This window comes from Serratia sp. K-E0102, from assembly GCF_029962625.1.
Classification (GTDB): domain Bacteria; phylum Pseudomonadota; class Gammaproteobacteria; order Enterobacterales; family Enterobacteriaceae; genus Serratia; species Serratia sarumanii.
Genome location: NZ_CP124754.1, coordinates 4,534,324 through 4,995,696 on the forward strand (window position 1 = coordinate 4,534,324; position 461,373 = coordinate 4,995,696).

At 60.1% G+C, this 461,373-nt stretch carries 388 protein-coding genes, 6 tRNA genes, 7 rRNA genes and 2 riboswitches (2 of these 403 cut by a window edge); of the genes, 163 read left to right on the forward strand and 238 right to left on the reverse strand.

Going from position 1 to position 461,373, the window contains the following annotated elements; genetic code table 11:
- A protein-coding gene (locus SSARUM2_RS21550) for a helix-turn-helix transcriptional regulator (protein ID WP_041036839.1) crosses the window boundary here: on the forward strand, positions 1-347 show its final stretch. 436 nt of this gene lie to the left of the window's left edge; only the last 347 of its 783 coding nucleotides appear in the window; the start codon falls outside the window, past its left edge; its stop codon occupies positions 345-347.
- A gap of 4 nt (positions 348-351) precedes the next feature.
- On the opposite strand, the gene cybC is transcribed toward SSARUM2_RS21550, so the two are convergent.
- Together cybC and pmbA are read right to left on the reverse strand one after the other, a co-directional pair.
- Positions 352-738, reverse strand: coding sequence for a cytochrome b562 (gene cybC, locus SSARUM2_RS21555; RefSeq protein ID WP_015379185.1), 387 nt, complete (start codon positions 736-738; stop codon positions 352-354).
- A gap of 138 nt (positions 739-876) precedes the next feature.
- Positions 877-2,217 (reverse strand): metalloprotease PmbA, encoded by a 1,341-nt coding sequence (pmbA, locus tag SSARUM2_RS21560; RefSeq protein ID WP_033648986.1) that lies wholly within the window; start codon positions 2,215-2,217, stop codon positions 877-879.
- 179 nt (positions 2,218-2,396) lie between these two features.
- On the opposite strand from pmbA, the gene yjgA reads away from it, so the two are divergent.
- The gene (gene yjgA / locus SSARUM2_RS21565) at positions 2,397-2,945 is read left to right on the forward strand and encodes a ribosome biogenesis factor YjgA (protein WP_004936968.1); all 549 of its coding nucleotides are present in this window, start codon (positions 2,397-2,399) and stop codon (positions 2,943-2,945) included.
- A gap of 30 nt (positions 2,946-2,975) precedes the next feature.
- On the opposite strand, the gene SSARUM2_RS21570 is transcribed toward yjgA, so the two are convergent.
- From SSARUM2_RS21570 to aaeX, 5 genes are all read right to left on the reverse strand, one after another.
- On the reverse strand, positions 2,976-3,275 hold the full coding sequence (locus SSARUM2_RS21570; protein ID WP_004936963.1) for a barstar family protein: 300 nt from the start codon (positions 3,273-3,275) through the stop codon (positions 2,976-2,978).
- 5 nt (positions 3,276-3,280) lie between these two features.
- Positions 3,281-3,748: a ribonuclease gene (locus SSARUM2_RS21575; RefSeq protein WP_033648983.1), complete on the reverse strand. Its 468-nt coding sequence runs from the start codon at positions 3,746-3,748 to the stop codon at positions 3,281-3,283.
- Positions 3,749-4,028: 280 nt separating this feature from the next.
- On the reverse strand, positions 4,029-5,996 hold the full coding sequence (gene aaeB, locus SSARUM2_RS21580) for a p-hydroxybenzoic acid efflux pump subunit AaeB (protein WP_060453145.1): 1,968 nt from the start codon (positions 5,994-5,996) through the stop codon (positions 4,029-4,031).
- The gene (gene aaeA, locus SSARUM2_RS21585) at positions 5,996-6,931 is read right to left on the reverse strand and encodes a p-hydroxybenzoic acid efflux pump subunit AaeA (RefSeq protein WP_033648981.1); all 936 of its coding nucleotides are present in this window, start codon (positions 6,929-6,931) and stop codon (positions 5,996-5,998) included. The genes aaeB and aaeA overlap by 1 nt, the downstream gene beginning before the upstream one ends.
- A 7-nt stretch (positions 6,932-6,938) precedes the next feature.
- A complete protein-coding gene (gene aaeX, locus SSARUM2_RS21590) occupies positions 6,939-7,142 on the reverse strand; it encodes a p-hydroxybenzoic acid efflux pump operon protein AaeX (RefSeq protein ID WP_004936952.1) in 204 nt (67 codons plus the stop codon).
- A gap of 314 nt (positions 7,143-7,456) precedes the next feature.
- Here aaeX and aaeR point away from each other — a divergent pair, with 314 nt between their 5' ends.
- A complete protein-coding gene (gene aaeR / locus SSARUM2_RS21595) occupies positions 7,457-8,368 on the forward strand; it encodes an HTH-type transcriptional activator AaeR (RefSeq protein WP_033636163.1) in 912 nt (303 codons plus the stop codon).
- On the opposite strand, the gene SSARUM2_RS21600 is transcribed toward aaeR, so the two are convergent.
- Together SSARUM2_RS21600 and SSARUM2_RS21605 are read right to left on the reverse strand one after the other, a co-directional pair.
- Positions 8,359-8,703 carry a hypothetical protein gene (locus SSARUM2_RS21600; RefSeq protein ID WP_033648980.1) on the reverse strand — a complete coding sequence of 115 codons (345 nt, stop codon included), beginning with the start codon at positions 8,701-8,703 and terminating at the stop codon, positions 8,359-8,361. The two genes, aaeR and SSARUM2_RS21600, sit on opposite strands and share 10 nt — an antisense overlap.
- Entirely contained in the window at positions 8,700-8,975 is a 276-nt protein-coding gene (locus SSARUM2_RS21605) for a zinc ribbon domain-containing protein (protein WP_033636165.1), read from the reverse strand. The genes SSARUM2_RS21600 and SSARUM2_RS21605 overlap by 4 nt, the downstream gene beginning before the upstream one ends.
- 207 nt (positions 8,976-9,182) lie before the next feature.
- Here SSARUM2_RS21605 and SSARUM2_RS21610 point away from each other — a divergent pair, with 207 nt between their 5' ends.
- The gene (locus SSARUM2_RS21610; protein WP_033636166.1) at positions 9,183-10,124 is read left to right on the forward strand and encodes a nucleoside hydrolase; all 942 of its coding nucleotides are present in this window, start codon (positions 9,183-9,185) and stop codon (positions 10,122-10,124) included.
- A gap of 692 nt (positions 10,125-10,816) precedes the next feature.
- A complete protein-coding gene (locus SSARUM2_RS21615) occupies positions 10,817-12,499 on the forward strand; it encodes a Wzy polymerase domain-containing protein (protein WP_060453146.1) in 1,683 nt (560 codons plus the stop codon).
- A 45-nt stretch (positions 12,500-12,544) separates the two neighbouring features.
- Here the strand turns inward: SSARUM2_RS21615 and SSARUM2_RS21620 are convergent, their stop codons facing one another.
- From SSARUM2_RS21620 to csrD, 10 genes are all read right to left on the reverse strand, one after another.
- Entirely contained in the window at positions 12,545-13,309 is a 765-nt protein-coding gene (locus SSARUM2_RS21620) for a CDP-diacylglycerol diphosphatase (protein WP_049196166.1), read from the reverse strand.
- Between the two features lie 123 nt (positions 13,310-13,432).
- Positions 13,433-14,878: a metalloprotease TldD gene (gene tldD, locus SSARUM2_RS21625; protein ID WP_041036853.1), complete on the reverse strand. Its 1,446-nt coding sequence runs from the start codon at positions 14,876-14,878 to the stop codon at positions 13,433-13,435.
- A gap of 7 nt (positions 14,879-14,885) precedes the next feature.
- On the reverse strand, positions 14,886-15,746 hold the full coding sequence (gene nit1 / locus SSARUM2_RS21630) for a deaminated glutathione amidase (RefSeq protein WP_033636170.1): 861 nt from the start codon (positions 15,744-15,746) through the stop codon (positions 14,886-14,888).
- Entirely contained in the window at positions 15,743-19,546 is a 3,804-nt protein-coding gene (gene yhdP / locus SSARUM2_RS21635) for an AsmA2 domain-containing protein YhdP (RefSeq protein WP_060453147.1), read from the reverse strand. The genes nit1 and yhdP overlap by 4 nt, the downstream gene beginning before the upstream one ends.
- A gap of 87 nt (positions 19,547-19,633) precedes the next feature.
- A complete protein-coding gene (gene rng / locus SSARUM2_RS21640; protein ID WP_016930237.1) occupies positions 19,634-21,103 on the reverse strand; it encodes a ribonuclease G in 1,470 nt (489 codons plus the stop codon).
- A 38-nt stretch (positions 21,104-21,141) separates the two neighbouring features.
- Positions 21,142-21,726 carry a Maf family protein gene (locus tag SSARUM2_RS21645; protein ID WP_060422806.1) on the reverse strand — a complete coding sequence of 195 codons (585 nt, stop codon included), beginning with the start codon at positions 21,724-21,726 and terminating at the stop codon, positions 21,142-21,144.
- Between the two features lie 10 nt (positions 21,727-21,736).
- Complete coding sequence (mreD, locus tag SSARUM2_RS21650; protein WP_004936918.1) at positions 21,737-22,225, reverse strand: rod shape-determining protein MreD; 489 nt, start codon at positions 22,223-22,225, stop codon at positions 21,737-21,739.
- A complete protein-coding gene (gene mreC / locus SSARUM2_RS21655; protein WP_033636173.1) occupies positions 22,222-23,247 on the reverse strand; it encodes a rod shape-determining protein MreC in 1,026 nt (341 codons plus the stop codon). Before mreC ends, mreD begins: the two co-directional genes overlap by 4 nt.
- A 94-nt stretch (positions 23,248-23,341) precedes the next feature.
- Positions 23,342-24,385, reverse strand: a complete 1,044-nt coding sequence (gene mreB / locus SSARUM2_RS21660) for a rod shape-determining protein MreB (RefSeq protein WP_003855260.1) — start codon at positions 24,383-24,385, stop codon at positions 23,342-23,344.
- 413 nt (positions 24,386-24,798) lie between these two features.
- The gene (csrD, locus tag SSARUM2_RS21665) at positions 24,799-26,733 is read right to left on the reverse strand and encodes an RNase E specificity factor CsrD (RefSeq protein ID WP_033636174.1); all 1,935 of its coding nucleotides are present in this window, start codon (positions 26,731-26,733) and stop codon (positions 24,799-24,801) included.
- 205 nt (positions 26,734-26,938) lie between these two features.
- On the opposite strand from csrD, the gene SSARUM2_RS21670 reads away from it, so the two are divergent.
- The 11 genes from SSARUM2_RS21670 to fis all read left to right on the forward strand — a co-directional run bounded on the left by SSARUM2_RS21670 (position 26,939) and on the right by fis (position 36,673).
- The gene (locus SSARUM2_RS21670; RefSeq protein ID WP_060453148.1) at positions 26,939-27,916 is read left to right on the forward strand and encodes an MDR family oxidoreductase; all 978 of its coding nucleotides are present in this window, start codon (positions 26,939-26,941) and stop codon (positions 27,914-27,916) included.
- Positions 27,917-28,071: 155 nt separating this feature from the next.
- Positions 28,072-29,073: a protein-methionine-sulfoxide reductase catalytic subunit MsrP gene (gene msrP / locus SSARUM2_RS21675; protein WP_033636176.1), complete on the forward strand. Its 1,002-nt coding sequence runs from the start codon at positions 28,072-28,074 to the stop codon at positions 29,071-29,073.
- Positions 29,074-29,673, forward strand: coding sequence for a protein-methionine-sulfoxide reductase heme-binding subunit MsrQ (msrQ, locus tag SSARUM2_RS21680; protein ID WP_041036869.1), 600 nt, complete (start codon positions 29,074-29,076; stop codon positions 29,671-29,673). It abuts the gene before it with no gap.
- A gap of 287 nt (positions 29,674-29,960) precedes the next feature.
- Entirely contained in the window at positions 29,961-30,413 is a 453-nt protein-coding gene (gene aroQ / locus SSARUM2_RS21685; RefSeq protein WP_004936891.1) for a type II 3-dehydroquinate dehydratase, read from the forward strand.
- 32 nt (positions 30,414-30,445) lie between these two features.
- Positions 30,446-30,913 (forward strand): acetyl-CoA carboxylase biotin carboxyl carrier protein, encoded by a 468-nt coding sequence (gene accB, locus SSARUM2_RS21690; RefSeq protein WP_033636178.1) that lies wholly within the window; start codon positions 30,446-30,448, stop codon positions 30,911-30,913.
- Between the two features lie 12 nt (positions 30,914-30,925).
- Complete coding sequence (gene accC, locus SSARUM2_RS21695; protein WP_004936886.1) at positions 30,926-32,275, forward strand: acetyl-CoA carboxylase biotin carboxylase subunit; 1,350 nt, start codon at positions 30,926-30,928, stop codon at positions 32,273-32,275.
- A gap of 151 nt (positions 32,276-32,426) precedes the next feature.
- Positions 32,427-32,669: a YhdT family protein gene (locus SSARUM2_RS21700; protein WP_033644445.1), complete on the forward strand. Its 243-nt coding sequence runs from the start codon at positions 32,427-32,429 to the stop codon at positions 32,667-32,669.
- Positions 32,659-34,104, forward strand: a complete 1,446-nt coding sequence (panF, locus tag SSARUM2_RS21705) for a sodium/pantothenate symporter (RefSeq protein WP_033636180.1) — start codon at positions 32,659-32,661, stop codon at positions 34,102-34,104. The genes SSARUM2_RS21700 and panF overlap by 11 nt, the downstream gene beginning before the upstream one ends.
- Positions 34,105-34,115: 11 nt before the next feature.
- Positions 34,116-34,997 (forward strand): 50S ribosomal protein L11 methyltransferase, encoded by an 882-nt coding sequence (prmA, locus tag SSARUM2_RS21710; RefSeq protein ID WP_033636181.1) that lies wholly within the window; start codon positions 34,116-34,118, stop codon positions 34,995-34,997.
- A gap of 393 nt (positions 34,998-35,390) precedes the next feature.
- Entirely contained in the window at positions 35,391-36,395 is a 1,005-nt protein-coding gene (gene dusB / locus SSARUM2_RS21715) for a tRNA dihydrouridine synthase DusB (protein WP_004936856.1), read from the forward strand.
- Entirely contained in the window at positions 36,377-36,673 is a 297-nt protein-coding gene (fis, locus tag SSARUM2_RS21720) for a DNA-binding transcriptional regulator Fis (protein WP_000462905.1), read from the forward strand. Before dusB ends, fis begins: the two co-directional genes overlap by 19 nt.
- 128 nt (positions 36,674-36,801) lie before the next feature.
- Here the strand turns inward: fis and SSARUM2_RS21725 are convergent, their stop codons facing one another.
- Complete coding sequence (locus SSARUM2_RS21725) at positions 36,802-37,143, reverse strand: hypothetical protein (protein ID WP_004936850.1); 342 nt, start codon at positions 37,141-37,143, stop codon at positions 36,802-36,804.
- Between the two features lie 256 nt (positions 37,144-37,399).
- Here SSARUM2_RS21725 and lpxO point away from each other — a divergent pair, with 256 nt between their 5' ends.
- The 3 genes from lpxO (at position 37,400) to SSARUM2_RS21740 (ending at position 40,341) form a co-directional block, all read left to right on the forward strand.
- Positions 37,400-38,305, forward strand: a complete 906-nt coding sequence (gene lpxO / locus SSARUM2_RS21730; RefSeq protein WP_033636182.1) for a lipid A hydroxylase LpxO — start codon at positions 37,400-37,402, stop codon at positions 38,303-38,305.
- 297 nt (positions 38,306-38,602) lie between these two features.
- On the forward strand, positions 38,603-39,523 hold the full coding sequence (gene lpxP, locus SSARUM2_RS21735; RefSeq protein WP_049196161.1) for a kdo(2)-lipid IV(A) palmitoleoyltransferase: 921 nt from the start codon (positions 38,603-38,605) through the stop codon (positions 39,521-39,523).
- Positions 39,524-39,642: 119 nt separating this feature from the next.
- Positions 39,643-40,341 carry a CTP synthase gene (locus tag SSARUM2_RS21740; RefSeq protein ID WP_223182021.1) on the forward strand — a complete coding sequence of 233 codons (699 nt, stop codon included), beginning with the start codon at positions 39,643-39,645 and terminating at the stop codon, positions 40,339-40,341.
- 49 nt (positions 40,342-40,390) lie between these two features.
- On the opposite strand, the gene SSARUM2_RS21745 is transcribed toward SSARUM2_RS21740, so the two are convergent.
- The 3 genes from SSARUM2_RS21745 to SSARUM2_RS21755 all read right to left on the reverse strand — a co-directional run bounded on the left by SSARUM2_RS21745 (position 40,391) and on the right by SSARUM2_RS21755 (position 59,960).
- A complete protein-coding gene (locus SSARUM2_RS21745) occupies positions 40,391-58,243 on the reverse strand; it encodes a non-ribosomal peptide synthetase (RefSeq protein WP_282488510.1) in 17,853 nt (5,950 codons plus the stop codon).
- 612 nt (positions 58,244-58,855) lie between these two features.
- Positions 58,856-59,545 (reverse strand): LrgB family protein, encoded by a 690-nt coding sequence (locus SSARUM2_RS21750; RefSeq protein ID WP_004936833.1) that lies wholly within the window; start codon positions 59,543-59,545, stop codon positions 58,856-58,858.
- The gene (locus tag SSARUM2_RS21755; protein ID WP_004936830.1) at positions 59,538-59,960 is read right to left on the reverse strand and encodes a CidA/LrgA family protein; all 423 of its coding nucleotides are present in this window, start codon (positions 59,958-59,960) and stop codon (positions 59,538-59,540) included. The genes SSARUM2_RS21750 and SSARUM2_RS21755 overlap by 8 nt, the downstream gene beginning before the upstream one ends.
- A gap of 140 nt (positions 59,961-60,100) precedes the next feature.
- Between SSARUM2_RS21755 and SSARUM2_RS21760 the strand changes: the two genes are divergently transcribed.
- The gene (locus SSARUM2_RS21760; RefSeq protein WP_025304429.1) at positions 60,101-60,988 is read left to right on the forward strand and encodes a LysR family transcriptional regulator; all 888 of its coding nucleotides are present in this window, start codon (positions 60,101-60,103) and stop codon (positions 60,986-60,988) included.
- 76 nt (positions 60,989-61,064) lie between these two features.
- Here SSARUM2_RS21760 and SSARUM2_RS21765 read toward each other — a convergent pair whose 3' ends face one another.
- The 5 genes from SSARUM2_RS21765 to SSARUM2_RS21785 all read right to left on the reverse strand — a co-directional run bounded on the left by SSARUM2_RS21765 (position 61,065) and on the right by SSARUM2_RS21785 (position 66,168).
- Positions 61,065-62,714 (reverse strand): Na+/H+ antiporter, encoded by a 1,650-nt coding sequence (locus SSARUM2_RS21765; RefSeq protein WP_033636184.1) that lies wholly within the window; start codon positions 62,712-62,714, stop codon positions 61,065-61,067.
- A gap of 196 nt (positions 62,715-62,910) precedes the next feature.
- On the reverse strand, positions 62,911-64,272 hold the full coding sequence (locus tag SSARUM2_RS21770; RefSeq protein ID WP_033636185.1) for an NCS2 family permease: 1,362 nt from the start codon (positions 64,270-64,272) through the stop codon (positions 62,911-62,913).
- Positions 64,273-64,604: 332 nt separating this feature from the next.
- The gene (locus SSARUM2_RS21775; RefSeq protein WP_039569623.1) at positions 64,605-65,012 is read right to left on the reverse strand and encodes a VOC family protein; all 408 of its coding nucleotides are present in this window, start codon (positions 65,010-65,012) and stop codon (positions 64,605-64,607) included.
- Positions 65,013-65,059: 47 nt separating this feature from the next.
- Positions 65,060-65,728, reverse strand: a complete 669-nt coding sequence (locus tag SSARUM2_RS21780; RefSeq protein WP_033649718.1) for a glutathione S-transferase — start codon at positions 65,726-65,728, stop codon at positions 65,060-65,062.
- On the reverse strand, positions 65,725-66,168 hold the full coding sequence (locus tag SSARUM2_RS21785) for a lipocalin-like domain-containing protein (RefSeq protein ID WP_033636188.1): 444 nt from the start codon (positions 66,166-66,168) through the stop codon (positions 65,725-65,727). Before SSARUM2_RS21785 ends, SSARUM2_RS21780 begins: the two co-directional genes overlap by 4 nt.
- A gap of 196 nt (positions 66,169-66,364) precedes the next feature.
- Here SSARUM2_RS21785 and SSARUM2_RS21790 point away from each other — a divergent pair, with 196 nt between their 5' ends.
- The gene (locus SSARUM2_RS21790) at positions 66,365-66,625 is read left to right on the forward strand and encodes a YdgH/BhsA/McbA-like domain containing protein (protein WP_033636189.1); all 261 of its coding nucleotides are present in this window, start codon (positions 66,365-66,367) and stop codon (positions 66,623-66,625) included.
- A 149-nt stretch (positions 66,626-66,774) separates the two neighbouring features.
- Entirely contained in the window at positions 66,775-67,524 is a 750-nt protein-coding gene (locus SSARUM2_RS21795; protein WP_033649717.1) for a 3-oxoacyl-ACP reductase family protein, read from the forward strand.
- 61 nt (positions 67,525-67,585) lie between these two features.
- Here SSARUM2_RS21795 and ssb1 read toward each other — a convergent pair whose 3' ends face one another.
- Positions 67,586-68,119, reverse strand: coding sequence for a single-stranded DNA-binding protein SSB1 (gene ssb1 / locus SSARUM2_RS21800; protein WP_033654707.1), 534 nt, complete (start codon positions 68,117-68,119; stop codon positions 67,586-67,588).
- A 277-nt stretch (positions 68,120-68,396) separates the two neighbouring features.
- Here ssb1 and uvrA point away from each other — a divergent pair, with 277 nt between their 5' ends.
- Together uvrA and SSARUM2_RS21810 are read left to right on the forward strand one after the other, a co-directional pair.
- The gene (uvrA, locus tag SSARUM2_RS21805) at positions 68,397-71,225 is read left to right on the forward strand and encodes an excinuclease ABC subunit UvrA (protein ID WP_033636192.1); all 2,829 of its coding nucleotides are present in this window, start codon (positions 68,397-68,399) and stop codon (positions 71,223-71,225) included.
- A gap of 229 nt (positions 71,226-71,454) precedes the next feature.
- A complete protein-coding gene (locus SSARUM2_RS21810; RefSeq protein WP_060425025.1) occupies positions 71,455-72,507 on the forward strand; it encodes an NAD(P)-dependent alcohol dehydrogenase in 1,053 nt (350 codons plus the stop codon).
- Positions 72,508-72,537: 30 nt separating this feature from the next.
- Here the strand turns inward: SSARUM2_RS21810 and maa are convergent, their stop codons facing one another.
- The 5 genes from maa to SSARUM2_RS21835 all read right to left on the reverse strand — a co-directional run bounded on the left by maa (position 72,538) and on the right by SSARUM2_RS21835 (position 75,894).
- Complete coding sequence (maa, locus tag SSARUM2_RS21815) at positions 72,538-73,095, reverse strand: maltose O-acetyltransferase (protein ID WP_039569636.1); 558 nt, start codon at positions 73,093-73,095, stop codon at positions 72,538-72,540.
- 150 nt (positions 73,096-73,245) lie between these two features.
- Positions 73,246-73,599, reverse strand: coding sequence for an MmcQ/YjbR family DNA-binding protein (locus SSARUM2_RS21820; RefSeq protein WP_019453210.1), 354 nt, complete (start codon positions 73,597-73,599; stop codon positions 73,246-73,248).
- Positions 73,600-73,603: 4 nt separating this feature from the next.
- Complete coding sequence (locus SSARUM2_RS21825) at positions 73,604-74,020, reverse strand: secondary thiamine-phosphate synthase enzyme YjbQ (RefSeq protein WP_060453150.1); 417 nt, start codon at positions 74,018-74,020, stop codon at positions 73,604-73,606.
- A gap of 126 nt (positions 74,021-74,146) precedes the next feature.
- Positions 74,147-75,340 carry an amino acid aminotransferase gene (locus tag SSARUM2_RS21830; protein ID WP_060439613.1) on the reverse strand — a complete coding sequence of 398 codons (1,194 nt, stop codon included), beginning with the start codon at positions 75,338-75,340 and terminating at the stop codon, positions 74,147-74,149.
- A gap of 86 nt (positions 75,341-75,426) precedes the next feature.
- A complete protein-coding gene (locus SSARUM2_RS21835) occupies positions 75,427-75,894 on the reverse strand; it encodes an Lrp/AsnC family transcriptional regulator (protein ID WP_004936775.1) in 468 nt (155 codons plus the stop codon).
- A 215-nt stretch (positions 75,895-76,109) separates the two neighbouring features.
- Here SSARUM2_RS21835 and SSARUM2_RS21840 point away from each other — a divergent pair, with 215 nt between their 5' ends.
- Complete coding sequence (locus SSARUM2_RS21840) at positions 76,110-76,877, forward strand: transporter substrate-binding domain-containing protein (protein ID WP_033636197.1); 768 nt, start codon at positions 76,110-76,112, stop codon at positions 76,875-76,877.
- 44 nt (positions 76,878-76,921) lie between these two features.
- Here SSARUM2_RS21840 and alr read toward each other — a convergent pair whose 3' ends face one another.
- On the reverse strand, positions 76,922-78,001 hold the full coding sequence (alr, locus tag SSARUM2_RS21845; protein WP_049195298.1) for an alanine racemase: 1,080 nt from the start codon (positions 77,999-78,001) through the stop codon (positions 76,922-76,924).
- Positions 78,002-78,018: 17 nt separating this feature from the next.
- Positions 78,019-79,443, reverse strand: coding sequence for a replicative DNA helicase (gene dnaB / locus SSARUM2_RS21850; protein ID WP_025160134.1), 1,425 nt, complete (start codon positions 79,441-79,443; stop codon positions 78,019-78,021).
- A gap of 167 nt (positions 79,444-79,610) precedes the next feature.
- Between dnaB and SSARUM2_RS21855 the strand changes: the two genes are divergently transcribed.
- Positions 79,611-80,594 (forward strand): quinone oxidoreductase, encoded by a 984-nt coding sequence (locus SSARUM2_RS21855; RefSeq protein ID WP_033654713.1) that lies wholly within the window; start codon positions 79,611-79,613, stop codon positions 80,592-80,594.
- A gap of 300 nt (positions 80,595-80,894) precedes the next feature.
- Here the strand turns inward: SSARUM2_RS21855 and pspG are convergent, their stop codons facing one another.
- The 3 genes from pspG to SSARUM2_RS21870 all read right to left on the reverse strand — a co-directional run bounded on the left by pspG (position 80,895) and on the right by SSARUM2_RS21870 (position 82,964).
- Positions 80,895-81,113 (reverse strand): envelope stress response protein PspG, encoded by a 219-nt coding sequence (pspG, locus tag SSARUM2_RS21860; protein ID WP_033636200.1) that lies wholly within the window; start codon positions 81,111-81,113, stop codon positions 80,895-80,897.
- Positions 81,114-81,270: 157 nt separating this feature from the next.
- Positions 81,271-82,281 carry a tRNA dihydrouridine(20/20a) synthase DusA gene (gene dusA / locus SSARUM2_RS21865; protein ID WP_060453151.1) on the reverse strand — a complete coding sequence of 337 codons (1,011 nt, stop codon included), beginning with the start codon at positions 82,279-82,281 and terminating at the stop codon, positions 81,271-81,273.
- Between the two features lie 110 nt (positions 82,282-82,391).
- The gene (locus tag SSARUM2_RS21870) at positions 82,392-82,964 is read right to left on the reverse strand and encodes a sugar O-acetyltransferase (protein ID WP_033649710.1); all 573 of its coding nucleotides are present in this window, start codon (positions 82,962-82,964) and stop codon (positions 82,392-82,394) included.
- A 246-nt stretch (positions 82,965-83,210) separates the two neighbouring features.
- Between SSARUM2_RS21870 and zur the strand changes: the two genes are divergently transcribed.
- Entirely contained in the window at positions 83,211-83,723 is a 513-nt protein-coding gene (gene zur / locus SSARUM2_RS21875; RefSeq protein WP_015379223.1) for a zinc uptake transcriptional repressor Zur, read from the forward strand.
- A 102-nt stretch (positions 83,724-83,825) separates the two neighbouring features.
- Here zur and SSARUM2_RS21880 read toward each other — a convergent pair whose 3' ends face one another.
- The 4 genes from SSARUM2_RS21880 to SSARUM2_RS21895 form a co-directional block, all read right to left on the reverse strand.
- Positions 83,826-84,035 (reverse strand): CsbD family protein, encoded by a 210-nt coding sequence (locus tag SSARUM2_RS21880; RefSeq protein WP_033636203.1) that lies wholly within the window; start codon positions 84,033-84,035, stop codon positions 83,826-83,828.
- A 315-nt stretch (positions 84,036-84,350) separates the two neighbouring features.
- Positions 84,351-85,688, reverse strand: a complete 1,338-nt coding sequence (gene dinF, locus SSARUM2_RS21885; RefSeq protein ID WP_033636205.1) for an MATE family efflux transporter DinF — start codon at positions 85,686-85,688, stop codon at positions 84,351-84,353.
- Between the two features lie 101 nt (positions 85,689-85,789).
- Positions 85,790-86,398, reverse strand: coding sequence for a transcriptional repressor LexA (gene lexA, locus SSARUM2_RS21890; protein WP_004936736.1), 609 nt, complete (start codon positions 86,396-86,398; stop codon positions 85,790-85,792).
- Between the two features lie 102 nt (positions 86,399-86,500).
- Entirely contained in the window at positions 86,501-86,869 is a 369-nt protein-coding gene (locus tag SSARUM2_RS21895; protein WP_015379225.1) for a diacylglycerol kinase, read from the reverse strand.
- Between the two features lie 148 nt (positions 86,870-87,017).
- On the opposite strand from SSARUM2_RS21895, the gene plsB reads away from it, so the two are divergent.
- Complete coding sequence (gene plsB / locus SSARUM2_RS21900; protein WP_060388483.1) at positions 87,018-89,483, forward strand: glycerol-3-phosphate 1-O-acyltransferase PlsB; 2,466 nt, start codon at positions 87,018-87,020, stop codon at positions 89,481-89,483.
- A gap of 65 nt (positions 89,484-89,548) precedes the next feature.
- On the opposite strand, the gene ubiA is transcribed toward plsB, so the two are convergent.
- A complete protein-coding gene (ubiA, locus tag SSARUM2_RS21905) occupies positions 89,549-90,421 on the reverse strand; it encodes a 4-hydroxybenzoate octaprenyltransferase (RefSeq protein WP_033654716.1) in 873 nt (290 codons plus the stop codon).
- Positions 90,422-90,438: 17 nt separating this feature from the next.
- Complete coding sequence (gene ubiC, locus SSARUM2_RS21910; RefSeq protein ID WP_033636208.1) at positions 90,439-90,954, reverse strand: chorismate lyase; 516 nt, start codon at positions 90,952-90,954, stop codon at positions 90,439-90,441.
- A 392-nt stretch (positions 90,955-91,346) separates the two neighbouring features.
- Between ubiC and SSARUM2_RS21915 the strand changes: the two genes are divergently transcribed.
- Genes SSARUM2_RS21915 through SSARUM2_RS21925 form a run of 3 tightly spaced genes read left to right on the forward strand, consistent with a single transcriptional unit; the run spans position 91,347 to position 94,760 of the window.
- Positions 91,347-92,729: an MFS transporter gene (locus tag SSARUM2_RS21915; protein WP_033654718.1), complete on the forward strand. Its 1,383-nt coding sequence runs from the start codon at positions 91,347-91,349 to the stop codon at positions 92,727-92,729.
- Between the two features lie 24 nt (positions 92,730-92,753).
- The gene (locus SSARUM2_RS21920) at positions 92,754-93,755 is read left to right on the forward strand and encodes a LacI family DNA-binding transcriptional regulator (protein ID WP_060453152.1); all 1,002 of its coding nucleotides are present in this window, start codon (positions 92,754-92,756) and stop codon (positions 93,753-93,755) included.
- A gap of 21 nt (positions 93,756-93,776) precedes the next feature.
- Complete coding sequence (locus tag SSARUM2_RS21925; protein ID WP_049195299.1) at positions 93,777-94,760, forward strand: nucleoside hydrolase; 984 nt, start codon at positions 93,777-93,779, stop codon at positions 94,758-94,760.
- A 55-nt stretch (positions 94,761-94,815) separates the two neighbouring features.
- On the opposite strand, the gene malM is transcribed toward SSARUM2_RS21925, so the two are convergent.
- The 4 genes from malM to SSARUM2_RS24385 form a co-directional block, all read right to left on the reverse strand.
- On the reverse strand, positions 94,816-95,721 hold the full coding sequence (gene malM / locus SSARUM2_RS21930) for a maltose operon protein MalM (RefSeq protein WP_049195300.1): 906 nt from the start codon (positions 95,719-95,721) through the stop codon (positions 94,816-94,818).
- A 100-nt stretch (positions 95,722-95,821) separates the two neighbouring features.
- Entirely contained in the window at positions 95,822-97,111 is a 1,290-nt protein-coding gene (locus tag SSARUM2_RS21935; RefSeq protein ID WP_015379233.1) for a maltoporin, read from the reverse strand.
- 32 nt (positions 97,112-97,143) lie between these two features.
- Positions 97,144-98,253, reverse strand: a complete 1,110-nt coding sequence (gene malK, locus SSARUM2_RS21940; RefSeq protein ID WP_060439623.1) for a maltose/maltodextrin ABC transporter ATP-binding protein MalK — start codon at positions 98,251-98,253, stop codon at positions 97,144-97,146.
- Entirely contained in the window at positions 98,246-99,217 is a 972-nt protein-coding gene (locus SSARUM2_RS24385) for an alpha-amylase family glycosyl hydrolase (RefSeq protein ID WP_060439633.1), read from the reverse strand. The genes malK and SSARUM2_RS24385 overlap by 8 nt, the downstream gene beginning before the upstream one ends.
- A 358-nt stretch (positions 99,218-99,575) precedes the next feature.
- Here SSARUM2_RS24385 and malE point away from each other — a divergent pair, with 358 nt between their 5' ends.
- From malE to malG, 3 genes are read left to right on the forward strand one after another with little or no spacing between them, the layout of a single operon-like run.
- Positions 99,576-100,769 carry a maltose/maltodextrin ABC transporter substrate-binding protein MalE gene (gene malE / locus SSARUM2_RS21955; RefSeq protein WP_033636215.1) on the forward strand — a complete coding sequence of 398 codons (1,194 nt, stop codon included), beginning with the start codon at positions 99,576-99,578 and terminating at the stop codon, positions 100,767-100,769.
- Positions 100,770-100,826: 57 nt separating this feature from the next.
- A complete protein-coding gene (gene malF / locus SSARUM2_RS21960) occupies positions 100,827-102,404 on the forward strand; it encodes a maltose ABC transporter permease MalF (protein ID WP_060439625.1) in 1,578 nt (525 codons plus the stop codon).
- 11 nt (positions 102,405-102,415) lie between these two features.
- Positions 102,416-103,306, forward strand: coding sequence for a maltose ABC transporter permease MalG (gene malG / locus SSARUM2_RS21965; RefSeq protein WP_021505147.1), 891 nt, complete (start codon positions 102,416-102,418; stop codon positions 103,304-103,306).
- Positions 103,307-103,458: 152 nt separating this feature from the next.
- Here malG and psiE read toward each other — a convergent pair whose 3' ends face one another.
- Complete coding sequence (psiE, locus tag SSARUM2_RS21970; RefSeq protein WP_033636217.1) at positions 103,459-103,866, reverse strand: phosphate-starvation-inducible protein PsiE; 408 nt, start codon at positions 103,864-103,866, stop codon at positions 103,459-103,461.
- A gap of 225 nt (positions 103,867-104,091) precedes the next feature.
- On the opposite strand from psiE, the gene SSARUM2_RS21975 reads away from it, so the two are divergent.
- Positions 104,092-105,525, forward strand: a complete 1,434-nt coding sequence (locus SSARUM2_RS21975) for a capsule assembly Wzi family protein (protein ID WP_049195303.1) — start codon at positions 104,092-104,094, stop codon at positions 105,523-105,525.
- A gap of 61 nt (positions 105,526-105,586) precedes the next feature.
- Here the strand turns inward: SSARUM2_RS21975 and pgi are convergent, their stop codons facing one another.
- On the reverse strand, positions 105,587-107,233 hold the full coding sequence (pgi, locus tag SSARUM2_RS21980; RefSeq protein ID WP_041036909.1) for a glucose-6-phosphate isomerase: 1,647 nt from the start codon (positions 107,231-107,233) through the stop codon (positions 105,587-105,589).
- A gap of 228 nt (positions 107,234-107,461) precedes the next feature.
- Here pgi and SSARUM2_RS21985 point away from each other — a divergent pair, with 228 nt between their 5' ends.
- From SSARUM2_RS21985 to SSARUM2_RS22005, 5 genes are all read left to right on the forward strand, one after another.
- On the forward strand, positions 107,462-109,270 hold the full coding sequence (locus SSARUM2_RS21985; protein WP_033636220.1) for a sodium:proton antiporter: 1,809 nt from the start codon (positions 107,462-107,464) through the stop codon (positions 109,268-109,270).
- 52 nt (positions 109,271-109,322) lie between these two features.
- A riboswitch (Lysine riboswitch) is annotated at positions 109,323-109,517 on the forward strand.
- A gap of 108 nt (positions 109,518-109,625) precedes the next feature.
- Positions 109,626-110,993 carry a lysine-sensitive aspartokinase 3 gene (gene lysC / locus SSARUM2_RS21990; RefSeq protein ID WP_033649702.1) on the forward strand — a complete coding sequence of 456 codons (1,368 nt, stop codon included), beginning with the start codon at positions 109,626-109,628 and terminating at the stop codon, positions 110,991-110,993.
- Positions 110,994-111,135: 142 nt separating this feature from the next.
- The gene (panS, locus tag SSARUM2_RS21995) at positions 111,136-112,053 is read left to right on the forward strand and encodes a ketopantoate/pantoate/pantothenate transporter PanS (RefSeq protein WP_025304471.1); all 918 of its coding nucleotides are present in this window, start codon (positions 111,136-111,138) and stop codon (positions 112,051-112,053) included.
- 385 nt (positions 112,054-112,438) lie between these two features.
- Entirely contained in the window at positions 112,439-114,118 is a 1,680-nt protein-coding gene (locus SSARUM2_RS22000) for a ShlB/FhaC/HecB family hemolysin secretion/activation protein (protein WP_060439627.1), read from the forward strand.
- A gap of 45 nt (positions 114,119-114,163) precedes the next feature.
- On the forward strand, positions 114,164-118,990 hold the full coding sequence (locus SSARUM2_RS22005; protein ID WP_060453153.1) for a hemagglutinin repeat-containing protein: 4,827 nt from the start codon (positions 114,164-114,166) through the stop codon (positions 118,988-118,990).
- 48 nt (positions 118,991-119,038) lie between these two features.
- Here the strand turns inward: SSARUM2_RS22005 and SSARUM2_RS22010 are convergent, their stop codons facing one another.
- The 6 genes from SSARUM2_RS22010 to SSARUM2_RS22035 form a co-directional block, all read right to left on the reverse strand.
- Entirely contained in the window at positions 119,039-120,688 is a 1,650-nt protein-coding gene (locus tag SSARUM2_RS22010; protein WP_033636226.1) for a Na/Pi cotransporter family protein, read from the reverse strand.
- A 240-nt stretch (positions 120,689-120,928) separates the two neighbouring features.
- Positions 120,929-121,921, reverse strand: a complete 993-nt coding sequence (locus tag SSARUM2_RS22015) for an ABC transporter ATP-binding protein (protein ID WP_041036916.1) — start codon at positions 121,919-121,921, stop codon at positions 120,929-120,931.
- Positions 121,922-121,925: 4 nt separating this feature from the next.
- The gene (locus SSARUM2_RS22020) at positions 121,926-122,711 is read right to left on the reverse strand and encodes an ABC transporter permease (RefSeq protein WP_047570342.1); all 786 of its coding nucleotides are present in this window, start codon (positions 122,709-122,711) and stop codon (positions 121,926-121,928) included.
- A gap of 17 nt (positions 122,712-122,728) precedes the next feature.
- Entirely contained in the window at positions 122,729-123,574 is an 846-nt protein-coding gene (locus SSARUM2_RS22025; RefSeq protein WP_039569690.1) for an ABC transporter permease subunit, read from the reverse strand.
- On the reverse strand, positions 123,571-124,380 hold the full coding sequence (locus tag SSARUM2_RS22030) for an alkaline phosphatase family protein (RefSeq protein WP_033649695.1): 810 nt from the start codon (positions 124,378-124,380) through the stop codon (positions 123,571-123,573). Before SSARUM2_RS22030 ends, SSARUM2_RS22025 begins: the two co-directional genes overlap by 4 nt.
- Before the next feature lie 11 nt (positions 124,381-124,391).
- Complete coding sequence (locus SSARUM2_RS22035) at positions 124,392-125,453, reverse strand: ABC transporter substrate-binding protein (protein WP_033649694.1); 1,062 nt, start codon at positions 125,451-125,453, stop codon at positions 124,392-124,394.
- Positions 125,454-125,646: 193 nt separating this feature from the next.
- Between SSARUM2_RS22035 and SSARUM2_RS22040 the strand changes: the two genes are divergently transcribed.
- The gene (locus SSARUM2_RS22040; RefSeq protein ID WP_060453154.1) at positions 125,647-126,357 is read left to right on the forward strand and encodes a UTRA domain-containing protein; all 711 of its coding nucleotides are present in this window, start codon (positions 125,647-125,649) and stop codon (positions 126,355-126,357) included.
- Between the two features lie 37 nt (positions 126,358-126,394).
- On the opposite strand, the gene metH is transcribed toward SSARUM2_RS22040, so the two are convergent.
- Complete coding sequence (gene metH / locus SSARUM2_RS22045) at positions 126,395-130,090, reverse strand: methionine synthase (RefSeq protein ID WP_103774530.1); 3,696 nt, start codon at positions 130,088-130,090, stop codon at positions 126,395-126,397.
- Positions 130,091-130,286: 196 nt separating this feature from the next.
- Here metH and iclR point away from each other — a divergent pair, with 196 nt between their 5' ends.
- The 5 genes from iclR to SSARUM2_RS22070 all read left to right on the forward strand — a co-directional run bounded on the left by iclR (position 130,287) and on the right by SSARUM2_RS22070 (position 135,853).
- On the forward strand, positions 130,287-131,117 hold the full coding sequence (gene iclR / locus SSARUM2_RS22050; protein WP_060453156.1) for a glyoxylate bypass operon transcriptional repressor IclR: 831 nt from the start codon (positions 130,287-130,289) through the stop codon (positions 131,115-131,117).
- A 253-nt stretch (positions 131,118-131,370) separates the two neighbouring features.
- Entirely contained in the window at positions 131,371-131,910 is a 540-nt protein-coding gene (gntK, locus tag SSARUM2_RS22055; protein ID WP_049195314.1) for a gluconokinase, read from the forward strand.
- Positions 131,907-133,244, forward strand: coding sequence for a gluconate transporter (gene gntU / locus SSARUM2_RS22060; RefSeq protein ID WP_033649721.1), 1,338 nt, complete (start codon positions 131,907-131,909; stop codon positions 133,242-133,244). The genes gntK (SSARUM2_RS22055) and gntU overlap by 4 nt, the downstream gene beginning before the upstream one ends.
- Before the next feature lie 98 nt (positions 133,245-133,342).
- Complete coding sequence (gene edd / locus SSARUM2_RS22065) at positions 133,343-135,157, forward strand: phosphogluconate dehydratase (RefSeq protein WP_033649690.1); 1,815 nt, start codon at positions 133,343-133,345, stop codon at positions 135,155-135,157.
- A gap of 54 nt (positions 135,158-135,211) precedes the next feature.
- Positions 135,212-135,853: a bifunctional 4-hydroxy-2-oxoglutarate aldolase/2-dehydro-3-deoxy-phosphogluconate aldolase gene (locus tag SSARUM2_RS22070; RefSeq protein WP_060453157.1), complete on the forward strand. Its 642-nt coding sequence runs from the start codon at positions 135,212-135,214 to the stop codon at positions 135,851-135,853.
- Between the two features lies 1 nt (position 135,854).
- Here the strand turns inward: SSARUM2_RS22070 and aceK are convergent, their stop codons facing one another.
- From aceK to SSARUM2_RS22120, 10 genes are all read right to left on the reverse strand, one after another.
- Positions 135,855-137,609 carry a bifunctional isocitrate dehydrogenase kinase/phosphatase gene (aceK, locus tag SSARUM2_RS22075; protein ID WP_033649688.1) on the reverse strand — a complete coding sequence of 585 codons (1,755 nt, stop codon included), beginning with the start codon at positions 137,607-137,609 and terminating at the stop codon, positions 135,855-135,857.
- A gap of 69 nt (positions 137,610-137,678) precedes the next feature.
- Entirely contained in the window at positions 137,679-138,986 is a 1,308-nt protein-coding gene (gene aceA, locus SSARUM2_RS22080) for an isocitrate lyase (protein WP_004936630.1), read from the reverse strand.
- A 41-nt stretch (positions 138,987-139,027) separates the two neighbouring features.
- The gene (gene aceB / locus SSARUM2_RS22085; RefSeq protein WP_033649686.1) at positions 139,028-140,626 is read right to left on the reverse strand and encodes a malate synthase A; all 1,599 of its coding nucleotides are present in this window, start codon (positions 140,624-140,626) and stop codon (positions 139,028-139,030) included.
- A 374-nt stretch (positions 140,627-141,000) separates the two neighbouring features.
- Entirely contained in the window at positions 141,001-141,930 is a 930-nt protein-coding gene (metA, locus tag SSARUM2_RS22090; RefSeq protein ID WP_033649685.1) for a homoserine O-succinyltransferase, read from the reverse strand.
- Positions 141,931-142,130: 200 nt separating this feature from the next.
- Positions 142,131-142,246 (reverse strand): 5S ribosomal RNA (gene rrf, locus SSARUM2_RS22095).
- A gap of 45 nt (positions 142,247-142,291) precedes the next feature.
- Positions 142,292-142,367, reverse strand: a tRNA-Thr gene (locus SSARUM2_RS22100).
- Between the two features lie 14 nt (positions 142,368-142,381).
- A 5S ribosomal RNA gene (gene rrf / locus SSARUM2_RS22105) occupies positions 142,382-142,497 on the reverse strand.
- A gap of 104 nt (positions 142,498-142,601) precedes the next feature.
- Positions 142,602-145,509, reverse strand: a 23S ribosomal RNA gene (locus SSARUM2_RS22110).
- A gap of 239 nt (positions 145,510-145,748) precedes the next feature.
- Positions 145,749-145,824: transfer RNA gene (locus SSARUM2_RS22115), tRNA-Glu, on the reverse strand.
- 88 nt (positions 145,825-145,912) lie between these two features.
- Positions 145,913-147,454, reverse strand: a 16S ribosomal RNA gene (locus SSARUM2_RS22120).
- The 16S, 23S and 5S rRNA genes sit together here with 2 tRNA genes alongside, the layout of an rRNA operon.
- A gap of 506 nt (positions 147,455-147,960) precedes the next feature.
- Here SSARUM2_RS22120 and SSARUM2_RS22125 point away from each other — a divergent pair.
- The gene (locus SSARUM2_RS22125; RefSeq protein ID WP_060439666.1) at positions 147,961-148,503 is read left to right on the forward strand and encodes a gamma carbonic anhydrase family protein; all 543 of its coding nucleotides are present in this window, start codon (positions 147,961-147,963) and stop codon (positions 148,501-148,503) included.
- A 38-nt stretch (positions 148,504-148,541) separates the two neighbouring features.
- Here SSARUM2_RS22125 and aroE read toward each other — a convergent pair whose 3' ends face one another.
- The 5 genes from aroE to dprA are packed head-to-tail and all read right to left on the reverse strand — an operon-like array spanning position 148,542 to position 152,086.
- On the reverse strand, positions 148,542-149,360 hold the full coding sequence (gene aroE, locus SSARUM2_RS22130) for a shikimate dehydrogenase (protein WP_033655293.1): 819 nt from the start codon (positions 149,358-149,360) through the stop codon (positions 148,542-148,544).
- 11 nt (positions 149,361-149,371) lie between these two features.
- Positions 149,372-149,941: an L-threonylcarbamoyladenylate synthase type 1 TsaC gene (gene tsaC, locus SSARUM2_RS22135; protein WP_033655292.1), complete on the reverse strand. Its 570-nt coding sequence runs from the start codon at positions 149,939-149,941 to the stop codon at positions 149,372-149,374.
- A gap of 7 nt (positions 149,942-149,948) precedes the next feature.
- Positions 149,949-150,494, reverse strand: a complete 546-nt coding sequence (locus SSARUM2_RS22140; RefSeq protein WP_019456195.1) for a type I DNA topoisomerase — start codon at positions 150,492-150,494, stop codon at positions 149,949-149,951.
- A 25-nt stretch (positions 150,495-150,519) separates the two neighbouring features.
- Positions 150,520-150,993: a DUF494 family protein Smg gene (gene smg / locus SSARUM2_RS22145; protein WP_033650013.1), complete on the reverse strand. Its 474-nt coding sequence runs from the start codon at positions 150,991-150,993 to the stop codon at positions 150,520-150,522.
- Positions 150,965-152,086 (reverse strand): DNA-protecting protein DprA, encoded by a 1,122-nt coding sequence (gene dprA / locus SSARUM2_RS22150; RefSeq protein WP_060439668.1) that lies wholly within the window; start codon positions 152,084-152,086, stop codon positions 150,965-150,967. The genes smg and dprA overlap by 29 nt, the downstream gene beginning before the upstream one ends.
- A 133-nt stretch (positions 152,087-152,219) precedes the next feature.
- Between dprA and def the strand changes: the two genes are divergently transcribed.
- The 5 genes from def to mscL all read left to right on the forward strand — a co-directional run bounded on the left by def (position 152,220) and on the right by mscL (position 157,039).
- Positions 152,220-152,729, forward strand: a complete 510-nt coding sequence (gene def, locus SSARUM2_RS22155) for a peptide deformylase (RefSeq protein WP_015379260.1) — start codon at positions 152,220-152,222, stop codon at positions 152,727-152,729.
- Positions 152,730-152,746: 17 nt separating this feature from the next.
- Positions 152,747-153,691: a methionyl-tRNA formyltransferase gene (fmt, locus tag SSARUM2_RS22160; RefSeq protein ID WP_060439671.1), complete on the forward strand. Its 945-nt coding sequence runs from the start codon at positions 152,747-152,749 to the stop codon at positions 153,689-153,691.
- 72 nt (positions 153,692-153,763) lie between these two features.
- On the forward strand, positions 153,764-155,053 hold the full coding sequence (gene rsmB, locus SSARUM2_RS22165) for a 16S rRNA (cytosine(967)-C(5))-methyltransferase RsmB (protein ID WP_060439673.1): 1,290 nt from the start codon (positions 153,764-153,766) through the stop codon (positions 155,051-155,053).
- Between the two features lie 55 nt (positions 155,054-155,108).
- A complete protein-coding gene (trkA, locus tag SSARUM2_RS22170) occupies positions 155,109-156,485 on the forward strand; it encodes a Trk system potassium transporter TrkA (protein WP_033636248.1) in 1,377 nt (458 codons plus the stop codon).
- Positions 156,486-156,622: 137 nt separating this feature from the next.
- A complete protein-coding gene (mscL, locus tag SSARUM2_RS22175) occupies positions 156,623-157,039 on the forward strand; it encodes a large-conductance mechanosensitive channel protein MscL (protein WP_025304493.1) in 417 nt (138 codons plus the stop codon).
- 58 nt (positions 157,040-157,097) lie between these two features.
- Here the strand turns inward: mscL and SSARUM2_RS22180 are convergent, their stop codons facing one another.
- The 42 genes from SSARUM2_RS22180 to fkpA all read right to left on the reverse strand — a co-directional run bounded on the left by SSARUM2_RS22180 (position 157,098) and on the right by fkpA (position 180,778).
- On the reverse strand, positions 157,098-157,304 hold the full coding sequence (locus SSARUM2_RS22180) for an alternative ribosome-rescue factor A (RefSeq protein WP_033639242.1): 207 nt from the start codon (positions 157,302-157,304) through the stop codon (positions 157,098-157,100).
- A gap of 75 nt (positions 157,305-157,379) precedes the next feature.
- On the reverse strand, positions 157,380-157,811 hold the full coding sequence (gene zntR / locus SSARUM2_RS22185) for a Zn(2+)-responsive transcriptional regulator (protein ID WP_033636251.1): 432 nt from the start codon (positions 157,809-157,811) through the stop codon (positions 157,380-157,382).
- Positions 157,811-158,185, reverse strand: coding sequence for a DUF1992 domain-containing protein (locus tag SSARUM2_RS22190; RefSeq protein WP_033636252.1), 375 nt, complete (start codon positions 158,183-158,185; stop codon positions 157,811-157,813). The genes zntR and SSARUM2_RS22190 overlap by 1 nt, the downstream gene beginning before the upstream one ends.
- Positions 158,186-158,333: 148 nt before the next feature.
- Complete coding sequence (gene rplQ / locus SSARUM2_RS22195) at positions 158,334-158,723, reverse strand: 50S ribosomal protein L17 (RefSeq protein ID WP_004929726.1); 390 nt, start codon at positions 158,721-158,723, stop codon at positions 158,334-158,336.
- A 40-nt stretch (positions 158,724-158,763) separates the two neighbouring features.
- Entirely contained in the window at positions 158,764-159,753 is a 990-nt protein-coding gene (rpoA, locus tag SSARUM2_RS22200; protein WP_002919219.1) for a DNA-directed RNA polymerase subunit alpha, read from the reverse strand.
- Positions 159,754-159,778: 25 nt separating this feature from the next.
- A complete protein-coding gene (gene rpsD / locus SSARUM2_RS22205) occupies positions 159,779-160,399 on the reverse strand; it encodes a 30S ribosomal protein S4 (RefSeq protein WP_004929729.1) in 621 nt (206 codons plus the stop codon).
- A gap of 30 nt (positions 160,400-160,429) precedes the next feature.
- Positions 160,430-160,819 carry a 30S ribosomal protein S11 gene (rpsK, locus tag SSARUM2_RS22210; protein ID WP_004929731.1) on the reverse strand — a complete coding sequence of 130 codons (390 nt, stop codon included), beginning with the start codon at positions 160,817-160,819 and terminating at the stop codon, positions 160,430-160,432.
- Between the two features lie 16 nt (positions 160,820-160,835).
- Positions 160,836-161,192 (reverse strand): 30S ribosomal protein S13, encoded by a 357-nt coding sequence (rpsM, locus tag SSARUM2_RS22215; RefSeq protein ID WP_004929734.1) that lies wholly within the window; start codon positions 161,190-161,192, stop codon positions 160,836-160,838.
- Positions 161,193-161,340: 148 nt separating this feature from the next.
- A complete protein-coding gene (gene rpmJ, locus SSARUM2_RS22220) occupies positions 161,341-161,457 on the reverse strand; it encodes a 50S ribosomal protein L36 (RefSeq protein ID WP_002227352.1) in 117 nt (38 codons plus the stop codon).
- A gap of 33 nt (positions 161,458-161,490) precedes the next feature.
- Positions 161,491-162,822, reverse strand: coding sequence for a preprotein translocase subunit SecY (gene secY / locus SSARUM2_RS22225; RefSeq protein WP_004929740.1), 1,332 nt, complete (start codon positions 162,820-162,822; stop codon positions 161,491-161,493).
- A gap of 7 nt (positions 162,823-162,829) precedes the next feature.
- On the reverse strand, positions 162,830-163,264 hold the full coding sequence (gene rplO, locus SSARUM2_RS22230; protein ID WP_004929742.1) for a 50S ribosomal protein L15: 435 nt from the start codon (positions 163,262-163,264) through the stop codon (positions 162,830-162,832).
- Positions 163,265-163,267: 3 nt separating this feature from the next.
- On the reverse strand, positions 163,268-163,447 hold the full coding sequence (rpmD, locus tag SSARUM2_RS22235) for a 50S ribosomal protein L30 (RefSeq protein ID WP_048232028.1): 180 nt from the start codon (positions 163,445-163,447) through the stop codon (positions 163,268-163,270).
- A 6-nt stretch (positions 163,448-163,453) separates the two neighbouring features.
- The gene (gene rpsE, locus SSARUM2_RS22240; protein ID WP_004929747.1) at positions 163,454-163,954 is read right to left on the reverse strand and encodes a 30S ribosomal protein S5; all 501 of its coding nucleotides are present in this window, start codon (positions 163,952-163,954) and stop codon (positions 163,454-163,456) included.
- A 14-nt stretch (positions 163,955-163,968) separates the two neighbouring features.
- The gene (rplR, locus tag SSARUM2_RS22245; RefSeq protein WP_004929748.1) at positions 163,969-164,322 is read right to left on the reverse strand and encodes a 50S ribosomal protein L18; all 354 of its coding nucleotides are present in this window, start codon (positions 164,320-164,322) and stop codon (positions 163,969-163,971) included.
- Between the two features lie 9 nt (positions 164,323-164,331).
- Positions 164,332-164,865 (reverse strand): 50S ribosomal protein L6, encoded by a 534-nt coding sequence (gene rplF, locus SSARUM2_RS22250; protein ID WP_004929751.1) that lies wholly within the window; start codon positions 164,863-164,865, stop codon positions 164,332-164,334.
- A 14-nt stretch (positions 164,866-164,879) separates the two neighbouring features.
- Positions 164,880-165,272, reverse strand: coding sequence for a 30S ribosomal protein S8 (gene rpsH, locus SSARUM2_RS22255; RefSeq protein WP_004929753.1), 393 nt, complete (start codon positions 165,270-165,272; stop codon positions 164,880-164,882).
- Between the two features lie 30 nt (positions 165,273-165,302).
- The gene (gene rpsN / locus SSARUM2_RS22260; protein WP_004929754.1) at positions 165,303-165,608 is read right to left on the reverse strand and encodes a 30S ribosomal protein S14; all 306 of its coding nucleotides are present in this window, start codon (positions 165,606-165,608) and stop codon (positions 165,303-165,305) included.
- A 13-nt stretch (positions 165,609-165,621) separates the two neighbouring features.
- Complete coding sequence (gene rplE, locus SSARUM2_RS22265) at positions 165,622-166,161, reverse strand: 50S ribosomal protein L5 (protein ID WP_033636253.1); 540 nt, start codon at positions 166,159-166,161, stop codon at positions 165,622-165,624.
- 14 nt (positions 166,162-166,175) lie between these two features.
- Positions 166,176-166,490, reverse strand: coding sequence for a 50S ribosomal protein L24 (rplX, locus tag SSARUM2_RS22270; protein WP_004929758.1), 315 nt, complete (start codon positions 166,488-166,490; stop codon positions 166,176-166,178).
- Between the two features lie 9 nt (positions 166,491-166,499).
- Positions 166,500-166,871 carry a 50S ribosomal protein L14 gene (gene rplN / locus SSARUM2_RS22275; protein ID WP_000613954.1) on the reverse strand — a complete coding sequence of 124 codons (372 nt, stop codon included), beginning with the start codon at positions 166,869-166,871 and terminating at the stop codon, positions 166,500-166,502.
- A gap of 172 nt (positions 166,872-167,043) precedes the next feature.
- On the reverse strand, positions 167,044-167,298 hold the full coding sequence (gene rpsQ, locus SSARUM2_RS22280) for a 30S ribosomal protein S17 (protein ID WP_004929760.1): 255 nt from the start codon (positions 167,296-167,298) through the stop codon (positions 167,044-167,046).
- On the reverse strand, positions 167,299-167,490 hold the full coding sequence (gene rpmC, locus SSARUM2_RS22285) for a 50S ribosomal protein L29 (protein ID WP_004929762.1): 192 nt from the start codon (positions 167,488-167,490) through the stop codon (positions 167,299-167,301).
- The gene (rplP, locus tag SSARUM2_RS22290; RefSeq protein WP_004929764.1) at positions 167,490-167,900 is read right to left on the reverse strand and encodes a 50S ribosomal protein L16; all 411 of its coding nucleotides are present in this window, start codon (positions 167,898-167,900) and stop codon (positions 167,490-167,492) included. Before rplP ends, rpmC begins: the two co-directional genes overlap by 1 nt.
- A 12-nt stretch (positions 167,901-167,912) precedes the next feature.
- Positions 167,913-168,611 (reverse strand): 30S ribosomal protein S3, encoded by a 699-nt coding sequence (gene rpsC, locus SSARUM2_RS22295; RefSeq protein WP_004929766.1) that lies wholly within the window; start codon positions 168,609-168,611, stop codon positions 167,913-167,915.
- Positions 168,612-168,628: 17 nt separating this feature from the next.
- Positions 168,629-168,961: a 50S ribosomal protein L22 gene (rplV, locus tag SSARUM2_RS22300; RefSeq protein WP_002223844.1), complete on the reverse strand. Its 333-nt coding sequence runs from the start codon at positions 168,959-168,961 to the stop codon at positions 168,629-168,631.
- A gap of 14 nt (positions 168,962-168,975) precedes the next feature.
- Positions 168,976-169,254 carry a 30S ribosomal protein S19 gene (rpsS, locus tag SSARUM2_RS22305; protein WP_004929772.1) on the reverse strand — a complete coding sequence of 93 codons (279 nt, stop codon included), beginning with the start codon at positions 169,252-169,254 and terminating at the stop codon, positions 168,976-168,978.
- 14 nt (positions 169,255-169,268) lie between these two features.
- Positions 169,269-170,093 (reverse strand): 50S ribosomal protein L2, encoded by an 825-nt coding sequence (gene rplB, locus SSARUM2_RS22310; protein ID WP_004929775.1) that lies wholly within the window; start codon positions 170,091-170,093, stop codon positions 169,269-169,271.
- Between the two features lie 18 nt (positions 170,094-170,111).
- Positions 170,112-170,414, reverse strand: coding sequence for a 50S ribosomal protein L23 (rplW, locus tag SSARUM2_RS22315; RefSeq protein ID WP_004951179.1), 303 nt, complete (start codon positions 170,412-170,414; stop codon positions 170,112-170,114).
- Positions 170,411-171,016 (reverse strand): 50S ribosomal protein L4, encoded by a 606-nt coding sequence (gene rplD, locus SSARUM2_RS22320; protein ID WP_004929779.1) that lies wholly within the window; start codon positions 171,014-171,016, stop codon positions 170,411-170,413. Before rplD ends, rplW begins: the two co-directional genes overlap by 4 nt.
- 10 nt (positions 171,017-171,026) lie before the next feature.
- Entirely contained in the window at positions 171,027-171,656 is a 630-nt protein-coding gene (rplC, locus tag SSARUM2_RS22325) for a 50S ribosomal protein L3 (protein ID WP_015379265.1), read from the reverse strand.
- A gap of 32 nt (positions 171,657-171,688) precedes the next feature.
- On the reverse strand, positions 171,689-172,000 hold the full coding sequence (gene rpsJ, locus SSARUM2_RS22330; protein WP_001181005.1) for a 30S ribosomal protein S10: 312 nt from the start codon (positions 171,998-172,000) through the stop codon (positions 171,689-171,691).
- A 379-nt stretch (positions 172,001-172,379) separates the two neighbouring features.
- Complete coding sequence (gene bfr, locus SSARUM2_RS22335; protein ID WP_033636255.1) at positions 172,380-172,859, reverse strand: bacterioferritin; 480 nt, start codon at positions 172,857-172,859, stop codon at positions 172,380-172,382.
- A gap of 73 nt (positions 172,860-172,932) precedes the next feature.
- Positions 172,933-173,127, reverse strand: a complete 195-nt coding sequence (gene bfd / locus SSARUM2_RS22340; RefSeq protein WP_015379266.1) for a bacterioferritin-associated ferredoxin — start codon at positions 173,125-173,127, stop codon at positions 172,933-172,935.
- 132 nt (positions 173,128-173,259) lie between these two features.
- The gene (gene tuf / locus SSARUM2_RS22345) at positions 173,260-174,444 is read right to left on the reverse strand and encodes an elongation factor Tu (protein ID WP_015376315.1); all 1,185 of its coding nucleotides are present in this window, start codon (positions 174,442-174,444) and stop codon (positions 173,260-173,262) included.
- Between the two features lie 70 nt (positions 174,445-174,514).
- Positions 174,515-176,629, reverse strand: coding sequence for an elongation factor G (gene fusA / locus SSARUM2_RS22350; protein ID WP_033636256.1), 2,115 nt, complete (start codon positions 176,627-176,629; stop codon positions 174,515-174,517).
- A 93-nt stretch (positions 176,630-176,722) separates the two neighbouring features.
- Positions 176,723-177,193, reverse strand: a complete 471-nt coding sequence (rpsG, locus tag SSARUM2_RS22355; protein ID WP_004956203.1) for a 30S ribosomal protein S7 — start codon at positions 177,191-177,193, stop codon at positions 176,723-176,725.
- 96 nt (positions 177,194-177,289) lie between these two features.
- Complete coding sequence (rpsL, locus tag SSARUM2_RS22360) at positions 177,290-177,664, reverse strand: 30S ribosomal protein S12 (protein ID WP_004930426.1); 375 nt, start codon at positions 177,662-177,664, stop codon at positions 177,290-177,292.
- Between the two features lie 143 nt (positions 177,665-177,807).
- Complete coding sequence (gene tusB, locus SSARUM2_RS22365) at positions 177,808-178,095, reverse strand: sulfurtransferase complex subunit TusB (protein ID WP_033636257.1); 288 nt, start codon at positions 178,093-178,095, stop codon at positions 177,808-177,810.
- A 9-nt stretch (positions 178,096-178,104) separates the two neighbouring features.
- Entirely contained in the window at positions 178,105-178,464 is a 360-nt protein-coding gene (tusC, locus tag SSARUM2_RS22370) for a sulfurtransferase complex subunit TusC (RefSeq protein WP_033636258.1), read from the reverse strand.
- 7 nt (positions 178,465-178,471) lie between these two features.
- Complete coding sequence (tusD, locus tag SSARUM2_RS22375) at positions 178,472-178,861, reverse strand: sulfurtransferase complex subunit TusD (protein WP_033636259.1); 390 nt, start codon at positions 178,859-178,861, stop codon at positions 178,472-178,474.
- The gene (locus tag SSARUM2_RS22380; RefSeq protein WP_004930418.1) at positions 178,861-179,583 is read right to left on the reverse strand and encodes a transcriptional regulator; all 723 of its coding nucleotides are present in this window, start codon (positions 179,581-179,583) and stop codon (positions 178,861-178,863) included. The genes tusD and SSARUM2_RS22380 overlap by 1 nt, the downstream gene beginning before the upstream one ends.
- Before the next feature lie 373 nt (positions 179,584-179,956).
- Positions 179,957-180,778 (reverse strand): FKBP-type peptidyl-prolyl cis-trans isomerase, encoded by an 822-nt coding sequence (fkpA, locus tag SSARUM2_RS22385; protein WP_060439491.1) that lies wholly within the window; start codon positions 180,776-180,778, stop codon positions 179,957-179,959.
- A gap of 356 nt (positions 180,779-181,134) precedes the next feature.
- Between fkpA and SSARUM2_RS22390 the strand changes: the two genes are divergently transcribed.
- A complete protein-coding gene (locus SSARUM2_RS22390; protein WP_004930414.1) occupies positions 181,135-181,362 on the forward strand; it encodes a SlyX family protein in 228 nt (75 codons plus the stop codon).
- A 15-nt stretch (positions 181,363-181,377) separates the two neighbouring features.
- On the opposite strand, the gene SSARUM2_RS22395 is transcribed toward SSARUM2_RS22390, so the two are convergent.
- The 7 genes from SSARUM2_RS22395 to kefG form a co-directional block, all read right to left on the reverse strand.
- Positions 181,378-182,550 (reverse strand): MalY/PatB family protein, encoded by a 1,173-nt coding sequence (locus SSARUM2_RS22395; protein WP_033654875.1) that lies wholly within the window; start codon positions 182,548-182,550, stop codon positions 181,378-181,380.
- A gap of 1 nt (position 182,551) precedes the next feature.
- Positions 182,552-183,991 (reverse strand): Na+/H+ antiporter NhaC, encoded by a 1,440-nt coding sequence (gene nhaC, locus SSARUM2_RS22400; RefSeq protein WP_060439492.1) that lies wholly within the window; start codon positions 183,989-183,991, stop codon positions 182,552-182,554.
- Positions 183,992-184,113: 122 nt separating this feature from the next.
- Positions 184,114-185,142 (reverse strand): LacI family DNA-binding transcriptional regulator, encoded by a 1,029-nt coding sequence (locus SSARUM2_RS22405; protein WP_041036963.1) that lies wholly within the window; start codon positions 185,140-185,142, stop codon positions 184,114-184,116.
- A 92-nt stretch (positions 185,143-185,234) separates the two neighbouring features.
- Positions 185,235-185,822: a peptidylprolyl isomerase gene (slyD, locus tag SSARUM2_RS22410; RefSeq protein WP_033654873.1), complete on the reverse strand. Its 588-nt coding sequence runs from the start codon at positions 185,820-185,822 to the stop codon at positions 185,235-185,237.
- Positions 185,823-185,934: 112 nt separating this feature from the next.
- Entirely contained in the window at positions 185,935-186,138 is a 204-nt protein-coding gene (locus SSARUM2_RS22415) for a YheV family putative zinc ribbon protein (RefSeq protein WP_015379274.1), read from the reverse strand.
- Positions 186,139-186,152: 14 nt separating this feature from the next.
- Positions 186,153-187,961, reverse strand: a complete 1,809-nt coding sequence (kefB, locus tag SSARUM2_RS22420) for a glutathione-regulated potassium-efflux system protein KefB (protein ID WP_033636264.1) — start codon at positions 187,959-187,961, stop codon at positions 186,153-186,155.
- Between the two features lie 2 nt (positions 187,962-187,963).
- On the reverse strand, positions 187,964-188,515 hold the full coding sequence (kefG, locus tag SSARUM2_RS22425; protein ID WP_025159909.1) for a glutathione-regulated potassium-efflux system ancillary protein KefG: 552 nt from the start codon (positions 188,513-188,515) through the stop codon (positions 187,964-187,966).
- A gap of 129 nt (positions 188,516-188,644) precedes the next feature.
- On the opposite strand from kefG, the gene SSARUM2_RS22430 reads away from it, so the two are divergent.
- Positions 188,645-190,558, forward strand: coding sequence for an ABC transporter ATP-binding protein (locus tag SSARUM2_RS22430; RefSeq protein WP_033636266.1), 1,914 nt, complete (start codon positions 188,645-188,647; stop codon positions 190,556-190,558).
- Between the two features lie 3 nt (positions 190,559-190,561).
- Here SSARUM2_RS22430 and tauD read toward each other — a convergent pair whose 3' ends face one another.
- The 6 genes from tauD to SSARUM2_RS22460 all read right to left on the reverse strand — a co-directional run bounded on the left by tauD (position 190,562) and on the right by SSARUM2_RS22460 (position 195,522).
- Positions 190,562-191,410: a taurine dioxygenase gene (tauD, locus tag SSARUM2_RS22435; RefSeq protein WP_060427173.1), complete on the reverse strand. Its 849-nt coding sequence runs from the start codon at positions 191,408-191,410 to the stop codon at positions 190,562-190,564.
- The gene (gene tauC / locus SSARUM2_RS22440; protein WP_033631937.1) at positions 191,407-192,243 is read right to left on the reverse strand and encodes a taurine ABC transporter permease TauC; all 837 of its coding nucleotides are present in this window, start codon (positions 192,241-192,243) and stop codon (positions 191,407-191,409) included. The genes tauD and tauC overlap by 4 nt, the downstream gene beginning before the upstream one ends.
- Positions 192,240-193,007, reverse strand: coding sequence for a taurine ABC transporter ATP-binding subunit (tauB, locus tag SSARUM2_RS22445; RefSeq protein ID WP_038878069.1), 768 nt, complete (start codon positions 193,005-193,007; stop codon positions 192,240-192,242). Before tauB ends, tauC begins: the two co-directional genes overlap by 4 nt.
- A gap of 9 nt (positions 193,008-193,016) precedes the next feature.
- Positions 193,017-194,012, reverse strand: coding sequence for a taurine ABC transporter substrate-binding protein (gene tauA / locus SSARUM2_RS22450; protein ID WP_033649304.1), 996 nt, complete (start codon positions 194,010-194,012; stop codon positions 193,017-193,019).
- A gap of 114 nt (positions 194,013-194,126) precedes the next feature.
- Positions 194,127-194,909, reverse strand: a complete 783-nt coding sequence (locus tag SSARUM2_RS22455) for a PhzF family phenazine biosynthesis protein (protein ID WP_060429246.1) — start codon at positions 194,907-194,909, stop codon at positions 194,127-194,129.
- Between the two features lie 10 nt (positions 194,910-194,919).
- Entirely contained in the window at positions 194,920-195,522 is a 603-nt protein-coding gene (locus SSARUM2_RS22460) for a LysE family translocator (protein ID WP_033649306.1), read from the reverse strand.
- 118 nt (positions 195,523-195,640) lie between these two features.
- On the opposite strand from SSARUM2_RS22460, the gene SSARUM2_RS22465 reads away from it, so the two are divergent.
- The 3 genes from SSARUM2_RS22465 to SSARUM2_RS22475 all read left to right on the forward strand — a co-directional run bounded on the left by SSARUM2_RS22465 (position 195,641) and on the right by SSARUM2_RS22475 (position 197,872).
- Entirely contained in the window at positions 195,641-196,621 is a 981-nt protein-coding gene (locus tag SSARUM2_RS22465) for a hydrolase (RefSeq protein ID WP_033649307.1), read from the forward strand.
- A complete protein-coding gene (locus SSARUM2_RS22470) occupies positions 196,618-196,851 on the forward strand; it encodes a YheU family protein (protein WP_125460816.1) in 234 nt (77 codons plus the stop codon). Before SSARUM2_RS22465 ends, SSARUM2_RS22470 begins: the two co-directional genes overlap by 4 nt.
- A 151-nt stretch (positions 196,852-197,002) precedes the next feature.
- Entirely contained in the window at positions 197,003-197,872 is an 870-nt protein-coding gene (locus tag SSARUM2_RS22475) for a phosphoribulokinase (RefSeq protein ID WP_004930374.1), read from the forward strand.
- Positions 197,873-197,910: 38 nt separating this feature from the next.
- Here SSARUM2_RS22475 and SSARUM2_RS22480 read toward each other — a convergent pair whose 3' ends face one another.
- Positions 197,911-198,318: an OsmC family protein gene (locus tag SSARUM2_RS22480; RefSeq protein ID WP_004930372.1), complete on the reverse strand. Its 408-nt coding sequence runs from the start codon at positions 198,316-198,318 to the stop codon at positions 197,911-197,913.
- Positions 198,319-198,700: 382 nt separating this feature from the next.
- On the opposite strand from SSARUM2_RS22480, the gene crp reads away from it, so the two are divergent.
- A complete protein-coding gene (gene crp, locus SSARUM2_RS22485) occupies positions 198,701-199,333 on the forward strand; it encodes a cAMP-activated global transcriptional regulator CRP (protein ID WP_004090925.1) in 633 nt (210 codons plus the stop codon).
- Positions 199,334-199,384: 51 nt separating this feature from the next.
- A complete protein-coding gene (locus tag SSARUM2_RS22490; protein WP_060453131.1) occupies positions 199,385-201,463 on the forward strand; it encodes a YccS/YhfK family putative transporter in 2,079 nt (692 codons plus the stop codon).
- A 40-nt stretch (positions 201,464-201,503) separates the two neighbouring features.
- Here SSARUM2_RS22490 and SSARUM2_RS22495 read toward each other — a convergent pair whose 3' ends face one another.
- From SSARUM2_RS22495 to SSARUM2_RS22505, 3 genes are all read right to left on the reverse strand, one after another.
- A complete protein-coding gene (locus SSARUM2_RS22495; RefSeq protein WP_060439495.1) occupies positions 201,504-202,721 on the reverse strand; it encodes an aspartate aminotransferase family protein in 1,218 nt (405 codons plus the stop codon).
- A gap of 131 nt (positions 202,722-202,852) precedes the next feature.
- On the reverse strand, positions 202,853-203,428 hold the full coding sequence (locus SSARUM2_RS22500) for an aminodeoxychorismate synthase component II (RefSeq protein WP_033654864.1): 576 nt from the start codon (positions 203,426-203,428) through the stop codon (positions 202,853-202,855).
- A 72-nt stretch (positions 203,429-203,500) separates the two neighbouring features.
- Positions 203,501-205,027: a helicase HerA-like domain-containing protein gene (locus SSARUM2_RS22505; RefSeq protein ID WP_060439496.1), complete on the reverse strand. Its 1,527-nt coding sequence runs from the start codon at positions 205,025-205,027 to the stop codon at positions 203,501-203,503.
- Between the two features lie 210 nt (positions 205,028-205,237).
- On the opposite strand from SSARUM2_RS22505, the gene SSARUM2_RS22510 reads away from it, so the two are divergent.
- The gene (locus SSARUM2_RS22510; RefSeq protein ID WP_041036986.1) at positions 205,238-205,507 is read left to right on the forward strand and encodes a hypothetical protein; all 270 of its coding nucleotides are present in this window, start codon (positions 205,238-205,240) and stop codon (positions 205,505-205,507) included.
- A gap of 17 nt (positions 205,508-205,524) precedes the next feature.
- Entirely contained in the window at positions 205,525-205,686 is a 162-nt protein-coding gene (locus tag SSARUM2_RS22515) for a type II toxin-antitoxin system RelE/ParE family toxin (RefSeq protein WP_223915493.1), read from the forward strand.
- A 116-nt stretch (positions 205,687-205,802) separates the two neighbouring features.
- Here SSARUM2_RS22515 and btsR read toward each other — a convergent pair whose 3' ends face one another.
- The 3 genes from btsR to ppiA form a co-directional block, all read right to left on the reverse strand.
- On the reverse strand, positions 205,803-206,528 hold the full coding sequence (gene btsR, locus SSARUM2_RS22520; protein ID WP_033654861.1) for a two-component system response regulator BtsR: 726 nt from the start codon (positions 206,526-206,528) through the stop codon (positions 205,803-205,805).
- Positions 206,528-208,213 carry a sensor histidine kinase gene (locus SSARUM2_RS22525; protein ID WP_041036988.1) on the reverse strand — a complete coding sequence of 562 codons (1,686 nt, stop codon included), beginning with the start codon at positions 208,211-208,213 and terminating at the stop codon, positions 206,528-206,530. The genes btsR and SSARUM2_RS22525 overlap by 1 nt, the downstream gene beginning before the upstream one ends.
- A 156-nt stretch (positions 208,214-208,369) precedes the next feature.
- Entirely contained in the window at positions 208,370-208,939 is a 570-nt protein-coding gene (gene ppiA, locus SSARUM2_RS22530; RefSeq protein WP_041036990.1) for a peptidylprolyl isomerase A, read from the reverse strand.
- Between the two features lie 353 nt (positions 208,940-209,292).
- On the opposite strand from ppiA, the gene SSARUM2_RS22535 reads away from it, so the two are divergent.
- The 5 genes from SSARUM2_RS22535 (at position 209,293) to SSARUM2_RS22555 (ending at position 214,726) form a co-directional block, all read left to right on the forward strand.
- Positions 209,293-209,631, forward strand: coding sequence for a PTS lactose/cellobiose transporter subunit IIA (locus tag SSARUM2_RS22535; RefSeq protein ID WP_047571717.1), 339 nt, complete (start codon positions 209,293-209,295; stop codon positions 209,629-209,631).
- Positions 209,628-210,935, forward strand: a complete 1,308-nt coding sequence (locus SSARUM2_RS22540) for a 6-phospho-beta-glucosidase (RefSeq protein ID WP_060439497.1) — start codon at positions 209,628-209,630, stop codon at positions 210,933-210,935. Before SSARUM2_RS22535 ends, SSARUM2_RS22540 begins: the two co-directional genes overlap by 4 nt.
- 73 nt (positions 210,936-211,008) lie before the next feature.
- On the forward strand, positions 211,009-211,989 hold the full coding sequence (locus SSARUM2_RS22545) for a LacI family DNA-binding transcriptional regulator (RefSeq protein ID WP_033654859.1): 981 nt from the start codon (positions 211,009-211,011) through the stop codon (positions 211,987-211,989).
- A gap of 190 nt (positions 211,990-212,179) precedes the next feature.
- On the forward strand, positions 212,180-213,364 hold the full coding sequence (tsgA, locus tag SSARUM2_RS22550) for an MFS transporter TsgA (RefSeq protein WP_033636290.1): 1,185 nt from the start codon (positions 212,180-212,182) through the stop codon (positions 213,362-213,364).
- Between the two features lie 339 nt (positions 213,365-213,703).
- Complete coding sequence (locus tag SSARUM2_RS22555) at positions 213,704-214,726, forward strand: YdcF family protein (RefSeq protein ID WP_125460815.1); 1,023 nt, start codon at positions 213,704-213,706, stop codon at positions 214,724-214,726.
- A gap of 47 nt (positions 214,727-214,773) precedes the next feature.
- Here SSARUM2_RS22555 and SSARUM2_RS22560 read toward each other — a convergent pair whose 3' ends face one another.
- Together SSARUM2_RS22560 and SSARUM2_RS22565 are read right to left on the reverse strand one after the other, a co-directional pair.
- Positions 214,774-216,342, reverse strand: coding sequence for a phosphodiester glycosidase family protein (locus tag SSARUM2_RS22560; RefSeq protein WP_080437574.1), 1,569 nt, complete (start codon positions 216,340-216,342; stop codon positions 214,774-214,776).
- Between the two features lie 347 nt (positions 216,343-216,689).
- Positions 216,690-217,958, reverse strand: a complete 1,269-nt coding sequence (locus SSARUM2_RS22565) for a cytosine deaminase (RefSeq protein WP_033649318.1) — start codon at positions 217,956-217,958, stop codon at positions 216,690-216,692.
- 303 nt (positions 217,959-218,261) lie between these two features.
- On the opposite strand from SSARUM2_RS22565, the gene nirB reads away from it, so the two are divergent.
- The 4 genes from nirB to cysG are packed head-to-tail and all read left to right on the forward strand — an operon-like array spanning position 218,262 to position 223,405.
- The gene (nirB, locus tag SSARUM2_RS22570; RefSeq protein WP_033636292.1) at positions 218,262-220,811 is read left to right on the forward strand and encodes a nitrite reductase large subunit NirB; all 2,550 of its coding nucleotides are present in this window, start codon (positions 218,262-218,264) and stop codon (positions 220,809-220,811) included.
- Positions 220,808-221,134, forward strand: coding sequence for a nitrite reductase small subunit NirD (gene nirD / locus SSARUM2_RS22575; RefSeq protein ID WP_019456155.1), 327 nt, complete (start codon positions 220,808-220,810; stop codon positions 221,132-221,134). The genes nirB and nirD overlap by 4 nt, the downstream gene beginning before the upstream one ends.
- Positions 221,135-221,150: 16 nt before the next feature.
- Entirely contained in the window at positions 221,151-221,951 is an 801-nt protein-coding gene (gene nirC, locus SSARUM2_RS22580; RefSeq protein ID WP_033649319.1) for a nitrite transporter NirC, read from the forward strand.
- A gap of 50 nt (positions 221,952-222,001) precedes the next feature.
- Positions 222,002-223,405, forward strand: coding sequence for a siroheme synthase CysG (cysG, locus tag SSARUM2_RS22585; RefSeq protein ID WP_060453130.1), 1,404 nt, complete (start codon positions 222,002-222,004; stop codon positions 223,403-223,405).
- Positions 223,406-223,456: 51 nt separating this feature from the next.
- On the opposite strand, the gene trpS is transcribed toward cysG, so the two are convergent.
- The 12 genes from trpS to pilM all read right to left on the reverse strand — a co-directional run bounded on the left by trpS (position 223,457) and on the right by pilM (position 233,484).
- Entirely contained in the window at positions 223,457-224,464 is a 1,008-nt protein-coding gene (gene trpS / locus SSARUM2_RS22590) for a tryptophan--tRNA ligase (protein ID WP_025304534.1), read from the reverse strand.
- A 2-nt stretch (positions 224,465-224,466) separates the two neighbouring features.
- Positions 224,467-225,165 (reverse strand): phosphoglycolate phosphatase, encoded by a 699-nt coding sequence (locus SSARUM2_RS22595; protein ID WP_015379295.1) that lies wholly within the window; start codon positions 225,163-225,165, stop codon positions 224,467-224,469.
- Positions 225,158-225,835, reverse strand: a complete 678-nt coding sequence (rpe, locus tag SSARUM2_RS22600) for a ribulose-phosphate 3-epimerase (protein ID WP_004930320.1) — start codon at positions 225,833-225,835, stop codon at positions 225,158-225,160. Before rpe ends, SSARUM2_RS22595 begins: the two co-directional genes overlap by 8 nt.
- A 51-nt stretch (positions 225,836-225,886) precedes the next feature.
- The gene (gene dam / locus SSARUM2_RS22605) at positions 225,887-226,699 is read right to left on the reverse strand and encodes an adenine-specific DNA-methyltransferase (RefSeq protein WP_004930319.1); all 813 of its coding nucleotides are present in this window, start codon (positions 226,697-226,699) and stop codon (positions 225,887-225,889) included.
- Between the two features lie 84 nt (positions 226,700-226,783).
- A complete protein-coding gene (locus SSARUM2_RS22610) occupies positions 226,784-227,794 on the reverse strand; it encodes an SPOR domain-containing protein (RefSeq protein WP_033636298.1) in 1,011 nt (336 codons plus the stop codon).
- A 156-nt stretch (positions 227,795-227,950) separates the two neighbouring features.
- Positions 227,951-229,051 carry a 3-dehydroquinate synthase gene (gene aroB, locus SSARUM2_RS22615; protein ID WP_033649322.1) on the reverse strand — a complete coding sequence of 367 codons (1,101 nt, stop codon included), beginning with the start codon at positions 229,049-229,051 and terminating at the stop codon, positions 227,951-227,953.
- A gap of 106 nt (positions 229,052-229,157) precedes the next feature.
- A complete protein-coding gene (aroK, locus tag SSARUM2_RS22620; protein ID WP_004391482.1) occupies positions 229,158-229,679 on the reverse strand; it encodes a shikimate kinase AroK in 522 nt (173 codons plus the stop codon).
- A 349-nt stretch (positions 229,680-230,028) separates the two neighbouring features.
- Complete coding sequence (gene hofQ, locus SSARUM2_RS22625; RefSeq protein WP_048322009.1) at positions 230,029-231,273, reverse strand: DNA uptake porin HofQ; 1,245 nt, start codon at positions 231,271-231,273, stop codon at positions 230,029-230,031.
- Complete coding sequence (locus SSARUM2_RS22630) at positions 231,270-231,632, reverse strand: HofP DNA utilization family protein (RefSeq protein ID WP_039569179.1); 363 nt, start codon at positions 231,630-231,632, stop codon at positions 231,270-231,272. The genes hofQ and SSARUM2_RS22630 overlap by 4 nt, the downstream gene beginning before the upstream one ends.
- On the reverse strand, positions 231,625-232,119 hold the full coding sequence (locus SSARUM2_RS22635) for a hypothetical protein (protein WP_049213869.1): 495 nt from the start codon (positions 232,117-232,119) through the stop codon (positions 231,625-231,627). The genes SSARUM2_RS22630 and SSARUM2_RS22635 overlap by 8 nt, the downstream gene beginning before the upstream one ends.
- Complete coding sequence (locus tag SSARUM2_RS22640) at positions 232,112-232,651, reverse strand: PilN domain-containing protein (protein WP_049213870.1); 540 nt, start codon at positions 232,649-232,651, stop codon at positions 232,112-232,114. Before SSARUM2_RS22640 ends, SSARUM2_RS22635 begins: the two co-directional genes overlap by 8 nt.
- The gene (pilM, locus tag SSARUM2_RS22645; protein ID WP_049235345.1) at positions 232,651-233,484 is read right to left on the reverse strand and encodes a pilus assembly protein PilM; all 834 of its coding nucleotides are present in this window, start codon (positions 233,482-233,484) and stop codon (positions 232,651-232,653) included. Before pilM ends, SSARUM2_RS22640 begins: the two co-directional genes overlap by 1 nt.
- Before the next feature lie 121 nt (positions 233,485-233,605).
- Between pilM and mrcA the strand changes: the two genes are divergently transcribed.
- Positions 233,606-236,164 (forward strand): peptidoglycan glycosyltransferase/peptidoglycan DD-transpeptidase MrcA, encoded by a 2,559-nt coding sequence (gene mrcA, locus SSARUM2_RS22650; RefSeq protein ID WP_033654851.1) that lies wholly within the window; start codon positions 233,606-233,608, stop codon positions 236,162-236,164.
- Positions 236,165-236,215: 51 nt separating this feature from the next.
- On the opposite strand, the gene nudE is transcribed toward mrcA, so the two are convergent.
- Complete coding sequence (gene nudE / locus SSARUM2_RS22655; RefSeq protein ID WP_033636306.1) at positions 236,216-236,770, reverse strand: ADP compounds hydrolase NudE; 555 nt, start codon at positions 236,768-236,770, stop codon at positions 236,216-236,218.
- A gap of 444 nt (positions 236,771-237,214) precedes the next feature.
- Here nudE and SSARUM2_RS22660 point away from each other — a divergent pair, with 444 nt between their 5' ends.
- The 7 genes from SSARUM2_RS22660 to SSARUM2_RS22690 all read left to right on the forward strand — a co-directional run bounded on the left by SSARUM2_RS22660 (position 237,215) and on the right by SSARUM2_RS22690 (position 244,118).
- Positions 237,215-239,350 (forward strand): intracellular growth attenuator family protein, encoded by a 2,136-nt coding sequence (locus SSARUM2_RS22660; protein ID WP_033649328.1) that lies wholly within the window; start codon positions 237,215-237,217, stop codon positions 239,348-239,350.
- Positions 239,351-239,448: 98 nt separating this feature from the next.
- On the forward strand, positions 239,449-240,129 hold the full coding sequence (gene yrfG, locus SSARUM2_RS22665) for a GMP/IMP nucleotidase (protein WP_033636308.1): 681 nt from the start codon (positions 239,449-239,451) through the stop codon (positions 240,127-240,129).
- Positions 240,126-240,533 carry a ribosome-associated heat shock protein Hsp15 gene (gene hslR / locus SSARUM2_RS22670; protein WP_033636309.1) on the forward strand — a complete coding sequence of 136 codons (408 nt, stop codon included), beginning with the start codon at positions 240,126-240,128 and terminating at the stop codon, positions 240,531-240,533. Before yrfG ends, hslR begins: the two co-directional genes overlap by 4 nt.
- Before the next feature lie 25 nt (positions 240,534-240,558).
- Entirely contained in the window at positions 240,559-241,437 is an 879-nt protein-coding gene (gene hslO / locus SSARUM2_RS22675; protein WP_033636310.1) for an Hsp33 family molecular chaperone HslO, read from the forward strand.
- Positions 241,438-241,632: 195 nt separating this feature from the next.
- A complete protein-coding gene (pckA, locus tag SSARUM2_RS22680; RefSeq protein ID WP_015379308.1) occupies positions 241,633-243,252 on the forward strand; it encodes a phosphoenolpyruvate carboxykinase (ATP) in 1,620 nt (539 codons plus the stop codon).
- Positions 243,253-243,378: 126 nt separating this feature from the next.
- Complete coding sequence (locus SSARUM2_RS22685; RefSeq protein WP_004930730.1) at positions 243,379-243,642, forward strand: plasmid stability protein; 264 nt, start codon at positions 243,379-243,381, stop codon at positions 243,640-243,642.
- Positions 243,639-244,118 carry a type II toxin-antitoxin system VapC family toxin gene (locus SSARUM2_RS22690; protein ID WP_033636311.1) on the forward strand — a complete coding sequence of 160 codons (480 nt, stop codon included), beginning with the start codon at positions 243,639-243,641 and terminating at the stop codon, positions 244,116-244,118. Before SSARUM2_RS22685 ends, SSARUM2_RS22690 begins: the two co-directional genes overlap by 4 nt.
- Before the next feature lie 34 nt (positions 244,119-244,152).
- Here SSARUM2_RS22690 and envZ read toward each other — a convergent pair whose 3' ends face one another.
- The 4 genes from envZ to cbpA form a co-directional block, all read right to left on the reverse strand.
- Positions 244,153-245,523, reverse strand: coding sequence for a two-component system sensor histidine kinase EnvZ (gene envZ, locus SSARUM2_RS22695; RefSeq protein ID WP_033636312.1), 1,371 nt, complete (start codon positions 245,521-245,523; stop codon positions 244,153-244,155).
- Complete coding sequence (gene ompR / locus SSARUM2_RS22700) at positions 245,520-246,239, reverse strand: two-component system response regulator OmpR (RefSeq protein WP_004709363.1); 720 nt, start codon at positions 246,237-246,239, stop codon at positions 245,520-245,522. Before ompR ends, envZ begins: the two co-directional genes overlap by 4 nt.
- A 257-nt stretch (positions 246,240-246,496) precedes the next feature.
- The gene (locus tag SSARUM2_RS22705) at positions 246,497-246,802 is read right to left on the reverse strand and encodes a chaperone modulator CbpM (RefSeq protein ID WP_033636313.1); all 306 of its coding nucleotides are present in this window, start codon (positions 246,800-246,802) and stop codon (positions 246,497-246,499) included.
- Positions 246,803-246,807: 5 nt separating this feature from the next.
- Entirely contained in the window at positions 246,808-247,770 is a 963-nt protein-coding gene (gene cbpA / locus SSARUM2_RS22710; RefSeq protein ID WP_033636314.1) for a curved DNA-binding protein, read from the reverse strand.
- Positions 247,771-248,000: 230 nt separating this feature from the next.
- Here cbpA and greB point away from each other — a divergent pair, with 230 nt between their 5' ends.
- The 5 genes from greB (at position 248,001) to SSARUM2_RS22735 (ending at position 254,426) form a co-directional block, all read left to right on the forward strand.
- On the forward strand, positions 248,001-248,474 hold the full coding sequence (gene greB / locus SSARUM2_RS22715) for a transcription elongation factor GreB (protein WP_033636315.1): 474 nt from the start codon (positions 248,001-248,003) through the stop codon (positions 248,472-248,474).
- Between the two features lie 157 nt (positions 248,475-248,631).
- Positions 248,632-250,965 carry a Tex family protein gene (locus SSARUM2_RS22720; RefSeq protein ID WP_033649332.1) on the forward strand — a complete coding sequence of 778 codons (2,334 nt, stop codon included), beginning with the start codon at positions 248,632-248,634 and terminating at the stop codon, positions 250,963-250,965.
- Positions 250,966-251,574: 609 nt separating this feature from the next.
- Positions 251,575-251,799, forward strand: a complete 225-nt coding sequence (feoA, locus tag SSARUM2_RS22725) for a ferrous iron transporter A (protein ID WP_025304553.1) — start codon at positions 251,575-251,577, stop codon at positions 251,797-251,799.
- Between the two features lie 72 nt (positions 251,800-251,871).
- Entirely contained in the window at positions 251,872-254,187 is a 2,316-nt protein-coding gene (gene feoB, locus SSARUM2_RS22730; protein WP_060453129.1) for a Fe(2+) transporter permease subunit FeoB, read from the forward strand.
- Positions 254,187-254,426, forward strand: a complete 240-nt coding sequence (locus SSARUM2_RS22735) for a FeoC-like transcriptional regulator (protein ID WP_049235341.1) — start codon at positions 254,187-254,189, stop codon at positions 254,424-254,426. The genes feoB and SSARUM2_RS22735 overlap by 1 nt, the downstream gene beginning before the upstream one ends.
- A 43-nt stretch (positions 254,427-254,469) precedes the next feature.
- Here the strand turns inward: SSARUM2_RS22735 and SSARUM2_RS22740 are convergent, their stop codons facing one another.
- Together SSARUM2_RS22740 and bioH are read right to left on the reverse strand one after the other, a co-directional pair.
- Positions 254,470-254,754 (reverse strand): YdgH/BhsA/McbA-like domain containing protein, encoded by a 285-nt coding sequence (locus tag SSARUM2_RS22740; protein WP_004930765.1) that lies wholly within the window; start codon positions 254,752-254,754, stop codon positions 254,470-254,472.
- 270 nt (positions 254,755-255,024) lie between these two features.
- Positions 255,025-255,795 carry a pimeloyl-ACP methyl ester esterase BioH gene (gene bioH, locus SSARUM2_RS22745; protein WP_060429250.1) on the reverse strand — a complete coding sequence of 257 codons (771 nt, stop codon included), beginning with the start codon at positions 255,793-255,795 and terminating at the stop codon, positions 255,025-255,027.
- Positions 255,796-255,835: 40 nt separating this feature from the next.
- Between bioH and gntX the strand changes: the two genes are divergently transcribed.
- Positions 255,836-256,519, forward strand: a complete 684-nt coding sequence (gene gntX / locus SSARUM2_RS22750) for a DNA utilization protein GntX (protein WP_060453128.1) — start codon at positions 255,836-255,838, stop codon at positions 256,517-256,519.
- A gap of 58 nt (positions 256,520-256,577) precedes the next feature.
- A complete protein-coding gene (nfuA, locus tag SSARUM2_RS22755; protein ID WP_004930777.1) occupies positions 256,578-257,153 on the forward strand; it encodes a Fe-S biogenesis protein NfuA in 576 nt (191 codons plus the stop codon).
- A 70-nt stretch (positions 257,154-257,223) separates the two neighbouring features.
- On the opposite strand, the gene malQ is transcribed toward nfuA, so the two are convergent.
- Positions 257,224-259,314, reverse strand: coding sequence for a 4-alpha-glucanotransferase (gene malQ / locus SSARUM2_RS22760; protein ID WP_120151044.1), 2,091 nt, complete (start codon positions 259,312-259,314; stop codon positions 257,224-257,226).
- A 9-nt stretch (positions 259,315-259,323) separates the two neighbouring features.
- Positions 259,324-261,729, reverse strand: a complete 2,406-nt coding sequence (gene malP, locus SSARUM2_RS22765; RefSeq protein WP_060423631.1) for a maltodextrin phosphorylase — start codon at positions 261,727-261,729, stop codon at positions 259,324-259,326.
- Between the two features lie 460 nt (positions 261,730-262,189).
- Here malP and malT point away from each other — a divergent pair, with 460 nt between their 5' ends.
- On the forward strand, positions 262,190-264,904 hold the full coding sequence (gene malT, locus SSARUM2_RS22770; RefSeq protein WP_033649340.1) for an HTH-type transcriptional regulator MalT: 2,715 nt from the start codon (positions 262,190-262,192) through the stop codon (positions 264,902-264,904).
- 3 nt (positions 264,905-264,907) lie between these two features.
- Here the strand turns inward: malT and SSARUM2_RS22775 are convergent, their stop codons facing one another.
- The 6 genes from SSARUM2_RS22775 to ulaA are packed head-to-tail and all read right to left on the reverse strand — an operon-like array spanning position 264,908 to position 269,334.
- Positions 264,908-265,594 carry an L-ribulose-5-phosphate 4-epimerase gene (locus SSARUM2_RS22775; RefSeq protein WP_033638611.1) on the reverse strand — a complete coding sequence of 229 codons (687 nt, stop codon included), beginning with the start codon at positions 265,592-265,594 and terminating at the stop codon, positions 264,908-264,910.
- Entirely contained in the window at positions 265,545-266,453 is a 909-nt protein-coding gene (locus SSARUM2_RS22780) for an L-ribulose-5-phosphate 3-epimerase (RefSeq protein WP_060453126.1), read from the reverse strand. Before SSARUM2_RS22780 ends, SSARUM2_RS22775 begins: the two co-directional genes overlap by 50 nt.
- A 9-nt stretch (positions 266,454-266,462) precedes the next feature.
- Positions 266,463-267,119 carry a 3-keto-L-gulonate-6-phosphate decarboxylase UlaD gene (locus SSARUM2_RS22785; RefSeq protein ID WP_033636325.1) on the reverse strand — a complete coding sequence of 219 codons (657 nt, stop codon included), beginning with the start codon at positions 267,117-267,119 and terminating at the stop codon, positions 266,463-266,465.
- 16 nt (positions 267,120-267,135) lie between these two features.
- Entirely contained in the window at positions 267,136-267,603 is a 468-nt protein-coding gene (gene ulaC, locus SSARUM2_RS22790; RefSeq protein WP_060453125.1) for a PTS ascorbate transporter subunit IIA, read from the reverse strand.
- Between the two features lie 10 nt (positions 267,604-267,613).
- Positions 267,614-267,922 carry a PTS ascorbate transporter subunit IIB gene (gene ulaB, locus SSARUM2_RS22795; RefSeq protein ID WP_033636327.1) on the reverse strand — a complete coding sequence of 103 codons (309 nt, stop codon included), beginning with the start codon at positions 267,920-267,922 and terminating at the stop codon, positions 267,614-267,616.
- Positions 267,923-267,936: 14 nt separating this feature from the next.
- Complete coding sequence (gene ulaA / locus SSARUM2_RS22800) at positions 267,937-269,334, reverse strand: PTS ascorbate transporter subunit IIC (protein ID WP_033636328.1); 1,398 nt, start codon at positions 269,332-269,334, stop codon at positions 267,937-267,939.
- 354 nt (positions 269,335-269,688) lie between these two features.
- Here ulaA and ulaG point away from each other — a divergent pair, with 354 nt between their 5' ends.
- The 6 genes from ulaG (at position 269,689) to glpD (ending at position 275,605) form a co-directional block, all read left to right on the forward strand.
- The gene (gene ulaG, locus SSARUM2_RS22805) at positions 269,689-270,753 is read left to right on the forward strand and encodes an L-ascorbate 6-phosphate lactonase (protein ID WP_049195640.1); all 1,065 of its coding nucleotides are present in this window, start codon (positions 269,689-269,691) and stop codon (positions 270,751-270,753) included.
- Positions 270,754-270,865: 112 nt separating this feature from the next.
- The gene (gene ulaR, locus SSARUM2_RS22810; protein ID WP_033636329.1) at positions 270,866-271,621 is read left to right on the forward strand and encodes an HTH-type transcriptional regulator UlaR; all 756 of its coding nucleotides are present in this window, start codon (positions 270,866-270,868) and stop codon (positions 271,619-271,621) included.
- Positions 271,622-271,705: 84 nt separating this feature from the next.
- Positions 271,706-272,032: a thiosulfate sulfurtransferase GlpE gene (glpE, locus tag SSARUM2_RS22815; RefSeq protein WP_019455180.1), complete on the forward strand. Its 327-nt coding sequence runs from the start codon at positions 271,706-271,708 to the stop codon at positions 272,030-272,032.
- 171 nt (positions 272,033-272,203) lie between these two features.
- Positions 272,204-273,040, forward strand: a complete 837-nt coding sequence (gene glpG / locus SSARUM2_RS22820) for a rhomboid family intramembrane serine protease GlpG (protein WP_039569119.1) — start codon at positions 272,204-272,206, stop codon at positions 273,038-273,040.
- Between the two features lie 50 nt (positions 273,041-273,090).
- Positions 273,091-273,849 (forward strand): DeoR/GlpR family transcriptional regulator, encoded by a 759-nt coding sequence (locus SSARUM2_RS22825; protein ID WP_004930797.1) that lies wholly within the window; start codon positions 273,091-273,093, stop codon positions 273,847-273,849.
- 247 nt (positions 273,850-274,096) lie between these two features.
- On the forward strand, positions 274,097-275,605 hold the full coding sequence (glpD, locus tag SSARUM2_RS22830) for a glycerol-3-phosphate dehydrogenase (RefSeq protein ID WP_033654445.1): 1,509 nt from the start codon (positions 274,097-274,099) through the stop codon (positions 275,603-275,605).
- Positions 275,606-275,668: 63 nt separating this feature from the next.
- Here the strand turns inward: glpD and glgP are convergent, their stop codons facing one another.
- The 6 genes from glgP to asd form a co-directional block, all read right to left on the reverse strand.
- Positions 275,669-278,116, reverse strand: a complete 2,448-nt coding sequence (gene glgP / locus SSARUM2_RS22835; protein ID WP_033636332.1) for a glycogen phosphorylase — start codon at positions 278,114-278,116, stop codon at positions 275,669-275,671.
- A gap of 141 nt (positions 278,117-278,257) precedes the next feature.
- Positions 278,258-279,688 (reverse strand): glycogen synthase GlgA, encoded by a 1,431-nt coding sequence (glgA, locus tag SSARUM2_RS22840; RefSeq protein ID WP_033636333.1) that lies wholly within the window; start codon positions 279,686-279,688, stop codon positions 278,258-278,260.
- A gap of 135 nt (positions 279,689-279,823) precedes the next feature.
- Complete coding sequence (glgC, locus tag SSARUM2_RS22845; protein ID WP_019455185.1) at positions 279,824-281,101, reverse strand: glucose-1-phosphate adenylyltransferase; 1,278 nt, start codon at positions 281,099-281,101, stop codon at positions 279,824-279,826.
- Between the two features lie 15 nt (positions 281,102-281,116).
- Positions 281,117-283,099 carry a glycogen debranching protein GlgX gene (gene glgX / locus SSARUM2_RS22850; RefSeq protein ID WP_039569110.1) on the reverse strand — a complete coding sequence of 661 codons (1,983 nt, stop codon included), beginning with the start codon at positions 283,097-283,099 and terminating at the stop codon, positions 281,117-281,119.
- Entirely contained in the window at positions 283,096-285,282 is a 2,187-nt protein-coding gene (gene glgB, locus SSARUM2_RS22855) for a 1,4-alpha-glucan branching protein GlgB (RefSeq protein ID WP_033649349.1), read from the reverse strand. Before glgB ends, glgX begins: the two co-directional genes overlap by 4 nt.
- Before the next feature lie 442 nt (positions 285,283-285,724).
- Positions 285,725-286,828, reverse strand: a complete 1,104-nt coding sequence (gene asd, locus SSARUM2_RS22860) for an aspartate-semialdehyde dehydrogenase (protein ID WP_033636337.1) — start codon at positions 286,826-286,828, stop codon at positions 285,725-285,727.
- Positions 286,829-287,021: 193 nt separating this feature from the next.
- Here asd and SSARUM2_RS22865 point away from each other — a divergent pair, with 193 nt between their 5' ends.
- On the forward strand, positions 287,022-287,615 hold the full coding sequence (locus SSARUM2_RS22865; RefSeq protein ID WP_060431488.1) for a YhgN family NAAT transporter: 594 nt from the start codon (positions 287,022-287,024) through the stop codon (positions 287,613-287,615).
- Positions 287,616-287,645: 30 nt separating this feature from the next.
- Here SSARUM2_RS22865 and gntK (SSARUM2_RS22870) read toward each other — a convergent pair whose 3' ends face one another.
- The 3 genes from gntK (SSARUM2_RS22870) to gntR all read right to left on the reverse strand — a co-directional run bounded on the left by gntK (SSARUM2_RS22870) (position 287,646) and on the right by gntR (position 290,927).
- Positions 287,646-288,173 (reverse strand): gluconokinase, encoded by a 528-nt coding sequence (gene gntK / locus SSARUM2_RS22870; RefSeq protein ID WP_033636338.1) that lies wholly within the window; start codon positions 288,171-288,173, stop codon positions 287,646-287,648.
- 101 nt (positions 288,174-288,274) lie between these two features.
- Positions 288,275-289,591: a gluconate transporter gene (gntT, locus tag SSARUM2_RS22875; protein ID WP_033636339.1), complete on the reverse strand. Its 1,317-nt coding sequence runs from the start codon at positions 289,589-289,591 to the stop codon at positions 288,275-288,277.
- A 340-nt stretch (positions 289,592-289,931) separates the two neighbouring features.
- Positions 289,932-290,927 (reverse strand): gluconate operon transcriptional repressor GntR, encoded by a 996-nt coding sequence (gene gntR, locus SSARUM2_RS22880; RefSeq protein WP_004930833.1) that lies wholly within the window; start codon positions 290,925-290,927, stop codon positions 289,932-289,934.
- Between the two features lie 224 nt (positions 290,928-291,151).
- Between gntR and yhfZ the strand changes: the two genes are divergently transcribed.
- From yhfZ to SSARUM2_RS22920, 8 genes are all read left to right on the forward strand, one after another.
- Positions 291,152-292,063 carry a GntR family transcriptional regulator YhfZ gene (gene yhfZ / locus SSARUM2_RS22885; protein ID WP_041037045.1) on the forward strand — a complete coding sequence of 304 codons (912 nt, stop codon included), beginning with the start codon at positions 291,152-291,154 and terminating at the stop codon, positions 292,061-292,063.
- Between the two features lie 10 nt (positions 292,064-292,073).
- Positions 292,074-292,430, forward strand: coding sequence for a hypothetical protein (locus tag SSARUM2_RS22890; protein ID WP_060453124.1), 357 nt, complete (start codon positions 292,074-292,076; stop codon positions 292,428-292,430).
- A 92-nt stretch (positions 292,431-292,522) separates the two neighbouring features.
- Entirely contained in the window at positions 292,523-293,686 is a 1,164-nt protein-coding gene (locus tag SSARUM2_RS22895) for a YhfX family PLP-dependent enzyme (RefSeq protein WP_060453123.1), read from the forward strand.
- A 48-nt stretch (positions 293,687-293,734) separates the two neighbouring features.
- On the forward strand, positions 293,735-294,964 hold the full coding sequence (locus SSARUM2_RS22900; RefSeq protein ID WP_060453122.1) for a phosphopentomutase: 1,230 nt from the start codon (positions 293,735-293,737) through the stop codon (positions 294,962-294,964).
- Positions 294,957-295,850 carry a phosphotriesterase-related protein gene (locus tag SSARUM2_RS22905; protein WP_041037052.1) on the forward strand — a complete coding sequence of 298 codons (894 nt, stop codon included), beginning with the start codon at positions 294,957-294,959 and terminating at the stop codon, positions 295,848-295,850. The genes SSARUM2_RS22900 and SSARUM2_RS22905 overlap by 8 nt, the downstream gene beginning before the upstream one ends.
- A 13-nt stretch (positions 295,851-295,863) precedes the next feature.
- On the forward strand, positions 295,864-296,217 hold the full coding sequence (locus tag SSARUM2_RS22910; RefSeq protein WP_060453121.1) for a DUF2620 domain-containing protein: 354 nt from the start codon (positions 295,864-295,866) through the stop codon (positions 296,215-296,217).
- 10 nt (positions 296,218-296,227) lie between these two features.
- Complete coding sequence (locus tag SSARUM2_RS22915; RefSeq protein ID WP_047570181.1) at positions 296,228-297,538, forward strand: YhfT family protein; 1,311 nt, start codon at positions 296,228-296,230, stop codon at positions 297,536-297,538.
- A gap of 54 nt (positions 297,539-297,592) precedes the next feature.
- Complete coding sequence (locus SSARUM2_RS22920; protein ID WP_060453120.1) at positions 297,593-298,447, forward strand: phosphatase PAP2 family protein; 855 nt, start codon at positions 297,593-297,595, stop codon at positions 298,445-298,447.
- A 75-nt stretch (positions 298,448-298,522) separates the two neighbouring features.
- Here SSARUM2_RS22920 and SSARUM2_RS22925 read toward each other — a convergent pair whose 3' ends face one another.
- The gene (locus SSARUM2_RS22925; protein WP_041037055.1) at positions 298,523-299,410 is read right to left on the reverse strand and encodes a hypothetical protein; all 888 of its coding nucleotides are present in this window, start codon (positions 299,408-299,410) and stop codon (positions 298,523-298,525) included.
- Positions 299,411-300,100: 690 nt separating this feature from the next.
- On the reverse strand, positions 300,101-300,796 hold the full coding sequence (locus tag SSARUM2_RS22930; RefSeq protein WP_033636340.1) for a pirin family protein: 696 nt from the start codon (positions 300,794-300,796) through the stop codon (positions 300,101-300,103).
- A 389-nt stretch (positions 300,797-301,185) separates the two neighbouring features.
- Here SSARUM2_RS22930 and SSARUM2_RS22935 point away from each other — a divergent pair, with 389 nt between their 5' ends.
- Both SSARUM2_RS22935 and SSARUM2_RS22940 read left to right on the forward strand, forming a co-directional pair.
- Positions 301,186-301,701 carry a GNAT family N-acetyltransferase gene (locus SSARUM2_RS22935; RefSeq protein WP_049213040.1) on the forward strand — a complete coding sequence of 172 codons (516 nt, stop codon included), beginning with the start codon at positions 301,186-301,188 and terminating at the stop codon, positions 301,699-301,701.
- On the forward strand, positions 301,694-302,875 hold the full coding sequence (locus SSARUM2_RS22940) for a P1 family peptidase (protein ID WP_049213039.1): 1,182 nt from the start codon (positions 301,694-301,696) through the stop codon (positions 302,873-302,875). The genes SSARUM2_RS22935 and SSARUM2_RS22940 overlap by 8 nt, the downstream gene beginning before the upstream one ends.
- Before the next feature lie 61 nt (positions 302,876-302,936).
- Here the strand turns inward: SSARUM2_RS22940 and iolE are convergent, their stop codons facing one another.
- From iolE to iolD, 4 genes are read right to left on the reverse strand one after another with little or no spacing between them, the layout of a single operon-like run.
- Positions 302,937-303,833, reverse strand: a complete 897-nt coding sequence (gene iolE, locus SSARUM2_RS22945; RefSeq protein ID WP_049213038.1) for a myo-inosose-2 dehydratase — start codon at positions 303,831-303,833, stop codon at positions 302,937-302,939.
- A gap of 59 nt (positions 303,834-303,892) precedes the next feature.
- Positions 303,893-304,777: a sugar phosphate isomerase/epimerase gene (locus tag SSARUM2_RS22950; RefSeq protein ID WP_004930845.1), complete on the reverse strand. Its 885-nt coding sequence runs from the start codon at positions 304,775-304,777 to the stop codon at positions 303,893-303,895.
- Between the two features lie 40 nt (positions 304,778-304,817).
- Positions 304,818-305,831 (reverse strand): Gfo/Idh/MocA family oxidoreductase, encoded by a 1,014-nt coding sequence (locus SSARUM2_RS22955; RefSeq protein WP_033649354.1) that lies wholly within the window; start codon positions 305,829-305,831, stop codon positions 304,818-304,820.
- A 35-nt stretch (positions 305,832-305,866) separates the two neighbouring features.
- On the reverse strand, positions 305,867-307,807 hold the full coding sequence (gene iolD / locus SSARUM2_RS22960; RefSeq protein ID WP_033649355.1) for a 3D-(3,5/4)-trihydroxycyclohexane-1,2-dione acylhydrolase (decyclizing): 1,941 nt from the start codon (positions 307,805-307,807) through the stop codon (positions 305,867-305,869).
- 545 nt (positions 307,808-308,352) lie between these two features.
- On the opposite strand from iolD, the gene iolC reads away from it, so the two are divergent.
- Both iolC and SSARUM2_RS22970 read left to right on the forward strand, forming a co-directional pair.
- Positions 308,353-310,284, forward strand: coding sequence for a 5-dehydro-2-deoxygluconokinase (gene iolC, locus SSARUM2_RS22965; RefSeq protein WP_041037067.1), 1,932 nt, complete (start codon positions 308,353-308,355; stop codon positions 310,282-310,284).
- 203 nt (positions 310,285-310,487) lie between these two features.
- A complete protein-coding gene (locus SSARUM2_RS22970) occupies positions 310,488-311,324 on the forward strand; it encodes a MurR/RpiR family transcriptional regulator (protein WP_004930856.1) in 837 nt (278 codons plus the stop codon).
- Between the two features lie 38 nt (positions 311,325-311,362).
- On the opposite strand, the gene iolB is transcribed toward SSARUM2_RS22970, so the two are convergent.
- Together iolB and SSARUM2_RS22980 are read right to left on the reverse strand one after the other, a co-directional pair.
- A complete protein-coding gene (gene iolB / locus SSARUM2_RS22975; protein WP_033636349.1) occupies positions 311,363-312,184 on the reverse strand; it encodes a 5-deoxy-glucuronate isomerase in 822 nt (273 codons plus the stop codon).
- A 77-nt stretch (positions 312,185-312,261) separates the two neighbouring features.
- Positions 312,262-313,767 (reverse strand): CoA-acylating methylmalonate-semialdehyde dehydrogenase, encoded by a 1,506-nt coding sequence (locus SSARUM2_RS22980; protein WP_015379335.1) that lies wholly within the window; start codon positions 313,765-313,767, stop codon positions 312,262-312,264.
- Positions 313,768-314,323: 556 nt separating this feature from the next.
- Here SSARUM2_RS22980 and SSARUM2_RS22985 point away from each other — a divergent pair.
- Positions 314,324-315,766, forward strand: coding sequence for a sugar porter family MFS transporter (locus tag SSARUM2_RS22985; RefSeq protein ID WP_033636350.1), 1,443 nt, complete (start codon positions 314,324-314,326; stop codon positions 315,764-315,766).
- A gap of 32 nt (positions 315,767-315,798) precedes the next feature.
- Positions 315,799-316,635 (forward strand): TIM barrel protein, encoded by an 837-nt coding sequence (locus tag SSARUM2_RS22990; protein ID WP_060453118.1) that lies wholly within the window; start codon positions 315,799-315,801, stop codon positions 316,633-316,635.
- A gap of 36 nt (positions 316,636-316,671) precedes the next feature.
- On the opposite strand, the gene fetB is transcribed toward SSARUM2_RS22990, so the two are convergent.
- The 3 genes from fetB to SSARUM2_RS23005 form a co-directional block, all read right to left on the reverse strand.
- Positions 316,672-317,445, reverse strand: a complete 774-nt coding sequence (fetB, locus tag SSARUM2_RS22995) for an iron export ABC transporter permease subunit FetB (protein WP_033636352.1) — start codon at positions 317,443-317,445, stop codon at positions 316,672-316,674.
- Positions 317,432-318,109, reverse strand: a complete 678-nt coding sequence (gene fetA / locus SSARUM2_RS23000) for an iron ABC transporter ATP-binding protein FetA (RefSeq protein WP_033636353.1) — start codon at positions 318,107-318,109, stop codon at positions 317,432-317,434. Before fetA ends, fetB begins: the two co-directional genes overlap by 14 nt.
- Positions 318,110-318,299: 190 nt before the next feature.
- A complete protein-coding gene (locus tag SSARUM2_RS23005; protein WP_033649362.1) occupies positions 318,300-318,587 on the reverse strand; it encodes a FaeA/PapI family transcriptional regulator in 288 nt (95 codons plus the stop codon).
- Between the two features lie 1,116 nt (positions 318,588-319,703).
- On the opposite strand from SSARUM2_RS23005, the gene SSARUM2_RS23010 reads away from it, so the two are divergent.
- The 8 genes from SSARUM2_RS23010 (at position 319,704) to SSARUM2_RS23045 (ending at position 327,052) form a co-directional block, all read left to right on the forward strand.
- Positions 319,704-320,240 (forward strand): fimbrial protein, encoded by a 537-nt coding sequence (locus SSARUM2_RS23010; RefSeq protein WP_033636355.1) that lies wholly within the window; start codon positions 319,704-319,706, stop codon positions 320,238-320,240.
- Positions 320,241-320,328: 88 nt separating this feature from the next.
- On the forward strand, positions 320,329-320,880 hold the full coding sequence (locus SSARUM2_RS23015) for a fimbrial protein (RefSeq protein WP_060453116.1): 552 nt from the start codon (positions 320,329-320,331) through the stop codon (positions 320,878-320,880).
- 79 nt (positions 320,881-320,959) lie between these two features.
- On the forward strand, positions 320,960-323,461 hold the full coding sequence (locus SSARUM2_RS23020; protein ID WP_060446113.1) for a fimbria/pilus outer membrane usher protein: 2,502 nt from the start codon (positions 320,960-320,962) through the stop codon (positions 323,459-323,461).
- Between the two features lie 30 nt (positions 323,462-323,491).
- Complete coding sequence (locus tag SSARUM2_RS23025; protein ID WP_041037078.1) at positions 323,492-324,235, forward strand: molecular chaperone; 744 nt, start codon at positions 323,492-323,494, stop codon at positions 324,233-324,235.
- A gap of 11 nt (positions 324,236-324,246) precedes the next feature.
- Positions 324,247-324,858: a fimbrial protein gene (locus tag SSARUM2_RS23030; RefSeq protein WP_060453114.1), complete on the forward strand. Its 612-nt coding sequence runs from the start codon at positions 324,247-324,249 to the stop codon at positions 324,856-324,858.
- Positions 324,836-325,780, forward strand: a complete 945-nt coding sequence (locus SSARUM2_RS23035; protein WP_041037081.1) for a fimbrial protein — start codon at positions 324,836-324,838, stop codon at positions 325,778-325,780. Before SSARUM2_RS23030 ends, SSARUM2_RS23035 begins: the two co-directional genes overlap by 23 nt.
- A gap of 8 nt (positions 325,781-325,788) precedes the next feature.
- On the forward strand, positions 325,789-326,319 hold the full coding sequence (locus SSARUM2_RS23040) for a fimbrial protein (protein ID WP_223307131.1): 531 nt from the start codon (positions 325,789-325,791) through the stop codon (positions 326,317-326,319).
- Positions 326,320-326,428: 109 nt separating this feature from the next.
- Positions 326,429-327,052: a LuxR family transcriptional regulator gene (locus SSARUM2_RS23045; protein ID WP_060453113.1), complete on the forward strand. Its 624-nt coding sequence runs from the start codon at positions 326,429-326,431 to the stop codon at positions 327,050-327,052.
- 663 nt (positions 327,053-327,715) lie between these two features.
- Here SSARUM2_RS23045 and SSARUM2_RS23050 read toward each other — a convergent pair.
- The 8 genes from SSARUM2_RS23050 to SSARUM2_RS23085 form a co-directional block, all read right to left on the reverse strand.
- Positions 327,716-328,723, reverse strand: a complete 1,008-nt coding sequence (locus SSARUM2_RS23050; protein ID WP_033638614.1) for an HlyD family secretion protein — start codon at positions 328,721-328,723, stop codon at positions 327,716-327,718.
- A 92-nt stretch (positions 328,724-328,815) separates the two neighbouring features.
- Positions 328,816-329,835 carry an NADP-dependent oxidoreductase gene (locus SSARUM2_RS23055; RefSeq protein ID WP_033636362.1) on the reverse strand — a complete coding sequence of 340 codons (1,020 nt, stop codon included), beginning with the start codon at positions 329,833-329,835 and terminating at the stop codon, positions 328,816-328,818.
- 71 nt (positions 329,836-329,906) lie between these two features.
- Positions 329,907-330,530, reverse strand: coding sequence for a hypothetical protein (locus SSARUM2_RS23060; RefSeq protein WP_033636363.1), 624 nt, complete (start codon positions 330,528-330,530; stop codon positions 329,907-329,909).
- On the reverse strand, positions 330,527-332,122 hold the full coding sequence (locus SSARUM2_RS23065; RefSeq protein ID WP_065424452.1) for an MDR family MFS transporter: 1,596 nt from the start codon (positions 332,120-332,122) through the stop codon (positions 330,527-330,529). The genes SSARUM2_RS23060 and SSARUM2_RS23065 overlap by 4 nt, the downstream gene beginning before the upstream one ends.
- Complete coding sequence (locus SSARUM2_RS23070; protein WP_225369127.1) at positions 332,119-336,195, reverse strand: non-ribosomal peptide synthetase; 4,077 nt, start codon at positions 336,193-336,195, stop codon at positions 332,119-332,121. Before SSARUM2_RS23070 ends, SSARUM2_RS23065 begins: the two co-directional genes overlap by 4 nt.
- Before the next feature lie 74 nt (positions 336,196-336,269).
- The gene (locus SSARUM2_RS23075) at positions 336,270-341,765 is read right to left on the reverse strand and encodes a type I polyketide synthase (RefSeq protein ID WP_049195621.1); all 5,496 of its coding nucleotides are present in this window, start codon (positions 341,763-341,765) and stop codon (positions 336,270-336,272) included.
- 39 nt (positions 341,766-341,804) lie between these two features.
- The gene (locus SSARUM2_RS23080) at positions 341,805-343,604 is read right to left on the reverse strand and encodes a non-ribosomal peptide synthetase (protein WP_060431501.1); all 1,800 of its coding nucleotides are present in this window, start codon (positions 343,602-343,604) and stop codon (positions 341,805-341,807) included.
- 61 nt (positions 343,605-343,665) lie between these two features.
- Positions 343,666-346,740 (reverse strand): AMP-binding protein, encoded by a 3,075-nt coding sequence (locus tag SSARUM2_RS23085; protein WP_060431502.1) that lies wholly within the window; start codon positions 346,738-346,740, stop codon positions 343,666-343,668.
- Between the two features lie 1,092 nt (positions 346,741-347,832).
- Here SSARUM2_RS23085 and SSARUM2_RS23090 point away from each other — a divergent pair.
- Positions 347,833-349,326 (forward strand): PLP-dependent aminotransferase family protein, encoded by a 1,494-nt coding sequence (locus SSARUM2_RS23090; protein ID WP_049213705.1) that lies wholly within the window; start codon positions 347,833-347,835, stop codon positions 349,324-349,326.
- Here SSARUM2_RS23090 and SSARUM2_RS23095 read toward each other — a convergent pair.
- Complete coding sequence (locus SSARUM2_RS23095; RefSeq protein ID WP_120151045.1) at positions 349,323-350,162, reverse strand: DMT family transporter; 840 nt, start codon at positions 350,160-350,162, stop codon at positions 349,323-349,325. The two genes, SSARUM2_RS23090 and SSARUM2_RS23095, sit on opposite strands and share 4 nt — an antisense overlap.
- Positions 350,163-350,523: 361 nt before the next feature.
- Between SSARUM2_RS23095 and SSARUM2_RS23100 the strand changes: the two genes are divergently transcribed.
- The 4 genes from SSARUM2_RS23100 to SSARUM2_RS23115 all read left to right on the forward strand — a co-directional run bounded on the left by SSARUM2_RS23100 (position 350,524) and on the right by SSARUM2_RS23115 (position 357,392).
- The gene (locus SSARUM2_RS23100) at positions 350,524-351,762 is read left to right on the forward strand and encodes an SrfA family protein (RefSeq protein WP_060453112.1); all 1,239 of its coding nucleotides are present in this window, start codon (positions 350,524-350,526) and stop codon (positions 351,760-351,762) included.
- Positions 351,762-354,707, forward strand: coding sequence for a virulence factor SrfB (locus SSARUM2_RS23105; protein WP_060424595.1), 2,946 nt, complete (start codon positions 351,762-351,764; stop codon positions 354,705-354,707). Before SSARUM2_RS23100 ends, SSARUM2_RS23105 begins: the two co-directional genes overlap by 1 nt.
- Complete coding sequence (locus SSARUM2_RS23110) at positions 354,704-356,884, forward strand: virulence factor SrfC family protein (protein ID WP_060453111.1); 2,181 nt, start codon at positions 354,704-354,706, stop codon at positions 356,882-356,884. The genes SSARUM2_RS23105 and SSARUM2_RS23110 overlap by 4 nt, the downstream gene beginning before the upstream one ends.
- Before the next feature lie 94 nt (positions 356,885-356,978).
- Positions 356,979-357,392 (forward strand): VOC family protein, encoded by a 414-nt coding sequence (locus SSARUM2_RS23115; protein ID WP_033649375.1) that lies wholly within the window; start codon positions 356,979-356,981, stop codon positions 357,390-357,392.
- Between the two features lie 77 nt (positions 357,393-357,469).
- Here the strand turns inward: SSARUM2_RS23115 and SSARUM2_RS23120 are convergent, their stop codons facing one another.
- Positions 357,470-358,669, reverse strand: a complete 1,200-nt coding sequence (locus tag SSARUM2_RS23120; RefSeq protein ID WP_060453110.1) for an NAD(P)/FAD-dependent oxidoreductase — start codon at positions 358,667-358,669, stop codon at positions 357,470-357,472.
- 300 nt (positions 358,670-358,969) lie between these two features.
- Between SSARUM2_RS23120 and pitA the strand changes: the two genes are divergently transcribed.
- On the forward strand, positions 358,970-360,472 hold the full coding sequence (pitA, locus tag SSARUM2_RS23125; RefSeq protein ID WP_033636373.1) for an inorganic phosphate transporter PitA: 1,503 nt from the start codon (positions 358,970-358,972) through the stop codon (positions 360,470-360,472).
- A gap of 73 nt (positions 360,473-360,545) precedes the next feature.
- On the opposite strand, the gene uspB is transcribed toward pitA, so the two are convergent.
- On the reverse strand, positions 360,546-360,881 hold the full coding sequence (gene uspB / locus SSARUM2_RS23130; RefSeq protein ID WP_016930435.1) for a universal stress protein UspB: 336 nt from the start codon (positions 360,879-360,881) through the stop codon (positions 360,546-360,548).
- Between the two features lie 432 nt (positions 360,882-361,313).
- Between uspB and SSARUM2_RS23135 the strand changes: the two genes are divergently transcribed.
- The 13 genes from SSARUM2_RS23135 (at position 361,314) to SSARUM2_RS23195 (ending at position 375,069) form a co-directional block, all read left to right on the forward strand.
- Positions 361,314-362,087, forward strand: coding sequence for an SDR family oxidoreductase (locus SSARUM2_RS23135; RefSeq protein WP_049213712.1), 774 nt, complete (start codon positions 361,314-361,316; stop codon positions 362,085-362,087).
- 72 nt (positions 362,088-362,159) lie between these two features.
- Positions 362,160-362,423, forward strand: a complete 264-nt coding sequence (locus SSARUM2_RS23140; RefSeq protein ID WP_223182202.1) for a hypothetical protein — start codon at positions 362,160-362,162, stop codon at positions 362,421-362,423.
- On the forward strand, positions 362,416-364,170 hold the full coding sequence (locus tag SSARUM2_RS23145) for a monovalent cation:proton antiporter-2 (CPA2) family protein (protein WP_033649378.1): 1,755 nt from the start codon (positions 362,416-362,418) through the stop codon (positions 364,168-364,170). The genes SSARUM2_RS23140 and SSARUM2_RS23145 overlap by 8 nt, the downstream gene beginning before the upstream one ends.
- Positions 364,171-364,175: 5 nt before the next feature.
- Entirely contained in the window at positions 364,176-364,757 is a 582-nt protein-coding gene (locus tag SSARUM2_RS23150; protein ID WP_049195636.1) for a DUF924 family protein, read from the forward strand.
- Positions 364,758-364,808: 51 nt separating this feature from the next.
- A complete protein-coding gene (locus SSARUM2_RS23155) occupies positions 364,809-365,717 on the forward strand; it encodes a LysR family transcriptional regulator (RefSeq protein ID WP_033654477.1) in 909 nt (302 codons plus the stop codon).
- Positions 365,718-365,983: 266 nt separating this feature from the next.
- On the forward strand, positions 365,984-366,421 hold the full coding sequence (gene uspA / locus SSARUM2_RS23160; protein ID WP_004930988.1) for a universal stress protein UspA: 438 nt from the start codon (positions 365,984-365,986) through the stop codon (positions 366,419-366,421).
- 200 nt (positions 366,422-366,621) lie between these two features.
- Positions 366,622-367,965: an NADP-specific glutamate dehydrogenase gene (gdhA, locus tag SSARUM2_RS23165; protein WP_033649380.1), complete on the forward strand. Its 1,344-nt coding sequence runs from the start codon at positions 366,622-366,624 to the stop codon at positions 367,963-367,965.
- Between the two features lie 329 nt (positions 367,966-368,294).
- On the forward strand, positions 368,295-369,281 hold the full coding sequence (locus tag SSARUM2_RS23170) for an autoinducer 2 ABC transporter substrate-binding protein (RefSeq protein ID WP_033649381.1): 987 nt from the start codon (positions 368,295-368,297) through the stop codon (positions 369,279-369,281).
- A 104-nt stretch (positions 369,282-369,385) separates the two neighbouring features.
- On the forward strand, positions 369,386-370,885 hold the full coding sequence (locus SSARUM2_RS23175; protein WP_033654478.1) for a sugar ABC transporter ATP-binding protein: 1,500 nt from the start codon (positions 369,386-369,388) through the stop codon (positions 370,883-370,885).
- Complete coding sequence (locus tag SSARUM2_RS23180; RefSeq protein ID WP_049213714.1) at positions 370,878-371,867, forward strand: ABC transporter permease; 990 nt, start codon at positions 370,878-370,880, stop codon at positions 371,865-371,867. The genes SSARUM2_RS23175 and SSARUM2_RS23180 overlap by 8 nt, the downstream gene beginning before the upstream one ends.
- 1 nt (position 371,868) lies before the next feature.
- Positions 371,869-372,822 carry an ABC transporter permease gene (locus SSARUM2_RS23185; RefSeq protein ID WP_049213716.1) on the forward strand — a complete coding sequence of 318 codons (954 nt, stop codon included), beginning with the start codon at positions 371,869-371,871 and terminating at the stop codon, positions 372,820-372,822.
- 10 nt (positions 372,823-372,832) lie between these two features.
- On the forward strand, positions 372,833-374,470 hold the full coding sequence (locus tag SSARUM2_RS23190) for an FGGY-family carbohydrate kinase (RefSeq protein ID WP_039569021.1): 1,638 nt from the start codon (positions 372,833-372,835) through the stop codon (positions 374,468-374,470).
- Positions 374,470-375,069 carry an SIS domain-containing protein gene (locus SSARUM2_RS23195; protein WP_033654479.1) on the forward strand — a complete coding sequence of 200 codons (600 nt, stop codon included), beginning with the start codon at positions 374,470-374,472 and terminating at the stop codon, positions 375,067-375,069. The genes SSARUM2_RS23190 and SSARUM2_RS23195 overlap by 1 nt, the downstream gene beginning before the upstream one ends.
- 28 nt (positions 375,070-375,097) lie before the next feature.
- Here the strand turns inward: SSARUM2_RS23195 and rsmJ are convergent, their stop codons facing one another.
- The 3 genes from rsmJ to SSARUM2_RS23210 all read right to left on the reverse strand — a co-directional run bounded on the left by rsmJ (position 375,098) and on the right by SSARUM2_RS23210 (position 378,475).
- Positions 375,098-375,844 (reverse strand): 16S rRNA (guanine(1516)-N(2))-methyltransferase RsmJ, encoded by a 747-nt coding sequence (gene rsmJ, locus SSARUM2_RS23200; protein ID WP_041037099.1) that lies wholly within the window; start codon positions 375,842-375,844, stop codon positions 375,098-375,100.
- Between the two features lie 8 nt (positions 375,845-375,852).
- Positions 375,853-377,895, reverse strand: a complete 2,043-nt coding sequence (gene prlC, locus SSARUM2_RS23205) for an oligopeptidase A (RefSeq protein WP_033649387.1) — start codon at positions 377,893-377,895, stop codon at positions 375,853-375,855.
- A 118-nt stretch (positions 377,896-378,013) separates the two neighbouring features.
- Positions 378,014-378,475, reverse strand: coding sequence for an HIT family protein (locus SSARUM2_RS23210; RefSeq protein ID WP_120151046.1), 462 nt, complete (start codon positions 378,473-378,475; stop codon positions 378,014-378,016).
- A 214-nt stretch (positions 378,476-378,689) separates the two neighbouring features.
- Here SSARUM2_RS23210 and SSARUM2_RS23215 point away from each other — a divergent pair, with 214 nt between their 5' ends.
- From SSARUM2_RS23215 to SSARUM2_RS23230, 4 genes are all read left to right on the forward strand, one after another.
- Positions 378,690-379,532, forward strand: coding sequence for a 23S rRNA (adenine(2030)-N(6))-methyltransferase RlmJ (locus SSARUM2_RS23215; RefSeq protein ID WP_004931012.1), 843 nt, complete (start codon positions 378,690-378,692; stop codon positions 379,530-379,532).
- 130 nt (positions 379,533-379,662) lie between these two features.
- Positions 379,663-381,015 (forward strand): glutathione-disulfide reductase, encoded by a 1,353-nt coding sequence (gene gorA, locus SSARUM2_RS23220; protein WP_033654483.1) that lies wholly within the window; start codon positions 379,663-379,665, stop codon positions 381,013-381,015.
- Positions 381,016-381,171: 156 nt separating this feature from the next.
- Positions 381,172-381,666 (forward strand): molybdopterin-dependent oxidoreductase, encoded by a 495-nt coding sequence (locus tag SSARUM2_RS23225; RefSeq protein WP_033636391.1) that lies wholly within the window; start codon positions 381,172-381,174, stop codon positions 381,664-381,666.
- The gene (locus SSARUM2_RS23230) at positions 381,663-383,447 is read left to right on the forward strand and encodes an ATP-binding protein (protein WP_282488512.1); all 1,785 of its coding nucleotides are present in this window, start codon (positions 381,663-381,665) and stop codon (positions 383,445-383,447) included. Before SSARUM2_RS23225 ends, SSARUM2_RS23230 begins: the two co-directional genes overlap by 4 nt.
- Here the strand turns inward: SSARUM2_RS23230 and SSARUM2_RS23235 are convergent.
- The 4 genes from SSARUM2_RS23235 to SSARUM2_RS23250 form a co-directional block, all read right to left on the reverse strand.
- Positions 383,437-384,288, reverse strand: coding sequence for a helix-turn-helix domain-containing protein (locus SSARUM2_RS23235; protein WP_033636393.1), 852 nt, complete (start codon positions 384,286-384,288; stop codon positions 383,437-383,439). The genes SSARUM2_RS23230 and SSARUM2_RS23235 overlap by 11 nt on opposite strands.
- 455 nt (positions 384,289-384,743) lie before the next feature.
- Positions 384,744-387,836: an autotransporter serine protease gene (locus SSARUM2_RS23240; RefSeq protein WP_125863081.1), complete on the reverse strand. Its 3,093-nt coding sequence runs from the start codon at positions 387,834-387,836 to the stop codon at positions 384,744-384,746.
- A gap of 136 nt (positions 387,837-387,972) precedes the next feature.
- Positions 387,973-390,993: an autotransporter serine protease gene (locus SSARUM2_RS23245; RefSeq protein ID WP_225369125.1), complete on the reverse strand. Its 3,021-nt coding sequence runs from the start codon at positions 390,991-390,993 to the stop codon at positions 387,973-387,975.
- Positions 390,994-391,471: 478 nt separating this feature from the next.
- Positions 391,472-392,110 (reverse strand): TetR/AcrR family transcriptional regulator, encoded by a 639-nt coding sequence (locus SSARUM2_RS23250; RefSeq protein WP_033636396.1) that lies wholly within the window; start codon positions 392,108-392,110, stop codon positions 391,472-391,474.
- Between the two features lie 264 nt (positions 392,111-392,374).
- Between SSARUM2_RS23250 and SSARUM2_RS23255 the strand changes: the two genes are divergently transcribed.
- Positions 392,375-393,592, forward strand: a complete 1,218-nt coding sequence (locus tag SSARUM2_RS23255; RefSeq protein WP_060453107.1) for a Tm-1-like ATP-binding domain-containing protein — start codon at positions 392,375-392,377, stop codon at positions 393,590-393,592.
- Positions 393,593-393,686: 94 nt separating this feature from the next.
- On the opposite strand, the gene spy is transcribed toward SSARUM2_RS23255, so the two are convergent.
- Entirely contained in the window at positions 393,687-394,175 is a 489-nt protein-coding gene (spy, locus tag SSARUM2_RS23260; RefSeq protein WP_033636398.1) for an ATP-independent periplasmic protein-refolding chaperone Spy, read from the reverse strand.
- A gap of 535 nt (positions 394,176-394,710) precedes the next feature.
- On the opposite strand from spy, the gene pdeR reads away from it, so the two are divergent.
- Positions 394,711-396,705: a cyclic di-GMP phosphodiesterase gene (pdeR, locus tag SSARUM2_RS23265; RefSeq protein WP_039569730.1), complete on the forward strand. Its 1,995-nt coding sequence runs from the start codon at positions 394,711-394,713 to the stop codon at positions 396,703-396,705.
- Positions 396,706-396,721: 16 nt separating this feature from the next.
- Here the strand turns inward: pdeR and SSARUM2_RS23270 are convergent, their stop codons facing one another.
- Positions 396,722-397,588, reverse strand: coding sequence for a crotonase/enoyl-CoA hydratase family protein (locus SSARUM2_RS23270; protein ID WP_033636400.1), 867 nt, complete (start codon positions 397,586-397,588; stop codon positions 396,722-396,724).
- Between the two features lie 341 nt (positions 397,589-397,929).
- Here SSARUM2_RS23270 and yhjD point away from each other — a divergent pair, with 341 nt between their 5' ends.
- The 3 genes from yhjD to SSARUM2_RS23285 all read left to right on the forward strand — a co-directional run bounded on the left by yhjD (position 397,930) and on the right by SSARUM2_RS23285 (position 401,467).
- Positions 397,930-398,949: an inner membrane protein YhjD gene (yhjD, locus tag SSARUM2_RS23275; protein WP_049234782.1), complete on the forward strand. Its 1,020-nt coding sequence runs from the start codon at positions 397,930-397,932 to the stop codon at positions 398,947-398,949.
- Between the two features lie 327 nt (positions 398,950-399,276).
- Positions 399,277-400,599 carry an MFS transporter gene (locus tag SSARUM2_RS23280; RefSeq protein WP_033636402.1) on the forward strand — a complete coding sequence of 441 codons (1,323 nt, stop codon included), beginning with the start codon at positions 399,277-399,279 and terminating at the stop codon, positions 400,597-400,599.
- Positions 400,600-400,699: 100 nt separating this feature from the next.
- Complete coding sequence (locus SSARUM2_RS23285; protein ID WP_060453106.1) at positions 400,700-401,467, forward strand: CDP-diacylglycerol diphosphatase; 768 nt, start codon at positions 400,700-400,702, stop codon at positions 401,465-401,467.
- On the opposite strand, the gene SSARUM2_RS23290 is transcribed toward SSARUM2_RS23285, so the two are convergent.
- Both SSARUM2_RS23290 and pdeH read right to left on the reverse strand, forming a co-directional pair.
- Positions 401,468-403,507 carry an AsmA family protein gene (locus SSARUM2_RS23290; RefSeq protein ID WP_060423902.1) on the reverse strand — a complete coding sequence of 680 codons (2,040 nt, stop codon included), beginning with the start codon at positions 403,505-403,507 and terminating at the stop codon, positions 401,468-401,470.
- A 90-nt stretch (positions 403,508-403,597) separates the two neighbouring features.
- Positions 403,598-404,389: a cyclic-guanylate-specific phosphodiesterase gene (gene pdeH, locus SSARUM2_RS23295; protein WP_060425255.1), complete on the reverse strand. Its 792-nt coding sequence runs from the start codon at positions 404,387-404,389 to the stop codon at positions 403,598-403,600.
- A gap of 241 nt (positions 404,390-404,630) precedes the next feature.
- Between pdeH and SSARUM2_RS23300 the strand changes: the two genes are divergently transcribed.
- Positions 404,631-405,566 carry a sugar kinase gene (locus SSARUM2_RS23300; protein ID WP_060439646.1) on the forward strand — a complete coding sequence of 312 codons (936 nt, stop codon included), beginning with the start codon at positions 404,631-404,633 and terminating at the stop codon, positions 405,564-405,566.
- 47 nt (positions 405,567-405,613) lie between these two features.
- Here the strand turns inward: SSARUM2_RS23300 and ilvC are convergent, their stop codons facing one another.
- Positions 405,614-407,089, reverse strand: a complete 1,476-nt coding sequence (gene ilvC, locus SSARUM2_RS23305; RefSeq protein WP_033636408.1) for a ketol-acid reductoisomerase — start codon at positions 407,087-407,089, stop codon at positions 405,614-405,616.
- Between the two features lie 168 nt (positions 407,090-407,257).
- Between ilvC and ilvY the strand changes: the two genes are divergently transcribed.
- Positions 407,258-408,148 (forward strand): HTH-type transcriptional activator IlvY, encoded by an 891-nt coding sequence (gene ilvY / locus SSARUM2_RS23310; RefSeq protein WP_033636409.1) that lies wholly within the window; start codon positions 407,258-407,260, stop codon positions 408,146-408,148.
- 8 nt (positions 408,149-408,156) lie between these two features.
- On the opposite strand, the gene SSARUM2_RS23315 is transcribed toward ilvY, so the two are convergent.
- The 10 genes from SSARUM2_RS23315 to SSARUM2_RS23360 form a co-directional block, all read right to left on the reverse strand.
- A complete protein-coding gene (locus SSARUM2_RS23315) occupies positions 408,157-408,858 on the reverse strand; it encodes a DUF2461 domain-containing protein (protein ID WP_060425248.1) in 702 nt (233 codons plus the stop codon).
- Between the two features lie 21 nt (positions 408,859-408,879).
- Complete coding sequence (locus tag SSARUM2_RS23320; protein WP_049234775.1) at positions 408,880-409,458, reverse strand: hypothetical protein; 579 nt, start codon at positions 409,456-409,458, stop codon at positions 408,880-408,882.
- Positions 409,458-410,453: a hypothetical protein gene (locus tag SSARUM2_RS23325; RefSeq protein WP_033654501.1), complete on the reverse strand. Its 996-nt coding sequence runs from the start codon at positions 410,451-410,453 to the stop codon at positions 409,458-409,460. Before SSARUM2_RS23325 ends, SSARUM2_RS23320 begins: the two co-directional genes overlap by 1 nt.
- Before the next feature lie 112 nt (positions 410,454-410,565).
- Positions 410,566-412,110 carry a threonine ammonia-lyase, biosynthetic gene (gene ilvA, locus SSARUM2_RS23330; protein ID WP_015379394.1) on the reverse strand — a complete coding sequence of 515 codons (1,545 nt, stop codon included), beginning with the start codon at positions 412,108-412,110 and terminating at the stop codon, positions 410,566-410,568.
- Between the two features lie 5 nt (positions 412,111-412,115).
- Entirely contained in the window at positions 412,116-413,966 is a 1,851-nt protein-coding gene (gene ilvD / locus SSARUM2_RS23335) for a dihydroxy-acid dehydratase (RefSeq protein WP_033649965.1), read from the reverse strand.
- Positions 413,967-414,043: 77 nt separating this feature from the next.
- Positions 414,044-414,970, reverse strand: coding sequence for a branched-chain amino acid transaminase (locus SSARUM2_RS23340; protein ID WP_033636413.1), 927 nt, complete (start codon positions 414,968-414,970; stop codon positions 414,044-414,046).
- Between the two features lie 23 nt (positions 414,971-414,993).
- On the reverse strand, positions 414,994-415,251 hold the full coding sequence (ilvM, locus tag SSARUM2_RS23345; RefSeq protein ID WP_004929955.1) for an acetolactate synthase 2 small subunit: 258 nt from the start codon (positions 415,249-415,251) through the stop codon (positions 414,994-414,996).
- Entirely contained in the window at positions 415,248-416,894 is a 1,647-nt protein-coding gene (gene ilvG, locus SSARUM2_RS23350) for an acetolactate synthase 2 catalytic subunit (protein ID WP_060429273.1), read from the reverse strand. The genes ilvM and ilvG overlap by 4 nt, the downstream gene beginning before the upstream one ends.
- Before the next feature lie 142 nt (positions 416,895-417,036).
- A complete protein-coding gene (ilvL, locus tag SSARUM2_RS23355) occupies positions 417,037-417,135 on the reverse strand; it encodes an ilv operon leader peptide (protein WP_013814970.1) in 99 nt (32 codons plus the stop codon).
- Positions 417,136-417,268: 133 nt separating this feature from the next.
- Positions 417,269-418,501, reverse strand: coding sequence for an MFS transporter (locus SSARUM2_RS23360; protein ID WP_060439637.1), 1,233 nt, complete (start codon positions 418,499-418,501; stop codon positions 417,269-417,271).
- Between the two features lie 341 nt (positions 418,502-418,842).
- Here SSARUM2_RS23360 and SSARUM2_RS23365 point away from each other — a divergent pair, with 341 nt between their 5' ends.
- Positions 418,843-420,366 (forward strand): YifB family Mg chelatase-like AAA ATPase, encoded by a 1,524-nt coding sequence (locus SSARUM2_RS23365; protein ID WP_060439635.1) that lies wholly within the window; start codon positions 418,843-418,845, stop codon positions 420,364-420,366.
- 27 nt (positions 420,367-420,393) lie between these two features.
- Here SSARUM2_RS23365 and SSARUM2_RS23370 read toward each other — a convergent pair whose 3' ends face one another.
- Positions 420,394-420,732, reverse strand: coding sequence for a DUF413 domain-containing protein (locus tag SSARUM2_RS23370; RefSeq protein ID WP_004929946.1), 339 nt, complete (start codon positions 420,730-420,732; stop codon positions 420,394-420,396).
- Positions 420,733-420,851: 119 nt separating this feature from the next.
- On the opposite strand from SSARUM2_RS23370, the gene hdfR reads away from it, so the two are divergent.
- Positions 420,852-421,679, forward strand: a complete 828-nt coding sequence (hdfR, locus tag SSARUM2_RS23375; protein WP_033649961.1) for an HTH-type transcriptional regulator HdfR — start codon at positions 420,852-420,854, stop codon at positions 421,677-421,679.
- Between the two features lie 261 nt (positions 421,680-421,940).
- On the opposite strand, the gene SSARUM2_RS23380 is transcribed toward hdfR, so the two are convergent.
- From SSARUM2_RS23380 to btuB, 9 genes are all read right to left on the reverse strand, one after another.
- A tRNA-Trp gene (locus SSARUM2_RS23380) sits at positions 421,941-422,016 on the reverse strand.
- Between the two features lie 51 nt (positions 422,017-422,067).
- Positions 422,068-422,144 (reverse strand) — tRNA-Asp (locus tag SSARUM2_RS23385).
- A 94-nt stretch (positions 422,145-422,238) separates the two neighbouring features.
- Positions 422,239-422,354: ribosomal RNA gene (gene rrf / locus SSARUM2_RS23390) — 5S ribosomal RNA — on the reverse strand.
- A gap of 104 nt (positions 422,355-422,458) precedes the next feature.
- Positions 422,459-425,366, reverse strand: a 23S ribosomal RNA gene (locus tag SSARUM2_RS23395).
- Between the two features lie 207 nt (positions 425,367-425,573).
- Positions 425,574-425,649, reverse strand: a tRNA-Ala gene (locus SSARUM2_RS23400).
- Positions 425,650-425,687: 38 nt separating this feature from the next.
- Positions 425,688-425,764, reverse strand: a tRNA-Ile gene (locus tag SSARUM2_RS23405).
- Between the two features lie 74 nt (positions 425,765-425,838).
- Positions 425,839-427,380: ribosomal RNA gene (locus SSARUM2_RS23410) — 16S ribosomal RNA — on the reverse strand.
- A gap of 373 nt (positions 427,381-427,753) precedes the next feature.
- Positions 427,754-428,617, reverse strand: coding sequence for a glutamate racemase (gene murI / locus SSARUM2_RS23415; protein ID WP_049195663.1), 864 nt, complete (start codon positions 428,615-428,617; stop codon positions 427,754-427,756).
- A complete protein-coding gene (gene btuB, locus SSARUM2_RS23420; protein ID WP_060453255.1) occupies positions 428,562-430,433 on the reverse strand; it encodes a TonB-dependent vitamin B12 receptor BtuB in 1,872 nt (623 codons plus the stop codon). The genes murI and btuB overlap by 56 nt, the downstream gene beginning before the upstream one ends.
- Positions 430,434-430,501: 68 nt before the next feature.
- Positions 430,502-430,715: riboswitch (cobalamin riboswitch) on the reverse strand.
- Positions 430,716-430,837: 122 nt separating this feature from the next.
- Between btuB and trmA the strand changes: the two genes are divergently transcribed.
- Positions 430,838-431,941 (forward strand): tRNA (uridine(54)-C5)-methyltransferase TrmA, encoded by a 1,104-nt coding sequence (gene trmA, locus SSARUM2_RS23425; RefSeq protein WP_060443912.1) that lies wholly within the window; start codon positions 430,838-430,840, stop codon positions 431,939-431,941.
- Positions 431,942-431,975: 34 nt separating this feature from the next.
- Here the strand turns inward: trmA and SSARUM2_RS23430 are convergent, their stop codons facing one another.
- Together SSARUM2_RS23430 and fabR are read right to left on the reverse strand one after the other, a co-directional pair.
- Entirely contained in the window at positions 431,976-432,347 is a 372-nt protein-coding gene (locus SSARUM2_RS23430) for a YijD family membrane protein (RefSeq protein WP_033649905.1), read from the reverse strand.
- A 15-nt stretch (positions 432,348-432,362) separates the two neighbouring features.
- A complete protein-coding gene (gene fabR, locus SSARUM2_RS23435; protein ID WP_004931044.1) occupies positions 432,363-432,995 on the reverse strand; it encodes an HTH-type transcriptional repressor FabR in 633 nt (210 codons plus the stop codon).
- A gap of 218 nt (positions 432,996-433,213) precedes the next feature.
- On the opposite strand from fabR, the gene sthA reads away from it, so the two are divergent.
- Positions 433,214-434,611 (forward strand): Si-specific NAD(P)(+) transhydrogenase, encoded by a 1,398-nt coding sequence (gene sthA / locus SSARUM2_RS23440; protein WP_004931047.1) that lies wholly within the window; start codon positions 433,214-433,216, stop codon positions 434,609-434,611.
- Here the strand turns inward: sthA and oxyR are convergent.
- Positions 434,594-435,511 (reverse strand): DNA-binding transcriptional regulator OxyR, encoded by a 918-nt coding sequence (gene oxyR, locus SSARUM2_RS23445; protein WP_033636422.1) that lies wholly within the window; start codon positions 435,509-435,511, stop codon positions 434,594-434,596. The genes sthA and oxyR overlap by 18 nt on opposite strands.
- 151 nt (positions 435,512-435,662) lie before the next feature.
- On the opposite strand from oxyR, the gene SSARUM2_RS23450 reads away from it, so the two are divergent.
- From SSARUM2_RS23450 to SSARUM2_RS23465, 4 genes are all read left to right on the forward strand, one after another.
- Complete coding sequence (locus tag SSARUM2_RS23450) at positions 435,663-436,394, forward strand: glutathione peroxidase (protein WP_019452251.1); 732 nt, start codon at positions 435,663-435,665, stop codon at positions 436,392-436,394.
- A 72-nt stretch (positions 436,395-436,466) separates the two neighbouring features.
- Positions 436,467-437,915: a dihydrolipoyl dehydrogenase gene (locus SSARUM2_RS23455; protein WP_060439607.1), complete on the forward strand. Its 1,449-nt coding sequence runs from the start codon at positions 436,467-436,469 to the stop codon at positions 437,913-437,915.
- 162 nt (positions 437,916-438,077) lie between these two features.
- Positions 438,078-438,338 (forward strand): toxin HicA, encoded by a 261-nt coding sequence (locus SSARUM2_RS23460; protein WP_060424822.1) that lies wholly within the window; start codon positions 438,078-438,080, stop codon positions 438,336-438,338.
- A complete protein-coding gene (locus SSARUM2_RS23465; protein WP_033654540.1) occupies positions 438,325-438,651 on the forward strand; it encodes a toxin-antitoxin system HicB family antitoxin in 327 nt (108 codons plus the stop codon). Before SSARUM2_RS23460 ends, SSARUM2_RS23465 begins: the two co-directional genes overlap by 14 nt.
- 36 nt (positions 438,652-438,687) lie before the next feature.
- Here the strand turns inward: SSARUM2_RS23465 and argH are convergent, their stop codons facing one another.
- The 4 genes from argH to argC form a co-directional block, all read right to left on the reverse strand.
- Positions 438,688-440,061, reverse strand: coding sequence for an argininosuccinate lyase (argH, locus tag SSARUM2_RS23470; RefSeq protein ID WP_060439605.1), 1,374 nt, complete (start codon positions 440,059-440,061; stop codon positions 438,688-438,690).
- A gap of 68 nt (positions 440,062-440,129) precedes the next feature.
- On the reverse strand, positions 440,130-441,350 hold the full coding sequence (locus tag SSARUM2_RS23475; protein WP_033649897.1) for an argininosuccinate synthase: 1,221 nt from the start codon (positions 441,348-441,350) through the stop codon (positions 440,130-440,132).
- Positions 441,351-441,375: 25 nt separating this feature from the next.
- On the reverse strand, positions 441,376-442,149 hold the full coding sequence (argB, locus tag SSARUM2_RS23480) for an acetylglutamate kinase (protein WP_060423749.1): 774 nt from the start codon (positions 442,147-442,149) through the stop codon (positions 441,376-441,378).
- 20 nt (positions 442,150-442,169) lie between these two features.
- Complete coding sequence (gene argC, locus SSARUM2_RS23485) at positions 442,170-443,174, reverse strand: N-acetyl-gamma-glutamyl-phosphate reductase (protein ID WP_060453254.1); 1,005 nt, start codon at positions 443,172-443,174, stop codon at positions 442,170-442,172.
- Positions 443,175-443,390: 216 nt separating this feature from the next.
- On the opposite strand from argC, the gene argE reads away from it, so the two are divergent.
- Positions 443,391-444,533 (forward strand): acetylornithine deacetylase, encoded by a 1,143-nt coding sequence (gene argE / locus SSARUM2_RS23490; RefSeq protein ID WP_060431543.1) that lies wholly within the window; start codon positions 443,391-443,393, stop codon positions 444,531-444,533.
- 260 nt (positions 444,534-444,793) lie between these two features.
- Positions 444,794-447,430 (forward strand): phosphoenolpyruvate carboxylase, encoded by a 2,637-nt coding sequence (ppc, locus tag SSARUM2_RS23495; RefSeq protein ID WP_033638623.1) that lies wholly within the window; start codon positions 444,794-444,796, stop codon positions 447,428-447,430.
- A gap of 109 nt (positions 447,431-447,539) precedes the next feature.
- Here ppc and metF read toward each other — a convergent pair whose 3' ends face one another.
- The 3 genes from metF to metB all read right to left on the reverse strand — a co-directional run bounded on the left by metF (position 447,540) and on the right by metB (position 452,263).
- Entirely contained in the window at positions 447,540-448,436 is an 897-nt protein-coding gene (metF, locus tag SSARUM2_RS23500; protein ID WP_033649895.1) for a methylenetetrahydrofolate reductase, read from the reverse strand.
- A 228-nt stretch (positions 448,437-448,664) separates the two neighbouring features.
- Positions 448,665-451,100 (reverse strand): bifunctional aspartate kinase/homoserine dehydrogenase II, encoded by a 2,436-nt coding sequence (locus tag SSARUM2_RS23505; protein WP_033649894.1) that lies wholly within the window; start codon positions 451,098-451,100, stop codon positions 448,665-448,667.
- Positions 451,101-451,102: 2 nt separating this feature from the next.
- Complete coding sequence (gene metB, locus SSARUM2_RS23510; RefSeq protein WP_033645215.1) at positions 451,103-452,263, reverse strand: cystathionine gamma-synthase; 1,161 nt, start codon at positions 452,261-452,263, stop codon at positions 451,103-451,105.
- 304 nt (positions 452,264-452,567) lie between these two features.
- On the opposite strand from metB, the gene metJ reads away from it, so the two are divergent.
- Positions 452,568-452,885 (forward strand): met regulon transcriptional regulator MetJ, encoded by a 318-nt coding sequence (metJ, locus tag SSARUM2_RS23515; protein ID WP_006317756.1) that lies wholly within the window; start codon positions 452,568-452,570, stop codon positions 452,883-452,885.
- A 77-nt stretch (positions 452,886-452,962) separates the two neighbouring features.
- Here the strand turns inward: metJ and rpmE are convergent, their stop codons facing one another.
- Positions 452,963-453,178: a 50S ribosomal protein L31 gene (gene rpmE / locus SSARUM2_RS23520; RefSeq protein WP_004931078.1), complete on the reverse strand. Its 216-nt coding sequence runs from the start codon at positions 453,176-453,178 to the stop codon at positions 452,963-452,965.
- A 199-nt stretch (positions 453,179-453,377) separates the two neighbouring features.
- Between rpmE and priA the strand changes: the two genes are divergently transcribed.
- The 7 genes from priA to rraA all read left to right on the forward strand — a co-directional run.
- Positions 453,378-455,573, forward strand: a complete 2,196-nt coding sequence (gene priA, locus SSARUM2_RS23525) for a primosomal protein N' (protein ID WP_060446182.1) — start codon at positions 453,378-453,380, stop codon at positions 455,571-455,573.
- Positions 455,574-455,864: 291 nt separating this feature from the next.
- A complete protein-coding gene (cytR, locus tag SSARUM2_RS23530) occupies positions 455,865-456,893 on the forward strand; it encodes a DNA-binding transcriptional regulator CytR (RefSeq protein ID WP_004931082.1) in 1,029 nt (342 codons plus the stop codon).
- A 65-nt stretch (positions 456,894-456,958) separates the two neighbouring features.
- Entirely contained in the window at positions 456,959-457,891 is a 933-nt protein-coding gene (ftsN, locus tag SSARUM2_RS23535; RefSeq protein WP_041037508.1) for a cell division protein FtsN, read from the forward strand.
- A gap of 102 nt (positions 457,892-457,993) precedes the next feature.
- Positions 457,994-458,524: an ATP-dependent protease subunit HslV gene (gene hslV / locus SSARUM2_RS23540; RefSeq protein ID WP_033649891.1), complete on the forward strand. Its 531-nt coding sequence runs from the start codon at positions 457,994-457,996 to the stop codon at positions 458,522-458,524.
- 12 nt (positions 458,525-458,536) lie between these two features.
- Positions 458,537-459,871: an HslU--HslV peptidase ATPase subunit gene (hslU, locus tag SSARUM2_RS23545; protein WP_033636435.1), complete on the forward strand. Its 1,335-nt coding sequence runs from the start codon at positions 458,537-458,539 to the stop codon at positions 459,869-459,871.
- Positions 459,872-459,967: 96 nt separating this feature from the next.
- Entirely contained in the window at positions 459,968-460,885 is a 918-nt protein-coding gene (locus SSARUM2_RS23550; protein WP_033636436.1) for a 1,4-dihydroxy-2-naphthoate polyprenyltransferase, read from the forward strand.
- Positions 460,886-460,960: 75 nt separating this feature from the next.
- Positions 460,961-461,373 carry the 5' portion of a ribonuclease E activity regulator RraA gene (gene rraA / locus SSARUM2_RS23555; RefSeq protein ID WP_004931090.1) on the forward strand. It continues 73 nt past the right edge of the window, so only the first 413 of its 486 coding nucleotides appear in the window; the start codon lies at positions 460,961-460,963; the stop codon falls past the right edge of the window.

Below are 461,373 nucleotides of genomic sequence, written 5' to 3' on the forward strand. Positions count from 1 at the left end.
CCCTGCACATCCCGCTGCCCGCCGATCCCCGGCTGGGCGAGCTGTGCCGCGCCTTTTTGCAGCACCCCGACGCTCACGACTCCGCGCAGCGGTGGGCCCCTCGTCTGTACATGAGCATTCGCACCTTCAGCCGCTTCTTTCGCGCGCAGACCGGCCTGCCGTTTTCGCAATGGCGCCAGCGCGCCTGCGTGGTGCTGGCGTTGGCGCTGCTGGCCGAAGGGCGCAGCGTAACGCAGGTGGCGATGGAGATGGGATATGACAGCAGCGCGGCGTTTTCAACCATGTTTCGCCGCGTGCTGGGGCAGGCGCCCTCCTCCTATCTGACGGAAGACGGGCGCGACGGTTGACGGTTTAGCGGAATTTCTTGTGGTTGGCGTCGCGGGTCTGTTTGAACCCCTGCGCCAGCTGCTTCGCTTCGGCGACTTTGCCCTGATTGGCCAGCGCCAGCGCCTGATCGATCTGGCCGATCAGGGTATCCAACCCGCTGCGAAAATCTTTCATCTCCGGGCTGTCGGCGGCTTTGTCTTCCAGCTTCGGCGGGGTGCCCTGTTTGGCGTCCTGCGCGGCGGCGCGCATGTTTTGCAGGCTCTGTTTGAGGGTGGCGGCGGAATCGGTATTCAGCACCGTTTTGTAGTTTTCCGCCAGGGTGTCCATATCGTCGCCCAGATCGGCGGCGACCGCCAGCGAGCTGGCCGCCAGCAGCGTCAACGCCGCCAGCGCTTTCAGGGTATTCTGCATGTTTGCTCACCTTCCAGTTATTGTTTTAATTAACCCACCGTTACCATAGGCAAGGCCGGGCAAAACCGAAACCGGAGATTTGTAAGCAAGGTTGAGACGGGATAACGCGCGACCGGCGGACGCCGGCCGCGCCGCGAATCACTGACCGGCGATCTTCATTTCCGGCAGCAGCACCGAACCGCACTGGATATTGCTGCGGGTTTCGATATCGCTGCCGACGCTGACGATGTTGCGCAGCATGTCTTTCAGGTTGCCGGCGATGGTGATCTCGCTGACCGGATATTGGATCTCGCCGTTTTCCACCCAGAAACCGGCGGCGCCGCGCGAGTAATCGCCGGTGACGCCGCTGACGCCCTGGCCCATCAGCTCGGTGACCACCAGGCCGGTGCCAAGCTGTTTCAGCATGCCGGCGAAGTCAGCGCCCTGCCCGGCAATGCGCCAGTTATGGATGCCGCCGGCATGGCCGGTGCTGTGCAGGCCCAGCTTGCGCGCCGAGTAGCTGGTCATCAGCCAGGTTTGCAGCACGCCGTCCTTGACGATATCGCGCCGCTGGGTGCGCACGCCCTCGCTGTCGAACGGCGTCGACGCCAGCCCTTTCAGCAGGTGCGGATGCTCTTCGACGGTCAGCCACGCCGGCAGGATCTGCTTGCCGAGCGAGTCCAGCAGGAAGGTCGATTTGCGGTAAACGCTGCTGCCGCTGATGGCGCCCACCAGATGGCCGAACAGCCCGGTGGCCACCTCGGAGGCGAACAGCACCGGCGCCTTCATGGTCGACAGTTTGCGCGGCGCGAGACGCGCCAGCGTGCGGCGGGCGCACTCCTGCCCCACCCACTCGGGGCTTTGCAGATCGCCCATCGCACGGCCGATGGTGTAAGCGTAATCCCGCTCCATATCGCCGTCCTGCTCAGCAATGACGCAGCTGGACAGCGAGTGGCGGCTGGAACAGTAGCTTTGCAGCATGCCGTGGCTGTTGCCGAACACCTTGATGCCGTAGTGGCTGTTGAAGCTGCCGCCTTCGGTGTTGGTGATGCGCTTATCCGCCGCCAGCGAAGCCTGCTCGGCGCGCGCCGCCAGCTCGATGCCGCGCTCGGCGTCCAGCTCGATCGGGTGGAACAGATCGAGATCCGGCGCCTCGAACGCCAGCAGATCTTTCTCCGCCGGGCCGGCGCAAGGATCCTCAGAGGTGTAGCGCGCGATATCCAGCGCCGCCTGTACGGTGCGGGCGATGGCGTCCGGGCTGAGATCGGTGGAAGAGGCGCTGCCTTTGCGCTGGCGGTGATACACGGTGATGCCCAGCGCGCCATCGCTGTTGAACTCGACGTTTTCCACCTCGCCGAAGCGGGTGCTGACGCTGATGCCGGTCGATTTGGTGACCGCGACTTCCGCCGCATCGGAACCGGCGCGGGCCAGCTCCAGCGCCTGAGAGACGGCCTGTTCCAGCGCCTTGCGCTGTTCTGCAACTTGAGTGACTACTTTCATCAATCTGCCATAATTAATCAGAAAATCGTTGAGAAAAGTGCCGGAGCGGCGTAGTTGTGCACGCGGAGCGGCGCGCAAAAATCCTGAGATCTCTGCCGTTGAGTCTAACAGGAACCGCGTTGAATTTCGCATAAAGCCGGCAACCTGTTAGGATTAGCCTCTTTTTAACGGAGCCTACCATGAACAAACAGCCTGAAGACTGGCTCGACGATGTCCCGGAGAATGAAAACGAGGACGATGACGAGATTATCTGGGTCAGTAAAAGTGAGATTAAACGTGATGCCGAAGCGCTGAAAGACCTGGGGGCCGAAATGGTCGATCTGGGCAAAAACGCGCTGGATCGCATCCCGTTGGACGAAGATTTGCGCGCCGCCATCGAGCTGGCGCAGAAGATCAAGAAAGAGGGTCGTCGCCGTCAGCTGCAGTTGATCGGCAAGATGCTGCGCGCCCGCGATATCGAGCCGATCCAGACCGCGCTCGACAAGCTGAAAAACCGCCACAACCAGCAGGTTTCGCTGTTCCACAAGCTGGAAGCGCTGCGCGACCGTCTGGTGGAAGAAGGCGATGACGTGATTCCGTCGATCCTGGATCTGTATCCGGCCGCCGATCGCCAACAGCTGCGTTCACTGGTGCGCAACGCGCAGAAAGAGAAGGCCGCCAACAAGCCGCCTAAGGCTTACCGCCAGATCTTCCAATACCTGCGCGAGCTGGCCGAAGCGGCCGACTAAGCGCCGCCGCCATCCCGGGATGAACCCGTTTCATCCCCGGTGATGGGCCGGTTCGCCGCTACTTTCGCGGATATTGAAACGCAGGCTGCCTTCCAGCTCTTCTTCCGCCTCTTCAAACAGCAGAATGATCGCGCCGAAACGACGCTTGCTGCGGGCATTCAGGTGAGTGAACTCGATTTCCACCGGCAGGCCGATATCGCCGGTCACCACGTCCCACAGCGCGTCGAGGTTGGCGCCGAACCCCTCGTCCAGCGCAAACTTGTGCGCGAAATCGCGGTAGAAGGTCGGCACATCCTGGATCTGTTCGAAATCAAACTCTACTTTTGCCATCAAACTCACTCCACACGAATGAAGTTTTTGTAATGGTCGCGCGTGACGAAGATCAGACCGTCGCTCGAATACAGCAGGCGATCGGCGCCGCGCCGGCCACACTGATAATTGATGTCCGCTTCGCGCCAGACCCGGCCGCCGGCGCTCGGCAGTTGCCCTTCACGGTTAGAGAACCGATCGCCGCCGATCGCCTTGCCCGGCAATACCGCACAGAGGTTGCCTGAACGCGGATCCCAGCCCTGCTCGCGCGCCTGCTTCTTGGTGACGTAATAGCCCGGCAGCCGCTGATGCTGCTGCAGGTAACTCACCACCGTTTGCTGCTGCGTGAGCCGATCGATGCTCTGCTGCTGTCCCGCCGGCGCTTGGGCCACCGCCGGGTTGCCGTCGATCGCACGGTGCTCGTTGCCGCGCAGCGCGCTGAAGACGGCGATGACCACGGCGATGACAATCGCCAACAGAATCCGCTTGTTCATGACATTCCCTGAAATTATGCCGCCGAAGGCACCGCAGCGCCCCCAGGCTAGTTAGCTATATAGTCGACCTGGATGAAACTAAGATGACCGGCACGTCACATTTTCGCGGCGGTAAGAGTTTCATCCATTCATGACAATGATGCCACTTTCCAGCCGTTCTGGCACTCGGAGTCGCTCTGAAAACGGGTCGCCCCACATGAGACGGCCCGCCGTGCCAGGCGCTGCTTTCAGTATAGTCGGGGAAGGCGCCGCACAACGCGGCGCAACAGGCGGGAACGCATCAATCGATCAAGGCGTGGCGATAGCGATGCAGCATGTCGGCCAGGCGCTTCACCGGCCCGGTGACGCTGAGCGGCGCCTGATTGTCTACCAATTTTTGCTGGTACTCGTTCATTTCACCCAGCAAGCGATCGTAGTAATAGGCGCGCTTGACGTCGTTTTTGGCCGAGACCACCCGATCGGCGGTGCTGCGGATCTGGCGGTGGAAGGCCGACAGCTCTTCGCTGACCGGAATCTCCGCCCGCTGCATGCGCTGGTGGGCGATGATCAGGTTCAGCGCCAGACGATACTTGGCGATGTCGTTCGGGAACATCATCAGCAGTTGATTAAGCTGCTGATACAGCGCAGGCAGGTGGTTCTGCCGACGGCGCGCCGCCTTGGTGGTCAGCGCCGACACCGCGCTGCTGACGAACTGGTTGAGCAACGTGCGGCCGGTGCGTTCGCGCGAATTGTCGCGGATCAACAGCAGCACCATCAGCCCGACGCAGCTGCCGAGGAACTGGCCGAGCGCTCCGTCGAGAAACTGGGTGACGTTGAACTCCATCGGGTTGCTCAGCACCAGAATGTTGATGGTCCCTGCCAGCAGCCCCAGCGAACCGAGCCGCCGCTTCTGCACCTCGATGCCGATGAAAAACGCCAGCAGGCCGAGGCTGAGGCACAGCAGCAAAATGCTCTGCTGTGTCGCCGGCAGGATCACCATGAAGAACAGGGAGCCGACCGGGATCGCCGCCAGCATGCCCAGCACGAAATCCATCGCCACCATGCGCGGCGCCGGGGTGCGCATCGCCAGCGAGGTGATTACCGCAATGATCACCATAAAGCCGCTGCCGGACGTCCAGCCGGTCCACAGCCACAGCAGGCAGCCGAACGCCGTGGCCACAAAGGTGCGCAGGCCGTTGATCATCGCATGATGCCCTTCCGCCGAGGTCGGCTTGACCACCGTTTCATTGCTCAACACGTCCTCTTCCACCGCGCTGATGCTGCCGTTGGTGTGTACGCCCTTCGACAGCAGCAGGTAGCGCGTTGCCGCGCCGACCCAGCCAGTGAGGGTCGGCAGCGTTTCTTCGGAGCGATGCGTGGTCAGCACCTGGCGCAACAGCTTCATGCGCCTGTGGATCTCCTGCGGGGTTTCCGCCGGCACCATCAGCTGTTCCCGCAGGCTCGCTTGCAGCGCGTCCGGGTGATTCAACAGGATCAGGTAGGTTTCGCAAGCCTGGGTAATCAGCGTCAGCGACAGGGTATGCAGCGCCTTCACCCGGCGATTGACCTTCTGCCAGCGCGAAGACTCCATCATCAGGTTGTTGCGCATGCCGTCCAGCGTCGTGGTGCTCTTCACCAGATTGCTCCAGGCGCGGTCGATGTCTTCTTTGTCGGCGTTGCTGATGCACATCTGCATCAGGCGATAGTGATCCACCAGCAGCTGATCCACCGCCCGATCGATATCCTGCTTGATCGAACGCGGCGAGAACAGCAGATCCGCCAATACGGCGCTGACGATGCCCAGCACGATCTCGCTGCAACGCTCGATGGCGAACTGCGGCGCTTCCAGCAGATGGGCCTCGCTGGTGGCGACCGTCACGATGATGATCAGCGCGGTATAGCCGGCCAGGCCCCAGGCGTAGGAGTTCTCGACCTTGATCAGTGAAGAGAGCCAGGTGCAGAAACCGGCCCAGATGCAGCACAACAGCAGCATCACCACCGGCGCGCGGGCGGTGGTGATGATAATGAGCAGGCCGACGAAGCAGCCGATAAAGGTGCCGATAATACGCAGCCAGCCGCGGTGGCGGATGGCGCCGGAGAAGGGTTCACCGCCGGCGGCAAAGGCCGGGCCGGCGGCGACGATGGCGGCGGTCATCGCCGACCAGCGCGGGGTTTCCAGATTGAGATGGAAGCCGACGAACAGCGCAAACACAATCGCGAAGCTGAGCTTGAAGGCGAATCTCAGCCGGATAAAGGTTGGGCTATTCATTAGCCGAACTCACGCAGCCGGTGCATCAGGCGCACAAAAGGCGAGCCGCTGTCGGCATTGCGATCGTTCTTGCCGACGATCACCACGGTGGCGGTGGTGCCGGCCGGGTACGGATGCTGTTGGTCCTTGGCGTCCAGCAGGATCTTCACCGGCACGCGCTGCGCCAGGCGCACCCACTCCAGGTTGCTGTCGATCGAGGCCAATCCTTTGTTGTTCACCGTGCTGCTGCTGTTGTTCACCGCCGCCGCCACGCTGTCGACGGTGCCATGCATGATGCGGTTGCTGCCGAGCGGGGTGATCTCCGCGCGATCGCCCTTATTCAGGCCGTTCAGCTTGGTTTCTTCCAGATAGGCCAGGATGTAGAAGGAGTCTTTCTTCACCAGCGCCACCGCCACCGAACCGCGGGTGATGTATTCGCCGGCGTGTACGTTGAGGTTGGTGATCCAGCCATCGGCCGGAGCGCGCACCGTGGTGCGTTCCAGATCCAGCTGCGCCAGCTCACGCGTCGCCACGGCCTTCGCCAGCTGGTGTTGCACGGTCTGCAGCGAGTTGTTCGACTGGTCGATTTCTTCCTGCGACATCGCCTGCACGCCCAGCTTCACGCGGCGGCCGGCCTCGCGCCGCTTTTCCGCCGCCAGCGTCTGATAGTAGGCGACGTCGGCACTGGCTTGCGCCAGCGCCTGCTCATAGCGCGGCCGATCGACCACGAACAGCACCTGCCCTTTCTTCACCAATTGGTTATCCACCACCGGCACATCGGTCAGCAGACCGCTGACGTCCGGCGCGATCGCCACCACGTCGGCGGTGAACTTAGCGTCACGCGTCCACGGCGACTCGGTGTAAAACACCCAGGCCTTGAATACCGCGACGATGCCCAGCAGCACAAGAATCAAAGTGATCGCGATTCGGGTTATTTTTATCGAAAAATTTTTCACAGCGACCTCAAACAAAAAGACATGAAATCAGATAAAACAAGCAGCAATACAGCGCGGTGTTAAAAAGCGCCGGATGCCAGACAAAATCGTAAATCCCCGTCGGCTGCAGCAGGCGGCGCAAGAGGAAAAACAGCGCCAGCGACACCAGCAGCTCGAAAAACACCGGCGGAAACGACAGTCCGAAGATGACCATAACCGGAAGCAAACTCATCACTTTTTCCTTATTGTTCACTGCGCCGGGGAAAGACAGGTCTCGCCATTCACATTCTCTTTACATTTTAGCGTGCGCGCGCCACAAATCTTGACCAGGCAGCTTGTCCAGGTCACGAACCCGAAAAAAGGTTAAACTTTGGGGCAGACATCCACGACAGGGATTGCGAGGGTGCCGGAGGAGCGGCAGGATTGCGTTGCCGATCGCTCTCGCACGTTGGTAAGGTCTATTCACCCGACCACGTTATATTAGCCTGCTTACTATCAAGGCATCAACAATCTGTGATCTAAATCACTTTTAAGCCAGAGTGAATAATGGAAAGATTAAAACGGATGTCGGTATTCGCCAAAGTGGTTGAGTTCGGGTCGTTTACCGCGGCCGCGCGCCAACTCGGCATGAGCGTTTCATCGATCAGCCAAACCGTCTCGAAACTGGAAAATGAGCTGCAGGTCAAGCTGTTGAACCGCAGCACGCGCAGCATCGGCCTGACCGAGGCCGGCAAAATCTACTATCAGGGCTGCCGACGCATGCTGCAGGAAGTCAGCGAAGTGCATGAGCAGCTGTATGCGTTTAACAATACCCCCGCCGGCACGCTGCGCATCGGCAGCTCATCCACCATGGCGCAAAACGTGCTGGCGAACATGACCGCCGAGATGATGAAAGAGTACCCTGGCCTGACGGTCAACCTGGTGACCGGCATTCCGGCGCCGGATCTGATCACCGACGGGCTGGATCTGGTGATCCGCACCGGTGAGCTGCAGGACTCCAGCCTGTTCTCCCGCCGCCTGGGGCAGATGCCGATGGTGGTGTGCGCCGCCAAAAGCTACCTCAGCCAGCACGGCACGCCGCAGAAGCCGAGCGACATGGTCAACTTTTCCTGGCTCGAGTACAGCGTGCGGCCCGACAGCGAATTTGAACTGATGTCGCCGGAGGGCATCACCACGCGCATTTCTCCGCAGGGGCGCTTCGTCACCAACGACTCCTCCACCATGATCCGTTGGCTGAAAAACGGCGCCGGCATCGCCTACGCCCCGCTGATGTGGGTGATCGAAGAGATCAAGCGCGGCGAGATCGAGATCCTGTTCAAAAGCTACCATTCGGATCCGCGGCCGATCTACGCGCTCTATACCGAGAAGGACAAACTGCCGCTGAAGGTACAGGTGTGCATCAACTACCTAACCGACTATTTCGAACGCGTGGCGGCGGTCTATCAGGGCTATCGTTGAGCGGCGCTCAAATAGCGGTGCGCCAGCGCGCCCAGCAGCATCAACGCCAGCATGCCGAGGCCCCACAGCAGCCAGACGGCGTAGCCGGCCCAGTTCAGCAGCAGAGGAAAATAGCTCGCCAGCCCGCTACCCAGCTGTTTCAGCCACGGCAGCCAGGCGTCCAGCACCGCCTGCGGCACCAGGCTCAGCGCGCCGTTCACCGGCAGCGATGCGCCGCCGGCCGCTTCCGCCAACGCCGGGAGCCAGGCCAGCACGCCGGCTACGCCCCAGGCCAGCAGCGTCCATAGCGCCATGGCGCCCAGCAGCAGCGCTAGCGTCCAACCGCCCCGGTTCACGGCACACCGCCGCCGCACTGCGGGCAAAAGCGGCTGCCCGACGGCAGCGGCGCGGCGCACTGGCCGCAGGTGGCGCTCAGCGCGGCAAACGGCTGACCGCAGCGGTGGCAATAACGCGCGCCCGATTTATTCACCGCCTGGCATTCCGGACACTGCGGCCCCGGCTCGCCATGCTGGTTATAGCGGTTGCCATGATGCCCGCCGCCGTGGCCCGCGCGCTGATGACCGCGGTTAATACCGCCTTGCCCCAACAACCTTTTCAGTAAGCTCATCCCGCCTCTCCTCTGTGCATTGACGCTGACCCTCACTGTAAACCCTGGAGTAACCTCTAGGGTAAAGCCCGGCGAGCAGGCTTTACGTTTCATTACATCGTAAAAGTGGCAAGGCTTTGATGCCGCTAACAAAAGCACCATCGGCATTATCCCACGCCGCCACGCTGCGTTATGCTGCGGGAACCTCTCCCTGCATCAGGAATAACCATGAAAAAAATCATACTGGACTGTGACCCGGGGCATGACGACGCCATCGCCCTGCTGCTGGCCTGGGGCAATCCGCAGATCGACCTGCTGGCGGTCACCACCGTGGTGGGTAATCAGACGCTGGACAAAGTGACGCGCAACGCGCTGGCGGTGGCGCGCATCGCCAATATCACCGGCGTGCCCTTCGCCGCCGGCTGCCCGCGCCCGCTGGTGCGCAATATCGAAGTGGCGCCCGATATCCACGGCGATTCCGGCCTCGATGGCCCGGTGCTGCCGGAACCTCACCTGCAGTTGGACTCGCGCCACGCGGTGGATCTGATCATCGATACGGTGATGGCCCACCCGCCCGGCAGCGTAACGCTGGTGCCGACCGGCGGCCTGACCAATATCGCCATGGCGGTGCGCAAAGAGCCGCGCATTGCCGAGCGGGTCAAGGAAGTGGTGCTGATGGGCGGCGGCTACCATGTGGGCAACTGGAGCGCGGTGGCGGAGTTCAATATCAAAATCGATCCCGAGGCGGCGCACATCGTGTTTAACGAAAAATGGCCGCTGACCATGGTCGGGCTGGATCTTACCCACCAGGCTTTGGCCACGCCGGCAGTCTGCGCGCGTATCGCCGCCCTCGGCACCCGGCCGGCCGCCTTCGTCGGCGAACTGCTGGCATTCTTTGGCCGTATGTACCAACAGGCGCAGGGCTTCAGCGCCCCGCCGGTACACGATCCTTGCGCCGTCGCCTACGTGATCGATCCGAGCGTGATGACGGTGCGCAAAGCGCCGGTGGATATCGAACTCACCGGCACCCTAACGTTGGGCATGACGGTCGCGGATTTCCGCGCGCCGCCGCCGCCGGACTGCCACACTCAGGTGGCGGTCAAACTGGATCAGGATAAATTCTGGGATCTGGTGGTGGATGCGCTGGAACGGATTGGCGAAGTGGAGTGAGGTCTGTGAAGCGTGGATTAACGCGCTTTTACAGGCGCGTTAATCCGTCTTGCGGCACGGCAACAGGGATAGGGGGATCATCACCCCTTTATTTCCACAGTAACAGAACAATCTTAATAAAATGGAGTTAAATAAAATTTAAAAACAACCTATAAAAAACAAGAAGAATCTTAATGAAAGTAAATACAGGTTAAATAAAGAAAATATAAAATAAAAATAAAAAACAGCGATAAATAAAACCACGATCGCCGTGCCGTCATTGGCAACAACGATTTAACAAGAAAATGCTTATCTCATTGGCTACATCGCCTGTCGGCCCAAGCGTTCGTTGTCGCACACACGGCGTTTTACTACGTACAAAAAAATCTCAATATTTTGATTTAAATACAAAAATAAAATAAAAGATTAAAAATTGACTGGAGCAAGGTGAATTTGAGAAAATGACAACCCTGTTTTTTCAAACAAATAAAACACCCTTTGCAGGCAACTGAAATACGGCTTACCCCTTTTTATATAAACCGTCCCCGCGCTCACAGGGGAAAAACTTATTTATCGCTTCAACAGGAAGTCTTTTCAATTTCCATAAAAAATTTTAGGTATTGAAGCTTCAGCGAATTTAAACACCAGGATAAGGATAGGGAATCCTAATAATATGCATTCAATGATCGATATCGAAACATGGCAGGTTCACCATGACCGATAAAACCGCCATTAACGCACCGGCTATCGCCGTGCTGCCCCTGCTGCTGATCTGGATGGCGGCGATCCTGCCGTTCTATCACCCCAACATGGGCGGCGGCGGCCTGGCGCTGCCGCAAAACATTCTGGCCTGGAGCGCCATGGCGCTGACCACGCTGATCGTGACCTTCACCGTTTGCCTTGGCCGTACCCGTCTTTCGCTGACCCCCACAGCACGCCTGTTGCTGCTCGGCATCGCCGTATTGGCGCTGCCGCTGCTGTATACCCGCGCCGAGTGGCGCGAAGACGCCCTGTGGCGCTGCGCCGGTTTGCTCGGTGGCTGGCTGTTCTATGTCGCCTGCCTGCAGCTGCGCCTCACCACCCGGCAACGCGATCTGTTGCTGTACGGCCTGCTGTTCGCCGTAAGCGTTCAGGCATTGCTGGCGGCGCTGCAGCTGTTCGCCCCCGCGCTGGCCTGGGTGGCCCCCAATGGCCGCCGGGTCTACGGCGTCTTTCAGCAACCGAACGTGCTGGGCAGCTTTATCGCCACCGGGCTGGCTTTGGCGCTCTGGCTACTGCTTGCCCCCCTCTCCACGCCGACGCGGCGGCGGCAGCTCCCGCTGCTCGCCCTGCTGGCCGCTTTCTCCGCCCTGCTGGTGCTGATCCAGTCGCGCGCCGCCTGGCTGGGCGGCGCCCTGGCGGCGGCGCTGCTGCTGTGGCGTTTTGCCCGTCAGCGCCCAGGCGCAAGCCGCTGGGCCGGCGGCGCGCTGCTGTTGGGCGTGGCGGCCGGTCTCACGGTGCTGTTCACCGGTCTTGGCCTAGATAGCCGCGCCGGTCTGATCGGGCGGGAGCTTTCCAACAGCGCGCGCCTAACCATGCTGCATGACGTCGGCGCCATGATCCTGGCCAAACCGCTGCTGGGCTGGGGCTACGGCGGCTTTGAATACAGCTTCGCGCACTTCCGTCTGCAGGAAATGCCCTGGCGAGAAGTGCTGGAAGTCGCCGGGCATCCGCACAATGAAATCCTGCTGTGGTGGGTTGAGGGCGGCCTGCCGGCGCTGGCGGGGATCGTTATCGTCCTCGTCGCCGGCGCGCTGCTGCTGAAACGCGCCTGGCAACGGGATCGCGCACAGCCGGGCGGTGCGCGCGTCGGGCTGTTTCTGGTGCTGCTGCCAATGCTGGTGCACACCCAGCTGGAATACCCTTTCTATCTGTCTGCGCCGCATTGGCTGGCGTTTCTGCTGCTGCTGGCGCTGCTGGACGGCCAAACCGGCGAGCCCCGCCCACTGCCGTTCGCCAAAGCCCTGAGCCTGCCGGTGGCGATGGCGGCCATCGGCGTGTTGGTGATGGCGATCTTCGCCTGGCAAGGGCGCATGGCGCTCACCCAATCGGAACGCACCATGCTGGCCTCCATCGACAGCATCGAGCAGATGCCGCCGCCGGCCGCCTGGATCTACCGGGAGCGCAAAACCTTCGACGAGCAATCTCACGCGCTGCTGGTCTATAACCAAACGAGCGATGATGCCCTGCTGACCGGCTATCGGCAGTGGGCCAATGCCTATCTGCAGCGCCGCATCGACGCCAACGTCTATGCCACGCTGATCATGATTTTGCGTTATCAGGGCGCTCAGGCGGAAGCAGACGCCCGCCAGCGGGAAGCCGCTTTCCTGTTTGCGCGGGATGCGCGGTTTAGGTAGGAAGAATAAGGTGAGAGCGCGTCGCTCTCACCTGCCGTCTTAAGATTAACGCGGCAAAATCGCGCACGTTTTATCCAGCAGCGATTCTACCGAGGCGCGGTTGCCGACGTCCCAGCCGCGCTTCGAGGCCAGCAAGATAAAACCCCGTTGGCCGGCAAACGTGGTCGGGACGACGGCCACGCCATACTCCGCCAGCTGCGGCGGCGACAGATGAAAATAATCCGCAAGATCCCTAATCGGGTAGATGCCCATCGCGGTCGGCTGCATCACGCGGCGGGCATAGTAGGTGTGGCGCAGCAGCTTATCCGGCAAGGGGCGCCATTGTTCCTGTATGTAGGGGCGTTCCGCCTGCAGCTGGCGCCGCACATCCTCGCGCAGACAGGTCAGGTGAATGTGCAATTGGTTCTGGCTGCGGCCGTAAGCGGAGTTGATCGCCATGCCCAGCCTGTCGTCCGGCACCGGCCCGCCATACTCGGCGGCCAGCCGGTAACGCATCAGCCATGCATAGCCAAAATAGTCCGTTCGTTCTCCGGCCAGCAGCAGCGGGCTTTCAATGCCGGAAAGCGGCGCCGTCGGCACCAGAATGAAATGATAGGGATAACGCGGGTTTTGCAGCACGCTGAAACCCTGCGCTTTCCCCTGCGGCATATAAATCTGCTCACACGGGGCCGGATCGCGCTTTTGCTGATAGTTGGCCATGCAGAGCTTATCGACCACGCCCCACAGCGCATCGGAACGGGCGCAGCCCGTCAGGGACAGAACGCCCAGCAACAGCAGCCAACGCCGGGCGGAGAAAGCCCAACGCGCCATCCTCGTATTGTTCCGTTTTTTCGCCACGTCAATTTCATTCCATCACTGGGCGCAGGCGCGCCTGCAAGGGCCGCAACATGGGGAATGGATAAAGGAGCCAGCGCGTGGCCCCTTGAGGAAAGATTACGCCGTGCCGCCGACGGTCAGCGTATCCAGTTTCAGCGTCGGTTGGCCGACGCCCACCGGCACGCTCTGGCCTTCCTTGCCGCACACGCCCACGCCTTTATCGAGCGCCAGATCGTTGCCGACCATCGAGATCTGCTGCATCGCCTCGATGCCGGAGCCGATCAGCGTCGCCCCTTTCACCGGTTTGGTGATGCGGCCCTTCTCGATCAGGTAGGCTTCGGTGGTGGAGAACACGAACTTGCCGGAGGTGATGTCCACCTGGCCGCCGCCAAAGTTCGGCGCGTACAGGCCATACTCGACGCTGGCGATGATCTCTTCCGGCGTCGATTGGCCCGCCAGCATGTAGGTATTGGTCATGCGCGGCATCGGCAGATGCGCGTAGGACTCGCGGCGGCCGTTGCCGGTCGGCGCGACGCCCATCAACCGCGCGTTGAGTTTGTCCTGCATGTAGCCTTTCAGCACGCCGTTTTCGATCAGCACGTTGTACTGGCCCGGCACGCCTTCGTCATCGATCGCCAGCGAGCCGCGGCGCCCTTGCAGGGTGCCGTCATCCACCACGGTGCACAGCTCGGAAGCCACCAGCTCGCCCATATGGCCGCTGAACACCGAGGTGCCGCGCCGGTTGAAATCGCCTTCCAGGCCGTGCCCCACCGCCTCGTGCAGCAGCACCCCAGGCCAGCCGGCTCCCAACACTACCGGCATATTGCCGGCCGGCGCCGCCACCGCGCCGAGATTGACCAGCGCCATGCGCACCGCTTCTTTGGCATAGGCATCGGCGCGCACGTCGCCGTCGACTATTTCCAGGAAATAGTCGTAACCGAAACGGCCGCCGCCGCCGCTGGAGCCGCGCTCACGCTTGCCGTCCTGCTCCACCAGCACGCTGACGGAGAGCCGCACCAGCGGGCGAACGTCCGCCGCCAGCGTGCCGTCGGTGGCGGCCACCAACACCTGCTCATAAACGCCGGTGATGCTGGCGTTCACTTCCTGCACCCGCGCATCGGCGGCACGCGCCACTTTATCGACGCGGTGCAACAGGGCGATTTTCTCTTCGCGCGGCAGGCTTTGCAGCGGATCGAGCAGCGGGTACAGCGCCCGGTAACCGATTTCGCCCAGAGTGTGCGCCCGCCCGTCGCCCTGCTCGCGCACGATGCTGCGCGCCGCCTGGGCGCTCTGCTGCAGCGCATTCAGGGTGATCTGATCGGCATAGGCGAAACCGGTTTTCTCGCCGCTGACGGCGCGCACGCCGACGCCCTGGTCGATATTGTAAGAGCCATCCTTGATGATGCCGTCCTCGATCACCCAGGCTTCGTGATAGCTGGACTGGAAATAGAGATCGGCGTAGTCGATACGGCGTTCTGCCAGTTGACCCAGTACCGAGTACAGGTCTTGATGACTCAGCTTGTTGGTAGCGAGTAACTGCTCACTGACAAACGTCAGGCTCATAATGGTTTCACTCTTGATTGGAGGATAACGTGTCAGACGGCGCCGTCAGCGACGTCTGGAATCGGTTGTGCTGCAGCACCGGCATCTGTTGCCGCAGGGGCTGCAGGCTTGTGGTGTCCACGCGCACCTTCAGCGCCGCCACGGCGTCCGGGTTCTCGGCCAGCACCTTGCCCCAGCCGTCGACAGCCAGCGTGTGGCCCCAAGTGCGGCGGGTCGGCCCGTGGCGCCCCACCTGCGCCGGCGCCAGGATCATGCACTGGTTTTCGATCGCCCGGGCGCGCAGCAGGATTTCCCAATGCGCCTCGCCGGTGACCCGGGTAAAGGCCGCCGGCACCGAAATCAGTTCAGCGCCCTGCGCCCGCAGCGCCTGGAACAGCGCGGGGAAGCGCAGATCGTAGCATATGGTCATGCCCAAACGCCCGACCGGCGTATCCACCACCGTCAAATGCTGCCCGTGCTGGTAGGTATCCGACTCGCGGTAGTGGGCGTGCGCGTCGTTGATATCCACATCGAACATGTGCAGCTTGTCGTAGCGGGCGCGGATCTCGCCCTGATCGTCGAACAACAGGCTGCTGGTGGTGATAAGCTCCGGGTTTTCGCGGCTGATCAAGGGCATCGAGCCCACCAACAACCACACGCCATAGCGGCGCGCCAGTTCGCGCACCGCGTTCTGCAGCGGGCCATCGCCCTGTTTTTCCGCCTGTTGGCGATAGGCTGCGGAGTTGGCGAACAGCAGCGCGTTCTCCGGCGTCATGACCAGTTTTACCCCGGCATTGAGCTGCTTGATCTGCTGTTCAATCTGGGCCAGGTTATCGCGCACCTGATCGCCACTGCACAACTGCAACAACGCAACGTTAGCATTCCTCATGACGCCTTATCCTCCTTTGCCTTACGAAGTACCTCATTGATCTTCGGCTGATCGAGATCGCCGCTGATATGGTAACGAATCAGCGAAATCTTGCTCCACAGCGGCCCCAGCACCTGCGAGGCGGCGAACACCGCCGCGCCGACGATCGGGTTAACGACAAACGCAGTGGCCACGCCGACCGTCGCCGAAATCGCCGGCGCCACCACCGCTTCCATATCGATGCGGCGGCGCGCCAGATCGATCTGGCCACTCATGGCGATATCCGCCGCCAGGCCGTCGATCAATAGATTATCAGTATGCATTATGCCATCTTTCAGCCAGGCGGTGCTGCGGATGGAATCAAAGTAGAAGCCTTTGCCGAAGGTATCGCTGAAATCGAACTGCAGCTTGCGCAGCAAGGCGTCGAAGCTGACCAGTCGCAGCAGCTGGCCGGCGCGGCCGCCGCCCATGCTGTCGATCTCGCCCTTGCCCATTTTGACCTGCAGCGCGCCGCTCAGCGTATTGACCTGCGGCTGCCACGGCGCGCCGCGCCAGTACAAATCGAAGTCCACGTCGTAAGGCGCGCCTTTCAGCGGGATGGTGATGCCGAAGAAGGCGGCGGTTTCATCGATCTTGCCGCCGAGCAGCTTGCCTTTCAGCGAGCTGCGCTCTTCCTGCGCGTTCTGCTTCCACAGGCCGGTGGCGCTCATGCGCCCTTTGCCGGTATCGACCAGGCCGTGATCCAGCGTCAGGGTATCGCCCCGATTACTCAGATCCGCCTCGACCTTGCCGAGGTTCTGCCCCAGCACCCAGCACGACTTGCAGCGCAACATCAGCGAAGGCCAGTCGCGGAAGCTGACTTTCTCCGGCGGCGGTGGCGGCGAACCCGCCGCGCTTTTCGTCTCGGCGAACTGCGGGTTGTAGTACAGGTAGTTGATATCGGCGCGCCACGGCCCGCGATCGGCCACCCGCAGGCTGCCGTCCACTTCATCGCTCTTGGCGCTCACCACGGTGGCGCCCAGCTGTTTTTCGGCCGACAGCGTCAGCTTATGCCAGGCCTGGCCGCCCAACAGCAGCTGCGGCGTGGTCAGCGCCACGGTGGTGGGGAAGCTGAAACCGCCCACCTGACCGCTGCCGCCGCCCTGTTTCAGCGCCGGCGCCAGCAGCGCCAGCCATTGCTCGCCGTCCAGCGCCGGCAGGTTCAGCGTCATCGACTTGCCGGCCGGCAGCGGCGGCGTGCCGCCACCGTTGGTTTGCCAGGCGGCGCGCGCCAGATTCACCTGTTTTTTGTCGAAGTTCCATTCGCTGTTGAAGCGGTTCTGCTTGCCCGCACTGCCGGTCAACATGAAGCCGTTAAGACCGCCTTTGACCTTGACGCTCACCGGCAAGGCTTCGCCCGGCGCCTTGTCCAGCGGCGAAGGTAAGTGACTGCTCACTTTCCTTAGGTCTGCGTCAAGGCCGATATCGTAGCTGGCCGAGCCCTGATGCGGCAGCGTGATGGCCACCTGACTCTGCCAGGGCGCGCTGCCGCTGAGCGCATCGGCGGCCTCTTTCGGCAGGCCGGGGAACTTGCCCGGCTGCCAGTCGCCCTTCAGGCCGACGTTGACCTTGTAGTCACGCTCGCCTTCCTGGGTGGTGAAGTTGACCGCCACCGGCTGCCCGAACCAGTTGGCCGACAGGGGGTCGCTCTGCAGGTTGCCGTTGTCGAAGCGGAACTTGCCGCTGAGCTTTTGCAGTTCGCTGTCCAGCGGCTTGATCAGCAACGAATTGTTGTTCAGCGCCACTTCACCGGTGGCTCTGACCTGCTCGCCGTCCAAGGGAATATCGAGATGTAAGCGCCCACTGACATCACCGCCAATCTGCAGCTGATCCAGCGCCGCCCCCAGCGAATCGTGCAGCGGCGTCTGCATGAAGTAGTCGTGCACATCGCTGCCCGCACCCGCGACTTCGGCGTCGATCAGCAGCCGCTCTTTCAGGTAATCCGGGATCACCGCGCTGATATTTTTGCCCGCCACCTTGCCCAGCCGGGTTTGCGGCGCATGCATCCACAATCCCTCGTTGGCGAAGTCGAGGTCGATCGCCAAATCGGTCAGCGCCGGCCAGCCCGGTTGGAACTGGAAGGTGGCGTGGCGCAGCGGCACGAAGACTTCGAACTGCCCTTCGTTCTTACGGTACGGGAAGTGCTGCGGATCGCCGGAATAAATCAGCGTGGCGTTATCCACCCGGCCGCCCTGAATGGCGCCGCTCAGGTAGTCCACCAGATGCTTGCCCATCAGCGGTTCCGGGAAATAGCGCCAGGCCTCGGCGCCGTCATACAGGCGGATGCCCGCCAGGATGTTCAGCCACGGATCGCCCTTGGCCGGCTGCTGATAACGGAAATCGCCGTTGACCCACAGCGACTTCGCCTTGACGTCCAGCCCCTGACTCGCCAGCTCCCAGCCTTGATCGTTGTAACGCCAGGTCAGCGCGCCGCGCGCGCTGCTGATTTCAAGCGGCGCACGGAACATATCGCCGTAAGGCAAGGTGCTGCCTGCCAGCCCCAGCGTCAGGCGGCCGTTCTCCACCCCGCCGCTCAACGCGCCGGAGAAGTGGTTGACGCCGGGCAGCAGCTCCCAACGCTGCCAGCTAACATCGCGCCACAGCGCCTGGAAACGGCTCTTTTCCGGCTGCTTCAGCGGGATGTCCAGTGCCAAGGCCTCCATCTTCCCCTGCGGCTGCAGATCGTTCCAGCGATCGAGCACGTCCGGGCTGAGGAACGAGAAGGTCGGCAGCAGCGCCGACAGGCGCTCCAGCTGAAGGTTAGTCGCGCGTACCCGCAGCTCTTCATTCTGCGCCGGCCCCATGAATTCGGTGTTTTCCGGCAGCCACAGCGCGGATAGCGCGCCCTGCGGCCAGGCCTGGCCGTCGGTGCTCAACCGCAGCTGCGGCACGTCGAGCTGCCAACCGGTGCCCTGGCGGCGCAGCGACAACGCCAGATTGTCCACGTCCAGCCGGTGCTGCGCGGCGCCGGTATCCCAGTTGGCCGCCCCCTGCTTGAGCAACGCATGGCCGCCGGCAATCTCGCCGTTCTGCACCTGCAGCCAGGCCGCCAGGCTGAAGTCGGCGCTTTCCAGCCCGGTGTTGGCGCGCAGCCAGCGGGTAAACCAGGGCTTCATGTCGATGTTATCGGCCTGCAGGTAGACCGTGCCGGTGTCCAGCAGGCCCTGATTATCGCGCAGGTCCATGCGCAGCTGCACCACGCCGTGCTGGCCGTTCAGCGTCGACAGGCTGATCTGCCCCTCGGCGCGGTGGCGCTCGCGGCCGTTGAGCCAGGTCAGTTGGGGAATGTCGAATTCGGCGCGCGCGCCGGCGGGCGTCAGGAACGAGATACGGCTGTCGCGCAGATCGAAATGGTCGAGCTGACGCAGCATCAGATCGCCGATTTTGCCCGGCTCAAGGCCTTCGCCCTGCCGGTCGCCGCCCAGCGTGGCGTTCAGATCGAGGCGGAATTGATAGAAGGTCAGATCGCGGAACTGCCAGCGCCAGTGCAGCAGCGATTGCCACACGTCCAGCGCCAGCGTCACGCGTTCGATATGCACATCGCTTTTGGGCAGCGTGGCGCTCAGGTTGCGCATTTCAAGCTGTGGGCCGAACGTTTCCCAGCTGCCCTGCAGGAAATCCATCTGCACGGGCACGCCGGACAGCTTCTCCACCTGCGCCAGCAGTTGGGGACGGTAGTCGTTCAGCTTCGGCAGCATCAGGCGCAGCCCGCTGATCAGCAGCGCCACAATCACGATTAGGGTGGCGCCTGTTGCTAACAGAATCCCAGGCAGTCGCCTCACGCAGTTCTCCTTGCTCCGCTGCCTGGCAACGGGAATATCTATGCACTGACGGGCCCGGCATGCCGGGCCCTTACGATGTCGGACGGGCTACATCATGACGACGTCGAACTGCTCCTGGCTGTACAACGGTTCGATCTGCACCTTCACCTGTTTGCCGACGAAGATCTCCACTTCGGCCAGCGCATGCGACTCTTCGCTCTTCAACGCTTCGCCGACCGCCGCGGAGGCGTACACCAGGAAGCGATCGGAATCGTAAGCATGGTGCACGCGCACAATCTCGCGCAAGATCTCGTAGCACACGGTTTCCACCGTTTTCACGGTGCCGCGCCCATTGCAAGTAGGACAATCGTGACAGAGCACATGTTCAATGCTTTCACGCGTGCGTTTACGCGTCATTTCAACTAAGCCTAGCTGAGAGAAGCCGTTGATCGTGGTTTTTACCCGATCTTTACTCAACGCCTGCTCCAGCGAGTGCAGCACCCGGCGGCGATGCTCTTCGTTGTTCATATCGATAAAGTCGATGATGATGATGCCGCCCAGGTTACGCAGCCGCAGCTGGCGCGCGATGGCCTGCGTCGCCTCGATGTTGGTATTGAAGATGGTTTCGTCGAGGTTGCGGTGGCCGACGAAGGCGCCGGTGTTGATGTCAACGGTGGTCATCGCCTCGGTCTGATCGATGATCAGATAGCCGCCGGACTTCAGCTCCACCTTGCGCTCCAGCGCGCGCTGGATCTCATTTTCCACATCGTACAGATCGAAAATCGGCTGGCTGCCGGTATAGAGCTCGAGCTTGTTGGTGATGTCCGGAATGTACTCGCCGGTAAACTCCACCAGCAGATCGTGCGTCAGCCGCGAATCGACGCGGATGCGATCCAACGCCGCGCCGGCAAAATCGCGCAGGATGCGCTGCGCCAGCGCCAGCTCGCCGTACAGCTTGTATTTGGTCTGGTTGCGCTTCTTGCGCTCCATCACCTTGGTCCACAGCCGTTTGAGGAACGCGGCGTCCTGCGCCAGCTCTTCCTCGCCGATGCCTTCCGCCGCGGTGCGGATGATAAAACCGCCCAGCTCATCGCAGTGCGGCGCAACGATGGCTTTCAGGCGCTCGCGCTCGGCTTCGCTTTCAATGCGCTGCGAAACGCCGACGTGCGCCGCGCCCGGCATGAAGACCAGATAGCGCGAAGGCAGCGTGATGTCGGTGGTCAGGCGCGCGCCCTTGGTGCCGAGCGGATCTTTCACCACCTGCACCATCAGGTCTTGCCCCTGGCGCACCAGCTCGGCGATGTCGCGCACGTGGAAGTTTTTCCGCTCGTCGCCGGCGACGCATTCGGTATGCGGCATGATGTCGGAGGCGTGCAGGAAGGCGGCCTTGTCCAGGCCGATGTCGACGAACGCCGCCTGCATCCCCGGCAGGACGCGGCTGACACGCCCTTTATAGATATTGCCGACGATGCCGCGTTTGGATTCGCGTTCGATATGGATCTCTTGCAGAATGCCGCCATCGATATAGGCGACCCGCGTTTCAGACGGTGTGATATTAACCAGTAGCTCAGCTGTCATGCCTTCTCCTCAGAGCCGGTCGATAATGGCAGCGCCCATCAACCGGTTCTTACATCACGTAATGCGACAAAATTACTGAGCAGCTCATGTGTTTCGACCAGCGGCAGACCAACCACCGCGTGATAACTCCCGGTTATCGTTCTGACGAAACAACCACCCTTTCCTTGAATTCCATAGGCGCCCGCCTTATCCATCGGTTCGCCCGTAGCAATATAGTCGCGGATATCCTGTTGTGACAGGCTGCGGAACGTCACGTCGGTCACCACCAGCTGGCAGCGCACGTCGTCGCGATCGGCGATCGCCACCGCCGTCATCACCTGATGCTGCTTGCCGGACAGCGCCGCCAGCATGTCCGCCGCATGGGCTTCGTCGCGCGGCTTCTCCAGCACCCGGCCGTTGAGCACCACGATGGTGTCGGCGCCCAGCACCGGCCGATCTTCCTGCGCCAGCGCTACGCCGGCTTTGGCCTTGTCCTGCGCCAGGCGGCGCACATAGGCTTCGGCGGCTTCGCCTTCCCGGCGCTGCTCTTCGGTATGCGTCAGCAAAATGTCGAACGACACGCCGAGCAGGGTCAGCAGTTCACGTCGACGTGGGGAGCCGGAGGCCAGATAAAGCGAAGTCATTGAGATACCCTTACTGTACGGCGAACTGACGGCGGATTTTGCGCATCAACAGGAATAACCACGGCCACAAAATGCCGTTTACCACACTACTCCAGAACACCTCTGGGCGGAAAGAGACGTTGATCACTAAAAACTCAGCCCAGAACACCACCACGTCCATCGACAGCGACAGCAGCACGACGATCAGCGCCTGTTGCCACAGCGCCATATTGCGGAACAGTTGGAATTTGAACGCCACCAGATAGGCGATGATGCCCAGCGCCAGCGCGCGCACGCCCAGCGTGGAGCCGAGGATCAGATCCATGATCAGCCCCAGCACGAAGCCGGTGCCGACGTTGACCCGGTGCGGCAAGGCCATCACCCAGTAGATCAGGATCAACACCAGCCAGGAAGGCCGGAACATGTAGATCTGCTCCGGCCACGGCATGATTTGCAGCACCAACGCCACCAGGAACGACAGCCAGATTATCCAGCGCCCGTGGCTGCGGTAGCTGTTCATGGCACCACTCCCGCCGCGGCAGGCTGAGCTTGGGGCTGGACAGAGGCCGGAGCCGCGGTTTGCGGCGCCACCCCGGTGGCCGGAGCCGGCAGCTGCGGCCCGACGGAGCCGGCAGGCGGCAGCACCTGCGGCATCATCTGCATCAGGCGTTCATTGGCCACGCGGTGCACTTCGTCCGGCGGCAGCGGCATGTCGCCGTTGCGATCGGCGCCCCACAGCAGCAGCAGGTAGCGCAAGCGCTGCAGACCGGCGGTCGGCCGCGCCTGAATCACGGTGTAAGCGCGCTGGTTATCGACCTTGACCGAGGAAACCACCGCCACCGGATAGCCTTCCGGGAAGCGGCCGCCGAGGCCGGAGGTGACCAGCACGTCGCCAACGCGGATATCGGTGTTGTTCGGCAGGTGCTCCAGCTGCAGATCGTCGGCGCAGCCGCTGCCCGCGGCGATCACCCGAATATCGTTGCGCAGCACCTGGATCGGCAGCGCGTGCGAGGCGTCGCAGATCAGCAGCACGCGGCTGGTGACTTTCGCCACCGCCACCACCTGGCCGACCACGCCCTTGTCGCTGATCACCGGCTGGCCTTCATAGACGCCGTTGTCCGACCCTTTGTCGATCACCACCTGATCGCTGTAAGGATCGGAGCCGGTGGAGATCACTTGGGTGACCATCTTGTGTTCGTCCTGGCGCAGCGGAGAACCCAGCAGCTCGCGCAAGCGGGCATTTTCCTGCTTAAATTGGCCAAGAAGAAGAATATCGCTGTTTTTCAGCAGCAGTTCCTGCCGCAGAGCGCGGTTTTCCAGCTCCAGCTGTTGGCGGGTGGCCAGCGTTTCTGACACGCTGTCCAAAACTTTACGCGGCCCGTTGGCCAGAAAATAGAAAGGGCTGACTGCGGTGTCCATGTAGTTGCGTATCTTCACGAACGTGCCGAGCCGGCTGTCGGCAACGATCAGGCCAATGGCCGCAATCACCGCCAAAAAAAGTCGCAGTTGCAGGGAAGGCCCCCTGCTAAAAATCGGCTTCATAAATTATGCGAGTTCCTCGACAACAGAAAGAGGAACCGTACCCGATTCTCGCTGTGCGCATTCATCCGATACGATTCCTCCTTCCAGGGGCTGACTATTCTTCGCTGAACAAATCGCCGCCGTGCATGTCGATCATTTCCAACGCCTTGCCGCCGCCGCGCGCCACGCAGGTCAGCGGATCTTCCGCCACCACGACCGGGATGCCGGTTTCTTCCATCAGCAGGCGATCGAGGTTGCGCAGCAGCGCGCCGCCGCCGGTCAATACCATGCCGCGTTCGGAAATGTCGGAGGCCAATTCTGGCGGGCACTGCTCCAGCGCAACCATCACCGCGCTGACGATGCCGGTCAGCGGCTCTTGCAGGGCTTCGAGGATTTCATTGGAGTTCAGGGTAAAGCCGCGCGGTACGCCTTCGGCCAGGTTACGGCCGCGGACTTCGATTTCGCGCACTTCATCGCCCGGATAGGCAGAACCGATTTCGTGCTTGATGCGCTCGGCGGTCGCTTCGCCGATCAGCGAGCCGTAGTTGCGGCGCACATAATTGATGATGGCTTCATCGAAGCGGTCGCCGCCGATGCGCACGGAAGAGGAGTACACCACGCCGTTCAGCGAGATCACCGCCACTTCAGTGGTACCACCACCGATATCCACCACCATGGAACCGGTCGCTTCGGAGACCGGCAGACCAGCGCCGATCGCCGCCGCCATCGGCTCTTCAATCAGGAACACTTCACGCGCGCCGGCCCCTTGGGCGGACTCGCGGATAGCGCGGCGTTCAACCTGGGTCGCGCCGACCGGCACACAGACCAGCACGCGCGGGCTTGGGCGCATGAAACTGTTGCTGTGAACCTGTTTGATAAAGTGCTGCAGCATTTTTTCGGTCACGAAGAAATCGGCGATCACGCCGTCTTTCATCGGGCGAATAGCCGCGATGTTGCCGGGGGTGCGGCCCAGCATCTGTTTGGCGTCATGACCGACGGCCGCGACGCTCTTTGGGGAGCCGGCACGATCCTGACGAATGGCAACCACCGAAGGTTCATTCAGTACGATGCCTTGCCCTTTAACATAAATCAGGGTATTGGCGGTACCCAAGTCGATGGACAAGTCGTTGGAAAACATGCCACGAAATTTCTTAAACATAACGAAAGGATAATCCTGCAAGCTGGGGGCGGAAAATAAAATCCGCCTACTTTACCAACCACACGAAGCAGCGACAAGGCGCAAAAACGTTCTACTTCGGTGAAAAATAGTCTGTATTGTTTCTGCTCGAATGCACGGAAATTGGATGAGGCCTGAATTCCCTGAACAAAGGCTCAGTTTACCACCCTGTCAACGCACGAAACGGCGTAACACAGCTCATAAAATCTAACATATTCCCTGATTGCCGCCGATGGTAAGCACCTACCAACGCCAACCAGATAAAAGCTGACAAGAGCCTATCTCAAATAGGCGTCGTTGTCGCAGGCAGATTGGAGAAAACTCCAAAATGACGGGTGACATGGCCCAGATGGATCCGGCGCTCATTCTACGTCAATTTTTGTCCGGCAATCAGCTTAAACGCGATAACGACGTGAATATTTTTTACGCCCCGCGTCGATCGGTTCCGGCGGCGCGAAAAAGTCGCCCTGCCCGCCGTGGATCCCGCGCTCTTTCAGCGTCTGCCACTCGTTGCGCGTGCGTACGCCGGCGGCGAACACCTGCGCGCGCGTGCCCGCGCAGGCGCCGGTCAGGCTCTGCACGAACAGCTGGTTTTCGTCCCGTTTATCGATGCTCCGCACCAACCCCGGGTGGAGCTTGACGATCTCCACCTGCAGCGACTTGATATAGGACGTACTGACCACGGTTAAACCCGCTTTGGACACCGCGAGGCGGCAGCCCAGCCCTGACAACAGCCTCAGCACCGGACGCAAACGGTCGATATGTTGACACACATCTGCCTCCGCAAGTTCAATCAGAATTCGCCGACGTTGACTTTTTTCGCACTGCAGCAATGTATCGCGCAGCCAGCGCTGGAAAGAGCGCTGCAAAATCGAGTCCACGCACAGCGGAAACGCCAGCGTTTCCTCGGGCCACTGCGTCAACAAGGGAATGATGCGGCTCACCTGTTGGCGATCGTAACTTTCCGCCAGCCCGAGCTGCTGCACCAGCGGCATATATTCCGCCGGCAGCAATTCCTGGGTGCCGTCATAGATCCGGCTCATGATCTCGCGATGGTGCACCTCGCCCCCCACGGTCACCGCCGGTTTCTGATACAGCCGCGGGCCGCCGCGCGCCAGCACCTGTTCCAGCAGCGTGCGCCATTTGACGCTGCCGCGCCCCTTTTCCGGCACCTGACTGTCGTACACATACCACCCGTTTTCGCCCTGCAGCGTAGCGTGGCGCGTCGCCTGCTCCGCATAATCGATCACCTGCTCGGTGGTTTGACCGCTGCGGTACGCCACGATGCCGATGTGCAGGAAGGCCTCGCGGTCGATCAGCGCCGTGGAAGGCAAGGCATCGATGGCGTTGACCAGCTGTGAGGCGATGCCGTCGGCCTCCTTCAGGGTTCGATGCGGCAACAACACGGTAAAATCGCTGTGGAAGTAGCGCGCCAGCAGCGCCGACGGATAGCGCATCACGAAGGTAGACAGCAGATTGACCAGCGAATACATCAGCTCCTGCACCGCCACGCTGCCGTGCGTCTCGCGCAGGGTCTCGAAATCGGGCAGCCGCACCATCATCACGATGCCGTGCGAACCTTCGTCTTCCAGCTGAGTGGTCAACTGGTTATCGAAGAACAGGCGATTATTGAGCCCGGTTTTGGCGTCCTGCGCGGCAAAGGCGCGGATCAGCGTATCGACCCGGCTGCGCTCTTCCCGCGCTTCCGCCAGATCGGCCAGCAGGCGGTCGAGCGCGCCGCTGACGTTGGCCGGCCACTCACGCACGTCGCCCTGCATGACGTTTTCGCGTTCGCCGTTCAGAATGCGCCGCGCGCGGCGTTCCAGACGATCTTCGCCGTCGGCCTGCTCACGCAGCCAGCGCAGGCTGAACAGCAAAACCACCACCATCACGACGATCGACAGCGTGACGGCGGCGGTGGATTGCAGCGTGCGCACGTCGCTGGCGAAGGGATCGCGGTAGGTGATGTGCAGCGTGCTGCCCGGGTGTTGCAACAGGGGGCGCGAGACCTGACGATAGCCGTTCAACGCATCCCAGTGCTCTTTTTCCTGCGTCGGCAATTGATAGTCGAGCAGTTGGCTGCTACCGGCCTCTATGCGGATCGACACGATGCCGAGCGTGCGCATGACGATCGGCAACCATTTTTCCTGCTCCTGCGGCGGCTCGCTCAGCATGGCTTGATCGAGAGTGGTGACCAGCGAATCCAAGCGGCGCTCCTGGCGATCCTGGGTAACGTAAAAGAAGCTGTATGAGCATCCCATCAGCATCAAAAACATCGCCAGCGCGACCAACAGAGTGATCAATGCAGAGAGTTTGGTGGTAAATCGCATCCCTGTGCCTTGTCCGCTATGGTTAAGTGAGTGTTCACCCTTTAGCTAAAAGGGGCCGTCCAACCCTAACAAGCCTTGCCGAGGAATAAAACCTGCAAGCGCCATTTTTGTCCTTTATCAGGACTTGGGCCGCTTATTATGCATATAGTCAAATAACTGTGATTCAGCCATTGAATAGAAAAGTGTAAACGAGAGGAAGAGTGACATGCGTGCACTGTTATTGGAACAACAAGACGACCAAACTCTGGCTCATATCAAAGATATCGACAGCGATCGGTTGCCGGAAGGCGATGTCACCGTCGACATCAACTGGTCCAGCCTGAACTACAAGGACGCGCTGGCGATCACCGGCAAAGGCAAGATCGTGCGCAACTTCCCGATGGTGCCGGGCATCGACTTCGCCGGCATCGTGCGCCACAGCCGCGACGATCGCTTTAAAGAGGGGCAAAGCGTGGTGCTCACCGGCTGGGGCGTGGGCGAACACCACTGGGGCGGGTTGGCCGAGCAGGCGCGCGTCTCCGGTGAGTGGCTGGTGCCGCTGCCGAACGGCCTGGATGAGCGCAAGGCGATGATCATCGGCACCGCCGGCTTTACCGCCATGCTGTGCGTGATGGCGCTGGAGGAAGGCGGCGTGCACCCTGACGACGGCGATATCCTGGTCACCGGCGCCAGCGGTGGCGTGGGCAGCACCGCCATCGCCCTGCTGGCGGCGCTGGGTTACCGGGTGACCGCCATCAGCGGCCGCGACAGCAATACCGACTACCTGAAAGCGCTCGGCGCCAAAGAGGTGATGCCGCGCGATGGCTATATCGACATGCCGCGTCCGCTGGAGAAACAGCTGTGGGCCGGCGCGGTGGACACCGTCGGCGACAAACTGCTAGCGCGGGTGCTGGCGCAGATGAACTATAACGGCACCGTCGCCGCCTGCGGCCTGGCGGGCGGTTATCAGCTGCCGACCACCGTGATGCCGTTCATTCTGCGCAACGTGCGCCTGCAGGGCGTGGATTCGGTGCATACGCCGCTGCATCGCCGCCAAACCGCCTGGGAACGGCTGGCCGGCATTCTGCCGGACAGCTTCTATCAGCAGGCCACGCACGAAATCTCCCTCGAGCAGGCGCCGGCCACCGCCGCCGCGCTGTTGAACAACCAAATCACCGGCCGCACCCTGGTGAAAATCCGCTGACCTTCTCCCCCCGGCGACGGGGGGATCGCCCGCTTCTGCGAAATTTCATATTTTCCCGCGTCCCCTCGCTTCCGGCCGCCTTTAGCGCCATGCTTATTTCATGAAGACCCGTCAGCCGCTCGCAAGCGGCGGGAATAGTCGCGGAGAACATAAGCATGAACAAACACCCCAAATTGACCGAGGCCGACGTCACGCCGGAGAGCGTATTCCACCAGCGGCGCAAGGTGCTGCAGGCGCTCGGTATCACCGCCGCTTCGCTGGCGCTGCCCACCGGCGCACAGGCGGACCTGCTGTCGTGGTTCAAGGGCAACGATCGCCCCAAGGCACCGCCGGGCAAAGCGCTGGAATTCAGCAAACCGGCCGCCTGGCAGGCGCAGCTGGCGATGACGCCGGAAGACAAGGTCACCGGCTACAACAACTTCTATGAGTTCGGCCTCGACAAGGCCGATCCGGCCGCCAACGCCGGCGGGCTGAAAACCGAAGGCTGGAAAGTGCGCATCGACGGCGAAGTGGCGAAGCCGATAACGCTGGATATCGACGATCTGATGAAGCGTTTCCCGCTGGAACAGCGCATTTACCGCATGCGCTGCGTCGAGGCCTGGTCGATGGTGGTGCCGTGGATCGGTTTCGAACTGGGCAAGCTGATCAAGCTGGCCGAACCGAACGGCAACGCGCGCTACGTGGCCTTCCAGACGCTGTACGATCCGGAGCAGATGCCCGGCCAGAAAGATCGCTTTATCGGCGGCGGCCTGAAATACCCCTACGTCGAAGGGCTGCGGCTGGACGAGGCGATGCATCCGCTGGCGCTGCTGACCGTCGGCGTGTACGGCAAAACCCTGCCGCCGCAAAACGGCGCGCCGCTGCGGCTGATCACGCCGTGGAAATACGGCTTCAAAGGCATCAAATCGATCGTGCATATCCGTTTGGTGCGCGATCGGCCGCCAACCACCTGGAACCAATCCGCACCGAACGAGTACGGTTTTTACGCCAACGTGAATCCGCACGTCGATCATCCGCGCTGGTCGCAGGCCACCGAGCGTTTCATCGGCTCCGGCGGCATTCTCGACGTCAAACGCCAGCCGACGCTGCTGTTCAACGGCTATGCCGACCAGGTGGCGTCGCTGTATCGCGGCATGGATCTGCGGGAGAATTTCTAAGTGCGCCTGACGCCTGTTCATATCAAATGGCTGAAAGCCGCCCTGCATCTGGCGGCGTTTCTGCCCTTTCTCTGGCTGGTGCTGGCGGTGGATCAAGGCTGGTTCAGCGCCGATCCGTCCAAGGACATCCAGCATTTTACCGGCAGGATGACGCTGAAACTGCTGCTGGCCACGCTGGCTATCGCCCCGCTGGCGCGCTACGCCCGCCAGCCGCTGCTGATCCGCTGCCGCCGCCTGGTGGGGCTGTGGTGCTTTGCCTGGGGCACGCTGCACCTGATAAGCTACTCCACGCTGGAACTGGGGCTAAGCAACCTCGGCCTGCTGGGCAGCGAGCTGGTGAACCGCCCTTATCTGACGCTCGGCATCCTCACCTGGCTGATCCTGCTGGCGCTGGCGGCCACCTCGACGCTGTGGGCGATGCGCAAACTGGGCGCCAAATGGCAACTGTTGCACAACTTCGTCTATCTGGCGGCGATCCTCGCCCCCATCCACTACCTGTGGTCGGTCAAAACGTTTTCCCCCCAGCCGTTCATCTACGCGCTGCTGGCGGTGGCGCTGTTGGGCCTGCGTTACAAGAAATTCCGCGCCTGGTGGCGCTGAACTACGCGGCGGCGCGCGTTATTGGTACGGAAAAACGCGCGCCGCCGGCGGGAACTTTTTCTGTGTTCCAGCGCTCATATTCCTGTCACGGATCCCCGAGTTCGTCGATTTGGGGTTGAATATCTTCGCTGATAAGACCAGTATTTAGCTGCGAATTGCTACGATATCGTTATAATGCCCGACCTTGTTTCTGTTCTCAGGGTGAATTTGCCCCTTAACAGGTGACAAATCGATAACATCGGGTTATTTTCTACGATGATGGTTTTATTGCCGGAGATACCAGCACAATGGCGGATAAGTTTCACATTTTGCTTCTGAACGGCCCCAATCTCAATCTGCTGGGGACGCGTGAGCCGGAGAAGTACGGCAGCACGACGCTGACAGAGATTGTTAACGGATTGGAAAACCAGGCATCCGCATTGGATATTACCCTGAGCCATCTGCAGTCCAACGCCGAGCATCAGCTGATCGATCGCATCCATCAGGCGCGCGGCAACACCGATTTCATTCTGATAAATCCGGCGGCGTTCACGCACACCAGCGTGGCGCTGCGCGATGCGTTGCTGGCGGTGCAGATCCCGTTCATCGAGATCCACCTGTCCAACGTGCACGCCCGCGAACCTTTCCGCCATCACTCTTATCTCTCGGACGTAGCGGTAGGGGTGATTTGCGGCCTCGGCGCGGATGGCTACGCTTTCGCTTTACAGGCAGCGGTTAACCGTCTGTCGAAAACCCACTAATTGCTCCACAAAAAGAGTACGGAATCACACTCATGGATATTCGTAAAATCAAGAAACTGATCGAACTGGTTGAAGAATCAGGCATTTCTGAACTGGAAATCTCTGAAGGCGAAGAATCGGTTCGCATCAGCCGTGCCGCACCGGCGCAGGCTTATCCCGTCATGCAGCAGGCCTACGCGATGCCGGCACAGCAGCAGCCAGCCCTGGCTAACGCCGTTGCCACCGCGCCTGCGGCAGAAACCCCTGCAGCACCGGCGGCCGTGAGTGGCCACGTCGTTCGTTCCCCAATGGTAGGCACCTTCTACCGCACCCCAAGCCCGGACGCGAAAGCCTTCGTTGAAGTGGGCCAGAAAGTGAACGCCGGCGATACCCTGTGCATCGTTGAAGCCATGAAAATGATGAACCAGATCGAAGCGGACAAGTCCGGCGTCGTGAAAGCCATCCTGGTGGAAAACGGCCAGCCGGTCGAATATGACGAGCCGCTGGTCGTCATCGAATAACGAGGCGCCCCCATGCTTGATAAAATTGTTATCGCCAACCGCGGCGAGATCGCGCTTCGCATCCTGCGTGCCTGTAAAGAACTGGGCATCAAGACCGTTGCGGTTCACTCCGCGGCCGACCGCGATCTGAAACACGTGCTGCTGGCCGACGAGACCGTCTGCATCGGTCCTGCGCCATCGGTAAAAAGCTACCTGAACATCCCGGCCATCATCTCGGCGGCGGAAATCACCGGCGCGGTGGCGATCCACCCGGGCTACGGCTTCCTGTCCGAGAACGCCGACTTCGCCGAGCAGGTTGAACGCTCCGGCTTCATCTTCATCGGCCCGAAAGCCGAGACCATCCGCCTGATGGGCGACAAGGTTTCCGCGATCAACGCCATGAAGAAAGCCGGCGTGCCGTGCGTACCTGGCTCCGACGGCCCGCTGACCGACGACATGGATAAAAACCGTGCCTTCGCCAAGCGCATCGGTTATCCGGTGATCATCAAGGCCTCCGGCGGCGGCGGCGGTCGCGGCATGCGCGTGGTGCGCAGCGACAAAGACCTTGAGCAGTCCATCAACATGACGAAAGCGGAAGCCAAAGCGGCTTTCAACAACGACATGGTGTACATGGAAAAATACCTGGAGAATCCGCGCCACATCGAGATTCAGGTATTGGCCGACGGCCAGGGCAACGCCATCTATCTGGCCGAGCGCGACTGCTCCATGCAGCGCCGCCACCAGAAAGTGGTCGAAGAAGCGCCGGCGCCGGGCATCACCAGCGAAATGCGCCGTTACATCGGCGAGCGCTGCTCGAAAGCCTGCGTGGAAATCGGCTACCGCGGCGCGGGTACCTTCGAGTTCCTGTATGAAAACGGCGAGTTCTATTTCATCGAAATGAACACCCGTATTCAGGTAGAGCACCCGGTTACCGAAATGATCACCGGCGTGGATCTGATCAAAGAGCAGCTGCGCATCGCTGCCGGTCAGCCGCTGTCGATCAAACAGGAAGAAGTGAAGATCCACGGCCACGCGGTAGAATGCCGCATCAACGCCGAAGATCCGAACACCTTCCTGCCGAGCCCGGGCAAGATCACCCGCTTCCACGCGCCAGGCGGTTTCGGCGTGCGTTGGGAATCTCATATCTACGCCGGTTATACCGTACCGCCGTACTATGACTCCATGATCGGCAAACTGATCACCTTCGGCGAAAACCGTGACGTGGCGATTGCCCGCATGAAAAACGCCCTGGCTGAACTGATCATCGACGGCATCAAAACCAACGTTGAGCTGCAGCAGAAGATCATGAACGACGAAAACTTCCAGCACGGTGGCACCAACATCCACTATCTGGAGAAGAAGCTGGGTCTGCAGGAAACCTAAGGCAGCACGCAGCATCGTCTGACGAAAGGCCGGTTAATCACCGGCCTTTTTCTTTGGCGTTGCCGCCAGTAACGGCTTGGCAAAACGCCGTCATGCCGTAAAATTCCCTACCTTTGATGAATCCATCACCGTAAACCTATGGGAGACACGGATGGACAAACGCTTTATTCAGGCGCACCGCGAAGCGCGCTGGGCGCTGGGGCTGACGCTGCTCTACCTGCTGGCCTGGGGGCTGGCGGCCTATCTGCCGGACAGCGCTATCGGCGTCACCGGCCTGCCGCACTGGTTCGAAATGGCCTGCCTGCTGGTGCCGCTGCTGTTCATCGGCCTGTGCTGGCTGATGGTGCGCACGGTGTTCCGCGACATTTCGCTGGAGGACAGCGATGCAAACTGAAGTGATCCTGCCGCTGGTCGCCTACCTGCTGCTGGTATTCGGCCTGTCGGTATACGCCTATCGCCGCCGTCAGAATGGAAATTTCCTCAGCGAATATTTCCTCGGCAACCGCTCGATGGGCGGCTTTGTGCTGGCGATGACCCTGACCGCCACCTACATCAGCGCCAGTTCGTTTATCGGCGGCCCCGGCGCCGCCTACAAATACGGCCTGGGCTGGGTGCTGCTGGCGATGATCCAGCTGCCGGCGGTGTGGCTGTCGCTCGGCGTGCTGGGCAAGAAATTCGCCATCCTGGCGCGCCGCTACAACGCTATCACCCTCAATGACATGCTGTATGGCCGCTACCAAAGCCGCCTGCTGGTGTGGCTGGCCAGCCTCAGCCTGCTGGTGGCGTTCCTCGGTGCCATGACGGTGCAGTTTATCGGCGGCGCACGCCTGCTGGAAACCGCCGCCGGCATTCCTTACGACACCGGCCTGCTGATCTTCGGCATCAGCATCGCGCTGTACACCGCCTTCGGCGGCTTCCGCGCCAGCGTGCTGAACGACGCCATGCAGGGGCTGGTGATGCTGCTCGGCACCGTGCTGCTGCTGGTGGCGGTGATCCATGCCGCCGGCGGACTGGACAGCGCAGTCAGCAAACTGCAGCAGATCGATCCGGCGCTGGTGTCGCCGCAGGGCGGCGATCAGATCCTCAGCCTGCCGTTTATGGCCTCGTTCTGGATCCTGGTGTGCTTCGGGGTGATCGGCCTGCCGCACACCGCCGTGCGCTGTATCTCCTACAAGGACAGCAAGGCGGTGCACCGCGGCATTCTGCTCGGCACCGTGGTGGTGGCGGTGCTGATGTTCGGCATGCACCTGGCCGGCGCGCTCGGCCGCGCGGTGTTGCCGGATCTCAAGATCCCCGATCAGGTGATCCCGACGCTGATGATCACCGTGCTGCCGCCGTACGCCGCCGGGATTTTCTTGGCGGCGCCGATGGCGGCGATCATGTCGACCATCAACGCCCAGTTGCTGCAATCCTCCGCCACCATCATCAAGGATCTCTACCTTGGCGTACGGCCGCAGCAGATCCATAACGAGCGGCTGATCAAGCGCTTCTCCAGCCTGACCACGCTGATCCTCGGTCTGTTGGTGCTGCTGGCGGCCTGGCGGCCGCCGGAGATGATCATCTGGCTCAACCTGCTGGCTTTCGGCGGGTTGGAGGCGGTGTTCCTGTGGCCGCTGGTGCTGGGCCTGTACTGGGAACGCGCCAATGCTCAGGGAGCGCTTAGCTCAATGGTGTCGGGTGCGGTATGCTATACGCTATTGGCCAGCTTCAACCTGCAGCCGGCGGGGCTGCACCCTATCGTGCCTTCGCTGTTGCTCAGCCTGTTGGCGTTTTATCTCGGTAACGTCGTCGGCGAAAAGCGCCGGACGGCGTCATCATTACCCTCTTGAAGAGAATTGCTATGCCTTGGATCCAACTCAAACTGAACACCACCGGCAGCCAGGCGGAAGACCTGAGCGACGCGCTGGTGGAAAGCGGCGCCGTGTCGGTGACCTTCCAGGACACCCACGACAACCCGGTGTTCGAACCCTTGCCGGGTGAAACCCTGCTGTGGGGCGATACCGACGTGATCGGCCTGTACGACGCGGAAACCGATATGGCCGAGGTGGTGGCGATGCTGGAACAGCACCCGCTGCTGGGCGCCGGTTTCCGCCACAAGATAGAGCAGCTGGAAGATAAGGACTGGGAGCGCGAATGGATGGACAACTTCCACCCGATGCGCTTCGGCGAGCGTTTGTGGATCTGCCCGAGCTGGCGCGACGTGCCGGATCCCGACGCGGTCAACGTGATGCTCGATCCGGGCCTGGCGTTCGGCACCGGCACCCACCCGACCACGGCGCTGTGCCTGCAGTGGCTGGACGGCCTCGATCTGGCCGGCAAAACCGTCATCGACTTCGGTTGCGGTTCCGGCATCCTGGCAATCGCCGCGCTGAAGCTGGGTGCAGCGCGCGCTATCGGCATCGACATCGATCCCCAGGCCATTCAGGCCAGCCGCGACAACGCGCAGCGTAACGGCGTTTCAGAGCGTCTGGAGCTGTATCTGCCGAAAGACCAGCCGGCGGACCTGCTGGCGGACGTGGTGGTCGCCAACATCCTCGCCGGCCCGCTGCGCGAGCTGGCGCCGCTGATCGGTTGCCTGCCGAAGGCCGGCGGCCATCTGGGGCTGTCCGGCGTGCTGGCCAGCCAGGCCAGCAGCGTTGCGCAAGCCTACGAAGAGAAGTTCACGCTCGACCCGGTCGCCGAGCGTGAAGAGTGGTGCCGCATCACCGGCCGCCGCAAGTAAGCGTCACGGTCTATTGCTCCCTCATCCACCGGCCCTGCGCCGGTGGATTTTTTTTGCCTGGCGATCGGCCCGCGGGCGAGACAAAATTTTATGCAATTTTTCGCCGTTCAACGACGGATCGCCCTGACAATGCGCCTTCCAGGCAGGCTATCCCGGCAAAAAACGCGGGTGAATGCAGATAATATTCTGCGCAAAGGCGAATATTTTACCGCACACAAAATAAGCACTTTTCGTCAACTCGTTGTAAAATATATACAATATTTTTATGAATCACTGCGCAGCGCATTTTTTGCCCTAATATCGCGCCAATTGGTTAAAGTTTGGCCTTTCATCTCGGCGCAAAAATGCGTAATATACGCGCCCTTGCGGACACAGTATGGTCACTCTTTGTCTATGCGCATTGGACACCACCAGCTTACTAATTGCCTGATTGCGGCCCCGATGGCCGGTATTACAGATCGCCCGTTCAGAACCCTCTGTCATGCAATGGGTGCTGGGATGGCTGTATCCGAGATGCTCTCCTCCAACCCGGAGGTGTGGCGGACGGATAAGTCGCGTCTGCGTATGGTGCATAGCGATGAACCAGGGATCCGCTCCGTGCAGATTGCCGGATGCGATCCTGATGATATGGCCGCCGCCGCGCGTATCAACGTGGCCAGCGGCGCGCAGATCATCGACATCAATATGGGATGCCCTGCCAAAAAAGTGAACCGGAAGCTTGCCGGGTCCGCTTTGTTGCAGTACCCGGATCTGGTTAAACGGATCCTCCACGCGGTGGTTGACGCGGTGGATGTGCCGGTAACGCTGAAGATTCGCACCGGCTGGGCGCCAGAGCATCGTAACTGTGTAGAGATTGCCCAACTGGCCGAAGACTGTGGTATTCAGGCCCTGACGATTCACGGCCGAACCCGCGCCTGTCTGTTTAACGGCGACGCGGAATACGACAGCATTCGGGCAGTTAAGCAGAGTGTTTCCATTCCGATTATCGCGAATGGGGATATTACTGACCCGCATAAAGCCAGAGCAGTGCTCGACTACACCGGGGCCGATGCCCTGATGATAGGCCGCGCTGCTCAGGGGAGACCCTGGATCTTCCGGGAAATCCAGCATTATCTGGACACTGGGGAGTTGCTGCCGCCGCTGCCGCTTGGCGAGGTGAAGCGCTTGTTGATTGGGCACATTCGGGAATTGCACGGCTTCTATGGCCAAGGCAAGGGATTCCGGATTGCTCGTAAGCACGTGTCCTGGTATCTCCAGGAACACGCTCCGAATGACCAGTTTCGGCGCACATTCAACGCCATAGAGGATGCCAGCGAACAGCTGGAGGCGTTGGAGGCATATTTCGAAAATCTTAGCGTAAAAAAAGAGCTGACAGAACTATGTTCGAACAACGCGTAAATTCTGACGTACTGACCGTTTCTACCGTTAACTCACAAGATCAGGTGACTCAAAAGCCTCTGCGTGACTCGGTTAAACAAGCACTGAAGAACTATTTTGCTCAACTGAACGGTCAAGACGTAAATGACCTGTATGAGCTGGTACTGGCTGAAGTTGAACAGCCACTGTTGGACATGGTGATGCAATACACCCGTGGCAACCAGACCCGCGCAGCCCTGATGATGGGCATCAACCGCGGCACGCTGCGCAAGAAGCTGAAAAAATACGGCATGAACTGATACTAGTCAGTTAACGTGTTGAAAAGGCGCTTTATCTCATTTGATAAGCGCCTTTTTCTTTTGGGGCGCCCCCGGTTTGCGGGCAATAAAAAAGGCCGCAGCGCGGCCCTTGTGGCAAAGCGGCGACCTTATTCGGTCACTTTGTTCTTGAGGCTTTCCGCCCCTTGCTTGGTCTTATCCCAAGCCTTCTCTGAACCTTGCTTGGTGGAGTGCCAGGCCTTTTGCGAGCCTTCGCTCACTTTGCTGCCGACGCTGTCGCTCTTGCCTTCGGCGGCGTGCTTGGCTTTCAGCTTCAGCTCTTCACCCTTGTCCTGAGACTGGTGCAGCTTTTCTTTGGCGGTATCCGCTCCTTTGTGCGCTTCGGCAACGACCTCGTTGCTGGCGTGAGCGGCGGTGTCGGTCGCGGTCTCAGCGGCGAACACCGGGGAAGCGAGCAGCAGTGCAGACAAGGCAATGATTGATTTCTTCATAAGTCCCTCTTTTCTCAGATACGTGCCATTCGTCATGAAATAAGATGGCACACAATCACGTTAAAGAAACCTAAGAATAGTACGAAAATCAAAAATACCAACATAAAATATCAACACTCACATCTTTATTAACTTTTCATGCTATCTACGTTCAACAATGGCGAAATGGCACGAAAAAGTTAAATTTTATCTGTCACAAAACTATAATTTTTACGTTTTTACCTCGTAATAATCAGTAATGACAGGGATGGATTCTATGGTTGCCGTCATCATCATAGGCGTTTTTATCGTCAGCTTCCTTTACGCACACTCCCGCGGCAAGGAGAAACAAAAGCTTACCCGCCAACTGTTCGATCACTCCACCTTTATGGGGCCGATCAATATGTTTATGACCGGTTTTTCCCGTTTGCCCGCCAGGCAGCCCTATTTCGACGAAAAAGGTTTCCCGGAGCTGCAGACGCTGACCGACAACTGGCAGGTGATCCGCGAGGAAGCGGTGCGCTTGCAGCATCACATCAAAAAAGCGCAGTCGCACAACGATGCGGGGTTCAACACCTTCTTCAAACGCGGCTGGAAACGTTTCTATCTGAAGTGGTACAGCGACAGCCACCCTTCGGCGCAGACGCTGTGCCCAAAAACCGTCGAGCTGCTCAACCGCATCCCGTCGGTCAAGGCCGCGATGTTCGCCGAGCTGCCGCCCGGCAGCCATTTGGGTAAACACCGCGATCCTTACGCCGGCTCGGTGCGCTATCACCTGGGGTTGATGACGCCCAACGACGATCGCTGCTTCATCGAGGTGGATGGCGAGCAGCACAGTTGGCGCGACGGCGAGGCGGTGATCTTCGACGAAACCTACGTGCACTGGGCGCAGAACGCCACCGATCAAACGCGCATCATTCTGTTTTGCGACGTCGAGCGGCCGATGAAATGGCGCTGGGCGCAGGCGGTCAACCACTGGGTCGGCGCCACGCTGATGTCGGCGGCCAGCTCGCCAAACGACGATCAGGACCGCACCGGCGGCATCAACCGCATCTTCAAATACGTCAACGCGGTGCGCGATGCCGGCCAGCGCCTGAAGGCGCGCAACCGCCGCGGTTACTACCTGCTGAAATGGCTGGTGATCGCTGCGATTTTCGCCGCGATTATCATTCCCAGCCTATAAAACGCGCCTATCTTCAACTCAGGGGCAACGCGAATGAGAATATTCGCATGCCCCTCTTCCTCTGTACCCCGTACCCTGTGTTAACATACACGTTCCTAGAGCCGCCTCCGCTGGCCAACAGCTATCCCTCCGAAGCCTGATAGCAGCGCAAACCGCCCTTCGAATGTAAATGTTTAGTCAATTATGGAATTCCGACTAAACCCTGGCCGTACTTGGGTGTCTGAGTAGTCGTATCGCTATCGAGTGGATCCTTTATGCGTTACAGGTTGCTACCCCCTAACGCATAAACGAGCTGCTATGAAACGCCAAAAGAGATTTCAACTTTCCTTGCTGCACCCGCGCTACTGGCTGACCTGGTTCGGCCTGGCCCTGCTGTTCCTGCTGGTACAGCTCCCTTACCCGTTGCTCAATCGGCTGGGGGTGTGGATGGGGCGCACTTCGATGCGTTTTCTTAAGCGTCGCGTCACCATTACCCGCCGCAACCTCGAACTGTGCTTCCCCGAGATGGACGAAGCGCAGCGCGAACGTAAAGTGGTGGGCAACTTCGAATCGCTCGGCATGGGCCTGCTGGAAACCGGCATGGCCTGGTTCTGGTCGGATAAACGCGTCAAGCGCTGGTTCAACGTCTCCGGCATCAACCACCTCAAAATGGCGCAGCGCGACGATCGCGGCGTGCTGGTGATCGGCGTGCACTTTATGTCGCTGGAGCTGGGCGGCCGGGCGATGGGCCTGTGCCAACCGATGATGGCGATGTACCGCCCGCACAACAACAAGGCGATGGAGTGGGCGCAGACCAAGGGCCGCATGCGCTCCAACAAAGCGATGATCGATCGCAAGGATCTGCGCGGCATGGTGCACGCGCTCAAGCGCGGCGAGGCGGTATGGTTCGCGCCGGATCAGGACTACGGCCCGCGCGGCAGCGTATTCGCGCCGCTGTTCGCCGTCGATCAGGCCGCCACCACCAGCGGCACCTTCATGCTGGCACGCATGGCCAACCCGGCATTGGTGCCGGTGGTGCTGATCCGCCGCGAAGGCGGCCGCGGCTACGACCTGCTGATTCAACCGGCCCTGGAAGACTACCCGCTCAGCGACGAACAGGCGGCGGCGGTTTACATGAACAAAGTGATCGAGAAAGAGATCATGCGGGCGCCGGAGCAATACATGTGGCTGCACCGCCGCTTCAAAACCCGACCGGCCGGCGCGCCCTCGCTGTACTGAGCCTCTTTTTTCTTTCCAGCCCGGCCAACGCCGGGCTTTTTTGTGCGCCACGTTTAAAAAGCGGCGGCTCGACACTCTACTTTCCTGTAATCTCCTTTTTTACCCGCACAGGAAAGGAAATGATGAAAGCTCAAGTTCGCATTGCTCTGGTCGGTGATTACAACCCGCAAGCCGTGGCCCATCAGGCCATCCCCGTGGCGCTCCAGCTCACCGCTGCCCATCTCGACATCGACGTGCAGCCCCAATGGCTACCGACAGAAACCCTGACCTCCCCCGACGTCCTGCAAAATTTCGACGCCATCTGGGTGGTGCCGGGCAGCCCGTATCGTTACGACGACGGCGCCTTTATGGCGATCCGCCATGCGCGGGAAAACGACGTGCCGTTCCTCGGCTCCTGCGGCGGTTTTCAATACGCCATCGTCGAGTACGCCCGCAACGTGATGGGCTGGCACGACGCCGGCCATGCGGAAACCGACAGCGGCGGCCGATTGGTGATCGCCCCGCTGAGCTGCTCGCTGGTGGAAAAAACCGGCGACATCGTTTTTCAGCCTGACACCCGCGTCGCGCAGGCCTACGGCAGCCTGAACACCCATGAAGGCTACCACTGCAACTTCGGCGTGAATCCGGAGTTCGTCGCCGATCTTGAGCGCTTCCCGCTGATCGTCAGCGGCCACGACACCGAAGGCGACGTGCGCGCCATCGAACTGCCGGGCCGGCGTTTTTACGTCGCCACGCTGTTCCAGTCGGAACGCGCCGCGCTGCGCGGCGAGCTTTCACCGCTGGTGGTGGAACTCGTCAAAACCGCCGCCAACGGGTAAAAAAAAAGCCCTCTTGCGAGGGCTTTCTCATCGGATACATCCCGCCGGCTTACGCCTGTCCGAGCTCGCGCAACGCCAGATTGAAGTGTTGCCCCAGCTCACGCCGATGAACCGGATGCTCCATCATCGACACATGGTCGCCGTTGACCTGGCTGACGCGGACGGTCGCCGGCGGCAGCAGCTTATCCCATCCCAACGCGGAAGCGTCTTCGCGGCAATATCCCGCCTGCTTGATCCTCTGCCAATACGCCTGGAACTGTGCGTTCTGCGAATTGACGGAAACCTGCTCCTGCTTCGCCTTGAACAGATGGATTTTCAGCGATGCGGGCTGCACCAGGGTCGCTTCCACCAGTTTGGCGTAGTGGTGCCGCTGCTGCCAGAGCGCCGCCTCGTCGGCCACTTCCTCACGCTGAGTCTTGATCCCGGCGCGTTGCACGGCTGCAATCGCCTCCGGCAACGGCAGCTCGGCCAACTGCTGACAGAACTGCGGATCCGGCCTTTCCTGCGTTGACTCCACCCAGTTCAGCAACAGCTGGACCGGGCTGTGCATCGCCTCCACCGGCCGCAACGTGTCGATCAACCCCAGGAAGGCGACCGCTTCCCCGGCCGATTGCAGCTGCTCGGCGATCGCATAGGCCAACACCCCGCCGGAAGAGTACCCCGCCAGATGGTATGGCCCCTGCGGCTGCACTTCGCGAATCAACGCCACGGCGCTGGCGGCCATATCGGACATGGTGGCCGGCTTCTCCTCCACCGCCGGCCACGGCACAGCGTAGACCGGGAAGGTCTCGTCGATCTCCTTGGCCAATTCAAACACGTAGGAGTGGTCGCCAAAGCCGGTCGGAACGAAGAATAGCGGCGGCCGGCTGCCGCTGCTGCGAGCCGGCACCGCTTTGCGCAGCGGAGCCTCTGCGGTGCGACGATCTATCCGCTCGGCCAGCTCGGCCAATATCGGATGGTTGAAGATCGCCTGTACCGGCAAGGTGATGCCTTGCTGACGCAGCTGGCTGGAAAGACGTACCGCCAGCAGCGAATGGCCACCGAGCTCGAAGAAATTGTCGTGGCGCCCTATCTGGCCAATCTCGAGCAGCTCACACCATACCCGCGCCAGCGTCGTTTCGGTCTTCCCCTGAGGCGCCGCATACTCCCGAGTGCCGACTGCCGCGCGCTCCGGCTCCGGCAAGGCGCGCCGATCCAGCTTGCCGTTGGCGGTCAACGGCAGCGCATCCAGCCAAACATAAGCCGACGGCACCATGTACTCCGGCAAACGTTCGCTCAGATAGGCCCGTAGCTGTCCCTGCAACGCGCTGCGGTCAACGTCGGCCGTCGGTACGATCCAGGCGACCAGGCGCGGATGATGTTCCGTCGAACAAACCTGCACCACCGCTTCCCGCACCCACGGGCTCGCCGCCAGCTGCACCTCAATCTCGCCCGGTTCGATGCGGAACCCGCGCAGCTTGATCTGCTGATCGCATCGCCCCTGGTATTCAAGACTGCCGTCCGGTAAATAACGCGCCAGATCGCCGGTGCGATACATGCGGCCGCCGCCGACCGGATTGAACGGATCGCTCAGGAAGCGCTGTGCCGTCAGTTCCGGTCGGTTCAGGTAGCCCAACGCCACCCCCACGCCGCCGATATGCAATTCCCCCACCGCTCCCATCGGCACCGGGCGCCCGCGGGCGTCCAGCAAGTAAGCGCGGGTATTGCCGATCGGTTTCCCAATCGGCAAGCGCGCCTCCCCTTCAGCCCGCTCGATACGTGCCGTTGTCGCAAAGGTGGTGGTCTCCGTCGGCCCATAGGCATGGATCAGGTGCACCGGCCCCCGCTCTTGCAACAACCGCGCATAAGCGCCCGGATCCTCTTTCTCCCCTCCGCTAATCAGATATTTCAACTGCGCCAGTGCGCCGCTGATGCTGTGCACATACTGATTGAACAGCGCAGTGGTCAAGAACAGCGTGGTGATGCGATGGCGTTGCAGTTCGGCCGCCAGACGCTCGGCCTCCATCATCACCTCCGGCGCGATCACCACCAGCGCACCGCCATTCAACAGGGCGGCCCAAACCTCCATCGTGCTGGCATCAAATGCCGGGTTGGCGGCAAAGGCGATGCGGTCGTCGGCGTCAAAGGCGGCGTAGCGGTTGTTGCGCACCAGACGCGTGATACCCTGGTGCGGCGTCATGACGCCTTTCGGCGTACCGGTCGAGCCGGAGGTATACATGATGTAAGCCGTCGCGCCGCTCGACACGCGCAACGCCGGGTTACCGTTATGATCTTCAGCTTCGCGATCCTCGACCGTCAGCTGCGGGATCTCCTCGTCGCCGATGGCGTCCGTCAGCATCAGGCAGGCGCCGCTGTCATCGGCGATCCACGCCTGACGCGCGGCCGGCAGTTGCGGATCGATGGGCACATACGCCGCCCCGGCCTTGATTACCGCCAATTGGGCGCAGACCAGTTCGATGCTGCGCGCCAGCCGCACCGCGACCCGGTCGCCCGGTTGTACGCCGCGCTCAATCAGCCGATGCGCCAACCGGTTGGCGCGCGCATTCAACTGTGCGTAGCTGAGCCGTTGCGCATCCTGGATCAAAGCGATGGCCTGCGGCGTCAGCCGCGCCTGCTGTTCAAACAGTTCGTGCACGCAGGTATCCGCCGGGTAAGCTTCCGCCGTATGATTCCAGCGGCACAGCTGCAGCGCATACTCTTCATCCGGCATCACCTCCAGTTCACAGACCGGTGTCTGAGGCGCCTGCTCCAATGCCTGCGCCAATGCGCTCAACGCCTGCGCCATATAGCCGCACACGCGCTGCGCTTCAATCGGCTGCCTGACCTGCGCCGTCAGGCCCAGCGAATCACCGCCGTCCTCGACCGACAGCACGAACGGATAGTTGGTGCGTTCCTGGCTATCGAGCAGCGTCACGCCGGTCGGCAATGCGGTATCCTCGCCGCTGTTATGCCGGTAGTTCAGCAGGGCACTGAACAGCGGCGTGCCCGCGGCGACGCCGCTGCAGCGCTGCGCCAACGCCAGCGGCGCATGCTCATGGGCCAGCAGCCCGCTCAGCCGGATGTGTGCCTGCAACACCGCCGATTCCGCGCCGACCTCGTTGACATCCAGCCGCAGCGGCAACGTATTGATAAACAATCCGAGCGCCCGTTCCGCCCCGTCTCCGGCCTGCATGCGGCCCAACAATACGGTGCCGAATACCACCTCATCGCGGCCGGTAGCGCGCGCCAACACCTGCGCCCAGGCCAGGTGGCACAGGCTGGCCAGGCTGACGCCCAGCCGCCGCGCCTGCCGCCGCAGCTGTTGGTTGAGCGCAGGCGGTAAGGCCAGGTGCGCCGTCGAGATATCCCGCCCTTCGCCATGCACGTCGCTCAGGCCGAACGGCAGCGACGGTTCATCGATATCCGCCAGCATAGTGCGGAAGAACCGTTCGTGTTCGGCCTTGCTGACGCCGAGCCTTGCCTGCGCCACCGCGTTGCGGAACGGCGGTGCCTTGGCCAGTTCGTCCCCGCGCCCGGCCAGGATCAGGTTGATCTCCTCCTGCATCACCGCCAGGGTCGAGTGGTCGCCGATCAGGTGATGCCATTGCTGGAGCACGCACCAACTGCCTTCTTCCCCCTGTGCGGCGACAAAGCTCAGCAACGGTGCGCGCGTCAGATCAGGCCGCACGCGGCGCGGATCAAACAACGCCGTCAGCCGCGAACCGATCTCGCCCTCCTCCGGATTGAGCCGCAGTTCTCGCAGCGACAACTGGGCCTTGCGCCACACCACCTGCACCGGTGATGACACGCCCTGCGTGATGAACGCGGTACGCAGAATGTCATGGCGATCGATCACCTGCTGCATCGCCGCCAGCCAGGCGTCCAGACGCGCACGGCTGTCGAAACGCAGCACCGCGGACAGCTGGTACGGGTCGCCCCGTTCCGCCAGCAGATGGTGGAACAAAATCCCCTCCTGCAGCGGCGACAAGGCGTAGATATCCTGTACGTTGGCCACACCGCCCGGCACCTGCGCCACCACCGCGTCGATCTCCGGCTGGCTCAGCGTCGCCAGCGGCAACATCTCCGGCGTAATGGCTACGCAGCCCGGCAGGATACCGTTGGCCGGCACGCTCACTTCCTGCTGCGTGACCAACGTCTGCGCCAGCGTTGACAGCGTCGGCGCGGTGAACAGCGTTTGCACCCCGGCGCTCAGCCCGACACGGCGCAGCTGCGCCATCAACTTCACCGCCAGCAGCGAGTGGCCGCCCAATTCGAAGAAGTTATCGTGGCGCCCGACCCGCTCAATGCCCAGCAGCTCGCGCCAGATCCCCGCCAGCAGCGTTTCCAGTTCGCCTTCAGGTTCGGCGTAAACCTCACGCACGTAGGCGTCCTCCTGCGGCTCAGGCAGCGCGCGCCGATCCAGTTTGCCGTTCGGCGTCAGCGGTAGCGTATCCAGCGCCACCCAGGCCGCCGGCAGCATAAACTCCGGCAACATCCCCGCCAGATACTGTCGCAGCGTCACCGCCAACGTCTGGCGATCCGCGTCAGCCTCCGGCACCACCCAAGCTACCAGTCGCTTATTGTCCGCTTCGCCGAGGACATCCACCACCGCTTCGCGCACCGCCGGATGACCGGCCACTCGCGCCTCGATCTCACCGCATTCGATGCGGAAGCCGCGAATTTTCACCTGCCGATCGTTGCGTCCCAGGTAGTCGATATTGCCGTCCGCCAGATAGCGCGCCAGATCGCCGGTGCGATACATCCGCTCGCCTGGGTTAAACGGATCCGCCAGGAATCGCTCTGCCGTTAACTCTGCTCGGTTGAGATAACCCAGCGCCACCCCGGGGCCGGCGATGTAGATCTCGCCGGTCGCGCCGAGCGGCACCGGTTGCCCGTGCTCATCCAGCAGATAAATCCGGGTATTGCCGATCGGCCGCCCGATAGGCAAACGCTGCCATGGATCCACTCGCTCGATCGTGGCCGTCGTGGCGAACACCGTACACTCGGTCGGCCCATAAGCGTTGATCAGCCGTACCGGCCCAGCCTCTTTCAGCATGCGGGCAAAGGCGTGCGGATCCGCCGCTTCACCGCCGCTCAGCAGATATTTCAACTGCGCCAGCGTCGCGGCGATGCTATGGGCATATTGGTTAAACAACGAGGTGGTCAGGAACAAGACGTTAATCCCTTGCCGCACCAGCGCCGCCGCCAACGCCTCGGCTTCCGTCAACACTTCCGGCGCAATGATCGCCAGACTGGCGCCATTCAACAGGGCTCCCCACATTTCCAGCGTGCTGGCGTCAAACGCCGGATTGGCGGCGAAAGCGAAGCGATCGCCGCGTTCAAACGACGCAAAACGATTGTTGATCGCCAGCCGGAGGATGCCTTGGTGCGTCACCATGACGCCTTTAGGCGTACCGGTCGAGCCCGAGGTATACATGATGTAGGCCGGCGCGCCGCCGGCGCGAGGCACCGCCGGATCGTGGGTCGGATTCTGCCGCAGCCGATCGACACGCAGGCAGGCGATCTCGCCGGCTATCTCGCGGTCGATATCGCGATCGCACAGGATCAACGACGCCCCGCTGTCGCCGATGATCCACGCCTGCCGCGCAACGGGCAGGTGCGGATCGAGCGGCACATAAGCGGCCCCCGCCTTGAGGATCGCCAGCTGGGCGATGACCAGAGAAACGCTGCGTTCAAGCGACGTGGCCACGCGATCGCCCGGGCGCACGCCCTGTGCGATGAGTTGGTGCGCCAGTTGGTTGGCGTGGGCGTTCAATTGGGCGTAGCTCAGGCTGTCCCGATCGTTCACCACCGCAACGGCGTCCGGCGTGCGCTGCGCCCACTGTTCAAACAGGACGTGGGCACTGCTCTGCGCCGGATAAACTTCCGCGGTTCGGTTCCAGCCGTACAACAACAGTTCGCGCTCGGCAGCCGGCAGCAGATCGAGATGCGACGCAGGCTGCGTAGCATTTGTCGCCATCGCCCGCAGCACCTGCACCAGGTAAACGCCGTAACGCTCGGCGGTAGTGCGGTCGAACAGCGCCGTGGCGAAGTTCAGCGTCCCGCTGATTTGCTCGTCGCGCTCCGCCAGATCGAGCGTCAAATCATACTTGGCGATCTGATAGCCCAACTCGGCACTCTCGGCCTGCAGCCCAGGCAGCGAGATATCGCGCACCGAGCCGTCCTGCCAGGCCAGCATCACCTGGAACAGCGGGGTATAGCCCAGGTGGCGCGGCGGATTGACCAGCTCCACCACCTGCTCAAACGGCAGATCGCGATTTTCCCGTGCCGCCAGCACCGCGTGGCGGATCCGCGCGATCAGCGTCGGCAGATCCGGATCGTCGCTAAGATCGATGCGCAGGGCCAGCGTGCTGACGAAGAAGCCGACCAGCGATTCGGTTTCCAGCCGGCCACGGTTGGCCTCCGGCGTGCCGATCACCAGCTCCTGCTGCCCGGCCATGCGCGCCAGCACCAGGCTCCAGGCCGCCAGCACCGTCATGAACAGCGTGCCGCCATGCTGCCGGCTGAACTGCCGCAGCGCCTGCGTCAGCTCGGCGTCGATCGCGATCGGCACCTCCCCGCCGCTGAAAGACTGCACCGTCGGACGCGGCCGGTCGGTCGGCAGCGTCAGCAGCGCCGGCGCACCGCTCAGCGTTTCGCGCCAGTATTGCGCCTGCGCCGCCAGCCGCTCCGGCGTCAGATAGCGACGCTGCCAGGCGGCGTAATCTGCGTATTGCAGCGGCAGCGGCGGCAGCGGATCGGCATCGCCGCGACGCAAAGCGCCGTACAACGCCCCCAAATCACGCAGCAGAATGCCGGTCGACCAACCGTCGGAGACGATGTGATGACAGGTGAGCAGGAACAGGTGCTCCTCATCCGCCAGGCGGATCAGCGCGGCGCGCACCAGCGGCCCCTGCGTCAAATCAAAAGGCGCCTCCGTCAGGCGCTGCGCCAGTTGCCGCGCCTGGCTCTGAGCATCCTGCCGCCCACGCAGATCGTGAACCGTCAACGGCAGCGCGTCTGCCGGCAGAATGTGCGCCTGCGGCTGCCCCTCGACGGTGACAAACCGGCTGCGCAACGCTTCGTGGCGGGCATAGAGCGCATCCAGGCTCTGCCGCCAGGCGGGCAGATCCAGCTCGCCGCGCAGGCTCAGCGCCAGGGGAATATGGTAAGTTTCACTCAGGCCTTCCAACTGCGTCAGGAACCACAAACGCTGCTGGGCAAACGACAGCGGCAACGCGGCGCCGCGTGGCATAGCCTCGATCGGCGGCAGCGCCTCATCGGTTCTCCGCAGTTGCTGCGCCAATGCCAGCAGCGTCGGGTTGGCGAACAGGACCTGCAACGGCAGCTGCCATTCCATCTGCTGCAGACGGTTGGTCAGACGCACCGCCAGCAGCGAGTGGCCCCCCAGCTCGAAGAAGTTATCGTGGCGCCCGACCCGCTCCACGTTCAGCAGCTCGCGCCAGATCGCCGCCAGCAGCGTTTCGTGTTCACCCTGCGGCGCTTCGTACGCCGCCTGGCTCTGCGCCCCCTGCGGCTCCGGCAACGCCCGCCGATCCAGTTTGCCGTTCGGCGACAGCGGCAACGCCGCCACCACCACCCAGGCCGACGGCACCATATAGTCCGGCAGCGCCGCGCTCACATGCTGCCGCAGCGCGCCCGCCAGCGTTTCTTCCGCCACGTCCGCGGCCGGCACCACCCACGCCACCAGCCGTTTGTCGTCGCCCACCGCCCGTGCATCCACCACCGCTTCGCGCACCGCCGGGTGCGTCGCCAGCGCCGCCTCTATCTCCCCGCATTCGATGCGGAAGCCGCGGATTTTTACCTGCTGATCGTTGCGCCCCAGGTACTCGATGTCGCCGTTCGCCAGATAACGCGCCACGTCGCCGGTGCGGTACATCCGCCCGCCCGGCGCGAACGGATCGGCAAGGAAACGTTCTGCCGTCAGTTCAGGCCGGTTCAGGTAGCCCCGCGCCACCTGCACCCCGCCGATATACAGCTCGCCCACCGCCCCCAGCGGCACCGGCTGCCCGCGCTCGTCCAGCAGGTAGATGCGCGTGTTGGCGATCGGCCGCCCGATCGGCACCGACACCCGCTCCGCCTCCCGCGAACAGTGCCAGGCGGTCACGTCCACCGCCGCCTCCGTCGGCCCATACAGGTTATGCAACTCCGCCTGCGGCAGCCGGCGGTAAAACTCCGCCACCAGCGTCGCCGGCAGCGCTTCCCCGCTGCACATTACCCGCACCACCTGCCCGCAGCGCGTCGCCGCCTGCCCGTCCGCCAGGAAGCTTTGCAGCATCGACGGCACGAAGTGCAGCGTGGTGACGCCATACTGTTCGATGGCGCGGCTCAGGTAGTCCGGATCCTTGTGCCCTTCCGGCTTCGCCATCACCAGACGCGCGCCGACCATCAGCGGCCAGAAGAACTCCCACACCGAGACGTCGAAGCCGAACGGCGTTTTTTGCAGCACCGTGTCCGCCGCCGTCAGGCCGTAGGCCTCCTGCATCCACACCAGCCGGTTGACCACCCCGCGATGTTCGTTCATCGCGCCCTTCGGTTTACCGGTCGAGCCCGAGGTGTAAATCACGTACGCCAGGTGCGACGCCTGCGCGCGCCGTTCCGGGTTCTCGGCACTCAGCGTCTCCGGCAACGCCGCCTCCAGCGCCAGCTGTGGCGTCACGGGTTCGCCCAGCGCCGCCCGGCCGGCGGCGTCCGCCAGCAGCAGCACCGGGTCGGCATCCTGCAGGATGTACTGCAGGCGTTCGCCCGGATAGGCCGGATCGAGCGGCACATAGGCGCCGCCGGCCTTGAGGATACCGAACAGCGCCGTCACCATGTTCAGGCCGCGTTCGGCGCACACCGCCACCCGGCTGTCCGGGCCGACGCCGCGCGCTATCAGCGCGTGCGCCAGCCGGTTGGCGCGGGCGTTCAGCTGGGCGTAGCTCAGGCTTTCCGTGCCGCTCACCAGCGCGGTGGCGTGCGGCGTGCGGCGCACCTGCTGCTCGAACAGCGCCGCCAGCGTCTGATCCAGCGGGTAGTCACGCTCGGTGCGGTTCCAGCCATGCAGCAGCAGTTCGCGTTCCGCCTCCGGCACCACCGCCAGTGAACACACCGGCGTCTCCGGCGCCTGCTCCAGCGCTTGCGCCAGTGAGCTCAGCGCCTGCACCATATAGTCACACACCCGCTGGGCATCGACCGTCTCGGTCACCTGCGCCGTCAGGCCCAGCGAATCGCCGCCGTCCTCCACCGATAACACGAACGGATAGTTGGTGCGCTCTTCGGCGCTCAGCAAGCTGACACCTTCCGGCAACGCCACGGCTTCGCCGTTGTTGTGGCGATAGTTGAGCAAGGCGCTGAACAGCGGCGCCCCAGGGCTGACGCCGCTGCAGCGCTGCGCCAATGCCAGCGGCGCATGTTCATGCGCCAGCAGCCCGCTCAGCCGCACGTGCGCCTCTCTTGCCGCCGTCTCCACGCCTCGCCGATCGATGTCCAGACGCAGCGGCAACGTGTTGATAAACAATCCCAATGCCCGTTCCGCGCCTTCGCCGCCCTGCAGACGCCCCAGCAATACGGTGCCGAACACGACCGCGTCTCGCCCGCTGACGCTCGCCAGCACCTGCGCCCAGGCCAGGTGGCACAGGCTGGCCAGGCTGACGCCCAGCCGCCGCGCCTGTCGCCGCAACCGCAGGTTCAGCGCCGAAGAGAGTGCCTGGTAGCGGCAGGCGATTTGCCGCCCTTCGCCGTGCACGTCGCTCAGGCCGAACGGCAGCACCGGCTCGCGGATATCCGCCAGCATGTCGCGGAAGAAGCTTTCGTGCTCCGCCTCGCTGAGAGCCAGGCGCGCCTGCGCCACCGCATTGCGGAACGGCTGGGCAACGCCCAGCTGTGCCCCACGGCCGGCGAGGATCTCGCCGATCTCTTGCTCCATGAAGGCCAGCGTGGAGTGATCGCCAATCAGATGATGCCACTGCTGCAAGGCGCACCAGCTGCCGTCCTCCTCCGGCGTGACGGTAAAGTTGAGCAGCGGCGCGCGGGTCAGATCCTGCCGCTGCTGCAACGGATCAAAGCTGGCCGCCAGCTGTCGCCAAATCGGGCCGTCAGCCGGATCGAAACGCCGCTCGCTCAGCGCCAGCTCAGCCTTGCGCCACACCACCTGCACCGGCGAGGACATGCCCTGCGTGATGAACGCGGTGCGCAGAATGTCATGGCGATCGATCACCTGCTGCACCGCCGCCAGCCAGGCGTCCAGGCGCGCACGGCTGTCGAAACGCAGCACCGCGGACAGCTGGTACGGGTCGCCCCGTTCCGCCAGCAGATGGTGGAACAAAATCCCCTCCTGCAGCGGCGACAAGGCGTAGATGTCCTGTACGTTGGCCACGCCGCCCGGCACCTGCGCCACCACCGCGTCGATTTCCGGCTGGCTCAGCGTCGCCAGCGGCAACATCTCCGGCGTAATGGAGGCCCCGCCCGGTAAAATCCGGTTTTCCGGTATGTCGACCTCACCTTGCGCGCTCATCGCCTGCGCCAGCGCCGACAGCGTCGGCGTTGAGAACAGCGTCTGCACGTTCGCTCCCCAACCGGCGCGCCGCAGCTGAGCCATCAACTTCACCGCCAGCAGCGAGTGGCCCCCCAGCTCGAAGAAGTTATCGTGGCGCCCGACCCGCTCCACGTTCAGCAGCTCGCGCCAGATCGCCGCCAGCAGCGTTTCGTGTTCACCCTGCGGCGCTTCGTACGCCGCCTGGCTCTGCGCCCCCTGCGGCTCCGGCAACGCCCGCCGATCCAGTTTGCCGTTCGGCGACAGCGGCAACGCCGCCACCACCACCCAGGCCGACGGCACCATATAGTCCGGCAGCGCCGCGCTCACATGCTGCCGCAGCGCGCCCGCCAGCGTTTCTTCCGCCACGTCCGCGGCCGGCACCACCCACGCCACCAGCCGTTTGTCGTCGCCCACCGCCCGTGCATCCACCACCGCTTCGCGCACCGCCGGGTGCGTCGCCAGCGCCGCCTCTATCTCCCCGCATTCGATGCGGAAGCCGCGGATTTTTACCTGCTGATCGTTGCGCCCCAGGTACTCGATGTCGCCGTTCGCCAGATAACGCGCCACGTCGCCGGTGCGGTACATCCGCCCGCCCGGCGCAAACGGATCGCTCAAGAAGCGCTCCGACGTCAGTTCAGGCCGGTTCAGGTAGCCCCGCGCCACCTGCACCCCGCCGATATACAGCTCGCCCACCGCCCCCAGCGGCACCGGCTGCCCGCGCTCGTCCAGCAGGTAGATGCGCGTGTTGGCGATCGGCCGCCCGATCGGCACCGACACCCGCTCCGCCTCCCGCGAACAGTGCCAGGCGGTCACGTCCACCGCCGCCTCCGTCGGCCCATACAGGTTATGCAACTCCGCCTGCGGCAGCCGGCGGTAAAACTCCGCCACCAGCGCCGCCGGCAGCGCTTCCCCGCTGCACATCACCCGCACCACCTGCCCGCAGCGCGTCGCCGCCTGCCCGTCCGCCAGGAAGCTTTGCAGCATCGACGGCACGAAGTGCAGCGTGGTGACGCCGTACTGTTCGATCGCGCGGCTCAGGTAATCCGGATCCTTGTGCCCTTCCGGCTTCGCCATTACCAGACGCGCGCCGACCATCAGCGGCCAGAAGAACTCCCACACCGAGACGTCGAAGCCGAACGGCGTTTTTTGCAGCACCGTGTCCGCCGCCGTCAGGCCGTAGGCCTCCTGCATCCACACCAGCCGGTTGACCACCCCGCGATGTTCGTTCATCGCGCCCTTCGGTTTACCGGTCGAGCCCGAGGTGTAAATCACGTACGCCAGGTGCGACGCCTGCGCGCGCCGTTCCGGGTTCTCGGCACTCAGCGTCTCCGGCAACGCCGCCTCCAGCGCCAGCTGTGGCGTCACGGGTTCGCCCAGCGCCGCCCGGCCGGCGGCGTCCGCCAGCAGCAGCACCGGGTCGGCATCCTGCAGGATGTACTGCAGGCGTTCGCCCGGATAGGCCGGATCGAGCGGCACATAGGCGCCGCCGGCCTTGAGGATACCGAACAGCGCCGTCACCATGTTCAGGCCGCGTTCGGCGCACACCGCCACCCGGCTGTCTGGGCCGACGCCGCGCGCTATCAGCGCGTGCGCCAGCCGGTTGGCGCGGGCGTTCAGTTGGGCGTAGCTCAGGCTTTCCGCGCCGCTCACCAGCGCGGTGGCGTGCGGCGTGCGGCGCACCTGCTGCTCGAACAGCGCCGCCAGCGTCTGATCCAGCGGGTAGTCACGCTCGGTGCGGTTCCAGCCATGCAGCAGATGCTCCCGTTCGGCAAGCGGCAACAAATCGATATGGGATACTGACCGTGGGCTATTCAGCGTCATCGCCCGCAGCGCCTGTACCAGGTAAACGCCGTAGCGTTCGGCGGTGGCGCGATCGAACAATGCCGTGGCGAAGTTCAGCGTACCGCTGATGCCTTCGCCGGTATCGGCCAGATCGAGCGTCAGATCAAACTTCGCCGCGCTGTATTCCAGCCCGGCCAGCTCGGCCTGCAGCCCAGGCAGCGGAATATCGCGCACCGAGCCGTCCTGCCAGGCCAGCATCACCTGGAACAGCGGGGTATAGCCCAGATGACGCGGCGGATTGACCAGTTCCACCACCTGCTCGAACGGCAGATCGCGATTTTCCTGCGCCGTCAGCACCGTGTGGCGGATCCGCGCGATCAGCGTCGGCAGATCCGGATCGTCGCGAAGATCGATGCGCAGCGCCAGCGTGCTGACGAAGAAGCCGACCAGCGATTCGGTTTCCAGCCGGCCACGGTTGGCCTCCGGCGTGCCGATCACCAGCTCCTGCTGCCCGGCCATGCGCGCCAGCACCAGGCTCCAGGCCGCCAGCACCGTCATGAACAGCGTGCCGCCATGCTGCCGGCTGAATTGCCGCAGCGCCTGCGTCAGCTCGGCGTCTATCGCGATCGGCACCTCCCCGCCGCTGAAAGACTGCACCGTCGGACGCGGCCGGTCAGTCGGCAGCGTCAGCAGCGCCGGCGCACCGATCAGCGTTTCGCGCCAGTATTGCGCCTGCGCCGCCAAGCGCTCCGGCGTCAGATAGCGACGCTGCCAGGCGGCATAATCCGGGTATTGCAGCGTCAGCGGCGGCAGCGGATCGGCATCGCCGCGACGCAAAGCACCGTACAACGCCCCCAGTTCACGCAGCAGAATGCCGGTCGACCAACCGTCAGAGACGATGTGATGACAGGTGAGCAGGAACAGGTGCTCCTCATCCGCCAGGCGGATCAGCGCGGCGCGCACCAGCGGCCCCTGCGTCAAATCAAACGGTTGAGTGGCCGCCTGACGGCACAGCGTGTCGGCTTGCGCGGGGTGACGTCGCAGATCGTGGAACGCAAGCGGCAGCCCGTTTGCCGGCAAAATCTGCACCTGTGGCCGATCTTCCCGGGTGATGAACCGGCTACGCAGCGATTCGTGACGCGCATAGAGCGCATCCAGACTATGTTGCAGCGCCTGCCGGTCCAACCGGCCGTGCAGCCGCAGCGCCAGAGGGATATGGTAGGTTTCGCTCATCCCTTCCAACTGGGTCAGGAACCACAGGCGTTGCTGGGCGAACGACAGGGGCAATTCGCCGTCGCGCGCCACCGGCAGTATCGGCTGCGGTTCCTGAGCCGGCGCAACTTCCAGCGCCTGCGCCAGCACGTGCAGTACCGGGCTGGCGAACAGCGCCTGCAACGGTAACTGCCATCCGGCCTGTTGCACGCGGTTAGCCAGGCGCACCGCCATCAGCGAATGCCCGCCCAGTTCGAAGAAGTGGTCATAGCGACCGACGCGCTCTACGCCCAGCAGCTCGCGCCAGATAGCCGCCAGCAGGTTTTCTGCCTCGCCCTGCGGCGGCGCATAGGCTTCACGCACATAGGCGTCGACCTGCGGCACCGGCAGAGCCCGCTTGTCCAATTTGCCGTTGCCGGTCAGCCGCAACGCCTCCAGCCAAACGTAAGCCACCGGCACCATATAATCCGGCAGCCGCGCCTGCAGATGCTGACGCAGCCCGGTCGCCAGCGTAGCGCGTTCGGCTTCCGGTGCCGGAACCACCCACGCCACCAGTCGCTTGCCCCCGTCGCCATCGTCAATCGCGTCCACGGCTACGCTGCGCACGCGCGGATCGGTACTCAGCTGAGCCTCCACCTCGCCGCATTCGATGCGGAAACCGCGGATTTTTACCTGCTGGTCATTGCGCCCCAGGTATTCGATATCGCCACCCGGCAGATAGCGCGCCAGATCGCCGGTACGATACATGCGCGCACCCGGCGCCCGGTTGAAAGGATCATCGAGAAAACGTTCCGCCGTCAATTCGGGCCGGTTCAGGTAACCCCGCGCCACTCCTTCGCCGCCGACGTACAGTTCGCCGATCGCCCCCATCGGCACCGGTTCGCCGTCGGCGCCCAGCAGATACAAGCGCAAATCCGGGATGCGGCTGCCGATCGGACTGGTGGTGATCGCCGTATCCTGCGCCGACAGCGGCCGATAAGTCACATGCACCGTGGTCTCGGTGATACCGTACATGTTGATCAACCGTGTCTGCCGGTTCTCTGGACGAGCAAACCACGGCGCAAGATCGCAAGGCTTCAGCATTTCGCCACCGAACACGATCTCGCGTAGCTGCTGGCGCGCTTCGCTGTGCGCCTGAGCCTGGATAAAGGCTTTGAAGGCGCTCGGCGTCTGGTTCAATACCGTGATGCCGCTGCGGCAGACGAAATGATAAAAATCCGGCGCCGAGCGGGCGATCGCCTGCGGTACGATGAACAGCTGGCCGCCATACAGCCAGGCGCCCCAGATCTCCCAGACCGAGAAGTCGAAGGCGAATGAGTGGAACAGGCACCACCTGTCGGCGGCGCTGAAGTTGAACCAGGCGTTCGTCGCGCTGAACAACCGCGCGACCTGCCGGTGCTCCACCATCACCCCTTTGGGTTTGCCGGTCGAGCCGGAGGTATAAATCACATATGCCAGGTGCGCCGGGCGCACCCCGACGTCCTGCAGATCGTCGCTTTCTCCCGTCAGTGGCTGTTCCAGCGCCAGCACCGGCACCTCGCAGTCACCCAGCGCTTGTCGGCCGAGCTCATCCGCCAACAGCAGCACCGGCGCTGAGTCCGCCAGGATGTACTGTAGCCGCTCGCCGCTATAGGCGGGATCCAGCGGCACATAGGCGCCGCCGGCTTTGAGGATCCCCAGCAGCCCGACCAGCATCGGCAGCCCGCGCCCGGCACACAGCGCCACCAAGCTGTCCGGCTGCACGCCAAGCTGTACCAGCCGATGGGCCCAGCGGTTCGCCTGGGTATTCAATTCCGCGTAGGTCAGGCTGTCATCGCCATACGTCACCGCGATCGCCTCCGGCGTCCGTTTGACCTGCGCTTCGAACAACCGGTGCAGACAGGCCCTCGGCGAATGTGAAGCGACGGTGTGGTTGAGGCCCTGCAGCAACTGCGCGCGTTCTTCCTCGGAAACCAGACTGAGTTCGCCGACGGTGCGACGATGAGAACCCGCCCTCACCGCGTCGTTGAGCAGCATCAGCAGATGTTGCGTCGCCCGCAACATCTGCTCGTCAGCCACGGAGGCGGCGTCGTAGACCCAACGGAACGCGCCGTCAGCCTTGCAGATTTGCAATACCGCGCGCGAGCCGGAAGCCATGATGGCGGCAACCCCCTCGTCTTCAGGCTGCAACCCCTGCGCCGAGCGCCGGCTGACGATCGATACCGCCGTCGGCCAAGTCTGAGACGCTCGCAGGTCCGCATCGCGCGTCAGCAACGCGGGATGATAATCGGCATGAGTGCGCAGCTGGCTATATTCCTGTTCCAGCGCGGCCAACGCCTGCTGGAAATTGCCGGTGTGATCAACAGAGACCTGCAGCGGCAGCACGCGCGCGCTCAGGTGAGCCCAACGCCCCCAATTCCGATCGTCCGGGGTGATCCACCCCAGCTGAAAATCGGTTTCATTGCACATGCGCGCCAGATAAAGGGTTGCTGCCGCCAGCACCTGCTCGCCGGCAATTTTTTCCATGCGCTGCCAGGCCGTCGCCTGCCAGCGTGCGGGAAGATCCGCCTGGCGGCCAGGCCCCGGCGGGAACGGCGCCGGATAATAACGCGTCAGGCGCGGTTGCCAAAAAGCGGCGCTATCGGCGCTGGCGCCATACGCCGCGCCTAACAGCGAGGCTTCGGCAGCGTTAATCGTCGGCAAGACCGAGCCGACAGACAGGCCGCAGGCCTGCGCCAGCGCATCGCCTGGCTGAGCCGAGCCGTCGGCGCGCAAGAACGGCCCGACGCGCACCACGCCGGGGTTCGCGGCAATTACCCAGCCGTCGGCCTCGACGTGCAGCAGGGTACCGGGTTCGGCCTGCCGCTCATCGCTCACCGCCTGCAGCGCCGTCACGCCCAACACGCGCTCCGCCAGCAGCATCTTCGCCGCGCATCCCGCGCCATGGCTCAGCGAACTCACCAGGCGCTGCAGCGCCTCAGCCGGGCGATCCCAACGAATGATGCCGCCGGCAGGCGGTTGCCGACGGTTAGTGTAAAAGCTGCCGCCGGCCTCGGCATCCGCCAGCGCCGCCACTTGCCGATCCAACGCCTCGATCGTCCCCGCCGTTGATGCGTTCAGCGCCCGTAAAATAAACTGGAAACGGCGCTGCAAAACATCCAGATCGCCTAATGAATTTGCATAATCGGCGTCAGAAAAAGTGACGTCCAGCTCATTCGCCTGCTGGTCTTCATACAGCATAATCTGTAGATCGCCGGACGGAATATTCCCGCCATAATACCAACGGGTGCGGCATCCCCAGAAAGGATCGCCGTGGTCGAAAGAAACAATGTTAATTGAAGGGCCAAACCAGGCGGAATCCGTCGCGCCATTGTCACGCCGAATGTCCTCCCCACGATATAATTGATGACGAACCACTTTTGCTATTTCGGCCGCGACCTTTTGGATAAATTCGGCCAGACTCAGCTGGGGTTCAACCTTGATAATCAAAGGGACAACGTTAGAGGTCATACCAATACTGTTTCGTTCTCTCGTTCCGGTCACCGGCATGCTGAAATTAAGATATTCACTGCCGGTCAGGCTGTAGAAACATAATGCTACGGCGGCGGCCAATATATGTGCGCGGTGTACGCCGATATTGTCAGCTTGTTGCTGCAGCTGATCCAACGCCTCTTTTTCCAGCAGCTGCGTGTTGCGGTTCATCGCGGCGTCCGGGGTCAATATGGCTCTACGCGACAAACTCTGCGGCGCAGCGGCAGTATATTCCCGCCAAAAAGCCTGATCGGAAGAAAAGCGTGAGGAGTCGCGGTATTTGATGTCGTTTTCATAAAGCAGAGAGAAATTGCAGTTGGCGAATTCAGGGATGACGCCGCCGGACGCCAGCGCGTTATAGTAAGCCGCGATGCGCCGCATCACTTCCTCGGCACTGCGGCCGTCGGTGATCATATGGTGGAAACGCCGATAGAGGACATAGCGCTGCGGAGCGAGCGTAATCACATAAAAACTAAAAGGTTCCTCTCCCGTGGCGCGGCGCGGCAGCGCCGCATCCGCCACCATCCAGCGTCTGGCCGCCTGCAGGGGATCGGGTTCCTTACTGAGATCGAGTGTGAACAGCGGCTCATGTGTGCGTGGCGCGCGGTATTGATAAAGCTCACCGTCTTTTTCCACAAAATGCGCTTGCAGAGCCGGCGTTTCTTCGACGATAGCATCGATGGCTTGCCGCAGCAGCTTAACGTCGAGAGGCCCGTCAACCTGCCCATAGCCCCAGATATTGAACGACAACTCTTTGGAAATATTTTCCCCCAGCCAGAGTTCACGCTGGGCGATAGTCATTTCATGCAGTTCGACTTTCTCCGCCGCGGCCTGAGCACCCGTACGGAGTTCCCCACTCTTCACATCAGTTTGTTTGTTCATAATATTCTCTAGCACGTTTTCATTACGTTAATGAAAGGGACCGTCCGGATTTAGGCAAAGCCTGGCCGTCCGACAGTTCAGGTCAGAATAAAAAAACCGTAGAAAAGTTGGGTCTCCCCCCAACTAAGAAAGGATGAAATGGTTAATCCAGAGGTTCCCCCTGAGCCTCAATTTGTTGAGCTGTGAAGTATAGGAGAGGATATTTTTTTTGGCGAAATGTGCGAAAGGGAATAAATGACCATTTTATTTCCCCGATATTACTCAGGGATGACGAGCGTATTCCGCTTGTATTAATCTGAGATAATTAGAGAGGAACTCATATTCTTTTGTATTATTCACCGCAGTTAATGTGCAGCAATGCTTACGATAAGAGCCTCTCCATATCAATAAGTTATACTTTATTGTTTTTATGATAATAATTTATTATTTAATTAATTCATTGGCATTTAAAATGAACGGCAATTTTGCTCGCGGCGCATCTATCGTTTTTTGTTATAACGATGGGAAAAATTATGCTGAAAAATTTCTTCGTTTTTTCGGGCGTCAATCAACGGCATCGTTCCCAATGCCAGACAACGTAAAACGGGGCGGCAGAGCCCGCCCCGAGAGGTCTTACCACATCAGCCGGCCGATCAGCGGCGCGGCCACTACCGTGATAATGCCGGCCAGCATCATCACCAGGCTCGACACCACGCCCTCCTGCGGCCCCAGTTCATAAGCGCGGGCGGTGCCGGCGCCGTGCGACGAGGCGCCAAACCCGGCTCCCTTGGCCAGGCGGCTGCGCACCGCCAGCCGCAGAAACAGAATGTCGCCCACCGCCATGCCGAACACCCCGGTGATCACCACGAACAGCGCCACCAGATCCGGCTGCCCGCCCATCTGTTTGGCGGCCTCCAGCGCGAACGGCGTGGTAATCGAACGCACCGCCAGGCTGCGCTGCACCTCTTCCGGCAGCGTCAGCAGGCGCGCCAGCCACACCGAGCTGTACACCGCCACCAGTACCGCCGTCGTTACCCCGGCGGTCAGCGACAGCCAGTGGCGGCGGATGATGTGCAAATTCTCGTACACCGGCACCGCAAAGGCGATGGTCGCCGGCCCCAGCAGCCACAGCAGCCAGTGGGTTTCACCGATATAGTCCTGATAGGAGATGTGGGTGACCACCAGCAGCAGCACCAGGATCATCGGCGTCAGTACCAGCGGCATCAGCAGTAACGTGCGGCGGCGGCGGTACAGCTTCTTGTTGGCGAAGTAGAGCGCCAGCGTCGCCAGAAAGCAGGCCAGGCTGAGGATAAAATCATTCATGGCGCTGCTTCCGTCGCTGCAGCCAAATCTCCAGCCGATACACCCTGTCCACCACCAGCCCGGTGGCGCCCAGCGTCAGCATGGTGCTGACCGCGATCACCAGAAAGATCTTCCAGCCCTCGACCATCAGCAGCTGGGCATAGTTGACCACCGCCACCACCGCCGGCACGAAGAACAGCAGCATTTCCGCCAGCAGCCAGCGGGAGCCGGCCTTGACCCAGCTCAGCGGCAGAATGCGCAGCAGGATCAGCGCCAGCAGCATCAGCATGCCGACGATATTGGCGGGGAGCGGCAGGTGGAATTGTTGCACCAGGCGATCGGCGATCAGGAACAGCGCCGCATACAACGCCACCTGAATCGGCACCTGCAAACGGGTCAGCAGGGAGGGGGCAACGCGGCGTAACGCCAGAGACATGAAAGATGACCTCAAACAATAAATTGACGGCCTACAGTATACGCAGCCGGGAAACCACGCCTGAAATGAATTAAAATTATCGACATCATGCCGGCCGGGAATAGTTTCCCGCCGGTAGCGCCCTCAAGGAGGCCCCTAACGTGGATGTCCGCACCCTGCGCTACTTCGTTGAAGTGGTGCGCCAGCAAAGCTTCACCCGCGCCGCGGAAAAACTGTTCGTCACCCAGCCCACCATCAGCAAGATGCTGCGGCATCTGGAAGAGGAGCTGGAATGCACACTGCTGATCCGCGAAGGCCGCAAGCTGCGCCTGACCGACAGCGGCCAGGCGGTGTATCAGCGCGGCCTGACGATCCTCGACGAATTCCGCCAGCTGGAGGCGGAGCTGGAAGACATCAGCTCGGTGAAAAAAGGCGTGCTGCGGCTGGGCATTCCGCCGATGGTGGGCAGGCAGATCGCCGATCTGATCCGCCGCTTTCGCCAGACCTATCCCGGCATCGAATTGAAAATTTCCGAACTGGGCGGTCTGTCGGTCGAACAGGCGGTGATGTCCGGCGAACTGGATCTGGCGATGACGGTGCTGCCCTTCGATTCGGAACAGCCGCTGACCTTTCTGCCGCTGCTGGGCCACCCGATGTGCGTGGTGGCGCCGCGCACGCCGCAGTGGCTCAACCGCACCCGCATCAATATCGCCGAATTGGCCGACAGCCCGATCCTGATTTATAACGAAGACTTTGCGCTGTACAAGATGCTGATGAAGGCGTTTCGCCAGGCCGGTTTTGAACCGCAAATCGCGGTGCGCAGCGGCCAATGGGACTTTCTCGCCTCGATGGTGCAGGCCGGCGTGGGCATCGCCATGCTGCCGGAGCCGGTCTGCCGCTGGCTGGACAAGGAAAACCTGGTCTGGCTGCCGCTGGAGCCACGCATGGAGTGGAAAATCGGGCTGATCTGGCGCCAGGGCAGCTACCTGTCGCACAGCGCACAGGCTTGGATCGCCTGCTGCCGCGACTACTGGCCGCCGCTCAAGTAGCCAAAAAACAAGGGCCGCACAGGCGGCCCTTCGGGACAGAAATAGAGAGGAAAAACGTTAATTCCTCGTCTGAGGTTTAGCCTTCGCGCTCGATCAGCAGCGCTTCGAGCAAGTCGAGATCGTGCAGCAGTTTTTGCAGCGTCTCGTTGCTGATTTTCTGCGTGGCGCGCAGGTGGTACAGCTCGCCGCGCTCGGCGCGCAGCGCCGTCAGGCGGAAACGCCGCTCGAGGTTTTCCATCGCCAGCGCATTCTCGATGTCGTCTTTCGAGGCGATACGCCGCCGCAGCATGCCCGTCACCCGCGAGCTGACCTCTTTCAACACCTGCGGATCGAGGTTCTCTTCGGTATCGGCAACCAGGCGCTCTTCCATTTTATTCACGCTCTCGATCGCCACTTCGGCCGCCATGGCGATCGCCATGCGTTCTTCCTGCTTGCTGGCGCTCTTGTCGGCCACCTGCACGCCGCGCAGCAGCAGCGGCAACGCCAGCACGCCGACGATCAACGACAGCAGGATCACCCCGGCGGCGATAAACACCAGCTGATAGCGCGCCGGGAAGGCGGTGCCGTCGCTCAGCAACAGCGGTATCGACAGCACACCGGCCAGGGTAATCGCCCCGCGCACCCCGGCGAACGACGCCACCCACAGCTCACGCGTGCTGTAATCGCCGAACTGCAGCGGGCGCTTTTTCATAAAGCGGTTGCTGGCCTTCTTCATTACCCACAGCCAGGTGAAACGCAGCACCAGCAGCGCGGCGTAGATGGTGGCCACGTCGGCGAACAGGTACCAGGTCTGGATGGTCGGATCCAGCTCCGCCTGCAGGATGGAGGTCTCAAGAATGCCCGGCAGCTGCAGGCCCAACATGATGAACACCATGCCGTTGAATACGAATTCCAGCATCGCCCATACGCTGTTGGCGCGCAGGCGCATCGCCAGCGGCGCGTTGCGGATCACGCCGGACTGGCTGATGGTCATCCCCGCCGCTACCGCCGCCAGGATGCCGGAAACGCCGATATGTTCGGCGATCAGATAAGAAGCGAACGGCAGCAGCAGCAGGAACACGATCTGGGTCGCCGGATCGTCGCCGCTCCAGCGGCTCATCACCCGCAGCGATTTACTGTAGGTCCAGGTGACCGCCACGCCGGCCAGCAGGCCGCCGATCGCCACTTTGAGAAACTCGAGGGTTGCACCGCCCACGGTGAACACCATGGTGCCCATCGCCACCGCGATGGCGAACTTGAGCGACACCAGGCCGGATGCGTCGTTCATCAGCGCCTCGCCTTCGAGCACGCCCATGATCGGCTTGGGAATGCGCCCTTTGCCGACGATGCCGGACAATGCCACGGCATCGGTCGGCGACAGCACCGCCGCCAGCGCGAAGGCCGCCACCAGCGGAATGCCCGGCACCATGGCGTAGATCAGATAGCCGACGCCGACCACGGTGATCAGCACCAGCACCAGCGCCAGGCCGAGAATTTCACGCCCGTGGTGCAGGAATTCGCGCGTTGGCGTTTTCCAGCCGTCGGCGAACAGCAGCGGCGGAATGAACAGCACTAGGAACAGTTCGGGATCAAAGTCGACGTGCAGCCCGAAATGCGGCCAGGCCAACAGGGCCCCGATGGCGATTTGCATCAGCGGCAGCGGCACCTGGAACGGCAACATGCGCGTCACCACCCCGGACAGGGAGACCACCAGGATCAAAATGAGGATTGTAAAAAAGATTTCCATGCTTTCCTTAGACTCTACGATTCAGACGACATCGGCTCAGGGCCTGCGTTGGTCCCGATAGTAGATCACTTTTTTTACAGCCGTTAAAGCTTGTTGTGCCTTTCAAAACGCGGTGCAGAGCAGAAGAAGACTTATCTTAAGAAGGGAATTGCCGTGACAGCTTCCCTCGCCCGCCGGGCGAGGGAAACCCGAGGGCTTAGATCGCCCAGCCGCCGGCGTAGAACGCCACCAGCGCCACGGCGATCAGCACGGTGCCGATGTTCAGCTTGCGCCATTCGCCGGAGAAGATGCGGCCGATGACCAGCGAGCTGAAGCCCAGCATGATGCCGGTAACGATGTTGCAGGTCAGCACGATGAACACCGCGCACAGCAAGCCGGCCATCGCGTCGACGAAGTCGTTGAAGTCCAGCTTGGTGACGTTGCTCAGCATCAGCAGGCCGACGTACATCAGCGCCGGTGCAGTGGCATAGACCGGCACCAGATAGGCCAGCGGCGACAGGAACAGGATCAGCAGGAACAGAATGCCGACCACGGTGGCGGTCAGGCCGGTCTTGCCGCCCGCGGCGGTGCCGGCGGCGGATTCGATGTAGACCGCGGCGGGCGCGGCGCCCACCAGGCCGGAGAAGATGCTGCTCAGGGAATCCGAGGTCAGCGCCTTGCCGCCGTTGATGATCTGGCCGTCTTTATCCAGCAGGTTGGCCTGCCCGGCCACCGCGCGGATGGTGCCGGTGGCGTCGAACACTGCGGTCATCACCAGCGCCAGCACGCTCGGCAACACCACCGGCTGCAACGCGCCCATGATATCCAGGCTGAAGATCAACGATTTGCCGTCCGCGTCCGCCAGGCTCGGCATGGCGAACAGCCCCTGGTATTTCACCGCCGGGTCGAAGATCAGGCCGATGATGGAAATGGCGATGATCACCAGCAAAATGCCGCCGGGCACGCGCAGTTTTTCCAGGCCGAAGATCACCGCCAGGCCGACCAGCGTCATTACCACCGGGAAGGAGGTGAACGCGCCGAGCGCCACCGGCAGGCCATCCAGCGGATTCTTCACCACCAGGCCGACGCCGTTGGCGGCGATCAGCAGCAGGAACAGACCGATACCGATGCCGGTGCCGTGCGCCACGCCCATCGGCAGGTTGCGCAGGATCCAGGCGCGGATACCGGTGACCGAGATGACGGTAAACAGTACGCCCATCAGGAACACCGCGCCCAGCGCCACCGGAATGCTGATGTGCTGGCCCAGCACCAGGCTGAAGGCGGTGAAGGCGGTCAACGAGATCGCACAGCCGATCGCCATCGGCAGGTTAGCCCACAGCCCCATCAGCAGCGAGCCCAGACCGGCCACCAGGCAAGTGGAGACAAACACCGCCGCCGGTGGGAAGCCCGCTTTGCCCAGCATGCTCGGCACCACGATCACCGAGTACACCATCGCCAGGAAGGTGGTCAGCCCCGCCACCACCTCCTGGCGCACGCTGCTGCCGCGCGCGGAAATTTTAAAATAGCCATCAAGCCCGCCGGTTGGTTTTGCGGCGTGGTTCGCTTGAGAGTTCGACATAGGTTACTTCCCCTGTGTTTCATGAATCGGCCCGTCGCAGCAGGCCTGTAATCTCGCCCGCGCCCGATCGTCACGTAATCGTTTACGTCACGTTCCGCATCCGTGCCCTTCCTTCGCAGCGCCAACGGCGATGCGCACCAAGGCAAACGTTTAACTCGCAGCGCGCGGTACGGGTGATTTATGGTGGTTTATTCAAGGCAAACGATTATCCTGCCTTCCCTAGCGTCTAATCAACTAAAGATCGCGGCAATTTATGCAGAAAGCGGCGGAAATGGCGCCTGCACGATAAAACCGGGGCGACGAGCGCCCCGGCGAACGCCGTCACGGCGGGGTTATTGCGCCTGCGCCGCCGCGGGATCCATATACATCAATTCCCAGATATGGCCGTCCAGATCCTGAAAACCGTGGCCGTACATCACGCCGTAGTCCCGCGGCGGGTGGTAGGTGTTGCCGCCGCCGGCGACCGCCTTGCGCACCAGTTCGTCCACCGCCGCCCGGCTGGGCTGCGACAGGCAAACCAGCACTTCGGTGGCCTGTTTGGCGTCGCCGATCGGGTTCGGGGTAAACACCCTGAATTTGTCATGGGTCAGCAGCATCACGTAAATCGTGTCGCTGACCACCATGCACGCGGCGGTGTCATCGGTAAATTGCGGGTTGAAAGTGAAACCCAGGCGGGTGAAAAAAGCCATCGAGGCGGGCAGATCGCGGACAGGCAGATTAACGAAGATTTGCGTAGCCATGGGCTACCTCCGATGAAGAATGACCCCATCGAGTATAGCCCATCCGGTTAACTCAGCAGGTCGTAAGGGCCGCCCTGCTCCAACGCCCGCTGGTAGGCGGGCCGGGCGTGAATGCGCTGCAGAAAGCCGCGCAGTTTCGGGCAATCATCCAACGCGCCGCGCGCCGCCATCGCCTCCAGCGGGAAGCTCATCTGAATGTCCGCCGCGCTGAAGTCGTTGCCGACGAACCAGCTGCCCTTGTTCAGGTGCTGCTCGAGATACTCGCAGTGCGGCGCGATCTGCTTGTCGAGATATTCGCGCTGCACGCCCTTGCCGATCGCGCCGGCCACCGGCCGCAGCAGCCAGGGGATCGGCGGCTGGCCGAGGCGGCTGAACACCAGTTTCATCACCAACAGCGGCATCAGCGATCCTTCGGCGTAGTGCAGCCAGTAGCGGTATTGCTGGCGCGCGTGGAAGTCGGTCGGCATGAACATCCCTTGCGCGTCATAGGCTTCCTGCAGGTATTCGATGATGGCGCCGGATTCCGCCAGCGTCAGATCGCCGTCGACGATCACCGGTGATTTGCCCAGCGGGTGGATCTTTTTCAGCGCCGCCGGCGCCAGCATGGTCTGCGGATCGCGTTCGTAGCGTTGCACCTGATAGGGCACGCCCAGCTCTTCCAGAAACCACAGAATGCGCTGCGAGCGCGAATGATTGAGATGATGAACAATGATCATAAAGAAGCTCCTGTCCGCTGCCACACCAGTTCGCCCACCTGCACGCCGTTGCCGAGCTGCAAGGGCACCGTGCGCAACGTCAGCCGATCGCCGCTGAAAGCGTAAAAACGCACCTGACGGCTGCCTACCCAGTTGGGGAACGAGCAGCCTTCGACCTGATGCACCACCCGCTGCTCGCTTTCCTCCACCTGATAGCGGCCGAAGTAGCAAATCATATTGATGAAGGCGGCGCGGATCTCCCGCTCTGACCCCTGCGCCAAATCGTCGGCGGCGAAACGCGGCCGCACGGCGCTGTAAAGCTGCGCCGCCATCGTGCCGTTGGCCTCATAATGGATGCGCCCCAGCACCTGCTCGCCCAGCGGGTAATTCAGCTCGCCGTCCTGGTTCTCAAATGCCGAGGACACCAGCGCCCAGCTGCCGATAAATGCGTTTACCGTCATTACGCTTCTCCGGTTAAGGATCGTCTGTAAAGGGTAGTGGCGATTTTTACCGCGCGCCAGCGGATGAAAAAACAATCAGTTTATTTGACAGAGATACTCAAAACTCTCCGATTTTTTATTCCAGCCTGTCGCACTACTATTTAATACATCGAGAGACAACGGGCTCTCATCCAATCAATACGCTGAGGAATACATCATGAAAAACGTCAAAATTTTTGCTACCGCTGCGCTGCTGGCTACCGCTTCTTTCGCTACCTTCGCCGCTGACCTGCCGTCCAGCCAACCCGCTGCAGACGCCCAGAAAATCGGCGTAGTCTCCGTTAGCGGCGCCAGCAACCTGAGCGCGCTGGAAAGCGAACTGGCCAGCAAAGCCGCTGCGTCAGGCGCCAGCTCATACCGCATCGTCGCCGCCGGCGGCCAGAACAAACTGTACGGCACCGCAGAAATCTTCAACTGATCGTCGAACAGCCAACCGACGGAAGAAAGAAGCCCCGCAAGGGGCTTTTCTCGTTGTGGGCAGGCAAAGCTCTTTGTGAACAGTGGCCGCCAGACATTTCACCGATACTGGGAATAACGCCTTACCCTCACCCACTTTGGAGAAATAACATGACCACAGCACAACCTCTGCATGGCAAAGTCGCGTTCGTCCAGGGCGGCTCACGCGGCATCGGCGCCGCCATCGTGAAACGGTTGGCGAGCGAAGGGGCCGCGGTCGCCTTTACCTACGCCGCCTCGGCCGATCGCGCCGAAGCGGTGGCAAGCGCCGTTACCGCCGCCGGCGGCAAAGCCCTCGCCATCAAGGCTGACAGCGCCGATGCGGCGGCGCTGCAGCAGGCGGTGCGCCAGGCGGTCAGCCAGTTCGGCAATCTGGATATTCTGGTGAACAATGCCGGGGTGTTTACGCTGGGCAGCACCGAGGAGCTGGCGCTGGACGATTTGGATCGCATGCTGGCGGTCAACGTGCGCAGCGTGTTCGTCGCCAGCCAGGAAGCGGCGCGCCACATGAACGACGGCGGCCGCATCATTCACATCGGCAGCACCAACGCCGAGCGCGTGCCGTTCGGCGGCGCGGCGGTGTATGCGATGAGCAAATCGGCGCTGGTCGGCCTGACCAAAGGCATGGCGCGCGATCTCGGCCCGCGCGGCATCACCGTCAATAACGTGCAGCCCGGCCCGGTAGACACCGAGATGAACCCGGACGCCGGTGAGTTCGCCGAGCAGCTCAAGCAGCTGATGGCGATCGGCCGCTACGGCAAAGATGAAGAGATCGCCGGCTTCGTCGCCTACCTCGCCGGCCCGCAGGCGGGTTATATCACCGGCGCCAGCCTGAGCATCGACGGCGGCTTCTCGGCGTAACCATCCCTGAAATGCAAAAAGCCCCGTGAAGGGGCTTTTTTTGGCTGCAAACGGTCGGATATCAGAACGGGATATCGTCGTCGAAATCCATTGGCGGTTCGTTGCTGCTGGCCGCCGGAGCGCTGTTCTGCGCCGGGCGCGACTGCTGCTGGCCGCCGCTGAACTGGTTGCCGCCCTGTGGCTGCTGAGGCTGGCCCCAACCGCCCTGGCCGCCGGCAGATTGACCGGCCGGTGCGCCGCCGCCCTGACGGCCGCCCAGCATCTGCATGGTGCCGCCGACGTTAACCACGATCTCGGTGGTGTAGCGATCCTGGCCGCTCTGATCCTGCCATTTACGGGTCTGCAGGGAGCCTTCGATGTAGACCTGAGAGCCTTTACGCAGGTATTCGCCCGCCACTTCGGCCAGTTTGCCGAACAGCACGACGCGGTGCCACTCGGTCTTCTCTTTCTGTTCGCCGGTCGCCTTGTCACGCCAGCTTTCGGAGGTCGCCAGGGTAATGTTGGCCACTGCGCCGCCGTTCGGCATGTAACGGACTTCTGGATCCTGACCCAGATTCCCGACCAGAATTACTTTGTTTACGCCTCTGCTGGCCATGAGCACTTCTCCCGATGATTGATTTCTACACAGTATAAACGCGTCAGTTTACCACGCTGAGTGCGAAACCACACCCGTGTTGATAAGTGCGAATTGCATTCCAGAATTGTCTTTTCGATCGACCTTGTTGCATTCGCATACTGGATATTCATTCAGGTTTTTTTGTGTCATAATTATGCGTTTCGACCTGGCTGTGCCGGTTTTTTGCGAGATCCATCACAAAATCCCCCGCAAAAATCGCGACAGGCGCGGTGTATCATCAAGACGGGAAGTGTAAATGGACAATATCGAAGTTCGTGGTGCTCGAACCCATAATCTGAAAAACATCAACCTGATTATCCCGCGTGACAAACTGATCGTCGTCACCGGCCTGTCCGGTTCCGGCAAGTCATCGCTGGCTTTCGATACGCTGTATGCCGAAGGGCAACGCCGCTACGTCGAATCGCTCTCCGCCTATGCGCGCCAGTTCCTGTCGCTGATGGAAAAACCGGACGTCGATCATATCGAGGGCCTGTCGCCGGCGATCTCCATCGAGCAGAAATCCACCTCGCACAACCCGCGATCCACGGTCGGCACCATCACCGAAATCCACGACTACCTGCGCCTGCTGTTCGCCCGCGTCGGCGAGCCGCGCTGCCCGGATCACCATGTGCCGCTGGCGGCGCAAACCGTCAGCCAGATGGTCGATAACGTGCTGAGCCAGCCGGAAGGCAAGCGCCTGATGCTGCTGGCGCCGGTGGTGAAAGACCGCAAGGGCGAACACACCAAAACGCTGGAAAACCTGGCCGCCCAGGGCTATATCCGCGCGCGCATCGACGGTGAAGTGTGCGATCTGTCCGATCCGCCGAAGCTGGAGCTGCAGAAGAAACACACCATCGAAGTGGTGGTCGACCGGTTCAAGGTGCGCGAGGACATGGCGCAGCGCCTGGCCGAATCGTTCGAAACCGCGCTGGAGCTGTCCGGCGGCACCGCGGTGGTGGCGGATATGGACGACGAGAAAGCGGACGAGCTGCTGTTCTCCGCCAACTTCGCCTGCCCGATCTGCGGCTACAGCATGCGCGAGCTGGAACCGCGCCTGTTTTCCTTCAACAACCCGGCTGGCGCCTGCCCGACCTGCGACGGCCTGGGCGTGCAGCAGTTCTTCGATCCGGATCGCGTGGTGCAAAACCCCGAGCTGTCGCTGGCCGGCGGCGCGATCCGCGGCTGGGATCGCCGCAACTTCTATTACTTCCAGATGCTGCGCTCGCTGGCGGAGCACTATGAGTTCGATGTCGAAGCGCCGTTCAACACCCTGAGCGCCGACGTGCAGAAGGCGGTGCTGAGCGGCTCCGGCAAAGAGTCGATCGAATTCAAATACATCAACGATCGCGGTGATACCACCGTGCGCCGTCATCCGTTCGAAGGTGTGCTGCACAACATGGAGCGCCGCTATAAAGAGACCGAATCCAGCGCGGTGCGCGAAGAATTGGCGAAGTTCATCAGCAACCGCCCTTGCGCCTCGTGCCACGGCACCCGCCTGCGCGAAGAAGCGCGTAACGTGTTCGTCGAAGACACCACGCTGCCGGAGATCTCCGATCTGAGCATCGGCCATGCGATGACCTTCTTCCAGAACATGAAGCTCAGCGGCCAACGCGCCAAGATCGCCGAAAAAGTGCTGAAAGAGATCGGCGATCGCCTGAAATTCCTGGTGAACGTCGGCCTGAACTACCTGTCGCTGTCCCGCTCGGCGGAGACGCTCTCCGGCGGCGAAGCGCAGCGCATCCGTCTGGCCAGCCAGATCGGCGCTGGCCTGGTGGGCGTGATGTACGTGCTGGATGAGCCGTCGATCGGCCTGCACCAGCGCGACAACGAGCGCCTGCTGGAAACGCTGATCCACCTGCGCAACCTCGGCAACACGGTGATCGTGGTGGAGCATGACGAAGACGCCATCCGCGCCGCCGACCACGTGATCGACATCGGCCCCGGCGCCGGCGTACACGGCGGCCAGGTGGTGGCGGAAGGCACCGTCGACGACATCATGGCGCAGCCGGACTCGCTGACCGGCCAGTTCCTCAGCGGCAAGCGCGAGATCGCCATTCCGGCGCAGCGCGTGCAGGCCGATCCGACCAAGGTGCTGAAGCTGAGCGGCGCGCGCGGCAACAACCTGAAGGACGTGACGCTGACGCTGCCGGTCGGTCTGTTTACCTGCATCACCGGCGTTTCCGGCTCCGGCAAATCGACGCTGATCAACGATACGCTGTTCCCGATCGCCCAGCGCCAGCTCAACGGCGCCACCATCGCCGAACCGGCGCCGTTCCGCGAAGTGACCGGCCTGGAGCATTTCGACAAGGTGATCGACATCGATCAGAGCCCGATCGGCCGCACGCCGCGCTCCAACCCGGCCACCTACACCGGCATTTTCACCCCGGTGCGCGAGCTGTTCGCCGGCGTGCCGGAATCGCGCAGCCGCGGTTATACGCCGGGCCGTTTCAGCTTCAACGTCAAGGGCGGGCGCTGTGAAGCCTGCCAGGGCGACGGGGTGATCAAGGTTGAGATGCACTTCCTGCCGGACATCTACGTGCCGTGCGATCAGTGCAAGGGCAAGCGCTATAACCGCGAAACGCTGGAAGTGAAGTACAAGGGCAAGAGCATCCACGAAGTGCTGGAGATGACCATCGAAGAAGCGCGCGAGTTCTTCGACGCGGTGCCGGCGCTGGCGCGCAAGCTGCAGACCCTGATGGATGTCGGCCTGTCGTACATCCGTCTCGGCCAGTCGGCCACCACGCTCTCCGGCGGTGAGGCGCAGCGCGTCAAGCTGGCGCGCGAGCTGTCGAAGCGCGGCACCGGCCAGACGCTGTATATCCTCGACGAACCGACCACCGGCCTGCACTTCGCCGATATCCAACAGCTGTTGGCGGTGCTGCATCAGCTGCGCGATCAGGGCAACACCATCGTGGTCATCGAGCATAACCTGGACGTGATCAAGACCGCCGACTGGATCGTCGATCTGGGGCCGGAAGGCGGCAGCGGCGGCGGCGAGATCCTGGTCGCCGGCACGCCGGAAACCGTGGCCGAGTGTGAAAAATCGCACACCGCACGCTTCCTGAAACCGCTGTTGAAGCCGTAGTGCCGCCGGCGTGCGGGCCGTCGCTCAGGCAGCCCGCACGCCGACCCGTTTCGCTGCAATCAAACAGAAACAGGCAAGATTTCGACATTTTCAGGCATTTCCCTCCGCGCTCACCGCTTTTATCATCAATGTTCCCTCGGCGGCCGCCCTGTCTGACTCAGGCCGCGTCTCACCGGCACTCCGCTGCCGGCCAAGCGTTGTCCCCCATACATTGATAACTGGAGCGACCATGAACATTACCCATGCCTATGCCGCGCATGACGCGAAGTCTGCGCTGGTGCCTTTCGATTACCAGCCGCGCGCCCTGCGCGACCACGATGTGCAAATTCAGGTGTTGTTCTGCGGCGTCTGCCACTCGGATCTGCACCAGGCGCGCAATGAATGGAGCAATACCATTTACCCGGTGGTGCCGGGCCACGAAATCGTCGGCCGCGTTAGCGCCGTCGGCGACCACGTCTCGCGTTACCGGGTCGGCGATCTGGTCGGCGTCGGGTGCATGGTGGATTCCTGCCGCAGCTGCCCGAGCTGCGATGAGGGGCTGGAGCAGTATTGCGAGAACGGCTTCACCGGCACCTATAACGGTCAGGATCGCCAGACCGGCGCCGTGACCTACGGCGGCTACTCCACCGATCTGGTGGTGGATCAGGACTTCGTGCTGCGCGTGCCGGAGAATCTCGATCCGGCCGGGGTCGCGCCGCTGCTGTGCGCCGGCATCACCACCTATTCGCCGCTGCGCCAGTGGGGCGCGGGGCCAGGCAAAAAGGTCGGCATCGTCGGGCTCGGCGGGCTGGGGCACATGGGCGTCAAACTGGCGCGAGCGATGGGCGCGCACGTGGTGCTGTTCACCACCTCGCCGTCGAAAATCGAAGACGCCAAGCGTCTTGGCGCGCATGAAGTGGTGATTTCGCGCAACCCGGAGGAGATGGCGCAGCACGTCAACAGCTTCGACTTCATCCTCAACACGGTAGCGGCCCAGCACGATCTGAATCCGTTCCTCAACCTGCTGCGCCGCGACGGCACCCTGACGCTGGTCGGCGCGCCGGAGCACGATCATCCGTCGCCGCAGGTGTTCAATCTGATCATGAAGCGCCGCCGCATCGCCGGTTCGCTGATCGGCGGCATCGCGGAAACGCAAGAGATGCTGGACTTCTGCGGCCAACACGGCATCACGTCGGATATCGAGCTGATCCCGATGCAGCAGATTAATGAAGCCTATGAGCGCATGCTGAAAAGCGACGTGAAGTACCGCTTCGTGGTGGATATCGACTCGCTGCGGGTCTGATGACGGCGGGCGCCCAACGGCGCCCGTTTCTTATAGCTGCTTGATGATCCTGGCCGGGTTGCCGCCCACCACGCAATTGGCCGGCACGTCTTTGGTTACCACCGCGCCGGAGGCAACGACCGCATTGTCGCCGATGGTCACGCCCGGATTGATCACCGCGCGTCCGCCGATCCATACGTTGTCGCCAATCTTGACCGGCTTACCGAACTCCGCGCCGCCGACGCGGGTCTCAGCGTCCAGCGGATGGGTCGCGGTGTAAATATGCACGCCCGGCGCCAGCAGGCAGTTGTCGCCGATATGCACCTCGCACACGTCGAGGATCACGCAGTCGAAATTGGCGTAGAAGTTCTTGCCGAGATAGATGTTATAGCCGTAGTCGCAGCGGAAGGTCGGCTCGATGGTGCCGCCCTGATAGCCGCCCAGCAGCTCACCCAGCCACTGTTTGCGCAGCTCGCCCTCTTCCGGCGAGGAGTGGTTATAGCGATGCGTCAGCTGACGCGCGCGCCGACGCTCGCTGCGCAGCAGGTCATCGCCGGCGTCGTACAGTTCCCCGGCGATCATCTTGCGCTTTTCTTCGCTGATGGCCATGTCGGCCTCCTTATGTTATCCGCGTTTCTTGAATGCCCAAGCGTAGCCGCTTTAGCTCGGCAACAGAAAGGGAACGTTCCCAACTTAAAACCGCGATCACGCTTTAACATGAAAAAGCAGGAGAAAACGGGCGCCGCCGCCGCCCGACAATCAGGCGCGCAGTTCCTGGCGCACGTGTTCGGGCAGGCCTTCCACCACCAGCTGATAGGAGCTGTCGATCAGCGTGTAAAACTGCGAGTTCGGCAGGTTGCCGTCAAGAAACACCGTGTTCCAGTGCGCCTTGTTCAGGCCGTCGCAGGCGACGATCTCCGGATGGTGTTCACGCAGGCTTTCCGCCAGCTCCGGGCTGGACTTGACCGCCAGCGCCGGCCGCCCTTCGACCTCGCACACCATGGCGAACATCACGTCGCCCACCTTGATCTGGCTGGCCTGCCACTGGTTCTGGTCGCTTTGTTCCGCGCCCGGCTTCGCCATGCAGTACTCCAGCAATGCACTGTTATTCATTGGGTTATTCCCCCTGTAACGTGGCCACAATACGGCGTGCTCCGTCGTGGATGCGGTGCTCCCCCAGCCAGATGCCCTGCCATGTGCCCAACATCAGCCGCCCGTGCCTGACGGGCAGCGTCAGGGAAGCGCCCAGCAGCGAGGATTTGATGTGCGCCGGCATGTCGTCCGGCCCTTCGTAGTCATGCTGATAGGGTGCGTTTTCCGGCACCTGACGCAGGAAATGCTGCTCCATATCGGCTCGCACCGTGGGATCGCAGTTCTCGTTGAGCGTCAGCGAGGCCGAGGTATGCTGCAGCAACAGATGCAACAGGCCGGTTTGCAGGCGGTGTAAGTGGGTTAACTGGTTGGTGATCTCGTCGGTAACCAGATGAAAGCCACGCGCTTTTGCGCTGAGGATTAGCGTTTGCTGATGCCACATGAGTGAGCGCCCCTCAATCAGTATATTCTCTCTCCGGTTTGCGGCAACTTCGGCGGCGCGCCGGCAATAAAAAAGGAGCGATATCGCTATCGCTCCCCGATGAACGTCCCTTCAGACTAACAGGCGTTACTGCACCGCGGCAAACGCCTCGGCCACCTGACGCACGTTGTTGTGGTTCAGGCCGGCCACGCACATGCGGCCGCTGTGGATCAGGTAGACGCCGAACTCTTCACGCAGGCGATCGACCTGCGCCGCGCTGAAGCCGGTGTAGCTGAACATGCCGCGCTGCGCCAGCAGGTAATCAAAGTTGCGCTGCGGCAGCGCGCTCTTCAGGGTGTCCACCAGCGCGTGGCGCATCTCGAGAATGCGGGTGCGCATGCCCTCCACTTCGTCCAGCCACTGGGTTTTCAGCTGGGCGTCGTTCAGCACCTTGGCCACCAGCTGCGCGCCGAAGTTCGGCGGGCTCGAGTAGTTGCGGCGCACGGTGGCCTTCAGCTGGCCCAGCACGCGCCCGGCCGCCTCTTCGCTTTCGCACACCACCGACAGGCCGCCGACGCGCTCGCCGTACAGCGAGAAGATCTTCGAGAACGAGTTGCTCACCAGGCACGGCAGGCCGGCCGCCGCGATGGCGCGAATGGCGTAGGCATCCTGCTCCATGCCGCCGCCGAAGCCCTGATAGGCAATGTCGAGGAACGGAATGATTTCACGCTCGGCGATCACCTTGACCACCTCATCCCACTGGGCAGGGGTCAGGTCGGAACCGGTCGGGTTGTGGCAGCACGGGTGCAGCAGCGCGATGCTGTGCTTCGGCAGCTGTTTCAGCGCAGCGAGCATGGCGTCGAACTTCACGCCTAGGCTTTCGCTGTCGAAATACGGGTAGGTATTCACCTTGAAACCGGCGCCGCTGAAGATGGCGACGTGGTTTTCCCAGGTGGGATCGCTGACCCACACCTGCGAATCCGGGAAGTAGCTTTTCAGGAAGTCGGCGCCCACTTTCAGCGCGCCGGAGCCGCCGACGGTCTGAATGGTGGCGATGCGCCCCTGCTGCAGCATCGGGTGCTGCGCGCCGAACAGCAGCTGCTGGATGGCGGAACGGTAGGGTTGCAGCCCTTCCATCGGCAGGTATACCGAGGCGCCGTGCTCGACGCTGTTCAACTGCGCTTGCGCCGCGGCGACCGCCCGCATCTGCGGGATGATGCCCTGCGCATCGTAGTACAGGCCGATACTCAGGTTCACCTTGTGCGCGCGCGGGTCTTGTTTGAATTTTTCCATCAGCGACAGAATGGGATCGCCGGCATAGGCGTCAACGTTCTGGAACACGGGGGTTTTCTCCTGGTTTATTTATTGTGGTTTGGGCACAGCGTTACGTTCCTAATATAGACGGAAAACCGCATTCGGTTTTAGCTTTATCTCGCCACCGGCAACAAACCGTTTTCCTTGATGCGATTGAGCACCACCGCCGTTTTGATATGCGCCACGCTTTTGTGCGGCGACAGCGTCTGGCTGATGAACTCGCTCAGCGCCGGCAGGTCCGCCACCGCCACTTTCAGCAGGTAATCGGCGTCGCCGGTGGTCTTGTAAGCGTCAAGGATCGCGTCCACCTCCTCCAGCATCTGATGAAAGCTGTCGATCTGCTCCTGCGCGTGCGTGATCAGGCTGACTTCGATCAGCCCTACCAGCCCCAGGCCGACCGCCTCCGGCGCCAGCCGCGCGTGGTAGCCGCGGATCAGCTGCGCCTGCTCCAGGCTGATGCGCCGCCGCGAACACTGGGAGGCGGAGAGCCCGACCAGCTCGCTCAGTTCCTGATTGGTCAGACGGCCGTTGGCCTGTAACAGCGTCAGGATTTTCATATCAAAATCGTCAATGTTGTACATAGCCACCTGTAAACTGTGTTAATAAATGTTGACGTTACAGCCTACCAGTTTTTTTACCGTTGCCGACGTCACACCCTAGCGCTTAAATCGCGTACAGCAGCAACGCCCGGCGTTTTCGCCGGTAAGCGGCATAAAAAACGGCTAACTCATGCAGGTAAACGACAATTAACGGCGAAGTAACGCATAAAACCACGAATGTATAAAAAGGACGCCAGATGAAAAAGCTACTCCCTCTCGCGCTGCTGCTCGCCGCCGGCGGCGCCGGCGCGCAATCCCACCTGGACAAGGTGCTGCAGCAAAAGACCCTGGAGGTCTGCACCACCGGCGACTACAAGCCCTATACCTTCCTCAAGGAAGACGGCGGCTATGAAGGCATCGATATCGATATGGCGGAGTCGCTGGCCAAGAGCCTGGGCGCCAAAGTGAAGTGGGTGAAAACCAGCTGGAAAACCCTGACGCCGGACTTCACCTCCGGCAAGTGCGATATCGCGATGGGCGGCATCTCCGTCACGCTGGAGCGACAAAAACAGGTGTTCTTCGCCGACAAGCTGGATACCGACGGCAAAATCCCGCTGGTGCGCTGCACCGACGTGAAGAAATACCGCACTCTCGAGCAGATCAACAAACCGTCGGTGCGCCTGCTGGAGCCGGCGGGCGGCACCAACGAAGCCTTCGTGCACGCCTATCTGCCGAAGGCCAAGCTGACGCTGACGCACGACAACATGAGCATTTTCCAGCAGTTGGTAGACCGCAAGGCGGACGTGATGATCACCGACGCCTCCGAGGCGCTGTACCAGCAGAAGCGCTATCCGAAGCTGTGCGCGGTGAATCCGAGCAAACCGATGCAGTACGGCGAGAAGGCTTACATGCTGCCGCGCGACGATTTGAGCTGGAAACTGTATGTGGATCAGTGGCTGCACCTGGCCAAGGCGACCGGCGAGTATCAGAAGATTATCGATAAGTGGTTGGCGGTAAAGAAGTAACCCGCTGAGAAACGGGGCCGACGCGCGTCGGCCCCTGCTGCGCATCAGTCGCCGATGTATTCCATCGCCACGCGCTGCGTGAGCTTGGTGATAAGTTCGTAAGCGCTGATGCCGGTGCAGGCGGCGATGCGCTCGACCGGCAGCGCCTGGCCCCACAGCACCGCTTCATCCCCCACCTTATCGGCGGCGTCCGGCCCGAGATCGACCGAAATCATGTCCATCGACACCCGGCCGACGATCGGCACTTCGCGGCCGTTAATCAGGATCGGCGTACCGGTCGGCGCGCTGCGCGGGTAGCCGTCGCCGTATCCCATCGCCACCACGCCCAGCCGGGTATCGCGCGGGCTTACCCAGGTGCCGCCGTAGCCAACCGCTTCGCCGGCCTTGTGCTCGCGTACCGCGATCAGGCTGGACTTCAGCGCCATCGCCGGCTGCAGCCCATGCTCGGCGCCGCTGCCGTTATCCAGCGGCGACACGCCGTACAAAATGATGCCGGGACGCACCCACTCATTGTGGGCATCCGGCCACAGCAGCGTGCCGCCGGACGCGGCGACCGAGCGCTGGCCCGGTTTGCCGCGCGCGAACTGCTCGAAGCAGGCGATCTGTTTCAGGGTGGCGTCGGACTCCGGCTCATCGGCGCGGCTGAAGTGGCTCATGATATTGACCGGCTGCGCCACGTTGCGGCAGGCGCACAGGCGCTGATAAAACGCTTCCGCCTGTTCGGGGCGCACCCCCAGCCGATGCATGCCGGTATCGAGCTTCATCCACACCGGCACCGGGCGCGCCAGCTCGGCCTGCTCCAGCGCTTCGAGCTGTTCGATGCTGTGTACCGCGGTTTCGATGTTGTTCGCCACCAGCACCGGCAGATCTTCGGCACAGAAGAAGCCTTCCAGCAGCAGGATCGGTTTGACGATGCCGCCGGAGCGCAGCATCAGCGCCTCGCCGATGCGCGCCACGCCGTAGCAGTCGGCGTCTTGCAGGGTGTGGGCTGTTTCCAGCAGGCCATGTCCATAAGCGTTTGCTTTCACAACGGCAATCAGGCGGCTTTGCGGCGCCTGGCGGCGCACCTGTTGCAGATTATGTCGCAGAGCGCGGCGGTCGATTACAGCGGTTGCCGCTTTCATTTCAGTTCCTTAGCTGATTATTCGTCATCGTATTGTGGCCCCGCGTAGTTATCGAAACGCGACCACTGGCCGTTAAAGGTAAGGCGCACGGTGCCGATCGGGCCGTTACGCTGCTTACCGATAATAATTTCCGCGATCCCTTTCAGATCGCTGTTCTCGTGATACACCTCATCACGATAGATGAACATAATCAGGTCGGCATCCTGCTCGATAGAGCCGGACTCACGCAGGTCGGAGTTGACCGGGCGCTTATCGGCGCGCTGCTCCAGGCTTCGGTTCAGCTGCGACAGCGCCACCACCGGCACCTGCAGCTCTTTCGCCAGCGCCTTCAGCGAGCGCGAAATCTCGGCGATCTCCAGCGTACGGTTGTCGGACAGGGCCGGCACGCGCATCAGCTGCAGGTAGTCGATCATGATGAGGCTTAGCCCGTCGTGCTCGCGGAAAATGCGCCGCGCGCGCGAGCGCACTTCGGTCGGCGTCAGGCCGGAGGAGTCGTCGATGTACATGTTGCGCTTTTCCAGCAGGATACCCATGGTGCTGGAAATGCGCGCCCAGTCCTCGTCGTCAAGCTGGCCGGTACGGATGCGCGTCTGATCCACGCGCGACAGCGACGCCAGCATACGCATCATGATCTGCTCGCCGGGCATCTCCAGGCTGAAGATCAGCACCGGTTTTTCCTGGGTCATCGCGGCGTTTTCGCACAGGTTCATGGCGAAGGTGGTTTTCCCCATCGAAGGACGGGCGGCGACGATGATCAGATCGGACTTTTGCATGCCCGCGGTTTTCTTGTTGAGATCCTGATAGCCGGTATCGACCCCGGTCACGCCATCGTGCGGCTGCTGATACAGCTGCTCAATGCGCGACACGGTGTCTTCCAGAATACGCTCGATGCCCTTCGGGCCCTCGTCTTTGCTGGCACGGTTCTCGGCGATTTGGAAGACGCGGGATTCCGCCAGATCGAGCAGGTCTTCGCTGCTGCGCCCCTGCGGATCGTAGCCGGCGTCGGCGATCTCGTTAGCCACCGAGATCATCTCGCGCACCACCGCGCGCTCGCGCACGATGTCGGCGTAGGCGCCGATGTTGGCGGCGCTCGGGGTGTTTTTCGACAGCTCGGCCAGGTAGGCGAAGCCGCCGACCGAGTCCAGTTCGCCCTTTTGTTCGAGCGATTCGGACAGGGTGATGAGGTCGATAGGCTTGCTCATCTCCAGCAGACGCTGCATCTCGGTAAAGATCAGGCGGTGCGGGCGGCTGAAGAAATCGTTGGCGACCACGCGCTCCGCCACGTTGTCCCAGCGCTCGTTATCCAGCATCAAACCGCCCAACACCGACTGCTCGGCCTCCAGCGAGTGCGGCGGCATCTTCAGCCCTTCCATCTGACGATCTCTGGAACGCTCTCTGGTTTCGTCCGCGTTTGTTTTGTTGGTTGGTTTTTTTCCTGCCATGAAACGTAGTCTTTATCCGGTTGCGAATGAAGGATCCTGACGCGAGAGTATACGTGATTTTTGCGCCATAACCGATGCAAAAAAGGTATTGAACCCCGCACGGGCAAACTGGATCTCCGAGACTAAAAAGAATAGGGTGAAATCAGACACTCCAACGAGGTAACGATATGGCCAAGCGCATTCAATTCTCCGCCACCGGCGGGCCGGAAGTCTTGCAATACGTTGATTTTACACCACTCGATCCGGCTGCCGGGGAAGTGCAGATCGAGAACAAGGCGATCGGCATCAACTACATCGACACCTATGTGCGCAGCGGGCTGTACGCGCCGGCCAGCCTGCCGAGCGGCCTCGGCACCGAGGCGGCCGGCGTGGTGGTCAAGGTCGGCGCCGGGGTCAGCGCGATCAAACCGGGCGACCGGGTGGTGTATGCGCAGTCGTCGCTCGGCGCCTACAGCGAGATCCACAACGTGCCGGAAGAAAAAGTGGCGCTGCTGCCGCACAACCTCAGCTTTGAGCAGGGCGCCGCCTCTTTCCTCAAAGGGCTGACGGTGCACTACCTGCTGCGCCAGACTCACGAAGTGCAGCCGGGTGAAGTGTTCCTGTTCCATGCCGCCGCCGGCGGGGTTGGCCTTATCGCCTGCCAATGGGCCAAAGCGCTGGGTGCGCGCCTGATCGGCAGCGTCGGCTCCGACGAGAAGGCCGCCCTGGCGAAACAGGCCGGCGCCTGGGCCACCATCAACTACCACAAAGAGGATATCGCCCAGCGGGTGGCCGAGCTGACGCACGGCGAGAAGGTTGGCGTAGTGTACGATTCTGTGGGGCAAAGCACCTGGCAGGCCTCGCTCAACAGCCTGAAACGCCGCGGCCTGATGGTCAGTTTCGGCAATGCCTCCGGCCCGGTGACCGGCGTCGATCTGGCGCTGCTCAACCAGAAAGGATCGCTGTACGTCACCCGCCCTTCCCTCAACGGCTACGTCACCAACCGCGCCGAACTGCAGTACGCCAGCAACGAGCTGTTCTCGCTGATCGGCAGCGGCGCCATTCGGGTGGAGGTGAGAGACGAGCAGAAATTTGCGCTGGCCGACGCCCAGCGGGCGCACCAGGTGCTGGAAAGCCGCAGCACCAGCGGCTCCAGCCTGCTGATCCCCTGATAGCGGCAAAAGAAAAGGGCTCCTTGCGGAGCCCTTTCTGTTACTGCGTTTTGTAGGGGTAGAGCAGAGTCCGCCAGAGACAGGGGGTTGCTTTAGCAACACGAATTTTGGTTGTCTCTCACGGTGATGAAATCGGTCGCATCACTGCATCGCCCCACATCCTAACAGCCCCGTTCGGCAAAAAACACGCTTTATGTGCCACATCGCCGGGGAAAACTGCCAAGCTGTGATCGTTGCCGCATTCGCGGTGCGAAAAATTGTGCAAGTTTCAGTGTGACTGTCTGATTATTCAGCAAAAAATCAGTAACGCCTGGCCTGCGGTTTCTGCATCGCGCGGTAAATCCATACCCCGACCACCGCCAAAATCAGCCACGGCAGCAGCTTGATGACCACCGCGAACAACCCGCCCACCAGCATGAACGCCGCCGCCGCCAACAGCGCAGCGAAGATCCCCAGCAGCGAGATGCCGGTCACCATCAGCATCACCACAAAGCCAATGAGAAAGAAGATTTCCAACATGATTGCTCCTTTGCAACTCAACGTATCTGCAGAGTGAATTACAAGAAGCGTGCCAGAACGGCGAAAGTGCTAACCTATTGAAAAAACGGGGCAGGCATCCAGCAACGCGCCGAATGCCTGGCGAAAAAGACTAACTGTTGGTCAAAATTTTTGTGGGTTACGCCATTTCCACACGCGGCTGACGCACCAGCGCCAGCGCCTGCTCCACCACCCGCGCATCGGCGCCCGGCTTGTGGGCGTTCTCGCTCAGGTGGCGACGCCACTGGCGCGCGCCCGGCACGCCCTGGAACAAACCGAGGATGTGGCGGGTGATGTGGCCGAGATAGGTGCCGTTGGACAGCTCGCGCTCGATATACGGATACAGCGCTTCGACGATCGCCACGCTGTCCGGCACTGCGGTCTGCGCGCCGAACAGTTCGCTGTCGACCCGCGCCAGGATGCCCGGATTCTGGTACGCCTCGCGCCCCATCATCACGCCGTCCAGATGCTGCAGGTGCTGCCGCGCCTCCTCCAGCGTTTTCACCCCGCCGTTGATGGCGATGGTCAACACCGGGAAATCCCGCTTCAGCTGATAAACGCGCGGGTAGTCCAGCGGCGGCACTTCGCGGTTCTCTTTCGGGCTGAGGCCGGAGAGCCAGGCCTTGCGCGCGTGAATGGTGAACATGTCGCACTCACCGCGCCCGGCGACGGTCTCGATAAAGTCGCACAGGAAGGCGTAGCTGTCCTGATCGTCGATGCCGATGCGGGTCTTCACCGTCACCGGGATCGACACCGCGTCGCGCATCGCCTTGATGCAGTCGGCGACCAGCGTCGCCTGCCCCATCAAACAGGCGCCGAACATGCCGTTTTGCACGCGATCGGACGGGCAGCCGACGTTGAGGTTAATCTCGTCGTAACCGCGCTGCTCCGCCAGTTTGGCGCAGTGCGCCAGCGCGGCCGGATCGCTGCCGCCCAGCTGCAGCGCCACCGGATGCTCTTCTTCGCTGTAGGCCAGGTAGTCGCCTTTACCGTGGATGATCGCGCCGGTGGTCACCATTTCGGTGTACAGCAGCGTTTCCTTGGTCAGCAGGCGGTGGAAGTAACGGCAATGACGATCGGTCCAGTCGAGCATCGGCGCGATGGAGAAACGATTGGCGGCGTAGGTTGGGGCGTGGTTGTCTTTCGTCATGCTGAGTTACTGGCTACCTGAGTCTGTCTGGGTTCAACGAACGGCGCGCGGCCGCAAACGGCTATTATAACGACAATCGGCGCCGTTGGGAAAACCGCCTTATCTGCGCCCTATTCCAACGCGCGGATAACCCGGCACGGCTGCCCCAGCGCCAGCACGTTGGCCGGGATGTCGCCGGTCACGATGCTGCCCGCGCCGATAGTGGTGCCGTCGCCGATGGTCACGCCCGGCAAGATCACCACGTTACCGCCGATCCACACATTGCTGCCGATGGACACCGGCTGCGCCGAGGTGCGGAAAGGGAAAGCCGGGTCACCGGTAAAGCGTTCACCGGCCTTCAGCGGATGACTCGGCGTGTAGATTTGCACGTTGGGGCCGATCAGCGTGTTGTCGCCGATGGTGATGGTATTGCAGTCGAGGAACACCGCATTGACGTTGATAAAACAGTTCTTGCCGATGCGGACATGTTGCCCGTAGTCGCACCAGAACGGCGTTTCGATCCAGCTCGCCTCGCCCCAGGCGCCGAACAGTTCGCCGAGCAGACGGTTTTTCTCGTCCGCCTGATGCGAATCCAGCTCGCCCAGGCTTTTGGTCAACGCCCTGGCCCGATGGTACATAGCAATCAATTCTTCATCGCGGCTGTTGTACACCTGGCCGCTTAACAGCTTCTCTCTTTCCGTCATCGTACAATGGCTCCTGCTCATCACGCGGGTGAAGCGCGTTATACCGCTCTCGCCCGCCGCTCTCCAGCGCTAAAACCGGCAATGTTGATTTGTCGCCCTGCGGCGGGGAAAAGTTGTGATGCATCTCTCTTTTAGCGCACTCTGCGCGCCTTTCCCTGCGCAATCCTCAGGGGAAAAGGGGGCAACTCTCGGCGATTCGCCGTAATCATGGTAAAATCGGCTTTTTTACGTACCGGGATATTTGCGATGAACTCAACCACCCAGGAAAAGCTGCTGGCGCAGGCGGAACGCCTCTGCCAGCAACGCAATGTGCGATTGACGCCGCAACGGCTGGAAGTGCTGCGTCTGATGACTCAGCAACCCGGTGCAATCAGCGCTTATGACCTGCTCGATCTGCTGCGCGTCGCCGAACCGCAGGCCAAGCCGCCGACGGTATACCGCGCGCTGGATTTTCTGCTGGAGCAAGGGTTTATCCATAGAGTGGAATCCGCCAACAGCTACGTGCTGTGCCACCATTTCGAACAGCCGATGCACACGTCCGCACTGTTTATCTGCGACCGCTGCGGCCAGGTGACCGAACGCACCACCGAAGGCGTAGAGGAAACGCTGCAGAAACTGGCGCAGGAAGCCGGATTTGCGCTGCGGCACAGCGTGGTGGAAGCGCACGGTCTGTGCGCCGGCTGCGTGGAGGTTGAGGCTTGCGACAGCAAGCATGACTGCGCCGAACACGATCACAGCATCGCCATCAAGAAGAAGTAAGACGAAGTCAGGTACCTCCCTGTACCTGCGGCCGGGGCGCCAGAGGATGAGAGCGACGCCGGCCTGCGCTGGGCAAGCCGCCTTCAATGGCGGCCCTGCAAATTACCAGCGGTGTTTGGTGTGTTCTTCCCAGGCCTTCACCTCTTTCTCGGCCGCCTCTTTCTGGTAACCGTAGCGCTCCTGGATTTTGCCGACCAGCTGTTCGCGTTTCCCTTCGATGACCGTCAGATCGTCATCGGTCAGCTTGCCCCATTTTTCCTTCACTTTGCCTTTCAGCTGCTTCCAGTTACCGTCGGCTTGATCTTTATTCATAGTCTCTCCGTTAACCTGTGGTGAATCAGTGATCCCTGTCGCCGGCCGGGGTTAACCAGAAATTTTTCTGGCTGATGCTCCCTTCACCTTAAGGAGCACCGTTCCCCTTCATTTACCAGCCACATGATTCATTCTAGTTAAACGTGGAAATAAAAAAGCCAAAACACAGAACAAAAAACCATTAACTGACAAAATAAAAACAAAAAACGCCAGCAAACAACGAACTAACGCGAACGAGACCAGGCTGAAAACATGTAAGCAAACATGACGGAAAACATAAGAAAAACTAATTATTACCCCAACAGAACGCCCGGGTTAATGTGCGGTAAACCAGCTGCCGCGCACCTGGTGGCGGTGCCAAATCCAGCCCAATGCCACGCCGCGCAACGTCAGAAACACCGCCAGCGCCAGCCAAAGCCCGTGGTTGCCAAGCAGCGGCACGCTGAACAGCGTCAGACCATACCCTGCCGCAGCCACCGCCATGCTGTTACGCATCTCGGCGCCGCGCGTGGCGCCGATAAACATGCCGTCCAGCAAATAGCACCACACCCCGACCAGCGGCAGAATGACCTGCCACGGTAAATAATGGGCGGCCAACGCACGCAGCTCCGGCAAGGAGGTCAACGCCGCCACGATCTGCTGGCCGGTAACGGCATACGCCAGGCCGAAGGCCAACGCGACCAGCCCCGCCTGCCTGCAGGCCGCGTGCCACACCTTACGCAGTTGGCTATCGTCCCGGGCGCCGTAGGCGTGGCCTGAATGGGCCTCCACCGCATAAGCGAAGCCGTCGAGCGCATAGGCGGTGAACGTCAGCAGATTCATCAATACCGCATTGACCGCCACCACCTCGCTCCCCAGACGAGCGCCGAAAATGGTCAGCGACGCAAAGCACAGTTGCAGCAACAGTGAACGCAGCATGATGTCGCGGTTGAGCGCCAGCAGGCGACGCAGATCGCCGCGCCAGGCCTGGCGCAGCATCGGCAGGGTAATACCGCGCAGGCGCATCACCCGCCACGCCAGCCACAGGCCGAGCAACAGCGTGGCGTATTCGGCGATGGCGGTGGCCGCCGCCGCCCCTCGCACGTTCCAGCCCAGGCCCATCACCAGCCAGATATCCAGTACGATATTCAGCAGGTTGCCGACGATCAGCAGGATCACCGGCGCCCGCACGTACTGCACGCCGAGCAGCCAGCCCAGCAGCACCAGATTGGCCAGCGCCGCCGGGGCGCTGAGCCAGCGGATCTCAAGAAAACGCCGCGCCTGTTCCAGCACTTCGCCATCGCCACCGACGATCCGCAGCGCCAGTTCGATCAGCGGATAACGCAGCAGGACGATCGCCGCTCCGGCCAGCAGCGCCAACAGCAGCGGTTGCATAAAGGCGCGCGCCAGCGCCTGCGGGTTCTGTGCCCCCAGCGCCTGCGCCGCCAGGCCGGTGGTGCTCATGCGCAGGAACAACAGCAGCATGAACAGGAAGCTGGTCGCCACCGCGCCGATCGCGACGCCCCCCAGATAGATCGGGCTGTCGAGGTGGCCGATCACCGCGGTGTCCACCAGCCCGAGCAGCGGCACGGTAATATTGGAGAAAATCATCGGCAGGGCCAGGCGCCACAGAGCTTTATCGGTGTCGCTGGTAAAGGCGGAAATCAAGCGCATGATGAGACGTTCCCGTAGCGGTGGCGAATGGCAAGGTCAGAAACAAAAACGCCCCAGAACAGGGGCGATTGATACAGGAGGCGGCACTGAGGGTGCGACGATTAAATCCAGTCGCCGTTGCGGATCACGCCGACCGCCAGCCCTTCGATAGTGAAATTCTGCTGACGCAGATCGACCACGATCGGTTGGAATTCGTTGTTCTCCGGCAGCAGTTCAACCACGTTGCCGTGCTTTTTCAGGCGCTTGACCGTCACTTCGTCTTCGATGCGCGCCACCACGACCTGGCCATTGCGCACGTCTTGCGTTTTGTGCACCGCCAGCAGATCGCCATCCAGAATGCCGATGTCGCGCATCGACATGCCGTTCACCCGCAGCAGGAAATCGGCGCTCGGTTTAAACAGGGAAGGATCCACCTGGTAGTGCCCTTCGATGTGCTGCTGCGCCAGCAGCGGCTCGCCGGCGGCGACGCGGCCGATCAGCGGCAGCCCTTCTTCTTCTTCCATCAGCAGGCGGATACCGCGCGAAGCACCGGAGACGATTTCGATCACGCCTTTGCGTGCCAGCGCCTTCAGGTGTTCTTCGGCGGCGTTAGGCGAACGGAACCCCAGACGCATCGCGATCTCGGCACGCGTTGGCGGCATGCCCGTTTGCGAAATGTGCTCGCGAATCAGGTCGTAGACCTCTTGCTGTCTGGTAGTTAGTGCTTTCATTCCGCCCCCTGTTTGTTTATACAGTCTTGCTGTGAGTATATACAGGTAAGCGCGGATTGGGAACCGAAGATTAAATAAAAATCAGTCAGTAGGCGCTTTTCGTCAGCCGAAGTGCTGCCATAAGACCGTGCCCCAAACGAACAGCGCGAGCACGATCGCCAGCGACACCGCCGCCGATCCCATGTCCTTGGCCCGGCCGGACAGCTCGTGATGTTCGCTGCCGATGCGATCCACCACCGCCTCGATCGCGCTGTTCAGGATCTCGACGATCATCACCAGCGCTACCGATCCGATCAATAAAATGCGCGCTATCGCACCCACATCCAGCCAGACAGCCAGTATGATAGCCAGGAGGGTGACCACCAGTTCCTGGCGGAACGCCGCTTCGTGTTGCCAGGCGGCGGAAAGCCCTTTATAGGAATAGCCGGCGGCCTTGATGATGCGGGTCAGTCCGGTTGCTTGGTTTGCCATGTTTTCGTGCCTTTCTCAGAGGTCGGTCATAATAAAAAGAGTCTAGAACAGTCCGCGCTGACGGCTCTCGGATTTCGAACACCACAGATCTGCTACCCGGTTTCTGGTATGCTTGCGGCGCATTGCTAACAAGAGGCTTCACGTTGTTATGTCAGGTTGGCGTAAAATTTATTATAAAATATTGAATTTACCACTTAAATTGTTGGTAAGAAGTAAGGTCATCCCTTCAGATCCGGTTACCGAGCTAGGGTTGGATCCCTCACGGCCGATTTTGTATGTTTTACCTTACAATTCCAAGGCGGATTTGCTGACGCTGCGCACCCAGTGCCTAGCGCAGGATCTGCCCGATCCGCTCAACTCGCTGGAGATCGACGGCACCGTGCTGCCGAGCTACGTGTTCATTCACGACGGCCCGCGCGTGTTCCGCTATTACACCCCGAAAGAAGAGTCGGTAAAGCTGTTCCACGACTATCTGGATCTGCATCGCAGCAATCCGGATCTCGACATTCAGATGCTGCCGGTTTCGGTGATGTTCGGCCGCTCGCCGGGCCGCGAAGGCCACGGTACGCCGCACCTGCGTCTGTTGAACGGCGTGCAGAAATTCTTCGCCGTGCTGTGGCTCGGCCGCGACAGCTTCGTGCGTTTCTCCAACACCGTTTCGCTGCGCCGCATGGCCACCGAACACGGAACGGATAAAACCATCGCGCAGAAACTGGCGCGCGTGGCGCGCATGCACTTCTCGCGTCAGCGCCTGGCCGCCGTGGGCCCGAGCCTGCCGGCCCGTCAGGATCTGTTCAACAAGCTGTTGGCGTCCAAAGCGATCGAAAAAGCGGTCGAGGACGAGGCCCGCAGCAAGAAGATCTCGCACGAGAAAGCCCAGCAGAACGCCATCGCGCTGATGGAAGAGATCGCCGCCGATTTCTCCTACGAAACCGTGCGCCTGTCCGACCGCGTGCTGAGCTGGACCTGGAACCGGCTGTATCAGGGCATCAACGTCACCAACGCCGAGCGCGTGCGCCAGCTGGCGCAGGACGGCCACGAGATCGTCTACGTGCCCTGCCACCGCAGCCACATGGACTATCTGCTGCTGTCCTACGTGCTGTATCACCAGGGCCTGGTGCCGCCACACATCGCCGCCGGCATCAACCTCAACTTCTGGCCGGCCGGCCCGATCTTCCGTCGCCTGGGCGCGTTCTTCATCCGCCGCACCTTCAAGGGCAACAAGCTGTACTCGACGGTGTTCCGCGAATACCTCGGCGAGCTGTTCACCCGCGGTTACTCGGTGGAATACTTCGTGGAAGGCGGCCGTTCCCGCACCGGGCGCCTGCTGGAGCCGAAGACCGGCACCCTGTCGATGACCATCCAGGCGATGCTGCGCGGCGGCACCCGTCCGATCACGCTGGTGCCGATTTACATCGGTTACGAGCACGTGATGGAAGTGGGTACCTATGCCAAAGAGCTGCGCGGCGCCACCAAGGAAAAAGAGAGCCTGCCGCAGATGCTGCGCGGCCTGCGCAAGCTGCGCAACCTGGGCCAGGGTTACGTCAACTTCGGCGAACCGCTGCCGTTGACGGCTTACCTCAACCAGAACGTGCCGCAGTGGCGCGAGTCGATCGATCCGATCGAAGCCCAGCGCCCAAGCTGGCTGACGCCGACGGTCAACGATCTGGCCGGCCAGATCATGGTGCGCATCAACAACGCCGCCGCGGCCAACGCCATGAACCTGTGTTCCACCGCGCTGCTGGCCTCGCGTCAGCGTTCGCTGACCCGCGAACAGCTGATCGAACAGCTCGAGTGCTACCTGCAGCTGATGCGCAACGCGCCTTACGCGCGTGACGTCACCGTGCCGACGCAAACGCCGAACGAGCTGCTGGATCACGCGCTGAACATGAACAAGTTCGAGGTGGAGAAGGACAGCATCGGCGACATCATCATCCTGCCGCGCGAGCAGGCGGTGCTGATGACCTATTACCGCAACAACATCCACCACCTGCTGGTGCTGCCGTCGCTGATCGCCAGCATCGTGATGCATCACCGCCGGGTATCGCGCGCCGAGCTGCTGCGCCAAATCGGCATGATCTATCCGATGCTGAAAGCCGAGCTGTTCCTGCATAACGACAAGGAACAGCTGCCGGAGGTGCTGCGGCCGGTGATCGACGAGCTGATCCGTCAACAGCTGATCTGCGACAAAGGCGACGAGCTGGTGCTGAACCCGGCGCGCATTCGCCCGCTGCAGCTGCTGGCCGCCGGGGTGCGCGAAACCCTGCAACGCTACGCCATCACCATGTCGATCCTCAGCGCCAACCCGAGCATCAACCGCGGCGCGCTGGAAAAAGAGAGCCGCATCATGGCGCAGCGTCTGTCGGTGCTGCACGGCATCAACGCGCCGGAATTCTTCGACAAGGCGGTGTTCTCCACCCTGGTGGCAACGCTGCGCGAAGAAGGCTATATCAACGACAGCGGCGATGCGATCCGCGAGCACACCCTCGAGGTGTACAACATGCTGAGCGATCTGATCACGCCGGAGATCAAGCTGACCATCGAAAGCGTCAACATGCCGGAAGAAACCAACGCCCTGCCGCAATCCGATGCGGAAGAAGAGAAAGACGAGTGATTTCGCCCGGCGCTGAAACACAAAAGGCACCCTCGGGGTGCCTTTTTTCTTGCGGAAGGGAAGCGTTACGTCGGCAGATAGCTCAGCGCGATGCCGATGAACACCACCAGCCCCACATAGTTGTTCTGCAGGAAGGCCTTGAAGCAGGCCTCGCGCTCGCGGCCGGCGATCTGTTTCTGCTGGTGAATGAACAGCGCGCCCGCCAGCAGCAGTGACCAGTAAAACGCCCCGCCGAGCTGCGCCAGATAACCGACCCACACCAGCAGCAGCAGCGTCGCGAACTGCAGCAGCCCGACGATCAGCTTGTCATAACGGCCGAACAGGATAGCGGTGGATTTGATGCCGATCTTCAGGTCATCGTCGCGGTCGACCATCGCATACAGCGTGTCGTAGGCCACCGTCCAGCAGATGTTGGCCAGCAGCAGCAGCCAGCAGCTGAGCGGCAGCGATTCGCTGACCGCCGCATAGCCCATCGGAATGCCCCAGCCGAACGCGGCGCCCAGCACGAACTGCGGCAGGTTGGTCACCCGCTTCATGAACGGGTACGCCCAGGCCAGCGCCAGCGCCGCCAGCGACAGCCAAATGGTCATCGCATTGAGCGTCAACACCAGGCAGAATGAGACCAGCACCAGCACCACGAACAGCACCTTGGCCTCTTTCGCGCTCACCCGGCCGCTCGGCATCGGCCGCCCGGCGGTGCGTTTCACGTAGCCGTCCACCGCGCGATCGGCGTAATCATTCACCACGCAGCCGGCGGCGCGCATCAGGAACACGCCGAGCACGAACACCAGCAAAATCGACAGCGGCGGCACGCCTTTCCCGGCCAGCCACAGCGCCCACAGCGTCGGCCACAGCAGCAACAGCGTGCCGATCGGTTTATCAATGCGCATCAAATGGCTGTAAGCCCGCCATTTACTTTGAGTCACGCTTCCCTCCAAGGTCTTGCTCTCCTCTCTTATGCAGGAACCGCTGAATACAGCGGCGAAGCCGGTAAAAACAGTTCGGTCAGCAACAGCGGTTTGCCCGCCAGCCGCAGCCGTGAACGGCGCGCCCACAGCGCGTCCTGCCGGCCGATATGAATATAGTCGCGGGTCAGCTCGCCGCTGCTGAACAGGTAGCGCCCCAGCGGCAGCGTGCCCAGATCCACCAGCGCCTGGTCGGGGCCGGTCAGCGTATTTTCCGGGATCACCGTGCGCCCCAGCAGCCAGGGCTGGTCGTCGCCCAGCAGCACCACTTCGCGCAGCCAGTAGCGCGGGCTGTCGGGCAGGTGCTTCGCCTCGTCGCCCAGCGCCTCGCGCGTGACGAAGCATTCGCGCTGCGGTTCGACGCGCACCTGGGCGCAATGGCGTTCAAATCGGCGGGTCATGGAGCCTAACTCCATCAGCCAGTCGCTGACGGCGGCGGGCGCCGGAGGATCCTGTTCGGACAACCACTCCAGCGGCGGCAGGATGGAATCCCTGATGCCAGACATTGCTTTACTCCTCGCCTGAACCGCAGCCGGTACGGCGCGCCAGACGATACAAACTGTTAACAGGCCCCCATTGTAGCGCAGAAATGCGAAAGCGGCAGGCTGATTCGTGGCGAAAACGGCAGGCCTATCGGCCGGAAAAACCGGGGTTCTGTCATCTTTTTGCCATCCGTATTCTCTATCTTCGTTCCCCGGCACGATGACGATTCTGTGATCGCCTGCAAAGTTTCATCTTTGTCGCGTTGTTTTATCTACGCGCGTAGATACTCTGACACCGCAGCGTTGAATCGCCATGCGTCCGACATCATTTGTCGGCACACCTTTGTTGCCGGCACCAGGGAAACCATCTTTAACCGCGCCCCTCCAGGCGCAGAACAAAAGAGGATAGCACCGTCATGAGCGAAACAACGCTTGCCACTCCACAGACCGCCGACGCCGCGCTGGCGGCCGATGAACGCCTGGCAACCAAAGAGGGGCGCAGCCAATTTTGGCGCGCCACCTTCTCCTGCTGGCTCGGCACCGCCATGGAATACGTCGACTTCGCGCTGTACGGCCTGGCGGCCGGCATGGTGTTCGGCGATGTGTTTTTCCCCGAGGCCACGCCGCTGGTCGCTCTGCTGGCCAGCTTCGCCACCTACTCAGTCGGTTTCGTCGCGCGGCCGATCGGCGCGCTGGTGTTCGGCTGGATTGGCGATCGCAAAGGCCGCCGCGTAGTGCTGATCACCACCGTGGCGCTGATGGGCATTTCCACCACGCTGATCGGCCTGATCCCGTCCTATGCGCAAATCGGCGTCTGGGCGCCCACCTGCCTGGTGATCCTGCGCTTCGCGCAGGGGTTCGGCGCCGGCGCGGAGCTGTCCGGCGGCGCGGTGATGCTGGCGGAATACGCGCCGGCCAAGCGGCGCGGGCTGGTGGCCTCGATCATCGCCATCGGCTCCAACAGCGGCACCCTGCTGGCGTCGCTGGTATGGCTGCTGGTGCTGCAGCTCGACAAGGAAGATCTGATGAGCTGGGGCTGGCGCATTCCGTTCCTCGCCAGCATTCTGATCGCCGGGGTGGCGCTGTACCTGCGCCGTCACGTGCGCGAAACGCCGGTGTTCGAGCGCGAGCTGCAACAAAACCACCAGCGCATGCTGGACGCCGCTCAGGCCGCGCCGGACTCACGCAGCTACCTGCAGCGCACCAAAGCGTTCTGGGTGATGCTCGGCCTGCGCATCGGCGAAAACGGCCCCTCCTATCTGTGCCAGGGCTTTATCGTCGGCTACGTCGCCAAGGTGCTGATGGTCGATAAATCGGTGCCGGCGCTGGCGGTGCTGATCGCCTCGCTGTGCGGTTTTCTGGTGATCCCGCTGGCCGGCTGGCTGTCCGATCGCTTCGGCCGCCGCGTCACCTACCGCTGGTTCTGCCTGCTGCTGGTGCTGTACGCCTTCCCGGCGTTCTGGCTGCTCGACAGCCGTGAACCGGCGATCGTCATCTCGGTGATCGTGGTCGGCATGTGCATCGCATCGCTGGGGATCTTCGGCGTGCAGGCGGCCTACGGTGTCGAACTGTTCGGCGTGAAGAACCGCTACTCCAAGATGGCGTTCGCCAAGGAGCTCGGCTCGATCCTCTCCGGCGGCACCGCGCCGCTGATCGCCACCGCGCTGCTCTCCGGCTTCGGTCACTGGTGGCCTGTCGCCGCCTATTTTGTTGTAATGGCGGGCATCGGCTTAATCACCACCTTCTTTGCTCCCGAAACCCGCGGCCGCGATCTCAACCTGCCGCAGGATGCCGCGTAGCGAGAAGGCGAACAGGATCTTAATTTGGATAATCACTCCGCGCGACGCGTTACCCGCGCCGACGTGGCCCGCGTAGCGGGCACCTCCGTCGCCGTGGTCAGCTACGTGATCAACAACGGCCCGCGCCCGGTGGCGGAAGCCACCCGGCTGCGCGTGCTGGCGGCGATCGAGCAGACCGGCTACCGGCCGAACGACATCGCGCGGGCGCTGGCCTCCGGCAGCACGCAAACCTACGGGCTGGTGGTGCCGGATATTTCCAACCCGTTCTTCGCCACTCTGGCGCGGGCGCTGCAGCAGGAAGCCTTCAGCCGCGGCCGCGTGCTGCTGCTGGGCGATGCCGGCGACGATCGTCAGCGCGAGTATGAGCTTATCAACAACCTGCTGCGCCGCCAGGTCGACGGCCTGCTGTACACCAGCATCGATCGCCACCCGTGGTTCGATCTGATCCGCGCTTCCGGCACCCCCTGCGTGATGATAGACACCATCGACAGCCAAGCCGGCGTCTGCGCCATCCGCGTCGACGAACGCGACGCCGCCTGCCAGGCGACCCGCCATCTGCTGCAGCACGGCTATCGCGACATCGGCATTTTTATCGGTCCGCTGACCATGCTCAACGCGCAGGATCGCCTGAACGGCTGGCGCGATGCGCTGCTGGAGGCGGGCATCGCGCCACGCGACGCGTGGATTTTCGAAGCGCCCTACACCCGCCAGGGCGGTTACCAGGCCACCCAGCGCCTGGTGCAAGGCCCGCGCCCGCGCGCCGTTTTCACCTCCAACGAGCAGCAGGCGCTCGGCTGCCTGTCGGCGCTGGCGGAGCATGGGCTGCGCGCGCCGGACGATCTGGCGCTGATCTGTTTTAACGGCACGCAACAATCCGAATTCAGCGTGCCGCCGCTCAGCGCGGTCGAGCAGCCGATCGACGCCATGGCCAAGCGGGCCATCGCCATGCTGGCCGCCGGCGCCGCGCCCGCCGAGCTGCATGAATTCGCTTTTCAACTGCGCATCCGCCGTTCGTGCGGCTGTTAGCGGTTTTTCAGGACACCTTATATGCGTTTAATCATTGATTGCGATCCCGGCAACGGCGTTCCCGGCGCCAACGTCGACGACGGCCTGGCGCTGGCCCTGGCGCTGGCGGCCAAACCGCAGCTGCAGCTGGAGTTGATCAGCATCGTGGCCGGCAACACCCCGCGTGAAGTGGGCTTCGCCGTCGCCACCGATCTGCTGGCGCAGAGCGGCTATCAGGTGCCGGTCGCCCTCGGCGCGGCGCGCGCCCTGAGCGAACCGCCGGAGCCGTGGCGCGCACACCTGGACCGCCCGATCGCCGATCCTAAGCTGGCGGCGCTGTGGCGTGACCTGCCCGCGCCCCCGCTGGCCAACGCGCCCGCGCCGGACGCCGCCATCGCCATCGGCGAACTGATCTGCCGGCATCCCGGCGAGATCACGCTGGCGGCGATCGGCCCGTTGACCAACGTTGCGCACGCCATGCAGCTTTACCCGCAGATGGCGCAGGCGGTGAAAGAGATCGTGATTATGGGCGGCGTGTTCAACGTTGAGGGATATATCAAGGACACCAATTTCGGCCTGGATCCGGAAGCGGCGCGGCTGGTGTTGAACAGCGGCGCCGCTATCACGCTGGCGCCGCTGGACGTCACCACCCAGACCATGCTGACCCAGGCGGATCTGGCCGCGTTGACCCAGCCGGATACCCCGCTGTGCCGCTATTTGCGCGCCACGACGCAGCCGTGGATCGACTATTCGCGCCATACGCGGCGCCTGCCGGGCTGCTGGATCCATGATGCGCTGGTGATCGCCTGGCTGCTGGCGCCGCAGCTGGTCACCACCGAGATGTTTCATGTGGATGTGGCGCTGGAAGGGGCGTTGACGCGCGGCAGCTCACGCCGCTGGCGGCCGGACAGCCTGCGCCTGACGGTCGGCATGCCGGCGCCGCAGGGCAAGCCGGTGCGCGTCATGCAGCAGGTGGACAACGCCCGTCTGCTGGCGTTGATCGGCGCAACGCTGGCCCGCGGATGAAAAAAGGTGCGCCAAAGCGCACCAATCATCGAGCCAGCATCGGCAGCGCCGGGTGTTACCCCTTGCCTTTAACGCTGCTGATAAACGTTTTACGCGCGGTGGCCGAGCCCAGTTTCTCGGCCTCATTCATCAGCTTCAGCGCCTTGTCGATATCGCCCGCCTTCACCGCCTGCTTGATGCCGTTATTGAAGTAGCTTTCGGTATCGTTGAGCATCGGCTCCGCCGGTTTCTCCGGCGCTGGCGCAGGCGCCGCCACGGCGGCAGGGGCGGTCGAGCCCACCACCACCGGCGCCACGGTCGGCGCAGGCTGCAGCATGCCGATCATCACGTTGCCGGTGCCCTGTTCCGCGGTCACCTTAAGCTTCAGCGTGCCGGTCGTCGCGTGGCCGGCGATCGGATCCGGGATATCCGGCACCGCGTTGCCCACGCCCTGCGCATAGGCCTTGGCCGGGTTGGTCAGCTGCGTGGTTTTCGCCAAGTCCTGGCGGGTGGTGTACACCAACAGGTAAATCTGTTTTTGACCGAGCGCCGGCGTCAGTTTCAGCGTGCCTTCGAGGCGATCGGAGGACATCGCCCCCGGCGGCTGATACGGGAAATAGCTGCTCGGGTAATACGCCGCCGGGCGCAGATGCTCATCCAGCACCAGCACGCTCGGCGCGTACAGCGAATTGTTTTTGGCGAGGCTGCTCAGCGTCACTTCCAGCGAACCGCGATCGGCCGGCAGCGTATAGGCGGCGATCGCTCCCTGAATCTCGCCCTGATTGAGCTGCGGGCTGACGGCGTCGAGCTTCACCTCTTGCGACACCGGCGGCTGCAGCGGCTGCCACGGCAGGCTTTGCAGCGTGGCAGCGCTGATGGCCGGCGCGACGGAAACGTTGGCCGGCGTGTCAGCGTTGGCCGCCAAAGGCGCGCCGACGGTCAGCGCCAGCGACAGGCAGAGTGACAGCAGATTCTTTTTCATCGTTATATCCTCTTTCAGCGCCGCGGCGGATCAGGCAAGAGATCCGGCCGCGGCGAATGTGGTTGGGGGAGAGCCGATGGCCCTCCCCGCCCTGTCGTCGTTACCACCAAATTTCCATCTGGGCGCCGAAGGTGACTTCGTCATCCTTGCCGCGGCTGAAGGTATGCATGCTGGTGTCGTTGTAAGCGGTGCCGGCGTTATACCCGGTGTCGTCACCGGTGGCGTAGCCCCACTTCTCATCCCACTTGGCGTAGGTGGCGAACAGACGGATGGCCGGACGCGACCAGATGCTGTTGCCCGCCTGCCACTGCTGCGCCAGGGTCACTTTATACTGGCCGTTGCGATCGCCGGTGCGCTGGGATTTGACGTTGTCATAGCCGGCTTCCAGCAGGGTGCTCATGATCGGCGTCCATTTGTACATCGGGCGCACGCCCACGGTGTACCAGGTGGTGCCGTTGTTGTTATCGCGGTCGATGTCCTGGAACATGGCGACGTACATCAGCGCCCATTGATCGTTGAAGTCGATGGCGCCGTGATCCAGCACGCGGATCATCTTGCCGTTGTTATCGATGGTGGCGCCTTCGTTGCGGCCGTTGTTCTGCGAGGTCATCGAGTCGGTGGCGTACTGCAGCACGAATTTGTTGTAGCCGTTCAGGATGCTCTGCGTGTGTTCCGCAGTGAACATCCAGCCGTCTTTGCTGGCGCCGTCGGCCAGGCGATAGTTATCCTGCGCATTGGCGCGGCCGTAGTCCACGCCCAGCTCCAGGGTGCCGCCCGGGTTCAGCTCCAGGCCGGCCAGACGCAGGTCGAAGGTGTCGTTGACGGTTGGGCGCTGTTTCCATTCGTTATCCAGGTAGCCGTAAGAGCCGCCGGATTCGGAGTTGCGGGTCACGGCGGCGGACAGCTTGCCGAAGCCCAGATCGATGTTTTCCAGACCGGCGCCCGGGCCGGAGATATCCCAGTAGTAGAAGTCGATCATGTGAACGTCATGACGCTGATAGAAGCGCTTACCGGCCCACAGCGTGGAGCCCGGCAGCCAGTCGATCAGGTTTTTACCCTGCACGTTGACTTCGCGGAAGCCCGGGGTCACGTCTTCCCAGTCGGAACGTTGCGAGACCGAATAGGCCAGGTTGGTGTCGAAATAGAAGCTCTTGTCGCCTTCTTTCCACACTTCCTGCCCCAGTTTCAGTTCGGCGTAGGTTTCGCATTCGTTGCCGAGACGGTATTTGCTCGCGGCACCGGTGGCCTTGAAGCACTGTTGCTCACCGCCGCTGCCGGTCCAGCCGATGCCGGAACGGGCGTAACCGTGAAAATCCACGGCCAGCGCCTGGGTAGAGAGAACACCGGCGGCGACAGCCAGTGCCAGAGGAAGTTTGCGCAGAGTAGTCATCATTATTCTCCTGTTATACCGACTTTGATGCTTTAAACGCCCGGCTCCTGGTGCAGCCGTTTACATGCCGTACCGTCTTCACGGAACAGGTGGCAACGATGAGGCGGCAGGCCGATGGCGAATGTGGCACCTTCTTCTACCAGCACCACGTCATTCTGGCGGTACACCAGGTTTTGACGGATGGCCGGGATTTGGATGTGGATTTGCGTCTCGTTGCCGAGCTGCTCCACCACCTGTACGTCGCCGGTAAGCCGCACTTCTGAGGCTTCGCCGGGCAGCAGATGTTCAGGGCGAATGCCCAGTGACAGGTTGGCGCCGGGCTGAACGCCCTCGCCTTCCACCGGCAGCCAGACCAGGTGGCGGTTGGGCAGTTCGACCTGCACCTGTTGCGGCTGCGCCGCGGTCACCTTGACCGGCAGGAAGTTCATCTTCGGCGAGCCGATAAACCCGGCGACGAAGCGGTTGGCCGGGTAGTGGTACAATTCCAGCGGCTTGCCGACCTGCGCCACGCGACCGGCGTCGAGCACCACGATCTTGTCGGCCAGCGTCATCGCTTCGACCTGATCGTGGGTGACGTAAATCATGGTGCGCTGCAGGCGCTTGTGCAGACGGGAGATCTCGATGCGCATCTGCACCCGCAGCGCGGCGTCGAGGTTGGACAGCGGTTCGTCGAGCAGGAACACGTCCGGCTCGGCCACCAGCGTGCGGCCGATCGCCACGCGCTGACGCTGCCCGCCGGACAGCGCCTTCGGCCGCCGATCGAGCAGGTGCGCCAGCTGCAGCACCTCGGAAACCTGATTCACCCGTTGATTGATTTCCGCTTTCCTGGCGCCGGCCAGCTTCAGGCCGAACGACATGTTGTCCGCCACCGACAGGTGCGGATACAGCGCGTAGGACTGGAACACCATGCCGATGCCGCGCTCGGAAGGCGGCACCTCATTCATGCGTTTCTCGCCGATCAGCAGGTCGCCGGAGGTGATGTCCTCCAGCCCGGCGATCATGCGCAGCAGCGTCGATTTACCGCAGCCCGACGGCCCGACAAACACCACAAACTCGCCGTCTTCGATGGTCAGATTGACGTCTTTGGAAATCACGGCCTCACCGAAGGCCTTATAAACGCTGCGCAGTGTCACGCTAGCCATGCGTTACTCCCCTGCTTTCGCAGTTAACATGTCGTGTGAAAATGGCGGAGGCAAAGCCCGCCAAAACCCATTGATGACCCTCTTGCTGCGCGCCGTGCTGCCATGCCAACGGCAAGGTCGCCTCAGACGGCGCGGCCGCCTGAGTATAAGGCTGCAGGTTTATCAGCGCTTCAAGGCATTGATCCTGATGGGTAATAAGTAAGCGCACCATGCCGTCCCGCTGGCTGATCGCGTTCAATTCGCCGCGCTGGATGAGCGGCGAATGGCGCAGGGCCAACAGCGCCTGGCAGTAACTTAAGGTGGAGTGGCTGTCGTGCTGTTGGCGGCTGATGGCCAATGCGCGGTGTTCGATCGCCACCTGTTGATACCAGCTGATTTCGCCGGCGGTGACCTGTTCGGGGGCTTCATGCCACGGCATCGGCGTTTGCGCGCCGCGCGGATCCTGCAGCCCGGCGGCATGCGGCAGCCCCAGCTCCTCGCCCTGGTACAGGCAGATCGGCGCCGGCAACATCGCCAACAGCGTCAAAAAGGCGGCAGCGGAACGCAGGTCGCCCTGCCCCCAGCGGCTGACCACTCTTGGCTGATCGGCGTCGCCGGTGCTCCACAGGCTGTCCGCCAACGTGGCGCGGCGGGCGTGCAGCACCGCCACCAGCTTCTCCGCGCTGAACGGCATCACGTCCAGCGCCAGCGCGCCGTGGACGAACCGCTGTGGCGCAACGGCATTGCGAACGCGGTTGGCTTCATCGCCATACCACAGCGTCAGCCCTTCGGCCGTCACCGTCGCCTCGGCCTCCGGCGCCAGCGTCTGCGGCAGCAACAGGCCGTCGATCGACAGCGCTTTCAGGTACGGCAGCGCCGCCAGCATGCCGTGCGCGTCGCCCACGCCGTCCCCGTTTCCGTCACGGAAACTGGCCGGATGGATCCGGTACAGGGTGGGCTGAGTGGCGATAGGCATTGACGACATAAATCCGGTATCCCTGCTGCGCGTGGCGTTAAAAATCAATGGGCCGATAGTGCGGGAGTCGCCGGAAAGGGTAATCATCCGTAACAGGATTTTTCATGGGGGAGGAGGCGGGAGGATGAGAGAACGACCGCGGCGATGAGAAGTTCCGCGCTTAAGGCAAATCTGTGATCCGTCTGGCAAAAATCGCCCCCCTATTTTGTGCCTGACGCCACAGAATAGAGCGCAACGTTAACTGGATCACACTCCTCATCTCAGGGGCGTAGAGGGGGGGAGGATGAGAATATGTCGCGTTGTGACCCACTATTACCGCGAAACGTCACTCCTTGATTTATGTGCCCACAAAAAGAAGGACTGGATTATGACTCGCAGCATTACCCTCGCCCGCACGCTGGCGCTCTCGGCACTGGCCACCCTGGTGCTCTCTTCTTCCGCCTTCGCCAAGATCGAGGAAGGCAAACTGGTTATCTGGATCAACGGCGACAAGGGCTATAACGGCCTGGCCGAAGTCGGCAAGAAATTCGAAAAAGACACCGGCATCAAGGTCACCGTCGAGCACCCGGACAAGCTGGAAGAAAAATACCCGCAGGTGGCCGCCACCGGCGACGGCCCTGACATCATTTTCTGGGCCCACGACCGCTTCGGCGGCTATGCGCAGTCCGGCCTGCTGGCCGAAATCCACCCGTCCAAAGCCTTCCAGGACAAGCTGTTTCCGTTCACCTGGGACGCCGTGCGTTATGACGGCAAGCTGATTGGCTACCCGATCGCCGTCGAGGCGCTGTCGCTGATTTACAACAAAGACCTGGTCAAACAGCCGCCGAAGACCTGGGAAGAGATCCCGGCGCTGGACAAGCAGCTGCGCGCCAACGGCAAGAGCGCCATCATGTGGAACCTGCAGGAACCCTACTTCACCTGGCCTATCATCGCCGCCGACGGCGGTTATGCCTTCAAGTATGAAAACGGCAAATACAACATCAAGGATGTCGGCGTCGCCAACGCCGGTTCGCAGGCCGGCCTGCAGTTCATCGTCGATCTGGTGAAAAACAAGCACATCAACGCCGATACCGATTACTCGATCGCCGAAGCCGCGTTCAACAAAGGCCAGACCGCGATGACCATCAACGGGCCGTGGGCCTGGAACAACATTGAGCAGAGCAAAATCAACTACGGCGTGACGCTGCTGCCGACCTTCAAAGGCAAACCGTCCAAGCCGTTCGTCGGCGTGCTGACCGCCGGCATCAACGCCGCCAGCCCGAATAAAGAGCTGGCGACCGAGTTCCTCGAGAACTACCTGCTGACCAACGAAGGGCTGGCGGACGTCAACAAAGACAAGCCGCTGGGCGCGGTGGCGCTGAAGTCCTACCAGGAAACGCTGGCCAAAGATCCGAAGATCGCCGCCACCATGCAGAACTCGCAAAACGGGGAGATCATGCCGAACATCCCGCAGATGAGCGCCTTCTGGTACGCCGAACGCAGTGCGGTGATCAACGCCGTCAGCGGCCGTCAGACGGTGAAAGCCGCGCTGGACGACGTGCAGACCCGCATCACCAAGTAACGACGTCGTGCGGGGTGCCACGGTGCCCCGCCGTTGCTTCACAGAAAGGAACGCCCTATGCAATTCGCTCACGCCGGGACGCCTGCGCGTAAAAAATCGAAGTGGTGGCAAAGCGACGCGCTGAAATGGCTGGTAGTCAGCCTGTTCAGCCTGGTGACCTGCTACCTGATTGTGTTGATGTATGCACAGGGTGAATACCTGTTCGCTATCCTGACGCTGATCCTGGTCAGCGCCGGGCTTTACGTCTTCGCCAACCGCCGCGCCTACGCCTGGCGCTATGTGTATCCCGGCGTCGCCGGCATGGGGCTGTTCGTCCTGTTCCCGCTGATTTGCACCATCGCCATCGCCTTCACCAACTACAGCAGCACCAACCAGCTGACCTTCGAGCGCGCGCAATCGGTGCTGATGCAGCGCCAGTTCCAGAGCGGCAAAACCTTTACCTTCGGCCTCTACCCGGCGGAAAACCAGCAGTGGCGCCTGCAGCTGACGCCGCCGGACGGCGAAGCACCGCTGATCTCCGATCCTTTCCGCCTCGACGCCGCCGCGCCGCAAACCCTGAAACTGACGGCGCAGAGCGCCGCGCCGCAGGGCGAGCGCGCCACGCTGCGGGTGATCACCCAGAACCGGCAGGCGCTGAGCCAGCTGGTGGCGCAACTGCCCGACGGCGGTGAATTGCGCATGAGCTCCCTGCGCCAGTTCTCCGGCACCCGCCCGCTGTATGCGCTGGACCAAGACGGCAGCACGCTGACCAATAACCAGACCCAGGTGCGCTACCGGCCGAACGGCGACACCGGCTTCTATCAGGCGATCAACGCCGACGGCGGCTGGGCGCAGGAAACCCTGAGCCCGGGCTATACCGTCACCACCGGCTGGAAAAACTTCCTGCGGGTGCTACAAGACGAGGGCATCAAAAAGCCGTTCGTGTCGATCTTCATCTGGACCATCGTGTTCTCGGTGATGACGGTGATCCTCACCGTGGCGGTCGGCATGGTGTTGGCCTGCGTGGTGCAGTGGGAGGCGCTGAAAGGCAAGGCGATCTACCGTGTGCTGCTGATCCTGCCCTATGCGGTGCCGTCATTCATCTCGATCCTGATCTTCAAAGGTTTGTTCAACCAGAGCTTCGGCGAGATCAACATGATGCTCAGCCATCTGTTCGGCATCAAACCGGCCTGGTTCAGCGATCCGCTCACCGCCAAGAGCATGATCCTGATCGTCAACACCTGGCTCGGCTACCCGTACATGATGATCCTGTGCATGGGGCTGCTGAAGGCGATCCCGGACGATCTGTACGAGGCCTCGGCGATGGACGGCGCCAACCCGTGGCAAAACTTCTTCCGCATCACCTTACCGCTGCTGATCAAGCCGCTGACGCCGCTGATGATCGCCAGCTTCGCCTTCAACTTTAACAACTTCGTGCTGATCCAGCTGCTGACCAACGGCGGCCCGGACATGATCGGCACCACGACGCCGGCCGGCTATACCGATCTGTTGGTCAGCTACACCTACCGCATCGCCTTCGAAGGCGGCGGCGGGCAAGACTTCGGGCTGGCGGCCGCCATCGCCACGCTGATCTTCCTGTTGGTGGGCGCGCTGGCGATCCTGAATTTGAAAGCCAGCAAGATGAACTTCGATTAGGGAGAATGACGATGGCCATGGTTCAACCCAAATCCCAGCGCCTGCGCCTGTGGATCACCCATATTTTGATGCTGTGCTTTATCGCCCTGATCATGTTCCCGCTGCTGATGGTGGTCGCCATCTCGCTGCGCTCCGGCAACTTCGCCACCGGCAGCCTGATACCGGAAACCCTCTCCTGGGATCACTGGCGGCTGGCGCTCGGCTTTAGCGTCACCCACGCCGACGGCAGCGTGACGCCGCCGCCTTTCCCGGTGCTGCTGTGGCTGTGGAACTCAGTCAAGATCGCGGCGATCACCGCCATCGGCATCGTGACGCTGTCTACCACCTGCGCCTACGCCTTTGCCCGCATGCGCTTTCGCGGCAAGAGCACGTTGCTGAAAAGCATGCTGATCTTCCAGATGTTCCCGGCGGTGCTGTCGCTGGTGGCGCTGTACGCCCTGTTCGATCGCCTGGGCCAGTACATTCCGTTTATCGGCCTGAATACCCACGGCGGCGTGATCTTCGCCTACATGGGCGGCATCGCGCTGCACGTCTGGACCATCAAGGGCTATTTCGAAACCATCGACAACTCGCTGGAAGAGGCGGCGGCGCTGGACGGCGCCACGCCGTGGCAGGCATTCCGTCTGGTGTTGCTGCCGCTGTCGGTGCCGATTCTGGCGGTGGTGTTCATTCTGTCGTTTATCGCCGCCATCACCGAAGTGCCGGTGGCGTCGCTGCTGCTGCGCGATGTGAACAGCTACACGTTGGCGGTGGGGATGCAGCAATATCTCAACCCGCAGAACTACCTGTGGGGCGACTTCGCCGCCGCCGCGGTGCTGTCGGCGATACCGATCACCGCCGTGTTCCTGCTGGCGCAGCGCTGGCTGGTTGGCGGCCTGACGGCCGGCGGCGTGAAGGGGTAATTTGTGCCACTGCAGTGCGTTTGATGTCTTTTCTTATCTTTTACCCTATGGATTTCAAGTTACAGCGAGTGCAGTCAACAACGCTGTAGCTTGAAAGACGACGGGTAATGATATCCTGTGTCTTCGGCGGCCTTGGGCCGCCATTTTTATCGCTACTCTCGTTTCAACCGGTCGGTATTAGCCAGATAAAGCGTCACCACCAGCACCAATATCGCCGCGGCGTAGATCAGGGTATCGATAGGGTTTTTGTGATCCACGATAATCAAACGAATAATCGCGGTAATGCCAATGTAAATAAAATAGCGCAGCGGGAAATGATAACCCGACTCAAAATACTTGACGATCAAGGCGATAAATTCAAAGTACAGGAAATAAATCACAATGCCTTCAATCAACAGGTAAGAGGACGACTCTTCGCTGTTGATAAATAACACCTTCGCCAGATGGAGGGTTTCCTTGACCAGAAACACCACCAGAATGGCCGCCAGCAGCAGCAAGCCCACGTTCAGCACCCGCTGCAGCCCCTTCGCTATCATTATCGAACGCGACGTTTTTGCCATAAAACCTCTCTCTGAATACCGCGTATATGATTCAACCGTGCCAATATAGGCATTGTCCTAAAAATTCCGCCCCTCGCGAAAGCACTTTAAACCCCATTTAATTCATCACGTTATAATAAGATGTTTCTGACCTATAGATTTGTAGCAAATCGAAATGTCAACTATCATGGGACACAGAGATCTTTACATAAAACCAATAACCTCGAATTAACAAGGGAATTCTTTATGCGCGCTAAACTTAACGGACTGGTCGCTGCGGGCCTGTTTACCTGTGCATTGTCCGGCCACGCCGCCGGCCTGGTAGCCCCTGACAACGATCTGCGTAACGATCTCGCCTGGCTGTCTGACCGCGGCGTCATCAACGTCAGCCTGTCCACCTGGCCGCTGAGCCAGGAAGAGATCAGCTCCGTTATCGCGCAGGCCAAGCCGGTGACCAACACCGAGAAAAACGTTATCGACCGCGTACAACGCCGCGTCGATGCCCTGAAAGCCAACATTCGCGTCAGCGGTTACGCCTCGACCGATAAACCCGGCACCCCGCAGGGCTTCGGCCAAAACGAATACGCCGACGATCGCCTGACCATCGGCGCCGGCGCCAACGGCGAGTTCTGGGACGTGCGTCTGCAGGGCTCGGTGGAAGGCGATCAGCGCGTCAGCGACGGCTCCAAATTCAACATGAACGGCTCCTACGGCGCGGTGAAAATCTGGAACCAATGGCTCTCCTTCGGCGAGGTTTCCCAGTGGTGGGGCCCTGGCTACGACGGCAGCCTGATCCGCTCCGACGCCGCGCGCCCGGTGGCCGGCTTTATGCTGCAGCGCGCCGACCAATCGCCGTTTGAAACCCCGTGGCTGTCGTGGATCGGCCGCTGGCAATACCAGTTGTCCGCCGGCCAGCTGTCGCAGTACGCTGCCGTGCCGGACACCAAGCTGATCGGTGGCCGCCTGACCATGATGCCGACCGACTTCCTGGAGTTGGGCGCTTCACGCGTCATGATGTGGGGTGGTGATGGCCGTCCGCACTCCTGGAGTTCCTTCTGGGATGGCGTAACCGGCAACGACAATACCGGCGATCCGAAAAACGATCCGGGCAACCAGTTGGGCGGTTTTGACTTCAAACTCAAGCTGCAGCCGCTCATCGGCATGCCGGTCAGCCTGTATGGCCAGATCACCGGTGAAGATGAAGCAGGCATGTTGCCTTCGCATAACGCCTACATGCTGGGGCTTGAAGGCCATCCGGAATGGGGCCCGACCACGATCAACTGGCATATCGAAGGTACTGATACGCGCTCTAACGGCAACGCCAACAACGTGATGTACAACCACTACATCTATCGGGGCGGTTACTACCAGCAAGGTTATCCGCTGGGCCATGCGATGGGCGGCGACGGTCAGATGCTGTCCGGCCGCGTGGAAATGGTGCTGGACGACGGCCAGCGTTGGAGCACCCGCCTGGTGTACGCCAAGGTGAATCCGAACAACCAAACCATCAACCAGGCGTTCCCGCGTTCCGATACGCTGAAAGGCATTCAGCTCGGCTGGGGTTACAGCTTCGATTCTCAGGTTAAATTCGATACCAGCCTGTGGTACACCAACAGCGATCACAGCACCGCCGACGACGTGGGTGCCGGCGTCAGCTTCGAAGTGCCGATCAACCTGTAATTTTTTGCAGACGTAAAAAAACCCGCCGCGGCGGGTTTTTTATTGGCTTCAGCTCAGGCGCTTAGCGCCATTCCTTGAAGCGGTTGATCAGCGCATTGGTCGAGCTGTCGTGGCTGCTGATTTTTTCGCTGCCCGCCAGCTCCGGCAGGATGCGGTTAGCCAGCTGTTTGCCCAGCTCCACGCCCCACTGATCGAAGGTGAAGATGTTCAGGATCGCGCCCTGGGTGAAGATCTTGTGTTCGTACAGCGCGATCAGGCTGCCCAGGCTGAACGGGGTGATTTCGCGCAGCAGGATCGAGTTGGTCGGGCGGTTGCCTTCAAACACTTTGAACGGCGCCACGTGCTTGACCTGCTCAGGGGTTTTACCCTGCGCCGCGAACTCGGCCTCCACCACGTCCAGAGACTTGCCGAACGCCAGCGCTTCGGTCTGAGCGAAGAAATTGGACAGCAGTTTGGCGTGATGATCGCCCAGCGGATTATGGCTGATGGCCGGCGCGATGAAGTCGCAAGGCACCAGCTTGGTGCCCTGGTGGATCAGCTGGTAGAACGCATGCTGACCGTTGGTGCCCGGCTCGCCCCAGATGATAGGGCCGGTCTGATAATCCACCGGATTACCGTTGCGATCGACGTACTTGCCGTTGGATTCCATGTTGCCCTGCTGGAAGTAAGCGGCAAAACGGTGCATGTACTGATCGTACGGCAGAATGGCTTCGGTTTCGGCGCCGAAGAAGTTGTTGTACCAGATACCGATCAACGCCAGCAGCACCGGCAGGTTTTTCTCCGCCGGCGTTTCGGCGAAGTGCTTGTCCATGGCGTGCGCGCCGCTCAGCAGCTGCTCGAAGTTGTCATAACCGATGGACAGCGCGATCGACAGGCCGATCGCCGACCACAGGGAGTAACGGCCCCCTACCCAGTCCCAGAACTCGAACATGTTGTCGGTATCGATGCCGAACTCAGCCACCGCTTTGCCGTTGGTGGACAGCGCGGCGAAGTGCTTGGCCACGTGTTGTTGATCGACGGCGCTGCTCAGGAACCAGTCGCGCGCGCTGTGGGCGTTGGTCATGGTTTCCTGAGTGGTGAAGGTTTTGGAGGCCACCAGGAACAGCGTGGTTTCCGGGTTCAGCGGCTGCAGCGTTTCGGCGATATGGGTGCCGTCGACGTTGGAGACGAAGTGCATGTTCAGGTGGTTTTTATACGGGCGCAGCGCTTCGGTCACCATGTAAGGGCCGAGATCCGAACCGCCGATGCCGATGTTCACCACGTCGGTGATCGGCTTGCCGGTGTAGCCTTTCCACTCGCCGCCGATGACGCGCGCGCAGAACTGTTTGATCTTGGCCAGCACCGCGTTCACTTCCGGCATCACGTCTTTGCCGTCGACCAGGATCGGGCTGTTGCTGCGGTTGCGCAGGGCAATGTGCAGCACCGCGCGATCTTCGGTGCGGTTGATTTTCTCACCGGCGAACATCGATTTGATGGCGCCTTGCAGATCGGTTTCTTTCGCCAGCGCCTGCAGCTTCTCCAGGGTTTCCTGCGTGATACGGTTCTTGGAATAGTCCACCAACATTTGGTCGTTGAAGGTCGCGGAGAACCTGGAGAAACGATCGCTGTCCTGGGCGAACAGGTCGGCGATCCGTACGTCTTTCATCTGTGCATAATGTTGCTGCAGGGCTTGCCAAGCAGCGGTTTGACTAGGATTGATATTTTTCATAGCAACACTCTTAGGCTTGAGAATAAAAATGACGCGTTGTCCGATTGTAGCCTGTTCGACTGTGATTATGATCTCTTTTCTTGCGATAGGCGCTAACTGTCAACGCAGTGCCGCCTCGTTTCAGCTTTCACTCTATACTTTTGGCTAACGGCCTGTTATCGGGGTTGCCGAATTGTCATCAGGCTGTGTCATCGTTGCTTATTTCGTCATTTGAAAGGGATCTCGCTTATGGAATTATCTGCCCCGCTCATGTTGGTGCTTATCGGCCTGGCGTCGCTGCTGGCGCAGTGGCTAGCCTGGCTGCTGCGCCTGCCGGCCATTTTGCCGCTGTTGCTGTTCGGCATCGTGCTCGGCCCGACGGTGCATCTGGTGCAGCCGGATCTGCTGTTCGGCGATCTGCTGTTTCCGCTGGTGTCGCTGTCAGTGGCGATCATCCTGTTCGAAGGGGCGCTGACGCTGCGTTTCGAGGAGATACGCGGCCTCGGCGGCGTGGTGCGCAATCTGGTCACCGTCGGCATGCTGGTCACCTTTCTGGTCATCAGCCTCGCCAGCTGGTGGCTGCTGGATTTCCCGCCGGAGCTGGCGGCGCTGATCGGCGCGGTGACGGTGGTGACCGGGCCGACGGTGATCGCCCCGCTGATGCGCGTGGTGCGGCCGAACGCCAACATTAACCAGGTGCTGCGCTGGGAAGGGATCGTCATCGATCCGGTCGGCGCCATCTTCACCCTGCTGGTGTTCGAATTCATCGTGCTGAAACAGAATGCGGAGTCCTATACCCATCTGTTTTGGACGCTGGGCATGACCGCCGCCGTCGGCCTGATCGCCGGCGCGCTGTTCGGCTACCTGCTCGGCCTGGCGCTGCGCCGCGTCTGGCTGCCGCGCTACCTGCAGAACCTGGCGGTGCTGGCGATCATGCTGACCGCCTTCGGCGTTTCCAACGCCATCGCCGACGAATCCGGCCTGCTGACCGTCACGGTGATGGGCATCTGGCTGGCCAACATGCGCGACGTGGACACCAGCGATATTCTGGCGTTCAAAGAGGAGCTGTCGGCGATCCTGATCTCGGCGCTGTTCATCATTCTGGCGGCGCGGCTCGATATCCAGGCGCTGTGGAACATGGGCTGGCCGCTGCTCCTGCTGCTGCTGGTGGTGCAGTTCATCGCCCGGCCGCTGTGCATCGCGGTGTCGACCTGGCGCTCTTCCCTGCACTGGCGCGATCGGCTGTTGCTGTGCTGGATCGCCCCGCGCGGCATCGTCGCCGCGGCGGTCAGCTCGCTGTTCGCGCTGACGCTGCAGCGCAGCGGCTACCAGGGCGCCGACCGGCTGGTGACCGTGGTGTTCGCCATCATCATCGGCACCGTGGTGCTGCAAAGCCTGACCAGCGGGATGATGGCGCGCTGGCTGCGGGTGCAGCAGCAAAAGCCGCGCGGCGTGCTGATCGTCGGCGCCAACAGCGTGGCGCGCATGCTGGCGCAGGCGCTGATCAAGCTGAACGTGCCGGTAATCGTCACCGACAGCAGCTGGGAATACTACCGCCAGGCGCGCATGGAAGGCATCCCGGCCTACTATGGCCACGCCTACTCCGAACACGCCGAGAACTATCTCGATCTGAGCAATATCGCCCAGGTGCTGGCGCTGTCGCCCAACCGCCACCAGAACGCGCTGGCGGTCTACCACTTCGGCCATCTCTTCGGCGAGGATCACGTGTTTGCCATCCGTTCGGGTGCGCCGCTGAAAGGGCGCGGCGCCAGCGCGGAAAGCTCGCGTTTCCGCCGGCATGAAATTTTATTTAATCAGGAAGCCACCTACGGCCGCCTGAGCAGCCTGCTCGCCAGGGGAGCCACCATCAAAGCGACCAAATTGAACGAAAATTTCGGTTGGCTGGAGTATTTGGAGAAACATCAGGGCGTTATTCCGTTATTCAGCCAAAAGGAAGACGGTTCTCTGCAACCGATTGGCGCCGGTTCCACGCCCGCGATGCCCTGTACGCTTATCGCGCTGGTGCAAGATGAAAATCCCTCACCGTCTGTACGTTGACAGAATGGCGATAACCGGCTATTCCTAACAGCCTACTTGCGCACCCGGTGCGCAAGCCAGAAGAGGCGCGTCGCCCAGGTAGAGTGTCAGAGGAGCCGTTTCTCCGTTGACGGCACCCGAGGGGGAGCGACGCCGAGGTAGGGTAATGGCCGGCCATTATCCTATCGACTACAGGGGCTGAATCCCCTGGGTTGTCACCAGGGGATCGCCCGCAGGGCGATCGACAAGGTGGGGCGCTTCTGGGTGTATCGTAGCCTGACCTCTACGCCTGCCCCCTGTTTACCGCTCTCCCCTTGTGCCAAGGCTATGGAATTACAGTGCCCCCAAACGGGCATCCCTGACACGAGGTTTCTAGATGAACCAAGCAGCACCCCAGAATTCCACCGTGGTAGCCAAATTCGGCGGCACCAGCGTCGCCGACTTTGAAGCCATGAACCGCAGCGCCGACGTCGTGCTGGCCAACCCGCAGGTCCGCCTGGTGGTGTTGTCCGCCTCGGCGGGCGTCACCAACCTGTTGGTCGCCCTGGCCGAGGGTTGCGAGGCCGACAAGCGCAACTACCGGCTTGATGAGATCCGCCGCATCCAGTACGCCATCCTCGATCGCCTCACGGCGCCGGCGGTGATCCGCGAAGAGATCGACCGCCTGCTGGAAAACATCGCCATGCTGTCGGAAGCCGCGTCGCTGGCCACCTCGACGGCGTTGACCGACGAACTGGTCAGCCATGGGGAGCTGATGTCCACCCTGCTGTTCGTTGAAATCCTGCGCGCCCGCAACGTGCAGGCCGAATGGTTCGACGTGCGCAAAGTGATGCGCACCGACGATCACTTCGGCCGCGCCGTGCCGGACAGCGCCGCGCTCAGCGAACTGGCCCGGGCGCAGTTGCAGCCGCGCCTGCAGGAAGCGCTGGTGGTCACCCAGGGCTTTATCGGCAGCGAGCCGAAAGGCCGCACCACCACGCTCGGCCGCGGCGGCAGCGACTATACCGCCGCGCTGCTCGGCGAGGCGCTCGGCGTTGGCCGGGTGGATATCTGGACCGACGTGCCGGGCATCTACACCACCGATCCACGCGTGGTGCCGGCGGCCAAGCGCATCGACAAAATCGGTTTCGAAGAGGCGGCGGAAATGGCCACCTTCGGCGCCAAGGTGCTGCATCCGGCCACCCTGTTGCCGGCGGTGCGCAGCGACATTCCGGTGTTCGTCGGCTCCAGCAAGGATCCGGCGGCCGGCGGCACGCTGGTGTGCAACACCACCGAGAATCCGCCGCTGTTCCGCGCGCTGGCGCTGCGTCGCAAGCAAACGCTGCTGACGCTGCACAGCCTGAACATGCTGCACGCGCGCGGCTTCCTGGCGGAGGTGTTCAACATTCTGGCGCGCCACAACGTCTCCGTCGATCTGATCACCACCTCGGAAGTCAGCATTGCGCTGACCATGGACACCACTGGCGCCACCTCCGTTGGCGGCAGCCTGCTGACCACCTCGCTGCTGACCGAGCTGTCGTCGCTGTGCCGGGTGGAAGTGGAAGAAAACCTGGCGCTGGTGGCGATCATCGGCAACCAGCTGTCGCGCGCCTGCGGCGTAGGCAAAGAGGTGTTCGGCGTGCTCGATCCGTTCAATATCCGCCTGATCTGCTACGGCGCCAGCAGCTATAACCTGTGCTTCCTGGTGCCGGGCGAAGAAGCCGAACAGGTGGTTCGTACCCTGCATCACAACCTGTTCGAATAAGTCATTATCCCCGATTGCGGGCGCAGCACGCTGCGCCCCTGCGTCTAAAAAATCCGTTCAAAACCGGCAGGGGTTCAGCATGTTGAACCCGCAAAAAACACAACCACACCCACCGTTCTCAATCTGGCTAAGGAAAACCTGCATGTTGGCATTACTCACGCGTTTATTCCCCCTGTGGGCGATACTGCTGTCCGTCGCCGCCTATTACACGCCGACCACCTTTACCGGCATCGGCCCCTACGTCAGCCCGCTGCTGATGCTGATCATGTTCGCCATGGGCGTCACGCTGCGGCTGGACGACTTCAAACGCGTGCTGGCGCGCCCCGGCCCGGTGGCGGCCGGCATCTTCCTGCACTATCTGATCATGCCGCTGGCGGCCTGGATCCTGGCGATGCTGTTTCGCATGCCGCCGGATCTGTCCGCCGGCATGGTGCTGGTGGGCAGCGTGGCCAGCGGCACCGCCTCCAACGTGATGATCTATCTGGCCAAGGGCGACGTGGCGCTGTCGGTGACCATCTCGGCGGTCTCGACGCTGGTGGGCGTGTTCGCCACGCCGCTGCTGACCCGTTTGTACGTCGACGCCGAAATCAGCGTCGATATCATGGGCATGCTGCTGAGCATTCTGCAGATCGTGGTGATCCCGATCGGCCTGGGCCTGATCGTCCACCATACCCTGACCAAAACGGTGAAACGCATCGAGCCGCTGCTGCCGGCGCTGTCGATGGTGTGCATCCTGGCGATCATCAGCGCGGTGGTGGCGGGCAGCCAAAGCCATATCGCCTCGGTCGGTCTGGTGGTGATCGTCGCGGTGATCCTGCACAACGGTATCGGTCTGCTGAGCGGCTATTGGGGCGGCAAGCTGTTCGGCTTCGACGAATCCACCTGCCGCACGCTGGCGATCGAAGTCGGCATGCAGAACTCCGGGCTGGCGGCCACGCTGGGCAAAATCTACTTCTCACCGCTGGCCGCGCTGCCGGGCGCGCTGTTCTCGGTCTGGCACAACCTTTCCGGTTCGCTGCTGGCGGGTTATTGGTCCGGCCGCCCCATCAAGAAAAAATAAACCACCTGTAGGGACGCAAACAATTGCGTCCCTTTTCTTTCCTGCGAAATTTCGTATTTCCCACTGGTCGGATTGTCATAATTCCCCTCATACCCTATCATCCGTGAAAAATAAAAATTCAGATTCTTCCTAGCCATGCCGATAATGTTGGCAAGAGGAAGAGACGTTCTACTTTTTTTAATTAATTAAGTCGCCAGGGTTGCCCGCCATAAAAGAAGCAGCCTAATTATTATTTAGATATATACCCACCGTCTTATTTGCCGCGGCAAATCAAGATACCTCGCAATGTGCATGTCGCTCATTATTTCGGGCCGGCCGTCGGCCGCCCGTGGTTAACCTCATGGATTGGGCTGGCTGCCCCGGCGGCCTCTCATAATGGATTACAATGATAAAAAAAATCACCGCTTTGACGCTGTTGGTCAGCACGGCCCTTTCCGCCGAAACCCTGCCGGACGCCCACATGATGCGGGATATGTCGATGGGGGAGTCGCGCCGCGCGCTGCAAGACAGCACGCGTGAAGTCAACCAGTTGATTGAGCAACGCCGCTACCAGCAGCTGAAGCAGCAACGCTTGCTGGCGGAGCCGGAACCGGCCGCGCCCGCCCTGCCGCAGTCCGCGCAGTGCCTGCCGATCGCCGGCGTTTATCTGCAGGGCGTCACCCTGCTTTCGCCGGCCGATTTATCCGCCCTGAGCGCGCTGCCGGAAAACTGCATCAGCAGCAACGATATCAATCGCCTGACCCGTGAATTAACGCGCCTTTATGTGCAAAAAGGCTATATCACCGCGCGCGTGCAAATTGTTCGCCCTAATTCACAGGGAGAATTGGGATTAAGCGTCACCGAAGGATTTATCGAGAAAATAGAAGGCGGCGATCGCTGGGTCAACAGCCGTTTATTATTTCCAGGGCTGGAAGGCAAGCCGTTGAAATTAACCGAGCTCGACCAGGGATTGGATCAGGCCAACCGTTTGCAATCGAATACCACCAAGCTGGATATATTGCCCGGCCGCCAGGTTGGCGGTTCGGTCATTCGTTTGCGCAATCAGCATGCCAAGCCCTGGCTGATTACCGTCGGCACGGATAATTACGGCCTAAAAAGCACCGGCCAGTGGCTGGCTCGCGCCACCGCCACGCTGGACAGCCCGTTCGGCCTGTCGGACTTCGTCAGCCTGAACGCCAACAGCACGCTGGAAAACCCGGCTCACCGCTATAACCGCGCCTATACCCTGCTCTATTCGTTGCCGTACGGCGCGTTCACCTTCAGCGGGTTCGCCAGCTTCTCGTCCTACGAGAACCACCAGCAGCTGCCGCACAACCTGGTCAAACTGCACGGCCAGACCCAGCAGTACGGGCTGCGCAGCGACTACGTGTTTTACCGCGATCGCGATCAGATAGACAGCCTGAGCGGTCAGTTGACCTACAAGCGCATCGACAACTACTTCGAAAGCGTGCGCCTCGAGGTCAGCAGCCCCACCCTGACCCTGGCCGAACTGAGCGCCAGCCACCTGCAAATTCTGCCCAACGGGGTGTTCAGCGCCAACCTCAGCGTCGAACAGGGCCTGCCGTGGCTGGGGGCCGGTCGCCACCCAAGCTCGGTGCACCTCGACAGCCAGTTCACCAAAGGCAAGCTGTTCGCCAACCTCAGCCAGCGCCTTCACCTGGGTAACGCCACCTATCAGCTCAACAACCTGTTCTACGGCCAGTACAGCCGCGACCCGCTGCCCGGCGTGGAGTGGCTGAGCCTTACCGATCGCAGCGCCGTGCGCGGCTTCAGCCGCAGCACCCAGTCAGGCGACAACGGCTGGTATCTGCAGAACACGCTGTCGCGCAGCTTCAATCTGGGTGCCACCACGCTGACGCCGCGCCTCGGCGCCGACGTCGGCCGCATTTTGCCGCGCCAGGACAGCTCGGGGTGGCGCAGCAGCGCCGGCCTGAGCAGCGGCGCCACGTTGCGCTATCGGCAGGCGCTGGTCGATCTCGAGGTCAGCCGCGGCTGGATCTTGTCGAATCACGCCACGCCGGAAGATCCCGTTCAGGTACTGGCGCGCTTTTCTTACACCTTTTAATCAGCAGTTTTGCAGGACCCCACGGCAATATACGGAGAAACATGGATGAAAAATAATAACTTCAGGCTTTCAGCAGCGGGCAAACTGGCCGCCGCGCTGGCGATTATTCTCGCCGCTTCCGCCGGCGCCTACGCCGCGGAGATCGTGGCGGCCAACGGCGCCAACGGCCCCGGCGTTTCCACCGCCGCGACCGGCGCGCAGGTGGTCGACATCGTCGCGCCGAACGGCAACGGGCTGTCGCACAACCAATACCAGGACTTTAACGTCAACCAGCCCGGCGCCGTGCTGAACAACTCCCGCGAAGCGGGACTGTCGCAGCTGGCCGGCCAACTGGGCGCCAACCCCAATCTGGGCGGGCGCGAAGCCAGCGTGATCCTCAATGAAGTGATCGGCCGCAACCCGTCGCTGCTGCATGGCCAGCAAGAGATCTTCGGCATGGCGGCCGACTACGTGCTGGCCAACCCGAACGGCATCAGCTGCCAGGGCTGCGGGTTCATCAACACCAGCCGCTCCTCGCTGGTGGTCGGCAACCCGCTGGTGGAGAACGGCCTGCTACAGGGCTACAGCACCCTGGACAACCGCAATACCCTGAGCCTCAACGGCGTCCTGAACGCCGGCGGCGTGCTGGATCTGATCGCACCGAAGATAGACAGCCGCGGCGACGTGATCGTGCAAGACTTCACCCATCGCAACGGCAGCGTGACGCCGGCGGCGATCAACGCCATCAGCGGCCATAACCGGGTGGCGCGCGACGGCAAGGTGCTGGCCAGCGTACAGCCGACCACGGCGCTGGACAGCTACTACCTCGGCAGTATGCAGGCCGGGCGCATCAACATCATCAACACCGCGCAGGGCAGCGGCGTGAAGCTGGCCGGCACGCTGGCCGCCGGCGACGAGCTCAAGGTAAAAGCCTACGATATTCGCAGCGAAAGCCGCGTTGAGGATGCCAGCAGCAACCGCAACAGCGGCGACAACTACCAGAACTACCGCGGCGGCATCTACGTCAACGATCGCAGCAGCAGTCAGAAGCTGACCCGCACCGAGCTGAAAGGCAAGAACATCAGCCTGGTGGCGGATAACCACGCGCACCTCACCGCCACCGATATTCGCGGCGAAGACATCACGCTGCAGGGCGGCAAGCTGACGCTCGACGGCCAGCAGTTGAAACAGACCCAGGGCCACACCGACGACCGCTGGTTCTACTCCTGGCAATACGACGTCACCCGTGAGCGCGAGCAGCAGCAGCAGGCGGGCAGCACCGTCGCCGCCGGCGGCAACGCCACACTCGTCAGTACCCGGGAAGACGTGAACCTGTTGGGCGCCAACGTCAGCGCCGATCGGGCGCTGAGCGTCAAAGCGGCGCGCGACGTGCACCTCGCCGGGCTGGTGGAGAAGGATAAGTCCACCGAACGCGGCTACCAGCGCAATCACACCTCCAGCCTGCGCACCGGCAGTTGGAGCAGCAGCGACGAAAGCGAGAGCCTGAAGGCCAGCGAACTGCGTAGCCAGGGCGAACTGACCTTGAAAGCCGGCCGCAATGTCACTACCCAGGGCGCCAAGGTCCACGCCCAGCGAGATCTGACGATCGACGCAGACAGCCAGATCCAGGTCGGGGTGCAGAAAACCGCCAACGCCAAAGCGGTACGCGATGACAAAACCTCCTGGGGCGGCATCGGCGGCGGCGACAACAAAAACAACAGCAACCGCCGCGAGATCAGCCACGCCTCCGAGCTGACCAGCGACGGCACCCTGCGCCTGAACGGCCAGCAGGGCGTCACCATCACCGGCAGCAAGGCGCGCGGCAAGGAAGGCGGCCTGGTCACCGCCACCCAGGGCGGCCTGCGCATCGACAACGCGCTGAGCACCACCGTAGACAAAATCGATGCGCGCACCGGCACCGCCTTCAACATCACCAGCAGTTCGCACAAGGCCGACAACCGCTACCAGAGCAGCACCGCCAGCGAGTTGAAGTCTGACACCAACCTGAAGCTGGTCAGCCGTAAGGATACCGACGTGATCGGCAGTCAGGTCACCAGCGGCGGCGAGCTGAGCGTGACGTCGCAGACCGGCAACATCAACGTCAAGGCCGCCGAACAGCAGCAAAAAATCGATGAGCAGAAGACCGCGCTTACCGTCAACGGCTACGCCAAAGAAGCCGGCGACAAGCAATACCGCGCCGGTTTGCGCATCGAACACACCCGCGACAGCGAGAAAACCACCCGCACCGAGAACCACGGCGCCACCCTCAGCGGCGGCAGCGTGAAGCTCGAGGCGGAGAAGGACGTGACCTTCAGCGGCTCCAAACTGGTCGCCGACAAAGGCGACGCCAGCGTCAGCGGCAACAAGGTTTCGTTCCTGGCGGCCGACGATAAAACCACCTCGAACACCGAGCAGACCAAGATCGGCGGCGGTTTCTATTACACCGGCGGCATCGACAAGCTCGGCAGCGGCGTGGAAGCCGGCTACGAGAACAGCAAAACGCAGGCGCAGAGCAGCAAGGCGGTCACCTCCGGCAGCGACGTCAAAGGCAACCTGACTGTCAACGCCCGTGACAAGCTGACCCAGCAAGGCGCGCAGCACAGCGTCGGCGGTGCCTATCAAGAAAACGCCGCGGGCGTCGATCATTTGGCCGCCGCCGACACCGCCAGCAGCACCACCACCAAAACCGACGTCGGCGTGAACATCGGCGCCAACGTCGATTACAGCGCCGTGACCCGCCCGGTCGAGCGCGCGGTCGGCAAGGCGGCCAAGCTGGACGCCACCGGCGTCATCAACGACATCGGCGGCATCGGCGCGCCTAACGTCGGCCTGGATATCGGCGCGCAGGGCGGCAGCAGCGAAAAACGCAGCAGCAGCTCGCAGGCGGTGGTCAGCTCGGTGAAAGCCGGCAGCATCGACATCAACGCCAAAGGCGAAGTGCGCGATCAGGGCACGCAGTATCAGGCGAGCAAAGGCGCGGTCACGCTGACGGCGGACAGCCACCGCAGCGAAGCCGCGACGAACCGCCAGGAAGAGCAGAACCGCGATACCCGCGGCAGCGCCGGCGTACGCGTCTACACCTCCACCGGCAGCGATCTGACCGTAGACGCCAAGGGCGAAGGCGGCACCCAGCGCAGCAACAGCAACGCCAGCCAGGCGGTGACCGGCACGATCGACGCCGCCAACGGCATCAACGTCAACGTGAAACAAGACGCGGTCTATCAGGGCACCGCGCTGAACGGCGGCAGCGGTAAAACCACCGTCAACGCCGGCGGCGATATCCGCTTCGATCAGGCCAGCGATAAGCAGAGCGAAAACCACAGCGGTTTCAACGTCAAAGCCTCCGCCAAGGGCGGTTTCACCGCCGACAGCAAAAACTTCGGCGCCGGCTTCGGCGGCGGCACCAACAACGGCGAAAGCAACAGCAGCACCGCGCAGGTCGGCAACGTCAGCGGCCAACAGGGCGTGGAGCTGAAGGCGGGCCGCGATCTGACGCTGCAGGGCACCAACGTCAAGAGCCAGGGCGACGTCACCCTGAGCGCGGGCAACAAGGTTGCGCTGCAGGCGGCGGAATCGACCCAAACGCGTAAGGAGAACCAGCTGTCCGGCAATATCGATCTGGGCGCCGGCAGCAGCGACAGCAAGGAAAAAACCGGCGGCAGCCTCTCCGCCGGCGGCGCCTTCGACATCGCCAAGGTGAATGAGTCCGCGACCGAACGCCAGGGCGCCACTATCGACTCAGACGGCAAGGTCACCCTGTCCGCCAACGGCAAAGGCGATGACGCGCTGCATCTGCAGGGCGCCAAGGTCAGCGGCGGCAGCGCCGCGCTCGAGGCGAAAAACGGCGGCATCCTGCTGGAGTCCGCCAAGAACGAGCAGCACAAGGACAACTGGAGCCTGGGCATCAAAGCCAACGCCAAAGGCGGCCAAACGTTCAACAAGGACGCCAACGGCAAGGTCGATCCGAACACCGGCAAAGACACCCATACGCTGGGCGCCGGTCTGAAGGTCGGCGTGGAACAGCAGGATAAAACCACCCACGCCAACACCGGCATCACCGCGGGCGACGTGGCGCTCAACAGCGGCAAGGACACCCGCCTCGCCGGGGCGCGCGTCGATGCCGACAGCGTACAGGGCAAGGTGGGCGGCGATCTGCGCGTTGAAAGCCGCAAGGACGTCGAGAAAGGCGTGAAGGTGGAGGTGGATGCCGGCCTGAGCCACAGCAACGATCCGGGCAGCAGCATCACCTCCAAGCTGTCGAAGGTGGGCACGCCGCGCTACGCCGGGAAAGTGAAAGAGAAACTGGACGCCGGGGTGAATAAAGTGGCCGACGCCACCACCGACAAGTACAACAGCGTGGCGCGTCGTCTCGATCCGCAGCAGGACACCACCGGCGCGGTCAGCTTCAGCAAGGCCGACGGTAAAGTGACGCTACCGGCAACGCCGGCCGGCGAGAAGCCGCAGGGCCCGCTGTGGGATCGCGGTGCACGCACCGTCGGCGGCGCGGTGAAAGACAGCATCACCGGGCCGGCCGGTCGCCAGGGGCAGCTCAAGGTCAATGCCGACGTGGTGAACAACAACGCGGTCGGCGAGCAGTCGGCGATTACCGGTAAGCACGGCGTGGCGCTGCAGGTCGGCGGCCAAACCCAACTGACCGGCGGCGAGATCCGCAGCCGGCAGGGCAAGGTGGAACTGGGCGGCAGCAAGGTCAGCCAGCAGGACGTCAGCGGCCAACGCTATCAGGGCGGCGGCCGCGTCGATGCGGCGGCCACGGTAGGCGGGCTGTTAGGCGGCGCGGCGAAGCAAAGCGTCGACGGCAACGTGCCGTTCGTCAGCGGCCATGCTTCGACTCAGCAGGCGGACGCCAAAGCCGGCGTGTTCAGCGGCAAATAACGCACCTCTCCTGCACAACGCCCCCGATGAAAACCGGGGGCGTTTTTTTTACAGCGTGCTCGGGGTGTCTTCCCAGTCGCGATCGTCGTCCTTGGCATCCTGGTCCAACACGTTGTAAGCCACGGCGCAGAACAGCGAGTTCAGGCGCTTCATGTCCCCCAACAATCCCAAATGCAACGAACTGGTCTCGATGCTCTGCACGTTTTGCTGATGCAAGCGATCGACGTGCGCGTGCGCGTAGCGGCGATCCAGAATGCGGAAGCGATGCTTGGAACGGCGCAGGCGCTTGGCACTGGTGACGTCGCCGGACAGGAACACCGACAGCCCCAGGCGCAGGTTGCCGATCAGCCGCTCGTGCAGCCCATCCAGTTCCGCCAATCCTTCCGCCGAGAAGGCGCGGCGCGCGGCGTGCGACTTGGCGCCCACGTCGCCGGCCATGCGCTCGATGATGTCGCCCGCCTGTTCCAGGTTAAGCGCCATTTCGATGATTTCCGCCCAGCGGCGCGAGTCTTCCTCGCCCAGATCTTCCTTCTGGATCTGCGCCAGATACAGCTTGATGGCGGTGTACAGCACGTCGACGTCATCGTCGAGGCGCCGCACTTCTTTATCCACCCCTTGCTTGCCGTGCAGCACTTCGCGCTGCAGGATCATCATGTGTTCCACCACGTCGCCCATGCGCAACGTTTCGCGCGCCGCATTGGCCAACGCCAGCGTCGGCGTGTCCAGCGCGCTGGCGTCCAGATGACGCGGCCGCATGCGCGGATCGTCGGCCGCCACGTCGACGATCAGCCGCTCGCACAGCGTCGCCATCGGCCCGGCCAGCGGGATCATCACCAGGCAGCGGATCAGGTTGTAGAACACGTGGAAGTAGATCACCAGCTCTTCGCTGCCGCCCGGCAGCTGAGCCATCACATCCGCCAGATAGGAAACGAACGGCAGCACCAGCACACAGCCCACCAGCTTGAACAGCAGGCTGCCGAGCGCCACGCGCCGCCCGGCGGCGTTCTGGCCGCTGGCGTTGATCATCGCCAACAGGCCGCTGCCGAGGTTGGCGCCGATCACCAGGCAGAGCGCCACCTTCAGCGAAATCACGCCGGACGCGGTCAGGGTGGCGGTCAGCAGCACCGCCGCCAGGCTGGAATAGCTGACGATGGCGAACAGCGCGCCGGTCAGGGCGTCCAGCATCACGTCGCCGGTCAGCGACGAGAACAGCACTTTCACCCCGGCCGCCTGGGTGATCGGCGTGGCGGCGGCCACGATCAGCTCCAGCGCCAGCACGATCAGCCCAAGGCCGATCAGGACGCGCCCGATCTGGCCGATCCGCATCTGCTTGCGGCTGAGGAACAGGAAGACGCCGATCAGGATCAGCAGCGGCGACAGCCAGGAAAGATCGAAGGTCAGCACGCGCGCCATCAGCGCGGTGCCGACGTCAGCGCCGAGCATGATCACCAGCGCAGGCGCCAGCCCCACCAGCCCCTGCGCAACGAAAGAGGTCACCAGCAGCGCCGTGGCGTTGCTGCTCTGTACTAGCGCGGTCACGCCGATGCCGGAAACGAACGCCAGCGGCTTTTTCTCAACGCTGTCGCTCAACACGCGCCGCAGATTGGCGCCGTAAACCCGCATGATCCCGGTGCGCACGATGTGGGTGCCCCACACCAACAGCGCCACGGAGGAAAGCAGGTGAAGAAGGGTCAGCACGGAAGATACGCTCCATTAACGCCCGGCCAAAGGAGGCTGGTACCCGATGCCTGTCAGGCGGTGCGGAAAGACGGAACGGTTCTGTTCGCCTTAGCCGCAGCCGGTAGGCCAAAAGATGACGGGTACAGCGCGCGGTCCCGCCTGCCGGGCGTAGGTCTGGCAGGACAGCGGGCGGGCGGCAGACCGCAGAAGAGAAGGGTTAATGCGGCGGCGGAAAGGCCCCGGCGCCGCGCTGCGAAGTCATGCAACTTCCCGCAATACAACAGGTTCCAAGTGTAGCCCAATTTGCTCGCCGTCGGGCCGCAGGTCGGTCACCGACCGGTTGAGCACGTCAACCAGCAATTCTACACCGCGAACCTGAATCCGATAGCGTACCACATTCCCGAGCAAACTGTGGCCCAGGATCACCCCGCCGATCCCCTGCCCGGCCGGCAACAGGCCGATCGATTCGGGCCGGATCGCCACCTTGCCGACATAGCTGCGCCCGGTCAGTTGGGCGGCCTGTTCGGCGGTCAGCAGGTTATAGTTGCCGATAAACCCGGCGGCGAAGGCATCCGCCGGCTGGGTATACAGGGTTTCCGCATCGCCGCTCTGCACGATCTGCCCCTTGTTCATCAGCACGATGCGATCCGACAAGGTCAGCGCCTCTTCCTGATCGTGGGTGACGAAGATCGCCGTCAGGTTCAGCTCGCGTTGAATGCGCCGGATCTGCTCGCGCAGGTGTTTGCGGATGCGCGCGTCCAGCGCCGACAGCGGTTCATCGAGCAGCAGCAGCCGCGGGCGAGTGACCAGCGATCGCGCCAGCGCCACGCGCTGACACTGGCCGCCCGACAGCTGATGCGGATAGCGCTTCGCCAGATCGCTCAGCTCCACCAGCGCCAGCACCTCCTGCACCCGCTGGCCGATCTGCCCGGCCGCCAGCTTCTGCATTTTCAGCCCGAAGGCCACGTTGCCTTCCACCGTCATATTGGGAAACAGCGCATAGCTTTGGAACACCATGCCGATGCCGCGCTTTTGCGGCGCCAGCGGCACCAGATCCTGACCCTGCAACAAGATTTGCCCGCTGTCGACCGGGGTCAGGCCGGCCAGACAGCGCAGCAGCGTCGATTTGCCGCAGCCGCTCGGCCCCAGCAGGGTGACGAACTCCCCCTCTTCGGCGGTGAAATCGATATCCTGAAACACCTGGGTCTGGCCATAGTGTTTGTTCAGGCGGGTGACGTTGAGATAAGCCATCAGGTTAACCCTTGTTTTTATTCAGCAGGTTCGCCAGCCAGGTGACGAGCAGCACCACGGCGAAATAGGAGATGACCAGCGCGCTGGTAAAGTGCCCGCTGCCGTTGCGCATGTTGTACAGGTAGACCTGCAGCGTTTCATACTGGCTGCCCACCAGCAGGTTGGCGAACACGAACTCGCCGATCAGGAACGAGAACGACAGCAGCACGGCGATCGTTCCGCCCTTACGCAGGTTCGGCAGCACCACCCACAGCGCCGCCTGCCAGGTGCTGGCGCCGAGCAGGTGCGCGGCGTCCATCAGATCGCGCAGGTTGATCGCCTGCATGTTGTTGCTGATGGCGCGGTAGATAAACGGCAGCGCGATGGTGAAATAGCAGCCCACCAAAATCCAGGGAGTGCCGAGCAGCGGCAGCGGATCGGCGGCGAACAGCTGCATCAGCCCCACCGCCGACACCACCGGCGGCACGGCGAACGGCAGCAGAATCAGCACGTTCATCACCGCGTCCAGCCTGGGGAAGTAGTAAGCGATCACAAACATCGCCGGCAGGATCACCACTACCGACAGCAGCAGCGTGCCGAAGCAGATCAGCAGCGAGTGCCACAGCGCCTGCAAAAAGCGCGGGTCGCTCCACAGCGCCGTCAGCCACTTCAGGGTAAAACCGTCCGGCAAAATGGTGGCGCCCCACTGGGTGGCCAGCGCGTAAATCAGCGTCGCCGCCAGCGGCAGCAGCAGGATCAGCAGCAGCAGGCCGGTCACCGTGCGATGGTACAGGCGTTCAGCACGCGACATGAGCATTCTCCATCCGATTATGAGCGCGCATTGAGGTAGCTCCTGCGCAGCATCCATTGGTGGATCACCGTGATAAACGCCATCATCACCACCAGCAGCATCGCCAGCGCGCTGGCCAGGTTCGGATCGAGGGAGATATCCCCCGCCACCAATGCCGAGATGCGGATCGGGATCACGTTGAAGTTGCCGGTGGTCAGCGCGTACACCGTAGCGTAGGCGCCCAGCGCGTTGGCCAGCAGGATGACGAAGGTGCCCATCAGCGCCGGCGCCAGCACCGGCAGGCCGATATGCCGCCAGTAGCGCCAGGGGCCGGCGCCGAGCAGCGCCGCCGACTCGCGCCAGTCGGCGCGCAGCGCGTCGAACGCCGGATACAGCAACAGCACCCCCAGCGGGATCTGGAAATAGGTATACAGCACGATCAGGCCGCTCTTCGAATAGAGATTGAAACTCTCCATCAAACCGTATTTGCGCAGCAACAGCGTCAGGCAACCGTTCAGCCCCAGCAGAATGACGAAGGCGAACGCCAGCGGCACCCCGGCGAAGTTGCTGGTCATGTTGGTGAACGACATCACGAAGTCATGAAATCGGGTCTGGCCGAGCTGGCGCAGCGAGTAACTGCCCACTAACGCAATCAGCAAGCCGTAGACGCTCGACCACAGCGAGATCTCCAGCGAGAACTGAAAGGCCTGCAGGTAGAACGGCGAGGTGAGGATATCGACATAGTTGCCCCATCCCCAGCCGCTACTCTCGCTGAAAAAGCTGTGAACGGCGATCCACACCAGCGGGGCGATCTGAAACGCGCCGAACAGCACGATAAACGGCAGCAGGCACAGCGCGGCGATCCATTTGGTTTTGCCGTTCATCGCGCATCCTGCGCCAGCAGCGCCCGGCAGCGCGGCTTGTCGTGCGGCACCTGCAGCAGATCGCAGATCGTACCGCACAGCTCGGTTTGCTGCGGATCGGCATCGTCCTGGCTGAAGCCCGAGCCGAACACGAACAGCGGCACCTGGCGCTCTTCCGGCAACACGCCGCCGTGGCTGCGATCGTCGTTCATGCCGTGATCGGCGGTGACCAGCACCTGATAACCGGCCGCCAGCCACTCGGGCAGATAGCGCGACAGCGAGCCGTCGGCGCGCCGCGCCGCGTTGCGGTACTGCGGCGAAGAGAGGCCGAAGCGGTGCCCGGCGTCGTCGATGTTCATCGGGTGGATCAGCAGGAAATCCGGCTGATGCCGCAGGCGCAGGCTTTCGGCGTCGTCGAACAGATGGCTGTCGGGGTAGCCGTCGTCGTAATAGAAATGCCCGTGCTGGATCGGCAGCTCGGGGGCGTCGGTATGGCGGTCGCGCGCGGCGTCGAACGGCGTGCGGTTATACAATTCGCTGAACCAATGATACGCGGCGGCGGCGGTGGTCAACCCGGCGGCGCGCGCGTAATGAAACACGCTTTGTTGATGAGAAAGGCGCGAGACGTGGTTGTGCACCACGCCGCTCTCCACCGGCGTGACGCCGGTGAGGATGCATTCATACAGCGGCCGGGAGAGCGAGGGCAGCTCGCTCTCCAACAGGTACAACCGTCCGCGTCCCGCCGCGCATTCGGCCTGCAGATAGCCCATGGCGTCGTGCGCCACCCGGTAGTTGAGGCCGTCCAGCAGCACGAGGATCGTTTTCATGGTGCGTTAACTCACTGCTGCATAAACATAATGACGTTTTCCTGCCACAGACGCGGCAGCGCTTTGGCGCTCTGTTCCCAGGCCGCCGGATCGGCGATCGGGTGCGCGTTCTTGTACTGCTCGGCCGGCAGCAGCTTGGCCTTGACGTCGTCCGGCAGCGTCAGATGCTCGGCGCGGATCGGGCGCGCATAGCCGCGCGCCAGGTTGATCTGGCCGGCGTCGGAGAAGATGTATTCGCGCGCCAGCTTGGCGGCGTTCGGGTGCTTGGCGTATTTGTTGATGATGGTGGTGTAGCCGGAGGTGATCGAGCCGTCCGACGGGATCAGCACTTCAAAACGGGTTTTGTCGATCTGATCGCGGTAGTTCAGGCCGTTGAAGTCCCACACCACGCCAACCTGCACTTCCCCTTTTTCCAGCGATGCGATCACCGGGTTACTCAGGCTCAGACGGCCGGCCTTGGCCAGCTTGCCGAAGAATTCCAGGCCCGGCTTGAGGTTTTTCTCGTTGCCGCCCATGGCGTAGGTGGCCGCCAGCACGCCGCTGGCCGCCTGCGACGCGGTGCCGACGTCGCCGATGGTGACCTGATAGCTGCCCTTCAGCAGATCGGCCCAGCTGTGCGGAATGTCTTTCACCTGCTGTTTGTTGATGATGAAGGCGATGGTGCCGGTGTAAGCCAGCGCCCAGTGGCCGTCTTGGTCTTTCGCCCACTCCGGCACCTGATCCCAGGTAGAGGGTTTGTACGGCTGCGTCACGCCCTTCTGCACCGCCACCGGGCCGAAGGCCGCGCCGACGTCACCAATGTCCGCCGTGGCGTTGTTCTTTTCCGCATCGAATTTGGCGATCTCCTGCGCGGAGCTCATGTCGGTATCGACATGCTTCAGGCCATATTTGCTCAACAGATCTTGCCAGGTGCCTTTCCAGTTGGCCCAGCTGTCCGGCATGCCGACGCTGTTGACTTCGCCTTCTTTCTTCGCGGCCTGCTCCAGCGCCGCCAGATCGGTATCCGCGGCCCAGCTCATCTGGCTGGATAACACGATGGCACTGGTTAACACAGAAGCGCACAAACGTTTCATAACTGATGCTCCAGGTGGTAGTGTGGGGAGGGCTGGACTAGTCCAGCAAGGACCAAACCAATCTAACGGACGAATGTGATAATTATATGTCAGCTTAAAAAAGCGACGGTTTTATCACCCATTGCAACGGCGAAAACGCGACGCTGGTCTACCTTAAGGGAGGCCAAACGCACTGAAACGGGACACCCGCTGTATGAGTGAAGCACCGACGACCGTAGCCACCATCTGCCAAACGCTGAACGCGCGCATCGCCGCAGGCGAGTTCGCCGTGGGCGGCAAGCTGCCCTCCGAACGCGCCCTGAGCGAACAGTTCGCCACCACCCGCATTACCTTGCAGGAGGCGCTCGGCCAACTGGAGGCGCAGGGGGTCATCTATCGCCAGGTGCGGCGCGGCTGGTTCATTTCGCCCCCGCGTCTGATCTACAACCCGCTGCAGCGCAGCCATTTTCACGCCATGGCGCAGCAACAGGGGCGCGCCGCCCATACCGAGGCGATCGACAGCGCGGTAGTCACGCTCGACGCGCCGCTGGCCGGCCGGATGGCGCTGTCCCCCGGCGCCGAGGCCTATCGCATTCGCCGGCTGCGCTACATCGACGGGCGCGCGGTGCTGTACTGCGAGCACTACCTCAACCCGGCCTACTTCCCCGGCATACTGGACGAAGATCTGACCCAGTCGCTGACCGCGCTGTACGCCGCGCGCTACGGCATTCACTACGGCCGGGTGCGTTTCGACATGCTGCCCACCCTGCTGCCGCAGCAGGCCGCCGCCATGCTGAAGGTGACCTACGGCAGCCCGGCGCTGTTCATTACGCGGGTGAACCGCGATCAGCACGACCGGGTGATCGATTGCGACCTGGAGTATTGGCGTTACGATGCGCTGCACATCGACGTGGAAGCGCAGTAAATGACAAGGGCGCATCGCTGCGCCCTTAAAGAGGAAATCAGTCGGCGTCGTAGCCGAGGTTAGGCGCCAGCCAGCGTTCGACCTCGCTCACGCTCATCCCTTTTCGCGCCGCGTAGTCTTCCACCTGATCGCGCTGGATCTGCGCCACCGCGAAGTACTTGCTTTCAGGATGGCTGAAGTACCAGCCGGACACCGCCGCCCCAGGCCACATGGCGAAGGACTCCGTCAGCTCCATGCCGGTGTGGCGGTTGACGTCCAGCAGCTGCCAGATGGTCGCTTTTTCGGTGTGTTCCGGGCAGGCCGGGTAGCCCGGCGCCGGCCGGATGCCCTGATAGTTTTCGCGGATCAGCTCTTCGTTGCTCAGGCTCTCGTCGGCGGCATAGCCCCAGTGCAGCTTGCGCACCTGCTCATGCAGGTATTCGGCGAAGGCCTCCGCCAGGCGATCCGCCAGCGCCTTGACCATGATTTTGTTGTAATCGTCGTGCTGCGCGTCGTACGCCGCCGCCAGCGCGTCCTCCTCCAGCCCGCCGGTCACCGCGAAGGCGCCGAAGTAGTCGGCCTTGCCGCTGCTTTTCGGCGCCACAAAGTCCGCCAGGCAGTAGTTCGGGAAATCGGTTTTTTCCGTCTGCTGGCGCAGATGGCGGCTCACCGCCAGCACCTCGTCACGCCGTTCGTCGCGGTACACCTCCACGTCATCGCCGACGCGGTTGGCCGGGAACAGACCGTAAACGCCGCGCGGGTTGAGGCTGCGCTCGGCGGCCAGCCGATCCAGCATCTGATTGGCGTCGTGGAACAGGCGTTTGGCCTCTTCCCCCACCACCTCGTCTTCCAGGATGCGCGGGTATTTGCCCGCCAGCGACCAGGTCATGAAGAATGGCGTCCAGTCGATGTAGTGGCGCAGCGTCTCGATGCCGGCCGCCACCGGGAACACGCCGAGCTGCCGCGGCACAGGCGGCTGATAATCGGCCCAGTCCAGCGCCATGGCGTTGGCGCGCGCCTTCTGCAAATCGACCGGCGGCGTGCGCGGCTTTTTGCGCGCATGCTGAATGCGCACCGTTTCATACTCTTTGCGGGTGCGCGCCACAAACTCGTCGCGCTGGGTGGCGGACAGCAGCGCCGACACCACGCCCACGGTGCGCGAGGCGTTTTGCACGTAGGTGGTCGGGCCGCTGTAGTTCTGCTCGATTTTCACCGCGGTGTGCGCCTTGGAGGTGGTGGCGCCGCCGATCAGCAGCGGCAGCGTAAAGCCCTGGCGCTCCATCTCTTTGGCCACGTTGACCATCTCGTCCAGCGATGGCGTGATCAGGCCCGACAGGCCGATGATATCCACGTTCTCCTCGCGCGCGGTGCGCAGGATTTTCTCCGTCGGCACCATCACGCCCAGATCGACGATTTCATAGTTGTTGCACTGCAGTACCACGCCGACGATGTTCTTGCCGATGTCGTGCACGTCGCCCTTCACCGTCGCCAACAGGATTTTGCCCGCGGAGGTGCCCTGCTGCTTGCTGGCCTCGATGTAGGGTTCCAGGTAGGCCACCGCCTGCTTCATCACGCGGGCGGATTTCACCACCTGCGGCAGGAACATCTTGCCCTCGCCGAACAGATCGCCGACCACGTTCATCCCCGCCATCAGCGGCCCTTCGATCACTTCGATCGGGCGTTCGGCCTGCTGCCGCGCTTCTTCGGTGTCCAGCTCGATAAACTCGGTGATGCCCTTCACCAGCGAATACTCCAGCCGTTTCTCCACCGGCCAGCCGCGCCACTCCGCCTGCTGCACCGCCACGTCATTATCTTTGCTGCCACGGTACTTTTCCGCCAGCTCCAGCAGGCGTTCGGTGCCGTCCTCGCGACGGTTGAGGATCACGTCCTCCACCGCGTCGCGCAGCTCGGCGCTTAAATCGTCATAAATCGCCAGTTGCCCGGCGTTGACGATGCCCATGTCCATGCCGTTGCGAATGGCGTGATACAGGAACACCGCGTGGATCGCTTCACGCACCGGATCGTTGCCGCGGAACGAGAACGACACGTTGGACACGCCGCCGGAGATCATCGCGTGCGGCAGGTGGGTTTTGATGTCGGCACAGGCTTCGATAAAGTCGACGGCGTAGTTGTTGTGCTCTTCGATACCGGTAGCGACGGCGAAAATGTTCGGGTCGAAAATGATGTCTTCCGGCGGGAAGCCAACGCGCTCGGTCAGAATGTTATAGGCGCGGCGGCAGATCTCGAACTTGCGCTCGCGGGTGTCCGCCTGCCCCACTTCGTCGAACGCCATCACCACCACCGCGGCGCCATAACGGCGCACCAGTTTGGCGTGATGGATAAAGGCCTCTTCGCCCTCCTTCATCGAGATCGAGTTGACGATGCCCTTGCCCTGGATGCATTTCAGGCCTTTCTCGATAACGGACCACTTGGAGGAGTCGATCATGATCGGCACCCGGGCGATATCCGGCTCACCGGCGATCAGGTTGAGGAAGCGCACCATCGCCGCTTCGGCGTCGAGCATCCCCTCGTCCATGTTGATGTCGATGATCTGCGCGCCGCTCTCGACCTGCTGGCGCGCCACGTCGAGCGCCTCATTGTATTTCTCTTCTTTGATCAGCCGTTTGAATCGCGCCGAACCGGTGACGTTGGTGCGCTCGCCGACGTTGACGAACAGGGTGTTGGCATCGATGGTCAGCGGCTCCAGGCCCGCCAGGCGGCAGGCGACCGGGATCTCCGGCAGCCGGCGCGGCGGCACGCCCTCGACCGCGTTGGCCATCGCGGCGATATGTTCCGGCGTGGTGCCGCAGCAGCCGCCGATGATATTGAGGAAGCCGGCCTGCGCCCATTCCCCGACCTGGCGCGCCATCTCGGCCGCATCCAGATCGTACTCGCCGAAGGCGTTCGGCAAACCGGCATTCGGGTGCGCGGTGACGTAGGTCTCCGAGATGCGCGCCAGCTCGGCGACGTACTGACGCAGTTCATCCGGGCCCAGGGCGCAGTTCAGGCCGAAGGTCAGCGGCTTGACGTGGCGCAGCGAATTGTAAAACGCTTCGGTGGTCTGGCCGGACAAAGTGCGGCCGGAGGCGTCGGTGATGGTGCCGGAAATCATGATCGGCAGTTCCACCCCCAGCGCTTCGAATTCGGTTTCCACCGCAAAGGCGGCGGCCTTGGCATTCAGGGTGTCGAAGATGGTTTCGATCATGATCAGATCGACGCCGCCCTCCACCAGCGCACGGGTCGATTCGCGGTAAGCCGCCACCAGCTCATCGAACGAGATGTTGCGGAACGCCGGATCGTTGACGTTCGGCGAGATGGACGCGGTGCGGTTGGTCGGCCCCAACACCCCGGCGACGTAGCGCGGTTTTTCCGGCGTGCGCGCCGTCCATTCGTCGGCGCAGGTGCGCGCCAGGCAGGCGGCCTGATAGTTAATCTCGGCGGACAGCGACTCCATGTGGTAGTCGGCCATGGCGATGGAGGTGGCGTTGAAGGTATTGGTTTCAAGGATATCGGCGCCCGCCTCGAGATAGGCGTAATGAATGGCGGCGATCACTTCCGGCTTGGTCAGCACCAGCAGATCGTTATTGCCTTTCAGATCGCTGCGCCAGTCGGCAAAACGCTCACCGCGGAAATCGCGCTCATCCAGACGATAGCTCTGGATCATGGTGCCCATGCCGCCGTCCAACACCAAAATGCGCTGCGCTAACTGGCGGCGCAGTTGTTCTACTCGATTCGTCACTGTAACCCCTTCCATTGCCATCCAGCCCATTGCTCAACTGCCGCAAAAACCAACGAGTCATCCTAGCACAGCTTGTAGGGACAAAGGGCCAGGCGACAATTGAGAGTTTTTCAGGTTGTGCGCCAACACCTCCGATGAGCTGACGGCGACTTGCAATTCATCGACAAAAAACGAAAATGAATTCCATAATACGGAAAAAGGAATCTTACCCATGGCCCCCCCTGCTCCCGCCAAACGCGGCAAGAAGCCCCGCGCAGCAGCTCCGGCCGCCAGTGCGGCGACCGGCCAGGTACAATCATTGACCCGTGGCCTGAAGCTGTTGGAGTACATTTCGGAAGCCCAGGGCAACGTGGCGCTGACCGATCTGGCCCAGCAGGCCGGCCTGCCGAACTCCACCACTCACCGCCTGCTCACCACCATGCAGCAGCAGGGATTCGTGCGCCAGGTCGGCGATCTCGGCCTGTGGACCATCGGCTCGCACGCCTTTGTGGTCGGCAGCAGCTTCCTGCAAAGCCGCAACCTGCTGGCGATGGTGCACCCGACGCTGCGCCGCCTGATGGAAGAGTCCGGCGAAACCGTCAACCTGGCGGTGCTGGATACCAGCGAGTACCAGGCGATCATCATCGATCAGGTGCAGTGTACGGCGCTGATGCGCATGTCGGCGCCGATCGGCGGCAAACTGCCGATGCACGCCTCCGGCGCCGGCAAGGCGTTCCTCGCCACCCTGCCGGACGATCAGGTGACCAAACTGCTGCACAAGAAAGGCATGCACACCTACACACCGCACACCCTGACGCCGCACAACCTGAAAGAGGGGCTGGCGCAGATCCGCAAACAGGGCTTCTCCTTTGACGACGAAGAGCACGCGCTCGGCCTGCGCTGCGTGGCGGCCTGCATCTTCGACGAGCACCGCGAAGCCTTCGCCGCCATCTCCATCTCCGGCCCGGTGTCGCGCATCACCGACGATCGCGTGATCGAGCTGGGGGCGCTGGTGATCCACGCGGCGAAAGAGATCAGCCTGGCCTACGGCGGCGTGCGCTGATCCCACCCCTCCGAGGGGCGCCCCTGCGCGCCCTCTCTCCTGATTCCTTGCTCTGTTGTCAGCATGTAACAGGCTATCGGCATCCTGTGTAGCGCACGGGAAAAAAGCTTGAAGCCGATCACAGTTAGCGATCCTCACGGCGAAAGCCCATTGCAACCGCTCAAACTTCCTTCGACAATGTTACCGATAACATGTTACCGGTAACAAACAAGCTGAACGAAGGTAACGTCACCCGGTGTTTTGGAGCCAAGCCATGACCAACAATCAAAATCGCATTTACGTCGTTATGGGCGTTTCCGGCAGCGGCAAGTCCGCCGTCGCCGCCGCCGCGGCCCGCCAACTCTCCGCCGGCTTCCTCGACGGCGACTTCCTGCATCCGCGCAGCAACATCCTGAAGATGGCCGCCGGCGAAGCGTTGAACGACGACGATCGCGCCCCGTGGCTGGCCGCGCTCAACGACGCCGCCTTCGCCATGCAGCGCACCAACAACGTGTCGATCATCGTCTGCTCGGCGCTGAAAAAGCAGTATCGCGACCGCCTGCGCGCCGGCAACGGCAACCTGTCGTTCATCTATCTGCACGGCGAGTTCCCGGTGATCGAATCCCGCCTGGCGGCGCGTAACGGTCACTTCTTCAAACCGCAGATGCTGGTCACCCAGTTCGCCGCGCTGGAGCAGCCCGGCGCCGACGAGAACGACGTGATGGCGATCGACATCAACCAGCCGCTGGACGCGGTGATCGCCGATACCGTGCGCCATATCCAGAGCTTCCGGCCGCAGGACGTGTGCGCGTGAGTACCGTAACGCTGGTCGGTACCGCAGTCGGCTCGGTTTTACTGCTGTTATTCCTGGTGATGAAGGCGCGCATGCACGCCTTCGTCGCGCTGATGCTGGTGTCCATCGCCGCCGGCATCTTCTCCGGCATGCCGCTGGACCATATTGCCGACACCATGCAAAAAGGCATGGGCGACACGCTGGGCTTCCTGGCGATCGTGGTGGCGCTCGGGGCGATGTTCGGCAAGATCCTGCATGAGGTCGGCGCGCTCGATCAAATTGCGGCGCAATTGCTGAAACGATTCGGACAAAGCAAGGCGCACTACGCGCTCGGCATCGCCGGCCTGATCTGCGCGCTGCCGCTGTTCTTCGACGTGGCGGTGGTGCTGCTGATCGGCATCGTGTTCGCCGTGGCGCGCCGCACCGACGGCAATATCGTCAAGCTGGCCATTCCGCTGTTCGCCGGTGTGGCCGCCGCGGCGTCCTTCCTGCTGCCGGGGCCGGTGCCGATGCTGCTGGCTTCGCAGATGAAGGCCGACTTCGGCTGGATGATCGCCATCGGCCTGGTGGCGGCGGTGATCGGCATGCTGATCGCCGGCCCGCTGTACGGCAGCTTTATCAGCCGCTTCGTCAACTGGCCGATGCCACCGGAAGAGAACGAGCCGACGTTGACCAAGGGCAATTTGCCGTCGTTCGGCTTCAGCCTGGCGCTGGTGCTGTGCCCGCTGGTGCTGGTCGGCATGAAGACCATCGGCGCGCGGCTGGTCACCCCCGGCTCGCAGCTGCAGCAGTGGCTGGAGTTTATCGGCCACCCGTTCACCGCCATTCTGCTGGCCTGCCTGATCGTGATTTACGGCCTGGCGAAGCCGCGCGGCATGAGCAACGAACAGACGCTGGCCATCTGCTCCGCCGCGGTGCAACCGGCCGGGATCATCCTGCTGATGACCGGCGCCGGCGGGGTGTTCAAACAGATCCTGGTGGATTCCGGCGTAGGGCCGGCGCTGGGTGACGCGATGATCGGCGCCGGCCTGCCGATCGCCGTGGCCGCCTTTGCGCTCTCCGCCATGGTGCGGGTGATTCAGGGCTCGGCCACCGTCGCCTGTCTGACCACCGTCGGCCTGGTGCTGCCGGTCACCAGCCAGCTCGGGCTGAACGGCGGGCAGTTGGCCGCGCTGGCTATCTGCATCGCCGGCGGCTCCATCGTGCTGAGCCACGTCAACGACGCCGGTTTTTGGCTGTTCGGCAAATTCACCGGCGCCAACGAACTGCAAACGCTGAAAACCTGGACGGTGATGGAAACGATTCTGGGCAGCGTCGGCGGCGCTATCGGCATGATTGCATTCACGATGTTTTAAATCCTAAATCGCCCCCGGCCTTGCACACCAGGGCTGCAAATCATCCCCGGGGGCACCGCCACAGGCGGCGACTATAACAACAGCAATGTGAGGAAGGCATGATTAACCCAACCTTGTCCCGTGTCACGCAGCGCATCATCCACCGTTCCCAGGCCAGCCGCGCCGCCTATCTGGCGCGCATCGAGGCGGCCCGTTCCCAAACCGTCCACCGCGCGCAGCTGGCCTGCGGCAACCTGGCCCACGGCTTCGCCGCCTGTCAGCCCGATGACAAGACGGCGCTGAAAAACATGGTGCGCAGCGATATCGCCATCATCACCGCCTACAACGACATGCTGTCGGCCCACCAGCCGTACGAACACTACCCGCAGCGGCTGAAGCAGGCGCTGAAGGCGGTGGGCGCCGTGGGCCAGGTGGCCGGCGGCGTGCCGGCGATGTGCGACGGCGTGACACAGGGGCAGGACGGCATGGAGCTGTCGCTGATGAGCCGTGACGTGATCGCCATGTCAGCCGCCGTCGGCCTGTCGCACAATATGTTCGACGGCGCGCTGTTCCTCGGCATCTGCGACAAGATCGTGCCGGGGCTGGTGATGGCCGCCCTGTCCTTCGGCCACCTGCCCGCGCTGTTCGTGCCGGCCGGCCCGATGAGCAGCGGCCTGCCGAACAAGGAAAAGGTGCGCGTGCGCCAGCTGTACGCCGAGGGCAAGGCCGATCGTCTGGCGCTGCTGGAAGCCGAGGCCGCCTCCTATCACGGCATCGGCACCTGCACCTTCTACGGCACCGCCAACACCAACCAGATGGTGATGGAAGTGATGGGCCTGCACCTGCCGGGCGCCTCTTTCGTGCATCCGGATACGCCGCTGCGCGACGCGCTGAACGACGCCGCTGCGCGCCAGGTGACGCGACTGACCGACACCGCCGGCAACTACCTGCCGATCGGCCGCCTGGTGGACGAGAAAGTGGTGGTGAACGGCATCGTCTCGCTGCTGGCCACCGGCGGCTCCACCAACCTGACCATGCATCTGGTGGCGATGGCGCGCGCAGCGGGCATCATCATCACCTGGGACGATTTCTCGGAGCTGTCGGAGGCGGTGCCGCTGCTGTGTCGCATCTACCCGAACGGCCCGGCCGACATCAACCAGTTCCAGGCCGCCGGCGGCGTGCCGCTGGTGGTGCGTGAGCTGTTGCAACACGGGCTGCTGCACGAAGACGTGCACACCGTGGCCGGTTTCGGCCTGCACCGCTACACCCAGGAACCCTGGCTGGATAATGGCCAGCTGGTGTGGCGTGAAGGCGTAACCGGTTCGCTCGACGCCAGCGTGATCGCCAGCGTCGCTCAGCCGTTTGAACATCACGGCGGCACCAAAGTGATGGCCGGCAATCTGGGCCGTGCGGTGATGAAAACCTCGGCGGTGCCCGCCGACAACCAGATCATCGAAGCGCCGGCGGTGGTGTTCGACAGCCAGCACGACATCGTGCCGGCGTTTGAAGCCGGCAAGCTGGATCGCGATTGCGTGGTGGTGGTGCGTTTCCAGGGGCCGCAGGCCAACGGCATGCCGGAGTTGCACAAGCTGATGCCGCCGCTAGGCGTGCTGATGGATCGCGGCTTCAAAGTGGCGCTGGTGACCGACGGCCGCCTGTCAGGCGCCTCCGGCAAGGTGCCTTCCGCCATCCACGTCACCCCGGAAGCCTATACCGGCGGCCTGCTGGCGAAAGTGCGCGACGGCGATCCGATCCGCGTCAACGGCCGCAGCGGCGAGCTGCAGGTACTGGTCGACGCCGACGAACTGGCCCAACGCACGCCGTGCCAACCCGATCTGAGCGCAGAACACATCGGCTGCGGCCGCGAGCTGTTCGGCGCGCTGCGCAGCCAGCTGTCCGGCGCCGAGCAGGGCGCCTGCTGCATCACATTTTAATCGATAGCCTGGCCGCATCGCCGCCTGGCGGCGGCCACAAAGGAGAACGTCATCATGAACAAGTGGAAAACAAGCGCCGAGCAGATCCTGACGGCGGGGCCGGTGGTGCCGGTGATCGTGATCAACAAGCTGGAACATGCGGTGCCGTTGGCGAAAGCGCTGGTCGCCGGCGGCGTGCGGGTGCTGGAAGTGACGCTGCGCACCGCCTGCGCCATGGACGCCATTCGCGCCATCGCCCAAGAAGTGCCGGAAGCGATCATCGGCGCCGGTACCGTGATCAATCCGCAGCAGCTGCGTGAAGTGACCGAGGCCGGCGCGCAGTTCGCCATCAGCCCGGGGCTGACCGACGAGCTGCTCAAGGCAGCCACCGCCGGGTCCATTCCGCTTATTCCGGGCATCAGCACCGTTTCCGAACTGATGCTGGGCATGGATTACGGCCTGCGCGAGTTTAAATTCTTCCCGGCGGAAGCCAACGGCGGCGTAAAAGCGCTGCAGGCGATCGGCGGCCCGTTCCCGCAGGTGCGCTTCTGCCCGACCGGCGGCATCTCGCCGGACAACTACCGCAGCTATCTGGCGCTGAAAAGCGTGCTGTGCATCGGCGGCTCCTGGCTGGTGCCGGCGGACGCGCTGGAAAGCAGCGACTACGCGCGCATCACCGAACTGGCGCGCGCCGCCGTCGCGGGCGCCCAGGCCTGATTTACATCGCAGCGGTGGCGGCCGGCAGCGCCGCCCCGCTGCGCTGGCTGAACCGCTGCTTCTTGCGGTAAGCGAACACGTCTTCCACGTGCCCCTCGCGGATGCGCTGCTGTAACCCGCGCCAATACTCCGCGGTAAACAGATCGCTGTGCAATTCTTCAAACACCTGCCGAATGCGCCGATCGCCGCACAGGAAGTGGCGGAACTCCTCCGGGAACACGTCGTTGGGCGCGATGCTGTACCACGGCTCGCTGGCCAGCTCGTCCTCCGGATAGCGCGGCGGCGGAATGTCGCGGAAGTTGACCTCGGTCATGTAGCAAATTTCGTCGTAGTCGTAGAACACCACCCGCCCGTGGCGCGTCACGCCAAAGTTCTTGAACAGCATGTCGCCGGGGAAGATATTGGCGGCGGCCAGCTGCTTGATGGCATTGCCGTACTCTTCGATCGCATCGCGCATCTGCTGGTCGTTGGCCTGCTCCAGATACAGGTTCAGCGGCGTCATGCGCCGTTCCATATACAGATGTTTGATCACGATGCGATCGCCGAGATCTTCCAGCTTGCCCGGCACTTCACGCTGCAGCTCCGCCAACAGCGCCGGGCTGAGGCGCGCCTTGTCGACGACGAAATTCTCGTACTCCTGGGTATCCGCCATACGCCCGACGCGGTCATGCTCTTTCACCAGCTGATAGCAGGCCATCACCTGCGCCTGCGTCACCTCTTTTTGCGGGGCGAATTCGTCTTTAATCACTTTAAACACCCGATCGAAGGATGGCAGGGTGAACACCAGCATCACCATGCCCTTCACCCCCGGCGCGATAATGAACTGCTCCTGCGACTGCGCCATAAAGGTCAGGTATTCGCGATAGCATTCGGTTTTGCCGTGCTTCTGGCAGCCGATCGCCATGTACAGCTCGGCGGTGGTTTTGCCCGGCAGGATCTCGCGCAGCCACTCCACCATCGCCGCCGGCAGCGGCGCATAGACCATGAAATAAGATCGGGCGAAGCCGAAGACGATGCTGGCCTCGGCCTTACCGGTCAGGCAGGCGTCGATAAACAGCGCGCCCGACTCGCTGTGGTGGATAGGCAGCAAGAACGGATAAACGCCGTCGGCCAGACGCAGCTTGCCGACCAGCCAGGCGGCCTTGTTGCGATAGAACAGTTCGTTGGCGATCTGGAAAGTTGCCCCCGCCAACTGCTGTGCGCTGAAGGCGCGTTGCAGCGCCTGAGTGATGTAGTGAATATCGCGCGTCAAATCCTCCCACGGCAGCCGCAGCGGCAGATCGCTCAGCACGCTGCGCAGCATCGCCGGCAGATCGCCATTGGGGGTGAAATCGCGCGCCAGCGGACGCGGAATGTCGCGAAAGCGCCGCTCCGGCTGCGAACTGAAGACGAACAGCTTGTCCGGCGTCAGATCGCGATGCTTGAACAGCCGACAGTAGACCGAGTTAAAGAAGCTTTCGGCGATCTCGAAGCGCGGGTAGTCCGGCAGCAGGTCGATATAGACCGCTTTGACCCGGCTGGGGAAGTCAGCGTCGAAGTATTTCTGCCCGGTGATGCATTTGAGCTGCTCCACCACCAGGCCGACGTGATGGTCATACAGATGGATGCGTTTTTTCATCGCCCGCTGCACCGCCGGCCAGTCCGCCTGCTCGAAGCGCTGCTGCGCGCCGGCGGTCACTTCCAGAAAGCGGCCGTACTGCGCATCGAAGCCTTGCAGGATCGTCTGTGCGATCAATAACTCCAGTTTTGCCGCCATCCTTACCCCCGCCAGAAAAAGAAGCCTGCGCATGCAGGCTCCGGATGAAACGTCTTCAAGCTTGCCGCATCAGAACTGCTGTTCTTCCGTCGAACCGGTCAGCGCAGTGACCGAAGAAGCGCCGCCCTGAATGATGGTGGTGACCTTGTCGAAGTAGCCGGTGCCCACCTCTTGCTGGTGCGACGCGAAGGTGTAACCGCGATCCACCGCGGCGAACTCCGCCTGCTGCACCTTCTCGACGTAGTGTTTCATGCCCTCGCCCTGCGCATAGGCGTGCGCCAGATCGAACATGTTGAACCACATGCTGTGGATGCCCGCCAGCGTAATGAACTGATACTTGTAGCCCATGTCCGACAGCGCCTGCTGGAAGCGGGCGATGGTCTGGTCGTCGAGGTTCTTTTTCCAGTTGAACGACGGCGAGCAGTTGTAGGCCAGCAGCTTGCCCGGGTATTTGGCGTGGATGGCGTCGGCGAAGCGCTGAGCGGCATCCAGATCCGGCGTTGAGGTTTCGCACCACACCATATCTGCGTAGGGGGCGTAAGCCAGGCCGCGGCTGATCGCCTGCTCGACGCCCGCATGGGTGCGGAAGAAGCCTTCCGCCGTGCGCTCGCCGGTGACGAAGGCGCTGTCATACGGATCGCAATCGGAGGTCAGCAGGTCGGCCGCATCGGCGTCGGTGCGGGCGATCACCAGCGTCGGCACGCCGAGCACGTCGGCCGCCAGGCGCGCGGCGACCAGTTTCTGGATCGCTTCTTGCGTCGGCACCAACACTTTGCCGCCCATATGGCCGCATTTCTTCACCGCCGCCAGCTGGTCTTCAAAGTGCACCCCGGCGGCGCCGGCGGTGATCATCGCTTTCATCAGCTCGAAGGCGTTCAGCACGCCGCCGAAGCCGGCTTCCGCATCGGCGACGATCGGCAGGAAATAATCGGTGTAGCCTTTGCTGCCCGGCTCAATCTGGTTCGCCCATTGGATCTGATCGGCGCGGCGGAAGGTATTGTTGATGCGCTCGACCACCTTCGGCACCGAGTCCACCGGATACAGCGACTGGTCAGGGTACATGGCCGCCGCGCTGTTGGCGTCCGCCGCCACCTGCCAACCGGACAGGTAGATAGCCTCGACGCCGGCTTTGGCCTGCTGCAGCGCCTGGCCGCCGGTCAGCGCGCCCAGGCAGTTCACGTAGCCTTTGCGCGCCTTGCCGTTCAGCAACGCCCACAGTTTGGCGGCACCGTTTTGCGCCAGAGTGCATTCCGGGTTGACCGAACCGCGCAGGTTGATCACGTCTTCGGCGCTGTAAGGGCGGGTGATGCCTTCCCAACGGGCCGATTTCCATTCCTGTTCCAGCTGCTGAATCTGTTGAGAGCGAGAGGTAGACATAATTTTTATCCTTTCAGTCGTGTAGGGTTGATTGGGAAAATTCAGGCCAGCAGCTCATAGCCGGGCAGCGTCAGGAAATCGATTAACTCATCTTGCGTGGTGATGCGCTCCATCAGGCGCGCCGCCTCTTCGTACCGGCCGGCGTTAAAGCGCGCTTCCCCCACTTCTTCACGCACCACCAACATCTCTTCTTGCAGCATCTGGCGGAACAGCGCCTTGGTGACCGGGCGCCCGTCACTCAGGCTCTTCTCGTGGTGGATCCACTGCCAGATAGACGTACGGGAGATTTCCGCCGTGGCCGCATCTTCCATCAAACCGTAAATCGGCACGCAGCCGTTGCCGGAGATCCAGGCTTCGATGTACTGCACCGCCACGCGGATATTGGCGCGCATCCCCGCTTCGGTACGCTCGCCGTCGCACGGTTCCAGCAGCTGTGCGGCGCTGATCGGCGCGTCTTGCTCACGCAGCACCTCCAGCTGGTTTTGGCGATCGCCCAGCGCTTTGCCGAACACTTCCATCACCGTGTCCGCCAGCCCCGGGTGCGCCACCCAGGTGCCGTCGTGGCCGTTGCTGGCCTCCAGCTCTTTGTCCGCCCGCACCTTGTTCAGCACCCAGGCGTTTTTCTCGGCGTCTTTGCTCGGGATAAACGCCGCCATGCCGCCCATGGCGAACGCGCCGCGCTTATGACAGGTTTTGATCAGCAGGCGCGAATAGGCGCTGAGGAAAGGTTTCTCCATGGTCACCGACTGACGATCCGGCAGCACGCGATCGCCGTGATTCTTCAGCGTTTTGATGTAGCTGAAGATGTAATCCCAGCGGCCGCAGTTCAGACCCACGATGTGATCGCGCAGGTGGTAGAGGATTTCGTCCATCTGGAACACCGCCGGCAGGGTTTCGATCAGCACGGTCGCTTTGATGGTGCCGCGCGGCAGATCGAAACGATCCTCGGTAAAGCTGAAGACATCGCTCCACCAGGCCGCTTCTTCCCAAGACTGGGTTTTCGGCAGGTAGAAATACGGGCCGCTGCCCTTGGCCAACAGTTGGCGATAGTTGTGGTAGAAGTACAGCGCGAAATCGAACAGGCCGCCGGGAATGGCTTCATCACGCCACAGTACGTGCTTCTCCGGCAGATGCAGGCCGCGCACGCGAGCGATCAATACCGCCGGGTTCGGTTTCAGCTGGTAGATTTTGCCGGCTTCATTGGTGTAGGAAATGGTGCCGTTAACCGCATCGTGCAGGTTGATTTGGCCGTCGATGACTTTGTCCCAGCTTGGCGCCAGCGAGTCTTCGAAGTCCGCCATAAACACTTTTACGTTGGCGTTAAGCGCATTGATCACCATCTTGCGCTCGACCGGACCGGTGATCTCGACCCGGCGGTCACGCAGATCTTGCGGAATGCCGCGGATCTGCCAGTCACCTTCACGAATGGAAGTGGTTTCCGAAATAAACCCCGGCAGTTCGCCGCGATCGATATTTTGCTGCCAGCGGACACGCGCCGCCAGCAGCTCGTTGCGCCGCGGCGTGAATTTCCCCACCAGTTCCGCCAGGAATTCAACCGCTTTATCGGTCAACACCTGGCGCTCCGCTGCGGCGAAACCCTGCGTAAACCTTAACTCCGTGCCTGCTATCTGTTGCGTCATGACCTTGCTCCTTCCCATCGTTGCGCCCGAGCGACCGGCGCATTTTCATCAGAAATCACTGTGGATCAGGGCGGATGAAACGATCCTCAACTGGTCAGATCTCATCCCGATAGCTCTAAGAATACTCAACAAAAAATAAAAATCAAAAACCATTTCCATTTTATTATTAAATATTTTATTAACACTTTATTATCAACTAGTTAGATAAGATAACAATAATGACAGGTAAGGAAATCGCTTCCAGTAAATTGATAAAGACGCACTAACGCCTTGTTGGACAATAGATTTTTTGGAGAAGTGACGGATAAAAAGAAGGGCGTGCAGAGGATCAACGGAGCGGCGGCCTCGATTCAGCCGCCGGCAGGCAGAAAAGATCAGTCGAGCGTCGGATTCATATGACGCAGATCGTACGGCGTGATCTGGTAGACGTAATAGTTGAGCCAGTTGGAAAACAGCAGATGGCCATGGCTGCGCCAGGTGGCTTTCGGTGTCAGTGCGGGGTTGTCATCCGGGAAGTAGTTGAGCGGAACGGCGGGATCGAGGCCAGCTTCGTAGTCGCGACAATACTCCCCCGCCAGGGTCAGCGTATCGTATTCCGGATGGCCGGTGACGAACGCCAGGCGCTTATCCCTGCTGGCGAACAGGTAGGCGCCCGCCTGTTCGGATTCGGCCAGAATATCCAGGTCGGTATATTGGCGAATCACCTCGGTCGGGAAATCGGCATAGCGTGAATGCGGCGCCAGGAAACTTTCGTCGAAGCCGCGCGTCAGCAACGCATGCTGCTGTAGCGTTTGGTGCGGGTAAACGCCGGAGAGCTTCACTTCGCGCGTCATCTTGGGAATGCCATACAGAATATTCAACGCCGCCTGTACCGCCCAGCACACGAACAGCGTGGAGGTAACGTGGTGCTTGGCCCAGTCGATCACGCGCTCGATCTGTGGCCAATAGGCAACATCGCAGAAATCGACCAGCCCCAGCGGCGCGCCGGTGACGATCAGACCATCGAAGTTCTCGTTCTGGATATCCTCGAAGTCGCAATAGAAGTTATTCAGATGCTCGGCCGGCGTGTTCTTCGATTCGCGGCTGTCGATACGCAGCAGCTGGATATCAATCTGCAGCGGCGAGTTGGACAACAGGCGCAGAAACTGGTTTTCCGTTTCGATCTTCTTTGGCATCAGGTTGAGGATCAGCACTTTCAGTGGCCTGATTTCCTGTGTTTTTGCCCGCGAGGATGTCATCACGAAGACATTCTCACCGCGCAAGAAATTGACCGCAGGTAACTCATCAGGAACACGAATCGGCATTGCTTAACCCTCACACATCCATTTATACGTTTAGACTTCTAGATGCCCGAAGATAGCGTTTTTTTCCTTCGCTGTCGAGCATTCAGCGGAAAGGTGAAAATGTTTCATTGCGCGATCTGCGCCAAGATATGAGTAGAGGGAGTAAAGGGGCTGAAAAGCAAAAAGGCCATCCTTTCGGATGGCCTATTGGCTTATTTGATGCTTGGCAGTGTCCTACTCTCGCATGGGGAGACCCCACACTACCATCGGCGCTACGGCGTTTCACTTCTGAGTTCGGCATGGGGTCAGGTGGGACCACCGCGCTATTGCCGCCAAGCAAATTCTTTTTTCTGCCGAACTTCTAAACCCACTTTAAATAAAGTGGTGCTGATACCCAGAGTCGAACTGGGGACCTCACCCTTACCAAGGGTGCGCTCTACCAACTGAGCCATATCAGCACGCTTAATTTGATGCCTGGCAGTGTCCTACTCTCGCATGGGGAGACCCCACACTACCATCGGCGCTACGGCGTTTCACTTCTGAGTTCGGCATGGGGTCAGGTGGGACCACCGCGCTATTGCCGCCAGGCAAATTCTGTTTCATTCCAACCGCTTCACTTTCGTGTCGCCATCAGAACCAATCTCGGAACTTCGCTGAAAATCTCTTCGTCTCTAAAACACCTTCGGTGTTGTAAGGTTAAGCCTCACGGATCATTAGTACTGGTTAGCTCAATGCATCGCTGCACTTACACACCCAGCCTATCAACGTCTTAGTCTTAAACGTTCCTTCAGTGGACTCAAAGTCCAAGGGAAGACTCATCTTGAGGCAAGTTTCGCGCTTAGATGCTTTCAGCGCTTATCTTTTCCGCACTTAGCTACCGGGCAATGCCATTGGCATGACAACCCGAACACCAGTGGTGCGTTCACTCCGGTCCTCTCGTACTAGGAGCAACCCCTCTCAATCTTCCAACGCCCACGGCAGATAGGGACCGAACTGTCTCACGACGTTCTAAACCCAGCTCGCGTACCACTTTAAATGGCGAACAGCCATACCCTTGGGACCTACTTCAGCCCCAGGATGTGATGAGCCGACATCGAGGTGCCAAACACCGCCGTCGATATGAACTCTTGGGCGGTATCAGCCTGTTATCCCCGGAGTACCTTTTATCCGTTGAGCGATGGCCCTTCCATTCAGAACCACCGGATCACTAAGACCTACTTTCGTACCTGCTCGAGCCGTCACTCTCGCAGTCAAGCTAGCTTATGCCTTTGCACTAACCTCACGATGTCCGACCGTGATTAGCTAACCTTCGTGCTCCTCCGTTACTCTTTGGGAGGAGACCGCCCCAGTCAAACTACCCACCAGACACTGTCCTCACCCCGGATCACGGGGCCGAGTTAGAACATCAAACATTAAAGGGTGGTATTTCAAGGATGGCTCCACGCAGACTGGCGTCCACGCTTCAAAGCCTCCCACCTATCCTACACATCAAGGCTCAATGTTCAGTGTCAAGCTATAGTAAAGGTTCACGGGGTCTTTCCGTCTTGCCGCGGGTACACTGCATCTTCACAGCGAGTTCAATTTCACTGAGTCTCGGGTGGAGACAGCCTGGCCATCATTACGCCATTCGTGCAGGTCGGAACTTACCCGACAAGGAATTTCGCTACCTTAGGACCGTTATAGTTACGGCCGCCGTTTACTGGGGCTTCGATCAAGAGCTTCGCCTTGCGGCTGACCCCATCAATTAACCTTCCAGCACCGGGCAGGCGTCACACCGTATACGTCCACTTTCGTGTTTGCACAGTGCTGTGTTTTTATTAAACAGTTGCAGCCAGCTGGTATCTTCGACTGGCTTCAGCTCCATCCGCGAGGGACTTCACCTACATGCCAGCGTGCCTTCTCCCGAAGTTACGGCACCATTTTGCCTAGTTCCTTCACCCGAGTTCTCTCAAGCGCCTTGGTATTCTCTACCTGACCACCTGTGTCGGTTTGGGGTACGATTTAATGTTACCTGGAGCTTAGAGGATTTTCCTGGAAGCAGGGCATCAACTACTTCTGCACCGTAGTGCATCGTCATCACGCCTCAGGGTTGATATGCAACCGGATTTACCAGGTCACACCCCCTACACGCTTAAACCGGGACAACCGTCGCCCGGCCAGCCTAGCCTTCTCCGTCCCCCCTTCGCAGTAACACCAAGTACAGGAATATTAACCTGTTTCCCATCGACTACGCTTTTCAGCCTCGCCTTAGGGGTCGACTCACCCTGCCCCGATTAACGTTGGACAGGAACCCTTGGTCTTCCGGCGAGCGGGCTTTTCACCCGCTTTATCGTTACTTATGTCAGCATTCGCACTTCTGATACCTCCAGCAACCCTCACAGGCCACCTTCAACGGCTTACAGAACGCTCCCCTACCCAACAACGCCTAAGCGTCGCTGCCGCAGCTTCGGTGCATGGTTTAGCCCCGTTACATCTTCCGCGCAGGCCGACTCGACCAGTGAGCTATTACGCTTTCTTTAAATGATGGCTGCTTCTAAGCCAACATCCTGGCTGTCTATGCCTTCCCACATCGTTTCCCACTTAACCATGACTTTGGGACCTTAGCTGGCGGTCTGGGTTGTTTCCCTCTTCACGACGGACGTTAGCACCCGCCGTGTGTCTCCCGTGATAACATTCTTCGGTATTCGGAGTTTGCATCGGTTTGGTAAGCCGGGATGGCCCCCTAGCCGAAACAGTGCTCTACCCCCGAAGATGAGTTCACGAGGCGCTACCTAAATAGCTTTCGGGGAGAACCAGCTATCTCCCGGTTTGATTGGCCTTTCACCCCCAGCCACAAGTCATCCGCTAATTTTTCAACATTAGTCGGTTCGGTCCTCCAGTTAGTGTTACCCAACCTTCAACCTGCCCATGGCTAGATCACCGGGTTTCGGGTCTATACCTTGCAACTAATCGCCCAGTTAAGACTCGGTTTCCCTACGGCTCCCCTATACGGTTAACCTTGCTACAAAATATAAGTCGCTGACCCATTATACAAAAGGTACGCAGTCACACCACGAAGGTGCTCCCACTGCTTGTACGTACACGGTTTCAGGTTCTATTTCACTCCCCTCGCCGGGGTTCTTTTCGCCTTTCCCTCACGGTACTGGTTCACTATCGGTCAGTCAGGAGTATTTAGCCTTGGAGGATGGTCCCCCCATATTCAGACAGGATGTCACGTGTCCCGCCCTACTCATCGAACTCACGACCTGTGCATTTTAGTGTACGGGGCTATCACCCTTTGCTGCGCGACTTTCCAGACGCTTCCACTAACACACAAGCCGATTCAGGTTCTGGGCTCCTCCCCGTTCGCTCGCCGCTACTGGGGGAATCTCGGTTGATTTCTTTTCCTCGGGGTACTTAGATGTTTCAGTTCCCCCGGTTCGCCTCATGCCACTATGTATTCATGACATGATAGTGTGTCGAAACACACTGGGTTTCCCCATTCGGGTATCGCCGGTTGTAACGGTTCATATCACCTTACCGACGCTTTTCGCAGATTAGCACGCCCTTCATCGCCTCTGACTGCCTAGGCATCCACCGTGTACGCTTAGTCACTTAACCTCACAACCCGAAGATGTTTCCATCGTTCAAGTTGCAAACATTTGAGAGACTCTATGACAGGTTACTCTTCATTCCAGTACATCTACGGAGGAATGAATTTCAGCCGTCATGTTTCAATTTTCAGCTTGTTCCAGATTGTTAAAGAGCAATATCTTAAACATGACTCGAAAGTCATCTTTAAGATATGGTGTATCGTCAGATACTGAAGACCGCCGCTTTCACCGGGTGGGTCGGAAGCTTGGCGTCCCCTAGGGGATTCGAACCCCTGTTACCGCCGTGAAAGGGCGGTGTCCTAGGCCTCTAGACGAAGGGGACACGACACCGTACTTTTATGACGCTTTTGCTCGTTACTTTTTCATCAGACAATCTGTGTGAGCACGCCACTCGAAGCAATATCTTTAGGTAAGGAGGTGATCCAACCGCAGGTTCCCCTACGGTTACCTTGTTACGACTTCACCCCAGTCATGAATCACAAAGTGGTAAGCGCCCTCCCGAAGGTTAAGCTACCTACTTCTTTTGCAACCCACTCCCATGGTGTGACGGGCGGTGTGTACAAGGCCCGGGAACGTATTCACCGTAGCATTCTGATCTACGATTACTAGCGATTCCGACTTCATGGAGTCGAGTTGCAGACTCCAATCCGGACTACGACGTACTTTATGAGGTCCGCTTGCTCTCGCGAGGTCGCTTCTCTTTGTATACGCCATTGTAGCACGTGTGTAGCCCTACTCGTAAGGGCCATGATGACTTGACGTCATCCCCACCTTCCTCCAGTTTATCACTGGCAGTCTCCTTTGAGTTCCCGGCCGAACCGCTGGCAACAAAGGATAAGGGTTGCGCTCGTTGCGGGACTTAACCCAACATTTCACAACACGAGCTGACGACAGCCATGCAGCACCTGTCTCAGAGTTCCCGAAGGCACCAATCCATCTCTGGAAAGTTCTCTGGATGTCAAGAGTAGGTAAGGTTCTTCGCGTTGCATCGAATTAAACCACATGCTCCACCGCTTGTGCGGGCCCCCGTCAATTCATTTGAGTTTTAACCTTGCGGCCGTACTCCCCAGGCGGTCGATTTAACGCGTTAGCTCCGGAAGCCACGCCTCAAGGGCACAACCTCCAAATCGACATCGTTTACAGCGTGGACTACCAGGGTATCTAATCCTGTTTGCTCCCCACGCTTTCGCACCTGAGCGTCAGTCTTCGTCCAGGGGGCCGCCTTCGCCACCGGTATTCCTCCAGATCTCTACGCATTTCACCGCTACACCTGGAATTCTACCCCCCTCTACGAGACTCTAGCTTGCCAGTTTCAAATGCAGTTCCCAGGTTGAGCCCGGGGATTTCACATCTGACTTAACAAACCGCCTGCGTGCGCTTTACGCCCAGTAATTCCGATTAACGCTTGCACCCTCCGTATTACCGCGGCTGCTGGCACGGAGTTAGCCGGTGCTTCTTCTGCGAGTAACGTCAATTGATGAACGTATTAAGTTCACCACCTTCCTCCTCGCTGAAAGTGCTTTACAACCCGAAGGCCTTCTTCACACACGCGGCATGGCTGCATCAGGCTTGCGCCCATTGTGCAATATTCCCCACTGCTGCCTCCCGTAGGAGTCTGGACCGTGTCTCAGTTCCAGTGTGGCTGGTCATCCTCTCAGACCAGCTAGGGATCGTCGCCTAGGTGAGCCATTACCCCACCTACTAGCTAATCCCATCTGGGCACATCTGATGGCAAGAGGCCCGAAGGTCCCCCTCTTTGGTCTTGCGACGTTATGCGGTATTAGCTACCGTTTCCAGTAGTTATCCCCCTCCATCAGGCAGTTTCCCAGACATTACTCACCCGTCCGCCGCTCGTCACCCGGGGAGCAAGCTCCCCTGTGCTACCGCTCGACTTGCATGTGTTAAGCCTGCCGCCAGCGTTCAATCTGAGCCATGATCAAACTCTTCAATTAAAAGCTTGATGTGCTTCCACTCGAGAAGCGATGCTCAAAGATTTACTGCATGAATTTTACTTCAGTTAGTCACTCTTCAAGACTTGATATTTTTTTGCATCCGAAGATGCTGGATATCGTCTTGTGGAGTGCCCACACAGATTGTCTGATAAATTGTTAAAGAGCAGTGAGTTAGGCGCTTTCGCTTGCTAACTCGAGGTGGCGTATATTACGCTTTCCTCTTTCAGAGTCAACCCTAATTTTCAGGATTTTTTCTCTTTCTTCCCGGCCGCTGTGTGAAGTGAATCACTTGCGCCGTGTCGATGGAGGCGCATTATAGGGATCCGAGTTTTTTGCACAACCCCTTTTTTGATCTTTTCTTTCTGTTTGCACACTTTTCAGCCCTTCCGTGTGGATCTTGTGCGATCAGGGCCATTTTCAGCAGGATCCGGCGCTGCCGTTGGTTGTAATTCCATCGCCAGGGTCTAGTATTGCCGGTAAATATGATCCCGACGTGAGGCAGCACTATGTCCGATGCAGTACGTTCTTATCTTCAATACACCCCTAAACTCGGTCAGCGCGTCCTGATCGATCCTTCCAGCGTCGTCATCGGCGACGTCGATCTGGCGGATGACGTCAGCATCTGGCCGCTGGTAGCCATCCGCGGCGACGTCAATGCGGTAAAGATCGGCGCACGCAGCAATATTCAGGACGGCAGCGTACTGCACGTGACTCACCGCTCCGAACATAACCCCGACGGTTATCCCTTGCTGATTGGAGAAGACGTGACCGTGGGTCATAAAGCCATGCTGCACGGCTGTGCCATCGGCAACCGGGTGCTGGTCGGTATGGGATCGATCCTGTTGGACGGTGCAGTAATAGAAGACGACGTGATGATTGGCGCCGGCAGTTTGGTGGCGCCGGGCAAACGGCTGGCCAGCGGCTATCTTTATATGGGGAGCCCGGCACGCCAGGTTCGGCCGTTGACCGCCGCCGAGTTGGAAGGATTGCTTTATTCTTCTAACAACTATGTGCGTTGGAAAGATGAATATCTGTCGGAAGACATCTGACGGCCACCCCGTTCCCTATATAGAGAACGGGGTGGGAATTATGCCGCCAGTTCGCTGCGCAGCTGGCGCAATACCGGCTCGATCTCTGGCATCACTCCGTGCCAAAGCAGGAAAGCATGCGCCGCCTGCCCCACCAGCATACCCAGCCCATCGGCATATTCCGTTGCCCCTTGCTGCTGCGCCCAGGCCAGGAACGGCGTGACGCCCTGCTGATAGAACATGTCATAGCAACGGGTTTGCGCGTTGACTACGCCCGCGGGCAAGGCCGGGATCTCCCCGCTGATGCCGGACGCCGTCGCATTGATCACCAGATCGAACGCTTGCTGATTCAGTTGATCCATCGGCGCCGCCGAGATCTCTCCCAGATGCCGGAAAGCGTCGGCCAACTCCTCGGCGCGGCTGAAGGTGCGGTTGGTGATCGTGAGCCGGCAGCCGAAAGACAGCAGCGGCAGGATCACGCCGCGCGCCGCGCCGCCGGCCCCCACCAGCAAGATGCGATCCTGCGGTCGGATCAATTGCTGACGCTGCAGATCGGTCAGCAAACCGATGCCGTCGGTGTTGTCCCCCAGCAGACCGCCATTCGGCAATACCTTCAGGGTATTGACCGCGCCGGCCATCGCTGCGCGCTCGCTCAGCTCGGAAGCGGCCTCATAAGCGCGCTCTTTGAAAGGCACCGTGACGTTCGCCCCCAGCCCTCCGGCGTGGATAAACGCCTGCAGGCTGGTTTCAAAACCGTCCAACGGCGCCAACACCGCTCCATAAGGATGCTCAATGCCAGTCTGGGCAGCGAACAGCGCATGAATTCGCGGCGACTTGCTGTGACCAATAGGGTTGCCAAATACCGCAAACTTCTCCATGCCCATTACCTCTAGCCCTGACGGATCTGTTCGCCGGTCAGAGCATCTCTGATTTCGGAAGGATTAAGACGGCCACCCACCTCGCCGGCCAATACCGGGAAAGCCTCGCCGAATTGCCGCGCGACTTCATCCGCACTGCGGCACGGCTCCTGCCCACTAAGATTGGCACTGGTCGATACCAGTGGCTTGCCGTACTGCCGGCACAGTTGCTGCACCAACGGGTGATCGCTGACGCGCACCGCCAGCGAGCTGAAACGCCCGGTCAGCAAACGCGGCGTCTCCGGCCGGGCAGGCAACACCCAGGTTACCGGCCCAGGCCAGCTGGCGAACATCGTCACGCGCTGCTGTTCGCTGAGCGCGCTGTCGTCGATATAGGGCTTAAGCTGCGCATAGTCGGCGGCGATCAGAATCAGCCCCTTTTCCCACGGCCGCTGTTTCAATGCCAGCAAAGCATTGACCGCCTGTTCGCTGTCGGGATCGCACCCCAGTCCGAATACCGCTTCGGTGGGATAGGCAATCACCTGCTGTTGATGCAAAGCATCGATGATAGATAAAAGGTTCGGGCTTAATTCTGAGTTCATGATGTGATTATTCTGTAGTCGCCACGGGTTTTCCGCACAGCTTGCTGGCGCAGCACAGGACGGGGCCTTTTGCCGTACGTTTTTCCATCAGCAGCGGGTAATGGCAATAGGCGCATTCACCGGCGACGGGTTTAACATTGAGGGCAAATTGGCATTCCGGATAACGATCGCAGGAATGAAAAACCTTGCCGTAGCGCGATTTACGCTGCAACAACTTGCCCTGACCGCACTGCGGACAGGTAATGGCGGTTTCATCAGGCTTATCGATCACTTCAGTGTGATCGCACTGCGGATAATCGCTGCAACCGATAAACATGCCATAGCGCCCCTGGCGCAGCACCAACGTCGCCTGGCACTTCGGGCACTGCTGCCCATCCAGCACTTTGACGATATGCCCATCGGCCTGCGCTTTCAGCGGCCGAATATATTGGCATTCAGGGTACTGGGAACAGCCGAGGAAGGGGCCGTGGCGACCGCTACGGATCACCAGCTCGGCCCCGCATTCCGGACAGGGTTCATTTTGCCTGGCGGCAAAAATCGCGTTTTTTGTCATAACGTCTTCTATGCGCGTTATCGGCTCAATGCAGATAACCTTCGTTCACTTCAAACAACAGTTCTTCCATTTGCTGATAGGCGCTTTCATATCCGGGAATATTAAACAGCACCATCAACACGACCCATTTCAGATCTTCGAGATCGAATTCCGCATTATCCAAAGCCATAACGCGGTCGATAACCATTTCACGGGTTTCGAGGTTCAATACCTGAATCTGTTCCAGGAACAGGAGAAAACCACGGCAGCCGGCGTCCAAACGCGCGCTTTCCTCTTCGGTGTAGATCCGCATTGCCAGCGGATCGGCATCCATAAAGTAAGGCGCATTTTGACCTTCTTGCAGGTCAGCCAGCTTCTCAAGCCAATTCAACGCGTTGTAGATATCATCCCGATGAAACCCCGCCTGGGCGAGATCATCGGTCAGTTGATCCTGATCGACGCGCATCTCTGGTTCATTGTGGATATAAGTTTCAAACAAGTACATGAGTACGTCGAACATGGCTTGCCCTCCTTATTCGGACATAGCCGCCGGGTACAGCTGCGATCCACCCTGCTAACTCCAGTTCGAGTAACTTGATTACCACCACTGGCACAGGTTGGCCGGCACGTTCAGCGACGACGTCAACAGGTGTCACCTCATCTCCTACGTTAGCCAACACATCGGCAAATGGCAATTCAACTTCAGCCTGCGACGCACAAATAGTTGTATTTTCATTCAGTGGCAGCCATTGAAGGCCGCTTCCCAGCAATTCTGCGATATCTTTCGGCCCGGTAACCAGATGCGCGCCCTGCTGAATTAGCCAGTGCGTGCCTTCGCTCATCGGGTTCCCTAACGGCCCCGGCAAGGCGAATACCTCACGCCCCTGCTCCAGCGCATAGCGGGCCGTCACCAGGGTACCGCTGCGCAACGAGGCTTCTATGACCAGAACGCCCTGGCTCAGCCCGCTGATAATACGGTTGCGGCGCGGAAAATGGTCGGCCAGAGGCAAATCGGTGACCAAATGATCCGAAATCACCGCGCCGCCCTGCTCGACAATCTGCTCCGCGAGCCTGCGGTGCCGGCGTGGATAAACATTGGCCAACCCGCTGCCCAATACCGCTACCGTGCAACCGCCGGCCGCCAGCGCTGCGCGATGGCAAATGCCGTCGATGCCGATCGCCAAACCGCTGGTGATGGTGAAACCGCAACGCGCCAATTCCGCGGCGAAATGATTGGCCCAACGCTCGCCGTAGTGGCTGAACTGCCGGCTGCCAACCATGGCGAGCTGCGGGCGCAGCAACGCTTGAGGATCGCCCTCGATCAGCAAAAACAGCGGCGCATCGTCGATCTGGGCCAGGCGTTCCGGATAGCCGGCCGCCCCATAGTTCAGCATACGGTGCGCCGGCAGTTCCAGCCAACGCAGGCTGGCCGACAGATAAGCGGGATCCGCTTGGTTGAACTGCGCCCGCTGCCGCTCGTTCAATCCCAGTTCACGCAACGCGCTGCGAGGCTCGCGCCCCATTTGCGATAGCTGCCGCACAATCCGGCTGGCCACGACGGTCTGCAGCCCCGTTACCCCTCGCATCCGTAAAGCGATCTCTTCCGGCCGCATCGTCTGTTCCCTCAGCAAAAACGGTGGTATTACCAATCTGAGCAATTGGTGCGCAATGCTGTCAATCAGGCCGGGAAATGTCTAGAATAGAGGTTAAACCTCGTTCATTACTCGGATACAGATCTAAAGATATATGTCAGTCTTGCAGGTATTACATTTCCCAGACGAGCGTCTGCGCAAAGTCGCAGCGCCGGTAAAAGAAGTCAATGCAGATATCCAGCGCATCGTGGATGATATGTTTGAAACCATGTACGCAGAGGAAGGCATTGGCCTGGCTGCGACTCAGGTAGATATCCATCAGCGCATTATCGTGATCGACGTCTCCGAGAATCGCGATCAGCGCCTGGTGCTGATCAACCCCGAGCTGCTGGAAAAGAGCGGCGAAACCGGCATCGAGGAAGGCTGTCTTTCCATTCCCGAGCAGCGTGCGTTGGTACCACGTGCCGCGCAGGTGAAGATCCGCGCGCTGGATCGCGAAGGCAAACCTTTCGAACTGGAAGCGGACGATCTGCTGGCGATCTGCATCCAGCACGAGATGGATCACCTGATGGGTAAACTGTTCGTCGATTACCTGTCGCCGCTCAAGCGTCAGCGCATTCGTCAGAAACTGGAAAAAATGGCCAAGCTTCAAGCCCGCGCCTAACCGATCAGGAAATCAACGTGTCTGACTCTTTACGGATTATTTTCGCCGGAACACCAGACTTCGCAGCGCGTCATCTTGACGCGCTGTTGTCATCTGAGCACCAGATTGTCGGCGTTTTTACCCAGCCCGACCGCCCGGCAGGCCGCGGCAACAAGCTGACGCCTAGCCCGGTAAAAGTGCTGGCTGAGCAACACCAACTGCCGGTATTTCAGCCCAAATCGCTGCGCCCCGAAGAGAACCAGCGCCTGGTGGCCGATCTTAACGCCGACGTGATGGTGGTGGTTGCCTACGGGCTGATCCTGCCGCAGGCGGTGCTGGATATGCCGCGTCTCGGTTGCATCAACGTACATGGCTCGCTGCTGCCTCGCTGGCGCGGTGCGGCGCCGATCCAGCGCTCGCTCTGGGCCGGCGACAGCGAAACCGGCGTGACCATCATGCAGATGGACGTCGGTCTCGATACCGGCGACATGATGCACAAGATCGCCTGCCCGATTGAGAGCAGCGATACCAGCGCCAGTCTCTACGACAAGCTGGCGCAGCTCGGCCCGCAGGGCATGCTGACGACGCTGCGCCAAATGGCCGACGGCAGCGCCACCCGCGAAGTGCAGGACGAAGCGCTGGTGACCTACGCCGAGAAGCTGAGCAAAGAAGAAGCTCGCCTGGACTGGACGCTGTCCGCCGAACAACTGGAGCGCTGCATCCGCGCCTTCAACCCTTGGCCGATCAGCTACTTCACCATCGACGATCAACCGGTGAAAGTCTGGCAAGCCAGCGTACTGGCGCAAAGCGCCAATGCGGAGCCGGGCACCGTTGTCCATACCGACAAGCACGGCATTCAGGTGGCGACCGCCGACGGCATCCTCAATCTGATCCAACTGCAGCCCGCCGGCAAGAAACCGATGTCGGCGCAGGACCTGTTAAATTCACGCCGTGAATGGTTTACCCCGGGTAACCGGCTGTAAGTCACCCCACTGCCCGGCCGTTCATCGCCGGGCCGTTATTTTCTTAATGCCGATCGTTATCAGCTTCAGCCTATGAAAAATAATTACAATCTCCGCAGCATCGCTGCCAAAGCCATCGGCCAGGTGCTGGATCAAGGGCAGTCGCTCAGCACTGTCCTGCCGGCGCTGCAAACCACCATCAGCGATAAGGACCGCGGGTTGCTGCAGGAACTGTGCTTCGGCACGTTGCGCGTGCTGCCGCAGCTCGAATGGTGCATTCAACAATTGATGGCCAAGCCGCTGACCGGCAAACAGCGTACGCTGCACTATCTGCTGATGGTCGGCCTGTATCAGCTGCTGTATACCCGTATCCCGCCGCACGCCGTATTGGCCGAAACCGTGGAAGGCGCGGTGGCGCTGAAACGCCCACAGTTGAAAGGCCTGATTAACGGCGTCTTGCGGCAATTCCAGCGCCAGCAGGAAGAGCTGCTGCAGCGCGCCGCCAACAATGACAGCCGCTATCTGCACCCGAGCTGGTTGCTGAAACGCATTCAACAAGCCTATCCCGCCAACTGGGAACAGATCGTCGACGCCAATAACCAGAAGCCACCAATGTGGCTGCGCGTCAACCGCCTGCATCACACCCGCGAAGCTTATCTGCAGTTGTTGACCGACGCAGGCATCGCCGCGGAGCCTCATTCAGACTATGCCGACGCGGTGCGTTTGCTGGCGCCTTGCGCCGTGACCGATCTGCCTGGGTTCGCCGACGGCTGGGTCACCGTGCAAGATGCCTCAGCCCAGGGCTGCGTCGATCTATTGGATCCGCAAGACGGTGAACAGATCCTCGATTTGTGCGCCGCGCCTGGCGGCAAAACCACGCATATTCTGGAAGCGGCGCCGAAAGCGCACGTCATGGCGGTCGATATCGACGAACAGCGCCTGGCGCGGGTGAAGGAAAACCTGCAGCGCCTGCGTTTGCACGCAGAGGTTAAGCTGGGCGATGGCCGCACCCCGCAGCAATGGTGCGGTGACAAGCAGTTCGACCGGATCCTGCTGGACGCGCCTTGTTCCGCCACCGGCGTGATCCGCCGTCACCCCGACATCAAATGGCTGCGTCGCGATCGCGACATCGCCGAACTCGCCGCGCTGCAGGCCGACATCCTGGAAGCCGTCTGGCCCCATCTGAAATCGGGCGGCGTGATGGTTTACGCCACCTGCTCTATCCTGCCGGATGAAAACAGCAGCCAGATCGCCGCGTTCTTGCAGCGCCACGCCGATGCCAAGCTGGTTGAAACCGGCGATGCGCAGCGACCGGGGCGGCAGAATATCCCGCATGCCGAGGACGGCGATGGCTTCTTTTACGCTAAGCTGATTAAAATGTAATGCTTCGGGGCGTGCGTGCGCGCCCTAAGTCTTTCAGTGTGAAGCAGAGAACACGATGAAAATAATTATTCTTGGTGCCGGTCAGGTTGGCGGGACGCTGGCAGAAAACCTGGTGGGTGAAAACAACGATATCACCGTCGTCGATACCGATTCCGGCCGGCTGCGTCAGCTGCAGGATAAATTCGATCTGCGGGTGGTTCAGGGGCACGGCTCTCACCCTCGGGTGCTGCGCGAAGCCGGCGCGGAAGACGCTGACATGCTGGTCGCCGTCACCAACTCCGACGAAACCAACATGGTTGCCTGCCAGATCGCCTATTCTCTGTTCAATACCCCCAACCGCATCGCCCGTATCCGCGCGCCGGAATATATCCGCGAGTCGGAGAAACTGTTCCTGCCGGAAGCGGTGCCGATCGACCATCTGATTTCACCGGAGCAGCTGGTCATCGACTATATCTACAAGCTGATTGAATACCCCGGCGCGCTGCAGGTGGTCAACTTCGCCGAAGGCAAGGTCAGCATCGCTGCGGTTAAAGCCTATTACGGCGGCCCGCTGGTCGGCAATGCGCTCTCTTCGATGCGCGAACACATGCCGCATATCGACACCCGCGTCGCCGCTATTTTCCGCCAGGACAGACCAATACGTCCGCAAGGCTCGACCATTATCGAAGCCGGTGATGAAGTCTTCTTCGTCGCCGCATCACAGCACATCCGCGCGGTGATGAGCGAACTGCAGCGGCTGGAAAAACCCTATAAGCGCATCATGATCGTCGGCGGCGGCAACGTCGGCGCCGGCCTGGCCGCCAAGCTGGAAAAAGACTACAACGTCAAACTGATCGAGCGGAACCAGCAACGCGCCGCCGAACTGGCCGAGCAGTTGCACGATACCATCGTGTTCTACGGCGATGCCTCCGACCAGGAGCTGCTGGCCGAAGAGCACGTCGAACAGGTGGATGTCTTCATCGCCATCACCAACGACGATGAGGCCAACATCATGTCCGCCATGCTGGCCAAGCGCATGGGCGCCAAGAAGGTGATGGTCTTGATCCAGCGCCGCGCCTATGTCGACCTGGTGCAGGGCAGCGTGATCGATATCGCCATTTCGCCGCAGCAGGCGACCATCTCCGCCCTGTTGGGGCACGTGCGCAAAGCGGATATCGTCAGCGTCTCGTCGCTGCGTCGCGGCGTGGCGGAAGCGATCGAAGCGATTGCCCACGGCGATGAAAGCACGTCCAAAGTGGTCGGCCGCATCGTCGAAGACATCAAGCTGCCACCGGGCACCACCATCGGCGCGATCGTACGTGGTGACGACGTGATCATCGCCAACGGCAACAGCAAAATCGAACAGGGCGATCACGTCATCATGTTTATTACCGACAAGAAATTCGTGCCGGACGTTGAACGCCTGTTCCAACCGAGCCCGTTCTTCTTGTAGAACAAATTTATTAGGCGATGGTCTATAATCGCGTAGTTGTTCTCTGCCTTGGGAGGAGATAAAACTTCTCTCCTTTTGTGGCAAAGGGAAATTGCTTTGTTAAACTTGAGTTATTAATTCTGCAAGGGGTGCGTTCTATGAGTATGTTGAAAGAGTTTCGCGAATTTGCCATGCGTGGCAACGTGGTCGATCTGGCCGTCGGTGTGATTATCGGTGCCGCATTCGGCAAGATTGTTTCGTCCTTCGTGGCCGATATCATCATGCCACCACTGGGGTTACTGATCGGCGGCGTCGACTTTAAACAATTCCATCTGGTATTACGTGAAGCTCAGGGCGCCGTACCGGCGGTGGTAATGAACTACGGTTCATTCATTCAAACCGTATTCGACTTCGTGATTGTCGCCTTCGCCATCTTCCTGGCAATTAAATTGATGAACAAAATGCGCCGCAAGCAGGAAGAAGCGCCGGCAGCGCCGCCAGCACCTACCGCAGAGGAGAAACTGCTGACGGAAATCCGTGACCTGCTGAGCCAGCAACAGCAGCCAAAACTGTAAAACAGCGTTTGGTTATGCCAATAAAAAGCCACCTGACGAAGGTGGCTTTTTTAATGCCTTAAAACCAGAAGGCCAGTGGTAAATTATCGCTTGATAGTTTACCACTGGCCTCCCAGTTACCGCCTTTGTTGTGTTTTTCTTTACGCCGATAGCTGCCTTTGCCTTTCACATTCTTTTCTACTCGTTGACGGAATAGCGGATCATGCAGCAGCGCCTCAATGGCGTTATCTTGAATCTGACCTTTAGTGTGACGATATTTCGTCATGATAATGCTCCTGTAAAAGGTGTGGTGATAAAACGGGGCGATAATACTGCCGGCGGTATAAAAATTAAAGTGCCGTCAGCAACCTTTTTTGCCTTTTTCATCGCTGGCGCCCTGTTCCAAGGCTTCCAGAATAGAACAATAATTGCTGGTATGGGCAGTGCCGCAGCAGGCATCACTCAGCCGCTTCAGCGATTCGCGCATGCGAGTCAGCTCCGCCAACTTACTTTCCACTTCGCTCAGGCGCGCATCGACGATCGACTTCGACTCCTGGCAGGTATGATGTTCAGGATCGACGCGGATCGACAGCAGCTCAGCGATCGTTTCCAGAGTAAATCCCAGCTGCTTGGCATAGCGAATGAAGCGCAGCCGCTGCAGATCCTGCTCGGTGTAGAGCCGATAACCACCTTCGGTGCGGACATTGTGATCCATCATGCCCTGCTTTTCATAGTAACGCACGGTATCCGGCGTCACTTCGGCAAGCTTGGCCAACTGACCTATCTTGAACATTACTTCTCCTCCCGGGTGAATTTGCCGTCCAATGCACGCTGATATTCACCATGCAAGAAATCCGTACTCATCCCAGCCTGACGCAACCGATGCTCCAGCAGCGCCATGCGTTTGCTGAGTTCGACATAGTCCTGATGCTCACTGTTAATCCCTTGCAGCAAACGAGCAACGGTCAACGCCTCTTTGCGATCTTCCAGCTCCGGCGGCAGGTAACCGGCATTTTTCAGCAAACGGTAACCGGCGCGCAGTTCAGCCGGCACCGCGCTGTCATCTTCCAGCGCCAACGGTTGACCCTGGCCGGGCAGATTGTCGAACTCGCCTTTATCCTGGGCATCAAGGATATGGCGTTCCGCCCATTGATCGAGCAGCCCCATGAAAGACAGCCTCGGTTAGCCTAATGATTAAGCCTTAGCATAGCGGATAGGGGCGGGGATCTTAAGCGCAGCGGGGGAATTACGCACATTCGGCTGGGTTTGGACGTAAAAAAACCGGGCAAGCCCGGTTTTTTTACGCGTCTACAGATTACTCTGCAGTTGCTACTTCTGCTTGAGACTCAGCACGATCAACCAGCTCGATGTATGCCATCGGCGCGTTGTCGCCTGCGCGGAAGCCACACTTCAGAATGCGAGTGTAACCACCGGCACGGCTCGCGAAACGCGGGCCTAGCTCGTTAAACAGTTTTGCCACGATCTCGTTATCACGAGTACGGGCGAATGCCAGACGACGATTAGCTACGCTGTCGGTCTTGGCAAGAGTAATCAGCGGCTCAACAACGCGACGCAGCTCTTTTGCTTTTGGCAGGGTCGTCTTGATGATCTCATGACGAACCAAAGAGCCGGCCATGTTACGGAACATAGCCTGGCGATGGCTGCTGTTACGGTTCAGTTGACGACCACTCTTACGATGGCGCATGACCTTATCCTTCTCAGTAAAACCTTAACCTGTGATCCGGTTACTCGTCAGCAATGCTTGCCGGCGGCCAGTTTTCCAGGCGCATGCCCAGAGACAGACCACGTGAGGCCAGCACGTCTTTAATCTCGGTAAGAGATTTTTTACCCAGGTTTGGCGTTTTCAGCAACTCAACCTCGGTACGCTGTACCAGATCACCGATGTAGTGGATAGCTTCTGCCTTGAGGCAGTTAGCAGAGCGGACAGTCAATTCCAGATCGTCAACAGGGCGCAGCAAGATCGGATCGAATTCCGGTTTCTCTTCTTTAACTTCCGGCTGACGTACATCACGCAGGTCAACGAAAGCTTCAAGTTGTTCAGCCAGAATGGTGGCCGCACGGCGGATCGCCTCTTCAGGATCGATCGTGCCATTGGTCTCCATCTCGATGACCAGCTTATCCAAGTCAGTACGCTGTTCTACACGCGCAGCTTCAACATTGTAGGCGATACGCTCTACAGGGCTGTAGCAGGCGTCAACCAACAGACGACCGATTGGGCGCTCATCTTCTTCCGAATGAATTCGGGCAGAAGCCGGCACATAACCGCGACCGCGCTGAACTTTGATACGCATGCTGATAGCCGCGTTCTCATCAGTCAGGTGGCAGATCACGTGCTGAGGCTTGACGATTTCGACATCACCATCATGGGTGATGTCGGCAGCGGTCACAGGGCCAATGCCAGATTTATTCAGGGTAAGAATAACTTCGTCTTTGCCTTGAACTCTCACCGCCAGCCCTTTCAGGTTGAGCAGGATCTCCAGGATATCTTCCTGTACGCCTTCTTTGGTGCTGTACTCATGCAGTACACCATCAATCTCAACCTCGGTCACCGCGCAACCCGGCATAGATGAAAGCAGAATACGGCGCAGTGCGTTGCCAAGAGTATGGCCAAAGCCACGCTCTAAAGGCTCAAGGGTCACCTTGGCGTGCGTCGAACTGACTTGCTCGATATCTACCAGGCGCGGTTTTAGAAACTCTGTCACAGAACCCTGCATTGTGTCCTCTCTTTGGTACTAAGCTTTACTTGGAGTAAAGCTCGACGATCAGGTGTTCGTTAATGTCCGCAGACAGATCGGTACGTTCAGGCATACGCTTGAACACGCCTTCCATCTTAGCAGCATCAACTTCCAGCCAAGTCGGCTTTTCACGCTGCTCAGCCAGCTCCAGAGAAGCTTTAACACGAGACTGCTTTTTAGCTTTCTCGCGGATGCTGACTACGTCATTCGGAGATACCTGATAAGAAGCGATGTTAACAACGCGACCGTTTACCATAACTGCTTTGTGGCTAACCAGCTGACGTGACTCTGCACGAGTAGCGCCGAAGCCCATACGGTAAACAACGTTGTCCAGACGACCTTCCAGCAGCTGCAACAGGTTTTCACCGGTGTTGCCCTTCAGGCGGGTTGCTTCTTTGTAATAGTTACGGAATTGACGCTCCAGAATGCCGTACATACGGCGAACTTTCTGCTTCTCACGCAACTGAACACCGTAATCAGACAGACGCGGTTTACGCGCACCGTGCTGACCAGGTGCTTGTTCAATTTTACACTTGGAATCGATCGCGCGAACGCCAGACTTAAGGAACAGGTCTGTGCCCTCACGACGGCTCAGCTTGAGCTTAGGACCCAAATATCTTGCCATTTTCTTTCTCCAACAATCCTAAAAGCTGCGTTACACGCGGCGCTTTTTCGGCGGACGACAACCGTTATGAGGGATCGGAGTCACATCAGTAATGTTAGTGATGCGGAAACCAGCCGCGTTCAGAGCGCGGATAGTAGACTCACGACCAGGACCAGGTCCTTTAACCATAACTTCCAGGTTCTTGATACCGTATTCTTTTACTGCGTCAGCACAACGTTCTGCTGCAACCTGTGCTGCGAACGGAGTGGACTTACGAGAACCACGGAAACCGGAACCACCGGCTGTTGCCCAACCCAAAGCATTACCCTGACGATCAGTGATGGTAACGATGGTGTTGTTGAAAGAAGCATGGATATGAGCCACGCCGTCAGAGACTTGCTTTCTTACACGCTTACGTGTACGAACAGGTGCCTTTGCCATTATTCAATAACCCCGATTATTTCTTGATCGGCTTGCGCGGACCCTTACGGGTACGAGCGTTGGTCTTGGTGCGCTGACCGCGTACCGGCAGACCACGACGATGACGCAAACCACGATAGCAACCAAGGTCCATAAGACGCTTGATGCTCAGGGTAATTTCACGACGCAAATCACCCTCAACGGTGTATTTGGCAACTGCATCACGAAGCTTTTCGATTTGCTCTTCAGACAGCTCACTGATCTTAACATTTTCAGCAATACCCGTGGATGCACAGATAGCCTGTGAACGGGTTTTACCGATACCGAAGATCGACGTTAAGGCGATAACGGTATGTTTATGATCAGGAATGTTAATGCCTGCTATACGGGCCACTATGCACTCCTACTATTTTATACAGCAACACCATTCTGAAAAGCCCGTTTTCAGGATACTCAAATAGTGTTGCAGTGCGACATACAAAAGATTGGCTGGCTAATCTAGCCAGCTCAACCCAACTTTGCAAGAAAAATATGCGAGATAATCAGCCTTGACGCTGTTTATGCTTCGGCTCGGCGCTGCAAATCACACGAACGACACCGTTACGCTTAACGATTTTGCAGTTACGACATAATTTCTTGACGGAAGCACGAACTTTCATTTTTACTCTCCGTAACTTCTCAAACGAATCTGACTAGCGGTTATAGCCTTTCAGATTTGCTTTCTTCAATGCAGACTCGTACTGACTTGACATCATCAGAGTTTGCACTTGAGCCATAAAGTCCATGATGACGACAACCACGATCAGTAGCGAGGTACCACCAAAGTAGAATGGTACTTTCATTGCATCACGCATGAACTCCGGGATCAGGCAGATGAAAGTAATGTACATCGCGCCCACCAGGGTTAAACGCGTCATTACTTTATCGATATACTTCGCCGTTTGCTCTCCCGGACGAATTCCTGGTACGAAGGCACCGGACTTCTTCAGGTTATCTGCTGTCTCACGCGGGTTGAAGACCAACGCCGTGTAGAAGAAACAGAAGAAGATGATTGCAGACGCATAGAGTAACACATAAAGCGGTTGCCCTGGCTGCAAATACAGCGAAATCGTAGTCAGCCAGTTCCAACCGGTACCGCCCCCAAACCATGATGCAATCGTGGCCGGGAACAGAATAATGCTGGAAGCGAAAATCGCCGGGATAACACCCGCCATGTTCACTTTCAACGGTAAATGTGTGCTCTGTGCTGCATAAACACGACGACCTTGTTGACGCTTCGCATAGTTAACGACGATACGACGTTGACCACGCTCGATGAAAACAACGAAGAAGGTTACTGCAAACACCAATACTGCAACCAACAGCAGCAGGAGGAAGTGCAGGTCGCCTTGCCGCGCTTGCTCGATAGTATGGGCCACTGCCGGCGGGAGCCCCGCTACAATACCCGCGAAGATAATGATCGAGATACCGTTGCCGATACCGCGTTCAGTAATCTGCTCACCCAGCCACATCAGGAACATTGTCCCGGTTACCAGGCTCACAACCGCAGTAAAGTAGAATGCAAAGCCTGGATTTAACACCAGGCCCTGCATACCAGGCATATTCGGCAGACCGGTAGCAATACCGATCGACTGGAATATGGCCAATACCAGCGTACCGTAACGGGTGTACTGGCTAATCTTGCGACGGCCAGCCTCCCCTTCTTTCTTGATTTCCGCCAACGCTGGATGAACCACCGTCAGCAGCTGGATAATGATCGACGCCGAGATATACGGCATGATCCCCAGAGCAAAGATAGAAGCACGGCTGAGGGCACCACCAGAGAACATGTTAAACATTTCAATGATAGTGCCTCTCTGCTGCTCAAGCAATTTGGCAAGCACAGTGGCATCGATACCAGGAATCGGAATGAAAGAGCCGATGCGGAAGACAATCAGCGCGCCGATGACAAACAAAAGTCTGCGCTTCAGCTCGCCGAGCCCGCCTTTAGCACTTTGAAAATCTAATCCTGGTTGCTTAGCCATCTGCTACTTATTCCTCAATTTTACCGCCAGCAGCCTCGATAGCAGCACGAGCGCCTTTGGTGACACGCAGACCACGCAGGGTTACCGGACGAGCGACTTCGCCAGAAAGTACAACTTTCGCGAATTCGATCTGGACACCAACTACGTTAGCGGCTTTCAGCGCGTTCAGGTCGATAACATCGCCTTCAACCAGAGCCAGTTCAGACAGACGAACTTCTGCCGTGATCATCGCTTTGCGTGAAGTGAAGCCGAATTTCGGCAGACGACGGTACAGAGGCATCTGACCACCTTCGAAACCACGACGTACGCCACCGCCAGAACGAGACTTCTGACCTTTGTGACCACGGCCGCCGGTTTTACCCAGGCCAGAACCAATACCACGACCTACACGCTTAGGCGCATGCTTGGCACCTTCAGCCGGAGACAGAGTATTTAAACGCATCTGTTACTCCTCAACTTTAACCATGTAGGAAACCAGGTTGACCATACCGCGAACAGCAGGAGTATCCTCGCGCTCTACGGTGTGACCAATACGACGCAGACCCAGACCGAGCAGAGTAGCTTTATGCTTCGGCAGACGGCCAATTGAGCTGCGAGTTTGTGTAACTTTAATAGTCTTAGCCATGGTCAATTACCCCAGAATGTCGGCAACGGATTTACCACGCTTAGCAGCGACCATTTCAGGAGACTTCATATTCGCCAGAGCGTCGATAGTTGCACGAACCACGTTGATCGGGTTGGTGGAACCATAAGCTTTAGCCAATACGTTGTGCACCCCAGCAACTTCGAGAACGGCGCGCATTGCACCGCCCGCGATGATACCGGTACCTTCATGAGCAGGCTGCATGAACACGCGAGAACCCGTGTGAGCGCCCTTAACAGGGTGCTGCAGGGTGCCGCTGTTCAGCGCGACGTTCATCATGTTGCGACGGGCTTTTTCCATCGCTTTCTGGATCGCTGCTGGAACTTCGCGTGCTTTGCCGTAGCCAAAACCAACGCGACCGTTACCATCACCAACTACAGTCAGTGCGGTAAAGCTGAAAATACGGCCACCTTTTACGGTTTTAGATACGCGGTTTACCGCGATCAGCTTTTCCTGCAGTTCGCCAGCTTGTTTTTCGATGTGAGCCATCTTAAACCTCTTCCTTAGAACTGAAGGCCAGCTTCACGGGCAGCATCTGCCAGTGCCTGGACTCGACCATGATATTGGAAACCGGAACGGTCAAAGGATACTTTCGCAATCCCTTTTTCCAACGCGCGCTCAGCCAGAGCTTTACCTACGGCTGCTGCTGCGTCTTTGTTACCGGAATACTTCAGTTGCTCCGCGATAGCTTTTTCTAAAGTAGAAGCGGCTACCAGTACTTCAGAACCGTTTGGAGCAATCACCTGTGCGTAAATGTGACGCGGGGTACGATGTACCACCAGGCGGGTTGCACCCAGCTCTTGGAGCTTGCGGCGTGCGCGGGTCGCACGACGGATACGAGCAGATTTCTTATCCATAGTGTTACCTTACTTCTTCTTAGCCTCTTTGGTACGCACGACTTCGTCGGCGTAACGAACACCTTTGCCTTTGTAAGGCTCAGGACGACGGTAAGCACGCAGATCTGCTGCTACCTGGCCAATTACCTGCTTATCAGCGCCTTTCAGCACGATTTCAGTTTGGCTTGGGCATTCAGCAGTGATACCTGCCGGCAGCTGGTGATCGATAGGGTGAGAGAAGCCCAGGGCCAAATTCACCACGTTGCCTTTAACGGCAGCACGATAACCAACACCTACCAGTTGAAGCTTTTTGGTGAAGCCTTCGGTAACACCAACAACCATTGCGTTCAGCAGAGCGCGCGTGGTACCCGCTTGAGCCCATGCGTTAGCAAAACCTTCGCGCGGAGCGAAAGTCAGTGCGTTAGCTTCTTGCTTCACTTCAACGGCGTCGTGGATAGTACGAGTCAACTCGCCGTTTTTACCCTTAATCGAAATAACCTGACCGTTGAGTTTTACCTCTACGCCGGCAGGAATGACGACGGGTGCTTTTGCAACACGAGACATTCTTTCCTCCCGAATTAAGCTACGTAGCAGATAATCTCGCCACCAAGACCAGCCTGGCGAGCTGCACGATCGGTCATAACACCTTTAGAGGTAGAAACAACAGCGATACCCAAACCGGCCATAACTTTTGGCAGCTCATCTTTTTTCTTGTAGATGCGCAGACCTGGACGGCTGATACGTTGAATGCTTTCTACCACAGCTTTGCCCTGGAAGTACTTCAGTACCAGTTCCAGAACAGGCTTGGCGTCGCCTTCGATTTTGAAATCTTCAATAAAACCTTCTTCCTTCAGCACGTTGGCAATTGCCACTTTCAGCTTGGAGGAAGGCATGGTGACCGCAACTTTGTTCGCGGCTTGACCGTTACGGATACGGGTCAGCATATCCGCGATCGGATCTTGCATGCTCATCTGTCTTTACTCCCGTGATTCAATTGGTAATTACCAGCTAGCCTTTTTCAAGCCTGGTACTTCACCGCGCATAGCGGCTTCACGAAGCTTAATACGGCTCAACCCGAATTTGCCCACATAACCATGTGGACGGCCAGTTTGGCGGCAGCGTTTACGCTGACGAGACGGGCTGGAATCACGCGGCAGAGTTTGCAGCTTGAGAACGGCATTCCAACGATCTTCATCGGATGCGTTCACATCAGAGATAATAGCTTTCAGTTCAGCGCGTTTTGCAAAGAACTTGTCAGCTAATTTCACGCGCTTGACTTCGCGTGCTTTCATTGATTGCTTAGCCATCAGTAACCCTGCCTTACTTGCGGAACGGGAAGTTAAAAGCAGCCAGCAGCGCGCGGCCTTCATCATCAGATTTCGCAGTAGTGGTAATGGTAATATCCAAACCACGAACGCGATCGACTTTGTCGTAGTCGATTTCTGGGAAGATGATTTGCTCACGCACGCCCATGCTGTAGTTGCCACGGCCATCGAATGACTTGGCGGACAGGCCACGGAAGTCACGGATACGTGGAACAGCAATGGAGATCAGGCGCTCAAGGAACTCCCACATGCGTTCGCCACGCAGAGTTACTTTACAGCCGATCGGATAGCCCTGACGGATTTTGAAGCCTGCAACAGATTTGCGGGCTTTGGTGATCAACGGTTTTTGACCGGAGATAGCTGTCAGGTCCGCTGCGGCGTTATCCAGCAGTTTCTTGTCAGCAATCGCTTCACCAACACCCATGTTCAGGGTGATCTTCTCGACCCGAGGGACTTGCATGACAGAGTTGTAATCAAACTGAGACATCAGTTGTTTGACTACCTCGTCTTTGTAGTAATCATGCAGTTTCGCCATCGTATTACTCCAAATTACTTGATAGTTTCGCTGTTAGATTTGAAGAAACGGACTTTTTTGCCGTCTTCGAATCTAAAGCCTACACGGTCAGCCTTGCCGGTAGCCGCGTTGAAGATAGCAATGTTAGAAACCTGAATTGCAGCTTCTTTTTCAACAATGCCGCCTGGTTGGTTCAGAGCCGGAACCGGCTTCTGGTGTTTCTTAACCAGGTTGATGCCTTCAACAATGACCTTGCCAGCAGACAGGACATTTTTTACTTTACCGCGCTTACCTTTGTCTTTCCCGGTAATCACGATAACTTCGTCATCACGACGGATCTTCGCTGCCATGTTCGCTCCTTAGAGTACTTCTGGTGCCAGAGAGATAATTTTCATGAACTTCTCATTACGCAGTTCACGAGTTACCGGCCCAAAAATACGCGTACCGATTGGCTGCTCGCTGTTATTGTTCAAAATAACGCATGCATTGCCATCGAAGCGAATGACAGAACCGTCCGGGCGACGTACACCCTTCTTGGTGCGCACCACTACCGCCTTCAGAACATCGCCTTTCTTCACCTTACCGCGAGGAATTGCTTCCTTGATGGTAATTTTGATGATGTCGCCGACGCCTGCGTAGCGACGGTGCGAGCCACCTAGAACCTTGATACACATTACGCGACGTGCACCGGAGTTGTCGGCGACGTTCAGCATAGTCTGTTCTTGGATCATTTTAGTGCTCCGCTAATGTCAACTACTACTTTAAAGACCCAAGTAAAAATTAGGCCGTTGAAAAGCCCCATAACCGAGGGCGCAGCATTATAACACCGCTTACTTGGTATGGGTAGAAAAAATAAACGGCTCATTTTCTGAGCCGTTTATTAAGTGAGAGCCAGCTACTCTATTACAGAATCGCTTTCTCTACAACGCGAACCAGCGTCCAGGACTTGGTCTTGGACAGTGGGCGGCATTCGCGGATTTCCACCACGTCGCCGGTACCACATTCGTTGTTCTCGTCATGTACGTGCAGCTTGGTCGTACGTTTGATGAATTTCCCGTAGATCGGGTGCTTCACAGTACGTTCGATAGCAACAACGATGGATTTCTCCATTTTATCGCTAACAACACGACCCTGCAGGGTACGGATAACTTCAGTCATTTACACACCCGCCTTTTGAGTCAGTAAAGTCTTAACGCGTGCGACGTCACGACGCACTTGTTTCAACAGGTGAGTTTGTTGCAGCTGGCCACTGGCCGCCTGCATGCGCAAGTTGAATTGCTCACGCAGCAGGTTGAGCAGCTCGGCATTCAGCTCTTCAACGCTTTTTTCACGCAGCTCTTGTGCTTTCATTACATCACCGTCTTAGTTACAAAGGTGGTTTTGATCGGCAGTTTCGCTGCTGCCAGTTTGAATGCCTCGCGGGCAACCTCTTCTGGCACGCCGTCCATTTCGTACAGGACCTTACCAGGCTGGATCAGGGCAACCCAATACTCCACGTTACCCTTACCTTTACCCATACGCACTTCCAGCGGCTTCTCGGTGATCGGTTTGTCCGGGAATACACGGATCCAGATCTTGCCTTGACGCTTAACTGCACGAGTCATTGCACGACGAGCTGCTTCGATTTGACGAGCAGTCAGACGGCCACGGCCAACAGCTTTCAGACCGAAAGTGCCGAAGCTAACATCCGTACCTTGCGCCAGACCACGGTTGCGGCCCTTGTGCACCTTACGGAATTTTGTACGCTTTGGTTGTAACATCAGCGACTCTCCTTACTTGCGGCCTTTACGCTGCTGCTTTTTAGGTTGAGCAGCCGGTTCCGGTTGTTCAACTGCAGCCATACCACCCAGGATCTCACCTTTGAAGATCCATACCTTAACGCCGATTACACCATAAGTGGTGTGCGCTTCAGATGTGTTGTAGTCGATGTCCGCACGCAGAGTGTGCAATGGAACACGACCTTCGCGGTACCATTCGGTACGTGCGATTTCAGCGCCGCCAAGACGGCCGCTTACTTCAACTTTGATACCTTTAGCGCCAAGACGCATTGCGTTCTGTACTGCACGCTTCATAGCACGACGGAACATCACGCGACGTTCCAGCTGAGAAGTGATGCTGTCAGCAACCAATTTAGCGTCGAGTTCCGGTTTACGGACTTCGGCGATGTTGATCTGTGCAGGAACGCCAGCGATGTCCGCTACGACCTTGCGCAGTTTTTCGACGTCTTCACCTTTCTTGCCGATAACGATGCCTGGGCGAGCAGTGTGAATGGTCACACGGATGCTCTTCGCAGGACGCTCGATAACGATGCGAGAAACGGAAGCTTTCGACAGTTCCTTAGTCAGGAATTGACGAACTTTAAAGTCGCTGTCCAGGTTGTCAGCGAATTCTTTGGTATTCGCATACCAAGTAGAGTTCCAAGGTTTGACAATACCCAGGCGAATACCATTAGGATGTACTTTCTGACCCATTGCTAGTCTCCAGAGTCTCAGCGATCGGACACAACCACAGTAATGTGGCTGGTGCGCTTCAGGATGCGATCTGCACGACCTTTTGCACGCGGCATAATGCGCTTCATGCTTGGGCCTTCGTCTACGAAGATTTTCGTAACTTTCAGATCATCGATGTCAGCGCCATCGTTGTGTTCTGCGTTAGCAATGGCAGACTCCAGCACTTTCTTAACCAGACCAGCAGCTTTCTTGTTGGTGTAGGTCAGAGTTTCCAGAGCTTGCGACACTTTCTTACCGCGAATCAGGTCAGCAACAAGGCGAACCTTCTGAGCAGAAGAACGAGCGTGGCGATGTTTAGCGATAGTTTCCATCTCTTCCTCCTACCTTAGCGCTTTTTAGCTTTTTTATCAGCCGCATGGCCGCGATAAGTACGAGTCGGCGCGAATTCACCCAGTTTGTGACCGACCATTTCATCGGAAACGAACACTGGTACGTGCTGACGACCATTATGGACAGCGATGGTCAAACCGATCATGTTAGGAAAGATCGTTGAACGACGGGACCAAGTGCGCAAAGGCTTCTTGTCACCGCTTTCCACCGCTTTCTCTACCTTCTTCAGCAAGTGCAGGTCAATAAAAGGACCTTTCTTGAGAGAACGTGGCATGGCTTATCCTCTAATTATTTTTTGCTACGGCGACGTACGATGAACTTATCAGTACGCTTGTTGCTACGGGTCTTCTTACCTTTGGTCTGAACGCCCCACGGAGTTACCGGGTGCTTACCAAAGTTACGACCTTCACCACCACCGTGCGGGTGATCTACCGGGTTCATCGCCGTACCGCGAACGGTAGGACGAACACCACGCCAACGTGCAGCACCTGCTTTACCCAGAACGCGAAGCATGTGTTCAGCGTTACCGACTTCACCCAGGGTGGCGCGGCAATCAGCTGGAACTTTACGCATTTCGCCGGAGCGCAGACGCAGAGTTACGTAGGAACCATCACGAGCAACGATCTGAACGTAGGCACCAGCGGAGCGAGCCATCTGGCCGCCTTTACCTGGTTTCATTTCTACGTTGTGAACCGTTGAACCAACTGGAATGTTGCGCATCGGCAGGGTGTTACCCGCTTTGATTGCAGCATCAACGCCAGATTGAATCTGGTCACCAGCTTTCAGGCCTTTCGGCGCCAGGATGTAACGGCGTTCGCCGTCTTTGTACAGAACCAGCGCGATGTTCGCGGAACGGTTCGGATCGTACTCCAGACGCTCAACCACAGCAGGGATACCGTCTTTGTTGCGCTTGAAGTCAACCAGACGATAATGTTGCTTGTGGCCACCACCGATATGACGGGTGGTGATACGGCCATTGTTGTTACGACCACCGCTTTTGCTCAGTTTTTCCAGCAGCGGGGCATAAGGTTTACCCTTGTGCAGCTCAGGGTTAACCACTTTAACAACGTGGCGACGACCCGGAGATGTAGGTTTACATTTAACAATTGCCATTGTTCTTACTCCTCCGACTTACTCTGCGCCGCCGATGAAGTCCAGATTCTGGCCTTCTTTCAGGGTGACGTAAGCTTTTTTCCAGTCGCTACGACGACCAACACGCTGACCGTGACGCTTCACTTTCCCTTTAACTACCAGGGTGTTCACGTCTTCGACTTCGACTTCAAACAGTTTCTGCACTGCAGCTTTGATTTCTGCTTTGGTCGCGTCTTTGGCAACTTTGAGAACGATGGTGTTGCTTTTTTCCATCGCAGCGGATGCTTTTTCAGATACGTGCGGTGCACGCAGCACTTTCAGCAAACGTTCTTCACGGATCATGCCAGCATCTCCTCAACTTGCTTCACAGCATCAGCAGTCATAACCACTTTGTCGAAGGCGATCAGGCTAACCGGATCGATACCTGCTACATCGCGCACGTCAACCTTGTACAGGTTACGAGCTGCCAGGAACAGATTCTCATCCAGTTCACCGGTCACGATCAGCACGTCTTCCAGAGCCATATCTTTCAGTTTCTGTGCCAGCAGCTTAGTTTTAGGCGCTTCTACAGAGAACTTCTCGACAACGATCAGACGATCTTGACGTACCAGTTCGGACAGGATGCTTTTCAGCGCGCCGCGGTACATCTTTTTGTTTACTTTCTGACTGTGGTCCTGTGGCTTAGCAGCAAAGGTCACGCCGCCTGAACGCCAGATCGGGCTCTTTACAGAACCTGAACGCGCACGGCCGGTGCCTTTCTGACGCCATGGCTTTTTGCCGGAACCAGTTACTTCAGCACGGGTCTTCTGAGCACGGGTACCTTGACGGGCACCTGCTGCATAAGCAACAACAACCTGGTGTACCAGCGCTTCGTTGAAATCACGACCGAAGGTAGTTTCGGAAACAGTCAGCGCGCTTTGCGCGTCTTTCAATACTAATTCCATTGCTATCCCCTTACGCCTTCACAGCTGGTTTAACGATCAGGTTGCCACCGGTTGCGCCCGGTACAGCACCCTTAACCAGCAGCAGGTTGCGCTCAGCGTCAACACGTACTACGTCCAGGCTCTGAACGGTTACGCGCTCATCACCCAGGTGGCCAGCCATTTTCTTGCCTTTGAACACTTTGCCCGGAGTCTGGTTCTGACCGATAGAACCCGGAACGCGGTGAGACAAGGAGTTACCGTGGGTAGCGTCTTGGGTACGGAAGTTCCAGCGCTTAACAGTGCCAGCAAAACCTTTACCTTTAGAAGTACCGGTAACATCGACTTTTTTAACGTCAGCGAAGATTTCTACGCTAATTTCCTGACCTGCAGCGAATTCTTGACCTTCTTCCAGGCGGAATTCCCACAGACCACGGCCAGCTTCAACGCCAGCTTTAGCGAAATGGCCCGCTTCCGGCTTGGTTACACGGTTAGCTTTTTTGCTACCGGTGGTAACCTGAACGGCACGGTAACCGTCGGTGTCCAGGCTTTTAACCTGAGTCACGCGGTTCGCTTCAATTTCAATTACGGTTACTGGGATAGAAACGCCATCTTCAGTGAAGATACGGGTCATACCCACTTTTTTACCGACTAAACCAATCATTGTTTCAACCTCTCAATCGCTCAATGACCTGATTAACCCAGGCTGATCTGCACGTCTACACCGGCAGCCAGATCCAGACGCATCAGAGCATCAACGGTTTTCTCGGTTGGCTCAACGATGTCAACCAGACGCTTGTGAGTGCGAATCTCGTACTGATCGCGCGCGTCTTTGTTGACGTGCGGAGAAATCAGAACGGTAAAGCGCTCTTTGCGAGTTGGCAGCGGGATCGGACCACGGACTTGCGCACCAGTGCGCTTTGCAGTCTCGACGATTTCCGCGGTTGATTGATCGATCAGACGATGATCAAACGCTTTCAGGCGGATACGGATTCTTTGGTTCTGCATGAGACCAGAGCTCCAATTATTTATAAACGTAAATAATTACTCCTCACACCCATTTCGATTGATGGGGGAGTGTAATCGTCAACATATAACCCCCATATCGGGAGTATTGTTCGAGAGGCAAAAAAGGCCTGCCAATCGACTGATTCGCTAAAATCAGGCTTACCAAGATTAGGTAAGCCCGCGCATTATACGCAAAATGGCCGAGGAAGCAAGCCGCAGTTGGAAATATGCTCAGGAAATCGTCATTTTTGCGCGTTCAGATGCAGTCGCGAGATGAAGGCGGCAAACAGGGTATGAATTATGCTTGGTAGGGACGCTCCCCTGCCCCACCGTAAAAACGGTTGCCGGCAGGAGAAACGATGACGAACAGAAGGCAGGTTTACTCTTTGCGCTCTAGAACCTGGGCCTGGGCATAGTTTTGAATACCGAGGCGAGCGATCAGATCCAGCTCGGTTTCCAGCCAGTCGATATGCTCTTCTTCATCGGCCAGGATGTCGATCATTAAATCGCGGCTGACGTAATCGTGGATCGAGTCGGCATAGGCGATACCTTCGCGCAGGTTTTTGGCACCCGCCAGCTCCAGCGCCAAATCGGAACGCAGCATCTCTTCAATGTCTTCGCCGATGTTCAGCTTGCCGAGATCTTGCAGGTTCGGGATCCCTTCCAGGAACAGGATACGCTCGATGTAGCGATCGGCATGTTTCATTTCGTCGATCGACTCGTGGTACTCCTTGTCGTTGAGGCGCATTAACCCCCAATTCTTGAACATGCGGGCGTGCAGGAAATATTGATTGATGGCAACCAGCTCGTTACCGAGCAGCTTGTTGAGGTGAGCAATGATCTTTTTATCGCCTTTCATAGGTAATTCCTCCTGGCCAGTTCTAAAAGTGTAGAACCTGTAAGCCAAGAGTCAAAAATAACCTTACCCTTTGTTAGGCAACTTCATGCATTGGGATGATAGTTCCGCGTTCCTCCACCATAATCTGTCTTGCCTGACGAATGCACTTTCCACAATCGGTACCAATCGGCACAAGTTCACGCAGCTGCTTCATGGTATGGGGATTGTGCTGACGCACCGCATTACGGATCGCTTTGTCAGTCACCGCATTACACAGACATACATACATAGAGAGACTCACTTCTTAACCAATGCACTGAGTCTAAATGGGAATGGTTTTTATTTCAATTAAGATTTAAACAAATTGCATAAAAAAAGGGCACCGAAGTGCCCTTTTTTGTGTCGAAAAAATTATTCGCGATTAAGCGATAACTTTAGCAACAACACCTGCGCCAACGGTACGGCCGCCTTCACGGATTGCGAAACGCAGACCGTCGTCCATCGCGATTGGGTGAATCAGGGTTACAACCATGTTCACGTTGTCGCCTGGCATTACCATCTCTACGCCTTCTGGCAGTTCGATGGTACCGGTCACGTCAGTTGTACGGAAGTAGAACTGTGGACGGTAGCCTTTGAAGAATGGCGTGTGACGACCACCTTCATCTTTGCTCAGGATGTACACTTCAGATTCGAACTGGGTGTGTGGCTTGATAGAGCCTGGCTTCGCCAGTACCTGACCACGTTCGATTTCTTCACGTTTGATACCACGCAGCAGAACACCTACGTTCTCACCAGCACGGCCCTCGTCCAGCAGTTTGCGGAACATTTCAACGCCAGTACAGGTAGACTTAACGGTGTCTTTGATACCAACGATTTCAACTTCTTCGCCAACTTTGATGATACCGCGCTCAACACGACCGGTAACAACGGTACCACGACCGGAGATGGAGAATACGTCTTCGATTGGCAGCAGGAACGGCTTGTCGATAGCACGCTCTGGCTCTGGGATGTAGCTGTCCAGCGCTTCGGCCAGTTCGATGATTTTCGCTTCCCACTCAGCTTCGCCTTCCAGCGCTTTCAGCGCGGAACCGCGGATTACTGGCAGGTCGTCGCCTGGGAAGTCGTAAGCGGACAGCAGTTCGCGAACTTCCATTTCTACCAGTTCCAGCAGCTCTTCATCATCAACCATGTCGCATTTGTTCATGAATACGATGATGAAAGGAACGCCAACCTGACGACCCAGCAGGATGTGCTCACGGGTCTGAGGCATTGGGCCGTCAGTCGCAGCAACTACCAGGATCGCGCCGTCCATCTGAGCAGCACCGGTGATCATGTTTTTCACGTAGTCGGCGTGCCCTGGGCAGTCAACGTGCGCGTAGTGACGAGTCGGGGTGTCATACTCAACGTGAGAGGTGTTGATGGTGATACCACGAGCTTTTTCTTCTGGCGCGTTATCGATCTGGTCGAAAGCACGTGCAGAACCGCCGTAGGTTTTAGCCAGAACGGTGGTGATCGCTGCAGTCAGGGTAGTTTTACCGTGGTCAACGTGGCCGATAGTACCAACGTTAACGTGCGGTTTTGTACGTTCAAATTTTTCTTTAGACACGGCTATATTCCTTACTATAGCGCTCTCCCCTTCTGGAGAGAGCACGGGACTTTGGTTTTAACCCTGCGGCTTATTTGCCACGGGCTTCGATTACGGCCTGAGCGACGTTGTTCGGTGCATCATCATACTTCAGGAATTCCATGGTGTATGATGCGCGACCTTTAGTCAGAGAACGCAGCTGAGTTGCGTAGCCGAACATTTCGGACAACGGTACTTCAGCGTGGATCTTAACGCCAGTCACTTCAGATTCCTGACCGCGCAGCATGCCGCGACGACGGCTCAAGTCACCGATAACGTCACCGGTGTTCTCTTCTGGAGTCTCAACTTCAACCTTCATGATAGGCTCAAGCAGAACTGGTTTCGCTTTCTTAAAGCCTTCTTTAAAGGCGATAGACGCGGCCAGTTTAAACGCCAGTTCAGAGGAGTCAACGTCGTGGTAAGAACCGAAGTGCAGACGAATACCCATGTCTACTACCGGGTAACCAGCCAACGGACCAGACTTCAGCTGCTCCTGGATGCCTTTATCAACGGCAGGGATGTATTCGCCAGGAATTACGCCGCCTTTGATGTCGTTGATGAACTCGTAACCTTTCGGGTTAGAGCCCGGCTCCAGTGGGTACATGTCGATCACAACGTGACCGTACTGACCGCGACCACCAGACTGCTTGGCGTGCTTACCTTCAACATCGGTAATCTTCGCGCGAATCGCTTCGCGGTAAGCTACCTGAGGTTTGCCCACGTTAGCTTCAACGTTGAATTCACGCTTCATGCGGTCAACGATGATGTCGAGGTGCAGTTCACCCATACCGGCGATGATGGTCTGGTTAGACTCTTCGTCAGTCCATACGCGGAATGACGGGTCTTCTTTAGCCAGACGGCCCAGAGCCAGACCCATTTTTTCCTGGTCAGCTTTGGTTTTCGGTTCAACGGCGATAGAGATTACCGGCTCAGGGAATTCCATACGCTCCAGGATGATTGGAGAGTCTGGATCACACAGGGTGTCCCCGGTGGTCACGTCTTTCAGACCGATCGCAGCGGCGATGTCGCCTGCGCGAACTTCTTTGATCTCTTCACGCTTGTTGGCGTGCATCTGAACGATACGGCCGAAACGCTCGCGCGCAGACTTAACGGAGTTCAGCACGGTGTCGCCGGAGTTAACAACGCCGGAGTACACGCGGAAGAAGGTCAAGTTACCTACGAACGGGTCGGTAGCGATTTTGAACGCCAGAGCAGAGAACGGCTCGTCATCACTTGCGTGACGCTCAGCCGGAGTGTCTTTACCGTCGTCCAGGATACCGTTGATCGCAGGAACGTCAGTTGGTGCCGGCAGGTATTCGATTACCGCATCCAGCATCGCCTGCACGCCCTTGTTCTTGAACGCAGAACCGCAGGTAACCAGGATGATTTCGTTGTTCAGTACGCGCTGACGCAGAGCAGTTTTGATTTCTTCCTCGGTCAGCTCTTCGCCGCCCAAGTATTTTTCCATCAGCTCTTCGGAAGCTTCCGCAGCGGACTCGATCAGGTTCTGGCGCCATTCTTCAGCCAGATCCATCATGTCAGCCGGGACGTCTTCGTATTCGAAGGTTACGCCTGCGTCTTCTTCGTTCCAGTTGATCGCCTTCATTTTCACCAGGTCGATAACGCCGGTGAATTTATCTTCTGCGCCGATAGCCAGCTGCAGAGGAACAGGGTTGGCGCCCAGACGAGATTTGATCTGGCCTACAACTTTCAGGAAGTTAGCGCCCATACGGTCCATTTTGTTAACGAACGCGATACGTGGCACTTTGTATTTGTTAGCCTGACGCCATACGGTTTCAGACTGTGGCTGAACACCACCAACAGCACAGTAAACCATTACCGCGCCATCCAGCACACGCATGGAACGTTCTACTTCGATGGTGAAGTCAACGTGCCCTGGGGTGTCGATGATGTTTACGCGATGCGGTTCGAACTGCTTAGCCATACCAGACCAGAAAGCAGTAGTCGCTGCAGAAGTGATGGTAATACCACGCTCCTGCTCCTGTTCCATCCAGTCCATGGTGGCAGCGCCGTCATGAACTTCACCGATTTTGTGGTTTACACCGGTGTAGAACAGAATACGTTCGGTAGTGGTGGTTTTACCGGCGTCGATGTGAGCACTGATACCGATGTTGCGGTAGCGTGCAATGGGTGTTGTACGAGCCATTTGATTCCTCTATTCCTAGGGCGTTCAAGTTCAGTTAACCCAAGCGGGCCGATTTGACGCGCCCGCTTGGTTAGCATGACTACAGCCGGGTGATTACCAGCGGTAGTGGGCGAACGCCTTGTTGGCTTCGGCCATACGGTGAACGTCTTCACGCTTCTTAACAGCAGAACCTTTGTTCTCTGCTGCGTCAGACAGCTCGTTCGCCAGGCGCAGAGCCATGGATTTATCACCGCGTTTACGTGCAGCATCAACGATCCAACGCATTGCCAGAGCATTACGACGAACCGGGCGGACTTCAACTGGTACCTGATAAGTAGAACCGCCAACGCGACGCGACTTAACTTCTACAGTCGGGCGAACGTTGTCGAGAGCGACTTCGAAAGCTTCCAGGTGATCTTTACCAGAACGCTGAGCCAGGGTCTCCAGCGCGGTATAGACGATTGCTTCTGCAGTAGATTTTTTACCGTCTACCATCAGGATATTTACAAATTTGGCCAGCAGCTCAGATCCGAACTTAGGATCTGGCAGGATTTTACGTTGGCCGATTACGCGACGACGTGGCATGGAAATACTCCGTTGTTAATTCAGGATTGTCCAAAACTCTACGAGTTTATTTTGACATTAAAGTTAAAACGTTTGGCCTTACTTAACGGAGAACCATTAAGCCTTTGGCTTCTTCACGCCGTACTTGGAACGAGCTTGCTTACGGTCTTTAACACCGGAGCAGTCAAGTGCACCACGGACGGTGTGGTAACGCACACCTGGCAGGTCTTTTACACGACCGCCACGGATCAGGATTACGGAGTGTTCCTGCAGGTTGTGGCCTTCGCCACCGATGTAGGAAGTCACTTCGAAACCGTTGGTCAAACGCACACGGCAAACTTTACGCAGTGCGGAGTTTGGTTTTTTCGGGGTAGTGGTGTATACGCGGGTGCATACGCCACGTTTCTGCGGGCAGGCTTCCAGCGCTGGAACGTTGCTTTTAGCAGCCTTCACAGAGCGTGGTTTGCGAACCAGCTGGTTAATTGTTGCCATTAAAAAAGCTCCTGGTTTTTGCTTCGTACTAGCTTCGTAAACATGTGATAAATCCCCTCGTATGCACTATTGGCAAAGTACGAGGACGCAGAATTTTAGGGCTGACCAGTATGGGTGTCAAGAAATATACAACATCACTCTCATTACCAGGCCATTTGGCTGCGGTGTTGTTCGGTTAATTCAACGAAGTGATTATAGCCGACGACAGTGATTTTGTGCGAAAAATGACCAACCAATCCCCGGGCTTCCAGGTCGTCCTGCAGCGCATAAAGGGATATGGGGGCGGCGAGCAGCGATTCAAGATGGGCGCTGCCGGCAAGGCCTGCAAGCACGCCGTCCTGCAGCAGCAGCAGCGCGTCACCCTCCGCCGTCAGGCGCAGCAGCGCAGGCAAGTCACATTGGTTTGGCGAGTGGCTCAGGGTATACAGCATCAGAGGATCCTAAAACGTCATCACGGCGTCGTAGCCGGCCAGTTCGCGGCGCAGTTCGTCCGGTGCCAGCACCTCGGCATCCAGCACCCAATCGGTCACCTGGCTCAGCCCACGCTCCTGCAGCGAAGCCTGGCACAGATAGCACCGCTCCACGTCATACAGCGGCAGCACGCCGAAGGTGGCGATGTAATTGCGCGCCAAAATCTTTTCCGGTTGCTGGCCCGGCAACAGCTGCAATACGCCGTCGCCGACAAAAAACACCCCCAAATCTTCACTGAGCGCCGACGTGGCGAGCAGCGCATCCAGCCCTTCCCTGCCGCCGGCGCCGCCGTGCGGCCCGTGGGTGAAAACAAAAGCGACTCGTTTCATCATATCCTCAGAACTGCACCAGACGGTCGCAACTCAGCGACGCTTCGGCCAGGGAACCCAGCCCGCTCAGGGTAAAGCCGGGCTGCAGGTTGGCGCTTGCCAGCCCCTGTTGCGCCGCCTCCTGCTCGTCGGTGACGCCACGGCGCAGCGCAGCGGCTACGCAGACGTTGAGCGCTACGCCGTGTTGCTGCGCCAGTTGCGTCCAACCGCGCACCAGGTCGAACTCGTCGCTGGCGGGCGCGGTCAGCTGGTTGGCGTTCAGCACGCCCTCACGGTAGAAAAAGACGCTGGAAAGCCGGTGCCCTTTCGCCAACAAAGCCTGAGCGAACTGATAGGCGCTGCTGGCCTGCTGCGTGCCGTAAGCCGGGCCGGTGACCAATAGGCAATAATCGAGCATCAACGGTCGCTTCCCAACAGATCGCCGCTCTTGAACTGGCGGATGTACAGATACACGGTGTGTTTGGAGATGTTCAGGCGATCCGCCACCTGGTTGATCGCATCCTTGATGTCGAAGATGCCTTTCTCATAGAGGTTGAGCACCACCTGGCGGTTCTTGGCGTTATTGGACACCGAGCGGTCGGCGTTCACCTCTTCGATGGTGAACTCCAGCGTCTGCGCCACCAGATCGTCGACGGAAGACGCAAAATTCACCGACGACGGCACGTCCTGCGTGGCCGGCGGCATAAAGGTCTGCATGATCTGCGAAAACGGTACGTCGAGGTTCATGTTGATGCACAGCAAGCCGATCACCCGCTGCTCGCGATTGCGAATGGCGATAGTCACCGACTTCATCAACACGCCGCTCTTGGCGCGGGTAAAGTAGGCTTTCGACACGCTGCTGTCGTCGCCGGCCATGTCGTGCAGCATGCGCAGCGCCAGATCGGTGATCGGCGAGCCGATTTTACGCCCGGTATGTTCACCGTTGGCGATGCGTACCGCTGAGCTGTTCAGGTCTTCCAGCGCGTGCAGTACGATCTCGCAGTGGCCGCCGATCAACATCGCCAGCCCGTCGACCACCGCTTCATAGGATTTCAGGATTTCATGATCCGTTTGAGTAAACGGACGTTCATTCAGCAAATCAAGTTCGCTGGCTTCGCTGGATAAAAGCGAATTCGACATCGAAGATACCACCCTCATAGATCGCCTGTGCCAGGGGGCGCAGCTAAAACCGCTCGAACCGGATCGCTGCCGTCGTCGGCACGCCGCAGCGCGGCCGGCTGAGAGCGCCATCAAACGGCACGATGACATCCGCGGGCGAGGCGGCCGGGAACAATTTTAGGTACACGCCCTAAGGGGCAGACGCATGACTGATAAGTCAGAATTATTAGTCTAGCAAAGCGGCCGGAGCAAAGTCCTTGCGTTTGCGCGTGGTATTGACGTTAAGCCCGATGCCCGGCAGGCGTCAAGCGTTCAATGGAGAGAGAGGCGGCGGCTGCCGAAATGAAAACCGCCGCGGAGGGCATCCGCGGCGGTGGCAAACAAAGCGGCGATGTTATTTCGCTTTGGCGTCTGCTTTCGCGTCCGCCGGTTTTTCGGCTTTAGCGTCGGCTTTCGGCGCCGCTTTCACGTCCAGCAGCTCAACGTCGAAGACCAGCGTGGAGTTAGCCGGGATGCCCGGAACGCCGGTTTTGCCGTAGGCCAGCGCCGGTGGGATCACCAGCTTGATTTTGCCGCCTTTCTTGATGTGCTTCAGGCCTTCGGTCCAGCCTGGGATCACGCCGTCCAGACGGAACGACAGCGGCTCGCCGCGGGTGTAGGAGTTATCGAACTCGGTACCGTCGGTCAGGGTGCCTTTGTAGTTCACCACCACGGTGTCGCTGTCTTTCGGCGCTTCACCCGCGCCCGGCTTCTCTACCTGGTACAGCAGGCCGGATTCGGTTTTCTTCACGCCTTTTTCTTTAGCGAAGCTATCGCGGTACTTGGTGCCTTTGGTTTCGTTATCCTTGGCGTCCTGCTCCATCTTCGCCTGAGCGGAAGCCTTCACGCGCGCTTCGAAGCCCTGCAGGGTCTTCTCGATGTCGGCGTCGTTCAGTTTGCTCTTGTTGGCGAACGCGTCCTGAACGCCGGCAATCAGCTGATCTTTGTCCAGCTTGATGCCCAGCTTCTCTTGCTCTTTCAGAGAGTTGTCCATGTAACGGCCGAGAGAGGCGCCCAGTGCGTAAGCCGCTTGCTCGTCGTCGTTTTTGAACTTGCCGGTGCTCGGTGCTGCTGCCGCGTCCGCTGGTTTAGCGGCATCGGCTGCCATGACCTGGGTCGCATTCAGAGCAAAAGCCATGGTGGTTGCCAGAAGCGTGACTTTAAACAAAGATTTCATCCATTTCTCCAGTGTCTGAAGCGATGCCCCAAACAATCATTAGGTAAGATAACCGGGCTACTATAGCTGCCTGAAACAAAACAAAACAGTCGCACAGGTAACCAATCGAGTCAAAGTGTGACTCCCGCTTTGCCAAGAAGTTTCCCCCTGCGTGCTACTCCCATGATAAATCAGATTTTTCTTGCGGAATATTCGGCCAGGCTCGCAAAAAACGGCAGATCGAGCGTGCAACTTTTCAGCACTTTACACTGTCGATCGCAACGTTGCGCGCCGTCTGGAGAAATAGCGCGAGCAAACCCGGCGCCAGCTGTTACCATAGCGCCGAATCAGGATTTTATCGCGTCAGAGGTAGCCTCATGCACAACGCCGACATTCAACGCCTGCTACAGCGGCTTGAAGAACTGGAAAGCCGTCAGGCCTTCCAAGAGCTCACCATCGAAGAGCTCAACCAGACCGTCATCCAGCATCAAATGGAAATGCTGAAGATGCGCGAACACCTGCGCATGTTGACCGACAAGCTGCGCTCGACCCAAACCTCAATGATCGCCTCGCAGTCGGAAGAAACCCCTCCGCCGCACTATTGAGGGCTCGCCACGCGGTTATTTCAGGCGTGCCAACCCTTCGACGGCACGCTCGAGATACCGGCGCGGGCACCCCAGGTTGATGCGGATAAAACCGCGCCCCTGCGGGCCGAAACCGCTGCCCATCGACGGCGCCAGCTTCGCCACCGCCACCAGCGCCTGCTGCAAGTCTGTATCGCTCAAACCCAGCGAGCGGCAATCCAGCCAGGCGAGATAGGTCCCTTCAGCCTGGGTCATCGCGCACCAGGGCGCGGCGGCCGCCAGCGCCTGCTCAAACCAACGCCGATTCTCCGCCAGGTAGTCGAGCAGCTCATCAAGCCAGGCAGCGCCCCGTTGATAGGCCGCGGTCGCCGCCGTCATCGACAGCGCGTTGAACACATCCAGCCCGTGGGCGTTCAGTCGATCGACAAACGCCTGCCGAAGCCGGGCGTTGGGGATCAGGAAATTCGAAATGCGCAGCGAGGAGAGGCCGAACGTTTTGCTGGCGGACGTCGCCGCAATCACCCGATCGCGATATTCCTCGCCCAGATGCAACACCGACGTAAACGTCTCGCCGGGCAGCAGCAGGTCGGCCCAAATTTCATCGGAGATCACCGTGACGTCGTGGGCGTGGCAGAGCGCCATGAGCCGCTCCAGTTCATCACGGCGCCAGCAACGGCCGGTCGGGTTGTGCGGATTGCACAGCAACAACAGCGGCGGTTTACGCAGCGCCAGACAGGCGGCCAGCTGGTCGAAATCGATCCGGTATCCCTGCGGGGTTTCCCGCAGCGGGTTTTCAATCACCTCTCTGCCGTTCATGGTGACTATCTTGGCGAACGAGCCATAATACGGCCCCTGCACCACCACCCCGTCCCCCGGCTTGCTGAGCAGTTGGATCAGCATCGCCAGCCCCGGCACCACCCCTTCAATCGACGTGAACCACTCGCGCCGCAGCGGCAAGCCGTGCCGCTTGGCAAACCAGTCGATCGCTGCCTCATAGTAAGCGTCGTCGCGTTCGCTGTAGCCAAAGACGCCGTGGTCCACCCGCTGATGCAGCGCCTGCTGCACCTCTGGCGGGCACGGAAAGTCGAAATCGGACACCCACATCGGCAACAGTTCGCTGCCGTCCAGTTGCAGATAGCGGTCGATGAAGTCCCACTTCACGGAGCCGGTGTTGTGGCGATCGATGATGGCGTTGAAATGACTCGTCATGTCAGGCTTCCTTACTCTGCAAGTCGTTCTGAGGTTGGAGTTTGGCGATACCGAAGCCGGTGAACCCATAAATCAGGGCGAACACCACCGCGGCATAACATTGGATCGCCCACGGCAGCAGATCGAGGGTGCTGACCCCCAGCGTGGTGGCCATGTAAATGCCGGCGGCCGTCCACGGGATCAGCGGTTCGATGACGGTGCCCGCATCTTCGACGGTGCGCGACAGATTTTTGTTGTCCAGCCCCATGCGTCGATAGGCCCCTTTGAACAGCTCCGCCGGAATCAGCAGCGCCAGCTTGCCGTCGCTGGTCGCGCCGGTCACCAGGATAGTGGTGGCAACGGTGGCGGCGATCAGCTGGCCGGTGGTGTGCACCACTTTCAGCAGCCGGCTGATGATCACCGTCAGCGCGCCGGTCAGCGTCAGAGCGCCGGCGAAGGAAAAGGCGCAGAACACCAGCAGGATCGTACTCATCATCGAGAACATGCCACCGCGGTTCAGCAGGCGCGGCACATCGGCGACGATACCCTCGACGTTGTGGCCCTGAGCGGCAAACATCGACAGATTGAAACCGTCCATCAACGCATTCAGCCCCTGCTGCAGGCTAAAACCCTGCAGCGCGACGCCGATGGCGATCGCCAGCGCGCAGGCGGCCAGCATGACGGGGATCACCGGCCGTTTGGTCACCGCGCCCCACAGCACCAGCACCGGCGGCAGGATCAGCAGCAGATTGAAGTGGTACAGCCCCTCGAGCGCGCCGACGATTTCGGTCACTTTTTCCGGCGTTGCCACGCTGCCCACCGCACCGGTGTGGCCGGCGATCAGGTACACCACGGCGGCCAGGATGAAGCTCGGCAACGTCGTGTACATCAGATGCTGGATATGGCTGTAGAGATCGGTATCCGCGACGATGGCCGCGAAGTTGGTCGAATCGGACAACGGCGAAATTTTGTCGCCGAAGTAAGCGCCGGACACCACCGCCCCGGCCGCGGCGGCCAGCGGCACGTCCAGACCGGCGGCCACGCCCATCAGCGCCACGCCCACGGTGCCGGCCGCTCCCCAAGAAGTGCCGGTGCACACCGAGATCACGCTGGTGATGAAGAATGCGGCGATCAGAATGTATTGCGGGCTGATCAGCTTCAGCCCCCAGTACACCATGTAAGGGATTGTGCCGCTGATCATCCAGGTGCCGATCAGGCCACCCACGCAGATCAGGATCAGGATAACCGGCATCGCCTTCGCCAGCTTGGCCACGATGGCCTCGATGATGTCGTCCCAGCGGTAGCCTTGCCACCAGGCCAACGCGGCGGCGATGGCGGCGGAAACCAGCAGCAGCGGTTCAATGCGCAGGCCAAACTGACCATAGCCGATGATGAGCAGCAACAGCATGGCCACAATCGGCAGCGTCGCCAACCCAAGGTTGAGCGTTTTCTTATTATCCATATACGGCTCCTGTTGAAGATGGGGTACTGCAACAGCGTAATGGCTTCGATAATCGGAGGATGTGAGCGCAGGCAATCGGCCATGTAATCGGTTTCATGAGGTAGCGTTGTGTGAGCCGTCTCTCATTCGCCGCGCTTGCTTTGCGCATGCGCCTCACCGTCGGTTACGGAGTCTCGCAGGATAAGTTCGGCCGAAAAGCGGTTGTTCTGCGGCGCAACGTCGCTGCCGCTGTGGATCTGCAGCGCCAGGCGCGCGGCGCGTCGGGCCATTTTCTCGATCGGGTAATGCACAGTGGTCAACGAAGGATGGAGATATTTCGCCAGGGCAATGTCGTCAAAGCCGACGATCGACAGCGCCTCGGGCAGCTGAACTTGCCGTTGATGGCAGGTGCGCATCATGCCGGCGGCCATCACGTCGTTGAACGTCACTGCGGCGGTGAAGCGTTGGTCGCTGGCCAGAACGCGCTCGGCCGCCAGTTCGCCCCCTCGCTCGTTGAAGGGCACGCTGATGATCCAGCTGCCGGGCACCTCAATGCCGGCGGCGGCCATGGCCTGGCGGTAACCCGCTAGCCGCTGCGCGCGATCGTCGATCGGCAGATCCGCCGTCACGCAGGCAATTCTTCGATGCCCCTGGCGTATGAGCAGCTCGGTCGCCGTCTGCGCCGCATTGGCGTTGTCGAGCCAGATGCAACGGTTGGCGATGGCGGGCAGGTAACGATTGATCAGCACCAGCGCGGGCGTATGGGCGGCGTAGCGCAGCAGCGCCTCCTCCCCCATGCGCGTGACGTGCGCCACGATGGCTTCACATCCCTGATTGATGAGAAAATCGAGGCCGCTTTTTTCCAGCTCGGCCTGATGCCCACCGCTGCACAACATCAAACGCACGCCGGCCTGCCGCGTGATGTCTTCCACGCCCCGCGCCAGACGCGAGAAAAACGGATCGTCAAGATTGCCGGTCAGCAACCCCAGCATATTGCCGCTTCTTTTCGCCAGCGCCAGCGCGGCGGCGTTGCGGTGGTAGTTAAACTCGCGCATCGCTTTCTCGACGCGTTCGCGGGTCACCGGTTCAACGTAGGCGGTATTATTGATCACCCGGCTGACGGTGGCCGTGGAAACGCCGGCGCGCCGCGCCACGTCTTTCATGGTGGCCATGGCATGTCCTGTTGTGCCGTTCGGCGCCCGGTGCGCCGCGCATAAAAAAGGGCAGCCGATGGCCGCCCTCTTGTCTCGTCACTGCGATCTGCTTAGTGGCAGCCGCAGCCGCCGTTACCGCAACCGCCTTTACCGTGGTCGTGACCATGGTCGTGATCGTGGCTGTGGCCGTGACCGCCGCAGCAGCCGTCACCGTGTTCGTGGTGATGGTCGTGCTCGCCGTGTACGTGACCGTGCGCCAGTTCTTCTGCGGTCGCTTCGCGGATCGCGACAACTTCCACGTTGAAGTTCAGGTTTTGGCCGGCCAGCATGTGGTTGCCGTCAACCACCACGTGGTCGCCGTCAACTTCGGTGATTTCAACCGGTACCGGGCCCTGATCGGTGTCAGCCAGGAAACGCATGCCGACCTGCAGTTCGTCAACGCCCATGAAGACGTCTTTCGGTACGCGCTGCACCAGGTTTTCGTCGTAGTTGCCGTACGCGTCGTTCGCGCCGACGTGAACGTCAAAACGATCGCCAACGTCGTGGCCTTCGAGTGCTTTTTCCAGACCTGCGATCAGAGAACCATGCCCGTGCAGATAGTCCAGCGGTGCGCTCACCGGAGACTCATCAACCAAAACACCGTCTTCTGTACGTACTTGGTAAGCCAGGCTGACCACCAAGTCTTTTGCTACTTTCATGATATCTCCTACCGTTGGCTACTAGGACGCGCACCGTTATCGGGATGCGCGCCTTTTCCGGACAGATTGTAACGGAAATCTGCCTCGCTGTACCCTCCGGGATAAAAAAACGCTACTTCGGCTGGAAAATGCCGATCACCTGCTCTTGCGGGCGAACGTGTTTTTCCACCTGTTGTTCGGTCTGGCGCTGATGGTGGCCGCACTTGACGCACTCCACCACCTCCACCTGATCCTCCCGCCATACCGCCAGCGTATCCATGGCGCTGCAGCTCGGGCACACCGCCCCGGCGATAAATCTCTTACGTGTTGCAGACATCGTTATGCTCCCGCTTATTCGTATTCGTCCCAGCCGTCGAACTGGCGACTTTCTTTTTGCATTTCGCGATGGAACAGCTCTTCCAGCTCGCGCCGCGCCTCTTTCACGCGGGAAATTTGCGCCACGTCGCCCTGATGCGGCGGCATCAGTTCACGCAGCATGCGCATATCCAGGCGGCGGAAATGCTGCTGGGCGCGGAAGGCCTGATGCGGGTGCATGCCCAACTCCATCAGCGCTTTGCGCCCCAGTTCCAGCGCGCTGGAGAAGGTCTCGCGGCTGAACTGCTTCACGCCCGCCTGCAGCAACTCATGCGCCTCCACGCGGCCGCGCGCCCGCGCCAGAATGCTCAGATTCGGGAAGTGCTGCTGGCACAGCCGCACGATCTCCATGGTGTCTTCCGGCTCATTGCAGGTGATCACGATCGACTTGGCCTTCTCGGCGCCCGCCGCGCGCAGCAGCTCCAGCTCGGTGGCGTCACCGTAATAAACCTGGTAACCGTAACGCCGCAGCACGCCGACGGCGCTGACGTCGCGCTCCAGTACGGTAATGCGCATTTTGTTGGCCATCAACAGGCGGCCGATCACCTGGCCGAAACGCCCGAAGCCGACGATGATCACCTGCGGATCGTCGTCCTCTACGTACGGCGTTTCCTCTTCTTCGCCCTTGGCGTTATAGCGACGCGCCAAAATGCGGTCGATGGCCTGCATCAGCAGCGGCGTGGTCATCATCGACAGCGTCACCACCACCAGCAGCAAGGAGAGTTGATCCGGCTGCAGCACCTTTTGCGCGCCCGCCGCAGAAAACAGCACGAAGGCGAACTCGCCGCCCTGGCTGAGCACCCCGGCGAACTGCAGGCGCACCGAACTGCGCAGGCCGAACAGACGCGACACCCCGTAGAGCACGCCGGATTTGATCGCCACCAGCGCCAGCACGCCGATCAACACCTCGGCCAGATGGGTGTAGAGCACGCCGATATTCAACACCATGCCCACCGAGATAAAGAACAGCCCCAGCAGCAGCCCTTTAAACGGCTCGATGGAAATCTCCAGTTCGTGGCGGTATTCGCTCTCCGCCAGCAGCACCCCGGCGATGAAGGTGCCGAGCGCCATCGACAGGCCAAGCGTCTCCATAAACAGCGCCGAGCCGAGCACCAGCAACAGCGCCGCGGCGGTGAAGATCTCGCGCACGCCGGAAGCGGCGATATAGCGGAACAGCGGCCGCAGCAGGAAGCGGCCGCCGATCAGCATGCCGCCGAACGCCGCCACCTTGAGCGCGATCTTCGCCCAGTCGTCGCTGGTTCCGCCGGCGCCGGCCAGAATGGGGATCAACGCCAACGCCGGGATCACCGCCATATCCTGGAACAGCAGCACCGAGAAGCCGAGCTGCCCCCCTTCGTTGCGGTTCATGCCCTTCTCGCGCATCAGCTGCAGCGCCATGGCGGTGGAAGACATCGCCAGGCCGATACCGCCGATCACCGCCGCCTGCCAGGCGAAGTGCGTCAGATACAGCAACGCGCCCAGCACCGCAGCGGTGATCAACACCTGGCCGGCGCCGGCGCCGAAGATCGAGCGCCGCAGCTCCCACAGCTTGCTGGGGTTCAGCTCCAGGCCGATGATGAACATCAGGAACACCACGCCCAGCTCGGAGAAATGCAGGATCTCGTCGACGTCGCGAATGAAGCCCAATCCCCAGGGGCCGATGGCGATGCCGGCGATCAGATAGCCCAGCACCGCGCCGATCCCCAGGCGACGGGCGATCGGCACCGTCACCACCGCGGCGAACAGGAACAGCAAAATGGCGGTCAGTAAGGTCGATCCTTCCATCGTCACCGCCCTCCGTGCGGCAGCGGGTGGCTCAGCCACTCGCCGTAGGCGTCCGCATGGCTGCGCAGCACCTCCGGCTTCTGCCGCCGCGCCCAATAGACCACGAACGGCGTCAGCCAATGCATATGGCACATCCCGGCGGTCAACTCGAACGGCCGCAGGATATCTTCCATCGGATAGTGGTTATAACCGCCGGTGCGGTAGGCACCTTCCGGCTCACCGGTGGTGATCACCGATCGCCAGTATTTACCCGCCAGCGCATTGCCGCCCACCCCGCTGGCGAAGCCGCGCGACAGCACGCGATCCAGCCACTCCTTCAGCAGCGCCGGGCAGCTGTAGGTATACAGCGGGTGCTGAAACACGATGACCTGATGCTCACGCAGCAGCTGTTGTTCGTGATGGATATCGATAAAAAAATCAGGGTAGTGCGCGTAGAGATCGTGCACGGTGACATGTTCCAACTGCTGCGCCGGTCGAAGCAAAACCCGGTTCGCCACCGAGTCATGAGATTCCGGATGGGCATACAGCAGCAAGACCTTGGGCGGCTGCGACATCATTCCCCTCCAAAGCGTCGTCAGGGTAGCGGTTTTCCGTTACCATGCATCGCAAAGACAAAAACAGCGCGCGGTGCGCGTTCTGTTACCTTAATGATAATTTAACATACTCTGAACATACGGCGCTTTATGATTGTATTCTCCTCGCTACAAATCCGACGCGGCATCCGCGTCCTGCTGGACAACGCCACGGCGACGGTTAATCCAGGGCAGAAGGTCGGCCTGGTGGGCAAAAACGGCTGCGGCAAATCCACGCTGCTGTCGCTGCTGAAGGGCGAGATCGCGGCGGATGGCGGCAGCTTTACCTTCCCCGGCAACTGGGCGCTGGCCTGGGTCAACCAGGAGACGCCGGCGCTGGACGTGCCGGCCATTGAGTATGTTATCGACGGCGACCGCGAGTTTCGCCAGCTCGAAGCCGAATTGCAGGCGGCCAACGACCGCAACGACGGCCACGCCATCGCTACCCTGCACGGCAAGCTGGACGCCATCGACGCCTGGACCATCCGTTCCCGCGCCGCCAGCCTGCTGCACGGCCTCGGCTTCTCCAACGAACAGCTGCAAAGCCCGGTGCGCGACTTCTCCGGCGGCTGGCGCATGCGCCTCAACCTGGCGCAGGCGCTGGTGTGCCGTTCCGATCTGCTGCTGCTCGACGAACCGACCAACCACCTGGATCTCGATGCGGTGATCTGGCTGGAGCGCTGGCTGAAAAGCTATCCCGGCACGCTGGTACTGATCTCGCACGACCGCGACTTCCTCGATCCGATCGTCGACAAGATCCTGCATATCGAACAGCAGACGATCAATGAGTACACCGGCAACTATTCGTCGTTCGAACGCCAGCGCGCCACCAAGCTGGCGCAGCAACAGTCGCTGTATCAGCATCAGCAAGAGAAAGTGGCGCACCTGCAAAGCTATATCGACCGTTTCCGCGCGCAGGCCACCAAGGCCAAGCAGGCGCAGAGCCGCATCAAGATGCTGGAGCGCATGGAGCTGATCGCCCCGGCGCACGTCGACAACCCGTTCACCTTCAGCTTCCGTCCGCCGGAAAGCCTGCCGAACCCGCTGCTGCGCATGGACAAAGTCAGCGCCGGGTATGGCGATAAAGTGATCCTGAAGTCAATCAAGCTGAACCTGGTGCCCGGCTCGCGCATTGGCCTGCTCGGCCGCAACGGCGCCGGTAAATCCACGCTGATCAAACTGCTGGCCGGCACCCTGGAGCCGCTGAGCGGCGAGATTGGCCTGGCGAAAGGCATCAAGCTGGGTTACTTCGCCCAGCACCAGCTGGAATTCCTGCGCGCCGACGAATCGCCGCTGCAGCACCTGAGCCGCATCGCACCACGGGTGCTGGAGCAGCAACTGCGCGACTATCTGGGCGGCTTCGGTTTCCAGGGCGACAAGGTCAGCGAAGTGACCGAACGCTTCTCCGGCGGCGAGAAGGCGCGGCTGGTGCTGGCGCTGATCGTCTGGCAGCGCCCTAACCTGCTGCTGCTCGATGAACCGACCAACCACCTGGATCTCGACATGCGTCAGGCGCTGACCGAGGCGCTGATCGATTTCGAAGGCGCGTTGGTGGTGGTCTCGCACGACCGTCACCTGCTGCGCTCCACCACCGACGATCTGTACCTGGTGCACGACGGCCAGGTCGAGCCTTTCGAGGGCGATCTCGACGACTACCAGCAGTGGCTTGTCGACCTGCAGCGCCAGGAAAGCCAGCAGGACGCGCCGGAAAAAGAGAGCGGCGGCAACAGCGCGCAGGCGCGCAAGGATCAAAAACGCCGCGAGGCGGAGTTCCGTACGCAGACCCAACCGCTGCGCAAGCAGATCGCCAAGCTGGAACAGCAGATGGAAAAACTGGGCGCCGAACTGGCGGCGGTGGAGGAACAGCTGGCGGATCCCGCGCTGTACGACATCAGCCGCAAGGCCGAGTTGACCGACTGCCTGCAAAAGCAAAGCCAGGCCAAATCCGCGCTGGAAGAGACGGAAATGACCTGGCTGGATGCGCAGGAACAGCTGGAACAGTTAACGCAGGCGTTCGAAGCCTAAGCCTCAGGCCTTGTAAAAAGGCCTATCCCCCAGAATGGTCGCGCGGTGCATGATGCGCCGCTGCGGCAGATAATCCGCGTTGGCGTAGTGCTGCGTCACGCGGTTATCCCAGATCGCCACGTCATTTTCCTGCCAACGCCAGCGCACCTGAAATTCCGGTTTGGTGATGTGAGCAAACAGGAAGTTCAGCAAAGCGTCGCTCTCTTTCGGCGCCAGATCGACGATCCGCGTGGTAAACCCTTCATTGACGAACAGCGCCTGCCGGCCGCTGACCGGGTGGGTGCGTACCACCGGATGCAGCAGCGGCGGGTTTTTCTGCACCGCCTGTTGCCAGCGCTGATGCTCCTCTACACTGCCGCGATGTTTGTGTTCCGGGAACGACTTGGTGAAGTCATGCTCCGCACGCAGCCCCGCCAACAGCGTTCTGAACGGCGCCGACAGCGCCTCGTAGGCCGCGATGCCGCTGGCCCACAGCGTATCGCCGCCGGTGGAAGGCAAGGTCTTGGCCGCCAGGATCGCCCCCAGCGGCGGGTTCTCGATAAAGGTCACGTCGGTGTGCCAGTTATCGTTGTCCGGCGGGTTGTCGTCGTGGGTATCGAGCACGATGATCTCTTCCACGTCGGTGGCGTGCGGATAGACCGGATGGATATGCAGATCGCCGAAGCGGCCGGCCAGATCGCGCTGCTGCAGCGGGGTGATCGGCTGATTGCGGAAGAACAGCACCTGATGCTTCAGCAAGGCGTGATAAAGCTGCTCAAACTGGCCGTCGCCCAGCGGCCGGGCCAACTCGACGTTTTCCACCAGCGCCCCGATGTAAGGCCCCAGCGGGGTGATATTCAGACGTTCGTTCATTGCTGTACTCCATGCCACGGGGTCAATCGGCGCTGCAGGGCACGCAGCCCCAGCTCCAGCCCAAATGCAATCACCGCAATCACGCCGATGCCGGCCAACACCACGTCGGTCGCCAGAAACTCACCGGCGGATTGCACCATAAATCCCAGGCCGCGCGTGGCGGCGATCAGTTCGGCGGCCACCAGCGTCGACCAGCCGACGCCCAGCCCGATGCGGATGCCGGTCAGGATCTCCGGCAGCGCGCTCGGCAGCACCACGAAACGCAGCACCTGCCAACGCGTGGCGCCCAACGCCCGGGCGGCACGCACCCTCACCTGCGCCACGCTGCGCACGCCGGCCACGGCAGACAGCGTCACCGGCGCGAAGATCGCCAGATAAATCAGTAAGATCTTTGAGGTTTCGCCGATGCCGAACCAAATCACCATCAGCGGCAGATAGGCCAGCGGCGGCACCGGGCGATAGATTTCAATCAGCGGATCGAGAATGCCGCGCACCGTGTCGTTCAGCCCCATGGCGATGCCCACCGGGATGCCGACGATCACCGCCGCCAACAGCGCTACCAGAATGCGCCCCAGGCTGGCCGCCAGGTGTTGCCACAGCGTGGCGTCCATAAAGCCTTGCGGGCTGGCGATGGTGATCAGCTGGTGCAGCACCTGCTGCGGCGCCGGCAAAAACAGCGGGCTGATCAGCTGCAGCGCCGTCACGCCCCACCAGACGATCAACACCGTCAACAGCGTGGCGCCGCTCAGCCAAACGTTGCGCGGCACGCTGAAACGGCGCGCCGCTTTGCCCTGCGGCTGCGCCGCGGCCTTCAGAGTGGAATGCAGGCTCATAGCAAGGCCTCGCGCTGTTGGAAAACTTTGCCCAGCACGTATTCGCGCTGCGCGATAAATTCAGGATCGGACTTGATGGCGCGGCAGGCTTCGCCGTCGGCATAGCGTTGGCCGAAGTTCAGCGACAGCCGCTCCACCACCTGCCCCGGCCCCGGCGACAGCAGCAACAGCTCGCTGGCGAGGAACACCGCCTCTTCGATATCGTGGGTGATCAGCAGCACCTGTTTGCCGGTATCGCGCCAAATGGTCAGCAACAGCTCCTGCATCTGCTCGCGGGTGAACGCATCCAGGGCGCCGAACGGTTCGTCCAGCAACAACAGCCGCGGATCGGCGGCCAGAGCGCGGGCGATGCCGACGCGTTGGCGCATGCCGCCGGAAAGCTGCCAGATAAAGTGCTGTTCATAGCCCGCCAGCCCCACGCGCTGCAGCATCTGCTCCGCCACCTGGCGGCGCTGCGCCTTGCCGACGCCGGCCAGCTGCAGGCCGAACTCGACGTTGTCCACCACGTTGCGCCACGGCAGTAAGCCCTCATGCTGGAACACCACGCCCCGTTCGGCGCTCGGGCCGTGAACGGGCGTTCCATCCAGCGTGATGCTGCCAGCTGAAGGCTCGATAAACCCGGCGATCAAATTCAGCAGCGTGGTCTTGCCGCAGCCCGACGGGCCGAGCACCACCACCAGTTGCCCGGCGGCAATCTGGAACGACACGTCACGCAGTGCGGGCCGCCCCTGATACTCTGCTGAAAGATGATTGACGTTTAGCATCCTGCTTCCTTACGACTGCGGCGCAGCCTGCACCTGTTTCACAAAACGGTCGGTCACGTAAGCGCTGTAGTCGCTGTCGACCTGCGGGATCTTGCCCTGCTGCTTGAGGAATTCGGCGGTATCGCGGATCGCCTTGTCCACCGGCTGGCCGAGCTGGGCAACCTGATCCGCCACCGGCAGATAACGGTTTCCCTTCACCAGCTCCGGCACCTGCGCTTCCGGCACCCCGCTCAGGCGCGCCAGCGTGCTGAGATGGCTCGGATCTTTCAGCCACTGCTCCGGCGCCGCCAGGTAGGCCTTTTGCGCCTGTAGGGCGCTGGCGGCAAAGGCGGTCACCACGTCGGGATGTTTCTCGGCAAAGTCTTTGCGCACCACCCACACGTCCAGCGTCGGCGAGCCCCATTCGCCCACCTGCGCGGAGTCGGTCAACACCTTGCCCTGTTTGGCCAGTTCGTTGACCACCGGCGCCCAGACGTAAGCGCCGTCGATGTCGCCGCGCTGCCAGGCGGCGGCGATGGCCGGCGGCTGCAGATTGAGGATCTTCACCTGCTCAGGCTTGATGCCCCAATGCTTGAGCGAGGCCAGCAGGCTGTAATGGGTGGTGGAGATAAACGGCACCGCAATGCGCTTGCCGATCAGATCCTGCGGGCTTTTGATGTCATTTTTCACCACCAGCGCTTCGGAGCTGCCGAGCTGCGAGGCGATGAGGAACACTTCGATGGGGAGTTTCTGGCTGGCGGCCACCGCCAGCGGGCTGGAGCCGATATTGCCGATCTGCACGTCGCCGGAGGCCAGCGCACGCAGCACGCTGGAGCCGCTGTCGAACTTACGCCAGTCGACGGTCGCGCCGGACCGTTTGGCGAAGCTGTTTTCCGCCTGCGCCACCTTGGCCGGCTCCGCCGACGTCTGGTACGCCACGGTCACGTCCACCGCGTAGGCGCTGGCTGCGCTGAGCGCCAGCGCCAACAGCGCCGCGTTGCGTAAGGAAAAGAGTTTGCCCGCCATGTTCCGCTCCGTTGATAAAAATCTGTTCAGTTGCTGACAGTTTTATCTGAGCGGTGACGGGCGATAAAAGAATAAAAAAGTCTTCTTTATTACCCTGTGTAATATAAACGCGGATTACAGCGCGATCGTCCCGTGCAGGAACACGTGAGCATAGCCGCCGAGCAGCGTGCGATCCCCTTGCAGTTCGCAGAACAGTTCGCCGCCGCGCGCCGAGACCTGCTGTGCCTGCAGCCGATGGCGGCCGAGACGCGCCGTCCAGTAAGGCATCAGCGTGCAGTGCGCGGAGCCGGTAACCGGATCTTCACCGCCGTCGAGCGTGAAATAGCGCGACACGAAGTCCACGGTGTCACCCGGCGCAGTGACGATCACCGCACACCCGGCCAGCGCGATCAGCGCCGGGATGTCCGGCCGCAGCGCACGCACCTGCGCCTCGTTTTCCAGCACCACCATCAGCGCTTTCGCCTGCCACACCTCCTGCGGCTGCACGCCCAGCAGCGCCGCGAGGCCCGCCGGTTCAGCCACCTTCTGCGGCGGCCGAGCGGGGAAGTCGAGCACCAGCCGTTCCCCGTCCTGCGCATCGCGCTTGACGAACAGTTCGCCGCCGGCCGAGCGGAAGCGAATATCCTGCAGCGCCGGGTTAACCACGCTGAACATCACATGCGCCGCCGCCAGGGTGCCGTGGCCGCAGAGATCGACCTCGCGCTGCGGGGTAAACCAGCGGATGGCGGTCATGTCGCCGTCATCCCAGACAAAGCTGGTTTCCGGCAGGCCGATCTCGTTGGCGATCGCCTGCAGCCGCGCCGCCGGCAGCGGCTGTGTCAGCAGGCAAACCCCGGCCGGGTTGCCGCGCAGCCCTTCGCCGGTAAAGGCAACCACGTGATAATAATTTTCCGCCATCGTTCGCTCCTTAATGCCAGATCAGTAACACACAGGCTGCGGTCAACAACCCCATGGAAACGTTGAAGATAACCCAGGCCTTTTTGCTGCGCAGCAGGCGGCCGATCAGGGTGCCGAACGCCAGCCAGATAATGCCGGCGACGATGTTGACCACCAAAATGCCCAACGCGATCGCCGCAATGGACCCGTTGTACTTATCGCCCGCCAGGCTGAAGCTGGCCACCGCCCCCAGCGCCATCAGCCAGGCTTTCGGGTTGAGGAACTGCAGCAGCCAGCCCTGATACAGCCGCACCGGCTGCGGCGGCGCCACGTCGGTTTCCAGTTTTTCATAGGCGGCGGTGGCGACTTTCCACGCCAGCCACAGCAGGTACAGGCTGCCGAGGATTTTCAGGATCAGGTGCAGCGACGGATAAACCAGGATCAGGCTGCCGACGCCGAAGGCCACCAGCAGCAAAATGCTTTGCATGCCGAGCATGATGCCGATCATCAGCCACAGCGAACGCATAAAGCCGAAGTTGGCGCCGGAAGTGGTCAGCAGCAGGTTATTGGGGCCGGGCGTGATGGCGGCGACCCACAGGAAGCCCAGCATCGAAAGGAATAAACTCGGTTCCATGGCACGGGTGCTCCTCACCCAAGGCGCTTTTTTGCAGTATCATTGTTAATTCTTGGTATTGAAGCTAACAGTGCGCTAGGGATCTCACAATAGCCGCCCACAACATTTTACTCAGCCTATGCCTAACACCTTTCGCCCTCTGACCGGGGCCAGTAACCCGCACCTGCAAACGCTGTTGCCGCGGCTGGTGCGCCGCCGCGTATTATTGAAACCGCATTGGCAGCGGCTGGAATTGCCCGACGGCGATTTCGTCGATCTCGCCTGGAGCGAGGATCCGGCGCAGGCGCGCGACAAACCGCGCGCGGTGCTGTTCCACGGCCTGGAGGGCAGCTTCTACAGCCCCTACGCGCATGGCCTGCTCAACGCCTGGCGCGAGCGCGGCTGGCTCGGCGTGGTGATGCACTTTCGCGGCTGCAGCGGCGTGCCCAATCGCAAGCAGCGCATCTACCACTCCGGTGAAACCGAAGACGCGCGCTTCTTCCTGCGCTGGCTGCGCGACCGCTACGGCGAGGTGCCGACCGCGGCGGTCGGCGTTTCGCTCGGCGGCAACATGCTGGCCTGCTACCTGGCGCAGCAAGGCGCCGACAGCCTGCTGCAGGCGGCCGTGGTGGTCTCGGCGCCGCTGATGCTGGAGCCCTGCGCCTACCGCATGGAGCAAGGCTTTTCCCGCGTTTATCAGCGCTACCTGCTGGGGCAGCTGAAACAAAACGCCACCCGCAAGCTGTTGCACTACCCGGACACCCTGCCGCTCAAGCTGTCCCAACTGAACGGTCTGCGGCGCATCCGCGAATTCGACGACGCCATCACCTCGCGCATTCACGGCTTCAGTGACGCCACCGACTATTATCGCCGCTGCAGCGCCCTGCCGCTGTTGCCGGCTGTCCAAACGCCGCTGCTGATCATCCATGCGAAGGACGATCCCTTCATGACCCCTGAGGTGATCCCCGACGTCGCCGGCCTGCCGCGCAATATCGAATATCAGCTGACCGAGTTCGGCGGCCACGTCGGCTTCGTCGGCGGCACGCTGAAAAAACCATACATGTGGCTGGAGCATCGCATTCCGGCCTGGCTTTCCCCTTATCTGGACATCCCGACGTGATCATTCCCTGGCAAGAACTGGCAACCGACACCCTCAACAGCCTGATCGAATCTTTTGTACTGCGCGAAGGCACCGATTACGGCGAGCACGAACGCTCGCTGGAACAGAAGGTGGAGGACGTGCGCCGCCAGCTAAAAAACGGCGAAGTGGTGCTGGTGTGGTCGGAACTGCACGAGAGCGTCAACATCATGCCGCACGGCCAGTTCCGCGCCGGGCAGGAAGAAATTTAGTGGCGATCGGTTCTATGACTGACGGAAAAAATCAGGTAACAATGGGGCATTGCAAACCAGCGCGCGCCATTTTTTCCCGAGATAGAGAGCGTCAACAAGAGCCACAATAATCCCCTGACGCCGGCGCATTCAACACGGAGTGACAACCACCATGTCTGCCAAACATCCCGTTATCGCGGTGACCGGTTCCAGCGGCGCCGGCACCACCACCACCAGCGTGGCGTTCCGCAAAATATTCCAACAGCTCAACATCCGCGCCGCCGAGCTGGAGGGCGACAGCTTCCACCGCTACACCCGGCCGGAAATGGACGCGGCGATCCGCAAGGCGCGCGATCTGGGCAGACACATCAGCTATTTCGGCCCCGAGGCCAACGACTTCGGCCTGCTGCAGCAGAGCTTCATCGACTACGGCAAGAACGGCACCGGCCGCTCGCGCAAGTATCTGCACACCTACGACGAAGCGGTGCCCTACAATCAGGTGCCGGGCACCTTCACCCCGTGGGAACCGCTGCCGGCGCCGACCGACGTGCTGTTTTATGAGGGGCTGCACGGCGGCGTGGTCACCGAGCACCATGACGTGGCCAAGCACGTCGACCTGCTGGTCGGCGTGGTGCCGATCGTCAACCTGGAGTGGATCCAGAAACTGATCCGCGATACCGGCGAGCGCGGCCACTCCCGCGAAGCGGTAATGGATTCGGTGGTGCGTTCGATGGAAGACTACATCAACTACATCACGCCGCAGTTCTCGCGCACCCACATCAACTTCCAGCGCGTGCCGACGGTGGACACCTCCAACCCGTTCGCCGCCAAGGCGATTCCCTCACTGGACGAAAGCTTCGTGGTGATCCACTTCCGCGGGCTGGATCAAATTGACTTCCCCTATTTGCTGGCGATGCTGCAGGGCTCGTTTATCTCGCACATCAATACGTTAGTGGTGCCGGGCGGCAAGATGGGGCTGGCGATGGAACTGATCATGGCGCCGCTGGTGCAGCGGTTGCTGGAAGGCAAGAAGATCGAATAAACGCGTTGAGCGCGGCGCCGGGCCGCGCTCCGCCTCGATTACGCCGGTTGGCGGATCTCGAAGCTGTGGGTCACCGTGGCGGCCTTGTTGAGCATCAGCGCCACCGAGCAATATTTCTCCGCCGACAGGTTCACCGCACGCTCGACGATCTTGTCGGTCAGGTCCTGGCCGGTAACGATGAAATGCAGGTTGATATGGGTGAACAACCGCGGAGCTTCTTCGCGGCGCTCGGAGGTCAGCTTCACCTCGCAGTCGCGCACGTCGTTGCGCCCTTTTTGCAGGATGGACACCACGTCGATCGCGCTGCAGCCGCCCACCGACATCAGCACCATCTCCATCGGGCTGGGTGCTTTATCGCCGGCGTTGCCGTCCATCAGCACCTGGTGGCCGGAGGCCGATTCACCCAAAAACGTTAACCCTTCCACCCATTTAACTCTTGCCTGCATTCTGGTCACTCCGGTTGATTTCTTAAAATCAGAGTACGCTTTCGCATAGAAACAGGCAACGTAACCTGATGCTAATCATGCTGAAGCGAGACAACACGAGACACCCGCCTTACTCTGTGCTACAAACAGAGCCGCAATAAATCTTTCCGGGACACTGAATTTCAGGGAAACGCCCAGAGAAAGGCTCCTTTACCGGTATGTTAACAGAATGTAGCTTGCAGCGCTTACGGCAAGTTAATATGCTAGAGCGACAGCGTATTTTTATGACACGCCTCAAAACTTGCCGGTAGCCCTCGCTCATGACTGCGGCTACAGGCGGGTTTTACAGGGAACTCTGACCCCTGTGACACAAGGCAGCGATAACAACAGAGGATAACAGCGAATGGTTCTCGGCAAACCGCAAACAGACCCTACTCTCGAATGGTTCCTGTCTCATTGCCATATCCACAAATATCCATCGAAGAGTACGCTGATTCACCAAGGTGAAAAGGCCGAAACGCTTTACTACATCGTGAAAGGCTCCGTCGCGGTACTGATCAAGGATGAAGAAGGTAAAGAGATGATCCTGTCCTACCTCAACCAGGGGGATTTCATCGGCGAGCTCGGATTGTTCGAAGAAGGCCAGGAGCGCAGCGCCTGGGTTCGCGCGAAAACCGCCTGTGAAGTGGCCGAAATTTCCTACAAGAAATTCCGCCAGCTGATCCAGGTGAACCCGGACATCCTGATGCGTCTGTCCGCCCAAATGGCGAGCCGCCTGCAGGTCACCTCCGAAAAAGTGGGCAACCTCGCCTTCCTGGACGTGACCGGCCGCATCGCGCAAACCCTGCTGAATCTGGCGAAGCAACCCGACGCCATGACTCACCCGGACGGCATGCAGATCAAGATCACCCGCCAGGAGATCGGCCAGATCGTCGGCTGCTCGCGCGAAACCGTTGGCCGTATTCTGAAAATGCTGGAAGATCAAAACCTGATTTCCGCCCACGGCAAAACCATTGTCGTCTACGGCACCCGTTAATCCCTGAAGAAACGGCGCAATCTGCGCCGTTTTTTTTATCTGCTCTCTGCCATGTGGCGCCGCCTGATCTACCACCCGGAAATCAACTACGCACTGCGACAAACGCTGGTGTTGTGCCTGCCGGTGCTGTTCGGCCTGCTGATAGGCCAGCTGCAGCTCGGCCTGATGTTCTCTCTGGTGCCCGCCTGCTGCAATATCGCCGGTCTGGACACGCCGCATAAGCGCTTCTTTAAACGGCTGGTGGTTGGCGGCTCGCTGTTCGCCTTCAGCAGCGTGCTGCTGCAACAGGCACTGCTGTGGCACGTGCCGCTGCCGGCGCTGATGCTGGGCCTGGCGCTGCTGCTCGGCGTCACCGGTGAAATCAGCCCGCTGCACGCCCGGCTGTTGCCGGCGGCGCTGGTGGCCGCCATCTTCGCCCTCAGCACGGCCGGCACGGTGCCTCTCTGGCAGGCGCCGCTGCTGTACGCCATCGGCACCGTCTGGTACGGCTTATTCACCTGGTTGTGGTTCAAGCTGTGGAAAGAGCAGCCGATGCGCGAGACGCTGAGCCAGCTCTATCTGGAACTGGCGGACTATTTCGAAGCCAAATACTCGCTGCTGACCCAGCACACCGATCCGCAAACTGCGCTGCCGCCGCTGCTGGTGCGCCAGCAAAAGGTGATGGATCTGATCAGCCTGTTGTACCAACAGCTTAATTTCCTGCCGCACGCCAACAACCTCGAGCAAAAGCGCCTGCAGCGCGCCTTTCAGGTGGCGATGGACCTGCAGGAGCACATCACCGTCAGCCTGCATCTGCCGGAGGAGGTGCAAAAACTGGTGGAGCAGAGCCAGGCCGAAGCGATCATTCGCCGCAACGCTCAGGTGATCGCCGGCCGGCTGCGCGTAGTGGCGCACGATATTCTCTATCATCAACATTCGAAGCGCTTCTCCATGGCCCACGAGCTGGCGGCGCTGGAAAAAATGGCGGCGCAGCATCCCGATAACCCGGTCGGCCAGTTTTGTTATTACCACTTCAGCCGCATCGCCCGCCTGCTGCGCACCCAGCATCCGCTATACCGCCGCGACCTGATGCCCGGCCAGCACCGCCTGCCGTTTTGGCCGGCGCTGGCCAGCTATCAGTCGTTCAAGTCCACCGCCCTGCGCAACGCCGCGCGGCTGGGCGTGACGCTGGCAGTCGGCAGCAGCCTGGGTGCGGTGTTCAATCTGCCGAAGCCTTACTGGATCCTGCTCACCATCATGCTGGTGAGCCAAAACGGGTATAACGCCACCCGGGTGCGTATTCAGCACCGTGCGCTGGGCACGATTGCCGGGCTTTTGCTGGCGGCCGGGCTGCTGCAGCTGCAGCTGCCGGAAGGCGAAACGCTGAGCATCATGTTGGTGATCACGCTGCTGGCCTACCTGGTTTCGCGCAAGAACTACGGGCTGTCGGTGATTGGCTTTACGGTCACGGCGGTTTACACCCTGCAGCTGCTGGCGCTGAACGGCTCGCATTTTCTGGTGCCGCGCCTGATCGATACGCTGATCGGCTGCGTGTTGGCGTTCGGCGGCACCATTTGGCTGTGGCCGCAGTGGCAAAGCGGGCTGCTGCGCAAGAATGCCCATCAGGCGCTGGAGCACGATCAAACCGCGCTGCGGTTGATGCTGGAACAGCCGGAACCGGACGCCACCGCGTTGGCCTATACCCGCATGCAGGTCAACCAGGCGCACAATGCGCTATTCACCTCGCTCAATCAGGCGATGCAGGAGCCGGGGTTCGCGTCGGACTATCTGGCAGACATGCGGCTGTGGGTCACGCATAGCCAGTTCATCGTCGAGCACCTGAACGCCATGACCATTCTGGCGCGCGAACACTACATGCTGACGCCAAAACTGGCGGAAGCGTATCTGCAGGCCTGTGAAATCGCGCTGCAAAGCTGCCAACAGCGGTTGGAATACGACGGCCCGAGCAGCGGCAACAGCGGCATCATGCAGCCGCCGGATCTGCATCCGGAGATGCCCGTTACCGAGATGGAGCGCCATCTGCGGCGCATTCTGTCGCACCTGAGCGTGATGCACACCATTTCTTCGCTGGCCTGGCGCCAGCGCCCGCACCACGGCATTTGGCTCAAGCGCAAACTGCGCGATCAATAAGGGCGCGGCATGCCGCGCCCCGTTATATGCCGCGCGGGCGTCAGGCGTTGATCACATCCTGCACCGCCAGCTCGAACAGCGCCATGCCGGCCTCGATATCCTGCAGCTCCACCACCAGCGACGGCGCGAAGCGGATCACGTTCGGCCCGGCGTTGATGATCATCAACCCGCGCGCGGCGGCGGCGGTGAGGAAGTCGCGCGCTCTGCCGTGATAATGCGGCGTCAACTCGGCGCCAATCAGCAACCCCATGCCGCGAATCGCGGTGAAAATACCGTATTTATCGCCGATATGCTGCAAAGCCTGCACATACAGCGCATGACGCTGCTCGATGCCGCTCAGCACCTCCGGCGTATTGATCACGTCCAGCGCCGCCTCCGCCACCGCGCAGGCCAGCGGGTTGCCGCCGTAGGTGGTGCCGTGGGTGCCCACCTGCATCACCGACGCAATGTCTTCGGTAGTCAGCATGGCGCTGACCGGGAAACCGCCGCCCAGCGCCTTGGCGGTGGTGAGAATGTCCGGCGTCACGCCATAATGCATATAGGCGAACAGTTTGCCGCTGCGCCCCATGCCGCTTTGCACTTCGTCGAACACCAGCAGCGCCTGATGTTGGTCGCACAGCTCGCGCACGCCTTTGAGGAAGCCGGCGTCGACCGGCGTAATGCCGCCCTCGCCCTGAATCGGCTCCATCACCACCGCGCAGGTGTGGTCGTCCATCACCGCCTTCACCGCCGCCAAATCGTTGAACGGCACGTGCACGATGTCGGCCGGCTTCGGCCCGAACCCGTCGGAATATTTGGCCTGCCCGCCCACCGACACGGTGAACAGCGTGCGGCCGTGGAACGCGTTATAGAAGGCGATGATTTTGGTTTTGTAAGGGTTGTGGCGGGTGATGGCGTAATGACGCGCCAGTTTGAACGCCGCCTCGTTGGCCTCTGCGCCGGAGTTGGCGAAGAACACCCGATCGGCGAAGGTGGCGTCGATCAGCTTGCTCGCCAGGCGCAGCGCCGGTTCATTGGTGAAGACGTTGCTGGTATGCCACAGGGTTTCGCCCTGGCGTTTGAGCGCCTCGACCAGCGCCGGATGGCAATGCCCCAGCGCCGTCACCGCGATGCCGCCGGAAAAATCGATGTACTCTTTTCCCTGTTGATCCCAGACCCGGCTGCCTTGGCCGCGCACCGGCACAAACTGGGCAGGTGCATAAACAGGCAGGATCACTTGGTCAAAGGTGCTGCGGCTCACTGCGGATTTTTCAGTCATTTTCGGCTCCACCCTGAAGGTTTTTCAGCGCTATCGTAATGTCAGATTGAAAACATAATCACGAAATATGCATAAAAAACCAATCAAGCGCAAACGCAAAACGCCTGGCGGGCAAAAAAAACGCATCGGGATTAACGCTGAAGGAAATTATCCAGCAGCTGATGGCCCTGCTCGCTGAGCACGCTTTCCGGATGGAACTGCACGCCTTCCAGCGCCAAAGTGCGGTGGCGGATGCCCATGATCTCGTCGCGCACGCCGTCGCGTTCGCTCCAGGCGGTCACTTCAAAACAGTCCGGCAGCGTATCGGCCTTCAGCACCAGCGAGTGGTAGCGGGTCACGGTCAGCGGATCGCTCAGGCCGCGAAACACGCCGACGCCTAGATGACGAATCGCCGAGGTTTTGCCGTGCATCACCGCGCGGGCGCGCACCACCTCGGCGCCGAACGCCTGCCCCAGCGCCTGGTGCCCCAGGCACACGCCGAGGATCGGCAGCTTGCCGGCGAAATGACGAATGGCGGCCAGCGAGATACCCGCTTCGTTCGGGGTACAGGGGCCAGGGGAAATTACCAGATGCTGCGGCGCCAGCCGCTCGATATCGGCCAGCTGCAGCTCATCGTTGCGCTTCACCAGCACCTCGGCGCCCAATTCGCAGAAGTACTGGTAAAGGTTATAGGTAAAGGAGTCGTAGTTATCGATCAGCAGCAGCATGTTAGGTCCAGCAGAGAAAAATGCCGCCACAGTGTACTGATTTAACCCGCCGCTGCCGACGATAATTTCCGCCTACTTTTTACGGCCGCCGGTGATCGAGCCCAGCACGCCGCGCAGGATCTGGCGGCCGAGATCGCGCGCCATGCTCTTGGCAGCGGTCTGGACGATGCCGTCGCGCTTGCCGCCGCGCGGGCCGGTGGAACCGAACAGCAGCTCGTTCAGGCCGTCCATCAGGCCGCCGCCCGCCTGCTGTTGTTGCTGTTGCGCCTGCGGTTGCTGCCCCTGCTGCGGGGTGCCGACGGTGGCAAAACCGCCCGACGACAGCTTCTCGTAGGCGGACTCGCGGTCAATCATATCCTCATAGCGGCCATACAGCGGCGACTTGTTGATCGCACTGTTCAGCCCTTCCGCGCCGAGCATGCCCATTTTGGATTCCGGCGCGATCACCATCGCCCGCTCCACCACGTTCGGCCGGCCCTTCTCGTCGAGGAATGACACCAGCGCTTCACCCACGCCCAGCTCGGTGATCGCCGTTTCGGCATCGAAGGCCGGATTGGCGCGCAGGGTTTGCGCCGCCGTCTTCACCGCCTTCTGATCGCGCGGCGTGAAGGCGCGCAGCGCATGCTGCACGCGGTTACCCAGCTGGCCCAGCACGCTGTCCGGGATGTCCAGCGGATTCTGGGTGACAAAGTAAATGCCGACGCCTTTGGAGCGGATCAGGCGCACCACCTGTTCGATCTTGGTCAGCAGCGCCGCCGGCGCGTCGTTGAACAGCAGGTGCGACTCATCGAAGAAGAACACCAGCTTCGGCTGTTCAGGGTCGCCCACTTCCGGCAGGTGCTCGAACAGCTCGGCCAGCAGCCACAGCAGGAACACCGAATACAGCTTCGGCTGATTGATAAGCTTATCCGCCGCCAGCAGGTTGATCACGCCGTGGCCGTTGGCGTCGGTTTTCATCAGATCGTTGATGTCAAGCATCGGCTCGCCGAAGAACTGGTCAGCGCCCTGCTCTTCCAGCGTCAGCAACCCGCGCTGAATGGCGCCGATCGACGCGGCAGAGATATTGCCGTACTGGGTCTGGAATTGTTTGGCGTTGTCGCCGACGAACTGCAGCATGGTGCGCAGATCCTTCATGTCCAGCAACAGCAGCGCGTTGTCATCGGCGATCTTGAACACCAGCTGCAGCACGCCGCTTTGCACCTCGTTCAGATCCAACAGGCGCCCCAGCAGCAGCGGCCCGAGATCGGAAATCGTGGCGCGGATCGGGTGCCCCTTTTCACCGTAAATATCCCACGGGATAATGGTGCAGGCCTGCGGCTGCCAGTCGCTGACGCCGATCGCCGCCAGGCGCGCCTGCAGTTTCTCGGAAGGCACGCCCTCGGCGCCGATGCCGGACAGATCGCCCTTCACGTCCGCCAGGAACACCGGCACGCCGATGCGCGAGAACTGTTCGGCCATTTTCTGCAGCGTCACCGTCTTGCCGGTGCCGGTTGCCCCGGTGATCAGCCCGTGGCGGTTGGCCAACGCCGGCAAAATCACCAGATCCTGCTCCGGTTTTCCGTCTTTCATCGCTTTGGCGATAATCCGTGGTTCACTCATTTTCTGTTCCTTTGACGCTGACGCGGCGCGAAACGCGCCTGTGGATGCAATAAAGCTATAAGCGCCGCGTAACCCCGTCAAGGACAAACAAAATGGGTGCCGTCGGGGCCTGATGAATTCAGATTGCGCTTAGCGTCAAAGCGCCTTTGCTTGAACAATAAAGCACCAGTGCTATAGTGAGCATTACGCTGTATATACGAGGTAAATACCATGTCTGAATCTACCGTGGTAATCCGCGTGGATGAAGAGTTAAAAACCGCTTTCGCCAGCGCGGCAAAGGCCGCCGATCGCACGGCTTCGCAACTGCTGCGTGATTTCATGCGCGAGTTTGTCAGCCGCCAGGCGCAACAGGAAGAGTACAACCAGTGGTTAAAGGAAAAGGTCGAGGTAAGCCGCAAGGCGTTGCGTGAAGGCAAATTCGCCGACGATGAAGAGGTGGCCGCTTATTTCGCCGAACGCAGAGCCAAATCAACGCAATAAAACACAAAAGGACTTTTGTGAAACTGACATGGACGGAACCCGCCATCGCCGATCGTCTGGCGATTTATGAATGGTTGGAACTTAAAAATCCGGCCGCCGCCGCAGAAAATGATGCAAAAATCGCTGACGCGGCGGCACGCCTCGTGCATCATCCGCCAGCGGGAAAACGGGGCGGATAGCCGGTACGCGCGAGCTGGTCATCTCCCCGTCCTATTTGCTGGTCTATGAATGGGCGGCTCAACGCGTCATCGTATTGGCCATCGTGCATACTCGCCGTCGGTGGCCGCCGGCATAGTCACCCCCGCAGCCCCAACTGCTCCTTCAGCGTCTTCAAATAGCGCCGGCTGACCGGCACCGGATCGCCGGCCGACATGATCATCTCCGCCGCGCCGCCCTCTTCGAAGCGGATCTCGCGCACCTGCTCCAGATTGACCAGATACTGCCGATGGCAGCGCACCAGCGGCGTGCGGCTTTCCAGCGTGCGCAGCGTCAGCTCGGTGAAACACTCCATGCCGTCGCTGCGCACCACGAAGACCCCGCTCAGTTTGGAGCGGATCGCCAGCACTTCGTCGAAGCGCAGCAGATAGATGCGGCTGTGGCCGGTGCAGGGAATGTATTTCAGGTAACCGGCGCTCTCTTCCAGCGCCGTCACGTCCTGCGGCGCACTGCGCTGCCGCAGACGTTGCAGCGTCTTGCTCAGCCGCTTCGGCTCCGCCGGCTTCAGCAGGTAGTCGAAGGCGTGCTCCTCGAATGCCTGCACCGCGTATTCGTCGTAGGCGGTCAGAAACACGATGTGCGGCATGCGGTTGGGATCCAGCATGCCGACCATTTCCAGCCCGCTGATGCGCGGCATCTGGATATCGAGAAACACCACGTCCGGCTGCAGCCGGTGGATCTGGCTGATGGCTTCAATGGCGTTGGCGCACTCGCCGATAATCGCGATCCCCGCTTCAGCTTCCAGCAGGTGGCGCAGGTTGTCGCGCGCGGAAGGTTCATCGTCAACAATCAGTGCGTTTAACATCAGGCGGCCCTCTCCATGGGGACATTGAGCGTAATGCGGGTGTAGGCGTCCGGTCGGCAATCCACCTGCACGCCATAGCCTTCGCCGTAGCGCACGCGAATGCGTTTATCCACCAGGTTCATCCCCAGCCCGCTGCAGTTCGGCTTCGGCTGGAACAGCCCGGCGTTGTCCGTCACCTGCAGCAGCAGATGCTCCCCTTCGCAGCAGGCGCCGATTTCGATGCGGCCCACGCCCAGCAGATGCGAGGTGCCATGCTTGATGGCGTTCTCGACGATCGGCTGCAGCGAGAACGCCGGCAGCCGCACCGCCAACAGCGCCTCCGGCAGCGATACCGCGATCTCCAGCCGATCGGCGAAGCGCGCTTTCTCGATCTGCAGGTAGGCGTTCACGTGTTCAATCTCGTCCGCCAGGCTGACTTCGTCATCGGAACGTTTGAGGTTTTTACGAAAGAAGGTCGAGAGAGACTGCACCAGATCGCAGGCGCGCTCGCCATCGCGGCGGATCACCGCCACCAGAGTATTCAAGGCATTGAACAGGAAATGCGGATTGACCTGCGCATGCAGCAGCTTGATCTCCGACTGCGCCAGCAGCTGCTTGTGGCGCTCGTACTGTCCGGCCATGATCTGCGCCGACAGCAGGCTGGCGATGCCTTCGCCCAGCGTACGGTTGATGGTGTTGAACAGCTGGCTTTTCGGCTCATACAGCTTGATGGTGCCGATCACCCGCTGATTTTCGCCGCGCAGCGGGATCACCAGCGTCGATCCCAGCTTGCAGGCCGGATTGATCGAGCAGCAGTAAGAGAGCTGATTGCCGTCGGCGTACACCACCTCGTTGTTGTCGATGGCGCGATGCGAATGCACCGAGGCGATCGGCGTGCCCGGCAGGTGGTGGTCGTCGCCGATGCCGATAAACGCCAGCAGCTTGTCGCGATCGGTGATCGCCACCGCGCCGATGCCCAGCTCCTGATAGATCACCCGGGCGACCTTCATGCTGTTCTCCTGATCGAAGCCCTGCCGCAGGATGCCCTCGGTGCGCTCGGCGATCTTCAGCGCCTTGGAAGAGAAGGCGCTGGTGTATTTTTCGAACATCGCGCGCCTATCCAGCAGGATTTGCATGAACATCGCCGCACCGACGGTATTGGCGATCATCATCGGCAGCGCGATGTGCTCCACCAGCTGCAACGCTTCGTCGTAGGGGCGCGCCACCGCCAGGATGATCGCCATCTGCAGCACTTCCGCCACCAGCGCCACGCCACCGACGAACAGCGGATTGAACAGCAGCTCGATGCGCCCGCGGCGCATGGCGATGCTGTGTACGATGCCGCCGACCAGGCCTTCCGACACCGTGGAAATCGCGCAGGCCACGTCGGTCATGCCGCCGAGCGTATACCGGTGCAGGCCGCCGGTCAGCCCGACCAGAAAGCCCACCGACGGCCCGCCCAGCAACCCGCCCAGGACCGCGCCTATCGCGCGGGTGTTGGCGATCGAATCCTGAATGTGCAGCCCGAAATAGGTGCCCATGATGCAGAACACCGAGAAGATCACGTAGCACAGCAGCTTGTGCGGCAGGCGGATGGTCACCTGCATCAGCGGGATGAACAGCGGGGTTTTGCTCAGCAGATAGGCGATAACGAGATAGACGCACATCTGCTGCAACAGCAACAGCACCTGGTTAAATTCATACATGGCAGCAACTCATCCAGAGACAACAAAGGGCGAACGCCGGATTTCCGGTCTGATTATTGTCTGCCGATTAGAGCATGAGGCGCGGGAGAAAACAGTGATGAAGGCAAGGCTTCGAGAGGAAGGAGCGGCCGACCCCAACGGGATCGGCCAAAAAACTTACGGCAGCACCTTGGCCGACAGAATCACCACCGGTTTGGTCGGCACATTCTGGTAAGGGCCGACGTTGCCGGTTGGCACCTGGGCAATTTTGTCCACCACGTCCATGCCTTTCACCACTTTGCCGAACACCGCGTAGCCGAAGTCACGCTGGCCGTGATCCAGGAAGGCGTTATCCGCCACGTTCAGGAAGAACTGGCTGGTGGCGCTGTCCTTGTCGGCGGTGCGCGCCATCGAGATGGTGCCGCGCAGGTTGCGCAAGCCGTTGTCGGCTTCGTTCTTGATCGGCGCCTTGGTGGATTTTTGCTGCATGTCAGCGGTGAAACCGCCGCCCTGGATCATAAAGCCCGGGATCACGCGATGGAAAATGGTGTTGTTGTAGTACCCGCTGTTCACGTAATCGACGAAGTTCTGGGTGGAAACCGGTGCCTTCTGGCTGTCGAGCGCCAACTCGATATTCCCCGCCGAGGTCGTCAGCATGACGTGGGTCTCACCGGCGGCGAGTGCGGCTGGCGCCACTGCGGTCAGGGAACACAGCGCGACGAAGGTCACTAAAGTACGTTTGAACATTAACGGGTCCTTTCTCTGAGAGACAAACAACGGAAAAGCGCTTTGATTCTAAAGAGCTGTATCGGCAAGTACCAGCCATTTACCTATATTTACCCAATTACGGGACATATCCTAGGCGGCCCTGAATTTTGCTGCGGAAAGTATGGGCGCAGAAGGCTTTTTTGCCAACCGCATCACGCATTTTTTGCCCCGCGCCACCCTGGGTTGATTTTTGCGATCTGCCTCCCAGTTTGCACACGCATTGCCGTTACTCTATATAAATGAGAGCGCTCTCATTATAAAAAGAGCGGATACTGAAGCATCCCACGGCGGCGTCGCCGCGCAACCCCTGGAGAAATGACGTGAGTGAACTGATGACTGAAGTCAGCCCCGAGTTTGAAAGCACCATCATGGAACTGCTGGTGTTCTCCGGCAGCGCGCGCAGCAATGCGTTGACGGCGCTGCGGCAAGCGCGCGCCGGCGACTTCGCCGCCGCGGCCAGGCACATGGCCGAGTCCAAAGAGTGGGTGAAGAAAGCACACCTGATCCAGACCGAGCTGATCGGCCTGGACGAAGGCTGCGGCAAACTGGCGATCAACCTGATCACCGTGCATGCGCAGGATCATCTGATGAACGCCATGGTGATCCAGGATCTGGCCGACGACATGATCGAGCTCTATCGCCGTCAGTCGCAGACGGAGGGCCGCCCATGAGCGCACTCAAAATCGCCGTGATCGGCGGCGGCAGCAGCTACACTCCCGAGCTGGTCGATGGGCTGATCCAGCGCATCGAGGAGCTGCCGGTCACCGAGCTGGCGCTGGTGGACGTCGAACCGGGCCGGCAAAAAGTGGAAACCATCGCCGCCCTGACCCGCCGCATGCTGGCGCGCCACGGGCTGGAGCAGGTGAAGGTCAGCGTGCACTTTGCGCTGGACGACGCCATTCGCGGCGCCGCCTTCGTGCTGACCCAGTTCCGCGTCGGGCAACTGCCGGCGCGCGCCGCCGACGAACGGCTGGGCCTGAAATACCAGCTGCTCGGCCAGGAGACCACCGGCGTCGGCGGCTTCGCCAAGGCGCTGCGCACCATCCCGGTGATGCTGGACATCGCTCGCCGGGTGGAAACGCTGGCGCCGGACGCCTGGATCATCAATTTCACCAACCCGGCCGGTATCGTCACCGAGGCGGTGTCCCGCTTTACCAAAGCGAAGATCATCGGCCTGTGCAACGTGCCGATCAGCATGCATCACATGATCGCCAACATGCTGCAGGCGCCTTACGCCGACGTGCAGCTGCGCTTCGCCGGCCTGAACCACATGGTCTGGGTGCATCAGGCCACGCAGCAGGGGCGCGACGTCACCGCCAAGGTGATCGACATGCTGTGCGACGGCGCGGCGCTGACCATGAACAACATCAAGGAAGAGCCCTGGCAGCCGGACTTCCTGCGCGCGCTCGGCGCCATCCCCTGCCCCTACCACCGCTATTTTTACCAGACCCGCGAGATGCTGGCGGAAGAGATGGCCGCCGCCGGCGAGCGCGGCACCCGCGCCGAGCAGGTGATGCAGGTGGAGAAAGAGCTGTTCGAGCTGTATGCCGATCCGCAGCTGAACACGAAACCGGAGCAGCTCAGCTTCCGCGGCGGTTCTTTCTATTCCGAAGTTGCGCTGGAGCTGATTCGTGCTATCCATAATAATCTCGGCACGCAATTAGTGGTCAACACCGCAAACCGCGGCGCTATCCATGGCCTGCCGGACGATGCTGTGATAGAAATCAACTGTATCGTTGATGCTCAGGGCGCGCACCCGCTGACCTTCGGCCCGCTGCCGGAGCCGATGCAGGCCCTGACGCAGCAGGTGAAAGCCTACGAACGCCTGACCATCGAGGCGGCGGTGCACGGCGATCGCCGCAGCGGGTTGCTGGCGTTGATCGCCAACCCGTTGGTGGGCAACGCCAACCTGGCGCAGCCGCTGCTGGAAGAGGTGTTGACGATAAACGCGCCGTATTTGCCGCAGTTCAGGTAAGCGGCTATACGCAGCCAGACAGGGGTTCGGCGCGCCGAACCCATTTTTTTAGCCGTAATTCAGGAGTGGGACGATGGTGACACTGGAAGATGTCGCAGCGCTGGCGGGCGTTTCGCGCGCCACCGTATCGCGCGTGGTGAATGGCGACAGCAACGTCAAGGCGCCGACCCGCGAGAAGGTTGAACGCGCCGTTGCCCAGCTCGGTTACACCCCCAACCCGGCGGCCCGCGCGCTCGCCTCCAGCCACAGCAATACCCTTGGGCTGGTCACCACCTCGTACCGCGGCGGCTTTTTCGGCGCGCTGATGGACTTCGTGCAGACCGAGGCCGAATCCCACGGCAAACAGCTGCTGGTGACCCAGGGCCGCAACAGCGCCGAAAACGAATGGCAGGCGGTGCAGCGGCTATTTAGCCTGCGCTGCGACGGCGTGATCCTGCACGTGCGTTTTCTCAGCGACGATCGGCTGCGCCAATTGGCGGCGGAGCAACGTGATTTCGTGTTGCTCGATCGTCTGGTGCCGGGGCTGGAAGACCGCTGCGTCACCTTCGATCACCCGCTCGCCAGCCGCATGGCGACGCAGCAGCTGCTCGATGCCGGGCACCGGCGCATCGCCTGTATCAGCGGCCCGCGTGAACGCCCGTCGAGCCGCCTGCGGCTGCAGGGATTTGAAGAGGCGATGCAGGCGGCGAATATCGATCCGGTGGCCTGCCTGGAGGGCGTCTACGATCTGGAAAGCGGTTACCGCTGCGCCGATCGGCTGCTGCGGCAAGCCGCGCGGCCCAGCGCCATCTACTGCTGCAACGAAGAGATGGCGATCGGCGCGCTGCTGGCGATCAACGAACACCGCCTGCGGGTGCCGCAGGATATCTCCTTGATCTGCTACGACAGCGGCGAACGCGCGCCTTTCGTGCGCCCGGCGTTGAGCAGCGTACATTTTCCCATCAGCGAGATGGCCCAATACGCGGCGCGCAGGTTGATCGACCCCGCCACCCCGGCGCACCGGTTTGAGCCGACGATCGTCAACCGTGATTCCGTTGTGACGGTACGCAAATAGATCACAATAATGCACACCGGCCCTTCATGGGTTACATCAAAAAATCGACAGCCATCACAAAAAATCCCGTTGTCTGTGCTAGGATCCGCCCCCTGGTGGCCTGATCGGGACTTTTTCTGCGTTTGCCGGGAAAAGCCAGCGGCCTTATGCCAGCGTTAAAACCTCTAACAGACATATTCAGGCCTATACAATGAATGACAGTAACCGCATACGGCTTACCTGGATCAGCTTCTTTTCGTACGCGCTGACCGGTGCTTTAGTGATCGTCACAGGGATGGTGATGGGAAACATTGCAGAGTACTTTAACCTGCCGGTTTCCAGCATGAGCAACACCTTTACTTTCCTCAACGCCGGCATTTTGATTTCGATCTTCCTCAATGCCTGGCTGATGGAAATCATCCCGCTGAAGCGTCAGCTGATCTTCGGCTTTGTCCTGATGGTGCTGGCGGTCGCCGGGCTGATGCTCGGCAAGAGCCTGACCATGTTCTCGCTGTGCATGTTTATCCTCGGCGTGGTTAGCGGTATCACCATGTCGATCGGCACCTTCCTGATCACCCACATGTATGCCGGCCGCCAGCGCGGTTCGCGCCTGTTGTTCACCGACTCCTTCTTCAGCATGGCCGGGATGATCTTCCCGATCGTCGCGGCGATGCTGCTGGCCCGCCATATCGGCTGGTACTGGGTTTATGCCTGCATCGGCCTGCTGTACGTGGGGATCTTCGTGCTGACCCTGTGCTCCGAATTCCCGGTGCTGGGCAAGAAAGGCGCCGACGCCGGCCAGCCGGTCGAGAAAGAAAAATGGGGCATCGGCGTGCTGTTCCTGTCGATCGCCGCGCTGTGCTACATCCTCGGCCAGCTGGGCTTCATTCAGTGGGTGCCTGAGTACGCCACCAAGTCGTTCAACATGGACATCGGCCAGGCCGGTAAGCTGGTGAGCGACTTCTGGACCTCTTACATGGTCGGCATGTGGGTGTTCAGCTTCATCCTGCGCTTCTTCGATCTGCAGCGCATCGTGACCGTGCTGGCCGCACTGGCTACCGGCGCGATGTACCTGTTCGTCAGCACCGACAACCCGGAGCACCTGGGCTACTACATCATGGCTCTGGGCTTCGTTTCCAGCGCCATCTACACCACGCTGATCACCCTCGGCTCGCTGCAGACCAAGGTCTCCTCGCCGAAGCTGGTCAACTTTATCCTGACCTGCGGCACCATCGGCACCATGTTGACCTTCGTGGTTACCGGCCCGATCGTGGCGAAAGGCGGCGCACACGCGGCGCTGACCACCGCCAACGGCCTGTATTTGGCGGTGTTCGTGATGTGCCTGCTGCTGGGCTTCGTGACCAAGCACCGCAGCCACGGCCACGTGACGCACTAATCCGCACACAGGGCTGAATTCATCGTCGTTGACTGATAATGCCCCTCTCCTTAGATAAATGCCGGCCGCTTCTACCTGGCCGGCATTTTTTATTCTCTCCTCTTTTCCATAAGCTGGGCCAACGCGCCCTGGGCCGGTGGCATAACCGAGTTTCATTTCCAATCCGCGCTGTGACGGAACATAATTAAATGGGCATTGTATAAAATGCCAACACTCCTTATATTTGAAAACTCCGATTAATGAGAAACAGCGCAGCCCTACCGGCGGCTGTTCACTTATCATTTTCACTCACTCAGCGCTCAAGCATCACCATCAAATATATATAAAGGAATATCATAAATGAAAAAGATAGTTTATGCCTTATTCTTAATGTTGATAAGCAACGCCCCCGTCTATGGTAAAAATACGTCATTCACAACAGCGTCGGCCATTAATGCGCGTAACACAACACATCAATTCCTCTTAAGTGCGAAAAACGCCTATGAGATTTATAACCTGGAAAAACTGGAAAATGCATTATCCTCGGCTCACCAGAGTGCGCCACAACGCTTGGATGTCCTATTTAGCCTGGGAAATACCTACATACTGCAAGGAGATATTCATAAGGCACTAGACGTCTATGCCAGAATAAATATCCAAACCGGTGGTGATATTGATGCGCTGACCTATCTGGTGATGTACAAACACTATCTGGGGCAACCATTTACCAATGAAATGTCAGCCCTAAAGAAAATCAGTGAGCAACGAGCAAAAGATGTGGCGACAATAATCGGTAATATCAACGAGCAATTAGCCATGCCAATAGCGGAAAAACTTCCCGCCGGCTATAACAAAAACAACCCAGCACTAATTATCACCTTGGGTTATGCATTAAAAGAAGATGGTACCATGGATAGCATCTTGATCGACCGGCTGGAAAAAACCTTAGCCATGGCTAAAATGCTGCCTGAGGCTAAAATTGTCGTAACAGGCGGCGTGCCGAAACATGATAAAAGCGAAGGCATCGAAATGAAGCAATGGCTGATTCACCAAGGCATAGATGAAAACCGGATAATTGCCGAAAACTACGCGACAGATACCGTAGAAAATTTTATTTATTCGCGTTACATCATCAAACAAGAAAAACGAAATAACGTTGTCATCGTCAGTTCCGCAACCCATGTGCGCAGATGCCATGTCATTTTACAATCCCTCGCTCTGGCCAAAGGGGAGCATTATGATATCACTACCGTCGCAGCCCCTGACGCCTCCGAAGAAGAAATGAAATTCGAAGGGAAACGCAAACTGGGTATCTATCGTGATGCGCTGCGCGCCTATGGATTGTATATGATTTCTGCCGCACCTGAATTCTCGCTAAACTGATAGCGTGCTCCCGGATGGGCGGCGCCATCCGGGATTCGATTCACTGCTCAGGGCTGGCTCAGCTCAATTCCCAACCAGGAAGGTACAGGGCGGGCATTGCCGTCAGGTTGTTTTATCGGCGAACACCAGGCGCCAGAGTTAGAACAACTGCTCTTGGGTAACTCGCCGCCCCCCCATTTCGCCGCGCCGTCCTTAATCACTAAGGCGGCGGAGCCGCCGCCGTCCAGTTCTATCGCTACCTTGGCCTCCAATGCCCGGAACAACGCGGTCAGATCCCCACGGTCAATGCCGTCACGGTAAGCACCGCCGTGAAAAATATAAAGACGATCCTGCTGGTTATGGTAACCCAGGGCAATCCGGGTCGTTTGGGCTGGCCCATTATCCGGCTGCCCTTCCGGACCATCATCACGCCGTGGAATCAACGAGGTACCGGAAAAGGCCACAAATTGGCCTCTCATATTCGTTAGCTTATTAGCGTAATTCGTAGCCTCTGTGCTGAAACGATCGGTATTTATTACAATATGCAACGGAACTCCAGGTTGATTCATTTCCCAAAAAAATGTGTCAACCGGCGCGGCTTTATTATGCTCATCAACAAAATGGCGCAGCCCAGGGAAATAATCACTGGTTTCTTGCTCAGGCTGTGTTGAACCACCGCTAATATTGTCATAATACATACCAAGCGGCGTTGCACAGGCATTACTCAGCCAGGTAGTACCGTTTCTTTGCGCCCTGATATCAAAATAATTAACGTTTAGCACAATGTCAGGGAAAGCTAACCGCCCCCATGCGCCAACCGGATAATAAATTTCAGATGATTGCCGCCTCCCGTCATCCGTTACCGCATTGTTATTCATCTCACAACGCAACGACGTCCTTTTTTTCATATCCAGAAGCAATGACGGCACTCGTTTTCTCACATCAGGAATCACCAACAACACACCATTTTGATTATTGGCATAATATCTATCAACGTTTGAGCGCATGGGAATTTGATGGTCTTTATCAAAAATATAAGCAAACGGTTCATCTTTATGCTTCTCTATTTCATCATTTAGCTTCATTAAGGTTTCAGCACCATCAGGGTCGATGTTTACTTCCTTACTTAAACGAACATAGATATCATTAGCGCTGCCTATTTTATCAGCATGTACGGTCGCGTTGAGCGTAAACGCATATCTCCCAGACCTTGGTGTTGGTATCACCTTGACGAAGCGCTTATCTCTGCCAAATCCGTATAACTGAAAGAGCTGCTGACTTTCTCTCCCTGTTTCATCATGTTTTATCCCGACCAGCATGCTCAGTTTATAAGGCTCTTCCCAGTCATACCAAAAGCCCGAACTATAATCCTGATACTTGTTCACCCATAGAATTAAAACCATCTTCCCATCGACATACTTTTCGCACATCGTGAACATGGCATACCTATCTCTGTTAGCCGAATACTTCTCCGTGGCACGTTCATCGCAATTGGGATCCTGAATATTTATATCATCAAATTCATTGGTCGGATCCGTAACGCTACCTTCACCGGCCAACGCCGCATAGCATGCCCCGCCATAAGCCAGAAAACCAAACAATGCTATTCGACGGAAAGATATCATTAAACCTTGCATATCAGACACCAATAAAGTTAATAATCAATCACAAACAACTAGATCAAAACCTTATAAATATCCACAAATCAAAGTAAAACAATAAAAGTCATTGATTAAGATCAATATCAACAATCTATTATCTAACAAGGTTAGGGATATAGACTATAAATAGCCGAAGCGTGGCATTTCGTGATAAAGAACAATGCGTATAGAATTATTTCAATGAATGATTGTTAGATATTCAAATTATAAAGAGAGTTCTTAATCGACCGATCAATAATGTACATCGCGTTGCCGGAATTATCGTGAGAGAACGGCCCACAACATACAATGTTTACCATTATTGTCGCGGGCAAAAGAACTGGCTAACGCCGAAAATCCACCGTTTCATCCTGCTGCAGATGCAGCGTGGTTTCCGCCGGCCGCGTTTCGGCGATCACCGCCCCCTGGCGAATCGAGTAGCGCACCGGCGTCTGGCGGCGCACCGCGTCGAAGCCGCTTTCCGCCGGCAGGATCACCAGGTTGGCGCTGTTGCCGGCCGCCAGGCCGTAGTCGCTCAGGTTAAGGGTGCGCGCGCTGTGGCTGGTGATCAGCTTTAGCCCGTCGTCGATCTGGCCATAGCCCATCAGCTGGCACACGTGCAGCCCCATATGCAGCACCTGCAGCATGTTGGCGGTGCCGAGCGGATACCAGGGATCGAACACGTCGTCGTGGCCGAAGCAGACGTTGATCTGCGCCTCCAGCATCTCCTTCACCCGCGTTACGCCGCGCCGTTTCGGATAGCTGTCGAAACGGCCCTGCAGGTGAATGTTCACCAGCGGATTGGCGACGAAGTTGATGCCGGACATTTTCAGCAGGCGGAACAGCCGCGAGGCGTAAGCGCCGTTGTAAGAGTGCATCGCCGTGGTGTGGCTGGCGGTGACTTTCGCCCCCATCTCCAGCTTCAGCGCCAGCGCCGCCACGGTCTCGACGAAGCGCGATTGTTCGTCGTCGATCTCATCGCAGTGCACATCCACCAGCCGATCGTATTTTTGCGCCAGCGCAAACGCCTTATGCAGCGATTCCACGCCGTACTCGCGGGTGAATTCGAAATGCGGAATGGCGCCCACCACGTCGGCCCCCAGCCGCAGCGCCTCTTCAAGCAGCGCTTCGCCGTTGGGGTAGGAAAGGATCCCCTCCTGCGGGAAGGCGACAATCTGCAGCGTCACCCAGGGCGCCACCTCCTGTTTCACCTCCAGCATGGCGCGCAGCGCGGTCAGCGTGGGATCGGAAACGTCGACGTGGGTGCGCACATACTGCACGCCGTTGGCGATCTGCCACTTGAGCGTTTGCCAGGCGCGCTGTTTGACGTCTTCATGGGTCAGCAACGCTTTGCGTTCGGCCCAGCGCTCAATGCCCTCGAACAGCGTGCCGGACTGGTTCCAGGCCGGCTGACCGGCGGTTTGCGTGGTATCCAGGTGAATATGCGGTTCGACGAACGCCGGCAGCGCCAGCCCGCCCTGCGCATCCAACACGTCGCTGCGCCACTCCTGCCCTTCCGGCTGCGGCACCAGATGCGCGATGCGCCCCTGCTCAATCGCCAGTTGCCACAATCCTTCATGCCCGCTCAAACGCAGGTTATCGATAAACTTCAATGGACGTTTCGCCACCCTTCACCTCTGCCGTTGCGCTGGTTTTCTTCATCATACCGGCAGCGGATCGCGCTGACAAAGTCACCGTTGCCTGCCTACCCCCTGTGTTTACTCCCTGCGGGGTAGTTTGCATGCAAACTGACTCGCTTCAGCTAAAGGTGAATAAAATCCGCAACTTATCAAAAAACGTGAAAAATCATCCATATACCACGTTAGAGGTATATAAGGGTGTGATTGATTTGCATCAATAAATTGCCCATTGGGAGAGATAAGGTAAGCCTAGGAAACCAGAATTTTGAGGCAATAATGAGCAGAGTCAAACTTGCCGTCGTCGGCAATGGCATGGTCGGCCACCGGTTCATCGAAGATCTGTTGGATAAAGCAGACAAAGACCAGTTCGAAATCACCGTATTTTGCGAAGAGCCGCGCATCGCTTACGATCGCGTGCACCTCTCTTCCTACTTCTCGCACCACACCGCCGAAGAGCTGTCGCTGGTGCGCGAAGGCTTTTACGAAAAACACGGCGTGAAGGTGCTGGTCGGCGAGCGCGCCATCACCATCAATCGCGACGAGAAGGTGATCCACTCCAACACCGGCCGCACCGTCTATTACGACAAGCTGATCATGGCCACCGGTTCCTATCCGTGGATCCCGCCGATTAAAGGTTCGGATAGCCAGGACTGCTTCGTTTACCGCACCATCGAAGACCTGAACGCCATCGAAGCCTGCGCGCGCCGCAGCAAACGCGGTGCGGTGGTCGGCGGCGGGCTGTTGGGGCTGGAAGCCGCAGGCGCGCTGAAAAGCCTGGGGGTGGAAACGCACGTGATCGAGTTCGCCCCGATGCTGATGGCCGAACAGCTCGACCCGATGGGCGGTGACCAGCTGCGCCGCAAGATCGAGCGCATGGGCGTCAAAGTACACACCGGCAAAAATACCCAGGAGATCGTCAACGGCGGCGGCACCGCGCGCAAAACCATGCATTTCGCCGACGGCAGCCTGCTGGAAGTGGATTTCATCGTGTTCTCCACCGGCATCCGCGCCCAGGACAAGCTGGCGCGCCAGTGCGGGCTGGAGATTGGCCGCCGCGGCGGCATCGCCATCAACGACAGCTGCCAGACGTCGGATCCGGACGTCTACGCCATCGGTGAGTGCGCCGCCTGGCGCGATCGCACCTTCGGCCTGGTGGCGCCGGGTTACAAAATGGCGCAGGTGGCCGTCGATCACCTGCTGGGCCGCGAAAACGGCTTCCAGGGCGCCGACATGAGCGCCAAGCTGAAGCTGCTGGGCGTGGACGTCGGCGGCATCGGCGATGCTCACGGCCGCACCGAGGGCGCCCGCAGCTACGTTTATCTGGATGAAAGCAAAGAAGTCTACAAACGCATCGTGGTCAGCGCCGACAACAAAACCCTGCTCGGCGCGGTGCTGGTGGGCGACACCAGCGATTACGGCAATCTGCTGCAGCTGGCGTTGAACGGCATCGAGCTGCCGGAAAACCCGGACGGCCTGATCCTGCCGGCTCATGCGGGCAGCAAACCGGCCATCGGCGTGGATTCGCTGCCGGAAAGCGCGCAGATCTGCTCCTGCTTCGACGTCAGCAAAGGCGACATCATCCAGGCGGTCAACAAAGGCTGCCACACCGTGGCGGCGCTGAAGGCCGAAACCAAGGCCGGCACCGGCTGCGGCGGCTGCATCCCGCTGCTCACCCAGGTGTTGAACGCCGAGCTGAGCAAGCAAGGCATCGAGGTCAACCATCACCTGTGCGAACACTTCGCCTACTCGCGCCAGGAGCTGTTCCACCTGATCCGCGTCGAAGGAATCAAGTCGTTCGAGGCGCTGCTGGCCAAATACGGCAAAGGCTACGGCTGCGAAGTGTGTAAGCCGACCGTCGGCTCGCTGCTGGCTTCTTGCTGGAACGAATACATCCTCAAGCCGCAGCATACGCCGCTGCAGGATACCAACGACAACTTCCTCGGCAATATCCAGAAAGACGGCACCTACTCGGTGATCCCGCGCTCCGCCGGCGGCGAAATCACCCCGGACGGCCTGCTGGCCATCGGCCAGATCGCCAAGGAGTACAACCTCTACACCAAAATGACCGGCTCGCAGCGCATCGGCATGTTCGGCGCGCAGAAAGACGACCTGCCGGCCATCTGGCGCAAGCTGCTCGCCGCCGGCTTTGAAACCGGCCACGCTTACGCCAAGGCGCTGCGCATGGCGAAAACCTGCGTCGGCAGCACCTGGTGCCGCTACGGCGTCGGCGACAGCGTCGGCTTCGGCGTCACGCTGGAGCATCGCTACAAAGGCATCCGCACCCCGCACAAAATGAAGTTCGGCGTCTCGGGCTGCACCCGTGAATGCGCCGAAGCGCAGGGCAAGGACGTCGGCATCATCGCCACCGAGAACGGCTGGAACCTGTACGTCTGCGGCAACGGCGGCATGAAACCGCGCCACGCCGATCTGCTGGCCGCCGACCTCGATCGCGAGACCCTGGTGCGCTACCTCGACCGCTTCATGATGTTCTATATCCGCACCGCCGATAAGCTGCAGCGCACCTCGGTGTGGCTGGAGAGCCTGGAAGGCGGCATCGATTACCTGCGCAAGGTGATCATCGACGACAAGCTCGGCATCAACGACCAGCTGGAAGCGGAGATCGCCCGCCTGCGCGATGCGGTGATCTGCGAGTGGAAAGAGACCGTCGAGCACCCGGAAACGCAGCTGCGCTTCGCCCACTTCGTCAACAGCCCGCTGCGCGATCCGAACGTGCAGGTGGTGGCCGAACGCGACCAGCACCGCCCGGCGCGCCCTGACGAGCGCATTCCCGTCACCCTGATCGATACCGAGGAGAGCCACGCATGAGCCAGTGGATTACCGTTTGTCCCGTCGCCGACATTCTGCCCGGCACCGGCGTGTGCGCCCTGATCGGCGATCGGCAGGTGGCGGTGTTCCGCCCCTATGCCGACGAGCAGGTGTTCGCCATCAGCAATATCGACCCTTTCGCCCAGGCCAGCGTGCTGTCGCGCGGCCTGATCGCCGAGCATCAGGGCGAGCTGTGGGTCGCCAGCCCGCTGAAGAAACAGCATTTCCGCCTGTACGACGGCCACTGTCTGGAAGACGACAGCCGTTCCGTCGCCAGCTTCGCCAGCCGGGTGGTCGACGGCATCGTGCAAGTCGCGGCATAACCTTTCGGGAGGCAACATGTTTACCGACACGATCAACAAATGCGCCGCCAACGCGGCGCGCATCGTCCGCCTGGCGAAGGAGAGCCCGCTCGGCTTTTGGATCAGTTCGGCGATGGCGGGCGCCTACGTCGGCCTCGGCATCATCCTGATCTTCACCCTCGGCAACCTGGTCGACCCAAGCGTGCGGCCGCTGGTGATGGGCGCCACCTTCGGCATCGCGCTGACGCTGGTGATCATCGCCGGTTCCGAGCTGTTCACCGGCCATACGATGTTCCTGACGCTCGGCGTCAAGGCCGGCACCATCCGCCAAAGCCAAATGTGGGCGGTGCTGCCGCAAACCTGGCTCGGCAACCTGCTCGGCTCGGTGCTGGTGGCGCTGATGTATTACTACGGCGGCGGCAGCCTGCTGCCGGTGGATACCAGCCTGGTGCACAGCGCCGCGCTGGCGAAAACCACCGCGCCGGCCGAAGTGCTGTTCTTCAAGGGCGTATTGTGCAACTGGCTGGTCTGCCTGGCGATTTGGATGGCGATCCGCGTCGAAGGCGCCGCCAAATTCATCGCCATCTGGTGGTGTCTGCTGGCCTTTATCGCCTCGGGTTACGAACACTCCGTCGCCAACATGACGCTGTTCGCCCTCTCCTGGTTCGGCAACCACAGCGAGGCCTACACCCTCGCCGGCATTGGCCACAACCTGCTGTGGGTGACGCTGGGCAACATCCTGTCCGGCTCGGTGCTGATGGGCCTGGGGTATTGGTACGCTACGCCGCGCACCGAACGCCCGCAGGCGGCGAAAGCCGCCGCACGTCAGACCGCCTGAGTTTTCGGGGGCGCATTTTGCCCCCATACTGATTCTCCCGAGGAGTGCCGATGGACTACCTGCCGATTTTCTGCCAACTGCAACACAAAGCCTGCCTGCTGGTGGGCGGCGGCGAGATCGCCGAACGCAAGGCGCGCCTGCTGCTGGACGCCGGCGCGGCGCTGACCGTCAACGCCCTGGCATTCAGCCCACAGTTCCACCACTGGGCTGGAGAAGGCTTGCTGACGCTGGCCGAGGGCGAATTCAGCCCGGCCCTGCTGGCGGAAAAATGGCTGGTGATCGCCGCCACCGACCGGCTGGAGGTCAACGCACTGGTGTATCAGTGCGCCAACCAGCAGCGGGTGTTCTGCAACGTGGTGGACGATCCGAAACGCGCCAGCTTTATTATGCCGTCAATCATCGATCGTTCGCCGATCATGGTGGCGGTGTCCTCCGGCGGCAAAGCGCCGCTGCTGGCGCGGCTGCTGCGCGAGAAGCTGGAAGCGATGCTGCCGCAGCACCTCGGCAAGCTGGCCCAGCTGGGCGGCTCGCTGCGGCAGCGGGTAAAACAACGCTTCAGCAGCCTCGGCGCTCGCCGTCGCTTCTGGGAACGGTTATTCGCCCACGATCGGCTGGCGCAGTCGCTGGCCAACGACGACGCCGCGCTGGCCGAACGCCAGCTCGAGCAGCTGTTCAGCGAACGGCCGGAAGATCGCGGTGAAGTGGTGCTGGTGGGCGCCGGGCCGGGCGATGCCGGCTTGCTGACGCTGAAAGGGCTGCAGCAGATCCAGCAGGCCGACGTGGTGGTTTATGACCGGCTGGTCTCCGAAGAGATCATGACGCTGGTGCGCCGCGACGCCGAACGCATCTTCGTCGGCAAAAGCGCCGGCCACCACTGCGTGCCGCAAGAGCAAATCAACCAAATCCTGCTGCAGCAGGCGCTGCAAGGCAAACGCGTGGTGCGCCTGAAGGGCGGCGATCCCTTTATCTTCGGCCGCGGCGGCGAAGAGCTGGAGACGCTGGCGGACGCCAACGTGCCGTTCTCGGTGGTGCCGGGCATTACCGCCGCCTCCGGCTGTTCCGCCTACAGCGGCATCCCGCTCACCCACCGCGACCATGCGCAGAGCGTGCGCCTGGTGACCGGCCACGCCAAGGCCGACGGCGGATTGGACTGGGCGACGCTGGCCGCCGGGCAGCAGACGCTGGTGTTCTATATGGGGCTAACGCAGGCAGCGGAGATCCAGCGCCAGCTGATCGCACACGGCTTGCCGGCCGCCACACCGGTAGCGCTGGTGGAAAACGGCACGTCCTGCCGCCAGCGGGTGATCGAAGGCGAGCTCGGCCAACTGGGCGCCTTGTCCCTGCAGGCCGCCAGCCCCAGTCTGATCATCGTCGGCAGCGTGGTCAGCCTGCGCAGCAAGCTCAATTGGTTCGCCAGCGAGGAACCGCCCGCCGGCCTGGCGCAAATGGCGTGATACCGACGTAAAAAAAGCGGCCTTTGGCCGCTTTTTCTATTCGCGCCGGCGTTACGCCTGCGGCGGTACGAAACCGACGGCCTGATAGACCTTCGCCAGGGTTTCCTGCGCGCGCGCGCGGGCCTTGGCGGCGCCGTCGCGCATCACCTGCTGCAGATAGGCTTCGTCGTTGCGGAAGCGGTGGTAGCGCTCCTGCAGCTCACCCAGCATGCCGGAGACGGCTTCCGCCACCGCGCCTTTCAGGTGGCCGTACATCTGGCCTTCGAACTCGGCTTCCAGCTGCGCGATGCTCTTGCCGGTCACGCCGGCGAGGATATCCAGCAGGTTGGAGACGCCCGCCTTGTTGACCACGTCGTAACGCACGACAGGCGGCTCTTCCGAGTCGGTCATTGCGCGTTTGATCTTCTTGGTCACCGCTTTCGGATCTTCCAGCAGGCCGATCACGTTGTTGCGGTTGTCGTCCGACTTGGACATCTTCTTGGTCGGCTCCTGCAGCGACATGACGCGCGCGCCGGATTTAGGAATGAACGGCTCCGGCACTTTGAACACGTCGCCGTACAGCGCGTTAAAACGCTGGCCTACGTCGCGGCTCAGTTCCAGGTGCTGTTTCTGGTCTTCGCCCACCGGCACCTGATTGGTTTGATACAGCAGGATATCGGCCGCCATCAGCACCGGATAGCTGAACAGCCCGGCGTTGATGTTCTCCGCGTAGCGCGCGGATTTGTCCTTGAACTGAGTCATGCGGCTCAGTTCGCCGAAATAGGTGTAACAGTTCAGCACCCAGCTCAGCTGCGTGTGCTCAGGCACGTGCGACTGCACGAAGATGGTGCTTTTTTCCGGATCGATGCCGCAGGCCAGGTACAGCGCCAGCGTATCCAGCGTGGCCTTGCGCAGCTTCTCGGCGTCCTGGCGCACGGTGATGGCATGCAGATCGACGATGCAGTAGATGCAGTCGTAGTCGTCCTGCATCTGCACCCACTGACGCAGCGCACCCATGTAGTTGCCGATGGTCAGTTCGCCGGACGGCTGCGCGCCGCTAAATACGATGGGCTTACTCATGTTTAAATTTCCTGATTCTCTAAAGATGACAGCCCAAGAGCGGGCAACAAATCGGCGAAGCGCTCCAACACCCGATCGGGGTGGCTCAGGGCGATCGATTCGCCGTAGTTATAACCGTAGGTAAAGCCGACGCTCGGGCAACCGGCGCCCTGCGCGGCTTGAATATCGTTGCGGGAGTCGCCGACGAACAGCAGTTCATGCGCCCGCAGCCCAAGCTTGCCGAGCACCAGGTACAGCGGCGCCGGATGCGGTTTCTTTTCCGTCACGTCGTCGCCGCCGATCACCAGCGAGAAATAGTCGCCAATGCCCAGCGCCGCCAGCAGCGGTGCCACGAACGGCGTCGGCTTGTTGGTCACCAATGCCATCGGGTAACCGTGCGCGGCCAGCCGGGCCAGCGTCTCTTGCACCTGCGGGAACAGGCGGCTGCCGCTGTCGACGGTCTGCGCGTAGAAATGGTCGAAGCGTTCTCGCAGCCGGCTGCACTGCTCCGGCGTGCCTTCCGCTTCCGCCCAGCGCAGCGCACGCTGCACCAGCACGTCGGCGCCGTTGCCGATCCAGGTGCCGACCCGTTCTTCACCCGCTTGCGGCAGGCCCGTCTCTTCCAGCGCCATATCGATGGCGGCCGCCAGACCCGGCGCGCTGTCGACCAGCGTGCCGTCCAGATCGAAGGCCAATGCGCGGATCGCGCCGAAATCAGCCATGGGTAACCTTCGCCAGCTCGCTGCGCATCTCGTCGATCACCTTGCGGTAGTCCGGCTGGCCAAAGATGGCGGAACCGGCGACGAACATATCGGCGCCCGCGGCGGCGATTTCGGCGATGTTGTCCACCTTCACCCCGCCGTCGACTTCCAGGCGGATATCGCGGCCGCTGTCGTCAATCAGCTTGCGCACCTGGCGCAGCTTGTCCAGAGTGCCGTGAATGAACGACTGGCCGCCGAAGCCCGGGTTAACCGACATCAGCAGAATCACGTCGATTTTATCCATCACGTAATCGAGGTAGCTCAGCGGCGTGGCCGGGTTGAACACCAGGCCGGCTTTACAGCCGTGCTCTTTGATCAGCTGAATGGTGCGATCGACATGCTCGGAAGCTTCGGGGTGGAAAGAGATATAAGACGCGCCGGCCTTGGCGAAATCAGGCACGATGCGATCCACCGGCTTGACCATCAGGTGCACGTCAATCGGTGCGGTAATGCCGTAGTTGCGCAGCGCTTCGCACACCATCGGGCCGATGGTCAGATTGGGCACGTAGTGGTTGTCCATCACGTCGAAGTGCACCACGTCGCCGCCTGCGGCCAGCACGTTGGCGGTATCTTCACCTAACCGGGCAAAATCTGCCGACAGAATGGACGGGGCAATCAAAAACTTTTTCATCCGCTTCTCCAAACGTAGGGTCGAGTTGTTATGCGCCGGGATGCCCCCGGCTTAGCGATACAGCGCCAAAAGCTCGTTCACTTTGCTGCGGCCGAGAATGTTGCGGCTGATCGTGCGGCGCGCTTTCACCACATACAGCGCGGCATGCTGGTACCAGTCGCGCGTCAGCTCGGTATCGTGATTGGAGATCAATACCGGTACCTGGCTCTCTACCGAGAGCTGGTGCGCCAGATGCGCCAGGCTCTGCTGATCGGCGATGCTGAAGCTGTTGGTGTGGTAGGCGGTGAAATTCGCCGTCGCCGACAGCGGCGCATAAGGCGGATCGCAATACACCACGGCGCCGGCCACGGCCTTCGCCATGGTATCGCGGTAATGCTCGCAGACAAAAGTGGCATTGCGCGATTTTTCGGCAAACCAGTAGAGCTCTTCTTCCGGGAAGTACGGTTTCTTGTACCGGCCAAACGGCACGTTGAACTCGCCGCGCAGGTTATAGCGGCACAGGCCGTTATAGCAGTGGCGGTTCAGGTACAGGAACAGCAGCGCCCGGCGGTAAGGCTCGGTGCTAGTATTGAACTCTTCTCGCAGCAGGTAAAACTGATCCGAGTTATTGAATTCATCGGCGAAAAGCGTGCGGGCATCGCGCACGAAGTCATCCGTGCGCAGCTTAACGATGTTATACAGGTTGATAAGATCGCTATTGATGTCGGCGAGAATGTAGGCGTCGTAATCCGTATTCAGAAAGACGGATCCCGCACCCACGAAGGGCTCGATTAAGCAGTCTCCCGCCGGCAGATGGCGACGAATCTCATCTACCAGCGGGTATTTTCCACCAGCCCATTTTAAAAAAGCGCGGTTTTTCTTCATGCCGTCAATTAGCTACTTATACAATTCAGAGCGGCGGATTGTACTCTGTTTCAGACAGCACATCAGCGCACAAATTTAAATGATTTATTTTTTAAGATCTTGCTGCACTTGGTGTACAGGTCGGACCCACGGTTTTTTCGCCTGCACATCCGCCGGCAACGAAGCAATGGCGCGCTTCGCTTCTGCGGAAGACGCATAGTTGCCGCTTACCAGCACGTACCACGGTTTGCCGTCACGCTTGGTGGCGTACACCAGGTAGTTCTGCAGCTTCTGCTGTTTGGCGTAGGCGTTCAGCGTATCGGAACGCGAAGCGCTGCTCAGCTGCAAGGTATAGTGGCTGCCTGGCGCAGACTGCAGCGAACTGCCGCTGCTGGCGACCGCTCCCGCTTTCGCGGTGGAAGACGGCTTGGCAGGCGGCGTATACACCGTGGTCGGTGATTTATGCTGCGTCGCGCTCGGCTTGGCGGCGGTTTTCGCCGGCGTTTTATGCTGTTGCTGCGCGGTGCCCTGCACAGGGCGAGTCGTTTCGCGCGCCGCGGCGCCACTCATCACCGTCGCCGGTGCGGTCGGCAGCGTCGAGGCTGCGCCGGTCATGCCCTGGGTCGCGGCATCCACCTGCCCTTGCTGCTGCGACAGCGCATCCGCCATGTTGCCAGGCAGATCGACGCGCTGCTGCGCACCGCCCTGCTGAGGCTGAGTTTGCGCTTCGGTCGGCGTGCCGGAGATCGGCGGCACGCTGACGTTCTGCGGTTGCTGCGGCTGAGTCGCGCTCACGCCGTTGTTGTCATGGGTATCCGTGGTGCCGCCCGGCACGCCGTTATTGGCGGTGGTCAGCGACGAAGAACCGGACAGGTTGATATCGCGGGCCGCGCCGTTTTGCGCGCCGCTATCCTGAGCCGCTTCATGCTTGGTCGGCGCCTTCAAGGCGGAACCGATGCCGATAATCAGCAGCAACAGCACCAAAATGCCGATGCCGATCATCAAATGCTGGCGCGAAACGGCGAAGCGCGGCGCGGCGGCCGGCTTGCGCGAACGCGTAGGACGACGATCGCTGCTATCAGGTCTGAGATCGTCTTCCGGTTTAAACTCGTCCATCTGAAACCCTCCAACTAGAGGCAAAAGCCCACCACCGTAGACCTACCGTGGCACGGGCAGATTAACCCGATGATGGCAAAGCGACACCCGTCGTGCTCTGCTCACTGTATTAATATAGATGCAAATGGCGGCTAAGCCACTGTTACTTAGTCCGATTTAATTACGCTGCTGCTCAGGCAGGCAGGCGGCGATCGACGCCAACACCAGCTCATGCCCTACGCCGCCGCGCACTTCCGCCGCACCTATCGCGGTCGGCAGCACCAGACGCAATTCACCCGCCAACACTTTCTTGTCGCGCAGCATGTGCGGCAGATAGGATTCCGGCGTCATTTCCTGCGGCCCGCAGACCGGCAAGCCGGCCCGCAGCAGCAGCGCTTTGATGCGTTCGATATCTTCAACCGAGAACTGGCCGAGACGGTGCGCGGTTTCCGCCGCCATCACCATGCCCGCAGCCACCGCTTCGCCGTGCAGCCATACGCCGTAGCCCATTTCGGCTTCGATGGCGTGGCCGTAAGTATGGCCCAGATTCAGCAAGGCGCGCAGGCCGCTTTCGCGTTCGTCGGCGGCCACGACCTCGGCCTTCAGCTCGCAGCAGCGGCGGATACAGTACGCCAACGCCTGCATATCCAGCGCCATCAGCGCATCGATGTTGTTTTCCAACCAGACGAAGAACTCGCGATCTAGGATGATCCCGTATTTGATGACTTCAGCCAGGCCGGAAGAGAGTTCACGCGTCGGCAACGTTTTCAGGCAATCCAGATCAACCACCACCGAAGCGGGTTGATAGAAAGCGCCGATCATATTTTTGCCGAGCGGGTGGTTGACGGCGGTTTTGCCGCCTACGGAGGAGTCCACCTGCGACAACAGCGTGGTGGGAACCTGAATAAAGCGCACGCCGCGTTGGTAGCACGCGGCGGCGAAGCCGGTCAGATCGCCGACCACGCCCCCGCCGAGGGCGATCAGCGTGGTATCGCGCCCGTGCGGTTTTTCAAGCAGCGCCGAAAACACCTGCTCCAACACCGCCAGAGATTTGTACTGCTCACCATCGGGAAGGATCACCTGATCCACCACGACGCCCCCCTGCTCCAGCACCTGCCGGACACGCTCCAGATAAAGCGGCGCCAGGGTCTGGTTGGTGACCAACATCGCTTGCTCACCCGCCTTCAACGGCATAAAAGAAGCCGGATCGTTAAACAATCCGGCGGCGATGGTAATCGGGTAGCTGCGCTCCCCAAGCGTTACAGTAATTCTCTCCATGTCGCGCTCAGTTCTCTGTATGGTGCGGCGGTGGTTGATCCCCGCAACAGCGGGGAACACAAATCAGTTTTCCGCATTGGCCGACGGCGAACGCGAAAATCGGCAATCAGTTGCTTTCCAGCATGTTGATGATCTGGTTGGCAACCACTTTAGCGCTCTGATCGTCGGTGCGGATGGTGACATCGGCAATCTCTTCATACAACGGATTGCGCTCTTTCGCCAAGGCTTCCAGCACTTCACGCGGCGGAGAATCAACCTGCAGCAGCGGGCGTTTTTTATCACGCTGGGTACGAGCCAGCTGCTTCTCGATCGTGGTTTCCAGATAGACCACCACGCCGCGCGCGGACAGACGGTTGCGCGTTTCGCGCGACTTCACCGAACCGCCGCCGGTCGCCAACACAATCCCTTGTTTTTCCGTCAGTTCATTAATGACTTTTTCTTCACGATCGCGGAAACCTTCTTCCCCTTCCACGTCGAATACCCAGCCCACGTCAGCTCCGGTACGTCGCTCAATTTCTTGATCGGAGTCGAAGAACTCCATATTGAGTTGCTGAGCTAACTGACGGCCAATAGTGCTTTTGCCGGCACCCATAGGCCCAACCAGAAAGATATTGCGTTTCTCTGCCATGTTTTTCGGTATTACTAAGACAATTCGTTAATGTTAACCCGCCCCGCCAATCAAATCAGCGGCGGGACCTAAACTGAAACCTCATGAGCGATAGTGCGAGATCAGACGAAAAATTATCTCAACACTCTTGGTAGTTTGGCAACCGAATAAATCGCAATCCACGCCGCGGGAGGGAAACCATATGTTTTTAACGGCGTCTTGACGCTAACAAAAAACCTCGGTGCTCAATTCGGTAACCCTTGTAAGCTAAATCGGCCGCAGCGTCAAACGCAGATCCCCCCAAGGGGATAAAAAAGTGTATCTGCTCATCAACTTTAGGAGATTTGCCGCCCGGCCGACAGGCAGCCGCTTATCCCTTAATCAGGGTCGGCGTAATGAAGATCACCAGCTCGCGTTTTTTCTGTTGCGCGCCGCTTTGCCGGAACAAGCCCCCCAGCAGTGGTGCATCGCCCAATCCCGGCACCTTGTCCGCCGTCTTGCCGCTATGCCGTTGAAAAATACCGCCGAGCACCAGGGTTTCGCCGTTTTTCACCGTGATCTGCGTCTTAATCTCCTGTTTATCGATGGTCAGCGCTTCCCCCGCGCCCCGGCTGATGGCGCGACCCGGCATATTTTGGCTGATGTGCAGCGTCAGCGTGATGCGTCCGTCCGGCAACACCTTGGGCGTCACCTCCATGCCCAGCACCGCCTCTTTGAACTCGATCGCGGTCGCACCGCTGGCGCCGCTCGACACTTCGTAAGGGATCTCGGTTCCCTGTTTGATACTGGCGGTTTGCAGATGCGCCGTCAGCAGGCGCGGGCTGGCGATGATCTCCACCTGATTTTCCTGCTCCAGCGCCGTCAGCTCGAGGCTCAGCAAACGCCCGCTGATGCGCGCCAGGTGGAAACCGGCGTTCACCGCGCTGCGCTCCAGCGGCAGATTGACGCCGAGATTGCCCGGCCGCAGCGGCCGCGTCGGCCTGTCGTCGGGCGCCAATCCCCAACGCACGCCAAGTTCACGCAGGCTTTCGCTGTTGATGGTCACGATATGCGCCGCCAGCTGCACCTGTGCCAGCGGCGCGTCCATTTCCGTCACCCGTTTTTTCAACTGCGCCAGGATTGGCGCGGTGTCGCGCAGCAGCAGCGTATTGGTGCGCTTATCCGCCAGCACGCTGCCTCGCTCGCTGAGCAAGGCGCCGCGTTGGGCATTGAGGCTTTCGGCAATCTCCGCCGCATCGCCGTTTTGTAACGTCAGGCTCAGGCTGTGCAGCGGTTGCCGCTGCGCCAGCGCTTCTCGCTGCTGTTTTTTTTCCTGCGCGTCCGGCTCCGGGGCGATCAGCATCACGCTCCCCTCCCGCGTCATCGTCAGCTTGCCCATACGCAGAGTCAGCGCCAGCGCCTGAGGCCAGGGCACATTCTCCAGCCGCAGCGTCAGGTTGCCGCTCACGCCGGGCGCGGCGATCAGGTTCATCTGCCGATAATCCGCCAGCGCCTGCAGGATGACCGTCACCGGCGCATCCTGAAACTCCAGGGAAACCCGCTGCTTATCCTGCGCCTGCGCGGCGCCGAGCGCCAGGCACCACAGCGCCACGCCCAATCCAGCGCGTCCTTTCATGGTTTGCCATCCTTGTTGTTGTCCATCATGAGCGAGATGTCGCCCTGGCTCGCCGGGCAATCCGGTTCGGCCGCCAGCGCCGTTAACGTCAGGCTGCGCGCCTGCACCTGCGTCACCTGCCAGCGCTCGGCCAGTACCCGCTGCTGCGGCCGCAGGCGTAGCCATTGCCCCGCCGGCGTCACCACCCAGCCATAGCGCAGCGCCGGGTGCCCGATGACGCCTTTCAGTCGCCAGCCCGCCGGCGATGCCTCCGTTTGGGCACAAGCAGGCAGCGGAGGCGGCGCAAACGGATCGCGCGGCTCAGCGCATAAGGCCCACGGCCATAGCAGCCACCACCAACGGCCAGGTCTTTTACTCATCGGCCTGCTCCTCGGCGGCATCCTGTAAAACCAACCGCGCCGTCATGCCCTGCGGCGGTGTCTCCACGCTCAGCTGCTGGAGGCGCAAATCGGCGGGCAGCGCCTCCAGCAGCACCAGCAAACCGGCGTAGTCAATGCGCAAGCTCAGCGTTTGCCGCGGCGGTTTTTCCTGCCGCTGCCAGCGCAACAAGGCGCCCCCCGCTCGTTGCAGCACGCTCGCCAGATCGCCGGTGGTGATCGGCGCAAGCGCCGCCGCAGGGATAGCGGTTTGCGGCACCTCGTCCAGTTGGCGTTGCACCATAGCGATCTGTTGCAACAGGCGCTGTTGCCGCTCCGCCGCGCTTTCCCGCTGACGCCATTCGTCTTGCAGCATCCAGCCGCCGCCCAACAGCGCCAACGCGCCAATGCCCAGCCCTTGCGCCACCAGCAATAGCCAACCCGGCAAGCTCAGCCAGAAGCGCAGCCCGGATGACAAACGGCTATCCATCACGCCCCCAGCGCGCCGCCAGGTGAAAGGAGTACAGGCCGTCTTCGCGTTGCGCCACCTCAGCCAAACGCAGCCGTGGCAACGCAGGCATCCCCGCCAGCCGTCGTTCGAACTGCGTGATGGCCGCAGGAGAGCGGCTCAATCCACGCAGCCGCAGGCCGTTCGCCGCATCGCTGTCCAGCGCCGTGAGCCACAGCGGGGGAGGAACGCTAGAGGACAATTGCTGCAGCAGCTGCAAATAACGCCGGTTATGTTGGGCGTTGCTCGCCTGCCGTTCGGCGCGGACGCTGTGCAGCGCTCGCTGCGCCCGCTCTTGCTGCTGCTGGCGGACGAGCAACGTCAATGCCGCCAAATCTTCACCCAGCATCGCCAGCCGCGCCTGCCGCTGCGCCTGTTGATGCCGCAGCTGGCCGGCGATCAGGAACAGTGCCAGCAGCAGCGCCGCTACCTGCAACAGCAGCACGCCCAGCCAGAAATAGCCGCGCCGCCGCTCGCGGCGCTGGCGCCAGGGCAGAAAGTTGACCTGATACATCAGCGATCCTCCTCGCGCAGCGCCAGACCACCGGCCAACGCGAACGCCGAAGGATGCGCAGGCAACGGCGGACGCAGCTGCGTGAAGGCGCTGAGCGGCGACCAACCAAGGCAACCGGCGGGCAAGGCTCCCGCCAGCACGCCGCCGGCATAGACCGGCCGATCGTCGCCCACCGGCATCTGGGCTTGCAGCGCCCGCAGCGCCTGCGCGTCATCGTCGCCCGGCGCCAGACCAAAAGCGAACGCGCCGTCGGCCGGCGCCACCCACAGCCATTCTCGTTCGAGACGGTGCATCAGCCCCGCAGCGGGCGGTACGCCTGCCGCCGTCGCCATCATCCGCAGCGCACAGGGGGTGATATCGACCGCTTGCGGATGCAGGCCAGCCTGACGCAGACAATGCAGCCACTGCTGCAGCTCCTGCCGCCGCGCAGCGGTCAACAGCAGCGCCGCCTCATCCGCCGGCGCGGCGCGATAGTCGAGCACCAACGTCTGGCCGTCGAGCGGGAACTGCTTCAAACCGTGGCCACCGATATAGTCGCTGCGTTCCGGCTCGCGCAGCCGCGCGTCCGGCTGCGTCATGCGCTGCTGTAACACGCGTTGCGCCGGTAGAGCAATGCGTAAGGAAATATGTCGCGGCAGCTGGACGCGCCATTGCCGCAGCGCCCGGATCAGGAATTCGGAAGGTTGCAGGCAGCCATCGCGCAAAACCGCCTGCGGCAGCGCCTGCTGCCACCAGTGGCGCAACTGCCAGCCGTTGCGGCGGCGTTGGGCCGCCACCGCCCGCACGCAGTCGATTTGTATATCCAGCCCTACCTGCCATGCTTGAGGGAACATGTTTCGCAAGCCTCCATAACATCAGATGATAAAAGAACATATCCATGTCGCAGGCTTGCCTTTATACTACCGCGCGGTTGTTTATAAACTGCCCAAATGACTTAGAAATGGGAAATCTCAGGTGAAGTTCGTAAAGTATTTTCTAATCCTTGCAGTATGTTGCATCGTGCTGGGAGCAGCCTCGATTTTTGGCTTGTACAAATATGTCGAGCCACAGCTGCCCGACGTCGCAACGCTGAAAGATGTGCGGCTGCAGATACCGATGCAGGTCTACAGCGCCGATGGCGAACTGATCGCCCAATACGGCGAGAAGCGCCGCATTCCGCTGAAACTGGATCAAATTCCGCCGGTGATGGTGCACGCATTCATCGCCACCGAAGACAGCCGCTTCTATGATCACCACGGCGTCGATCCGGTCGGCATCTTCCGCGCCGCCTCCATCGCGCTGGTCTCCGGCCACGCTTCACAGGGGGCCAGTACCATTACCCAACAGCTGGCGCGTAACTTCTTCTTAAGCCCGGAACGCACCCTGATGCGTAAAATCAAGGAAGCTTTCCTGGCGGTGCGCATCGAGCAGATGCTCACCAAGGATGAAATCCTTGAGCTGTATCTGAACAAGATCTATCTGGGTTACCGCGCCTACGGCGTGGGCGCCGCCGCGCAGGTCTATTTCGGCAAAGACGTCAGCCAGCTGACCCTGAGCGAAATGGCGACCATCGCCGGCCTGCCGAAAGCGCCGTCCACCTTCAACCCGCTCTATTCGCACGATCGCGCCGTTGCCCGTCGCAACGTGGTGCTGTCGCGCATGCTGGACGAACACTACATCACGCAGGCGCAGTACGATCAGGCGCGTTCCGAAGATTTGGTCGCCAATTACCATGCGCCGGAAATCAGCTTCTCCGCGCCGTATCTCTCCGAGATGGTGCGTCAGGAGATGATCAAGCGCTACGGTGAAAACGCCTATACCGACGGTTACAAGGTTTACACCACCGTCACCAAACGGCTGCAGCTGGCGGCGCAGGAATCGGTGCGCAACAACGTGCTGGCCTATGACATGCGCCACGGCTATCGCGGCCCGTCCAACGTGTTGTGGAAAGTCGGCGAAGCGGCCTGGGATCGCAAACAGATTGTCGATTCGCTGAAAAACCTGCCGAACTACGGCCCGCTGGCGCCGGCGGTGATCACCGCCGCCAACCCGCAGGAAGCGACGGCGATGCTGGCCGACGGCAGCAGCATTGCCCTGCCGATGGCGACCATGCGCTGGGCGCGGCCATATCGCTCAGACACTCAGCAAGGCCCAACGCCGAAACGCGTCACCGACGTGGTGCAGGCCGGCCAGCAGGTGTGGGTGCGCAAAGTGAACGACGCCTGGTGGCTGTCGCAGGTGCCGGATGTCAACTCGGCGCTGGTCTCGATCAACCCGAACGACGGCGCGGTGAAAGCGCTGGTCGGCGGTTTCGATTTCAACCAGAGCAAATTCAACCGCGTCACGCAGGCACTGCGCCAGGTAGGTTCGAACATCAAACCGTTCCTGTACACCGCCGCGATGGATAAAGGCCTGACGCTGGCCACCATCCTGAACGACTTGCCGATCACCCGTTGGGATGCCGGCGCCGGCACCGACTGGCGGCCGAAGAACTCGCCGCCGACCTACGACGGCCCGATTCGTCTGCGGCAGGGGCTGGGGCAATCGAAGAACGTAGTGATGGTGCGCGCGATGCGCGCGATGGGCGTCGACTACGCGGCGGAATATCTGCAGCGCTTCGGCTTCCCGGCGCAGAATATCGTGCATACCGAATCGCTGGCGCTGGGTTCCGCCTCCTTCACCCCGATGCAGCTGGTGCGCGGCTACGCGGTGCTGGCGAACGGCGGTTACCTGGTCGATCCGTACTTCATCACCAAAATTGAAGACGACAACGGCAATACGGTGTTCGAAGCCAAACCGAAAGTGGTGTGCAGCAGCTGCAACCTGCCGGTGATCTACGGCGACACCCACCGCTCGGCGGTGCTGTCCGACGACAACATCGAAAACGTCGCCACCTCGCAGGAAGGCAACAACAGCACGGTGCCGATGCCGCAGCTGGAGCAGGTCACCCCGGCTCAGGTACAGCAGGACGGCGATCAACAGTATGCGCCGCACGTCATCAGCACACAGCTGGCCTTCTTGATCCACGATGCGCTGAACAGCAATATCTTCGGCGAACCGGGTTGGATGGGTACCGCCTGGCGCGCCGGGCGCGATCTGAAGCGTCATGATATCGGCGGCAAAACCGGTACCACCAACAGTTCCAAGGACGCCTGGTTCTCCGGCTATGGCCCGGATACCGTGACCTCGGTGTGGATCGGTTTCGACGATCACCGCCGCGATCTGGGCCGGTCGACGGTATCCGGCGCCATCCCGGATCAAATTTCCGGCGGTGAAGGCGGTGCCAAGAGCGCCCAGCCGGCGTGGGACGACTTCATGAAGACCGCGCTGGAAGGCATCCCGGAGCAGAAAGTCACGCCGCCGCCGGGCATCATCAGCGTCACCATCGACAAGAGCAGCGGCAAGCTCTCTGGCGGTGGCGGCGGCAGCCGTTCCGAGTACTTCATCGAAGGAACTCAGCCGACGGACTACCCATCGCGCGATACCGGCACCACGTTGACCGATCCGGGCGGTGAAAGCCACGAGCTGTTCTGATCGAAAAGGGCCAGAGAAATCTGGCCCTTTTTTTGTTCGGTGCGAAGCGTATCAGCGCGATGCGCGCAAAAACGCCTCGGAGAGGAACAGCGCGCTGACGTTGCGCGCCTCACGGAAATCCGGTTCCGCCAGCAGCGCCATCATGTTGGCGATCGGCCAGCGCACCTGCGGCAGGGGCTCTGGTTCATCCCCTTCCAGGCTCTGCGGATAGAGATCGTGCGCCAGCACGATATTCATTTTGCTGGAAAAGTAGGATGGCGCCATCGTCAGCTTGCTGAGAAAATCAAAGCGCTTCGCGCCGAATCCCACCTCTTCCATCAGCTCGCGATTGGCCGCCTCCAGCACGCCCTCACCGGGATCGATCAGCCCTTTCGGGAACCCCAGCTCATAGGATTCGGTGCCCACCGCATATTCGCGGATCAGCAGCAGATCATCGCCAATCACCGGCACGATCATCACCGCTTCGCGATCCGAAGGCCGCATGCGCTCATACACCCGCCGAACCCCGTTGCTGAATTCCAAATCGACCGACTCGACGTTGAACAAACGCGAACGTGCGACCGTTTCCACTTTCAGAATTTTAGGTTTTTGCAGGTGTTTATCCATGATTGCCTCAAAAAGGTTACCCAGACGTGGACGGGGCAACCGAAATAATGATTGGCGTAACGCACGGCTCGTAGGCGCTCAAACGCTGACCAAATTCGATCCTGATCACATTGTGCGTTAAGGGCAAGCTCCGCCGCAACGCGCATGAGCAGTAATTTACTTTCTTTTAACAAGCGTAGCCAGCGGCCGGCGATTTTCCGTACTGATTCAGCAAACAGCGTGCAAGAAAATAGGATAATGCCGATATCGACGGCAGAGGCCGGTTGCTAGTATCACGCAGGCAAGAATCAGTGATAAAATGGCCTTGCGTCATGAAGGAATGAGATCCAGAGCGAGAATCTGTTTGTTCCCTCATTAGTTCTGGGTGCCTCCTGGCGGTTTACTCCGTATAATATTCAGCTTTTCATCAGGTTGGCGAAATTCACGGTGTGAGATGGGGATTGCATGAGCACAATAGTGTTGATATTGGCCTTAGTGCTTGTCTGTCTGATTGCCGCCGGTCTGTACCTGTGGTTCAAGGCCCGCAACCCGTCGGCGCTGGCGCACGCGCTGCCGTTTATCAAACCAGCCCACCGCAAGCTGACCGACGAAGAGCGCGCCGCGGTCGAATTCTACCTCAATCAGCAAAACAAGCTGAGCAACAAACTGTTGCCCGGCGGCGGTGCTACGCTGCCCGCGGCCAAGCTGGCGCTCACCCCGCAAAGCGATAACGTTTATCCCGTCACGCACGCCATCACCCGCTACGGGCTGGCCAGCGACGATCCCAATAAATGGCGCTATTACCTCGACGCTGAAGAGGTGCATCTGCCGCCGTTCTGGGAGCCCTATATCACCGCCGACAACCATGTGGAAGTGATCAGAACCCAGACGCTGCCGCTGGTGATTTCGCTCAACGGGCATTCGCTGAAAGATCATATTCACGACCGGCCGCAGCCGCCGGTGGTGACCGCCGCGCCGACCAAAAACGCGTCCATCCGCAAGGAGGAGAGCGAGCATGTCGAGCTGGTCAATATTCGCAAGGAAACGCCGGAAGAGCATGCGCTGAACCGGCCGAACGGCATCCGTGAAGCCGTCATCATCTCCGTTGCGCTGCTGCTGCTGTTCTTCAGCCTGATAAGCCCGGTACTGGTGATCCCCTGGATGATTTTCGTGGCGGTGCTGATGATCGCCTGGGGATGCTGGAATCTGTTCCGTCGCCCGGCCTCACGCGAGCTGAAGGAGATCCACTGTCTGCGCGGTACGCCGAAGCGCTGGGGCCTGTTCGGCGAATCCGGCCAGGGGCAGATCAGCAACATTTCGCTCGGCATCATCGATCTTATCTACCCGCCGCATTGGCAACCTTACCTGACGCAGGACCTGGGCAAGACCACCGACGTGGACGTCTACCTCAATCGGCAGGTGGTGCGCCAAGGGCGCTTCCTCTCGCTGCATGACGAAGTGAAGAACTTCCCGCTGCAGCAGTGGGGCCGCAACGCGGTGCTGGTCGCCAGCTCGGCGCTGGTGCTGCTGTTGCTGCTGATCTATATCCCGCTCAACCTGCCGCTGACCCTCAGCATGGCCTGGCTGCAGGGCGCGCAAAAAGTGGAAGTGACCAGCGTACAGGCGCTGGAGGCCACGCCGCTGCGCATCGGCGACACGCTGAAAGTGCGCGGCAGCGGCATGTGCTATGTGCCGCCGCCGGCCAACGGTGGCGGCGCCGCCAATTTCGCGCCGTTCGACTGCTCCGGCATTTATTGGAACAACGCCGCCCCGCTGCCGCAGCCGGAATCGGAAGTCATAGACAAAGCGACGGCCCTGCTGGCTACGGTCAACAGCCAGCTGCATCCGAGCGGCGCCGATCAGAAGGTCAACCCGCAGTTGGCCAGCGCCATTGAGAAATCCGGCATGATCCTGTTGGATGACTTCTCTGATATCGTTCTGAAAACACAGGATTTGTGTCAGGCAGAAAACGACTGCGTGCGGTTGAAAAACGCCCTGGTCAACCTGGGTAACGCCAAAAACTGGAGCGGTTTGGTGAAACGCGCCAGATCCGGCGCGCTGCAAGGCGTCAACGTGCTGCTGCGCCCGGTGAGTGCCGAATCGCTGGACAGCCTGACCAAAGTGGCCACGTCGTCGTTCATCTTCAATGAAACGCGTCTGGCCGCCGCGGCGCTCAACAGCCCGCCGCCGGGCGGTTTCCTGATCCGCAGCGACGAAGGCCGCCAACTGGTCAGCCACCCGCAATCCTCGGCGCCGCAGAGCGAATACAACGCCCTCGACCAGTGGAATGAGCTGCAGCGCCTTTCCACTCTGCTGCTGCATACCCCGTTCCAGGCGCAGGGGGTGATCACCAGCCTCAGCGTCGACGCCAACGGCACCCGCCACGTGGCGCTGCACAGCGAACCGGACATGATCACCCTGTGGCGCTACCTCGGTACCAGCCTGCTGTTGCTGGCGGTGGTCATCAGCCTGGGCTATAACGCCTGGCGGCTGGTGCAGCGTCGGCGCATCAATCAGCACCGCGTCGCCGATATCCAGCGTTACTACGACAGCTGCTTCAATCCGCAGCTCAATCCGATGTCGATGCGGCCGATGGCCTGAACCTGGCGTCGGGGCCTCCGCCCTGTCATCTGCTTATGCTACGCTAACGCTATTATTCTCATCTGCGGACCGCCCGTCGGTCCGCCCGTGGAGTTTTTATGGTTCCCGAGTTTGATTGGCCGCAGATCGATACCGTGCTGCTGGATATGGACGGCACCTTGCTGGATCTGGAGTTCGACAGCCACTTTTGGCTCAGCCTGGTGCCGCAGGCGCTGAGCGAAAGGCGCGCCATTCCGTTCGACGAAGCCCGCAATATCATTGAGCGGGAATATCAGGCGGTGCAGCACACCATGAACTGGTATTGCTTCGATTACTGGAGCGAGCGGTTGGATCTGGATATCTACCGCATGACCAGCGAAGTGGGCAGCCGCGCCCGGCTGCGCGAAGACACCGAGCCGTTTTTACAGGCGCTGCGCGACGCCGGCCTGCAAACCATTTTGCTGACCAATGCGCATCCGCACAGCCTGGCGGTGAAAATCGAGCATACCGGCCTCGATCGACACCTTGATTTATTGTTTTCCACCCACACATTTGGTTATCCGAAAGAAGATCAGCGTCTGTGGCAGGCGGTGCAGCAGCACACCGGATTCAATCCGCAGCGCACGCTGTTCGTCGACGATGGCGAGCCGATCCTCGACGCGGCGCGTGCTTTCGGCATTCGTTACTGCCTGGGCGTGCAAAACCCGGACTCCAGCACGGCGGAAAAAAGCTTCCAGCGCCATCCGTCGATGCGCGACTATCGCCTGCTGATACCGGCGCTGGCCAAGGGGGAAGCATGAAGGAAAAAGCGACGCGCGACGACGCGGTCCGGCTGGACAAGTGGCTGTGGGCCGCACGCTTCTACAAGACCCGCGCGCTGGCGCGCGAAATGATCGACGGCGGCAAGGTGCATTACAACGGCCAGCGCGGCAAGCCGAGCAAGATTGTCGAACTCAACGCCGAGCTCAAGCTGCGGCAGGGCAACGAAGAACGAACCGTGATCGTGCTGGCGCTGAGCAGCCAACGCCGCGGCGCCGGCGAGGCGCAGCAAATGTATCAGGAAACCGAAGCCAGCATCGCCAACCGCGAAAAAATGGCGCTGGCGCGCAAGATGAACGCGTTGACCATGCCGCATCCGGACCGCCGTCCGGACAAAAAGGAGCGGCGCGACCTGATGAAATTTAAATTTGGTGAGCCGGAATAACCCCTCACCGCAATGAGAGAAGATTATGTCCAACCATGACCAATTGCACCGTTACCTGTTTGAAAACTACGCGGTGCGCGGCGAGCTGGTTACCGTCAGCGAAACCTATCAGCAGATCCTGAATAACCACGACTACCCGGCGCCGGTGCAAAAGCTGCTGGGCGAGCTGCTGGTCGCCACCAGTCTGCTGACCGCGACCCTGAAGTTCGACGGCGACATCACCGTGCAGCTGCAGGGCGACGGCCCGCTGAAGCTGGCGGTGATCAACGGCAACAACCGCCAGGAGATGCGCGGCGTTGCGCGCACCCAGGCGCCTATCGCCGACGACAGCACCCTGCATCAGATGATCGGCAACGGCGTCATGGTCATCACCATTTCCCCGACGGAAGGCGAGCGCTATCAGGGCGTGGTCGGCCTGGAAGGTGAAACCCTGGCCGAGTGCCTGGAAGCCTACTTCCGCCAGTCCGAACAGCTGCCAACCCGCCTGTTCATCCGCACCGGCGAAGCGGAAGGCCACGCCGCAGCGGCCGGTATGCTGCTGCAGGTGCTGCCGGCGCAGGACGGCAACCTCGATGATTTCGATCATCTGGTGCAACTGACCAACACGGTAAAAAGCGAAGAGCTGTTCGGCCTGCCGGCCAACGAAGTGCTGTACCGCCTGTATCACCAGGAAGAAGTCACCCTGTACGAGCCGCAGGACGTGCAGTTCCGTTGCACCTGTTCACGCCAGCGTTGCGCCGACGCACTGCTGACCCTGCCGACCGACGAAGTGGCGGACATGCTGGAGCAGGACGGCAATATCGACATGCACTGCGACTACTGTGGCAGCCACTATGTCTTTGACCCGGTTGATGTTGCCGCCTTGTATGCGGGTAATACCGGCGAAAGCGACAGGTTGCACTAAGTTATACCCCCTTCGGCGGGCGCGCCCGGCGCCCGCCAACGCCCGCCGTTTGCACGTTTGCTTTTTTCCGTGTGCTATCTCTCAGATCGTAACGAAATACCGCCTAAAACGTTAAATATTTGATACCCATCGCTGTTACGCACCGTTAGATCCCTACAATTGCCGCCAGAAATTCTGTGACCAAGGAGTAGTAACATGCGCGTTAAAGGTATAACCCCTCAGGATCTGGCCGCTTACGGCATTCACGACGTTAGCGAAATCGTTCACAACCCGAGCTATGAACTGCTGTTTAAGGAAGAAACAGACCCATCTCTGGAAGGTTTTGAGCGTGGGGTAGTCACCAAGCTGGGTGCCGTCTCCGTCGATACCGGCATCTTCACCGGCCGCTCGCCGAAAGACAAATACATCGTCCGCGACGACATCACCCGCGATACCGTGTGGTGGGCCGATCAGGGCAAAGGCAAAAACGACAACAAACCCCTCAGCCCGGAAGTGTGGGCCGATCTGAAACACCTGGTCACCGAACAGCTTTCCGGCAAGCGCCTGTTCGTGGTGGATACCTTCTGCGGCGCCAACGCCGACTCGCGCCTGAAAGTGCGCTTCATCACCGAGGTGGCCTGGCAGGCGCACTTCGTGAAAAACATGTTCATCCGCCCGAGCGACGAAGAGCTAGCTGACTTCGAGCCGGACTTCGTGGTGATGAACGGCGCCAAATGCACCAATCCGAACTGGCAGCAGCAAGGCTTGAACTCGGAGAACTTCGTCGCCTTCAACCTGACCGAGCGCATGCAGCTGATCGGCGGCACCTGGTACGGCGGCGAAATGAAGAAAGGCATGTTCTCGATGATGAACTACCTGCTGCCGCTGAAAGGCATCGCCTCGATGCACTGCTCGGCCAACGTGGGCGAGAAAGGCGACGTGGCTGTGTTCTTCGGCCTGTCCGGCACCGGCAAAACCACCCTCTCCACCGACCCTAAGCGTCAGCTGATCGGCGATGACGAGCACGGCTGGGACGACGACGGCGTGTTCAACTTCGAAGGCGGCTGCTACGCCAAGACCATCAAGCTGTCTGAAGAAGCCGAGCCGGACATCTACCACGCCATCAAACGCGACGCGCTGCTGGAAAACGTCACCGTGCTGGCCGACGGCAGCATCGACTTCAACGACGGTTCGAAAACCGAGAACACCCGCGTTTCTTACCCGATCTACCATATCCAGAACATCGTCAAGCCGGTGTCCAAGGCGGGTCACGCCACCAAGGTGATCTTCCTGACCGCCGACGCTTTCGGCGTGCTGCCGCCAGTATCGCGCCTGACCGCCAACCAGACTCAGTACCACTTCCTGTCCGGCTTCACCGCCAAACTGGCCGGCACCGAGCGCGGCGTCACCGAACCGACGCCAACCTTCTCCGCCTGCTTCGGCGCCGCGTTCCTGTCGCTGCACCCGACGCAGTACGCCGAAGTGCTGGTGAAACGCATGCAGGCCGCCGGCGCCCAGGCTTATCTGGTCAACACCGGCTGGAACGGTACCGGCAAGCGCATCTCGATCAAAGATACGCGCGGCATCATCGACGCCATCCTGAGCGGTGAAATCGACAAGGCGGAAACCGTCACCCTGCCGATCTTCGATCTGGCGATGCCGACCGCGCTGCCGGGCGTGAACCCGGAGATCCTCGATCCGCGCAATACCTACGCCAGCCTCGAGCAGTGGCAGGAAAAAGCGCAGGATCTGGCCGAGCGCTTCATCACCAACTTCGACAAATACACCGACACACCTGCGGGTGCCGCGCTGGTCAGCGCCGGCCCTAAGCTGTAATTCGGTAGCGTTACCTCTTCAGCTAAGGCGCGGATCCCGCGCCTTTTTTTATTTTCAGCGATTGCTTTTTAACCAGCAAGGCGAGAAAATAAGTCAATGCAATCATTGATAGCAAAGGAGGTTTCAATGGCTACTATCACCGTCAGAAATCTGGACGACGAAATCAAAGAGCTGCTGCGTATTTCAGCGGCGAAAAACGGCCATTCCATGGAAGAGGAAGCGCGCATGATCCTGAAACAGGCGCTGGTGAAAAAGCCGCCGCGCTATGGATTGGGTACCTGGATGCATCAGCACTTCGCCGAATTTGGCGGCGTTGAGCTGGAGATCCCACCGCGTGACGCCGTGCCACCACGCATCGTCACCTTTGATGATGAAGATGACAACGCATGATCATTCTCGACACCAACGTCATTTCAGAAACGCTGCGCCCCAGCCCGTACTACAACGTCATTAACTGGCTAAATGAAAAGGACAATGACGATCTCTATCTGAGCGCCATTGTCCTGGCCGAACTGTTCAGCGGCGTCGCCTGCATGCCTGACGGCAAGCGCCAGCGGGATCTCAAGCTCAAATTGGCGGACGCTCTTGAATTGAAGTTCGAGGGGCAGATATTGCCGTTTGATGGGCTGTGCGCGATGCAATACGCGGAATTGACGGCAAGGAATCGGCTGCTGGGTAAAGCGATGAGCGTGCCGGATGCCCAAATCGCCGCCACCTGCCTGCATTACGGCGCCGCCCTGGCTACCCGCAATACCAAAGACTTCCTCCACTGCGGCATCGAGTTAATCGATCCGTGGCAGGCGCCGACCGGCCGTCGGTTGCATGAGGATGCGGCGGAATACTACGTGATGAGCAGGAAGTCCTGACGGGGCCGCAACGACGCGGCCCGCGCCAAGCGCGTCAGGCGTTTTCCCTGGCGGTTTGATGGCCGTTGGCCGACTCTTTTTTCTCCATCGGCAACGGAATATACGCGCGGATCAAGAGCCCGCCGCGTTCGCTGGTGCCGATTTCCAACTCACCGTCGTGCGCATCGATAATACGCTGCACGATCGCCAGCCCCAGACCGGTGCCGCTGGTGCTGCGCGCGCTGTCACCGCGGACGAACGGCTGCAGCAGGTGCTTCAACTCTTCCGGCTTGATGCCCGGGCCGTCGTCTTCCACCTGGAACCAGCCGCGCTGCAGCTCGCGGCCGCTGCTCACCTTGATCCAGCCGTTGCCGTAACGCGCCGCGTTCACCACCATGTTCACCGCCGCCCTCTTAATCGACAGCGGGTGCACGTTCATCATCAGCTCACCCGGCGACAGCGCGGTTTCAATCACCCGCTCATAGCCGCTTTCCGCCGCGACCACCTCGCCCAAAATGGCGTTCAGATCGCTGCTTTCGGTCGGCATCTCCTGCCCGGTGCGCAGATAATCGATGAACTGCTCGATGATGGCGTTGCACTCTTCGATGTCTTTATTGATCGACTCGGCCAGATAGCCGTCTTCGGCGCTCATCATCTCCGTCGCCAGCCGGATACGCGTCAACGGCGTGCGCAGATCGTGGCTGACCCCGGCCATCAGCAAGGTGCGGTCATCCGCCAGCTGCTTGACGCCCGACGCCATCTGATTGAATGCGCGAGTCACCGACCGCACTTCGGAAGCGCCATACTCGCGCAGCGGCGGCGGAATAATCCCCTTGCCCACCTGCAGCGCCGCATGTTCCAGCTCCACCAGCGGGCGGTTTTGAATGCGGATAAACAGCCAGGCGCCGCCGATCGCCAGCAACATGATCGCCAGCGTATAGCGGAACAGCGGAGAGAAGTCGCCCTGGTGGATTTCCGTCAGCGGCACGCGCACCCAGATATCGGGCTGCAGCCAGGTTTTCAGCCACACCACCGGGGAGTTCTTGTTCACCTCCACCCGCACATCGGTCGGCCCGCCGAGCTGCTGCGCCATCTGCTGGCTGAGGAACTGGTAGTGCTGCGCCCAGCGCAGGCCGCTCTCCTCCGCCGCCGAGTTGGTGTAGAGAGAGATGCCCAGTTCGCGGTAGATCTCGCGGCGGAACGCCGGCGGCACTTCCAGCAGCGTGCCGTCCTCCAGCTGCAGCCGATCGGTCATCAGCATACGCACTTCGTAGGCCAATACCTTGTTGAACTGCTGCAGGCTGGGCAGGATGGCGAAGTTCAGCACCACCAGATAGGTCGTCACCAGGCTGACGAACAGCAGGGTGACGATCAACAACAGGGTTCGGGCAAACGAGCTACGCGGTGAAAAGCGCAATCGCCTCATGCCTTGCTGCCGTCCGGGACGAACACGTAGCCGAGACCCCAAACGGTCTGGATATAACGCGGATGCGCCGGATCTTCTTCCACCATGCGGCGCAGGCGAGAGATCTGCACGTCGATGGAGCGCTCCATGGCGCTGTATTCGCGGCCACGCGCCAGGTTCATCAGCTTATCGCGCGACAGCGGTTCACGCGGGTGGCTGACCAGCGCCTTCAGTACCGCGAACTCGCCGCTGGTCAACGGCATCGGTTCGTCTTCGCGGAACATCTCGCGGGTGCCGAGGTTCAGTTTGAATTTGCCGAACGCGATCACCGCTTCTTCCTGCGAAGGCGCGCCCGGCAGCTCGTTAGCCTGGCGGCGCAGCACTGCACGAATGCGAGCCAACAGCTCACGCGGGTTAAACGGTTTAGGAATGTAGTCGTCGGCGCCGATTTCCAGCCCGACGATGCGATCGACCTCTTCACCTTTGGCGGTGACCATAATGATCGGCATCGGGTTGCTCTGGCTGCGCAGGCGGCGGCAGATGGACAGGCCGTCTTCGCCCGGCAACATCAGATCGAGCACCATCAAATGGAAGGATTCACGGGTCAGCAAGCGATCCATTTGCTCAGCGTTGGCAACGCTGCGAACCTGGAAGCCCTGCTCGGTTAAATAACGTTCCAAAAGTGCGCGCAGGCGCATGTCATCATCGACAACCAGGATCTTATGATTCTCTTGCATGGTATTACTCCCAAAGGCTTTATTGCCTGACTCGAATATTGTTAGAAAACCTTGCCATTTGAGACAGCGTTTAATGGTATGTATTCTAGACGAAATTGTTACAAAGCTTATTCTTTTCCCCATTTATCAACAATTTTCAGTGAATGTCGACGGGGGTTCGTCAAAATATCGCCCTTTATCAGCGCAATGTGGGGCCGCGGCCCAATTTTACGCAATTTCGCCACCGGCAAACCGCACGGTGGCGTTTTGACGGCGAGTCAGGAAGTCTGCAGGAAACGCGCCAACTGCCGGCGCAGCTGCCGGTTCTCTTGCTGCAGCGCCTCAACCCGATCGAGCAACGTCAGCGCCATGGCGATCCCCGGCCAATCCAGATCCAGCTCGGCCCGCAGCCTGCGCGCACGCTGCAGATGGCTCAGCGCCGGGTAGTCGAACTCCCAGCTCGGCTGCGCCGGCTCCAGCGGCACGATCACGCCCAGGCCAACGATCTCGACCAGCTCATCCTCTGAAATCTCCACCCGTTGGCACAGTTCCACCACGGTGAAAGTGATCTCTTTCTTCATCATGTGCTTTACTCCCATTCCGCGCGCGGGTTGAACGCCGCCTGTTCAGCCAGTTCTCGCCACAGGGCGCTGGCCTTCTCGTTCGGCTTCGGCGGCATCACCACCTTGAGAATGACATACAGGTCACCGGGCTCTTTCTTGCCCGCCAGCCCCTTGCCCTTGACCCGCAGCCGTTTGCCGCTCTGGCTACCGGCCGGCACGGTCAACGCGATTTTTCCGGTCAGCGTCGGCACCTCAATGCTGGCGCCGAGCGCCGCCTCCCAAGGGGCGAGAGGTGCCACGATGCTCAGGTTGTGGCCGTCGATCTCAAACAGCGGGTGCGGCGCGAGGCGGATGACCAGATACAGATCGCCGTTCTGGCCGCCGCCCACGCCGGCCACGCCCTGCCCCTTGAGGCGAATGCGCTCGCCGTCGCCCACCCCGGCCGGGATTTTCACGTTCAGCGTTTTGCTGGCTTCGCTCACCTGCCGCCCCAGCTCGTCGTACACCGGCAGCTTGTAGGAGATCTCGCGGCTTTGGCCATGCAGCGTTTCCTCGAGGAACAGCGGCACCTCCATCTCCAGATCCTGGCCGCGGAAGCCATGCCCGCCGTGCGAGTGCGAAGCGGAGCGATGCCCGCCCGCCGCACGCCCGCCGAACATGCTTTCGAAGAAATCGGAGAAGTCTTGCGCGTCGGCACCGCCGCCGTGCCATGAAGCGCTCTGCTGATAGCCGCCGCGATCGCCGCGCGCCTGGCGGCCAAAGTTCGGATCGTTGCGGTGCAGCCGGATCTGATCGTACTCGGCGCGGCGCTCTTCGTCCTTCAGCACCTCATAGGCTTCGGCCAGCTCCTTGAATTTGCTCTCGGCGTCTTCTTCGGTGCTCACGTCAGGGTGATATTTACGCGCCAGCCGGCGGTAGGCCGTTTTGATGGTTTTCAGATCGGCGTTGGGCTCAACGCCCATCGTTGCGTAGTAATCTTTAAATTCCATGCGGTAATACCTTCAATGTGTTGGGTTGTGCGCCAAAATTCCTTGTCTCTCTCGCCAGATATCCTCCTTTCGTCACATTCCTTTTCCGCTATCGCTAAGCATACTCCCGATTGTTAAAAGCTGCGCAAACTGAATAACAACCGTGCGGCAACGCGCAGGCCCGCGCGCCATTTCTAAAGCCCCCCGCATTCACGTACACTGTGGCGGTGGCCCCATAAAGATAAATCACCATGAGAACTCAACTGATAACCCGTGAAGGGTATGACAAGCTCAAACAAGAGCTGGATTACCTCTGGCGCGAAGAACGCCCCGAGGTGACCAAGAAAGTGACCTGGGCCGCCAGCCTGGGCGACAGAAGCGAAAACGCCGACTACCAGTACAACAAGAAGCGGCTGCGCGAGATCGACCGCCGCGTCCGCTATCTGACCAAATGCCTGGAGCAATTGAAGATCGTCGATTACTCCCCGCAGCAGGAAGGCAAGGTGTTCTTCGGCGCCTGGGTGGAGGTGGAGAACGACGACGGCGAGACCAAACGCTTTCGCATCGTCGGTTACGACGAGATCTTCGGCCGCAAGGATTACATCTCCATCGACGCGCCGATGGCGCGCGCCCTGCTGAAAAAAGAGGTCGGCGACGTCGCCACCGTCAATACGCCGCTGGGCGAGGCGCAGTGGTACGTTAACGAGATAGACTACCCGAAGTAAGCTTTCAGCTTTTTCCGAACCGCCGCCAACGCCGCCGCCTGCGCAGTTCTCCACGTGGCGGCCGCGCGGCGGCGGCCCGCTCCACTGGCATTTTCCCCGATCAATCCGTATAACTGTCCCCTGTTTATTCACCGTTCTCAATACAGATACCAGACCTATGAATGACCCACTGAGCCGCATTATTGCAACAGAACTGCAGGCCCGGCCGGAGCAAGTCGACTCCGCCATCCGTCTGCTGGATGAAGGTAATACCGTGCCCTTTATTGCACGCTATCGTAAGGAAGTCACCGGGGGCCTGGACGACACCCAACTGCGCCAGCTGGAAACCCGCCTGGGTTATCTGCGTGAACTGGAAGATCGTCGTCAGACCATCCTGAAGTCGATCGATGAACAGGGCAAACTGACCGAACAACTGGCGGGGGCGATCAACGCCACGCTGAGCAAGACCGAACTCGAAGACCTCTATCTGCCGTACAAACCGAAGCGCCGCACCCGCGGCCAGATCGCCATCGAGGCCGGTCTGGAACCGCTGGCGGACGCACTGTGGCAGGATCCGCAACAGCAGCCGGAACAGCTGGCTGAACGCTACGTCGACGCCGACAAGGGCGTGGCGGACGTCAAAGCCGCCCTCGACGGCGCGCGCTATATCCTGATGGAGCGCTTCGCCGAAGATGCCTCGCTGCTGGCCAAGGTGCGCGACTACCTGTGGAAAAACGCCCATCTGGTGTCCAAAGTGGTCGAGGGCAAGGAAGAAGAAGGCGCCAAGTTCCGCGACTATTTCGATCACCACGAACCGATTTCCCAGGTGCCTTCGCACCGCGCGCTGGCGATGTTCCGCGGCCGCAACGAAGGTGTGCTGCAGCTGGCGCTGAACGCCGATCCGCAGTTTGAGGAAGCGCCGCGCGAAAGCCAGGCGGAGCTGATCATCATCAATCACCTCAACCTGCGCCTGAACAACGCCCCGGCCGACGCCTGGCGCAAGGCGGTGGTCAACTGGACCTGGCGCATCAAGGTGTTGCTGCACCTGGAAACCGAGCTGATGGGCACGGTGCGCGAGCGCGCGGAAGATGAAGCGATCAACGTTTTCGCCCGCAACATGCACGATCTGCTGATGGCCGCGCCGGCCGGCATGCGCGCCACCATGGGCCTCGATCCGGGCCTGCGCACCGGGGTGAAAGTCGCCGTGGTCGACGCGACTGGCAAGCTGGTCGCCACCGACACCGTCTACCCGCACACCGGGCAAGCGGCCAAAGCCGCCGCCATCGTCGCGGCGCTGTGCATCAAACATAACGTGGAGCTGGTGGCCATCGGCAACGGCACCGCTTCGCGTGAAACCGAGCGTTTCTATCTCGACCTGCAAAAGCAATTCGGCGAGGTCCGGGCGCAGAAAGTGATCGTCAGCGAAGCGGGCGCGTCGGTGTATTCCGCGTCCGAACTGGCGGCGCAGGAGTTCCCGGATCTCGACGTGTCGCTGCGCGGCGCGGTGTCCATCGCCCGTCGTCTGCAGGATCCGCTGGCGGAGCTGGTGAAAATCGACCCGAAATCCATCGGCGTCGGCCAGTATCAGCACGACGTCAGCCAGAGCCAGCTGGCGAAGAAGCTGGACTCGGTGGTGGAAGACTGCGTGAACGCCGTCGGCGTCGATCTGAACACCGCGTCGGTGCCGTTGCTGACCCGCGTGGCCGGCCTGACGCGCATGATGGCGCAGAACATCGTCAACTGGCGCGACGAGAACGGCCGCTTCAGCAACCGTGAACAGCTGCTGAAAGTCAGCCGCCTGGGGCCGAAGGCCTTCGAACAGTGCGCCGGCTTCCTGCGCATCAACCACGGCGACAACCCGCTGGATGCTTCCACCGTTCACCCGGAAGCCTACCCGGTGGTGCAGCGCATTCTGGCCGCCACCGAGCAGGCGCTGCAGGACCTGATGGGCAACGCCTCGGCGGTGCGCAGCCTGAAAGCGGTCGACTTCACCGACGACAAGTTCGGCGTGCCGACGGTCACCGACATCCTGAAAGAGCTGGAGAAGCCGGGCCGCGATCCACGTCCGGAGTTCAAAACCGCCACCTTCGCCGAAGGCGTGGAAACCCTCAACGATCTGCAGGTGGGCATGATCCTGGAAGGCTCGGTGACCAACGTCACCAACTTCGGCGCCTTCGTGGATATCGGCGTGCATCAGGATGGCCTGGTGCACATCTCCTCGCTGGCGGACAAGTTCGTTGAAGATCCGCACACCGTGGTGAAGGCCGGCGACATCGTCAAAGTGAAGGTGATGGAAGTCGATCTGCAGCGTAAACGCATCGCGCTGAGCATGCGCCTGGATGAGCAGCCGGGCGAAGGTTCACCGCGCCGCGGCGGCAACGCGCCTGCACAGACGCGCGACCACGCCAACCGTTCGGCGGGCGGCAACAAGGCCAAACCGCGCAACGCGGCGCCGGCCGGCAACAGCGCCATGGGCGACGCGCTGGCGGCGGCATTCGGCAAGAAACGCTAAGTCAGATCCAACAGGGGGCGGAGCCTGCTCCGCCCCCTTCTGATGAATAAAACTTGCGGCATTTCTTGACCCGCCTCAATAAACCGTCATCTTTTTATTTCCCACGCCTGCGTGACCACCCTCCCATTATTCAGGCAACAACAATCCCTTCTGCAGCCATTTATTAACAACTTCGTTAACACGCATTTTTCATCTCGCGAATTGTGAGAGAAACACAAATGGTTACCGCTCGCATTATGGCGGAATAATGTTATCGAATTGCCTTTCGGTGGAAATAAATAAAGGGAAAAAACCATCTATATTTGCAAACAAGAAAACTCGGCTACAAATACGTAACTGATTTAACTCGCCATTCTCATTTGTTCCCCAGCGCAACCGGTGGTAAAACGTCGTTAATCAAGACAACGCCATCAAAAACTGTCGACGCCATAATAATTGGTTACAATACCCTTACTTTTTGTATTGAACGCGATAATGATAATTACTATTATTTGCGCTCACTTTATTGCATGACCTTATGGATGAATACCGCCGACGGCGTGGCATTTTCGCCGGCAACGTCCAATTATCATCAGCCCGATGCTCATCGGCACCCGGAAGGTTAATCACATGCAGCTCCAACCTAAACGCACGTATAAGATTGTCGGCTTTTCCGGTGAAATTGCGCCGGCCTACCGCCAGAAACTGTTATCGCTCGGCATGCTGCCCGGCTCTTCGTTCGACGTAGTGCGCGTCGCACCGCTGGGCGATCCGATAGAAATTAAAACTCGCCGCGTCAGCCTGGTGCTGCGCAGGAAGGATCTGGCGCTGCTGCAGCTCGACGGCCAGCCCTGAGCCGACGCGCTCTCCGTTTGCCGACGCGCCTTTGCGCCGGCGCTGTTCTCCTTGAAGACGACACGCTGAACTATGAAAAAACTCACCATCGGCTTAATCGGTAACCCGAACTCCGGCAAAACCACGCTGTTCAACCAGCTGACCGGCGCACGCCAACGGGTCGGCAACTGGGCGGGCGTGACGGTCGAACGCAAAGAAGGCCATTTCACCACCCCGCAGTCCGACGTACGGCTGGTCGATTTGCCCGGCACCTACTCCCTGACCACCATTTCAGAGCAAACCTCGCTCGACGAGCAGATCGCCTGCCACTACATTTTGAGCGGCGACGCCGATCTGCTGATCAACGTGGTCGACGCCTCCAACCTGGAGCGCAACCTCTACCTGACGCTGCAGCTGCTGGAGCTGGGCATTCCCTGCATCGTGGCGCTGAACATGCTCGACATCGCCAAAAGTCAGCATATCGATATCGACGTCGCCGCGCTGTCGGCGCGCCTCGGCTGCCCGGTAGTGCCGATGATTTCCACCCGCGCCGACGGCATCGGCGTGCTGAAACAGATGATCGACAATCATCACATCAACGAACAGCAGGCGCTGGTGAACTACCCATCGCTGTTGCTGAAAGCGGTCGCCACGCTGAGCGACGCCATGCCGCAAACGCTGCCGGCGGTGCAGCGCCGCTGGCTGGCATTGCAAATGCTGGAAGGCGACATCTACAGTCACCGGCTGGCCGGCCCCGCCGTCGCGCTGTTGCCTGCGGCTGCCCAGGCGTTGCAACAGCAGCAGCAGGAAGACCCGGCGCTGGTGATCGCCGACGCGCGCTACCAGTCCATCGCCGCCCTGTGCGATGAGGTCAGCAACTCGCAGCAGGCGATGCCCAACCGCCTGACCGAGCTGCTGGATAAAGTGATCCTCAACCGCTGGCTGGGCGTGCCGATCTTCCTGCTGGTGATGTACCTGATGTTCCTGCTGGCGATCAACATCGGCGGCGCGCTGCAGCCGATCTTCGATATCGGCTCGGCGGCGATCTTCATTCAGGGCATTCAGTGGCTCGGCTACACCCTGCACTTCCCCGACTGGCTGACCGTTTTCCTGGCGCAGGGCGTCGGCGGCGGCATCAATACCGTGCTGCCGCTGGTGCCGCAGATCGGCATGATGTACCTGTTTCTGTCGTTCCTGGAGGATTCCGGCTACATGGCGCGCGCGGCGTTCGTGATGGATCGCCTGATGCAGGCGCTCGGGCTGCCGGGCAAATCCTTCGTGCCGCTGATCGTCGGCTTCGGCTGCAATGTGCCGTCCATCATGGGCGCCCGGACGCTGGATGCCCAGCGCGAGCGCCTGATCACCATCATGATGGCGCCGTTCATGTCCTGCGGCGCCCGTCTGGCGATCTTCGCGGTGTTCGCCGCCGCCTTCTTCGGCCAGGACGGCGCCGGGGTGGTGTTCTCGCTGTACATGCTCGGCATTGCGGTGGCGATCCTTACCGGCCTGGTGCTCAAATACACCCTCATGCGCGGCGAAGCCTCGCCGTTCGTGATGGAGCTGCCGGTCTACCACGTGCCGCACCTGAAAAGCCTGCTGCTGCAAACCTGGCAGCGGCTGAAAGGCTTCGTGCTGCGCGCCGGTAAGGTGATCGTGGTGGCCAGCATATTCATCGGCGGCCTGAACAGCTTCTCGTTCAGCGGCAAGACGGTCGACAACATCAACGACTCCGCGCTGGCCTCGGTCTCCAAGGTGCTGACGCCGCTGCTGCAGCCGATGGGCGTCCACAGCGATAACTGGCAGGCCACCGTCGGGCTGGTGACCGGCGCGATGGCGAAAGAAGTGGTGGTCGGCACGCTGAATACGCTGTACACCGCCGAGCGCATCAACAAAGAGGCGTTCGACGCCGCCAACTTCAACCTGCTCGATGAACTGGGCGGCGCGCTGCACGAAACCTGGGACGGCCTGAAAAATACCTTCAGCCTGAGCGTGCTCTCCAACCCGATCGAAGCCAGCAAGGGCGACGGCGAGATGGGCGTCGGCTCAATGGGCGTGATGAGCAGCAAATTCGGCTCCGGCATCTCCGCCTACAGCTATCTGATCTTCGTGCTGCTGTATGTGCCTTGCGTCTCGGTGATGGGCGCCATCGCCCGTGAATCGAGCCGCGGCTGGATGACCTTCTCTATTCTGTGGGGGCTGAACGTGGCCTACTCGCTGGCGACGCTGTTCTATCAGGCGGCCACCTTCAACCAACACCCGCAGTACAGCCTGACGGCGATCCTGGCGGTGGTGCTGGTGAATCTGCTGGTGCTGTTCGGCCTGCGCCGGGCGCGCAGCCGCGTCACGGTGCGCCTGGGCAACGCCACGCCGGCGGCCTGTTGCCAGAGCGCCAAAGGGAGCTGTCACTGATGGCCGGGCTGCTGCAGGTGCGCGATGCGCTGGCGCTGCGCGGCAGCGCCCAGGCGCAGCAGCTTAGCCACTCGCTGGCGACGCCACTGCCGCTGGTGCAGGCGATGCTGGATCGATTGACGGCGATGGGAAAAGTGGAACGCATCGAACAGGATGACGGCGCCTGTCTGAGCGGCAGTTGCAAAAGCTGCCCGCAGAGGCAGGGGTGCAGCACGGTGTTCTACCGGCTGAAGGCCTGACGATCAGGGGCGCCATGACGGGCGCCCCTTTGCCGTTCAAGGCTTATTGCTTGTCTTTGTAAACTTCGGCGATGGCGCTGAATTTACCGTGTTCGCGGCCTGCCAGGATCACGTAGTATTGACCGCCCTTTTCGTCCGCCAGTTTGGACAGCTCTTCCTTGGCATCCATCGGTGACGTGGTTTCCGCCGTCGTGGTGACGGTGCCGATCTTCTCGTATTTACCCGGGTTCTTATCCAGATCTTCCTTGGTCAGCAGGGTTGCCGCCATGGAGCCGAAAGACACCGAACCCAGCACTGCCGCTGCAATAATCATCTTCAATGATTTCATGACACTAACCTCTCAATGGATAATTTATCTGTTATGAAAGCCGTCAAGAATCCATGCGTAGTACCGCAGGCTGCCGCGACATCCTCAGGCCTCGTTGCTTTCCCTGACGGGGCCTGTTTCCCAGAGACGAAACGCCAAAATGAAAAGCGCCGCACGCGGTCTTTTCATTTTGCAGCCAACGCATTGACTCACTAAGTATCGAACAGCTTTGTCTTTTATCCACCCGGCGGCGTTTTTTTTAGCGCCCTATCGTGCGATTTCCCACCGGATTCAATGTGCTGCAATAAACGCTTCGATCATCGTCACAAATTCATCGGGATGAGAGATAAACGGCGCATGGGCGGCTTTGGCCACGATCTGCGACGCAGAATGCGGCCAGGCGGCATCGAGCAGCTCGGCGACCTTGCGCGGCACCAGCCCGTCCAGATAGCCGTAGATCCGCAGCAGCGGCAGATTCAACTCCGCCAGCGGCACGCGCAGATCGGCGGTACGCAGGATCTCCAGCCCGCCGTTCAACACCTCGACGCTCGGGGTCGGTTGGCTGAGCACCACCGCTTTCAGCTGGCGCGCATCCTGACGCGCGCTCTCGGTGCCCAGCGTCTGCAACGCCAGAAAACGCTCGACGGTGCGCTGGAAATCCAGACTCAGCTGATGCTGGAAACCGCTCAGCACGTCCGGGCGGATCCCCGGCCACTCATCGCGGGCGGCAAAGCACGGCGAGGAGGCTACGGTGATCAGCCCCTTGACCCGCTCGGGCTGCATCAGCGCCGCCTGGCTGGCCACCAGTCCGCCGAGCGACCAGCCTAGCCACCAGGCCTGCGGCGGGGCGGCCGCCAGCACGATTTCCGTCATCTGCGCCAGCGACAACGCGCCGAACCCCTGGCTGCGGCCATAACCCGGCAGATCGACCAGGTGCAGGCGAAAATGCGGCACCAGTCGCGCCTGAATGCAACTCCACACTTCGGCGTTCAAGCCCCAGCCGTGCAGCAGCACAAGATCGCGTTCGCCCTCACCTATTGTTTGCCAGTACAGCGCTGTCATTGGTTATTGTCCTTTCATGCTTATCCGTCTCGGAGGCTCTATGCTATCAATCCGCAGCCGCTGTTGGCTATGCCGACAGCCGTTGAGCCTGATGCGTCATGGCATCTGCAGCTGCTGCCTGCGCCATCTGCCGGCCCACCCACCGTGTTGCCCGTGCTGCGGATTGCCCGCCGGGGAAACGCAAATGCCCTGCGGCCGCTGCCTGCAACGGCCGCCGCCCTGGCAGCGGCTGGTGTTCGTCGGCGACTACGTTGCGCCCCTCAGCCAACTGGTAAAGAGGTTCAAGTTTCACCGCGCGCCCGAGCTGGCACCGACGCTGGCACGCCTGATGCTGTTGCGGTGGCAGCAGGCGCGCAGAGAGCAGAATCTGAACAGACCCGACCTGATTTTAGCGGTACCCTTGCATGCAACGCGCTGTTGGCACCGTGGTTATAACCAGAGCGATCTGCTGGCCCGGCCGCTGGCGCGCTGGCTGGGCTGTGCCTATCGGCCCGCCGCTTTGCGCCGGGTGCGCAAGACAGCCCTGCAACAGCGGCTGAGCGCCGGAGCGCGCAGGCGCAATTTGCAGCGCGCTTTCACCTGCACGGTGCCGGTCGCCGGCCGGCATATCGCCCTGGTGGATGACGTGGTGACCACCGGCAGCACCGTCGCGGAGATCGCGGCGCTGTTGCGGCGGCAAGGCGCCGCCTCGGTGCAGATATGGTGCGTTTGCCGCACGTTGTAGTGCCACGGCAATGGGCGTATTATAACCGACTATAGAAGTCAACTATTGAGCTAATGCTATGATCCGTATAACAGATGCTGCACAGGAACACTTTGCCAAACTGCTGGCAAATCAAGAAGAAGGCACCCAAATCCGCGTATTCGTGATCAACCCGGGCACGCCGACGGCCGAATGCGGTGTCTCTTATTGCCCGCCGGACGCGGTAGAAGCGACGGATACCGAACTGAAGTTCGACAAACTGTCCGCCTATGTCGATGAGCTGAGCGCGCCGTATCTGGAAGACGCCGAAATCGACTTCGTGACCGACCAGCTGGGTTCTCAACTGACGCTGAAAGCGCCAAACGCCAAGATGCGCAAGGTCGATGACGACGCGCCGCTGATGGAGCGCGTGGAATACGTGCTGCAGTCGCAGATCAACCCACAGCTGGCGGGCCACGGCGGCCGCGTGACGCTGATGGAGATCACCGACGACAACATGGCGATCCTGCAGTTCGGCGGCGGCTGTAACGGCTGTTCGATGGTCGACGTCACGCTGAAAGAAGGCATCGAGAAAGAGCTGCTGCAGAAATTCCCGGAGCTGAAAGGCGTGCGCGATTTGACCGAGCACCAGCGCGGCGAGCACTCCTATTACTGATCCCCGGCGCTCGCGCCGCGGTGGATAACACAATGCCGGAAGGGGGGAAACCGTTCCGGCATTGTTGTTTTCAGCCCACCGACACCTTGCGCCGCCGTTTGTCCAAATCCTTCAGCAACCGATTTATCCGCGGATCGGCGAACATCTCCTCCAGCGTTTCGGTCAGCTTGCGCCGCCAGTTAGGGTATTGATCGCTGGTGCCGGGAATATTGACCGGATCGGCCATGTCCAGCCAGTCTTCCGGCTGCAGGCCGAGCAGGGCGCTGGCGCTGTCGGCGACATAGCGCTGCAGGCCGCGGTTAAGCAGCGGGCTCATGCCGAGCAGCGCCGCCTTCTTGCCCACCTTCTGCGGCACGCAGCCATAGCGATGCAACCCGTCCAGCAGCCCCTGCTTGGCGCGTTCCCGATCGGCGAACAGCGCCCGCAGGATCTCCGCATCCGGGTAAAGGCCCAGCCGGTTGCCGAGCGTGAGATCGTCGCTTTGCCAGTAGCCGCGCAGCGTCGGCAGATCGTGGGTGGTGATGGTCGCCATCGCCTGCACCGGATAGGCCTGCGGCGCGCGGAAATGGTGTTCGCCGTCGCTTTCGAAATACAGCACTTTGTAGGAATAGACGCCGCTGTCGCGCAGCTTGCCGACGATCTCCACCGGCACGGTACCGAGATCCTCGCCGATCACCATGCAGCGGTGGCGCTGGCTTTCCAGCGCCAGCACCGCCAGCAGATCGTCCACCGGGTATTTGACGTAGGCGCCGCGATCGGCGGTTTCGCCATACGGGATCCACCACAGCCGCAGCAGCGCCATGACGTGATCGATGCGCAGCGCGCCGCAGCTGGTCATGTTGGCGCGCAAAAGATCGATGAACGGCTGATAACCGCGCGCCGCCATCACGTGCGGATCCATCGGCGGCAACCCCCAGTTTTGCCCCAGCGGCCCCAGGATGTCCGGCGGCGCGCCGACCGACGCTTTCAGGCAGTACAGTTCGCGGTCACACCAGGTTTCCGCCCCGCCTTCCGCCACCCCGACCGCCAGATCGCGATACAGGCCAATCGGCATCTGCTGCTGCCGGCTCTGTTCGAAACACTGCGCGAACTGCGTGGCCGCCAGCCATTGCAGCCACAGGTAAAAGCGGACCGCGTCCTGATGCTCATCGCAGAACTGCCGCACCGCTTCGCTCTGCCCACGCCGATAGCGCTCGGGCCAGGCCGGCCACCCCCACTGGCTGGCATCCGTGACCGCCAGATGGGCGTGCAGCGCGTCGAACGCCGCCTGCTGATACAGGCTGTCGCCGCCCTCAGTCACGAACCGTTCGAACGCCTGACGCTGCGCGTCGTTCGGCTTGCGCGCCTGAAACAGCGGGAACGCCAGCTTCAGCCCCGCCAGCTTCAGCTGCATCACGGCGGTGTAATCCACCCATTCCGCGGCGCGCGCCTTGGCCAGCTGCTTCTGCGTCGCCGGCTTCTGCCACCAGCGCTGAGCCGCGTCGCTGCGTTGGAAATCCTCCACCGCGTTGACGTCGATATACGCCAGATTCAGCCAGCGGCGCGACGAGGGGCTGTAGGGGCTGGCGCTCTCCGGGTTGGCCGGATACAGCGCATGGATCGGATTGAGGCCGACGAAAGCGCCGCCGCGTTCCCCCACCTGCTCCACCATCAGGCGCAGATCGCCGAAATCGCCGATGCCCCAGTTGCGATCGGAACGCAGCGTATACAGCTGAACGCAGGCGCCCCACAGCTTCTTGCCGGTCAGCAAGGCGTTCGGCTCGAAGCAGCGCCTCGGCGCGACGATCACTCGGCATGACCACTGCCGCGCGCCCTGGCTCAGCGTCAATTGGTGGTAGCCCGCCGGCAAATCGCCCGGCAGCGTCAGGGTCTTGCGCGCGCCGACGCGCCCCTGCAGGCATTCGCCGTCTTCACGCTGCAGCGCCCACAGGTACTCGCCTTCGCCCGCCGGGGTCAACGCCAACGGCGCGCCCTGATAGAACACCTTGACCGCCGGTAACGGCGACACCGCCCCTTCCTGCGCGGCTTCGGCCCGATTCATGGCCGCCAGCAGCTTGCGCTTGGTCTCCGGTTCAATCGCCTGCCGCTTGCCGTGGGCATTGATGAAATCGGCGGCGATCCCCGCCTGTGCCGCCGCCTGATCGATACGCTTGCGATCCATTCGTTCTCCTTAACGTTTGGCTTGCCAGATGCGCTGCTGGTAATCGCGGATCGAACGATCCGAGCTGAACATGCCGACGCGCGCGGTGTTAAGGATAGTCCGCCGCGTCCATTCGTCCCGATCGCGGTACAGTTCATCGACCCGGCTTTGCGCCTGGCAATACGAGGCGAAGTCCGCCAACACCAGATAGGGATCGCCGCCCTCCAGCAGGCTGTGCAGCATCATGTCGAACGCGTGCTTGTCGCCGTGGCTGAACGCGCCGCTCGCCAGCTCATCCAAAATCGCCTTCAGGTGCTTGTCTTTCTTGCGGTAGCTGAGCGGATCGTAGCCCTTCGCCAGTATCGCCTTCACCTGCTCCACGGTATTGCCGAAGATAAAGATATTGTCTTCGCCCACCTGCTCGGCGATTTCGACGTTGGCGCCGTCCAGCGTGCCGACCGTCAGCGCGCCGTTCAGCGCCAGCTTCATATTGCCGGTGCCAGAGGCCTCTTTGCCGGCCGTGGAGATCTGCTCAGAGATATCCGCCGCCGGGATCATCAGTTCGGCCACCGACACGCGGTAGTCGGGAATGAACGCCACTTTCAGGCGGTCTTTCACCAGCGGATCGTTATTGATCTTCTCGGCCGCCTGGTTGATCGCGTAAATGATGTTCTTCGCCAGGTAGTAGCCCGGCGCCGCCTTGGCGCCGAACAGGAAGACGCGCGGCACGATGTCCAGATTCGGGTTGTCGCGCAGCTGGCGATACAGCGACAGGATGTGCAGCAGATTCAGGTGCTGGCGTTTGTACTCGTGCAGACGCTTGATCTGCACGTCGAAAATCGCGTCCGGGTCGAGCGTCAACCCCATCACGCCGTGCACGTAATGGGCCAGCGCCACCTTGTTGTCGCGTTTGATCTGCTGATAACGCTGGCGGAACGCCGCGTCGTCGGCGAATTTTTCCAGCCCGCGCAACGCGTCGAGATCGTTCGCCCATTCCACCTTCAGCGTCTCGTCGATCAGGCCCGACAGCGCCGGGTTGCACTGTTTCAGCCAGCGGCGCGGCGTGATGCCGTTGGTGACGTTATGGAATTTGTTCGGCCACAGCTGGTGATATTCCGGGAACAGATCCTTCACCACCAAATCCGAGTGCAGCTGCGCCACGCCGTTGACCGCAAAGCCGCTGACCACGCACAGGTTGGCCATGCGCACCTGCTTGTTGTGGTGAACCGCCAGTTTGGCCCACACCGCCTCGTCGCCCGGCCAGTGCTTATCCACCCGCTTTTTGAACCTGGCGTTGATCTGTTTGATGATGGAGAAATGGCGCGGCAGCAGGCTGCGCACCAGTTTTTCATCCCAGCACTCCAGCGCTTCCGGCATCAGGGTGTGGTTGGTATAGGCGAAAGTGTTGCTGGTGATCGCCCAGGCCGCCTCCCACTCCAGCTGGTGCTCGTCCAGCAGAATGCGCAGCATTTCCGGAATGGCGATGGTCGGGTGGGTGTCGTTCAGCTGGATCACTTCGTACTTCGGCAGCTCTTCAATCTTGCGGCCGGCCTGATGGTGCTTGCGCAAAATGTCCGCCACCGAGCAGGCGCACTGGAAATACTGCTGCATCAGGCGCAGGCGCTTGCCGGCCTGATGGTTGTCGTTCGGGTAGAGCACCTTGGTCAGCTTGTCGGCTTCTACGCCCTGCTTCTCCGCCTGCAGGAATTTGCCGTCGTTGAAATCGCTCAGGTTGAACGGATGCTGATGGGTCGCCTGCCACAGGCGCAGCGGCTGCGCCACGCCGTTGCGATACCCCAGCACCGGCAGATCCCAGGCTTCGCCGCGCAGGGTGAAGGCCGGGCGCCACAGTTCGCGGCCGTCGGCCTGCTTTTCCAGCTTGCCGCCGATGCCTACGTCCACCGCCAGCGCGGCGTTGTGGCGGAACCACGGGTAGCTCTCGCGCTGCCAGTTATCCGGCGCCTCTTGCTGCTGCCCACCCTGGAACGACTGGCGGAACAGCCCGTACTGGTAGTTCAGCCCATACCCGGTGGCCGGTTGCTCCACCGTCGCCATCGAGTCAAGGAAACAGGCCGCCAGCCGCCCCAGCCCGCCGTTGCCCAGCGCCGGATCGGTTTCCTGCTCCAGCAGATCCGCCAGCTTGACGTTCTGCTCCGCCAGCGCCTGCTCGACGGTGTCGTACCAGCCCAGGTTGATCAGGTTGTTCGCCGTCAGCCGGCCGATCAGAAACTCCATCGAGATGTAGTTCACGTGGCGCAGCGGTTTGGCGCTTTTGCGCGGCGCCGGCTGTGCGGCCAACTGCTCGGCCAGCGCCGCACTGACGGCTTCCCACCATTGATGTTGCGTCATCTGCTGTGCGGAACTGAGGCCGAACCGTTGCCACTGACGGGCAAGCGCCGCCAGAAAAGCATCCTTCTTGAGCGTAGGCTGTGACATAAGGAAAACTCTCTATCCAGTAAGTGGGTCAAATTGCCGCTATCGTGCCGGTGAGAAAGCCTGACGGCATCATCCCGCCTGGGGATTAGCTGGGGAGGAGGATTGGGGCGTAGCTGGAATTGTGATCTCAGGCACTGTTTGACTCCCTTGCGACGATGCAAAAAAGCCCGCCAACGCGTGCGGCGAGCACTGAGAACGTTAGCCATGACGTTAGCACAAGTATTCGCACTGCTGAAGTTTTGTGCATGGCCGGAAATGCGATCTGCAACCGCATCGCCGCGCGCCGACGCCAAACGTAAAAAAGTGTGATCGATAGCAACTTAACTCCAAGCCGATGCGGAAGCTTGTTGCAATACGTTTAGGGTTGGCAGAAGTTAGGGGGAGCTATTAATTACGAACCATAAAATAATTAGCGCCACTCCAATCCCGGCGGGAACCGCGATTTATACCCTGGAATACTATGCTGATCCCATCAAAACTGAGCCGCCCGGTACGGCTGCAAAATACCGTGATCCGCGATCGCCTGCTGGCCAAACTGGCCAGCGCGGGCAACTATCGCCTGACACTGGTCAATTGCCCGGCGGGATACGGAAAAACCACGCTGATCGCCCAATGGGCGGCCGGCAAGGCCGATCTGGGCTGGTATTCGCTGGACGAGAGCGACAACCAACCGGAGCGCTTCGCCAGCTACCTGATCGCCGCGCTGCAGCAGGCCAGCGGCGGCCGCTGCGTCAAGAGCGAGGCGCTGAGCCAGAAACACCAGTACGCCAGCCTGTCGGCGCTGTTCGCCCAGCTGTTTATCGAGCTGGCCGACTGGCACCAGCCGCTGTACCTGGTGATCGACGACTACCACCTGATCACCAACGACGCCATTCACGAAGCCATGCGCTTCTTCCTGCGCCATCAGCCGGAAAACCTGACGCTGATCCTGCTCTCGCGCACCCTGCCGCCGCTCGGCATCGCCAATCTGCGGGTGCGCGATCAGCTGCTGGAAATGGGCACGCAGCAGCTGGCGTTTACCCATCAGGAAGCCAAACAATTCTTCGACTGCCGCCTGGCGGCGCCGATGGAACAGCAGGACAGCAGCCGCCTGTGCGACGAAGTCGAAGGCTGGGCCACCGCGCTGCAGCTGATCGCGCTGTCGGCCCGCCAGTCTGCCTCGTCGGCTCAGCTGTCGGCCAAGCGGCTGGCGGGGCTGAACGCCAGCCACCTGTCCGACTATCTGGTGGACGAAGTGCTGGATCACGTCGATGCCGAGGCGCGCGCCTTCCTGCTGCGCTGTTCGGTGCTGCGCTCGATGAACGACGCGCTGATCGTGCGGCTGACCGGCGAAGACAACGGCCAGCAGCGGCTGGAGGAGCTGGAGCGCCAGGGGCTGTTTATCCACCGCATGGACGACACCGGCGAATGGTTCAACTTCCATCCGCTGTTCGCTTCTTTCCTGCGCCAGCGTTGCCAGTGGGAGCTGGCGCTGGAGCTGCCGGGGTTGCACCGCGCCGCCGCCGAGGGCTGGCTGGCGCTGGGGTATCCGGCGGAGGCCATTCACCATGCGCTGGCGGCCAGCGACGTCAGCATGCTGCGCGATATCCTGCTGCAACACGCCTGGTCGCTGTTCCACCACAGCGAACTGGCCTTGCTGGAGGAGTGCCTCAACGCGCTGCCTTATGAGCGCCTGATCCAAAATCCCAAGCTGGCGCTGCTGCAGGCCTGGCTGGCGCAGAGCCAGCACCGCTACGGCGAGGTCAACACCCTGCTGGAGCGCGCCGAGCGCACCATGCGCGAGCAGAAAATCGAGATAGACCAAACGCTGCACGCCGAGTTCGACGCCTTGCGCGCCCAGGTGGCGATCAACGCCGGTAAACCGGAAGAGGCCGAGCGGCTGGCGACCGAAGCGTTGAAATTCCTGCCGCTGTCCAGCTATTACAGCCGCATCGTTGCCACCTCGGTGACCGGCGAAGTGCACCACTGCAAGGGCGAACTGGCGCGCGCGCTGCCGATGATGCAGCAAACCGAGCAGATGGCGCGTCGTCATCAGGCCAACCATTACGCGCTCTGGGCGCTGCTGCAGCAGAGCGAAATCCTCATCGCCCAGGGCTTCCTGCAGGCCGCTTACGAAACCCAGGACAAGGCGTTCGAACTGATCCGCGAGCAACACCTGGAACAGCTACCGATGCACGAGTTCCTGCTGCGCATTCGCGCGCAGATCCTGTGGTCGTGGTCGCGGCTGGACGAGGCGGAAGACGCGGCGCGCACCGGGCTGAAAATCCTGGCGAACTACCAGCCGCAACAGCAGCTGCAGTGCATCGCCATGCTGGCCAAATGCTCGCTGGCGCGCGGCGATCTGGACAACGCCAATACCCATCTGCAGCGCTGCGAAACCCTGCTGCACGGCGCCCACTACCATCGCGACTGGCTGACCAACACCGACAAGTCGCGGGTGATCCACTGGCAGATGACCGGCGACACCGCCGCCGCCGCCCAGTGGCTGCGCCACACCGAAAAGCCCGGCATGGCGGACAACCACTTCACGCAGGGCCAGTGGCGCAACATCGCGCGGGTGCAGATCCTGCTCGGCCAGTATGAAGAGGCCGGCGTGGTGTTGGATGAGCTGAACGAAAACGCCCGCCGCCTGCGGCTGGTGAGCGATCTCAACCGCAACCTGCTGCTCAGCAACCAGCTCTACTGGCTGCAAGAGCGCAAGGGCGAAGCGCAGCAGGCGCTGATCGAAGCGCTGTCGCTGGCCAACCGCACCGGCTTTATCAGCCACTTCGTCATCGAGGGCGAAGCGATGGCGCAGCAGCTGCGACAGCTGATCCAACTCAACACGCTGCCGGAGCTGGAACAGCATCGCGCCCAGCGCATCCTGCGCGACATCAACCAGCATCATCGGCACAAGTTCGCGCATTTTGACGAGAATTTCGTCGATAAGCTGCTGACCCACCCGCAGGTGCCGGAGCTGATCCGCACCAGTCCGCTCACCCAGCGCGAATGGCAGGTGCTGGGGCTGATCTATTCCGGCTACAGCAACGACCAGATCGCCGGCGAGTTGGACGTGGCGGCCACCACCATCAAGACGCACATCCGCAACCTGTATCAGAAACTGGGCGTGGCCCATCGCCAGGAAGCGGTGCAGCAAGCGCAGCAGCTGTTGAAGATGATGGGGTATGGCGCCTGAGAGTCAGCGCTGGCCGTAATAGGCGCCGGCGCCATGTTTGCGGCTGAAATGCTTTTCCAGCAGATAGTCATCGATCCGTTTCAGGCCGGGGTTAATATCCCGGCTGATCCACGCCATTTTCGCCACCTCCTCCAACACCACGGCGTTATGCACCGCCTCATCCGGCGTCCTTCCCCAACTGAACGGGCCATGCTGATACGCCAGGATGCCGGGAATGTGCAGCGGTTCACGCCCTTTCAGGGTTTCGATAATCACCCGACCGGTGTTCAGCTCATATTCCCGCGCCACCTCTTCCGCAGTCAGCCCGCGTGTACAAGGAATGTCGCCGGAAAAATAGTCGGCGTGGGTGGTGCCGAGCGCCGGTATCGCTTCACCCGCCTGCGCCCAGGCGGTGGCATGGGTAGAGTGCGTATGCACCACACCGCCGAGTTGGGGGAACGCCCGATACAGCGCCAAATGCGTCGGCGTATCGGACGAAGGCCGCAGTTGCCCCTCGACAACCTCACCTCGCGCATTCACCACCACCATATCCTCAGCCCGCATCGTTTCATAAGGTACGCCGCTGGGTTTGATCACCACCAGCCCACTGGCCCGATCGATGCCGCTGACATTGCCCCAGGTATAGGTCACCAGCCCGTGCTCAGGCAACGCCATATTGGCTCGGTACACCTGACTTTTCAGTTGCTCCAGCATGCTCCCCCCTTATTTCCAACCCGGCCTCGACCATGCGTTCAACCACCCAGGCTCGCGCCTCCCGCACCGCCCGCAGCGGATCGTCCGCTTTCTCGCTCCACATCTCGAGCAGATAGGGGCCGCGATAGCCGCTCTGCAACAGCGTTTCGAAACAGCGCACGAAATCGACCACGCCCTCGCCGAACGGCACATTCTTAAACTCCCCCGGCCGCGTATCCTTAACGTGTACCGCCACGATATGTCCGCGCCCGACCATGAGCTCCATCGGCACATCGTTGTCCCAGGCAGACAAGTTGCCGATGTCCGGGTACAGCTGAAACCACGGGTTATTCAGGTAGTGGGCATAGCCCAGCGCCTTGCTGATCGAGTTCATCAGCGGATAGTCCATGATTTCCATCGCCAGCATGACCTGCGCACGGCTGGCCATCTCCACCGCCTGCGCCAATCCGGCACGGAACCGGGCGCGGGTCTGTGCAGTTGACTGCTGGTAATAAACGTCATACCCGGCCAGTTGGATCACCCGGATGCCGGTATCCTGCGCCAGCCGAATAGCTTTTCGCACGATCTCCAGTCCCCGGTCGCGCGTGGTGTCGTCTGCACTGCCCAACGGAAAACGCCGGTGGGCGCTGAGGCATAAAGAAGGGACGCGCACACCGCTCGCCGCAACGGCGCTAACCAAGGCGAGCCGCTGTTCAGCGCTCCAGTCCAGCCGCGCCAGGCGGCCGTCGCTTTCATCGATCGACATTTCAACGAAATCGAATCCCAACTCACCCGCCAGTTGCAGGCGCGTCAGCCAGTCCTCGCCCGGCGGCAACGCTTTCTCATAGATGCCCAACGGCACGGATTTGTGCAACATAACCGCTCCTCAGCCCCACAGCTGGGCAATGACGGATTTAAATTCCCGCGCCGCCGCGACCGGATCGGCGGCATCGCGAATGCTGCGTCCGGCGATAAAGACGTGGATGGGAATGCCCTGGAACAGAGGCAAATCCTCCAGCGCCAGTCCGCCGGTGACCGTCACCTTAAAACCCATCTCGCTCAGGCGACGCACCGCGCGGATATCGTCTTCGCTCCATGCGACCCCTGCGGCCTGCGCATCGCGGCTGCGGTGGTACACCACCTGACCCATTCCCGCTTCACGCCACGCCTGCGCCTGTTCCCAGGTCCAGAACCCCGTCAGTTCGATCTGTACGTCGCCACCGAACTCATGCGCCACCTGCAGGGCGCCCTTGACCGTATTGATGTCGGCACAGCAGATCACCGTGATCCAATCGGCATGCGCCTCGAAGCACATTCGCGCCAAAATCTGACCCGCATCGGCGATTTTTGCGTCCGCCAACACGATGCGATCCGGATACAGCGCTTTCAGATCGCGTACGGCGCGCACGCCTTCCGCCACGCACAAAATAGTGCCGACTTCGATGATGTCGACTTCGGCCGCGATCAGGCGAGTCGTATCGTAAGCCGCGGCCATGGACAGGTTATCCAGCGCCACCTGCAACATCGGTAAATGCGTGTTCATTGTTTGTCTCCTTCAATCAATTCGCCGCCGTAGACGTTTTGTCGATCAACGCCAATACCTCGCTCGCGTGGCGACAGGCCCGCAAGCGATCGAAGTTCGCCTCATCTTCAAACAGATTCACCACTTGCATGATCCCCACCTCCTGATGCGTTTTGGCGTCCACCGCCGCCAGGGTGATCAAGATGTCTATCGGATCGTTGTCCTCATCGCCGAAACACACCGGCGTTTTCAAGGTGACCAAGGCGAAGCCGGTTTTCAGCACCCCTTCCTCCGGCCGGCCGTGCGGCATCGCCAGGCCCGGCGCCAGCACGAAGTAAGGGCCGTGCCGTTCGACGCCGGCCAAAATGGCGTCGAAATAGCGCGGTTCCACCACCCCGGCAGCCACCAGCAAATCGACGCCCAACCGCACCGCCTGCCGCCAGTCAGCAGCCTCCGCCTGCAGTTGGATGGTGTTGTTTTGCGCCAACGAATCGCTCAGCTTCATCACTCGCTCCTTACTGCTTCAAATCTTGCGGAAAATGCGTGCCGATAACTTCCATCAGCTTCGGGCCGAAGTCCGCCGCCGAGAGCATATTGCGCACCCCAACCACATATTTGTTGCCGCTCACGACGATTTCGTCGGCGACATGGGTGGAAGCAATGATGATGTCGGCCCCGTTCAACTCGGATTTGTATTCCCCCACCGCACAGCTGTTGACCGAATGATTCACACCTTGCTGCGTTAAAAATTGGTCGACTTTCATTTTCATGATCATGGAACTGCCTTGCCCGCAACCGCATACCGCCAGGATTCGTACCGTCATAATCTGCACTCCTATTAACGTGACGCTGGTTCAACCGATTGTTTTTCAGCATCTTCTTCCGCACGCAGGGTGCGTCCGGCGAAGAACATGTACAGCAGGGCGATAACGATCACCACACCCATAAACCACAGGCCCAGACTCAGCCCCTGCATCAGCGGCGGCGCCAGAATCGACCAGTCCGCCATGCCCATCCAGGCGCTTAGCCCGGTCAGTTTGATGGCCCACACGCAGCCGAAGATCTCTATCATTCCCATCACCAGACAGATCTTCATCGCCGCGCGCCAGCCGCCGAAGTGGTTAGCGAATACGCCGATGGTGGCGTTAGAAAAGAACATGGGAATGAAACCGGGAATGATCATGATGGAAGAGCCGAGCGCCAACAGTATGCCGACGGCGATCAGTTGGCCGATGGTGCCCCACATAAAACCCCACACCACGGCGTTGGGCGCGAAGCTATAAATGGCGGCGCAGTCGATGGCCAGTACCGCGCCGGGGATCAGACGTTGGGATATGCCGTTAAAGGCCTCGGTCAATTCGGCGACGAACATGCGCACGCCCTGCACGATGATGAAAATCGCCACCGCGAACATCAGCCCGGTTTGCAGGATATAGATGCTCCAGTGGGTTTTACCGGCCATCGCCTGCAGAGTGTCCAAGCCGAACGAGCACAGAATGATGCCGAAAAACAGCGTCATCACGATGGCGGTGGACACGATGTTGTCATGGAAAATGTTCAGCCACCCGGGCAGCTTCAGATCTTCCACGCTGTCCTCTTTTTTACCGAGATACGGTGCGGCCTTGTATGCCAGCCACGACGCGAACTGCTGTTGATGCCCGATCGAGAAACCGCTGTTTTCCGTTACCGCCTGCGTCGGCTTGAACATCATGTTGGAGGTGATGCCCCAGTACAGTGAAGCCAATAGCGCGCTGCACAATACCGTCGTCCACATGCCGTAACCCAGAATGTAGAAAAATACCGCGATCAGCCCGACCTGCTGAAACATGATGTGGCCGGTGAGCATGATGGTACGAATCCCGGTAATACGCCGCAGCAGTACGTAGAGAATGTTCAGCGCCAATGCCAGCAATACCGCGTAGCCGACCCAGCTGTAGGCGTCCCCCATACGTTCGATGGTGGCCATCATCGAAGCATAGGTGTCCGAAATCGCCCCGTTGATGCCGTATACCTCGGACAACTTCGCCACGACCGGTTTGAACGTGCCGGTCAGAATGCCGGAACCGGCCTGCAATAACATGAAACCGATAATGGTCTTGATGGTGCCTTTGATGATGACCGCCGCGCTTTTGCGCAGCAACGTGTAACCCAGCAGTGTAACCAGCCCCAGCAGCAGCGGCGCATTGGTCATCACCTGGTTAAAAAAGACGGTGAAGATGGTGTAAAGGGTTTCCATACGGCTCTCCCGGAAAGGTTGGCGTGCAGGTAACGCTTTCACCATATCAATCACCAACAATCACAAAAAGATCATAAATGATTATTTGTGAACAACCTCGCAAGATAAAAATCAATTCCACTAACATTCAATGAATTAGGCAACACTCATTTTATTACCCATTGAATTTAATAGCAGTAACCAGGAGAAACATAAGCGCCATGGGCAGTGTCGCACGCGAATAAGGCGGCGTTAACGGGAGTTAAGATCGTTGTCAGCTGAAAAAAACGATGCTAGATTCAATCAAAACAAGTCACATAAAATCTAAATGTGATTACTTATGATTTTATCATCACCGACAATGAGGAAAAACCCATGAGTAAAGTCAACGACATCACCCGCGAGTCCTGGATATTGAACACCTTTCCCGAATGGGGCACTTGGCTGAACGAAGAGATAGAGCAGGAGAAAGTCGCGCCCGGCACCTTCGCCATGTGGTGGCTGGGCTGCACCGGCATCTGGCTCAAGTCTGAAGAAGGCGCCAATCTGTGCGTCGATTTTTGGTGCGGCACCGGCAAGCAGAGCCACGGCAACCCGCTGATGAAAACCGGCCATCAAATGCAGCGCATGGCCGGGGTGCGGAAGCTGCAGCCGAACCTGCGCACTACCCCATTCGTACTCGACCCGTTCGCCATCACCCAGCTCGACGCCGTGCTGGCCACGCACGATCACAACGACCATATCGATGTGAACGTCGCGGCGGCCGTGTTGCAGAACTGTCCCGAATCCGTCCCGTTTATCGGGCCGAAAAGCTGCGTGGATATCTGGATCGGCTGGGGCGTGCCGCCGGCGCGCTGCATCACCGTCAAACCTGGCGACGTGATAAAAATCAAAGACGTCGAAATTCATGCGCTGGATGCTTTCGATCGCACGGCGCTGATCACATTACCGGTGGAACAAAAGGCCGCGGGCGTACTGCCGGACGGCATGGATCTGCGTGCGGTCAACTACCTGTTCAAAACGCCGGGCGGCAACCTTTATCACAGCGGCGATTCTCACTACTCCAACTATTACGCCAAGCACGGCAACGATCACCACATTGATGTCGCCCTCGGCTCCTACGGCGAGAACCCACGCGGCATTACCGACAAGATGACCAGCGCCGACATCTTGCGCATGGCGGAATCGTTGAACGCCAAGGTCGTGATCCCCTTCCACCACGATATTTGGTCGAATTTCCAGGCAGACCCGCAGGAGATCCGCGTGTTGTGGGACATGAAAAAGGATCGGCTCAAGTACGGTTTCAAACCCTTTATCTGGCAGGTTGGCGGCAAGTTCATCTGGCCGCAGGACAAAGACAATCTGGAATATCACTATCCGCGCGGGTTCGATGATTGTTTCACCCAGGAACCCGACCTGCCCTTCAAGTCTTTCTTGTAATCAACCGGTGTTGCATACTGATGCGCGCTTTTGAACGGCAATGATTCAAATCGTCAAACGGCGCGCATATAATCGAAGGCAACGACGTTCTTCTCACCCTGATGGAGCCCGCATGACAGAGTCCCAACGCCACAATGCCATTCTCGATCTCTTGCATCGCAAGGGGCAAATCTCCGTGGCGGACGTGATCGCGGCGTTTGACATCTCTCCGGCCACCGCACGCCGGGACATCAACAAACTGAATGAAATTGGCAAATTGCGCAAAGTGCGCAACGGCGCCGAAGCCACGCAAACCCCGCGCCCGGCCTGGACGCCGCTCAACATCCATCAAACCCAGCATCTCGATGAAAAAATGCGCATCGCGGCAGCGGCGGCGCAACTCTGTCAGCCGGGCGAGAGCGTGGTGATCAACTGCGGTTCCACCGCATTTCTGCTGGGGCGTGAAATTTGCGGCAAGCCGGTTCAGGTGATCACCAACTACCTGCCGCTGGCCAACTACCTGATCGAACAGGACCATGACAGCGTGGTGATCATGGGTGGCCAGTACAACAAGACTCAGTCGATTACCCTGGCGCCTCAGGACGGCGACGCGACGCTGTACGCCGGGCACTGGATGTTCACCAGCGGTATCGGCCTTACCGCCGAGGGTTTGTATAAAACGGATATGCTGACCGCCATGGCGGAGCAAAAGATGCTCAACTACGTCGGTAAACTGGTGGTGCTGGTCGACAGCAGCAAAGTCGGCCAACGCGCCGGCATGCTGTTCAGCCGCACCGAGCAAATCGCCATGGTGATCACCGGCCGCGCTGCCAATCCGGCGATCGTTGAGCAACTGCGTCAACAGGGCGTTGAAGTGCTGCTGGTGTGACAAAACCACACCCTTGCTCTGGTCTTAAACGCCGCAGAGTTGGTTACAATAGCGGCGTCCCCCAATTACGAGGCAGTCAGCAGTATGGAACAGTTCGAAGCGATCAACGTTGAGCAAGCGTACGCCCGCTGGAAAGAGGGCAGCGCCGCCCTGGTCGACATCCGCGATCCGCAAAGTTTTGAAGCCGGGCATACGCCGGGCGCCTTTCACCTCACCAACGCCACCCTGTCGGCCTTTATGCAGCAAAACGACTTCGAGCGGCCGGTAATGGTGATGTGCTACCACGGCAACAGCAGCCGCAGCGCGGCGCAGTACCTGCTGCACCAGGGGTTCGACGCGGTCTACAGTATCGACGGCGGCTTCGAGGCCTGGGCCCGCCAGTATCCGCAAGACGTGGAAACCTCTGCCTGATCCCCGCCGCCCGCCGTGCGTCGGCGGGCTTCCCCTTCGATTTTGTGCGCGTTTTCGCGGGTTTTTCGCAGATCCGTTTGCCAGCGCTCAGGATTTCGACGTTATAATCGGCCGTCAGGGTCGCCGGCGGGCAAGCCGCGGCCAAAATCATTCACTTACGACGGAAGAGCAATGGTTAGAGTAATCGCCGTATCCAACCCGCGCCTGGCGCTGGCCTTTGTCGACTATATGGCGACCCAGGGCATCCGGCTTGAGCTGCGCAACAGCGGCGAGGCGGCGGAAATCTGGCTGGCCGACGACGTTCACCTCGAGCAGGTGCAACACGAGCTGCAGCAGTTTCTGACCGATCCGCTCAACCGCCGTTATCAGGCCGCCAGTTGGCAGACCGGCCATACCGACGCCGGCCTGCACTATCAGAGCGAATCCTATCTGCACACCCTGCGCAGCAAGGCCGGGCCGCTGACGCTCGGCGTGATGGTGCTGTGCATTGCGGTCTATATTCTGATGCAGGCGCTGGGCGACGACACCGTGATGTACTGGCTCTCCTGGCCGCAAAACAGCAGCCAATACACACAGCTGTGGCGCTGGGTCAGCCATGCGTTCCTGCACTTCTCCCTGCTGCATATTCTGTTTAACCTGATGTGGTGGTGGTATCTCGGCGGCCAGATGGAAAAACGCCTCGGCGCCGGCAAGCTGTTCGTGCTGGCGGTGGTGTCGGCTTTCTTCAGCGGCTGGGCGCAATCGCTGTTCAGCGGCGCGCTGTTCGGCGGGCTGTCGGGCGTGGTTTATGCGCTGATGGGCTATGTGTGGCTAACGGGCGAACGGGCGCCGGAGCGCGGCCTGATGCTGCCGCGCGGCCTGATGGCGTTCTCGGTGCTGTGGCTGGTGGCCGGATATTTCGATATTTTAGGAATGTCGATCGCCAACGCGGCACACGTAGCCGGTTTAGTGTTAGGGTTATTGATGGCATTTTGGGATACGCGCCATCGCGCACACAACGAACAATAACAGCCGGGAGCTGTGCCCAGCGGGCATAGCGGGCGTTTTAGGGGATTATCGTGAAGCAAACACAGCGTCATGACGCAATTATCGAGCTGGTGCGCCTGCAGGGTTACGTCAGCACGGAAGAGCTGGTCGAACATTTTGACGTCAGCCCGCAAACGATTCGCCGCGATTTGAATGACCTGGCCGACCAGAACAAGATCCAGCGTCACCACGGCGGCGCGGCGCTGCCTTCCAGCTCGGTCAACGCTGCCTATAACGATCGCAAGGTGATGTGGTCGGAAGAGAAGGCCCGCATCGCGCAGCGCGTCGCCAGCCAGATCCCGGACGGCGCCACGCTGTTCATCGATATCGGCACCACGCCGGAAGCGGTGGCCCATGCGCTGATGAACCACAAGAACCTGCGCGTGGTCACCAACAACCTCAACGTCGCCACCCTGCTGACCGCCAAGGAAGACTTCCGTCTGATCCTGGCCGGCGGCGAAGTGCGCACCCGCGACGGCGGCATCATGGGCGAAGCCACCCTGGACTTCATCTCTCAATTCCGCCTCGATTACGGCATTCTCGGCATCAGCGGCATCGATATGGACGGCTCGCTGCTCGAATTCGACTATCACGAAGTGCGCACCAAACGCGCGATTATCGAAAATTCCCGCTGCGTAATGCTGGTCACCGACCACTCCAAATTCGGCCGCAACGCCATGGTCAACCTGGGCAACATGAACCTGATCGACTACCTGTTTACCGACCAGCTGCCGCCGCCGAGCGTGATGAAAATCATCGAGCAGTACGACGTGCAGCTGGAGCTGTGCTGATCCGCCGTTAATCCGCGGGGCGCGCCGCCGCCCCGTTTCCCACCCCCGACGCCCCCTTTTCGACAGCCGTTTGCCCGCCCGCGCCATATCCTTATAATTTATGTGCCTATCATCACCAAACTGTTACCTTTATCACGCCTAAATGTTTTTGTTTGGTTAAGTCTTGGCTTGCTTGTTGGTTTTTGATTACAATCATGAGCGAAAACGAACATGAAAGAGCTATTTCGAACATCTGGAGGAAGATGACGTGGAAACCAAAGACTTGATCGTTATCGGTGGCGGCATCAACGGTGCCGGCATCGCGGCGGATGCTGCCGGGCGCGGGCTGTCGGTACTGCTACTGGAAGCGCAAGACTTGGCCTGTGCTACGTCTTCCGCCAGTTCCAAACTGATCCACGGTGGCCTGCGCTACCTGGAACACTACGAATTCCGTTTGGTGAGCGAAGCGCTGGCCGAACGTGAAGTGCTGCTGAAGCTGGCGCCGCACATCGCGTTCCCAATGCGTTTCCGCCTGCCGCACCAGCCGCACCTGCGCCCGGCCTGGATGATCCGTATCGGCCTGTTCCTGTACGATCACCTGGGCAAACGCACCAGCCTGCCGGGCAGCAAGGGCTTGCGCTTTGGACCAGAGTCGGTGCTGAAGCCTGAATTGAAGCGCGGTTTCGAATATTCCGACTGCTGGGTCGACGATGCTCGCCTGGTGGTGCTGAACGCGCAGGAAGTGGAAAAACGCGGCGGCGAAGTGCGCACCCGCACCAAAGTGACCCGCGCATGGCGTGAAAACGGCATGTGGATGGTGGAAGCGGTCGATATCGACAGCGGCAAAACCTTCACCTGGCGCGCCAAAGGCCTGGTGAACGCCACCGGCCCGTGGGTGAAAAACTTCTTCGACGACGGCCTGAAGCTGAAATCGCCTTACGGCATCCGCCTGATCAAAGGCAGCCACATCGTGGTGCCGCGCGTACACGATCAGCCGCAGTCTTACATTCTGCAGAACGAAGACCACCGCATCGTGTTCGTGATCCCGTGGAATGACGAGTTCTCCATCATCGGCACCACCGACGTGGAGTACAAAGGCGATCCGAAGGACGTGAAGATCGACGAGAACGAAATCGCTTATCTGCTGAAAGTGTACAACGATCACTTCAAGAAGCAGCTGGGCCGCGACGACATCGTCTGGACTTACTCCGGCGTGCGTCCGCTGTGCGACGACGAATCCGATTCGCCGCAGGCGATCACCCGCGATTACACGCTGGACGTGCACGACGAACAAGGCAAGGCGCCGCTGCTGTCGGTCTTCGGCGGCAAGCTGACCACCTACCGCAAGCTGGCCGAGCACGCGATGGAAAAACTGGCCCACTACTACCCAGGCTGCGGCCCGGCGTGGACCAAAAACGCCACGCTGCCGGGCGGTGACATCGGCGGCGATCGCGACGGCTACGCGGCCAAACTGCGCCGCGCCCACGGCTGGTTGCCGGAAGCGCTGGCGCGCCGCTATGCCCGCACCTACGGCAGCCAGAGCGAGCTGATCCTGGCCGGCGCCAACGGCCTCGCCGATCTGGGCGAAGATTTCGGCCACGGTCTGTATGAAGCCGAACTGCGCTACCTGACCGAGAAAGAGTGGGTCGTAGAGCTGGACGACGCCATCTGGCGCCGCACCAAGCTGGGCATGTGGCTGGACGAAGCGCAGCAGGCGCGAGTGAAAGCCTGGCTGGCGGAACACGCGAAAACGAAAACGCTGTCTCTGGCTTCCTGAGCCGCAGCGTAACGAAGAAAGGGCCGGTTATCCGGCCCTTTTCTTTGCTCTTCCTCGCACGCTTTACAGCTTCACCGGCTGAATGTGCCAGATTTCATCCGCATATTCCTGAATGGTGCGATCGGAGGAGAAGTAGCCCATGTTGGCGATATTCAGCACCGCGCGCCGCGTCCACTCGTCCTGATTGAGATACACCTCGTCCACCTTGTCCTGCGTGTCCACGTAGCTGCGGTAATCCGCCAGCAGCTGGTAGTGATCGCCCAGGTTGACCAGCGAGTCGAACAAATTGCCATAGCGTTTCGGCTCTTCCGGGCTGAACACGCCGGTGGCGATCTGCGTCAGCGCCTGATGCAGCTCCGGGTCTTGCTCATAGTACTGGCGCGGGTTGTAACCGTTGCGGCGCAGTTCCTCCACCTGCTCGGCGGTATTGCCGAAGATAAAGATATTCTCCTCCCCTACGTGCTCGCGCATCTCGACGTTGGCGCCGTCCAGCGTACCGATGGTCAGCGCGCCGTTCAGCGCGAACTTCATGTTGCTGGTGCCCGAGGCCTCGGTGCCCGCCAGCGAGATCTGTTCCGACAGATCCGCCGCCGGGATAATGATCTGCGCCAGGCTGACGCCGTAGTTCGGAATGAACACCACCTTCAGCTGGGTATGCACGCGCGGATCGTTGTTGATCACTTTGGCCACGTCGTTGATCAAGCGGATGATCTGTTTGGCGGCATAGTAGGCCGAGGCCGCCTTGCCGGCGAAGATCACCACCCGCGGCACGCGCTCGATCTCCGGATCGTCCAGCAGACGGTTATACAGCGTGATGACGTGCAGCACGTTGAGCAGCTGCCGTTTGTACTCGTGGATGCGCTTGATCTGCACGTCGAACAGCGCATCCGGGTTGACCACCACGTTGAGCGTTTTGGCGATGTACAGCGCCAGCCGCTCCTTGTTCTGCCGCTTGGCGCGCTGCACCGCCTGCAGGAAACTCGGGTAATCGACGTTGGCTTTGATCTCGCTCAGTTGGCTGAGATCGGTGCGCCAGGTTTGGCCGATGCAGTCGTCCAGCACCGCCGCCAGCGGCGGGTTGGCCAGCGCCAGCCAACGGCGCGGCGTCACCCCGTTGGTTTTGTTGCAGAAACGATTGGGGAACAGCCGGGCGAAGTCGGCGAACAGCGACTGCACCATCAGCTCGGAATGCAGGGCGGAAACGCCGTTGACCTTGTGGCTGGCCACCACCGCCAGCCACGCCATGCGCACCCGGCGGCCGTTGGTTTCGTCGATGATCGAGACCCGCGCCAGCAGGTCGTTGTCGCCCGGCGCCACTTCCTGCACCATCTTGAGGAAGTGATCGTTGATTTCGAAAATCAGCTGCAGGTGGCGCGGCAAGATGCGGCCAATCATGTCCAGCGGCCAGGTCTCCAGCGCTTCGCTCATCAGCGTGTGGTTGGTGTAAGAAAACACCTGCTCCACCACTTCCCAGGCGTCGAGCCACTTGAATTTGTGCTCGTCGATCAGCCGGTGCATCAGCTCGGGAATCGACAAGACCGGGTGAGTGTCGTTGAGGTGAATGGCGATCTTGTCCGCCAGGTTGTCGAAGGTTTTGTGCATCAGCCAATGGCGGTTGAGGATGTCCTGCACCGTCGCCGACACCAGGAAATACTCCTGCCGCAGCCGCAGCTCACGCCCGGAGGAGGTCGAGTCGTCCGGATACAGCACGCGCGACACGTTCTCCGAGTGGTTTTTATCCTCCACCGCGGCGAAATAATCGCCCTGGTTGAACTTGCCGAGGTTGATCTCGTTACTGGCCTGCGCGCCCCACAGCCGCAGGGTGTTGGTGGCGTCGGTGTCGAAACCGGGGATCACCTGATCGTAGGCGATGGCCACGACCTCTTCGGTCTCCAGCCAGCGCGCCTTGGCGCCCTCCTGCTGCACGCGGCCGCCGAAGCGCACCTTGTAGCGGGTGTTGTGGCGCGGAAACTCCCACGGATTGCCGTACTCCAGCCAGTAGTCCGGCGACTCCATCTGTTGGCCGTTGACGATATTCTGCTTGAACATGCCGTACTCGTAGCGAATGCCGTAGCCGCGCCCCGGCAGCGCCAGCGTCGCCAGCGAATCGAGGAAGCAGGCCGCCAGGCGGCCCAGACCGCCGTTGCCGAGGCCAGGGTCGTTCTCTTCTTCCAGCAGTTCACCCAGGCTCAACCCCATTTCGTTCAGCGCGTTGTCGATATCCTGATAGATGCCCATCGACAGCAGCGCGTTCGACAGGGTGCGGCCGATCAGAAACTCCATCGACAGGTAATACACCTGCCGCACGTCCTGCGACAGCTGGGCGCGGTTGGAACGCAGCCAGCGTTCAACCATGCGATCGCGCACCGCGAACAGCACGGCGTTCAGCCAGTCGTGCCGGTTGGCGATGGCCGGATCCTTGCCGACGATAAACATCAGCTTATAGGCGATGGAGTGTTTCAGCGCTTCCACACTGACCGTAGGTGAGGTGTAACTAAACGGTGAAGTCATGGCTTTTTAATCCCTTGTAGGGAGCCCAGCCATTCGCCGCGGAATAGCGGGCTCCGCTGAACATGGACGCGGCACGCCGCGCCCCGACAATCAACCCAAACGGCTGCCCGCCGCGCGTCAACCCGAGACGCGAAACGCGGGCTACAAACGTTGATAAAGCGATAAATACTCTTTCGCCGCCACCGGCCAGCCGAAGTCCACGCTCATGGCGTGGCGCTGAACGTGGCGCCAGTGTTTCGGCCGGCTCCACAGCACCATGGCGCGGCGGATGGCGTTGCCCAGCGCGACGGCGTCGCAATCGTCGAACACGAAGCCGCTGGCGGTGCCGTCGGCTAGGTTCTCCAGCGCGCAGTCCACCACCGTGTCCGCCAGCCCGCCGGTGCGGCGCACCAGCGGCAGCGTGCCGTATTTCAGGCCGTAGAGCTGCGTCAGGCCGCAGGGCTCGAAGCGGCTCGGCACCAGAATCACGTCGGCGCCGCCGATGATGCGGTGGGAGAAGGATTCGTGATAGCCGATCTGCACCCCAACCTGCTCGGGATAATCGGCGGCGGCGGCCAGAAACGCCTGTTGCAGCACCGCATCGCCGGCACCCAGCAGCGCCAGCTGCCCGCCCTGCGCCAGCAGTTCAGGCAGTGCCTGCAGCACCAGATCCAGGCCTTTTTGGCTGGTCAATCGGCTCACCACCGCGAACACCGGCAGCGATTCATCCACCTTCAGCCCCATGGCCTTTTGCAGATGCAGCTTGTTTTTGACCTTGCTTTTCAGATCGTCGGCGTCGTAGCGGGCGCTCAGCCGCGGGTCGCGGGCCGGATCCCAAATGTTGTCGTCCACCCCGTTGAGGATGCCGCTCAGCCTGCCCTGCCGCTGCCGCTCCTGCAGCAGCCCCTCCATGCCGTAGCCGAACTCCGGCCGGGTGATCTCGCGCGCATAGGTCGGGCTGACGGCGGTCACGTGGTCGGCATAAAACAGCCCGGCCTTGAGGAACGACATCTGGCCGTAGAACTCCAGGCCATAAACATCGTAAAACGACGCTGGCAGCCACAGCTCGGTCACGTGATGGGCAGAGAACAGCCCTTGATAGGCCAGGTTGTGCACCGTAAACACCGAGCGCGCCGGGTGGCCGTTGGCGGCCAGATAGGCGCAGCTCAGGCCGGCGTGCCAGTCGTGGGCATGCACCAGCTGCGGCCGCCAGTAGCGATCCAGCCCCTTGGCCAGCTCGCAGGCCATCCAGCCCAGCAGCGCAAAGCGGCGGTGGTTGTCGGGATAGGCGTACATGGACTGATCGTGGTACGGGCTGCCCGGCCGGTCATACAGCCAGGGCGCATCGATGAGATAGATGCCCACGCCATGGTAGGTGCCGTAACGCAGGCCGACCCGGCCGGCGAACGAGTCGATTTCCGCCACCAGCGAGGTGTCGGGGATGCCGTTGCGTACGTCAGGGAAAGCGGGCAATAGCACCCGAACATCGGCGCCTTCGGCGATTTGCGCCGCCGGCAGCGCGCCAACCACGTCTGCGAGTCCGCCCGTTTTCAGCAGGGGGAACATTTCAGAACATACGTGTAAGACCTGCATTATCACTCCTGAAAGTCGGCCGAAGGCCTCTGGATAAGAAATAAAGCAGGCTTGCCGCTGTTATGCGTGCCGCGTTGCGCAAGCCATCGAACCGTTCATCAGGCGGCAGGCTATCGTTCTGCCGCCCACGTTAACTCACAATTTTGACAACATTTCGCGCGTCACCAGCACGATGCCGCCTTCCGAGCGATAAAAGCGCTTGCTGTCCTCATCGGCGTTTTCCCCGATCACCATGCCTTCCGGAATGTGGCAGGCGCGGTCGATGATGCAGCGCCGCAGGCGGCAGGAACGGCCGACGTTCACGTCCGGCAACAATACGGTAGAGTCGATGGTGCAGAACGAGTTCACTCGCACGCGCGGGAACAGCACCGAATGCACCACCACCGAGCCCGAGACGATACAGCCGCCGGACACCAGCGAGTTCATGGTCATGCCGTGGCTGCCGGAGCGATCCTGCACGAACTTGGCCGGCGGCAGCGGCTCCATGTGGGTGCGGATCGGCCAGGCGCGGTCGTACATGTCCAGCTCCGGCGTCACCGACGCCAGATCGAGGTTGGCGCGCCAGTAGGCGTCCAGCGTGCCCACATCGCGCCAGTACGGCGGCAGATCGGGGTTGGAGGTCACGCAGGACAAGGTAAACGGATGCGCCCACGCCGCCTGCTGCGCGGTGATTTTCGGGATCAGATCCTTGCCGAAATCGTGGCTGGAGCCGGGGGTCGACATATCCTCTTCCAGCAGCTGGAACAGGTAGGCGGCATTAAAAATATAGATGCCCATGCTGGCCAGCGACATATCCGGGTTGCCCGGCATCGCCGGCGGATCGGCGGGCTTTTCCAGAAACTCGATGATGCGGTCGCTTTCATCCACCTTCATTACGCCGAATTCGCTGGCTTCGCTGCGCGGCACCGGCAGGCAGGCCACGGTGCACTGGGCGCCCTTCTCGACGTGGTCTATCAGCATGCGCGAGTAATCCATCTTGTAGATATGGTCGCCCGCCAGGATCACCACGTATTCGGCCTCATAGCGGCGGATGATGTCCAGGTTCTGATACACCGCGTCGGCGGTGCCTTTGTACCAATGCTCGGTGCTGAGGCGCTGCTGGGCCGGCAGCAGATCGACGAACTCGTTCATTTCCTCGTTGAGAAACGACCAGCCGCGCTGAATGTGCTGCACCAGCGTGTGCGACTGGTATTGGGTGATCACGCCGATGCGGCGAATGCCGGAGTTCAGGCAGTTCGACAGGGCGAAATCGATGATGCGGAACTTGCCGCCAAAGTGGACGGCGGGCTTGGCGCGGGTGGAGGTCAAATCTTTCAGGCGCGAGCCGCGGCCGCCGGCCAGGATCAGCGCTACGGATTTAATCGGCAGCTGGCGCGCCAACATCAGGGGGTCTTTATTTTCAAACCTAACCATAGCGGACTCCTTTTATTATTTCCGTACCAGAACGCAAAGCGAGCGCGCGGCCTGGTGCCAGGCGGGTAACACCGCCCGTGAGTCTTCCTGAGTGAACGGGGCGACAACCTGCCAATCGCCTTCCGGCAACCTCATCTCCACCGTTTGCGGCGTGGCGTTGACCAGCAGCAGCCAGCGCTGCGACAGCAGGATCTGCATGAGCAGATCGCCTTGCTCCCACTGCTGCGCGTCGAGCGGCTGCCCTTGCGCGTTCAGCCACTGCACGCTGCCGTCGTCCTGCTGCCACCAGCGGTCCTGTTGCAACGCGGGGATCTGGCGGCGCAGCGCGATCAGCGCCGCGACGTAATCGGTCAACGCGTCATCCGCCGTGGCCCAATCGAGCCAGGTGATGGCGTTGTCCTGACAATAGGCGTTGTTGTTCCCCTGCTGGCTATGTCCCTGTTCATCGCCGGCCAGCAGCATCGGCGTTCCCTGGGACAGCAACAGCGTGGCGAGCATCGCCCGCTGGCTGGCCCTACGGCGTTGCACAATGGCGTTGTCGGCGACCAGGCCTTCCACGCCGTGGTTGTTGCTGAAATTGCGATCGCTGCCGTCACGGTTGCCTTCGCCGTTCGGCTGGTTGTGTTTCTCGTTGAAGCTGACCACGTCCTGCAGGGTAAAACCGTCATGGGCGGTCAGCATGTTGACGGTGGCGTAAGGCGCCCGCCCGCGCTGGTTGTACAGATCGCTGGAGGCGGCGAAACGCCGGGCGAACTGGCCGAGCGACACGCCGCTCTGCAGCCAGAAACGGCGCATGTCGTCGCGATAATGGTCGTTCCATTCGGCGAAGCGGCCGGGGAACGCCCCCACCTGATAGCCGCCGGGGCCAACGTCCCAGGGTTCGGCGATCAGCTTGCAGCGCGACAGCACATCGTCCGCCAGCATCGCCTGGAACAGCGGCGCATCGCGATCGAACCCCGGCGTGCGGCCGAGCACGCTGCCCAGATCGAAGCGGAAACCGTCGACGTGGCACTCCCGTACCCAAAAACGCAGGCAATCCATCACCCAAGCCACGCCCTGCGGCTGATCCAATCGCAGGGTGTTGCCGCAGCCGGTGTCGTTGACGTAGTCCCCTTCCGGCGTCAGCCAGTAGTAGCTCTGGTTATCGATGCCGCTCAGCGACAGCATCGGCCCGTCCCTGTCCAGCTCGGCGCTGTGGTTGAACACCACGTCGAGGATCACCTCAATGCCGGCTTGGTGCAGCGCCTTGACCGCATCGCGAAATTCGTTCAGCGGCGTGCCGTCGGTGCTCAGGCTGGCGTAGCGGTTGTCCGGCGCATAGGGCGCCAGCACGTTATAGCCCCAGTAGTTGATCAGCCCCAGCCGCTGCAGCCGCGGTTCGGAGGTATGTTGCTGCACCGGCAGCAGTTCCAGCGCGGTGATGCCGAGGCGTTTGAAGTGGGCGATCATCACCGGGTGCCCCAGCGCGGCGAAACTGCCGCGCAGCGCCGGCGGGATCTTCGGGTGCAGCAGCGTCAGGCCGCGCACGTGCGCTTCGTAAATCACCGTCTGCCCCCAGGGCGTGGCGGGCGGGCGATCGTCCTGCCAGTCGTACTGTTCGTCCACCACCACGCATTTCGGCATCAGCTCGGCGCTGTCGTGCGGATCAGGCTGTTCGTAACCGCCGTGCAGGTGCGGGTGATCCGCCACCGGCCCCTCCACCGCGCGCGCGGCCGGATCGAGCGCCAGCTTGTTGGGGTTGAAACGCTGCCCGTTCGCCGGGTCGAACGGGCCGTAGACCCGGTAACCGTAACGTTGCCCCGGTCTGCCGCCCGGCAAGTAGCCATGCCAGATATCGCCGCTGCGCGCCGGCAGCGGCAGGCGCACTTCGCGCTGCTGGCCGTCGAACAGGCACAGCTCCACCCGCTCGGCGTGCGCCGAGTACAGGGTAAAGTTGATGCCTTCGCCGTCGTAATGGGCGCCCAGCGGCGCGGCGAGGCCGGCCGTCAGCTCCGTCATGGCGCCTCCCGCAGCAGATAAATGGTCGCCAGCGGCGGCAGCGTCACGCAGATGGAAAAGTCGCGGCCATGGCTACCGACCGCTTCGGAAGAGACCCGCCCCTGATTGCCGGCGTTGCTGCCGTGATAGTGGTGCGAATCGGTATTGAGGATCTCGCGATAGTCGCCGGCGCGTGAGAGGCCGATGCGGTAGCGGTAGCGCGGCACCGGGGTAAAGTTGCTGATGGCGATCAGCTCATTGCCCTGCGAATCGTAGCGCGCGAACGCGAACACCGAGTTGTCGTGATCGTCGACCACCAGCCACTCGAAGCCGTCCGGGCGGTAGTCGCGCTCGTACAGCGGCGCCTGCTGCCGGTAGCAGTGGTTCAGATCGCGCACCAGCCGCTGCACGCCGTTGTGCCAGTTATCCAGCCCTTCCAGCAAATGCCAGTCGAGGCTGGTATCGAAATTCCACTCGCGCCCCTGCGCGAACTCGCAGCCCATAAACAGCAGCTTTTTGCCCGGATGCGCCCACATAAACCCGTAGTAGGCGCGCAGGTTGGCGAACTTTTGCCAGGCGTCGCCCGGCATGCGGTCGAGGATCGATTTTTTGCCGTGCACCACTTCATCGTGCGAGATAGGCAACACGAAGTTCTCGGTGTATGCGTACAGCATGCCGAAGGTCATCTGGTTGTGGTGATACTTGCGGTGCACCGGATCGCACTTCATGTAATTGAGCGTGTCGTGCATCCAGCCGAGGTTCCACTTGTAGTGGAACCCCAGGCCGTTGGCGTCCGGCGGCAGGGTGACGCCGGGATAGTCGGTGGACTCCTCCGCCAATGTCACCGCGCCCGGCTGCGCCTGGCCGATAGTCTGGTTGGTATAACGCAGGAAGGCGATCGCCTCCAGGTTCTCGTTGCCGCCGTAGTAATTCGGCACCCACTCGCCGTCGGCGCGGCTGTAGTCGCGATAGATCATCGACGCCACCGCATCGACCCGCAGCGCGTCGATACCGAAGCGCTCCAGCCAATACAGCGCGTTGCCCGCCAGGTAGTTGCGCACCTCGTGGCGGCCGTAGTTGTAGATCAGCGTATTCCAGTCCTGGTGGTAGCCTTCGCGCGGATCGGCGTATTCATACAGCGCGGTGCCGTCAAAATTCGCCAGGCCGTAGGCGTCGCTCGGGAAATGCCCCGGCACCCAATCGAGGATCACGTTGATGCCCGCCTCATGCGCCGCCGCCACGAACGCCCGGAAATCGGCCGGCGTGCCGAAGCGCCGGGTCGGTGCATACAGCCCCAGCGGCTGGTAGCCCCAGCTGCCGTCGAACGGGTGCTCGTTGATCGGCAGCAGCTCGATATGGGTAAATCCCATGTCCTTCACATAGTCGATAAGCTGCACCGCCAGCTCGCCGTAGCTGAGCCAGAAATGGTTGTCGGTGTGGCGGCGCCATGAGCCGAGATGCACCTCGTAGATGGCGATCGGCTGGTCAAAATCGTTGGCGCGGCGGCGCGCCTGCGTCGACGGCACCACCTCCGGCAGCGGCGCCACCAGCGAGGCGGTGTCCGGGCGCATCTGCGCCTCGAAGGCGTAAGGATCGGCTTTCAACTGGGTATTGCCGTAGCAATCGACGATTTCATATTTGTACAGCTGGCCGGCCCGCACGCCGGGCAGGAACAGCTCCCAGATGCCGTTTTCACGCCGCAGACGCATCGGATGGCGGCGGCCGTCCCAGAAGTTGAACTCCCCCACCACCGAGACGCGCTGGGCGTTGGGCGCCCAAACGGCAAAGCTGACGCCGTCGACGTCATCCAACGTGGCGAGGTGAGCCCCCAGGCGTTCATAGGGGCGCAGGTGCGTGCCCTCGGCCAATAGCCAGCTGTCGATGTCCTGCAGCAGCGGGCCGAACCGATAGGGATCGTCGATGGTCTGTTGATGATCGCGCCAGCTGACCTGCAGCTGATAGCGGAAAGGATTTTTGCGCCGCGGCACCACGGCGCTGAAGAAGCCGCGCGGATCGTCGCAGTTCAACTGCACCAGCCGCCGGCCGGTTTGCTGTTCCACCAGCCAGACTGCGCCAGCGTCCGGCAGCAGCGCGCGCACCTGCAGACCGTTATCGGTCGCATGCATGCCAAGCAGAGCAAAGGGGTCGGCGTAATGGCCGGAGATGATCTGATCAATCACGTCACGATCGGGAAGTACAGGCATAGTCTTCTTCCTTAGATTAACAGCATGATCTAAGCACGGCTTGTTGGTTATTCCTTGGCCGTTTTGGTCATCATGCAATGCATTCGGTATCCAAAGCGTGATTGCGGTCGGTTATTGACCAATCTTTACTCTGCCGACCTGAATTTCGCTCTTTATGCTTATTTTTAGAAATATTTCAGTCATGGTGAAAAATTGTTCGCCCATGCGTTAAGCATAGCCAATGTCTGTTAAAAACTGCTCAGCATTGCTCAGGAAAATTCTTCATTAAGAAAACTGCCAGCCTGGCGGCGCCGGCATGCGGCGGCCGACGAGGAGATATGCGGGGTACAGCTCATTGAAGCAGGGCTTGCGATGACGTTGCCCGACGCGGACGCGGCAAACAAAAAAGCGGAAAATAAGGCTTTAGGGGGCTGAAAGTAGCCAGCCCCCAGGAAGTGCGGGTTTACAGCAGAATACGCAGCATGCGGCGCAGCGGCTCGGCCGCGCCCCACAGCAGCTGGTCGCCCACGGTGAACGCCGACAGGTACTCCGGCCCCATATTCAGCTTGCGCAGACGGCCGACCGGCGTATTCAGCGTGCCGGTCACCGCCGCCGGCGTCAGTTCGCGCATGGTCAGCTCACGGTCGTTCGGGATCACGCGCACCCAGTCGTTGTGCGTCGCCAGCATCTGCTCGATTTCCGGCAGCGACACGTCTTTTTTCAGCTTCAGGGTGAACGCCTGGCTGTGGCAGCGCAGCGCGCCGACGCGCACGCACAGACCATCGACCGGGATCACGCTGCCGGTGTTCAGAATCTTGTTGGTTTCCGCCTGGCCTTTCCACTCTTCGCGGCTCTGGCCGTTGTCGAGCTGCTTGTCGATCCACGGGATCAGGCTGCCGGCCAGCGGCACGCCGAAGTTATCGGTCGGCAGTTTGCCGCTGCGGGTGGCCTCGGTCACCTTGCGCTCGATATCCAGAATGGCGGAAGCCGGATCCTGCAGCTCTTTCGCCACGTCGGCATGCAGCATGCCCATCTGGGTCAGCAGTTCGCGCATGTGGCGCGCGCCGCCGCCGGAGGCCGCCTGATAAGTGGCGACCGACGCCCACTCCACCAGATCGTTGGCGAACAGGCCGCCGAGCGACATCAGCATCAGGCTGACGGTGCAGTTGCCGCCGACGAAGGTTTTGATGCCGTTGTCCAGGCCCTGCTGAATCACCGCGTGGTTGACCGGATCCAGGATGATGATGGCGTCGTCCTGCATGCGCAGCGAAGAGGCCGCGTCGATCCAGTACCCCTGCCAACCGCTGGCGCGCAGCTTAGGATAAACTTCGTTGGTATAATCGCCGCCCTGACAGGTAATAATGATATCGAGCGCGCTCAGCGCGTCGATATCATACGCATCCTGCAGCGTGCCCTGCTGGCCGCCGAAGGCCGGCGCGGCGGAACCGTGCTGCGAGGTGGAGAAGAAGACCGGGCGAATGGCGTCGAAATCGCGCTCTTCCGTCATGCGTTGCATGAGAACCGAGCCGACCATTCCGCGCCAACCGATGAAACCAACGTTTTTCATAATATCTGTGTCCCGCCCGGATAAGGGCTTATGTAGGTGATAACGAGTTGTGTGCAATATCTCCTCACCTTACAAAATGTCGGCGCGGGCGCAAAGTGAATTTATTCGATGGCTGGGGATTTCTCAGCAATCCTTCTTATAGGCAAGGACGCGGCCGGAAAGGCCGAGGCGTTTTCCCGATCACGAGGTCACCATGACAGAGATGATTTCCGCTACGGTATTGCTGTTTTTAATTATGGATCCGCTGGGCAACCTGCCGATTTTCATGTCGGTGCTCAAGCATCTGGAACCGCGCCGCCGCCGGGTAGTGCTGATCCGCGAGCTGCTGATCGCCCTGCTGCTGATGCTGATCTTCCTGTTCGCCGGCGAGAAAATTCTGGCGTTCCTCAACCTGCGCACCGAAACCGTCTCCATTTCCGGCGGCATCATTCTGTTTCTGATCGCCATCAAGATGATTTTCCCGTCTCAGGAAGGCAACAGCTCGGGGCTGTCCGCCGGCGAAGAGCCGTTCCTGGTGCCGCTGGCGATCCCGCTGGTGGCCGGGCCGTCGATTCTGGCGGCGCTGATGCTGCTGTCGCACCAGTATCCGCATCAGCTGCCCCATCTGGTGGCGGCGCTGTTGATCGCCTGGGGCCTCTCTGCGGCCATTTTGCTGATGTCGAACCTGTTCCTGCGCCTGCTGGGCAGCAAAGGCGTCAGCGCGCTGGAACGGTTGATGGGGCTGATTCTGGTGATGCTGTCGACCCAGATGTTCCTGGACGGCATACGGGCTTACATGAAGCTGTAGGCGCCTGGCGGCGCCGACGACGGCCCGCGCTCAGCGGGCGGTGATGCGGTTGATGCAGGCGAGCGTGTCAGCGACCACGCCGTCCAGCGGCTGGTTGATGTCGATCGCCTGCACATCCGGCTCCTGCTCGCCCGGCTCTTCCAGCGTGGCGAACTGCGAAACCAGCATCTGCGGTTTGAAGAAGTGGCCCTTGCGCTGTTTCAGGCGCTCCTCAATCACCGTCTTGTCCCCTTTCAGGTAGAGGAAATGCAGGTTGCGATTGCCTTCGCGCAGGCGGTCGCGATAGCTTTTTTTCAGCGCCGAACACACCAGCAGCGACACCGGATTGGTGCGTTGCATGGCGAAGATGGCGTCGTTCAAGGCCGCCAGCCACGGGGCGCGATCGTTGTCGTCCAGCGCGTGCCCGGCGGCCATTTTGTTGATGTTGGCGCGCGGGTGCAGGTAATCGCCGTCCAGCATGGCGGCATCGGCCTCGTGGGCGACGGCGCTGGCTACGGCGGATTTGCCGCTGCCGGATACGCCCATCAGGATAAATACGTGATTCTGCGGATTACTCATTGTGTCATGCCCTTATGGGAACTGGCGCGAGCGCGCCAAATGCGTCCCGACTGATAAAGATACTCTGGAACGCCGACGCCCCGCAGGGCGTCGGATAAAGATTATACGACCGTCGCCAGCAGCAGGCAGCCCACCAGGCCGCACACCGAGATGATGGTTTCCAGCACCGACCAGGATTTGATGGTTTCCATGATGCTCAGGTTGAAGTACTCCTTGAACAGCCAGAAGCCCGGATCGTTAACGTGCGAGAAGATAACGCTGCCGGAACCGACCGCAATCACCATCAGCTCAGGGCTGACGCCGGTGGTGGCGATCAGCGGGGCGACGATGCCGCCGGCGGTGATCGCCGCCACGGTGGCGGAACCCAGCGCCAGACGCAGCGCGGCGGCGATCGACCAGGCCATCAGAATCGGCGAAACGTTGCTGCCTTCCATCAGGCCGGCGATGTACTGCTCGACGCCGCTGTCCACCAGCACCTGCTTGAAGGCGCCGCCGCCGCCGATGATCAACAGCATCATGGCGATGATTTTAATCGAATCGGTGATGGTGCCCATCACTTCATCCATGGTGCGGCCGCGGTTCAGGCCGAAGGTGAAGATAGCGATCAGCACGGCGATCAGGGTCGCCATCACCGGGTCGCCGAAGAACTCGGCGAAACGCAGCAGGCTGTGGCCCTTCGGCAACACCATTTCAGCGACCGCGCGCAGCGCCATCAGGATCACCGGCACCAGCGACGTGGCGACGCTGACGCCAAAGCTCGGCATCTCCGCTTCGGTAAAGGTTTTCGGGTTGTACAGGCCTTCCGGCACCGGCTTGTCGATGCCTTTCAGGAAGCGGGCATAAACCGGGCCGGCCAGGATCACCGTCGGGATCGCCAGCAGCGTGCCGTACAGCAGGGTTTTACCCATATCGGCATGGAAGATGGTGGCGATGGCGGTCGGGCCCGGGTGCGGCGGCAGGAAGCCGTGGGTCACCGACAGCGCGGCGGCCATCGGCACGCCGACGTACAGCAGCGGGATGCGCGCGGAGGCGGCGATGGTGAACACCAGCGGCAGCAGCAGCACGAAGCCCACTTCGTAGAACAGCGCGAAGCCGACGGTGAAGCCGGTCAGCACCACCGCCCATTGAATGTGTTTTCTGCCGAACTTGTCGATCAGCGTGGTGGCGATGCGCTGCGCGCCGCCGCAGTCCGCCAGCAGTTTGCCGAGCATGGCGCCGAAGCCCATGATCAGCGCCAGGCTGCCCAACGTGCCGCCCACGCCGGCCTTGATGGAGCCGATGACTTTATCGACCGGCATGCCCTGTGCGATCCCGACCGCCAGGGCAACCAGCACCAGAGAGATAAAGCCGTTCAGCTTGAAGCGGATCATCAGCAGCAGCAGCAGCGCTACGCCGCCTGCAACAATCACTAATGGCATAATTTTTCTCCAACCTTTTATCGCGACTCTCTTTACGATAGGCGTAAAGCGTGCGGTTGTTTTATTTTTAGGCTCTTTCCCGGTGTTTAAGAAGAGCTGTAGGTGTTGTTGAGTCAGAGGTTCAGTCTTGCAGCAAGATGACCGCACACTCGTTGTTACCGGTATCATGATACCGGTAACAACATGAGCGCCGGAACCGGGTAAGCGGCTAAAATTCGCGTTCTGGGACAGAGATCAAACTTATGCCGGCAACGAGCGGCGGGCTTACAGGCGGGATAACCCGCGCGCCTCAGGGCGCGCTGCAAAAAGAAAGGGTGTTAAAACAGAACGTTAAAATGGCTCAGATACTGCCGCCGGGGATCACGGTGAAACCGACGTCCACCATGCGCGGGCACACCGTTTCGCCGCGCAGCCGAGCCAGCAAGCGCTCGGCGCCGATCTGCCCCATGCGTTCGCGCGGCGTCAGCACGCTGGCCAACTTCGGCACCATCACCTGGCCGATATCATGGCCGTGGAAACCGGCGATCGCCATGTCCTGCGGGATCGACAGCCCCTGCCGCTGGCACTCGAAGGCCGCGCCGATCGCCAGGTCATCGTTGGTGCAGAAGATACTGTCGATCTGCGGGTAGTCGCGCTGCGCCTGGCGCAGCAGCTCGCCGCCGGCGGAATAGGAGGAAGAGCGTGCGGTCATGATGCTGTACGGCTCCAGGCCGGATTCGCGCATCGCCTGCTCATACCCCTGCTGTTTGATGATGGTACGTTCATCCTGTCGGGCGCCGAAATAGACCACGTGACGGTGGCCGTGCGCGATGATCTGCTGGGTCATCTGGCGCGCCGCCTCGAAGTTGTTGAAGCCCACCGCCAGATCGATGCACGGCGAGACGCAGTCCATCAGCTCCACCACCGGAATGCCCGCCACCTCGATCATTTTCAGGGTGCGTGGCGTGTGATGGCGTTCAGACAGGATCAGGCCGTCGATATTGTAAGAAAGCAGCGAGGTCAGACGCTCTTCTTCACGCTCCGGCAGGTAGCCATAGTGCGCCAGCATGGTCTGGTAGTTGTGCGCGTCGGTGACGCTTTCGATGCCGCGCAGCACTTCGGCGAACACCTGGTTGGTCAGCGACGGCAACAGCACGCCAATCGCCCGGCTGGTGGCGTTGGAGAGGATGTCCGGCGCGCGGTTGGGGATGTAACCCAGCTCATCCAGCGCGACGGCGATTTTTTGCTGCAGGGCGGCAGAAACCTGGTCGGGATTGCGCAGATAACGGCTCACCGTCATCTTGGTCACGCCCACCTTGTCCGCCACATCCTGGAGTACCGGCCGTTTTTTCTTCATTATCAATGAACTGACTAACCGTGAATGGGCAGTCATTTTAGCAAAAAAAACGGCGGGCCGATATTGTCGGTTATGCGACGGCCAACAGAACTCACAGATTCTCCGCGCCAAGCGGAAACCGATAACCGCTACGTGCACTTCATCACACATTCGCCGTAATTTTTGGATCTCTCCACGCTTTTGGTGTATCCCTGACATAAATCTTCACTTAAATGAATATTTAAATGAGCCGCAGTCAATTTATAAAAAAAGAAGGGTTATCGCTGAGCTGTCTGGCGATGTACTTGCTGGGATGCCAATCGGGGGAGCGATTAAAAACGATTGGCGAACTGGCCCGCGACAACGCCCTGTCCATCGGTTTGATGCAGGCGGCGCTCAAGACACTGGAAAACGCAGGCTGCATAACCGTACAACGCAGCGGGCGCAACGGCAGCTTCTTAACCCATGTGGACTATAGGTCGCTGCTGGATTACGCCAACATTTCCCGCGTTGTTTGCGCCATGCCGTTACCCTATACCCGCGAGTACGAGGGACTCGCCAGCGGATTGAAGCGCGAGTTTTCCGACGTACCGTTCTACTTCGCACATATGCGGGGAGCGGATATTCGCGTGGAATGTTTGCGCAATGGCATTTATGACCTGGCGGTCGTCTCGCGTCTGGCCGCCGAAGAGTATGTAAGCCGGCCGGAAAACGGAGTGAAGATCGCGGCGACGCTTGGAGAGCATTCTTGGGTATCGCATCAAATCATTCGCCGCCGCGGGGATCACGGCGCGGTGCGCAGAGTCGGCGTGGACTGCCGTTCGATGGACCAAAAGCTGCTGACGGATATGATTTATGACCCGGCGGCGGTCGCACGGGTGGAAATTCCTTACCACGACTGCCTGAGCCGGCTCGAAAACGGCACCATCGATGCCGTCGTCTGGAACGTCGAGAACCGCCAGGTGTTGGCTCGCTACGGGCTGGAGGCCGTGCCCCTGGAAGGGGATCAACGCGTCGTGCTGGCGACGGAAGCTACCATTTTAATCCGCAGCGATGACCGAAGCACCGGGAAACTGCTGGATACTTTTGTCGATACGCATCGGGTTCGCCAGCATCAGCGCGCCGTGGTGTCAGAAGAGATTGAGCCCAGCTATTGAAGGAGAGATTGTGGAAGAGAAGATGAAGCTGCTTTGCCAGGCCGGAGTGATAGATGAAGATATCTTCCGCGGCATGTTGCAAGTCATTGACGATCTGGAAACGTGCTGGGGGCGCCCGCTGCCCGAGGAACAGGGATGGATGGCCATCGCGCATATGGCGAACGCGCTGATGCGTTCACGGCGCGGCGAAATCATCGCACCGCTGGGCGAGGATTTTCTGCAGGAGATCGCCGCATCGGGTGAACTGCCCCGCCTGCGGCGGCTGAATGATGGGCTGCTGGCAAAGTTCAGCGTACGGCTGCATCCCAACGAGGAAGGTTATCTCTTGGCCAACCTGTTCGGCTTGTCTCCCCAACAGCGGCATTGATTTTTTCGCAACAAATGTTCAAAAAAATGAATATTTAAACGACGGCCAATCTGATGTTCCGGAAACCGCTGTCTTAAGGAGTCGCCAACCCTATGTTTTTAGATGCGCTACGCAAACAAAATCAACCGCTGATTGACGCGTCGATCGGGCTGCTGCGCCAGCACAAACTCACGCCGGACACCTGGGTGATCGATGTGGATATGGTGAAACAGAATGCGCGCCGCATTCTGCAAACGGCGGAAGAATATCGTGTGACGCCGTATGTGATGAGCAAGCAGTTCGGCCGCAATCCCTGGCTGACCCAACAAATTATCGACCAGGGGTTCAGCGGAGCGGTGGCGGTGGATTTCCGCGAGGCGCGATGCCTGGCCAATAACGGCGTGCCGCTTCGCCATCTGGGGCATTTAGTGCAAATTCCGGACGGGGAAATCGAGAGCGCGCTGCGATGCCGGCCGGAAGTCATCACGGTTTTCTCATTTGAGAAAGCGCGCAGGATCGCCGAATGCGCCCGGCGTCTCGGCATGCGGCAACGCCTGCTGCTGAAAGTATGCCAGACCGGCGATATCGTCTACCCCGGTCAGGAAGGCGGCTTCCAGCCTGACGAGCTGGTCGATGTCGCGGCGCGCATCGCCGCGCTTGGCGGCGTGGAGATCGTCGGCGTCACGAATTTTCCTTGCGCCCTGGCGTCGGCAACGGCGGGCGAAAGCCTCACCACGCCGAACTTTACCACGCTGGTCAACGCGGCGAAAACGCTGCGCGCGGCGGGCTTTCCTATCGAGCAGGTTAACGCCCCGTCGGCCAATAGCTGCAACACCATCCCTGCGCTTGCCCGCGGCGGCGCGACGCATATTGAACCTGGCCACGCGTTTACCGGCACCATTCCGGCCAATGAATACGGCGATCAACCGGAACGCATCGCCATGCTGTATCTGTCGGAAGTGTCTCATAACGCAGGATCGAACAGCCTGTGCTTCGGCGGCGGCTATTACCGCCGCGGCCGCCTACGGAACGCGCTGGTTTTCACCGGGGATACCCCCAGCGAGACGCGGACACTGCCGTTCAAATCGGACAATATCGATTACTACCTGGGGCTGGAGGGCAATTTCGCGGTTGGCAGCCCGGTAATCATGTGTTTCCGCACGCAGATCTTCGTCACCCGCAGCGACGTAGCGCTTATCCAGGGCATCAGCGCAGGCCGGCCAACGCTGGCCGGGCTCTACGACAGCCTGGGCAATCCCATCGTCTCGCGGCAATAGCCAAACGCCGTCGGCGTCTTAGCCGCCAATATCAGGGGGGAACACAGCATGAACAAATTTGTAGTCCTGGTGATCGACAGCTTTGGCGTCGGCGCCATGGAGGATGTGCCGCAAGTCAGGCCGAACGACGCAGGCGCCAATACCTGCGGCCATATCTTGCAGCAATGTCCCGACCTGCGCCTGCCCGCAATGGAAAGATTGGGCCTGATCAACGCGCTGGGATACCGGGCCAACGTGATGGAGCCCAATCCGCAGGCAAACGTCGGCAAAGCGGCTCTGCAACATGAAGGCGCCGACTCGTTCATGGGGCATCAGGAAATTATGGGAACTCAGCCCAAACAGCCCTTCAGAATGCCGTTCGGCGAAATCATGGATAAAACGGCTGGCGCCCTGCGGAAAGCGGGCTACCGGGTGCAGCGGCTCCCGGTGACGGCGAATACGGCATACCTTTGGGTCAACGACGCCGTGGCCGTCGGCGATAACCTTGAAACCGACCCCGGCCTGGTCTACAACGTGACCGCCAATCTGAACCTGATCGATTACGACACGGTCAGAAAAATCGGCGCCATCGTTAGGCGATGCGCGCCCGTGAGCCGCGTCATTGTCTTCGGCGGAGAAAGCACCAGCAACGAAGCCATCGCCGCAGCGGCGCAAAGCCGGCAAGACATGTACGCCGGCATCGATGCCCCGCGTTCGGGCGTCTACCGGCAAGGCTTCCGGGTCGTTCATTTGGGTTACGGCGTCGATGAGGCCGTACAGGTTCCCGCCTGTCTGCAACGTCAAGGCATCCCGACATCCCTGATAGGGAAAGTGGCGGATATCGTCGCCAATCCCGACGGCGATAACTTCGGCGGGATTGTCGATTCCGCGCAAATCATGGCGCTGACCCTGAGCGAAGCGCAACGACCGGGCCGGCGGTTTATCTGCACCAACATTCAGGAAACCGATCTGGCCGGGCATGCGCAGGATGTGGCGCGTTATGCGGAGCGCCTGCAACTGGTGGACGGATATCTGGCGCATCTCATGTCGCTGCTGGATAAGGACGACGCGTTAGTGGTCATGGCCGATCATGGCAACGACCCGACGATCGGGCATTCACAGCACACGCGCGAGTGCGTGCCCCTGCTGGTCTGGCGCCCGGGCGTTACTGGCGTCCGGCTGGGAGATCGGGCCACGCTGTCCGACGTGGGCGCCTCCGTTTGCGACGCCTTCGGCGCTCCCGTACCGCAGAACGGCACCTCTTTTTTCTCATTATTGCAGGGGAATTCTCATGGCTGATCAGATTGAATGGCTCAACGCCGACGGCTACACCTATGCGCATGAACATCTGCACATCGATCTTTCACCGTTTAAGCATAACGATGACTGTCGCCTCGACAGCTATGCTCTGCTGCGCGATGAAATGGAGGCGTTGATGGCGCGGGGAGTCCGCAACATCGTCGAGGTAACGAACCGCTATATGGGGCGGGATGTCCACTTCATCGCGCGCCTGATGCGCGATACCGGTATCAACGTGCTGCTCTCCACCGGCTACTACCAACAGGATTTCTATCCCGAACACGTCGCCACCCGAGACGCGCAAACGCTGGCCGCCGAAATGATTGCCGAAATTGAATGCGGCATCGACGGCAGCGGCCTGTGCGCTGGCGTGATTGCCGAAATCGGCAGCAGCGAGGGCCACATCACGCCCGACGAATCAAAAATGTTCCACGCCGCCGCCCTCGCTCACCACGCCACGGGGCGGCCAATCTCCACGCATACCAGCTTCAGCACCATGGGGCCGGAGCAGCTCGCCCTGCTGCAATCTTACGGCGTGCCGGCCGACCGCATCGTAATTGGCCACTGCGATCTGAAAGACAATCTGGAAACTGTCTTGCACCTGATCGATCGGGGCGCGTGGGTGCAGTTCGACACCATTGGCAAAAACAGCTACTACCCGGATGAAAAACGCGTGGCGATGCTGAGCGCGCTGTCGCAACGCGGCCTGCTCGAGCGGGTGATGCTGTCGATGGACATCACGCGCCGTTCGCATCTGCGCGGCAACGGCGGCCCCGGCTTCAGCTACCTCATGGACAGTTTCGTTCCGCTGTTGCTGGAGGCGGGGATCGGTCAGCAAGCCGTGACCGCAATGCTGCAACACAACCCAAATCGGTTCTTCAAATAATAAGGTGATAGCCATGAAAAAAATCGGAATTGCAGGTTTACAGCGGGAACAGATCAAACTGGCCATCGAGAGCGCCGCCCCAGGCATTTTTGACGTCAGCATCTTAAGCGACATGGACGCCGCCGCCCGAGTCAAAAACGGCGAACTGGACTATTTCATCGGCGCCTGCAATACCGGCGCCGGCGCTGCGCTGTCCATCGCGATAGCCATCATCGGCTTCAACAAATGCTGCACGATCGCCAAGCCGGGCATTCGTGCGAAAGAAGAGCAAATAACGAAGTGGGTGGCGGAAGGAAAAGTCGCGTTTGGCCTTTCGGTCGAGCACGTCGAACATGCGATCCCGCTGTTGATTCGGCAACTGTCATAAGGAGGCGAAAATGGACCCTATCCTTTCCGTCATTCTGGTGTCCCTGTTGACGGGCATGACGGCGCTGTTATCTCACCGTTCGGCGGCAGTCTTTCATGACGGCATTCGCCCTATCCTTCCGCAACTGGTGGAAGGCCATATGAACCGTCGGGAAGCGGGCAGCATCGCTTTTGGCCTCAGCATAGGGTTCGTGGCCTCCGTCGGCATTTCATTTACCTTGTCCACCGGCTTGCTGAACAGCTGGCTGCTGTTTCTGCCTACCGACATCATCGGCGTGTTGGCCGTCAACGTGTGGCTGGCATTCATTCTCGGCGCCATCTGGGGCATTCTGGTCTTCACCAGCCTGCAGCCCATCAACCAACTCCTGACCTCGCTGCCGGTAGACATCATTGGCGCGCTGGGGGAACTGAGTAACCCGGTCGTGTCGGCCTTCGCGCTCTTTCCCCTGGTCGCCATTTTCTACCAGTTCGGCTGGAAACAGAGCGTGGTCGCGGCCCTGCTGGTGTTGCTGTCGCGCCTGATCGTCGTGCGTTATTTCCCGCATCTGTTCCCGGAGTCGATCGAAATCTTCGTCGGTATGGTTTTGCTGTTGGGCATCGCGATTTTCCGCGATCTGAGAGATCGGCGGACTTCCCCAACGGGTGAAGAGGCTTCGGCCCCGTCGATGTTTGAGGAGCGCACACAGCGCATTATCAACAACCTGCCGCTTATTGCCGTAACCGGCGCGCTGATTTCTGCCGTCGCCAGCATGAAGATCTTCGGAGGCTCCGAAGTCTCGATTTATACGCTGGCGAAAGCCTACGCGCCCGGCATCTCGCCCGAAGAATCAGACGCCCTTCTGCACCAGGCGGCGCTGGCCGAATTCATGCGCGGGCTTGGATTCATTCCGCTGATCGCCACTACCGCGCTGGCGACCGGGGTATATGCGGTGGCGGGCTTCACGTTCGTCTTTGTCGTCGGCTACCTTTCCCCCTCGCCCTGGCTTGCCGCACCGGCGGGCGCCATCGTCATCACGCTGGAAATCCTGCTGCTGCGCTATATCGGCAAATGGCTGGGCCGATATCCTTCGGTGCGCAATGCATCCGACAATATCCGCAACGCGATGAATATGCTGATGGAATTCGCCTTGTTGATCGGCTCCACTTTCGCGGCCATCAAAATGGCCGGGTACACGGGCTTCAGCATGGCGGCGGCGCTCTATTTCCTTAACGAAGCGCTCGGCCGCCCGGTGCTGAAAATCGCCGCGCCGGTGGTGGCGGTCATTATCACCGGCATTCTGCTCAATATTTTCGGCTGGATCGGCCTGTTTGTGCCGCAGTGATCAAACCGTCGTCATTACTGAAACAGCGTCATGCCAGGAAGGGAATATATAACGATGGCTATATTCACTCTGAACATAAAACGAAGCGCCGTTACAGGGCTCGCCCTGATTTGTCTGCAAAACGTGCCGGCGCATGCCGAGTCCATCGCGCCCAACAGCGATACCCGCGAGCGGTGGCGGGTAGACTATTCGGATATCGGCTATCCGAATGTAGGCTTTTCTCCCTACATAGAAGGCTGGATCAACGGTTATCTTACGCCTGCAGACTATCCGGACGGCGCGGCAATCCTGCCGGCCCCGCCGATTGAAGGCAGCGCGGCCTGGAAAGCCGACGTGGAAACCTTTTACCAGCTTCGCAAACTGCGCGATACGCCCCGGGGCAGGTTGGCGGTGGAGGATGCCAATCTGTCCTTCAATGCCATCGGTCGGGCTTTCTCCGCAGCGTTGGGTACGGAGATATCGCGCCAGCGCACGCCGCATACCCACCTTTTGCTGAGCCGCCTGCTCACGGACGCAGGCTATGCTTCCAACGGCGCGAAAAAGGCCCACGCCCGCATTCGCCCCTACTCCGCGCTGCGGGTGGAGAGCTGTACCCCGCAAGAGCACAGTGCGCTCAGCAACGATGGCGGTTCCTATCCCTCCGGGCATGCCGTAACCGGTTTCGTATGGGCGATGACGCTGACGGCCATGGTGCCGCAACGTGCGACGGAGCTCATGCGCAAGGGTTATGAGTTTGGCCGCAGCCGGCTGATTTGCGGCGTACACTGGGCCAGCGATGTCGAAGCCGGCCGCGTGTTGGCGGCCGGTGCCTTTGCTCGATTGCAAGCCAGCGCGGAATATCAGCAGCAATTTCGGGAAGCAAAACGAGAGATAGATTGGCTGTTGCAGCAGCAAACGGAAGAACGCTGACCCTTAGCCCGCGTCGATTCCCCCGCGCTTGCGCGCGGGGGAATCATGCCATTCCGCGGCGACTATGGAAGAGCATTAGGGGTTAAACGGTGTGTCATAGCCTGCGAACTGATAGACATACTGCAAAATCGCCGTGCCGTTTTCATCCGCCCGATTTTCACGATCGACCAGCAGGGCGGTAATGCCCTCCGCACCGCGCAGATGGGCGCCGCCGAGTAAACCCGACAGCGTGATTTCCACCGCATCCGGCACGCCCGGCGGCGGCGTCAACACGGGATGGCATTCAGACCAACGAATAGTGGTGCCCAAATAATCATTCAGGGTTTTGCCTCTCTCCGCCAGCAAACGCACCATGCCCTCGTACTTATCGACAAAATGATCTTTGGCGACATAGTCCTGTTTATCCGGATCGAGAACATCGTCAAAACTATTAATCCCGTGTTTGCCGGTAAAGGTCCCTTGCCAGGTATTCACATCCGTGACATGCACTTCGCCTTTGCCAGGCAGATTCATGACCTTATCCCGCACGCCGTTGGCCCAATTTGACACCGGCACGTCGGAATAATATTTAGGGAGATGGTTTTCATCATAATGCGTGTAATATCCCAGATCCCAGAAGTCTTGTTCGCTGAGCTGGTAACCGATAAAACCGAGATAGTTCATCGTCGCATACTGCATTTGCTTGAACATCTGAGGATCCGTTGAACCTTGAGTATAGTATTTGCCGATACCCAAACGCTCGAAATATTCTCTTATCGAGACATTGCTTTTGGTTGTCGTGCCATCCTGGGCCCGAATAACCCGGCCGGGATACTCCACATCCTGATAAGATGTCGCGGTTGGATTATCATAATTTTCCGCATAATATTGCGCTTTTTGCGGATCGATCGTGCTTTCGAAAGTGAGTATCGCATTTAAGAAATCATCATAAGTGCCGTTACGTTCATTTTTAATTTTCATCATTTTTCCTCTATCTCCAGGTATGAGATTGTTTTCTGCAATGGCATTCAGCGTGTCGAAAGCCCGTACGCGTGAGCTCGGACGCCCCTCTGTGGCGCGATTGGAAAACCAAAAAATAAACTGACGAAATAAATTAAAAATATATTTAGCACGCAACCCACTGAGCGGCTATCGTCCAAGTCAAAAATCAGCCACCGTTCTGGCACTCATTTCCGGACCGTTTTATTTACGTATTTCAGCCCGTCAATATTATTTGACCATCAGTTCACAGACGCCCTACCTGAAATTAACATCATGCAAACACAAACAATGGCATTGCCTTTGCAATTAATACGTTATCAGGAAATAATTTATTTATATAATAATTCTAAATCCTTTATTAAATCGCTCGATAAACAGACAGGCTGTAAATATTATTATCAATAATGTAAAGCCAGTTTAATTTAATCGTTGCCGCTCTTATGTCAGGCGTATAAAAATCACACAGCGACTCCAGAATTAACTTTCTTGCTCAAAAGAAGGCAAACACTTTTTGCAGCCTGGCGCGAAGGAAACGCCAGAAAACCGAGGAAATAACCGGGCCATAACAAGAAAACCAACCCGCACTCCAGGCTAAGCCTGAAGCACCAGGTTGGTCATATTGCGCCGCCAGCCGCATCAGCGGAAGGCAACAACTTGATATTTACCGCCTAATCACACCGGCGGCAGATCGAACAGCAGGATTTCGCTCTCTTCGTCGGCCTGAATCGTCAGACCCGATTCATCCCACACCGCAAACGCGTCGCTGATGCCGGCGGCCTGGCCGTTGACCGAGACCTTGCCGCGCACCACCTGGATCCAAATGCGACGGCCGGCGGCGATCGGATACTCACCCTGCTCGCCTTTATTCAGCGCCCAACGCGACAACGTCATATCCTGGAACACCTTCAGCGAACCGTCGCGCGCATCCGGCGACAGCACCAGCTGACGGCCCTGCGGCGCGTCGAACATGCGCTGCTCGTAGCGCGGCTCCAGCCCGACCTGATCCGGAATGATCCAAATCTGGTACAGGTGCAGCGGACGATCCTGATTGGCGTTGTACTCGGAGTGACGTACCCCGGTGCCCGCGCTCATGATCTGGAATTCGCCGGCCTGGATCTGCTCCTTGTTGCCCATGCTGTCCTGATGCTCCACCGTGCCGCTCAGCACATAGGTCAGGATTTCCATGTCCTTATGCGGGTGGGTGCCGAAACCCTGCCCGGCGTCGATCACATCTTCGTTGATCACACGCAGCGCCGAGAACCCCATAAAGTTCGGATCGTAGTAGTCGGCAAATGAGAAGGTGTGCCAGCTATCCAGCCAGCCATGATTGGCGTGGCCGCGGTCTTCCGCTTTACGTACATAAATCATATTCAACTCTCCTCAATGTTTTTTTACAGTCTAGTCCTGCGGGCAGAATAAGAAAGCGTAAAAAACTCATGCCTCTGTTCAAAAATTTCGATGGAATGAAACGGCGGATGGGCAACGGATTTGTTGAAGGCGGAAGCGGTTGAAAAAGGGCAAAAAAAAAGCCAGCACCCGAGCTGGCTAAGTAAACACTGGAAGCAATGTGAGCAATGTCGTGCCTTCGCAGCGAGAGTATCAAGGGTTGATGCCCTCCCCGGAACGCATCGCAATAATAATCATTATCATTCGCACCTGTAAAGCGTTTTTTTTGACCCGTTGAAATAATATTGACTCAAGGCAGTAAACGGATAAATTCAGAGGTTATTCAACCGGTAAGCAACAGGAGCAGCGAGATGAGCGAGATCGTGATACGCCACGTGGAAACAACGGATGCGCAGGCCCTGCATCATCTTTATTCGCTGGCGCCCGTCTACCGCGATACGCTGCAGCTACCGCTACCGTCCGTCGAGTCCTGGCAGAAGCGCCTCGCCAATCCCGAACCGGGCACGTATAACCTGGCGGCCGTTATCGACGGGCAGCTTGCCGGCCAGTTGGTTGTGATGCTGAATCAGCGCGTGCGCCGCCGCCACGTGGCCACCTTCGGCATCGGCGTCGATCCGCACTACCACGGTAAAGGCGTCGGCAGCCGCCTGATGCAGGCGATGATCGACCTGTGCGACAACTGGGCGGCCATCGAACGCATCGAGCTGACGGTGTTCACCGACAACCCGGCGGCCATCGCGCTGTACCGCAAATTCGGTTTCGAGATAGAGGGCACCAGCCGCGCCTATGCCATGCGCGACGGCGTACTGGTCGATGCCTACCATATGGCGCGTTTGCGTTCCGGGCAGCCGCGCGGCGATGCGTAATCGTCCCCACCCGCAGGGGCCGCTGCGCCGGCCCCTGAACATCAACCGCCGAACCTTTTTACAAGCGCTGGCCGGCCTGACCGCCGCCGTCGGCATATTCTCTCCTCTCACCCCATTAGGTGCCGCTATGCCAACTTCCGCCGCCGGGCGCCCAGGCGCCCGCAACCTGATTACCGATGTGCCGGGCCTGAAGGTCGGCGTGGCGCAGGACAGCCGGGTGCGCACCGGCGCGACGGTTATCCTGCTGGACAGCCCGGCGATCGCCGCCGTGGACGTGCGCGGCGGCGGCCCCGCCACCCGGGAAACCGACGCGCTGGGCGAAGACAATTTGGTGCAGACCGTCGATGCGCTGACGTTCAGCGGCGGCTCGGTTTACGGTCTGGCGGCAGCGGACGGCGTCGCTGCCTGGCTGGGGCAACAGGGTAAAGGCTACGCGCTGCGCCCGGCGCCCGGCGTGCCGGTCTCCCCGATCGTTCCCACCGCCTGCCTGTACGATCTGGCCAACGGCGGCGACAAAAACTGGCAGCTCACGCCGCCGTATCGCCAGTTGGGCATCGATGCGGTCGGCAAGGCCGGGCTGGATTTTCCGCTCGGCACCGTCGGCGCCGGCTATGGCGCCATGACCGGCATGGGCAAGCTGAAAGGCGGCCTCGGCTCGGCATCTATCATTGCCGCCAATGGCGCTACCGTCGGCGCGCTGGTGGCGGTCAACAGTTTGGGTGCAGTGGTAGCGCCCGGCACCCGCGCCTTCTGGGCGACGCCCTATGAAATTGACGGTGAATTCGGCAACGGCGGCGCGGCGGCGCTGGCGCAACTGCGCGCCCAGGGCGAAGATTGGATGGAACAAGAGCCGCAGGGCGGCAGAAAGAATACCACCCTGGCCTGTATCGCCACCGATCTGGCGCTGACGCGAGTGGAGTTGAAACGGGTGGCCATCATGGCGCAAGACGGCATGGCGCGCGCTATTCGCCCGCTGCACAGCCCGTTTGACGGCGACGTGGTGTTCGCCCTGTCCACCGGGCAGCGCGAGGTTCAGGGCAGCCGCGAACTGGCGGTGCTGCAAATCGGCGCGCTGGCGGCGGACACCCTGGCCCGGGCGATCGCCCGTGGCGTGCATGCCGCCACGCCCTGGCCAGGCAGCCAGGTCGCAACCTGGCAAACGCTCGGCGGCTAACACGCCGCCACCAAAAAAGGGGCGCCGGCGGCTCCCCTCGAGCTTTATTGACCCTCGCCGCTTAAATGCCGGCGGTTTCCCGAATATAACGGCGCGCTTTTACCGCATACTCGAACGGGTTGGCCAGCGCCGGATCCTGCTCGGCCTCCACCACCATCCACCCTTTGTAACCGCGCTCGTCCAGCAGCTTGAACACCGGCCTGAAGTCGATCACGCCATCACCCGGCACGGTGAAAGTGCCCTTCTTCACGCCATCGAGGAAGCTCAGCTTGTTGGCCTTCACTTCCGCCACCACCTCATCGCGCACGTCCTTCAGATGGACGTGGTTGATGCGCGGCAGATACTTCTCCAGGATCGCCATCATCGCCTGCTGGCTGCCTTCCGAATAGTAGGCGTGGCCGGTATCGAACAGCAGGTAGACGTCGTCGTTGACCATGCTCATGTAGCGATCGATTTCGGCCGCGGTTTGAATGCCGGTGCCCATGTGGTGGTGCAGACACACCTGCATGCCTTTACCGGCGGCGATCTTCGCCAGCTCGTTGTAACCGTCGGCCACCCGCTGCCACTCTTCATCGCTGAAGTACGGCTTCTCTTCGAACACGCCTTTGGTGGTGCCCTGAATGCTCTTGCTCTGCTCGGAGCAGCCGATCACCCTGGCGCCCATGGCATGCAGGAAATTCATGTGGTTGATAAATTCATCGATGGTTTTGTCTTTCTGGCCGTCGGCGAAAAAAGTGCTGAACCAGGCGTTGCAGATCTGGATACCGCGAATGTCCAGCATCGGTTTCAGCACCGCCGGATCGCGCGGGTATTTGCTGCCCACTTCGCTGCCGGTGAAGCCGGCCAGCGCCATTTCGCTGACGCACTGCTGGAAGGTATTTTCCTTGCCCAGATCGGGCATGTCGTCGTTGGTCCAGCCGATTGGCGCGATGGCCAATTTCACGTTGTCTTTATTCATGGTCTGCCTCGGTGCTTGGAGGGCCGCCGGTGCAAACGCCGCCGGCGAGCCGAATAAGATTATTTGCCCAACAGCTCTCTTTCGATGCGCTCTCTGGTCGCCACCGCCTGGCTTGGCATCTTTTCCGGGTAGCCGAACAGCGAGGTGCAGATGATCGATTCGCCGCCGACCTTGAAGCTGCGGTTGGCAAATTCCATGTCGCGCAGCGTCTGGAATAGGGCGTCGAAATTCACCTCGCCTTCGCCGATGCCGACGTGCTGGTGCACCGCAGCGTCAACGCCCGGCGGGTTGACGATATAGCGGCAATGTTTGGTGTGATTCATTGTGTCGGCGATCAGCACGTGGGAAAGATCGTCCCCGGCGTACTGCAGCATGCCGGCCACGTCACCCTGCCCCTTGTCGTAGTAGAAGGTGTGCGGCACGCTGTAGAGGTATTTGACGTGGTCGCTGCGCAGCGATTTCACCAGATCGGCGGTTTCGTTGCTCAGCTCGCAGAAGTCCCACGGGTGCGACTGGATCTCCATACGGATGCCCTCGCGCTCGACGATCGGCAGCAACTCCTCCATCGAGCGATACCACAGCTCCTCGCAGATCTCCGGTTCGTTGGGGTTGCCCGCCAATTCGGTGTTGATCACCTGCACGCCCATTTCCACCGCGATTTCGATCATCCGCCGCCAGTTTTTGACCGCTGCCTGGCGGCGATCCTCCCCCGGCCCGGACCAGCGATACACCACGATAAATGAGGAGATCTCCACGCCGGTCGCTTTCAGGGCGTTTTTATACTCCGCCATGATTTCGCGGCTGGCCTTCGGATGCTTGTAAAACGGGTTGATCTGCGGGTGCGGCGACTGCTCGATATATTTGTAGCCCCAGTCCGCCACCTGTTGAACCATTTTGGTGACGCCCAAATCCCGTATAACGTCGACATCAAAAGCGATCTTCATGGCCACTCCTCTGCAATCGTGGGTAGGTGGTGCAAGCCGGTTATTTGTTGTAAAACGCCGGGCGCGCCGGCAGGGTCACCGGCACGATTTCGCCGCTGAGCTGGGCCGCCACGCAGGCGTCGGCGGTCACCGCGGCGGCGTAGCCGTCCCAGGCGGAAGGCCCGGTCAACTTGCCCGCGGCCACGTCGTTGATGAAGCCCTGTAGCTCAACGTCATAAGCGTCGATAAAACGATCCTTCCAGTCGGTCAGAATTTCGGTCGACAGGCGGGCGCCGCTGCGCATCTGCACCGAAGACGGCTCCGGCAGTTTGGCGATGCCGGTTTCCCCTACCACTTCACACTGAATGTCGTAGCCGTACTGGCAGTTGACGAAGATTTCGACGTCAATGCGCGTGCCTTTAGCGGTTTCGAACAGCACAATCTGCGGATCTTTCAGGTGTGGGAACGCCTTCGGGCTCTTGCGCGGGAACACCACCTGCACCGACACATAGTCGTCGTCGAGCAGCCAGCGCAGCACGTCGATTTCGTGGATCAGGGTGTCAGTGATCGCCATATCGGTGGTGTAGGCCTCGCCGACCGTCGGGTTGCGGTGCGCGCAGTGCAGCATCAGCGGCTCGCCGATCTGGCCGCTGGTCAGCACCTGTTTCAGCGCGCGATAGCCCTGGTCATAGGGGCGCATAAAGCCGACCTGCACCAGCCGTTTGCCGTGCTTCGCTTCGGCATCGACGATGTTTTTGCAGCCCTGCGCGGTCACCGCCAGCGGCTTCTCGCAGAACACCGGTTTGCCGGCGGCGATGGCCGCCAGCACGAACTCTTCGTGGCTCGGCCCCCAGGAAGTCACCAGCACCGCCTGCACGTCGGCGGCCTTAATCAGATCGTGGCCGTTGTCATACACCCGCGCATCCAGCTGCAGATCGCTCACCACCTTGGCGGCGTTGTCGCGGTTGATGTCATTCACCGCCACCACCCGTGCGCCCTGCAACACTTTGCTGCAGCGACGGATATGATCGCGGCCGATGGCGCCGGTGCCGATAACCCCAATGTTCAATGTCATTTTCGCTACCCTCGAGATTTATATATGAAAACGAATCAGTAATCGCGCGCCTTATCGATGTTTTCCTGCAGCTTGCGCGCCACTGCGACGATTTTCTCGCTGTCGGCCACCTGAGCGCCGCCCACGCGCCACCAGCTGAGATACTTGTGCACCATGGTCTTCGGCAGCACCTTGATGTCCAGCAGCGTGGACACGGTCTGCCTGCGGGCGTCGGCCAGCGCATCGAGCAGCTGCTGCTCGGTGGTGACGCGATAGGTTTTGCAACCGTAAGCCGCCGCCAGCATGGCGAAATCGACCGGCACCAGTTTGCCGTCGAGCTTGCCGCCCTGTGGATTACGGAAGCGGAATTCGGTGGTGTAGCTGTCCATGCCGTGTTCCATCTGCAGGTTGTTGATGCAGCCGTTGGTCATGTTGTCGAACAGCATCACGTTGATCTTGCAGCCTTCCTGAATCGAAGTGACCAGTTCGGAATGCAGCATCATGAAGGCGCCGTCGCCCACCATCGCGTACACCTCGCGCTGCGGCTCGGCCAGCTTGACCCCCAATGCGGCGTTCACCTCATACCCCATGCAGGAGTAACCGTACTCCACGTGATAACCGTGCTCGCCGCGGTTGTGCCACACCCGCTGCAAATCGCCCGGCAGGCTGCCGGCGGCGGCGACGATCACGCTGTCCGCCGGCAGCTCGCGGTTCAGCACCCCCAGCACCCGGCTCTGGGTCAGCGCGGAATCGGTCTGGGCGATAAATTCGGCGAACACCCGCTCGCGATCGAGGTGATCGTCTATCTCCGGCACAAAGCCTGCGCCGCCGTATTCCACCGCGTAAACGCGCTCGGTCTCTTCACGCTGGGCGCTGCGCGCCGCGGCGATGGCGTCGCCCCAGCCGGCGCGGTACTCGGCCTGCGCCAGCAGCGCGCCCAGTTCGCTCAGGGCCTCGCGGGCGTCCGCCAGCACCTGCACGCCGTCGAGCTTGCCGGCGTCAAAGGCGCTGACGTTGATATTGAGGAAGCTGACGTCCGGATTTTGGAACAGCCATTTGGACGAGGTGGTGAAATCGGTGTAACGGGTGCCGACGCCGATCACCAGATCGGCCTGACGAGCCAGCGTATTGGCCGCCAGGCAGCCGGTTTCGCCAATGCCGCCAAGGTTGAATTCATGGTCGCTCGGCACCGTGCCTTTGCCGGCCTGGGTTTCGGCGAACGGAATGCCGAAGCGCTCGGCGAATTCGCGCAGCGCCCGCCCGGCCTGCGAGTATTTCACGCCGCCGCCGCACACCAGCAGCGGTTTGCGTTTGGCCGCCAGCAGCGCCAACGCGTCCGCCAACATGCCATCGGTCGCCGGGCGGCGATCGAGCCGATGCACGCGTTTTTGGAAGAAATAGTCGGGATAGTCGTAGGCTTCACCCTGCACGTCCTGCGGCAGACACAGCGTCACCGCGCCGGTTTCCGCCGGATCGGTCAGCACGCGCATCGCGTTGATGCAGGCGCTCATCAGCTGTTCCGGCCGCACGATGCGGTCCCAGTATTTGCTCACCGCGCGGAACGCGTCGTTGGTGCTGATGCTGAGATCGTAAGACTGCTCGATTTGCTGCAGCACCGGATCCGGCTGGCGGGATGCGTAAACGTCGCCCGGCAGCAGTAATAAAGGAATGCGGTTGGCGGTGGCGGTGGCCGCGGCGGTGATCATATTGGCGGCGCCGGGGCCGACCGATGAGGTGCAGGCGTAGATCTGCCGGCGCAGCTTCTGTTTGGCGAAGCCGATCGCCGCATGGGCCATCCCCTGCTCGTTGCGGCCCTGATGCACCCGCAGATCGCCGCTATCCTGCTCCAGCGCTTGCCCCAGCCCCAGCACGTTGCCGTGGCCGAAAATCGCAAAAATGCCCGCGACGAATTTGGTTTCCACACCGTCGGCCAGCAGATACTGGTTATCGAGGAATCTGACGAGCGCCTGCGCCATGGTTAGCCTGATCTTGCCCATTTACTCACCCTTTAGATTGAGGGCCGCCCCGGAAAGGGCTCGCGCCGAGCCGACAATTCCGTGTTTGTGTTACGCGGCGGCAGCTATTATCTTGAGCAGGCGATGCCCGCTGCTCACGAAGTCGACAACCTGAAACGTGAAGCGATTATAAACAAATATATTTTTCATAAAATCACATTACAGAAGAAACATTTCATTTTGCGATAAAGATCGCATAATGCATGAAAAGCCCGTTTCATCTCGTGATTCAGCCTTCACTGGCTTCGCGCCACGCACCGGCCAATAAAAGCCGTTGGCTCATGGGTTGACCGCCTTTTACCCTGTCATTTCCCCTCTTTTATGCGTGCCCCGGCCCCCCTCCCGTAGCCGTTTCACCGCCTTTTCCCACGCCTCTGTCGATGTTTTAAATGCATCACATTTTTGGGGTGTAAATTTCATTCTATATTGAAATTGAAATTTTCATTCCCCATACTGTCCACATGCTTCCTGCAGGGCGCCACGCTCGGGCCGCCGCCGGAGTTTTGCTTAAACAGAAGGAAACGGGTATGGCTACACAAGAAAAACAGCTTGATGTCATTTGTCTCGGGCGCATCGCCGTCGATTTCTATGCTCAGCAGATCGGCGCGCGGCTGGAAGACGCCGGCACATTCGCCAAGTACCTCGGCGGTTCTTCCGGCAACGTGGCCTACGGCACCGCCATTCAGGGGTTAAAATCCGGCATGCTGGCGCGCGTCGGCGACGAGCACATGGGCCGCTTTCTGCGCGAAGAACTGCAGCGCGTCGGGGCCGATACCCGCTGCCTGATCACCGACAAACAGCGATTAACCGGCCTGGTGATCCTCGGCATCAAGGATCAGGAAACCTTCCCGCTGATCTTCTACCGCGAAAACTGCGCGGACATGGCGCTGACGCCGGACGACATCGATGAGGCCTACATCGCTTCCTCGCGCGCGCTGGCCATCACCGGCACGCACCTGTCGCACCCGAACACCCGCGCCGCGGTGCTGAAGGCGCTGGAATACGCGCGCCGCCACGGCCTGCGCACCGCGCTGGACATCGATTACCGCCCGGTGCTGTGGGGGCTGACGTCGCTGGGCGACGGAGAAACCCGCTTTGTGGAATCGGACCAGGTCACGCGCGAGCTGCAGGAGGTGCTGCACCATTTCGATCTGATCGTCGGCACCGAAGAAGAGTTTCATATCGCCGGCGGCAGCACCGACACGCTGACGGCGCTGAAAAACGTGCGCCGGGCCACGGCGGCCACGCTGGTGTGCAAGCGCGGCGCGCAGGGTTGCTCGGTGTTCGAGGGCGAAATCGCCGATGGCTGGGAACAGGTGAAACTGCACGCCGGCGTGCGGGTTGAGGTGCTGAACGTGCTGGGGGCCGGCGACGCCTTTATGTCCGGCCTGCTGCGTGGCTACCTGAACGATGAGGGCTGGGATCAGGCCTGCCGCTACGCCAACGCCTGCGGCGCGTTGGTGGTCTCGCGCCACGGCTGCGCGCCGGCGATGCCGACCAAACGGGAGCTGGACGACTACCTGCTGCGTGAACGGCAGGTCACGCGCCCGGACCGCGATGCGCGCCTGAACCACCTGCACCGGGTCACCACCCGCAAGCAACAGTGGCCGGAACTGTGCGTCTTCGCCTTCGATCACCGCAAGCAGCTGGCGGACATGGCACGCGAAGCCGGCGTCGGCGAGGAGCGCATTCCGCGCCTGAAAACCCTGCTGCTGACCGCGGCGCAACAGGCCGCCGCGCAGGCCGGCCTGAACGGCAACAGCGGCATTCTGGCCGACACCACCTACGGGCAGGCGGCGCTGAACGAGATCACCGGCCAGGGATGGTGGATCGGCCGGCCGGTAGAGCTGCCCAGTTCGCGCCCGCTGCGCCTGGAGCACGGCAATATCGGCTCGCAATTGATCGACTGGCCGCAGGAGCACGTGGTGAAGTGCCTGGTGTTTTATCACCCGCACGACGCGGCGGAACTGCGTCGCGAGCAGGATGAACTGATCGCCGACGTCTACCGCGGCTGCTGCAAATCCGGCCACGAGTTGCTGCTGGAAGTGATCCTGCCGGACAACAACCCCGACAAGGACGAACGCCATTACCTGGAGATGATTGAACACTTCTACCGGTTGGGCATTCAGCCGGACTGGTGGAAACTGCCGCCGCTGAGCGCGGAAAACTGGCGGCGGGTCGGTGCGCTGATCGATACCTACGATCCCTACTGCCGCGGCGTGCTGATCCTGGGGCTCGACTCCCCGGAAGCGGTGCTGAAGGCGGGCTTTGCCGCCGCCGCGGATGCGCGCTGGGTGAAGGGTTTCGCCGTCGGCCGCACTATCTTCGGCCAACCTTCGCGCCGCTGGCTGCAGGGGGAAATCGACGACGCCGCCCTGATCGAGCAGGTGAAACAAAAATACCTGACGCTGATCGGTTTCTGGCGCCAGTACCGCCCGCAGGCGGGCGGCGCGCACTGACAGCGAGAGCAGGTTCACGTCCCCTTAAGGCCATTTCGCCGCTTTAAGGGGATTTTTTTGCCTATTTTCTGTGAAGTCGCGCAATGTGCGATCGAATAAATCGCTTTTTGAGGAAATGAAATTTCCGCTCCGTCTGTTAAAATACCCTGTCAATATTTCAGGCGTCAGGCCAATGCGCCTTCACCCCACTGCGAGCCGAATGGATGAACAACCCAACTCAACTTTCGCTGTTACAGGACGAGATCCGCCACCGTTATGAAACGCTGAGCAAGCGTTTGAAGCAGGTGGCGCGCTATATTTTGGATAACAGTAACAGCATCGCTTTCGATACCGTTGCCTCCATCGCCGCACAGGCCAGCGTGCCGCCTTCCACCCTGATCCGTTTCGCCAACGCCTTCGGCTTCAGCGGCTTCAACGAAATGAAGCAGGTGTTCCGTCAGCATCTGATGGAAGAGACGGTGAACTATACCGAGCGCGCGCGCCTGTTCCGCCAAACCTCCACCGACGACAACGTCGCGCCGGAGAAACCGGCGGAAATTCTCAACGTATTCACCATGGTCAACGCGCAGGCGCTGCAGCAGCTGGCGATGCAGATCGCCCCCGAGCAGCTGGATCGCGCCGTCGAGTTGCTCAACAACGCCGAAAACATCTACGTGATCGGCCTGCGCCGTTCGTTCAGCGTCGCCTCCTATCTCACCTATGCGCTGCGCCATCTGGAGCGCCGCGCGTTTCTTATCGACGGCCTGGGCGGCATGTTCACCGAACAGCTGAGCATGGTGAAACCGAAGGACGTGGTGATCGCCATCAGCTATTCGCCGTACGCCCGCGAGGCGGTGGAACTGGTGGAATTGGGCGCCAAGCGCGGCGCGCAGCAGATCGCCATCACCGACAGCCAGGTCAGCCCGCTGGCCGCCTTCAGCGACGTCTGTTTCGTGGTGCGCGAAGCGCAGGTGGACGGGTTCCGTTCGCAGGTGGCCTCGATGTGCCTGGCGCAGACGCTGGCGGTTTCGCTGGCGCTGAATAACGCCCGGGACGAGTAAGGCTGACAAAAAAGCCCGGCAAGCCGGGCCTCAGGCGCTTATTGCGCGGCGGGATAGCCGTCGCCGTTAATCCAGGCGTGGTCTTTTTCCCAAGTAAACTTCCACTGCCGCACCGGCCCGGCCATCACGTTGAGATAATAGTTGTCGTAGCCCGCCAGGGTCGCCACCGGGTGATAACCGCGTGGCACTTTCACCACGTCCCGATTGTAGACCGGCATGCATTCGTCGAGCGTGCGATCGTCGGTATAGACGCGCTGCATGCAGAATCCCTGCTCCGGCTGAATGCGGTGATAATACGTCTCTTCCAGATAGGTTTCGTCCGGCGAGTCTTCCCGATCGTGCTTGTGGCTCGGGTAGGAACTGGTGTTGCCCTCGTCGGTGTAAACCTCCACCACCAGCAGGCTGTCGGCCGGCTCGCTGTCCGGCAGAATGTTGTGCACCAACCGCTGGTTGCGCCCCTTGCCGCGCCGCTCCACGCCGATATCCGCCGGCGTAATCAGCCGTGAAGGCAGGTGGCCGCTGCCGGGCGCGCTGCACACCGCCAGCTCCAGATCGGTTTCTGCCCGCACGTCGATGCGATCGTGGTGCGGCACATACACCGCGTAAGGCGGCGTGCGCTCGAACGGGCTCATGCGTTTGCCGATATGCGGGTATTCGGCGCGCAGCGTGGCGACGGAGGCGATACCGGCCACCAGCACCAGGCACAGCTCCTTGTCACCGCACTCCAGCTGCAGCGACTGCCCGGCGGCCAGGCGATAAACGTCGAAACCGACATAGCGCCACCCGGCATTTTCCGGCGTCACGTGCTGAATACGCCCCTCGGCGTTCGGCGTCTGACATTTGGCAAGCAGTGAAGACATCTCGATTCTCCTGTTAACTCCCCGTGCAAAGGCCGTTGCCCCGAAGGAGCAACGGCCCGCTCATACTTTGCGATGGCTTAACCCAGCGTCGGCATGCTGAATTCGGACACCGTCTGCTGCCCGGCCGGCCAGCGCGCGGTGGCGGTCTTCATGCGCGTGTAGAAGCGCACGCCGTCGGTGCCGTGCACGTTAAGCGCGCCGAACACCGAGCGCTTCCAGCCGCCGAAGCTGTGGAACGCCATCGGCACCGGCACCGGCACGTTGACGCCGACCATCCCGGCCTGCACTTCTTGCACGAACTGGCGCGCGTAGTGGCCGCTGCCGGTAAAGATGGCGCTGCCGTTGCCAAACTCGTGGCCGTTCACCGTGTCGATGGCGGTGCGGTAATCCGGCACCCGCACGATGCCCAGCACCGGCCCGAAGATCTCTTCACGGTAGATGCGCATGTTCGGCTTCACATGGTCGAACAGCGTGCCGCCGACGTAGTAGCCTTCAGGATAGCCCGGCACCTGATAATTGCGGCCGTCGGCCACCAGGGTGGCGCCTTCTTCCACGCCCAGATCGATGTAGCCCAGCACCTTTTTCTGGTGGGCGGACGACACCAGCGGCCCCATTTCATTCTCTTCACCGCCCTGCTGCAAGCCCGGCCCGACGCGCAGCTGCGCGATCAGCGGCTTCAGTTTGGCGATCAGTTTATCGGCGGTGTCGTCACCGACTACCACGGCGATCGGCAGCGCCATGCAGCGCTCGCCGGCGGAGCCGAACGCTCCGCCCATCAGCGCGTTGACCGTGGCGTCCAGATCGGCGTCCGGCATGACGATCGCCTGGTTCTTCGCCGCGCCGAAGGCCTGCACCCGCTTGCCGTGCGCGCTGGCGGTGGTGTAGATATGTTCCGCCACGGTGGAGGAGCCGACGAAGCTCACCGCCTGAATGCGCGGATCGGTGCACAGCTGCGCCGCGTCTTCATTGGCGCAGTGCACCACGTTGAACACGCCGTCCGGCAGGCCGGCTTCTTTCAGCAGTTCCGCCAGGCGCACCGAGGCGGAAGGCACCAGCGCCGGCGGCTTGAGGATGAAGGTGTTGCCGCAGGCCAGCGCGATAGGGAACATCCACATCGGCACCATCGCCGGGAAGTTGAACGGGGTAATGCCCGCCACCACGCCCAGCGGCTGCATCAGCGAGAAGCTGTCGACGCCGCTGCCGACGTCCGGCGAATACTCGCCCTTGATCAGATGCGGGATGCCGCAGGCGAATTCGACCACTTCCATGCCGCGCGTCAGTTCGCCCAGCGCATCCGAGTACACCTTGCCGTGCTCGCTGACGATAAGCTCGGCCAGCTCGTCGCGGTGCTGTTCCAGCAGCGCCTTGAAATTGAACATGATGCGCGCGCGGCGCAGCGGCGTGGTGCGCGACCAATCGGCAAACGCCCGATGGGCCACGTCGATGGCCTGCTTGACTTCGGCGGCGGTGCTCTGCGTGACGCGCCGCTCAACCTGCCCGCTGGCCGGGTTGTGCACGTCGACGGTTTGATTGCTGCTGCTCAGGCACACCTGCCCGTCAATAAAGTTACCCACGGTTTTCATGTCACGCCCTCTTTTCAAGTCCGCTGTCGCCTGGCCACTCGCCGGCGGCGCGGCGTTAATCGTCCCGCTCGCCAAACCCCGTCGGCAAGCCGGCTACATCCTGACCGGATGCAGCAAACTTTATTTCATTGAAAAAAAAGTTTCAAATAAATTGTTTTGAAAAATTTGTTTTTAGTGCGTGAGGTCGCAATTTTGCGGTGTCGATCGGGTTGGCACTTTCATTACCGCGCCAGGGAAAGCGCAACGGCGCAGGAGAAACCAGGGGCAATACACACTGACTTTGCTACAGAAAACCCGCACCGCGCCTGCCCTGTCGCCGTTACCGCCCGCCCCAGAACGCCCAAGGCGCCCGGATCGCGCGTGACGGTTTTTTTTGAACTGGATCTAAAAATCAATATTCCATTATTCACTAATTATGAAATAAATGTTCTTGTTTGTTCCAGCATTTATCGACGACATCGCCTTGATGACAGGCACGGTTCACACCCTTCCGCTCGCCCTCTTCCCGACACCCCAACCGTGCGGACGGAAGCCAGGATAAAAATCGGAGCAACACATGTCATATCAGCGTAAGCACAATACCGGCTACATATTGCGAATTTGCGGCATCGCCGCCCTGGGCGGCATTCTGTTCGGCTACGATACCGCCGTGATCTCCGGCGCGATCGAAGCGCTGAAAACCTATTTCAATCTCAGCCCGGCCGAAACCGGTTGGGCAGTCTCCAACGTGGTGATCGGCTGCGTGGTCGGCGCCTTCGCCGCCGGGCCGCTGGCGGCGCGCTGGGGCCGTAAAAAGGCGCTGATGCTGGCGGCGCTGCTGTTCACCGTTTCCGCCGTCGGCGCAGCCTTGGCCCCGACCTTCACCTGGTTCGTCATCTACCGCATCATCGGCGGGCTGGCGGTCGGCATTGCCGCCACCGTGTCGCCGATGTACATGTCGGAAGTGTCGCCAAAGGACATGCGCGGGCGCGCGCTCAGTATGCAGCAGTTCGCCATCGTGTTCGGCCAGATCGTGATTTTCTACGTCAACTTCAAAATCGCCAGCCTCGCCAGCGAAGCCTGGCTGGTGGAAATGGGCTGGCGCTGGATGTTCGCCTCGGGCGTCATCCCCTGCATTCTGTTCTGCATCCTGGTGTTCGTCATTCCTGAGTCGCCGCGCTGGAACGTGATGATGGGCCGCGACGATCAGGCGCTGGCGATGTTGACCAAGGTTTCCAACGCCGCCCATGCGCAGAATCTGCTGAAAGAAATCAAAGACTCGCTGCAGCAGGATCAACAACAGCGGCATCGGAAGCTGAACTACGGCGATGTGCGGGTGCGTTTCATCCTGTTCGTCGGCTGCATGATCGCCATGCTGCAGCAGGTGACCGGCGTCAACGTAATGATGTATTACGCGCCGGTGGTGCTGAAAACCGTCACCGAAAACGCGCAGGAAGCGCTGTTTCAGACCATCTGGATCGGCGTGCTGCAGCTGGTCGGTTCGGTCATCGGCGCCATGCTGATGGATCGCATGGGCCGCATTCCGCTGATGCGTTACGGCACGCTGGGCGCCATCGCCGGCCTGCTGCTCACCTCGTACGCGCTCTACACTCAGGCCACCGGCTATTTCGCGCTGTTCGGCATGCTGTTCTTCATGGTGTTTTATGCGCTGTCCTGGGGCGTCGGCGCCTGGGTGCTGGTGTCGGAAATCTTCCCGAACCGCATGCGCGCGCAGGGGATGAGCATCGCCGTCGGCTGCATGTGGGTCGCTAACTTCGCGGTGTCGCAGTCGTTCCCGATGATCAACGACCACCCTTACCTGTTCTCGCATTTCCACGGCGCCTTCCCGATGTGGATCTTCGCCGCCTGCTGCCTGTTCAGCTACTGGTTCATCGGCCGCTATATTCCGGAAACCAAAGGCGTCTCGCTGGAAAAAATGGAGCAGGTGGTGCTGGCCAAACGCCACCGCCACCCCCTGCCCGACGGCAAGCCGCTGCCGCTGGAAAACGGCAAATCCTGATCTCTCAACCCTGACCGCTGGAGTAATGCCTCATGACCATTGCACTGGACCGCTTCTGCATTAACCGCAAGATCGCGCCGAATCTCGATCTGGACAGTTTTTTCCGCCTGGTGAAACGCTGCGGGCTCAGTAAGGTTGAGCTGCGCAACGATATGCCCAGCGGCAAGGTGACCGACGATCTGAGCGACGCGCAGCTCAATGCGCTCGCTGCGCAATACGGCATCGAGATCGTCACGATCAACGCCATCGGCATGTTCAATCTGATGGACAACCCGGCGGCGCTGCAGCAGCGCGCCGAAGCGTTGCTGGCGCAGGCGCAGGCCATCCACAGCCGGGCGCTGGTGCTGTGCCCACACTGCAGCGCCGATGACACGCGCAGCGAGCAGCAAAAACGCGACGACACCCTCGCCGCGCTGCGGCTGCTGGCGCCGCTGTTTGCCCGCTATGGCGTGCAGGGGTACGTCGAGCCGCTGGGCTTCGGCATCAGCTCGCTGCGATCGTCGCTGCTGACCCAGGCGCTCATCCGCGATTCGGGCGCGCCGTACCGCATCGTGCTCGATACTTTCCACCACTATTTAAGCGGTGTGGCGCAGGCCGACTTCGACGCGCAGATCCAGGTGGCGCAGATCGGCCTGGTGCATCTGTCCGGCGTGGAGGATGGGCGGGATAAAGGCGCGCTGAGCGACGAAGAGCGCATCATGTTGAGCGAGGGCGATCGGCTGGAGAGCCGCCGCCAGGTGCAAAACCTGGAACGCCTGGGCTACACCGGCGTCTATGCCTTCGAGCCCTTCTCTTCGCAGCTGGACGGCTGGAGCGAGGCGGATATCGAACGGGAAATCCGCCAGAGCATCGCCCTGCTGCAAGGGTAAAAAAAACGGCCTCCGCGGAGGCCGTTTTTCATGGCGTTACTTCAGGTTGCCGACCACCAGCTGGTGGCGCGCGTTGTAAAACTTACGGTAGGCCAGATAGCAGGCGATGATGGTCGACAAGCTGGCGGTGGAAAGCAGCATGAAGGTCACCATAATCTGGTATTTGATCGCTTTCACCGGATCGATGCCGGCGAAGATCAGCCCGGACATCATGCCCGGCAGGCTGACCAGCCCAACGGTTTTCGCCGAATCCACGGTCGGGATCAGCGAAGCGCGGATGCTGTCGCGGATCAGCGCCGCCGAAGCGAACTTGGGCGTCGCCCCCAGGCTGAGCATCTCCTGAATCTTCTGCTGTTCGCTTTTGAAACGTTGGCCGAGGTTGGTGTAGCACAATCCCACCGCCACCATGGCGTTACCGGCGATCATCCCGGAGATGGGGATTACCTGCATCGGCGTAAATTCGATGGAGCCAGTCAAGACCAGCACCGCCAGCGTCAGCACCGCGCCGGTGGTGATGGCGATAAACGACGTCACGAACGCGTGTTCGACGTACTTGCTGCGTTTCTTGGCGTTGTAGGCCGCGTTAAAGCAGATGAACAGCACCATCAACACGGTGAGCACCGCGTTATCCAGATCGAAAATGTACTTCAGCACGTAGCCGACGATGATCAGCTGCACCACCGCGCGGCAGATGCTCCAGATAATGTCCTTTTCCAGCGCCAGCTTTTCCCGGTGGCTGATCAGAATGGCGACCACCACCAGGATCATCGACAAGCCTAAGGATTCGTTGGTGATGTTATGCTGATTCATGCTGTTGCTCCTGTTGCTCGGCGCCGTGCGCGCGCAGGGTGATCACCTCGTCCGCATGCGCTATCTCTTCGGTATCGTGCGTCACCCACAGCACCGCCAGCCGGTGCTCCGCCACCAGCTGATGCACTATCTCATTGACGTTGCGCTTATTTTCCTCGTCCAGCGCACTGGTGATCTCATCGAGCAACAGCACCCGGGGCATAAACTGCAGGTTGCGGATCAGGGACACGCGCTGCTTCTCCCCGCCGGACAGCTCATTGATGCTTTTGGTCAGCATCGCCTCCGGCAGCCCGAAACGCGCCAGATCGGCCTGCATTTTTCGTTCATCCGGCGACTGTTGACGGATCTGGTAGGGCAGCGCCAGATTGTCGTAAACCGTATTGCCGAACAGCGCCGGCGTCTGGAAGCAGTAAGAAACCTGTTTGCGATACGCCTCCGGCGACATCTCGGCGATCGCTCGTCCGTCGAAATAGAGGTTTCCGCTGGTCGGATCCATTAAGGAAGAGATGATTTTCAGCAGGGTGCTTTTCCCGCAGCCGGAAGGCCCGGTGATCAGTTTGAACTCGCCTTCACCCAGCGTGAAAGAGACGGAGTCCAGGATCACCTGGTTGTCTATTTGATAATGAATATCATCCAATCTCAGTATGTCTTTCTTTTCCTTCATTACGATGCCGGCTCCCTACACCTGTTCCCGTCTGAGCGATAAGTATATGGCTGCAAAAAACATATTAGCAATGCCTGTACGGATGGCAGCGAGCGGAGAGGAGGATTGACGGAGCAAAACGCCCCGTCAAATAATAAATTTTACTAATGATTAGCTGTAGGAATAGTCAAAAGCGACCGCCAGGGTCGAATCACTCTTTTTTTATCGCTGCCTGTTCGTCGCAGCTGTACCAGCGTAGAGAATTGTTGATGCTGCGGTGGGTGCAGCGGACCTTGCCCTCCTTTTCCAGCGCCAGCAGCAGGGTGCGGGTGGTATAAATGTTTTCGCCGCATTTATCCGCCAGCTCGCGCGTCTTCGGCCACTGCTCCGGCGGGGGATGCAGGCCCCCGGCCCCTTCCACAAGATCCCGGCACAATCCCCGCAACACATCCAGCATCAGCGATTTTCTACTTTCAAACGTTTTCGGCACCTTGGCCATAGCATTCCTCCTGAGTGGTTACTGCTGAGCCCCCGTTCATGACTGCACGTCAGTGATGCGCAGGGGCATAAATCACGGCGGCGTCCGCGCAAACGACGTTGTTCCGATAAAATAGACCTGGCGCTGCCTATCACCGCGCGAATGAATATTTATTAATAAATCCAACCTTTGCCGATAAAATGTCATGCATTGTTCCTCGGATTTTTCACTAGGATTTTTCTGTGCAATTTTTTTCATGGTTATCATGATATGAAGATGTTTAAACAATCCCATAACGAACCGCGAATACATAATTACCAACATTGTCACCGCATGCGCCTTACATCTGTTAAATGCATTAATCGCAGTAATCATTCCATCGTTCATCCTTTGATTATCACTTAGGTCATTATTATGTAATGCCTACGGCATCACCTGCCCTTTTCTGGTTAATCACAATGGGTTAAATAACATAAGCGCGTCCAAAAAATAGCATCTGATAAGAATAATCTTCCCTATGCCTTGTTGTTATTTTTTTGTTAACGACTCTTCGACAAACCATCGACAACCCAGGAATAGGCGGTGGAACACCATAGGGACAACTAACCACACAAAATCATACAAAACAAATGCTTATGTTTTTCATTTTGTTTCATAAAGAAAATTCTTCAATGTTCGTCAAAGCGTAATATTAGCAAAGCGATATTGCGCATTGTAGGGCAACCGCTATTACAGTCGATCTAATATCTCGCATAACCTTATTTATGCAGTCATTTATTCTGGATAATATTTACATACGATCTATTGGTTTTTGATCTTATATTTAACTTTTTCCTTTTGGTTTTATATTCTGAATTTGAGTTATTTCAACAAAATCTATTTCCAAGCAATGCTATTGTTTGCAAGAATATTCCCAGCAAAACGCCATACCGATATTCGGGTTTTAAAATCAAATAAAACCGACCAAACATCACATAACCATTTCGTTATTAAAAGCAAATAACGAAAAGTGTGCGTATTGCCCAAAGCAAAAGGATCTGGCTCCCATCGCAGTGCGGCTAACAGGGCGTTGCTGCTCTGCGGGGATTTAGGTGTGCTTTTCTTTTTATTTAAATACTCTCTACAGGAACCTGAGAAATGAAACTGAATAAATTAATGCTGGCGACCGCCATTGCTTTTTCTACCGCCTCCGTTGCACATGCGGCGCCGACCCCGAACCAGGGCAGCGGCACCGTGACCTTTAGCGGTGAAATTATCGATGCGCCTTGCAGCATCACGCCGGACTCCGTCGATCAAACCGTCCCGATGGGCCAGATCAGCAGCCGCATCCTGGCCAAAGAAGGCAAATCCAGCGCCGAACCCTTCAGCATTGAGCTGAAAGACTGCGCGCTCAACACCATGAAAAACGTCAAGGTGACCTTCACCGGCACGCCGGATGCCGTCAACAGCAAATTGCTGGCGCTGAGCGGTTCAGCCAGCGGCGCGGGCATCGTGATTTACGACCAGCTGCACGCCAAGGAAGTTGAGCTGGGCACCGCAACGGACGGCCAGGGCCTGAACGAAGGCAACAACGCCCTGAAATTCGCCGCATACCTGCAAGGTAACAGCGCTTCCGGCGCCGTCGTGCCGGGCCAGTTCACCAGCGTGGCGAACTTTACCCTGGCTTATCAGTAAGCCTCGTTGGGGATGCCGGCGCGGGCATCCCCATGCTTAACGACGCCGGCTCCGGCAAAGGAACCGATCTCGACAGGGAGAAGCCAGCATGACCATCCATTGGCGAGGCGCATTGCTGATCGCGCTCAGCATCGGCAGCGCTAGCGCCACGGCGAAAACTCAGGGCCACGGCAAAGTCAGCCTGGGCGGCGAAATCGTTGAAACGCCGTGCAACATCGCCGGCGACAGTTTGGATCAAACCGTTGATTTCGGGCTGGTTTCAATGAGCGACGCCGGGCGAGATGCCCAGCCGAGCCTCATCGGCAGCCGCCGCCACTTCGCCATCAGGTTGGTGAACTGCGAACTGGCCAGCCAGATAAAGCCCGATTTTATTTATCGCGCGGCCAACCTCACCTTCAGCGGCATCGCGGATAGCCAAGAGCCGCAATGGCTCGCCGTCCATGGCGAGGCGCGCGGCATGGCTATCGAGTTGCTGACCGACGCCGGCACCCCGATCCCGCTCGGCAGCACGACGGCGGATTATCTGATCGTTGCCGGCGATAACACGCTGCGCTTTGGCGCCCAGCTGCGCATTCACCCCGACAGGGCACGGGCGGGCGGTTTCAGCTCATTGGCCAAATTCACCCTGTCTTATCTGTAGCCGGTTTTCGTTAGGAACGCTGTACAGCATTACGTATTCAGGTCTTACGGGATGACCTGCTATTAGGCGCGGATTTGCCATGAGTGATCATTCTATGACGTCTTTACTGACAATAAAAAAAACGCCCATCATCGTCATTCTCTCTGTTCTCTGGGCAAAACCGGTCTTTTCCGCCACGGAATTCAATACCGACGTGTTGGATATCGGCGAACGCAGCAAAGTGGACTTATCCCGCTTTTCCGACGCCGATTACGTCATGCCGGGCACCTATCTGCTGGATATCAAAATCAACCAGAAAACGCTGCCCCAGCGCAGCATTCAGTATTTCCCGTCGCCGGATAACAAGAGCGGCAGCCAGGTGTGCCTGCCGCCTGACCTGGTGGAAAAAATGGCGCTGAAAGAAGAAGCGGCCAAAAAAGTCACCCTGTGGCGCGACAACCAGTGTGCCGACATTCGCGGCATCAAAGGCGCAACGGTTTCCGATCGCATCAGCGGCGGCGTGCTGGCGATCACCATTCCGCAGGCCTGGATGAAATACTCCGATCCCGACTGGACGCCGCCCGAGCAGTGGGACGATGGCATCCCCGGCGTGCTGCTGGATTACAATCTCAGCGGCCAAATCGGTAAACAGCACCACGACAACGGCACCGCCGAAAGCCTCAGCAGCTACGGTACGTTGGGCGCCAACCTGGGCGCCTGGCGCCTGCGCGCCGATTATCAGACCGATTTCAACCAACAATACGGCCGGCGCGACAGCAATTTCGACTGGAATCAGATCTACGCATACCGCGCGCTGCCGATGCAGGCCGCCAGGCTGACGCTGGGCGAAACCTACCTGAATTCGCCGGTGTTCGACGCCTACCGTTTTACCGGCCTCAACCTCGCCAGCGACGAGCGCATGCTGCCGCCCAACCTGCAGGGTTACGCGCCAGAAGTACGCGGCATCGCCAAAAGCAACGCGCGGATCACCGTCTCTCAGGAAGGCCGCACGCTGTATCAAACCACGGTGCCCGCCGGGCCGTTCGCCATTCAGGATCTCAGCAGCTCGGTACGCGGCAAACTGGATGTGAAAGTGGAAGAACAAGACGGCAGCGTTTCCACTTTTCAGGTAGATACCGCCAGCATTCCTTATCTGACCCGTCCCGGCTACGTGCGCTATAACGTGGCGCTGGGCAAGCCGTCTGCCTACGATCACCGCACGCAAGGGCCGGTGTTCTCCGCCGGCGATTTCTCCTGGGGCTTGAGCAACGCCTGGTCGCTGTACGGCGGCGCGCTGCTCGGCGGCGATTACAACGCCTGGGCTCTCGGCCTGGGGCGCGACCTGAACCTGTTCGGCGCCCTGTCGGTGGACGCCACGCAGTCGATCGCGCGCCTGCCCGATGAACCCAGCGCCAAAGGCATGTCATTCAAGGTCAACTACGCCAAGCGTTTCGACGAGCTCAACGGCCAAATCACCTTTGCCGGCTACCGCTTTTCGCAGCGCAAATTTATGACCATGTCGCAGTACCTGCAGGCGCGCTACGGCGACATTGACGATCGCTACAGCGGCCGACAAAAAGAGTTGTATACCGTCACCGCCAGCAAAACCTTTATGGCGGAGGACAGCGCTCAGGCGATCACCGCTTATCTGACCTACTCACACCAGACTTACTGGGACGCAGGCGCGCAAAACCGCTACGGCATGTCGACCAGCAAGCTGTTCGACTTCGGCGGGATCAGCAACATCACCGCCTCGTTGGCGGCCTATCGCACTCACTATCGGGGCCGCACCGACGATAGCGCGATGCTCAATTTCACCGTGCCTATCGGCGAGCACAACCGTCTGGGCTACGCGCTGCAAGTCAATAACCGCGACGTGACCCAAACGGCGACCTACACCGACAACAGCGACATCAACAATACCTGGCAGGTCGGCAGCGGCGTCACCCAGTCCGGCAAACCGACGGCGAGCGGTTACTACACCCATAACGCGTCGTTCGGCACGCTCAACGCCAACGCGTCTTATCAGCAGGGCAGTTACTCCTCGATTGGCGGAACTTTCCGCGGCGGCCTGACCGCTACCCGGCACGGCGTCGCCGCGCACCAGAACGCCGGCAACGGCGGCAGCCGCATGATGCTGGATACCAACGGCGTCGCCGGCGTGCCGATCAACAACGGCCGCGCTTACAGCAACCGCTTCGGATTGGCGGTGATCTCGGACATCACCAGCTACTACAACACCGATACGCGCATCGACGTCAACAAGCTGGCGGACGACGTTGAAGCCACGCGCGCGGTGGTGCAAGGCACGCTGACGGAAGGCGCCATCGGTTATCGCCACTTCGAGGTGGTGAAAGGCAGCAAGCTGTTAGCCACCATCAAACTGGCGGACGGCAGCGAACCGCCGTTCGGCGCCACGGTGCTGAGTGCAACCGGACGGGAGATCGCGGTGGTGAACGACGGCGGCTCGGTGTATCTGACCGGCGTCCAACCGGAAGAGCGGTTGGACGTCGCCTGGGAAGGCCGCCGTCAGTGCCGCATCGCCATCCCAGGCGCCGCCAAACCGCTGGACCGGCTGCTGTTGCCGTGCGCCAAACCGTAATCCGCAACACATTGAGAGTAGACGCATAACATGAACAAACATTCGATAGCAGTAACCGCGGGCAGCCTGGCGTTGATAACGCTGGCTTCGACGGCCGACGCGGCGATCGCGTTGGATCGCACGCGCGCCATCTATGTGAGCGACGCCAAATCGATCAGCCTTAACATAACCAATGAGAACAAAGAGTTGCCTTTCCTTGCTCAGGCCTGGATCGAGAATGCGCAACATCAAAAGATCGTTTCGCCGCTGGTGGTATTGCCGCCGTTGCAACGGGTGGAAGCCGGAGAACGCAGCGTCGTGCGCATTACCAAAACGCCGGAAGCCGAGCTATTGCCGCAAGATCGCGAATCGGTGTTTTATTTCAATTTGCGCGAAATTCCGCCCAAAAGCAGTAAAGCCAACGTGATGCAGCTGGCGCTGCAAACGCAGATCAAACTGTTCTTCCGCCCGAAGGCCATCGTCGCGCCGCAGGGTGAGATATGGCAAGAACAGCTGGTGTTCCACAAAACCGCCGACGGTTTCACCATCGAAAATCCGACGCCGTTCCACATCACGCTGACCGGCATCGCCCGTCAGACGCAGAAACAAGGCGGTGGCGCGATCGGCGATTTTCAGCCGGTGATGCTGTCCCCCAAATCCAGCGAAAAAGTGCGTTTGCGCGACCATGGGTTCGACACCTTCGTCGTCACCTATATCAATGATTTCGGCGGCCACCCCGAGCTGCGCTTCACCTGCAGCGCTAGCCTCTGCACCGCCGCACCCGGAAAAAAATAAGGAGATACGGCATGGCTGACTTCACCGGCCGCCTGCGGCCTCTGCTGATCGGCGCCTTGCTGCTCGGCAACGGCGCCGCGATGGCCTCTCCGCCGGGAGAGGTTCAGGGCACCAGCGGCACCGTCGGTTTTCAGGGCGCTCTGCTGAGCTCTCCCTGCAGCCTGGCGCCGGACAGCCGCGAGCAGTCGGTCGATCTCGGTGAGATCGGCACGCTCGCCTTCCGGCGTGTCGGCGATCAAAGCGCACCGGTACGTTTTCGCCTCGTCTTTACCCATTGCCTGCTGGGCGCCAAGGCGCTGGCAGACAATCCGGCCGGCATGCGCAACGGCGACGCCGGCAGGCTTTACCTGCGGGGGGAGCAGGCCGCCACGCTGGTATTCCTCGGTGAAAGCGACCCCGACAATCCGCAGCTGCTGAGGCTGCACGGCGGCGTACAAGGCGTTGGCCTGCGGCTGAAAGATCAACGGGGCCGCGCATTGTCCCTCAACCAACCCGGCGCCCCCTATGTCTTGCAGCCGGGCGGCAATACGTTGTGGTTCAGCGCTCAATTGGAATCAACCCGTCCGTTCATCGAAGCAAACCAATTCAAAGGAGTGGTGCATGTCCAGCTGGTCTATTTATAAACGCCTGACGTTGCTGGGTTGCCTGGCGACGCCGTTCGGCGCTCAGGCGCTGGAATGCCACCTGAATACCGAGAACGGCATTACCGAAGAGAGCGAGGATATCGGCCGGTTGACCATACCGGCCACCTTACCGGTCGGCAGCCGGCTTTGGACCTCTAAACCGATGAGCCGCGACGTTATGTGCTGGGCGCACGCCAGCAAACCCAAGGGGGAATGGGTTTATTTCTATCCCAATCCGGACAACCGGCAGTTCGCCGCCGGCATCGCCATGGGGGTGATTTATAACGGCCGGGATCTCGGCTTGATCAACTCCCGAGTACAAACCGATATGTTTCGTACCCCCAAGCAACGGGAGCTCGGTCACGTCAACTATCAGGTTTATTTGCAAAAAACCGGAGAAATCACCGAAGGGGGCGCCAGTCAGATCGCCGTTTTTCAGCTCGATGGCGTAGGCGGCATCAACGTCCACCCGGGAAAAAATTACCGTTTCACCCTAACCGGGCTGGATAAAATCAAGGTGATCCAGTGCGCCGCTTCGGTGGAGCTTTCAACCCCGGAAGGCGTTGATTTCGGTGAGATCCCGACCTGGAAACCCAATGCGGGCACCGTAGCGAGCAAGGATTTCAGCATCTTGATCCGCAAAAACGGCTGCAGCGACAGCTTCGCGCTGGAGGCCAATTTCATGGTGAAAAATGGCACGCTGACCGACGCTACCGGCTTGAATATGGACAATGGTTCAACCTTGCGCATCCACGATAATTCCAACCCCAAATGGATTAAATACAATCAGTTCGACAGCTTTGCCGACATGAGTGGCCGCGATCAGGTGCAAAAATCCTACAGCGCCTCATTGCAGGCCAGCGGGGAAGGACAGGAAGGCAATTTCCGCAAGACCGTAATCTTGCTGATTAATTATATTTAATGGTGGTGATGATGAAGAACTATCGGACAATCACCGCTCTGTGCGGCATCGGTTTTCTATTTTCCTCCGCAGTCGCGGCGGAAAATAAGGAAATAGACTTTTTCGGCTCCGTGGTAAGCAGACCCTGCAATATCGACCCGCAGTCTCTTCACCAGACCGTCGAGATGGATACGGTGTTGATCAAAACTTTGTACCGCTACGGCCACACCAACCCCGTGTCATTTTCCATTCGCTTAACCGACTGTAAAACCGCCGTTTTCAAATCGGTCACCGCCACCTTTACCGGCACCGAAGATGCCGAACTGCCGGGCAAGCTGGCGATCAACAATGGCGCCAACGGCGCCGCTATCGCGCTGTTTGACGGTGCTGGCAAAGCGATTGATCTGGGCACGCCGACCGATGCGGTGACATTGCAAGACGGCCCCAACGCCCTGAGGTTCAGCGCCTATGTCCAGGCCCGGCCGAGCGCTATGAAAGATAAAAGCCTTACCGAAGGCGAATTCAGTTCCGTCGCCAATTTTGTGCTGGCGTACCAATAAGCCCCGCACCGCCCCAGGGAAATCAGGAAAACGACCGGCGCGCGAACGCCGGCGATTGGCCGTCACCGTTCGCTCCGGCGCGGCGCCGCGGCCTTTTAAGGAGCCACCCATGCCAGATATTCGCTTCACGCTGTTCGACAGCGATAACTTCTACCTGCAGGGGCTGCGTCTGCTGCTGCAGGACTATCTGCACTCCCTGAACGAATGCCAACGCCTGTACCCGCAGTTCTCGCCGCTGGCGCTGCAGGCGTTGGATAACATCGAAATCGTGTTCCGCACGCCGGAAGAGCGCTGGGGCTGCGCCTGCTGCTACCGGAGCCCCTACGGTATCCCGCGCCAGCGGCAGCTGACCTTGCTGATCCTCGACGACACGGCCCAGCAACAGGTGAAAAACCTGTCTCCGCTGTTCAGCATCCACCGGCGCGACTCGGTTTACGCCATTCGCCTCAAGCTGCAGATGGCACTGGAAAAATTCATTCAGCAGCCGTGGATGGCGCTGCACGCCGCCGACATATGGAAATGCCAGGCCTGCCGCCTCGCCGCGCTGAGCCACTGTGAGAAAAAGGTGCTGGGCCTGATGAGCAGCGGCATGTCCGCCTGTAGCATCGCCGGCCTGCTGCAGCGCAGCCAGAAAACCATCAGCGCCCACAAACGTTCGGCGATGCGCAAGCTGAACGTGCGCAAAAACAGCGAGTTGAATCGGGTGCTGCTGAATCAGCGGGAGCTGAATTAAGCGGTATGCGCGATAAGCGAATGAGAATCATCGGGCTGCGCCTAAACGCAGCCCATAACAGATTAACCTGCCATTCTCTTTTCAATGAAAGAGCCTAAACGTCAGCCATAAATCAAAGATTCGTGCATTGGCCTGTAATATCACTGCGCCAGGATTTACCTTTGTCCTTAACCTTGCAGTTATGGGCATCCCGGTGGCTAAGCACCTTCCCGGAACAGTTCTTTGCGCTATAACATGTGCCTGCGGCCGCAGACGCAGTCAGAGGTAGCAGTAAGCATGAAGCGAGAGTAATAACAATCGATAGACTTTTCATAACATATATCCTTATTCGTTCATATTTAAGTTTCATCGTTGTACATATCGCAGAATAAATCTGCTTACGTCTTTCTATCCTCAACCCATTTTGTTTAATACGCCTCCTTACCTCTCTATCAAAACTTCAACAATGAACGACGCCGTTCTATCGAACAACGCCCCAGGTAAATGCATTGATAATCACGCTCGTCCAGCGGCGATAAACACGCGGCGCCTTTTTACCGATATAAGAACTACCAGCCAATGAATGAACAGGCTATGGTGATGACTATTATAACTTTGCCGTCATTCCGGCACAGACCGCGTTGCGACATCCCTTGTCGAGGCGGATTTCCATATTTCCCGGCGCTATCCCCGCGTATCTACCGTAACAGAGGCCGAAAGGCCGCTGTCTATTTGTTGCGGAGAGTCAAAAACAATTTTTACTGGGACGCGCTGGACAATTTTGGTGAAGTTCCCTGTCGCATTGTCTGGTGGTAATAAAGCAAAAGTTGCTCCTGTAGCCGGTGAGATACTATCCACCCTGGCATGAAATATTTTCCCTGGATACGCATCAACTTTCACCTCCACAGGCAATCCTTTACGCATACGTGCTTTCTGCGTTTCCTTAAAATTGGCGCTTATCCATGGGGCCGCTCCGGAGACGATACTGGCAATGGACTGCCCCGCCTGAACCATCATACCCACTTGCAAACTACGGTTGCTGATTACCCCATCAATAGGCGCAATAATCCGCGTGTAACTCAATGTCAATTTCGCCTGTTCCAGGTTTGCCTGAGCCTGTTCAACATTAGCCTGGCTTTGCTCAATTTCGCTTTGCAAGACCTGGAGTTTATCGCTTTGCGTTTTCAAGCTCGCTTGCGTTTGGTGGTATTTTGCCTCTGCGACGCGATAACTGGATGTGGCGTTATCCATGTCTCCCTTGGAAACATAATTCTTTTTCTGCAAAATTTGAAAACGGAGATACTGCTGATGCGCATACTGCAGAGTGGCTGCAGCAGAATTCACATCGCTGCGAAACTCGTCAATAGCACTTTTTTGCATTTGATAACTTGCCTGGGCATTCGTTAACGCCGCCCGACTTTGCGCCAGAGTCGCCTCTGCTTTCTGCAACGCGACAACAAACTCCCTGTCGTCCAACTGAGCCAACAAGTCGCCCTTATTCACCCGATGATTGTCCCGAATCATAGAGTTAACCACCACCGCGCTGATGCGGGCGCTGACGTTTGTAATGTCTGCTTGCACGTAAGCATTGTCGGTGGTTTGAAAGTAGCGCCAATAAAGCAACCAATAAAGAAACCCTGACAAAACCAGTAACACGAGCAGAAGGAAACCTATTTTTTTAGAATGTTTCATGATGAATTCCAACAACCTGAATGATGTACGCTTAATACCCACCATCCAGGTTGAAAATATTTTCATATTATGCGCAACAGTAGAGCCTATCGTTAGCACATCCGTATCAATTGTTTGCCGAAATGTTTTCCATTAAGTGAATCAATAAAAGCCTGAGGCGCATTTTCCAGCCCATCGACTATTGTTTCTCGGTATTTCAACACACCGTTCTCTGCCGCATTTAACAAGAATGCATCTGATTCGGCGTAGTCTTTGAACCATTCGGTTACCAAAAAGAAACGATTTAAAGGCGCATCCGGCAGGGCAGAGAAAAAGTCTGCCGGGCCGGATGCATCAACATCAGTGCCTTTATTGTAATTGGCCGCATTACCGCAGATAGGCACCCTTGCCCCCTCATTCAGCAACTTGGCGACAAACAGTGATACGCGGCCGCCCACGTTCTCAAAATAGATATCGATACCCTGGGGGCACGCGGCGCGCAAATCCCGGTTAAGGTCGGCAGTCTTGTAGTTAAGGCAACTGTCAAAACCCAGCTCCTCCACGACATACCGGCATTTATCCTCGCTGCCGGCCAATCCCACAACGCGGCATCCCGCCAGTTTACCCAATTGCCCAACGACGGAGCCAACCGAGCCCGAGGCGGCAGAAACGACCAATGTTTCACCCGGTTTTGGCTTCGCGATTTTGTTTAAACCGAAATAGGCCGATCGGCCCGGCGTCCCGACCGCACCGAGAAAAATAGAAGGTGGTAATGTTGTCTCCGGCAAACGATGAACAGTGAAGTTTTGAGCATCACCGATATAATACTTTTGCCAACCGGAGAAGGTGAATACGCGATCGCCAACGTTAAACAAAGGATTACGCGAAGCCACGATTTCCCCAATAGCCTCTCCCTGAATCACTTCCCCCAGCTTTATCGGGCTCACGTATTTGGTGCTTTTATTGAGCCGTGGCCGGAGATAGAGATCGATCGATAACCATTTGTTCTCAACCAGAAACTCTCCTGGATCCAATGGCCTCAACGAGCTGGTCTCCAATCTGAAGTTTTCCAGCGTAGCGGCGCCATCAGGGTGGCTGTTCAATACGATCGATGCATTCTCAAATTGACTCATGTTCTTCCCCCTCTTAACTACGTAGATACATGTTTACGGCATCAGCAACCGCCAGCCCTGTGGGCCAGGATTTAACGGCCTTTTTTACGCAAATGTGACGTCCAACGATATTTCGGCCAATAAAAACTGAACAACACCATCAACAAAGTCAGTGGCCAACCACAGATAAAAATAATCGTGTCAACGGGCAGATCCTCGCGCATTGACAGGCCATATACACCGACGGCTTTCAGAAGGAAAACCAAGATCCACGCCAATGATACTTCGTGCCACACTTTTGCGTATTGAGCGGTACCGTAAACGGGAATATCTTTCAACCTTGGCATCGCCTGTTCTGCCAGCGTACGTATCATTGGCTTGCCTACCAGAGAATAGAAGCCGAATACCACCACCACTGAAGATGCTCCGCTGACCGCGAGAAACACATTTTCTTTCTTGATTGCGAACGGAGCATAGCCGCGTAAATACAAATAGTGACTAACGCCTGAAACCAGAATTAATGCGATCACCGACAATGAACCGCTACGCTTGTTAAATATTTCCACTGCGCCTGAATAAATAGCCGTCAGCAGTAATGCGAAACCCGCGCCTCCCCACCAAAAGGCGATGTTATAAAGCACGATCGGGGTAATGATAGTAATGCAAGCATCGCGCGACATCAGGTAGTGCCATATCGTCATAGAGCGCTGACTCATTCCTTACCCTCTTTTTTGACATGCAAACGAAAATCGCGAGAAGAGAACATCACAAGCAACGCGGTTGCCAACATCATTCCGCCCATAATCAGAAACAGATCGTTAAACGCCATGATTTCCGACTGACGGGCGATTCTTTTGCCAAGTATCGCGAAAGCCGTACTTTTTATACTCATGACGTCAACGGCCAAACCGCGCGCGATCATCAGACTTTTAACGTCATTGAGATACCCGGCAAAGGCATTGCTGCCGGAGACCAACGACGTCTTAACGACGTCGACATGGGTATAAATGCGCGTGATGAAAAAGGTGCTTAAGATGGCAGTGCCGCAGGAGCCTCCCAGACTGCGGAATATATTGATCAACACCGCCGAAGAGGCACTGTCTTTTTGCTGAATATTGCGGGTAGCCAGCAAGGAAAGCGGCACCATGATAAAGGGCTGGCCTAATGCGCGGATCAACATGGACCAGGCCATCTGTGGGCCGGCAAAGTCGCCGTCCATCGCACAGTCCATAAAGGCACTGATGGCCAGACCAACAAACCCTATGCAAATTAGATACTTCTGGTTATATCGTTGAATAAGCAACGGGATAAAAGGCAGGATGATTAACTGAGGAAACCCCATCCAGATCACCACCGTACCGATATCAGAAGCATTGTAGTCATGTACCATCGTCAGGTAATACGGCACCAAGAATAACGTACCGTAGATAGCGACGCCCAACATGGCAAAAACCAAGATGGCGCACGAGAAATTGTAGTCCCGGAATAAGCGAATATTGATAAGCGGCTGGGCATGCGTCAATTGGGCATACATAAATATTAAGAAACTAACAGCGGAAATGACCGCCAACACGCATATCATATTCGATTCTAGCCAGTTTTCTTCACCGCCCTTTTCTAAAATCACCTCAAGCGCGCCCAAACACAGCATGACCGAAATGATGCCGACAAAGTCCCCGCGACGAATAATATTCCAGTCGATAACAGGGTGTTTTAAAGCATAGTGAATCAACCCCCAGGACAACAAAGCGGGTATCGCGTTGATATAAAATATGGCGTGCCAAGAGAAATTATCCGTCAACCAGCCTCCCAATGCCGGCCCTACCGCCGGCGCGAAAGTCCCTATAATGCTAAACAGCGACATGCCCAACGGCCGTTTTTTTAATGGCAGGATCTCAATAATCAAGCGAAATGAAATGGGAATTAGCGCCCCGCCACTGAACCCTTGAAGCGCCCTAAACACGATCATGGAACTCAGATTCCATGCGGCAGAACACAGCAGCGATGCCCCCAAAAAGCCGGCAATGCACCACAGCGCATAACGCCCGGTCCCCAGAGCCTGACAAAGCCAACCACAAAGCGGAATTGCCACTATCTCTGCGGTAAAATAAGACGTCATCAGCCAGGAACTGTCATTCAGCGTCGCAGAAAGCGCGCCTTGAATCACTTTCATGGATGAATTGGCGATTTGGATATCCAAAATCGCCATAAAACCGCCGATTAATCCTCCGAGAATAGCGCACCATTCACGCCTGGAGACCCTGGTGTCCTCGGCTGGCACCGCGGCCGTTGTCAAAACGGCGCTCATGACAATATCTTCCGCAGCTGGCTGGCCGTATGGCTTATCTGAGGCGGATTCATCATCGAGATGTGATTGCCAGGCGCGCTTATTATCGTCATCCCCCCGCGAGCCAGACGAGCCCAACCCAGTCCGGGTATCTCTTGTGCAATGCGGTCCGGCAGAATCTCCTCCGCCTCCGCAACCACGATCCTGCCGTCATATTCTTTGCCCTGATAGCTATCTGTCGCAGCGATATGCGCCTGTAGAATCGTCAGAAAATGCTGGAACTGCGTTGCGCTAATATTGTCAGGAACCAATTTTGCGCGCTTGAATTCCTGCAGGAACAACAATGAACGCTGCGCTTCGGACATCTCTGCCAGCGCAGGTGCGGCGATTGCAAATGACGCACCGGTAAAACGCTCCACCTTGCGGGCGAAATATGCAAGCCGTTCAAATTCATTCATCTGTGCGGCGCGATCAATCTGTATCTGAGGAGCAGGTTGATCGAGTATCAGCACCGTTGGCGTTCGCCCGTCGGCATGCTGCAGTTGGCGCGCCATTTCGAACGCGATTGTCGCCCCCAGGGACCATCCGCCCAGCACCAGATTTCGCCGTTGCGCAATATCCTGCGCCTGCTGCAGATAGCATGCGGCCAGCACCTCTATATCGTGGTTGTAGGCCTGATCTTCACCGAAGTTCGCCACCTGCAGGCCATAGATCGGATAGTCGGCCCCCAACTCACGCGCTAATGGGTAATAACACAAGATGTTTCCGCCTGCCGGATGAATCATCAAGAGCGTCGGTTTATCTTCCTCGACCCCGGTATTCAGCATCACCAACGGCGATAATACTTGCCGTTCAGCCTGCGTCAGAAAGGCCGCCAACTCGCCGACACTGCCGTGCTCAAACAACTGCCCTAAAGACAGGGTTGTGCCAAAATGCTGATTTATTTCGATCACCAACTTCAATGCGGTAATCGAATTTCCCCCCAGCGCGAAAAAGTCATCCCGCGTATCCAATCGCTCGCGTTGCAGCACGCGGCAATAAATGGCATATAAGCGTTGTTCGACGTCCCCTTCCGGCTCTCGCACCGATTGAGGTATGGCATCGTTCATGCGCGGCAAAGCACCATAGTCCACCTTGCCACCGGCCGTTAACGGCAAGCTGTCCAGCCAAACCCACTGATCCGGCTGCATGTAATGAGGGACCTTGCTTTGCAAAAACGCACGCACTTCCGCGCTGCGAGCCTTTCCTTCGCCGCAACAATACGCCACCAGCCAGCTCTCGCCCGCACCGTTCAGCCACTGTTTTACCGCGGCTTGAGCGATCGCCGGTTGCTGCTGCAATACGTGCTCGATTTCCGCCAGTTCCACACGATAGCCCCGCACTTTCACCTGGCGATCCAAACGCCCTAAAAACTCGAGGTTTCCGTCCGGCAGCCAGCGCCCTTTGTCGCCAGTGCGGTAAAGGCGTTCACCCGCCAAATAAGGATGCGGGATGAAATTCGCCCGATTCTGCTCCTCTAAGCCGATATAACCTGCAGCCACATGCTCGCCGCCAAGATAAATCTCACCAGGAAGGCCGATAGAGACTAACTGTTGATAAGGATCCAATACCAACACGTGGCTGTCGGCCAAGGGCTTGCCGACCGGTAAATAGTCGCCCATCTCATCCGGCAAACCGTCCGGCAAGGTATAGGTCGCCACACCGACGGTACACTCCGTAGGGCCGTAGTGATTGACCACACGGCAGTCAGCCTGCAGTTGACGTATGCGTTTGACTAACGCCGTCGGGACTCTTTCTCCGCCCAAGACTAAAAGACGACGTGGCAATAGCGCACCCGCATGGGGTGACATGAGCAATGCGGTCAGGTGCGTTGGCGTGATCTTCATGCAGTCCAAGGGATGCCTCTCCAGATAGGAGAACAATGCCTGCGGATCATTAAGCTGCTGAGTGCTTATCACCTCCAGTTGTCCCTGGTAGATCAGCGCCGGGAACAGCATGGTATGCGCCAAGTCGGTAGTGAAGGCGGAAAACATGCCATATCGCGCCCCGGCAGGTTGATCCAGGACAGAGGCGATGACCTGGCAATATCGGCTTAGCTGAACATGATTGACCCTGACGCCTTTTGGCCTACCGGTGCTGCCTGAGGTATAAATGATGTAAGCGGGAGCGTCTGTCGGCATTGTCAGTAATTGGGGATTCGTGCTCAGCGCGGCGCCGTGGCACTGGTCAATCGAGATTGTCGGCTGTGAAACCGCCGGCGATCCGGCATCCACCACAACGAAGCGCGCCTGTGCGTCCCGCAGAATAAAGTCGACCTGTTCCATCGGCAAAGTGATATCGACAGGCACATAGCATCCCCCTGCTTTCAATATTGCCAGCAGAGCCACGACACAGCGTTCGCTTTTGGCCATAAACAGCGCCACTGACTGCCCCGGCAACAGGCCATGTTCCAGCAAACAGTGCGCGAGACGGTTAGCCTGCTCGTTCAGTTGTCGATAGCTCAAAAGACGGCCATCGCAACGTACAGCCACCGAATCGGCATCCAAAGCATCGGCCTGACGCTCAAACTGCCGATGAACCGCCATGGGAACGGCGTCAAGCAAGCGTCTACACCCGCTCAGCAAGTGGCTATGTTCCTCGCGAGTCACCAATGAAAGATCGCGCACGGTTATTTGAGGCCGTTCGATAAGCGTTTCCAACACCGTGCGCAGATCGCTCAACATACGCGTTATCGTACTGCGGTTAAACAAATCGGGATTGTAGTTTAAGGTAAACAGTAAACTACCGCGGCTTTCTTCAACCCACAGGTTTAGATCCAGTTTGGATACGCCATAATCGATTTTAAGCGGTTTATAGGTAAACAACGTGTTGTTATGAAAATGAGGAAATACCTGATACGTCAGCGCCGCCTGAAAAAGCGGATTAACCTGCGGATTTCGGATATGGCCAATTTCATCAAGAATATCATTGAGGGGAATAGCCTGGTGCAGCTGAGCTTGCTCACTCTCTGAGCGAACGTCGCCAATAATTTCTCGTAACGTCGCCTCTGGAACGATATCCAGTTTCAGGGGTAAGGTATTCATAAACAACCCCAGCATATTCTGAGTCTCGGGTTGGTTACGATTGGCAAAAGGACAACCGATAATGATTTGCTGCTGGTTGCTGTATTTGTGCAACAAGAGCATATAGGCCGAAAGAATCATGTGGAAAGGCGTCGCGCCCAGCTGTGCAGCCTGCATCTGCAAACGCTGGGTGAAATCCCGATCAAAAGTGTGGCTTGCCATACTGCCTTTGGTGCTCATTTTAGCTGGCCGTGGGCGATCGGTCGTTATCTCAAGCAGGCCTTGCGCGTCATCAAACTTTTTAGCCCAATACGCCAAACCCTTTTGATATTCTGCCGTGGCATACCACTGTTCTTCTGCCAATGCATAGTCGGAGAATTGCAGAAAATCGTTTGTACGCGGTGTCTCGCCATGGAGGATTTGGAAATACATCTCCATGAACTCTTTAAAGAACAAGCTGACCGTCCAGCCATCTGAGATAATATGGTGAAACGTCAGCAACAATACATATTCATGTCGATTGGTTTTAATCATGCGCCAATAGGAAAGTGGCCCACAAGTCAAATCGAAAGAACGCTGTCCTTCCTGACGCGCAACGTTTTCTACCCACTCGTCACGCTCGTACTCAGGAAGAGACAAAATATCGTCATAGTGGAAATTGAACAGGACTTCATCACTCACGCACTGGCAGAGTTCGCCCTCCACCACGTTGAATGTGGTGCGAAGAATGTCATGCTTTTTCGTCAGAAAGGTCAGCGCCTTTTTCACTACCTCCATGTCGATGTCATGCTCGACGCGGCAAGTGACGGCATAAGGATTGTTGTACGCCTTACCGTCGTCAAGGTACTGATCCAATACCCAAATACTGCGTTGTGAACCGGTCACAGGGAAGTGCCGCCTGGCCGAGTCAGCTTGTTTTCTGATGATTTTACCGGAAGCCAACACCACTTGCGTTTTCTTCTCCCTGGCAATTTTTTTCAACTCATCCAAACTCAACGATTTGAGCATGGCGCTACTGATTTTAGTCATCATCAAATCCCGCTTTTGCCTGATTGGCATGTTTGCCTACGTGGTTTCCCCCAGGCTCGCACCTGGGGGGAGCCGGGTTATTCGCCTTGCAGCAATACTTCCAACTCAGCAAGGATCAGTTTTGACAATCCTTTAACGGTCTGCTCCTGGTAAAACAGATCGACGCGAATATCAATTTCAAAAATACCTGATACCGTCGACACAACCTGAACCGCCAACAGTGAATTACCGCCGAGTTCAGTGAAATTATCGTTCACGCCAATCCCAGAAATACCGAGGATGGACTGCCAAACTTTGACGATTTCCTTCTCGATGTCGTTTTCGGGCGCCATATATTCCACAGACAACGCGGGCCGCACATGGCCATCAGCGGCTTTTTCCTCCTCATTCTCCAATAAGGTTTCATTTTGAGCCGGGATAGACTCATCGATCAGTTGCCCAAGGTCGCTGGTGACAATAACCAATTGTTCAAATTCCAAATGCGCCAGCTGGCGTTTCAGCGCATCGAGCCCTTCATTGAACAAAATATCCTTGTCCGCAAGATTGACTTTCACCGCCGCGGGCGCCGCCTTCTCGTCCGACTCCACCACCTGATTGACTTGGGTCATTTTAATCAGAGTGTAATTTTCCAACGTCAATAACGGCACGCCGGCATGTGACAGGAAGACAATATCCATCGTAATGGCATTGTCCGTATGCTGATACGGCCCCTTCAGTTTGAGGTGCGCATAGCAATCCGTTTCCAGCGGCGCGTGGTAGGTTATTTTGCCGTAACTGATCGGCAGGAAGTTTTCCTGAGTGATATAAGTCAGGCAGCGGATCGCCGTGGCGTCGATCATCGCCGGGTGGAATGGATAGCGCGCAAAATCGTCATGGAAATCGGAACCGATAACTTTATGCATCAACCATTCGTTTTCCCCTTGCAAAATGTCTTGGTGGTTGTCCCACCGCGGGCTCAGCGAAAGGAAGACATCGCCAGTATTGGCGTTGCCCAGCTCGCACTCCAGCGGCTCGTACGCCAATGCTTTCGTACAGCGCTGGCGAAGAGACTCAAGCGATGCCGGTTCATCCTCTGACTCAGCCACTTTTGAGCTGACTAAACCCAGCGCATGCTCCTGCCAGGCCAGATCCAACAGGCCTCTGCTTCGCAGGCTAAACTTGTAACCATGACTCTCTGCGGTGACCAGCAACTGCATGTTGCGCGGCCAGGCATGATGATAAATGACGGGTTGCGTCAACAGCAGATTCTTAACCTGCAATCTCTCTTGAGGTTTAAAATGGCTCATCCATTCGTACAGCATCGATAATATCGTCGCGCCGACCAATGACGGCTGATGCGTCAAGCGATGCTCATCAATGACCCAGTCTTTTTGCACCGCCAGGTTGACCCGATAACGCTCTTGCATTCCCTCACGGCCAATCAACGTCAACAAATCGCCCTCTACTTCTTCAAACTGTGCGGATTTACTATTTTTTTGCTCAATCAGATGATTGCTCCAACGCACCGCCATACCGATATCCCCCCACTTGCCCCAGTTGAGAGAAACCGTATGCCCAGAACGTTGCTGGTTGCGGTAATGGGCGAAAGCGTCCATAAACGCATTGCCCGCGCAATAATCGATGCGCGCCTCATCGCCGACAATCGAAGTGATCGAAGAGAAAAGAATGAAGAAATCAGGCTGTTTATCTTTAAGCAGCTCGTCCAAAATCAAACTGCCGTTCACTTTGGGATTCAACACGCCAGCGCAATCGGCGTCATTTTTCAGCGGAATAATTCCGCCGCCGGCAATCCCCGCGGTATGGAAAACGCCATCTATGCGGGTAAACCCGGCCAGCACATCGCGCATACCGGCATAATCGCAGACATCAACCTGCGCAAGATGCACGGTGTTTCCACGTTCTTCCAGCCGTAAAACCCCCGCGATTTTCTCACTCACCGAATCGTCCACCGAATGCTGCTGCAGCCACGCTTGCCATTGATCGCGCGGCGGCAGCTCAGTGCGATAAGTCAGGATCAAAGTCGCATTGCTGACCTCTGACACATGGCCCGCAACCAACATGCCCAGTCCGCCCAAACCACCGGTAATGAGGTAGACACCCTCATCCTTCAGCTCCGCAGCAATTCCCGTATCATCTTGCTTCAGATGAACGGCCTGATAATCTTCCTCCCACCGGTTGCGCCCGCGATAAGCCACCAGATTGCCATGCGTATCGATATGGCTTTCGTCAATCAATTGCTGTGCTAAATCATGGGGCGCCGTGTAGCCGAATAAATCCACATCCACAACGTGGCACCGCACTTCGGGATACTCGTGATAAAAGACGCGCGCAGGCCCAACGACCAACGCTTTTTGCGGTGAATACAGCCGTTCCTCCGTCACATTGAAAATATTGTTGGTCACAAACAAGAGGTGCAGGTTTTCCAGCAGGTTTTCACTGACCAATGCCTGCTGCAAATAAAGAGGGCTGTAAAATGCGTCGACCTGCAGCGCATAGCCATCACCATGGCACTGCGGTGCGCCGTTATCGGCAGAAAGGTTCCACATATTAATGATGCGAGTGGGACGCAGCGCCAGGTTCTTCACACTTTTCAGCAGGCGAACGTAGTCTTCGCGTTTGGAGGGATCGATAACGTAACACCCGTTCGCCGCATCCTCCTCATAGTGAGTGCCGCGCCAGACGGTCAATACGCGCTGTGCGCTTTCCGCCAGCTGCCTTTGAATATGTTCGGCGATAACCATGGCGTCCACGAACAGCAGCCAACATTCCGAGTCTGGATCGATGCGGCTACCTGCCATGAACCTGGCGGGAATGGTGCGTTTCCAGGCCGGCATGTGAAACCATTCGCCAATATCCGCTTTTTTGCGTTTGAGGGCGCTGACGGAACTGGCGCTCTGTCCTCCTTCGGCTCCTCGCTTCAGCGCCGGCAGCTTGAATTCCTTACGTTCGAAAGGATAGCCCGGCAATGGCAACCGGCGGCGATGTTCATCACCGTAAAATTGAGCCCAGGAGATTGTTACACCGCTGGCCCACAGGCATCCCAGCGAGGTAAGTAAATATTCTCCCGTCAATTCCACATCCTTCGCGGTAGGCAGCGAAGAGTAAATCAACGCGCTTTCATCCGCCTTGAAATGCTGCTTCGCGGCCGATTCAAGAGAACGGCCTGGCCCCACTTCCAGGAAGATATAATGCTGATGTTCTTCAGACATCAACGTTTTGAATGCGTGAGAGAACAGCACTGGATTGCGCACATGTCTCACCCAATAATCGCTGTCAGTAGCTAGCGCATCGGTTATCCAATCGCCACTCACCGTAGAGACGAATGGGATTTTTGGGGCGTGCAATTCAATGCCGTCGATGACCTCTTTAAAAGCTGGCAATGCCGGTTCCATCATGTATGAATGGAAGCCATGGGAGGTATCCAGATGCTTGCAAAACACATTGTTGTCTTCAAGCTGCCGTTGAAATACCTCAATCTCATCCAAATCGCCGGCGACCACGCAGAGCCCCGGGTAATTCACGGCGGCAATCTCCAATTTGTCGCCCTGTAACCGCTGACGCAGCGACTCTTCATCCATCAGCACGGCAAGCATTGCGCCAGCCGGCAGCGCTTGTACCAGTTTGCCGCGTAACGCCACCGCGCGCAGCGCATCTTCCAGGGAGAACACGCCGGCAATACACGCTGCGACATATTCGCCAACGCTGTGGCCTATCATGGCATCGGGTTTGATCCCCCACGACATCCATAATTGCGCCAGACTGTATTCGACAATAAATAGCGCAGGCTGCGTAAACTGGGTTTCATTAATACGGTTTTTTCTTAATCCTTCGTCGCCTTGGAAAATTATCGACAATAAATTTACGCCCAAGATCGGGTCCAAATAGCGACAGCAGCGATCCATCACTTCGCGGAATTTCGGGTAAGTGGCGTACAGCTCACGGGCCATATTGATGTATTGGTTGCCCTGGCCGGGGAACATAAACACCACGGCCTTATCGCCTTTCGTCAACGTTGAAATATTGGCGGACGGCTGGTTCAATTTCTCCAGTAACGTTTCACGATCCTGCCCTACGACGACCGTGCTGTGCGCAAACGGCTGGCGGCCCACCTGTAGCGTGTAGGCGACATCGCCAAGATTGACGTCCTTGTTTTCAACCAAGAAATCGTGCATACGTTGTTTCATCGCTTCCAACGCAGTTCGGCTCTTCGCCGAGAATGGCAACATAACCAAGCCATCATGGCGAGTGCTTGGCTCCGTTCGCGGCGGAGCCTCAAGAATGACACAGGCGTTCGTCCCCCCTACGCCAAACGAATTCACCAATGCACGATGCGGTTCGTCAGAACTCGCCAGTTTGCTCAATTCGGTATTCATCACAAACGGGCTGGTTTCAAATGCAATATTGGGATTTGGCGAAATATAATGCAGTGAAGCAGGAAGGTCCCCTTTCTCCAATGCCAATGACGCCTTAATTAAGCTCGCCATGCCGGAAGCAGCATCCGTATGCCCGATATTCGTTTTTACCGAACCCAGCCGGCAATATTGTTTTCTGTCGGTAAATTCACTGAACGTCTGGCTGAGCGAAGTGAACTCGATAGGATCCCCCAACGCAGTCGCGGTGCCATGCGCCTCGACGAAACTGATGGTATCCGGATGAACCTGCGCGTTGTCGAACGCCTGTTTCGCCACCGAAATCTGGCCTTCGATACTTGGCGCGGTATAGCCCGCCTTCAGATTGCCGTCATTATTAATCGCCCCGCCTTTCAATACCGCATAGATATGGTCGCCATCACGCAATGCGTCACTCAAGCGCTTCAATATGACAACGCCGGCTCCGCGACTGAATACGGTGCCATTGGCACGAGAATCAAAAGCATAACAACGCCCATCCGCGGACTCCATTCCGCCTTGCATGTATTGGTAGCCACGGCGTTCAGGGGTATCGAGGGAAACGCCACCGGCGACTATCAGATCGCTTTCCCCATTCAGCAGACTATTAATACCCATCACCACGGCGACCATCGCGGTAGAACACGCCGTTTGCACATTAACGCTGGGCCCTTTTAAATTCAGCTTGTACGACACCCTGGTGGTAACATAATCCTTATCGTTATTGGTCACCACTGAAGCACCGCTCACGTACTTTTGCACATCAGGATGCGTATTGACTTTATTCAAATGCCACGCAGTACCGGTTCCGCCAAAGACGCCGACTTTACCGGGATAGGTACTGGGTACATAACCCGCATCTTCAAATGCATGCCAGCTGCATTCCAAAAATACCCGATGTTGAGGATCCATAATTTCCGCATCACGAGGTGTGATATCGAAGAAATTGGCGTCAAAATATTGCGCATTACCCAAGATGCCTCTGCGACGAATATAGTTTGACGAGGCGATCATTTCCTCTTCAATGCCGCTGGCTCTAAGCTCCTCTTCAGTGAACGTACTGATCGTTTCTACACCATCTAGCAGATTTTTCCAGAACATTGCCTTATCTTCTGCACCCGGGAAGCGCGCAGACATTCCCACGATAGCGATATCCCTATCACGGCACGTTGTTTGATATTTCATCTTTACCTCACCATGTGTAGCACAATTAAAATTAATAAATTATTTGTTTTTTCCTAATAGCTCAGCATTTTTCTCTGCAATGCGTTGACTTAGCATCTGTACGGTTGGGTATTGGAATAAATCCATAATGGTAATGGGCGTGGAAAACTTATCTTTTATTTCCCTGTGTACTTTAGACATCAATAACGAATTACCTCCAGCGTCAAAGAAATTATCTTTCGTTGACAGCTCCTTGTTTTTTAAAACCGTTCTCCATACAGAAATGATTTGCGCTTCTATATCAGAACTCATCTTGCTTTTTATATCAACCATCTCTCTCTCTCCTTTATTTTCATGCGAACTAAGGTTAGATTTATCGACTTTGCCATTTGGATGAATCGGCATCTTATCCAATGAAATAAATCTGGAAGGTAGCATAAAGAAGGGCAGAGACTTCGCCAAAGCGCTCTTTACCTCCTGAACATTAACAGGCTGTTGATGACGAGAAACATAAAATGCAGATAGCGTTGGTATTTTATTATTTTGGTTGAACTCTACAATAACGGCAGCATGCGATATCTGGGGCAAAGCCTGCAAATGCATTTCGATTTCAGCCAGTTCAATCCGATGCCCACGAACTTTTACCTGATCATCAACCCTGCCGATAAATTCCAAGACATTGTCATCAAGGCATTTGACCAAGTCGCCGGTTCGGTACATTTTATGATTTTCGCCCGGGATAAAAGGATCTTTGACGAAACGCTCGAGGGTCAACGTTTCAGCATGCAGATACCCCTTGGCCAGAATGTCGCCGCCCAAATAAAGCTCACCGCAGTTTCCGGGTTGAACAGGTTTAAGCGCGTTGTCCAACACATAGGCGCGCGCATGGGGAATCGGCCGTCCTATGGGAACCATGCCCTCTCCCTGCTCTGGCAAGCACGGCCAATGGCAGGCAAAAATAGTCGCTTCCGTCGGCCCATACAGATTGTGGATCTGCCCGGAGAACTGACGGCTCAAATCGTCGACCAAACTCTGCGGCAGCGCTTCGCCACCGGCGAAAATATGCGTTAAAGTTCGACAATCGCCCACCACATCGGCATCAACGATAATGCGTAACGCAGTGGGTACAAATTGGGCAACGGTAACCCGGTGGCGGCGAATGAAATTTGCCATTAGCAGGGGATCATATTTCATTTCCTCATCGATCAGCGCGCAGCTTGCGCCAGTCATCAAAGGCCAAAATATTTCCCAGACAGAAACATCGAAACTGAAGCTGGATTGGTTCAGTACCACATCATGCTGGCACAGATTGAACGCAGCCTGCATCCATTTCAAATACTGTACAACCGTGCGATGACTGACCATCACCCCCTTCGGCTTACCGGTTGATCCGGACGTATACATGACATAACAGAGATCGGACCCACTGACTTTCGGCAAAGCCGATGCCAAAGGTAAAGTGAGGTCCAGGCGCGTGATGTCCAACCATTCGCAACGCTGGGAGGCGTCTTTCAACGCCTGATCCAGAACACCGCTCGTAATGACCAGTCTCGTACCAGCATGGTCAATCATGTATGCCAGACGGTTAACAGGATAATATGGGTCCAATGGCAAATAGCAGGCGCCTGCCTTGAGTATTCCTAATAAACTGATAACCAGATCCATTCCCTTATTAAGGTAAACGCCGACGATATCCCCTGGTTTTATCCCATGACTAATTAATCGCTCCGCCAATGCATCCGTATATTGGTCCAGTTTTTGATAGGTCAGTGCGTTATTATCACATCGCAACGCCACCAAATCCGGCGTAGCATTACTCTGCCATTTAAATCTAGCATGAATAATATCTTCAGATACCATGATCTGAACCTCTAATTTATATTGTATTGTTTGAAAGTAGATTTCTTAAAAACAGGATGCATCAAAGAGTCATTCTTTCAATTATCCCGATATATTCTTTTGACAGCCGTATCACTTCATCTTTTTTTAGCGCTGCCATATGATAGTTAAAGCAAACATTTAGACATTCTCCTTCATGAATAGACAATGTCATATCGACTTTTGCGAAGTCGCTTTCTACCGCTTTGACGTCAATATCAACTCCACCACAATTGACCGGTGATGGCATCGCACTTAAATAGTTAAAACAGACCGGCGCATACAAGAGATCCATCCAGCCATGCGCGCGAATGTCACTATTCAAAATATCATAAGGTATCGTTTGATTTTCCAATAACCCATACACTCTTTTTCGACAACGATCTAAAAGCGATCCGATATCATCTTCAGGACTGTACTTATCGTAATAAGTCACTCTATTTACGAAACAACCCAACAGCGAGGTTTCTTCATAAAGCATGCGATTGGAGACAGGGATGCCAATTGGCACATGGCGATAACGCGTAAAAGTATTTAGCAACACATTGAATGCCGTCAGCATACAAACAAAAACTGTGGTTTGGTGGCTTCTCGCAAAGGCCATGAGCGATTGCGTCAACGCTTTCGAGATCGTAAACCACACATTTTTTCCCTCCAACGTATCTCGGGGGGAGAACAGGGAAGCATCTGCGCCGGTATGTACGTAATGAGCAAAAGTTTCCAGCCAAAATTCTCTTTCCTGCGGGTAGCGCGTCGGCTGGATGCACTGCTGTTGCCAGCAACGATAGTGCTGATACCCCTTGCCTTGGCCTAGCTCAAAGCCACGATCGCCCGCGCGGTAGGCCTGAAAATAAGCAATGAATTGCTTGAAGAATAAACCGATAGAGTCATGGTCAAAAACGGTGTGGTGGACCTGTAGCAAGAGAATGTGCCGGCTCGCCGATAGGGACATGAACCGGATATGAATGAGCGGCATGAGTTCAAGATCCATCTCGGGTACGCCGGCGGCGGCCAACAGCCCTTCGTCGCTCAGCTCATCGAAAGTGCAGATCTCCGCCGCGCACTCCTGGCGCACGATCTTCAAATCCGACGCGGGATAGTCTCCCTCACTGCAACTAACGTTGTTTAGATTAAAGCGACTGCGCAATACTGGATTATTCTTCAAGATCTGCTGAATACTCCACTCCATGGCGGAAATATCCAGCGGCCCACCGAAGGCCAACCTAAACGCAATCTGATAAGCGCCAGGCGCCGGGCTGATTTGATCTAAAGTTAAAAAATAGCGCTGTTCACTAGAGATAGACGGGAGCCTAAAATCATTTTCAAGCACAACCGGGTCAGTATCATTGACATAGTAAGGCACGATAAACGATAGCAGATGAGGCGTTGCATTATCGAAAAACAAGGTGTAATCAATATCGCTAAATAATCGGCGCTTAATTAATTGCCTTATCTGAATCACCTGCAACGAACCGCCACCCAGATCAAAGAAATTATCATCTGCGCCTAAGTCACAGAAACCTAATGCCTCCTGGAATATATCAATGAGTTCTTGTTCCAATTCGTTGGCGGCGGGACGAAAAACATAACTCAGCGCAGGGCGTGATGGAACGGGTTGGGGCAATCGCTGGAGGTCCAGTTTTCCGTTAGGAAGTTTTGGCATGGTTTCGACAAAAATAAAGTGCGAAGGAATCATGGCTGCCGGTAACGTCAAACGCAAAAAATTCCTGATTTCGTTTGCCGAAATAGTCCCCTCAGATTCCGGAACCAGGTAAGCGATCAATCGTATGCCCCCCGTGCTTTCCTCTGTCTTCCGCACCAAGGCGTGTCTAATTCTGTGATCTTCACGTAAGGCGATTTCAATCTCTTCCGGATCGATTCGCACTCCATTTATCTTGATCTGGCGGTCGATGCGACCCAGATAGACAATCTCGCCATGCGAATTGAATTTTCCCAAATCACCGGTTCGATGGCCACGATAGCACGCATGATCGATTTCCTGCGTAAAGAAACGTTGGTGAGTTAATGTATCGCGATTGAGGTAACCGCGCGCCACGCCTTCCCCAACAATACAGATTTCCCCACACCGATCGCCGCTGACAGGTGAACAGTCATCATCAACAATCAGTATTTTACTGCCTCGCAATGCCTTACCCAGAGTGACCGCCTTCCCTTTTTCCAAACGAGCGAAAGAGCCGTTTGCCGTCGTTTCCGTAGGGCCGTATAGGTTATACACCGTTGCGTCTGGACATTGCGCAAAGGTTCGCTCTTTTAGATCAAAGGGAACCGGCTCACCGGAAAGAAATACGGTTGTTGGTAAACGCGACGCGCCGCCTGCTTGACGATCGTAGCGCAGCAACGCATCCCATACCGTCGGCACACAATAAAGCGCTCCTGAAGGATGTTGTTCGTACCAAGTCAGCAATTTTTCAGGCTCATGCAAAATATTGGCAGGTAAAATATGCAACGTATCGCCACGCAGCAAAGGGGCATAAAGTTGCGTAACCGCAGCAGCAAAACTCAAGGTTGAAGTCAGCGGTAATACTGCCTGAGTTTCAGGCCAAAGTGCTTGGTTGAACCAATCCAGGTAATAACTCAAATTCCCGTGCTCAATGACAACCCCTTTTGGTAACCCGGTAGAGCCTGAGGTATACAGCACATAAGCGATATCCGTTTTCTGTACCACGGGCAGGCTTATCGTAGCCGGCATATCTGCATAGGCGATATCCTCTAACGCCAGCGTAGAAGGGAAATTTTTTCCTATCCCCGTTTTACGCATGATGGAAACCGTGGTCAGCAACAAAAAGGCTGCAGCGTCATCGAGAATTTTTAATACTCTCTCGTTAGGCAAAAAATCTGATAAGGGAATATAGGTGTAGCCCGCTTTGAGAATTGCCAACAGCACCACAGGCATCATTAGACCTGGCTCCAGATAGACAGCAATTCTTCCTCGTGGATGCATCGGATATTTTGATAATAAATAGCGCGCTAGTAGATTGGACTGGTATTCAAGCTGGGCATAACTCAACGTTTGCTCGCCAAAAACGACTGCACGCTTAGCCGGTCGTTGGGTTGACCACGTCGAAATGGGTTCAAAAATAGGCTTTCTGTCATTCATAACAGCTCCTTCCATATTTTCCGCCTAAACTCAACAGTAAAATCCAAAGAAACTCAGGTTCAAACCTCGGTATGTTTTTTGATCAAAAAAATGCCCGAAGGTTGGCCATCAGATTCTTAATAAAGCTGGCGTTTTTTTTGCAATCAAAAGACAGTCATTACGACAACTGACATATGCAGAGGAAAGCATGATCGCGCAGTCTTGCCACGATTCATCTGAAATTTAAAATAACCTAGCCTATTTAATATCTCTAAATAGTTATAATTATGGATAATTCCTACTGAATGATTACGTCAAGTAATTAGTTAGGAATAATAATACCATGAGAATGATACTCAAAGACCAAAATGATTCAATTTGTAAAATATAAAAATTTTCGCATGCTTTATCTGATTAAAATTTAACCGATATAACCGCAATAAGTTGATTTTAAAAAAAATAAAAAAACAACTTAATCAGAAAGCATTTGTTACACATGATATTTACTTTTGATTTTTTTGGCATTTGACAGAAGATAAAGTTAAACAAACTTAAACAAATTGCGGTATGAAACTCACTTTTAGAATAGGGGTATAAATATAAAACCGTGATGCAATCGACATTTTATCAAATCGTCTAAACAATTATTTTTGTAATTATTAACATATCAATATCTGGGTATCGAGATAAAATCGTCGCATATATTCTCACTGTTAATGCATAACCATGTTACTGACTGGTGATAATTCAACGTTCCCTTTGTATTACCCCTTTCCTTGTCGCTACATGATCAATCCTGCTTCAATGCTCACTTCACAAGACGTGACAGCGTTTGCGCTCAAAACCACCCCACGGATGGCCATGCCCTTATGGCCGCTAATGCTTACTTATTCCCGCAGGAGATTCCCGTTATTTACTCCGTATATTACGAATAAATATCCAAAATCTGGCGGCAGGTTTTAAAACATTTTAGAACGTTTCATCACGCTCATTCAGGTGTAGCCAACGCTGAACTTAACAACAGCGAACAAATGATAAAAGATATCCGCTATTAACACCGAAAATGGTCTACTCTGAGCGTTAATTTTCCCTATAGATTGCGAGCCGGAATGCATGCCCAGAACAGCCAAAGCCGTTGACGTCCCCGCCCTCGGCGAGCTCGATCGTCAGGCGGGTCAACTTAGCCACCAGCTGGCGCAGGCCCTGCGCCAGGCCATCCACCGGGGCGATCTGAAAGCGGGCGACCTGCTGCCCTCGACGCGCCGGCTGTCGGCGGCGCTGAATCTGGCGCGCGGCACGGTATTGGAGGCGTTCGCTCAGCTAACGGCGGAAGGTTTTCTCGAGCCGCAGCCCGGCTCCGGCACCCGGGTCGCCCACTATCAGGCGTCGCGCCGCACGCCGCACGCCACGGTGCAGGCCGCTCCGTCCACAGCCGTGCCGCTTTCCGCACAGGCGCAGCATCTGGCGCGCTTTGCCGCCCAGGCGCGGGCGTTGCCGCCGGTGCCGTTCACCGTCTCGGTGCCGATCGGCGATACCGCGCCCGACGATATCTGGCGGCGGCTCGGCAACCGCATCCGGGCGCGCGGCCCCGGCGCCCCGTCAGGCTACGGCGATCCGCTGGGCGCGTTGCCGCTGCGCGAAGCCATCTGCGACTATGTGCGCCGTTCCCGCTCGGTAAACTGCACGCCGCAGCAAATCCTCATCACCTCCGGCACGCAACAAGGGCTCTATTTGGCCGCACAGATCCTTCTGGACGCTGGCGACAGCGCCTGGGTGGAAGACCCCGCCTACGCCGGCATCACCGCCATTTTCGACAGCCTGTTTCGCGATCGGCGCATGATTAGGGTGCCCGTCGCCGCCGACGGCATCGACGTCGCCGCCGGTATCCGCCTGGCCGCCGACGCCCGCGCCGCCTTTGTCACGCCGTCCCATCAATATCCGCTGGGCATGCCGATGAGCATGGCGAAAAGAAGCGCCCTGTTGGGCTGGGCCAAAGAGCGGCAGGCCTGGATCGTGGAAGACGACTACGACAGCGAGATGCGCTACGCCGGCCACCCGTTCCCTTCGCTGCAGGGGCTGGCGCCCGAGCGAACGCTCTATCTCGGCACCTTCAGCAAGGTGCTGTTCCCTTCGCTGCGGCTGGGTTACGCCATCGTGCCGCCACCGCTGGTCGACGCCTTTTGCGGCGCCAGGATCCTGATGGATCGCCATCCGCCCAGCGCGGATCAACACGTGCTGGCCGCCTTTATCGCCGAAGGGTATCTCGACCGGCATATCCGCAAAATGCGCGGCGTCTACGCCGAGAAACGCCGGGTGCTGATCGAGGCGATCAACACGCACATCCCCGCCGATTTGGCGATAGTGCAGCCCTGCGATCAGGGCATGCACATGGTGCTGTGGCTGAGGAAAGATCTCGATGACGTGCGGGTCGCCCAATGCGCCAACGAAGCCGGATTGGCGCTGCGGGCGGTGTCGCCGATGTATGCGCCCGGCCACGGTGAGCCGGGTCTGGTGCTGGGATTGGGCGGTTACGCCGACCGCCAGGTGCAACAGGCGGTGGAACGGCTCGGACAGGTGATCCTGGCCTGCGCCGGCAGCGGCGCCTAGCGGGAAAAGCGCTTGGCACCGAACACGCAAACCACCACGCCGGCCATCACGGCGATCATCATCGGCTGGACGGTTTCCTGCAGCAGCCAGCACGCCAGCGCCAGGCCAAAGAACGGCTGCAGCAGCTGCAACTGCCCGACGGCGGCGATGCCGCCCTGCGCCAGGCCGCGATACCAGAAAATAAACCCAATCCACATGCTGAACACCGAGACGTAAACCAGCGACAGCCAGGCGGCGCCGCTGACGGCAGGCCAACCGGCCGGCGCCGCCAGCCAGGTGGCCGCCAGCGTCAACGGCAACGCCGCCACCAGCGCCCAGGAGATCACCTGCCAGCCGCCGATCCGGCGCGACAGCACCGCCCCTTCGGCATAACCCAGGCCGCACAGCAGCACCGCACCGATCATCAGCGCATCCCCCTGCCAGGCTCCGCCGCTCCCCTGGCTTAGCGCGAAAGCGCCCACCAGCACGGCGCCGACGCCTGAAAAAGCCCAAAAAGCGGGCTTGGGCCGCTCTCCGCCGCGCAAAACGCCAAAACCGGCGGTCGCCAACGGCAGCAGGCCGATATACACCAGCGAATGCGCCGAGGTGGTGTGCTGCAGCGCCAGCGCCGTCAGCAGCGGAAAACCGATGACCACGCCGAGCGCCACAAACAGCAGCGGCGGCAAATCGGCCCGCGTCGGCCGCGCCTGGCGGGTGATCAGCAGCGCACACAGCGCCAGCAAGGCGGCGATCGCCGCCCTGACCGCCGTCAGAAACAGCGGATCGAGCTCCAGCACCGCCACCCGCGTGGCGGGCAGCGAGCCGCTGAAAATAATCATGCCGAGGAAGCCGTTCATCCAGCCCTGGGGCGAATGCCCGGCGGCGGGATGCGCAGGGGGAACAACGAGAGTTTTTTCAGACTGACTGTCCGTCATGTGAACGCTCCGCACGCCTGAGGCATACCGAAATCGGCAACCCGCGAGGCGATGTCATAGTGAAAGAGAACATCGTTCCCCGGCGTCACTTGCCGGGGCCTGGTTCTATTTTTCAGATAAAGCGGTTCACGGACAGGTCCGGATAGCGAGATTTTCACTGTGCCGGTTCCGCTAACGCCAAAGAAGGGCGTTTTTCGGGCTGTCCTTGGCCGTTTGGCGGCTCTGCCTGCGGGGTATCATGGACTTTTATGCGTTTTTGCAGAACAGGACAAGGTGCGGTGCCGTGGTGAAACCCTTCTTACGCAGTGGCAGTTTGGATGATGTGCTGGCTTTAGGCGAAAACGGGCAACCGATCTACGCCTGCGCGCAGCAGCTGCGGGAAACCCTGCGTCTTCGCCGGCAGCAGCAGGCCGCCGACTGTCTGGCGATCCCCCAGCCGAACGAAAGCGGCACCCGCATCGACTGGTATGCGCCCTTCCCCGGCAAGGTCACCTCCTGGCTGGCGGCGAGCGATGCCCAGCGCGCGCAGGCGGTGCGCCACCTGGAACACTGCCTGACGATCTTCCGCAGCCTGACGGAACAGGCCCAGGCGACCGATCACCCCAGCCATCGCCTGTTCGGTGCGCTGCTGGCCAAAGCGATGCACATGCCCGACCCCAACCACGTTTACCTGGTGGACGATCGGCCGGTGCTGACCTTCTGGGGCTTTATCAAGCCGCAGGCGCAGAGCCCGGACGATCCGCTGGCCTGCCTGCGCCCGCTCGAATCGGAAGTGGAAAAACCGGCGCCGATCGCCGCCGCACCGCGCAAGACGGCCGTTGTCGAACCGGTAAAACCGGCCCCGGCCGCCGAGCCTGAACCGGCGCCCGCCCCGGCAGCGCCTATCGAATCCTCTGCCGTCGTTCGCCCGCGCCAGCGCTACGCTCTCTGGCTGTTGCCCGTACTGTTGCTGGGCAGTGCGGCGCTGGCCGCCTGGCTGCACCGCTCGCCGCCGCCGCAACCGGCGATGCCGGCGGAGGTCCAGCATCCGGCGCCGCCGGAAAAAACCGCCGCGCCGTTGCCCAAGCTGCGCTTACCGCTGGCGCACGCGACGCTGATGCCGCCGCCCCCGGCGCCGGTCATCCCGCCGCCGCTGGACAAACATGCGCTGGTGCTGCCGCCCGAGGCGGTGAAGGCCGGCTCCACCCGTTTCCTTAATGGCAAATGGCGCGCCACGGTGGCGCTGAAAGACCCGATTACCGGCAAGCGCCCCAGCCTGCAATATCGTCTGAACGGCGGCAAAGGCATCGCCGTCATCGCCTACGGCGACGGCGTCAGCTGCCGGGTGGCGGTCGAAGCCGGGCTGATGCAGTCCGGCAATCTGGTGATCAACAGCCGCACCAAGGCGCGCTGCAGCGACGGTAGCCGCTACCAGATCCCGGAGATCGTTTGCCGCCAGGGCGAAACCGGCGCGGCGGAGTGCACCGGCCGCTACGATGCGGACACCACCTATCCCATGACGTTCAAGCGCGAGAGTAAATGATGCTGGCACCCCTTACGGACTACAAACACGGCATTACGCTGATTCAGGACAGCGGCATTCAGTTTCTGGACTTTGCCCTGACGCCGCTGCTGGACGCCGAGTTTCCCGGCAAATTCGTGCGCAAGACCGCCAGCGGCCCGCTGCTGCGCCTGCAATGGGAGGCCGAGAGCGGCAAATACCAGCTGCCGGCCGTGGGCGACCAGGCCGCCGAAGTGGTGCGGCCGGAGTTCAGCTATCCGCTGCAGCAGTCGCTGCGCCTGCTGGATAAGCTCTGGCTGCCGCTGCCCTTCTTGCGCCACACCCCGGCAGGCCTGTTTTTGTCGGGCCCGGACAACTGGGCGCGCCTGCAGGTGGTGCAGCTGGATGAACCGGATCAGGACGGCAACCTGCTGCGCGTGGTGCTGGCCTTCGACACCCGCGCCGCCGCACCCGGCCAGGAGACGCTGGCGCCGGGCGAAAGCGATCTCGGCACCGGGCTCAACTTCGCGCTGGCGCACCGCAACCACGAACTGGGCGAGTTTCTCGATCTGACCTGGGTAGACGGCTGGCTGCGCGAAGCGTTCAGCCAGCGCGCCGCCGAGCGGGAGCAGCGTGCCGAAGTGGAGATCAACGCCGGGCTGAAAACCTTCGAGTATCAGGCGCACTACCTCAATCTGCTGCACATGCTCGGCCATCAGCTGGCGGTACCGCAGATAAAGATGGTGGCGGCGACGTTGCAGCAACCGGCGATCGACGTCGATCTGGTGCTGGACGTCGGCAACTCGCACACCTGCGGCGTGCTGGTCGAAGACCACCCGGAAGAGAGCAACGGCCTGAAGCAAACCTACGAGCTGCAGCTGCGTTCGCTGTCCGAACCGCACCGCGTCTACAACGAACTGTTCGAGAGCCGGGTGGAGTTTTCTCAGGCCAGCTTCGGCAAGCCGCATCTGTCGTTCCAGAGCGGGCGCGACGACGCCTTCCAGTGGCCCTCCATCACCCGCGTCGGCCGCGAAGCCGCGCAGCTGGCGCAGCGGCGAACGGGCCATGAAGGCACTACCGGCATTTCCAGCCCGCGCCGCTACCTGTGGGACGAGGAGCGCTATGCGCCCGGCTGGCGCTTCAACGAGCGGCACGAGCCGATGGCCGCCGCCGCGCCGTTGACCACCCTCATCAACGACGAAGGCGTGCCGCTGTCCGCCCTGCCGACGGCGCAACGGCTGCCAGTGTTCGCCGCCCATTACAGCCGCAGCGCGGTGATGACGCTGATGCTGAGCGAGCTGCTGGCGCAGGCGCTGATGCAGATCAACAGCATCGCCCAGCGCAGCCGCATGCCGAACGCCGCCGCGCCGCGCCGTTTGCGCGCCATCATTCTGACGCTGCCTTCGGCCATGCCGAAGCCGGAGCGCGAGATCTTCCGCCGCCGCATGCAGGAAGCGATCGGGCTGGTGTGGAAGTCCCTCGGCTGGCACCCGCAGGATGCGCCGTTCGACGGCGCGCACGTCCGCTTCCCGGTGCCTCAGGTGCAGATGGAGTGGGACGAGGCCACCTGCGGCCAGATGGTCTATCTGTACAATGAAACCCAGGTGAACTTCGCCGGCCGCACCGACGCCTTTTTCGCCGCCATGGCCCGGCCCGACCGGCCGCTGGCGCCGGGTGAACAGGCGGGAAAAACGTTGCGCATCGCCTCCATCGACATCGGCGGCGGCACCACGGATCTGGCGATCACGCACTATTCGCTCGATGACGGCGTGGGCAACAACATCAAAATCAACCCGCGCCTGCTGTTCCGCGAGGGCTTTAAAGTCGCCGGCGACGATATCCTGCTGGACGCCATCCAGCAGTTTATCCTGCCCGCCGTGCAGCAGGCGTTCGAAGCCGCCGGCGTGAGCGCCGCCCCGGCGTTGATGGACAGGCTGTTCGGCAACGAAGGGCGCATGGACGGGCTTTCTACCCTGCGTCAGCAGGCGGCGCTGCAGATTTTCATGCCCGCCGGACGCGCGCTGCTCGGCGCCTATGAAGAATACGATCCGCTGGACAGCCGGGCGGAAATCGCCGCCAGCCTGGGCGATCTGCTGCCGCAGCCGCCGACGCCGCAGGTGCTGGCGTTTATCAACGGCGAGGTGCAGCGCGAAGCCGACAGCGACGCCTTCGATATTCTGCACACCCCGCTGGTGATCCGCCTGGCCGATCTGCACGCCGCCTTCTTGTCCGATCGCATCGGCATCGGCCGCTGCCTGCGCCTGTTGGCCGAGGTGGTGGCGCTGTATACCTGCGACGTGCTGCTGTTGACCGGCCGCCCGGCGCGTTTCCCCGGCGTGCAGGCGCTGCTGCGCCATCTGCAGCCGTTGCCCGCCAGCCGCATTCTGCCGCTCGAGGGCTACCACACCCGCAGCTGGTACCCGTTCAACAAGCGCGGCCGCATCGACAACCCGAAATCCACCGCCGCGGTAGGTGCCATGCTGTGCCTGTTGGCGATCGACCTGCGCCTGGAGAGCTTTTACTTCAACGTCGGCGATTTCCAGCCCTACTCCACCATTCGCCATCTGGGCATGCTGGACGGCAACAACATGCTGGCGGACGATAACGTCTATTACCGCGACATCGATCTGGATCGCGCCGACTTCGTGCTCGACCCCGCCGGCAGCTTCCAGCTGCGCGGCCCGCTGCGCCTGGGCTTCCGCCAACTGGACAACGAACGCTGGCCGGCCTCGCCGCTCTATACGCTGACCATTAATGACGCCCAGCTGGCGCGCAAACTGGCCGGCGATGCGGTGATCACCCTGCGGCTGGCCATTACCGCCAGCGCCGAACAGGGCGCAGAAAGCGTCAAGATCGCGCAGGCGTTGCTGGCCGACGGCAGCCCCGTCCCGGCGCACCACCTGCAACTGAAACTCAATACCCTGGCTGCCAGCGCCTCCGGCGCGACCCACTACTGGATAGACAGCGGGAGCATTTACCCACGATGAAAGCTACCACTACCGCCCAATCGGCCCCGAACCACGCACTCAGCGCCGGCATTCTGCAGGCGATCGCCTGGGTGAGCGCCGCGCGCCGGCAGTCCGCCCGTTTGGAACGGGAAGCCGATCGCCTGACGCTGCGCCTGCGCCGTTGCCATAACCGCGCACTGCAATTGGCGAAGGCGCAACCTGAGCAGGTCGCTATCGGCCTGTACGGCCACAACGCCGCCGCCAAGGCCCACCTACTGGCGGCGCTGGCCCCCGGCGCAGAAAGGCTGCACGGCGACGCCGCGCTGGCGGTGCGTTACTGCGCCACCGCGCCGACGCCGTCCACCGAGTATCCTCTCGCCCTCACGCTGCTCGATGAAGCGCAGTGGCTGGCCATCACGCTCGATGCCGCCGCGATGGGCGGCTTCCGGCTGGACTGGGACGCCCGCGCGATCGCCGGCCATCTGCAAGCGTTGGCGCGTCACCGCCAAGCCGTCGCCCTCGACGGCCTCAGCGACAGCGATGTGCTGGCGCTGTGGGATAGCCAACGCCGCCACGGCGACAAGGGGCAACAGACGCTGGACAGGCATTTCTGGCCGCAGGCCGTGGCGCTGGCGCCGCAGCTGAGCATCGACGATCGCGCGCGCCTGTTTGCGCCGCTGTGGGGAGAGGAAACGACGCTGACAGCGCATTATCGCCAGCTGGCGCACACGCTGCATGCCCTCGGTGGCAGCCGACAGGTTCATGCTCCGCACCGCGCCTTACCGCTGCTGACCGCGAGCGCCGCAGCGGAAAACGCCGCGATCGTCGTGATGGCCGAACACGGCGGTGAACGGAAGATCGCGTTGAGCGATCTGACCTGGCTGACCGCCGAAGTCACCACCGTTCTGCCGCAGACGGCGCAGGCGGGCCTGCCCGCCGACGTGGCGCTGGTCGACCTGCCCGGCAGCCGCGCCTGCCCGCAGGCGGAACCGACGCAGCGGCTGCAACAGGCGAAACGCGCCCATTTGCTGACCCGCTGCGCAGACGGCCTGCACGCCAACCTGCTGCTGGTGGCCGATGCCGCCGCCACGCCGCAGGACGCCGCCCGCGTCGGCCAGGCGCTCGCCAACTGGGTCAACCAGACTCAGGGAGAAACCCCGGCGCTGCGCCAGCGCCGCAAACCCGGCCTGATCTGGGCGATCACGCCGTTCGATCAACGCGGGGAAGGCAAAGCGCGCCCCGACGACGCCGTACAGCGCCAGGTCGGCGAGCCCGGCGACAGCTGGGCCACGCTGCTGGCGCTGGATGAACAGGATTGCCGCCGCATGGTAAGTTACCTGGCCACCCAGGCGCGCCCGGCCCAGAAGCAAGCGCGCCTGCTCGAACAGCGCGAAGAGTTGCAGCGTGAGCTGACGGAAAGCCTGCTCGGCAACTGGCTCACCGCCGCCGCTCCGCACGCGGCGCAGCAACGCGGCCAACAGCTGCTGCGCGCGCTGCAGGCGCAGGCCGGCCGCCACGGCGAACTGCTGGAACGGCTGTTGCCGCAGCGCGATACGTTGCGCCAGCTTTATCAGCAACAGCAGCACGCCGCGCCGGCCCCGACGACGACGCCTGTACCGTTCGGGCTCGACATCGATCTGTTCGGCGCGCCGGAAACCCCGGCATCCGGCGAGCCCTCCGCGTCGCCCTTTGCCGCGCGGGTATTCGCGGATTGGATCAACCATCTGCGCAGCCTGCCGGACAGCCGCCGGTTGCTGGAGCTGCTCGGCGTCGAAAAGCCGCATCTGGAACTGCTGGTCGATGCGCTGATCGGCGCCGCCTGTCGCCTGCGGCTCGATGATGAGCTGGAACGCGCGCTGTGCGCCGGGGGCCTGCCGGAACAGAGTGAAGATCGGCAAATCAGCCAGGCGCTGGCGATACTGGGCGACTTCGTCGCCTGGCTCGGCTTCCAGCGGCGCGATGCGGCAACGCGCCCCGAGAGCCGCGTCAACCCCGGCCAGCCGATCTTTACCCCGCCGCCGCAGCCGGCGGTGGACTGGAGCAGCCAGCAGCGGTTAACCCGGCTGGCGCCGACGCCGACCAAAAACACCGCGTTTTATATCTATGACTGGCTGATCGGCCTGCAAACCCTGCTGGCGGAGAATGCGGCGACGGAAAGCGCGCTCGGCGAGGCGCAGCGCGCGGCGTTGGAAGAGATCGTGGCGACTCTGCGATAAGCGGCGGCTCTGGCAGCAATAGGGGGCGAAAACAGGATAAATCGGGCGTTGCCGATTATGCTGATGAGTAACGCAGCGATTCTGGGAGAAAATCATGCCCCCTTTCAGCCTGAAGACTATCGATCATGTGGTTCTGCGCGTGCGCGATGCGGAAAAAAGCCTGCGGTTCTATACCCAGACGCTGGGTTGCGACATCGCCAAACGGCGGCCCGATTTGGGGCTGGTGCACCTGCGCGCCGGAACGGCCATGATTGATCTGGTCGACGTGAACGGCCAGCTTGGAAAAAAAGGCGGCGACGCGCCCGATCCTCACCGGCAAAATGTCGATCACCTCTGCCTGCGCATCGATCCTTTCAACGAAGACGAACTGCTGGCCTATCTGCGATCGCAGGGGATCGCCGTCGAGCCCGCTGAATCGCGCTACGGCGCGGAAGGCGACGGGCCATCGGTTTACTTCAGCGATCCGGACGGCAATCGCATAGAGCTTAAGGGGCCGGCGGCCGATTAAATCACGGTGTGTTCCGGATGTCGGATAATCATAAAATAGCCTTCTAAATCGGCCTAGCCCCTTCACGCTGCTGAACGTTAACGCCCCTGCGCCGCCAACGCCTGGGCGCAGGCCCAGGCCGAGCTCCACGCCCACTGGAAGTTGTAGCCGCCCAACCACCCGGTCACGTCCACCACTTCGCCGATAAAATAGAGCCCCGGCGCCTTGTGGGCTTCCATCGTCTTGGAGGAAAGTTCGTTGGTGTCGACGCCGCCGAGCGTCACTTCCGCCGTGCGGTAGCCTTCGGTGCCGTTCGGCTGCACGCGCCAGTTCTGCAACAGATCCACCAGCGCCGCCTGCTGCGGCGCATTCAGCTGCTTCAGCGTGGCCTCCGGCAGTTGTCCCAGGGTTTGCAAGCACTCCACCAACCGCTTCGGCAATTGCAGCGCCAGGGTGTTTTTCAGGCTTTGGTTCGGGTGCTGGCGGCGTTGATCATCCAGGAAGACCGCCAAATCCAGCTCAGGAAGTAAGTTAACGCTCACATACTCACCCGGTTGCCAGTAGCTGGACAGCTGCAGCACCGCCGGGCCGGACAGACCGCGATGGGTAAACAGGATGCTTTCACGGAAGCTGACGCCGTTCTCGGCGGTGATCACCGCCGGCACCGAGACGCCGGACAGCGTCTGCACATGCTCCAGCAGCGGCTTATGCAGGGTAAAAGGCACCAGCCCGGCGCGCGTCGGCAGCACCCTGAGGCCGAACTGCTCCGCCAGCTTGTAACCGAACGGCGAAGCGCCCAGCCCCGGCATGGACAAACCGCCGCTGGCCACCACAAGTGAGCGAGCACTCACTTTTTCACCATTCAGCGCCAGCGCGTAACCATGTTCGGTTTTCTCCACGCCCAGCACTTCGCTGCGCAGGCGCATCGTCACCTGGCCCAGCTCGCACTCTTTGACCAGCAGATCCACCACCTGCTGCGCCGAGTCGTCGCAGAACAGCTGCCCCAGCGTTTTTTCATGGTAGGCGATGCCGTAGCGGTTGATCAGATCGATGAAGTCCCACTGGGTGTAGCGCGCCAGCGCCGACTTGCAAAAGTGCGGGTTGTTCGACAGGTAGGCCGCCGGTTCGGCGTACATGTTGGTAAAGTTGCAGCGCCCGCCGCCGGACATCAGGATCTTGCGGCCCGGTTTTTTGCCGTTGTCGAGCAGCAACACGCGGCAACCGAGTTGCCCCGCCTGCGCGGCGCAAAACATGCCGGCGGCGCCCGCCCCAATCACTACGACATCAAACTGTTCCACCTGAGCCTCTCTTATCAAAACCACAATCGCGACAAAAGGGCGCCATATTACGCCGTTTCGCCGCCGGTCACCGCCAAATTCACGGCGGCAGATTGTAAAGCCCCGGCGCCGCCAACGCCATAGTAAGAAAATATTACAGAGGTCAGAGGAGATTAACGCATTGATATTCCATATTTTTGTTATAGGCGCGTCATCGTTTCGTCATGTCCAAATCAAAAAAACGTCATATTTTCCTTTTCCCCGGCCCCGGTTGTCACTGATAATGCGCGGCGTTCATGTCCACAAACTGGCGTAACGCTTATGCTGCATTTGTTCGCTGGCCTGGATTTCCATACCGGCCTGATGTTAATTCTCGCATTGTTGTTCGTGTTGTTTTATGAAGCCATCAACGGTTTTCATGATACGGCCAATGCGGTCGCTACAGTTATTTATACCCGCGCCATGCGCTCGCAACTTGCGGTCGTGATGGCAGGTTTGTTCAACTTTCTTGGCGTAATGCTCGGCGGTTTGAGTGTTGCTTACGCCATCGTCCACTTGCTGCCTACCGATCTGTTGTTGAACGTCAGTTCAGCACACGGATTAGCCATGGTCTTCTCCATGCTGTTGGCGGCAATCATCTGGAACCTCGGCACCTGGTATTTCGGTCTGCCGGCCTCCAGTTCCCATACGCTGATAGGCGCAATCATCGGTGTCGGTTTAACCAACGCCCTGATGACCCACACTTCGGTGGTGGATGCGCTTAACGTCCCGAAAATGATTGGTATTTTCCTTTCTCTGCTGTTCTCGCCGCTGGTCGGCATGATGGTGGCGGGAGTGATGGTGTTCGCCTTGCGCCGCTATTGGAGTGGCACCAAGAAACGCCAGCGTATCCACATGACCCCTGCGGAACGTGAAAAGGTCGACGGCAAACGCAAGCCGCCGTTCTGGACCCGTATCGCGCTGATCCTGTCGGCGATTGGCGTCAGCTTCTCGCACGGCGCCAACGACGGCCAGAAAGGCATCGGCCTGATCATGCTGGTGCTGATCGGCGTTGCGCCGGCCGGCTTCGTGGTCAATATGAATGCAACCGGTTATGACATCACCCGTACGCGTGACGCCGTGACCCACCTGCAGCAATATTACCAGCAGCACGGCGACGCGCTGTCGCATGCGGTGTCGTTGACGCCGCTGGTGCCAAGCCCGGATGACGAAGCTGCGCCGAACAAGCCGGCCGAGTTCCACTGCGACAGTTCGCGCGCCATGCCGGCGATCGAGCTGGCTCAGGGCATGCTGACCAACCTGCAAAGCTACGATCAGCTGACGGTTGAGCAGCGCAGCCACCTGCGCCGCCTGCTGATGTGCGTGACCGACACGGCGGATAAAGTCGCCAAGCTGCCGGAAACCTCATCCGCCGACCAGCGCTTCCTGAAGAACCTGCGTCAGGATCTGCTGCAGACCGTCGAGTACGCGCCGATGTGGATCATTGTCGCCGTCGCGCTGGCGCTGTCGCTCGGCACCATGGTGGGCTGGAAACGCGTGGCCACCACCATCGGCGAGAAGATCGGCAAGAAAGGCATGACCTACGCCCAGGGCGTATCGGCCCAGATGACCGCGGCGCTGTCTATCGGCGTGGCGAGTTATACCGGCATGCCGGTCTCCACCACCCACGTCCTCTCTTCGGCGGTTGCCGGGACGATGATCGTGGACGGCGGCGGCGTGCAGAGCAAAACCGTGAAGAACATCCTGTTGGCCTGGGTACTGACCCTGCCAATCTCGATTCTGCTTTCCGGTGCGCTGTATTGGGTTGCGTTGAAGCTGATCTAAGCGATAAGCATCATGAGGAAGGCGGCCGCAGGGCCGCCTTTTTTTTGCCTGCATCAAGGGAAACAGGAAGGCATTAATACCAGATCATCAGCGCTATCAGGCTGATGACCACCAGGCCGCACAGGGCCGAGGTCAGCATGAACTGCCCGCGCACCCGTTCGCAGCGGCGAATAAACTCCGGATCGTGGTGCTCGACATAGCGTTGCGCAAAGATATAGCGCACCAGCCTCAGCTGCTTGCTGGGTTGCCCGTGGGCGGTGAAGAAACCGCCGCCATCGACGTATTGGTACAGCAGCGGATCGCAGCCGCGCAATACCACCAGCAATGCGCGCAGAGAAGAGTAATACCGCACCATGTTTACCACACACACCACACATAAGGCCCAAAACAGCGCGACGGTACTGATCATGATTACCCCCTCAAGGCGTTGTTATCCGCGGCCATCCGCCGGGTCCAACCGCCCTACCTCATTACCCGATACTCTGCTGGAGCTTACCGCTCTCATCCCCTTTTTTGCCTGCACGGGCCATGCCCATAACCCACCGCCTCCGGAGACGTTACCGCACCGCACAGAGAAATTTGCACGGCGTGATTCCACTCAGAGGGGAAATGGTGAGGCCCATATTCATCATTGTAGGTTAATGAAACGCAAACTGGCCTGATCAGTGGATAAAATTTACCGCCACGCGCCGAAACGCCCCCGCCGGGGCGTTATAAGTGATAACCGTTCGTCTGCAATTAGTCGTTTTTCCTGGATAGTCTATCCCGCCCCACGCCGCTGATCTTTCCCCCCACGCTGGCTAGACTCAGGTTTCCGTTACGCTCATCCAAGGAAACTGTTATGGCAAACCATTCAATCAAGGGAAAAACCGTCCTGATCGCCGGCGGCGCCAAAAATCTCGGCGGGCTGATCGCGCGCGATTTGGCTGAACAAGGCGCCAAAGCGGTAGTGATCCACTACAACAGCGCCGCCTCCAAAGCCGAAGCGGATAAGACCGTCGCCGCCATCCAGGCCGCCGGGGCGCAAGGCGTCGCGCTGCAGGCCGATTTGACCACCGCGGGCGCGGTCGAGAAGCTGTTCGCCGATGCGGTCGCCGCCGTCGGCAAGCCGGATATCGCCATCAATACCGTCGGCAAAGTGCTGAAAAAGCCGATGGTCGACATCGGCGAGGCCGAGTACGACGAGATGACCGCGGTCAACGCCAAAACCGCGTTCTTCTTCCTGAAAGAGGCGGGCAAACACCTCAACGACAACGGTAAAATCTGCACGCTGGTCACCTCGCTGCTCGGCGCCTTCACGCCGTTCTATGCCGCTTACGCCGGCACCAAGGCGCCGGTGGAGCACTTCACCCGCGCCGCCGCCAAGGAGTTCGGCGAGCGCGGCATCTCCGTGACGGCGGTCGGCCCCGGCCCGATGGACACCCCGTTCTTCTATCCGGCCGAAGGCGCCGATGCGGTGGCGTATCACCAAAGCGCGGCGGCGCTGTCGCCGTTCAGCAAAACCGGCCTCACCGATATCGAAGACGTGGTGCCGTTTATCCGCCACCTGGTCAGCGACGGCTGGTGGGTTACCGGCCAAACTATCCTGATCAACGGCGGCTATACTACCAAGTAACGCCGCATGGGGGGCGCGCGTCTGGCGTCCGCCCCCGCCAGGAGGCGCAGCGTAGAGGATATTGCAATGCACATGCTAATGGTCATTGGCGGAGGCGTAGTTCTCCTGGGATTGTTTGTGCTGTTCGGCTGGCTCTGGGGCGCCAGCGCGGCGGGTATGGCGCTGGCGGCAAAAATTTTCGTCCCGGCCTGGTTGCTGATCGCGGCGGTCAATATGTGGGTGGGCGTCGCCCACGCGGGCTACAGCCTGCGGGCGGAGTTGCCGATCCTGCTGCTGGTGTTCGCGATCCCCGCCGCCATCGCCGCGTTCGTATTCTGGCGCCTCGCCCATGTCTGAAAGTGCCGGCGACCTGCTCAACGTGGTGACGCTACTGGGCGCCGCCGTGGTGGCCGTGCCGCTGTTCAAGCGCTTGGGGCTGGGCTCGGTGCTGGGTTATCTGGCCGCCGGTTTGGCGATTGGGCCGTTCGGCTTTGGTTTGTTCAACGATGCGCAGACCATCCTGCACATCGCTGAACTTGGGGTGGTGATGTTTCTCTTCGTCATCGGCCTGGAGATGCGGCCTTCTCATCTGTGGAACATGCGGCGCGATATTTTCGGCCTGGGCAGCCTGCAGGTATTGAGCTGCGGGCTGCTGCTCACCGCCATCGGCATGGCCTTCGGCTTTTCATTGGCCATCTCCTTCATCTGCGGCATGGGATTCGTGCTGACGTCTACCGCCATCGTCATGCAACTGTTGGGCGAGCGCGGCGACATCGCCAGCCCGCGCGGTCAGAAAATCGTCGCCGTATTGCTGTTTGAAGATCTGATGATTGTCCCGCTGCTGGCGCTGGTGGCGTTCATCGCGCCGGCCGGTTCATCGACGCCGGTATCCGGTTCCGCCTGGGGCGGCATCGCCATCGCCGCCGGTGCGCTGGCCGCGCTGGTGGCGGCCGGCATCTGGCTGCTGAACCCGCTGTTTCGCATTCTGGCGCACGCCAAAGCGCGCGAAGTGATGACCGCAGCCGCGCTGCTGGTAGTGCTTGGCGCCGCTTTGCTGATGCAGCTGGGTGGCCTCTCCATGGCCATGGGCGCCTTTTTGGCCGGCGTGCTGCTGTCGGAATCGACGTTCCGCCATCAGCTCGAAGCCGACATCGAGCCCTTTCGCGGTCTGCTTTTGGGGCTGTTCTTCCTCGGCGTCGGCATGTCTCTCGATCTGGCCGTGGTGGCGCGCAACTGGCCGCTGATCGTCAGCGGCGTGCTGGCGATGATGTTCATCAAAGGCCTGTGTATTTACTGCGTGGCCCGGTTGACGAAAAGCTCGCACGGTGATGCTCTCGACCGCGCCGTACTCATGGCGCAAGGGGGAGAATTTGCGTTTGTGCTGTTCGCCGCTGCGCTGGCCAATCAGGTGCTGCCTGCGGAAGCCAACGCCAACATGACCGCCGTCGTGGTGCTGTCGATGGCTTTGACACCGCTGGCGGTGTTGATCCACCAACGCCTGCGCGCCTCGTCCGACGCCTCGTTGGACGGCACGGAACAGCCCACCGGCTTGACCAACAGCGTGCTGATCGTCGGGTTCGGCCGTTTTGGTCAGATCGTCAGCCAGCACGTTTTGGCGATGGGCGCCGATATCGCCATTATCGACCGCGAACCCCAGGTTGCCCGCGACGCGCAAGACTTCGGCTTCAAAGTTTACTATGGCGACGGTGCGCGCATGGATGTGCTGCATGCGGCGGGCGCCGGCTACGCCCGCGCCATCTTGGTCTGCATTGACGATCCGCAAGCCGCCACGCAGATTGTCGAACACGCCAAAACCCACTTCCCGCAGGCCCGCGTGCTGGCTCGCGCTCATGACCGCGAACATGCCATCGCGCTGATCAAGGCCAATGTGGATTACCAAATTCGCGTCACCTTAGAGTCCGCCATGTCTTTCGGGCATGAAGCTATGTTGGCGTTGGGCTCCGATCCGGAAACCGCGGCGGATCTGATGGCCGAGCTGCGGCGCAAAGATGCCGAACGGTTGGCGATGGAGGTGTCCGGCGGCATTTACGCCGGTACATCGATGATTTTGGGCAATGCGCCGACCAAGGCGAAGAAGGAATGACGGGCATGCCGACCCTTTTCCGCCGGCGCAGCGATGCGCTCGCGGCCGATAATCAAACGGCCGATGAGGTGGTGCGGTTTTGGCGAGACGCCGGCGCAGAGCAATGGTTCCGGCAGGATCCGCGCTTCGACCAACGCTTTCGCGCGCGCTTTTTGGGCCTGCATCTGGCGGCGGCCCGGCGTGAACGCGACGACTGGCTTAAGACGCCGGAAAGCGCGCTGGCGCTGATGATCCTGCTCGACCAATTTCCGCGCAACGCTTTTCGCAACACCGCCCACATGTACGCCACCGATCCGCTGGCGCGCCGCTTCGCCCGCATCGCCATTGCGGCGAACTACATGCAGGCCGTCGAGCCTTCGCTGCGCCTGTTTTTTTGCCTGCCGTTCGCCCATTCGGAAAATCTCGCCGATCAGGATCTTTCCGTGGCGCTAAACGCTCAACTGGGGCCGGCTGAACGCGCGCACGCCGAGGGACACCGCGATATCATCCGCCGTTTCGGTCGTTTCCCACATCGCAATCAGCTGCTGTTGCGCGATACTACCACGCAGGAGCAAGCCTTCCTGGAGCAAGGAGGGTTTGCCGGATAACGCCGCAGAATGCTTTAAGCGGCAATAATAAGGACAATAACGGGCGCATCGATGGACAGATTCAATCAATACCGCGTATTCGTGCAAGTGGCGGAGATGGGCAGCTTTATCCGCGCAGCCCATGTGCTGGAGGTGCCGCGCGCCTCGGTGTCCGCCGCCGTGCAACAGCTGGAAACGCAGCTGGGCGTGCGCCTGCTGCACCGCACCACGCGGCAGGTGCGGCTGACCGCCGACGGCGAACAGCTGCTCGAGCGGCTGCGCCCGCTGCTGGCCGAGGTGGAGGATATCGATCAGTCGTTTCAGGCCAGCCAGCGCCAGGCCTCCGGGCGGCTCAGCGTCGACGTGCCGAGCCGCATTGCCCGCCGGCTGATCGCGCCGGCGCTGCCCAGCCTGCTGCGGCGCCATCCCCACCTGCAGCTGGTGCTCGGCTCCGCCGATCGCGCCATCGATCTGGTGCAGGAAGGGGTCGACTGCGCGGTGCGCGTCGGCGATCTGCACGACAGCAGCCTGGTGATGCGCCCACTCGGCCATATCGCGCTGATCAACTGCGCCAGCCCCGCCTACCTGAGCGAATTCGGCCATCCGCTTCAGCCCGCCGATCTTGCCGAGGGGCACAGGAGCATCGGTTACGCCTCGCCCAAAACCGGCCGCGAATCCCCCTGGGAATACCTGACCGACGACGGCCATACCCAGCGGCTCGAACTGCCCAGCCGGGTGGTGGTCAACAACGCCGAGAGCTATATCGCCTGCTGCCGCGCCGGGCTGGGGCTGATGCAAATCCCGCGCTACGACGTGCAACACCTGCTCGACGCCGGCGAACTGGTGGAAGTCCTGCCCGCTTACCGCGCCGCCTCCATGCCGATCGCCCTGATCTATCCCCATCGTCGCCAGCGCTCACGCCGCCTGGCGGTGTTTCACGAGTGGTTTGAAAGCCTTCTGCAGCCGCATCTGGAGCGCTGATTGCGCATTTAGCGCTATACTTTGTTTAATAACGCTTATAATTCAAGCGGTCAGACCGGCAGCATCCGCATAATCAATAGGCTTTTACGCCGCGCGGGTGTACAACGAAAGGTATCGGGCGGAGAGATTTTCGATGCGGCGCAGTGTGATCGCCCCAACATATCATTGCGTTATCCGAATGATACTATGGAACCAAAAGCGCAAGGCGGGTAAACGGAACGCCTGCTAACCCTTTTAATCGGCATGTTTATGGAAGGAGTATTCTTATGGCTTACAAACACATACTGATCGCGGTGGACCTATCCCCGGAAAGCAAGATCCTGGTAGAAAAAGCCGTCTCGATGGCGCGGCCGTACAACGCTAAAGTTTCTCTGATCCACGTCGATGTCAACTATTCCGACCTCTATACCGGCCTGATCGACGTCAATCTCGGCGACATGCAAAAACGCATCTCCGAGGAAACCCATCAGGCGCTGACCGAGCTGTCGCAAAACGCTGGCTACCCGATCACCGAGACCCTGAGCGGCAGCGGCGATCTGGCGCAGGTATTGGTCGATGCCATCAAGAAATATGACATGGATCTGGTACTGTGCGGCCACCACCAGGATTTCTGGAGCAAGCTGATGTCTTCCGCTCGCCAGCTGATCAATACCGTGCACATCGATATGCTGATCGTGCCGCTGCGCGATGAAGAAGACGAATAAAGTAAGCACTTGCTAACTTAACTGCCCAACGCCCGCGCCCTGCGGGCGTTTTTCATGCCGCCACGCCGATTAATCGCTTGATAATCAACCGCCCTCCGATGATATAGTCGCTAAAGACACAACATCCTCCCCCGGGCATCGCCTATACCCATATCTATAAGAAATAGCGGGGGAAAACTTAATGCTAAAAGGAGTTATCCATGGAATATGCCGTATCGGTAGAGTCTTTCCTGTCCTCGTTACAGCGCCATAACCCCCACCAGCCGGAATATCTGCAGGCGGTGCGCGAAGTCTTCACCTCGCTGTGGCCGTTTATCGAACGCAACCCGCGCTATCGCGAACAGGCCCTGCTGGAGCGCCTGGTGGAGCCCGAGCGCGTCATTCAGTTCCGCGTCAGCTGGGTGGACGATCGCGGCCAGGTGCAGGTCAACCGCGCCTTCCGCGTGCAGTTCAACTCGGCCATCGGCCCCTACAAAGGTGGCATGCGCTTCCATCCGTCGGTAAACCTGTCGATCCTGAAGTTCCTCGGTTTTGAGCAGACCTTCAAGAACGCGTTGACCACCCTGCCGATGGGCGGCGGCAAAGGCGGCTCCGATTTCGATCCCAAGGGCAAAAGCCAGGGCGAGATCATGCGCTTCTGCCAGGCGCTGATGACCGAGCTGTATCGCCACCTGGGGCCGGACACCGACGTGCCGGCCGGCGACATCGGCGTCGGCGGCCGTGAAGTCGGCTTTATGGCCGGCATGATGAAGAAACTGTCCAACAACACCGCCTGCGTGTTTACCGGCAAGGGTCTCTCCTTCGGCGGCAGCCTGATCCGCCCCGAGGCGACCGGCTACGGCCTGGTGTACTTCACCGACGCCATGCTGCAGCGCCACGGCCTGGGCTTTGAAGGCATGCGGGTGGCGGTGTCCGGCTCCGGCAATGTGGCGCAGTACACCATCGAGAAAGCGCTGGAGCTGGATGCGCGCGTGATCACCGTGTCGGATTCCGGCGGCACCCTGGTGGACGAAGACGGCTTCACCACCGAGAAGTTGGCGCACCTGGCGGAGATCAAAAACCAGCGCTACGGCCGGGTGGCGGACTACGCCCGCGAACGCGGCCTGACGTATCTGGCGGGCCAGCAGCCGTGGAACGTGCCGGTGGATATCGCCCTACCGTGCGCCACCCAGAACGAACTGGATCTCGAGGCGGCGCAGACGCTGATCCGCAACGGGGTGAAGGCGGTGGCGGAAGGCGCCAACATGCCGACCACCATCCAGGCCACCGATGCCTTCCTCGACGCCGGCGTGCTGTTCGCGCCGGGCAAGGCGGCCAACGCCGGCGGCGTCGCCACCTCGGGACTGGAGATGGCGCAAAACGCCGCGCGCATCGGCTGGCGGGCAGAGAAAGTGGATGTACGTTTACAACATATCATGGCCGATATTCACCACGCCTGCGTGGAATACGGCGGCGAAGGCAAGCAAACCCACTACGTGCACGGCGCAAATATCGCCGGTTTCGTCAAGGTCGCGGACGCCATGCTGGCGCAGGGCGTGCTGTAATCCGCCTTAAAGGTGATCTTGTTCACACATCGATTAAATGCTTCAATGCCGGCCTCTGCGCCGGCATTTTTTTATGCTTTCTCACCATCCAAATGATGCCAATTGGTTAAATAAAAGTTAACAATAAGTTATTTATCGCTTCTTAATCGGTAGTAAATTTACCACCACAAAATAATTAAACATTTATTTAACACTAAATACGCCATTATTTTACTTAACTGTGCGCAGATCACATTTCGTTAACTTCAGCTACGCCCCCTCTTCCATTCCTTTGTAATCTGCAGCGGTGGAAAAACCGCCACCCCTACAGATAAAAAAAGGTACAGCTAATGAAATTTAACCTCGCATTATTAAATGCATGTGTGGTTTCTGCGTGCATGTTATCGACAACACCTGTGTTCGCCGCTGATAAATATGAGATTGCCGTGGTCGCCAAAGTGACCGGCATTCCGTGGTTCAACCGCATGGAAGTGGGCGTCAACGAAGCGGCAAAAAAACTCGACGTCAACGCCTACCAGACCGGCCCTTCTACCCCGGATCCGGCCGCGCAGGTCAAGGTAATTGAGGATCTGATCGCCAAGAACGTCAACGCCATCATCGTGGTGCCGAACGACGCCAAGGTGCTGGAGCCGGTGCTGAAAAAAGCGCGCGACAAAGGCATCGTGGTGCTGACCCATGAATCCCCGGACCAGCAGATCGGCCAGTGGGACATCGAGACCATCGACAGCGAGAAATATGCGCAGGCCAACGTCGATGAGCTGGCGAAAGACATGGGCGGCAAAGGCGGCTATGCGATCTACGTCGGCTCGCTGACCGTGCCGCTGCACAACGCCTGGGCCGATTCCGCCATCAAATACCAGAAAGAAAAATACCCGGACATGTTTGAAGTCACCTCGCGCTTGCCGGTGGCGGAAAGCATCGACAAATCCTACGCCACCACGCTGGATCTGATGAAAACCTATCCGCAGATGAAGGGCATCATCGGCTTCGGCTCGCTCGGCCCGATCGGCGCCGGCCAGGCGGTGGCCAAGAAACGCGCCAAGGACAAAATCGCGGTGGTGGGCATCGCCATGCCGGCGCAGGCCGCCCCTTACCTGATGCGCGGCGACATCAAAAAAGCGCTGCTGTGGGATCCGAAAGACGCCGGCTATGCGCTGGTGACGGTGGCCGACCAGCTGCTGCAGGGCAAGGAAGTGAACAAGGATCTGGCGATCGAGGGCCTCGGCAAGGCCGACGTCGACATGGAACACAAAGTGATTCGGTTTAATAAGATTTTGGAAGTCACCAAAGACAACGCCCAATCGCTTGGATTCTGATTTTTCGCGTAATTTCGCCACACCGGGAAAGTAGTTAAACCCTCGTAGGGGCGCAGCTTGCTGCGCCCAGGGCTTCGGCCGCTACGCAAGCACAGGTTAACGTTATGACAGCCTCCCCCGCATTTATCACCCTGGAGAATATCAGCAAGCGATTCCCAGGCGTGCTGGCATTAGACCAGATCAACCTGACGCTCAATATTGGCGAAGTGCACTGCCTGGCCGGGCAAAACGGCTGCGGCAAAAGCACCATCATTAAAATCATCTCCGGCGTCTATCAGCCGGAAAAAGGCGCCAACATTTCGCTTGAAGGCAAACTCTTCCACGCCCTGACGCCGCAGCTGTCCGGTTATTACGGCATACAGGTTATCTACCAGGACCTGTCGCTGTTCCCCAACCTGACGGTGGCGGAGAACATCGCCATCCACCGTTACCTGCCCGGCGGCCATTTCTGGGTACGCAAGCGGGTGATGCGCCAGACGGCGCTCGACGCCATGGCGCGGGTCGGCGTACGCATCGATCCCGATAAAAAGGTGGAAAAACTGTCGATCGCCGATCGGCAGCTGGTGGCGATTTGCCGCGCCATCGCCGCCGAGGCGCGGTTGGTTATCATGGACGAACCGACCGCCTCGCTGACCCGCCAGGAGGTCGACGGCCTGCTGCGGGTGGTCAACGAGCTGAAGGCGGCCGGCATCTGCGTGGTATTCGTCAGCCACAGATTGGATGAAGTGATGGAAGTCGCCGATCGCATCAGCGTGATGCGCGACGGCAAGCTGGTGGGCACCTGGCCGGCCAGCGAACTGGACAGCCACGAACTGGCGTTCCTGATGACCGGCCAACGCTTCCACTACAGCCCGCTGCCGCCGCTGCCGCCGGCCGAACAGGCGCCGCTGCTCGAAGTGCGCAACCTCAGCCGCGGCGAGAAATACCGCAACGTCAATCTGGCGCTGCGCGGCGGCGAGATCGTCTCGATCGTCGGCCTGCTCGGCGCCGGCCGCACCGAACTGTGCCTCAGCCTGTTCGGCATGACGCGGCCGGACAGCGGCGAGATCCGCATCGAGGGCCAGGCGGTGCAGCTGCACAACAACCGCGAAGCGGTGCGCCACGGCATCGGCTATGTGTCGGAGGATCGTCTGACGCAGGGGTTGATCATGGAGCAATCGATCTACGACAACACCATCGTCACCGTCTTCGATCGGCTGCATACCTCGCTCGGGCTGCTGGATCACGCCAAAGCGACCGAGCTGGTCAACCGGCTGATCCGCGATCTGAACATCAAGGTGTCCGACAGCGCGCTGCCGGTGAAAACCCTGTCCGGCGGCAACGCCCAGCGCATCGCCATCGCCAAGTGGGTGGCGACCCAGCCGAAGATCCTGATCCTCGACTCGCCCACCGTCGGCGTGGACATCGCCAACAAAGAGGGGATCTACCAGATCGCCCGCGATCTGGCGCAGCTGGGCATGGCGGTGCTGATGATCTGCGACGAGATCCCGGAAGCCTATTACAACAGCCATCGGGTGATGGTGATGCGCAAGGGCGAGCTGATCGCCGAGTTTGCGCCGCACCAGAGTACCGAGCAACAGATCGCCGAGGTGGTGAATGGATAAGTCATTATTGGCCCGCCTGGCCGGGCGGCACGAGTTTTATCTCGGCCTGTTGGTGCTGCTGCTGGCGATCGGCCTGAGCGCCGGCACCGACGAGTTTCTGACGCTCGGCAACCTGACCGACGTCGCCACCAGCTACGCCATTCTCGGCATCCTGGCCTGCGGGCTGTTCGTGGTGCTGATCGCCGGCGGCATCGACATTTCGTTCCCGGCGGTCACCGCCATCGCCCAATACGTGATGGCCAGCTGGGTGATCCAGCACGGCGGCAGCTTCCCGCTGGCGTTCGCCCTGGCGATTGGCGTTGGCCTGCTGCTCGGGCTGGTGAACGGCTTTCTGGTGTACTGGCTGAAGGTGCCGGCAATCATCATCACCATCGCCACCCTCAACCTGTTCTACGGCCTGCTGGTGTACTCCACCAACGGTACCTGGCTGTACGGCTTCCCGGACTGGTTCATGAACGGCATCAACTGGTTCTCGTTCCAGGGTGCCGACGGTTACGACTACGGCCTGACGCTGCCGCTGCTGTGCCTGCTGGCGACCATCGTCGTCACCGGCGTGCTGATGAACCGCACCCGGCTGGGGCGCCAGATCTACGCCATGGGCGGCAACCGCGACGCGGCGTCGCGCCTGGGGTTGAACCTGCTGCGGCTGCATTTTTGCGTCTACGGCTACATGGGCATTCTGGCCGGCGTCGCGGCGGTGGTGCAGGCGCAGATCACCCAGTCGGTGGCCCCCAACTCGCTGCTCGGCTTCGAGCTGACGGTATTGGCGGCGGTGGTGCTGGGTGGCACCAGCATGAGCGGCGGCCGCGGCTCGTTGACCGGCACCCTGCTCGGCGTGGTGCTGCTGGCCTTCCTGCAAAACGGGCTGACGCTGCTCAGCGTCTCGGCCTATTGGCACCAGGTGTTCAGCGGCGCGATCATTTTGATCAGCATCAGCACCACCGCCTGGAACGAAAAACGCAAGCTGCTCAAGGAGATCTGACATGACGCAGTTAACTCGGTTGATCCCAAGCGATCGGATCATTCGCCTGCAGGGCGCGATCATCATCGCGGTGGCGCTGCTGTTCGCCGGGCTGCTCGGATCGCGCTTCTTCAGCCTCGGCAACTTCCAGTCGATCGCCTCGCAGCTGCCGATCCTCGGCCTGCTGGCGCTCGGCATGGGCATCACCATGCTGACCGGCGGCATCAACCTGTCGATCATCGCCGGCGCCAACGCCTGTTCGCTGGTGATGGCGGCGATCATCGTCAGCCACCCTGACCAGCCGCTGTTCCTGGCGCTGGCGCTGGTGGCCGGCCTGCTGGTGGCGGTGGCGATCGGCGCGCTCAACGGCGCGCTGGTAGCCTGGATCGGCGTCTCGCCCATCCTCGCCTCGCTCGGCACCATGACCCTGATCACCGGCCTGAATATCCTGCTGTCCAACGGCGCGGTGATCTCCGGCTTCCCGGCGGCGATTCAATTTCTCGGCAACGGCGCCGTGCTCGGCGTGCCGGTGGCACTGATCCTGTTCCTGCTGGTGGCGGCCGGGCTGTGGCTGTTGCTGGAGCACACCACGCTGGGCCGCAGCCTGTACCTGATCGGCTCCAACGAGCAGGCCACCCGCTTCAGCGGCGTGAACACCGCGCGGGTGCAGGTAGCGGTGTATATCCTGTCGGCGCTGCTCGGCTGGGGCGCCGCCCTGCTGATGATGGCCAAGTTCAACTCGGCCAAGGCCGGCTACGGCGAATCTTATCTGCTGGTGACCATTCTGGCCTCGGTGCTGGGCGGCATTAACCCGGACGGCGGCTTCGGCCGCATTCTGGGGCTGGTGCTGGCGCTGATCGTGCTGCAAATGTTGGAAAGCGGCCTCAATTTGCTGGGGGTCAGCAGCTACCTGACCATGGCCCTGTGGGGCGGCGTGCTGATCCTGTTTATCGCGTTACAGAATCGAAAAGCCTGAGGAGAAAATAATGGCGAGCTATTTTATTGGCGTAGATGTGGGCACCGGAAGCGCGCGCGCGGGCGTATTCGATCTCAATGGCCGCATGGTCGGCCAGGCCAGCCGGGCCATCGATCTGTACCGGCCGAAGGCGGATTTCGTCGAGCAGTCGTCGGATAACATCTGGCAGGCGGTGTGCAATGCGGTGCGCGACGCGGTCAACCAGGCCGACATCAACCCGATCCAGGTCAAGGGGTTGGGCTTCGACGCCACCTGTTCGCTGGTGGTGCTGGATAAAGAGGGCAAGCCGCTGACCGTCAGCCCCTCCGGCCGCACCGAACAGAACATCATCGTGTGGATGGATCACCGGGCGATCGCCCAGGCCGAGCGCATCAACGCCACCAAACACCGGGTGCTGGACTTCGTCGGCGGCATTATCTCGCCGGAGATGCAGACGCCGAAACTGCTGTGGCTGAAACAGCACATGCCCACCACCTGGGCCAACGCCGGCTACCTGTTCGATCTGCCGGACTTCCTCACCTGGCGCGCCACCCAGGACGCCACCCGCTCGCTGTGTTCGACGGTATGCAAGTGGACCTATCTCGGCCACGAACAGCGCTGGGACAAGAGCTACTTCCAGCAGATCGGGCTGGAAGACGTGCTGGAACATGACGCGGCCAAGATCGGCAGCGACGTCAAAATGATGGGCGAGCCGCTGGGCCACGGCCTGACCCAGCGCGCCGCCGGCGAGATGGGGCTGATCGCCGGCACGGCGGTGAGCGTGTCGATCATCGACGCCCACGCCGGCACCCTCGGCACGCTGGGCGCCACCGGCGTCTCCGGCGAGGTGGCCGACTTCAATCGCCGCGTCGCGCTGATCGGCGGCACCTCCACCGGCCATATGGCGATGTCGCGCACCGCGCGCTTTATCGGCGGCGTCTGGGGGCCGTATTACTCGGCGATCCTGCCGGAATACTGGCTGAACGAAGGCGGCCAGTCCGCCACCGGCGCGCTGATCGACCACGTCATCCAGTCGCACCCGTGCTACCCGGAGCTACTGACGCAGGCGAAAACTCAGGGGCAGACCATCTATGAGGTGTTGAACGCCATTCTGCGCCGCATGGCCGGCGAGCCGGAGAATATCGCCTTCCTGACGCAGGACATTCATATGCTGCCGTACTTCCACGGCAACCGCTCGCCGCGCGCCAACCCGACGCTGACCGGCATCCTGACCGGGCTGAAGCTGTCGCGCACGCCGGAGGACATGGCGCTGCACTACCTGGCCACCATTCAGGCCATCGCGCTCGGCACCCGCCACATCATCGAAACCATGAACCACAGCGGCTACAGCATCGACACCATTATGGCCAGCGGCGGCGGCACCAAGAACCCGATCTTCGTGCAGGAGCACGCCAACGCCACCGGCTGCGCCATGCTGCTGCCGGAGGAGAGCGAAGCGATGCTGCTCGGCGGCGCGATGATGGGCACCGTGGCGGCGGGCGTGTTCGACACCCTGCCGGAGGCGATGAGCGCCATGAGCCGCATCGGCAAGACGGTCACGCCGCAGACCAACCAGATAAAAAGCTACTACGACCGCAAATACCGGGTATTCCACGAGCTGTACAACGACCACATGAAATACCGCCGGTTGATGCAGGAGGAGGCGTGATGCAGCAGGAATGGCGGCAGGCGGTGCAGGGTTGGCAAACCTACAGTCAGGAGCTGGCGCAGCTGGGCGAGCGCCTCGACGCGCGCACTTGGCAGCGGCTGCTGACGCTGCTGGCCGACTGCCGCGGTAAAATTGCCGTCACCGGCGTCGGCACCTCGGGGATTGCGGCGCGTAAGATAGCCCACATGCTGGCCTGCGTGGAACGGCCGGCTGTCTACCTCGACGCCACCGGCGCGGCGCACGGCGATCTGGGTTTTCTGCGCGCCGACGATCTGCTGATCCTGATCTCGCGCGGCGGCAATTCCGACGAGCTGACCCGCCTGCTGCCGACGCTGCAGGCCAAGGGCGTGACGCTGATCGCGGTGACGGAAAACCCGCATTCCGCCATCGCACAGGCGGCGCAGTTGACGATCGCCACCGGGGTGCAAAAGGAGATAGATCCGCTGAACATGCTGGCCACCACCTCAATTGTGCTGGTGCTGGCGATCTTCGACGCCGCCTGCGCCTGCCTGATGGCGCGCAGCGGTTACGACAAGGACGCCTTGCTGGCGGTGCATCCGGGCGGCGGCGTGGGGAAAAGCTTGCGGGAGGAAAACTGAGGGCCCGACACGGCGGGCCCGGCAGACATTACAGCGGCATGTAGATATCGAAACGGTGGCTTTTGGTCAGCGTGGCGGCGTGCGCCGGCACGTCGGCCAGCGGCGGCGCGTAGTCCGGGCGCTTCACCACCACGCGCTTGGTCGCCAAACGGCGCGCCGGCTCCAGCAGGCCGTCGGCGTCATCGTCGCTGCCCACCAGCGATTGAAACACCCGCATCTCTTTCTTCACCAGCGCGCTTTTTTGCTTGTGCGGGAACATCGGATCGAGATACACCACTTCGGGGCGCGGGCTGAGATCCGCCAGCGCCGTCAGGCTGGAGGCGTGCAGCAGCGTCAGGCGCTCGCGCAGCCACGGGCCGATTTCCGCATCCTGATAGCCGCGCTGCAGGCCGTCGTCCAGCAACGCCGCCACCACCGGATTGCGCTCCAGCATCCGCACCCGACAGCCCAGCGCCGCCAGCACGAAGGCGTCGCGCCCCAGCCCGGCGGTAGCGTCCACCACGTCCGGCAGATAGCTGCCCCTGATGCCGACCGCTTTGGCCACCGCCTCGCCGCGGCCGCCGCCGAAGCGGCGCCGGTGCGCCATGGTGCCGGTGACGAAATCGACGTAGATCCCGCCGAGCTTCGGCTCGTCGCGCTTGCGCAGCTCCAGCCGCTGCGGGGTCAGTACCAGCGCCATCGGCGCGTCGTCGTCGGACGTCAGCCGCCAGCGCTGCGCCAAAACAGACAAGGCGCCGGGATCGGCGCCTGCTTCACACAATAAACACACGCTCACGTGTCGGGTTATCCTTTAATGCCGTAATGGCGCAGCATAGCATCCAGCTGCGGCTCGCGGCCACGGAAGCGTTTGAACAGCGCCATCGGCTCTTCCGAACCGCCGCGCGACAGGATGTTGTCGAGGAAGGATTTGCCGGTTTCGGCGTTGAAAATCCCCTCTTCTTCGAAGCGCGAGTAGGCGTCGGCCGACAGCACTTCCGCCCACAGGTAGCTGTAGTAACCCGCCGCATAGCCGCCGGCGAAGATGTGGCTGAAGGCGTGCGGGAAGCGGCCCCAGCTTGGCGAAGGCACCACCGCCACCATTTTCTTCACTTCCGCCAGCGTCGGCAGGATCTGCGCCCCTTTTTCCGGGCTGTATTCGAAGTGCATGCGGAAATCGAACAGGCCGAACTCCAGCTGGCGCAGGATGAACAGCGCCGCCTGGTAATTCTTGGCCGCCAGCAGCTTGTCGAGCATGGCCTTCGGCAGCGGCTCGCCGCTCTGGTAATGGCCGGAGATAAACGCCAGCGCTTCCGGCTCCCAGCACCAGTTTTCCATAAACTGGCTCGGCAGCTCGACCGCATCCCACGGCACCCCGTTGATGCCGGAGACGCCGGCGGTATCGATCTGCGTCAGCATGTGGTGCAGACCGTGGCCGAACTCGTGGAACAGCGTGGTCACTTCGTTATGGGTGAACAGCGCCGGCTGGTCGCCCAGCGGGCGGTTGAAATTGCAGGTCAGGTAAGCGACCGGCTTTTGCAGCGTGCCGTCGGCCTTGCGCAGGCTGCCGACGCAGTCGTCCATCCAGGCGCCGCCGCGTTTGTTTTCGCGGGCGTACAGATCGAGGTAGAAGCTGCCGCGCAGCTCGCCGTCGGCGGCGAACAGATCGAAGAAGCGCACGTCCGGATGCCAGGTCTCCACGTCTTTACGCTCTTTGGCGGTGATGCCGTAGATGCGTTTCACCACTTCGAACAGCCCTTCCACCACCCGCTGTTCCGGGAAGTACGGGCGCAGCTGCTCGTCGCTGATGGAGAACAGGTGCTGCTTCTGTTTTTCGCCGTAATAGGTGATGTCCCAGGCTTCGAGCTCGTCCACGCCATAGTGCTGTTTGGCGAAGGCGCGCAGCTGCGCCAGCTCTTGCTCGGCCTGCGGGCGGGCGCGCTTGGCCAGATCGCTCAGGAAGCCGATCACCTGCTCCGGGCTTTCCGCCATTTTGGTCGCCAGCGACTTGTCGGCGTAGGTGTCAAAGCCCAGCAGCTGAGCCAGCTCATGGCGCAGCGCCAGCGTTTCCGCCATCACTTCGCTGTTGTCCCATTTGCCGGCGTTCGGCCCCTGATCGGAGGCGCGGGTGGCGAAGGCGCGGTACATCTCTTCGCGCAGCGCGCGGTTGTCGGCGTAGGTCAACACCGGCAGGTAGCTCGGCATGTCCAGCGTCAGTAGCCAACCGTCCTGCTCTTTGGCCTGCGCCATCGCCTGTGCCTGCGCCAGGGCGCTCTCCGGCAGGCCGCTCAGCTCGGCTTCGTCGGTAATCAGTTTGCTCCAGCCCATGGTGGCGTCGAGCACGTTGTTGCTGTAAGTGGAACCCAGTTCGGACAGGCGCGCGACGATCTCGCCGTAGCGCTGCTGTTTATCCGCCGACAGGCCGATGCCCGACAGTTCGAAATCGCGCAGCGCGTTGTCCACCGCCTTGCGCTGCGGCACGCTCAGCGCCTCAAACGCCGCGCCCTCTTTCAGGCTGCGGTAGGCCTGGTACAGCCCTTCGTGCTGGCCGACCCAGGTGCCGTACTCGGACAGCAGCGGCAGCGCCTGCTCATAGGCGGCGCGCAGCTCCGGGCTGTTTTTCACCGAGTTCAGGTGCCCGATCGGCGACCAGATGCGCGACAGGCGATCGTCCGACTCCGCCAGCGGCTGACACAGATTGTCCCAGGTGAACGGCCCCGGCTGCGCGACCACGCGCTCTACCGCGGCGCGGCAGTCCGCCAGCGCGGATTGCACCGCAGGCACGATATCTTCAGGGCGGATCGCCGAGAACGGCGGCAGGGAAAACGGGGTCAGCAACGGATTTGTCATAGGGCAGTCCTGATTAGCGTTGGGGCCCGCCGTGGGGGCGAGCCTTAAAATGCGTATGAATCTCTAACATGGAGCCAGACAACAGGAAAATCAATGCCCGGCGTTGATCGTTGGTGCCTTAAATGGCGCGTTGGCGGATGCGGGCGGCCAGCGCCGCCAACTGCTCGTCGTCGGCGCGCGCGGCGTCGTGGGAGGAGATATAGCCCTCGTAACGCGCGAAAAACTTCGGCGAGGTCGATTCGATCGGCCGCCACTGCTCCAGCGACGCGGTGCCGTGCAGCGGGATCAGTTTGGCGTGCACATGGTCGACGCCGTAACCCTCGAACACCATACCGCAGCGGCCGACGTCGTCGAACGCGCGATCCAGCTGCTTCGCCACCCGCTTGGTCGCCAGCATCAGCGCGCTCAATACCTCGTCCGGCAGGTCAAAGGCGTAGCTCGGGTGGTGTGCCTTGGGGATCACCACGCTGAAACCGTCGGTGTTGGGAAAGATGGACAGGAACGCCAGATGGTCGTCGTCTTCCCAGATTTTATGGCACGGCGCCTTGCCCGCCACGATGTCGCAAAAAATGCAGCTCATCCTTTCTCCTTGTGATTCACAGCGTTTCAACCCATTCGAACGCTTCGAACACCGGCCGCCAGAACGCCCGTTTGCTCATCGTCCTGTCCCTTTCTGTTAACGTCTGCGGCAACGGAGTCCGGTTTTTCCCGGCCAGACAGTTTATACTGTGCAGATTATAAGCCTTATTGCATTGAATGCTCCGCCTGCGGAGCACAAGGAACCGCCACCCGTCATGTTAAGTTATCGCCACAGTTTCCACGCCGGCAACCACGCCGACGTGCTCAAGCACACCGTTCAGAGCCTGATCATCGAGTCGCTGAAGGAAAAAGAGAAGCCGTTCCTGTATCTGGATACCCACTCGGGCGCGGGCCGTTATCAGCTCAGCGGCGAACACGCCGAGCGCACCGGCGAATACCTGGAAGGCATCGGCCTGCTGTGGCAGCGCGACGATCTGCCGGAAGAGCTGGCGGCCTACATGAGCGTGGTGCACAACTTCAACCGTTCCGGCACGCTGCGCTACTACCCCGGTTCGCCGCTGATCGCCCGCCAGCTGCTGCGCCCGCAGGACAAAATTCACCTGACCGAGCTGCACCCGAGCGACTACCCGCTGCTGCGCAGCGAGTTCCAGAAAGACGAGCGCGCCAAAGTGCAGCGCGCCGACGGCTATCAGCAGCTGAAATCCCAGCTGCCGCCCCTGTCGCGCCGCGGCCTGATCCTGATGGACCCGCCGTATGAAATGAAGACCGATTACCAGGACGTGGTCAAAGGCATTCAGGAAGGCTACAAGCGTTTCGCCACCGGCACCTACGCGCTGTGGTACCCGGTGGTGATGCGCCAGCAGATCAAACGCATGCTGCGCGATCTGGAAGCCACCGGCATTCGCCGCATTCTGCAGATCGAACTGGCGGTGAAACCCGACAGCGATCAGCGCGGCATGACCGCCTCCGGCATGATCGTCATCAACCCGCCGTGGAAACTGGAACAGCAGATGAAAAACGTGCTGCCGTGGCTGCACAAGGTGCTGGTGCCGTCGGGCATCGGCCACCATCTGGTGAACTGGGTGGTACCGGAATAATCCCCGGCAGGGCGCGGTTCGCCGCGCCCTGCGTCCACCTATCGCAGCCATCGACGCAATCTTTGCGACAAACCCCGGTCAGGCGTTAAACTCTTACCCTCTTCAAATTCACAACTCATGGAAATCCCAGATGACGAAACATTACGATTATCTAGCAATTGGCGGCGGCAGCGGCGGTATCGCATCGATCAACCGGGCAGCCATGTACGGCCAAAAGTGTGCGCTGATTGAAGCCAAAGAGCTGGGCGGCACCTGTGTAAACGTGGGTTGTGTACCGAAAAAAGTCATGTGGCACGCGGCGCAGATCGCCGAGGCCATCCATCAGTACGGCCCGGACTACGGCTTCGACACCACCGTCAACGCCTTCGACTGGAAGAAGCTGGTCGCCAACCGCACCGCCTATATCGACCGCATCCACAACTCCTACGACAACGTGCTGGGCAAGAACAAGGTCGACGTGATCAAAGGCTTCGCGCGCTTCGTGGATGCGCACACCGTGGAAGTGAACGGCGAGCTCATCACCGCCGACCACATCCTGATCGCCACCGGCGGCCGCCCGAGCCACCCGGCTATTCCGGGTGCGGAATACGGCATCGACTCCGACGGCTTCTTTGAGCTGGACGCCATGCCGAAGCGCGTCGCCGTAGTCGGCGCCGGCTATATCGCCGTGGAGATCGCCGGCGTGCTGAACGCGCTGGGCGCGGAAACGCACCTGTTCGTGCGCAAGCACGCGCCGCTGCGCAGCTTCGATCCGATGATCGTCGAAACCCTGGTGGAAGTGATGAACACCGAAGGGCCGAGCCTGCATACCGAATCGGTGCCGAAAGCGATCGTCAAGAACGCCGACGGCAGCCTGACGCTGCAGCTGGAAAACGGCAAGGCATTCACCGTCGACTGCCTGATTTGGGCCATCGGCCGCGAACCGGCGACCGACAACCTGAACCTCGGCGTTACCGGGGTGAAAACCAATGAGAAAGGCTATATTGACGTCGATAAGTTCCAGAACACCAATGTCAAAGGCATCTACGCGGTGGGCGACAACACCGGCGCGGTAGAGCTGACCCCGGTCGCCGTGGCCGCCGGCCGCCGCCTGTCCGAGCGCCTGTTCAACAACAAGCCGGATGAGCACCTGGATTACAGCAACATCGCTACCGTGGTGTTCAGCCACCCGCCGATCGGCACTATCGGCCTGACCGAGCCGGAAGCTATCGAGAAGTTCGGCGCGGACAACGTGAAGGTGTACAAATCCTCCTTCACCGCCATGTACAGCGCCGTGACGCAGCACCGCCAGCCGTGCCGCATGAAGCTGGTGTGCGCGGGTAAAGAAGAGAAAATCGTCGGCCTGCACGGCATCGGCTTCGGCATGGATGAAATCCTGCAGGGCTTCGCCGTGGCGGTGAAGATGGGCGCCACCAAGAAGGACTTCGACAACACCGTGGCGATACACCCGACCGCGGCGGAAGAGTTCGTTACCATGCGCTAACCGCTGCGGTTAGCCCATTCTCAGGCCGGTAAACACCGGCCTGTTCTTTTTGTGCGGTTTACTATTCCCTTCGCGCCCGCCTGCTTTTTCTGCCATTATTCTGCCTGATAAATTAGCGGGACTGATACAACCTCCCCGCGCCTCTGGAGAACACCGATGCTGTTCAAACTATGCAAAACCCTCGCGATGGCCTGCGTGGCCCTGATTATCGCCCAGAGCAGCGCGCTCAGCTTTACCCTCGAAGTGGCGGGCAAGATCGACAACGTGACCGACCCGGTCAACAAAAGCTATCTGTTCACCGATAAGCAGCTGTTGGCGATGCCGGTGCGCAGCATCACCACCTCCACTTCCTGGACGCCGCAGAGAAAATTTGAAGGGATTTCGGTGGCCGATATCCTGGAGCGCGTCGGCGCCAAGGGCGAGACGCTGACCTTCTATGCGCTGAACGACTATTACATCGACGTGCCGCTGTCCGACGTCAAAAAGTACAACATGATCCTGGCCTACAAGATGGACGGGGAAATGCTGAAGCTCAGAAACTTCGGCCCGCTGTTCCTGGTTTACCCGCGCGACGCCGCCGGACCTGAACTGAACTCGCCGTTGTACAACTCGCGCTTTATCTGGCAAGTCGACAGGATCGTGATCAAATGAAGCTGACGACCTTTAAGAACGGCAGCAGGCTGGCGATCCCGGCCATTTTCGCCGCGCTGTTTTTAGTGGCTTCGACCGTCACGCTCTATTACTACAGCGCCACCCTGTCGAAGAAAGGGCTGTATGCCATCGCCGGCACGCAGGAGAACTACTCCTGGTCGATCGCCAAGTTCTCCATCAAGCTGGCGGAGTTCGACACGCTGGTCGAGCAGCAAAGCCACGCCGCGCAGGTGGACAACGACAACCTGCGGCTGCGGTTCGAAATCCTCTATTCGCGTTTTTACGTGCTGGAAACCGTCTCCGAATCGACCCAGCCGCTGTACGCCGAGCCGGGCTACCCGGAAGTGGTCAAACAGATGCGCCTGCAGATGGATCGCATCGATAAGCTGCTGAGCAGTCGGAAAATCGACTTCGGCCAGGTTTCCGCGGCCATGAGGGCCATCAAGCCTTACGCCATCGAAATGGCCAACCTGACCGACCACGCCGAGGTGAAGCAGCGCACCGCCGCCTATGAGGATTACATCGAGAAACGGCACATTATTTTCTATGGGCTGGTGATCGTCATGTTCTCGGTGATCGCACTGATCGCCATCACCCTGATCGTGTTCCGTCAGCAGCGGCTGACCATTCGCCAGCAGGCCAAGGCCATCGAGGCGGAGAAAGCGACGCGCACCAAAAACGCCTTCCTCGGCGCCATCGGCCACGAGCTGCGCACCTCATTGCAGAGCGTGATGTCGGCCATCGACGTGCTGGTGAATACCCGGGTGTCGGCTGAGCATGCGGACACCTTCCAGCGGCTGGAGACCGCCGCGCAGCAAATCGAAAGCCAGATGAAAGATCTGACCGACTACGCGCACCTCGACAGCGGCATGATGGAATTGCGCATCGTGCCGTTCGACGCGCAGAAGCTGATCGCGGAGACCGCCAACGAAATCGCCACCCTGACCCGCAAAGAGCAGGTCAAACTGAGCTGTGAAGTGGAATGCAGCCACCTGCTGGTGCACTCCGATCCGCTGCGCATCCGGCAGATTATCGTCAACCTGCTGACCAACGCCTACAAGTACACCGAAAGCGGCAGCATTACGCTGCACAGCTGCCTGCGCCGCCAGCCGGGCGGCAGTTCGTTGATTATCGAAGTGACCGACACCGGCATCGGTATCGAAAAAGACCAGCTCGATCAGATCTTCAAGCCCTTTCCCCAGTTGGATCAGTCGCATACCAAGCAGTATGCCGGCGTCGGGATGGGGCTGGCGATCGTGCACGGCCTGGTGACATTGCTCGACGGCACCATCACGGTGTACAGCGAAATCAAGAAGGGCAGCACCTTTATCGTCAGCATTCCGGTGCAGATCAGTGAAGACGAACGCGCCGACGCGCCCGCCGCCGCCAATGCCTCTCTGCAGCAGAAGCCACAGCAGGTGCTGGTGGTGGATGACAACAAGTCGGTGGGTGACGCCTTTGCGGCGCTATTGGACAAGCTGGGCTACCAGCACGAACTGTGCGACTCGCCGGAGCGCGCGCTGCAGAAGCTGCTCAGACGCCCTTACGACGCGCTGTTGCTGGATCTGCAGATGCCGGGCATCGACGGCGCCGCCCTGGCCAGGCAGCTGCGCAACCGCCGCGGCCCCAACCGCCATGTGCCGATCATCGGCATCAGCGCCTACACGCCGGAGCAGCTGACGGCGGATCAGCGCGCCCTGTTCGATAACTACCTGATGAAGCCGGTTCGGCTGGATGCGCTGTCAAACGCGCTGGCCGAGGTGTTCCCCGCTAAAGATTAAAACAGCGTTGCAGTGCGGCTTCGATCACATGGAGCCGCACCGGCTTTTCATAAGGGCCGAGCACGTCGTACTCGCGCATCGCCTGAGCGATTTCCGACTCGCGTCGGTCGGTGCCCAGTTCGCCGGTCAGCACCAGTACCGGCGCGTCCGGGTTGTCGGAGGCGCGGATGGTGGCGATACAGCGATCCGCCGTTTCCTCACCGATCAGCCAGTCCACCACGTAGCCGTCAAACAGGCTTTGCTGCAATGCCTGGCAAAAACTGTCGACGTCGTAAAACGCCACCGCGTTGAAGCCGCAGCCGCCGAGATACTTGGCCAGCTCATCGGCCGCCTGATGCGAATCGTCCAATACCGCGATGCTCAGCCGCTCGTCGTCGCCGAAGCCGGGCCGGATTTCGATCAGATCGACGCCGTAACGCGGGCCTGCCGGTGCCTCATCGGCGCGATAGATACGCCACTGCCCTTCCACGCGCAGCGCCACAAATTCCGCCGGCCGCCCGGCAGGAAGCTCATCGCCAATGTGCCCGACGCAAGGCATCGCCACCCCCGCCACGAAAAAGATGGCATCGCGCGCCATGTTTGGCTCGGTGGTCTCGTGTTCGGCGCTCAAATCGGCGATCGCCGCCGGCGTTTCTCCCAACGCGGCCGCGACGCTGTTGATCTGTTCCAGCGTCCAGGGGCTTTGCCCTTTCAGTTTGCGGTGCGCATGTGAAAAACTCAGATCCAAGATGCGGCTGAGCTCGCGGGCATGCTGACGTTTTCCAATCCCGTAATGTAAAAACAGCTCCCTGACCCGATTGGCAATCGACTGTGAATCGAATTTTTGGTGATTGTTATCCATTTGTTCCTTCGATTTTTTTTACTGATTTATCAGTCGTTTTGATTATTTCCGCTGAAAAAGCCACATCTAAAACTGGCATCTCATGCAATTATGCGTTAAAAACGTTGCTTGACATACCATGTTGCATCGTCAAACATGGTATCAAAAGAGACATACAGCAATACACTATAAAAAATAACACCAGCACGTTTTTTAATAATAACCATAGTAACACCAGGGAAAATTTGTTCCGTTGCCGCTACTGAGACGATGAGCACATCGCTCGGACTGCGCAAATCAAACGGGGCTTGAGCCTTTAGCGCTAATCTGTTTTACCCACTTTTAAGCCGGGATCCGTCAGGATCCCGGTTTTTTATTGCCCTGGCGCCGCGCCATCATACGGACTCACCCCGCAGCCGCAAATAAAAACGGAGCCGGCATGCCGGCTCCGTGGTCATTGCGATGATCGCTGAACGTCAGAAGCGCCAGGTAAAACCGGCGTTGACGCTGTTGTCCTGATGGTTCTGCGACAGCAGCCCGCCGTAGCCCAGCGACAGCGTGGCGTTTTCGTTCACCGCCACTTCCGCCCCCGCCTTCAGCACCATGCCGTCGCGCGAGACCGGTACGCTGTCCACCACGAACGGCGCGTTGCCGCCGTTGAACCGCAGCCCGGTACCTCGTTCCAGCCCGCCGTACTGATGTTGCCACCCCAGCTCACTGCGCAGCGCCACCGTCGTGCCCGGGGTCACCTGCCAGGCGGTGTCCGCGCGCAGGCCCAGCGTCGACACCGTCGCGTCCGTGTGCTGCTTGTCGCCGCGCAATGCCGCCGCGCCGCCGCTTTCCGCGATGCCGTTGTTCTCGAAGTTCACGTACGCCAGGTTCACGAACGGCTCCAGATTCAGCCACTCACCCTGCACGCTGTAGCCCGCTTCCGCGAACAGCTGCTCGGTGCGCGCGCTGTACTTCGCCGTGTCGCGATCCGACTGCATCCCGTAGTTCACCGACCGCTTGGTGTCGATGCGGTGCCAGGTGTAGCCCGCCCCGCCGCGCAGCGCCAGCGCCCCGAACTGCTTGTCGCCGTACGCCGCCAGGTGGTAGTTGTCGCTGTCCGCCTTCGACCCGTACCCGCCGTGCAGCGAGGTGCGGGTGTAGCCGGTCGCCACCCCCAGCCGCCAGTCGTCCGCCGCCGCCGAGTCCAGCCCCACCAGCACCCCGTAGGTCGAGGCCTGATAGCCGGTAGCATTGGCGTCGCCCGACGCGTGGTCCCACGCCCCCAGCAGCTGCGCCCAGGCACCGCCCTCATCCGCCTTGATGGCCGACGAGCTCGCCAGCCCTTCCGCCTGACGCAGGCGCCCGTTCAGCGCCTCACGCAGGTAGCGGCTGTCGTTCACCAGCGCCGAGGCGATGTCCGCATGGATTTGCCCCGACAGCTGACGGAACGCCTGCCGCGCTTCGCCCGCCGTGCCGCTGCCGAGCAGGCTCTCGTACACCGGGTTGCCCGCCGCCAGCGCATCCGCCGCCGCCGCCACCGCCCGCTCGTTCGCCGTCTGCGCCACGCTGGCGAAGCTGGTGCCGTTGCGCCCGACGCTCAGCGTCACCCCGGTCGGCTGGTAGCTCAGCCCGGTGCCGAGGAACAGGTAGTTCGGCGCCACCGCGTCAAACTGCCCGCTCACCCCCTGCTGCGCGCTCAGGATGGTGTACTGCTGGCCCAGCAGGCTGCGCACCTCGCTTTGCGTCAGCAGGTTGGGGCTGTTCTCCAGCGTCACCGCCACCTCGCCGCCGCCGATCGTCGCCGATCCGCTGCTCTGGATCCGATCGCTCTGGCCGTTCGGCCCCACTTCCACCGCGTAGCGCGAACCCGGCTCGAAGCTGACGTTGCCCGCCACGTTCAAGGTGCCGATCGAGTTGCCCGGCGCCACGGTGCCGCCGCGGCGGGCAGTCAGCGAACCCACCGTGCCGCTGCCGCCGACAATACCGCCGCTCTGCACGCTGACGGCCGAAGTGACCGAGCCGTTGACTGCCAACCGCCCCTGATTGACCAGCGTCGGGCCGGCATAGGTGTTGGCGCCGGTCATGACCAGCGTGCCCATCCCTTCTTTGGTCAGGCCGCCGTGGCCGGAGATGTTGTTGGAGTAGACTTCCAGTTCGCAGCTGATGTCGTCACACTTTCTGGCGTGCAGCGTGCCGGCATCCACCTCGGCGCCCAGGCCCGGAATATTGGCGACAAACTGGGTCGGGCCGTAGGCCACGCCCGTCGGATCCGGGATGCGGAACTCCGCCGGAATATCCTCGACGGTATAGAACATGCCCGGGCCGTTAATGGCTTTGCCCAGGTTGATCATCCCCCAGCCGTAGAGCGCGTCGATGCCCGGCGCGCCCATGTCGGTGGCGGTAGTTTTCAGCACGTCGGCAATCTGCGCCGAACTCATGTACGGGAAACGCTGCAGCAACACCGCCACCGCGCCGGTGACGTGCGGCGTCGCCATCGAGGTGCCGTTTTTATTGCCGTAGTCCGACACCAGGTTGGCCGGATCGGAACCGTTGGCCACGGTGCTGTAGATTTTGCTGCCCGGCGACGAGACGCAGAAGCTGGCGGTATAGCCGCAGCGGGAAGAGAAGCTGCTGATGGTGTAAGGCACGCTGTTGGTCGATGCCGCATCCTGCGCCACGCTGGCGACCGACAGCCAGTTTGGCGCGATGTCCGGCACGAAGTAGGCCAGCCCGCTGATCACATCCGGCTGGTTGTAGTTGCCGTCGTTACCGGCGGCGAACAGCACCAGAATATTTTTGCGCGCGGCGTCGATGGCGCCCTGATAGCCTGCGCCGGCCAGGCTGCCGAGCAGCGGTTTGACCTGATCGAATTGTTCCTGCGCATCCTTCAGCTCAAAGTGCAGCGCATTAGGATCGCGGCCGCCGTCGGACAGAAAGTCGGGAATACTGACGCCCCAGCTGTTGTTGATCACCCGCACGCCGTTGTTGATCATCGCCTGCCAGCCGGCATTGGTGACGGCGCCGTCCAGGCCGAGGAATTCACCATAGGCCGGGCCGTCGTTGTCGTTATCGACGCTGATCACCTGCGAATCGAAAGCCACGCCGTGCATGCCGACGCCGTCGCGGTTGGCGGCGCTGATGCCCGCAACGTGCACCCCATGATTGCTCAGCATGCCCTGTGAACCGCTGTAGAAGTGGAAGGTGCCGTCGAAGTAAAAGCGGTCGCCGGCGTTAATGCCCGGCCGGTGCGGATCGGTGTAGGCGCGATAGCCTTCGGTGACCACGTTGATCAGTTTGCCGTCGCCGGCGAACTCGGGATGGCGGTTGACCGGGGTATCGAAAATGCCCACCTTCTGCCCTTTGCCGGTATAGCCGGCGGCGTAGGCCTCATCGGCATGGATCGCCCCCAGCCCCCAGTTGGCGTTGAATTCGGCGTTGCGCCAGCTGGCCGGATCGCCGGCTTGGCCGTTCACCTCGTGCGGCGCCGCCTGTGCATACCCCGCCAGCGCCATGCAGCAGACTAGCGCGTTCAGCCGCCACGGCGAGCGGCGAGCATTTCCTTTGCTATCAAAACCCATTGTTGTTGTCATTTCCTTACCTTTTGCTTGTTATTGGCCGACGCCTCAGGTGCGCCGGGCTTTCATTAGCAGGATGTGAAAAAGGAACCGTCCGCAGACGGTTCCGGTACAAGGATTGAATCGATGGTGTTTGTGCTTAGAAGCGCCAGGTGAAACCGGCGTTGACGCTGTTGTCCTGATGGTTCTGCGACAGCAGCCCGCCGTAGCCCAGCGACAGCGTGGCGTTTTCGTTCACCGCCACTTCCGCCCCCGCCTTCAGCACCATGCCGTCGCGCGAGACCGGTACGCTGTCCACCACGAACGGCGCGTTGCCGCCGTTGAACCGCAGCCCGGTACCTCGTTCCAGCCCGCCGTACTGATGTTGCCATCCCAGCTCGCTGCGCAGCGCCACCGTCGTGCCCGCGCTCACCTGCCATTCGGTGTCCGCACGCAGGCCCAGCGTCGACACCGTCGCGTCCGTGTGCTGCTTGTCGCCGCGCAATGCCGCCGCGCCGCCGCTTTCCGCGATGCCGTTGTTCTCGAAGTTCACGTACGCCAGGTTCACGAACGGCTCCAGATTCAGCCACTCACCCTGCACGCTGTAGCCCGCTTCCGCGAACAGCTGCTCGGTGCGCGCGCTGTACTTCGCCGTGTCGCGATCCGACTGCATCCCGTAGTTCACCGACCGCTTGGTGTCGATGCGGTGCCAGGTGTAGCCCGCCCCGCCGCGCAGCGCCAGCGCCCCGAACTGCTTGTCGCCGTACGCCGCCAGGTGGTAGTTGTCGCTGTCCGCCTTCGACCCGTACCCGCCGTGCAGCGAGGTGCGGGTGTAGCCGGTCGCCACCCCCAGCCGCCAGTCGTCCGCCGCCGAGTCCAGCCCCACCAGCACCCCGTAGGTCGAGGCCTGATAACCCGTGGCGTTGGCGTCGCCCGACGCGTGGTCCCACGCCCCCAGCAGCTGCGCCCAGGCACCGCCCTCGTCCGCCTTGATGGCCGACGAGCTCGCCAGCCCTTCCGCCTGACGCAGGCGCCCGTTCAGCGCCTCACGCAGGTAGCGGCTGTCGTTCACCAGCGCCGAGGCGATGTCCGCATGGATTTGCCCCGACAGCTGACGGAACGCCTGCCGCGCTTCGCCCGCCGTGCCGCTGCCGAGCAGGCTCTCGTACACCGGGTTGCCCGCCGCCAGCGCATCCGCCGCCGCCGCCACCGCCCGCTCGTTCGAGGTCTGCGCCACGCTGGCGAAGCTGGTGCCGTTGCGCCCGACGCTCAGCGTCACCCCGGTCGGCTGGTAGCTCAGCCCGGTGCCGAGGAACAGGTAGTTCGGCGCCACCGTGTCAAACTGCCCGCTCACCCCCTGCTGCGCGCTCAGGATGGTGTACTGCTGGCCCAGCAGGCTGCGCACCTCGCTTTGCGTCAGCAGGTTGGGGCTGTTCTCCAGCGTCACCGCCACCTCACCGCCGCCGATCGTCGCCGATCCGCTGCTCTGGATCCGATCGCTCTGGCCGTTCGGCCCCACTTCCACCGCGTAGCGCGAACCCGGCTCGAAGCTGACGTTGCCGGCCACGTTAAGGGTACCGATCGAGTTGCCCGGCGCCACGGTGCCGCCATCACGGGCGGTCAGCGAACCGAGCGTGCCGCTGCCGCCGACGATGCCGCCGCTCTGCACGCTGACGGCCGAGGTGACCGAGCCGTTGACAGCCAACCGCCCCTGGTTGACCAGCGTCGGGCCGGAATAAGTATTGTTACCGGTCAGCACCAGCGTGCCGATGCCCTGCTTGGTCAGGCCGCCGTGGCCGGAGATGTCGTTGCTCCAGACGTCCAGGCCGCACAGCACATCGCTGCAGACGCGCTCGGTCGGTTTGCCCTTGTCCAGCACCGCGCCGACGCCCGGCAGATCCACCACGAACTGGGTCGGGCCGTAAGCCACGCCCGTCGGATCCGGGATGCGGAATTCTTCGGGAATATCCTCGACGGTCGCCAACATGCCAGGGCCGTTGGTGGCTTTGCCCAGGTTGATCATCCCCCAGCCGTAGAGCGCGTCGATGCCCGGCGCGCCCATGTCGGTGGCGGTGGTTTTCAGCACTTCCGCCACCTGCGCGCCATTCAGATACGGGAAACGCTCCATCAGCACCGCGACGCTGCCGGCCACGTGCGGCGCCGCCATCGAGGTGCCGCTGTATTTGGCGTAGCCGGTCGTCAGATTCTCCACGCTGGTGCCTTCAATCACCGAGCTGTATACCCGGGTGCCCGGCGCCGAAACGCAGAAGCTGGCGGTGTAGCCGCAGCGGGAAGAGAAGGTGCTGATGCTGTAGTCGCCGCTATTAGAGGGATCCTGCAAGCTGGCGACCGACAGCCAGTTCGGTGCAATCTCCGGCACGAAATAGGCCAGGCCGGCCATGGCATCGGGGTTATTCAGATTGCCGTCGTTACCGGCGGCGAAGATGGTGACCACGCCGCTGCGCGCCGCGTCGATCGCGCCCTGATAGGCGCCGCCGGGCTTGGTGCCGAGGATCTGTTTGATCTGATCGAACTGCTTTTGCGCATCGTTCACCGTGAAGTGTGGATAAGCCGGGTCATAACCCCCCTCCTCAAACTTTTCGGTAATGCCGATGCCCCAGCTGTTGTTGATGATGCGCGCGCCGCTGGCCACCAGCGCATCCCAGCCGGCCTGGTACACCGCGCCGTCGTTGCCGAGGATGATGCCGTCCTCCGGGCCGGGATCGCCGTTTTCGGCGCTGATGATCTGCGCGTTGAACGCCACGCCGTGCATGGCGCCGCCGTCGCGGCTGCCGGCGGCGATGCCGCCCACGTGGGTGCCGTGCGAACCGAGCGTGCCATCGGAGTCCACGCTCGGCGTACCGTCATAGCGGAAAGTGTCGCCTTTTTTCACCGGGATATAGGGATCGGTGTATTCGCGGATGCCTTCGGTGACCAAATTGATCACCTTATTCTCACCGGCAAATTCGGGATGCTTGGCGTAGACCGGCTGATCGAAAATGCCAAGTTTGATGCCTTTTCCGGTATAACCAGCGGCGTAGGCCTGGTCGGCGTGGATCGCCCCCAGCCCCCATTCCGCGTTGAACTCACTGCTGCGCCAGCTGGCCGGATCGCCCGCTTTGCCGTTCTCTATATAGCTGGCAGCCTGCGCCCCGCCGATCGCCGTCAGGCAGATCAGCATCGCGCTCCATTGTGCGCGATGAACTCCGATTTCAGGCCAGCCGAAGGCCGCCCGAGCGGATTTGACTCCTCTAAGTTTCTTCTCCATCCCAGATACCGTCCGTTGTTGTTTGCAAATGTTTTATAAGATTTTTTGTGTAACAGTTTGGTAATACCAAATAAATAAAGCACAACAATCTCAAGTGCGCTTAATGTGTCACTCGGCAGTTCGGCGGGAGGAGAGAAAGTTTCAGGGGTGAATCAGGCCAGCGACGATAAGAAATGACAATGACGCTTGGCGGTATCGGAGCGGCGATAGCACGTGAGGGAATAAATATTAATTAACTGATAAATAAAAATATAATTCATGGGCAAATGAAGGGTGTGGCCGCCTGAAAAGTGCTTAACAGGCGTCTTTTATCACTTTTAATTATAAATTTTGCCAATATTCACTCAGTGAATTATGCTGGTTTTTCAGTCAGCCATCGGCAAAAATTGGATTATCCTGCTGATGTTTTTTTGCGGTTCGTCGCGTCCTCTTCCGCCTGACGAAGGATGGCTTTGGCCATCCATTGCGTGACGTCCTGAATGCTCTCAAGCTCCAGCCCCCAGATATCTTTCAGCACCAGGAACACCTCCGAGCCGTAAATCAGCGAGAAAGCATGAATCACTCTCTGCAGAGAGTCCGGCGGCAGTTTGCCCTGCAGCGGTTCTACCGCCAGCGCCAACAGACGCTTGCGGTTGCCGCGCACGAATTTTTCGCCCGGCGTCGCGTGCGCCCACTGCTGCAAAGAGAGCTGCAACGCCGCGCGCAACGCCCCCTCGTGCCGTTCCATCTGAGGATAGGCGAAGGTCAGCAACTGCTGGATGCGCTTCAGGGCATCATCGTCTTGCGGGCGCCATTCCAGAATAGGCCCCAGGCTTTCCGCCACCACGGCGCTAATCAGCGCACTCTGGGTCGGAAAGTAGCGGTAGGCGGTCGCACGCGATACCTGCGCATACGCCGCCAGTTCGGTGATCGAAGGAAACGCGCCTTCGTCATACAGCGCCATCGCGCTGGCCAGCAACAAACGGTAGGTTTTTGCCCGGGTGGACGTCAGTGAAGGATCGAACGGGGTGGGAAAAGCATTTATCGGCACTTAAACCTCATACATCTGTACATGCTTGCGCGGCTGGAGATACGCCACTGCCGACAGGTTGACGACAAAGGCTCGGCCGCGCAAAAAGCTCAAAAATGAGACAGAAGTCCCATTTTGCACTGAGCTGCCCTTGCAAAAATGATACTGCCGTCTCATTATATAAATACATTAATCAATTTAATTTAAATGCCAACGCCAGGGCACCTAAAAAAATATAATACATTAATTTTTAAAATAAAAATTAGAAGCACCTCGGAAAAACCCATGAAAGATACTTCAAATTTTGTCTATATTGCTACCACAGCAGATACGAAAGGACAAGAGTTGGAGTATGTGCGGCGGCTGATTGCCAGCCTGGATTTACCCACGCGAACCGTCGATCTCTCCACCCGTAGCTTGCCGTTTGACTCCCCGGCCGAAATCGGCCCAGAAGAGGTCGCTCGCCACCATCCGGCGGGTGCCGGCGCGGTCTTCTGCGCCAGCCGCGGCCAGGCGATCGCCGCCATGGCGACCGCTTTCGAACGCTTTATCCTGACGCGCCGCGATATCGCCGCCCTGCTTGGCCTGGGCGGCTCCGGCGGCACCGCCATCATCACGCCGGCCATGCAGCAACTGCCGATCGGTCTGCCGAAAGTGATGGTCTCGAGCATGGCGGCGGGTGACGTTTCCGCCTATGTCGGCGCCAGCGATATCAGCATGCTGTATTCGGTCACCGATCTCGCCGGCCTGAATCGCATCTCGCGACGGGTGCTGGGCAACGCGGCGCGCCAGATTGCCGGTGCAGTCCGCTTCGCCGCCGTCGACTCTCACGACGACAAGCCGGCGATCGGCCTGACAATGTTTGGCGTCACCACGCCCTGCGTTCAGGCATTGATTGCCGAGTTGGGATCGCAATGGGATTGTCTGACGTTTCATGCGACCGGCAGCGGCGGCAGAGCGTTGGAAAAACTGATCGATAGCCGCCAACTGCACGGCGCCATCGATTTGACCACCACCGAAGTGGCCGATCACCTGTTTGGCGGCGTGCTGCCCTGCAATACCGATCGTTTCGGTGCCATCGCGCGTACCGGCATCCCGTGCGTGCTCTCCTGCGGCGCGATCGACATGATCAACTTCGGCGCGCCGAACACGGTGCCGGCTCGCTATGCCAACCGTCTGCGCCACCCTCACAACCCGCAAGTGACGCTGGTGCGCACCAGCGCGCGGGAGAATGCGTTAATGGGGCGTTGGATGGGCGAAAAAATCAACGCCTGCGCGGGCGAAGTGCGTTTCGTTATCCCGGCGGGCGGCGTATCGGCTCTGGACGCGCCCAGGCAACCGTTCTGGGATCCGGCGGCGCTGGCCGCCTTTACGCAAGCGCTGGAAGAAACGGTGCGCGCCACCGACAAACGCCGGTTGATAAAAACGCCTTATCATATTAACGACCCGCGCTTTGCTCAGGCCGTTGCCGAGCAGTTCCGGCACATGGTCAGCGGAGAATGATTATCACTCACTTCATAGCCTGCCAGTGATAACGCCAAATAGAAAAAGGGCCAGACAAATAGTCTGGCCCTTTATTATTCACCGCGAGCGGATATTACTGATCGGAGGACATCTGCGCCTTCATTTTATTCATGTGGTCCATCATCTTTTGCTCACGTTTCTGATAATTCTCATTGTATTGTTTTTTCTGCTCAGGGGTCAGCAGGTTATACATTTTATTTTCCGCTTTGGCGCGCTCCAGCATGCGTTCGGATTGCGCTTTGCCGATCGCGTCAATTTGCGCCTTCGCCTTCGCTTCGTCAAAGCTGTCGGAAGCGACCAGATTGTGCAGCGCCTGGCGCTCCTCTTTCATGCCCGGCCCGCGCTTCTGGTGCGACTCTTTCATAATATCGCGCATCTGCTGGCGCTGCTGCTCGGTCAGGTTCAGCCCGGCGAACGGGCCGCCTTTGCCTTCACCCTTGTGATGCATCATTTTCATCGGCGCCGCATCCGCCGCCGGGGCAGTGGTGTCCGCAGCGAACGCCGCGGAAGCAGAACCCAGGGCCAGCGTGGAAGCAATAAATAAAGCCGTCAATTTACGCATAATCATTTCCTTAAAAGTTTTTCTTCATCAGGAGCGCTGTACGTTAACAGGCTCATTCGTCGTCGGAGATAATAATAGGCTGATAAATTTCAAGTAATGCGAGGGTGTGTAAACTTTTTAAAACCCGTCTCGGATTTATTCACCAATTATGAGAAAACTATGAAGATGGCGTTTATTTGATGGAAATTTTAATTTCCCGGCAACAATCCCCCCGGTGGAGTTATTTTTCCGCTTTCCCCTTACCGTTATAATTTACTCGCCTGCACGGCAACCTTACATCAACCGTTTTCCGATAACGGGGGAAGTCAGTACCAGCATCACAGGATCCGATGTTCTCCTACACTTTAAGACAACCGGCCGCCGGGCGACGTTTACACCGCAAAACTAATCATTGCTTATATAATAGTTTCCATCACCCGCCCCGCCTGTGAAAACCTGTTATATGATGCACAGATGCGTACGGCGATCGCTTTCGGGCCAACAGGCTGCCCGGAGCTGTGCTGACCGGCCGCCCGTGCTCTTTTGAGGAATCATCATGCCCGCAGACCAAGGCCCTGAGCTTCTTAACGCCCACTTCGGCACCCAAAGCCCCCACTGGCGGCTGGCGTTTGACAGCAATGCCCTGGAGCTGTCCGCCGTTAAAGGCAAAGCCCACGTCGCGGTGGCGCTCAGTGCCATGGAAGCGGCGAAAATCCGTCGCCTGACCGGCGTCACCGCCAGCCTGGAGCTGACCATTACGCTAGCCGGTGCACCGCTGCATCTGCATCTGGTCGGGCGCCGCGTCAACAACCTCGAATGGGCGGGCACCGCTTCCGCCTTCAGCGACACCCAATCTGTGGCGCGCGACCTGGTGCACGGCCTCTCCTTCGCCGAGCAGGTGGTGTCCGAAGCCAACTCGGTGATCGTGATCGTCGATCAACACGGCCGCATTCAGCGTTTCAACCGGCTGAGCGAGGAGTATACCGGGCTGCACGAACACGAGGTGATCGGCAAAAACGTTTTCCAGCTGTTTATGAGCCCGGAAGAAGCCGCCGCTTCGCGGCGCAACATCGCCGGCTTCTTCCGCAACGGTTCGTCCTATGAGGTGGAACGCTGGGTAAAGACGGTCAAGGGCGAACGGCTGTTCCTGTTCCGCAATAAGTTCGTGCACAGCGGCAGCGGCAAAAACGAAGTCTTTCTGATCTGCTCCGGTACCGACATCACCGAAGAACGCCGGGCGCAGGAGCGACTGCGGGTGCTGGCCAACACCGATCTCATCACCGGCCTGCCGAACCGTAACGCCATCCAGGACAAGATCAATCACGCCATCGCCACGCGCGGCGAAGAGAGTTTCGGCCTGGTGTACCTCGATCTCGACAACTTCAAAAAGGTCAACGACGCCTACGGCCATATGTTCGGCGATCGGCTGCTGGTCGAGGTCGCGCTGGCGATCCTCGGCTGCCTGGGCCCGGACCAGGTGCTCGCCCGCCTCGGCGGCGACGAATTCCTGGTGCTGGCACCGCAAACCGATCGCGAGCGCCTGCAAACGCTGGCGCAGCGCATCATCGACAGGCTGAAAACCCCTTTCCGCATCGGCCTGATTGAGGTGTATACCGGCTGTTCTATCGGCATCGCGCTGTGCCCGGAGCACGGCAACGATCTCGACAGCCTGATCCGCAGCGCCGATACCGCCATGTACGTCGCCAAGGAGCACGGCAAACGTACCTATACCGTCTTCTCGCCGGAGATGAATAAACGTGTCGCCGAATACATGTGGCTGGACACCAACCTGCGCAAAGGGCTGGAGCAAAATCAGCTGGTGCTGTATTACCAGCCGAAAATCGACGCGCGCAGCGGTGAAGTGCACAGCGTGGAAGCGCTGGTGCGCTGGGATTCGCCGGAGCGCGGCCTGATCCCGCCGCTGCAGTTCATTTCCTACGCCGAGGAGTCCGGCCTGATCGGCCCGCTCGGCCAATGGGTGCTGCAGACCGCCGCCGGGCAGGCGGCGCAGTGGCAAGAACAGGGCTTGAATCTGCGGGTGGCGGTCAACCTCTCTGCCCGTCAGCTGGCCGATGACAGCATCGTCAACGACCTGCTCGGGGTGCTGCGCCGTCACCGCATGGCCCCCTGTCTGCTGGACTTCGAGTTGACCGAAAGCAGCCTGATTGAAGACGAGAACCGCGCGCGCGCGTTGATCACCCGGCTGCGCGAACTGGGCGCGCAGGTGCATCTCGACGACTTCGGCACCGGCTATTCGTCGCTGGCGCAGCTGGCGCGCATTCCTCTGGACGCCATCAAGCTGGATAAAAGCTTCGTGCGCGGGGTGAATTTCAACCCGGTATCGCAATCGTTGGTGCGCGCGATCGTTGCGGCGGCGGAGGCGTTGGCCTTCCGGGTGATCGCCGAAGGGGTGGAGACCGAGAGCGAAAACCACTTCCTCGACGAGGTCGGCGTGGACGAAAAACAGGGCTTTCTGTTTGCGCGGCCAATGCTCCCGGAACAGCTGGAGCATTGGCTGCAGTCCTATCGCCCGCGCTCACCCTCCGCATGAGGCGGGCGCGTTAAGGTTAGCCGGCACGACGCAGGTTCAGGGTATGGCGATCCTGCAACATCACCAGCCGCTCGATGTAGGCGCGGTCTTTTTCCTCAATGGTAAAGGCCGAGTGCACCCAATCTTCGGTAATGTCCATCAGCTCGGAGCGCGTCAGCTGCAACACGCGCTGACGCGCCCGCAGCATGGCGCGCATGCCGTTGAGCTTCGGCCGAATGGTATCGATAAAGGTGCGCGTCGCCATGTAGGCGTCGCCGGGCTGGAACAGCTGATCCACCAGCCCGCGGCTCTCGAACCACTCTGCGGTGTGCGACTCGCCGCCCCAAATCAGCTCCTCGGCCAAGCGCATGCCCGCCTTGCGCGCCACCAGCGAGTAACCGCCCATGCCGGGAAACAGGTTGAACGCGATCTCCGGAAACCCCATGCGCGCATTGTTCTGCGCCAGCACGAAATGGTGCGCCAACGCCGCTTCAAAGCCGCCCCCCAGCGCACTGCCTTCGACCATCGCAATGCTGACCGCGCCGGTGTCGAAACCGCGAGCCGCCGCATGCACGCAGTCGATGCAGGCGCGCGCGTAGGCCATCATCGCCTCGCGCTTGCGGTTTTTGATCGCGTCGGCGAAGAACTGCAGATCGCCGCCGACGTTGAACATGTTCGGCACCAGCGAGCCGGTGACCCAGAAATCGAACCGCAGCGAAGATTCCTTCGCCGCCTGCGCCAGCGTCATGATGTCTTCGATCAGCGCCTGGTTGAAGCAGGGGCGCGGCGCGGCGCGCAGCAGCATCCACATGATGTGCCGCCCCTCTTCATAGTAGGCGGACAGCTGCGACAGATTGCCCGCTTCGGTAAACGGGCGGCAGGTGGGGTGATTAAGCAATTTCATAAGACCTTCCAGTTTTTCTGTTGATGACGGATGAGACCGTTCCAGCCCCTACGGCTGCAGCGGAGCGGCGAGCGGCAAAGCGCAACGCCACATCATGAGTAAACGCTTTCTCGCCGACGAAACAGATAAAAATTGGAGGTAGGAAAGTGAAAAAAACTGAGGCGCCACGGGGTTTTCATAGGAATTTTACCTATCGCGCCATCGTCGGCATTTCATGCCGGGCGCTAACGCGCTAAGCTCGGAAAATGACCGTTTGCCGCCCCGGCGCTCAAAACGCCGCGGGGCTTTGGCTATAATCAATGCTGAAACATGCCGTTTAAAGTTAAGGAAATCGTGAAGTAATGCCTACAGGACCAGACCAGGAACGCCGCCAGCCCGCACAAGACACGCCGCCGAAGCCGCTTATTGCCATCAAGACCGGCCATGAGACCCTCGACCGCCGCATCGGTGGTTTTTCACGTCTGATTGAACGTATCAAAGCCTGGCCGAGCGTAGCGCACCTGCTGCGCGCGGCCGAACGCTTTAACGATCGGCTGGGTAGCCAGTTCGGCGCCGCCATCACCTATTTTTCATTCCTCTCGCTGATCCCGATCCTGATGGTGTCGTTTGCCGCCGCCGGCTTCGTGCTGGCCTCCAATCCGGATCTGCTGGCCCGCTTGATCAACCGGATCGTCGGCAGCATCAGCGATCCGACGCTGGCCAGCACGCTGAAGAACACCGTCAATACCGCCATTCAGCAGCGCACCACCGTGGGGTTGACCGGTCTGGCGCTGGCGCTCTATTCCGGCATCAGTTGGATGGGCAATCTGCGCGAGGCGATCCGCGCGCAGTCGCGCGATGTCTGGGAGCGCAATCCGCAGGATCAGGAGAAAATCTACTTCAAATACACCCGCGATTTCATCTCGCTGACCGGCCTGGTGGTCGCGCTGATTATCACGCTGTCGCTGACCTCGGTCGCCGGGTCGGCGCAGGCGGCGATCGTCAACGCGCTGGGGCTGGACGGCATCGAATGGCTTCGGCCGGCGCTGACGACGATCGCGCTGTCGATCTCGATCTTCGCCAACTATCTGCTGTTCCTGTGGATTTTCTGGATGCTGCCGCGCCACAAACCGAAGAAAAAAGCGCTGCTGCGCGGCACCTTGCTCGCCGCCATCGGCTTTGAAGTGATCAAGTTCGTGATGACCATGACGCTGCCGCAGGTGGCGAAGTCGCCTTCCGGCGCGGCCTTCGGATCGGTGATCGGGCTGATGGCGTTCTTCTACTTCTTCGCTCGTTTGACGCTGTTTTGCGCCGCCTGGATCGCCACCGCCGACTACAAAGGCGACAAAGCGTTGCCGAAACGCGAGCCGCCAGCGCGCTGAAGCCATGCAATCGTGCCGGTGTTATCGCACACACCGGCACGTTTATCTGGTTAACAGCCAAAAAACCAGTCAATACATCTGAATCGCGCGGTGCGCCATCCGGAAACCAGCATAACAAACTGCCCAGTCACTTTTCTTTGCCGTTTTTACAGCCATTCCCTCTGCGCGAACTCCATTTCTCAACGTTTAACGCTGCAGAAAAGAATCCCGGTAAAACATTAGTCTTTTTAACCGGTTAGGAAAGGTGTTGCCCAAAGCTCCCGCGTTGAAAAGGCCGCATGCTGTCACTAAGATGGATTTTTACCCCCTCTAACGATAAGAAATATTATGCAAGCCACCATCGCACCCCCACTCGACGCCGACGAGGCGTCCACACCGGTGAACTCCCGCGGGAAAGTCATCGTCGCCTCGCTGGTCGGCACCGCCATCGAGTTCTTCGACTTCTACATCTACGCCACCGCCGCGGTGATCGTGTTCCCGCACATCTTCTTCCCGCAGGGCGACCCGACCACCGCGACGCTGCAGTCGCTGGCCACCTTCGCCGTCGCCTTTGTCGCGCGCCCTATCGGCTCTGCGTTGTTCGGCCACTTCGGCGATCGGGTAGGGCGCAAGGTCACGCTGGTCGCCTCGCTGCTGACCATGGGGATTTCCACCGTGCTGATCGGCCTGCTGCCAAGCTATGAAACCATCGGCATCTTCGCCCCTATCCTGCTGGCGCTGGCGCGCTTTGGGCAGGGTCTGGGGCTGGGCGGCGAATGGGGCGGCGCCGCCCTGCTGGCGACGGAGAACGCGCCGGCCAAAAAGCGCGCGCTGTACGGCTCCTTCCCGCAGTTGGGCGCGCCGATCGGCTTCTTCTTCGCCAACGGCACCTTCCTGCTGCTCTCCTGGCTGCTGAGCGACCAGCAGTTTATGGAATGGGGCTGGCGCGTGCCGTTCATCCTCTCCGCGGCGCTGGTGCTGATCGGCCTGTACGTTCGGGTATCGCTGCATGAAACGCCGGTGTTCGCCAAAGTGGCCAAGGCCGGCAAACAGGTGAAAGTGCCGCTCGGCACGCTGCTGAGCAAGCATCTGAAAGCCACCATCCTCGGCACCTTCATCATGCTGGCGACCTACACGCTGTTTTATCTGATGACGGTGTATTCGATGACCTACGGCACCGCGCCGCAGCCGCTGGGCCTCGGCTACTCCCGCAACAGCTTCCTGTGGATGCTGATGGTGGCGGTGATCGGCTTCGGCGTGATGGTGCCGATCGCCGGCCTGCTGGCGGATGCGTTCGGCCGCCGCAAGACCATGATCGCCATTACCCTGCTGATGATCGGCTTCGCGTTCCTGTTCCCGCCCCTGCTGGGTTCCGGCAATCAGGCGCTGGTGATGGGCTTCCTGCTGTGCGGCCTGAGCATCATGGGGCTGACCTTTGGCCCGATGGGCGCGCTGCTGCCGGAGCTGTTCCCGACCGAAGTGCGCTATACCGGCGCGTCGTTCTCCTACAACGTCGCGTCGATCCTCGGCGCGTCCGTGGCGCCTTATATCGCCACCTGGCTGGCGGCCCACTACGGGCTGTTCTACGTCGGCATGTACCTGGCGGCGATGGCCGGGTTGACGCTGCTGGCCCTGCTGTTGATGAAAGAAACCCGCCACCGGTCGCTGTGATCCCCTGCGGCCCCCTCACTGCGGGGGCCGCACGCGTTGTTCGTTTACTGTCATAAAACCGGGCTATGCTGGATGTTTCTCTCGGTAACAGGATCGGCCGATGTCTCTGCGTCGTGGGGTATTTGTCTGCGTTGCGCTGCTGGCGGCTCTCGCCATCGCGCTCTATTACGGGTTGAAGCCTGATCATCCCGATGCGCTGTGGCGCATCGTCAGCCAGCAATGTCTGCCCAATCAGCAAGCGCATGACAACCCGGCGCCCTGCACGCAGGTAGATGTGCTGGCCGGCTTCGTGGTGTTTAAAGATCGCAACGGGCCGCTGCAATACCTGCTGATGCCCAGCGCCAAAATCACCGGGATAGAAAGCCCGGCGGTGCTGGACGCCACTACGCCGAATTTCTTCGCCCAGGCCTGGCGCGCGCGCTACGTGATGGCGGAACGTTATGGCAAACCGATCGACGATGGCGATATTTCACTGGCGATCAACTCGGAATATGGCCGCACGCAAAACCAGCTGCACATTCATATCTCCTGCCTGTTGCCGGCGGTAAAACAGCGGCTGGCGCAGATCGGCCCCGATTTTATCGATCAATGGCAACCGCTGCCCGGCGGCCTGTTGGGGCATGACTATCTGGGGCGGCGGGTGACCCCCGCCGAACTGGAACAACAGGGCGCCTTCCGCCTGTTGGCTTCCGGCCTGCCGCGCGCCGAAGGGCGCATGGGCAGCTTCGGCCTGGCGATGACCGCGCTGCCGGACGGCGATTTCCTGCTGCTGGCGACCGAGCGCAGCCTGCTGCCGTTTACCCTGGCCTCGGCGGAAGAGATCCAGGATCACGACTGCCGGCTGCTCACGCCGCCGCCGCACGCCTGACTATTTTTTGCCTTTCATCTCCCGCAGGATCTGCCCGCACTGGTTCTCCTCGCCGCCTTCACTGGGTGAAACCAGCGCCAGCAGCGCCGCCGCCGGCGTCAGCACCGCGCCCAACGCCACCGCCGCCGCGCCGCGGGCGATCAGCGGCCCGGCTTTGACGCCGGCGTCGGGGTGCTTGAAGGTGCCTTTCACGTACAGCGGCGAGCGCAGGGTCAGCACGCGCATCCCCTTGCTTTCCGGATCGATGGACAAATCCAGCCGTTCGGTGGCGAGGTTGGTGTTGCCGGTGATGTTGATCACCGCGTTCTCGGTGTCGAACACAAACAGCCGTGGTGCGGCGACGCCGTTGCGGATGCCGACATCCGCCGCCGCGCAGTTGATGCCCACCACATCGTCACCGAACAGCTGCGCCACCAGATAGTTGCCGACGTTCAGACCGAGGATTTCCATCAGGCTGCGGCTGATCACCCCGTTATTGATCAACAGGCGCAGGTCGCCGTTGCTGGTCGCCAGCAGCTCGGCTACCGAATTGCCGCTGCCCGTCAGCCTGGCGTCGCCGTTCATCTGCCCGAGGCTGCGCTTCATCGCCGCCACGTTCGGCAACAGCTGTTTGAGCTGGAGTTTGCGCGCGTGCATATCCACCTGGCCGCGCATCGGCTTTTTGCCGCCGTCGAGGCGCACCACGGCGTTCAGGCTGCCGCCCGCCATGCCGAAGCGCAGCGGATCCAGGCGCAGTTCGCCATTGTTCAGCTTCAGATGCGTGGCCAAATCGCTCAGCGGCAAATCGCTGCCGCGTTCGATACGCGCGGCGGCAAACTTCACGTCCGCATCCATCTTGCGCCAGCTTTGCGTATCGAACTGTTCGACCGGCAGCACTTTATCCGCCGGCTGGCGGCTCTTCTCGCCGCGCCCGGCTTTGGCGGCGTTGGAGTCCGCGCCGATCAGCGGTGCCAGATCCGCCAACCTCAGCTGCCGGGAGCGCACCGCGCCGCTCAGCGTCGGCCGCGGCTTACCGGCAACGTATTTCAAATCGCCGTGAATGTCGCTGTCACCGATTTTGCCGTCGAATTTCTGATATTCGAACACGGCGCCGCCCGGCTGATGCAGGCGGGCAATCAGATGGCCATCGGTCGCATACGGCGGCGTGTTCGGCAGCAGCACGCCGGTCAGGCCATAGAGATTACCCAGGCTTTCGCCGGAAAATTTCAGCTGCACGTCCAGCCCGCCGAGGTTCAGCGGATCGGTCAAGGTGCCCGCCACCGCCACTCGGGTACTGCCGGAGCGCACGTCGGCCTGCAGCGGGAACGGCAGATCGGCGCTCTGCAGCGACAGCATGCCGCCAATCTTGCCGCTGCCGCTCAGCGGCTCGCCGTTGTATTTGCCCTTGACCTGCCAACCGAAGACGTAGTCAGGAGTGGCGGCCTTGCCGCTGCTCTGTTTGCCGGTCACTTCACTGAACGGCAGCGGTTTGCCGAGCGGATCGATGACGGCGCGGAAGTCCGCCTTCAGCGTGGCGTCTTTAAAGGCGATCTGCCCCTTGTCGAACACGATGTCGTGAACGGTGAACGACCAGTCGGAAGGCGGTTGCTGCGGATCCTGGCCAGCGGCCAGGTCAAACGTCCAGTTGTTGTCGCCGTTGGCCAGGCGTTGCAACGACGCATTCGGCTGCTTGAGCCAAATGCGCGGGATCAGCAGTTCTTTCTTCAGCAACGCCAGCGGTGCGATGCTGGCGTCGACGCGCTGCAGCGTCACCATGCTGTCGCCGGGCATGTTTTTCGGGTTACCCAGCCACACGTCTTCGGCGTGAATATGCGGCCAGGGCACCCAGGCGCGCCAGCCGCCCTCATCCCGGTTACGCGACCAGTCGACGCCCAGATCGCCGCGGATGGCGAACGGCCGCCGCAGTTCGGCCGACACTTTGTCGTTGATGGTGGGCTTGAGTCGATTCCAGTCGAAGGTAGCGATGAAGATCGCCAGCGCGGCGACCGCCAGCAGCACAATGCCGCCCAGCCAGCTGAAAACCTTTCCTGTTCTTGTCATAGGGCTCCCTCAGCACATAAACCGGGCTGCCGAATGAAAGGAAAAGGAATGAGCAGCCCCGTTTAAGATTAGCTGAGGATAGGCCGGAGTTCACGCCGGCGCGCCGGGCGCGGCGAACAGCGTCGGTACGCTGTGTAAAGTTTCAAAGCATGCCGGGCGGGAAAGATAGTAACCCTGCGCGGCCAACGCGCCGGAACGCTGTACCAGCCGCCACTCCTGCTCGGTTTCCACGCCTTCGACGATCACCCCGTCGCTGTGCTGGTTCATCATCTTGATCAGGGTGCCGAGCAGCTGCACGCCCTCTTCAGACTGTTTAAGCAAGGTGAACAATTCGCGCGCTACCTTGATGTATTGATAGCGCCAGGCGCCGACGGCGGAGAAGTTGGCCAGCCCGCTGCCGAAATCGTCCAGCCACAGCCGTTCGCCGCCGACCATCTGGTGCAACGGGCGGTTTGACGCTGTTTCGGCGTGCTCCACCAGTTCGAAGCGCAGATAGGGCATCTCGGCGATCTGCCGCTGCAGCTCGCTATGGCGCTGCAACGCTTGCAGCGCCATGCCGTCGATATTGACCGACACCATCACCGCGTGGCGAATGAACAATGCCTGCCAGCGCTGCAACAGCTCCAGCTGTTCCTGGATCACCCGCAAACGCTGGGCGACGCCGAGCGAGGCAAAATACTGTTCCGGGGATTGCCGTTTGTTCGGTTCATTCGGGTGATATACCGCCGTCAGCAGTTCCACCGCCAGCAGCGCGCCGCTGGTGCGATAAATCGGCTGGAAGGTATACAAGCGCCGGCATTGCCGCCAGTAGCGCCGCGATTTGGCGCAGGCATAAAGGGCAAAACAGGGCGCCAGCAGACCCGAGATCAGGTTGGTTATCATCGGTACTATCGCCGTGGCGGGGAAGTGAGAGCGCTGCCGCTGTTTCTTTACCCAGCTTATCGGCCGCGCCGCGCAAAACTTTAAGCACGAATTGCCGCACGGTTTCTTCTTCACCCTGTTTTGGCATGGGCCGATCGCGATCATAAAAAAATCAAAACACCGTTTTAATTTATTGACTCCCTCACCGCCTTGCGTGGAGACTGGCGGTTGTTGCTTCTTCTTTAGCCAGGGCTTATTGACGATGACTATCCGAAATCTCGCCGTGATCGGCGAATGCATGATCGAACTGTCGCAGCAGGGCGCACAGCTGACGCGCGGCTTTGGCGGCGATACCCTCAACACCGCCGTCTACCTCGCCCGCCAAATGCCGGAACAGACGCTGCAGGTGCATTACGTCACCGCGCTCGGCACCGACAGCTTCAGCGGCGAGATGCTGCAGGCCTGGCGGCAGGAGAAGATCGAGACCGGGCTGATTCAGCGGTTGGAAAACAAACTGCCGGGCCTGTACGTGATCGAAACCGACGCCGCCGGCGAACGCACCTTCTACTACTGGCGCAACGACGCCGCCGCCCGGTATTGGCTGGCGGGCCCCCAGGCCGACGCACTGTGCGCCCGGCTGGCGCAGTTCGATTACCTGTATCTCAGCGGCATTAGCCTGGCGATCCTCGCGCCTGCCGACCGCACGAAGCTGCTGGCGCTGTTGCGCCGCTGCCGCGCCAACGGCGGCCAGGTTATCTTCGACAATAACTATCGCCCGCGCCTGTGGCACAGCCGTGAGGAAACGCAGCAGGCCTACCGTGAGGTGCTGGCCTGCACCGACATCGCCTTCCTGACGCTGGATGACGAAGAGCTGCTGTGGGGAGCGCAGCCGGTTGAACAGGTGGTGGCGCGCACGCAGGCGCTCGGCGTCGGTGAGATCGTTATCAAACGCGGCGCGGATGCCTGTCTGGTGTTCAGCGTGGAGGGAGAGCGGCTTGAGGTGCCGGCGATCGCGCTGCCGCCGGAGCGCGTGGTGGATACCACCGCGGCGGGCGACTCTTTCAGCGCCGGTTACCTGGCGGTACGCCTGAACGGCGGCAGCGCCCAACAGGCGGCGCAGCGCGGCCACCTGCTCGCCGCAACGGTGATCCAACACCGCGGCGCCATCATTCCCGCCGAGGTCATGCCGGAGGCATAAAAAAGCCGGCATCGCTGCCGGCTCTGTGTGCTTTGCCTTGCGGGAAATCAGCCCGCAACGGCGATGCGTTTCATGTCGGTCATGTAGCCACGCAGTTTGCGGCCGACGGTTTCGATAGGGTGGCTGCGCACCGCTTCGTTCACGTCACGCAGCTGCGCGTTGTCCACCGCCGTACCCGCCACGGCTTTGCCCAAATCGCCCGCCTGCAGGGTGGTCATGAAGTCCTTCAGCAACGGCACCGCCGCGTTGGCGAACAGGTAGTTGCCGTACTCTGCGGTATCGGAGATAACCACGTTCATTTCATACAGACGCTTACGCGCAATGGTGTTGGCGATCAGCGGCAGCTCGTGCAGCGACTCGTAGTAAGCCGACTCTTCGATGATGCCGGCATCGACCATGGTTTCGAACGCCAGCTCAACGCCCGCTTTCACCATCGCCACCATCAGCACGCCGTGATCGAAGTACTCTTGCTCGCTGATTTTGCCTTCAAACTGCGGCGCATTCTCGAACGCGGTTTTGCCGGTCTCTTCGCGCCAGGTCAGCAATTTCACGTCGTCTTCCGCCCAGTCGGCCATCATGCCGCTGGAGAAAGCGCCGGAGATGATGTCGTCCATGTGCTTCTGGAACAGCGGCGCCATGATGGTTTTCAGCTGTTCGGACAGCGCATAGGCACGCAGCTTGGCCGGGTTGGACAGGCGATCCATCATCAGGGTGATGCCGCCCTGCTTCAGCGCTTCGGTGATGGTTTCCCAGCCGAACTGAATCAGTTTCTCGGCGTAAGCCGGATCGGTGCCCTCTGCAACCAGCTTGTCGAAGCACAGCAGCGAACCCGCCTGCAGCATGCCGCACAGAATGGTCTGCTCGCCCATCAGGTCGGATTTCACTTCGGCGACGAAGGAGGACTCCAGCACGCCGGCGCGGTGGCCACCGGTCGCCGCCGCCCAGGCCTTGGCGATCGCCATGCCTTCGCCTTTCGGATCGTTTTCCGGGTGAACCGCAATCAGGGTCGGCACGCCGAAGCCGCGTTTGTACTCTTCGCGCACTTCGGTGCCCGGGCATTTCGGCGCGACCATCACCACGGTGATGTCTTTGCGCACCTGCTCACCCACTTCAACGATGTTGAAGCCGTGGGAATAACCCAGCGCCGCGCCGTCTTTCATCAGCGGCTGCACTGCGCGCACCACGGAAGAGTGCTGCTTGTCGGGCGTCAGGTTGACCACCAGATCCGCCTGCGGGATCAGGTCTTCGTAGGTGCCGACCTTAAAGCCGTTTTCGGTCGCCTTGCGCCAGGAAGCGCGCTTCTCGTCGATCGCTTCTTTGCGCAGGGCATAGGCGACGTCCAGGCCGGAATCGCGCATGTTCAGCCCCTGGTTCAGCCCCTGGGCGCCACAGCCGACAATCACCACTTTTTTACCTTTCAGGTAGCCGGCTTCGTCAGCAAATTCGTCGCGCGCCATAAAGCGGCATTTACCCAATTGCGCCAACTGCTGACGCAGGTTCAATGTGTTGAAATAGTTAGCCATGGTGGTACTCCGGTTTGATGTTGTCTTGCATTGTTATTTTCATTCCCCGCCCTGTCTGTGCGGAGATTCGTTAAACTCAATGTATAACAGGAAATGCGTTGCTTAAATTGATATATTAAGAACGTGATATTGCAATTTATGCAACATACTCACTGCGAGCGTATCGATATGGATTTACGTGATTTAAAGCTGTTCCTGCATCTGGCCGAAAGCCATCACTTCGGGCGCACCGCCAAGGCGATGCACGTCAGCCCGTCGACGCTCTCCCGCCAGATCCAGCGGCTGGAAGAGATCCTCGGGCAGCCGCTGTTCCTGCGCGATAACCGCACCGTGCAGCTGACCGACGCCGGCGAACAGCTGAAAGAATTCGCCCAGCAAACGCTGCTGCAATATCAGCAGCTGAAGCACTCACTCGGCCAGCACGGCCCTTCGCTCAGCGGCGAACTGCGGCTGTTCTGCTCGGTGACCGCGGCGTACAGCCACCTGCCGCCGATCCTCGATCGCTTCCGCGCGCAGCACCCGCTGGTGGAGATTAAGCTGACCACCGGCGACGCCGCCGACGCGGTCGACAAGGTGCAATCCAACGAGGCCGATCTCGGCATCGCCGGCCGGCCGGAAACGCTGCCCGCCAGCGTGGCGTTCACCAAAATCGGCGAAATCCCGCTGGTGCTGATCGCGCCGGCGCTGCCCTGCGCGGTGCGCAGCCAGGCGTTCGCCGACAGGCCCGACTGGGCCGAGATCCCGTTCATCCTGCCGGAGCACGGCCCTTCGCGAAAACGCATCGAGCTGTGGTTCCGCCGCCACCGCATCAGCAATCCGCTGATTTACGCCACCGTCGGCGGCCACGAAGCCATCGTGTCGATGGTCGCTCTGGGCTGCGGCATCGCGCTGATCCCGAGCGTGGTGGTGGACAACAGCCCGGAGCCGGTACGTAACCGCATCTCGCAGCTGGATAACATCTCGATGGTCGAACCGTTCGAGCTGGGAGTCTGCGTCCAGAAAAAGCGCCTCAGCGATCCGCTGATCGACGCCTTTTGGCGCTTGCTGCATCCCCGCTGACGCAGGGTTTACAGATCCGCCGGATCGATCTGCTTCATCGTCTCTACCTGCATCAGCCAGTGGTAGAGCGGCTCAAGCTGCAAAAATGCCCCGGCCAGCAGCGGCACCAGATCGGCACTGAACAGCTTTTCCACTTCGCTGTCGGTCACCATCACCGCAAACGACTTGCGGTTGTACCAGGTGGCGATCTCCGCCGCCTGTTCCTTCACCAGCGGGCGCTTGTAGCTCTCGCCCACCAGCTCGAACGGCGGCCGGCAGCAGGCGGCCACCTCAAGGAAAGGCTGCGGCCGCTGCCTCAGCGTATGACGGAACAGATCCATGGTCGGCTTGTTGGCGCTGTAGTAGCCGAGCCCATAGCGCAGCATGTCCGGCCCCAGTTCGAAAAAGTAGACCGGCGCGTCTTTCCAGTCTTTGCTCGGGCGCTTGAACGTCAGCCACATGCGGCTGCGGTAGCGCGATTTGTCATGTGAAAAACGCGTATCGCGATGAATGCGCGACAGCGTTTTGCCGATCGCCGGGCGAGTCTCGAACAGCGGATCGATCGCCAGCATGCCGGGAGCCAACTGCTCCACCAGCGCGCGAAACGGCGCCAGCAGCTCGCGATCGTAGATGTCGCGGTTGCCGTCGAACCACGCCTTATCGTTCTCGATCCGCACCTGCTGCAGGAAATTCAGACCCTGCTGGCTAAAGCCGGAGAAGGGTTGCGTCATAAGTTTTTCCGTTCTGACGGTTTATCGGGTGTTGCGCAGATCTTCTCTCTGCCAACGGCGTTTGATAAATACGCGCCGACGCGTGCGAAAATAAGCGACATAGAGATAGAACGCCGCCCGGTTGCTGAATAGCGCCCCGCCAACCACGCCCCCCAGCAGCATGGCGACAGTGGCGATGCCGGTCATCCCCGCCGCCCACGCCGCCGCGGCGCCAAGGCAAAACAGGCCGAGCATGCCAAGGTAATATTGCAGCAATACCACCCCGCTGTTTTTACCCTGCACCAGTTGGAACAGGATCAACGTCATCCACACCGCCACGATCGCGCCGCTGCCCATGAGAACGGCGGCGGAAGTCTTGCCGCTCCAGGCGGCCGCCACGTCCGTGGCCAGGCCCATCACGCCCGCCAGCCCCAGCGTCAGGCAAACCATCAGCAACATGACATTGCCGACGCCCGGCGGCGACAGCCGCTGGCCCGGCGTCAGGAAATGCTGCTCGAGCTGCGCATCCACACCGGCGAAAAGCGCGCCATCGCGCGCCGCGATTTGGCGTTCCATCTCCCGGCCCTGCGCGATCAGGCGTTTAATCATCCAGTCCGCCATTACCTCACCATCTGCGGCAATTTCTGCATAATGCCCACAAAATACTGCCCGGTGGTTTTCACATTCACCGGCGCAGACAGGGTGCCGCTGATGCCGCTGCCCACGAACGTCAATGAGTTATTGAGCGCCGAATGCAATTGCTGGCGCAGCCCGTTTTGGATCGCTTCCGTCGGGTAGCGCTTCGGGTATAAGCCGTTCTTCACCATCTCTTTCAAGACGTTATTGGAAATTCCCGGATTTTCCGCCCGAATGATATTTTCGGTCAGCCGCTTCCTTTCGCTACGGGGCATGCTTTTCAGCCATTCCGTCGCCTTGCGCGCCGAAATGCGGCGCATGGCGCGGTAGGTCATCGTCGCTTCCTTCAGGGCAGCCCCGGCACTGGCCAGCGAGATCACATCGAGCACGGTACTGGTAGCGATATACCACTGTTCTGAGTCGAGCTGAGCCAGTTCATCGCCTTTCCCGTCATAAAGCTTGTTGACGCGGTACAGCCCATTGCCGCACTGCAACGCGCTGGCAGCCATGCCGGCATAACCCAGATAAGCCACCGCCGAGCTGGTGCCGCCGGTAAACGGCACGGCGACGCTGCCCGACGCCAGTAAAAATACCGATACCAGCAGCGTTCCGCATGACAGCGCGGCCGAGGCCAACTCTTTGCTGACGCTGGGTTTGCTCAACGCTTCCGACAGCGTATTGGTCGCGGCAACGCGTGAAGTATGAGCCACCGTTTTGCTGATGACCACGTGGGTAACCTGCGAAGCGTTTGAGTAACCGGTGTGCTGCGTCGGGCGGACTAAAAATGAGTTCTGCCCGTCGGAAAAAATAATGCCCACGCCATGAAAGGCGAGGCTGCAGTCCAGCGAGTCCTGCAAGGCTTGCAGATTAATATCGCGATAGAATTCTTGTACGCCGGTATTGCCCAACAGGCGGGCAAACTCGGCGTTGGTCAAATCGTCTTCGGGGGAACCGAACGGCGTAGAAAAAGCGGTTTTCATTGTCGTGCATCCCTATACGTCAGAAGTCTTGGCAGTATAAAAATGCACGACAAAATCACAACCATGCAACCCATAAACTGACTAACGCGTCACGGTTGCTTATCAATCCGACTCACCCCTGCAAAAAGAAGCGGAACGCCGGGTTGTCGGTTTCGTCGTGACAATCGTAGCCCAGCGCCTGCAGGTGACGCTCGAATTCCGGCTCGCTTTGCGCCAGCTCGAAGGCCGCCAGCACCCGGCCGAAGTCGGTGCCGTGGCTGCGATAGTGGAACAGCGAAATGTTCCAGTGCGTGCCCAGCGTCTGCAAGAACTTCAGCAGCGCGCCCGGCGACTCCGGAAACTCAAAGCTGTACAGCCGTTCGCGCAGCGGCTTCGACGGACGCCCACCCACCATGTAGCGCACGTGCAGCTTGGCCATCTCGTCGTCCGACAGATCCACCACCTGATAACCGTCGGCGTTGAGTTCGTCGATGATCTCCCGCCGTTCTGCGTGGCCGCGCGTCAGACGCACGCCGACGAAAATGCAGGCGTTATCGGCATCGGCGTAGCGGTAGTTGAATTCGGTCACCGAGCGGCCGCCCAGCAGTTGGCAGAACTTGAGGAAGCTGCCCTGCTGTTCCGGAATGGTTACCGCCAACAGCGCTTCGCGTTGTTCGCCCAGTTCGCAACGTTCGGAAACGTAGCGCAGCCCGTGGAAGTTGAGGTTGGCGCCGGACAGCACGTGCGCCAGACGCTCGCCCTGAATGTTGTGCTGCTGCACGTACTTTTTCAGCCCCGCCAGCGCCAGCGCGCCGGAAGGTTCGGCAATGGCGCGCACGTCCTCGAACAGATCTTTGACCGCCGCGCAGATGGCGTCGCTGTCCACGGTGATCACGTCGTCCAGATACTCACGGCACAGGCGGAAGGTTTCGTCGCCGATGCGCTTCACCGCCACGCCTTCAGCGAACAGCCCGACGCGCGCCAGATCCACCGGATGGCCGGCATCCAGCGCCGCGCGCAGGCAGGCGGAGTCTTCCGCTTCGACGCCAATCACTTTGATCTGCGGCATCAGCTGCTTGATCAGCACCGCCACCCCGGCGGCCAGGCCGCCGCCGCCGACCGGCACGAAGACCCGATCCAGATGCGCGTCTTGCTGCAGCAGCTCCATCGCCAGCGTGCCCTGCCCGGCGATCACCGTCGGATGATCGAACGGCGGCACGAAGGTCATTCCTTGCTGTTGGGAAAGCTCGATCGCCTTCGCCTTGGCCTCGTCGAAATTGGCGCCGTGCAGCAGCACTTCGCCGCCGAAACCGCGCACCGCATCCACCTTGATGTCCGCGGTGGACACCGGCATCACGATCAGCGTTTTGATCCCCAGCCGTTTACCGGAGAAGGCGACGCCCTGCGCGTGGTTGCCGGCCGAAGCCGTTACGACGCCGCGCGCCTTCTGCTCTTCGTCCAGCCCGGCGATCATCGCATAGGCCCCGCGCAGCTTGAAGCTGTGCACCGGCTGGCGATCTTCGCGCTTCACCAAAATGGTGTTGCCGAGGCGCGAAGAGATTTTGCTCATGGCCTGCAACGGGGTGACCTGCGCCACCTCGTAGACCGGCGAGCGCAGTACCGCTCGCAGATATTCCGCGCCGCAGGGGGCGCTGGGTAGGGGTTGAGAGACCGCCATACTGCTTATCCCCCCAGTTTGCTCTTGTCGCGCACCGCGCCTTTGTCGGCGCTGGTGGCCAACGAGGCGTAAGCGCGCAGCGCGAAGGACACCTGACGTTCACGGTTTTTCGGCGTCCAGGCCGCATCGCCGCGCGCCAGTTCCGCCTCATGCCGCGCCGCCAGCTCCTGCTCGCTGACGTCCAGCTGGATGCCGCGATGCGGAATGTCGATCGCGATCATGTCGCCGTCCTGCACCAGGGCGATCAGGCCGCCGTTGGCCGCCTCCGGCGAGGCGTGGCCGATGGACAGCCCGGAGGTGCCGCCGGAAAAACGCCCGTCGGTGATCAGCGCACACGCCTTGCCCAGCCCCATCGATTTCAGATACGTGGTTGGGTAAAGCATTTCCTGCATGCCCGGCCCGCCTTTCGGCCCTTCGTAACGGATAACGACCACGTCGCCCGCCACCACTTTGCCGCCGAGGATAGCTTCTACCGCATCATCCTGGCTTTCATAGACTTTGGCCGGGCCGCGGAAGGTGAGGATTTCCTTGTCTACGCCGGCGGTTTTGACGATGCAGCCATTTTCCGCCAGGTTGCCGTACAGCACCGCCAGCCCGCCGTCCTGACTGTAGGCGTGCTCACGGGTGCGGATGCAGCCCTCCTTGCGGTCGGTGTCCAGCGAATCCCAGCGGCAGTCCTGAGAGAATGCCTGCGTGGTGCGGATACCGGCCGGCCCGGCGGAGTACATTTTCTTGACGCTTTCGTCGCGGGTCAGCATCACGTCGTAGGCTTCCAGCGTCTGCGGCAGGGTCAGCCCCAGCACGTTGTTCACCTCGCGGTTCAGCAAACCGGCGCGATCCAGCTCGCCGAGGATGCCGATTACGCCGCCGGCGCGGTGCACGTCTTCCATATGGTATTTCTGCGTGCTCGGCGCCACCTTGCACAGGTGCGGCACTTTGCGCGACAGGCGGTCGATGTCTTCCATGGTGAAGTCCACCTCGCCTTCCTGTGCCGAAGCCAGCAGGTGCAGCACGGTGTTGGTCGAGCCGCCCATGGCGATGTCCAGCGTCATGGCGTTCTCAAACGCCGCCTTGTTGGCGATATTGCGCGGCAGCGCGCTCTCGTCGTCCTGCTCGTAATAGCGTTTGGTCAGCTCGACGATGCGCTTGCCGGCGTTGAGGAACAGCGCTTTGCGATCGGCGTGGGTGGCCAGCAGCGAGCCGTTGCCCGGCTGCGACAGGCCCAGCGCTTCGGTCAGGCAGTTCATCGAGTTGGCGGTGAACATGCCGGAGCAGGAACCGCAGGTCGGGCAGGCGGAACGCTCGATCTGCTCGCTGTCGGCGTCGCTGACGTTCGGGTTCGCTCCCTGGATCATCGCATCCACCAGATCCAGCTTGATGATCTGGTTGGAGAGTTTGGTCTTGCCGGCTTCCATCGGGCCGCCGGAGACGAAGATCACCGGGATATTCAGGCGCAACGCCGCCATCAGCATGCCCGGGGTGATCTTGTCGCAGTTGGAGATGCACACCATCGCGTCGGCGCAGTGGGCATTCACCATGTATTCGACCGAGTCGGCGATCAGTTCGCGCGACGGCAGGGAATAGAGCATGCCGCCGTGGCCCATGGCGATGCCGTCATCCACCGCGATGGTGTTGAACTCTTTGGCCACGCCGCCGGAGGCTTCGATCTGTTCGGCGACCAGTTTGCCCAGATCGCGCAGATGCACGTGGCCCGGCACGAACTGGGTAAAGGAGTTGACCACGGCGATGATCGGCTTGCCGAAATCGGCGTCGGTCATCCCGGTCGCGCGCCACAATGCGCGGGCACCCGCCATATTGCGGCCGTGGGTGGTGGTGGCGGAACGGTACTTAGGCATGCTCTTTTCACTCCAAATGTATTTATGACAGGCGGCGAACGAACCGCCTGGATATTCTTATCTTGTCTGTCTTGTCGTTACGGATTGACCGGATCCAGCCAGCCGTATTTGTCTTCTGTCTTGCCGCTGAACAGGCCGAAGAACGCCTGCTGGATCTGTTTGGTCACCGGGCCGCATTTGCCGATGCCGACCTGAATGCCGTCCACGCTGCGCACCGGCGTGATTTCCGCCGCGGTGCCGGACATGAACACTTCGTCGGCCAGGTACAGCGATTCGCGCGACAGCACCTGCTCACGCACTTCGAAGCCCATGTCTTTCGCCAGCTTGATGATCGCGTCGCGGGTGATGCCCGGCAGCGCCGAAGAGGTGAACGGCGGGGTGTAAATCACGCCGTCTTTCACTTCAAACAGGTTCTCGCCCGCCCCTTCGGAAATGTAGCCGTGCACGTCGAGCGCAATGCCTTCCTGATAGCCGTGGCGACGCGCTTCGCTGCCCACCAGCAGAGAGGAAAGATAGTTGCCGCCGGCCTTGGCCGCGGTGGGGATGGTGTTTGGTGCGACGCGGTGCCAGGAGGAGACCATCGCGTCGATGCCTTGATCCAGCGCTTCTTCACCCAGATAAGCGCCCCAAGGAAACGCCGCGATAATCACGTCCGTTTTGTAACCGGCCGGCGGGTTGACGCCCATGCCGACATCGCCGACGAACACCAGCGGGCGGATGTACGCGCTGACCAGGTTGTTCTTGCGCAACGTGGCGCGGCAGGCTTCCATCAGTTCGTCAACGCTTTGCGAAACCGGCATGCGGTAGATTTTCGCCGAATCGTGCAGGCGCTGCATATGCTCGCGATGACGGAACACTACCGGCCCCAAGTGCGAGTCGTAGCAGCGCACCCCCTCAAATACCGACGTGCCGTAATGCAGCGCGTGCGACATCACGTGCACTTTGGCCTCGGCCCAGGGAACCATCTCACCATTGAACCAAATGTAATCGGCTTTCTTTGTCATTGTTATTTATCCTTCTCGGCGCCTCAGGCGCGTATTTGTTGTGATGTTGGCTGCTGGATCTCGACGCAGGAGACGTCCATCAGTTTGCTTAATTGAGATGACAACAGGGCAACCGGACGCGGGCTGGCAACGGTCAATTCGATATTGATGCTGTCGGCGTTGGCCGGGGAAACCATATTCATAGCACAAACCTGAAAGCCGCGATGACGCACGACCCGCAATACGCGCTCTAACATTTCGGGGCGAAAACGCGCCTGGATCGAGAGTTGATGCTGCATCATGATATTTCCTCCAACATGGTTTCGTTGCCGGCGCCCGGCGGCACCAGCGGCCAGACGTTTTCGAGTTCGTCGATAGAGACCTGCAGCAGATAAGGGCCTGCGGTGTTGAACAGCGCCTCGAGCGCGCCCTCCACCTGATCCTTGCGGCTGATGCGCTGGCCGGGAATGCCGAAGGCGGCGGCCAGCATCAGGAAGTCGGGGTTATCGGACAGGTTGGTTTCACTGTAGCGGCCGTCGAAGAACAACTGCTGCCATTGACGCACCATTCCGAGGCGCTGGTTGTCCAGCAGCACGATCTTCAGCGGCAGCTGTTTGCGCTTGATGGTGCCCAGTTCCTGCACGTTCATCATGAAGGAGCCATCGCCCGAGACGCAGATCACCGTATCTTGCGGGCGCGCGATCTGGGCCCCTACTGCCGCCGGCACGCCGAACCCCATGGTGCCGAGGCCGCTGGAGGTGATGAAATTCTCCGGGCGTTCGAACGTCATGTGCTGCGCGCTCCACATCTGGTGCTGGCCCACGTCGGTAGTCACTACGCTGTTGGCCGGCTTGCGGGCGGACAGCTGGCGCAAGAACAGCGGCGCGTAGATCGGCTGGCCGGGGTGATCGTAGCGACAGGCGTGGTCGGCTTTCAGCGCCGTCACCTGCTGCTGCCAGGGGGCGATGTTCAGCGGGCGCTGCAACGCCGGCAGCAACGCTTTCAGATCGCCCTGCAGGGCCACATGCGCCTGGCGCAGCTTGCTCATTTCCGCCGGGTCGATATCCATGTGGATCACTTTGGCGTGCGGTGCGAAGGCGTTCAGTTTGCCGGTCACGCGGTCATCGAAACGCGCGCCGACGGCAATCAGCAGATCGCACTCCTGCACCGCCAGGTTGGCAGCCTTGGTGCCGTGCATGCCCAACATGCCGAGGTACAGCGGATCTTGCGCATCCGGCGCGCCCAGCCCCTTCAGGGTGGCGACGTTCGGCATGCGGGTCACGGCGATGAACTCGCGCAGCGCCGGCACCGCCTGCGCCATGCCCACGCCGCCGCCGACGTACAGCATCGGTTTGTGCGCCTGCGCCAGCAGCTCGGCCGCCTCCGCCAACGCCGCCGCCGGGAATGCCGGCACTTCATCGACCGGTATCAGATGCGGGTGCAAGTCGCCCTGCGCCAGCTGGATGTCTTTCGGGATATCGATCAGCACCGGGCCAGGGCGGCCACCGGCGGCGATGGCGAAGGCTTCCGCCATGATGCCCGGCAGCGCGTCCAGCGATTCCACCAGGAAGCTGTGTTTGGTGCAGGCCAAGGACAGGCCGAGAACATCGATCTCCTGAAAGGCATCGGTGCCGATCAGCGCGGAACCCACCTGACCGGTGATGGCGACAACGGGAACGGAATCGAGCAGCGCATCAGCCAGGCCGGTGATCAGGTTGGTGGCGCCGGGGCCGGAAGTGGCGATGCAAACGCCGACTTTGCCGGTGGCGCGGGCGTAGCCGATGGCGGCCATCGCGGCGCCCTGTTCATGGCGGCACAGCAGGTGTTCCACGCCGCCGTCGTACAGCGCATCGTACACCGGCATGATTGCCCCGCCCGGATAGCCGAATACGGTATCCACACCCTGCGCACGCAACGCTTGAACTACCCACTGAGCGCCATTCATAGTTATTTCCCCGCCTTACTTCGACAACTGCAGGATTTTGTTCTGTTTTTCATGTTATGACCCTTGCTCCACTTTTCTCTTGCCAATAAAAAACCCCCGGACCTGACGGTGCGGGGGTTCTCTTGCGATTCCGGCTTGTTTGCTAAGCCTTTCTTCGTCCAAGTGCAGCCCCGCACGGTGGGATAATAATCACCACCACGCTAATCACGACTAGGCTAATCACTTGGGCAAAGGCTTTCATAATGGGTTTGTTCACTGTGCTCATTCAGAACTAATGCTTACAGAGGTACCATAGTCGCGCGCGGCATGACAACACTTTTTTTGCGTTATTATTCGGCGCAATCTGGTCATACCTCACGCGAATCGCCCGGATTTCACACGTTGGCGCGCACGCCCGGATTTTTCACCGCGTCGGTGATCGCCTTACCACGCGTATCCTTGCCGAAGAACACCAACAGGGCGATCGCCACCGCCACCGTACCGGCGACGATCGCCATCGCCAGGCCGTAATTATGCCCATGATGCTCGGCGATGGTGGCTTGCAGCGTGGCGTTGACCGAGGCGATCAGGTTACCCAACTGGTACACGAACCCCGGCAGCACCGCGCGGGTGTTGGCCGGCACCAGCTCAGTCAGGTAGGTCGGCACCACGCCCCAGGCGCCCTGCACCATGAACTGCATCAGGAAAGCGCCGATCCCCAACATCAGCGAACCGCTGGAAAATGCCCACAGCGGGATCACCGGCAGCGCCAGCAACGCGGCGATGATGATCGCTTTTTTGCGGCCGATCTTTTCCGACAACGAACCGAAGAAAACGCCGCCGATAATTGACGCAATATTGTAGCTAATGGCGATGATACTGACGGTTTTTGGATCGAAACCATGCTGAACGTTCAGAAACGCCGGATACAGATCCTGCGTGCCGTGGGAGAAGAAATTGAACGCCGCCATCAGCAGCACCAAATAGCAGCACAGCTTCCAGTGGCTCTTCAACACCGGCAGCAAGGCAGAGCTTTCCTTGCGTTCACGCGCCGCCAGCCACACCGGCGACTCCTGCACACAATAATAAATAAACGGCAGCAGCAGGATCGGCGCCGCGCCGATGACAAACATGCCGCGCCAGCCGACCGTTTCGAACAGCAGGCCGTACACCACCGCCGCCAGCAGATAACCGAACGGATAGCCGGCCTGGAAAATGCCCGACATCAGGCCGCGCGAGCGGTCCGGTATGGTTTCCATCGCCAACGACGACGCCACGCCCCAGATGCCGCCCATCGCAACGCCGTACAACACCCGCAACAGCAAGAAGACCATCAGCGAGGGCGCGGCGGCGGAGAGCAGCTCAAACACCGAGAAGAAGACGATATTCAGCATCAGGATCGGCTTGCGGCCATATTTTTCCGCCGCCCGCCCGAAGATCAGCGCGCCAATCGGGCGCACCGCCAGCGTGAGCAGAATCGCCAACGTCACCTGTTCCAGACCGACGTGAAAGGATTGCGCGATGTCACTGAGTAAGAATACCAGCACGAAAAAATCGAAAGCGTCGAGCGTCCAGCTTGAAAAGCTGGCGATTGCCGCGTTGCGTTGCAGCGGGGTCCAACCAAACATAGTGTTATCCCTACCGTAGAGTACGAAGTCAGGAGGTTTAGCGGCTGCCGGGCAGAATGCGGCGGCGGTCGGGGTTTGTTAAATAAGTGATTTTTCTTTTAATCAATTGTTAAATACACCCGTTAACCCTATGGTTGCAATGCGTATGGGCCGCTAATATGTTGCAGCCTTCAGCGAATTGTTAATGGGTATTGCCGCAGGTTGCGAGGCGGCTCGCACAACCTCATTTATTTCGATGAAAATCAGCGATTACTCTGCTAAATGCATCGAAAAACCACCAATAACGCCGCGCAATACCCAGATGAATCACGCATCATGTCGCCCTCAGCAAGGAGAGCGATATGTCACTGGCGGTAATCTATAGCCGCGCCATCATCGGCGTTCAGGCCCCTTCCGTGACGGTGGAGGTGCATATCAGCAATGGCCTGCCCGGCCTGACGCTGGTCGGCCTGCCGGAAACCACGGTAAAAGAGGCGCGCGATCGGGTGCGCAGCGCCCTGATCAATAACGGTTTCACCTTTCCCGCCCGGCGCATCACCGTCAATTTGGCGCCCGCCGATCTGCCGAAAGAAGGCGGGCGTTACGATCTGCCGATAGCGCTGGCGATCCTCGCCGCCTCCGAGCAATTGCCCCTCGCACCGTTGGCGCGCTACGAGTTTCTTGGCGAGCTCGCGCTGTCCGGCTCACTGCGCGCGGTCAGGGGCGCGATCCCGGCGGCGCTGGCGGCGGCTGATGCCGGGCGGCAACTGATTCTCTCAACGGACAACGCCGCCGAAGTCGGCCTGATCGCGCAGTCGCACTCCCATACCGCCCGGCACCTGTTGGAAGTCTGCGCCTTTCTGCTCGGCCAGGGCGAACTGCCGGTGGCGGCCACGCCTCCCGCTGCGGACACCGCCTGCGACAGCGCCGATCTGCGCGATATCATCGGCCAGGAGCAGGCCAAGCGGGCACTGGAGATCGCCGCCGCCGGCGGGCATAACCTATTGCTGATTGGGCCCCCGGGCACCGGTAAAACCATGCTGGCCAGCCGCCTCACGGGCCTACTGCCACCGCTCACGGAGCCTGAGGCGCTGGAAAGTCTAGCGGTCGCCAGCTTGCAGCATCACATTCCCGCTGCCCTACCATGGCGCCAGAGGCCGTTTCGCGCACCGCACCACAGCGCCTCGATGGCGGCATTGGTCGGCGGCGGCTCACTGCCGCGACCGGGCGAGATCTCGATGGCGCATAACGGCGTGCTGTTTCTGGATGAACTGCCGGAATTCGAGCGTAAGGTACTGGATGCGCTGCGTGAGCCGTTGGAATCCGGCGAGATCGTGATTTCACGCGCCAACGCCAAGGTCTGTTTCCCCGCCAGAGTGCAGCTGATCGCGGCAATGAACCCCAGCCCGACGGGGCACTATCAGGGGTTGCACAATCGCGCCTCACCGCAGCAGGTGTTGCGCTATCTGGCCCGGCTGTCAGGGCCTTTTCTCGACCGTTTCGATCTGTCTATCGAAGTGCCGTTGTTGCCGCCGGGAACACTCAGTCATCGGAAAACACACGGAGAAAGCAGCGAACAAGTGCGGAAAAGAGTGCTGCTGGCACGCGCCCGGCAACTTGAACGCGCCGGTAAAGTCAACGCGCTGCTGAGCAACCGCGAAGTGGAACGGGATTGCGTTCTGCAGGCGGCAGACGCCGAGTTTTTGGAGGCGACATTAAACGCGCTGGGGTTATCGGTTCGCGCCTGGCAGCGCATCTTGAAAGTGGCGCGCACGCTGGCGGATTTGGCGGGAGATGCTGAGCTCGACAGGCGCCACCTCAGCGAAGCACTGGGCTATCGCAGCATGGACCGCCTGCTGTTACAACTGCATCGTAGTCTGGAATGAAAATGGGGCCCGCAGGCCCCATCGTATTTAGTCTTCGCTGTCGCTGTAATCTTCTACTGCGTCAGCCTGCGGTTTACCGCCGGACAGAGTATGGAATTTCTTCGGGCGACGTGTGCGCGCCAGATATTTAGCCCATACTTTTTCCTGTTCGGTAGCCGCTTCGCGCTCACCGCGGCACACTGCGACGAACAGTTGTTCTTCTTCAGTGGCCGGCTGGCGTTTGCCCGAGTCCAGCTCGTTAAACGCGTAGCCGAAGCGCTCTAGCAATTGCGCCTCTTTAATGGTGAAATCGCCGTGACGGGAGAACCCGCGAGGGTAATGTTTATTATCAAAAAAACGATTGGTCGTGGTGAAGCTATCCGCCATCTGACACGCTCCTAATTCTCTTATGGCCGTGCTGTTTATGGCGCGGAGTATTAGATAGGCTTGACAGCGTGTAAAACAAAACATTTAAATCTTAACGACAAATTTTTTTGGAGATAGGTGTGGATACCGAATTACTGAAAACCTTTTTGGAGGTCAGTAGAACGCGTCACTTTGGCAGAGCCGCAGAATCTTTGTACTTAACGCAGTCCGCGGTCAGTTTCCGCATCCGTCAGTTAGAAAACCAGCTGGGCGCCAATTTATTTACCCGTCATCGCAATAATATCCGCCTGACGCCTGCTGGTGAGCGGCTTCTGCCCTATGCCGAGAGCCTGATGAACACCTGGCAGCTGGCGAAAAAGGAGGTCGTGCGTTCGCTGCAACACACCGAGTTGTCGATCGGCGCTACCGCTTCGCTGTGGGAAGCCTATCTGACCCCTTGGCTACAGGCGCTCTATCAACAACGCGAAGCGCTGCAGCTAGAAGCCAGGGTGGCATTAAGGCACTCTTTGGTAAAACAACTGCATGAAAGGCAGCTCGATTTACTGATCACCACTGAACCGCCTAAGATGGATGAATTGGCCAGCCAGCAACTGAGCAATTTCTCATTACGCCTGTTCTCATCCGCGCATCGTGACAAACAGGCCCCCATGCCCTACATCAAGCTGGAATGGGGAGCCGACTTCCACCAACAGGAAAGCCGCATACTGGAAGGTGATAACGTGCCGGTGCTTACTACCACCTCCGCTCACCTGACGCGTCAGCTGTTGGAAACCACGGGTGGATGTGCTTTCCTGCCCAGCCAGTGGGAAAAAGAGTATCCACAGTTGGTGGCCGCCACCGAGATCCCGCCGATTATCCGCCCACTGTATGCCGTCTGGTTGCAAAACAGCGATCAACAGCCTTTGATTCGGCAATTACTTAAAATACCTTTAAATACCGCAGCCTAAAGCGTTATGGCGGCCTTAAACGCCGTCATCGTGGTCATGCCTGTCTATCATACCAAAACGCGCTCATCGCCTTCTGAGAGAAGATAATGCAAAACGAGATAAGAATCAGGAGGCCGGCAGGATAGAGTTCGGAGGAACATGAAGCAACCAGGATCGGGCAAACATCGGCATATAACGTCAAAAGCGCTCTATTCCAAAGCGGTAAGGAAGAAAAATGATAGGCAAAAAAAAACCCTTTGCTTTCGCAAAGGGTTCTTAATATGGCAGGGGCGGAGAGACTCGAACTCGCGACACCCGGTTTTGGAGACCGGTGCTCTACCAACTGAGCTACGCCCCTAAATCTCGCTTAACATTATGCCTGCTAATAAAGCAGGCATAATTAAATAAGTGGCGGAACGGACGGGGCTCGAACCCGCGACCCCCTGCGTGACAGGCAGGTATTCTAACCAACTGAACTACCGCTCCACCGATTCTTTTACGTTGCATCTTTCGATGCCGGCAATATCGCGCGCTGCGATTTGCGCATTACCAGTCGTCACGCTGATAACGTTTGTTTGATGCCTGGCAGTGTCCTACTCTCGCATGGGGAGACCCCACACTACCATCGGCGCTACGGCGTTTCACTTCTGAGTTCGGCATGGGGTCAGGTGGGACCACCGCGCTATTGCCGCCAGGCAAATTCTGTTTCATTCCAACCGCTTCACTTTCGTGTCGCCATCAGAACCAATCTCGGAACTTCGCTGAAAATCTCTTCGTCTCTAAAACACCTTCGGTGTTGTAAGGTTAAGCCTCACGGATCATTAGTACTGGTTAGCTCAATGCATCGCTGCACTTACACACCCAGCCTATCAACGTCTTAGTCTTAAACGTTCCTTCAGTGGACTCAAAGTCCAAGGGAAGACTCATCTTGAGGCAAGTTTCGCGCTTAGATGCTTTCAGCGCTTATCTTTTCCGCACTTAGCTACCGGGCAATGCCATTGGCATGACAACCCGAACACCAGTGGTGCGTTCACTCCGGTCCTCTCGTACTAGGAGCAACCCCTCTCAATCTTCCAACGCCCACGGCAGATAGGGACCGAACTGTCTCACGACGTTCTAAACCCAGCTCGCGTACCACTTTAAATGGCGAACAGCCATACCCTTGGGACCTACTTCAGCCCCAGGATGTGATGAGCCGACATCGAGGTGCCAAACACCGCCGTCGATATGAACTCTTGGGCGGTATCAGCCTGTTATCCCCGGAGTACCTTTTATCCGTTGAGCGATGGCCCTTCCATTCAGAACCACCGGATCACTAAGACCTACTTTCGTACCTGCTCGAGCCGTCACTCTCGCAGTCAAGCTAGCTTATGCCTTTGCACTAACCTCACGATGTCCGACCGTGATTAGCTAACCTTCGTGCTCCTCCGTTACTCTTTGGGAGGAGACCGCCCCAGTCAAACTACCCACCAGACACTGTCCTCACCCCAGATTATGGGGCCGAGTTAGAACATCAAACATTAAAGGGTGGTATTTCAAGGATGGCTCCACGCAGACTGGCGTCCACGCTTCAAAGCCTCCCACCTATCCTACACATCAAGGCTCAATGTTCAGTGTCAAGCTATAGTAAAGGTTCACGGGGTCTTTCCGTCTTGCCGCGGGTACACTGCATCTTCACAGCGAGTTCAATTTCACTGAGTCTCGGGTGGAGACAGCCTGGCCATCATTACGCCATTCGTGCAGGTCGGAACTTACCCGACAAGGAATTTCGCTACCTTAGGACCGTTATAGTTACGGCCGCCGTTTACTGGGGCTTCGATCAAGAGCTTCGCCTTGCGGCTGACCCCATCAATTAACCTTCCAGCACCGGGCAGGCGTCACACCGTATACGTCCACTTTCGTGTTTGCACAGTGCTGTGTTTTTATTAAACAGTTGCAGCCAGCTGGTATCTTCGACTGGCTTCAGCTCCATCCGCGAGGGACTTCACCTACATGCCAGCGTGCCTTCTCCCGAAGTTACGGCACCATTTTGCCTAGTTCCTTCACCCGAGTTCTCTCAAGCGCCTTGGTATTCTCTACCTGACCACCTGTGTCGGTTTGGGGTACGATTTAATGTTACCTGGAGCTTAGAGGATTTTCCTGGAAGCAGGGCATCAACTACTTCTGCACCGTAGTGCATCGTCATCACGCCTCAGGGTTGATATGCAACCGGATTTACCAGGTCACACCCCCTACACGCTTAAACCGGGACAACCGTCGCCCGGCCAGCCTAGCCTTCTCCGTCCCCCCTTCGCAGTAACACCAAGTACAGGAATATTAACCTGTTTCCCATCGACTACGCTTTTCAGCCTCGCCTTAGGGGTCGACTCACCCTGCCCCGATTAACGTTGGACAGGAACCCTTGGTCTTCCGGCGAGCGGGCTTTTCACCCGCTTTATCGTTACTTATGTCAGCATTCGCACTTCTGATACCTCCAGCAACCCTCACAGGCCACCTTCAACGGCTTACAGAACGCTCCCCTACCCAACAACGCCTAAGCGTCGCTGCCGCAGCTTCGGTGCATGGTTTAGCCCCGTTACATCTTCCGCGCAGGCCGACTCGACCAGTGAGCTATTACGCTTTCTTTAAATGATGGCTGCTTCTAAGCCAACATCCTGGCTGTCTGTGCCTTCCCACATCGTTTCCCACTTAACCATGACTTTGGGACCTTAGCTGGCGGTCTGGGTTGTTTCCCTCTTCACGACGGACGTTAGCACCCGCCGTGTGTCTCCCGTGATAACATTCTTCGGTATTCGGAGTTTGCATCGGTTTGGTAAGCCGGGATGGCCCCCTAGCCGAAACAGTGCTCTACCCCCGAAGATGAGTTCACGAGGCGCTACCTAAATAGCTTTCGGGGAGAACCAGCTATCTCCCGGTTTGATTGGCCTTTCACCCCCAGCCACAAGTCATCCGCTAATTTTTCAACATTAGTCGGTTCGGTCCTCCAGTTAGTGTTACCCAACCTTCAACCTGCCCATGGCTAGATCACCGGGTTTCGGGTCTATACCTTGCAACTAATCGCCCAGTTAAGACTCGGTTTCCCTACGGCTCCCCTATACGGTTAACCTTGCTACAAAATATAAGTCGCTGACCCATTATACAAAAGGTACGCAGTCACACCACGAAGGTGCTCCCACTGCTTGTACGTACACGGTTTCAGGTTCTATTTCACTCCCCTCGCCGGGGTTCTTTTCGCCTTTCCCTCACGGTACTGGTTCACTATCGGTCAGTCAGGAGTATTTAGCCTTGGAGGATGGTCCCCCCATATTCAGACAGGATGTCACGTGTCCCGCCCTACTCATCGAACTCACGACCTGTGCATTTTAGTGTACGGGGCTATCACCCTTTGCTGCGCGACTTTCCAGACGCTTCCACTAACACACAAGCCGATTCAGGTTCTGGGCTCCTCCCCGTTCGCTCGCCGCTACTGGGGGAATCTCGGTTGATTTCTTTTCCTCGGGGTACTTAGATGTTTCAGTTCCCCCGGTTCGCCTCATGCCACTATGTATTCATGACATGATAGTGTGTCGAAACACACTGGGTTTCCCCATTCGGGTATCGCCGGTTGTAACGGTTCATATCACCTTACCGACGCTTTTCGCAGATTAGCACGCCCTTCATCGCCTCTGACTGCCTAGGCATCCACCGTGTACGCTTAGTCACTTAACCTCACAACCCGAAGATGTTTCCATCGTTCGCGCTGCAAACATTTGAGAGACTCTATGACAGGTTACTCTTTATCCCAGTACTTCTACGGAGGGATAAATTTCAGCCGTCATGTTTCAATTTTCAGCTTGTTCCAGATTGTTAAAGAGCAAAATACTTCGCAGCATACTGTTTCCAATATACTCTGAAGTAGTGAAATACCGGACTATATGGTGGAGCTAAGCGGGATCGAACCGCTGACCTCCTGCGTGCAAGGCAGGCGCTCTCCCAGCTGAGCTATAGCCCCATACAGTCACGCGCAGTACCTTTTCCACTTCCGAGAAGTGGTAGGCCTGAGTGGACTTGAACCACCGACCTCACCCTTATCAGGGGTGCGCTCTAACCACCTGAGCTACAAGCCTATAAAGGTATTTCTGCTCGTTACTTTCTATCAGACAATCTGTGTGAGCACGCCACGCGAACTAATATCTTTAGGTAAGGAGGTGATCCAACCGCAGGTTCCCCTACGGTTACCTTGTTACGACTTCACCCCAGTCATGAATCACAAAGTGGTAAGCGCCCTCCCGAAGGTTAAGCTACCTACTTCTTTTGCAACCCACTCCCATGGTGTGACGGGCGGTGTGTACAAGGCCCGGGAACGTATTCACCGTAGCATTCTGATCTACGATTACTAGCGATTCCGACTTCATGGAGTCGAGTTGCAGACTCCAATCCGGACTACGACATACTTTATGAGGTCCGCTTGCTCTCGCGAGGTCGCTTCTCTTTGTATATGCCATTGTAGCACGTGTGTAGCCCTACTCGTAAGGGCCATGATGACTTGACGTCATCCCCACCTTCCTCCAGTTTATCACTGGCAGTCTCCTTTGAGTTCCCGGCCGAACCGCTGGCAACAAAGGATAAGGGTTGCGCTCGTTGCGGGACTTAACCCAACATTTCACAACACGAGCTGACGACAGCCATGCAGCACCTGTCTCAGAGTTCCCGAAGGCACCAATCCATCTCTGGAAAGTTCTCTGGATGTCAAGAGTAGGTAAGGTTCTTCGCGTTGCATCGAATTAAACCACATGCTCCACCGCTTGTGCGGGCCCCCGTCAATTCATTTGAGTTTTAACCTTGCGGCCGTACTCCCCAGGCGGTCGATTTAACGCGTTAGCTCCGGAAGCCACGCCTCAAGGGCACAACCTCCAAATCGACATCGTTTACAGCGTGGACTACCAGGGTATCTAATCCTGTTTGCTCCCCACGCTTTCGCACCTGAGCGTCAGTCTTCGTCCAGGGGGCCGCCTTCGCCACCGGTATTCCTCCAGATCTCTACGCATTTCACCGCTACACCTGGAATTCTACCCCCCTCTACGAGACTCTAGCTTGCCAGTTTCAAATGCAGTTCCCAGGTTGAGCCCGGGGATTTCACATCTGACTTAACAAACCGCCTGCGTGCGCTTTACGCCCAGTAATTCCGATTAACGCTTGCACCCTCCGTATTACCGCGGCTGCTGGCACGGAGTTAGCCGGTGCTTCTTCTGCGAGTAACGTCAATTGATGAACGTATTAAGTTCACCACCTTCCTCCTCGCTGAAAGTGCTTTACAACCCGAAGGCCTTCTTCACACACGCGGCATGGCTGCATCAGGCTTGCGCCCATTGTGCAATATTCCCCACTGCTGCCTCCCGTAGGAGTCTGGACCGTGTCTCAGTTCCAGTGTGGCTGGTCATCCTCTCAGACCAGCTAGGGATCGTCGCCTAGGTGAGCCATTACCCCACCTACTAGCTAATCCCATCTGGGCACATCTGATGGCAAGAGGCCCGAAGGTCCCCCTCTTTGGTCTTGCGACGTTATGCGGTATTAGCTACCGTTTCCAGTAGTTATCCCCCTCCATCAGGCAGTTTCCCAGACATTACTCACCCGTCCGCCGCTCGTCACCCGGGGAGCAAGCTCCCTTGTGCTACCGCTCGACTTGCATGTGTTAAGCCTGCCGCCAGCGTTCAATCTGAGCCATGATCAAACTCTTCAATTAAAAGCTTGATGTGCTTCCACTCGAGAAGCGATGCTCAAAGATTTACTGCATGAATTTTACTTCAGTTAGTCACTCTTCAAGACTTGATATTTTTTTGCATCCGAAGATGCTGGATATCGTCTTGTGGAGTGCCCACACAGATTGTCTGATAAATTGTTAAAGAGCAGTGCCGAGAAACTCATCGGCGCGGGCTGCGTATATTACGCTTTTAGCCCGGAGAGTCAAGCGTTTATTTCGCTGTCTTCTCGCTGACCCGGCGGCTTGTCAGTCGTTGTTCCCGGTCAGTGGAGGCGCATTATAGGGAGTTCTCGGCAGGCCGCAACCCCTATTTTCAATATTTTTTCCGACCGTTGAATGTTTAACCAAAACACCGTTAAAGCGGCAGTTTTTTCAACGATTTAAAGCCGTAGATCTGCAAAACGGGCAATAAAGCGTCAGTATCTTCATTCAACGCCATGCAATAGGCCAGATTCTCTTCCTGGCTCGAGACCAGATTTTCCTGCGTCGAGATGAGCCAGGCGGTACGACGGGCAATCGCCGCGCCGGAATCCACCAGCCGGGTGCCTTCCGGCAACACCTGCATCAGCTCTTCAGCTAATAGAGGGAAATGGGTGCAGCCAAGCACGACGGTATCCGGCGGCTCGCGCATGCTCAGCCACGGATGCAGGATCTTCTTCAGTACCGGCAACGGCACGGCTTCGCCGTGCAGCTTGGCCTCCGCCAGCTCCACCAGCTCTGAAGAGCCCAGCAGTTCAATCTTGCAGTCGGTAGCGAAACGGGAAATCAGTTCGTGGGTGTAGCTGCGCTGTACGGTGCCACGGGTCGCCAACAGGCCGACGATGCCGTTAACGGTAAGACGGGCGGCAGGCTTGATGGCGGGCACCACGCCCACGACCGGGAAGCTGAAACGCTCGCGCAGGGCCGGCAAGGAAACGGTGCTGGCGGTGTTGCAGGCAATGACGACAATCGCCAGAGGATGCCGCTGCTGCACTGCGCCGACAATCTCCATCACGCGCTCAACGATAAACTCTTCGGACTTCTCGCCGTAGGGGAACGCCACGTTGTCGAAAGCGTATATATAGTGGAGATCCGGCAGCAACTGCCGAATCTCCTGATATACCGACAGCCCGCCGACGCCGGAATCGAAAACCAGCACCGTCGGGCGAGGTGTGGCGGTGCTGTTAGAAGGTATAGCTTCCAGTGAGGTAGTATTCTCTTCCTGGAGTAGCGTAGCCATAGGCCGTCTCATAATCTTTATCAAACAGGTTGGCAATTCTACCACGAACTGTCAGATGAGATGTGACCGGATACGAAACTGCGAGATCCCACAGGCTCACGCCGCCGAGTTTCACGCTCTGCTCCGGATAGGTACTGTAGTCCTTGTCATAACGTTGACCCAGATATTGATAAGTCACCGCCCAGTCAAAGTCATACAGCTGCCAGTCCAGCTCATATTTCACCTGCTGTTTGGCGCGGCGCAGCAGCACTTCGTGAGTTTTTGCGTTACGCGGATCGACATAATCGTAACCAATCTGGTGCGTCAGCGGGCCGGTATCAAAAGACGCCGTCGCTTCAATCCCTTTGATGGTCGCTTTACCCACGTTGTAATAGACGTAGTTGGTTTCCCCCGTGGAATCGATCAAATTGTCGATGTCGTTGCGATAACCGGAGATGCGCCAGGTCACCGGCCCGGTCAGCCCTTCAAAACCGCCTTCCCACTGCTTGCTTTCTTCCGGCTTCAGATCGGTGTTATTGCCAAAGTTGCCGTATAGCTGGCTCATATTGGGTGCTTTGAACGCCGTGCCATACGACGCGATAAAACGGTATCCCTCGACGAACTCCCAGGCCGCGCTGGTTTGCCAGGTGCCGTGCCAGCCAAACTCGGAATGATCGTCACCCCGAACCGCGCCTTCCAGCGTCACCGGGCCAACCAGTTGCTGCGCGGTCAGATAGATGCCTGCATCACGTTGGCTTTTTTCACCCTTTACGGTGGTGGAGTCCGGTTTGATTTTCTGTTGCTGCCAGTCGACGCCAGAGCTTACGGTACCCTGTCCAACCTGCAGCGTATTGCCCCACTGCAGGTTGTACTGTTCGGAATCCACCAGGCTGGCCGAGCTGTCATGCATACCGCGGCGAGGATCGTAATCGTAATCCTTGCTATGGCTGTAGCTGCCGGTCAATTGTGTTGCGTAAATGCCTTCTTTATAACGCAATCCGGTATCCCAGGTTTGGCTGTACAGCTTGCGAGTATCGAGCAGAGAGCTGGCCGGAGAGGAATAGTAACTATCGTACGCCGTGCGGTTGTCGTAGCCATACCCACGTACAAAACCGCTGACCGATTCGCTGAACTGATGCTCAAGCGCACCATACAGTGATTTACTCATAAAACCATCGCGATCCTGCTGGCTTTGCATACCGGTACTGCCATAGGCCACCACGTCATACCCTTTGGTATAGGTGTAGTCGCCCGCCACCGTCGCCACGGTGCTGTCGCCCAGCTGCTGTTGGGTCGACGCGTCATAGGATTGATAGCCGTTGGAGCCGAGGCCGGCGGAAAGCGTCGTGCCATTCTTTTCGCGGGTGGTAATGATGTTGACCACGCCGCCGATGGCGTCGGAGCCGTACACCGCCGAGCGCGGGCCGCGGATGTATTCGACTTTCTGCACCAGCGAAATTGGGATTTGGCTAAGATCGGAAGAACCGCTGACGCCCGCCTGATTAAGGCGAATGCCGTCAATTAGCACCAGCACGTGGCTGGAGTTGGTGCCGCGAATAAACAGCGAGCTCTTTTGCCCCAGCCCGCCGTTCTGGCCAACATCCACGCCCGGCAGGCGGCGCATCACGTCGGTCAGGCTCTTGGCCTGCCAGCGATCGATATCGTTGCGGGTGACGATGGAAGTCGGCGCCAGCACGGAAGAAACCGGCTGCGGGAAACGGTTGGCGGTCACCACCAAGTTATCGCCATTCGTGGTTGTGGTGTTGTCTTGCGCCCATCCAGAAAAAGCCGTGACGGAGGAAACCACCGCCAGCAGCGTATTTTTTGTAATTGTCATGAGAAAAGCATCCAAACTTAATTGGCGGATGCCGCAGGATCATGGCCGATAGTTCGCGACGGCCACGGACATTGCGACGTAACACCGGCAGGTCTTCGGGCTTGGGATTTGCAGGCCGCGGGGCGCGACCGGCAACGGGCGATGACTTCCCATCCTGCAATGGACAGTGTCTGCGTCGAAACGCTATCGCCGTGACTTCCCCTTACCGCTGCGCGTCAGCTCCGGATTCACACCGGATTCCCTTTTCACTCGCTGCTTGAGGCCGGACGGCAATGCTACGATCAATGAAAATAGATGTCTAGACTGCTACTAATGTTACAAATAATAAACGCGACAAAACTGGACTTCACGGGCTGATTCCCTACAATCCCCGCTGATCAAATTTGCCTGACGAGAAGACACACATGACGCCCGAGAATTTGCCTATTGAACGTTACGATGACCAACTGGCGGAGAAAGTCGCCCGCCTGAAGACGTTGATGTCACCGTTCGCGGCGCCCGAGCCGGAAGTGTTCCGCTCGCCAGTCGACCACTACCGCATGCGCGCCGAATTCCGCATCTGGCACGACGCGGACGACATGTACCACATCATGTTCGATCAGCAGACCAAGCAGCGTATTCGCGTCGATCGGTTCCCGGCCGCCAGCGAACTGATCAACCGCCTGATGAGCGCCCTGATCGCCGCGCTGAAACCGGAACCGATCCTGCGTCACAAGCTGTTCCAGATCGATTATCTGTCGACGCAAAGCGGCAAAATCATCGCTTCGTTGCTGTATCACCGCAAGCTGGATGACGTTTGGCAACGGCACGCCGAGCAGCTGCGTGACGATCTGCGCGCGCAGGGTTTCGACCTGCAGCTGATCGGCCGGGCGTCGAAGACCAAAATCATGCTCGACCAGGATTATGTTGACGAAGTACTGCCGGTCGCCGGCCGCGACATGATCTACCGCCAGGTGGAAAACAGCTTTACTCAGCCCAACGCGGCCATGAACGTGCAGATGCTGGAATGGGCGCTGGCGGTGACCGCCGGTTCCAAAGGCGATTTGCTGGAGCTGTATTGCGGCAACGGCAACTTCTCGCTGGCGCTGGCGCGCAATTTCGAGCGCGTGCTGGCAACCGAAATCGCCAAACCGTCGGTGGCGGCGGCGCAATACAACATCGCTGCCAACCATATCGACAACGTGCAGATCATTCGCATGGCGGCGGAAGACTTCACTCAGGCGATGAACGGGGTGCGCGAATTCAACCGATTGAAAGGCATCGATCTGAGCGGCTACAACTGCGAGACGATTTTCGTCGATCCGCCGCGCAGCGGGCTGGACGAGGAAACGGTGAAGATGGTGCAGGCCTACCCGCGCATTCTCTATATCTCATGCAATCCGGAAACGCTGTGCGCCAACCTGGAAGCGCTGCAGGCCACGCACCGGGTCAGCCGCCTGGCGCTGTTCGATCAGTTCCCGTATACCCATCACATGGAATGCGGCGTGTTGCTGGAAAAGCACCGCTGATACGACAGGGGCGCCATCATGGCGCCCCGTTTCATTACGACTCTTGAGTCGGCGCATCCGGCGCCTTGCGCGCCTTCAGTTTCATCCCGATCCACAGCACCAGCGCCACGCAGATCACCGACGGCAGGAAGTTGGAACCGATCTGCGGGTATTCGGCGCGCACGATGGCGCTGTACATCAGCAGCCCCAGCAGGAAACAGGCCGCCGCAAGCTTCGGCATGCCGTCCGGCATAGCGCGGTTCAGGTAACGCTGATGCAGGCAGTACACCGCCAGCACCAACGCGATCAGCGGGAAGATCGAAAACGGCACCACCGAGCTGAACAGCGCGGCAAACGAACCGTTGATCGAAAGGCCGGCAATCAACGCCAGCAGTAAGGTGCCATTTTCACGGCCTGGTTTTTCCATCATTTTTTACCTTTTTTATACGTGGGACACAGAAGCTTTTTCTTGTTCGCGGCGATACCAGTAATACGCCCCTTTGGAGATCATCCGCAGCTGCAGCACCAGCCGCTCTTCCAGCTGCTGCCGCTGCTCGACGTCGATATCCAGCGCTTCCGCGCCGGCGCTGAACACGATGGTGACCATCGCTTCCGCCTGCGCTTCGGTAAAGCTGCGCGGCATGTGGTTTTCCAACTCGAGGTAGTCCGCCAGTTCGGCGATGAAATGCTGGATCTCGCGCGCCACCGCCGCACGGAATGCCGCCGACGTGCCGGAGCGCTCGCGCAGCAGCAGGCGGAAGGCGTTCGGGTTGTTGCCGATAAATTCCATAAAGGTGGACACCGAGGTGCGGATCACGCTGCCGCCCTTGGCGATGCGTTGGCGCGCCTGGCGCATCAACTGACGCAGCATCAGGCCACTTTCGTCCACCATGGTCAGCCCCAGCTCATCCACATCGCGGAAATGGCGGTAAAACGACGTGGGCGCGATGCCCGCCTCGCGTGAAACTTCCCGCAGGCTCAGGCTGGCGAAGCTGCGTTCGGCGCTCAGCTGGCTGAATGCGGCTTCGATCAGGGAACGACGAGTCCGTTCTTTTTGTTGTGCTCTGACGCCCATATGCATATCCGGATAGGTTCCATTCTCTCAGTCTAACGCCCTAGACTCGGCAATATAGCAAATTTTATTGCAACAGCATTTATACTAACGCGCTCTATCACACTTCCGCCCTGAGCCGATTGTGCTTTGCCTCAAAAAGCCTAATGGTGATTGGGTGAGCAGCGCTATGATGTTAAGATACCGTTGTAATCTTGTATAAAAAAACAGGTCTCTCCTACATGCAACAGCACTATCAATTTGATGCCATTGTGATTGGCTCGGGCCCTGGTGGTGAAGGTGCCGCCATGGGGCTGGTGAAACAGGGCGCCCGCGTGGCCGTTATCGAACGGTACAACAACGTAGGCGGCGGATGTACCCACTGGGGCACCATCCCTTCCAAAGCCCTCCGCCACGCCGTCAGCCGCATTATCGAATTCAACCAGAACCCGCTTTACAACAACTCGCGCACGCTCAGCGCGACCTTCCCTGACATTTTACGCCACGCCGATAACGTCATCAGCCAGCAAACCCGCATGCGCCAAGGGTTCTATGAGCGGAACCAGTGCAAACTGTTCGCCGGCGACGCGCGCTTCATCGACGCCAACACCGTCAGCGTCAGCTACATGGACGGCACCCAGGACACCATCCGCGCCGACCACATCGTGATCGCCTGCGGCTCGCGCCCTTATCACCCGGCCAGCGTCGATTTCAATCACCCGCGCATCTACGACAGTGATTCCATTCTCGAGCTGAGCCATGAACCACGCCACGTGATCATTTACGGCGCCGGGGTGATCGGCTGCGAATACGCGTCTATCTTCCGCGGTCTGAACGTCAAGGTCGATCTGATCAACACCCGCGATCGCCTGCTGGCATTCCTCGATCAGGAGATGTCGGATTCGCTCTCTTACCACTTCTGGAACAACGGCGTGGTGATCCGCCACAACGAGGAGTTCGAGAAGATTGAAGGCACCGAAGACGGCGTGATCGTGCACCTGAAGTCCGGCAAGAAGGTGAAAGCGGACTGCCTGCTGTACGCCAACGGCCGTACCGGCAACACAGATTCGCTGGGGTTGGAAAACGTCGGCCTGGAATCGGACAGCCGCGGGCTGCTGAAGGTGAACAGCATGTACCAAACCGCGCTGTCGCACATCTATGCGGTCGGTGACGTGATCGGCTATCCGAGCCTGGCTTCCGCCGCCTACGATCAGGGCCGCATCGCCGCGCAGGCGATCGCTTCCGGCGAGGCCAGCGGCCACCTAATCGAAGATATCCCGACCGGCATCTACACCATTCCGGAAATCAGCTCCGTCGGCAAAACCGAGCAGGAACTGACGGCGATGAAGGTGCCGTATGAAGTGGGCCGCGCCCAGTTCAAGCATCTGGCGCGCGCGCAGATCGCCGGGATGAACGTAGGCAGCCTGAAGATCCTGTTCCATCGCGACACCCTGCAGATCCTCGGGATCCACTGCTTCGGCGAGCGTGCGGCGGAGATCATCCACATCGGTCAGGCGATCATGGAACAGAAAGGTGAAGGCAATACTATCGAGTATTTCGTTAATACGACCTTCAACTATCCGACCATGGCCGAAGCCTACCGGGTGGCGGCGCTTAACGGCTTAAACCGCCTGTTTTAACGCGTTGTCGATGTAGCCCTGCATGTGCTCGCGGATCGCTTCGGCCAACTGCTCATAACGGCTGCGCAGTGGGGAACCGGGGCGATACACCAACGCGATGGTGCGCTTCGGTTCCGGCTTGTAGCAATCCAGATAGCAGACGCCGTCGCGTTCGCGCTGCGGCGGCACCGCCAGTGACGGCAGCAGGGTAATGCCGCTGCCGGCCGCGACCATATTGCGCAGCGTTTCCAGACTGGTGGCGCGGAAGTGGGTATCTTCGTCCGCGCCCGCCTGGAAGCAGAAGCCCATCGCCTGATCGCGCAGGCAGTGGCCATCCTCCAGCATCAGTAGCTTCTCTCCCGCCAAATCCGGCATCGCCACGCGCTCGCGCTGCGCCCACGGGTGATCGGAATACACCGCCAGCTTCATCGGTTCATCGAACAGAGGCACTTCGATAAACGCCTCGGTTTCCTTCACCAATGCCAGAATGGCGCAGTCCAATTTGCCGCTGTCGAGTTGCGCCAGCAGTTGCTGGGTTTGCGCTTCGTGCAGGTACATTTCCAGTTTCGGGAAAGTTTTGTGCAGCGTCGGGATGATCTGCGGCAGCAGATAAGGCCCCACGGTCGGGATCAGGCCGATGTGCAGCGGCCCGGACATGGCTTCGCCCTGCTGGCTGGCCATCTCCTTCAATACTTTCACTTCGCGCAGCACGGTACGTGCCTGCTCCACCAGCAGCAGACCCGCCTGGGTGAACAGCACCTTGCGGCTGGTGCGCTCGAGCAGCATGACGCCCAACTCGTCTTCCAGCTTGCGGATCTGCCCGCTCAGCGTGGGTTGGCTTACATGGCATGAATCGGCCGCGCGGCGGAAGTGCCGGTGCTCGGCCAAGGCGACCAGATACTCTAAATCACGAATATTCATTGTTTCCCTCCATTCCATGATAGCTCATGGCGATAGATAAGATAGCAATGAGCGATTAGATCTATCAACCCCCAGCGACAATAATGTGTCCCAACGAAGCGATATCGCGCTAAATGCTAAAAATTAATTTTGCTAATTAAGGGGTTAATCAATGTTTACCAGTCAAGAAGGCAAGAAAGTTCCTCAGGTTACTTTCCACACCCGTCAGGGCGACCAATGGATTGATGTGACCACTGATGACCTGTTCAAAAACAAAACCGTTATCGTGTTCTCGCTGCCGGGCGCATTTACGCCAACCTGTTCTTCGAGCCATCTGCCGCGCTACAACGAACTGTCCAGCGTATTCAAGCAGCACGGCGTCGACGGCATTCTGTGCGTCTCGGTGAACGATACCTTCGTGATGAACGCCTGGAAAGCCGATCAGCATGCGGAAAACATCACCTTCGTGCCGGACGGCAACGGTGAATTCACCAAAGGCATGAACATGCTGGTCGAGAAAGCGGATCTGGGCTTTGGCCCGCGTTCATGGCGCTACTCGATGCTGGTGCGCGACGGCGTGGTCGAGAAAATGTTCGTCGAACCGAACAAGCCGGGCGACCCGTTTGAAGTGTCCGACGCCGACACCATGCTGAAATACCTGGCGCCGGAATTCAAAGTGCAGGAGTCGGTCTCCCTGTTCACCAAGCCGGGCTGCCCATTCTGCGCCAAAGCCAAGCAAATGTTGCAAGAGCGCGGCATTCAGTATGAAGAGATCGTGCTGGGCAAAGACGCCACCACCGTTAGCCTGCGCGCCGTCAGCGGCCGCGCCACGGTGCCGCAAGTGTTCATCGGCGGCCGTCACATCGGCGGCAGCGACGATCTGGAAACTTTCCTGTCAGCTTAATAAGTAATAACAAAGCCAACGTGAACTTTGGCGGGCTACGGCCCGCCCTTTTTTTACCTTTCAGGAGCGGATATGAAACTGTTGAACGTTGATGTCGCGGTCATCGGCGGCGGCACCGCAGGGCTCGGCGCCTATCGCGCGGCCAAACGGTCTACCCCCAGCGTGGTGATGATCGAAGGCGGGCCTTACGGCACCACCTGTGCGCGCGTTGGCTGTATGCCATCCAAGTTGCTGATCGCCGCTGCCGAAGCGGTGCATCAAATCGAACGCGCGCCGGGCTTTGGCGTGCACCCAACCGGTAAAACCCGCATCGACGGACGTGAAGTGATGGCGCGCGTCAAGCGCGAACGCGATCGCTTCGTCGGCTTCGTGCTGGAAGGCGTGGACGAGATCCCGGCCGGCGACAAAATTCAGGGCTATGCCCGCTTTATCGACGACAACACGCTGCAGGTCGATGACCATACGCGCATCGTGGCGCAGCGCATTGTGATCGCCACCGGCTCCCGCCCCAGCTGGCCGGCGCCGTGGAGCGAACTGGGCGATCGTCTGATCGTCAACGACGACCTGTTCAACTGGGATGATTTGCCGCAGTCCGTAGCGGTATTCGGCCCCGGCGTCATCGGGCTCGAGCTGGGGCAAGCGCTGCACCGCCTCGGCGTCGACACCAAGGTCTTCGGGATCGGCGGCGCGGTCGGGCCGCTCACCGACAGCGCCGTGCGCGACTACGCCGCCAAAGCACTGGGGGAAGAGTTCTATCTCGACGCCGACGTGAAGGTAGAGATGATGCAGCGCGAAGGCGACAAGGTGTTTATCCGCTATCGGGACCTGCAGGGCCAACCGCAGGAGATCCTGGTGGACTACGTGCTGGCCGCCACCGGCCGCCGCCCCAACGTCGATCGGCTGGGCCTCGAAAACACCGGCTTACAGCTTGACGCCCGAGGCGTACCGCTGGCCGACCGCCTGACGATGCAAACCAGCGTGCCGCATATTTTCATCGCCGGCGACGCCAGCAACCAGCTGCCGCTGCTGCATGAGGCCAGCGATCAGGCGCGCATCGCCGGCGCCAACGCCGGCAGTTTCCCGGAGATCAATCCGGGCCTGCGCCGCAGCGCGATTTCAGTGGTGTTCTCCGATCCGCAGATCGCCATGGTCGGCTCGACCTTCCGCGAGCTGAGCGAGAAGTTCAGCGCCTGCGGCTGCTTTGAAGTGGGCAAGGTCTCGTTTGAGAATCAGGGCCGCTCGCGGGTGATGCTGCGCAACAAAGGCATTCTGCACGTCTACGGCGAGCAAGGCACCGGCCGTTTCCTCGGCGCGGAAATGATCGGCCCGGACGCCGAGCACATCGCGCACCTGTTGGCCTGGGCGCATCAGCAACAGATGACCGTCGATCAGATGCTGGACATGCCGTTCTATCACCCGGTGATCGAGGAAGGCTTGCGCACCGCGCTGCGTGACCTGCAGGCGAAACTCAAACTCGGCACGGCCGAAATCGAGCGCTGCCAGCGCTGCCCGGGCGAATAACCTCTCATTCTCCGCTCATCCCCACCGGGCCTTCAGGCCCGGTTTTTTTGCGCAGCACTTTCCACATTTTCCTCCCTCCTCTTGCCTCACGGCCCTTCTGCGTTCATTTTTTATACCTCAACATTGAAATGATACCAATAATGATACTAAAATGGAGGCAGCATGAACGAGATCAGGGATGACATCGCTGATTTGCAACAGCGGCAGAACAGCATCAAATTCGCTGAGTTAGCGAAAATCTGCGTGCGATGGTTTGGGCCGCCGCGCATAAACAGTAGCAGCCATCACGTTTATCGCATGCCCTGGTCAGGCGATCCGCGCATCAATATCCAACGCGGCAACAACGGCGCAGCCAAGGCATATCAGGTTAAGCAGGTCATCGCCGCACTGGCCAGAATGGAGGAAGAACATGGAAAAGCATGAACACTATACCTATCGCATCACCTGGTCAGCGGATGATCGTGAATATGTCGGGCTGTGCGCCGAATTCCCCTCGTTGTCCTGGCTGGCCGCCACGCGTAGCGGCGCGCTGGAGGGTATCGAAAAAGTGGTGAGCGAAACGATCGCCGATATGTTGGCGCAAGGCGAAACGCCGCCGCAGGCGCTGGCGGAAAAGAACTTCAGCGGAAAACTGGTGCTGCGCATGACGCCGGAACAGCATCGCCGGCTGGCGATCGGCGCGATGGAGGAAGGCGTGAGCCTGAACCGTTATCTGTGCGCACGCCTGGCGGGGTAGAGGTTCAAGGGCGGCACCGGGCCGCCCTTGTCGTCGTCAAGCCAAACGCTGTTTCGCTGCGGCGATTGCCGCGGTCACCTGCTGCGGCGCGACGCCGCCTTTGGCCGCACGTTTGTCCAGGCAGGATTGCAAGGCCAGGATCGGGTAAACGTCATCGCCGATCGTCGCGCTGAACTGCTGCAAGTCCGCCAGCGGCAGCGCTTCCAGCGGTTTGCCCTGGCGAATCGCTTCTACCACCGCCTCGCCGACGATATGGTGCGCCTCGCGGAACGGCACGCCCTTGGCGACCAGGTAATCCGCCAGTTCGGTGGCGTTGGCATAGCCCTGCTCCGCCGCTTCCTGGCAGCGCGGGCGCTTCACCTGAATGCCGTCCAGCACCAGCGCCGCCATCTGCAGGCAGTCCATCCAGGTGTCGAGCGCGTCGAACAGCCCTTCTTTATCTTCCTGCATGTCTTTGTTGTACGCCAGCGGCAGGCCTTTCAGCGTCATCATCATGCCGGTCAGCGCGCCCTGCACGCGGCCGCACTTGCCGCGGATCAGCTCCAGCGCGTCCGGGTTTTTCTTCTGCGGCATCAGCGAAGAACCGGAGGTCACGCGGTCGGACAGCTCGACAAACGCCGCTTCACCGCTGTTGAAGAAGATCAGGTCTTCGGCGAAGCGCGACAGGTGCACCATGCTGATGGCGGCGTTGGACAGCAGCTCCAGCACGTGATCGCGATCGGATACGCTGTCCAGGCTGTTGCGGGTCGCCGAGGCGAAGCCCAGCCAGCCGGCCAGCTGCTCGCGATCGATAGGATAAGCGGTGCCGGCCAGCGCGCCGCTGCCCAGCGGGCTGACGTCCAGCCGTTTCAGGGTATCCTGCAGGCGGCTCTCATCGCGCGCCAGCATCTCGACATAGGCCAGGCACCAGTGCGCGAAAGTCACCGGCTGAGCGCGTTGCAGGTGGGTATACCCCGGCATCACCGCATCTTGGTTGGCTTCGGCGGTTTCCACCAGCGCCTGCTGCAGCTGGACGATCGCCTGATACAGGTCGCCGATCTGCTGTTTGCACCACAGCTTCAGATCGGTCGCGACCTGATCGTTGCGGCTGCGGCCGGTGTGCAGCTTCTTGCCCAAATCGCCGACCTTCTCGATCAGTTTCTGCTCCACCCAGCTGTGGATGTCTTCGGCATCGCTTTGGACGATCGCCAAAGGATCGGCCTGAACTTCCGTCAGTAGCGCATTCAGCGCCTGCTCCAGCTGCTGTTGCTCCGTTGCCGTCAACACGTTAACGGTCACCAGCGCCTTCGACCAGGCCACCGAGCCCACGATATCCTGCTCCGCCAGGCGATAATCGAACCGCAGCGAATCATTGAGTTGCTTGAACCGCTGATCCGCCGCCTGAGTGAACCGTCCGCCCCAAAGTGCCATATCTTACTCCTGAATTTTTATGCGAAAGGGCGCAGCATGCTGCGCCCTTGCAGAGTCACGCCAATCGATTATTTATTCTTTTTCTCGTTCAACGCGCGGATGCGTGAAGACAGAGAGAACAGGCGGATAAAGCCGCCCGCGTGGCTGTGATCGTAAACTTCGTCTTCTCCGAAGGTGGCGAACTCTTCGGAGTACAGGCTGTTGGCGGATTTTTTCTGGATCGCCGTCACCTGGCCTTTGTACAGCTGCAGCACCACTTCACCGTTTACCTCTTCAGCCAATGCTTCGGCAGAGGCCTGCAGCGAGCGGCGCAGCGGCGCGAACCAGCGGCCGTCGTACACCACATAGGACATCTCCAGGCCCAGCTGCTCGCGCCATTTGAAGCTGTCTCGGTCCAGCACCAGCTGCTCGACGGCGCGCAGCGCCGCCACCATGATGGTGCCCCCCGGGGTTTCATAGCAGCCGCGGGATTTGATGCCCACCAGGCGGTTTTCCACGATGTCGATACGGCCGACGCCGTGTTTGGCGCCCAGCGCGTTCAGGGTTTCCAGGCACTGGTACGGCGACAGCGCTTTACCGTTAACCGCCACAACGCGGCCTTTCTCAACGGTCACGGTCACCTGCTCAGGCTGGTCCGGCGCTTCCTGCGGATCGACGGTCCACACCCAGCAATCTTTGTTCGGCGCATTCCACGGGCTTTCCAGCACGCCGCCTTCGGTGGAGATGTGCCAGGCGTTTTCATCGCGGCTGTAGATCTTCTCCAGCGACGCGGTGGTCGGGATGTTGCGCTCTTTCAGGTAATCCAGCAGCGCTTCACGGGAACGCAGATTCCACTCACGCCACGGCGCCACCACTTTCAGCTGCGGCGCCAGCGCGGTGTAGGTGGTCTCAAAACGCACCTGATCGTTGCCTTTGCCGGTCGCACCGTGGCACAGCGCGTCGGCGCCCACTTTCAACGCCAGCTCGACCTGCGCCTTGGCGATGATCGGCCGCGCCATCGAGGTGCCCAGCAGGTAGCTGCCCTCGTACAGGGCGCCGGTCTGCAGCACCGGATAAACGTAATCGCGGATAAATTCTTCACGCAGATCCACCACGTGACATTCAGAGGCACCGGACTGCAGGGCTTTTTGCTCCACGCCTTCCAGATCGCTGCGCTCCTGACCGATGTCCGCCACGAACGCCACCACTTCACAGCCGCCGTAGTTCTCTTTCAGCCATGGAATGATGGCCGAGGTATCCAGGCCGCCGGAGTACGCCAGAACGATTTTTTTGATGCCTTGGTTTTGCATGATCTATTCCTTTCTAATTCTAAAATTAAGCGAGGATCCGGGTGCCAATCGACACACCGTTAAACAAAGCAGGAAGCTGATCGGCATGGCGCCAGCTGGCGATATCCACCGGGCGGCCGAGGGTGCGGGCAGCGTCGAGCGCCGCATTCACCTTCACCACCATACCATCGGTGATAATGCCTTGCGCGATCAGTTGTTCCGCTTTTTGCGCCGTCATTTCCGCAATGCGTTGCCCCTTGCCGTCGAGGATGCCGCTGACGTCCGACAGCAGGATCAGATCCGCCCCCAGCGTCGCCGCCAGCGCCGTCGCCGCCTGATCGGCGTTCACGTTCATTAACTGCCCATCGGCGGTGATGCCGATGGAGCTGACAACCGGCAGGTAGCCGGCGCTCAGCAGGATATTGAGCAGCGCGGGGGAACCGGGCTGCGCGTTGCCGACGTGGCCCAATGCCGGATCGAGTGGGGTCACGACTGCGCTGCCGCCGTCCGCCAGGCTCAGGCCGACGGCGTTGATTTGGTGTTTAATCGCCCACGCCAGCAGCGTTTTGTTGGCGGTGCCGGCCAGCGCGCCGGTGATGATGTCGATCTGATCGGCCGGCGTGACCCGCAGGCCGTTCTTTTTCACCACCGGCAAAGAGAGTTGCTTCATCAGTTCGTCCACCACGCAGCCGCCGCCGTGCACGATCACCAGCGGGCGCTGATGCTGCTGCCGGTAGCTGTCCAGCGCGGTAAACAGACGCTCCAGCGCTTCTTCACTGTCTAATAACACGCCACCTAACTTGATAATTAACGGGTTCATTGCTGTTTACTCACGCTGGTTTAAAGGAGTGACTGGGTTTCCGGGAAGCCGAAACGGATATTCAGGCATTGCACCGCCTGCGCCGCCGCGCCTTTCAGCAGGTTGTCTTCCACCGCCACGGCGATCAGATGCTCGCCCTGCACCGCAAAGCCGATGTCGCAGAACGGCAGCCCCACCACCGCTTTCAGCGCCGGCACGCCCTGGTCGTACAGCCGCACCAGCGGTTTGTCGTCATAGGCGGCATGATAGGCGGCGGCCACGTCCTGCGCGGTCACGCCGGCCTTCAGGCGGCAGGTGATGGTTTCAAGGATGCCGCGCGGGAAGTTGCCCAGGTGCGGCGTAAAGATGACCGGCACGCCCAGGTGCGCGGCGATCTCCGGCTGGTGCCGGTGGGTGAAAATACCGTATGGCTGCAGGCTCACTTCGCAGAAGCTGGTGGTCATGCTGGCCTTGCGCCCGGCGCCGCTGACGCCGCTGGTGGCGTTAATCACCGGCCACTGGTCGAGGTTCAGCAGCTGTTTTTCGATCAACGGTTTCAGCGCCAGCTGCGCCGCCGTCGGGTAACAGCCCGGCACGGCAATCAGCTGCGCCTGTTTAATCTTGTCGCTCTGCCATTCCGCCAGGCCGTACACCGCCTGCTCCAGCAGGGAGCCATGCTGATGCTCGAAACCGTAGTACTGGCTATAAAAATCGGCGTCCTGCACGCGGAAGGCGCCCGACAGATCGAACACCACGCAGCCCGCCGCCAGGAAGGCCGGTGCGATATCGTGGCTGACTTCATGAGCGGTGGCGAGGAACACCACGTCGATGCCCTGCGCCGCCTTGGCGACGTCGGTCAACGGCTGCAGCGGCAGATCGACGATGCCTTTCAACTGGGGATGGAGATCGGAAAGCAACTTTCCTGCATCTGCACTTTGCGCTGAAACCGCTAAAGCGGTTATGTTCATGTGTGGGTGGCGATTCAGGTAAGCCGTGAGCTCCGCTCCGGCGTAACCGCTGGCACCAACGATCAGCGTATTCAACATGTGGCCTTTCACCTTCTAAACTGACGTGCGGTCGCTTGCGACCCAGGTAACAGGGCTAGCCAGCGTTGTTGCGCCGTTCACCCACGGAGCCTGGCGTTGATGCTTTTATAAACATCCGGGTATCGGGTTCCCTTACGCGTCGGCTTACTGTATTTTTATTCAAAATAAATGCATGAATATTGATACTATCCTAACCAAAGGCTGTCAACAGTGAAGATGAAATTACCTCCATTTATTGAGCTGTACCGGGCGTTGATCGCAACGAAGTCGATCAGCGCCACCGATGCCGGCCTCGATCAGAGCAATGAGGCGTTAATCAACTTGCTGGCCGGCTGGTTTGCCGACCTGGGCTTTCGCGTCGACGTGCAGCCGGTGCCGGAATCGCGCCACAAATTCAACCTGCTGGCCAGCATCGGCGAAGGCAGCGGTGGCCTGCTGCTGGCCGGCCATACCGATACGGTGCCTTACGACGAAGGCCGCTGGACGCGCGATCCCTTCACCCTGACCGAGCACGACAACAAGCTCTACGGCCTGGGCACCGCCGACATGAAAGGCTTCTTCGCCTTTATTCTGGATGCGGTGCGCGACATCGACGCGAGCAAATTGACCAAGCCGCTGTACATTCTGGCGACCGCAGATGAAGAAACGACGATGGCCGGCGCGCGTTATTTCGCCGCCTCCACCGCCATTCGTCCGGATTTCGCCATCATCGGCGAACCGACCTCGCTGCAGCCGGTGCGCGCACACAAGGGCCACATGGCCAACGCCATTCGCATCGTCGGCCAGTCCGGCCACTCCAGCGATCCGGCGCGCGGCGTCAACGCCATCGATCTGATGCACGAATCCATCGGCCGCCTGATAGAGCTGCGCAAAACCCTGCAGGAGCGCTACAACAATCCGGCGTTCGCCGTGCCTTATCCCACCATGAACTTCGGCCATATCAGCGGCGGCGACGCGGCCAACCGCATCTGCGCCTGCTGCGAGCTGCACCTGGATATCCGCCCGCTGCCCGGCATGACGCTCGACAACATCAACGAGCTGATGCATCAGGCATTGGAACCGGTGAGCCAACGCTGGCCGGGCCGCCTGACCATCGAAGAGCTGCACGCGTCGGTGCCGGGTTACGAATGCCCGACCGACCACCGCATGGTGGCGGTGATCGAGGAGCTGCTGGGCACCCGCACGCAGGTGGTCAACTACTGCACCGAAGCGCCGTTCGTACAGCAGGTCTGCCCGACGTTGGTGCTCGGGCCCGGTTCCATCGATCAGGCCCACCAGCCGGACGAATACATCGACACCGCGTTTATCGAACCGACGCGCAAACTGCTGGGCCAGCTGGTCAATCACTTTTGCCGGTAGTAAACCCGACATTTAACAGGGGAAACGCGCTATGCTTCCCCTAACTCAAAATAAGTAGAAAACGGCGAAATAAGCCACGCTGATAACCGATGCGGCGTAATTAAATTTCAGAAAATGCGCCGATTTTGATGTTTTTTTGCTAAAAATAGTGTCAATTGACGATTGGACAGGAACGCGATGTGATCAGGCAGGCGGTCTGCGCCTGACGCGTGAAATTTATTTACAAGATAAAAATCATACAGAACTGGGTCAGGGGTTATATGAACGAACAATATTCGGCAATGCGCAGTAATGTCAGTATGCTCGGCAAATTGCTCGGCGATACCATCAAAGAAGCGCTGGGCGAGCATATTCTCGATCGCGTTGAGACCATCCGTAAGCTTTCCAAATCTTCACGCGCCGGCAACGAAGCGCATCGCCAGGAGCTGCTCTCCACCCTGCAGAACCTGTCCAACGACGAGCTGCTGCCGGTGGCGCGCGCCTTCAGCCAGTTCCTCAACCTGACCAACGTCGCCGAGCAGTACCACAGCATTTCGCCCAACGGCGAAGCCGCCAGCAACCCGGAAGCGCTGGCGCAGCTGTTCAGCCGTCTCAAAGACAAAAAGCTCAGCGACAAAGAGCTGCAGCACGCGGTGTCGCAACTTTCCATCGAGCTGGTACTGACGGCGCACCCGACGGAGATCACCCGCCGCACCCTGATCCACAAGCTGGTGGAGGTCAACACCTGTCTCAGCCAGCTCGATCACAACGATCTGGCCGACTACGAGCGCAACAAGATCATGCGCCGCCTGCGCCAGTTGGTGGCCCAGTCGTGGCACACCGATGAAATTCGCAAACATCGCCCTTCCCCGATCGACGAAGCCAAATGGGGCTTCGCGGTGGTGGAAAACAGCCTGTGGGAAGGCGTGCCGGCGTTCCTGCGCGAGTTCAACGAGCAGTTGGAAAACTCCATCGATTACAGCCTGCCGGCGGAAGCGGTGCCGGTGCGCTTCACCTCCTGGATGGGCGGCGACCGCGACGGCAACCCGAACGTGACCGCCGAAATTACCCGCCATGTGCTGCTGCTCAGCCGCTGGAAAGCCTGCGACCTGTTCACCCGCGATATTCAGGTGCTGGTCTCCGAGCTGTCGATGACCGAATGTACCCCGGAGCTGCGCGCCCGCGCCGGCGGTGACGAGGTGCAGGAACCGTACCGCGAAATCATGAAGCAGCTGCGCAGCCAGCTGATGAGCTCCCAGGCCTATCTGGAAGGCCGCCTGAAGGGCGAACGCGTGCTGAAGCCGCACGACCTGCTGGTGAACAACGAGCAGCTGTGGGAGCCGCTGTATGCCTGCTACCAATCGCTGCAGGCCTGCGGCATGGGCATCATCGCCAACGGTCAGCTGCTGGATACCCTGCGCCGCGTGCGCTGCTTCGGCGTGCCGCTGGTGCGCATCGACGTGCGCCAGGAAAGCACCCGCCATACCGAGGCCATCGCCGAGCTGACCCGCTACCTGGGGCTGGGCGACTATGAAAGCTGGTCGGAAGCCGATAAACAGGCGTTCCTGATCCGCGAACTGAACTCCAAACGCCCGCTGGTGCCGCTGAAATGGCAACCGAGCGCCGACACGCAGGAAGTGCTGGAAACCTGCCGGGTGATCGCCGAAGCGCCGCAGGGCTCGATCGCCGCCTACGTGATTTCGATGGCGCGCACGCCTTCCGACGTGCTGGCGGTGCACCTGCTGCTGAAAGAGGCCGGTTGCCCGTTCGCGCTGCCGGTCGCTCCGCTGTTCGAAACCCTCGACGATCTGAACAACGCCGACGACGTGATGACTCAGTTGCTGAACATCGACTGGTATCGCGGCTTTATTCAGGGCAAACAGATGGTGATGATCGGCTACTCCGACTCGGCGAAAGACGCCGGTGTGATGGCCGCTTCCTGGGCGCAGTACCGCGCGCAGGACGCGCTGATCAAAACCTGTGAAAAGGCCGGCGTGGCGCTGACGCTGTTCCACGGCCGCGGCGGCTCCATCGGCCGCGGCGGCGCGCCGGCGCATGCGGCGCTGCTCTCGCAGCCGCCGGGCAGCCTGAAGGGCGGCCTGCGCGTCACCGAGCAGGGAGAGATGATCCGCTTCAAGTTCGGCCTGCCGGAAGTCACCATCAGCAGCCTGGCGTTGTATGCCGGCGCGATCCTCGAGGCCAACCTGCTGCCGCCGCCGGAACCGAAGAAAGAATGGCGGGCGCTGATGGACGATCTGTCAGACACCTCCTGCCGGATGTATCGCGGCTACGTGCGTGAAAACCCGGACTTCGTGCCTTACTTCCGCGCGGCCACGCCGGAGCTGGAGCTGGGTAAACTGCCGCTGGGCTCACGCCCGGCCAAACGCAAGCCGAACGGCGGCGTGGAAAGCCTGCGCGCCATTCCGTGGATCTTCGCCTGGACGCAGAACCGCCTGATGCTGCCGGCCTGGCTCGGCGCCGGCGCCGGATTGCAGGAAGCGGTGAAAGCCGGCAAGCAGGCGGAGCTGGAGGCGATGTGTCGCGACTGGCCGTTCTTCTCCACCCGCATCGCCATGCTGGAAATGGTGTTCGCCAAGGCCGACCTGTGGCTGGCGGAATACTACGATCAGCGCCTGGTGGATAAATCGCTGTGGCCGCTGGGCCAACAGCTGCGCGATCAGCTGGAAAGCGACATCAAGGTGGTGCTGACCATCGCCAACGATGCGCACCTGATGGAAGACCTGCCGTGGATCGCCGAATCCATCGCGCTGCGCAACGTTTATACCGACCCGCTGAACGTCTTGCAGGCCGAGCTGCTGCACCGTTCGCGCCAGCAGGAGCAGCCGGACGCCCGCGTCGAGCAGGCGCTGATGGTCACCATCGCCGGCGTCGCCGCCGGGATGCGCAACACCGGCTAGTGAGCCTCATCGCTGCCCCGTTTATCGGGGCCGTTTTTTTATGTCTTGTCTTCCCCACAAAAAAAGGGCGCCGCGGTAAGCGACGCCCTTTTTCAATGGAACAGGCCTGTCAGGCGGCTGCCACCGGGCGCACGCCCAGCGTGTGGCAGATGGCGTAGCTCATCTCGGCGCGGTTCAGCGTATAGAAGTGGAAATCTTTCACCCCTTCGCGGCTGAGGATCTTCACCATGTCCATGGCGATGTTGGCGCCGACCATTTTGCGGGTCTCCGCATCGTCGTCCAGCCCTTCGAACATGCTGGTCATCCAGCTTGGCACCCGCACGTTGGTCATGGTGGCGAAGCGCTGCAGCTGCTTGAAGTTGGACACCGGCAGAATGCCCGGCACGATTTCCACGTCGATACCGGCGGTGACGCAGCGGTCGCGGAAGCGCAGGTAGCTCTCAACGTCGAAGAAGAACTGGGTGATGGCGCGGCTGGCGCCGGCGTCGATCTTGCGCTTCAGGTTGATTAAATCGGCCTGGGCGCTCTTCGCCTCCGGGTGCACTTCCGGGTAGGCGGCGACGGAAATGTCGAAGTCGCCCACGTCTTTCAGCAGCGCCACCAGATCGGTCGCGTACATGTCCGGCTTGCCGCCGCCCGGCGGCAGATCGCCGCGCAGCGCCACGATATGGCGAATGCCGCTGTTCCAATAATCGGCCGCGATGTCGCGCAGCTGCGCCGGGCTGGCGTCGATGCAGGTCAGGTGCGGCGCCGCCTCCAGGCCGGTGCGCTCCTTGATCCCCTTGATGATGCTGTGGGTGCGATCGCGCTCGCCGGAGTTGGCGCCGTAGGTGACGGAAACGAATTTGGGTTTGAGGATGCTCAGACGATCGATCGACTGCCACAGGGTCTCTTCCATCTCGCTGGTGCGCGGCGGGAAGAACTCGAATGATACGTTAATCTGGCCGTTCAACTCCGCCAGACTCTGATTCAGCGCTTCCCGCTGGTTTGCGTGGAAAAAGCTCATACCCTGCTCACCTCTTATCGATCACTGTTTTTATTTCATTTTGATGAGCGTCTATACGTTTAGACGTCTAGATAGAAAATGCCGCATGTTGGCTAAAGAGTCAACAGGAAAATGAGGGGAATAAGATGATTAATCTTCACCCGCTCAACGAGGGAATTTCATGACGGCGGCAGGGATAAGTATGGCAGGAAAAGCAAAGGGGCGCGGTGAACCCGCGCCCGCAGAGGATTAAAGCAGCTGCGCCAACCGGTTAAGGTCTGACTGGATCGCTCCGGCGGTCACGTCGCGGCCGGCGCCCGGCCCGCGGATCACCAGCGGATTATCGCGATACCAGCGGCTTTCGATGGCGAACACGTTGTCGCACGGCAGCAACGAGGCCAGCGGATGCTCAGGACGCACCGCCTCCACGCCGACCCGCGCCTTGCCGTTGGCGTCGAAACGCGCCACGTGACGCAGCACCAGGCCCATTTCGCTGGCGGCCTCAAAGCGCTGCTGCATCTGCTGGTTCAGCGCCTCGCCGTTCTCGAAGAACTGATCGACGGAGCCCTGCTCGCAGCCCGCCGGCACCAGCGACTCGACCCGCACCTGGTTAGGTTCGATGTCGTAGCCCGCTTCGCGCGCCAGGATCACCAACTTGCGCATCACATCCTGGCCGGAGAGATCGACCCGCGGATCCGGTTCGGTCAGCCCCTGCTGCCAGGCCTGATCCACCAGCTCGGTGAACGGCACCGTGCCGTCATACTGCAGGAACAGCCAGGAAAGCGTGCCGGAGAAAATGCCGCTGATCGCCAAAATGCTGTCGCCGCTGTCGCGCAGATCGCGCACCGTGTGGTTGACCGGCAGACCGGCGCCGACGGTGGCGTTGTACAGCCAGTGGCGGCCGGTTTTGGCGAAGGCGTCGCGAATTTGGCGATAGGTATCGCTGCACGAGGCTCCCGCCAGCTTGTTGGCGCTGATCACGTGGAAACCGTAGCTGGCGAAATCCAGATACTGCCCGGCCAGCTCTTCGCTGGCGGTCACGTCGAGCACCACCAGATCGTCGAACGGGTGCGCGCGCATCCACAGGAACAGCGACTCTTCGTCGAGCGCCTGCGCCTCGTCCTCAAAGAACGCCAATGCGCGGCTGGCGTCCAGCCCTTCGTAGTTCAGCAGGCTGCGGCGGCTGTCCACCACCCCCGCCAGGATAAATTCGAAGCCGCTGCGCGCGGAAATATTGGTCTGCTCGCGGGCAAACAGCTCCAGCCAGCGCGACCCAATGTTGCCCTTGCCGAACAGCACCAGACCGATGCGCTTCTCGGCGCGGAATAAGCTTTGGTGCAGCCCCTGGATCAGCAGCGCGGTCGGCCCCTGACGCAATACCGCCACCAGGCTGATGCCATCTTCCGCCTGCCAGATAAACTCGACCGGCTGATCTTTCAGCTGCTGATAGAAACGGTGGCTGTGCAGCGGGTTCTTGCACACCCCGGCGCCGACCATCGCCACCAGCGCCAACCCTTCGCGCAGGTGCAGTTCACCCGGCAGCGCCGAGGCCTGCAGGATCGCCAGCGCGCTGTTGACCACCTCGGAGGTGTAGCACAGCTGCACCCGATTGCGATCAGGATGGATGCCCACCGCCAGCGGTTTGATCTGCGCGCGCTTGAGCACCAGATCCAACTCTTTCTGCGCCAGTTTGAAGTCATGCTGAGCGGCGACGTGCAGCTCAATCAGACACACGTCATCGTGGCTGGTGACAATCTTGGCGCCGGTGCCGGACGCCAATACGCGCTCGATGCGCGTCGAGCCCTGCTCCGGCTGGTAGCTGCAGCGCAGCTGAAGATCGATATCGCTGCCGGAGACCGGCTGCAGGGTGCGGGTATGCAACACCGGCGCCGCCAGGCGCGCCAGCTCGCTGGCTTCGTCCAGGCGCAGCAGCGGCAGCAGGCAGGCGTCTTTCACCTTGCGCGGGTCGGCGCTGTAAACCCCGGCCACGTCGCTCCAGATAGTGACGCGCGCCGCGCCGGCCAACGCGCCGACCTGAGTGGCGGAGTAGTCGCTGCCGTTACGCCCCAACAGCACGGTTTCCCCGGCGTCGTTGCGCGAAATGAAGCCGGTCACCACCAGGCGTTTGCCCGGATGTTGAGCCAACAATTGCTGCAGCAGCGGATAAGAACGGCCTTCATCCACCTGCGGCTGCGCGGCGCGCTCGGCGCGCAGGAAATCACGCGCATCCAGCCAGGCCGCCTGCATATCCAGGTGGTTGAGCACCGCCGCCATCAGGCGCGCCGACCAGATCTCGCCGTGCCCGACCACTTCGGCATAGCACACCTCGTCGACTTTGCCGTCCAGCAGCACCGCCAGACGTTCCAGATCCTGAATAAACTCGGCGATCAGCGGCTCGGCGCTTTCCGGCGGCAGCAGGCCGCTGATAAGATCGCTGTGATAACGACGCAACGTCTGCTGCACCTGGTGCGCAGACAGGCGATCGCTCTGGCTGAGCTTCAGCCAGTTGATCAACTGGTTGGTGGTACTGCCGGCGGCCGATACCACCATCATGTCGCCCGGCTGGCTGTATTCCGCCATAATCCCGGCCACACGCAGATAACACTTCACATCCGCCAGACTGCTGCCGCCAAACTTGTGCAGTTGACGCCCACTCACCGGCCCTGCTACAGCAATTGCATTCATGCTTACCTCGTTGCCGCCGCCTGGAAAGCGCGTTCCAGATCGGCAATCAAATCTTCACTGTCTTCAATACCCACGGAAATGCGCAGCAGGCTCTCGGAGATGCCGGCCGCTGCCCGCGCCTCCGCCGCCATGCCGGCGTGGGTCATGGTCGCTGCATGCGAGATCAGGCTTTCTACGCCGCCCAACGATTCTGCCAGAGTAAACAGCTCAAGGGCAGAGAGAAAACGGCGCAGCACCGCTTCATCGCCGTCCAGTTCAAAACTCAGCATCGCGCCGAAACCGCGCTGCTGCCGGCGGGCGATCTCATGCCCCGGATTCTCCGGCAGGGAGGGATGATACAGCTTTTTCACCAACGGTTGCTGCTGTAAATAGTCAACAATCGCTTCAGCGTTTTGCTGCGCCGCCTTGATGCGCGGCGACAGCGTGCGCATGCCGCGCAGCAAAAGATAGCTGTCAAACGCGCCGCCGGTCACGCCGATGTTGTTCGCCCACCAGGCCAGCTCGACCGCCAGCTCGGGATCTTTGGCGATCACCGCCCCGGCTACCACGTCCGAATGCCCGTTCAGGTATTTGGTGCACGAATGGACCACCAGATCGGCACCGAGTTCGATCGGCTGTTGCAGGGCCGGGCTGAGGAAGGTGTTGTCCACCACCGTCAACGCGCCCGCCGCGTGCGCGGCGGCGCAGATCGCCGCGATATCCACCACCCGCAGCAGCGGGTTGCTGGGGCTTTCGATCAACACCAGCTTCGGCTTTTGCGCCAGCGCCTGTTGCAGGGCGGCTTCATTACCCTGATCGACAAACAGCACGCGATAGGCACCGCGTTTGCTCAGGCTGTCGAACAACCGATAGCTGCCGCCGTAGCAGTCGTGCGGCGCCACCAGCAGATCGCCGGGCTTCAGCAGCACGGTGGTCACCAGATGGATCGCCGACATCCCGCTGCCGGTCATCACCGCGCCGGCGCCGCCTTCCAGCTCCGCCAACGCGCGTTGCACCACGTCGCGCGTCGGGTTGCCGCGGCGCGAGTAATCATGGGCTCGGGGTTGGTTGAAGTCGGTAAAGTTATAGGTGCTGGACAGATGAATCGGCGGGACAACGCAGCCGTACTGTTCGTCGTCGTTCAGGCCGCTGCGTACGGCAATCGTGGCTGGTTTACGCGTCATGGGCTCGCTCGGCTCTCGGTTCGGTGAATGAGGCCTAAAGAGTAATCGCAGGATTAATGGACGTCAATACATCTGGACATCTAAACTTCTCTGCGTATAGATTGAGCAATGGCACAATACCCGCTAAAATTATGCCGATATGACATGACGATAAGATGTTAAGCCGCAATGCCTGGCCGAGGCGGGGCATTCAGTGACCCTGGTCGCGTAAAATTGACATTTATTTAGTGAGAACAGTGAAGATCGGGCATAATTGGCCGGTTTTTAGAATTTTGTAATTTTTCTGACAAAGTTAAGGTGTCCCATGGCTGAGTGGAACGGCGAGTATGTCAGCCCTTACGCTGAACACGGTAAAAAAAGCGAGCAAGTCAAAAAGATCACGGTATCCATTCCGCTGAAGGTCCTGAAAATCCTCACCGACGAACGGACCCGTCGCCAGGTGAACAACCTGCGCCACGCCACCAACAGCGAACTGCTGTGCGAAGCGTTTCTGCATGCCTTTACCGGCCAGCCGCTGCCGAACGATGAAGACCTGCGCAAAGAGCGCAGCGATGAAATTCCGGAAGCCGCGAAAGTGTTGATGCGCGAACTGGGTGTCGATCCCGATACCTGGGAATATTGAGAACCGCCCGGCGAACGCCGGCGGCAGAAACGAAAAAAGGCGCCAAAGGCGCCTTTTTCATCGGACGATAAGAAATCTTATTTCTTAGCGCCTGGTACGCTGAAACGCTTGTTGAAGCGGTCAACGCGGCCACCGGTAGCAACGTCACGCTGCTTGCCAGTGTAGAACGGGTGGCATGCGCCACAAACGTCCAGGTTCAGATCGTGGCCCACGGTGGAGCGGATCTTCATCACGTTACCGCAAGAGCAGTTAGCAGTAACTTCTTCGTATTTTGGGTGGATACCTTGTTTCATGGGAAACCTCAGTTAAGGCCGTGTCGCTATCCAGCCCTGTTTCGCCAGACACCACACGTGGTTGATAATAGAATTTTGGTATCGAATTATACCAAAGGCGGCAAATTATACAGCATTAGCCGGGGCGCGCAATCGGAACCGTACATTTGCCGATGCGCCGTGTAAACTGATGCCCACTTTTTTCAATTTGGATGAGATCATGCCCGTCGTACACGTTGCCTTGCCGGTCCCCCTCGCCCGCACCTTCGACTATCTGCTGCCGCCCGGCATGCAGCCGGTGGCCGGCGCGCGCGTGGGCGTGCCCTGGGGCAGGCAGCATGCGATCGGCATCGTCACCGGCTGCAGCGACACCAGTGAACTGCCGCTGGACAAGCTCAAACCGATCGACAGCGTGATCGACGCCGAATCGCTGTTCTCCCCCAGCCTGTGGCGCATCCTGCGCTGGGCCAGCGATTACTATCACTACCCCATCGGCGAAGTGCTGTTCCATGCGCTGCCGATCCTGCTGCGGCAAGGCAAACCGGCCGAGGCCGCGCCGCTGTGGCAATGGTTCGCCACCGAAGAGGGGCGCGCCACCCCGCCCGAAAGCCTGAAACGCGCGCCGAAACAGCAGCAGGTGCTCGCGGCGCTGCTGCAACGCCCGGTCTATCGCCACCAGGTCAGCCAGCTTGAGCTGACGGAAAGCGCCCTGCAGGCGCTGCGCGCCAAAGGGCTGATCGATCTGCGCGCTCAGGTCGCGGATACGCACGACTGGCGCCCCAACTTTGCGGTGCTCGGCGAACGGCTGCGGCTGAACACCGAGCAGGCTACCGCCGTCGGGGCGATCAGAAGCGAGGATGAGCAGTTCGCCGCCTGGCTGTTGGCGGGAGTAACCGGCTCCGGCAAGACCGAAGTCTACCTCAGCGTGCTGGAAAACGTGCTGGCCAAAGGCCGACAGGCGTTGGTGCTGGTGCCGGAAATCGGCCTGACGCCGCAAACCATCGCCCGCTTTCGCGAGCGCTTCAACGCGCCGGTAGACGTGCTGCACTCCGGGCTGAACGACAGCGAGCGGCTGGCGGTTTGGCTGCGCGCGCGCAGCGGCGAAGCCGCCATCGTCATCGGCACCCGTTCGGCGCTGTTCACGCCGTTCCGTCAGCTGGGCGTAATCATCATCGACGAAGAGCATGACAGCTCTTATAAACAGCAGGAAGGCTGGCGCTACCACGCCCGCGATCTGGCGGTGTTCCGCGCCCGGGAAGAGGATATCCCGATGGTGATGGGCTCCGCGACCCCGGCATTGGAAACGCTGCACAACGTGCAGTTGGGTAAATATCGCCAGCTGAAGCTCACCCAGCGCGCAGGCAACGCCAAACCGGCGGCGCAGCACCTGATCGATCTGAAGGGGCTGCCGCTGAAGGTCGGCCTGTCGCAGCCGCTGCTGAAGAGCATGCAGCACCATTTAAAAGCCGGCAATCAGGTGATGCTGTTCCTCAACCGCCGCGGTTACGCTCCGGCGCTGCTGTGCCACGAGTGCGGCTGGATAGCCGAATGCCAGCGCTGCGATCACTATTACACCTTCCACCAGCACCAGCGCCAGTTGCGCTGCCACCACTGCGACAGCCAGCGGCCGGTGCCGCACCAGTGCCCACAGTGCGGCTCCACCCACCTGGTGTCGGTCGGCGTCGGCACCGAACAGCTGGAGCAGGAGCTGGCGCCGCTGTTCCCCGACACGCCGATCACCCGCATCGATCGCGACACCACCAGCCGTAAAGGGGCGCTGGAGCAGCACCTGGCGGATATTCATCGCGGCGAAGCGCGCATTCTGATCGGCACGCAGATGCTGGCCAAGGGCCACCATTTTCCCGACGTCACGCTGGTGGCGTTGCTGGACGTGGACGGCGCGCTGTTCTCCGCCGACTTCCGCTCCGCCGAGCGTTTCGCTCAGCTGTATACCCAGGTCTCCGGGCGGGCCGGCCGCGCGGGCAAACAGGGTGAAGTGCTGCTGCAAACCCACCATCCGGAGCACCCGCTGCTGCAGGTACTGCTGCAACAGGGTTACGACGCCTTCGCCAAACAGACGCTGGCGGAGCGCAACAGCGTGTTTCTGCCGCCTTACACCAGCCACATCATCGTGCGCGCCGAAGATCACGACAACCAGCAGGCCCCGCTGTTCCTGCAGCAGCTGCGCAACCTGCTGGAAGCCAGCCCGCTGAAGGACGATTCGCTGTGGGTGATGGGCCCGGTGCCGGCGCTGCAGTCCAAACGCGGCGGCCGTTTCCGCTGGCAGCTGCTGCTGCAGCACCCGACGCGGCGCGTCCTGCAACAGCTGATGAAAAGCTCGCTGCCGCTGATCGGCACCCTGCCGCAAACGCGCAAGGTGAAATGGACGCTGGATGTCGATCCGATCGACAGCTGATCCCGGAAAAGTCCGATTTAGCTGCCGCAGTGCAAACGTTTACCCTTGAAATTGCGAGCGAACGCTAAAAAACCTTCTCAGGTCACATTTTTTATGCAAATTAGGTAACAAAGGCGGGGCGTATTCTGTTTAGAATGTCTGCGAGGGCAAATTTTGTCGCCACATCGCAGCGCGACGGAGTGCCCGAACGCGAGTGGCGCTCAATGACAACAATTTCGCCACCACATGCCGGACATTGTGAGCAAACAGCAGTAGTGGCGTCGGCATGGGGCTGACGCAAGGAGAAAGGCGTTGGAACACAAGAAAGAGTTATCCATGGCGACCATGAAAGACGTCGCCGAAATGGCGGGCGTTTCAACGGCTACCGTATCGCGTGCGCTGATGAACCCGGAAAAGGTGTCAACGCCGACGCGCCAGAAAGTGGAACAGGCCGTCCTGGCCGTGGGTTATTCTCCTCATGCTCTGTCACGCAATATCAAGCGCAACGAATCCCGCACCATCCTGGTGATCGTGCCCGACATCTGCGATCCGTTTTTCGCCGATGTGATCCAGGGGATCGAACAGACCGCCGCCCAACAAGGCTATCTGGTGCTGATCGGCGACTGCGCGCAGCAAAACCAGCAGGAGCGCACCTTCGTCAATCTGATCATCACCAAACAGATCGACGGCATGCTGCTGCTGGGCTCCAACCTGCCGTTCGACGCCAGCAAGGAAGAGCAGCGCAACCTGCCGCCGATGGTGATGGCCAACGAGTTCGCTCCCGAGCTGGAACTGCCGACGGTGCACATCGACAACCTGACCGCCGCCTTTGAAGCCGTGCATTATTTGCATCAATTGGGCCACCGGCAGATCGCCTGCGTCGCCGGGCCGGAACAGATGCCGCTGAGCCATTATCGGCTGCAGGGTTACGTTCAAGCGCTACGTCGTAATGGCATTACCGTCGAAAGCAGCTATATTACCCGGGGTGATTTTACCTACGAAGCCGGCGCGCAAGCGCTGACGGCGCTGATGGCACAGCCGAAACCGCCGACGGCGGTGTTCTGCCACAGCGACGTCATGGCGATCGGCGTGCTGTCCCAGGCGAAGAAAATGGGGCTGCGGGTGCCGCAGGATCTGTCGATCGTCGGCTTTGACGACCTCAAGCTGGCGCAGTATTGCGATCCGCCGCTGACCACGGTGGCACAGCCGCGCTTCCAGATCGGCCAGCAGGCGATGTTGTTGCTGTTGGAGCAGTTGAACGGCCAGACGGTGGCCAGCGGCTCCCGGCTGTTGGACAGTGAATTGATTATCAGAGGCAGCACCGCTGCCCCGAAACGCTAGTCAAATATTTTAGGGTTCAGTAACATGACGGACTTATCCTTTCATCAGGACACAGCGGAATAATAGTGGCACAAAAAGACTATGTAAGCCGTGGGCGCGCAGCAGGAGCTAAGCGTAAAACCCCCAGCCGTAAAAAACGCAGTTCTCCGAAGGTTTCCAAAACCGTGCTGGCGTTAGCCGCCGCGTTGCTGGTTGTCTTTGTCGGTGGCCTCTATTTCATTACGCACAACAAGCCGGAAGACGCGCCGTTGTTGCCTGCGCACACCACGCGCCCCGGCAACGGCCTGCCGCCGAAGCCGGAAGAGCGCTGGCGCTACATCAAAGAACTGGAAAACCGGCAGATCGGCGTGCAAACCCCGACCGAACCGACGGCCGGCGGCGAGCTCAATTCCAAAACTCAGCTGACCGCCGAACAGCGGCAGCTGCTGGAACAGATGCAGGCCGACATGCAGCAGCGCCCGACGCAGCTGAACGAAGTGCCGTATAACGATCCGGGCCAGGCCAACGCGCGCAGCACTCGCCAGCAGCAGATGCAACAACAGCAAATGCAGCAGCAGCCGGTGCAGCAACAGCAGCAGGTCAGCCAGCCGCCGCGCAACCCGTTCAACAACGGGGCCACCACCGCGCCGGTGCAGCCGCACCCGCAGCCAAAACCGACTACCCAGCAACCGGTGCAGGTGAAACAGCCTGAGCCGAAGCCGCAACCGAAACCGGAGCCCAAACCGGAAGTGAAACAGGAAACGGCCAAGCAGGAAACCAAACCGGAATCAAAACAGAAGTGGATGGTGCAATGCGGTTCGTTCCGCGCCACCGATCAGGCTGAATCCGTGCGTGCGCGCCTGGCGTTCGAAGGCATCGAGAGCCGCATCACCGCCGGCGGCGGTTGGAATCGCGTGGTGCTCGGCCCGTACAGCAGCCGCGCCGCCGCGGACAAAACCCTTTCGCGCCTGAAGGGCGTCGGCATGTCGAGTTGCATTCCCCTCTCCGTTGGGGGTTGAAAAGCGTCAATCCCCCCCCATCTATACTCTCAATATGCCTCGTAGCGTCTGCGAAAGCAGGCGCTGCGGGGGCTTCTTTCCGTCTTTAACGAGGGTCTGCTCGTGACAACAATTGTAAGCGTACGCCGCAACGGCCAGGTCGTCATCGGTGGTGATGGCCAGGCAACCCTGGGTAATACGGTGATGAAGGGTAACGTCAAGAAAGTGCGTCGCCTGTATAACGACAAAGTGATCGCCGGTTTCGCCGGTGGCACCGCTGACGCCTTCACGCTGTTTGAACTGTTTGAACGCAAACTGGAAATGCATCAGGGCCACCTGGTGAAAGCCGCCGTCGAGCTGGCGAAAGACTGGCGCACCGACCGCATGCTGCGCAAGCTCGAAGCGTTGCTGGCGGTCGCCGATGAAAACGCTTCGCTGATCATCACCGGCAACGGCGATGTGGTGCAGCCGGAAAACGATCTGATCGCCATCGGCTCCGGCGGCCCTTACGCTCAGGCCGCAGCCCGCGCCATGTTGGAAAATACCGAGCTGAGCGCCCGCGACATCGTTGAGAAATCCCTCAACATCGCCGGCGACATCTGTATTTACACCAACCATTTCCACACCATTGAAGAATTGCCTTCCAAAGCGTAAGGATCGAATACCATGTCTGAAATGACCCCGCGCGAGATCGTCAGCGAACTGGACAGCTATATCATTGGCCAAAACAAGGCCAAACGCGCTGTCGCCATTGCCCTGCGCAACCGCTGGCGCCGGATGCAGCTCAACGAGATGCTGCGTCACGAAGTGACCCCGAAAAACATTCTGATGATCGGCCCGACCGGCGTCGGTAAAACCGAAATCGCCCGCCGTTTGGCGAAGCTGGCCAACGCGCCGTTCATCAAGGTTGAAGCCACCAAGTTCACCGAAGTGGGCTATGTGGGCAAAGAAGTGGACTCCATCATCCGCGATCTGACCGATGCCGCCATCAAAATGGTGCGCATGCAGTCGATCGAGAAAAACCGCACCCGTGCCGAAGAGTTGGCCGAAGAGCGCATTCTCGACGTGCTGATCCCGCCGGCCAAAAACAACTGGGGCCAGCCGGAAGAAGGCCAGGAGCCGTCCGCCGCCCGCCAGGCATTCCGCAAGAAACTGCGCGAAGGCCAGTTGGACGACAAAGAGATCGAAATCGATCTGGCCGCCGCGCCGATGGGCGTGGAAATCATGGCGCCTCCGGGCATGGAAGAGATGACCAACCAGCTGCAGTCGATGTTCCAGAACCTCGGCGGCCAGAAGCAAAAACCGCGCAAGCTGAAGATCAAAGAAGCCTTCAAGCTGCTGGTGGAAGAAGAAGCCGCCAAGCTGGTGAACCCGGAAGAGCTGAAAGAGCAGGCGATCGAAGCGGTTGAACAGCACGGCATCGTGTTTATCGACGAGATCGACAAAATCTGTAAGCGCGGCGGCCAAAGCTCCGGCCCGGACGTCTCGCGCGAAGGCGTACAGCGCGATCTGCTGCCGCTGGTGGAAGGCTGCACCGTGTCCACCAAGCACGGTATGGTGAAGACCGACCACATCCTGTTTATCGCTTCCGGCGCGTTCCAGACCGCCAATCCGTCGGATCTGATCCCGGAACTGCAGGGCCGTCTGCCGATCCGCGTTGAGCTGCAGGCGCTGACCACCGAAGACTTCGAGCGCATCCTGACCGAGCCGAGCGCGTCGCTGACCGAGCAGTACAAAGCGCTGATGGGCACCGAAGGCGTCAACATCGAGTTCACCGCCGACGGCATCCGCCGCATCGCCGAAGCCGCGTGGCAGGTCAACGAAAGCACCGAGAACATCGGCGCGCGTCGTCTGCACACCGTGCTTGAGCGTCTGATGGAAGATATTTCCTACGAGGCGAGTGAAATTAATGGCCAATCCATTACAATTGATGCGGATTACGTGCGCAGTCATCTGGATGAACTGGTGGCGGATGAAGATTTGAGTCGTTTTATCCTATAATCGCTCAATCATTGTCTTGTCAGTCATCTGTGTGGGAGGCATTGCCTCCCACAATTATTTCTAACGGACACCGCAACTTACTGACAGAAGCGAAACATGAGCTCATCGACCCCCACCACCCCGATCTCCGCCTGGCTGGAAAGTCTACGCCCCCGCACCCTGCCGTTGGCCTTTGCCTCCATCGTGGTCGGTTCGGCAATCGCCGCCTGGCACGGCAGCCTGAAACCTGAAGTGGCGCTGCTGGCGCTGTTGACCGCCGGCCTGCTGCAGATCCTCTCCAACCTGGCGAACGACTACGGCGATGCCGTCAAAGGCAGCGACAAAGAAGATCGCATCGGGCCATTGCGCGGCATGCAAAAAGGCATGATCACCCAGGCGCAGATGAAACGGGCGCTGGTGGTGACGGTGGTGCTGATCGCCCTCGCCGGCTGTTCGCTGATCGCCGTCGCCTGCGAGCAACCCAGCGACGTGGTGGGCTTCCTGGTGCTGGGCGGGCTGTCTATCGTGGCGGCCATCACCTATACCGTCGGCAACAAGCCCTACGGGTATTTGGGGCTGGGCGACATCTCGGTGCTGGTATTCTTCGGCTGGCTGAGCGTAGCCGGCACCTACTATCTGCAAACGCACACCTTCGACAGCGTCGTGATGCTGCCGGCCACCGCCTGCGGCCTGCTGGCGACGGCGGTGCTCAACATCAACAATCTGCGCGATATCGAGAGCGATCGCGAAAACGGCAAGAACACGCTGGCGGTGCGTCTCGGCCCGCACAAGGCGCGCATTTACCATGCCTTGCTGCTCGGCGGCGCGGTGCTTTGTTTCGCGCTGTTTACGCTGTTCAATCTCCACAGCCCGTGGGGCTGGCTGTTCGTGCTGGCGATCCCGCTGCTGGTGCGCCACGGCCTGCGCGTGCTGCGCGATCCGACGCCGGTCGGCATGCGGCCGATGCTGGAGCACATGGTCAAGGCGGCGTTGCTGGCCAACCTGCTGTTCGCCATCGGCGTGGCGCTCAGTTAAAAACTGATGATTTTGCCAACAGGGCGAATAAAGGGATATACTGAACATTCCAGCGGCAAACAGACGTAAAATCCTATGAAATACGATACTTCCGAACTTTGCGACATCTATCATGAAGAGGTGAACGTTGTTGAACCTCTGTTCTCCAATTTTGGCGGGCGTACTTCATTTGGCGGGCAGATCACCACGGTGAAATGCTTTGAGGATAACGGCCTGTTGTTCGATCTGCTTGAAGAAAACGGCCGCGGCCGCGTGCTGTTGGTCGACGGCGGCGGTTCGGTACGCCGGGCGCTGATCAACGCCGAACTGGCGCGCCTGGCCGCCCAGAACGAATGGGAAGGCATCGTGGTGTACGGCGCGGTGCGTCAGGTGGACGATCTGGAAGAGCTCGACATCGGCATTCAGGCGATGGCGGCGATCCCGGCGGGCGCGGTAAGCGAAGGCGTGGGGGAAAGCGATATCCGCGTCAACTTCGGTGGCGTCACCTT

Coding starts and splice junctions, on each gene's coding strand:
- pdeR (WP_039569730.1), top strand. CDS start 394,711: ATGCCCGCAGACCAAGGCCCTGAGCTTCTTAACGCCCACTTCGGCACC.
- SSARUM2_RS23075 (WP_049195621.1), bottom strand. CDS start 341,765: ATGAAATATCAAACAACGTGCCGTGATAGGGATATCGCTATCGTGGGA.
- rpmE (WP_004931078.1), bottom strand. CDS start 453,178: ATGAAACAAGGTATCCACCCAAAATACGAAGAAGTTACTGCTAACTGC.
- SSARUM2_RS21870 (WP_033649710.1), bottom strand. CDS start 82,964: ATGACGGAAAGAGAGAAGCTGTTAAGCGGCCAGGTGTACAACAGCCGC.
- aaeB (WP_060453145.1), bottom strand. CDS start 5,996: ATGAATAGCCCAACCTTTATCCGGCTGAGATTCGCCTTCAAGCTCAGC.
- SSARUM2_RS22140 (WP_019456195.1), bottom strand. CDS start 150,494: ATGACAAAAAACGCGATTTTTGCCGCCAGGCAAAATGAACCCTGTCCG.
- SSARUM2_RS21895 (WP_015379225.1), bottom strand. CDS start 86,869: ATGGCAAACCAAGCAACCGGACTGACCCGCATCATCAAGGCCGCCGGC.
- SSARUM2_RS21795 (WP_033649717.1), top strand. CDS start 66,775: ATGACCACAGCACAACCTCTGCATGGCAAAGTCGCGTTCGTCCAGGGC.
- gntK (WP_033636338.1), bottom strand. CDS start 288,173: ATGAGTAATCCGCAGAATCACGTATTTATCCTGATGGGCGTATCCGGC.
- SSARUM2_RS22780 (WP_060453126.1), bottom strand. CDS start 266,453: ATGTTGCACAAATCCGTGCCGTTGGGCATCTATGAGAAAGCGTTGCCG.
- pspG (WP_033636200.1), bottom strand. CDS start 81,113: ATGTTGGAAATCTTCTTTCTCATTGGCTTTGTGGTGATGCTGATGGTG.
- rpsL (WP_004930426.1), bottom strand. CDS start 177,664: ATGGCAACAATTAACCAGCTGGTTCGCAAACCACGCTCTGTGAAGGCT.
- aceA (WP_004936630.1), bottom strand. CDS start 138,986: ATGTCTACCTCTCGCTCTCAACAGATTCAGCAGCTGGAACAGGAATGG.
- argB (WP_060423749.1), bottom strand. CDS start 442,149: ATGAACCCGTTAATTATCAAGTTAGGTGGCGTGTTATTAGACAGTGAA.
- aroK (WP_004391482.1), bottom strand. CDS start 229,679: ATGGCAGAGAAACGCAATATCTTTCTGGTTGGGCCTATGGGTGCCGGC.
- feoB (WP_060453129.1), top strand. CDS start 251,872: ATGAAAAAACTCACCATCGGCTTAATCGGTAACCCGAACTCCGGCAAA.
- SSARUM2_RS23110 (WP_060453111.1), top strand. CDS start 354,704: ATGAAAGCTACCACTACCGCCCAATCGGCCCCGAACCACGCACTCAGC.
- metA (WP_033649685.1), bottom strand. CDS start 141,930: ATGCCGATTCGTGTTCCTGATGAGTTACCTGCGGTCAATTTCTTGCGC.
- SSARUM2_RS23550 (WP_033636436.1), top strand. CDS start 459,968: ATGAGCTCATCGACCCCCACCACCCCGATCTCCGCCTGGCTGGAAAGT.
- rpoA (WP_002919219.1), bottom strand. CDS start 159,753: ATGCAGGGTTCTGTGACAGAGTTTCTAAAACCGCGCCTGGTAGATATC.
- SSARUM2_RS21925 (WP_049195299.1), top strand. CDS start 93,777: ATGCGTTTAATCATTGATTGCGATCCCGGCAACGGCGTTCCCGGCGCC.
- SSARUM2_RS23050 (WP_033638614.1), bottom strand. CDS start 328,723: ATGAAACATTCTAAAAAAATAGGTTTCCTTCTGCTCGTGTTACTGGTT.
- prlC (WP_033649387.1), bottom strand. CDS start 377,895: ATGACAAATCCGTTGCTGACCCCGTTTTCCCTGCCGCCGTTCTCGGCG.
- argC (WP_060453254.1), bottom strand. CDS start 443,174: ATGTTGAATACGCTGATCGTTGGTGCCAGCGGTTACGCCGGAGCGGAG.
- iclR (WP_060453156.1), top strand. CDS start 130,287: ATGGCCCCCCCTGCTCCCGCCAAACGCGGCAAGAAGCCCCGCGCAGCA.
- accB (WP_033636178.1), top strand. CDS start 30,446: ATGGATATTCGTAAAATCAAGAAACTGATCGAACTGGTTGAAGAATCA.
- SSARUM2_RS23230 (WP_282488512.1), top strand. CDS start 381,663: ATGAAGCTGACGACCTTTAAGAACGGCAGCAGGCTGGCGATCCCGGCC.
- SSARUM2_RS23475 (WP_033649897.1), bottom strand. CDS start 441,350: ATGCAAAACCAAGGCATCAAAAAAATCGTTCTGGCGTACTCCGGCGGC.
- rpsS (WP_004929772.1), bottom strand. CDS start 169,254: ATGCCACGTTCTCTCAAGAAAGGTCCTTTTATTGACCTGCACTTGCTG.
- dusA (WP_060453151.1), bottom strand. CDS start 82,281: ATGACGAAAGACAACCACGCCCCAACCTACGCCGCCAATCGTTTCTCC.
- glpG (WP_039569119.1), top strand. CDS start 272,204: ATGGTTAGAGTAATCGCCGTATCCAACCCGCGCCTGGCGCTGGCCTTT.
- SSARUM2_RS21915 (WP_033654718.1), top strand. CDS start 91,347: ATGAGCGAAACAACGCTTGCCACTCCACAGACCGCCGACGCCGCGCTG.
- mreD (WP_004936918.1), bottom strand. CDS start 22,225: ATGAACAGCTACCGCAGCCACGGGCGCTGGATAATCTGGCTGTCGTTC.
- metH (WP_103774530.1), bottom strand. CDS start 130,090: ATGGAAGGGGTTACAGTGACGAATCGAGTAGAACAACTGCGCCGCCAG.
- SSARUM2_RS23040 (WP_223307131.1), top strand. CDS start 325,789: ATGATGAAGAACTATCGGACAATCACCGCTCTGTGCGGCATCGGTTTT.
- SSARUM2_RS23505 (WP_033649894.1), bottom strand. CDS start 451,100: ATGAATGCAATTGCTGTAGCAGGGCCGGTGAGTGGGCGTCAACTGCAC.
- pmbA (WP_033648986.1), bottom strand. CDS start 2,217: ATGAAAGTAGTCACTCAAGTTGCAGAACAGCGCAAGGCGCTGGAACAG.
- SSARUM2_RS21725 (WP_004936850.1), bottom strand. CDS start 37,143: ATGAAGAAATCAATCATTGCCTTGTCTGCACTGCTGCTCGCTTCCCCG.
- SSARUM2_RS22490 (WP_060453131.1), top strand. CDS start 199,385: ATGTGGCGCCGCCTGATCTACCACCCGGAAATCAACTACGCACTGCGA.
- murI (WP_049195663.1), bottom strand. CDS start 428,617: ATGGCTACGCTACTCCAGGAAGAGAATACTACCTCACTGGAAGCTATA.
- SSARUM2_RS23225 (WP_033636391.1), top strand. CDS start 381,172: ATGCTGTTCAAACTATGCAAAACCCTCGCGATGGCCTGCGTGGCCCTG.
- SSARUM2_RS21575 (WP_033648983.1), bottom strand. CDS start 3,748: ATGAACAAGCGGATTCTGTTGGCGATTGTCATCGCCGTGGTCATCGCC.
- SSARUM2_RS23195 (WP_033654479.1), top strand. CDS start 374,470: ATGCAGCAGGAATGGCGGCAGGCGGTGCAGGGTTGGCAAACCTACAGT.
- panF (WP_033636180.1), top strand. CDS start 32,659: ATGCAAACTGAAGTGATCCTGCCGCTGGTCGCCTACCTGCTGCTGGTA.
- aroE (WP_033655293.1), bottom strand. CDS start 149,360: ATGGAGAAGTTTGCGGTATTTGGCAACCCTATTGGTCACAGCAAGTCG.
- SSARUM2_RS21985 (WP_033636220.1), top strand. CDS start 107,462: ATGGAATTATCTGCCCCGCTCATGTTGGTGCTTATCGGCCTGGCGTCG.
- malE (WP_033636215.1), top strand. CDS start 99,576: ATGACTCGCAGCATTACCCTCGCCCGCACGCTGGCGCTCTCGGCACTG.
- yjgA (WP_004936968.1), top strand. CDS start 2,397: ATGAACAAACAGCCTGAAGACTGGCTCGACGATGTCCCGGAGAATGAA.
- gntT (WP_033636339.1), bottom strand. CDS start 289,591: ATGCCATTAGTGATTGTTGCAGGCGGCGTAGCGCTGCTGCTGCTGCTG.
- SSARUM2_RS22495 (WP_060439495.1), bottom strand. CDS start 202,721: ATGACTGAAAAATCCGCAGTGAGCCGCAGCACCTTTGACCAAGTGATC.
- lpxO (WP_033636182.1), top strand. CDS start 37,400: ATGGTTGCCGTCATCATCATAGGCGTTTTTATCGTCAGCTTCCTTTAC.
- SSARUM2_RS23455 (WP_060439607.1), top strand. CDS start 436,467: ATGAAACTGTTGAACGTTGATGTCGCGGTCATCGGCGGCGGCACCGCA.
- hslR (WP_033636309.1), top strand. CDS start 240,126: ATGAAGGAAAAAGCGACGCGCGACGACGCGGTCCGGCTGGACAAGTGG.
- pdeH (WP_060425255.1), bottom strand. CDS start 404,389: ATGATAACCAACCTGATCTCGGGTCTGCTGGCGCCCTGTTTTGCCCTT.
- nudE (WP_033636306.1), bottom strand. CDS start 236,770: ATGGATAAACACCTGCAAAAACCTAAAATTCTGAAAGTGGAAACGGTC.
- ilvL (WP_013814970.1), bottom strand. CDS start 417,135: ATGAAAGCCTTTGCCCAAGTGATTAGCCTAGTCGTGATTAGCGTGGTG.
- SSARUM2_RS22660 (WP_033649328.1), top strand. CDS start 237,215: ATGAGCACAATAGTGTTGATATTGGCCTTAGTGCTTGTCTGTCTGATT.
- iolB (WP_033636349.1), bottom strand. CDS start 312,184: ATGTCTTCACTGCTTGCCAAATGTCAGACGCCGAACGCCGAGGGGCGT.
- SSARUM2_RS21880 (WP_033636203.1), bottom strand. CDS start 84,035: ATGAATAAAGATCAAGCCGACGGTAACTGGAAGCAGCTGAAAGGCAAA.
- SSARUM2_RS22390 (WP_004930414.1), top strand. CDS start 181,135: ATGCACAACGCCGACATTCAACGCCTGCTACAGCGGCTTGAAGAACTG.
- trpS (WP_025304534.1), bottom strand. CDS start 224,464: ATGAGTAAGCCCATCGTATTTAGCGGCGCGCAGCCGTCCGGCGAACTG.
- SSARUM2_RS23095 (WP_120151045.1), bottom strand. CDS start 350,162: ATGAACGGCTTCCTCGGCATGATTATTTTCAGCGGCTCGCTGCCCGCC.
- asd (WP_033636337.1), bottom strand. CDS start 286,828: ATGAAAAACGTTGGTTTCATCGGTTGGCGCGGAATGGTCGGCTCGGTT.
- SSARUM2_RS23090 (WP_049213705.1), top strand. CDS start 347,833: ATGCCCAGAACAGCCAAAGCCGTTGACGTCCCCGCCCTCGGCGAGCTC.
- secY (WP_004929740.1), bottom strand. CDS start 162,822: ATGGCTAAGCAACCAGGATTAGATTTTCAAAGTGCTAAAGGCGGGCTC.
- SSARUM2_RS22935 (WP_049213040.1), top strand. CDS start 301,186: ATGAGCGAGATCGTGATACGCCACGTGGAAACAACGGATGCGCAGGCC.
- SSARUM2_RS22015 (WP_041036916.1), bottom strand. CDS start 121,921: ATGGCTTATCTCAACGTCACCCGCCTGAACAAACACTATGGCCAGACC.
- rplE (WP_033636253.1), bottom strand. CDS start 166,161: ATGGCGAAACTGCATGATTACTACAAAGACGAGGTAGTCAAACAACTG.
- SSARUM2_RS22720 (WP_033649332.1), top strand. CDS start 248,632: ATGAATGACCCACTGAGCCGCATTATTGCAACAGAACTGCAGGCCCGG.
- ssb1 (WP_033654707.1), bottom strand. CDS start 68,119: ATGGCCAGCAGAGGCGTAAACAAAGTAATTCTGGTCGGGAATCTGGGT.
- SSARUM2_RS23240 (WP_125863081.1), bottom strand. CDS start 387,836: ATGGGTTTTGATAGCAAAGGAAATGCTCGCCGCTCGCCGTGGCGGCTG.
- SSARUM2_RS22465 (WP_033649307.1), top strand. CDS start 195,641: ATGCCTAACACCTTTCGCCCTCTGACCGGGGCCAGTAACCCGCACCTG.
- rplF (WP_004929751.1), bottom strand. CDS start 164,865: ATGTCTCGTGTTGCAAAAGCACCCGTCGTCATTCCTGCCGGCGTAGAG.
- SSARUM2_RS22460 (WP_033649306.1), bottom strand. CDS start 195,522: ATGGAACCGAGTTTATTCCTTTCGATGCTGGGCTTCCTGTGGGTCGCC.
- malG (WP_021505147.1), top strand. CDS start 102,416: ATGGCCATGGTTCAACCCAAATCCCAGCGCCTGCGCCTGTGGATCACC.
- dprA (WP_060439668.1), bottom strand. CDS start 152,086: ATGCGGCCGGAAGAGATCGCTTTACGGATGCGAGGGGTAACGGGGCTG.
- SSARUM2_RS23210 (WP_120151046.1), bottom strand. CDS start 378,475: ATGAGCTGCATTTTTTGCGACATCGTGGCGGGCAAGGCGCCGTGCCAT.
- malT (WP_033649340.1), top strand. CDS start 262,190: ATGCTGATCCCATCAAAACTGAGCCGCCCGGTACGGCTGCAAAATACC.
- SSARUM2_RS21790 (WP_033636189.1), top strand. CDS start 66,365: ATGAAAAACGTCAAAATTTTTGCTACCGCTGCGCTGCTGGCTACCGCT.
- SSARUM2_RS23450 (WP_019452251.1), top strand. CDS start 435,663: ATGTTTACCAGTCAAGAAGGCAAGAAAGTTCCTCAGGTTACTTTCCAC.
- slyD (WP_033654873.1), bottom strand. CDS start 185,822: ATGAAAGTAGCAAAAGACTTGGTGGTCAGCCTGGCTTACCAAGTACGT.
- SSARUM2_RS23430 (WP_033649905.1), bottom strand. CDS start 432,347: ATGGAAAAACCAGGCCGTGAAAATGGCACCTTACTGCTGGCGTTGATT.
- SSARUM2_RS23185 (WP_049213716.1), top strand. CDS start 371,869: ATGACGCAGTTAACTCGGTTGATCCCAAGCGATCGGATCATTCGCCTG.
- gdhA (WP_033649380.1), top strand. CDS start 366,622: ATGGAATATGCCGTATCGGTAGAGTCTTTCCTGTCCTCGTTACAGCGC.
- crp (WP_004090925.1), top strand. CDS start 198,701: ATGGTTCTCGGCAAACCGCAAACAGACCCTACTCTCGAATGGTTCCTG.
- envZ (WP_033636312.1), bottom strand. CDS start 245,523: ATGAGGCGATTGCGCTTTTCACCGCGTAGCTCGTTTGCCCGAACCCTG.
- glpE (WP_019455180.1), top strand. CDS start 271,706: ATGGAACAGTTCGAAGCGATCAACGTTGAGCAAGCGTACGCCCGCTGG.
- SSARUM2_RS21740 (WP_223182021.1), top strand. CDS start 39,643: ATGATGAAAGCTCAAGTTCGCATTGCTCTGGTCGGTGATTACAACCCG.
- SSARUM2_RS22900 (WP_060453122.1), top strand. CDS start 293,735: ATGAACAAATTTGTAGTCCTGGTGATCGACAGCTTTGGCGTCGGCGCC.
- smg (WP_033650013.1), bottom strand. CDS start 150,993: ATGTTCGACGTACTCATGTACTTGTTTGAAACTTATATCCACAATGAA.
- SSARUM2_RS23180 (WP_049213714.1), top strand. CDS start 370,878: ATGGATAAGTCATTATTGGCCCGCCTGGCCGGGCGGCACGAGTTTTAT.
- SSARUM2_RS23145 (WP_033649378.1), top strand. CDS start 362,416: ATGTCTGAAAGTGCCGGCGACCTGCTCAACGTGGTGACGCTACTGGGC.
- tauB (WP_038878069.1), bottom strand. CDS start 193,007: ATGCTAAACGTCAATCATCTTTCAGCAGAGTATCAGGGGCGGCCCGCA.
- SSARUM2_RS21700 (WP_033644445.1), top strand. CDS start 32,427: ATGGACAAACGCTTTATTCAGGCGCACCGCGAAGCGCGCTGGGCGCTG.
- cysG (WP_060453130.1), top strand. CDS start 222,002: ATGGACTACCTGCCGATTTTCTGCCAACTGCAACACAAAGCCTGCCTG.
- aaeR (WP_033636163.1), top strand. CDS start 7,457: ATGGAAAGATTAAAACGGATGTCGGTATTCGCCAAAGTGGTTGAGTTC.
- ulaG (WP_049195640.1), top strand. CDS start 269,689: ATGAGTAAAGTCAACGACATCACCCGCGAGTCCTGGATATTGAACACC.
- ompR (WP_004709363.1), bottom strand. CDS start 246,239: ATGCAAGAGAATCATAAGATCCTGGTTGTCGATGATGACATGCGCCTG.
- feoA (WP_025304553.1), top strand. CDS start 251,575: ATGCAGCTCCAACCTAAACGCACGTATAAGATTGTCGGCTTTTCCGGT.
- SSARUM2_RS22920 (WP_060453120.1), top strand. CDS start 297,593: ATGGCTATATTCACTCTGAACATAAAACGAAGCGCCGTTACAGGGCTC.
- SSARUM2_RS22595 (WP_015379295.1), bottom strand. CDS start 225,165: ATGGCTGATTTCGGCGCGATCCGCGCATTGGCCTTCGATCTGGACGGC.
- sthA (WP_004931047.1), top strand. CDS start 433,214: ATGCAACAGCACTATCAATTTGATGCCATTGTGATTGGCTCGGGCCCT.
- SSARUM2_RS22510 (WP_041036986.1), top strand. CDS start 205,238: ATGTCTGAATCTACCGTGGTAATCCGCGTGGATGAAGAGTTAAAAACC.
- rplO (WP_004929742.1), bottom strand. CDS start 163,264: ATGCGTTTAAATACTCTGTCTCCGGCTGAAGGTGCCAAGCATGCGCCT.
- rplN (WP_000613954.1), bottom strand. CDS start 166,871: ATGATCCAAGAACAGACTATGCTGAACGTCGCCGACAACTCCGGTGCA.
- csrD (WP_033636174.1), bottom strand. CDS start 26,733: ATGCGATTTACCACCAAACTCTCTGCATTGATCACTCTGTTGGTCGCG.
- SSARUM2_RS22940 (WP_049213039.1), top strand. CDS start 301,694: ATGCGTAATCGTCCCCACCCGCAGGGGCCGCTGCGCCGGCCCCTGAAC.
- SSARUM2_RS22180 (WP_033639242.1), bottom strand. CDS start 157,304: ATGACGAAATATCGTCACACTAAAGGTCAGATTCAAGATAACGCCATT.
- SSARUM2_RS22190 (WP_033636252.1), bottom strand. CDS start 158,185: ATGGGGCTGCTCGATCAATGGGCGGAACGCCATATCCTTGATGCCCAG.
- tauA (WP_033649304.1), bottom strand. CDS start 194,012: ATGGCGGGCAAACTCTTTTCCTTACGCAACGCGGCGCTGTTGGCGCTG.
- kefG (WP_025159909.1), bottom strand. CDS start 188,515: ATGTCGCAGCCGCCCAAGGTCTTGCTGCTGTATGCCCATCCGGAATCT.
- rplB (WP_004929775.1), bottom strand. CDS start 170,093: ATGGCAATTGTTAAATGTAAACCTACATCTCCGGGTCGTCGCCACGTT.
- aceB (WP_033649686.1), bottom strand. CDS start 140,626: ATGACGCAACAGATAGCAGGCACGGAGTTAAGGTTTACGCAGGGTTTC.
- malP (WP_060423631.1), bottom strand. CDS start 261,729: ATGTCACAGCCTACGCTCAAGAAGGATGCTTTTCTGGCGGCGCTTGCC.
- SSARUM2_RS22895 (WP_060453123.1), top strand. CDS start 292,523: ATGTTTTTAGATGCGCTACGCAAACAAAATCAACCGCTGATTGACGCG.
- cybC (WP_015379185.1), bottom strand. CDS start 738: ATGCAGAATACCCTGAAAGCGCTGGCGGCGTTGACGCTGCTGGCGGCC.
- tusB (WP_033636257.1), bottom strand. CDS start 178,095: ATGCTGTATACCCTGAGCCACTCGCCAAACCAATGTGACTTGCCTGCG.
- SSARUM2_RS22985 (WP_033636350.1), top strand. CDS start 314,324: ATGTCATATCAGCGTAAGCACAATACCGGCTACATATTGCGAATTTGC.
- mreC (WP_033636173.1), bottom strand. CDS start 23,247: ATGAAGCCGATTTTTAGCAGGGGGCCTTCCCTGCAACTGCGACTTTTT.
- argE (WP_060431543.1), top strand. CDS start 443,391: ATGAAATTACCTCCATTTATTGAGCTGTACCGGGCGTTGATCGCAACG.
- SSARUM2_RS22380 (WP_004930418.1), bottom strand. CDS start 179,583: ATGTCGAATTCGCTTTTATCCAGCGAAGCCAGCGAACTTGATTTGCTG.
- fabR (WP_004931044.1), bottom strand. CDS start 432,995: ATGGGCGTCAGAGCACAACAAAAAGAACGGACTCGTCGTTCCCTGATC.
- rpsJ (WP_001181005.1), bottom strand. CDS start 172,000: ATGCAGAACCAAAGAATCCGTATCCGCCTGAAAGCGTTTGATCATCGT.
- SSARUM2_RS21605 (WP_033636165.1), bottom strand. CDS start 8,975: ATGAGCTTACTGAAAAGGTTGTTGGGGCAAGGCGGTATTAACCGCGGT.
- malK (WP_060439623.1), bottom strand. CDS start 98,253: ATGGCTAGCGTGACACTGCGCAGCGTTTATAAGGCCTTCGGTGAGGCC.
- fis (WP_000462905.1), top strand. CDS start 36,377: ATGTTCGAACAACGCGTAAATTCTGACGTACTGACCGTTTCTACCGTT.
- hofQ (WP_048322009.1), bottom strand. CDS start 231,273: ATGAAAGGACGCGCTGGATTGGGCGTGGCGCTGTGGTGCCTGGCGCTC.
- SSARUM2_RS22560 (WP_080437574.1), bottom strand. CDS start 216,342: ATGCAAGGTTTAATGATATCTTTCCGTCGAATAGCATTGTTTGGTTTT.
- metB (WP_033645215.1), bottom strand. CDS start 452,263: ATGACGCGTAAACCAGCCACGATTGCCGTACGCAGCGGCCTGAACGAC.
- SSARUM2_RS22480 (WP_004930372.1), bottom strand. CDS start 198,318: ATGCAGGCAAGAGTTAAATGGGTGGAAGGGTTAACGTTTTTGGGTGAA.
- alr (WP_049195298.1), bottom strand. CDS start 78,001: ATGAAAGCGGCAACCGCTGTAATCGACCGCCGCGCTCTGCGACATAAT.
- tusC (WP_033636258.1), bottom strand. CDS start 178,464: ATGAAACGAGTCGCTTTTGTTTTCACCCACGGGCCGCACGGCGGCGCC.
- oxyR (WP_033636422.1), bottom strand. CDS start 435,511: ATGAATATTCGTGATTTAGAGTATCTGGTCGCCTTGGCCGAGCACCGG.
- uvrA (WP_033636192.1), top strand. CDS start 68,397: ATGGACAATATCGAAGTTCGTGGTGCTCGAACCCATAATCTGAAAAAC.
- SSARUM2_RS21820 (WP_019453210.1), bottom strand. CDS start 73,599: ATGAATAACAGTGCATTGCTGGAGTACTGCATGGCGAAGCCGGGCGCG.
- SSARUM2_RS22690 (WP_033636311.1), top strand. CDS start 243,639: ATGATCATTCTCGACACCAACGTCATTTCAGAAACGCTGCGCCCCAGC.
- SSARUM2_RS23170 (WP_033649381.1), top strand. CDS start 368,295: ATGAAATTTAACCTCGCATTATTAAATGCATGTGTGGTTTCTGCGTGC.
- btsR (WP_033654861.1), bottom strand. CDS start 206,528: ATGTTAAACGCACTGATTGTTGACGATGAACCTTCCGCGCGCGACAAC.
- rplQ (WP_004929726.1), bottom strand. CDS start 158,723: ATGCGCCATCGTAAGAGTGGTCGTCAACTGAACCGTAACAGCAGCCAT.
- gntK (WP_049195314.1), top strand. CDS start 131,371: ATGACCAACAATCAAAATCGCATTTACGTCGTTATGGGCGTTTCCGGC.
- iolC (WP_041037067.1), top strand. CDS start 308,353: ATGGCTACACAAGAAAAACAGCTTGATGTCATTTGTCTCGGGCGCATC.
- SSARUM2_RS22740 (WP_004930765.1), bottom strand. CDS start 254,754: ATGAAATCATTGAAGATGATTATTGCAGCGGCAGTGCTGGGTTCGGTG.
- SSARUM2_RS24385 (WP_060439633.1), bottom strand. CDS start 99,217: ATGTCGTCAATGCCTATCGCCACTCAGCCCACCCTGTACCGGATCCAT.
- SSARUM2_RS21775 (WP_039569623.1), bottom strand. CDS start 65,012: ATGGCTACGCAAATCTTCGTTAATCTGCCTGTCCGCGATCTGCCCGCC.
- SSARUM2_RS22405 (WP_041036963.1), bottom strand. CDS start 185,142: ATGGCCACCATGAAAGACGTGGCGCGGCGCGCCGGCGTTTCCACGGCC.
- rpsD (WP_004929729.1), bottom strand. CDS start 160,399: ATGGCAAGATATTTGGGTCCTAAGCTCAAGCTGAGCCGTCGTGAGGGC.
- SSARUM2_RS23060 (WP_033636363.1), bottom strand. CDS start 330,530: ATGAGTCAGCGCTCTATGACGATATGGCACTACCTGATGTCGCGCGAT.
- metF (WP_033649895.1), bottom strand. CDS start 448,436: ATGAGCTTTTTCCACGCAAACCAGCGGGAAGCGCTGAATCAGAGTCTG.
- SSARUM2_RS21645 (WP_060422806.1), bottom strand. CDS start 21,726: ATGACTTCGCTTTATCTGGCCTCCGGCTCCCCACGTCGACGTGAACTG.
- SSARUM2_RS22545 (WP_033654859.1), top strand. CDS start 211,009: ATGGTGACACTGGAAGATGTCGCAGCGCTGGCGGGCGTTTCGCGCGCC.
- rpsE (WP_004929747.1), bottom strand. CDS start 163,954: ATGGCTCACATCGAAAAACAAGCTGGCGAACTGCAGGAAAAGCTGATC.
- SSARUM2_RS23285 (WP_060453106.1), top strand. CDS start 400,700: ATGTCTCTGCGTCGTGGGGTATTTGTCTGCGTTGCGCTGCTGGCGGCT.
- trkA (WP_033636248.1), top strand. CDS start 155,109: ATGAAAATAATTATTCTTGGTGCCGGTCAGGTTGGCGGGACGCTGGCA.
- rng (WP_016930237.1), bottom strand. CDS start 21,103: ATGACAGCTGAGCTACTGGTTAATATCACACCGTCTGAAACGCGGGTC.
- SSARUM2_RS22025 (WP_039569690.1), bottom strand. CDS start 123,574: ATGAACGGCAAAACCAAATGGATCGCCGCGCTGTGCCTGCTGCCGTTT.
- rpmD (WP_048232028.1), bottom strand. CDS start 163,447: ATGGCTAAGACTATTAAAGTTACACAAACTCGCAGCTCAATTGGCCGT.
- pgi (WP_041036909.1), bottom strand. CDS start 107,233: ATGAAAAATATCAATCCTAGTCAAACCGCTGCTTGGCAAGCCCTGCAG.
- rpmC (WP_004929762.1), bottom strand. CDS start 167,490: ATGAAAGCACAAGAGCTGCGTGAAAAAAGCGTTGAAGAGCTGAATGCC.
- ilvG (WP_060429273.1), bottom strand. CDS start 416,894: ATGAATGGCGCTCAGTGGGTAGTTCAAGCGTTGCGTGCGCAGGGTGTG.
- ilvD (WP_033649965.1), bottom strand. CDS start 413,966: ATGCCTAAGTACCGTTCCGCCACCACCACCCACGGCCGCAATATGGCG.
- rplD (WP_004929779.1), bottom strand. CDS start 171,016: ATGGAATTAGTATTGAAAGACGCGCAAAGCGCGCTGACTGTTTCCGAA.
- SSARUM2_RS21765 (WP_033636184.1), bottom strand. CDS start 62,714: ATGGAAATCTTTTTTACAATCCTCATTTTGATCCTGGTGGTCTCCCTG.
- ilvC (WP_033636408.1), bottom strand. CDS start 407,089: ATGGCTAACTATTTCAACACATTGAACCTGCGTCAGCAGTTGGCGCAA.
- SSARUM2_RS22610 (WP_033636298.1), bottom strand. CDS start 227,794: ATGGACGAGTTTAAACCGGAAGACGATCTCAGACCTGATAGCAGCGAT.
- SSARUM2_RS22030 (WP_033649695.1), bottom strand. CDS start 124,380: ATGAAAACGATCCTCGTGCTGCTGGACGGCCTCAACTACCGGGTGGCG.
- SSARUM2_RS23175 (WP_033654478.1), top strand. CDS start 369,386: ATGACAGCCTCCCCCGCATTTATCACCCTGGAGAATATCAGCAAGCGA.
- plsB (WP_060388483.1), top strand. CDS start 87,018: ATGTCAGGTTGGCGTAAAATTTATTATAAAATATTGAATTTACCACTT.
- aaeX (WP_004936952.1), bottom strand. CDS start 7,142: ATGAGTTTGCTTCCGGTTATGGTCATCTTCGGACTGTCGTTTCCGCCG.
- kefB (WP_033636264.1), bottom strand. CDS start 187,961: ATGGAAGGATCGACCTTACTGACCGCCATTTTGCTGTTCCTGTTCGCC.
- ilvM (WP_004929955.1), bottom strand. CDS start 415,251: ATGATGCAGCATCAACTCTCGATCCAGGCGCGTTTTCGCCCCGAAATG.
- SSARUM2_RS23135 (WP_049213712.1), top strand. CDS start 361,314: ATGGCAAACCATTCAATCAAGGGAAAAACCGTCCTGATCGCCGGCGGC.
- SSARUM2_RS21855 (WP_033654713.1), top strand. CDS start 79,611: ATGGCCAAGCGCATTCAATTCTCCGCCACCGGCGGGCCGGAAGTCTTG.
- glgC (WP_019455185.1), bottom strand. CDS start 281,101: ATGGTTAGGTTTGAAAATAAAGACCCCCTGATGTTGGCGCGCCAGCTG.
- SSARUM2_RS22535 (WP_047571717.1), top strand. CDS start 209,293: ATGACTGAAGTCAGCCCCGAGTTTGAAAGCACCATCATGGAACTGCTG.
- SSARUM2_RS22785 (WP_033636325.1), bottom strand. CDS start 267,119: ATGAACACGCATTTACCGATGTTGCAGGTGGCGCTGGATAACCTGTCC.
- accC (WP_004936886.1), top strand. CDS start 30,926: ATGCTTGATAAAATTGTTATCGCCAACCGCGGCGAGATCGCGCTTCGC.
- SSARUM2_RS22505 (WP_060439496.1), bottom strand. CDS start 205,027: ATGAGTGAACCACGGATTATCGCCAAAGCGATGAAAGACGGAAAACCG.
- glgP (WP_033636332.1), bottom strand. CDS start 278,116: ATGACTTCACCGTTTAGTTACACCTCACCTACGGTCAGTGTGGAAGCG.
- SSARUM2_RS22630 (WP_039569179.1), bottom strand. CDS start 231,632: ATGAGTAAAAGACCTGGCCGTTGGTGGTGGCTGCTATGGCCGTGGGCC.
- SSARUM2_RS22990 (WP_060453118.1), top strand. CDS start 315,799: ATGACCATTGCACTGGACCGCTTCTGCATTAACCGCAAGATCGCGCCG.
- SSARUM2_RS22910 (WP_060453121.1), top strand. CDS start 295,864: ATGAAAAAAATCGGAATTGCAGGTTTACAGCGGGAACAGATCAAACTG.
- yrfG (WP_033636308.1), top strand. CDS start 239,449: ATGGTTCCCGAGTTTGATTGGCCGCAGATCGATACCGTGCTGCTGGAT.
- SSARUM2_RS21620 (WP_049196166.1), bottom strand. CDS start 13,309: ATGGCGCGTTGGGCTTTCTCCGCCCGGCGTTGGCTGCTGTTGCTGGGC.
- tusD (WP_033636259.1), bottom strand. CDS start 178,861: ATGCTCGATTATTGCCTATTGGTCACCGGCCCGGCTTACGGCACGCAG.
- rsmB (WP_060439673.1), top strand. CDS start 153,764: ATGAAAAATAATTACAATCTCCGCAGCATCGCTGCCAAAGCCATCGGC.
- metJ (WP_006317756.1), top strand. CDS start 452,568: ATGGCTGAGTGGAACGGCGAGTATGTCAGCCCTTACGCTGAACACGGT.
- SSARUM2_RS23300 (WP_060439646.1), top strand. CDS start 404,631: ATGACTATCCGAAATCTCGCCGTGATCGGCGAATGCATGATCGAACTG.
- bfr (WP_033636255.1), bottom strand. CDS start 172,859: ATGAAAGGCGATAAAAAGATCATTGCTCACCTCAACAAGCTGCTCGGT.
- SSARUM2_RS22555 (WP_125460815.1), top strand. CDS start 213,704: ATGAAAAAGATAGTTTATGCCTTATTCTTAATGTTGATAAGCAACGCC.
- SSARUM2_RS22930 (WP_033636340.1), bottom strand. CDS start 300,796: ATGATTTATGTACGTAAAGCGGAAGACCGCGGCCACGCCAATCATGGC.
- gntX (WP_060453128.1), top strand. CDS start 255,836: ATGCTATCAATCCGCAGCCGCTGTTGGCTATGCCGACAGCCGTTGAGC.
- ppiA (WP_041036990.1), bottom strand. CDS start 208,939: ATGTTCAAACGTACTTTAGTGACCTTCGTCGCGCTGTGTTCCCTGACC.
- dam (WP_004930319.1), bottom strand. CDS start 226,699: ATGAAGAAAAACCGCGCTTTTTTAAAATGGGCTGGTGGAAAATACCCG.
- SSARUM2_RS21840 (WP_033636197.1), top strand. CDS start 76,110: ATGAAAAAGCTACTCCCTCTCGCGCTGCTGCTCGCCGCCGGCGGCGCC.
- SSARUM2_RS22040 (WP_060453154.1), top strand. CDS start 125,647: ATGAGTGAAGCACCGACGACCGTAGCCACCATCTGCCAAACGCTGAAC.
- trmA (WP_060443912.1), top strand. CDS start 430,838: ATGACGCCCGAGAATTTGCCTATTGAACGTTACGATGACCAACTGGCG.
- tldD (WP_041036853.1), bottom strand. CDS start 14,878: ATGAGCCTGACGTTTGTCAGTGAGCAGTTACTCGCTACCAACAAGCTG.
- rplW (WP_004951179.1), bottom strand. CDS start 170,414: ATGATCCGTGAAGAACGTTTGCTGAAAGTGCTGCGTGCACCGCACGTA.
- cbpA (WP_033636314.1), bottom strand. CDS start 247,770: ATGGAATTTAAAGATTACTACGCAACGATGGGCGTTGAGCCCAACGCC.
- tauD (WP_060427173.1), bottom strand. CDS start 191,410: ATGAACGAACGTCTGAATATCACCCCGCTGGGGCCTTACATCGGGGCG.
- SSARUM2_RS23070 (WP_225369127.1), bottom strand. CDS start 336,195: ATGATGACTAAAATCAGTAGCGCCATGCTCAAATCGTTGAGTTTGGAT.
- rplP (WP_004929764.1), bottom strand. CDS start 167,900: ATGTTACAACCAAAGCGTACAAAATTCCGTAAGGTGCACAAGGGCCGC.
- SSARUM2_RS23010 (WP_033636355.1), top strand. CDS start 319,704: ATGAAACTGAATAAATTAATGCTGGCGACCGCCATTGCTTTTTCTACC.
- ppc (WP_033638623.1), top strand. CDS start 444,794: ATGAACGAACAATATTCGGCAATGCGCAGTAATGTCAGTATGCTCGGC.
- fkpA (WP_060439491.1), bottom strand. CDS start 180,778: ATGAAATCTTTGTTTAAAGTCACGCTTCTGGCAACCACCATGGCTTTT.
- SSARUM2_RS23015 (WP_060453116.1), top strand. CDS start 320,329: ATGACCATCCATTGGCGAGGCGCATTGCTGATCGCGCTCAGCATCGGC.
- ubiC (WP_033636208.1), bottom strand. CDS start 90,954: ATGTCTGGCATCAGGGATTCCATCCTGCCGCCGCTGGAGTGGTTGTCC.
- rplC (WP_015379265.1), bottom strand. CDS start 171,656: ATGATTGGTTTAGTCGGTAAAAAAGTGGGTATGACCCGTATCTTCACT.
- ulaB (WP_033636327.1), bottom strand. CDS start 267,922: ATGACGGTACGAATCCTGGCGGTATGCGGTTGCGGGCAAGGCAGTTCC.
- SSARUM2_RS23235 (WP_033636393.1), bottom strand. CDS start 384,288: ATGGATAACAATCACCAAAAATTCGATTCACAGTCGATTGCCAATCGG.
- SSARUM2_RS22640 (WP_049213870.1), bottom strand. CDS start 232,651: ATGTATCAGGTCAACTTTCTGCCCTGGCGCCAGCGCCGCGAGCGGCGG.
- SSARUM2_RS21835 (WP_004936775.1), bottom strand. CDS start 75,894: ATGTACAACATTGACGATTTTGATATGAAAATCCTGACGCTGTTACAG.
- ulaA (WP_033636328.1), bottom strand. CDS start 269,334: ATGGAAACCCTTTACACCATCTTCACCGTCTTTTTTAACCAGGTGATG.
- SSARUM2_RS23245 (WP_225369125.1), bottom strand. CDS start 390,993: ATGCTGATCTGCCTGACGGCGATCGGCGGGGCGCAGGCTGCCAGCTAT.
- SSARUM2_RS23005 (WP_033649362.1), bottom strand. CDS start 318,587: ATGGCCAAGGTGCCGAAAACGTTTGAAAGTAGAAAATCGCTGATGCTG.
- ulaR (WP_033636329.1), top strand. CDS start 270,866: ATGACAGAGTCCCAACGCCACAATGCCATTCTCGATCTCTTGCATCGC.
- SSARUM2_RS21975 (WP_049195303.1), top strand. CDS start 104,092: ATGCGCGCTAAACTTAACGGACTGGTCGCTGCGGGCCTGTTTACCTGT.
- SSARUM2_RS22430 (WP_033636266.1), top strand. CDS start 188,645: ATGATTGTATTCTCCTCGCTACAAATCCGACGCGGCATCCGCGTCCTG.
- glgX (WP_039569110.1), bottom strand. CDS start 283,099: ATGACGGAGCTGACGGCCGGCCTCGCCGCGCCGCTGGGCGCCCATTAC.
- SSARUM2_RS23325 (WP_033654501.1), bottom strand. CDS start 410,453: ATGAAAACCGCTTTTTCTACGCCGTTCGGTTCCCCCGAAGACGATTTG.
- spy (WP_033636398.1), bottom strand. CDS start 394,175: ATGCGTAAATTGACGGCTTTATTTATTGCTTCCACGCTGGCCCTGGGT.
- SSARUM2_RS23190 (WP_039569021.1), top strand. CDS start 372,833: ATGGCGAGCTATTTTATTGGCGTAGATGTGGGCACCGGAAGCGCGCGC.
- SSARUM2_RS22735 (WP_049235341.1), top strand. CDS start 254,187: ATGGCCGGGCTGCTGCAGGTGCGCGATGCGCTGGCGCTGCGCGGCAGC.
- dnaB (WP_025160134.1), bottom strand. CDS start 79,443: ATGGCAGGAAAAAAACCAACCAACAAAACAAACGCGGACGAAACCAGA.
- ilvA (WP_015379394.1), bottom strand. CDS start 412,110: ATGGCGGTCTCTCAACCCCTACCCAGCGCCCCCTGCGGCGCGGAATAT.
- SSARUM2_RS23280 (WP_033636402.1), top strand. CDS start 399,277: ATGCAAGCCACCATCGCACCCCCACTCGACGCCGACGAGGCGTCCACA.
- zur (WP_015379223.1), top strand. CDS start 83,211: ATGAACTCAACCACCCAGGAAAAGCTGCTGGCGCAGGCGGAACGCCTC.
- SSARUM2_RS22955 (WP_033649354.1), bottom strand. CDS start 305,831: ATGACATTGAACATTGGGGTTATCGGCACCGGCGCCATCGGCCGCGAT.
- rpsG (WP_004956203.1), bottom strand. CDS start 177,193: ATGCCACGTCGTCGCGTAATCGGCCAACGTAAAATCCTGCCAGATCCT.
- SSARUM2_RS21670 (WP_060453148.1), top strand. CDS start 26,939: ATGCGTGCACTGTTATTGGAACAACAAGACGACCAAACTCTGGCTCAT.
- SSARUM2_RS22005 (WP_060453153.1), top strand. CDS start 114,164: ATGAAAAATAATAACTTCAGGCTTTCAGCAGCGGGCAAACTGGCCGCC.
- SSARUM2_RS23115 (WP_033649375.1), top strand. CDS start 356,979: ATGCCCCCTTTCAGCCTGAAGACTATCGATCATGTGGTTCTGCGCGTG.
- SSARUM2_RS23290 (WP_060423902.1), bottom strand. CDS start 403,507: ATGACAAGAACAGGAAAGGTTTTCAGCTGGCTGGGCGGCATTGTGCTG.
- SSARUM2_RS22685 (WP_004930730.1), top strand. CDS start 243,379: ATGGCTACTATCACCGTCAGAAATCTGGACGACGAAATCAAAGAGCTG.
- SSARUM2_RS22525 (WP_041036988.1), bottom strand. CDS start 208,213: ATGTATGAATTTAACCAGGTGCTGTTGCTGTTGCAGCAGATGTGCGTC.
- SSARUM2_RS21770 (WP_033636185.1), bottom strand. CDS start 64,272: ATGTCGAACTCTCAAGCGAACCACGCCGCAAAACCAACCGGCGGGCTT.
- nit1 (WP_033636170.1), bottom strand. CDS start 15,746: ATGAGGAATGCTAACGTTGCGTTGTTGCAGTTGTGCAGTGGCGATCAG.
- fetA (WP_033636353.1), bottom strand. CDS start 318,109: ATGAAGGAAAAGAAAGACATACTGAGATTGGATGATATTCATTATCAA.
- maa (WP_039569636.1), bottom strand. CDS start 73,095: ATGGCCATCAGCGAAGAAAAGCGCAAGATGATCGCCGGGGAACTGTAC.
- tsaC (WP_033655292.1), bottom strand. CDS start 149,941: ATGAACTCAGAATTAAGCCCGAACCTTTTATCTATCATCGATGCTTTG.
- SSARUM2_RS21755 (WP_004936830.1), bottom strand. CDS start 59,960: ATGTCTCTGGCGTTACGCCGCGTTGCCCCCTCCCTGCTGACCCGTTTG.
- SSARUM2_RS22915 (WP_047570181.1), top strand. CDS start 296,228: ATGGACCCTATCCTTTCCGTCATTCTGGTGTCCCTGTTGACGGGCATG.
- def (WP_015379260.1), top strand. CDS start 152,220: ATGTCAGTCTTGCAGGTATTACATTTCCCAGACGAGCGTCTGCGCAAA.
- SSARUM2_RS22395 (WP_033654875.1), bottom strand. CDS start 182,550: ATGACGAGTCATTTCAACGCCATCATCGATCGCCACAACACCGGCTCC.
- glgA (WP_033636333.1), bottom strand. CDS start 279,688: ATGCAGGTCTTACACGTATGTTCTGAAATGTTCCCCCTGCTGAAAACG.
- iolE (WP_049213038.1), bottom strand. CDS start 303,833: ATGAATAAAGACAACGTGAAATTGGCCATCGCGCCAATCGGCTGGACC.
- prmA (WP_033636181.1), top strand. CDS start 34,116: ATGCCTTGGATCCAACTCAAACTGAACACCACCGGCAGCCAGGCGGAA.
- malQ (WP_120151044.1), bottom strand. CDS start 259,314: ATGGATCGCAAGCGTATCGATCAGGCGGCGGCACAGGCGGGGATCGCC.
- SSARUM2_RS23320 (WP_049234775.1), bottom strand. CDS start 409,458: ATGGCGGACTGGATGATTAAACGCCTGATCGCGCAGGGCCGGGAGATG.
- SSARUM2_RS23255 (WP_060453107.1), top strand. CDS start 392,375: ATGAAAGATACTTCAAATTTTGTCTATATTGCTACCACAGCAGATACG.
- SSARUM2_RS23465 (WP_033654540.1), top strand. CDS start 438,325: ATGGAAAAGCATGAACACTATACCTATCGCATCACCTGGTCAGCGGAT.
- pckA (WP_015379308.1), top strand. CDS start 241,633: ATGCGCGTTAAAGGTATAACCCCTCAGGATCTGGCCGCTTACGGCATT.
- SSARUM2_RS22475 (WP_004930374.1), top strand. CDS start 197,003: ATGTCTGCCAAACATCCCGTTATCGCGGTGACCGGTTCCAGCGGCGCC.
- rpsK (WP_004929731.1), bottom strand. CDS start 160,819: ATGGCAAAGGCACCTGTTCGTACACGTAAGCGTGTAAGAAAGCAAGTC.
- SSARUM2_RS23065 (WP_065424452.1), bottom strand. CDS start 332,122: ATGAGCGCCGTTTTGACAACGGCCGCGGTGCCAGCCGAGGACACCAGG.
- uspB (WP_016930435.1), bottom strand. CDS start 360,881: ATGATCAGTACCGTCGCGCTGTTTTGGGCCTTATGTGTGGTGTGTGTG.
- lexA (WP_004936736.1), bottom strand. CDS start 86,398: ATGAAAGCACTAACTACCAGACAGCAAGAGGTCTACGACCTGATTCGC.
- edd (WP_033649690.1), top strand. CDS start 133,343: ATGATTAACCCAACCTTGTCCCGTGTCACGCAGCGCATCATCCACCGT.
- SSARUM2_RS23340 (WP_033636413.1), bottom strand. CDS start 414,970: ATGACAAAGAAAGCCGATTACATTTGGTTCAATGGTGAGATGGTTCCC.
- SSARUM2_RS22540 (WP_060439497.1), top strand. CDS start 209,628: ATGAGCGCACTCAAAATCGCCGTGATCGGCGGCGGCAGCAGCTACACT.
- rpsQ (WP_004929760.1), bottom strand. CDS start 167,298: ATGACTGAAGTTATCCGTACCCTGCAGGGTCGTGTTGTTAGCGATAAA.
- malF (WP_060439625.1), top strand. CDS start 100,827: ATGCAATTCGCTCACGCCGGGACGCCTGCGCGTAAAAAATCGAAGTGG.
- nirD (WP_019456155.1), top strand. CDS start 220,808: ATGAGCCAGTGGATTACCGTTTGTCCCGTCGCCGACATTCTGCCCGGC.
- hslU (WP_033636435.1), top strand. CDS start 458,537: ATGTCTGAAATGACCCCGCGCGAGATCGTCAGCGAACTGGACAGCTAT.
- pitA (WP_033636373.1), top strand. CDS start 358,970: ATGCTGCATTTGTTCGCTGGCCTGGATTTCCATACCGGCCTGATGTTA.
- SSARUM2_RS22950 (WP_004930845.1), bottom strand. CDS start 304,777: ATGAAGATCGCTTTTGATGTCGACGTTATACGGGATTTGGGCGTCACC.
- SSARUM2_RS21750 (WP_004936833.1), bottom strand. CDS start 59,545: ATGAATGATTTTATCCTCAGCCTGGCCTGCTTTCTGGCGACGCTGGCG.
- SSARUM2_RS22865 (WP_060431488.1), top strand. CDS start 287,022: ATGACAGAGATGATTTCCGCTACGGTATTGCTGTTTTTAATTATGGAT.
- yhfZ (WP_041037045.1), top strand. CDS start 291,152: ATGAGCCGCAGTCAATTTATAAAAAAAGAAGGGTTATCGCTGAGCTGT.
- argH (WP_060439605.1), bottom strand. CDS start 440,061: ATGGCACTTTGGGGCGGACGGTTCACTCAGGCGGCGGATCAGCGGTTC.
- SSARUM2_RS23025 (WP_041037078.1), top strand. CDS start 323,492: ATGAACAAACATTCGATAGCAGTAACCGCGGGCAGCCTGGCGTTGATA.
- nfuA (WP_004930777.1), top strand. CDS start 256,578: ATGATCCGTATAACAGATGCTGCACAGGAACACTTTGCCAAACTGCTG.
- SSARUM2_RS21745 (WP_282488510.1), bottom strand. CDS start 58,243: ATGAACAAACAAACTGATGTGAAGAGTGGGGAACTCCGTACGGGTGCT.
- SSARUM2_RS23215 (WP_004931012.1), top strand. CDS start 378,690: ATGTTAAGTTATCGCCACAGTTTCCACGCCGGCAACCACGCCGACGTG.
- btuB (WP_060453255.1), bottom strand. CDS start 430,433: ATGACAATTACAAAAAATACGCTGCTGGCGGTGGTTTCCTCCGTCACG.
- SSARUM2_RS21785 (WP_033636188.1), bottom strand. CDS start 66,168: ATGACGGTAAACGCATTTATCGGCAGCTGGGCGCTGGTGTCCTCGGCA.
- tauC (WP_033631937.1), bottom strand. CDS start 192,243: ATGAGCCTGCATTCCACTCTGAAGGCCGCGGCGCAGCCGCAGGGCAAA.
- SSARUM2_RS23105 (WP_060424595.1), top strand. CDS start 351,762: ATGCTGGCACCCCTTACGGACTACAAACACGGCATTACGCTGATTCAG.
- SSARUM2_RS22125 (WP_060439666.1), top strand. CDS start 147,961: ATGTCCGATGCAGTACGTTCTTATCTTCAATACACCCCTAAACTCGGT.
- uspA (WP_004930988.1), top strand. CDS start 365,984: ATGGCTTACAAACACATACTGATCGCGGTGGACCTATCCCCGGAAAGC.
- dinF (WP_033636205.1), bottom strand. CDS start 85,688: ATGCGCTTGATTTCCGCCTTTACCAGCGACACCGATAAAGCTCTGTGG.
- aceK (WP_033649688.1), bottom strand. CDS start 137,609: ATGGCGGCAAAACTGGAGTTATTGATCGCACAGACGATCCTGCAAGGC.
- SSARUM2_RS23085 (WP_060431502.1), bottom strand. CDS start 346,740: ATGAATGACAGAAAGCCTATTTTTGAACCCATTTCGACGTGGTCAACC.
- iolD (WP_033649355.1), bottom strand. CDS start 307,807: ATGGGCAAGATCAGGCTAACCATGGCGCAGGCGCTCGTCAGATTCCTC.
- aroB (WP_033649322.1), bottom strand. CDS start 229,051: ATGGAGAGAATTACTGTAACGCTTGGGGAGCGCAGCTACCCGATTACC.
- SSARUM2_RS23035 (WP_041037081.1), top strand. CDS start 324,836: ATGTCCAGCTGGTCTATTTATAAACGCCTGACGTTGCTGGGTTGCCTG.
- SSARUM2_RS22000 (WP_060439627.1), top strand. CDS start 112,439: ATGATAAAAAAAATCACCGCTTTGACGCTGTTGGTCAGCACGGCCCTT.
- nhaC (WP_060439492.1), bottom strand. CDS start 183,991: ATGGATAATAAGAAAACGCTCAACCTTGGGTTGGCGACGCTGCCGATT.
- aroQ (WP_004936891.1), top strand. CDS start 29,961: ATGGCGGATAAGTTTCACATTTTGCTTCTGAACGGCCCCAATCTCAAT.
- SSARUM2_RS23150 (WP_049195636.1), top strand. CDS start 364,176: ATGCCGACCCTTTTCCGCCGGCGCAGCGATGCGCTCGCGGCCGATAAT.
- SSARUM2_RS23140 (WP_223182202.1), top strand. CDS start 362,160: ATGCTAATGGTCATTGGCGGAGGCGTAGTTCTCCTGGGATTGTTTGTG.
- SSARUM2_RS21570 (WP_004936963.1), bottom strand. CDS start 3,275: ATGGCAAAAGTAGAGTTTGATTTCGAACAGATCCAGGATGTGCCGACC.
- msrP (WP_033636176.1), top strand. CDS start 28,072: ATGAACAAACACCCCAAATTGACCGAGGCCGACGTCACGCCGGAGAGC.
- SSARUM2_RS23360 (WP_060439637.1), bottom strand. CDS start 418,501: ATGTTTGGTTGGACCCCGCTGCAACGCAACGCGGCAATCGCCAGCTTT.
- gntR (WP_004930833.1), bottom strand. CDS start 290,927: ATGAAGAAAAAACGGCCGGTACTCCAGGATGTGGCGGACAAGGTGGGC.
- SSARUM2_RS21615 (WP_060453146.1), top strand. CDS start 10,817: ATGACCGATAAAACCGCCATTAACGCACCGGCTATCGCCGTGCTGCCC.
- SSARUM2_RS21935 (WP_015379233.1), bottom strand. CDS start 97,111: ATGACTACTCTGCGCAAACTTCCTCTGGCACTGGCTGTCGCCGCCGGT.
- lpxP (WP_049196161.1), top strand. CDS start 38,603: ATGAAACGCCAAAAGAGATTTCAACTTTCCTTGCTGCACCCGCGCTAC.
- SSARUM2_RS23020 (WP_060446113.1), top strand. CDS start 320,960: ATGAGTGATCATTCTATGACGTCTTTACTGACAATAAAAAAAACGCCC.
- SSARUM2_RS22925 (WP_041037055.1), bottom strand. CDS start 299,410: ATGATGAAAATTAAAAATGAACGTAACGGCACTTATGATGATTTCTTA.
- malM (WP_049195300.1), bottom strand. CDS start 95,721: ATGAAAAAGAATCTGCTGTCACTCTGCCTGTCGCTGGCGCTGACCGTC.
- psiE (WP_033636217.1), bottom strand. CDS start 103,866: ATGGCAAAAACGTCGCGTTCGATAATGATAGCGAAGGGGCTGCAGCGG.
- pilM (WP_049235345.1), bottom strand. CDS start 233,484: ATGTTCCCTCAAGCATGGCAGGTAGGGCTGGATATACAAATCGACTGC.
- greB (WP_033636315.1), top strand. CDS start 248,001: ATGAGAACTCAACTGATAACCCGTGAAGGGTATGACAAGCTCAAACAA.
- SSARUM2_RS23270 (WP_033636400.1), bottom strand. CDS start 397,588: ATGAAATTGCTTAATCACCCCACCTGCCGCCCGTTTACCGAAGCGGGC.
- SSARUM2_RS22415 (WP_015379274.1), bottom strand. CDS start 186,138: ATGTCTGCAACACGTAAGAGATTTATCGCCGGGGCGGTGTGCCCGAGC.
- rpmJ (WP_002227352.1), bottom strand. CDS start 161,457: ATGAAAGTTCGTGCTTCCGTCAAGAAATTATGTCGTAACTGCAAAATC.
- SSARUM2_RS23460 (WP_060424822.1), top strand. CDS start 438,078: ATGAACGAGATCAGGGATGACATCGCTGATTTGCAACAGCGGCAGAAC.
- zntR (WP_033636251.1), bottom strand. CDS start 157,811: ATGTTCAAGATAGGTCAGTTGGCCAAGCTTGCCGAAGTGACGCCGGAT.
- ulaC (WP_060453125.1), bottom strand. CDS start 267,603: ATGAAGCTGAGCGATTCGTTGGCGCAAAACAACACCATCCAACTGCAG.
- SSARUM2_RS21810 (WP_060425025.1), top strand. CDS start 71,455: ATGAACATTACCCATGCCTATGCCGCGCATGACGCGAAGTCTGCGCTG.
- SSARUM2_RS22905 (WP_041037052.1), top strand. CDS start 294,957: ATGGCTGATCAGATTGAATGGCTCAACGCCGACGGCTACACCTATGCG.
- SSARUM2_RS23080 (WP_060431501.1), bottom strand. CDS start 343,604: ATGGTATCTGAAGATATTATTCATGCTAGATTTAAATGGCAGAGTAAT.
- ilvY (WP_033636409.1), top strand. CDS start 407,258: ATGGATTTACGTGATTTAAAGCTGTTCCTGCATCTGGCCGAAAGCCAT.
- SSARUM2_RS23315 (WP_060425248.1), bottom strand. CDS start 408,858: ATGACGCAACCCTTCTCCGGCTTTAGCCAGCAGGGTCTGAATTTCCTG.
- SSARUM2_RS23055 (WP_033636362.1), bottom strand. CDS start 329,835: ATGAGTCAATTTGAGAATGCATCGATCGTATTGAACAGCCACCCTGAT.
- SSARUM2_RS23370 (WP_004929946.1), bottom strand. CDS start 420,732: ATGGCGGATAGCTTCACCACGACCAATCGTTTTTTTGATAATAAACAT.
- priA (WP_060446182.1), top strand. CDS start 453,378: ATGCCCGTCGTACACGTTGCCTTGCCGGTCCCCCTCGCCCGCACCTTC.
- SSARUM2_RS22635 (WP_049213869.1), bottom strand. CDS start 232,119: ATGGATAGCCGTTTGTCATCCGGGCTGCGCTTCTGGCTGAGCTTGCCG.
- SSARUM2_RS22970 (WP_004930856.1), top strand. CDS start 310,488: ATGAACAACCCAACTCAACTTTCGCTGTTACAGGACGAGATCCGCCAC.
- lysC (WP_033649702.1), top strand. CDS start 109,626: ATGAACCAAGCAGCACCCCAGAATTCCACCGTGGTAGCCAAATTCGGC.
- yhjD (WP_049234782.1), top strand. CDS start 397,930: ATGCCTACAGGACCAGACCAGGAACGCCGCCAGCCCGCACAAGACACG.
- SSARUM2_RS21825 (WP_060453150.1), bottom strand. CDS start 74,020: ATGTGGCATCAGCAAACGCTAATCCTCAGCGCAAAAGCGCGTGGCTTT.
- rpsH (WP_004929753.1), bottom strand. CDS start 165,272: ATGAGCATGCAAGATCCGATCGCGGATATGCTGACCCGTATCCGTAAC.
- rpe (WP_004930320.1), bottom strand. CDS start 225,835: ATGAAAAAGTTTTTGATTGCCCCGTCCATTCTGTCGGCAGATTTTGCC.
- gorA (WP_033654483.1), top strand. CDS start 379,663: ATGACGAAACATTACGATTATCTAGCAATTGGCGGCGGCAGCGGCGGT.
- fusA (WP_033636256.1), bottom strand. CDS start 176,629: ATGGCTCGTACAACACCCATTGCACGCTACCGCAACATCGGTATCAGT.
- fetB (WP_033636352.1), bottom strand. CDS start 317,445: ATGAATCAGCATAACATCACCAACGAATCCTTAGGCTTGTCGATGATC.
- SSARUM2_RS23365 (WP_060439635.1), top strand. CDS start 418,843: ATGTCACTGGCGGTAATCTATAGCCGCGCCATCATCGGCGTTCAGGCC.
- SSARUM2_RS21610 (WP_033636166.1), top strand. CDS start 9,183: ATGAAAAAAATCATACTGGACTGTGACCCGGGGCATGACGACGCCATC.
- nirB (WP_033636292.1), top strand. CDS start 218,262: ATGAGCAGAGTCAAACTTGCCGTCGTCGGCAATGGCATGGTCGGCCAC.
- SSARUM2_RS22455 (WP_060429246.1), bottom strand. CDS start 194,909: ATGGCGGAAAATTATTATCACGTGGTTGCCTTTACCGGCGAAGGGCTG.
- nirC (WP_033649319.1), top strand. CDS start 221,151: ATGTTTACCGACACGATCAACAAATGCGCCGCCAACGCGGCGCGCATC.
- mscL (WP_025304493.1), top strand. CDS start 156,623: ATGAGTATGTTGAAAGAGTTTCGCGAATTTGCCATGCGTGGCAACGTG.
- dusB (WP_004936856.1), top strand. CDS start 35,391: ATGCGCATTGGACACCACCAGCTTACTAATTGCCTGATTGCGGCCCCG.
- SSARUM2_RS22980 (WP_015379335.1), bottom strand. CDS start 313,767: ATGAAAACCGTGGGTAACTTTATTGACGGGCAGGTGTGCCTGAGCAGC.
- mreB (WP_003855260.1), bottom strand. CDS start 24,385: ATGTTTAAGAAATTTCGTGGCATGTTTTCCAACGACTTGTCCATCGAC.
- SSARUM2_RS22500 (WP_033654864.1), bottom strand. CDS start 203,428: ATGCTGCTGCTGATCGATAACTACGACTCCTTTACCTATAACCTTTAC.
- SSARUM2_RS22020 (WP_047570342.1), bottom strand. CDS start 122,711: ATGTCGCGTGCTGAACGCCTGTACCATCGCACGGTGACCGGCCTGCTG.
- rplR (WP_004929748.1), bottom strand. CDS start 164,322: ATGGATAAGAAATCTGCTCGTATCCGTCGTGCGACCCGCGCACGCCGC.
- rplV (WP_002223844.1), bottom strand. CDS start 168,961: ATGGAAACTATCGCTAAACATCGCCACGCTCGTTCTTCTGCTCAGAAG.
- bfd (WP_015379266.1), bottom strand. CDS start 173,127: ATGTATGTATGTCTGTGTAATGCGGTGACTGACAAAGCGATCCGTAAT.
- rpsN (WP_004929754.1), bottom strand. CDS start 165,608: ATGGCTAAGCAATCAATGAAAGCACGCGAAGTCAAGCGCGTGAAATTA.
- SSARUM2_RS23155 (WP_033654477.1), top strand. CDS start 364,809: ATGGACAGATTCAATCAATACCGCGTATTCGTGCAAGTGGCGGAGATG.
- SSARUM2_RS21780 (WP_033649718.1), bottom strand. CDS start 65,728: ATGATCATTGTTCATCATCTCAATCATTCGCGCTCGCAGCGCATTCTG.
- hslO (WP_033636310.1), top strand. CDS start 240,559: ATGTCCAACCATGACCAATTGCACCGTTACCTGTTTGAAAACTACGCG.
- SSARUM2_RS23030 (WP_060453114.1), top strand. CDS start 324,247: ATGGCTGACTTCACCGGCCGCCTGCGGCCTCTGCTGATCGGCGCCTTG.
- SSARUM2_RS23045 (WP_060453113.1), top strand. CDS start 326,429: ATGCCAGATATTCGCTTCACGCTGTTCGACAGCGATAACTTCTACCTG.
- glgB (WP_033649349.1), bottom strand. CDS start 285,282: ATGCCTGTACTTCCCGATCGTGACGTGATTGATCAGATCATCTCCGGC.
- SSARUM2_RS22035 (WP_033649694.1), bottom strand. CDS start 125,453: ATGAAACGTTTGTGCGCTTCTGTGTTAACCAGTGCCATCGTGTTATCC.
- SSARUM2_RS22070 (WP_060453157.1), top strand. CDS start 135,212: ATGAACAAGTGGAAAACAAGCGCCGAGCAGATCCTGACGGCGGGGCCG.
- panS (WP_025304471.1), top strand. CDS start 111,136: ATGTTGGCATTACTCACGCGTTTATTCCCCCTGTGGGCGATACTGCTG.
- bioH (WP_060429250.1), bottom strand. CDS start 255,795: ATGACAGCGCTGTACTGGCAAACAATAGGTGAGGGCGAACGCGATCTT.
- rplX (WP_004929758.1), bottom strand. CDS start 166,490: ATGGCAGCGAAGATCCGTCGTGATGACGAAGTTATCGTGATTACCGGG.
- tsgA (WP_033636290.1), top strand. CDS start 212,180: ATGAATGACAGTAACCGCATACGGCTTACCTGGATCAGCTTCTTTTCG.
- SSARUM2_RS22705 (WP_033636313.1), bottom strand. CDS start 246,802: ATGATGAAGAAAGAGATCACTTTCACCGTGGTGGAACTGTGCCAACGG.
- rpsC (WP_004929766.1), bottom strand. CDS start 168,611: ATGGGTCAGAAAGTACATCCTAATGGTATTCGCCTGGGTATTGTCAAA.